General features: G+C 70.2%; 412 protein-coding genes, 2 tRNA genes and 39 pseudogenes. 218 read left to right on the forward strand and 235 right to left on the reverse strand.

Annotated features, from left to right (window positions below; genetic code table 11):
• Nucleotides 1-752: 752 nt before the first annotated feature.
• Nucleotides 753-1076 (forward strand): annotated as a pseudogene (locus EES41_RS00005) (DEAD/DEAH box helicase family protein); the annotation flags it as partial.
• Nucleotides 1077-1133: 57 nt separating this feature from the next.
• On the opposite strand, the gene EES41_RS41160 reads toward EES41_RS00005, so the two are convergent.
• The 4 genes from EES41_RS41160 to EES41_RS00030 form a co-directional block, all read right to left on the reverse strand.
• On the reverse strand, nucleotides 1134-1934 hold the full coding sequence (locus tag EES41_RS41160) for a hypothetical protein (protein ID WP_164495634.1): 801 nt from the start codon (nucleotides 1932-1934) through the stop codon (nucleotides 1134-1136).
• Between the two features lie 2 nt (nucleotides 1935-1936).
• Nucleotides 1937-2719: an ATP-binding protein gene (locus tag EES41_RS00015; protein ID WP_123074502.1), complete on the reverse strand. Its 783-nt coding sequence runs from the start codon at nucleotides 2717-2719 to the stop codon at nucleotides 1937-1939.
• A gap of 7 nt (nucleotides 2720-2726) precedes the next feature.
• Complete coding sequence (locus tag EES41_RS00020) at nucleotides 2727-4226, reverse strand: Mu transposase C-terminal domain-containing protein (protein ID WP_254211224.1); 1500 nt, start codon at nucleotides 4224-4226, stop codon at nucleotides 2727-2729.
• Nucleotides 4227-4822: 596 nt separating this feature from the next.
• Nucleotides 4823-6676, reverse strand: coding sequence for an ATP-dependent endonuclease (locus EES41_RS00030; protein WP_123074508.1), 1854 nt, complete (start codon nucleotides 6674-6676; stop codon nucleotides 4823-4825).
• A gap of 393 nt (nucleotides 6677-7069) precedes the next feature.
• Here EES41_RS00030 and EES41_RS00035 point away from each other — a divergent pair, with 393 nt between their 5' ends.
• From EES41_RS00035 to EES41_RS00050, 3 genes are all read left to right on the forward strand, one after another.
• Nucleotides 7070-7378 carry a transposase gene (locus EES41_RS00035; protein WP_302186139.1) on the forward strand — a complete coding sequence of 103 codons (309 nt, stop codon included), beginning with the start codon at nucleotides 7070-7072 and terminating at the stop codon, nucleotides 7376-7378.
• A complete protein-coding gene (locus EES41_RS00040) occupies nucleotides 7375-8295 on the forward strand; it encodes an IS3 family transposase (RefSeq protein WP_164495652.1) in 921 nt (306 codons plus the stop codon). Before EES41_RS00035 ends, EES41_RS00040 begins: the two co-directional genes overlap by 4 nt.
• A 142-nt stretch (nucleotides 8296-8437) precedes the next feature.
• A complete protein-coding gene (locus EES41_RS00050) occupies nucleotides 8438-9769 on the forward strand; it encodes a restriction endonuclease (RefSeq protein ID WP_254211226.1) in 1332 nt (443 codons plus the stop codon).
• An 883-nt stretch (nucleotides 9770-10652) separates the two neighbouring features.
• Here the strand turns inward: EES41_RS00050 and EES41_RS42530 are convergent.
• The 12 genes and pseudogenes from EES41_RS42530 to EES41_RS00105 form a co-directional block, all read right to left on the reverse strand.
• Nucleotides 10653-11369, reverse strand: a pseudogene (locus tag EES41_RS42530) (IclR family transcriptional regulator C-terminal domain-containing protein); the annotation flags it as partial.
• Nucleotides 11370-12226: 857 nt separating this feature from the next.
• Complete coding sequence (locus tag EES41_RS00060; RefSeq protein ID WP_254211227.1) at nucleotides 12227-12838, reverse strand: RNA polymerase sigma factor; 612 nt, start codon at nucleotides 12836-12838, stop codon at nucleotides 12227-12229.
• Nucleotides 12835-12981, reverse strand: coding sequence for a hypothetical protein (locus EES41_RS00065; RefSeq protein WP_254211228.1), 147 nt, complete (start codon nucleotides 12979-12981; stop codon nucleotides 12835-12837). The genes EES41_RS00060 and EES41_RS00065 overlap by 4 nt, the downstream gene beginning before the upstream one ends.
• A 469-nt stretch (nucleotides 12982-13450) precedes the next feature.
• The gene (locus EES41_RS00070; RefSeq protein WP_123074523.1) at nucleotides 13451-14308 is read right to left on the reverse strand and encodes a hypothetical protein; all 858 of its coding nucleotides are present in this window, start codon (nucleotides 14306-14308) and stop codon (nucleotides 13451-13453) included.
• On the reverse strand, nucleotides 14292-14648 hold the full coding sequence (locus tag EES41_RS00075; protein WP_123074525.1) for a hypothetical protein: 357 nt from the start codon (nucleotides 14646-14648) through the stop codon (nucleotides 14292-14294). Before EES41_RS00075 ends, EES41_RS00070 begins: the two co-directional genes overlap by 17 nt.
• Before the next feature lie 66 nt (nucleotides 14649-14714).
• On the reverse strand, nucleotides 14715-15728 hold the full coding sequence (locus EES41_RS00080) for an NAD(P)H-dependent glycerol-3-phosphate dehydrogenase (RefSeq protein ID WP_123074527.1): 1014 nt from the start codon (nucleotides 15726-15728) through the stop codon (nucleotides 14715-14717).
• The gene (locus tag EES41_RS00085; RefSeq protein ID WP_123082156.1) at nucleotides 15725-16591 is read right to left on the reverse strand and encodes a class I SAM-dependent methyltransferase; all 867 of its coding nucleotides are present in this window, start codon (nucleotides 16589-16591) and stop codon (nucleotides 15725-15727) included. The genes EES41_RS00080 and EES41_RS00085 overlap by 4 nt, the downstream gene beginning before the upstream one ends.
• A complete protein-coding gene (locus EES41_RS00090; RefSeq protein WP_123074529.1) occupies nucleotides 16588-17733 on the reverse strand; it encodes a YcaO-like family protein in 1146 nt (381 codons plus the stop codon). Before EES41_RS00090 ends, EES41_RS00085 begins: the two co-directional genes overlap by 4 nt.
• Complete coding sequence (locus tag EES41_RS00095; RefSeq protein WP_241197467.1) at nucleotides 17723-18964, reverse strand: TfuA domain-containing protein; 1242 nt, start codon at nucleotides 18962-18964, stop codon at nucleotides 17723-17725. Before EES41_RS00095 ends, EES41_RS00090 begins: the two co-directional genes overlap by 11 nt.
• A 122-nt stretch (nucleotides 18965-19086) precedes the next feature.
• Entirely contained in the window at nucleotides 19087-19212 is a 126-nt protein-coding gene (locus EES41_RS43730; RefSeq protein ID WP_277425852.1) for a hypothetical protein, read from the reverse strand.
• Between the two features lie 123 nt (nucleotides 19213-19335).
• A complete protein-coding gene (locus EES41_RS00100; RefSeq protein WP_229895806.1) occupies nucleotides 19336-19599 on the reverse strand; it encodes a hypothetical protein in 264 nt (87 codons plus the stop codon).
• Nucleotides 19596-20324, reverse strand: a complete 729-nt coding sequence (locus tag EES41_RS00105; protein WP_308438214.1) for a bifunctional 2-polyprenyl-6-hydroxyphenol methylase/3-demethylubiquinol 3-O-methyltransferase UbiG — start codon at nucleotides 20322-20324, stop codon at nucleotides 19596-19598. The genes EES41_RS00100 and EES41_RS00105 overlap by 4 nt, the downstream gene beginning before the upstream one ends.
• Nucleotides 20325-20413: 89 nt before the next feature.
• Between EES41_RS00105 and EES41_RS00110 the strand changes: the two genes are divergently transcribed.
• Entirely contained in the window at nucleotides 20414-21709 is a 1296-nt protein-coding gene (locus EES41_RS00110; protein ID WP_123074533.1) for an XRE family transcriptional regulator, read from the forward strand.
• Here EES41_RS00110 and EES41_RS00115 read toward each other — a convergent pair.
• The 4 genes from EES41_RS00115 to EES41_RS00130 all read right to left on the reverse strand — a co-directional run bounded on the left by EES41_RS00115 (nucleotide 21706) and on the right by EES41_RS00130 (nucleotide 25875).
• Nucleotides 21706-22521, reverse strand: coding sequence for an alpha/beta hydrolase (locus EES41_RS00115; protein ID WP_123074535.1), 816 nt, complete (start codon nucleotides 22519-22521; stop codon nucleotides 21706-21708). The genes EES41_RS00110 and EES41_RS00115 overlap by 4 nt on opposite strands.
• A 664-nt stretch (nucleotides 22522-23185) precedes the next feature.
• On the reverse strand, nucleotides 23186-24451 hold the full coding sequence (locus EES41_RS00120) for a multidrug effflux MFS transporter (protein WP_123074537.1): 1266 nt from the start codon (nucleotides 24449-24451) through the stop codon (nucleotides 23186-23188).
• A gap of 3 nt (nucleotides 24452-24454) precedes the next feature.
• Nucleotides 24455-25099 (reverse strand): NAD(P)-dependent oxidoreductase, encoded by a 645-nt coding sequence (locus EES41_RS00125; protein ID WP_123074539.1) that lies wholly within the window; start codon nucleotides 25097-25099, stop codon nucleotides 24455-24457.
• A 23-nt stretch (nucleotides 25100-25122) separates the two neighbouring features.
• Nucleotides 25123-25875, reverse strand: coding sequence for an MBL fold metallo-hydrolase (locus EES41_RS00130; protein WP_123074541.1), 753 nt, complete (start codon nucleotides 25873-25875; stop codon nucleotides 25123-25125).
• Nucleotides 25876-25956: 81 nt separating this feature from the next.
• Between EES41_RS00130 and EES41_RS00135 the strand changes: the two genes are divergently transcribed.
• The 11 genes from EES41_RS00135 to EES41_RS00185 all read left to right on the forward strand — a co-directional run bounded on the left by EES41_RS00135 (nucleotide 25957) and on the right by EES41_RS00185 (nucleotide 35596).
• The gene (locus tag EES41_RS00135) at nucleotides 25957-26586 is read left to right on the forward strand and encodes a helix-turn-helix domain-containing protein (RefSeq protein ID WP_123074543.1); all 630 of its coding nucleotides are present in this window, start codon (nucleotides 25957-25959) and stop codon (nucleotides 26584-26586) included.
• Between the two features lie 258 nt (nucleotides 26587-26844).
• Nucleotides 26845-27558, forward strand: a complete 714-nt coding sequence (locus EES41_RS00140) for a tetratricopeptide repeat protein (protein WP_123074545.1) — start codon at nucleotides 26845-26847, stop codon at nucleotides 27556-27558.
• A 6-nt stretch (nucleotides 27559-27564) separates the two neighbouring features.
• On the forward strand, nucleotides 27565-27840 hold the full coding sequence (locus EES41_RS00145) for a hypothetical protein (protein WP_123074547.1): 276 nt from the start codon (nucleotides 27565-27567) through the stop codon (nucleotides 27838-27840).
• A gap of 95 nt (nucleotides 27841-27935) precedes the next feature.
• A complete protein-coding gene (locus tag EES41_RS00150) occupies nucleotides 27936-29258 on the forward strand; it encodes a UDP-glucose/GDP-mannose dehydrogenase family protein (RefSeq protein ID WP_123074549.1) in 1323 nt (440 codons plus the stop codon).
• 66 nt (nucleotides 29259-29324) lie between these two features.
• Nucleotides 29325-29786, forward strand: a complete 462-nt coding sequence (locus EES41_RS00155) for a GNAT family N-acetyltransferase (RefSeq protein WP_123074551.1) — start codon at nucleotides 29325-29327, stop codon at nucleotides 29784-29786.
• Between the two features lie 303 nt (nucleotides 29787-30089).
• A complete protein-coding gene (locus EES41_RS00160; protein WP_123074553.1) occupies nucleotides 30090-30632 on the forward strand; it encodes a hypothetical protein in 543 nt (180 codons plus the stop codon).
• Nucleotides 30633-32037: 1405 nt separating this feature from the next.
• A complete protein-coding gene (locus EES41_RS44025) occupies nucleotides 32038-32511 on the forward strand; it encodes a hypothetical protein (protein ID WP_164495635.1) in 474 nt (157 codons plus the stop codon).
• Nucleotides 32453-33288 (forward strand): IS5 family transposase gene (locus EES41_RS00170; protein ID WP_174261634.1). Its coding sequence is split into 2 segments (ribosomal slippage): nucleotides 32453-32822 and nucleotides 32822-33288, totalling 837 coding nucleotides; the frame shifts between segments, so codons are not numbered across the junction. The genes EES41_RS44025 and EES41_RS00170 overlap by 59 nt, the downstream gene beginning before the upstream one ends.
• A gap of 300 nt (nucleotides 33289-33588) precedes the next feature.
• On the forward strand, nucleotides 33589-33813 hold the full coding sequence (locus tag EES41_RS42540) for a hypothetical protein (protein ID WP_254211229.1): 225 nt from the start codon (nucleotides 33589-33591) through the stop codon (nucleotides 33811-33813).
• Nucleotides 33814-33839: 26 nt separating this feature from the next.
• Nucleotides 33840-34658: a class I SAM-dependent methyltransferase gene (locus EES41_RS00180; protein ID WP_254211230.1), complete on the forward strand. Its 819-nt coding sequence runs from the start codon at nucleotides 33840-33842 to the stop codon at nucleotides 34656-34658.
• Nucleotides 34655-35596 carry a class I SAM-dependent methyltransferase gene (locus EES41_RS00185; protein ID WP_123074559.1) on the forward strand — a complete coding sequence of 314 codons (942 nt, stop codon included), beginning with the start codon at nucleotides 34655-34657 and terminating at the stop codon, nucleotides 35594-35596. The genes EES41_RS00180 and EES41_RS00185 overlap by 4 nt, the downstream gene beginning before the upstream one ends.
• Before the next feature lie 140 nt (nucleotides 35597-35736).
• Here the strand turns inward: EES41_RS00185 and EES41_RS00190 are convergent, their stop codons facing one another.
• Together EES41_RS00190 and EES41_RS00195 are read right to left on the reverse strand one after the other, a co-directional pair.
• On the reverse strand, nucleotides 35737-36420 hold the full coding sequence (locus EES41_RS00190) for a restriction endonuclease (RefSeq protein ID WP_123074561.1): 684 nt from the start codon (nucleotides 36418-36420) through the stop codon (nucleotides 35737-35739).
• A 76-nt stretch (nucleotides 36421-36496) separates the two neighbouring features.
• Complete coding sequence (locus tag EES41_RS00195) at nucleotides 36497-36706, reverse strand: hypothetical protein (RefSeq protein ID WP_123074563.1); 210 nt, start codon at nucleotides 36704-36706, stop codon at nucleotides 36497-36499.
• 459 nt (nucleotides 36707-37165) lie between these two features.
• On the opposite strand from EES41_RS00195, the gene EES41_RS41170 reads away from it, so the two are divergent.
• Nucleotides 37166-37324 carry a hypothetical protein gene (locus EES41_RS41170; protein ID WP_164495653.1) on the forward strand — a complete coding sequence of 53 codons (159 nt, stop codon included), beginning with the start codon at nucleotides 37166-37168 and terminating at the stop codon, nucleotides 37322-37324.
• 604 nt (nucleotides 37325-37928) lie between these two features.
• On the opposite strand, the gene EES41_RS43735 is transcribed toward EES41_RS41170, so the two are convergent.
• From EES41_RS43735 to EES41_RS00235, 6 genes and pseudogenes are all read right to left on the reverse strand, one after another.
• Nucleotides 37929-39773 carry a phosphatidylinositol-specific phospholipase C domain-containing protein gene (locus EES41_RS43735; protein WP_123074565.1) on the reverse strand — a complete coding sequence of 615 codons (1845 nt, stop codon included), beginning with the start codon at nucleotides 39771-39773 and terminating at the stop codon, nucleotides 37929-37931.
• A gap of 226 nt (nucleotides 39774-39999) precedes the next feature.
• A pseudogene (locus EES41_RS00205) lies at nucleotides 40000-40556 on the reverse strand (XRE family transcriptional regulator).
• Nucleotides 40557-40559: 3 nt separating this feature from the next.
• Nucleotides 40560-40838 carry a hypothetical protein gene (locus tag EES41_RS43740; protein WP_123074567.1) on the reverse strand — a complete coding sequence of 93 codons (279 nt, stop codon included), beginning with the start codon at nucleotides 40836-40838 and terminating at the stop codon, nucleotides 40560-40562.
• Nucleotides 40838-42004, reverse strand: a complete 1167-nt coding sequence (locus EES41_RS43745) for a telomere-binding protein TapR2 (protein ID WP_302186140.1) — start codon at nucleotides 42002-42004, stop codon at nucleotides 40838-40840. The genes EES41_RS43740 and EES41_RS43745 overlap by 1 nt, the downstream gene beginning before the upstream one ends.
• Nucleotides 42005-42816: 812 nt before the next feature.
• Entirely contained in the window at nucleotides 42817-43161 is a 345-nt protein-coding gene (locus EES41_RS00225; RefSeq protein ID WP_123074569.1) for a DUF1330 domain-containing protein, read from the reverse strand.
• A 453-nt stretch (nucleotides 43162-43614) separates the two neighbouring features.
• Nucleotides 43615-44091: a hypothetical protein gene (locus tag EES41_RS00235; RefSeq protein ID WP_164495655.1), complete on the reverse strand. Its 477-nt coding sequence runs from the start codon at nucleotides 44089-44091 to the stop codon at nucleotides 43615-43617.
• Between the two features lie 86 nt (nucleotides 44092-44177).
• On the opposite strand from EES41_RS00235, the gene EES41_RS00240 reads away from it, so the two are divergent.
• A complete protein-coding gene (locus tag EES41_RS00240; protein ID WP_254211231.1) occupies nucleotides 44178-45113 on the forward strand; it encodes a hypothetical protein in 936 nt (311 codons plus the stop codon).
• Nucleotides 45113-45325 (forward strand): annotated as a pseudogene (locus EES41_RS00245) (DEAD/DEAH box helicase family protein); the annotation flags it as partial. The gene EES41_RS00240 and the pseudogene EES41_RS00245, both read left to right, overlap by 1 nt.
• 198 nt (nucleotides 45326-45523) lie before the next feature.
• Here EES41_RS00245 and EES41_RS00255 read toward each other — a convergent pair.
• The 8 genes and pseudogenes from EES41_RS00255 to EES41_RS00290 form a co-directional block, all read right to left on the reverse strand.
• Entirely contained in the window at nucleotides 45524-46162 is a 639-nt protein-coding gene (locus EES41_RS00255; protein ID WP_254211232.1) for an IS5 family transposase, read from the reverse strand.
• Nucleotides 46163-46591: 429 nt separating this feature from the next.
• Nucleotides 46592-47014 (reverse strand): hypothetical protein, encoded by a 423-nt coding sequence (locus EES41_RS00260; RefSeq protein ID WP_123074575.1) that lies wholly within the window; start codon nucleotides 47012-47014, stop codon nucleotides 46592-46594.
• Between the two features lie 625 nt (nucleotides 47015-47639).
• Entirely contained in the window at nucleotides 47640-47885 is a 246-nt protein-coding gene (locus EES41_RS00270) for a hypothetical protein (protein ID WP_164495656.1), read from the reverse strand.
• 1029 nt (nucleotides 47886-48914) lie between these two features.
• Nucleotides 48915-49106 (reverse strand): annotated as a pseudogene (locus tag EES41_RS44030) (helix-turn-helix domain-containing protein); the annotation flags it as partial.
• Between the two features lie 422 nt (nucleotides 49107-49528).
• A complete protein-coding gene (locus EES41_RS00275; protein ID WP_367995751.1) occupies nucleotides 49529-50662 on the reverse strand; it encodes an IS630 family transposase in 1134 nt (377 codons plus the stop codon).
• A gap of 770 nt (nucleotides 50663-51432) precedes the next feature.
• Entirely contained in the window at nucleotides 51433-52833 is a 1401-nt protein-coding gene (locus tag EES41_RS00280; RefSeq protein WP_174261636.1) for a CARDB domain-containing protein, read from the reverse strand.
• A gap of 617 nt (nucleotides 52834-53450) precedes the next feature.
• Nucleotides 53451-53936 (reverse strand): annotated as a pseudogene (locus EES41_RS00285) (IS5 family transposase); the annotation flags it as partial.
• 466 nt (nucleotides 53937-54402) lie between these two features.
• Nucleotides 54403-54834 carry a hypothetical protein gene (locus EES41_RS00290; protein WP_164495657.1) on the reverse strand — a complete coding sequence of 144 codons (432 nt, stop codon included), beginning with the start codon at nucleotides 54832-54834 and terminating at the stop codon, nucleotides 54403-54405.
• 527 nt (nucleotides 54835-55361) lie between these two features.
• Here EES41_RS00290 and EES41_RS00295 point away from each other — a divergent pair.
• The 3 genes from EES41_RS00295 to EES41_RS00305 all read left to right on the forward strand — a co-directional run bounded on the left by EES41_RS00295 (nucleotide 55362) and on the right by EES41_RS00305 (nucleotide 60117).
• Nucleotides 55362-56810, forward strand: a complete 1449-nt coding sequence (locus EES41_RS00295; protein ID WP_254211233.1) for an acetyl-CoA carboxylase biotin carboxylase subunit family protein — start codon at nucleotides 55362-55364, stop codon at nucleotides 56808-56810.
• Nucleotides 56807-58807 (forward strand): PEP/pyruvate-binding domain-containing protein, encoded by a 2001-nt coding sequence (locus EES41_RS00300; RefSeq protein ID WP_254211234.1) that lies wholly within the window; start codon nucleotides 56807-56809, stop codon nucleotides 58805-58807. The genes EES41_RS00295 and EES41_RS00300 overlap by 4 nt, the downstream gene beginning before the upstream one ends.
• A gap of 107 nt (nucleotides 58808-58914) precedes the next feature.
• Nucleotides 58915-60117, forward strand: a complete 1203-nt coding sequence (locus EES41_RS00305) for an MFS transporter (protein ID WP_367995752.1) — start codon at nucleotides 58915-58917, stop codon at nucleotides 60115-60117.
• Here the strand turns inward: EES41_RS00305 and EES41_RS00310 are convergent.
• Entirely contained in the window at nucleotides 60108-61175 is a 1068-nt protein-coding gene (locus EES41_RS00310) for a helix-turn-helix transcriptional regulator (RefSeq protein ID WP_123074585.1), read from the reverse strand. The genes EES41_RS00305 and EES41_RS00310 overlap by 10 nt on opposite strands.
• Nucleotides 61176-61523: 348 nt before the next feature.
• A complete protein-coding gene (locus tag EES41_RS42550; RefSeq protein WP_158754437.1) occupies nucleotides 61524-61664 on the reverse strand; it encodes a hypothetical protein in 141 nt (46 codons plus the stop codon).
• A 568-nt stretch (nucleotides 61665-62232) separates the two neighbouring features.
• On the opposite strand from EES41_RS42550, the gene EES41_RS44035 reads away from it, so the two are divergent.
• Both EES41_RS44035 and EES41_RS44040 read left to right on the forward strand, forming a co-directional pair.
• Nucleotides 62233-62520 (forward strand): hypothetical protein, encoded by a 288-nt coding sequence (locus EES41_RS44035; protein ID WP_367995753.1) that lies wholly within the window; start codon nucleotides 62233-62235, stop codon nucleotides 62518-62520.
• Complete coding sequence (locus EES41_RS44040) at nucleotides 62517-62783, forward strand: transposase (protein ID WP_367995804.1); 267 nt, start codon at nucleotides 62517-62519, stop codon at nucleotides 62781-62783. The genes EES41_RS44035 and EES41_RS44040 overlap by 4 nt, the downstream gene beginning before the upstream one ends.
• Here EES41_RS44040 and EES41_RS00325 read toward each other — a convergent pair.
• Nucleotides 62778-62861, reverse strand: a pseudogene (locus EES41_RS00325) (IS5/IS1182 family transposase); the annotation flags it as partial. The gene EES41_RS44040 and the pseudogene EES41_RS00325 overlap by 6 nt on opposite strands.
• A 46-nt stretch (nucleotides 62862-62907) precedes the next feature.
• On the opposite strand from EES41_RS00325, the gene EES41_RS00330 reads away from it, so the two are divergent.
• Complete coding sequence (locus EES41_RS00330) at nucleotides 62908-63225, forward strand: DUF6221 family protein (RefSeq protein ID WP_123074587.1); 318 nt, start codon at nucleotides 62908-62910, stop codon at nucleotides 63223-63225.
• A gap of 103 nt (nucleotides 63226-63328) precedes the next feature.
• Here the strand turns inward: EES41_RS00330 and EES41_RS00335 are convergent, their stop codons facing one another.
• Entirely contained in the window at nucleotides 63329-63469 is a 141-nt protein-coding gene (locus EES41_RS00335) for a hypothetical protein (protein WP_216827228.1), read from the reverse strand.
• Between the two features lie 217 nt (nucleotides 63470-63686).
• Between EES41_RS00335 and EES41_RS00340 the strand changes: the two are divergent.
• Nucleotides 63687-63824, forward strand: a pseudogene (locus EES41_RS00340) (ATP-binding protein); the annotation flags it as partial.
• A 506-nt stretch (nucleotides 63825-64330) separates the two neighbouring features.
• Here EES41_RS00340 and EES41_RS00345 read toward each other — a convergent pair.
• Nucleotides 64331-64945, reverse strand: a pseudogene (locus EES41_RS00345) (YbfB/YjiJ family MFS transporter); the annotation flags it as partial.
• A gap of 979 nt (nucleotides 64946-65924) precedes the next feature.
• Nucleotides 65925-66239 (reverse strand): transposase family protein, encoded by a 315-nt coding sequence (locus EES41_RS00360; protein ID WP_254211235.1) that lies wholly within the window; start codon nucleotides 66237-66239, stop codon nucleotides 65925-65927.
• A gap of 365 nt (nucleotides 66240-66604) precedes the next feature.
• On the opposite strand from EES41_RS00360, the gene EES41_RS00365 reads away from it, so the two are divergent.
• Nucleotides 66605-67054, forward strand: a complete 450-nt coding sequence (locus EES41_RS00365; protein WP_123074593.1) for a spore-associated protein — start codon at nucleotides 66605-66607, stop codon at nucleotides 67052-67054.
• A 239-nt stretch (nucleotides 67055-67293) separates the two neighbouring features.
• Here EES41_RS00365 and EES41_RS44045 read toward each other — a convergent pair.
• Nucleotides 67294-67563: pseudogene (locus EES41_RS44045) on the reverse strand (DUF4158 domain-containing protein); the annotation flags it as partial.
• A 780-nt stretch (nucleotides 67564-68343) separates the two neighbouring features.
• Nucleotides 68344-69234, reverse strand: coding sequence for an alpha/beta fold hydrolase (locus tag EES41_RS00375; protein WP_123074597.1), 891 nt, complete (start codon nucleotides 69232-69234; stop codon nucleotides 68344-68346).
• 86 nt (nucleotides 69235-69320) lie between these two features.
• Between EES41_RS00375 and EES41_RS00380 the strand changes: the two genes are divergently transcribed.
• Together EES41_RS00380 and EES41_RS00385 are read left to right on the forward strand one after the other, a co-directional pair.
• Entirely contained in the window at nucleotides 69321-69797 is a 477-nt protein-coding gene (locus EES41_RS00380) for a MarR family winged helix-turn-helix transcriptional regulator (protein ID WP_123074599.1), read from the forward strand.
• A gap of 252 nt (nucleotides 69798-70049) precedes the next feature.
• Nucleotides 70050-71233: pseudogene (locus EES41_RS00385) on the forward strand (IS701 family transposase).
• 163 nt (nucleotides 71234-71396) lie between these two features.
• Here EES41_RS00385 and EES41_RS00395 read toward each other — a convergent pair.
• The gene (locus EES41_RS00395) at nucleotides 71397-71897 is read right to left on the reverse strand and encodes a hypothetical protein (protein WP_164495659.1); all 501 of its coding nucleotides are present in this window, start codon (nucleotides 71895-71897) and stop codon (nucleotides 71397-71399) included.
• Here EES41_RS00395 and EES41_RS00400 point away from each other — a divergent pair.
• Nucleotides 71887-72126, forward strand: coding sequence for a hypothetical protein (locus EES41_RS00400; protein ID WP_123074603.1), 240 nt, complete (start codon nucleotides 71887-71889; stop codon nucleotides 72124-72126). The genes EES41_RS00395 and EES41_RS00400 overlap by 11 nt on opposite strands.
• A 172-nt stretch (nucleotides 72127-72298) precedes the next feature.
• Here the strand turns inward: EES41_RS00400 and EES41_RS00405 are convergent, their stop codons facing one another.
• Both EES41_RS00405 and EES41_RS00410 read right to left on the reverse strand, forming a co-directional pair.
• Nucleotides 72299-72532: a hypothetical protein gene (locus tag EES41_RS00405; protein WP_123074605.1), complete on the reverse strand. Its 234-nt coding sequence runs from the start codon at nucleotides 72530-72532 to the stop codon at nucleotides 72299-72301.
• Between the two features lie 449 nt (nucleotides 72533-72981).
• The gene (locus EES41_RS00410) at nucleotides 72982-73431 is read right to left on the reverse strand and encodes a VOC family protein (protein ID WP_250569445.1); all 450 of its coding nucleotides are present in this window, start codon (nucleotides 73429-73431) and stop codon (nucleotides 72982-72984) included.
• A gap of 97 nt (nucleotides 73432-73528) precedes the next feature.
• On the opposite strand from EES41_RS00410, the gene EES41_RS00415 reads away from it, so the two are divergent.
• The 4 genes from EES41_RS00415 to EES41_RS00430 all read left to right on the forward strand — a co-directional run bounded on the left by EES41_RS00415 (nucleotide 73529) and on the right by EES41_RS00430 (nucleotide 76320).
• Nucleotides 73529-74110, forward strand: coding sequence for a TetR/AcrR family transcriptional regulator (locus tag EES41_RS00415; protein WP_123082166.1), 582 nt, complete (start codon nucleotides 73529-73531; stop codon nucleotides 74108-74110).
• Nucleotides 74111-74424: 314 nt separating this feature from the next.
• A complete protein-coding gene (locus tag EES41_RS42555) occupies nucleotides 74425-74586 on the forward strand; it encodes a DUF6233 domain-containing protein (RefSeq protein WP_164495636.1) in 162 nt (53 codons plus the stop codon).
• A 23-nt stretch (nucleotides 74587-74609) separates the two neighbouring features.
• Nucleotides 74610-74840, forward strand: a complete 231-nt coding sequence (locus EES41_RS00420) for a hypothetical protein (RefSeq protein ID WP_123074607.1) — start codon at nucleotides 74610-74612, stop codon at nucleotides 74838-74840.
• A 454-nt stretch (nucleotides 74841-75294) separates the two neighbouring features.
• Entirely contained in the window at nucleotides 75295-76320 is a 1026-nt protein-coding gene (locus EES41_RS00430) for a hypothetical protein (protein ID WP_254211236.1), read from the forward strand.
• Nucleotides 76321-76463: 143 nt separating this feature from the next.
• Here EES41_RS00430 and EES41_RS42560 read toward each other — a convergent pair.
• The 3 genes and pseudogenes from EES41_RS42560 to EES41_RS42565 form a co-directional block, all read right to left on the reverse strand.
• Nucleotides 76464-76920 (reverse strand): annotated as a pseudogene (locus EES41_RS42560) (transposase); the annotation flags it as partial.
• A gap of 570 nt (nucleotides 76921-77490) precedes the next feature.
• Nucleotides 77491-79326 carry a glycoside hydrolase family 15 protein gene (locus EES41_RS00440; RefSeq protein WP_123074611.1) on the reverse strand — a complete coding sequence of 612 codons (1836 nt, stop codon included), beginning with the start codon at nucleotides 79324-79326 and terminating at the stop codon, nucleotides 77491-77493.
• A gap of 242 nt (nucleotides 79327-79568) precedes the next feature.
• Nucleotides 79569-80162, reverse strand: a pseudogene (locus EES41_RS42565) (FUSC family protein); the annotation flags it as partial.
• Between the two features lie 112 nt (nucleotides 80163-80274).
• Here EES41_RS42565 and EES41_RS00450 point away from each other — a divergent pair.
• From EES41_RS00450 to EES41_RS00465, 5 genes and pseudogenes are all read left to right on the forward strand, one after another.
• Entirely contained in the window at nucleotides 80275-81069 is a 795-nt protein-coding gene (locus EES41_RS00450; RefSeq protein ID WP_123074613.1) for an SDR family NAD(P)-dependent oxidoreductase, read from the forward strand.
• Nucleotides 81070-81138: 69 nt separating this feature from the next.
• Nucleotides 81139-81516, forward strand: coding sequence for a helix-turn-helix transcriptional regulator (locus EES41_RS44050; RefSeq protein ID WP_164495660.1), 378 nt, complete (start codon nucleotides 81139-81141; stop codon nucleotides 81514-81516).
• Between the two features lie 2 nt (nucleotides 81517-81518).
• A pseudogene (locus tag EES41_RS44055) lies at nucleotides 81519-81865 on the forward strand (transcriptional regulator); the annotation flags it as partial.
• A 384-nt stretch (nucleotides 81866-82249) separates the two neighbouring features.
• On the forward strand, nucleotides 82250-82540 hold the full coding sequence (locus tag EES41_RS00460) for a helix-turn-helix transcriptional regulator (protein ID WP_123074615.1): 291 nt from the start codon (nucleotides 82250-82252) through the stop codon (nucleotides 82538-82540).
• 236 nt (nucleotides 82541-82776) lie between these two features.
• Nucleotides 82777-84081, forward strand: a complete 1305-nt coding sequence (locus tag EES41_RS00465) for an LLM class flavin-dependent oxidoreductase (RefSeq protein ID WP_123074617.1) — start codon at nucleotides 82777-82779, stop codon at nucleotides 84079-84081.
• Between the two features lie 19 nt (nucleotides 84082-84100).
• On the opposite strand, the gene EES41_RS00470 is transcribed toward EES41_RS00465, so the two are convergent.
• Together EES41_RS00470 and EES41_RS00475 are read right to left on the reverse strand one after the other, a co-directional pair.
• The gene (locus tag EES41_RS00470; protein ID WP_164495661.1) at nucleotides 84101-84958 is read right to left on the reverse strand and encodes a methionyl-tRNA formyltransferase; all 858 of its coding nucleotides are present in this window, start codon (nucleotides 84956-84958) and stop codon (nucleotides 84101-84103) included.
• Nucleotides 84959-84993: 35 nt separating this feature from the next.
• Nucleotides 84994-85200 (reverse strand): hypothetical protein, encoded by a 207-nt coding sequence (locus EES41_RS00475; protein WP_123074621.1) that lies wholly within the window; start codon nucleotides 85198-85200, stop codon nucleotides 84994-84996.
• Nucleotides 85201-85530: 330 nt separating this feature from the next.
• Between EES41_RS00475 and EES41_RS00480 the strand changes: the two genes are divergently transcribed.
• On the forward strand, nucleotides 85531-85944 hold the full coding sequence (locus EES41_RS00480) for a hypothetical protein (RefSeq protein WP_164495662.1): 414 nt from the start codon (nucleotides 85531-85533) through the stop codon (nucleotides 85942-85944).
• A 177-nt stretch (nucleotides 85945-86121) separates the two neighbouring features.
• Here the strand turns inward: EES41_RS00480 and EES41_RS00485 are convergent, their stop codons facing one another.
• Nucleotides 86122-87066, reverse strand: a complete 945-nt coding sequence (locus EES41_RS00485; RefSeq protein ID WP_254211237.1) for an ATP-dependent DNA ligase — start codon at nucleotides 87064-87066, stop codon at nucleotides 86122-86124.
• A gap of 370 nt (nucleotides 87067-87436) precedes the next feature.
• Here EES41_RS00485 and EES41_RS00490 point away from each other — a divergent pair, with 370 nt between their 5' ends.
• Nucleotides 87437-87778 (forward strand): cupin domain-containing protein, encoded by a 342-nt coding sequence (locus EES41_RS00490; protein ID WP_164495663.1) that lies wholly within the window; start codon nucleotides 87437-87439, stop codon nucleotides 87776-87778.
• A 160-nt stretch (nucleotides 87779-87938) separates the two neighbouring features.
• Nucleotides 87939-89270 carry an NAD(P)/FAD-dependent oxidoreductase gene (locus tag EES41_RS00495; protein ID WP_164495664.1) on the forward strand — a complete coding sequence of 444 codons (1332 nt, stop codon included), beginning with the start codon at nucleotides 87939-87941 and terminating at the stop codon, nucleotides 89268-89270.
• Nucleotides 89271-89337: 67 nt separating this feature from the next.
• Here the strand turns inward: EES41_RS00495 and EES41_RS00500 are convergent, their stop codons facing one another.
• Complete coding sequence (locus EES41_RS00500; protein ID WP_254211238.1) at nucleotides 89338-89850, reverse strand: potassium channel family protein; 513 nt, start codon at nucleotides 89848-89850, stop codon at nucleotides 89338-89340.
• Between the two features lie 308 nt (nucleotides 89851-90158).
• Here EES41_RS00500 and EES41_RS00505 point away from each other — a divergent pair, with 308 nt between their 5' ends.
• A complete protein-coding gene (locus EES41_RS00505) occupies nucleotides 90159-90842 on the forward strand; it encodes a hypothetical protein (protein WP_123074635.1) in 684 nt (227 codons plus the stop codon).
• Nucleotides 90843-91832: 990 nt separating this feature from the next.
• Nucleotides 91833-93512: an IPT/TIG domain-containing protein gene (locus EES41_RS00510; RefSeq protein ID WP_123074637.1), complete on the forward strand. Its 1680-nt coding sequence runs from the start codon at nucleotides 91833-91835 to the stop codon at nucleotides 93510-93512.
• A gap of 689 nt (nucleotides 93513-94201) precedes the next feature.
• Here EES41_RS00510 and EES41_RS00520 read toward each other — a convergent pair.
• Entirely contained in the window at nucleotides 94202-94855 is a 654-nt protein-coding gene (locus tag EES41_RS00520) for a GAP family protein (RefSeq protein ID WP_164495665.1), read from the reverse strand.
• A 276-nt stretch (nucleotides 94856-95131) separates the two neighbouring features.
• Nucleotides 95132-95797: a TetR/AcrR family transcriptional regulator gene (locus EES41_RS00525; RefSeq protein WP_164495666.1), complete on the reverse strand. Its 666-nt coding sequence runs from the start codon at nucleotides 95795-95797 to the stop codon at nucleotides 95132-95134.
• 149 nt (nucleotides 95798-95946) lie between these two features.
• Between EES41_RS00525 and EES41_RS00530 the strand changes: the two genes are divergently transcribed.
• From EES41_RS00530 to EES41_RS00545, 4 genes are all read left to right on the forward strand, one after another.
• The gene (locus EES41_RS00530) at nucleotides 95947-96597 is read left to right on the forward strand and encodes a DsbA family oxidoreductase (RefSeq protein ID WP_164495667.1); all 651 of its coding nucleotides are present in this window, start codon (nucleotides 95947-95949) and stop codon (nucleotides 96595-96597) included.
• A gap of 127 nt (nucleotides 96598-96724) precedes the next feature.
• The gene (locus tag EES41_RS00535) at nucleotides 96725-97660 is read left to right on the forward strand and encodes an NADP-dependent oxidoreductase (protein WP_123074647.1); all 936 of its coding nucleotides are present in this window, start codon (nucleotides 96725-96727) and stop codon (nucleotides 97658-97660) included.
• A 131-nt stretch (nucleotides 97661-97791) separates the two neighbouring features.
• Nucleotides 97792-98298: a 1-acyl-sn-glycerol-3-phosphate acyltransferase gene (locus EES41_RS00540; protein WP_367995754.1), complete on the forward strand. Its 507-nt coding sequence runs from the start codon at nucleotides 97792-97794 to the stop codon at nucleotides 98296-98298.
• Nucleotides 98299-98723: 425 nt separating this feature from the next.
• Entirely contained in the window at nucleotides 98724-99149 is a 426-nt protein-coding gene (locus EES41_RS00545; RefSeq protein WP_123074649.1) for a DUF6003 family protein, read from the forward strand.
• A 74-nt stretch (nucleotides 99150-99223) separates the two neighbouring features.
• On the opposite strand, the gene EES41_RS00550 is transcribed toward EES41_RS00545, so the two are convergent.
• Complete coding sequence (locus tag EES41_RS00550) at nucleotides 99224-100351, reverse strand: glycoside hydrolase family 64 protein (RefSeq protein ID WP_254211717.1); 1128 nt, start codon at nucleotides 100349-100351, stop codon at nucleotides 99224-99226.
• A gap of 472 nt (nucleotides 100352-100823) precedes the next feature.
• Here EES41_RS00550 and EES41_RS41190 point away from each other — a divergent pair, with 472 nt between their 5' ends.
• Nucleotides 100824-100982, forward strand: a complete 159-nt coding sequence (locus EES41_RS41190) for a hypothetical protein (RefSeq protein ID WP_164495637.1) — start codon at nucleotides 100824-100826, stop codon at nucleotides 100980-100982.
• A 94-nt stretch (nucleotides 100983-101076) separates the two neighbouring features.
• Here the strand turns inward: EES41_RS41190 and EES41_RS44060 are convergent.
• Nucleotides 101077-101382, reverse strand: a pseudogene (locus EES41_RS44060) (GAP family protein); the annotation flags it as partial.
• Nucleotides 101315-101467, reverse strand: a complete 153-nt coding sequence (locus tag EES41_RS42575) for a hypothetical protein (RefSeq protein ID WP_254211239.1) — start codon at nucleotides 101465-101467, stop codon at nucleotides 101315-101317. The pseudogene EES41_RS44060 and the gene EES41_RS42575, both read right to left, overlap by 68 nt.
• A gap of 88 nt (nucleotides 101468-101555) precedes the next feature.
• Between EES41_RS42575 and EES41_RS00560 the strand changes: the two genes are divergently transcribed.
• Nucleotides 101556-102149 (forward strand): DinB family protein, encoded by a 594-nt coding sequence (locus EES41_RS00560; RefSeq protein ID WP_123074653.1) that lies wholly within the window; start codon nucleotides 101556-101558, stop codon nucleotides 102147-102149.
• Between the two features lie 212 nt (nucleotides 102150-102361).
• On the opposite strand, the gene EES41_RS00565 is transcribed toward EES41_RS00560, so the two are convergent.
• A complete protein-coding gene (locus EES41_RS00565; RefSeq protein ID WP_123074655.1) occupies nucleotides 102362-103189 on the reverse strand; it encodes an AraC family transcriptional regulator in 828 nt (275 codons plus the stop codon).
• A 49-nt stretch (nucleotides 103190-103238) separates the two neighbouring features.
• On the opposite strand from EES41_RS00565, the gene EES41_RS00570 reads away from it, so the two are divergent.
• A complete protein-coding gene (locus tag EES41_RS00570) occupies nucleotides 103239-103712 on the forward strand; it encodes a DUF2000 domain-containing protein (RefSeq protein ID WP_123074657.1) in 474 nt (157 codons plus the stop codon).
• A gap of 273 nt (nucleotides 103713-103985) precedes the next feature.
• Here the strand turns inward: EES41_RS00570 and EES41_RS00575 are convergent, their stop codons facing one another.
• Together EES41_RS00575 and EES41_RS00580 are read right to left on the reverse strand one after the other, a co-directional pair.
• Nucleotides 103986-104645 carry a hypothetical protein gene (locus tag EES41_RS00575; RefSeq protein WP_164495668.1) on the reverse strand — a complete coding sequence of 220 codons (660 nt, stop codon included), beginning with the start codon at nucleotides 104643-104645 and terminating at the stop codon, nucleotides 103986-103988.
• Nucleotides 104646-105376: 731 nt separating this feature from the next.
• Nucleotides 105377-106888, reverse strand: coding sequence for a S8 family serine peptidase (locus EES41_RS00580; protein ID WP_123074661.1), 1512 nt, complete (start codon nucleotides 106886-106888; stop codon nucleotides 105377-105379).
• 406 nt (nucleotides 106889-107294) lie between these two features.
• Between EES41_RS00580 and EES41_RS00590 the strand changes: the two genes are divergently transcribed.
• Nucleotides 107295-109331 (forward strand): M4 family metallopeptidase, encoded by a 2037-nt coding sequence (locus tag EES41_RS00590; RefSeq protein WP_123074665.1) that lies wholly within the window; start codon nucleotides 107295-107297, stop codon nucleotides 109329-109331.
• 130 nt (nucleotides 109332-109461) lie between these two features.
• On the opposite strand, the gene EES41_RS00595 is transcribed toward EES41_RS00590, so the two are convergent.
• The 3 genes from EES41_RS00595 to EES41_RS00605 all read right to left on the reverse strand — a co-directional run bounded on the left by EES41_RS00595 (nucleotide 109462) and on the right by EES41_RS00605 (nucleotide 111907).
• Nucleotides 109462-109635 (reverse strand): hypothetical protein, encoded by a 174-nt coding sequence (locus EES41_RS00595; RefSeq protein ID WP_164495669.1) that lies wholly within the window; start codon nucleotides 109633-109635, stop codon nucleotides 109462-109464.
• 86 nt (nucleotides 109636-109721) lie between these two features.
• Entirely contained in the window at nucleotides 109722-111278 is a 1557-nt protein-coding gene (locus EES41_RS00600) for an FAD-dependent monooxygenase (RefSeq protein WP_123074669.1), read from the reverse strand.
• 110 nt (nucleotides 111279-111388) lie between these two features.
• Nucleotides 111389-111907: a MarR family winged helix-turn-helix transcriptional regulator gene (locus EES41_RS00605; protein ID WP_123074671.1), complete on the reverse strand. Its 519-nt coding sequence runs from the start codon at nucleotides 111905-111907 to the stop codon at nucleotides 111389-111391.
• A gap of 112 nt (nucleotides 111908-112019) precedes the next feature.
• Between EES41_RS00605 and EES41_RS00610 the strand changes: the two genes are divergently transcribed.
• Nucleotides 112020-112442, forward strand: a complete 423-nt coding sequence (locus tag EES41_RS00610) for a DUF1398 family protein (RefSeq protein WP_123074673.1) — start codon at nucleotides 112020-112022, stop codon at nucleotides 112440-112442.
• On the opposite strand, the gene EES41_RS00615 is transcribed toward EES41_RS00610, so the two are convergent.
• From EES41_RS00615 to EES41_RS00625, 3 genes are all read right to left on the reverse strand, one after another.
• Nucleotides 112418-112753, reverse strand: coding sequence for a hypothetical protein (locus tag EES41_RS00615; RefSeq protein ID WP_164495670.1), 336 nt, complete (start codon nucleotides 112751-112753; stop codon nucleotides 112418-112420). The genes EES41_RS00610 and EES41_RS00615 overlap by 25 nt on opposite strands.
• 151 nt (nucleotides 112754-112904) lie before the next feature.
• Nucleotides 112905-113297: a nuclear transport factor 2 family protein gene (locus tag EES41_RS00620; protein ID WP_123074677.1), complete on the reverse strand. Its 393-nt coding sequence runs from the start codon at nucleotides 113295-113297 to the stop codon at nucleotides 112905-112907.
• A gap of 52 nt (nucleotides 113298-113349) precedes the next feature.
• A complete protein-coding gene (locus tag EES41_RS00625; RefSeq protein ID WP_123074679.1) occupies nucleotides 113350-114576 on the reverse strand; it encodes a S9 family peptidase in 1227 nt (408 codons plus the stop codon).
• A 103-nt stretch (nucleotides 114577-114679) separates the two neighbouring features.
• Between EES41_RS00625 and EES41_RS00630 the strand changes: the two genes are divergently transcribed.
• Entirely contained in the window at nucleotides 114680-115279 is a 600-nt protein-coding gene (locus EES41_RS00630; protein WP_123074681.1) for a TetR-like C-terminal domain-containing protein, read from the forward strand.
• 940 nt (nucleotides 115280-116219) lie between these two features.
• On the opposite strand, the gene EES41_RS00640 is transcribed toward EES41_RS00630, so the two are convergent.
• The gene (locus tag EES41_RS00640; protein ID WP_174261637.1) at nucleotides 116220-116810 is read right to left on the reverse strand and encodes a TetR/AcrR family transcriptional regulator; all 591 of its coding nucleotides are present in this window, start codon (nucleotides 116808-116810) and stop codon (nucleotides 116220-116222) included.
• 89 nt (nucleotides 116811-116899) lie between these two features.
• Between EES41_RS00640 and EES41_RS00645 the strand changes: the two genes are divergently transcribed.
• The gene (locus EES41_RS00645; protein WP_123074687.1) at nucleotides 116900-117844 is read left to right on the forward strand and encodes an alpha/beta fold hydrolase; all 945 of its coding nucleotides are present in this window, start codon (nucleotides 116900-116902) and stop codon (nucleotides 117842-117844) included.
• 286 nt (nucleotides 117845-118130) lie between these two features.
• Here EES41_RS00645 and EES41_RS00650 read toward each other — a convergent pair.
• Nucleotides 118131-118939 (reverse strand): IS5 family transposase gene (locus EES41_RS00650; RefSeq protein WP_254211240.1). Its coding sequence is split into 2 segments (ribosomal slippage): nucleotides 118131-118619 and nucleotides 118622-118939, totalling 807 coding nucleotides; the frame shifts between segments, so codons are not numbered across the junction.
• 646 nt (nucleotides 118940-119585) lie between these two features.
• Between EES41_RS00650 and EES41_RS00655 the strand changes: the two genes are divergently transcribed.
• From EES41_RS00655 to EES41_RS00660, 3 genes are all read left to right on the forward strand, one after another.
• Nucleotides 119586-120143: a hypothetical protein gene (locus tag EES41_RS00655; protein WP_250569200.1), complete on the forward strand. Its 558-nt coding sequence runs from the start codon at nucleotides 119586-119588 to the stop codon at nucleotides 120141-120143.
• A 174-nt stretch (nucleotides 120144-120317) separates the two neighbouring features.
• On the forward strand, nucleotides 120318-120479 hold the full coding sequence (locus tag EES41_RS41195; protein WP_164495671.1) for a hypothetical protein: 162 nt from the start codon (nucleotides 120318-120320) through the stop codon (nucleotides 120477-120479).
• Between the two features lie 107 nt (nucleotides 120480-120586).
• Nucleotides 120587-120772, forward strand: coding sequence for a hypothetical protein (locus EES41_RS00660; RefSeq protein ID WP_123074691.1), 186 nt, complete (start codon nucleotides 120587-120589; stop codon nucleotides 120770-120772).
• Nucleotides 120773-121339: 567 nt separating this feature from the next.
• On the opposite strand, the gene EES41_RS44065 is transcribed toward EES41_RS00660, so the two are convergent.
• The 7 genes and pseudogenes from EES41_RS44065 to EES41_RS00700 form a co-directional block, all read right to left on the reverse strand.
• Entirely contained in the window at nucleotides 121340-121612 is a 273-nt protein-coding gene (locus tag EES41_RS44065) for a transposase (protein WP_367995755.1), read from the reverse strand.
• Nucleotides 121609-121926 carry an excalibur calcium-binding domain-containing protein gene (locus EES41_RS00675; RefSeq protein ID WP_123074693.1) on the reverse strand — a complete coding sequence of 106 codons (318 nt, stop codon included), beginning with the start codon at nucleotides 121924-121926 and terminating at the stop codon, nucleotides 121609-121611. The genes EES41_RS44065 and EES41_RS00675 overlap by 4 nt, the downstream gene beginning before the upstream one ends.
• Nucleotides 121927-121978: 52 nt before the next feature.
• The gene (locus EES41_RS00680) at nucleotides 121979-123241 is read right to left on the reverse strand and encodes a DUF6357 family protein (protein WP_123074695.1); all 1263 of its coding nucleotides are present in this window, start codon (nucleotides 123239-123241) and stop codon (nucleotides 121979-121981) included.
• A 72-nt stretch (nucleotides 123242-123313) separates the two neighbouring features.
• Complete coding sequence (locus tag EES41_RS00685; RefSeq protein WP_123074697.1) at nucleotides 123314-123967, reverse strand: hypothetical protein; 654 nt, start codon at nucleotides 123965-123967, stop codon at nucleotides 123314-123316.
• 116 nt (nucleotides 123968-124083) lie between these two features.
• Nucleotides 124084-124221, reverse strand: coding sequence for a response regulator transcription factor (locus tag EES41_RS00690; protein WP_123074699.1), 138 nt, complete (start codon nucleotides 124219-124221; stop codon nucleotides 124084-124086).
• 280 nt (nucleotides 124222-124501) lie between these two features.
• The gene (locus EES41_RS00695) at nucleotides 124502-124726 is read right to left on the reverse strand and encodes a hypothetical protein (RefSeq protein ID WP_123074701.1); all 225 of its coding nucleotides are present in this window, start codon (nucleotides 124724-124726) and stop codon (nucleotides 124502-124504) included.
• An 87-nt stretch (nucleotides 124727-124813) separates the two neighbouring features.
• Nucleotides 124814-125053 (reverse strand): annotated as a pseudogene (locus EES41_RS00700) (helix-turn-helix domain-containing protein); the annotation flags it as partial.
• Nucleotides 125054-125377: 324 nt separating this feature from the next.
• On the opposite strand from EES41_RS00700, the pseudogene EES41_RS42580 reads away from it, so the two are divergent.
• Nucleotides 125378-125769: pseudogene (locus EES41_RS42580) on the forward strand (transposase); the annotation flags it as partial.
• Nucleotides 125770-126079: 310 nt separating this feature from the next.
• A complete protein-coding gene (locus tag EES41_RS00715; protein WP_164495673.1) occupies nucleotides 126080-127078 on the forward strand; it encodes an AraC family transcriptional regulator in 999 nt (332 codons plus the stop codon).
• Nucleotides 127079-127106: 28 nt separating this feature from the next.
• Here the strand turns inward: EES41_RS00715 and EES41_RS00720 are convergent, their stop codons facing one another.
• The 3 genes from EES41_RS00720 to EES41_RS00730 all read right to left on the reverse strand — a co-directional run bounded on the left by EES41_RS00720 (nucleotide 127107) and on the right by EES41_RS00730 (nucleotide 129956).
• On the reverse strand, nucleotides 127107-128006 hold the full coding sequence (locus EES41_RS00720) for an NmrA/HSCARG family protein (RefSeq protein WP_123074707.1): 900 nt from the start codon (nucleotides 128004-128006) through the stop codon (nucleotides 127107-127109).
• 311 nt (nucleotides 128007-128317) lie between these two features.
• Nucleotides 128318-128584, reverse strand: coding sequence for a DUF2199 domain-containing protein (locus tag EES41_RS00725; RefSeq protein WP_123074709.1), 267 nt, complete (start codon nucleotides 128582-128584; stop codon nucleotides 128318-128320).
• A 142-nt stretch (nucleotides 128585-128726) separates the two neighbouring features.
• Nucleotides 128727-129956 (reverse strand): cell filamentation protein Fic, encoded by a 1230-nt coding sequence (locus EES41_RS00730; protein ID WP_367995756.1) that lies wholly within the window; start codon nucleotides 129954-129956, stop codon nucleotides 128727-128729.
• A gap of 417 nt (nucleotides 129957-130373) precedes the next feature.
• On the opposite strand from EES41_RS00730, the gene EES41_RS00735 reads away from it, so the two are divergent.
• Nucleotides 130374-130817: a nuclear transport factor 2 family protein gene (locus tag EES41_RS00735; RefSeq protein WP_123074713.1), complete on the forward strand. Its 444-nt coding sequence runs from the start codon at nucleotides 130374-130376 to the stop codon at nucleotides 130815-130817.
• A 354-nt stretch (nucleotides 130818-131171) separates the two neighbouring features.
• Here the strand turns inward: EES41_RS00735 and EES41_RS00745 are convergent, their stop codons facing one another.
• Complete coding sequence (locus EES41_RS00745; protein ID WP_123074715.1) at nucleotides 131172-131867, reverse strand: hypothetical protein; 696 nt, start codon at nucleotides 131865-131867, stop codon at nucleotides 131172-131174.
• On the opposite strand from EES41_RS00745, the gene EES41_RS00750 reads away from it, so the two are divergent.
• Nucleotides 131866-132150 (forward strand): hypothetical protein, encoded by a 285-nt coding sequence (locus tag EES41_RS00750; RefSeq protein WP_123074717.1) that lies wholly within the window; start codon nucleotides 131866-131868, stop codon nucleotides 132148-132150. The genes EES41_RS00745 and EES41_RS00750 overlap by 2 nt on opposite strands.
• Before the next feature lie 16 nt (nucleotides 132151-132166).
• Here EES41_RS00750 and EES41_RS00755 read toward each other — a convergent pair whose 3' ends face one another.
• Nucleotides 132167-133591 (reverse strand): FAD-binding oxidoreductase, encoded by a 1425-nt coding sequence (locus EES41_RS00755; RefSeq protein ID WP_123074719.1) that lies wholly within the window; start codon nucleotides 133589-133591, stop codon nucleotides 132167-132169.
• Between the two features lie 317 nt (nucleotides 133592-133908).
• On the opposite strand from EES41_RS00755, the gene EES41_RS00760 reads away from it, so the two are divergent.
• Together EES41_RS00760 and EES41_RS00765 are read left to right on the forward strand one after the other, a co-directional pair.
• Nucleotides 133909-134835, forward strand: coding sequence for a hypothetical protein (locus EES41_RS00760; RefSeq protein WP_123074721.1), 927 nt, complete (start codon nucleotides 133909-133911; stop codon nucleotides 134833-134835).
• A gap of 165 nt (nucleotides 134836-135000) precedes the next feature.
• On the forward strand, nucleotides 135001-138126 hold the full coding sequence (locus EES41_RS00765) for a BTAD domain-containing putative transcriptional regulator (protein ID WP_123074723.1): 3126 nt from the start codon (nucleotides 135001-135003) through the stop codon (nucleotides 138124-138126).
• Between the two features lie 78 nt (nucleotides 138127-138204).
• Here EES41_RS00765 and EES41_RS42585 read toward each other — a convergent pair.
• Together EES41_RS42585 and EES41_RS00775 are read right to left on the reverse strand one after the other, a co-directional pair.
• Nucleotides 138205-138735 (reverse strand): annotated as a pseudogene (locus EES41_RS42585) (sigma-70 family RNA polymerase sigma factor); the annotation flags it as partial.
• Between the two features lie 130 nt (nucleotides 138736-138865).
• Nucleotides 138866-139561, reverse strand: coding sequence for an SDR family oxidoreductase (locus EES41_RS00775; RefSeq protein ID WP_123074725.1), 696 nt, complete (start codon nucleotides 139559-139561; stop codon nucleotides 138866-138868).
• 202 nt (nucleotides 139562-139763) lie between these two features.
• Here EES41_RS00775 and EES41_RS00780 point away from each other — a divergent pair, with 202 nt between their 5' ends.
• Nucleotides 139764-141203, forward strand: a complete 1440-nt coding sequence (locus EES41_RS00780; protein ID WP_123074727.1) for an amidohydrolase family protein — start codon at nucleotides 139764-139766, stop codon at nucleotides 141201-141203.
• Nucleotides 141204-141356: 153 nt separating this feature from the next.
• A pseudogene (locus EES41_RS00785) lies at nucleotides 141357-141928 on the forward strand (DNA polymerase III subunit alpha); the annotation flags it as partial.
• A gap of 138 nt (nucleotides 141929-142066) precedes the next feature.
• On the opposite strand, the gene EES41_RS00790 reads toward EES41_RS00785, so the two are convergent.
• A complete protein-coding gene (locus tag EES41_RS00790; protein ID WP_302186141.1) occupies nucleotides 142067-142399 on the reverse strand; it encodes a ribosomal protein L7/L12 in 333 nt (110 codons plus the stop codon).
• 497 nt (nucleotides 142400-142896) lie between these two features.
• The gene (locus EES41_RS00795; RefSeq protein WP_123074729.1) at nucleotides 142897-143697 is read right to left on the reverse strand and encodes a maleylpyruvate isomerase family mycothiol-dependent enzyme; all 801 of its coding nucleotides are present in this window, start codon (nucleotides 143695-143697) and stop codon (nucleotides 142897-142899) included.
• Nucleotides 143698-144088: 391 nt separating this feature from the next.
• Here EES41_RS00795 and EES41_RS00800 point away from each other — a divergent pair.
• A protein-coding gene (locus EES41_RS00800) for an IS5 family transposase (protein WP_254211242.1) occupies nucleotides 144089-144924 on the forward strand; the annotation gives its coding sequence in 2 pieces (ribosomal slippage) (nucleotides 144089-144458 and nucleotides 144458-144924; 837 coding nt in all).
• 369 nt (nucleotides 144925-145293) lie between these two features.
• On the opposite strand, the gene EES41_RS00805 is transcribed toward EES41_RS00800, so the two are convergent.
• The 3 genes from EES41_RS00805 to EES41_RS00815 form a co-directional block, all read right to left on the reverse strand.
• Nucleotides 145294-145842, reverse strand: coding sequence for a hypothetical protein (locus EES41_RS00805; RefSeq protein WP_164495674.1), 549 nt, complete (start codon nucleotides 145840-145842; stop codon nucleotides 145294-145296).
• Nucleotides 145843-145844: 2 nt separating this feature from the next.
• Nucleotides 145845-146273, reverse strand: coding sequence for a matrixin family metalloprotease (locus tag EES41_RS00810; RefSeq protein ID WP_164495675.1), 429 nt, complete (start codon nucleotides 146271-146273; stop codon nucleotides 145845-145847).
• A 456-nt stretch (nucleotides 146274-146729) separates the two neighbouring features.
• Nucleotides 146730-155363: a type I polyketide synthase gene (locus EES41_RS00815; protein WP_123074735.1), complete on the reverse strand. Its 8634-nt coding sequence runs from the start codon at nucleotides 155361-155363 to the stop codon at nucleotides 146730-146732.
• A 280-nt stretch (nucleotides 155364-155643) separates the two neighbouring features.
• Here EES41_RS00815 and EES41_RS00820 point away from each other — a divergent pair, with 280 nt between their 5' ends.
• Both EES41_RS00820 and EES41_RS00825 read left to right on the forward strand, forming a co-directional pair.
• Nucleotides 155644-156657 carry an SPFH domain-containing protein gene (locus EES41_RS00820; protein ID WP_123074737.1) on the forward strand — a complete coding sequence of 338 codons (1014 nt, stop codon included), beginning with the start codon at nucleotides 155644-155646 and terminating at the stop codon, nucleotides 156655-156657.
• The gene (locus EES41_RS00825; RefSeq protein ID WP_123074739.1) at nucleotides 156654-157553 is read left to right on the forward strand and encodes a hypothetical protein; all 900 of its coding nucleotides are present in this window, start codon (nucleotides 156654-156656) and stop codon (nucleotides 157551-157553) included. The genes EES41_RS00820 and EES41_RS00825 overlap by 4 nt, the downstream gene beginning before the upstream one ends.
• Before the next feature lie 135 nt (nucleotides 157554-157688).
• On the opposite strand, the gene EES41_RS00830 is transcribed toward EES41_RS00825, so the two are convergent.
• Together EES41_RS00830 and EES41_RS00835 are read right to left on the reverse strand one after the other, a co-directional pair.
• Nucleotides 157689-158684: an SDR family NAD(P)-dependent oxidoreductase gene (locus tag EES41_RS00830; RefSeq protein ID WP_123074741.1), complete on the reverse strand. Its 996-nt coding sequence runs from the start codon at nucleotides 158682-158684 to the stop codon at nucleotides 157689-157691.
• A complete protein-coding gene (locus EES41_RS00835; RefSeq protein ID WP_123074743.1) occupies nucleotides 158681-159871 on the reverse strand; it encodes a glycosyltransferase in 1191 nt (396 codons plus the stop codon). The genes EES41_RS00830 and EES41_RS00835 overlap by 4 nt, the downstream gene beginning before the upstream one ends.
• A 73-nt stretch (nucleotides 159872-159944) precedes the next feature.
• On the opposite strand from EES41_RS00835, the gene EES41_RS00840 reads away from it, so the two are divergent.
• The 3 genes from EES41_RS00840 to EES41_RS41200 all read left to right on the forward strand — a co-directional run bounded on the left by EES41_RS00840 (nucleotide 159945) and on the right by EES41_RS41200 (nucleotide 162343).
• Nucleotides 159945-160667: a response regulator transcription factor gene (locus tag EES41_RS00840; RefSeq protein WP_123074745.1), complete on the forward strand. Its 723-nt coding sequence runs from the start codon at nucleotides 159945-159947 to the stop codon at nucleotides 160665-160667.
• A complete protein-coding gene (locus EES41_RS00845; protein ID WP_123074747.1) occupies nucleotides 160664-162049 on the forward strand; it encodes a cell wall metabolism sensor histidine kinase WalK in 1386 nt (461 codons plus the stop codon). Before EES41_RS00840 ends, EES41_RS00845 begins: the two co-directional genes overlap by 4 nt.
• A 153-nt stretch (nucleotides 162050-162202) precedes the next feature.
• Nucleotides 162203-162343 (forward strand): hypothetical protein, encoded by a 141-nt coding sequence (locus EES41_RS41200; protein ID WP_164495676.1) that lies wholly within the window; start codon nucleotides 162203-162205, stop codon nucleotides 162341-162343.
• A 253-nt stretch (nucleotides 162344-162596) separates the two neighbouring features.
• Here EES41_RS41200 and EES41_RS00860 read toward each other — a convergent pair whose 3' ends face one another.
• Nucleotides 162597-163232 (reverse strand): TetR/AcrR family transcriptional regulator, encoded by a 636-nt coding sequence (locus EES41_RS00860; protein ID WP_123074749.1) that lies wholly within the window; start codon nucleotides 163230-163232, stop codon nucleotides 162597-162599.
• A 110-nt stretch (nucleotides 163233-163342) separates the two neighbouring features.
• Here EES41_RS00860 and EES41_RS00865 point away from each other — a divergent pair, with 110 nt between their 5' ends.
• A complete protein-coding gene (locus tag EES41_RS00865) occupies nucleotides 163343-164284 on the forward strand; it encodes an alpha/beta hydrolase (RefSeq protein ID WP_123074751.1) in 942 nt (313 codons plus the stop codon).
• Nucleotides 164285-164310: 26 nt separating this feature from the next.
• Complete coding sequence (locus EES41_RS00870; protein ID WP_123074753.1) at nucleotides 164311-164619, forward strand: hypothetical protein; 309 nt, start codon at nucleotides 164311-164313, stop codon at nucleotides 164617-164619.
• Here EES41_RS00870 and EES41_RS00875 read toward each other — a convergent pair.
• Both EES41_RS00875 and EES41_RS00880 read right to left on the reverse strand, forming a co-directional pair.
• Nucleotides 164611-165150, reverse strand: a complete 540-nt coding sequence (locus EES41_RS00875; RefSeq protein WP_123074755.1) for a hypothetical protein — start codon at nucleotides 165148-165150, stop codon at nucleotides 164611-164613. The genes EES41_RS00870 and EES41_RS00875 overlap by 9 nt on opposite strands.
• Nucleotides 165147-165335, reverse strand: a complete 189-nt coding sequence (locus EES41_RS00880; RefSeq protein ID WP_164495677.1) for a hypothetical protein — start codon at nucleotides 165333-165335, stop codon at nucleotides 165147-165149. The genes EES41_RS00875 and EES41_RS00880 overlap by 4 nt, the downstream gene beginning before the upstream one ends.
• Before the next feature lie 206 nt (nucleotides 165336-165541).
• Here EES41_RS00880 and EES41_RS41205 point away from each other — a divergent pair, with 206 nt between their 5' ends.
• Both EES41_RS41205 and EES41_RS00890 read left to right on the forward strand, forming a co-directional pair.
• Nucleotides 165542-165844 carry a hypothetical protein gene (locus EES41_RS41205; RefSeq protein WP_164495678.1) on the forward strand — a complete coding sequence of 101 codons (303 nt, stop codon included), beginning with the start codon at nucleotides 165542-165544 and terminating at the stop codon, nucleotides 165842-165844.
• A 229-nt stretch (nucleotides 165845-166073) separates the two neighbouring features.
• Nucleotides 166074-166732 (forward strand): annotated as a pseudogene (locus EES41_RS00890) (transposase); the annotation flags it as partial.
• Here the strand turns inward: EES41_RS00890 and EES41_RS00895 are convergent.
• Nucleotides 166729-167391, reverse strand: coding sequence for an O-methyltransferase (locus tag EES41_RS00895; protein ID WP_123074757.1), 663 nt, complete (start codon nucleotides 167389-167391; stop codon nucleotides 166729-166731). The pseudogene EES41_RS00890 and the gene EES41_RS00895 sit on opposite strands and share 4 nt — an antisense overlap.
• Nucleotides 167392-167461: 70 nt before the next feature.
• On the opposite strand from EES41_RS00895, the gene EES41_RS00900 reads away from it, so the two are divergent.
• Both EES41_RS00900 and EES41_RS44070 read left to right on the forward strand, forming a co-directional pair.
• Nucleotides 167462-168139 carry a TetR/AcrR family transcriptional regulator gene (locus EES41_RS00900; protein WP_123074759.1) on the forward strand — a complete coding sequence of 226 codons (678 nt, stop codon included), beginning with the start codon at nucleotides 167462-167464 and terminating at the stop codon, nucleotides 168137-168139.
• A gap of 195 nt (nucleotides 168140-168334) precedes the next feature.
• On the forward strand, nucleotides 168335-168598 hold the full coding sequence (locus tag EES41_RS44070; RefSeq protein WP_367995757.1) for a transposase: 264 nt from the start codon (nucleotides 168335-168337) through the stop codon (nucleotides 168596-168598).
• Here the strand turns inward: EES41_RS44070 and EES41_RS44075 are convergent.
• The 4 genes and pseudogenes from EES41_RS44075 to EES41_RS00925 form a co-directional block, all read right to left on the reverse strand.
• Nucleotides 168571-169227 (reverse strand): annotated as a pseudogene (locus EES41_RS44075) (Tn3 family transposase); the annotation flags it as partial. The gene EES41_RS44070 and the pseudogene EES41_RS44075 overlap by 28 nt on opposite strands.
• Nucleotides 169228-169296: 69 nt before the next feature.
• Entirely contained in the window at nucleotides 169297-170184 is an 888-nt protein-coding gene (locus EES41_RS00915; protein ID WP_123074765.1) for a MerR family transcriptional regulator, read from the reverse strand.
• A 208-nt stretch (nucleotides 170185-170392) separates the two neighbouring features.
• Nucleotides 170393-170913 (reverse strand): annotated as a pseudogene (locus tag EES41_RS00920) (transposase); the annotation flags it as partial.
• Nucleotides 170914-170944: 31 nt separating this feature from the next.
• On the reverse strand, nucleotides 170945-171280 hold the full coding sequence (locus EES41_RS00925; RefSeq protein ID WP_254211243.1) for a VOC family protein: 336 nt from the start codon (nucleotides 171278-171280) through the stop codon (nucleotides 170945-170947).
• 566 nt (nucleotides 171281-171846) lie between these two features.
• Between EES41_RS00925 and EES41_RS00935 the strand changes: the two genes are divergently transcribed.
• A complete protein-coding gene (locus tag EES41_RS00935; protein ID WP_164495680.1) occupies nucleotides 171847-172725 on the forward strand; it encodes a pentapeptide repeat-containing protein in 879 nt (292 codons plus the stop codon).
• Nucleotides 172726-173010: 285 nt separating this feature from the next.
• On the forward strand, nucleotides 173011-173376 hold the full coding sequence (locus tag EES41_RS00940; protein WP_123074771.1) for a hypothetical protein: 366 nt from the start codon (nucleotides 173011-173013) through the stop codon (nucleotides 173374-173376).
• 43 nt (nucleotides 173377-173419) lie between these two features.
• Here the strand turns inward: EES41_RS00940 and EES41_RS00945 are convergent, their stop codons facing one another.
• Nucleotides 173420-174973 carry an ISL3 family transposase gene (locus EES41_RS00945; protein WP_254211244.1) on the reverse strand — a complete coding sequence of 518 codons (1554 nt, stop codon included), beginning with the start codon at nucleotides 174971-174973 and terminating at the stop codon, nucleotides 173420-173422.
• A gap of 425 nt (nucleotides 174974-175398) precedes the next feature.
• Nucleotides 175399-175677: pseudogene (locus tag EES41_RS00950) on the reverse strand (hypothetical protein); the annotation flags it as partial.
• 329 nt (nucleotides 175678-176006) lie between these two features.
• On the opposite strand from EES41_RS00950, the gene EES41_RS00955 reads away from it, so the two are divergent.
• The 4 genes from EES41_RS00955 to EES41_RS00970 all read left to right on the forward strand — a co-directional run bounded on the left by EES41_RS00955 (nucleotide 176007) and on the right by EES41_RS00970 (nucleotide 179606).
• A complete protein-coding gene (locus tag EES41_RS00955) occupies nucleotides 176007-176660 on the forward strand; it encodes an HAD-IA family hydrolase (protein ID WP_123074773.1) in 654 nt (217 codons plus the stop codon).
• Nucleotides 176661-177180: 520 nt separating this feature from the next.
• Nucleotides 177181-178323, forward strand: coding sequence for a hypothetical protein (locus tag EES41_RS00960; protein WP_123074775.1), 1143 nt, complete (start codon nucleotides 177181-177183; stop codon nucleotides 178321-178323).
• Nucleotides 178324-178452: 129 nt separating this feature from the next.
• Nucleotides 178453-178992, forward strand: a complete 540-nt coding sequence (locus tag EES41_RS00965) for a winged helix-turn-helix domain-containing protein (RefSeq protein WP_123074777.1) — start codon at nucleotides 178453-178455, stop codon at nucleotides 178990-178992.
• Nucleotides 178917-179606 (forward strand): transposase, encoded by a 690-nt coding sequence (locus tag EES41_RS00970; RefSeq protein WP_367995758.1) that lies wholly within the window; start codon nucleotides 178917-178919, stop codon nucleotides 179604-179606. Before EES41_RS00965 ends, EES41_RS00970 begins: the two co-directional genes overlap by 76 nt.
• Before the next feature lie 672 nt (nucleotides 179607-180278).
• On the opposite strand, the gene EES41_RS00975 is transcribed toward EES41_RS00970, so the two are convergent.
• The gene (locus tag EES41_RS00975; RefSeq protein ID WP_123074779.1) at nucleotides 180279-181049 is read right to left on the reverse strand and encodes an SDR family oxidoreductase; all 771 of its coding nucleotides are present in this window, start codon (nucleotides 181047-181049) and stop codon (nucleotides 180279-180281) included.
• A complete protein-coding gene (locus tag EES41_RS00980; RefSeq protein ID WP_164495681.1) occupies nucleotides 181046-181645 on the reverse strand; it encodes an SgcJ/EcaC family oxidoreductase in 600 nt (199 codons plus the stop codon). Before EES41_RS00980 ends, EES41_RS00975 begins: the two co-directional genes overlap by 4 nt.
• A 95-nt stretch (nucleotides 181646-181740) precedes the next feature.
• Here EES41_RS00980 and EES41_RS00985 point away from each other — a divergent pair, with 95 nt between their 5' ends.
• Nucleotides 181741-182250, forward strand: a complete 510-nt coding sequence (locus EES41_RS00985; protein ID WP_250569561.1) for a MarR family winged helix-turn-helix transcriptional regulator — start codon at nucleotides 181741-181743, stop codon at nucleotides 182248-182250.
• 753 nt (nucleotides 182251-183003) lie between these two features.
• On the opposite strand, the gene EES41_RS00990 is transcribed toward EES41_RS00985, so the two are convergent.
• Nucleotides 183004-183885, reverse strand: a complete 882-nt coding sequence (locus EES41_RS00990; RefSeq protein ID WP_123074785.1) for an NAD(P)H-binding protein — start codon at nucleotides 183883-183885, stop codon at nucleotides 183004-183006.
• 123 nt (nucleotides 183886-184008) lie between these two features.
• Here EES41_RS00990 and EES41_RS00995 point away from each other — a divergent pair, with 123 nt between their 5' ends.
• Entirely contained in the window at nucleotides 184009-184911 is a 903-nt protein-coding gene (locus EES41_RS00995; protein ID WP_123074787.1) for a LysR family transcriptional regulator, read from the forward strand.
• Between the two features lie 158 nt (nucleotides 184912-185069).
• On the opposite strand, the gene EES41_RS01000 is transcribed toward EES41_RS00995, so the two are convergent.
• Nucleotides 185070-186260: a helix-turn-helix domain-containing protein gene (locus tag EES41_RS01000; protein ID WP_123074789.1), complete on the reverse strand. Its 1191-nt coding sequence runs from the start codon at nucleotides 186258-186260 to the stop codon at nucleotides 185070-185072.
• A 926-nt stretch (nucleotides 186261-187186) separates the two neighbouring features.
• Between EES41_RS01000 and EES41_RS01005 the strand changes: the two genes are divergently transcribed.
• Nucleotides 187187-188143, forward strand: coding sequence for a TAXI family TRAP transporter solute-binding subunit (locus EES41_RS01005; RefSeq protein WP_123074791.1), 957 nt, complete (start codon nucleotides 187187-187189; stop codon nucleotides 188141-188143).
• An 8-nt stretch (nucleotides 188144-188151) separates the two neighbouring features.
• Here EES41_RS01005 and EES41_RS01010 read toward each other — a convergent pair whose 3' ends face one another.
• Both EES41_RS01010 and EES41_RS01015 read right to left on the reverse strand, forming a co-directional pair.
• Entirely contained in the window at nucleotides 188152-189645 is a 1494-nt protein-coding gene (locus tag EES41_RS01010) for a HAMP domain-containing sensor histidine kinase (RefSeq protein WP_123074793.1), read from the reverse strand.
• 7 nt (nucleotides 189646-189652) lie between these two features.
• Nucleotides 189653-190363, reverse strand: a complete 711-nt coding sequence (locus EES41_RS01015; RefSeq protein ID WP_123074795.1) for a response regulator transcription factor — start codon at nucleotides 190361-190363, stop codon at nucleotides 189653-189655.
• Between the two features lie 221 nt (nucleotides 190364-190584).
• On the opposite strand from EES41_RS01015, the gene EES41_RS01020 reads away from it, so the two are divergent.
• From EES41_RS01020 to EES41_RS01030, 3 genes are all read left to right on the forward strand, one after another.
• Entirely contained in the window at nucleotides 190585-192705 is a 2121-nt protein-coding gene (locus EES41_RS01020) for a TRAP transporter fused permease subunit (RefSeq protein ID WP_250570232.1), read from the forward strand.
• Nucleotides 192702-193706, forward strand: a complete 1005-nt coding sequence (locus tag EES41_RS01025; RefSeq protein WP_123074797.1) for a TAXI family TRAP transporter solute-binding subunit — start codon at nucleotides 192702-192704, stop codon at nucleotides 193704-193706. Before EES41_RS01020 ends, EES41_RS01025 begins: the two co-directional genes overlap by 4 nt.
• Before the next feature lie 197 nt (nucleotides 193707-193903).
• Nucleotides 193904-194434 (forward strand): ATP-binding protein, encoded by a 531-nt coding sequence (locus EES41_RS01030; protein ID WP_302186143.1) that lies wholly within the window; start codon nucleotides 193904-193906, stop codon nucleotides 194432-194434.
• 602 nt (nucleotides 194435-195036) lie between these two features.
• On the opposite strand, the gene EES41_RS01035 is transcribed toward EES41_RS01030, so the two are convergent.
• Nucleotides 195037-197421, reverse strand: coding sequence for a prenyltransferase/squalene oxidase repeat-containing protein (locus tag EES41_RS01035; RefSeq protein ID WP_216827229.1), 2385 nt, complete (start codon nucleotides 197419-197421; stop codon nucleotides 195037-195039).
• A gap of 893 nt (nucleotides 197422-198314) precedes the next feature.
• Here EES41_RS01035 and EES41_RS01040 point away from each other — a divergent pair.
• From EES41_RS01040 to EES41_RS01050, 3 genes are all read left to right on the forward strand, one after another.
• Entirely contained in the window at nucleotides 198315-198833 is a 519-nt protein-coding gene (locus tag EES41_RS01040) for a MarR family winged helix-turn-helix transcriptional regulator (protein ID WP_123074803.1), read from the forward strand.
• Nucleotides 198834-198982: 149 nt separating this feature from the next.
• Entirely contained in the window at nucleotides 198983-199447 is a 465-nt protein-coding gene (locus EES41_RS01045; RefSeq protein WP_123074805.1) for a hypothetical protein, read from the forward strand.
• A gap of 101 nt (nucleotides 199448-199548) precedes the next feature.
• The gene (locus EES41_RS01050; protein WP_123074807.1) at nucleotides 199549-200418 is read left to right on the forward strand and encodes an NmrA family NAD(P)-binding protein; all 870 of its coding nucleotides are present in this window, start codon (nucleotides 199549-199551) and stop codon (nucleotides 200416-200418) included.
• Between the two features lie 362 nt (nucleotides 200419-200780).
• Here the strand turns inward: EES41_RS01050 and EES41_RS01055 are convergent, their stop codons facing one another.
• From EES41_RS01055 to EES41_RS01065, 3 genes are all read right to left on the reverse strand, one after another.
• Nucleotides 200781-201665 (reverse strand): helix-turn-helix transcriptional regulator, encoded by an 885-nt coding sequence (locus EES41_RS01055; RefSeq protein WP_123074809.1) that lies wholly within the window; start codon nucleotides 201663-201665, stop codon nucleotides 200781-200783.
• Between the two features lie 323 nt (nucleotides 201666-201988).
• Nucleotides 201989-202594 (reverse strand): magnesium and cobalt transport protein CorA, encoded by a 606-nt coding sequence (locus EES41_RS01060; RefSeq protein WP_123074811.1) that lies wholly within the window; start codon nucleotides 202592-202594, stop codon nucleotides 201989-201991.
• 216 nt (nucleotides 202595-202810) lie between these two features.
• The gene (locus EES41_RS01065) at nucleotides 202811-203287 is read right to left on the reverse strand and encodes a DUF5994 family protein (protein ID WP_123074813.1); all 477 of its coding nucleotides are present in this window, start codon (nucleotides 203285-203287) and stop codon (nucleotides 202811-202813) included.
• A 291-nt stretch (nucleotides 203288-203578) separates the two neighbouring features.
• Here EES41_RS01065 and EES41_RS01070 point away from each other — a divergent pair, with 291 nt between their 5' ends.
• Both EES41_RS01070 and EES41_RS01075 read left to right on the forward strand, forming a co-directional pair.
• Nucleotides 203579-204139 carry a DUF5994 family protein gene (locus tag EES41_RS01070; RefSeq protein ID WP_123074815.1) on the forward strand — a complete coding sequence of 187 codons (561 nt, stop codon included), beginning with the start codon at nucleotides 203579-203581 and terminating at the stop codon, nucleotides 204137-204139.
• 21 nt (nucleotides 204140-204160) lie between these two features.
• Nucleotides 204161-204349, forward strand: coding sequence for a hypothetical protein (locus EES41_RS01075; RefSeq protein ID WP_123074817.1), 189 nt, complete (start codon nucleotides 204161-204163; stop codon nucleotides 204347-204349).
• Between the two features lie 242 nt (nucleotides 204350-204591).
• Here the strand turns inward: EES41_RS01075 and EES41_RS44080 are convergent, their stop codons facing one another.
• From EES41_RS44080 to EES41_RS01100, 4 genes and pseudogenes are all read right to left on the reverse strand, one after another.
• The gene (locus EES41_RS44080; protein WP_367995812.1) at nucleotides 204592-204978 is read right to left on the reverse strand and encodes a hypothetical protein; all 387 of its coding nucleotides are present in this window, start codon (nucleotides 204976-204978) and stop codon (nucleotides 204592-204594) included.
• Between the two features lie 188 nt (nucleotides 204979-205166).
• Entirely contained in the window at nucleotides 205167-206438 is a 1272-nt protein-coding gene (locus EES41_RS01090; RefSeq protein WP_123074820.1) for an APC family permease, read from the reverse strand.
• Nucleotides 206439-206692: 254 nt separating this feature from the next.
• Nucleotides 206693-207709 (reverse strand): annotated as a pseudogene (locus tag EES41_RS01095) (PEP/pyruvate-binding domain-containing protein); the annotation flags it as partial.
• Between the two features lie 274 nt (nucleotides 207710-207983).
• The gene (locus EES41_RS01100) at nucleotides 207984-208268 is read right to left on the reverse strand and encodes an SHOCT domain-containing protein (RefSeq protein ID WP_123074822.1); all 285 of its coding nucleotides are present in this window, start codon (nucleotides 208266-208268) and stop codon (nucleotides 207984-207986) included.
• Nucleotides 208269-208617: 349 nt separating this feature from the next.
• Between EES41_RS01100 and EES41_RS42590 the strand changes: the two genes are divergently transcribed.
• The 9 genes from EES41_RS42590 (at nucleotide 208618) to EES41_RS01155 (ending at nucleotide 216223) form a co-directional block, all read left to right on the forward strand.
• Nucleotides 208618-209535, forward strand: a complete 918-nt coding sequence (locus tag EES41_RS42590; protein ID WP_254211245.1) for a transketolase C-terminal domain-containing protein — start codon at nucleotides 208618-208620, stop codon at nucleotides 209533-209535.
• 148 nt (nucleotides 209536-209683) lie between these two features.
• On the forward strand, nucleotides 209684-210553 hold the full coding sequence (locus EES41_RS01115) for a universal stress protein (RefSeq protein WP_174261638.1): 870 nt from the start codon (nucleotides 209684-209686) through the stop codon (nucleotides 210551-210553).
• A gap of 27 nt (nucleotides 210554-210580) precedes the next feature.
• On the forward strand, nucleotides 210581-211267 hold the full coding sequence (locus EES41_RS01120) for a CBS domain-containing protein (protein ID WP_123074824.1): 687 nt from the start codon (nucleotides 210581-210583) through the stop codon (nucleotides 211265-211267).
• 65 nt (nucleotides 211268-211332) lie between these two features.
• Nucleotides 211333-211938, forward strand: coding sequence for a CBS domain-containing protein (locus EES41_RS01125; protein ID WP_164495684.1), 606 nt, complete (start codon nucleotides 211333-211335; stop codon nucleotides 211936-211938).
• 12 nt (nucleotides 211939-211950) lie between these two features.
• The gene (locus tag EES41_RS01130) at nucleotides 211951-212577 is read left to right on the forward strand and encodes a CBS domain-containing protein (protein ID WP_123074826.1); all 627 of its coding nucleotides are present in this window, start codon (nucleotides 211951-211953) and stop codon (nucleotides 212575-212577) included.
• A gap of 9 nt (nucleotides 212578-212586) precedes the next feature.
• On the forward strand, nucleotides 212587-213243 hold the full coding sequence (locus tag EES41_RS01135) for a CBS domain-containing protein (protein ID WP_123074828.1): 657 nt from the start codon (nucleotides 212587-212589) through the stop codon (nucleotides 213241-213243).
• A 77-nt stretch (nucleotides 213244-213320) separates the two neighbouring features.
• The gene (locus EES41_RS01140; protein ID WP_164495685.1) at nucleotides 213321-213848 is read left to right on the forward strand and encodes a universal stress protein; all 528 of its coding nucleotides are present in this window, start codon (nucleotides 213321-213323) and stop codon (nucleotides 213846-213848) included.
• Nucleotides 213849-214330: 482 nt separating this feature from the next.
• On the forward strand, nucleotides 214331-215206 hold the full coding sequence (locus EES41_RS01150; RefSeq protein WP_254211246.1) for a universal stress protein: 876 nt from the start codon (nucleotides 214331-214333) through the stop codon (nucleotides 215204-215206).
• 27 nt (nucleotides 215207-215233) lie between these two features.
• A complete protein-coding gene (locus EES41_RS01155) occupies nucleotides 215234-216223 on the forward strand; it encodes a nitroreductase family protein (protein ID WP_123074834.1) in 990 nt (329 codons plus the stop codon).
• Between the two features lie 416 nt (nucleotides 216224-216639).
• Here the strand turns inward: EES41_RS01155 and EES41_RS01160 are convergent, their stop codons facing one another.
• From EES41_RS01160 to EES41_RS01195, 8 genes are all read right to left on the reverse strand, one after another.
• The gene (locus EES41_RS01160) at nucleotides 216640-218004 is read right to left on the reverse strand and encodes a Ni/Fe hydrogenase subunit alpha (RefSeq protein ID WP_123074836.1); all 1365 of its coding nucleotides are present in this window, start codon (nucleotides 218002-218004) and stop codon (nucleotides 216640-216642) included.
• Nucleotides 218001-218819, reverse strand: coding sequence for an oxidoreductase (locus EES41_RS01165; protein ID WP_123074837.1), 819 nt, complete (start codon nucleotides 218817-218819; stop codon nucleotides 218001-218003). Before EES41_RS01165 ends, EES41_RS01160 begins: the two co-directional genes overlap by 4 nt.
• A gap of 1 nt (nucleotide 218820) precedes the next feature.
• Entirely contained in the window at nucleotides 218821-219627 is an 807-nt protein-coding gene (locus tag EES41_RS01170; protein WP_123074839.1) for an FAD/NAD(P)-binding protein, read from the reverse strand.
• A complete protein-coding gene (locus EES41_RS01175; RefSeq protein ID WP_123074841.1) occupies nucleotides 219624-220100 on the reverse strand; it encodes a cyclic nucleotide-binding domain-containing protein in 477 nt (158 codons plus the stop codon). The genes EES41_RS01170 and EES41_RS01175 overlap by 4 nt, the downstream gene beginning before the upstream one ends.
• Nucleotides 220097-221269 carry a 4Fe-4S dicluster domain-containing protein gene (locus EES41_RS01180; RefSeq protein ID WP_123082176.1) on the reverse strand — a complete coding sequence of 391 codons (1173 nt, stop codon included), beginning with the start codon at nucleotides 221267-221269 and terminating at the stop codon, nucleotides 220097-220099. Before EES41_RS01180 ends, EES41_RS01175 begins: the two co-directional genes overlap by 4 nt.
• Before the next feature lie 42 nt (nucleotides 221270-221311).
• Complete coding sequence (locus tag EES41_RS01185; protein ID WP_123074843.1) at nucleotides 221312-221848, reverse strand: hydrogenase maturation protease; 537 nt, start codon at nucleotides 221846-221848, stop codon at nucleotides 221312-221314.
• Nucleotides 221849-222133: 285 nt separating this feature from the next.
• Entirely contained in the window at nucleotides 222134-223000 is an 867-nt protein-coding gene (locus tag EES41_RS01190; protein WP_123074845.1) for a potassium channel family protein, read from the reverse strand.
• A gap of 101 nt (nucleotides 223001-223101) precedes the next feature.
• The gene (locus EES41_RS01195; protein WP_123074847.1) at nucleotides 223102-223587 is read right to left on the reverse strand and encodes a pyridoxamine 5'-phosphate oxidase family protein; all 486 of its coding nucleotides are present in this window, start codon (nucleotides 223585-223587) and stop codon (nucleotides 223102-223104) included.
• Between the two features lie 180 nt (nucleotides 223588-223767).
• On the opposite strand from EES41_RS01195, the gene EES41_RS01200 reads away from it, so the two are divergent.
• The 3 genes from EES41_RS01200 (at nucleotide 223768) to EES41_RS01210 (ending at nucleotide 225744) form a co-directional block, all read left to right on the forward strand.
• Nucleotides 223768-224232 (forward strand): Crp/Fnr family transcriptional regulator, encoded by a 465-nt coding sequence (locus tag EES41_RS01200; protein ID WP_123074849.1) that lies wholly within the window; start codon nucleotides 223768-223770, stop codon nucleotides 224230-224232.
• A gap of 45 nt (nucleotides 224233-224277) precedes the next feature.
• A complete protein-coding gene (locus EES41_RS01205) occupies nucleotides 224278-224922 on the forward strand; it encodes a CBS domain-containing protein (RefSeq protein ID WP_123074851.1) in 645 nt (214 codons plus the stop codon).
• A 111-nt stretch (nucleotides 224923-225033) separates the two neighbouring features.
• Nucleotides 225034-225744 carry a response regulator transcription factor gene (locus EES41_RS01210; RefSeq protein WP_123074853.1) on the forward strand — a complete coding sequence of 237 codons (711 nt, stop codon included), beginning with the start codon at nucleotides 225034-225036 and terminating at the stop codon, nucleotides 225742-225744.
• Between the two features lie 15 nt (nucleotides 225745-225759).
• On the opposite strand, the gene EES41_RS01215 is transcribed toward EES41_RS01210, so the two are convergent.
• The 13 genes and pseudogenes from EES41_RS01215 to EES41_RS42615 all read right to left on the reverse strand — a co-directional run.
• The gene (locus EES41_RS01215; protein ID WP_123074855.1) at nucleotides 225760-227508 is read right to left on the reverse strand and encodes a GAF domain-containing sensor histidine kinase; all 1749 of its coding nucleotides are present in this window, start codon (nucleotides 227506-227508) and stop codon (nucleotides 225760-225762) included.
• Nucleotides 227509-227794: 286 nt separating this feature from the next.
• Nucleotides 227795-229021: a cation-translocating P-type ATPase gene (locus tag EES41_RS42595; RefSeq protein WP_254211247.1), complete on the reverse strand. Its 1227-nt coding sequence runs from the start codon at nucleotides 229019-229021 to the stop codon at nucleotides 227795-227797.
• Between the two features lie 226 nt (nucleotides 229022-229247).
• Nucleotides 229248-229859: pseudogene (locus tag EES41_RS42600) on the reverse strand (HAD-IC family P-type ATPase); the annotation flags it as partial.
• Between the two features lie 7 nt (nucleotides 229860-229866).
• Nucleotides 229867-230724: a universal stress protein gene (locus EES41_RS01225; protein ID WP_174261640.1), complete on the reverse strand. Its 858-nt coding sequence runs from the start codon at nucleotides 230722-230724 to the stop codon at nucleotides 229867-229869.
• Nucleotides 230724-231626 carry a universal stress protein gene (locus tag EES41_RS01230; protein ID WP_123074859.1) on the reverse strand — a complete coding sequence of 301 codons (903 nt, stop codon included), beginning with the start codon at nucleotides 231624-231626 and terminating at the stop codon, nucleotides 230724-230726. Before EES41_RS01230 ends, EES41_RS01225 begins: the two co-directional genes overlap by 1 nt.
• Nucleotides 231627-231803: 177 nt before the next feature.
• Nucleotides 231804-232103, reverse strand: coding sequence for a DUF1876 domain-containing protein (locus tag EES41_RS01235; protein WP_123074861.1), 300 nt, complete (start codon nucleotides 232101-232103; stop codon nucleotides 231804-231806).
• A gap of 21 nt (nucleotides 232104-232124) precedes the next feature.
• Complete coding sequence (locus EES41_RS01240; RefSeq protein WP_123074863.1) at nucleotides 232125-234806, reverse strand: cation-transporting P-type ATPase; 2682 nt, start codon at nucleotides 234804-234806, stop codon at nucleotides 232125-232127.
• Complete coding sequence (locus EES41_RS01245; RefSeq protein WP_164495686.1) at nucleotides 234799-235392, reverse strand: hypothetical protein; 594 nt, start codon at nucleotides 235390-235392, stop codon at nucleotides 234799-234801. Before EES41_RS01245 ends, EES41_RS01240 begins: the two co-directional genes overlap by 8 nt.
• Nucleotides 235393-235489: 97 nt before the next feature.
• Complete coding sequence (locus tag EES41_RS01250; RefSeq protein WP_123074868.1) at nucleotides 235490-235993, reverse strand: flavodoxin domain-containing protein; 504 nt, start codon at nucleotides 235991-235993, stop codon at nucleotides 235490-235492.
• Nucleotides 235990-236448, reverse strand: coding sequence for an Hsp20/alpha crystallin family protein (locus EES41_RS01255; protein ID WP_254211248.1), 459 nt, complete (start codon nucleotides 236446-236448; stop codon nucleotides 235990-235992). Before EES41_RS01255 ends, EES41_RS01250 begins: the two co-directional genes overlap by 4 nt.
• A gap of 256 nt (nucleotides 236449-236704) precedes the next feature.
• Nucleotides 236705-236876 (reverse strand): annotated as a pseudogene (locus EES41_RS44085) (PEP-utilizing enzyme); the annotation flags it as partial.
• Nucleotides 236877-237359: 483 nt separating this feature from the next.
• Entirely contained in the window at nucleotides 237360-238040 is a 681-nt protein-coding gene (locus EES41_RS01265) for a pyridoxamine 5'-phosphate oxidase family protein (protein WP_123074870.1), read from the reverse strand.
• A 108-nt stretch (nucleotides 238041-238148) separates the two neighbouring features.
• Nucleotides 238149-238293, reverse strand: a pseudogene (locus EES41_RS42615) (alcohol dehydrogenase catalytic domain-containing protein); the annotation flags it as partial.
• Between the two features lie 175 nt (nucleotides 238294-238468).
• On the opposite strand from EES41_RS42615, the gene EES41_RS01275 reads away from it, so the two are divergent.
• The 10 genes from EES41_RS01275 to EES41_RS01335 all read left to right on the forward strand — a co-directional run bounded on the left by EES41_RS01275 (nucleotide 238469) and on the right by EES41_RS01335 (nucleotide 247187).
• Complete coding sequence (locus tag EES41_RS01275) at nucleotides 238469-239896, forward strand: MBL fold metallo-hydrolase RNA specificity domain-containing protein (RefSeq protein WP_164495687.1); 1428 nt, start codon at nucleotides 238469-238471, stop codon at nucleotides 239894-239896.
• Between the two features lie 93 nt (nucleotides 239897-239989).
• Nucleotides 239990-240460: a cyclic nucleotide-binding domain-containing protein gene (locus EES41_RS01280; RefSeq protein WP_123074875.1), complete on the forward strand. Its 471-nt coding sequence runs from the start codon at nucleotides 239990-239992 to the stop codon at nucleotides 240458-240460.
• Between the two features lie 9 nt (nucleotides 240461-240469).
• Nucleotides 240470-241081, forward strand: a complete 612-nt coding sequence (locus tag EES41_RS42620; protein ID WP_254211250.1) for a CBS domain-containing protein — start codon at nucleotides 240470-240472, stop codon at nucleotides 241079-241081.
• Between the two features lie 235 nt (nucleotides 241082-241316).
• The gene (locus tag EES41_RS01295) at nucleotides 241317-241793 is read left to right on the forward strand and encodes a cupin domain-containing protein (protein WP_123082178.1); all 477 of its coding nucleotides are present in this window, start codon (nucleotides 241317-241319) and stop codon (nucleotides 241791-241793) included.
• 658 nt (nucleotides 241794-242451) lie between these two features.
• Nucleotides 242452-243495 (forward strand): 1-phosphofructokinase family hexose kinase, encoded by a 1044-nt coding sequence (locus EES41_RS01305; RefSeq protein ID WP_123074879.1) that lies wholly within the window; start codon nucleotides 242452-242454, stop codon nucleotides 243493-243495.
• A gap of 110 nt (nucleotides 243496-243605) precedes the next feature.
• The gene (locus tag EES41_RS01310; RefSeq protein ID WP_123074881.1) at nucleotides 243606-243806 is read left to right on the forward strand and encodes a DUF5988 family protein; all 201 of its coding nucleotides are present in this window, start codon (nucleotides 243606-243608) and stop codon (nucleotides 243804-243806) included.
• A gap of 527 nt (nucleotides 243807-244333) precedes the next feature.
• The gene (locus EES41_RS01320; RefSeq protein ID WP_008735742.1) at nucleotides 244334-244537 is read left to right on the forward strand and encodes a cold-shock protein; all 204 of its coding nucleotides are present in this window, start codon (nucleotides 244334-244336) and stop codon (nucleotides 244535-244537) included.
• Nucleotides 244538-244848: 311 nt separating this feature from the next.
• A complete protein-coding gene (locus EES41_RS01325; RefSeq protein WP_123074883.1) occupies nucleotides 244849-246375 on the forward strand; it encodes a DEAD/DEAH box helicase in 1527 nt (508 codons plus the stop codon).
• Between the two features lie 46 nt (nucleotides 246376-246421).
• Nucleotides 246422-246829: a CBS domain-containing protein gene (locus EES41_RS01330; protein WP_123074885.1), complete on the forward strand. Its 408-nt coding sequence runs from the start codon at nucleotides 246422-246424 to the stop codon at nucleotides 246827-246829.
• Nucleotides 246830-246875: 46 nt separating this feature from the next.
• Nucleotides 246876-247187 (forward strand): SCO5918 family protein, encoded by a 312-nt coding sequence (locus EES41_RS01335; RefSeq protein WP_123074887.1) that lies wholly within the window; start codon nucleotides 246876-246878, stop codon nucleotides 247185-247187.
• Between the two features lie 92 nt (nucleotides 247188-247279).
• On the opposite strand, the pseudogene EES41_RS44090 reads toward EES41_RS01335, so the two are convergent.
• The 3 genes and pseudogenes from EES41_RS44090 to EES41_RS01350 form a co-directional block, all read right to left on the reverse strand.
• A pseudogene (locus EES41_RS44090) lies at nucleotides 247280-247421 on the reverse strand (ATP-binding protein); the annotation flags it as partial.
• A 529-nt stretch (nucleotides 247422-247950) separates the two neighbouring features.
• The gene (locus tag EES41_RS01345; protein WP_123074889.1) at nucleotides 247951-248301 is read right to left on the reverse strand and encodes a MerR family transcriptional regulator; all 351 of its coding nucleotides are present in this window, start codon (nucleotides 248299-248301) and stop codon (nucleotides 247951-247953) included.
• A gap of 1020 nt (nucleotides 248302-249321) precedes the next feature.
• Nucleotides 249322-250230: a SigB/SigF/SigG family RNA polymerase sigma factor gene (locus EES41_RS01350; protein ID WP_123074891.1), complete on the reverse strand. Its 909-nt coding sequence runs from the start codon at nucleotides 250228-250230 to the stop codon at nucleotides 249322-249324.
• A 289-nt stretch (nucleotides 250231-250519) separates the two neighbouring features.
• Here EES41_RS01350 and EES41_RS01355 point away from each other — a divergent pair, with 289 nt between their 5' ends.
• The 6 genes from EES41_RS01355 (at nucleotide 250520) to EES41_RS01380 (ending at nucleotide 255617) form a co-directional block, all read left to right on the forward strand.
• The gene (locus EES41_RS01355) at nucleotides 250520-250867 is read left to right on the forward strand and encodes an STAS domain-containing protein (protein WP_123074893.1); all 348 of its coding nucleotides are present in this window, start codon (nucleotides 250520-250522) and stop codon (nucleotides 250865-250867) included.
• Nucleotides 250868-250994: 127 nt separating this feature from the next.
• Nucleotides 250995-251405 (forward strand): ATP-binding protein, encoded by a 411-nt coding sequence (locus EES41_RS01360; RefSeq protein ID WP_164495689.1) that lies wholly within the window; start codon nucleotides 250995-250997, stop codon nucleotides 251403-251405.
• A 491-nt stretch (nucleotides 251406-251896) separates the two neighbouring features.
• Nucleotides 251897-253480: a PP2C family protein-serine/threonine phosphatase gene (locus EES41_RS01365; RefSeq protein ID WP_254211251.1), complete on the forward strand. Its 1584-nt coding sequence runs from the start codon at nucleotides 251897-251899 to the stop codon at nucleotides 253478-253480.
• The gene (locus EES41_RS01370; RefSeq protein ID WP_123074899.1) at nucleotides 253477-254562 is read left to right on the forward strand and encodes a B12-binding domain-containing protein; all 1086 of its coding nucleotides are present in this window, start codon (nucleotides 253477-253479) and stop codon (nucleotides 254560-254562) included. Before EES41_RS01365 ends, EES41_RS01370 begins: the two co-directional genes overlap by 4 nt.
• Entirely contained in the window at nucleotides 254559-255032 is a 474-nt protein-coding gene (locus tag EES41_RS01375; RefSeq protein ID WP_123074901.1) for an STAS domain-containing protein, read from the forward strand. The genes EES41_RS01370 and EES41_RS01375 overlap by 4 nt, the downstream gene beginning before the upstream one ends.
• Nucleotides 255033-255095: 63 nt before the next feature.
• Complete coding sequence (locus tag EES41_RS01380) at nucleotides 255096-255617, forward strand: MarR family winged helix-turn-helix transcriptional regulator (protein WP_123074903.1); 522 nt, start codon at nucleotides 255096-255098, stop codon at nucleotides 255615-255617.
• A gap of 181 nt (nucleotides 255618-255798) precedes the next feature.
• On the opposite strand, the gene EES41_RS01385 is transcribed toward EES41_RS01380, so the two are convergent.
• Together EES41_RS01385 and EES41_RS01395 are read right to left on the reverse strand one after the other, a co-directional pair.
• Entirely contained in the window at nucleotides 255799-256098 is a 300-nt protein-coding gene (locus tag EES41_RS01385; RefSeq protein WP_250569384.1) for a restriction endonuclease, read from the reverse strand.
• A 745-nt stretch (nucleotides 256099-256843) separates the two neighbouring features.
• Complete coding sequence (locus tag EES41_RS01395) at nucleotides 256844-257005, reverse strand: hydrophobic protein (RefSeq protein WP_123082179.1); 162 nt, start codon at nucleotides 257003-257005, stop codon at nucleotides 256844-256846.
• Nucleotides 257006-257197: 192 nt separating this feature from the next.
• Here EES41_RS01395 and EES41_RS01400 point away from each other — a divergent pair, with 192 nt between their 5' ends.
• On the forward strand, nucleotides 257198-257371 hold the full coding sequence (locus EES41_RS01400; protein ID WP_123074907.1) for a CsbD family protein: 174 nt from the start codon (nucleotides 257198-257200) through the stop codon (nucleotides 257369-257371).
• A gap of 347 nt (nucleotides 257372-257718) precedes the next feature.
• On the opposite strand, the pseudogene EES41_RS01410 reads toward EES41_RS01400, so the two are convergent.
• A pseudogene (locus EES41_RS01410) lies at nucleotides 257719-258107 on the reverse strand (DUF2267 domain-containing protein); the annotation flags it as partial.
• A 192-nt stretch (nucleotides 258108-258299) separates the two neighbouring features.
• A complete protein-coding gene (locus EES41_RS01415) occupies nucleotides 258300-258734 on the reverse strand; it encodes an Hsp20/alpha crystallin family protein (RefSeq protein ID WP_123074909.1) in 435 nt (144 codons plus the stop codon).
• 129 nt (nucleotides 258735-258863) lie between these two features.
• Between EES41_RS01415 and EES41_RS01420 the strand changes: the two genes are divergently transcribed.
• The 3 genes from EES41_RS01420 to EES41_RS41215 all read left to right on the forward strand — a co-directional run bounded on the left by EES41_RS01420 (nucleotide 258864) and on the right by EES41_RS41215 (nucleotide 261298).
• Nucleotides 258864-259529, forward strand: a complete 666-nt coding sequence (locus tag EES41_RS01420) for an HSP18 transcriptional regulator (protein ID WP_123082181.1) — start codon at nucleotides 258864-258866, stop codon at nucleotides 259527-259529.
• A gap of 96 nt (nucleotides 259530-259625) precedes the next feature.
• Entirely contained in the window at nucleotides 259626-260798 is a 1173-nt protein-coding gene (locus EES41_RS01425) for a PP2C family protein-serine/threonine phosphatase (RefSeq protein WP_123074911.1), read from the forward strand.
• Nucleotides 260799-261148: 350 nt separating this feature from the next.
• Nucleotides 261149-261298: a hypothetical protein gene (locus EES41_RS41215; RefSeq protein WP_164495690.1), complete on the forward strand. Its 150-nt coding sequence runs from the start codon at nucleotides 261149-261151 to the stop codon at nucleotides 261296-261298.
• A gap of 96 nt (nucleotides 261299-261394) precedes the next feature.
• Here the strand turns inward: EES41_RS41215 and EES41_RS01430 are convergent, their stop codons facing one another.
• Entirely contained in the window at nucleotides 261395-262069 is a 675-nt protein-coding gene (locus EES41_RS01430) for a hypothetical protein (protein ID WP_123074913.1), read from the reverse strand.
• A gap of 188 nt (nucleotides 262070-262257) precedes the next feature.
• Between EES41_RS01430 and EES41_RS01435 the strand changes: the two genes are divergently transcribed.
• Nucleotides 262258-262800, forward strand: coding sequence for an EF-hand domain-containing protein (locus tag EES41_RS01435; RefSeq protein ID WP_123074915.1), 543 nt, complete (start codon nucleotides 262258-262260; stop codon nucleotides 262798-262800).
• Here the strand turns inward: EES41_RS01435 and EES41_RS44095 are convergent.
• Complete coding sequence (locus tag EES41_RS44095; RefSeq protein ID WP_123074917.1) at nucleotides 262745-263329, reverse strand: trypsin-like serine protease; 585 nt, start codon at nucleotides 263327-263329, stop codon at nucleotides 262745-262747. The genes EES41_RS01435 and EES41_RS44095 overlap by 56 nt on opposite strands.
• 506 nt (nucleotides 263330-263835) lie before the next feature.
• Between EES41_RS44095 and EES41_RS42625 the strand changes: the two genes are divergently transcribed.
• From EES41_RS42625 to EES41_RS01465, 7 genes are all read left to right on the forward strand, one after another.
• Nucleotides 263836-264285, forward strand: a complete 450-nt coding sequence (locus tag EES41_RS42625; protein ID WP_254211252.1) for a hypothetical protein — start codon at nucleotides 263836-263838, stop codon at nucleotides 264283-264285.
• The gene (locus tag EES41_RS42630; RefSeq protein WP_254211253.1) at nucleotides 264282-264899 is read left to right on the forward strand and encodes a hypothetical protein; all 618 of its coding nucleotides are present in this window, start codon (nucleotides 264282-264284) and stop codon (nucleotides 264897-264899) included. The genes EES41_RS42625 and EES41_RS42630 overlap by 4 nt, the downstream gene beginning before the upstream one ends.
• An 18-nt stretch (nucleotides 264900-264917) precedes the next feature.
• Nucleotides 264918-265805, forward strand: a complete 888-nt coding sequence (locus tag EES41_RS01450) for a hypothetical protein (RefSeq protein ID WP_254211254.1) — start codon at nucleotides 264918-264920, stop codon at nucleotides 265803-265805.
• Entirely contained in the window at nucleotides 265802-266077 is a 276-nt protein-coding gene (locus EES41_RS42635; protein WP_254211255.1) for a hypothetical protein, read from the forward strand. Before EES41_RS01450 ends, EES41_RS42635 begins: the two co-directional genes overlap by 4 nt.
• Nucleotides 266078-267040: 963 nt before the next feature.
• Nucleotides 267041-267202, forward strand: a complete 162-nt coding sequence (locus EES41_RS41220; protein WP_164495692.1) for a hypothetical protein — start codon at nucleotides 267041-267043, stop codon at nucleotides 267200-267202.
• A 491-nt stretch (nucleotides 267203-267693) separates the two neighbouring features.
• Nucleotides 267694-268779 (forward strand): DUF3995 domain-containing protein, encoded by a 1086-nt coding sequence (locus EES41_RS01460; protein WP_123074921.1) that lies wholly within the window; start codon nucleotides 267694-267696, stop codon nucleotides 268777-268779.
• 373 nt (nucleotides 268780-269152) lie between these two features.
• Nucleotides 269153-269581, forward strand: coding sequence for a nuclear transport factor 2 family protein (locus EES41_RS01465; protein ID WP_123082182.1), 429 nt, complete (start codon nucleotides 269153-269155; stop codon nucleotides 269579-269581).
• A gap of 8 nt (nucleotides 269582-269589) precedes the next feature.
• Here the strand turns inward: EES41_RS01465 and EES41_RS42640 are convergent.
• Both EES41_RS42640 and EES41_RS42645 read right to left on the reverse strand, forming a co-directional pair.
• Nucleotides 269590-269801 (reverse strand): annotated as a pseudogene (locus EES41_RS42640) (hypothetical protein); the annotation flags it as partial.
• Nucleotides 269802-269826: 25 nt separating this feature from the next.
• Nucleotides 269827-270006, reverse strand: a complete 180-nt coding sequence (locus EES41_RS42645) for a hypothetical protein (protein WP_250570355.1) — start codon at nucleotides 270004-270006, stop codon at nucleotides 269827-269829.
• Nucleotides 270007-270676: 670 nt separating this feature from the next.
• Here EES41_RS42645 and EES41_RS01480 point away from each other — a divergent pair.
• From EES41_RS01480 to EES41_RS01490, 3 genes are all read left to right on the forward strand, one after another.
• On the forward strand, nucleotides 270677-271339 hold the full coding sequence (locus EES41_RS01480; RefSeq protein ID WP_123074923.1) for a GPP34 family phosphoprotein: 663 nt from the start codon (nucleotides 270677-270679) through the stop codon (nucleotides 271337-271339).
• Between the two features lie 146 nt (nucleotides 271340-271485).
• On the forward strand, nucleotides 271486-272439 hold the full coding sequence (locus EES41_RS01485) for an IS481 family transposase (RefSeq protein ID WP_123082183.1): 954 nt from the start codon (nucleotides 271486-271488) through the stop codon (nucleotides 272437-272439).
• 48 nt (nucleotides 272440-272487) lie between these two features.
• On the forward strand, nucleotides 272488-273234 hold the full coding sequence (locus EES41_RS01490; RefSeq protein WP_164496090.1) for a hypothetical protein: 747 nt from the start codon (nucleotides 272488-272490) through the stop codon (nucleotides 273232-273234).
• Here the strand turns inward: EES41_RS01490 and EES41_RS01495 are convergent.
• A pseudogene (locus tag EES41_RS01495) lies at nucleotides 273186-274084 on the reverse strand (IS5 family transposase). The gene EES41_RS01490 and the pseudogene EES41_RS01495 overlap by 49 nt on opposite strands.
• Before the next feature lie 65 nt (nucleotides 274085-274149).
• Nucleotides 274150-274854, reverse strand: a complete 705-nt coding sequence (locus EES41_RS01500; protein WP_123074927.1) for a CDP-diacylglycerol diphosphatase — start codon at nucleotides 274852-274854, stop codon at nucleotides 274150-274152.
• A 46-nt stretch (nucleotides 274855-274900) separates the two neighbouring features.
• Between EES41_RS01500 and EES41_RS43750 the strand changes: the two genes are divergently transcribed.
• From EES41_RS43750 to EES41_RS01515, 3 genes are all read left to right on the forward strand, one after another.
• Complete coding sequence (locus tag EES41_RS43750) at nucleotides 274901-275026, forward strand: hypothetical protein (RefSeq protein WP_302186144.1); 126 nt, start codon at nucleotides 274901-274903, stop codon at nucleotides 275024-275026.
• Between the two features lie 420 nt (nucleotides 275027-275446).
• Nucleotides 275447-276148 (forward strand): ALF repeat-containing protein, encoded by a 702-nt coding sequence (locus tag EES41_RS01505; protein ID WP_123074929.1) that lies wholly within the window; start codon nucleotides 275447-275449, stop codon nucleotides 276146-276148.
• A 991-nt stretch (nucleotides 276149-277139) separates the two neighbouring features.
• Nucleotides 277140-279167, forward strand: coding sequence for an AAA family ATPase (locus tag EES41_RS01515; RefSeq protein WP_174261787.1), 2028 nt, complete (start codon nucleotides 277140-277142; stop codon nucleotides 279165-279167).
• A gap of 287 nt (nucleotides 279168-279454) precedes the next feature.
• On the opposite strand, the gene EES41_RS01520 is transcribed toward EES41_RS01515, so the two are convergent.
• Nucleotides 279455-280057 (reverse strand): RICIN domain-containing protein, encoded by a 603-nt coding sequence (locus EES41_RS01520; RefSeq protein WP_164495693.1) that lies wholly within the window; start codon nucleotides 280055-280057, stop codon nucleotides 279455-279457.
• A 284-nt stretch (nucleotides 280058-280341) separates the two neighbouring features.
• Here EES41_RS01520 and EES41_RS01525 point away from each other — a divergent pair, with 284 nt between their 5' ends.
• Nucleotides 280342-280797, forward strand: coding sequence for an RpiB/LacA/LacB family sugar-phosphate isomerase (locus tag EES41_RS01525; RefSeq protein ID WP_123074935.1), 456 nt, complete (start codon nucleotides 280342-280344; stop codon nucleotides 280795-280797).
• A gap of 407 nt (nucleotides 280798-281204) precedes the next feature.
• The gene (locus tag EES41_RS01530) at nucleotides 281205-281927 is read left to right on the forward strand and encodes a hypothetical protein (protein WP_254211256.1); all 723 of its coding nucleotides are present in this window, start codon (nucleotides 281205-281207) and stop codon (nucleotides 281925-281927) included.
• A 144-nt stretch (nucleotides 281928-282071) separates the two neighbouring features.
• Here the strand turns inward: EES41_RS01530 and EES41_RS01535 are convergent, their stop codons facing one another.
• Nucleotides 282072-282551 carry a ricin-type beta-trefoil lectin domain protein gene (locus EES41_RS01535; RefSeq protein ID WP_164495694.1) on the reverse strand — a complete coding sequence of 160 codons (480 nt, stop codon included), beginning with the start codon at nucleotides 282549-282551 and terminating at the stop codon, nucleotides 282072-282074.
• A gap of 953 nt (nucleotides 282552-283504) precedes the next feature.
• On the opposite strand from EES41_RS01535, the pseudogene EES41_RS01540 reads away from it, so the two are divergent.
• Nucleotides 283505-283651, forward strand: a pseudogene (locus EES41_RS01540) (IS5/IS1182 family transposase); the annotation flags it as partial.
• Between the two features lie 16 nt (nucleotides 283652-283667).
• On the opposite strand, the gene EES41_RS01545 reads toward EES41_RS01540, so the two are convergent.
• Complete coding sequence (locus tag EES41_RS01545) at nucleotides 283668-285167, reverse strand: IPT/TIG domain-containing protein (protein ID WP_123074942.1); 1500 nt, start codon at nucleotides 285165-285167, stop codon at nucleotides 283668-283670.
• A 415-nt stretch (nucleotides 285168-285582) separates the two neighbouring features.
• The gene (locus EES41_RS01550) at nucleotides 285583-286158 is read right to left on the reverse strand and encodes a TetR/AcrR family transcriptional regulator (RefSeq protein ID WP_123074944.1); all 576 of its coding nucleotides are present in this window, start codon (nucleotides 286156-286158) and stop codon (nucleotides 285583-285585) included.
• Between the two features lie 70 nt (nucleotides 286159-286228).
• Between EES41_RS01550 and EES41_RS01555 the strand changes: the two genes are divergently transcribed.
• Entirely contained in the window at nucleotides 286229-287122 is an 894-nt protein-coding gene (locus EES41_RS01555; RefSeq protein ID WP_123074946.1) for an NADP-dependent oxidoreductase, read from the forward strand.
• A gap of 26 nt (nucleotides 287123-287148) precedes the next feature.
• Nucleotides 287149-287337: pseudogene (locus tag EES41_RS42650) on the forward strand (IS5/IS1182 family transposase); the annotation flags it as partial.
• 24 nt (nucleotides 287338-287361) lie between these two features.
• On the opposite strand, the gene EES41_RS01560 reads toward EES41_RS42650, so the two are convergent.
• Entirely contained in the window at nucleotides 287362-287712 is a 351-nt protein-coding gene (locus EES41_RS01560; RefSeq protein WP_123074948.1) for a carboxymuconolactone decarboxylase family protein, read from the reverse strand.
• Between the two features lie 148 nt (nucleotides 287713-287860).
• On the opposite strand from EES41_RS01560, the gene EES41_RS01565 reads away from it, so the two are divergent.
• Nucleotides 287861-288766 carry a LysR family transcriptional regulator gene (locus EES41_RS01565; RefSeq protein ID WP_123082184.1) on the forward strand — a complete coding sequence of 302 codons (906 nt, stop codon included), beginning with the start codon at nucleotides 287861-287863 and terminating at the stop codon, nucleotides 288764-288766.
• A 163-nt stretch (nucleotides 288767-288929) separates the two neighbouring features.
• On the opposite strand, the gene EES41_RS01570 is transcribed toward EES41_RS01565, so the two are convergent.
• The 3 genes from EES41_RS01570 to EES41_RS01580 form a co-directional block, all read right to left on the reverse strand.
• Nucleotides 288930-289409: a hypothetical protein gene (locus EES41_RS01570; protein WP_123074950.1), complete on the reverse strand. Its 480-nt coding sequence runs from the start codon at nucleotides 289407-289409 to the stop codon at nucleotides 288930-288932.
• A gap of 277 nt (nucleotides 289410-289686) precedes the next feature.
• Nucleotides 289687-291186 (reverse strand): long-chain fatty acid--CoA ligase, encoded by a 1500-nt coding sequence (locus EES41_RS01575; protein WP_123074952.1) that lies wholly within the window; start codon nucleotides 291184-291186, stop codon nucleotides 289687-289689.
• 98 nt (nucleotides 291187-291284) lie between these two features.
• Nucleotides 291285-293357 (reverse strand): CocE/NonD family hydrolase, encoded by a 2073-nt coding sequence (locus EES41_RS01580; protein ID WP_164495695.1) that lies wholly within the window; start codon nucleotides 293355-293357, stop codon nucleotides 291285-291287.
• Between the two features lie 104 nt (nucleotides 293358-293461).
• Between EES41_RS01580 and EES41_RS01585 the strand changes: the two genes are divergently transcribed.
• The 3 genes from EES41_RS01585 to EES41_RS01595 all read left to right on the forward strand — a co-directional run bounded on the left by EES41_RS01585 (nucleotide 293462) and on the right by EES41_RS01595 (nucleotide 297071).
• Nucleotides 293462-294079 carry a TetR family transcriptional regulator gene (locus tag EES41_RS01585; RefSeq protein ID WP_123074956.1) on the forward strand — a complete coding sequence of 206 codons (618 nt, stop codon included), beginning with the start codon at nucleotides 293462-293464 and terminating at the stop codon, nucleotides 294077-294079.
• 218 nt (nucleotides 294080-294297) lie between these two features.
• Nucleotides 294298-295662 (forward strand): glutamate decarboxylase, encoded by a 1365-nt coding sequence (locus tag EES41_RS01590; RefSeq protein WP_123074958.1) that lies wholly within the window; start codon nucleotides 294298-294300, stop codon nucleotides 295660-295662.
• Nucleotides 295663-295787: 125 nt separating this feature from the next.
• Nucleotides 295788-297071, forward strand: coding sequence for a sodium:proton antiporter (locus EES41_RS01595; protein ID WP_123074960.1), 1284 nt, complete (start codon nucleotides 295788-295790; stop codon nucleotides 297069-297071).
• Between the two features lie 153 nt (nucleotides 297072-297224).
• Here the strand turns inward: EES41_RS01595 and EES41_RS01600 are convergent, their stop codons facing one another.
• Nucleotides 297225-297785, reverse strand: a complete 561-nt coding sequence (locus EES41_RS01600; RefSeq protein ID WP_123074962.1) for a TetR/AcrR family transcriptional regulator — start codon at nucleotides 297783-297785, stop codon at nucleotides 297225-297227.
• Between the two features lie 94 nt (nucleotides 297786-297879).
• On the opposite strand from EES41_RS01600, the gene EES41_RS01605 reads away from it, so the two are divergent.
• Nucleotides 297880-298482 carry a DUF2867 domain-containing protein gene (locus tag EES41_RS01605; RefSeq protein WP_123074964.1) on the forward strand — a complete coding sequence of 201 codons (603 nt, stop codon included), beginning with the start codon at nucleotides 297880-297882 and terminating at the stop codon, nucleotides 298480-298482.
• A 216-nt stretch (nucleotides 298483-298698) separates the two neighbouring features.
• On the opposite strand, the gene EES41_RS01610 is transcribed toward EES41_RS01605, so the two are convergent.
• The 3 genes from EES41_RS01610 to EES41_RS01620 form a co-directional block, all read right to left on the reverse strand.
• A complete protein-coding gene (locus EES41_RS01610; RefSeq protein WP_123074966.1) occupies nucleotides 298699-299343 on the reverse strand; it encodes a GAP family protein in 645 nt (214 codons plus the stop codon).
• A 324-nt stretch (nucleotides 299344-299667) separates the two neighbouring features.
• Nucleotides 299668-300264, reverse strand: coding sequence for an NADPH-dependent F420 reductase (locus EES41_RS01615; RefSeq protein ID WP_123074968.1), 597 nt, complete (start codon nucleotides 300262-300264; stop codon nucleotides 299668-299670).
• 42 nt (nucleotides 300265-300306) lie between these two features.
• The gene (locus EES41_RS01620; RefSeq protein ID WP_123074970.1) at nucleotides 300307-301134 is read right to left on the reverse strand and encodes a 3'(2'),5'-bisphosphate nucleotidase CysQ; all 828 of its coding nucleotides are present in this window, start codon (nucleotides 301132-301134) and stop codon (nucleotides 300307-300309) included.
• A gap of 139 nt (nucleotides 301135-301273) precedes the next feature.
• On the opposite strand from EES41_RS01620, the gene EES41_RS01625 reads away from it, so the two are divergent.
• Nucleotides 301274-302179, forward strand: a complete 906-nt coding sequence (locus EES41_RS01625; RefSeq protein WP_123074972.1) for a LysR family transcriptional regulator — start codon at nucleotides 301274-301276, stop codon at nucleotides 302177-302179.
• A gap of 187 nt (nucleotides 302180-302366) precedes the next feature.
• Nucleotides 302367-303209 carry a uridine kinase gene (locus tag EES41_RS01630; RefSeq protein ID WP_123074974.1) on the forward strand — a complete coding sequence of 281 codons (843 nt, stop codon included), beginning with the start codon at nucleotides 302367-302369 and terminating at the stop codon, nucleotides 303207-303209.
• Between the two features lie 250 nt (nucleotides 303210-303459).
• Here EES41_RS01630 and EES41_RS01635 read toward each other — a convergent pair whose 3' ends face one another.
• The gene (locus EES41_RS01635) at nucleotides 303460-304332 is read right to left on the reverse strand and encodes an SDR family oxidoreductase (protein ID WP_164495696.1); all 873 of its coding nucleotides are present in this window, start codon (nucleotides 304330-304332) and stop codon (nucleotides 303460-303462) included.
• Between the two features lie 382 nt (nucleotides 304333-304714).
• Here EES41_RS01635 and EES41_RS01640 point away from each other — a divergent pair, with 382 nt between their 5' ends.
• From EES41_RS01640 to EES41_RS01665, 6 genes are all read left to right on the forward strand, one after another.
• A complete protein-coding gene (locus EES41_RS01640) occupies nucleotides 304715-305266 on the forward strand; it encodes an EF-hand domain-containing protein (RefSeq protein WP_123074976.1) in 552 nt (183 codons plus the stop codon).
• Nucleotides 305267-305515: 249 nt separating this feature from the next.
• Nucleotides 305516-306340 carry a methyltransferase domain-containing protein gene (locus tag EES41_RS01645; RefSeq protein WP_164495697.1) on the forward strand — a complete coding sequence of 275 codons (825 nt, stop codon included), beginning with the start codon at nucleotides 305516-305518 and terminating at the stop codon, nucleotides 306338-306340.
• A 32-nt stretch (nucleotides 306341-306372) separates the two neighbouring features.
• Complete coding sequence (locus tag EES41_RS01650; RefSeq protein ID WP_367995759.1) at nucleotides 306373-307644, forward strand: cytochrome P450; 1272 nt, start codon at nucleotides 306373-306375, stop codon at nucleotides 307642-307644.
• A gap of 14 nt (nucleotides 307645-307658) precedes the next feature.
• Nucleotides 307659-314834 carry a non-ribosomal peptide synthetase gene (locus tag EES41_RS01655; protein WP_123082187.1) on the forward strand — a complete coding sequence of 2392 codons (7176 nt, stop codon included), beginning with the start codon at nucleotides 307659-307661 and terminating at the stop codon, nucleotides 314832-314834.
• 22 nt (nucleotides 314835-314856) lie between these two features.
• On the forward strand, nucleotides 314857-317403 hold the full coding sequence (locus tag EES41_RS01660; protein WP_123074980.1) for an FAD-dependent monooxygenase: 2547 nt from the start codon (nucleotides 314857-314859) through the stop codon (nucleotides 317401-317403).
• Nucleotides 317404-317504: 101 nt separating this feature from the next.
• Nucleotides 317505-318338: a methyltransferase gene (locus EES41_RS01665; protein WP_123074982.1), complete on the forward strand. Its 834-nt coding sequence runs from the start codon at nucleotides 317505-317507 to the stop codon at nucleotides 318336-318338.
• A 45-nt stretch (nucleotides 318339-318383) separates the two neighbouring features.
• Here EES41_RS01665 and EES41_RS01670 read toward each other — a convergent pair whose 3' ends face one another.
• Nucleotides 318384-318617: an acyl carrier protein gene (locus EES41_RS01670; protein WP_123074984.1), complete on the reverse strand. Its 234-nt coding sequence runs from the start codon at nucleotides 318615-318617 to the stop codon at nucleotides 318384-318386.
• A gap of 18 nt (nucleotides 318618-318635) precedes the next feature.
• Entirely contained in the window at nucleotides 318636-319595 is a 960-nt protein-coding gene (locus EES41_RS01675; RefSeq protein WP_254211257.1) for a beta-ketoacyl-ACP synthase 3, read from the reverse strand.
• 198 nt (nucleotides 319596-319793) lie between these two features.
• Here EES41_RS01675 and EES41_RS01680 point away from each other — a divergent pair.
• Nucleotides 319794-319870, forward strand: a tRNA-Met gene (locus EES41_RS01680).
• A gap of 120 nt (nucleotides 319871-319990) precedes the next feature.
• On the opposite strand, the gene EES41_RS01685 is transcribed toward EES41_RS01680, so the two are convergent.
• Entirely contained in the window at nucleotides 319991-320644 is a 654-nt protein-coding gene (locus EES41_RS01685) for a CE1759 family FMN reductase (RefSeq protein ID WP_123074988.1), read from the reverse strand.
• Nucleotides 320641-321741, reverse strand: a complete 1101-nt coding sequence (locus tag EES41_RS01690) for an LLM class flavin-dependent oxidoreductase (RefSeq protein WP_123074990.1) — start codon at nucleotides 321739-321741, stop codon at nucleotides 320641-320643. The genes EES41_RS01685 and EES41_RS01690 overlap by 4 nt, the downstream gene beginning before the upstream one ends.
• 423 nt (nucleotides 321742-322164) lie before the next feature.
• Between EES41_RS01690 and EES41_RS01695 the strand changes: the two genes are divergently transcribed.
• Together EES41_RS01695 and EES41_RS41225 are read left to right on the forward strand one after the other, a co-directional pair.
• Nucleotides 322165-322746 carry a dihydrofolate reductase family protein gene (locus EES41_RS01695; RefSeq protein ID WP_123074992.1) on the forward strand — a complete coding sequence of 194 codons (582 nt, stop codon included), beginning with the start codon at nucleotides 322165-322167 and terminating at the stop codon, nucleotides 322744-322746.
• 159 nt (nucleotides 322747-322905) lie between these two features.
• Nucleotides 322906-323271, forward strand: a complete 366-nt coding sequence (locus EES41_RS41225; RefSeq protein ID WP_164495698.1) for a hypothetical protein — start codon at nucleotides 322906-322908, stop codon at nucleotides 323269-323271.
• A gap of 957 nt (nucleotides 323272-324228) precedes the next feature.
• Here EES41_RS41225 and EES41_RS01700 read toward each other — a convergent pair.
• The 5 genes from EES41_RS01700 to EES41_RS01725 form a co-directional block, all read right to left on the reverse strand.
• Nucleotides 324229-324693, reverse strand: a complete 465-nt coding sequence (locus EES41_RS01700) for a lamin tail domain-containing protein (protein ID WP_123074994.1) — start codon at nucleotides 324691-324693, stop codon at nucleotides 324229-324231.
• A 1091-nt stretch (nucleotides 324694-325784) separates the two neighbouring features.
• Entirely contained in the window at nucleotides 325785-328337 is a 2553-nt protein-coding gene (locus tag EES41_RS01705; RefSeq protein WP_123074996.1) for a tetratricopeptide repeat protein, read from the reverse strand.
• Between the two features lie 134 nt (nucleotides 328338-328471).
• On the reverse strand, nucleotides 328472-328663 hold the full coding sequence (locus EES41_RS01710) for a hypothetical protein (RefSeq protein WP_123074998.1): 192 nt from the start codon (nucleotides 328661-328663) through the stop codon (nucleotides 328472-328474).
• A 606-nt stretch (nucleotides 328664-329269) separates the two neighbouring features.
• Nucleotides 329270-329731 carry a hypothetical protein gene (locus EES41_RS01715; RefSeq protein WP_164495699.1) on the reverse strand — a complete coding sequence of 154 codons (462 nt, stop codon included), beginning with the start codon at nucleotides 329729-329731 and terminating at the stop codon, nucleotides 329270-329272.
• Nucleotides 329732-330228: 497 nt separating this feature from the next.
• Nucleotides 330229-331092 (reverse strand): AraC family transcriptional regulator, encoded by an 864-nt coding sequence (locus EES41_RS01725; protein WP_254211258.1) that lies wholly within the window; start codon nucleotides 331090-331092, stop codon nucleotides 330229-330231.
• A gap of 175 nt (nucleotides 331093-331267) precedes the next feature.
• Here EES41_RS01725 and EES41_RS01730 point away from each other — a divergent pair, with 175 nt between their 5' ends.
• Nucleotides 331268-332065, forward strand: coding sequence for an alpha/beta fold hydrolase (locus EES41_RS01730; protein WP_174261788.1), 798 nt, complete (start codon nucleotides 331268-331270; stop codon nucleotides 332063-332065).
• 625 nt (nucleotides 332066-332690) lie between these two features.
• Here EES41_RS01730 and EES41_RS41230 read toward each other — a convergent pair.
• From EES41_RS41230 to EES41_RS01745, 4 genes are all read right to left on the reverse strand, one after another.
• Nucleotides 332691-332909 (reverse strand): hypothetical protein, encoded by a 219-nt coding sequence (locus tag EES41_RS41230; protein WP_164495700.1) that lies wholly within the window; start codon nucleotides 332907-332909, stop codon nucleotides 332691-332693.
• A 465-nt stretch (nucleotides 332910-333374) separates the two neighbouring features.
• Nucleotides 333375-333764, reverse strand: a complete 390-nt coding sequence (locus tag EES41_RS42655) for a hypothetical protein (RefSeq protein ID WP_254211259.1) — start codon at nucleotides 333762-333764, stop codon at nucleotides 333375-333377.
• Nucleotides 333761-333904: a hypothetical protein gene (locus EES41_RS41235; RefSeq protein WP_164495701.1), complete on the reverse strand. Its 144-nt coding sequence runs from the start codon at nucleotides 333902-333904 to the stop codon at nucleotides 333761-333763. Before EES41_RS41235 ends, EES41_RS42655 begins: the two co-directional genes overlap by 4 nt.
• A gap of 191 nt (nucleotides 333905-334095) precedes the next feature.
• Nucleotides 334096-335046, reverse strand: coding sequence for an alpha/beta fold hydrolase (locus EES41_RS01745; RefSeq protein ID WP_123075011.1), 951 nt, complete (start codon nucleotides 335044-335046; stop codon nucleotides 334096-334098).
• Nucleotides 335047-335171: 125 nt separating this feature from the next.
• Between EES41_RS01745 and EES41_RS01750 the strand changes: the two genes are divergently transcribed.
• Complete coding sequence (locus tag EES41_RS01750; protein WP_123075013.1) at nucleotides 335172-335798, forward strand: TetR/AcrR family transcriptional regulator; 627 nt, start codon at nucleotides 335172-335174, stop codon at nucleotides 335796-335798.
• On the opposite strand, the gene EES41_RS01755 is transcribed toward EES41_RS01750, so the two are convergent.
• On the reverse strand, nucleotides 335786-336673 hold the full coding sequence (locus tag EES41_RS01755; RefSeq protein WP_123075015.1) for a helix-turn-helix transcriptional regulator: 888 nt from the start codon (nucleotides 336671-336673) through the stop codon (nucleotides 335786-335788). The genes EES41_RS01750 and EES41_RS01755 overlap by 13 nt on opposite strands.
• Before the next feature lie 167 nt (nucleotides 336674-336840).
• Here EES41_RS01755 and EES41_RS01760 point away from each other — a divergent pair, with 167 nt between their 5' ends.
• Entirely contained in the window at nucleotides 336841-337056 is a 216-nt protein-coding gene (locus tag EES41_RS01760; protein ID WP_123075017.1) for a tautomerase family protein, read from the forward strand.
• Nucleotides 337057-337475: 419 nt separating this feature from the next.
• On the opposite strand, the gene EES41_RS01765 is transcribed toward EES41_RS01760, so the two are convergent.
• Nucleotides 337476-337706 carry a chaplin gene (locus EES41_RS01765; protein WP_123075019.1) on the reverse strand — a complete coding sequence of 77 codons (231 nt, stop codon included), beginning with the start codon at nucleotides 337704-337706 and terminating at the stop codon, nucleotides 337476-337478.
• 1088 nt (nucleotides 337707-338794) lie between these two features.
• Here EES41_RS01765 and EES41_RS01780 point away from each other — a divergent pair.
• Nucleotides 338795-339364, forward strand: a complete 570-nt coding sequence (locus tag EES41_RS01780) for a hypothetical protein (RefSeq protein ID WP_123075025.1) — start codon at nucleotides 338795-338797, stop codon at nucleotides 339362-339364.
• Nucleotides 339365-339420: 56 nt separating this feature from the next.
• Complete coding sequence (locus tag EES41_RS01785; protein ID WP_123075027.1) at nucleotides 339421-339612, forward strand: hypothetical protein; 192 nt, start codon at nucleotides 339421-339423, stop codon at nucleotides 339610-339612.
• 234 nt (nucleotides 339613-339846) lie between these two features.
• Here the strand turns inward: EES41_RS01785 and EES41_RS01790 are convergent, their stop codons facing one another.
• Nucleotides 339847-340335, reverse strand: coding sequence for a MarR family winged helix-turn-helix transcriptional regulator (locus EES41_RS01790; protein ID WP_123075029.1), 489 nt, complete (start codon nucleotides 340333-340335; stop codon nucleotides 339847-339849).
• Between the two features lie 113 nt (nucleotides 340336-340448).
• Between EES41_RS01790 and EES41_RS01795 the strand changes: the two genes are divergently transcribed.
• The gene (locus EES41_RS01795; protein ID WP_123075031.1) at nucleotides 340449-341945 is read left to right on the forward strand and encodes an MFS transporter; all 1497 of its coding nucleotides are present in this window, start codon (nucleotides 340449-340451) and stop codon (nucleotides 341943-341945) included.
• Between the two features lie 110 nt (nucleotides 341946-342055).
• Here EES41_RS01795 and EES41_RS01800 read toward each other — a convergent pair whose 3' ends face one another.
• Nucleotides 342056-343054, reverse strand: a complete 999-nt coding sequence (locus EES41_RS01800) for a helix-turn-helix transcriptional regulator (protein WP_254211260.1) — start codon at nucleotides 343052-343054, stop codon at nucleotides 342056-342058.
• A 67-nt stretch (nucleotides 343055-343121) separates the two neighbouring features.
• On the opposite strand from EES41_RS01800, the gene EES41_RS01805 reads away from it, so the two are divergent.
• On the forward strand, nucleotides 343122-344033 hold the full coding sequence (locus EES41_RS01805) for an oxidoreductase (RefSeq protein ID WP_123075033.1): 912 nt from the start codon (nucleotides 343122-343124) through the stop codon (nucleotides 344031-344033).
• 694 nt (nucleotides 344034-344727) lie between these two features.
• On the opposite strand, the gene EES41_RS01815 is transcribed toward EES41_RS01805, so the two are convergent.
• The 3 genes and pseudogenes from EES41_RS01815 to EES41_RS01830 form a co-directional block, all read right to left on the reverse strand.
• On the reverse strand, nucleotides 344728-346014 hold the full coding sequence (locus EES41_RS01815) for an ice-binding family protein (protein ID WP_123075035.1): 1287 nt from the start codon (nucleotides 346012-346014) through the stop codon (nucleotides 344728-344730).
• Between the two features lie 1520 nt (nucleotides 346015-347534).
• Nucleotides 347535-347745, reverse strand: a pseudogene (locus EES41_RS42660) (transposase); the annotation flags it as partial.
• 97 nt (nucleotides 347746-347842) lie between these two features.
• Nucleotides 347843-348916, reverse strand: coding sequence for an alkene reductase (locus EES41_RS01830; protein WP_123075037.1), 1074 nt, complete (start codon nucleotides 348914-348916; stop codon nucleotides 347843-347845).
• A 117-nt stretch (nucleotides 348917-349033) separates the two neighbouring features.
• Here EES41_RS01830 and EES41_RS01835 point away from each other — a divergent pair.
• Nucleotides 349034-349396 (forward strand): annotated as a pseudogene (locus EES41_RS01835) (MerR family transcriptional regulator); the annotation flags it as partial.
• A 303-nt stretch (nucleotides 349397-349699) separates the two neighbouring features.
• On the opposite strand, the gene EES41_RS01845 reads toward EES41_RS01835, so the two are convergent.
• Together EES41_RS01845 and EES41_RS44100 are read right to left on the reverse strand one after the other, a co-directional pair.
• Nucleotides 349700-350431 carry a hypothetical protein gene (locus tag EES41_RS01845; protein ID WP_164495702.1) on the reverse strand — a complete coding sequence of 244 codons (732 nt, stop codon included), beginning with the start codon at nucleotides 350429-350431 and terminating at the stop codon, nucleotides 349700-349702.
• Nucleotides 350432-350588: 157 nt separating this feature from the next.
• Entirely contained in the window at nucleotides 350589-351026 is a 438-nt protein-coding gene (locus tag EES41_RS44100) for a Ku protein (RefSeq protein ID WP_367995805.1), read from the reverse strand.
• 244 nt (nucleotides 351027-351270) lie between these two features.
• On the opposite strand from EES41_RS44100, the gene EES41_RS01855 reads away from it, so the two are divergent.
• The 3 genes and pseudogenes from EES41_RS01855 to EES41_RS01870 form a co-directional block, all read left to right on the forward strand.
• Nucleotides 351271-351807 (forward strand): nucleotidyltransferase domain-containing protein, encoded by a 537-nt coding sequence (locus EES41_RS01855; RefSeq protein ID WP_123082189.1) that lies wholly within the window; start codon nucleotides 351271-351273, stop codon nucleotides 351805-351807.
• A gap of 628 nt (nucleotides 351808-352435) precedes the next feature.
• The gene (locus EES41_RS01865) at nucleotides 352436-353089 is read left to right on the forward strand and encodes a hypothetical protein (RefSeq protein ID WP_123075047.1); all 654 of its coding nucleotides are present in this window, start codon (nucleotides 352436-352438) and stop codon (nucleotides 353087-353089) included.
• Between the two features lie 92 nt (nucleotides 353090-353181).
• Nucleotides 353182-353391 (forward strand): annotated as a pseudogene (locus tag EES41_RS01870) (LuxR C-terminal-related transcriptional regulator); the annotation flags it as partial.
• A 22-nt stretch (nucleotides 353392-353413) separates the two neighbouring features.
• On the opposite strand, the gene EES41_RS42665 reads toward EES41_RS01870, so the two are convergent.
• On the reverse strand, nucleotides 353414-353662 hold the full coding sequence (locus EES41_RS42665; RefSeq protein ID WP_254211838.1) for a hypothetical protein: 249 nt from the start codon (nucleotides 353660-353662) through the stop codon (nucleotides 353414-353416).
• Between the two features lie 124 nt (nucleotides 353663-353786).
• Nucleotides 353787-353945: pseudogene (locus tag EES41_RS42670) on the reverse strand (ArsR family transcriptional regulator); the annotation flags it as partial.
• Nucleotides 353946-354002: 57 nt separating this feature from the next.
• On the opposite strand from EES41_RS42670, the gene EES41_RS01880 reads away from it, so the two are divergent.
• From EES41_RS01880 to EES41_RS01910, 7 genes and pseudogenes are all read left to right on the forward strand, one after another.
• The gene (locus tag EES41_RS01880; protein WP_123075051.1) at nucleotides 354003-354908 is read left to right on the forward strand and encodes a S41 family peptidase; all 906 of its coding nucleotides are present in this window, start codon (nucleotides 354003-354005) and stop codon (nucleotides 354906-354908) included.
• 289 nt (nucleotides 354909-355197) lie between these two features.
• Nucleotides 355198-355974, forward strand: a complete 777-nt coding sequence (locus EES41_RS01885) for a MerR family transcriptional regulator (protein ID WP_123075053.1) — start codon at nucleotides 355198-355200, stop codon at nucleotides 355972-355974.
• Between the two features lie 76 nt (nucleotides 355975-356050).
• Nucleotides 356051-356863 (forward strand): annotated as a pseudogene (locus tag EES41_RS01890) (glycosyltransferase); the annotation flags it as partial.
• Entirely contained in the window at nucleotides 356860-357015 is a 156-nt protein-coding gene (locus EES41_RS01895; RefSeq protein WP_123075057.1) for an erythromycin esterase family protein, read from the forward strand. The pseudogene EES41_RS01890 and the gene EES41_RS01895, both read left to right, overlap by 4 nt.
• Nucleotides 357016-357223: 208 nt before the next feature.
• Nucleotides 357224-358156, forward strand: a complete 933-nt coding sequence (locus EES41_RS01900) for an SDR family NAD(P)-dependent oxidoreductase (protein WP_164495703.1) — start codon at nucleotides 357224-357226, stop codon at nucleotides 358154-358156.
• The gene (locus EES41_RS01905; RefSeq protein ID WP_123075061.1) at nucleotides 358153-359145 is read left to right on the forward strand and encodes a 3-oxoacyl-ACP synthase III family protein; all 993 of its coding nucleotides are present in this window, start codon (nucleotides 358153-358155) and stop codon (nucleotides 359143-359145) included. The genes EES41_RS01900 and EES41_RS01905 overlap by 4 nt, the downstream gene beginning before the upstream one ends.
• A 108-nt stretch (nucleotides 359146-359253) precedes the next feature.
• Nucleotides 359254-359327, forward strand: a tRNA-Met gene (locus EES41_RS01910).
• A gap of 200 nt (nucleotides 359328-359527) precedes the next feature.
• On the opposite strand, the gene EES41_RS01915 is transcribed toward EES41_RS01910, so the two are convergent.
• From EES41_RS01915 to EES41_RS42675, 3 genes are all read right to left on the reverse strand, one after another.
• Entirely contained in the window at nucleotides 359528-359881 is a 354-nt protein-coding gene (locus EES41_RS01915) for an amphi-Trp domain-containing protein (protein WP_123075063.1), read from the reverse strand.
• Nucleotides 359882-360271: 390 nt separating this feature from the next.
• Nucleotides 360272-361399, reverse strand: a complete 1128-nt coding sequence (locus tag EES41_RS01920) for a hypothetical protein (RefSeq protein ID WP_254211261.1) — start codon at nucleotides 361397-361399, stop codon at nucleotides 360272-360274.
• Between the two features lie 26 nt (nucleotides 361400-361425).
• A complete protein-coding gene (locus EES41_RS42675) occupies nucleotides 361426-361767 on the reverse strand; it encodes a hypothetical protein (RefSeq protein WP_254211262.1) in 342 nt (113 codons plus the stop codon).
• A 119-nt stretch (nucleotides 361768-361886) separates the two neighbouring features.
• On the opposite strand from EES41_RS42675, the gene EES41_RS01925 reads away from it, so the two are divergent.
• The 6 genes and pseudogenes from EES41_RS01925 to EES41_RS42680 all read left to right on the forward strand — a co-directional run.
• On the forward strand, nucleotides 361887-362522 hold the full coding sequence (locus EES41_RS01925) for a hypothetical protein (RefSeq protein ID WP_123075065.1): 636 nt from the start codon (nucleotides 361887-361889) through the stop codon (nucleotides 362520-362522).
• A gap of 278 nt (nucleotides 362523-362800) precedes the next feature.
• The gene (gene hemC, locus EES41_RS01930; protein ID WP_123075067.1) at nucleotides 362801-363760 is read left to right on the forward strand and encodes a hydroxymethylbilane synthase; all 960 of its coding nucleotides are present in this window, start codon (nucleotides 362801-362803) and stop codon (nucleotides 363758-363760) included.
• 1239 nt (nucleotides 363761-364999) lie between these two features.
• Nucleotides 365000-366454: an ice-binding family protein gene (locus EES41_RS01935; protein WP_123075069.1), complete on the forward strand. Its 1455-nt coding sequence runs from the start codon at nucleotides 365000-365002 to the stop codon at nucleotides 366452-366454.
• Between the two features lie 112 nt (nucleotides 366455-366566).
• Complete coding sequence (locus tag EES41_RS01940; protein WP_123075071.1) at nucleotides 366567-367307, forward strand: DUF5819 family protein; 741 nt, start codon at nucleotides 366567-366569, stop codon at nucleotides 367305-367307.
• Nucleotides 367297-368517, forward strand: a complete 1221-nt coding sequence (locus EES41_RS01945; protein WP_174261641.1) for an HTTM domain-containing protein — start codon at nucleotides 367297-367299, stop codon at nucleotides 368515-368517. The genes EES41_RS01940 and EES41_RS01945 overlap by 11 nt, the downstream gene beginning before the upstream one ends.
• 354 nt (nucleotides 368518-368871) lie before the next feature.
• Nucleotides 368872-369240: pseudogene (locus EES41_RS42680) on the forward strand (IS5/IS1182 family transposase); the annotation flags it as partial.
• On the opposite strand, the gene EES41_RS01955 reads toward EES41_RS42680, so the two are convergent.
• Nucleotides 369235-369699, reverse strand: a complete 465-nt coding sequence (locus tag EES41_RS01955; RefSeq protein WP_254211263.1) for a hypothetical protein — start codon at nucleotides 369697-369699, stop codon at nucleotides 369235-369237. The pseudogene EES41_RS42680 and the gene EES41_RS01955 overlap by 6 nt on opposite strands.
• 293 nt (nucleotides 369700-369992) lie before the next feature.
• Here EES41_RS01955 and EES41_RS01965 point away from each other — a divergent pair, with 293 nt between their 5' ends.
• From EES41_RS01965 to EES41_RS01980, 4 genes are all read left to right on the forward strand, one after another.
• The gene (locus EES41_RS01965; protein ID WP_123075078.1) at nucleotides 369993-370634 is read left to right on the forward strand and encodes a hypothetical protein; all 642 of its coding nucleotides are present in this window, start codon (nucleotides 369993-369995) and stop codon (nucleotides 370632-370634) included.
• A gap of 353 nt (nucleotides 370635-370987) precedes the next feature.
• Nucleotides 370988-372631: a pyridoxal-dependent decarboxylase gene (locus EES41_RS01970; RefSeq protein WP_254211264.1), complete on the forward strand. Its 1644-nt coding sequence runs from the start codon at nucleotides 370988-370990 to the stop codon at nucleotides 372629-372631.
• A 313-nt stretch (nucleotides 372632-372944) separates the two neighbouring features.
• Nucleotides 372945-374255 carry a cytochrome P450 gene (locus tag EES41_RS01975; RefSeq protein ID WP_164495705.1) on the forward strand — a complete coding sequence of 437 codons (1311 nt, stop codon included), beginning with the start codon at nucleotides 372945-372947 and terminating at the stop codon, nucleotides 374253-374255.
• A 503-nt stretch (nucleotides 374256-374758) separates the two neighbouring features.
• Entirely contained in the window at nucleotides 374759-376819 is a 2061-nt protein-coding gene (locus tag EES41_RS01980; protein ID WP_123075085.1) for a transglycosylase domain-containing protein, read from the forward strand.
• Nucleotides 376820-376915: 96 nt separating this feature from the next.
• On the opposite strand, the gene EES41_RS01985 is transcribed toward EES41_RS01980, so the two are convergent.
• The 4 genes from EES41_RS01985 to EES41_RS02000 form a co-directional block, all read right to left on the reverse strand.
• Nucleotides 376916-377392, reverse strand: coding sequence for an AbfB domain-containing protein (locus tag EES41_RS01985; RefSeq protein WP_123075087.1), 477 nt, complete (start codon nucleotides 377390-377392; stop codon nucleotides 376916-376918).
• A 370-nt stretch (nucleotides 377393-377762) separates the two neighbouring features.
• Complete coding sequence (locus EES41_RS01990; protein WP_164495706.1) at nucleotides 377763-378947, reverse strand: hypothetical protein; 1185 nt, start codon at nucleotides 378945-378947, stop codon at nucleotides 377763-377765.
• Nucleotides 378948-379074: 127 nt separating this feature from the next.
• Entirely contained in the window at nucleotides 379075-379659 is a 585-nt protein-coding gene (locus EES41_RS01995; protein WP_123075091.1) for a hypothetical protein, read from the reverse strand.
• Nucleotides 379660-379925: 266 nt separating this feature from the next.
• On the reverse strand, nucleotides 379926-381266 hold the full coding sequence (locus EES41_RS02000; RefSeq protein WP_123075093.1) for a YhgE/Pip family protein: 1341 nt from the start codon (nucleotides 381264-381266) through the stop codon (nucleotides 379926-379928).
• A 136-nt stretch (nucleotides 381267-381402) separates the two neighbouring features.
• Here EES41_RS02000 and EES41_RS02005 point away from each other — a divergent pair, with 136 nt between their 5' ends.
• A complete protein-coding gene (locus tag EES41_RS02005; RefSeq protein ID WP_123075095.1) occupies nucleotides 381403-382074 on the forward strand; it encodes a MerR family transcriptional regulator in 672 nt (223 codons plus the stop codon).
• A gap of 367 nt (nucleotides 382075-382441) precedes the next feature.
• On the opposite strand, the gene EES41_RS42245 is transcribed toward EES41_RS02005, so the two are convergent.
• Entirely contained in the window at nucleotides 382442-382783 is a 342-nt protein-coding gene (locus tag EES41_RS42245) for a hypothetical protein (protein WP_216827231.1), read from the reverse strand.
• An 845-nt stretch (nucleotides 382784-383628) separates the two neighbouring features.
• On the opposite strand from EES41_RS42245, the gene EES41_RS02010 reads away from it, so the two are divergent.
• Complete coding sequence (locus tag EES41_RS02010) at nucleotides 383629-384495, forward strand: AraC family transcriptional regulator (RefSeq protein ID WP_123075097.1); 867 nt, start codon at nucleotides 383629-383631, stop codon at nucleotides 384493-384495.
• A gap of 493 nt (nucleotides 384496-384988) precedes the next feature.
• Here EES41_RS02010 and EES41_RS02015 read toward each other — a convergent pair whose 3' ends face one another.
• The 4 genes from EES41_RS02015 to EES41_RS02035 all read right to left on the reverse strand — a co-directional run bounded on the left by EES41_RS02015 (nucleotide 384989) and on the right by EES41_RS02035 (nucleotide 391633).
• Nucleotides 384989-386206, reverse strand: coding sequence for a hypothetical protein (locus EES41_RS02015; protein ID WP_123075099.1), 1218 nt, complete (start codon nucleotides 386204-386206; stop codon nucleotides 384989-384991).
• A 386-nt stretch (nucleotides 386207-386592) separates the two neighbouring features.
• Nucleotides 386593-387993: a tetratricopeptide repeat protein gene (locus EES41_RS02020; protein ID WP_123075101.1), complete on the reverse strand. Its 1401-nt coding sequence runs from the start codon at nucleotides 387991-387993 to the stop codon at nucleotides 386593-386595.
• A 725-nt stretch (nucleotides 387994-388718) separates the two neighbouring features.
• Nucleotides 388719-390563, reverse strand: a complete 1845-nt coding sequence (gene asnB / locus EES41_RS02025) for an asparagine synthase (glutamine-hydrolyzing) (RefSeq protein WP_123075103.1) — start codon at nucleotides 390561-390563, stop codon at nucleotides 388719-388721.
• A gap of 647 nt (nucleotides 390564-391210) precedes the next feature.
• Nucleotides 391211-391633 (reverse strand): pentapeptide repeat-containing protein, encoded by a 423-nt coding sequence (locus tag EES41_RS02035; RefSeq protein WP_164495707.1) that lies wholly within the window; start codon nucleotides 391631-391633, stop codon nucleotides 391211-391213.
• A 338-nt stretch (nucleotides 391634-391971) separates the two neighbouring features.
• Between EES41_RS02035 and EES41_RS02040 the strand changes: the two genes are divergently transcribed.
• Nucleotides 391972-393240: a hypothetical protein gene (locus EES41_RS02040; RefSeq protein ID WP_123075107.1), complete on the forward strand. Its 1269-nt coding sequence runs from the start codon at nucleotides 391972-391974 to the stop codon at nucleotides 393238-393240.
• Between the two features lie 241 nt (nucleotides 393241-393481).
• Here the strand turns inward: EES41_RS02040 and EES41_RS02045 are convergent, their stop codons facing one another.
• Nucleotides 393482-394315: an NAD(P)H-binding protein gene (locus tag EES41_RS02045; protein WP_123075109.1), complete on the reverse strand. Its 834-nt coding sequence runs from the start codon at nucleotides 394313-394315 to the stop codon at nucleotides 393482-393484.
• A 177-nt stretch (nucleotides 394316-394492) separates the two neighbouring features.
• Here EES41_RS02045 and EES41_RS02050 point away from each other — a divergent pair, with 177 nt between their 5' ends.
• On the forward strand, nucleotides 394493-395761 hold the full coding sequence (locus EES41_RS02050; RefSeq protein ID WP_123075111.1) for an ATP-binding protein: 1269 nt from the start codon (nucleotides 394493-394495) through the stop codon (nucleotides 395759-395761).
• 28 nt (nucleotides 395762-395789) lie between these two features.
• On the opposite strand, the gene EES41_RS02055 is transcribed toward EES41_RS02050, so the two are convergent.
• The 5 genes from EES41_RS02055 to EES41_RS02075 form a co-directional block, all read right to left on the reverse strand.
• Entirely contained in the window at nucleotides 395790-396074 is a 285-nt protein-coding gene (locus tag EES41_RS02055; protein ID WP_123075113.1) for a hypothetical protein, read from the reverse strand.
• Between the two features lie 49 nt (nucleotides 396075-396123).
• Nucleotides 396124-396390, reverse strand: a complete 267-nt coding sequence (locus EES41_RS02060; RefSeq protein WP_123075115.1) for a hypothetical protein — start codon at nucleotides 396388-396390, stop codon at nucleotides 396124-396126.
• A 111-nt stretch (nucleotides 396391-396501) separates the two neighbouring features.
• Nucleotides 396502-396690 carry a hypothetical protein gene (locus EES41_RS02065; RefSeq protein ID WP_164495708.1) on the reverse strand — a complete coding sequence of 63 codons (189 nt, stop codon included), beginning with the start codon at nucleotides 396688-396690 and terminating at the stop codon, nucleotides 396502-396504.
• Nucleotides 396691-396695: 5 nt separating this feature from the next.
• Entirely contained in the window at nucleotides 396696-397253 is a 558-nt protein-coding gene (locus EES41_RS02070) for a DUF5994 family protein (protein ID WP_123075119.1), read from the reverse strand.
• Between the two features lie 331 nt (nucleotides 397254-397584).
• Complete coding sequence (locus tag EES41_RS02075) at nucleotides 397585-398811, reverse strand: PP2C family protein-serine/threonine phosphatase (protein WP_123075121.1); 1227 nt, start codon at nucleotides 398809-398811, stop codon at nucleotides 397585-397587.
• A 626-nt stretch (nucleotides 398812-399437) separates the two neighbouring features.
• Between EES41_RS02075 and EES41_RS41240 the strand changes: the two genes are divergently transcribed.
• The 3 genes from EES41_RS41240 (at nucleotide 399438) to EES41_RS02095 (ending at nucleotide 403016) form a co-directional block, all read left to right on the forward strand.
• Nucleotides 399438-400073: a hypothetical protein gene (locus EES41_RS41240; RefSeq protein ID WP_164495709.1), complete on the forward strand. Its 636-nt coding sequence runs from the start codon at nucleotides 399438-399440 to the stop codon at nucleotides 400071-400073.
• A gap of 388 nt (nucleotides 400074-400461) precedes the next feature.
• Nucleotides 400462-402372 carry an ABC transporter ATP-binding protein gene (locus tag EES41_RS02090; RefSeq protein WP_254211265.1) on the forward strand — a complete coding sequence of 637 codons (1911 nt, stop codon included), beginning with the start codon at nucleotides 400462-400464 and terminating at the stop codon, nucleotides 402370-402372.
• 224 nt (nucleotides 402373-402596) lie between these two features.
• Nucleotides 402597-403016, forward strand: a complete 420-nt coding sequence (locus tag EES41_RS02095) for an FKBP-type peptidyl-prolyl cis-trans isomerase (protein ID WP_123082194.1) — start codon at nucleotides 402597-402599, stop codon at nucleotides 403014-403016.
• Between the two features lie 2 nt (nucleotides 403017-403018).
• On the opposite strand, the gene EES41_RS02100 is transcribed toward EES41_RS02095, so the two are convergent.
• The 6 genes from EES41_RS02100 to EES41_RS02125 all read right to left on the reverse strand — a co-directional run bounded on the left by EES41_RS02100 (nucleotide 403019) and on the right by EES41_RS02125 (nucleotide 406993).
• Nucleotides 403019-403357, reverse strand: coding sequence for an STAS domain-containing protein (locus tag EES41_RS02100; protein ID WP_123075127.1), 339 nt, complete (start codon nucleotides 403355-403357; stop codon nucleotides 403019-403021).
• Complete coding sequence (locus tag EES41_RS02105) at nucleotides 403354-404640, reverse strand: PP2C family protein-serine/threonine phosphatase (RefSeq protein WP_123075129.1); 1287 nt, start codon at nucleotides 404638-404640, stop codon at nucleotides 403354-403356. The genes EES41_RS02100 and EES41_RS02105 overlap by 4 nt, the downstream gene beginning before the upstream one ends.
• Nucleotides 404640-405443, reverse strand: coding sequence for an alpha/beta fold hydrolase (locus EES41_RS02110; protein WP_123075131.1), 804 nt, complete (start codon nucleotides 405441-405443; stop codon nucleotides 404640-404642). The genes EES41_RS02105 and EES41_RS02110 overlap by 1 nt, the downstream gene beginning before the upstream one ends.
• Nucleotides 405444-405550: 107 nt before the next feature.
• The gene (locus EES41_RS02115) at nucleotides 405551-405997 is read right to left on the reverse strand and encodes a DUF2267 domain-containing protein (protein ID WP_123075133.1); all 447 of its coding nucleotides are present in this window, start codon (nucleotides 405995-405997) and stop codon (nucleotides 405551-405553) included.
• Nucleotides 405998-406048: 51 nt separating this feature from the next.
• The gene (locus EES41_RS02120; RefSeq protein WP_123075135.1) at nucleotides 406049-406444 is read right to left on the reverse strand and encodes a DUF2267 domain-containing protein; all 396 of its coding nucleotides are present in this window, start codon (nucleotides 406442-406444) and stop codon (nucleotides 406049-406051) included.
• 111 nt (nucleotides 406445-406555) lie between these two features.
• Complete coding sequence (locus tag EES41_RS02125) at nucleotides 406556-406993, reverse strand: Hsp20/alpha crystallin family protein (RefSeq protein ID WP_123075137.1); 438 nt, start codon at nucleotides 406991-406993, stop codon at nucleotides 406556-406558.
• A gap of 154 nt (nucleotides 406994-407147) precedes the next feature.
• Here EES41_RS02125 and EES41_RS02130 point away from each other — a divergent pair, with 154 nt between their 5' ends.
• Nucleotides 407148-407819, forward strand: a complete 672-nt coding sequence (locus tag EES41_RS02130; protein ID WP_123082195.1) for an HSP18 transcriptional regulator — start codon at nucleotides 407148-407150, stop codon at nucleotides 407817-407819.
• 141 nt (nucleotides 407820-407960) lie between these two features.
• On the opposite strand, the gene EES41_RS02135 is transcribed toward EES41_RS02130, so the two are convergent.
• Nucleotides 407961-409004 carry a CorA family divalent cation transporter gene (locus EES41_RS02135; RefSeq protein ID WP_254211266.1) on the reverse strand — a complete coding sequence of 348 codons (1044 nt, stop codon included), beginning with the start codon at nucleotides 409002-409004 and terminating at the stop codon, nucleotides 407961-407963.
• A gap of 474 nt (nucleotides 409005-409478) precedes the next feature.
• On the opposite strand from EES41_RS02135, the gene EES41_RS02140 reads away from it, so the two are divergent.
• Entirely contained in the window at nucleotides 409479-409775 is a 297-nt protein-coding gene (locus tag EES41_RS02140; protein WP_123075139.1) for a DUF2188 domain-containing protein, read from the forward strand.
• Nucleotides 409776-409935: 160 nt separating this feature from the next.
• Here the strand turns inward: EES41_RS02140 and EES41_RS02145 are convergent, their stop codons facing one another.
• Nucleotides 409936-412143: a M48 family metalloprotease gene (locus EES41_RS02145; protein WP_164495710.1), complete on the reverse strand. Its 2208-nt coding sequence runs from the start codon at nucleotides 412141-412143 to the stop codon at nucleotides 409936-409938.
• A 7-nt stretch (nucleotides 412144-412150) separates the two neighbouring features.
• Complete coding sequence (locus EES41_RS41245) at nucleotides 412151-412741, reverse strand: hypothetical protein (RefSeq protein WP_164495711.1); 591 nt, start codon at nucleotides 412739-412741, stop codon at nucleotides 412151-412153.
• A 379-nt stretch (nucleotides 412742-413120) separates the two neighbouring features.
• On the opposite strand from EES41_RS41245, the gene EES41_RS02150 reads away from it, so the two are divergent.
• The 3 genes from EES41_RS02150 to EES41_RS02160 all read left to right on the forward strand — a co-directional run bounded on the left by EES41_RS02150 (nucleotide 413121) and on the right by EES41_RS02160 (nucleotide 415014).
• Entirely contained in the window at nucleotides 413121-414014 is an 894-nt protein-coding gene (locus EES41_RS02150; RefSeq protein WP_123082197.1) for an NAD(P)H-binding protein, read from the forward strand.
• Nucleotides 414015-414088: 74 nt separating this feature from the next.
• A complete protein-coding gene (locus tag EES41_RS02155; RefSeq protein WP_123075143.1) occupies nucleotides 414089-414454 on the forward strand; it encodes a darcynin family protein in 366 nt (121 codons plus the stop codon).
• 245 nt (nucleotides 414455-414699) lie between these two features.
• Nucleotides 414700-415014, forward strand: a complete 315-nt coding sequence (locus EES41_RS02160) for a hypothetical protein (protein WP_123075145.1) — start codon at nucleotides 414700-414702, stop codon at nucleotides 415012-415014.
• 161 nt (nucleotides 415015-415175) lie between these two features.
• Here EES41_RS02160 and EES41_RS02165 read toward each other — a convergent pair whose 3' ends face one another.
• The 5 genes from EES41_RS02165 to EES41_RS02185 all read right to left on the reverse strand — a co-directional run bounded on the left by EES41_RS02165 (nucleotide 415176) and on the right by EES41_RS02185 (nucleotide 418678).
• Nucleotides 415176-415442, reverse strand: coding sequence for a metal-sensitive transcriptional regulator (locus tag EES41_RS02165; protein WP_123075147.1), 267 nt, complete (start codon nucleotides 415440-415442; stop codon nucleotides 415176-415178).
• Nucleotides 415443-415507: 65 nt separating this feature from the next.
• Entirely contained in the window at nucleotides 415508-416080 is a 573-nt protein-coding gene (locus EES41_RS02170) for a rhodanese-like domain-containing protein (protein WP_123075149.1), read from the reverse strand.
• 81 nt (nucleotides 416081-416161) lie between these two features.
• Nucleotides 416162-416917: a sulfite exporter TauE/SafE family protein gene (locus tag EES41_RS02175; protein ID WP_123075151.1), complete on the reverse strand. Its 756-nt coding sequence runs from the start codon at nucleotides 416915-416917 to the stop codon at nucleotides 416162-416164.
• Nucleotides 416914-417273 (reverse strand): rhodanese-like domain-containing protein, encoded by a 360-nt coding sequence (locus tag EES41_RS02180; protein ID WP_123075153.1) that lies wholly within the window; start codon nucleotides 417271-417273, stop codon nucleotides 416914-416916. Before EES41_RS02180 ends, EES41_RS02175 begins: the two co-directional genes overlap by 4 nt.
• Nucleotides 417274-417313: 40 nt before the next feature.
• Nucleotides 417314-418678 carry an MBL fold metallo-hydrolase gene (locus tag EES41_RS02185; protein ID WP_123075155.1) on the reverse strand — a complete coding sequence of 455 codons (1365 nt, stop codon included), beginning with the start codon at nucleotides 418676-418678 and terminating at the stop codon, nucleotides 417314-417316.
• Nucleotides 418679-419081: 403 nt separating this feature from the next.
• Here EES41_RS02185 and EES41_RS02190 point away from each other — a divergent pair, with 403 nt between their 5' ends.
• The 5 genes from EES41_RS02190 (at nucleotide 419082) to EES41_RS02205 (ending at nucleotide 421837) form a co-directional block, all read left to right on the forward strand.
• The gene (locus EES41_RS02190; RefSeq protein ID WP_123075157.1) at nucleotides 419082-419363 is read left to right on the forward strand and encodes a hypothetical protein; all 282 of its coding nucleotides are present in this window, start codon (nucleotides 419082-419084) and stop codon (nucleotides 419361-419363) included.
• Nucleotides 419360-419953, forward strand: a complete 594-nt coding sequence (locus tag EES41_RS02195) for a hypothetical protein (protein WP_123075159.1) — start codon at nucleotides 419360-419362, stop codon at nucleotides 419951-419953. The genes EES41_RS02190 and EES41_RS02195 overlap by 4 nt, the downstream gene beginning before the upstream one ends.
• 247 nt (nucleotides 419954-420200) lie before the next feature.
• Nucleotides 420201-420368 (forward strand): hypothetical protein, encoded by a 168-nt coding sequence (locus tag EES41_RS41250; protein ID WP_164495712.1) that lies wholly within the window; start codon nucleotides 420201-420203, stop codon nucleotides 420366-420368.
• Between the two features lie 287 nt (nucleotides 420369-420655).
• On the forward strand, nucleotides 420656-421129 hold the full coding sequence (locus EES41_RS02200; RefSeq protein WP_164495713.1) for a CAP domain-containing protein: 474 nt from the start codon (nucleotides 420656-420658) through the stop codon (nucleotides 421127-421129).
• Nucleotides 421130-421180: 51 nt separating this feature from the next.
• Nucleotides 421181-421837 carry a hypothetical protein gene (locus tag EES41_RS02205; RefSeq protein WP_164495714.1) on the forward strand — a complete coding sequence of 219 codons (657 nt, stop codon included), beginning with the start codon at nucleotides 421181-421183 and terminating at the stop codon, nucleotides 421835-421837.
• 119 nt (nucleotides 421838-421956) lie between these two features.
• On the opposite strand, the gene EES41_RS02210 is transcribed toward EES41_RS02205, so the two are convergent.
• Together EES41_RS02210 and EES41_RS02215 are read right to left on the reverse strand one after the other, a co-directional pair.
• The gene (locus tag EES41_RS02210; RefSeq protein WP_123075166.1) at nucleotides 421957-422895 is read right to left on the reverse strand and encodes an SDR family NAD(P)-dependent oxidoreductase; all 939 of its coding nucleotides are present in this window, start codon (nucleotides 422893-422895) and stop codon (nucleotides 421957-421959) included.
• A gap of 133 nt (nucleotides 422896-423028) precedes the next feature.
• Nucleotides 423029-423232: a hypothetical protein gene (locus tag EES41_RS02215; RefSeq protein ID WP_123075168.1), complete on the reverse strand. Its 204-nt coding sequence runs from the start codon at nucleotides 423230-423232 to the stop codon at nucleotides 423029-423031.
• Between the two features lie 276 nt (nucleotides 423233-423508).
• Between EES41_RS02215 and EES41_RS02220 the strand changes: the two genes are divergently transcribed.
• Nucleotides 423509-423970, forward strand: a complete 462-nt coding sequence (locus EES41_RS02220; protein ID WP_164495715.1) for a peptidase inhibitor family I36 protein — start codon at nucleotides 423509-423511, stop codon at nucleotides 423968-423970.
• Between the two features lie 17 nt (nucleotides 423971-423987).
• Here EES41_RS02220 and EES41_RS02225 read toward each other — a convergent pair whose 3' ends face one another.
• Nucleotides 423988-425127: an alkene reductase gene (locus EES41_RS02225; RefSeq protein ID WP_123075172.1), complete on the reverse strand. Its 1140-nt coding sequence runs from the start codon at nucleotides 425125-425127 to the stop codon at nucleotides 423988-423990.
• Between the two features lie 69 nt (nucleotides 425128-425196).
• On the opposite strand from EES41_RS02225, the gene EES41_RS02230 reads away from it, so the two are divergent.
• A complete protein-coding gene (locus EES41_RS02230; RefSeq protein WP_123075174.1) occupies nucleotides 425197-425568 on the forward strand; it encodes a MerR family transcriptional regulator in 372 nt (123 codons plus the stop codon).
• A 122-nt stretch (nucleotides 425569-425690) separates the two neighbouring features.
• Here the strand turns inward: EES41_RS02230 and EES41_RS02235 are convergent, their stop codons facing one another.
• A complete protein-coding gene (locus tag EES41_RS02235) occupies nucleotides 425691-426353 on the reverse strand; it encodes a GNAT family N-acetyltransferase (RefSeq protein WP_123075176.1) in 663 nt (220 codons plus the stop codon).
• A gap of 226 nt (nucleotides 426354-426579) precedes the next feature.
• Between EES41_RS02235 and EES41_RS02240 the strand changes: the two genes are divergently transcribed.
• Complete coding sequence (locus tag EES41_RS02240) at nucleotides 426580-429255, forward strand: AAA family ATPase (RefSeq protein WP_123075178.1); 2676 nt, start codon at nucleotides 426580-426582, stop codon at nucleotides 429253-429255.
• 45 nt (nucleotides 429256-429300) lie between these two features.
• Here the strand turns inward: EES41_RS02240 and EES41_RS44105 are convergent, their stop codons facing one another.
• Nucleotides 429301-430833, reverse strand: coding sequence for a dihydrofolate reductase family protein (locus EES41_RS44105; protein ID WP_367995760.1), 1533 nt, complete (start codon nucleotides 430831-430833; stop codon nucleotides 429301-429303).
• 330 nt (nucleotides 430834-431163) lie between these two features.
• Between EES41_RS44105 and EES41_RS02255 the strand changes: the two genes are divergently transcribed.
• Nucleotides 431164-432618, forward strand: a complete 1455-nt coding sequence (locus EES41_RS02255) for an MFS transporter (RefSeq protein WP_123075180.1) — start codon at nucleotides 431164-431166, stop codon at nucleotides 432616-432618.
• A 150-nt stretch (nucleotides 432619-432768) separates the two neighbouring features.
• Nucleotides 432769-433548, forward strand: a complete 780-nt coding sequence (locus EES41_RS02260) for a maleylpyruvate isomerase family mycothiol-dependent enzyme (protein ID WP_123075182.1) — start codon at nucleotides 432769-432771, stop codon at nucleotides 433546-433548.
• 44 nt (nucleotides 433549-433592) lie between these two features.
• Here the strand turns inward: EES41_RS02260 and EES41_RS02265 are convergent, their stop codons facing one another.
• From EES41_RS02265 to EES41_RS02285, 5 genes are all read right to left on the reverse strand, one after another.
• Nucleotides 433593-434204, reverse strand: a complete 612-nt coding sequence (locus EES41_RS02265; protein ID WP_123075184.1) for an HdeD family acid-resistance protein — start codon at nucleotides 434202-434204, stop codon at nucleotides 433593-433595.
• A 170-nt stretch (nucleotides 434205-434374) separates the two neighbouring features.
• The gene (locus EES41_RS02270) at nucleotides 434375-435328 is read right to left on the reverse strand and encodes an ion transporter (protein WP_123075186.1); all 954 of its coding nucleotides are present in this window, start codon (nucleotides 435326-435328) and stop codon (nucleotides 434375-434377) included.
• 396 nt (nucleotides 435329-435724) lie between these two features.
• Nucleotides 435725-436306: a ribosome-inactivating family protein gene (locus tag EES41_RS02275; RefSeq protein ID WP_254211267.1), complete on the reverse strand. Its 582-nt coding sequence runs from the start codon at nucleotides 436304-436306 to the stop codon at nucleotides 435725-435727.
• Nucleotides 436307-436590: 284 nt separating this feature from the next.
• Nucleotides 436591-437355 carry a neocarzinostatin apoprotein domain-containing protein gene (locus EES41_RS02280; protein WP_216827232.1) on the reverse strand — a complete coding sequence of 255 codons (765 nt, stop codon included), beginning with the start codon at nucleotides 437353-437355 and terminating at the stop codon, nucleotides 436591-436593.
• Between the two features lie 219 nt (nucleotides 437356-437574).
• Complete coding sequence (locus tag EES41_RS02285) at nucleotides 437575-438879, reverse strand: VCBS repeat domain-containing M23 family metallopeptidase (RefSeq protein WP_123075192.1); 1305 nt, start codon at nucleotides 438877-438879, stop codon at nucleotides 437575-437577.
• Nucleotides 438880-439802: 923 nt separating this feature from the next.
• On the opposite strand from EES41_RS02285, the gene EES41_RS02290 reads away from it, so the two are divergent.
• A complete protein-coding gene (locus EES41_RS02290; RefSeq protein WP_123075194.1) occupies nucleotides 439803-440522 on the forward strand; it encodes a methyltransferase domain-containing protein in 720 nt (239 codons plus the stop codon).
• Nucleotides 440523-441009: 487 nt separating this feature from the next.
• Here EES41_RS02290 and EES41_RS02295 read toward each other — a convergent pair whose 3' ends face one another.
• Nucleotides 441010-441612, reverse strand: a complete 603-nt coding sequence (locus EES41_RS02295; protein ID WP_123075196.1) for a hypothetical protein — start codon at nucleotides 441610-441612, stop codon at nucleotides 441010-441012.
• A 123-nt stretch (nucleotides 441613-441735) separates the two neighbouring features.
• The gene (locus EES41_RS02300) at nucleotides 441736-442500 is read right to left on the reverse strand and encodes a rhomboid-like protein (RefSeq protein ID WP_216827233.1); all 765 of its coding nucleotides are present in this window, start codon (nucleotides 442498-442500) and stop codon (nucleotides 441736-441738) included.
• Nucleotides 442501-442598: 98 nt separating this feature from the next.
• On the opposite strand from EES41_RS02300, the gene EES41_RS02305 reads away from it, so the two are divergent.
• Nucleotides 442599-443609 (forward strand): helix-turn-helix domain-containing protein, encoded by a 1011-nt coding sequence (locus EES41_RS02305; protein WP_123075198.1) that lies wholly within the window; start codon nucleotides 442599-442601, stop codon nucleotides 443607-443609.
• Nucleotides 443610-443671: 62 nt separating this feature from the next.
• Nucleotides 443672-444184 (forward strand): hypothetical protein, encoded by a 513-nt coding sequence (locus tag EES41_RS02310; protein WP_123075200.1) that lies wholly within the window; start codon nucleotides 443672-443674, stop codon nucleotides 444182-444184.
• 103 nt (nucleotides 444185-444287) lie between these two features.
• Here the strand turns inward: EES41_RS02310 and EES41_RS02315 are convergent, their stop codons facing one another.
• The 4 genes from EES41_RS02315 to EES41_RS02330 all read right to left on the reverse strand — a co-directional run bounded on the left by EES41_RS02315 (nucleotide 444288) and on the right by EES41_RS02330 (nucleotide 448412).
• Complete coding sequence (locus EES41_RS02315; RefSeq protein ID WP_254211268.1) at nucleotides 444288-445127, reverse strand: alpha/beta fold hydrolase; 840 nt, start codon at nucleotides 445125-445127, stop codon at nucleotides 444288-444290.
• Nucleotides 445128-445178: 51 nt separating this feature from the next.
• Nucleotides 445179-445904, reverse strand: coding sequence for an alpha/beta fold hydrolase (locus tag EES41_RS02320; RefSeq protein ID WP_123075204.1), 726 nt, complete (start codon nucleotides 445902-445904; stop codon nucleotides 445179-445181).
• A 44-nt stretch (nucleotides 445905-445948) separates the two neighbouring features.
• Nucleotides 445949-446833: a helix-turn-helix domain-containing protein gene (locus EES41_RS02325; RefSeq protein WP_164495716.1), complete on the reverse strand. Its 885-nt coding sequence runs from the start codon at nucleotides 446831-446833 to the stop codon at nucleotides 445949-445951.
• 328 nt (nucleotides 446834-447161) lie between these two features.
• Nucleotides 447162-448412, reverse strand: a complete 1251-nt coding sequence (locus EES41_RS02330) for a CdaR family transcriptional regulator (RefSeq protein ID WP_123075209.1) — start codon at nucleotides 448410-448412, stop codon at nucleotides 447162-447164.
• Nucleotides 448413-448762: 350 nt separating this feature from the next.
• Here EES41_RS02330 and EES41_RS02335 point away from each other — a divergent pair, with 350 nt between their 5' ends.
• From EES41_RS02335 to EES41_RS02345, 3 genes are read left to right on the forward strand one after another with little or no spacing between them, the layout of a single operon-like run.
• On the forward strand, nucleotides 448763-449164 hold the full coding sequence (locus tag EES41_RS02335) for a GntR family transcriptional regulator (protein WP_123075211.1): 402 nt from the start codon (nucleotides 448763-448765) through the stop codon (nucleotides 449162-449164).
• On the forward strand, nucleotides 449161-450117 hold the full coding sequence (locus EES41_RS02340) for an ABC transporter ATP-binding protein (protein ID WP_123075213.1): 957 nt from the start codon (nucleotides 449161-449163) through the stop codon (nucleotides 450115-450117). Before EES41_RS02335 ends, EES41_RS02340 begins: the two co-directional genes overlap by 4 nt.
• On the forward strand, nucleotides 450114-451145 hold the full coding sequence (locus tag EES41_RS02345; protein ID WP_123075215.1) for an ABC transporter permease: 1032 nt from the start codon (nucleotides 450114-450116) through the stop codon (nucleotides 451143-451145). Before EES41_RS02340 ends, EES41_RS02345 begins: the two co-directional genes overlap by 4 nt.
• Nucleotides 451146-451278 lie beyond the last annotated feature (133 nt).

A 451278-nucleotide genomic window follows, 5' to 3' on the forward strand; every position in this document is an offset into this window, starting at 1 on the left:
CACGGGGCCGCCAGTAGCGGAACAGGCGGGCGCGGCCCTGACCAGGGTAAACAATCACACAGATCATCAGGGCCAAAGCCGGCCCCTTCAGGGCCAGGGCCCGCCGGCAGACAGTCAACAGCACTGGGGCGGCTCGTCCTGCGAGCTCCTTCGTCGAGTGGACGGCAGTAGGGGCCTTCTCGATACATGCAGTTGGGGTCGTGCTCGTAGTCGGCCGGCGCAAATCCACACGTTATCCGCTGGCAGTCATACTCGGTCGAGTCCATGAGGGTCCTTGTCGGGATGATGCAAGGCGTGATACCGATCTCCACCGTAACCACCCGGCAACTCGTCAAAACGGCCGGTCCCCACATCATCACCGTCCTGACCAGGGCTACCTCATCTTGATGCAGCATGTACTCTTGGCGGAAAGAGAGAGCATGCTCTGGATGATCAATCGATCCAGGTTTCCCAGCGAGCTTGGGGAGGAACGCACTGCCCGGAATCAATTGCCTGCTGCTGAAGTTGCTCTGGGTTCAATGATTTCCCGGAGGCCCGCTAGAAAAGAAGACAGTCGGGGTAGACCGGCTGCAGCCCGTACCAGCCAGCAGATATCAGCAGGATGAGTGCGAGGGAGCCAAGGAGGTGCCTCAACTTGGGAGGGCCTGAGATAGGACGAATCACGCAAGGAAGCATAAGGCCATAGTGCCGACACTGAGAGCCTCAGCCTCCTCCATCTCATCACGCACCATCTCACCATGGAAATGGCCCTCATGACTGCCGTTCAGCTGCGAGAACATCAGGTCGACCAGAAATCGGCGTTTCGCAAGTGGGTGGGATTCCCTGCAAGGTCATCCATGCCCCCGCAGGGTGCCCGAGGCACGATCGTGTCAGCGACCGGCTCCGGGAAGACGATCACGGCCGCCGCGTGCGCGCTGGACAGCTTCCCGGGCGGTCGGATCCTCGTCACCGTCCCCACCCTCGACCTGCTCGCGCAGACCGCCCAGGCGTGGCGCCAGGTGGGCCACACCGCGCCGATGGTCGCGGTGTGCTCGCTGGAGAACGACCCGGTGCTCAACGGGCTCGGGGTGCGCACGGCTCGCTCGGGAGATGGCTTGCTCGATGGACGACGAGGAAGTATTCGGGCCGGTCGTCTACGAGCTGTCCCTCGCATCAGCAGTGGCGGCAGCCGGGCCAAGGTCGTGGACGTGGGCGGTGCGCAGCTGGGTGGTGGACGCAGCGGTGAACACCGCGGTAGCCAGCTCAGCGGCCAGATGCGGATGCGCGGTGGCCCGGTGGAGGCGCCGGGCGACCTCGGTCTGGGTGGGCTGCGAGATCACGGGCGGGAAGAAGTCGCGGTCGGGCGCCAGTGGTGCGCTGCAGCGGCAGGGGCGGGTGGGTTCGTCGAAGGCCAGCAGGGTGGTCAGGGCCGGCAGGGCGATCCAGCGGTTGGCCAGCGGGCGCGGCAGCGGGCAGTCGGCGGCGGAAGGGCCGTCGGCGGCGGGCAGGAGGGCCGTGGCATCGGCGAAGTGGTGGCGGACGCCGGACAGGATCCGATCCACGCCGGCGGGCAGGCGTGAGGTGTGGACGACGAGGGTCAGCCGCAGGCCGGTGCGGCGGCGCAGGAGCAGCAGAGCGTCCAGGCGGGGCTGGGTGAGGAAGTGTGCCCGCAGGAGGAGCAGGTGCGTCGTGCCCGTTGCGAGGATCCAGGCCGCGGCGAGGGCCCAGGCCGGGCCGGTGTCGTGCCCGCGGTACCCGGCCACAGGGACGGGCTTGCCCAGAGCTGCCAGGACGTCGTGGGCGAGCGCCAGCGTGGAATCGGTACCCGGTGTGGGGTGGACGGTGATCCTCCCCGCCGGCGGATCGTGCGCGGCCAGAGCAGCGCGGGTATGCACCAGATCATCGCCCGGGTCGACGATCACGGTCACCGGGGGCGGATCGGGGCAGGTCAGCATGGTCAGGCCGCCTGCCGGGAGCTGAGCTTGCTGTAGGCCCAGCGCAGGAGTTCCTCGTCCACACGGCTGCGACCAGCCTGCTGCAAGCCGACGGTGAGATGGTGGGTGATCTTCGCCCACGCACGGAAGTTCCCATGCGCGGCCTCCTGGTCGCAGAGCGCGATGAGCTCTGGATCGGCCTCGGACCACACCGGGTGGAAGGCGGGGATGACGTCCAGGACCTCGTCCAGCGGCATCCGGCCGATCTCCTGCCACGCGTACACGCGGGACTCCAGCATCGGCTCACTCAACAGCATCTCGAAGCAGCCGTTCCCGCCGGTGAAGACGATCGTCAACGCAGAATCGGTGTCATCCCACAGGTAGCGCAAATATTCGAAGCAGAGCTTGGAAAGCCACTGCGCTTCGTCGCACACCAGCACCCGCGGCTCGACAAGAGCGCCGCGCAGCATCCGGTCGAACTCGATCGCGTGCGCCGGCGGGCGGCCCTGCAGGCCCAGGGCGTAGAACAGCTCATGGCGCAGGTCGCGGGTCGAGGGGCGGGCCCGGAACTGGATCCGGCGCGTCAGCTTCGGGGCGAGCTCGCGCAGCGAGGCGTTGACCGCGAAAGACTTGCCATGACCGGCCTGACCGTAAATGCAGATCATCGCCTGTGCCTCGATCGCGGCCCGGATGTTCTCCCTGGCCGCGAGCAGGGCCCTGGTGGAGACGACCTGGGCCTCGGCCAGACGCATGAAGTGGTCCTCGCGCGCTGCGGGGAGCCGTCCCCGACGGGTGGAAGCAGACATGCCCGACTCACTCCTTGCTGCCGGGGCACTCCCCGGCCTCCGGCCCGACTGCGGGCGCAGCGGGCTCCGTGGCGGTCTCCGGGACACCTGGGGAGGACCGCTTGCGCGGACGGGCCCAGTCGGCAGGCGGCTCCCGCGGAGGAATCAAGTCCGGCAGCGCCCGCGCCGCCAGATCCACCGCCCGGGCCCGGGCGATCTCCGCCTCCGCCTCATGGGCGGTCTCGGTACGCCGCCGGACCGGCACGACCGCGGTCGTGGTAGCCGCATAGCGGGCACGGCGCAGCTTCTCCGCCGCCTTCAAGTCCGCTTTCAGGGCATCGGCTTTCCTCTCGCGGACCCGGGACAGAGCGCGGCGCTGAGCCGGTGTCGCGGCCTGGGCGAGATAGGCGGTACCCAAATGCCGGCCCCCACCCTCGGCGGAGAAAACCTCGATCATGCCGTCGAAGTGCGGCAGGTAGCGCAACCGCACCCTGGCCCCGACATGCCCGGCCATCCACGGCGCGATATAGGCACGCCGCCGCCACGCCACCCCGTTCGTCGTGATCTTCCGGAGACGGCCGTCGTCCTCCAACGCAAAGAACGCCAACTGCTCCTCAGGGACATCCTCGAGGGGAGTCGGGTCCGCCTCCCACGCCTGCGCAGGCGTCCTCCCACCGTAAAGGCCGGCCGGACGGTGCTCGGCGTTCCACCACGCCACCCAATCCAGCAACACCCTCACAAAGTCGGAGTACGCCAGCAGCTCCTCCACCGGGTCCGGCCGGTACGCCTCCGCGGGCCGGGCGCGGCGCGTGTACCCGGGCAGGGCAACGAGCAGCATCTCCTCCACCGCACCGTTGAGGGCCTCGATGGTGCCCTTGCGGTACGGCTTGTACGCCGGCAGATCATCAACCGGCACCGCGAACCCGCCCAAAGCCTTCGCGACCGCGTTCGACAGGAAATCCTTGCCGCGGTCCACCCGCACCCGCCCCGGCAGGCCGCCGTACGGCCCGTACGGCTCCAAGCGGCTGATCCCCGCCCGCAACGCAGCCAGCACCGCATCCCGCGCCGGCTGATGCGGGGTAACCGCCACCCCCACGACCACCTTCGACGCCACATCGATGAACCACGTCACCCACGGACACACCGCCACCCCATCCAGGCTCACCCGGACCGGAACCCGCTTATGGTCGCCCTCCCAGCACGCGTTCCGATGCGTCGGCGGGCGCTTCCCATACACATCGAACCGACGCCGAGCTCCCTCACCGCCCCTCAACCCCGCCCGCTCCCCCGCCGACAGATCCCGCACCACCGCTCGGTGGAACACCGACAGCGACGGCACCGGACCCAACAACGGATCCCGCTCGGCACGGGCCACGAGCTCGCGATGCACCGCGGAGACGTTCCCACCCCACAGCGCCAGCGAACGGCGCATCTCGTCGGTCACCATGAAGCGCGAACGCGTCTTCCGGCCGGTCCGTCCCTCGGAACGAGCAGCCGCCAGCCAGCTCCACACCGTCCGCTCCGACACCTGCAGAGCTCCCGCCACCAAGCGAACGTGCGCACTCGTCAACTCATCGCGCGCGTCCAGAACCAGCAGGCGTGAGACCGCTCCCTCACGCCCCCACCCAGCCGACACATCCAACCCCGCTGAACCGGATCCAATACCTTCCTCCACCGACCTCACCCCCGAACCGCACGCTTATTACCAGGGGGACGCTGTCCAGGAACCCGAAGACCATACGGACACATCACACGAAACACCCAAACGGGGTATTGGGTCTCACGACAGTGTAAGGATCGCGTTCCCAGGGCCCAGCTCAAGCAAGGTGTCTACCCACACAACTGACATGAGTTACCCGCCGCTGGGAAGCGGTGAGGAGAACGATCGACGAGTAAGTACGCCTGGGCTCAACCGGGCGATTGTCAGTGCCAGGAGGGAGGATAAGGGTGTGAAAGGAGGTCTCGTGTCCCAGTCGGATCCTGCTCAAAGCGACGTTTCTCCTGCGCCCAGCGGATGCAGATGGTGCGGCATAGAAGCCTCTGTGCATGCCCGGCAATGGGTGGACGGAGCGGGGTGGCACGCCTGGACAGCACCCACCCTCGCTCAACGCAAGGAACGCATGATCAAACGACGGCAGAGCCGCCGACCGGCGAGCCAGTAGCCAGTGCTTGAACCTCAGTAAAGAACTGTCGCAGCTGTTCGGGTACCTCATGGGCAGTCCGCAGGTTGGTCGCCAGCCCGAAAACCATATCCGGCTTGCCGTTGGGGCTCGTCTCCCCAGCTTGTTCCTTAATCATCCTGAGAATGCCTGAGCTGAACTTCCCTCCTCGATGCGCAGCGAAGTCTGACGCCTTCCAGTTCAGCGGAGCGGCACGGGGCCAGCGTGCATTGGCAGCGGCAGCCCACTGCTCGTCGCTGAACAGCTCTTCCAGCTCGTTGTAACCCGCCGCCTCGCCCACATAGGAGACCTGAGTGCGCAGATCGAGGCCGGCTCGGCGGATTCGGTCGGGCTTGAAGAGCTTGTTGTCCCGGCTGTCGGCGTCGACCATCAGCATCACGGTTCGCTGGTGCTTGACCAGGTAACTGGCCAGGTGCAGAGCGCCCTCGTTGTTCTCGCATCCCCAGAGAGCAACACCGGCTGCCTGGAGAGACAGCCCCTGCGACAAGCGGAAGAGTAGGGGGACGCTCTGGCGCTCGGTGTCCCCCTCCACTGCCAGGAAGCAGCGTTCATGGAGCAGCACTGAGTTTCGCAGGCCGAGGGCGGAGGCGATCTGGCCGAGGTGGAAGTCGATGCCGTCGTGTGAGTCGGCGGCGAGACGTTCGACGACTGTGCGGCCATCGTTGCCGAGCCTGAGATGGACGACATCGGCGATGTCGACGCCGTCGATGAGGTTCATGGAGTGTGTCGCGACGAGCACGCTGACATGCAGCTGCGCGCACTGCTTGCGAATAATGTCCATCACGGTGCGCTGATGGCGGTAGTCGAGGTGCGTGTCGGGCTCGTCATAGACGACGATCGTCTGCGTGGGTTCTTCGACGTCTTGCTCCGAGGCTGCGGCCAGTTCGTTCTTCTCCAGCAGGTTGCTAGTCCACTCCCACACTGCGAGGGCGATACGGCGTGTGCTGCCCTGTCCGGAGCGCGCCAGGTCCACTAGCTCCCCGTCGGCCCGCGAGACGTGCAAGGGGGCTCCCTTGAATCCACCTCTGAAGGAGACCTCCGGCTTGACCTCAACGCCGACGAACTCGGCGCAGTGTTCCCGGATGTGCCGGCACAAGGAGTCAGCCTCCTTCTCCAACCGCTGAGTGATCTCTGCTTCGATCTCCTTCACCCGGCCCTGGACCGTCTCATCCTGCAAGTGCAGCTCATAGCAGCTGCTCAGCGCCGTTCGGACGGCGTCGTCGGGACTCTCATCCTTGCCTCCGAATGCCAGCAGCCGAGGCAGCCGCTCTACCAGCTTTTTGGGGAGCGGCTGCCACATCTCAGACTGCGGCGATGTCGCCGCATGGGCCGCCAAAGCAGCAAGGAAGTCGTCCTTCAGGTTGCCCCTGGCTACAAGCCCAAACTCCTCGACCAGAGCTGCGAGTGCCGGTCGGAGCAACCTGCTGAGATCACGCAGGCGCGGGTCCTCGGGCTGCGTTCCCAGGTACTCCAAGGACACGGCTTCGCCCGCTCGGGCTCGACGCCGGATACGGATCACTGCCGGCAGGCCGCCCTCACTGCGCTCGGCCAGGTTCAGAGCGAAGGATCCCTCCACCCAGGTTTCCGCACACCGGCCCGACTCCGAACCACTCCCGACCTGGTACGTACGGTCTTCGTCAACCAAGCGGTGGGTGCCCAGGAGGAAACCGAGCGCTGCCAGCACGCCGCTCTTACCACCGTCGTTGTGACCCGCAAGGATCGTCGGTGAACTGACAGGGATGTCCTCAACGCGGGACAGTGAACGAAATCCGTAGACGGAGAAGCTGTTGAGGTGCACGAAGAGCTGCTCCGTATCCCCGCCCGGACCCCACCAGACGGTTGTGCCTTATGAGTTCGCGCAAGCTGCGCCACTGGGCAGTCATGCAGACAGCTAATACTAGGGTGCTCCAGCGCGGCACCTGAGGTGCTTTCAGTCAGTTCCCATGCTTCTGGGCTTCTTCGGGGCAGCCTGAGGACCGGTCAGACTCACCTGATTGCCGGCTCGGCAAGCAGGGCAGCTCTTCCAGCATCACGAGGGGGGCTGATGGCACCGAAAAAGTCGTTGGCGGCGCAGCTGATGCAGGCGTACCGCGATGCGCAGAAGGCCAAGGCGGCAGCTGCCTGAGGTTCCCCCGAGATGCGGGAAGTGGTGACAGGGGGTCAGATGGGTCTCATGAGAGGAGTCCAGACGATGCCTGCACCGAGGAAATATCCGTTGGAGTTGCGTGAGCGTGCGGTCCGGATGTATCGGACCACCGAGCCGAAGCCGGTGATCCGTCGTATGGCCGAGGAACTCGGTGTGCACCACGAGGCCCTGCGGAACTGGATCCGGCAGGCCGAGGCCGACGCCGGCGATCGAGGCGATCTCCTCACGACCGCCGAGCGCGAGGAACTGACGGCTCTGCGGAAGGAGAATGTCCAGCTCAAGCGGGCGAACGAGGTCCTGCGGACGGCCTCGGCTTTTTTCGCGGCCCAGCTCGACCCGACCCGGCCCAGGTGACGGCGCTCCTCGATGCGCACCCGCACCTGGGGGTCGAGCACGTACTCCGGGAACTGAACATTCCCTCCTCCACCTACTACCGGTGGCGCCGGGCCGAGTCCGAGCCGTGCGAGCGCCGCCGCCGGGACGCCGAGCTGACGGACCGGATCCGCAAGGTCCACGACGAGTCCGGCGGGATCTACGGTTCACCGCGCGTGCACGCCGTCCTCAAGCGCGAGGACGTCCACGTCGGCCGCAAGCGCGTCGAACGGCTCATGCGCCAGGCGGGCCTCGCCGGGATCAGCCCCCGCCGGGGCAAGGGCTTCACCCGCCGCGACCCGGACGCCGAACTGGCCCCTGACCTGGTGCAACGCGACTTCACCGCGGCCGGTCCGAACCGGCTGTGGGTCACCGACCTGACCATGATCGCGACACTGGAGGGCCCGCTGTGGCTGTCCGCGATCCGCGACGCGTTCTCCCGCCGGGTCGTGGCCTGGGAAACCTCCGCCCGCGCGGACGCCGACCTGGTCCTGACCACCCTCGAGTACGCCCTCGCCTCCCGCGAACCCGCCGCCGACGAGCTCATTCACCATGCCGACCACGGCTGCCAATACACGTCCGTGAAGCTCACAACGCGCCTGGTCAGAGCCGGGATCCAGGCGTCCATGGGATCGGTCGGCGACTCGTTCGACAACGCTCTCGCGGAGAACCTGTGGATGCTCATCAAGACCGAGTGCGTCCGCGGCCGCGTCTTCGCCACACGTGCCGAGGCGAACCTCGCGCTCTTCCAATACCTCGACGGCTTCTACAACCCACGCCGCATCCAGAAGCGCCTCGGATACCTCAGCCCGATCGAGTACGAGGAGAAGCACTACGCCACCCAGGCAGCCACCGAACAAGTGAACCTGAAACCACGTCAACCTATCCTGACCAGCTAGTCAGCACCTCCCGCACAGCGGGGGAACCTCAGCCAGGCAGGCAGAGGCTGAACGGGTCCGGCAGGCTCGTGCCGCGGAACGGGAAGCGGCACAGCGTGCCAAGGAGGAGGCTCGGCGGGAGCGGGAGCAGACACAGGCCTGGATGCGGGCCAAGAAGCAGAACGAGCGGGCTCGAGCCGAGGAGGCGCGCAACGCCGATCAGATCGTCCGGGATCTGGAGAAGCGTGAGGCGGCCCGGGTGAGGGCTGCCGAGCAAACGAAGAAGGCCGCGGCTCGTGAGAAGTCCGAGGCGGATCGGCGCTCCAGGCAGCAGGTGAGCGAGGATCTACGCCGCGAGGCTGCGGCGAGGACAGCCGAGGTAGAAAAGCAGGTCCAGCGCGTGGAATCCGTGCTCACCACCAGGACTACGGGACTGCACGCTCACCGCCTGCCAGTGGAGGAGGCCCTGGTCAGCGGCGGTCCGGACGCTATGACCGACTGTGTGGAAACCGCACTCGCCCAGATCGTCTACCCGCCAGGGCTCCGCGGAGTGTGGCGCGCCGCGTACGCGCCGGAATCACGAGAGCTGGTACTGGAAGTCGAGCTTCCCGGCCAGGCGGTAGTCCCAGCGGTCACGCAGTACCGCTACAAGGCGTCGACCCCGGCGACGGTTGTGCCACAGCCGCGGAAGGAAGCCGACACCAAGGCCATGTACAGGGACCTCGTAGCCAGACTCGCTCTACGCGCCATCGACGAGACCCTCGCCGTGACGCCACCCGCGCTGGTCGATGTCGTGGCATTCAACGGACACGTCAACGCCAAGGACCGCGCCACCGGAAAAGCCATCCGCCCTTGCCTGATCAGCCTGCGTGCCAGCAGGGAGACCTTCGAAGAGCTCGTCCTCGACGAACCAGAACTCGATCCCGTCCAGAGCCTGCGCTACCTCAACGCCATCGTCTCCCAGCACCCGTACGACCTCGAGCCCGTCCGCCCCGTGGTCACCTTCGACCTCACCAAATACAAGCTGGCACCCGAGCAGGACGTGATCGCCGGCCTCGACAGCCGCCCCGACCTTGTAGCACTCGACCCGATCGAGTTCGAACACCTCATCCGCCGACTGTTCGAAGCAATCGGGCTCAAGTCCTGGGTCACCCAAGCCTCACGTGACGACGGAATCGACGCCGTTGCCCTCAACGAAGAACCCCTCATCGGGGGACTCTGCATCATCCAGGCCAAACGCACCAAAAACGCCGTTCCCGCCGAAGCTGTCCGCGCCCTCGCCGGCGTCATGCACGACAAAGCAGCAGCCAAGGGCATCGTCGTCACCACCGCCTGGTTCGGCAAAGCCAGCCACGACTTCGCCCACCGCACCGGCCGCATGGAACTCATCGACGGCCGACACCTGAAAGCGCTCCTCCTCGAACACCTCGGCATCGACGCCCTCATCGGCCTACCCAAACTCCCACCCGGCTGGGAAACACGAGACCTCACGTAGCCCCCGCATGAAGCAGAGGACCAACCCCAGCACCTCCGCCACAGGGGCCGCTCCCGACAGCACAGCAACCGCCGCCCATCAGGAGGCACTCACGCATCGGCCTACCCACAGACTCTGCGTCAACCCCACCCCCGCTTCAGCTCCGCTCTTCACTGGTAAATCGGCGTCAAACCGTCAGTAAAACCATCCCCGCCGCCACAAAGCAGCAGCTCACAGGGCCGCAACATCTACTGAAGACAAGACGCCGAACCACTGAAGAGCAAGCGCTGAATAGCACTTGAGCCGCTCGCCCGGTGCAGTGGCGCGCAGGTCCGTGAGCCGACTGGACTCACGGACCTGCGCCCGTTGAAGCGCAGACGTCCGCTAGTCGACTAACGGAGCTGCGGGAGGCCGTCATGCGGAGAGGGTGGAGGCACAGTTCTGAACCCCGTGGCCACATTGCAGAGACGCGTAAGACACTTACGCGTCTCGCCGCACTGGGGCGTGGCATGGCGGAGACGCGAAGCGGTCGATGGCGGTGTCATGTGCCGAAGACCAGGAGGTCGTTCGTTGCGAGGGTGTCGAAGTCCGGTGCGGATGTTCCTCCGCACCTGCCGGCGCGGGTGGTGTAGGTGTGGGGAAGGGCCAGGTGGGCGTTCTCCGGGTTGAGCGGGGGGGCGGGGTCGGCTGCGAACAGGTAGAGGGTGTCGCTTTCGGCTCGCGTGGTCAGGTGTGGGCCGGGTGTGGGTGGGAGCTCAACGTCGCGGATGGTGTCGGTGATGCTCAGTGGCGTGCGGAAGCGGCGTCGGAGCCGGTCCAGCGCGGTCTGGCTGAGCACATTGGGCCGAGGTTGGACTGGGTCCTCGCCGATGTTGGAACTGCTGGTGGGCAGCTGGGCACCCGCCAGGAGGAGGGTGAGCAGGACGGGGACGGCCTTGCGGGTCAGGGCCTGTGTCGCGGTTCCGAGGCGGTGGGCGCTGCCGTAGGGCAGTGAGAGGGCCAAGCTGCCCGCGTCCGTTCCGAGAGTGACGGGAACGGCCGCGCAGACTGTGTTCGGGGAGTACTCGCGCAGGTCGAAGACGGGGTCGTCGGGGGTGATGCGTTCCAGCCTGTCGAGGAGGATCCGTGGGCTGGTGATGGTGCGCGGGGTGAGCCGGGCGGCTTTGTGTCGTGCGAGGTGGTCGAGGCGGGTGGCCGTGTCGAGCTGGGTGAGCAGGCATTTGCCAACGGCGCTGGCGTGGGCGGCCGCGCGGAAGTCGACCCACTCGGTGACGGCTGGTGTGATGGGTCCGTCTGCCATTTGCGTGATCCGGACTTCGCCGTCGGTGTAGCGGCTGAGGTAGACAGCGGCGCCGACGCTGTCGCGCGCGAGGGCGAGGGTGTGCTGAAGCTGCGTCATGAGGCCGCCGGGAGAGGCCAGGCGGTCAAGGGCCGGGCCGGGAGCGTAGACGCCGCTGTCGTTCATGGGCCGGGCGAAGTCCTCGTCGATCAGCATCGCCAGGACTTGATGGAGTTGCCGTTCGGGAACTCCTGAGTCGCGAGAGATCTGCCGGTCGGTCGCGCCCAGCGGGTGCTGCTGCAGGATGTCTACGACGCGTTCGGCGATTCGGGCTCGCCGGATCGCGTCGCTGTCTCGCGGACTGGGCCGGTCCGGGTCCTGGTGAGGCGTGAGTGCGAGAGACCAGCCAGCGTGCCGTTCCCGCTCGGCGCCGGGCAGGGGATTGTGGCGCTCTGGGGTGTCGGCCTGGCGGAGCAGAGCCGGGGCCCTGGCCGGGTCGACGAGTTCCTGCACGAAGTCCACCAGGCCTTCGCTGGGTGCAGGAATGATGCCGAGGAGGTCATCGTCTTGTTCTTCGATATAGGCGGTGAGGGTGGGCGGGAGGAAGTTCTTGGGCGACACGTTGATGTAGGGGCCCCAGCGGCGCAGCGGGATGAAGGCAGTGTGGTCGAGCCAGGCTGCCCATACCTCGGCGTCGTCGTACTCCGCGTGCCGGCTGTGGTCGAGGTAGAGGCAGTAGACGGCGGTGTCGCTGCCTGCAGCCGCGGCGAGCTGCCACCAGAACCTTGCGCCGTCGTGCCCGAGGAGGTGCAACAGGCAGGCGAATACGAGGGGGCCGCGCCAGTCGGACGGCCCGCGTTCGACGAGGTCGTCCAGCACGGATCCGGAGTCGGGCGTGAACAGCGAGCGCAGGCAGACCGCGCCCAGCGCGCGCCGTGCGTCCGCGGCGTCAGCGGGGTGGTCTTGGCGGGGGTCCAGCCAGTGCTTGAGGCGGGCCGGGGGGACGGCTGTTTCTGGGCCCGGCTCGTGTAGCTCCCAGACTAGTGCCTGGCCTCGTGTGCGCCGGCCGCCCTGGAGGGCGGCCGCGTCGAGGCCGAGCAGTCGGGCCCGGGCGCGGGTCATGTCGTGGTCGGCGTATCGGTCGGGGACCTGCGGCCTGGCGTGAATGTCTTCCAGGTGCTGCTTGAACTCGCGGTCCCTCATGCTCTGACCTTCCTGTCTCCATTGGTGTTGCCGGGGTTGGCGAGTAGCTGGCGGAGGCGGTTGCGGGCCAGACGCAACTGGGAGCGGACGGTGGCGTCCTCCACGCCCATGAGCTCGGCGGCTTCGGCTGTGGAGAGGTCGAACCCGTAGCGCAGGACCACGGCGTCTCTTTGACGTTCACTCAGTCGGCGGACGGCCGTGTAGAAGTGAATGGTCCCGGCAAGGAGTTCGAAGTCGTCCCGGCCGTCCGCCAGGACCGCCTCGAACGCGGACACATCAGTAGGCTCAGGCCGTTTCGCTCTCTTTCGGCGCGCATCGACGATCCGGCCCTTGAGAATGGACCAGGCGTATCCGTCCAGGCTTTCCATGCCCAGCATGTACAACCACTTCTTCATGATCTGTTCGAAGGTGTGGGCTACCGCTTCCTCGGCGTCCGCGTCTGACCCCAGCTGCGCGTAGGCGTAGCGCAGGTACTTCGTGTAGCGGCGTTCGTGGAAGGCCCAGAACGTCAGCTGGTTGTCGGTGCTCCAGTCGTCCATGGCCGGACGCTGCACGGAGCCCGTGACGTCCTCGGCCTCGCCGGAAGTCTCCGGCCCGCCGTGCGTCACCGCTCGACCTTGATGTGGTCGTCTGGCTCGGCCCCGACGCGACGGGCGGCTCCCGCCATGCTGGAGATCCCGATCCGTACGCCCGCGGCGAGCAACCGTCGGCAGCAGCGCACCGCGTCAGGCCCGAAGACTCGGATGGCCAACGTGATCTCCAGAACAACCAACCACGGAGCAGCATCTCGCTGCACGTGCCCCTCCCAGGGATGTCGTCGAATGCGCCGCGCCCCGCCCGCACAGCGCCGGAGACGTGCTCGCCTCCACCCCTATACCGATTGGGAGGACCCCGAACGTGCAGACAAAGAACGATCACTTCCGAAACCCCAAACGAAGCAACATGGGCAGAAACACTCTCCGGTCAACGAGCCCCCGGTTGACCAGAACTTCAGCAGCACCGGTGCCGCGGTGGTGGTCCGTTCCGCCGGTGCAGCGGCGGAACAGAGCAGGGAGGGGCGTACGCATCCGCAGAGCCAGGTTGAACGACCCCGGGAAAGACGGGACCAATCCCGTGCCGACCGCGGCATGTCCTGAACTGGCGCCAGCCCCTCTCGGGTGCCTGGGCAGAGCGGTCTACCGTGTTGCACATCCGCAGCTGTCCTGGGCGTGGGGTGGTTCTCAGGCTGCGAAGGCGAAGTAGGTTCCGGTGGTGAGGCCGGAGAAAGTGACGAGCTGCCGAGGCTTGAGGCAGGTGAAGGCGATATGCATCGCGATGCCCGCGGCGGCGGCGTACGGCATTGTCCTCGGGAAGAGCAGCGCGGCGGGTAGCGCGATTTCCGCTGCGATGACGGTGGTTGCCAGCAGGCGCCAGAGACGGATATCGCGGTTGGTGAGGTTGCCCAGGTGGCGGCGGACGAAGCCGGGGATTGCGTGCTCGTGCCGGTAGGGCAGCTGGTCTTTGACCTGGGTGTAGGTGTGGATCCACTGGGCTAGGTAGAGGCCGGTGCGGAACTGCCGCGAGCGCGTCTTCTGCCAGGCGGAGTTCCAGTAGATGTCGGTCGTGATCAGGACGAGGAGGCACTGCGCCCAGGTGTTGGCGGTGCTCGGAGCGTGTCCGATGTGCAGGCCGTGGCCGAGGTCTCCGGCGGCTAGGAGGCCGCCCCCGGTCAGCAGGGTGTAGTGGATCGAGTTGGGGCTCTTGAGGTAGAGCATTTCCATGGCGGCTCCGGCCAGGACCAGCAGGAGTGAGGCCCTGGGTGCGAGACCGGCGGCCAGGGTGAGGGCGGCGGCTGTGCGGATGATCAGTATGGGCCGGTAGGCGCTGGCGAGGAGGCGGGTCCGGGTGGGGCCGAAGCGCTGCTCGGTCAGGTGGAGGCTCAGGGAGCCGGGGACGAGCCGGTCCCAGCCGCCCTGGCCGATGGAGAGGACGAACCGCAGGCCGAGGACGGTGCCGAAGACGATGCGGAACTGCTGGAGGCGTCCGGGGTCGGTGGGGTGCTGGAAGCCGGAGGCGAGAGCGTCAAAGAACCACGACACGGCTGTCCCTCACCTCCAGGCTCTGCTCGCCCCGCTCTGACAGGAGCCGGCCGTGCCCGTCGATCCGGTCGTACCGGCCACTGCGGACCAGATGATTGACGATTGCCACGAGCTGGGGCGGACCGAGGAGGAAGGAGCCGGGGGTCAGGTAGCTGTAGGCGCTGACCGGTTCGGTGCAGCCGTCCTTGGTACCGGTGAGGGTGACGATGATGAAGTTGCCCCGGCAGAACATCTTCCAGCGCAGCCAGCGGCCGGGCAGGCGGGTGAATCCGGAGATCATCCACGCCACGAGGGCGACGGTGACGGCGATCTGGGCAGCGGACAGCACGGATGCGGGCATGGGGAGACCTCCGGGTCAGGAGGGTGAAGGTGTCGGTGGGCGGCCTCGCAGGCGGGGCGCCGGGGGTCAGCGCTCGGGCTTGGCGGGGCGCTGCATCAGCGCGGCGGCGGCCTCGTCGAGCGTGATCTTCTCGTTCAGCAGGTCGGCCATGACGTCCGTGATGGGCATCTCGACACCATGGGCGCGGGCCATGGCGAGGATCGCCTCCGCACTCTTGACGCCTTCGGTGGTCTGGCGGGTAGCGGCCGTCGCCTCCGCGACGCTCAGGCCGCCGCCGAGATGGGTGCCGAAGGTGCGGTTGCGCGAGAGCGGGGAAGAGCAGGTGGCCACCAGGTCGCCCACGCCGGCCAGGCCCGCGAGGGTGGCCGGCTCGGCGCCCATCGCCGTGGCCAGGCGGGTTGCCTCGGCCAGCCCGCGGGTGATGAGCAGCGAGGTCGAGTTGTCGCCGAGCCCCATGCCCGAAGCGATGCCGACCGCGAGGGCGATGACGTTCTTCACCGCGCCGCCGAGCTCGCAGCCGATGACGTCGGTGCTGGTGTAGGGCCGGAAGTACGGGGTGTGGCAGGCCGTTTGGAAGCGGCGGGCGGCGGTTTCGTCGGGGCAGGCGATGGTGGCGGCGGCGGGCTGCTCCGCCATGATCTCGGCTGCCAGGTTCGGGCCCGACAGGACCGCGACCCGTTCCTCGGGGACGCCGGTCACGTCGGTGATGACCTGGCTCGCCCGCAGGCCGCTCCCGGCCTCGATGCCCTTCATCAGCGACACGATCACCGTGTCAGGCCCGATGTGCGGTGCCCACGTGGCGAGGCTGGCCCGCAGGGACTGGGCGGGGATGGACAGGACGAGGAAGTCCGCGCCGTCCAGGGCGACGGCCGGGTCGGTGGTGGCCTTCACGGTGAAGGGCAGTTCGATGTCCGGGAAGTAGCCGGGGTTGCGGTGTGTCGTATTGATCGCGTCGGCGATCTCGCTGCGGCGGGCGTGCGCGACGACGTCGGTACCGGCGTCGGCCATGATCTTGGCGACGGCGGTGCCCCAGGACCCGGCGGAGAGCACCGCTGCGCGGAGGGAACGGTGCTGGGTCACTGCGGGATCTCCTCGTGGAACGGGGGCCTGCCGCTGGGAAGGCGGGGCGCGGTCATCGTATCGGCCGTGCCGGATGCGGCGGGATCGTGTGCGGGGCGCCGTAGGGTCAGCAGGACGGCGCGGCGGCTGGGAAGTTTGGGCAGCATCTGGTGCGCCTCGCGGAGCATCCGTTCGGTCTGGACTTCGCCGAGTTCGCGCCGCAGGTCGTCGGCATGGGCGATCCACAGCTTGTAGAGGCGGTCCCACATGGCCGGCTCGGCGGGGCGCTCGTCGACGTGCTCCAGCGTGAGCCCGGCGGCTTGGGCCTGCTCGGGCCAGGTGGGTTCGGCGCCGCGCCTGGTCGAGCGGGTCAGGAGCATTCGGCCGCCCGGGGCGAGGACGCGGCCGAGTTCGCGCATCGCGGCGGTCCGGTCGGTGGCGGTGCCGAGGGCGTCCACGCACACGATGCCGTGGGCGTGGCGGTCGGGCAGGTTGGTGTGCTCCAGCTCGGCTACGCGGAAGGCGGCGTGTCCGGTGGAGCCGAGGAAGTGGGTGCGGCGGCCGGTGGCCTGGGCGACGGCGACCGGGGAGAGGTCGAAGCCTTCCAGGCGCATTGCGAGGGCGCGGGCCAGCCACAGGCCGATGCCTCCGGTCCCGCAGCCGGCGTCCACGAGGAGCTGGCCGGGCCGCACCCGCAGGCGTGCGGTCATCAGCCCGAGCAGGGGCCAGTCGCAGGAGCTGGAGGCCGCGGTCTCGGCCGGGTAGTCCTCCCCCATCGCCGTGGCATAGAGGCGGGCGACGAGATCGGTGTTTGCGCGGGCGGTGTGGAAGGCGTCGTACTGGGCGGAGCGCCTGCCGGACGCCACCGCAGCGGTGGTGTTCATCGGGGCATCGACCTCCTGATCCGGGAGCGGGTGCCGGGGCATACGACCTTCACGGCGTGGACCGGGCTGGACGGGCGGGAGAGGTCCAGGGCGACCGGTTCGTGCCCGGTGGCGTGGGCAATCTCCACGGCCAGGTCGGCGGCCTGATCGGCGAAGCCGCCGTCGGCTCGGGCGAAGTGGCCGATCGCGTCCGGCCACGGTACGAGCCCGCAGGTCTGTGCGGGGCGGAAAGCCGGGGTACCCGTGCTGCTGGGGGCGCTGGTGAGGTCGTCGCGGGTCCCGGAGATCGCGGTCAGCCGGGACTGCGCGGCTTCCGTCAGCGCCCGGGTCAGCGCGATCGCCGGAACGCTGTGGCAGCCGCCGCCTGCGAAGACCACGGGGAGGTCCTCCGACCACAGATACGCCACGCACACCGGCAGCCCGTACGGGCCGTCGACCATCGCGATCTCCAGCGACATGCCCGCGGCCGCGAGCTTGTCGAGAACCTCACGAGCATGCGGGTCCTCGACCGTCCCGGGCGCGATGAAGGTGCGCCAGCTCCTGCCGTCCGCCTCCTCCCGGTAGAGCACGTCACGCTCCACCACCTCGTACAGGGCATGCAGCAGTGCCTCATCCGGTGTGTTCCCGCAGGCCAGGCCCGTGCTGGTCGCGCGCAGCAGGTCCGGGCTCCACTCGGGCCTGCGTGCCCGGCATCGGACGAGGTCGGCCGGGAGCAGTTGGTCGTGTCCGCTCACCAGGCCCGTGCCCTGGGTCCACTCCCACACCATCTGGCGCAGGGTGTGCTCGGGGTAGGGGACGGTCATCGGAAGCGCGGCCACGGGGCAGTGGGGGGCGACCTCGGCGGCCGGGCCGCGTGCCGCGATGGGCAGGGGCTGCTCAAGGTGCCACAACTCGATGGCCTCCATGACCGCCGACAGCTTCGCCAGCAGCCCGGTGGCGCCCTTGCCCTGGGAGGTGCTCAGGGTCAGGGAGGCGGGCCGGATCGCCGTCCAGACCGGTAGCCCGATGCAGTCCAGGCCGGTAAGGTCGGCGAGGCGGGTGATCCCGAACTCGGGCAGAAGCCCGGCCACCGCCGCCCACGTCTCCTCGGGGGTCCGCGCGCGCACCGTTCCCGGCAGCACCACCAGGTCGTCAGCACGCATGACCGAACTCCGCTCTCTCGTTGCTCTCGTCCAGGAAGCCCGGGACGATCCGCTTGGCCGCCTCAACGGCGCGTGCCCCGCAGCCGAGCCCGCGCGCGGACGCCTCCGCGTCGAAGTCCGCCTCCGGGCACTGCCACACCCGCAGCAGGATCTGGCGGGTGAGGTCGTCGCGCACCGCGTCGGTGGAGAAGCCGGGCCGACTGCGGTGTATCCGCGCGAGGGCGGCGGCATACTGGGCGACCGCCTGGCGGTCCTGTTCCGTCTCGCCCTCCATCAGCAGGGCCACGCTCGCTTTGTCCCTCAGGTCGAGCGGCGGGTGGAAGACCTGATGGGCGGGCACGTCCCCGCCCGTGAGCTGGGCCAGGCGCACGTCGAGCGGCAGAACCAGCCCGTCGGCCGGGTTCAGGGAGCGGTGCTCAAGGTAGGCCGTCCACCTCTCGCGGAAATACGGGTCGAAGATCTGCTGGTAGACGAGGCGGTCTTCCGTGGCCAACTCCAGCCCGTCGACGGTGGTGCGGGCGAAGGTGTTGGACCAGCGGCAGAAGTACGTCGTCTCCCAGACGGCCGGTGCAGGCCGGCTCTCGGCCGGCTGCGCCCATCCGGTCAGCGCGGTGCGCAGCGCGGTAAGGGCGTCGGCGCGTTTGAGGTCGCCGAAGTGCCGGTTCTGGTCGAGGCGCCCGGCCAGCCACGCGGCGAAGTCCGTCTCTCCTTGGCGGCGGCACACGGCCCACACCGCGGCCGCGGTGCGCTGTGGGTAGTAGACCGCGCGCAGGGCATCCAGCAGGTGGACGGCCCTGTCTTGTTTGAGTACGTGGGCGGCCTGAGCCAGGTGCAGGACGTGCCGGAGGTTGACGACGGGCCAGGTCAGCGCGTCCCACTGCCCGTCCGGGGCTTGGCCGACCGCCACCTCGTCGTCGCCGTCGATCTCTCCGCGCAGGTAGGAGGTGTAGATGGTGCCGACGCCGAGCATCCCGAACGGCGTGAGCTCGGCCGCCCGCAGCGCGCCGATGCTCGCCGCGCCGATCATGGAGATGCCCCGGCCCATGGCGGCCAGGATCTCCTTGTGGCGCAGGGCCAGCGCCTGGTGGTAGACGCCATCGACGAGGACCACCGTGTCGCCAGCGTGCAGGGCGCCGTCGAAGAGGTCGCCGTGCCGGGCTGGTGGACAGACCCGAACACCGGGGACGGCGAGCTGCGGCTCGGTCTTCGCGAGCGTCGGCCCGACGAACACGTGAATCACCTTGGGACCTCCAGCCGGCAATGGTGTGAAAGGTGAGGACGGGCGCCCCTCCCCCGGCCCCGTGGGGAGGCAGACAGGGGAGGGACGCCCGGCTCAGGGCGTTCGAGGGGCGGCTACTCCTCGTCGAAGACGTCCTGCGCGACTACCACGGCTTCGGCGATCTCTTCCATCGCCTCGGCCGGCGTCGCGGAACTGGCGGCTGCGGACTTGGACTGCTCCACGGGTTTCTCCTTCTTCATGTGTTGCGGTTGCGGACGGTACGGGCGGCCAACCACCCGTACCGGTGGTGGAGCGGGCCTTGGGGCTGGTCGCCTGCGGGTCCGCTCGCCCGCCCCGGAACGGGGCGGGGGGTCTGGGGGTGTTCAGCCCTGGGTGAGGGTGACGTGGTCTGCGACGATCCACTCCACTCCGCCGCCCTCGGGGCGCAGGAAGATCGCGCACGGGTTGATGCGGCGGGTGGCGGGGTCCTCCCACTCGCCGATGAACTGGACGACGCCTCGACGTCCGCCGTCTTCGACGGCCACCGCGCCCTCGCGGAGCCAGCGAGGGAGCTGACGGTGGGCCATGGCGCGGCGGGTGGCCGCCGATCGGAGAGGTCGGGGGTCCTTCGAGGCGGGGCGGCTCATGCTGTGTCCTTGGTGGCTGGCTCAGCGGGGGGACGTGCGGAGCACGAGGGTGGGCGCGGGGGCCTTCGTCCATGCGCTGTCGGCTGGCCCAGCCGTCCACATAGGCAGGCAGGTTCTCGGGCGCCACCCAGCCCTGGAGTTCGTCGGGGAACGGCTTCGCCAGCACTTGGAGGTAGAGGCAGCCTCCTGGGCGGAGCCACCGGTCGCGGACCTGGCGCAGCAGCTGTAGAGGGTCGCGCAGGTAGCGGGTGGTCATGCGGGCTATCACAAGGTCCACTCCGTCGACGGGGAGTCCGGGGGGGCGGGCCCGTCTCGGCGTCGTGGGCCGCGTACGACAGGCCGGTCCCCTGCCCGCGGAGCCTGGCGAGGCGCAGGTTGTGGGGTGGGAGGTCGAGTCCGGTCACGTGGTAGCCGTGCGCGTGGTGGAGCCAGTGCGCGAAGCGTCCGGTGCCGCAGCCGACTTCGACCGCCGTACGGCCGGCTCCCCCGGTGACCATGTGCTCGGCGACGAACAGCTGCTCCGCGGCGGTGATCGGGCCGTGCATCGCGATCATGTTCAGGTCCCAGGGACCGGGAATCCTGCTGATGGTGCCCGGCACATGCGGCGGGGAGGCGGGACGACTCATGGCGTGGTCCTTGGGGTGGCTGTCGCACTGGAGTGGATGGGCCGTACTGAGGACCGTAGGTTCGCCCGCGGGAAGCAACGAGGACGTACCACAGGACATTTGACGGGAGTAACGTCAGAGTTCTCACTCCGAGCGGCCGCGATCTCACGGCCGCCGCTTCTCCGCGAGGTCCGCGACCGGGGGTAGCCATGTCCCGACCGGGAAACAGCAAGTTCGCCGATGCTCGTCGGCGCCTGGGCTGGCACAGCCAGAGCGATGTAGCCGACGCCTACGAGACCCACTCGGCGCTGCTGGGCGAACCCGCGACCATCACCGTGCGCCAGGTGCGCCGGTGGGAGTCGGCTGACCCCGGCTGGCCCAAGCGGAAGATGACCCGGCGCGTCCTGGAGTCGATGTTCGGGGTGCCTCTCGCCGAGCTCGGCTTCATTCCTCCCGCCGCGGGGAAGGACTCCGTCGACCAGGAGGAGGAGTCCATGCGCCGACGTTCCTTCCTCGGCGGCTTCGTCGTGGGCGCGGCGCCGCTCCTCAACCCCACCGGCCAAGGCCGGCTCACCGCCGCCCTCGCCAACGCCCGCCGCTACAGCGACCACGCCCTGGTCGGCCATCTGCGCTCCGCGCTGGACGAAGCCGCGCGCAGCGATGGACGCACCGGACCGCGCCAGGCACTGCCCACCGCGCTGGACCTTCTCGCCGTCATCGACGAACTCGCCCGGGGCACCCGCTCGTCCGTCCGCCGCGAGCTACTCATGGTCGGCGCCCGCGCCGCCGAGTTCACCGCGTTCCTCCACCGCGACGCCGGAGCCCCGCCCCAGGTCACCCTGTACTTCCACGACCGGGCCATCGAGTGGGCCAGCATCACGGGCGACGGCCCGATGCACGCGTACGTCCTGCTCCGCAAAGCCCAGGCCACCGATCGCGGAGATGCGGCCCGCATGCTCGACCTCGCCCACGCCGCCGCCCAAGGCTCCTGGAGACTGCCACCGCGCGCCCGCGCCGAAGCCCTCCAGCAAGAAGCACGTGCTCTCGCACTCACCGGCGCCCCGCCCCGGTCCGTCGCCCGCACCCTCGGCCAGGCCCACGAGGCCCTCGCCGCCGCGGACCCCGCCGAGCCGGCGACCTGCACCGGACCGCTGTGCGCCGGATACAGCGAGAACCGGCTCATGGCCCAGAGCGCGATCTGCCACCGCGAAGCCGGACAGCCCCAGCAAGCGGTCACCCTGCTCCGCCAGCACCTGGCGGAGCAAGGTGCGTTCGCCACCCGCGACCGGGCCTTCTTCACCGCCCATCTCGCCGGGGCCCTGGCCGCCGCCGGACAGCCCGATGACGCCGCCGCCACGGGACTGTCCGCACTCCAGCTCGCCGCGGTCCCCGGCTTCGGCCAGGCACTCGGCGAACTACGCCGCACCGCCGGTGAGCTCCGCCCATACGCACGACGGCCCGCCGTCCGCGAACTCCGCCGGGCCCTCACCGCCCTGCCGGTCTAACCGACGAGGAAACCGCAGACCCTCTCGATCACGGCGGCCTGCCACACCTGAGTCTGCGGATCCGCATACAGGGGATCCTCATGCACAGCGAACCCGTGCTGCGCCCCGTCCAGCTCCATCAGCTCGGCCGGTCCCCCGAACACCGGGAGGTAGCGGCGGGAGGACTCCACCGGCACGAACGTGTCCCTCGTCCCGTGTACGAGCAGGGCCGGCGCCCGCACCTGGCGCAGATAGACATCCGGGTCGAGGTAGAACACCTCGTTGTGAAGAGCCCGGCCCAGCTCCCACGGGGACTTCTCCGTGTAACCACGCTCGTCCAGGTCCCGGGCAGCGGACGCAGTGATGTAGTCGGCGTCGAAGTACGGGCGGCTGGTGACGTACCGATCCCGATAGTCCAGACGCGGATTGAGCAGCACCAGACGGCCGACGTCCTGTGGCCGGTAGGCCGCGTGGAGCGCTGCGGCCCCTCCGGAGAACGAGGCTGCGATCACATGCACCGGCCGGTCCACACCTGCCTCGGCACGCAGATGATCACTCGCGGCCCGGATGTCGTTGGCGACTCCCGCGATCGTCACCTCCTCGGCCCGGCCACCGCTCGCGCCGTGCGCGCGCAGGTCGAACCGGAGGCACCGCACACCCTCACGGGCGAGCCCAGCGGCGAGCCGGGTGAAGAACCCGCCCTCCTGCCGAGTCACCCCGGCACCGTGCACGAGGACGGCCACACCAGCCGTCATCCGTTCCGGCACCGTCACCGTCCCCTTTAGCGCGGTGCCGTCCAACGACCTGAACGCGACGTTCAACTCAGAGGTCATGGACAAATCGTAGAGACCACGTTCGCCGGGGACGAGCGCGCTGAAAAAATCCGCGGTTGCTCGTGGTCGAGCCGCTGCTCGGTAGGCCTAGTCCTCGGGGGTGGTTCGGGCTGCGGCGAGGAGCCTCTGCGCCGTGCGAGGACCGACCTGGTAGCGCTCGGTGGCTCTGTACACGAGAACGGGTTCTGGCTCAACTTCTGTGGAGCTGGGCCGCACGCGCCCGCGCCCGCGCCGGACCAATGAACTGACCTGCTGGTTCCCATCGTTCCGGGGCCCGGTGAACCGATCGTCGAGCCGTCACCAAAGAAGTTGAGCCAGAACCTTGAGCGGCTGGTGCGGGCTCTGCGTGAACACGGTGCAGACGGACTGGTGTTGCCCCGTTGTGCGGACTGTGGTCGCGAGCGCCCCTTGCCTACGCTGGGCGAGGGCGGCCGCATCTGCAGCTCCTGCCACAGTCACCGGAGAGTGCGCGCCAACCCTTGCGTGGTCTGCGGCAGCATCAACTTCGCAGAACGGGACCGCGAGGGGCGCCCCCGTTGCCGCAAGCACCGGCCCGATGCCGGAGTCGATCCAGCACACGAGCTGGGCCGGGTGCTGTGTGAGCGCCGTTTCATCCTTCGTAGCGCGGTGACTCGACGTGGTGCAGGACGAGGATGGCCTGCACTCACTGGATGCCGGCTCGTCTGCGATCGATGTGCCGGCGCGGTCGCCGGTGCCCGGCAGGTTCTTGGCGAGCCGGCCTGCGAGTGCGCTCACCGGGCATCGACCGGGTGAGGACGCCGAGTGTGAGCAGAGCGAGCGCCGGCAGCACGGCGACGATGATTCCCATCGGCAAGGCGTCGGTGGCGCCACCCGCGCCGGCCAGCGGAGCAAGTGCCCCGCCGAACATGAACTGGCTGAAGCCGAGCAGAGCGGCGGCCGACCCGGCGTGTCCGCCGTGGTCGGCCAGGGCCTGGGCCGCGACGTTCGGCATGACCAGGCCCACGCTGGAGACCAGGACGAACAGGCCGATCAGGAGCACGGGCAGGGGTGCCCGTGTCAGCACCGCGCCCAGGACCGTGGTGCCACCGGCTGTCGCGCCCAGCAGACCGGCGAGCAGCAGCACGCGGGCGCCGGCCCGGGCCACCAGCCGGCCGCTGATCTGGGCGGCCACGATGAGTCCGGCGGCGTTGACGGCGAACACGGCGCTGTACTGCTGCGGTGACAGGCCGTGGATTTCCTGCAGGACGAACGGCGAGCCGGAGATGTAGGCGAACATCGCCGCGAAGACCAGGCCGTTGGCCAGGACGTACCCGGTGAAGACCCGGTCGCTGAGCAGCTGCCCGACGACAGCCAGCAGCGGCTGGCGTGACGCGGAGGGCCGGGTGTCCGGCAGTCCTGCGGCGGAGGCCGCTAGCATCACGGCGCCGAGTACGGCCAGGGCCACGAAGATTCCAGGCCAGGCCGTGACGCGCAGTAGCTGGCCGCCGAGGACCGGCGCGAACACCGGCGCCAGGCCGGTGATCAAGGTCAGTGCGGAGAAGAGACGTGCGGTGCGGGTTCCGGAGGTGCGGTCGCGGACCATGGCGTTGGCGATGACGATGCCGAACGCCCCGCCGATGCCCTGGACCAGGCGTAGGCCGACGAAGGTCCGGACGTCGGGTGCCGCCGCGCAGAGCGCGCTGGCGATCGTGTAGAGGGCGAGGCCCGCCAGCAACGGACGCCGCCGGCCGTAGGTGTCGCTCAGCGGCCCGGCGATCAGCTGCCCGATGGCCAGCCCGGCCAGACATGCGGTGATGGTGAGCTGGGTGGTCGCGGCGCTGGCGCGCAGGTCGCCGGCGAGGTCCGGCAGTCCGGGCAGGTAGCCGTCGATGGACAGTGGTCCCAGGGCCACGAGCGCTGCGAGCAGGACGATGAATCGGGTGTGCCGGCCGGCGGCGTCGTTGCTCATGGCTCAGTACGCCACGGTGATGCGGCGGCGGATCGCGGTGCCGCTCTCGATCGTGTCGGCCAAGGCGATCGCGTAGTCGGCGTACGAGATGCGGCTGTTGCCGTCGTCGTCGGTGAGCAGGGTGTCCCCGGCGCTGCGGTAGGCCCCGGTCCGCTCGCCCGCTCCGATGACCGCGGCGGGCGACACGTACGTCCAGTCGAGGTCGTGCACGCCGCGGTAGAGGTCGAGCGCTTCGGACTGGGCCAGGGCGTTGGCCTTCCACAGCGCGGGGAAGTCCGGGTCGTCCATGACCCGGGCGCCGGTCGGCGTGCGCAGGCTTCCGGCACCGCCGATGGTGACCAGGCGGGTGACGCCGGCACGGCGGAGTCCGTCGATCAGCGCACGGGCGGCACCGACGATCGTGGCGCGGTCGCTTTCCTGGCCGATCCGGGGGCCGACGGCCGAGAGCACGGCGTCGTGGGAGGCGGCGAGGCCGGCGACCGCCGCGGGGTCGGTGACGTCACCGGTGGTCACGGTCAGGGCCTTGTGCTCGAGGCCGTCGACGTGGCCGGCTCGGGTGACCGCGGTGACGGTGTGGCCGCGCCGCAGCAATTCCTCGGTGGTGGGCCGACCGATGTTGCCGCTGGCACCGAACAGGACGATCTTCATGTGTTGCTCCTTGTTTCTGATGGTCAGAGGACGGGCTGGCCGTCGGCGATGATGGCCGCGGTGATGCCCCGCTCGTCGGCGGCGTGCTGAAAGCGCTGCTCGATGTCGGGTTGTTCGGTGTAGAACGGCGGGTTGTGGAACAGGCCGTAGTGCATGGCGCAGACGGTGCCGGCGCCGAGTGCGACGGCGGCCTCGACGCCCTGCTCGGGGGTCATGGTCGCCGGGACGTTGGCCGCGTAGCCCTCGAAGTGGGCGATGACGCCGTTGACCGGGACGAACGCGACGTCGAACGGGCCGTGGTCGCGGGCGATCTGCCACCAGCTGCCGTGCCACTGGGTGTCGCCGCAGTGGATGACCCGCCGGCCGGCCCCTTCGACGACCCAGGCGACCTGGTCGCAGTCGTTGCCGCGCCAGTCCAGCGAGGTCACCGGGGTGACGGTCAGCTCTCCGATGCGCCGTGACTGGCCCAGGTCCTGGGCAACGGGGGTGATGCCCGCCTCGCGCAGCCCGGCCGCGCTCGGGGTGTGGCAGCCGATCGTGCCGGTGGCCGCGATCCGGGCGATCAGGTCGTGGTCGTAGTGGTCGGGGTGCAGGTGGGTGATGAGGGCGTGGGTGCCGGGCGGGGTATCGACCGGGTCGACCGGCCGGTGCGGCGGCCCCATCACCGGCGCCAGCGGAGCGACGTTCTCGAGCGGGTCGATCAGCAGGCGGGTGTCGCCGAGACGGATCTCGACGCCGGCCCAGGCCAGCCGACGCACGGAAAGGGTGGTGGTCATGGGCAGCGACGCTAGACCGACGCTGTTGAGAAAGTCAACAAGAGAGTTTTGAATCTCAACGTCACAATGTAGGGTGGAGGCATGCGCACCTACGGGCAGTACTGCGGCATCGCGAAAGCACTGGACACCATCGGCGACCGATGGACCCTGCTGATCGTCCGCGAACTGCTCGCCCTGGGTCCTTGCCGGCACACCGACCTGCGCAACGGGCTGCCCGGGATCGCCAGCAACCTGCTGGTCGACCGGCTCCGCGAACTCGAGGGAGCCGGCCTGATCCACCGCGAGGCCGCCCCGCCGCCGGTGGCCACCACCCTGTTCTCCCTCACCGAGCGTGGCCGCGCGCTGGAGCCGGTGCTGCAGGAACTGAGCCGATGGGGAATTCCGCTGTTGCGTGAGCCGGCCGGCAGCGACACCTTCCGCACCCACTGGCTGGACATGCCCGCCCGGGCACTGACCGACCACCGCCCCGACCAGCCGGCAATCGCCCTGCAACTGCACGCCGACGGCAACGAAGACCTGGTCATCGAAGTCAAGGACGGCTCGGTGCACACCCACGCCGGCCGGGTCGACCACCCCACCGCGTCCCTGACCGGACCGCCGCACCTGCTGGCCGCGACCCTGCTCGGCGACCTCGATCTGAGCGCCGCAGTACAGCAAGGCCTGCGGCTCAGCGGCGAACACGAGGCAGTACTGCGCATCCTGCCCCGCTGAACGACCGGCCTTCCGGCCGTCCGCGAATCCCTCCAGCTCGCCCTGCTCGCCGATCCCCACGGCAGCGCTGAGGTCACCGAGCTGGCGGAGGCGGCCGTCGAGCACTACGCCCTCACCTATCCCAAGCACCCCCCGTACCTCCTGTTCGAGGAAGTACGGGCCGCCCGCGGCCTGCTCACCGACTGCCTGGTCACCGGCCACGTCCACGAGCAGGTCGCGGGCGGACTGCACCGCAACGTCGGCTGGCTCTCGGCCCTGATGGGCAACCTGGCCTTCCACCTCGACGACCACACCGGCGCCCGCGCCCACCTGGCCACCGCCACCGCCTACGGCACCCGCACCGACGACACCCGGCTCACCGCCTGGGCCCTGGGCGCGCAGAGCATGGTCGCCCGCGCCGAGAACCGCTACGAGAACGCCCTGGCCTACGCCGAGCGGGCCGTCGCCCACGCCCCCGCCGGCCTGCCAAAAGCCCAGGCACACGCCTGGGCACAGCTGACCTCCCTCGCCGGACTCGGACGGGAGCAGGAAGCCGACACGGCGCTTGCCGCGGCCGCCCGCGAACTCGAAACCGACCCGGTGGGGTTCGCTCCGGGCCGGTTCGGGTTCGACGCCGCCGAGTACACCCTCCACCAGGCCGAGTCCGCCATCGCCCTCGGCCACCACAACCGCGCGCGCTCCGCTGCCGAAACGTCCATCGCGTCCACTGCCGTGGCCACACCCGGCTGGGCCGCGGCCGCCCTGGGGCTCGCTCAGGCCGAGGCACCCACCCGGCCCGCGGACGCGGCTCAGCGGGCCCTGGATGTCCTCGCCCGTGTCCCCGCTGCCCGGCTGCGTTCGACATCGCGCGCCCGCCTCGCCCGCCTCGACCAGATCCTGGCCGGCGTACCGGCTACGGGAGTCGGCGACCTTCACGAACGTGTCCGCGTCCTGGTCCCCCTGATCGACAACCACGGCATCGCCAGCACCTGACGGTTCATGCGCCGCTACGACCAGCGGATCCCGCCGGTCACCTTCCACCCCGACGCGAAGGCCCTGGTCGTGATCGGCCTGCACGCCGACCGGCGGTGGGTGGCCAAGCGGGCCCGAGAGGCCGGGCCGAAGGTGTTCCTCGTCGACCCGGAGGGATTCCCCCGTCCGGATGGCTCCTGGTTCGAATACCCGCTGGAGGCCCCGCAGAGCGGTGACGTGGTCGTACGGCAGACGGCCGCCGCCGCGGTCAGTGAGCTGGAGCGGCTGCTGAACCTCGCGTGACCAGCACGTGAACCGGCGGGCCGGGGAACGGCGCTAGCCTCTGGGCTCGTTCCCCGGCCCCGCACACGGGCCCCTCCCAGGATGAGAGTCAAGGAATGCGTATTTCAGTAATCGGCTGCGGGCACCTCGGCATCCCGCACGCGGCGGCGATGGCCGAACTGGGTCACGAAGTCATCGGCGTGGACGTCGACCAGGCCAAGGTCGACAGCCTGAACTCCGGCGAGTGCCCCATCTACGAGACCGGCCTTCCCGAGCTGCTCGCCCGTCACACCGCGAGCGGACGCCTGCGGTTCACCACCGACATCCGCGAGGCTGCCGCGTTCGCCGAGATGCACTTCATCGGCGTCGGCACCCCCATCGACGCGGACGGCCGCTCGTACGACACCGGGCAGGTATACGGCGCCATCCGCCAGCTCGCTCCCCACCTCGACCGGCCGTGCACGATCGTCGGGAAGTCCACGGTCACCGTAGGCACCACCGTTCAGGTCACCGCCCTCGCCCAGCGCCTGGCCCCCGCAGGCGCGTCCGTAGACGTGGTGTGGAACCCGGAGTTCCTCCGCGAGGGACACGCGGTCGAGGACACCCTTCGGCCGGACCGCCTCATCGCCGGCCTCACCACCGTCGAGGCCGAGAAGGCGATCCGTGCCGTCTACGCCCCCATCCTGGATGCGGGCGTCCCCCTGTTCGTCACCGACCCGCAGACCGCCGAACTCGCCAAGGGCGCCGCGAACACCTTCCTCGGCCTGAAGATCTCCTACATCAACGCCGTCGCCGACATGTGCGACGCGGCGGGCGGCGACATCTCCCAGATCGTGGACATCCTCGGCATCGACCCCCGCATCGGCAGCGGCGGCATGAGGCCCGGCATCGGCTACGGCGGCGGCTGCCTCCCCAAGGACGTCCGCGCCTTCACCGCCTCCGCCCGCCAGCTCGGCGCCGACAAGGCAGCCACCTTCCTGCGCGCCGCCGAGGAAATCAACGAGAGCCGCACCGACGTCGCCATGGGCCTCATCCGCAACGCCCTGGGCGACCGTCCCGTCAAGCACGCCAAGATCACTGTGTGGGGAGCCGCGTTCAAGCCCGGCACCAACGACGTCAGGGAGAGCCCGGCCCTCGCGCTCGCCCATGCCCTCCAGCAGGCCGGCGGCACCGTCACCGTTCACGACCCGCAGGCCGTGGCCACCGCCATGACCCGCAACCCGGAACTGGACTACACCGACGACCTGGCCGCCTCCGTCCAAGACACCGACGTCGTCGTCCTGGCCACCGAATGGCCCGAATACCAGCAGGCGGACCCCCGTGAGCTGGCTGGCCGCGCGGCCAGCCCCCTGCTGGTCGACTGCCGCACCACCCTCGACCCGGAGTCCTGGCGCACGGCCGGCTGGACCGTCCACCAGCTCGGACGCCCCGAAAAGTAGCACCGGTCCCAGCGCGAACGCCCCGCACAACGTCATCAGCCTTTGGACCGCTGGAGGTAGCGCACGATGTCCAGCAACGACGTTGTTCTGCGCCGCGCCAGCGACTCCGACGCCCGCGCCGCAGCCGATGTGTGGCTACGTTCCTTCGCCACCGCGCTGCCCACCGTGCGCTGCGCGCACGACGAAGCCGAGGTTCACGACTGGTTCGCACGGGTGCTCGTGCCGCGGTACGAGACCTGGGTGGCGGATACCGGAAGCACCGTGGTGGGGCTCCTGGTGCTCGACGGAAAGGAGCTGAAACAGCTCTACCTCGACCCCGCGTGGCGCGGGCGGGGCCTCGGCGACCGGTTCATGTCCCTGGCCGAGCAGCGGAAGCCTGACGGGCTGACGCTGTGGACGTTCCAGGTCAACGCGGCGGCCCGGCGGTTCTACGAACGGCACGGCTTCGTTGAGGTCGAGCGGAGCGACGGTCTGCGCAACGACGAGCGCGAGCCGGACGTCCGCTGCGTCTGGCAGCCCCAGACGTAGCGCCTCGTCAGGAGTACGGCCCTGGCGGCGAGCAGCCGGAGGCCCGTCTGTCCCAGGCGGTCCGTCCCAGCGTCCTGGGCCAGCCCGGCACGCTGGCGGCGAAGGCCGTCGCCCCGGACTCGGGGTGACGGCCTTCGCCGTCCGCCCCTGGCGCGCTGCCGCCGGCCCGGGTCCGCCCCGGAAGAAGGAGCGGCTTGCCGCCGGGCGCCTGCCGGGGCCGGTCTACCGTGGCGCACATGACAGTCCTGATCATCGGCGGCAGCGGCCTCCTGGGAACCGAACTGATCCGGCAGGCGCGAGCCCGTGGACTACACCTTGATCACCGACCCCTCGGACGCGGGGCGGGCGCTGGACGACATCACCCCCGTATTCGAGTCCGTTTTCGCGGAACACCCATACAACGAGGGGACCCGTGACCTCGCACTGTTCCTGGAGACCTACCAGCGCGAACACAAGACCCCCGGCTTCCGGCTGGTCCTCGCCCGCTGCGCCAGCGGGGAACTGGCCGGTTTGGCGTACGGGCTACCGCTCGCGTCCACCACCGGATGGTGGGGCGGCTTCCTGGACACGACACCGGCAGAGGAGTTCACCCGCAAGGACGGCCAGCGCACGTTCGTCGTAAAGGAGATCGCCGTCCTCGCCGGCCAGCGCCGGCACGGTGTCGGGCAGCAAGCTGCACACCGACGTCCTGAACGGGATCACCGCCGAGCGGGCCACGCTCACCGTCCGCCCCGAAGCCCCCGGTCGCCGCCTGGTACGAACGCCTCGGCTACACGCCCGCAGGGCACACCCGGCCCTGGGACCGCACCGGTCTACCGCACCCTGGTCAAGCCGCTGGGAGCCTGAGACTCCTCCCCGACGCCCGGACCCCGCCCAAATCCTCTCCGGGCTCACCGGTGAGTTCATACGAGGCACCCTGCAGGTCACCGGTAAGTTCACACCGGCGCTGGTGAGGTCACCAGGCAAGTCACCGGCAGCCGCAGGGGTGCCGGTGAGTTTCTGGGCGGGTGGGCGCTCTGGCCTGGGGTGGGGAGGTTTGCAGAGTCACCACTCGGGCTGTACGAGCCTGGCCACATTGGGGACCGCCAGAGGCGTGGCGAGACCGAGTCCGTGGCCGGCCAAGCGGCCGCGTGTCATAGCCCCTGCCCGCCCGCAAGACAGCCCGAGCGTCCCGTCCGACCTCCCACTGCGGCTTGGTCCTGTCACGCCTCGACGGCGGGTACCGTGCGGCTCTGAGGGACCGGTGGACAGCCTTCTTCCTCGATCACGCTCATCAGCCGCAGCAGCTCTCCCATCCCACCGGCTTCACCTGGGCCCGTTACGCGCGCGAGCCAGGCCGAGCGCCTGCACATGTGTGCCCAGCCGGACCGGCCCCTGTGCCCGGTGCGGATCTCCTGGCGTACGGAAGGGCGCTCCAGCGTCGCCCTTGTGCGCGTCATGCAGGGCCGCGCGTCAGGCGCGGTACGGGGGCTGAGCGTGTCCGTCCCGCCCGCCCGACCTCCCCCGGCTGCGGACTCTGATCACCTACCTGCGCGGCGAACTCAGCCGCACGGAACAGGCCCCCGCCGCCGAGGAGAGCGAGGCCGCCACCGCCCGCGACAGCCCGCCGCCCGAGCCCCCGGCATAGCTGGTAGGGCGCGGGATCAGTGTCCACCGCCTCCCTATGCGCTTTCACACCACAGCCGTCCGATTCACCGCCGAAACGCCACTGCATCTACGGACGCGCCGACGGGACGCAAGATGCGGCCCGCACCCGCCCCTCCGCCAGCGCTGTGCAACGGATCCCGCCCCGCGGCCGACACTCTTGCCACCCGCTCTCAGCGGAAGTGGGCGTCGGCCACATTCATTTCACCCACCCCCTCCCCCACCGCTCCCTCCCAGCCCCAACCTCCACCAGCCCACTCCTCCGCCCTCCCTCTCTCCGGCTCCCCTCTCCCCCATCCCCTCCTCCATCCCCTCTCTGTCCTCGCCACCGTCCTCACGCCCCCTTTCAAACCGCTCCATTCCCTCAGCCGTTCTCTTCACTCCCCCACCCCTCCTACCTATAAGTCTGGCTAGTCACCGGCTGCGATTCAGGTGCAATGCAGTAAGGACACCGAAACCGGTTCCCCACATCTCTCCCCGCACCTCTCCCCCGATCTCACCCCCCACCGCTCCCCCCTTCTTTCACCCCCGTGGTACACACCCGCCAAGCCCAGCGACACCGCACCCACGGCGGCCCGGCCTGGGTCCACCACGCCTACTCGTATTGGTGTGGCTGCCCGCCCTGCCAGGCGATGACTTCGGAATCGCCGAGGACGAGCCCGTCTGCGTCGGGGATCTCGATGCGCCGCAGGAACTCGATCAGATCCGTATCGGAGAAAGCCACCCCGAGGACCGTGTCGACGCCGCGGATCCGGATCACGACCCGCCGACCGCCGGTCGGGGAGATCCGGTTCACGAGGATCGGCGCTCCGTCGCCAGGGACCTGAAGGCCGTCATCGACCGTGTCGTCGACCTCGGTGCGCAGGACATGATCGGCGTGACCGGCTCGTTCCTGGTCGGCTGCTTCAACGCGCGCTCCGACGTCGACCTCGTCTGCTATGGACGCCGCGGCTACGAAGCCGCCCGCGAACTCTTCTTAGAGTTCCTAACAGAAGTTGTTGATCATGTGACTTTCGGTTCGGATGGTCGTTGGTCTGGCCGTGGGGAAACGTCAGTCGCGGCCGTGGATCGTGTCGGATGAACTGTGGTCGCTCATCGAGCCGTTACTGCCTGAGCCAGCGCCGAAGCAGGTCGAGGGACGCCCTCGGGTGCCGGACCGGCAGGCACTCTGCGGGACCCTGTTCGTGCTGCATACCGGGATCCAGTGGGAGTACCTGCCGCAGGAGCTGGGCTTCGGATCAGGCATGACCTGCTGGCGGCGTCTGGCCGCGTGGAACGACGCCGGTGTCTGGGATCAACTGCACCTGGTGCTGCTGAAGAAGCTGCGGGTCGCGAAGAAGCTGGACTGGTCGCGGGCGGTGATCGACTCCTCCCACGTCAGGGCCGCTCGGCGGGGCCCAAAAGCGGGCCCAGCCCGGTCGACCGAGCACGACCGGGCAGCAAGCACCACCTCATCGTCGACGGCCAGGGCATCCCACTCGCCGTCTCCCTGACTGGCGGCAACCGCAACGACGTCACCCAGCTGATACCCCTGCTGAAGAAGATCCCCTCGGTCGCCGGCCTGGTCGGACGGCCACGCAAACGACCCGACAGCCTGCTCGGCGACCGCGGCTACGACCACGACAAATACCGCCGTCTCGCCTGGGCACTGGGCATCAAACCGGTGATCGCCCGCCGCGGCGTCCCGCACGGTTCCGGCCTCGGAGTCCACCGGTGGGTCGTGGAGCGGACCATCGCATGGTTCCACGGCCTCCGCCGGCTACGGATTCGATGGGAACGACGCGACGACATTCACGAAGCCTTCCTCGGCCTCGCCACCTGCCTCATCACCCACCGCCACGTCCAACGCCTTTGTTAGGACCTCTTAGACCGCGACCTCATCCGCCCGTACGAAGGCGATGCCCTCACCCGGCTCTACCTGCGCCGCGCCAAGTACATGACGGGCAGTTCCTTCGACGTCCTGATGCGCCAATAAACCCGCAAGCTGCAGGGCCTCACGGCTGGGGCCGACGCCCACATCAACTGCGAGCCCCTGCGCGAGGACGGCGACCGCACCTTCACCGACGTCACCACCAAGGAGGTCGGGGCCATCAGCGTCGTCGCCACCATCACCGACGACGTCCAGGGCCTGGCCACACCGGCGCTGTACGGCATCGGCGTGGACACCGTCATCCAGTCCACCGTCGACGACCCCGAGATCTTCGCCCGCCGCATCACCCACATGCGCTCCTACCTGGGCGCGTACACCGGGGCGTTCCGTACGGGCGACACCGTCTACCTGTCGGGCAAGCTCGTCCACACCGAGGACGGGCCCCGCTCCGGCTTCGGCATCGAGCTCACCCCCTGGACCGCCGAGTCCTACCTCGCCACCCTCGCCCGATGACCCCTTCCCGTGCAAGAAGGCCCGCCGTGACAGCAGACCCTCCCGCGCTGTTCGCATCGGCAGCGGAGCACTACGTCCGCTTCCGGCCCTGGTACCCCGACGAGCTCTTCGCGCTCCTGGCCGAGCGGTTCGGCCTCGACGGCACCCAGACGGCCATGGACCTGGGCTGCGGCCCGGGCATGTCAGCCCTGCCGCTGGCACCCCACGTCGCCCGCCTCTACGCCATCGACCCCGAGCCGGGGATGCTTGCCGCCGGTGCCCGCCTCGCCGCCGAGCGGAACGTCACGAACATCGAGTGGATCAACAGCGACTCTGCCCAGATCACCGCCCTGGAACTGCCCCCGATCGACCTGTGCGTCATGGCCAAGTCGTTCCACTGGTTCGACCGGCCCCGCGTCCTGGCCGACCTTGACCACCTCATCACCCTCGGTGGCGGCATCGTCGTCGCCTCCGCCGGTCCCCCCAGCACCACGCCCCTGCCCACCTGGGCGCCCGTCATCGCCCAGGTCCGCACCGCCTACCTCGGGCCCGTACGCCGCGCCGGCACCGGCATCTACCCCGAACCCACGGACCGCTTCACCGACACCCTCCGGCACTCGCCGTTCTCCCGCGTGGAACTCACGTCTCTGGAACAACACGTGACGCGCGACCTCGACCGGCTCGTCGGACTCCAGCTGTCCAACTCCTACTCCACCCCCGCCCAGCTCGGCGACAACCTGGGCGCCTTCACACGCGACCTGCGCCGCGCCCTCCTCGACCACGACCCCTCCGGCCTCTACCACGAGGCGATCCGCACCGAAGTCCTCATCGCCACCCGCCCCAACGGAAGGAGCACCACCCCGTGACGACCTTCGCCTCCGCCGCACACCACTACGCCGCCTTCCGCCCCCGCTACCCCGAGGAGTTCTTCGCGCTCCTGGCCGACCGCTTCCAGCTCGACGGGACCCAGACGGTTCTCGATCTGGGCTGCGGACCGGGCACCATCACCATCCCCCTCGCCTCACGGGCCGGCCACGTCTACGCGGTCGACATCGAACCGGCCATGATCAGCGAAGGACGCAAGGCCGCCGCCGCGCACCACGCCGGCAACATCACCTGGGCGTGCGCCGACGACGCCGGCCTCACCGGCATGGGCCTGCCCCCGCTCCACCTGTGCACGATGGGCAAGACCTTTCAGTGGATGAACCAGACCCAGATCCTGGCCGACCTCGACACGCTCATCCGCCCCGACGGCGGGATCGCCCTCGTCTCCACCGGCCCCAGGAACAGCACGGTCAGGCCGGCATGGCTCGACATCATCGAGAGCGTCTGCACCGATGTCATCGGCCCCGGCTACCGCCAGGAGCACGGTCCCGTCGCCCATCCCGCCGAAGGCCGGGACGAGGCACTGCTCCGGTCCGCCTTCTCCCGGATCGAGACCGCCCGCTGGGACCAGACCTTCACCCGCACCCTGGACGAGCTCATCGGCCTGCAGTACTCCTTCTCCTACTCCAGCCCCGCCGTCCTCGGCACCCGGCAGGCCGCCTTCGAAGAACTCCTGCGCCGTGAGCTCACCGCGTTCAGCCCGAACGGCACCTTCGAGAACACCGTCCCCATCGAAGCCGTTATCGCCACCAGGCCCCAACTACCGGCCCGCTCGCGACATTCGCACGCCCGCAGACAGCCGTCCACCCGTGCGCTCACCATGTCGGAAAACGACATCGCCCAGGGCGTGCTGAAACCCAGGATCGGCCTGACCACCCTGCGCCCGGCAAAGATGCTCCTCCGGGACTTCACCCAGTAGATCTTGCCCGGGCACCGCCTGATCGCTCCTGGTTCCGGGCAGGCGCGCTTTCTCGCGCGAGCGGGCCTGCCCGGCCGTGGTCTGACAGCCCGCCCGAGCCGTCAGAGGCGGTCCGTGCCTCTCGGATGTACTTGACGCGGTCAGGCGGAGGGACGCCGCCTGACGCCACCGCCGCTGCCGTTCAGCGGGATCAGTGTCTCCAGATGAGCGCCTTTGACCCAGGAGCCCAGCAGGTCGCGGTGCAGTGCCACGATGTCCTGGCGTAGCGCCAGGCCCAGTGCGTCCCTCGTGAACGCGTGGCAGGTGGTGACGAACAGAGCGACATCCGCGCCGTGCTCGAGGCGGGCGGTGCCGACGAACTTCTGCATGTCTTGCGAGGGCACGCTCCGGTGCGGCGCATACTTCTTGCACTGGATGACCAGCTTGCGGCCGTCGGCCAGGTAGCCGACGACGTCCGCGCCCAGGTCACCGCTCTTGCCGCTGACGACGACCTTCGTGCAGCCGTCACGCCGGCACAGCTCCGCGATGTACTTCTCGAATTCCTGCCACGACAAGCCGTCGACCTGGGCCATGGACAACTCGCGCGCCCGGGCCTCCTCCTGTGTCCGCCACGCGCGGTCCTGGCCGACCGCGCGGCGGTGCGCCCGCATGAGCACCCAGCCGACTCCGCCGAGTACGGCCGCGGCGAGTACGGCGACCAGGACGGGCCACACCGACGACCAGTTCGCGGCGACCCACGCCACTGCGGCGGCCGCCGCCACCGCACCCCAGAACTGCAGTTTCTTGCGCGTCTTCTTCTTCAGGCGCCGTCGGCGTGCCGCCATCACTCCCCCACCTCCCGGACCCGTGGTCCACTGTGTGAGCCGGCGGGCGCCGTCCGGCCCGTGCGTGTGCGCAGGCTCATCGGCTGGCCTGGGTGACGCCGCTCGCGAGCTGCCCCAGGAAGTTCAAGATCCCCTGACCGGCCGGGGTGGGAGCGATCAGCACGCCCAGCGCCAGGACGATGACGACGGTCAGATTCTCGTCGAAGCGGCTGCGGGCCTGCGTACGGCGCCGAAGCCGCCAGATGACGACGACTACGAGCAACACCGCCACGTTGATGGTCACCAACCGCCCCCACCTCCCGCCGACTGGCCTTCACGCCACGGACGGCTGGATGCCGCCGCCGACCCCCTTGTGTAGCGGTGCCTTGGTGATGTTGGAGGCGGGTTGCCGACGAATGGCACAAAGCCATCGGACCTGGCCGGATAGCGCGCGGCGGCGAACTTCGGCCGTCACGGCTCGCTTGGTCGGCACGCCTTGCACAGCCGTTAGTCCCGTCCTCCGCGCGGTCCGATGTTCGCGGCGGTCCACTGGCGGGCCCTGGCTGAGTTCATGATGTAGAGCCGCAGGTGGGGGCTGTACCTCTCCTCTGCTCTCGAACTCCTCCTCAACCGTGAAGCCGCCTATGGCGGCCCCCGCAACGGCGGCCCTCTCTCCGAAGGCGTCCTCCAGCGGATTGGGCTCCCTGCACAACATCCGCGCCCTGGACGACGCCCAGGGCAGCGAGCACGCCCTGACCTGAACATCGTGATCGCGGGACGCAGCAACGACCCGGACGGCGTACGCCGGGCCCGCGGCACCGCATACGAGTACCTCGACCGCCGTACCACCGACGACCCCTGGCGGACCCGGTGGATCTCCCCCAAGGCCGTCGACTCCGCCACCGTCGCGCCTGGCTCGCCCTGAAGAACCCCGTCCACGCACGCGATCACCTCGCAGGCCGGCTCGACATCGCAGACGAGAAGTACCCCCCGAGACCGGCTCATCGCCACACTCGACCTGATCGACATCCAGCAACTCGAAGGCGACGTCACCACCGCACTGACGAGTGGCGAGACGGTCCTCGCCACCGCGAAGAACGTCTCCTCACCCCGCCTGCACCGCCGCCTGTCCAGCATCGCCACGACCCTCAGCCGGAAGCATCCCGGCCTCGCCACCACCACCTTCGCCCAGCGCACTGCTGCCGTCCTCGTATACGTTTCGGAAACAGACACCCCAGCGCGGACGGAACGCCACCGCCGACCGTGCCCGGCTCCTCCAGCTCGCCCGTGAGGAGCCGACTGCGAACGTGCTGCCCCCGCCGCCGGCGTAACCCCTCGGTAGGTGTGCCTGGGGCCCCGAACCGCGCGCGGTTCGGGGCCCTCGTCATGGGCGTGTGACTGATTGCCGTAGCTGGCGGCTTTCGCCGGCTACGGCGTCAGAGCGTCCGGCCGCCCAACCGCCGCCCAACGGCTGGGGGCTTAGAGGCCGTTCCTTCCTTGCAGGGACGGTGGACGCGGGAGGCTCGCGGTCACAGTACGGCCCGGTAGGCGAGGTACAGGTCGGTGGCGTCGGGGGCGGCGAGGGCGGGGCCGGTGCGGGTCACGGTGTCGGCTGTGGTGATCGGAGAGAAGGCGGACCAGCCGGAGCCCGTGTGGCTGCTGAGGTAGATCCGGTCGTCCCCGCCCCGGACGGCGCAGTACAGGGTGTTGCCGCGGACGGCCAGGGCCGGGGATGCCGTGGTGCTGCCAGGCAGTTGCACGGCAGCGGGCCAGGGACTGCTGGCACCGACCCTGTCGTCGCGGACGGTGACGAAGACTTGGTTGTTGAGGCCGCGGTAGGCCATGTACAGCTTGTTCTGGAAGGCGGCCAGCGCCGGGGCGGCCGTGGTCTGGTGGATCTTCGTGTCGGCGGAGAGCCACCAGCTGGAGCCGCTGAAGCTGCCGACCATGATGCTGCGGGACTGGCCGGCGACCGCGTGCCACAGCCTGCCGAGGTGGGAGGCCAGGGCGCCCCCGCCGGTGGTGTACGTGACGTTGACGCGATCGTGGGCGGTCCAGTCGTCACCCCGGGTGGAGGACCGGACTCCGCAGCTGTTGTTGTTCGTGTCGTTGCTCGACACCCGGTAGGTCAGGTACAGCCGGCCGTTGAACGAGGCCAGGGCCGGGGCGGACTGGGTGACGACACCGGGGACCTGGCCGAATCCTGTCCACTGCCCGTTGGTTTCGCGGCGGCTGACGAAGATCTGATTGCCGAGGCCGCGGACCGCGCAGTACAGGTTGCCTCCGTGCATGGCCAGCGCGGGCGCGTCATTGGTCTTGGAACCGGGCCACGGCAGGATCGGACCGCTCCAGGCGGACCCGTTGTGGGCGACGAGGGCGATGTCGTCGCTGGGCTGGCGGTTCATCCTGATGATGGCGCCTGTCACGGCGCTCTGCCGGTTGATGAAGTCCATCGCGACCACGCCGGTGCGCCCGCCGGGAGAGTAGAGGCGGTTGAGCTCCGCCAGGGTGTGGGGGTTCACTTCCTTCGCGTAGTCCAAGGGCGTCACGCCGTACTGGGGCCCGCTGTTGGCGCTGGTGTAGTTCATGAACATCTGCGACCTGGACGGTCCGGCATTGATCGCCTTGGCCAGCTGGTTGCTCACGAGCTGCTTCTTGTACGCGATGGTCGGCCTGTCCCAGTAGTCCTGGGTGTCGAACGGGGAGGAGCCGAGGTTCAGTCCCCCGATGTAGGGATCGCGGGTCATCAGCACGATTTTGCCGCGGACCTGCCCGAGGGCGGGGACGCTCGTCGCGATGTGGAACCGGTACAGCCAGGCCGCGTAGCTGTTCTCGAAGACCCAGCGGAAGTCTGCGGCTGATTCGTTGGACTTCGTCTGCGAGAGCCGCATCAGGATCGTCTCGCCGGGGTGGGCCTGCAGGAAGTCCCAGCACTGCTGCATGGCGTCACCGAACATCAGTTTCTGGTAGACGTCGCCGTGGTGGACGGCGAAGCTGCGTCCGGTACCGCTGCCCACCACGCGACAGCGGATATCCACGAACCGGACACCCGCCGCTAACTGCTGTGGCAGGCTCCATTCCTGGCACGTGGCGTACCCGAACGACCACGTGTCATGCAGGGCACAGGATTCATGCGTACCCGGAATGGACATGTCGGTCAGCTTGACCGTGTCAGGGATGTCCGCCATCCAGTCGGACAGAGACGCAGTGATCTGTTCTGCGCCGGCGGGCACGGACCCGCTGGCCCACGGATCGTGCAGCGGCAGCTCCTCCTCAGGCTTTTCCGACGGCAGGGGAACTGCTTCTCCGCCTCCGGGAAGCATTTCGAGCAGCTGGGGAGCAGCCTTCTCATCTTCGACAGGTAACTCGCTCATCGCAACCCTCTTCCGTCCGGAGCTGGCACGTCCCGCTCACGTCACCGCCGGCAACGAGCCCACGGGTGAACACAAACTGTCAGCAAGGAGATCCGGTGAGTAGTCGAAATGCGGTCAAGATCCGGAGCTGTCCTCCGCGGCGAGTCCGGCCTTGCGGGCCAACCCGGACGCTCAGTCCCGTCAACTCAGGCGCTCATCCGCCACGTGAAGCGCTCAGGGCGGGCGTTCACAGCTCGATGTCGAGCCGTTCGACGTCGGTGAACTCCACGCCGAGGCCGTGCGCGCGGCTGTCGTTGGCGCGGAAGTACATCTTCGCGAGGCCGTTGGCCGCGATCTGCTGGAGCTGCTGCTCGGTGGCGCGCTGTTCCCGTGCGGTGAACAGCTGGTCCGCGAAGGCGGGCGGCAGGGCCTGGGTGATGTCGCGGATCCGGGCGTCGTCGGTGGTGCCCGCGGCGGCGGTGAATCCGCACCGGGCGCGGGTGGAGACGACCAGGCCGTCCGTGGATGCTGCCCTCTTCCTCGCCTTCGCGCAGACCTGCGGCTGCCAGCGCTTCTTGACCTCGCGCTCCAGGCGGCCGCGGAGGTCCTGGCGGGGCCGCTTGAGCTTGCCCGTGACGTACCGCTCCACGGTGCCTGGGTGATCCCGAGCGCCTGGGCAGCGGCCTTGGTGCCCTTGAGCTGCTTGACCAGGTACTTCATCTGGGCCTGGGCGCTCTGGGGGATGCGGCGGGTGAACGCCCCCTCCAGTGCGCGGTCCAGGCTGTCCCCGAGTGAGTCGACCATGGGTTACTCCCCTTCTCCGGCCGTCGGGTTGTTCTTGATGAGGTTGGAGAGGTTGAAGACGCCGCCCCGCTCCTCGAACTGCTGCTCCGCCCACAGGACGGTCTGGGCGCCCTGCCACTTGACCAAGCCGGGCGAGACGCCGAGCCGGAAGCCGCCGGGCAGCGGCTTGCCCTCGTCGGTGTGCGGCAGGACGTCCAGCGGGGAGGGGCCGGGCGAAGGGTAGACGATCGCGTCGGTGCCGATCGCGACCGGGTACAGGTCGGCGGCGGCCGCCGTCTTCATCAGCTTGCGGTACAGGCCGGTGCGCTGGGTGGAGAGGACGGCGGCCCGGATGTCGGGGCGCCACGTCTCCCGGTTGAGCGCCGGGTAGGACTCGTAGTACGGGACTTGGCCGGCAAGCTGCGCTGGCGCAGTTTGCCGATGGCGCCCTTGGCCGTCGCCTTGATCGCGGTCTCCAGCAGCGCCATCGTCGGGTCGACCTGCTTGCGCCGGGCCATCGCGTCCAGGAACTCCTGGCCCCCGAGGTCGGCGGTGACGCCCATGTCGGCCATCGTCTCGACGTACGCGTCGCGCAGCCGCTTGTACCAGGGGTCCAGGTAGCGTCCGGTCTGCGTGCAGACGTACGCCTCGATCGGGGCGACGTCGACGCCGAGCTCCACCGCATAGGCGAGCGTCGGGGTGGCGTACCAGGCAGGCCTGGTCGGCCGGTCGCCCTTCGGGGTGAACGGGCTCGGAAGCAGCTCGCCGTTGACTGTGAGGCCGTTGACCGAGACGCGGGACAGATCCACGTGAGACAGGTCGACCAACCATGAGCTGGGCAGCGCCGGGTCGAATGTCGGGTTACCGGTCAGGTGGGTTGGCCCGTTCAGCCCGACGGTGAGGCCGTTGGCGGCTGCGGCGAAGCTCATGTTGAGGTCGACCGCGACCAGGAACTGGTTCGTGCACTCCTCGTCGGTCAGCAGTCGGCACCAGTCGTAGGGCTCCTCCATCAGCATCTCTGCCGGGGTGCGCATGTGGTGCCGGGCGAACTTCCCCTTGAGGACCGGGTGCTCGTCGGGGACCTCGCACTCCACCACGGGGTAGAGCTGGGTGAGCGCGTCGTCGTTGAAGGCCCGCTTGTACTCGCCGGTGGCCAGGTCCTGCTCCGCCCGGGTCGGCGGGCGCAGCGCGGTCATCAGTTCCAGGCCGGTCGTCGAGGTGGTGCCGCGTGGCGTCGTCGCCCGCTCCGCGTACAGGCCGAGGTAGCGGGCGAGGTCGGCCGGGTGCATCGTCGGCAGCTGCAGGCCCTCCTTCTTGTCCCACTCCCGCGCTTCCAGGGCGTTCCAGGCCGGGATGCACAGCTGCACGCAGCGCCGCCGGGAACCCTCCGGGTCGCGGAAGACGCGAGCCCACGGGCCGAGTCCGCGCTGGGTGAGCTGGAGGCCAGCCTTGGCGGTCTGCTTGACCACTTTGTGGCCGTCCGGAAGCCGACTCGCGTGCCGCTCCGCCTCCGACAGGGCGGCGGGCAGGCCGAAGCGCTCCAGCGCTGACCGGGACGAGCGGACCGTTCTCGAAGCGCGGGTCGGTGGCCGCCCGGGTGACCGGCCGCTCCACCGCCTTCTTCGCACCCGGGCGCCGCGACATCGCCGACGGCCTGGCGGTGCTGCTCGCCGCCGGGCGGGACGGCGGCGGGTGCCGGGGCCGGACCGGTGAACGCCTCCGGGGCCACAGGCGCCGGGGCAGCGGCGGGCGCGTCGGCGGCCGGAGCGGAGAAGCGGGCGGCGAGGCCCTCCAGGAGTCGGGCGTAGGCGGCGCGTTTCGGCGGCCGTGGCTCGCTTCGGCCTGCTTCCCAGTTTCCGACTGACTCACGCCGGCACCACGGCACGCTCCTCGGTGGCGTGCGCGGTCGTGGCGGGCAGGGACACGGCGAGGGCAGCGGTGGCCGCGGTGGCGGCCCGCATGAGCAAGATCATCACCCGGCGGTTCTACCGGCCACCCCCAAACCTGCACCAGGGCCCGGAGCGACAGTTCACTCCCCCGGCCCGTCCGATTCACCGCCGAAACGGCACTGCACCGAATCACCCCTGCGGAGGATCGCCCCGAACTCCGGAGACGAGCCGGGGGGCGCCGCCAGCGGCGGCGCCCCCCATTCACGGACGGGAACCTGCCCGTGTGCCCGTCGGCAGGCCCGTCGCCCGCGGTGTCCCTCGCGACCATCGGTGGTGTGGTCGTACACGGCGGTGCTCCCCGATCGCGGGGCCTTCGAACAGAGAGCCCCTCGTCAGAGCCCTGCTTCTTCGCGCAGACGGGCGGCCGTCTTCGAGGCGTCGTAGTCGGCGGGGACGCCCTCGACCAGAACGACCTCGCCCGCGATGTGGCGGGTGCGCAGCGGGAGTACGGCCCGGTAGGCGTCGGAGGCGTACCAGGAGCGGGCCCGCTCGATGTCCGGGAAGCCGATCACGACGACGGTGCCGGGGAAGGGGCCCTCCACCACCTCGACCTCCTTGCCGTGCACGAGGAAGCGGCCCTCGTAGGGGTCCATGGTCGACTGGATCCGTTCGATGTATTCGAGGATGTCCTCGTTCATCGTCTCGGGGCGGATGTGGGCGATGGCGTACGCGGTCATGATCTGCTCCCCGGTCGACCGGCCCGTCGGTCCGGGCCCGTTGATCCGATCCTGTCAGCGCGCGCCGGCCGCGGCAATTACCTCCGGGGTAATGGCGCCGCGGGCTGGAAGGTACGCCGGCAGGCGATCGGGGAGATGGCGAGGGCGGCACGCATGTGGTGGCGCCGGGAGTTGGTGGAGCCGAAGCCGGCGCGGTGGGCGACCAGGTCAACCGGCACGTCGCCGGACGCGACCCCGCCGCACGTCGCCGCACGCAATGCCGAACAGCAGGGCCGCCGCCGTCAGTGCGTAGCTCGTCTTTCTCATGCTCAGCTCATCCGGGCGGGGCCGGTGAGTCCCCCCGGTAGTGGCCTGGTGCACAGCGAGGACATGCGCGACCCAGCCGTCGAGGAAGCCGGTCACCCCACCGAGATGGCCCAGGAGGCCAGCTCGGGCGAGGTATCCGACCACCCGTCAGGCAGCACGCTCACTGGCGCCGCCGAAGACTCCGTCGAAGAGGTGGGCGCGGTCGGTGCGTACGAGGTGGTACGCACCGCTGTGGTGGCGCAGGGCGTGGTCGGTGTAGTGGAGGACTTCGGCGGGGGTGAGGACCTTCATGTCGCCGAAGACGTAGTACAGAGGGGTGGGCGCGTGGGCTGCGGTGAAGAGCAGGCCGGCGTTGAGGGTGGCGGTGCTGATCGCGTAGCGGTCCGTGTGGGTGCTGGGGAGGCGGTCCTTGGCGTCGATGGTGACGAGCTCGCCTTCTCGGGCGGCGATCAGGTCGGGGAACTGGCGAAGTGCGGAGCCGGTGCGCGCCAAGGCCTGGCGGATCGGGTCCGGGTAGCTGCCCTGGCCGCATTGCTGGACGGTCCAGCCTCGGGTGCGCAGGGCGGTGGCGACCCGTTGTTCGTGGAGCTCTCCTGCTGACTTGCGGTCCTGCCAGTGCGTCACCACGCGGTGCCCTCAACCCAGTTCACGATGAGTGATACGAACATTCCGGCTTTTCGTGCTACTGCCTCATGGCCATGATGCCCATCATGGCGGCATACGTAGACCCACGGTTTCGTCCCACGCTGTGGCCCGGGACTCCCGTCCCCACTCCGGAGCTGACCCCCCTCGTGGGCGCCCGGGTCGAAGGCGAATGGATCGTGTGGGATCCGCAGGATCCCGTCCGGCCGGCGAGCGGTCCGCTCCCTGACGACTTCTACCTGCGCGAGCTCATGGACCTCGATGCCGAGGACATGGAGACCGTCGCCAGCTGGATGCGCACCTGGGGGCACTTCGGTGCCGGGTTCTTCGAGGCAGGCAGCTGGGACGAGGAGGACATGCTGCTGCTCCGGGAGGTGCTCGCCATTGAGCACCCCGAGCGTGACGGCGGCACCGTCCACCGCGACGTCGTCCGCCTCCACATCCGCCAGGCCCAGAAAGCGATCCGCACCTGGCTCGCCTGCCGGCGTCGGGATGGCCTCGACGAGCTCGTCGCAGACCAGTCCACCGGAACTCACCTCGCCGCGGTCCGTGCCGAGAACCCCCACCTGGGCGGCGACTGGCCCCGGGACCGCACTCGCCTCCGTGATGTGCTGATCTCGCAGAGGCTCCGGCACCTCGAAGGCACGCTGAACACCGCGCTGGGCGTCTTCAGCGTCGGCATCGGCACCCTCAGCGAACGCCACCCCTCGATCTACTCGGCCGCCTTCCTCCAGCTGTACAACCACCTCGCTGAGGACGCCACCATCCGCACCTGCTCCAACGAGACCTGCGGCCGGTCCTTCGTCCGCCAGCGCGGCCGCGCCGAGTACGGGCAGCACCGCACCAGCGGCATCAAATACTGCACTCGCGAATGCGCCCGCGCCCAAGCCCAGCGCGCACACCGACGCCGCAAGCGAAACACCACCACCGCCCAGCCCGTTGACAGCTCCCACCCTCAGGACCGGGACACTTCACACGGTCCAGCCAAGGAACAGACACCGTGATGGCAACGAGAGAGCTCCGGCCCCATCAACACGAGGCCGTCGACGCGGTCCTGCACGCCCTCGAACTCACCGCATCGCGCTCAATCCCCGAACGCGGACTACGGACTCAGGTGGTCATGGCCACGGGATCCGGGAAGACCCTGGTGGCCACCTGGAGTGCGCAGGCGCTACGCGCGGGCCGGGTGCTGGTGCTCGTGCCCTCGCTGGACCTGGGCTCGCTCTCGACTCACTGGCGCCGGACTACCAACGGCTCGTGGAGGTCCTGGCGGGGAGCGGGGAGGAGATGGACTGCCGGCAGCTCGCGGCGGCCTTTGGTCTAGAGGTGGTCGCGGCGAAGGTGGAGGGAGTGCGGTCGAAGGTGAAGCGCCTGGCCGCGCGGGGCTGGATGGTCGAGGAACGTCCGGGGATGTTCAGTGTGCTCGCCGGGCGAGCCGACGGCTCATGACCATGCTCATCGACCACCGGATCATAGCCTCGGAGCTGTCAGTGCGGGTCTCGTAGTCGCGGACCAGGCGGCGTGAGTGCATCAGCCATGCGAACGTCCGTTCCACCAGCCACCTTTTCGGCAGCACCACGAAGCCCGTGGCGTCGTCGATGCGTCTGACCACCGTCAGCGCGATCCGCAGGACATCGCGGGCAAGGTCGACCAGGCGTCCGGTGTAGCCGCCGTCGGCCCGCACCAGCGAGATGCGCCAGCGCCGCAGCCGCAGCCGCAGCCGCTCGGGCAGTGTCCAGCCGGCCCCGCGGTCGGTGACGGATGCGGCGGTGACCATCACGGCCAGCAGAAGCCCGAGGGTGTCCACGACGATGTGCCTCTTGCGGCCCTTCACCTTCTTCCCGCCGTCGAACCCCCGGCTGGCAACCGGCACCGACGCGACCCCTTTCGCCGACTGCGCGTCGATGATCCCGGCGGTCGGCTCCGGATCGCGGCCCGACGCTTCGCGAAGCCGGTCGCGCAGCCGGTGGTGGGACTCGGCGACCAGGCCCTTGTCCCGCCAGCGCCGGAAGAAGGCGTAGACGCGGTCCCACGCGGGGAAGTCCGCAGGCATCGCTCTCCAGGCAATGCCGCCCGCGACCAGGTAGCGCACTCGTCGACCAGCTGCCGGTGGCAGTAGCTCTCCGGCTGCCCGCCCCGTCCCTCAAGCCAGGCGGGCACGGGCATCGCGTCGCGTACGACTGCCCACTCCGCGCCGGTCATGTCCGAGGGATACCTCGGACGCCTGTGCGGCCGGTCCCCGGCGTTCCCGAACCGGTGAGCGAGACAATCACACGACAGGGGTGCGGAGTTGGATGGCAAGGTCACGGAGACGGAAGACTGCGGCACCAGGAGCCTCCTGTTGCTCGACTGGATGCGACACCCACGAGCTTTACGGGAGGCCCCGCTTTCATGCCCTGCCGACCAGGAGATCGCCCGACCGAGTCGGCAGACTCGAACTCACGATCACCAAGCTCGATAGAGCAACCGCTAGTTAGCGCACTCAGCGCACGAAGTCCGTTACTGTGCCGTGGTTGTCGGGAGAGGTCAGGCCCCAGAGGATCAGTCCCACAATGATTGCCAGCAGGATCAGCCCCGGCACGTTCTCGGGCCCCCAACCGACGGGCCGCCGAACTGGTGGGCCGGGTATGGCGTCGTCGCGTGCAGCGTCGGAGTCGGCGCGCTGCCAGGGCGCGACATCGGCCTCACCCCGGGCTATCCGCGCGGCCACCTGGCGTACGTCGGCCGCGTGGTAGGTCGGCTCGCGGGTCAGGTCCGGGAAGGGCGCAGCCGAGGTACGTACGCTGTTGGCCCGCGCCACGGCCGTGATGCTCATCGGCCTGATCTGCGGCCAGATCTCCCGGACTTCGGCCTTCGTCAGCCAGCCTTCCCCGTCCCGATGGTCCTGCTCGTCCGCTGTCCCCATGCGAAGTCCGCCCCCTCAGCTCGCCGATCACCCTTGGCTTGATACCCAGACCGCCGAAAGATCACCCGGCCGGGCAGTCACTCACGAGGAGTTCGGCGCGGGCAGCGTTCTCGCCGACCGGCGGCCGGTCCTGCCACTCAGCCCGGACTTCGGCCACCGCCAACACACACGGCCTGAACCTCCGCCACAAGATCGGCACCCAGGGCTTCAGACTGCGGTCCAGTCACCATCACCGTGCCGTGAAGCCCGTACGGCAGCTCAAACCCCCTCCACACGGACGCCAACACCCACACCGCCAGGTTCAGCGGGAGACGCTCGGCCTGACCGTTGCCGTGGACATGAAGCACGGCCCGGCGGTGGTAGACCCCCATATCCGCAGCACCCCCGACCCCGGCCCGGATCAGCAAGCCCCTCTCCAGCTGATCACCAGGCCACGGCATCAGGGTCGTCCCACCGTCGGTATCGACCCGCAGCACCAAACTCACCCACAACTGCCTTAGTTGGCGAAACTGAACAAACTCCAGGAATTACAGAACAATTGACCTGCTTCCCCCAGGACGACACCCGGGCGCCTCCAAGAGAGCTACCCCGCTCGAACCAGTCGAAATGGGGGTTAAGGACGCAATCACGTCTGCCCCTGCACGTACGCCTCCAGCTCGGGGTGCTCGCGCAGGAGTTGCTCCCGCAGGATGCGTACCTGTTCGGCGTCGGAATCGGCCTGCCGCTGCGCCTCGGCCAACTCCTGTGCCGTCCTGCCGCGCTCCTCGTGGTCTGTGTAGGCCTCGTCGAGCATCCGTGCCCAGCGGATCGTCTGCCGCAGGCGTGCCGCGTCCTCGGCCGTCTCAGTCTCGGCTGCCAGGGTTGCGCTCACTCTCTGCACGGCGGTCTGCGCGGCAGCCGCCTCGACCCGCTCTTGGCACTGCCAGCACAGGCCGCCAGCCGGCCGGGGACCGTGGCCGGCAGCCGTGCAGCCCTGACCTTTACACTCCCACCACTGAGGCGCGGGACCCTTCTCCCACGGTTCGGATGCGTGGCCTCGGCGGCGGTCCGTTCGACGTGGTTCGCACTTCGGGCATCCGTTGCCCAGGTGCAGGGTCACGCCGTCCTCGCACATCGGATCAGGACAGTCCGTGGACGGGCGCACCAGAGCGACCGCGACGCCCACCGGGGAGGCGAGGTGTCCTTCGGCCAGGGCGCGTGCGTAGCCGTGGGTCCACCATCGCCGCTGGATCCGTTCCACCAGCTGGTGTGCTGTGCGCCCGCCGTCCAGGGCTTGCAGGATCGCCTCCCGCAGCACTGCCGGGCGGTGGTTTGGCAGCAGAGCGGCCAGTTCCCTGGGCCATGCCGCTTCCACCGCGCGGATGGCATCTGTCAGCGCTGGGGGGATGCGGTGGGAGGCCGGCGTTCCCCGACCGGCTCTCAGGGTGGGCGCGTCAGCGTCTGCGGGCGCGGCGGAGCCGCCGGCCTCGCGCACGCTACTACCCGCACCTGCCCTGCGGGCGTCATCGGCGCTGCGCGCCGCAGGCGCTACGGGGGTTTCAGTTACGGGGAGGGTTAAGGGAGAGGGTTGGGGGACTGTCAGTCCCCCCTGAAGGGACACAGAGTCCCCCCTCCCGTCGGGATCAGGGTGCTCGACGGGAGGGGACTGAGAGTCCCCTCCCCCTGGGCGTGGCTTTCCCTTGTCGCTGCGCGGCGCGCGGGGCGGGGCCAACGGAAGTGGGGCGCGGTTCTCGTTGGTCAGTGGCGGCAGGCCTCGGTGGGCCCGGTCCTGGTTCACCCGGGCCAGTCGCTCCGGGCCGTACCAGGCCGCCGGGATTTGCAGGTCGTACACCTTGGGGCGGGCTTGCTTGGGGATGTACCGGGCGGCGTCCTGGTCCCCCAGCGCGATCACGCCCTGCTCCACGAGAGCGGCCAGGCGGCGCTGCACCGTTTTGACGTCGCAGAGGGCGATCCTGGCCAGGGTGCGGCGTGAGGGGAAGGCATTGCAGCCGTCGGAGTCCGCTTTCTCCGCCAGACCGGCCAGCAGCATCCGATCGGTCGTACTGGCTACGGGGCTGTCGTGCAGAGCCCACAGAATGGGTTCAAGCGCCACAACACACCACCAACGGTGGGGTTAACACGGGTGCTCCGTGAAGGGCACGATGTGGCGCGCCCGGGGGGATTCCGCGTACGCTCATGACGCAGCGCACCTCCAGTTCTTGCGACTGCCGCATCAGGCAACGTTCGCCCTGTTGGCGAGGATTGAAGGCTGCGGGCGGTCCTCTGAGCAGAGGGGTTACCTTCATGCGGTGGAATCAAATAGCACGGCACCCTGTTGCCCGTCCTGTGACCAGTCGATGACCTGCACTGCGATGGTCCTCTCACGGCGGGATGACGACGGGAAGCGTGTCTGCCGAAGCGTGTGGCAGTGCGGGGATCGGCACCTGTGGTGGGGCTGGAGTGATCGTCCAGGCGAGGGGTTGGAGGTCTGCCCTCATCCGCATTTCGGTGCCTGACTGGGGGTGCGGTAGGAGGTCAGGCGATGCTGACTCTGGCGACGACGTCGCGTAGGCGCTTGTCCTGGGCGTGTTTGTTCCGCCAGATGATGTAGCGGCGGATCATGCTGCCCTGGGCCTTGTGGGAGGGGTGGTCGGTGCCGTCGAGGGCGAAGTAGCGCAGGGCGGTGAACTGGGCTTCGATGCGGTTGAGCCAGGAGCTGTTGGTCGGGGTGTAGGCGATCTCGACGTTGTTCGCCTCGGCCCATGTCCCGACCCGCTGGCACCGCTTCGTCGTCAGGTGCGGAGAGTAGTTGTCGCAGACGATCGCGATCCGCACGTCCTGTGGGTGCAGCGAGCGCAGGTAGCGGCAGAACTCCAGGAACTTCGATCTGTTCTTGGTCTTCTTGATGTGACCGTAGAGCTGGTCTTTGCGCAGGTCGTAGGCGGCGAACAGATGCCGGACCCCGTGTGGGCGGGTGTAGGTGGCCCGTCTGCGGGGTCGGGGGTCGCGGTCGGGGTCCTTGTGCTTGCCGCCGCGCTCGGCCCACTGCCGGCCTGGATGGGGCTGGAGGTTGAGCGGCCCGAACTCGTCCATGCAGAAGACGATCTCGGGTTCGTTCTCCTCGGGTATGACCTCGCCGTCGGCGATCGCGTAGAGGTGCTCGACGCGGGCCTTCTTCGTGGCGTAGTCGGGGTCGTGGGAAGTCTTCCAGGTCTTCACGCGTTGAAAGGAGACGCCTTCCTCGCGGAGCAGGATGCGCAGGCCCTCGTGGCTGTTGTCGTCGACCACCCCCTCGGCGACCAGGAAGTCGGCCAGTTTGGCCAGGCTCCAGGTCGAGAACGGCAGGCCGTGCTCGGCCGGCTTGGACTTCGCGGTCTTCTTCATCTCCCGACGCTCCGGGAGGGTGAACGTCCTGGGCCGGCCGCCCTGGTACTTCGGGTAGAGCGAGGCGAAGCCGTCGGCGTTGAAGTTGTGGATCACGTCGCGGACCCGGTCCGTGCTGGTGAACGTCACCTCGGCGACCCTCGCCACCGGCATTCCCTGGGCGGACAGGAGCACCATTTGGGCCCGCCGCCAGGTCACTACCGACCCGGTTCCTCTGCGGATGATCCGCAGCAACCGCCTGCCCTCGTCATCATCAATCTCCCGAACCTGTACGCGTTCAGCCACGTCGATCATTCTGGCCGTCCGTGTCGCCCAGCACAGCAACCGGGCGACACGTCACGACGGGGCGAACGTTGCCTGATACGGCACTAGAGGGCACGTCCGGGCCACTCCCGACATCGAAGTACACCGGCCCCGGCTCACCGCCGCCGATCAGGACTCCCGCCGCGCCCGCGTGCGCGTCCCCGAACTCCACCGTCCACCAGTCCCACTCCACCAGCCACCCCGCTCCCACATCCCTGCCGACAGACCGGCCCGATCCCGCCTGCGACCCTGCCCCGCCCGCGCACGCGCCCGGAGGGGCCCAACAACCAGCGCAGTTGGATACCGGACCCCGCAACACGGCGCCGAGGGGGAGCGAGCCGCGGTTGCCGTCTCCGGCGGACGGGCGCGGGTGTATGAGGGGGCGGGCCGGTGTTACGCAGGCCCGGCTCGCGGCCGCGTTGAAGACGCCGCAGGCGGTGAAGAACCGGGAGAACGGCTGCTCCGAGCCAAAGAGCCCCGACCAGCCGGGGGGCGGCCGGGGGCATGCGGGCGGAGCCGCAGGGGCCCTCACTTCACAGCGGCCCCCCGACTCCAGCCGACCGATCCGCGCAGGCGCACACCCGCCACACCTGCCGGACACGCATCCCGGCGGACCACGCGTCCCGGCGCGGGAACCGCTCATGCGGTCGCGGACGTAAGTGCGGTAGCGGTAGGGCCCCGGGGCCCTACTCCCGGCCGTGCATTTCCGCAGGGGTGTGCCGGGAGTAGTTGTCGGCAGTGGTCCTCGAGGGCTATTCCTGGCCGGCGCAGGGGTCGCAGCAGGAGGGGGCCGGTTCGACGCAGACGCTGACGATGTCGGTGTTGGTGGTGGTGTCGGGGTCCTTTTCGTTGCCGGTGGCGGTGGCGGTGTTGCCGATCAGGCCGGCCTTGGTGGCCTTGGCCCTCAGCACGAGGGTGGCGGTGGCGCCCTCGGCCAGGTCTCCCACGGTCCACTGTCCGGTGTCCGGGTCGTAGCTTCCGGGGCCTTCGGCGGACAGGAAGGTGAGGCTGTCGGGGAGCTGGTCGGCGGCGGTGACGCCGGTGGCGTCGTTGGGGCCGGTGTTGTGGACGGTGATGCGGTAGGTCACCGTCTGGCCGACGGTGACGGTGGTGGCGTCGGCTGCCTTCGTCACGGTCAGGTCGGCGGCCGGCTTGACCTGGGTGACCTGCTCGTTGGAGGTGGACGTCAGGGGCTCCGGCGTGTCACCGAGCCGGTTCTCGTAGGAGGCGGTTGCGGTGTTGCTGATCTGCTTGCCGCCGCTGGCCCGGTCGATGACCGCCCGGTACTCCACCGTGGTGCCTGTCGGCAGGGTCTCGGTGCTGGGCAGGCTGCCCCCTTCTACGGCGGAAGCGCCGTTGCCGAGATGGAAGACGACCTTGTCCGCCTGGGCGTCGTAGTACGCCTGGTCGTCACCATGCGCGTCGCTCTTCGCTCCGGCGTTCGGGCCGTCGACGATGCGCAGGGAGCCGGGCAGGTACGTCGTGCCTGGCGGGATGACGTCGGTCAGGATGAGGTTCTCGGCCCCACCGCCGCCTTCGTTCTTGGCGGTGATGCGGTAGGTGACGGCGTCGCCCACCTCCAGCGGCCCCACGGGAATGGCGGTCTTGGCGAGTTCCACGTAGGGAGCGGTGCCGAAGAAGATGCCGTCCAGGAAGTTTCCGACGCTCCGGTTGCCCCCGGCGGCCGAGATGGAACGGAAGGCGAAGCGCGTCAGCGTCTGGCCGGCCGGGACGGTGTAGGTGCCGGTGTAGTAACCCCAGGCGGTGTTGCCGTCGGTGAAGCGCCTCTGCTCCACCGCGGAGCCCGGCGCGCCGATGTCCAGCGCCATGGTGTCGTCCCCCTGGCGGCCGCGGTGGTACAGCCGCCAGTACAGCTTCGTACCGGGCGTGGTCGGCAGGTCCTGGTAGAGCGTGGAGACCTCGTTCGCGTTGAGCTCGGCGAACTGGGCGCCGTCGGCCGCCGGCACTCCCTGGAAGCCCGAATGCCACAGCTCGATCTTGTGGTCGGAGGCGGTGGTGAGCCAGCCCGGGACCCACTTGGACGCCTGTGTCTGGGAGGCGTCCGGCAGGATTTCCACGCTCGTCACGGCGGGCTGTTCGAAGCTGCCGTTGGCCAGGGCGACGCGGAGCGGAGCAGCGGGAGGTGTGGTCATGATTCTTTCCCCTCGGGACGCTTCTGAAAGGCGCCGCCGGCCGGCCGCACAGTGCGTGCCGTGGCGGAGCCGAACATCCCGTAGCGCATCGCATCCGAACGAACACGTAAAGTGACAAGCGGAGGGGTTTGGCCAATCCCGCGAAGCACGTTTACGGAAGTCGCCCCCACAACCACTCCCCCACGCCGTCATGGACGAGGCCCAGGCAACCGCAGCCACCACACATGCCTCCCGACCCCCTCCCGCCCGCCCCGTCATGGCCGAAAGCCCGTGCTGAACCCTTGCGACCATCCCTCCTCGGGGTGAATCGACCACCGGCGAAGTTGACGCTCCATCGCCATGCCACGGCCGAGTAGGAGCTGCGCGGTGACCGGGGCTGAACGGCACGACGGCCTGATCACGCATCGTGGCCATGAAGGCCGACATGCGTCCGGGGAGCAGGTCAGTGTCGTTGCCCGTCGATACCCGCATGCTGGCCCCGGGCTCGATACCGGCGCGCATCCCCCCATGGTCACGGACACCGCCGACAACACCGCCGACAGGAGCTCGGCGGGCCAGGGCCGGAACATGCGAAAGGGCCGTACACCTCTTGGCGAGGTGACGGCCTCAGCCCGTCTGAGGCCGGCGCCGGCGACGGTCACGGCGAGGATGAGGCCGATCGTGTCGGTGAGGATGCCGCGCTTCCGGCCGACGATCTTCTTCGCTGCATCGGTTCCCTGGCTGGTCAGGGGCACGTTGGTGGAGGTTTTGACGCTCCGGGTGTCGATGACCGAAGCGGTCGGCTCGGGCTTGCGGCCTTCCTTGACGCGGGCCAGGCCGGTCAGGTCGTAGTTGAGCTGGGCGAAGATTCCCTCGTCGCGCCAGGCCGCGTAGTAGGCGTAGACGGTGCCGTGGCTGGGGAAGTCGTGCGGGAGGTATTTCCAGGGGATTCCCGTGCGGTTGATGTAGAGGATCGCGTTGAATACATCGCGTAAATCGACCTTGGCCGGCTGGCCGGTGGGGCGGCGTTCGAGCCGGGCATTGCGCCAGGCCGTCAACGTCGGCTCGATCAGGGCCCACCGGGCGTCGGACAGGTCGCTGGGGTATGGCTTGCGCTCACTCACGGCACAGCGTGAGCATGGGCATGGGCATGGGCATGGCGGAAGATCTTGTTCCGGCAGCGGCCAGGAGGTTCTGCGACATTCCTAAGCCAGACGGGTCTCACTGGCGAAAGACGGATGAGACGGACAGGGGGACTCTCGCCCCGCCGGGCAGCATTCTTCGCCTACGGGGTGAACCGTATCGAAACGGGACAGGCACATAGGCCGCGTACCGGCCTTGATCTGGGTAAACGCCCTCTGAGACCGCCGGAGCGGTTTCGAGGGGGTGGGCTCCCCGGTCCGTCCAGCGTCTGGTCGCCGGACGGCGTGTGTCGTCCCGCGGGCCGCGGAGCAGGACCCATCCACCGCGTGGACGTCATCGGCCTCGCCGGTCGGCGCACTGCCGGCGTGGCGGTCACCGGCAGGCGGAGCCCGCGGAAGGTGCGCCGGTCCCCCGCCAGGGCCGGCGCCCCGCATGGGACCGCGGCGGTCAGGCGACGAAGCGGCGGTTGCCGGTGAGTGACCACACGGCGGAGATCCGGCCGTCCGTGACGGCGAACATGTCGATGCCGCTCTTGACGACGACGTCCCCGCCGCCGTCGGCGTGGCTCTCGATCCGCCGGCAGGCCATCTCGCCGCGCTCGGCGTCGATCAGCGGCGCTGCGTCGGCGGCGAACGCCAAGCCGGTGAGGGCGTGACTGTTGGCCGGGATGAACGCCGTCAGTTCGTCCTGGCCGAATGATTTGGCGGAGCCGGTGCCGTCGAAGTCGTCCGCGAAGTGCAGCCGGAAGCCAGGGGCGAGGATCTGCTCGGTGAGGGCGATGTCGCCGTTCCAAAGCGCCGTCCAGCCCTCCACCAGCCGGGTGCCGGACTCCCGGGTCAGCGGTGCGGAGTCGGTCGTGGGGCTCGTCGTCACAGACATGGGTGCCTTCCGTGGTCGGTTCGTGGTCACCCAGCCTCCGGGCCGGGGGCGCCCACCCTATGTCGGTTATCAGCCCTCCGGGCGGCGGCTCGAGCGAAGCCGTAGGGCTCATCGAGTGCGGCGAAATGCCCTCCGGGGGTGCCCGGTTCGGATGGGTCCACCGGACGCGGCTCCGCCGTTTCCTCCGGTGCGCGCCTCGCGGGTGCGGTCAAGGCGAAGTCCCGCACGACACGCCCGGCCGCGGCAGCTTCGGGTCCGCGCCAGGCTGGTGACGACCTGCCGGACCGCCCTTGGCCGCGTGATCACCACGGGGCCCCGCCCGGATGGCTGAAACACCCTGATACCGGGCCGACTTGGCGAGTGCGGTTGTTTGGCGAACGCCTAATCGAGTAGGGGTACATCTGTGCGTCCGTCGTTTTCCGTCGTGGTCTAGTTACCCCTGGTCCGTGCGTGGTGACACCGCGTGCGGATCGTCCGCCGACGACGCCGTCGCGCCACGCGGCGTCCCCCTCGACCTCAGGAGCACCATGACCCCGATCCTCTTCGTCTATGCCAAGGGCGGCCCTCCTCTGGAGTACGCGGTCCCGCGCATCGCCGCCCACGCCGAGGTGCACGTCCTGGCGCTCGCGCCGTTGCCCCGAACCACCGAGTCGGTGTGGAGGCGCGGGTGCGCGTCGGTCACGACGCTCCCGCCGGGCGAGGGGGTGGAACTGGTCGATCTGATCTGTTCCCACGCCCGCCGCGTCGGCGCCGAGGCGGTTCTGACCCTGTCGGAGTACGCGGTGGTGGCCGTCGCCCACGCGAGCCTGCGGCTCGGCCTGCGCGGTGCCGGCGAGCGGGTCGCAGGGGCGCGGGACAAGCGCCTGATGCGCCGGATCTGGCGTGACGCCGGGGTGCCCGTACCGGGGTTCGCGGAAATCCACGCGCCGCAGGACATCACGGCCGCCTTCAAAACCCTGAGGCCGCCGCTCCTGCTGAAGGCAGCCTGGAGCGCTGGTTCCACGGCCCACCTCACCGTGTGGAACGAGCAGCAGGCCGAGGCGGCCTGGAAGACCGGCCGTTCCGTCATGGAAGCCTCCTCCGCGCAGGGTTACTCGGAACTGCTCGCCGCGGACGAGGGGGTCAGCGATTTCCTGCTGGAGGAGATCGTGACCGGGGAGGCGTCCGATTGGTTCGACGGGGACGGATGGGGCGACTACGTCAGCGTGGAGGGGATCGTCGCCGACGGCCACTACCACCCGCTGTGCATCACCGGGCGGATGCCGACCATCGCGCCCTTCACCGAGCGGGCGAGCCTGGCTCCGGCCGCCCTCCCGGACGCGTTGCAGCACCGGATCGAGGAGGTGTCGCGCGCCGCCGTCGACGCGCTCGGACTCGATACCTGCGCCACCCACACCGAGATCAAACTCGGCGCGGACGGGGCTATGTGGCTGATCGAGACCGCCGCCCGCTTCGGTGGGGTGATGACCACCCGGCAGGTGGAGACCGTCTTCGGGTTCGACATGATCGGCATGCTGGTGCGCCAGTTGCTCGGCCGGGAGGTCGCCTACCCGGAGCGGATGCTGACCGAGGGCGAGGGCGCCGCCGGATCCCTCGTCGTCCTTGCCGTCGACGCCGAGGGCCGGCCCTGGACCGAACTCCCGACCTGGGACTTCGAGGCGGTCGACTGGGCCTCCCTGGTCGCCCCGGGATCCCGCGTGGAGCCGGTGCGCGAACACAGTCTCGCGCCGGGCAGCCCGGTCCCGCGCTACGAGGAGGCGGGAGGGGCCAATTCCATGGCCGCGCTGTGCTTCCTCACCGCCGAGTCCGGGCCGGAACTGCTGGCCGACTGCGGCCGCATCCTCGCGGCCCTGCCGGACGCCCTCACCGCCCCGTCCGCCGCCCTCACTGCCGCCCCCACCGCCACTCTCACCCCCGCCCCCACCGGGCCCTCCGCCCTGTCGACCGACCGCTCGACGCCCGGGAGCACCGCATGACGAACACCGGAACCACCGCTGCCGCGCCGTCCCCCCGGGGCGCCGCCGTGGACACCCTGCTCACGCTACCCCTGTTCGAGCAACTGGCCGGGGTGCTGGGCGGGCACCCGTACGTGAAGGTCGTCGTGGACCGCGACCAGGGCGTCTGGCACGTCCTCGACAGCTCCGTGCACTCCTTCCACGTCAACTACATAGCCACCGAGATCCAGGGCCTCACCCTCGAACAGCTCGACGCCGAACTCGACCGCTTCAACCATGACGTCTACCAGGACCCCGCGCGGCGCTTCCTGCTCGGCGTCCTGTCGCTGCACTCCCGGGGCGGCCCGGAGCGGGACGAGCCGTTCATGGTCCTGGAGACCACCGAGGCCGACACCATGGGCGCGGACCTGTTGATCGAGTTCCACGCCTTCGCACGGGCTCACCTCGATCCCGCGTTGGAGCTGCTGGTGAAGCCGGCCAACCACGGGCAGGAGCACGCCCTCGCGAAGGTGCCGGAGACCGTGGTGCCCCGTGCACGGGGTCACGCGCTCCTGGCGACCGCGCCCTTCGTGCCGTTGACGCTCGCCTCGGCCACCGGCCGGCTCCACGCCTTCGCCTCGGGCGAGGAATACCTGGCCGCCCGCGCGGACCTGACCTGGTACGACATCGTCGCCATGCCGGTGGTCCCCGACGACATTCCGCGGCTCTCCGGCTTGATCAACGCCCAGCCCACCACTCCACTGTCGCACACCAACATGCTGGCGGCCGGGTGGGGCATCCCCAACGCCATCGTCCGCGGAGTCCTCGACACGATCACCGACGAGAAGCTGGACGGTGCCTGGGTCCGCTACGAGGTCACCGCCGACGGGTTCGTCATCGAGCGCGCCGAGGAACCGTCGGACCTCGCCGAACCGACCTGGCACACGCAGCGGATCCGCCTCGACGCGCCGCACGTGACGGACGTACCGCTCGTGCCGCTGTCCGCGTTGCGCGCCGGCGACCGCAACCGCTACGGCACCAAAGCGGCCAACCTCGGGGAACTGCATCACGTGCTGCGCCACGGATCGGGCCGGCTGACCGGCTACTACTCCGTGCCCCGCCCGCCCCGGGCCGACCTGCTCGGTCACCTGGCCGCCCGGCTGGGAATGCCCGAGGACGGTGATCTCGCCCAGTACGCGAGCGAGTTCCTGACCCGGTACGTCCAGGCGCCGGCGGGCATCGCCGTCCCCTTCTCCGTCCAGCAGCGCTTCCTGGACTCCTCACCGGCCGTGCAACAGAGCATCGGCAAACTGAAAATGGCCCTGGAGCTGAACTCCATGGACGCCGTGGATACGGTCTGCCTCCAATTGCAGCACTTGGTGCGCACTCTCCCGGTGCCCCAGGACCTGGTGGGCGCCCTGGACACACAGCTGGTGGAGCACCTGGCGGGCACGGGCCGCTTCGCCGTGCGGTCCTCCTCGAATGCCGAGGACCTGCCGGGCTTCTCCGCAGCCGGGATCTACGAGTCCCACACCAAGGTCACCGATCTGCCGGGGCTGCTGGACGCCATCCGCCAGGTGTGGGCCTCGTTGCTCTCCCCGCGCAGCGTGCGGCTGCGCCATCAGGCCGGCATCTCCCTGGACGACACCTACATGGGGGTGATCGTCCAGCGCTACGAGCCGTCTCCGCTCGGAGGCGTCATGGTCACCTGCAATCCGACCAATCGGGCCGACTTCCGCAACGTGTACCTCAATTGCGCGCACGGGTCCACGGCCGATGTCGTCGACGGCCGGACGATGCCCCTGCAGTACCTGTACAACACGGTCGAGGGCGGCGGCCGCACGATCTCGCTGGGCGCGGCCACCGAGGACCTGGCGCAGGACACGCGGGCCCACCTGGGCCGGCTGGCCCTGGCGGGTCGCTTGCTCCAGTCCCATTTCGCCACGGACTACACCTTCGCGGGGCCGCTCGACGTCGAATGGCTGCTCGGGCCGGGAGGCGCGCTCCACATCCTCCAGCTGCGCCCGTACAGCGCCTGACCCTTCCATACTCCCCCGCGTCCCGTCCCACCCGAAGGTCACCCATGCCCATCTCCCTGCGTACGCGCGTGAAACGCCGCGTACGTCCGCCTGCCGCGGTGCTCCGCGTGATCCGACTGAACAACGGGTTCCAGCTGTTGTTCAACCTGCTGTGGTGGATGCCGGTCTTCTACCAGTACCAGAAGCAGGCGGGCCTCTCGGACAGCCAGATCTTCGGCATCCAGAGCGTCTATTACGTGGCGTTCTGCCTGCTGGAGATACCCACCGGCTTCATCGCCGACCGCATCGGACAGCGTCGCTGCATGCAGCTGGGGGCGACCGCGATGACCGCCGCGAACCTCCTGCCGGTCGCCTCGCCGTCCTTCGCAGGCTTCCTGGCGCACTTCCTGGCCATCGCGGCCGCCCGCTCTCTCGTGTCCGGGGCCTCCAGCGCCTACCTGTACGAGTACCTGCACGAGCACGGTGCGGACGAGCACTACGTACAGGCCGAGGGGACCGCCCGGGCGCTCGGCCTCTGGGCGAAGATCGCCTGTTGGCCGCTGGTGGGCGTCCTGATGCACGTCCGGCACGAGGCCCCTTACGTGCTGACCGCGCTCTCCACGCTCGGTTCGCTGGCCTGCGCCGCGGCCCTTCCGGCGATCGCGGCGCCCCGCGGGGGCGCTCAGCCTCCTACGGAGCGCGTCGGGCTCCTCGATTCGGCCCGCCAGGCCGCGAAGGTGCTCGGAACGTCACGGACCCTCGGCCCCTTGATGGTGCAGGGCGTGGCCGTGTTCACGCTCGCCCGCATCTGCCAGGTCAATCTCTTCCAACCGCTGCTCCTCGAAAAGGACCTCCCCGTCGCCGACCATGGTGCGGTGCTGTCGGCGATGACGGTCGCCGAGGCCGTTGGTTCGGCCAGAACCGGCTGGCTGCGCAGCAGACTGGCCGACGCCACTGTGGTGACCGTCCTCAGCGTGGTCATGGCGCTCACGCTCGCGGCCACCACGCTGTCGGGGGGCCTGGGCACGATCCTGTGGCTGTGCGTGTTCGCCGCCGCGGCGGGCCTCGCATACCCGGTGCAGCGCAACCTGATCAACGCGGCCATCCCGCCGACCCCCTACCGGGCGACCCTGCTGTCGGTGGAGTCCATCATCGACCGCGGTGTGTGCGCGCTGGTGGCGCTGGCCGTCGGGGCCTACCTGGCGGCGGACCGGCTCGACGCGCTCCTCGTACACGCGGCGGCGGGCACCTGTCTGCTGCTGCTCGTCGTGAGCGTCGTCCTGGGGCGGCTGCGTCGGGACGACGTACGCCGGGCAGAGGGTCAGCCCTGATACGGCGGGACGGCCGCGCGCGGTGGCCAGACCCTGCTGTCGAAGATGCCGAGGGTGTAGGCGCGCGCCACCAGGGCCGGACGCGAGTCCGCGTCGAGTGCGACGCGCAGCCGGCGCAGGTGGTAGTCCAGGGCCTGGCGCGACAGTCCCAGGTCGGTGGCGATGGCTCCGTTGGACCGGCCTGCCGCCACGAGGGAGAGGACCCGCAGTTGCACGGGGCTGACCTGGACGGGGGCGCCGAACTCGAGGCTGCGCGGAGTCAGTACGGCCGAAACCCGGTCGGGAGTCCCCCGGCGCCTGACCACCGCGAGATCCGCGCGGAGCACCTTGCTCCCCCCGGAGGCCGTGCCGCAGACCACGGAACACGTGCGCCGGCAGGCCTTGCCGGCGACCAGGTCCGCCCACGCGTTCCGCACCGCCCGGGGGTCCCCGCGCAAGTGCCCGAGGGCGCGGCTGCCCTCCAGGGAGGCGCGGTCACCCCCGAGTAGTTCCGCGACTCCTCCGCTGACCCGCTGTATGCGGCCCCGCAGGTCCAGGGTCACGATCGCCAGGCCCGAACGCTCCCACAGGGCGTGGAGTTCCTCGGCGGCGGCGGCCTTGTCCTCCAGGGCCCGGGCCTGGTCGGTGACGTCCGTGTAGATGCCGCCCACGCGGGGGCCCCGGCCGAGGTCCAGGACGAACCGGTGCCCGGTCACCTGCCGGGGCGTACCGTCGGGGTGCCGGAAGACGAGGGTGTGGCGTACGGGACGGCGCGACGACAGCACCTCGCGGTCCAGTGCCCGGAACATGGCGGCGTCGTCGGGGGCGTCGATCTCCTCGACCGTCCGGCCGACCACGGATTGCGGTTCCATGCCGTAGAGGTGGGCGTAGGCGGCGTTCACCCACAGGTACCGGCCCTGTCCGTCGCGGATGAAGGCGGGCGCGGGGGCGTAGGAGGCGAGGGCCTCGAACCACCGCGCCGCCTCCGGGATTTCCTGGTTCCCGCCCGCACCCCGGGCGAATTCCCCGCCCCCGCCGATCGCCGACCGTACCTGCCCGGTTTCGTCCTTCGCGTACATGCCTGTTTCTGTCTCTCGGGTTGCCGCTCACGCTGCGGGCGGGAGGTCAACTTAACCCGTTTCGAGCCAAGTTGCCGTACCCGGAAAACGGAATGTCCGAATGCCCCCCTCCGGGGGCACGGGCGGCACCTGAGGCCCCGGTCGGCAGTCGGCCGCGATTTCGTCCTGTCGGCAGTCGTGGACCGGCTGCTCGCGGAACACCACCCCGTGGTCATGGGGCCGCGCCCGGCCTGGGGAAGCGAGGCGGCGGGGCGACTGCCGTCGTACAGGTTCGGCACTCCAGGCTGCCCGCCTGCCCCGCCGTCCGGCGGCGGACGCGATCGACCGCGTCCGCCGACCGTTCGCGCATCAGCAGGTGGAGCGGCTGGAAATCTTTATGCCGGTGACGCTGTAGGCGTTGGCGAACACGGTGTCGAAATTCGGCGGCAGGCAGATCGAGGTCCCGTCCTGGAGCCGTAGATAGGCCACGTCGTCGTTCCGGGTGTTCACGACACGGTAGTGCGGACGGGGCCTGACCGCCTGGTAGGAACTCGTGACGTCACGGTACTTCGCGATCGGCGTTCCAGGCGTGCTCGTCCACGTAGAAGCAGACATAGGGGTACGGGCAGCCGTGGGTGGGGGACCGGCATCAGCCTTGCTGACCAGCGGCATCCGCAACCGATCACGTTCTCAAGCCGCCGTGTCAGACGATCTGCTCAATTCTTGGAGGTTTGATGAAGTCCGTCATCCGAAAGGCGGCCGGCACCGCGGGCGCGGGCGTGGTTGTCGCGGCCATGTCCCTGACCGGCGCACCGGCGGCCTACGCGGAGTCGGGGGAACGAGTACGGCAACCGGCATCGTGAGCGCGTGTGACGACGTTCGAAAGCGATGGCCGTGGAAGCAACCGCCAGTGCATGCGTGTCGGACATTGCGCCGGCACGGGTGCGCACCGTCCATGGAGCTTCGCGAGCATTGCGCGTTCCGCCCGTACCTGCGCGTCCACGCACACCCCCCGGGTAGAAGCCTCTCGGCGGCGTCCGGAGCATGGCTCGTCTTCGAGGACGAAGCCGGCTTCTCTATGACTCCGCCCCGAGCCCGCACCTGGGGCAGGTGCGGACACACCCCTGTCATCCGCGTCCGCGGCCGCTCCCGCCGCCGGACCTCGGTCGCCGCCCTGTGCTGCTACAAACCCGGCGAGAAGAGCCGCCTCATCCACCGGCCCCGCACCCATCTCCTCCTCAAGGGGGCACGCAAAAGCTTCTCCTGGAAGGACTACCGCGACCTCCTGGTGCGGGCGCACATCCAGCTCGACGGCCCGATCGTGGTGTCTGAGACCATCTCAACACCCATCTGGCCGCCGGGCTGAAACAGTACGAGGCCGACCACGACTGGCTCGCCACCATCCGCCTACCGCCCTACGCACCCGACCTGAACCCCGTCGAGGCCGTCTGGTCACTCGTGCGCAGAGCGATGGCCAACACCACCTTCGGCACACCCGACGACCTCGACCGCAAACTCCGCCGCGCGTTACGCAAAATCCAACTCCGGCCCCACCTGATTGACGGCTGCCTCACCCCCACCGGCCTGACCCTCACACCACCGACCCCACCCCGAAAACCTCAGTACTAACTTGCCGAAGACACGCGGGCTCAGCCCCGTGAACGGGGCAATCCAGGACGACTCCGACGCCGCGATCACACCAGACACCACGAGATCGTTTCATGGTGCCCAGCACAACGCCGAGAATGCCCCTATGACTAAAGAACTGGTGAGGTTCCTCGAGGCGCGGCTGGATGAGGAGGCCGACTTGGCGCGGCGCTGCGACGGTGACGGATGCGGGGAGTGGTCTGCCCACGGACACACGGTCGACTTCTGTCAGGTTGACCTCTCCGGTTTCCACCCCACGATTGCCCTGCATGTGGCTCTGCACGACCCGGCCCGCGTCCTGCGCGAGATCGAGGCCAAGCGGCGCATTCTGGCCCGTCACGCCCGCGACCCCTGGCCGTGCTACGACCTGCGCGACCTTGCTTCGCCCTACGCCGACCATGCTGACTTCCCCGCACGGGCCTGAAGCGGCGCAGCACACGAGCGGAGTGCCCGGCGAGGCTGCGTACTGGACCGAGCCTCACCCACTGAAGATCATTTAAAGGACAAGTCTTAGCCAGGCCACTTGGTCACCGGGTCGGCAGCCGCCCTTCGTCGAGGTGGTCGGCGAGATAGATCAGCGCGGCCTGCGGGTCCATGCCGAACGCAGCTGCGATGAGCTTGGCGTCCAGAGCGTTCACCAGGTCGACGAGACGGGTGCTGCGGGTCATCCGGGGCGGGAATCCGCAGTCATCAAGAACGTGGAAGAACAGGAAGTTGAGGCCGGGACCGGCACACCTTCCTCGCACCTGAACGGTCAAGGCAACACTTTGAAGAGCCGGGTGTCACCGCGGGAATCAACAAGGACCGCCAGGGGCGGATACGGCCAGGTGGCAGCGGAAAACCGTTGTGGGGGAACAAGCGCCAGCCCCCAGATGAATGGCGTCGGTGTTCGGCGACGAGGTCCTCGCCAGCGCTATCCTCGACCGACTCCTCCACCACTGCGACGTCGTCTCCATCAACGGCCCCAACTACCGCCTCAAGAACCGAATCACCGCCATCGAACGGGACAACAGCGCGGCCTGACCTGGTCAAAGGCCTCGATGGTCAACCGCGTCGCCAGAACGGGCTGGACCGCCGCACCGTCCGCACATACGCCAGGGCCCGCAGCTGGCACGAGGTGATGCGCCGCTCCCGTCGCGTCAAGGTCGCCGCTGGTGTCCAGCCGTACCAGCTCGTCGCCCACCACCTCCCGGTGAGGGCCGTGCAGGGCGCGGAGTCCGGTCCGAGCCCCACACCCTGCGGCCTGGAACCGGCCGCTTGCTTCGGGGGCGCTGCACGGGTCAGGTGCGGCCAGGCCGTGTCGCCGCGGCCGAGTTGTCCCAGACGACGAGCTCGCCGTCGAGGACCAGGCCCTCGGACAGCTGCTCGGCAGCGGCGTCAGGTCGGGCGTGAAGGTGGCGGAGTGGCCGCCAGTGGCCGGGCCAGAACGAGGGCGGGGGTGCTGGGACCGCTGGCCATTCAGGGCGGCCCCCACGCGCCGGTCGGTGTCGAGGACGGTCAGGTCATCGGCATGGCGTGACTCTCCAGGTTCAGGCGGTGGGGGTGAGGTGGTGGGGGAACCGTATGCAGCAGGCGGCCGCGGCGCAGGCGGCGGCGAGCACCAGGGCGGCGCCTAGTAGGAGCGCGGAGTGGTAGCCGTTGCGCAGCAGCGGTGCGGCCAGAAGGGGACCGAGGATCTGGCCGAGGCTGTAGCCGGTGGTGAGCAGGGCAATGGCGCGTGGGATGCGCAGATGGGTGCCGATGGCGAGGGTCATGGTGCTCACGCCCATGAAGGTGGAGCCGAACAGGATGGCGGCGGCGAGCGCGGGGACGCTTCCGGCGGAGAGGGCGGGCAGGGCGATGCCGACGGCCTGGAGGGACAGGGAGATCGTCAGCAGGGCCGGGCGGGACGTGCGGCGGGCCAGGCGCATCCACAGGGCGCACGAGGGCAGCGCGGCCAGGCCGACCACGATCCAGGCGCCGCTGCTGATCCAGCCTGGTGCGCTCTGCTGGAGGGCGGCGACCAGGAAGGTACCGGCGATGATGTAGCCGATGCCCTCCAGGAGGTAGCTGGCCAGCAGGGCGGTGAACCAGCGCCGGGTGCGTGGCCGTTCGGTCGGCGCCGTGGCGGCGGGAGCCGCGGCGCGGGGCGCCAGGTCCCACGCGGCGACGGTGAGCCCCCGCCTTCCGCGGGGACTCCGCCCCTCCCCCAGCCGGCCGTTGAGCAACCACGCGCAACGGATCCCGCCTCCGGGGTACTGGCACCAGGACATGGGGACGATGCCGCCGCAGTCGTGCGCCTGCACACGCGCACTTCTCCGGGGCCGGCGTAGGCCCCGTGCTGTACGAGCCCGCTCGCCGACCCGTCCGGAGCGGTGCCGCGCAGGTGGACCGGCCAGGCCAACGTCACCCGCACGCCGCCCGCCCCGACCGGAACCGGTCGATCACCCGCACGTCGCCGAGCAGCGCAAGCGGCACGGTGCCGGGCGCGGTCAGCCGGTCCACCGGTGCCCCGAACTCCCCCGCCGCCGGCCCGGCCAACGCGCTGGCCGCCTCGGCGGACCAGCCGGACAGCGAGCGGTGACCACCGACGGCCAGTCCACCGACGGCCGGACGTGCGGGAGCAGTGCGATGTCCTCGGCCGAGTAGAGCGGGACGGTGGTGACGCCGCCGGGCAGCCGGGCCTTTGCGGTGGGCTGATCGAGCTCACCCGCAGCAGTCGCAATCGGGGCGGCACCCACACGCGCCTACCGGCGCCTCAACGGACGCCTCTGTCGAGACGGGGCGGCGCAGCACCCCTTGGGTTCGCTCGGATACAGCACGGAGGCGGGGTGGGCTGGGGCCCAGGGAGCAGACTGTCACCTGAGCCTGGCGCCTGATGGGCTCGTTCTATGCTCGCCTGTGAAGGGGGTTGAACGTGGGGCTACGGACGTCGATCCGATCCGTGCCCCAACAGTTCGAGGGCGTCGTAGCGGTCGGCCCCCTCGTGTCGCGAAGGGGATCCCTCGTCGTCCAGCTCGTCGCGGATGCCACCCTCCCTCCGGGCCTGAGCCAGCTGCGCGGAGAGCCGCCGGTACATCGGCGGTGTGTGCGCCAGCACGCCCCCGGAGACGAGCCGGTCCATCACCTGCCGCAGCGTGACCTTCAGCGGCGCGTACCGTCCACGATCTGCCGCTCGGCAGACGTCCGGCGCGGACAGTTTGCCGCCCCACAGATGAAACGGCGGACCGCCAAGCGGATCACGAAGCCCCGCTCAGCGAGCGGAAGAACCTTCAACCTGCGGTGATACCGGTCGTGCACCCGGTCCGAGAAGCGGCCACATTCCGGACACTTCGCACCGGCCACCCGGCCTCTCGCCACCACCTCCACGGCGCCGAATGCGGCCGTCGCCGCCTCGACATCCACGTCGTCGATGCCGCTAAACACAAGCGAATCCCAGAACGGCGCATCGGTCTGCATGACCAGCACCATCACAGTCCACAGCCGACCACGGCAGGGACGACAAGGGACTTGACGGAGCGTCACTTCTTCGCGTCGGAGGGCAAGGCGTACGCGGTCTCGGCCCTTGGGGAGGATTGGACCGGTGAGTAGCGACTCCGCTAAGCGGTGACGGGCGTAGCCGTCTACCGCTGGCGCAACGCGGCGAAGTCGGCCTGCGTGGCCTCGACGCCCGCCCGCAGGCCGTCGGAGGCCGTCCGTCGGCCGGCGGGCGGGGTGGTAGAGCGGCGCGGTCACATCTTTTGCGGACGATGCGCAACCGTTCCGCCGTCCTGCATGTCACAGCATGCAGGAGCGACCAACTCCAATGACGACCAGGGGGAAACATGAAATTCACCCGTTCCGTCCTTACCACCACCGCATTCGCCGCCCTGGCCCTGGGGGCCACGACCGCGCTGGCGGCGCCCGCCACCGCCGCGCCCAGCACCACGCCGCAGAAGGTCTGCGGAAGCGCCTACAAGACCGTGAACTCGGCCGCCATCGGCTCGCTGGGCACCGTCTACCTGACGTACAACGCCTCGAACGGCAAGAACTGCGTCGCGACCATCCGCAACAACCCGGGTGCGGCCGTGGACATGGCCCTCTGGATCGAAGTCCCCGAAACCTGGGAGCGGGGCGAGGACTACGGCCGGTACACGTCGTACGCGGGCCCGGCCTACGTGTACGGCAAGGGCCACTGCGTCGACTGGGGCGGGGGCATCAGCAACGTGCACGTGCAGGTGTACAACTCCAACTGTGGCGCGCGCAAGGAGCACCGCGTCACCGAGGTCCGCTGACCCGAGCTCCTCCTGACCGCGACGTTCTGTGCCGTCGCGCGGTCGTCGGGGGCAGGACCTACGACCCGACGACCGCACGGGAACCGCCGTGGTCCGGCTCGCCCCGGCAGACTCGCCGAGTACTGCCGGGGCGAGGGCGCGTCCGGCCTCCTCCCTCGCGTGCGCGGCCGTCCGGTCGGCGCGTCGCCGCAACCGGGGCACCTGGAGCAAATGCGGTCCCGGTTCGGCCGACCGCACTCACCCGGACCGACATCCAGCTGCTCGGTGGCGAAACGGACCATCACCTCCGGGCCCACGGACAGGTCCTCATCGGGGAGCGCCCGGAGCATCCGTACGCAGCCCCACTGCACCGCCCGCCCGAGCCGGTTCGCCGGCGCCCGCGTCGACCGCGCCGCCTCCAGCGCCTTCGCGTCGAGGCGGAAGAACTGCTCCAACTCCCCGGGCGAAGGAGAAGCGGCGATCCGGCCGTAGCGCGAGACCTGGCCATCAGAGAGCAATTCAACTGGCATGCCCCGGACCACAGGAGCCCTGACCAGCGGAAACAGGACGAGTCATCGAACCGGAATCAAGACCGGCCAGATGTCGCTACTGACCGTTCCCATCCTCCCCGAGGGCCTGCCCGTCCGTCCCACGATCGTTCTGGCCCCATTCGGGCAACGTGATTTGGCCCCAGGGCGGGGTGGGTCGGGGACGGTTGTTCCAGGTTCTTTTGGCCCCACCTGGCCGTCGGACCGCCCGTAGCTTTCAGCGAAAAATCAACGCTAGGCAGTTGATCTAGACGGCGTGGGCCGCCTGGGTACGGAGAAGGCCCCGCCCTTCGGTAGCCGAGGAGGGGGGCCTTCTGTCTTGCTACTTGTCGGAGGGCTCGTCGTCCCCCGAACCGCGCAGGTCATGCCACTCATCGATGGTGCGGCCGATCTGCCGCATCAGCTCACGTAGCTGCGCGAGAAGTAGAAAGAGCAGGCCGAAGAGCGGGTCCGACCGGAGTACGCCGGAAACCTGCCGTAGGGCAGTGATGCATCGCGCTGAGCTGGGGATTTTCCTGTCGCATTGACGTTCGTGAGAGTCGTCGCCGCGCGGGGGCCTTTGTCTGGTTGATGGTCGGGGGGTGGTTTCGTGGCGTCGATCGAGCGGACGGCGTATCCGCGGTTGAAACACGCGGTGTCGGCGCGGGAGTTGCCCACCTCGGCAGCACGAATCCGGGAGGCAACGGCGCTGCCCCGGCTCGAGGCCGCGTCAGCGGCAGGCCGGAGAGGGAACGGAGGGTGGCGGTGCAGGGACTCGGCCGTTCAGCGGCTCCGGTCGACGCGGTCGACGAAGTCGCCGACCGCGGTGGCGAATGCGGCGGGCGCCTCCTGCGCGACGAAATGCCCGACGTCCGGGATCGTGACCGCGGTGACGTCGCCGGCGACCTGGCGCATCGTCCGCTCGGTGAAGGGAGCGTTGATGCCGTCGACGGCGAGCACGGGAACGGTCAGCGGCCGCGACTCGGCCAGTGCCCGCATCCGGTCGCCGCCGGTCAGGGAGGAACGGTAGAGCCCCTCGGTGCCGCGCCAGCCGCCCGGCCGCGCGTAGGTGCGGGCGAACTCGTCGAGGTCGGCCTCGGTGACCCCGCCCGGGACCATCGTCATCACCGAGACGGCCCAGTCGAGCATCACTCGCTCGCGGCCGGCCAGGAACAGCTCCGGAATTCCCGGGGCGGCCAGGAATCCCACGTGCCAGGAGCCGCCGTTCCTCACGTCGGCCAGCATCTCCCAGCCGTACCCCGGAAGGGTGGTCTCGACGCCGGTGAAGCTGAGGACGTCGCCGGGGTGCGTGGCCGCGAACGCGAAGACCGGCCCGCCGCTGATGTCCTGGCAGGTCACGTGCACGGGCCCGACGCCGAGGTGGGCGACCAGCCGGTGCAGGTCCTCCGCCATGGTGGCCAAGTCGTGGTCGCCGTCGGCGATGCCGGAGTCGCCGAAGCCGCGCAGGTCGACGGCGAACACCCGGTGAGTGGCGGCGAGCAGCGGGATGACGTCGCGGAAGGCCCACCAGGACTCCGGCCACCCGTGCACCAGCAGGATCGGCGAGCCGGTGTCGCCCGCCGAGACGTAGTGCAACGTGGTGCCGTTGACGTCGGCGGTGTGGTGCGTGACGCCCGCCACGGCGGGCGAGGCCGTCACGAAAGAGCTGGTCATGCGATGACTCCCAAGATAGACAACCAGGTTGACTACAGTGTTGGTCAACCTGGTTGTCCAGTCAAGGGAAGATCTAGACTGTGGTCATGTCCTCACGATCCGGCGCCGATCTCGCCCTGCTGCTCCTGGGCAGCTATCGCAATCTGGTGGACGAAGTGGTCCGGGAGCTGGCGACCCGGGGATACCCCGACGCCCGGCCGTCGCACGAGTACGCGATCCGGGCCATCCGAGCCGGCGCCGACAGCGCCTCGGACTTGGCCCGCAGACTCGCCATCACCAAGCAGGCCGCGGCGAAGACGATCGCCGCACTCGTCGAACGCGGGTACGTCACCACCGAGACCGACCCCGCCGACATCCGCCGCAAGAACATCCGGATCACCGATCACGGGATCGGGCTGATCACCGAGAGCACGGCGATCTTCGACGAGGTGCGGGCCCGCTGGGAAGTGCGTCTGGGCGCCGCCGAACTCGCCGAGCTGGAAGCGCAGCTCGCCCAATTCGTCGGCGACTCGCCCATCAACCTCGACGCTCCGGGCTGGGCGGCAGGACAGGAACTGCGCTAGCGGTCAGCCGAGGGGCGTGGTCGGCCGGTCGGCGCCGCTTTCGGGGCCGCCGGAGACATCGCCCAGGGCCGCACCACCTTCGAACAGGTCATCAACGACCCGGACAGCCTGGCTGACTCATCCCGCCCCCTGCCAGTGATCTCCTCCCGAAGACGGTACAGCGGCGTTGAGGGCAGCCCCCACCCTCCCTTCGCACTAGTACTGCAACGGTCTTTGCCGTGACGGTTGGGCAGTTCGGTCGTTGATCAGTTCATGGGTGGGGAGCTTGCTGATGCCCGGTCGTGGGCTGGTGAACTGAAGTCCTTGCATGAGCGGTTCGCGCACCGCTTCTCCAGGTCGGAGCCGCGGGAGTCGGCTCTTGCCTATATGCGGGGGCTGATAGCTCCGCTGAAGCGGAAGAACGGCTGGACGCTCGCGGAGGAGGCCGGGCACGCGGGTCCGGACCGGATCCACCGGCTGTTGAACCGGATCGACTGGGACGCCGATGAGGTCCTGGACGACGTGCGGGACTACGTCGTCGAGCATCTCGGTGATCCGGACGCGGTGCTGATTGTGGATGACACCGGGTTCCTGAAGAAGGGTGTCCGCTCGGCCGGCGTCCGGCGTCAGTACTCCGGAACCGCCGGGCGGACGGAGAACTCCCAGATCGGGGTGTTCCTCGCCTATGCCGGCGGCCGGGGCCGCACGTTGATCGACCGACGTCTGTATCTGCCCACGTCATGGACGGATGACCGGGATCGGTGCCGGGCGGCCGGCATCGAGGACACGGTCGTCTTCGAGACGAAGGTGGTGATGGCCAAGGCCATGGTCCGCCGGGCGATCGCGGACCGGATTCCGTTCCGGTGGGTGACCGCGGATGCCGCCTACGGCTTCTCCAAAGGCTGGCGGTCCGAGCTCGAGCGGGCGGATGTCTTCCATGTCATGGCGACCACCCGCCATGACACCGCCGTCTCCCGCTGGGCCATGGACCATCCCGTTCACGACCTGTTTCCCGGGCTGCCCCGGCAGAAGTGGAAGCGTCGTTCCTGCGGCGACGGCGCCCACGGCCCGCGGGTCTACGACTGGGCCAGGGTCGAGGTCCGGCCCTGGCACCGCGAGGACCGCCGGCACTGGGTGATCGCCCGCCGAAGCGTCAGCCGGCCGGATGAGATCTCCTACTACATCGCCTACTGCCCGGCCGACGCCACACTCGACGACCTCATCCGCATCGCGGGAAGCCGGTGGGCGGTCGAGGAATGCTTCCAGAGTGCGAAGCAGGAATGCGGCCTGGACGACTACCAGGTCCGCCGCTACGACGGCTGGCACCGCCACATGACCCTGGCCATGGCGGCCCACGCCTGCTCACCGTCCTGAAGGCCCGTGAACTCGACACCGGGAAAGCAGAAACGGATCCTCCCAGCTCATACCCCTCACCCTCCCCGAACTCCGACGCCTGATCACCAGCCTCACCCACCGCCGACCAGCACCCATCGACCACGTCCTGCACTGGTCACACTGGCGCCGCAGACGACAACACCAGGCCCACGCCAGCCACTACAAACGACACGGCCACACACCACCAGACGCCAACAAACCATCACCAAAAAGACCGTTGCAGTACTAGCCGTTGTACGTCTTGAAGCTGATGACGGCGTCCGCTTCACCCCGCCACGTGACCGAGACCTCCACGGTGTCGATCCGTCCGGCCGAGGGCGGCACGAAGAAGAAGGTCTGGGCGGATTCCCCGCTCAGGACTGGCGGTCCATCCTGGCGGGACGGCAGGCCGGTGAGCCAGTCGCGGACATCGGCACGAGGCATGTGGAACGTTCCGGTCCAGGCGGTTGCGAAGATGCTGCTCTCGATTTCCGTGCAGGCCTCCTTGTCCAGGCGTGCCGGAGGCTTCCAGCCGATGCTCTTCAGAGCCTTCGCGCATGCGGCCGGACGTCTTTCGATCTCCTCGGGCTGCCTGATCACATAGACCACCCACAGCGGCAATCCGATCACCGCGACAGCGGTCAGGGCCATCAGGAACTTCCGCCATCGCGGCCACGGCGGGGCCGGTGGCGGCGGCCGCCAGGGTTGCAGCTTCGGCGTCCCCACGTAATTGCTGATGTCCACCACGTCCGCCTACCCCATGATCAAATTGAATGCGTTCAAGTTGAATGTGTTCAAGATTGTTGCACAGGTGACGGCCAACCAGATGATCAAGGAGGCGCTGGCTGGACAGCGGGTCCATGACCCCACACCAACGCGGGGCCGCTCCGTCCGGAACCAGGCCCCGGAGATGGCCAAGGGGCCGCCACCCGAGGTGGCGGCCCTCATCTCCGGGCCGGCCTACGGGGCGGGGTGAACTCCACGTCCGTGCCGCCACAGCCGGCCGCGATGCCGAACAGCCGCTCCCGCTCGGCCTCGGATGGCCGAGGACGCTGCCGCTCCCGGCGGGCAGGCCTGGACCCGGGCAGCGGGGCTCTACCCCCGGGTTCCCAGGCCGCACAGCCGCTCCCGGGAACCCGTAGGCACGGCTAGCCGCGCGGCCGCCCGCCCCGCCCCCGGCCGAGCCGTGAAACAACCCGCACAGCCGCGATCAAGACCTGCGCCACCTCCGCCCACTCCGGCGCCCACACGGACACCGCGGCCTGCACCACCTCGACGGCGAGCACCGAAGGCACCCGGCCCGCCAGCCGGCGCCTGCCGGACCGGCGGCTGCGCGGGGCCGGCTCCCCGGCGGGCCGGGCCGGCTCCCGCCCGGACTCCACGCCCGTCCCGACTCCCCACCCATTTCTGACGTGCTCATGCCAGATATCTCCTGACGCGAAAGTGCGGATCCCACCCCCGGCGGGAGGTGTGATCCGCACTTTGGAGCGGAGAGGGGTTAGCCCCGTAAGTACCGCAAAATCGCAGGTCAGGGGCCCATGGGGTGAAACTCGCGCACGCGTTCCATCACCGTCCCCTTAGCCCCGCAACCCCCGCCGATGCGACCTGGCGCACACCGGATCGGGTGGAATGAGCCACGTCGCGCTCGCCTCCAAATTCGAACATGAGATCTAACAGGAGGGGCGTCGTCCGCATACGTAGGAGACCGCCATGGCCAGCCCCGAGACCCCCGTCAGACCCCAGCCCGTCACCTGGGCTCCCAGCCAAACCGGACCTTGCTCGCGCTGGTCTGTTGACTGCACCATCTGGTGGATCAGGGCGGCAGGGGGAATCAGGCGCTGGCGTACTGGGCGGCGTACTCCTTACTGGGCGGGACGATGGTGATGACGTCGATCAGGACACCGTCGGGGGCGGCGAAGATGAAGTGGCGCTGGCCGAACTCCTCCGTGCGCAGTGGCAGCACCTCGGGAAGGCCGGCCTCGGTCACGAGCCGCTGGTGCTCGGAGTCCACGTCGTCGACCTCGAAGTTCAGCAGCAGGCCACCCCGGAGCGCGACCTGGTGGCCCTCGGGGACGGTCGGGTGGGCGTGGTCCAGGAGGGCCAGCTCGTACTGCGGGGCGTCGGGGCGGCGCAGGCTGACGTACCAGTCCGCCTCGAAGGTCACTTCAAATCCGAGGTGGCGGGTGTAGAAGTCGCGAGAGGCTGCCACGTCCCGGGTGGCGAGCACCGGGTAGAAGCCGCCGAGCTTGGTCGTGGGCATGGTCGTGGGTTCGTTCGTCATGGCAGAGGTCTTTCAGCTCCATTTCACATACCCGAGGTATGCGAACCGTGGCGTTAGCATACCCCCGGTATGCGAAATGGAAAGGGCGGTGCGCGCGATGGCGGTCAACCGGGCGGAGCAGCGGGCGGCCACACGGCAGACACTGCTGGCAGAAGGCCATCGGCGGTTCGCTGCCGACGGGTACCACCAGGTGGCGCTGGCCGAGGTGGCGCGGGCCGCCGGGGTCACCAAGGGGGCCGCCTACCACCACTTCGACAGCAAAGCCGGCCTCTTCCGGGCCGTAGTCGCCGAGGTCCAGCAGGAACTGGGCGAGCGGGTCGCGGCCGCAGCTGAGCAATACGAGGACCTCTGGGAGCAACTCCGGTCTGGCTGCCGGGCCTTCCTGGCCGCGGGGACCGACCCGGCAGTGCGGCAGATCCTGCTGGTTGACGCGCCGACCGTGCTGGGCTGGGATGAGTGGCGGGCCCTGGACGAGGAGTCCGCCGCCCGGCACCTCGCGGAGGCCCTGACGGCGCTCGCCACAGCCGGGATCATCGCTGATCAGCCGGTAGAGCCCCTGGCCCGGCTGCTCTCGGGGGCGATGAACGAGGCCGCGCTCTGGATCGCGCGAGGCGGAGACCCGCAGGCCGCGGAACAGGCACTCGACCGGCTCCTGGCGGGACTGCGCACCCCGGCCTAACGTCTCGCGCAGACGCCCGGCACCTTTCGAGTTGGTGCAGAGAAGCCACACCCCCACATGCCGATACGGGGTCGGCGCCTCGCCCTTGTGCGCGTCATGTAAGGCCGCCCGTCAGGCGCAGCACGGGGGCTGAACCGTGTCCGTCCTGCCGCCCGGCCTCCCCCGGCTGCGGACTCTGGTCACCTACCTGCGCGGCGAACTCAGCCGCACGGAACAGGCCCTCGCCGCCGCCGAGGAGCGCGAGGCCGCCACCGCACGGAAGCAGGCGGAGCCCGCGCCCGAGCCCCCGGCATGGCTGATAGAGCGCGGGATCGGTGTCGGCCGCCTCCGGGTCCGCGTTCACGCCGGCGCGGCTGGGACACGCGCAGCCGCTGCGCGCCCCGGCCGGCGCCGACCAGATACGCGCCCTGTTCGCCCAGGGCATCCCCGCGTGCGTTCACTGCCTGCCGGACACCGCCCTCGGGGTGCTGGAGTGAATCGCCGACCTCAGGGTGGAGACATGACCGAAGACAGGCCAAAAGTGGTCGTGTACCCACCCGACGCCCAGGGCGGGCGACGCGTCCGCGCGGACGGGGAGATCCTCGGCCGCGCCCTGGACCCCCGTGACCTCCTGGAGTTCCTGCGCCGGGTAGGCCTGGACCCAGACAGCGTCCGTCTGGACGACCCACTGCTGATCGAATGGCGCGGGGGCGGGCCAGCCGTCTGGAGCCCGTACACCGGCGAGGAGTGAACGGCTCCCCCTGCCCGTCATCACCACCACGCCCGTCCTCGCAGCTCCTGAGGTCAGAACCAGACCGGCGCCCGCCCGGTATACGGCCGTGCGGGCCGCCACCCCGTGAAGGGGTGACGGCCCGCACTCGCCCGCCGGTGAGCGGTTCCCGCCTGGCGGGCCGAAGTTCGACGAACTGCTCGCGTGCCCGCCGGCCGAGCGACGCCGTGCACATCTCCGAGATGTTCCGCCTGGTGCCGCGGCACCGGGCACATCCTCGACGTGCTCGACGTCCTGCACCGGGACCGCCTCGCCCTGCGCATCAATGACGGCGCGTTCTCCGCGATGGACCTCACCCCGAGAAAACCGCCACTTCGTGACGAGCTATCAGATTCCGTGTCGGTGAGTGCGGGCACCGAGAGTGACGACGGGCGCTCTTATCTTTCACTTAGAACGTTCCCCTAGCGTCTCGTTCATGATGATGCAACGTGGTGCAATCGGATCTGTTGTCCTCACGGCCGTGGCCTTGACGGCCATCGTCGGGGTGGCCGCCGCAGCTCCCACCCCAGACAAGGCCGCCCCGGTGTCCCACGGCGAGGTGACGGACAATCTGTACATGTCGCTCGGCGCATTCGAGGATGCCACGTCCGGCGAGGACCCTGAGGTCAAGGCCATGATTGACCGTACAGACATCGGCGGCGTACAGGTGGTGGTGCCCTGGAAGGCCCTTGAGGGGAAGAAGGGGGAGTACAAGTGGTCGCGGCTGGACAATGCCCTGAAGTATCTCCAGGATCGCCACAAGAAACTGTTCGTCCAGGTTCAGGATCGGTTCTTCGATGTAGCCATGAAGGACGCCAACGTTCCCCAATATGTGAAGGACGAGGGCGGGGTTGCGCCGACGGTCGATGAGAACCCTGACAACCCCACCACCCATGGGGCCATGGCCGCGCAATGGAACAAAGAGGTGCGAGCAGACTTCCAGGCCATGCTGAAGGCGATGGCGGAGAAGTTCGACGGCAAGCTCGCCGGGGTGAACCTTCCGGAGACCGCGGTCGAGGTGGACACCAAGAAAGATCAGACCAAGTACACCTCGAAGTCCTACATCGATGCCGAGATCGACAACATGCGCTACGGCAAGAAGGTCTTCACCAAGACGCAGTTCATCCAGTACATCAACTTCCTGCCGGATGACGACGACCACAAGCGCATGAAGGAGATGTTCGACCTCGCCAGGGACAAGAAGATCGGCATCGGAGGACCGGACACCCTGCCGGAACGGCAGTACCAGATGGAGAACTCCTACAAGTTCCTCCACGAATACAAGGATGTTCTTCCCCTCGTCGCGATGGCCGTCCAGGAACCCGACATCAACGCCAAGGACCCCAAGACCGGTAAGCCGTTCACCCGCGAACGGTTCACGGACTTCGCCCACGACTACCTCGGTGCGCGCCAAATGTTCTGGACCACCGAAGCAGGCTGGCTGCAGAAGCCCCCGGCATGACACGTGCACGAGTGCGGCCACTCAGACCCGTGTGAGTGACCGAGCGCTCCCGGGGGGCACTTCGCGATGGGGCCTTGACCCCGGATTCTGAATATGTCTATGCGGCTCGGGCCAGGGTAGTTGCTGATTGCATGGAAGTCGTTCTCGTAGGCGATCGGAGACTGTTGACCGAGGCGGGAGTGCCAGCGTCGGGTGTTGTATCGGGTCAGCCCGCGGAAGGCGTCGAGTCGCGCTTCACGCTCGCTCGACCAGCCCTTGCGGCCTTTGAGCGTCTCCCTCTTGAAGGCGGCGTTGAAGCTCTCCGCTGCGGCGTTGTCCGCGCTGGACCCGACCGCGCCCATGCTCTGCCGGACCCCTGCTGACCTGCAGATTTCAGCGAAGGACCTACTCGTACGTTGCGAGCCGTGATCGGTGTGCATGATCGCTCCGGCCAGGCTCCCCCGGGTCCGCTCGGCTGTGGCGAGGGCGTCGATGACGAGCTCGGCTCGCATGTGATCGGCGATCGGCCCACCCGGCCAGCCGGCGTGAGGCGAGATCGATGACGGTCGCGAGATAGAGCGGCTTCGAACCGCTGACCGGCAGATACGTGATGTCACCGACGTCGCAGAGCCGCTTCACGCCGTGACGACGCTGGTGATCTTCAACGAACTGGCAGCGGTTCACCAGCGCGCATCCGTCGCGAAATACCGGGCTGCCATGCGGAGGATGTCGCTCTCTTCCTCTAGCTCGCGGATCCTCTTGCGGGCTACGGCCAGCTCCGCCTGAACGTCGTCACCGCTGGCCTGCGAGGCGGCTGGCTGTGTCGAGTGGGAGCCGGGGCGGCGACCGTCGGATCGTGGCTCCCGGCCTCGACCGGTACGACGCGACCGCGTCCGCCTTGCTCGGCGGGGTAATGCTTCATCCCCACGGGGACTCCGTTCTCCTGGACCATCAAGATCCAAGTGTCTCCGGTGTCCAAAATCCGGGGTCAAGGCCCCTCCGAAAGCTCACCCCCGGAACGCACCTCATCAGAACCAGGTCACCACGGCTCACGCTGACGGCGCTCCGCAGGCAGCGCCCGGGACCGGTGCCGGCTGATCCGGCGCGGGACCGGCCCGGCGCACTGTCCGAGGGCCAGTCGTCTACCCGCAGTGACGTGTCGGGCACTGCCGGAGCGGGGGTGCTGCCGCGTCAGCCGAGCGCGCGGTCGAGGTTGAAGGCAGCGCTGATCAGTGAGAGGTGGGTGAAGGCCTGGGGAAAGTTGCCCAGTTGTTCGCCGGTCGGGCCGATCTCCTCCGCGAACAGACCGAGGTGGTTGGCGTAGGTGAGCATCTTCTCGAAGGCGAGCCTGGCTTCCTCCAGCCGGCCCGCGCGGGCCAGCGCCTCCACGTACCAGAAGGAACAGATCGAGAAGGTGCCTTCGGGTCCGTGCAGTCCGTCCGGGCTGGCGGTCGGGTCATAGCGGTACACCAGCGAGTCGGAGACCAGGTCGCTGGTGAGGGCGTCCAGGGTGGAGAGCCACTTGGGGTCGGTGGGCGAGACGAACTTGGCCATCGGCATCATCAGCAGCGAGGCGTCGAGCACCTGGTCGTCCAGCCCCTGGACGAACGCCCCCCGCTCGGCCGACCATCCGCGTGCCATGATCTGCCGGTAGATCATGTCCCGGGACTCCCGCCAGTGGTTCAGGTCCGCCGGCAGACCGCGGCGGTTCGCCATGCGCATCGCGCGTTCCAGGGCCACCCAGCACATCAACCGCGAGTAGACGAAGTCCCGCCGGCCCGCCCTGGTCTCCCACACCCCTTCGTCGGGCTGGTCCCAGTGCTCGCACAGCCAGTCCACGACGGCACCGACCTGGTCCCAGCGGTCACTGCTGATCGGCTGCCCCCACTTGTCGTAGAGGTAGATCGAGTCGATCAGGGCGCCGTAGATGTCCAGCTGGAGCTGGCCAGTGGCCGCGTTGCCCACCCGGACCGGTCCGGAGCCGAGGTATCCCTCCAGGTGCGGAAGCTCGTACTCGGGCAGCTCGGTGCGCCCGTCGATGCCGTACATGATCTGCAGCGGACCGGTCTCCCCCGTGCCCTGCAGGATGCCCCGCTCGGAGATAAACCCCATGAACGCCTCGGCCTCCGAGGTGAACCCCAGGCGCAGCATCGCATAGACGCAGAAGGCGGCGTCGCGGACCCAGACATAGCGGTAGTCCCAGTTGCGCTCGCCGCCGATCTGCTCGGGCAGGCTCGTGGTCGGTGCGGCAACGATCGCGCCGGTCGGTGCATAAGTGAGCAGCTTCAGCACCAGCGCGGAGCGGTTCACCATCTCCCGCCACCGCCCGTGGTAGCGCGAGCCGGCCAGCCAGTGGCGCCAGAACCGGACGGTCGCCTCGGCCTGCTCCTGCGCCTCGGCGCGCGGGCACGCCCGAGGCGGGACGTCGTCGCCGACCTGGTCGAGGGCGAAGACGTGGGACTCGCCCTCAAGGAGCTTGAAGTGCGACCACACGTCCGGGCCGTCGGCTTCCAGCGGTGCGGTGGCAGTCAGCGCGAGCGTCAGTGACGGGGAGCGGAACACCGCCGTGTGGCCTTCGAGGTGCGTGGTGTGGGCTTCGGCGCCGTAGCCGAAGCGGGGGGCGATCCGTGCCCTGAACGGGAGGGTTCCGCGGACGCAGATCACCCGCCGGATCAGCCGGTGCCGGGCCGCCTCGCGCGACTCGTCGACCACGGGCATGAAGTCCTGGATCTCCGCTACCCCGTCCGCGGCGAAGAACCGTGTGATCAGCACGTTCGTGTCGGGGAAATAGAACTGTCTGGTGCGGGTCGGGGCCTCGGCGGCCAACTCGAACGCCCCACCCCGGTCGGCGTCGAGGATGGCCCCGAAGACGCTGGGCGCATCGAAGCGCGGGCAGCAGTACCAGTCGATGGTGCCGTTCGTGCCGACCAGGGCGGCGGTACGGAGATCGCCGATCAGGCCGTGCTCGGAGATCGGGATGTAGCGACCGCCGTCCGCCTGCGCGAAACCAGCCGTGTCAAACGCCATGCGGGCCTCCCTGCTGCTACGGCCCGGGCCAGGAGATGAAGCCTTGCTCCCCATGCTAAACCTCTCATCGAGGCCGGGGCCTGACGGAGCCGTGCGGACAGGACTGGGCCGACTCGCTTCAGGCCACCCTGCTCCCATTGCTGCTGGCGCTTCGGCAGGGGCGGTTGGTGCGCACCATGCCGAGGTGCCGGGAGACTACTTCCCGCTCCTGGAGGTGCGGCGCTCCCCGTCGCCGGAGCCCGTCACCCACCCCGGTGGGCAAGTCCTGATCCGTCACCTTCCGCCGCCGCGGCCGCCCGCACCCGTTGCTCCTCGCGAGCGGAGCCGACGTCCGTTCCAGGGGTGTACGGCTCACGACCGTCGCGAGGTCCTCCAAGGCTTGCTTCTGCATTTCCGCCCCGCGCCGCACCACCGGGCTCCCGTCCCCGGCGGCGGCGCCCTCCCACGCGTGGAGCGCCTCCTCCACGCGCGCCCAGTCCGGATTCCTGTGCTCGCGCACATCGACCGCCGCCTGCGCGGTATCCCTCCATGGCCTCGGCGAACCGCTCCGCCTCGGGGACGGGACGGCTGTCGGCCCGCGGGACGTGGCTCTCCATGAGCATCGCCACCCGGCCGAACCCCTTGAGCGCCTCCTGCGCCTCCTCCGCCTCGCGCGACGTCAGGCCCCTGGGGCGGACCGGTTCCTGCCTCGCCTGGTCGTATGTATCCTGCCAGGCGGCACGTGCCTCCCTGCTCGCCAGCAGTGCCCTGCGCATGTCGGCGTGATGTTCCCGGTTCGGTTCGGCGTAGCTGCGGAGCACCGCGGCAGCGTAACGACCCTCGGCGGCGAGCCAGTCCGTCCAGGGCGGAGTGGTGGAGGCTGTATCGGCTGCCCGCAGAAGGGGGCTCTGGGAGACCCAGGTTGATCTGGCCCTGGCTGGCCCGGAGGCCGGTGGCGAAGCTGGGGTCATGACCAACAACAACAGTGATGTGACCGGCTTCCACGACCGTGTTGTCCTGATCACCGGCGGAACCAGCGGGATGGGCCTGGCAACCGCGCGTCTACTCTTGGAAGCCGGCGCCCAAATCGTCATCACCGGCCGCGACGATGCCCGCCTCGACCGCGCAGCCGAGCAATTGGACAAGGCGTCCGACCAGGGTGCCCGTCTGCTCACGGTCCGGGCCGACTCCGCCAGCCTCACCGATCTCGACCGCTTGGCTGCCCTGATCCGTGAACGACACGGACGTCTGGACGGCGTGTTCGCCAATGCCGGGGTCGGCGTGTTCCAGCGCAGTGGCGAGGTCACCGAGCGGGACTTCGATCTCAGTGTCGACGTCAACTTCAAGGGCGTGTTCTTCACGGTCCAGAAGGTGCTGCCGCTGCTCGACGCGGCGGGTGGCGGTTCCATCGTGATCAACGCCTCGTGGACCCTGCACCGGGGCCTGGCCGTCGCACCGGTGTACGCGGCCACGAAGGCTGCCGTCCACAATCTGGCCCGCACGCTGGGCAGTGATCTCGCCGGGCGCGGCATCCGGGTCAACTCGATCAGCCCGGGCTATATCGTCACCGAGATGTTCGATGCCGCCAACCCGGACCCTGCCTCGCACGAGGCCATCCGCGCCCAGGTGCCGCTGAGGCGGCTCGGCCAGGCCCAGGACATCGCCGAGACCGTGGCCTTCCTCCTTTCCCCGCGGTCGTCCTACATCACCGCCCAGGACATCGCCGTCGACGGGGGCCTGGCGACCGCCATCCCCGCCTCCTGACAGCGGGGGCGGCTGCCTGGCCCCAGCAGGGCCAGGCAGCCACCCATCACGACCGGCGACAATCGCCGTATGAGCACAGCTATCAGCCTGGGCGAGTTCCTCCGCACCCGCCGCTCCCTCCTGCACCTCGAAGACGTTGCACTGCCCGACTTCGGAGGCCAGCGCCGGGTCGCGGGCCTGCGCCGCGAGGAGATCGCACAGCTCGCCGGAGTGAGCGTCGACTACTACACCCGGATGGAACAGGGCCGCGTACCCAACCCCTCCGGCGCGGTACTCGACGCCCTCGCCCGCGCCCTGCGGCTGGACGGGGATGCCACCCGGCACTGCACCGCCTCGTCCGACCGCAGTCCGCCGCCCGGCACGTCCCCCGGAGCCAGCCCCGGCCGCAACGCGTGCGCCCTATGCTCCAGCGGTTGCTGGACGACCTGGTGGACATGCCGGCGGTAGTGATGGGCCGACGCATGGACATACTGGCCTGGAACACGGCAGCGGTCGCCCTCTTCGGCGACTACGCGGAGCTGGACCGAGCCGAGCGCAACATCGCCCGGATCACCTTCCTCGACGAGACGTCCCGGGAACTGTATGCGGACTGGGCCTCCTGCGCCCGCGAGAACGTGGCCTACCTCCACCTGGCCGCAGGACGGCACCCCGAGGACCCCCAGTTGGCGAGCTTGATCGGCGAACCGAGCACCCGGTGCAGGACAAGACCTCCGGTACCAAGCGATTCCACCATCCGGTGGTCGGCGATCTGGAACTCGCCTACGAAACCCTGCGCCCAACGGACGACCCGGATCAAGCCTTGATCACGTACGCCGCCGAGCCGGGCAGCCCCTCGCACGACGCCCTGCGGATGCTGCTGGCCTGGGCCACCGAGACGCCTTCCCCGATGCCGGCCGACGACCGCGCGCGCTGACCTTCCGGGCAGTCCCGGCCTCACCACCGGCGACCCGCTCAAGGCCCCCGCCAGGCGCCCTTCGCCCAGGCGCTCGTCGTCACCCCCCGGCTCGACCGTCTCGGGCACGGCCCTGGTCGCCACCGGAACACCCACCCTCGACGCGCTCATGCTGAGCGCCGGCGCGGGCGCGGCCGGAGCGGCCTCGGTACGCCTGAGCACCGGCCGCACCCTGCACACCGTCCTCACCGGCTGGCTCAACCCCAACGCTTAAGAAAGGGAACGGACATGGGCCGGCCGGAACTCCCGGTAAGCCAGCCGAGCCGGCCCGCGGGCATCCTCGCCACCGGGCTGCGCGGCGTGCGGCGCACCGCCGGGATCAGCTACGCGGAACTCGCCGCCACGGCGCGGTTCTCCCGTCAGACCCTCCGGCGGGCCGCCTCCGGCAACACCGTGCCGGAGGCGGCCGTGGTCGTCGCCTACGAGCAGGGGTGCGGGGCCGACCCCGCACCCCTGCTCGTCCTGTGGAAGCGTGCCCGGATCGACAAAGAGCAGCGCAGCCGGGAAGCGAAGCACTGATCGGGGCCCCTCCGGCCGCTGCCCGTGCGGTATCACGAGTCACCCGAGGCGGGCCTGGCATAGCGCACCCTCCGGATACGGCCCGCCTCCGGCGGTAGAGCGGCATCGCACACTGAAGGCCTTGATCTGGCTGACGCCAACCTGCTCTGCAGGCCGGATTCCGTATCTGTCGGGCGGCCATGCACGCGCAGTAGCGTCGACCGACCTGTGCGAGGCAAGCGACTGGGAGCGCATGCGTGCGGTTCGACATCTTCTGCAGCCTGACTCAGGCGCAGCCTGGCGGGATCCTGCCTCCGCATGCGGTGGTTCTGCGCAACTTCCTCGAACAAGCTCGGGTCGCGGACGGGTTGGGGTTCGACGCGGTATGGGTGGCCGGCAGTCATTTCAGCAGCGAGCTGCAAAGGTCGCACCGGCGACCGGTGATTCCGCACTGGCGGGGAGAGGTGGGGCTGAACACGGACTTCTGCCAGCTCGCGGGTCAGATCCTGGCCCGGACGGAACGGATCGAGGTGGGGTCCGCGATCATGAACATCGTTGGTCAGGGTGGGCCTCTGGCCGCCGCCGAGCGGGTCGCAGCGCTCCTCGGCTGGCACGGGCTCGATCCGGCGGAGAGGCGGCGGATCCGTGTCGGGTTCGCCGGGGGGCGCTTCGACTACATCAACCGGCTCAGTGGGATCGGCCCGCGCGCCGAGTGGGAGCGGGAGGCATGGCCGCAGGTGCGCTCGGCCGTCGCCGCGGAGGCGGCCGAGATCTTCGTACGGCTGCTGGCCGGCGAGGCCCTCGCCAGTGACGATGTCCCCGAGGCGGAGCTGCGGCCCGAGCACTTTGGTGACCTGGACGCGTACCGGCGGGCATGGAAGGCGAAGGGGCCGGTGGGAGAGCGCATCGTGGTGCCCCGCCAGTGGGAGTTCGAACCCGTCAGGGCGGTACCGGAGATCGCCCGCCCGGAGCTTCTCGAACTCGTTCTGGGATCGCAGGACCACGCCCTGCAGGCGCGGCTGAACCGCTTCCGTCCGGTGAAGGTGTTCAACCTCAGCATCACCCCGCCCGCGGTCATCGAGGCGACTCACGCGCGCATGGAACGGGCGTACCACCCGGCGGGCGGACCCTGGCGGCGCGAGTACATGCCCCGCACCGTGTTCGTGTTCCTTCAGGACGAGCCCGGCCGGTCCGCAGGCGACAACCGGGCGGCCGCGCGCGCGGACGCCGAGATGCGGCTGGCAGCCTACTGGCAGGCGCTGGAGGGCACACTGAGCCCCGCTCGCATCGCGGCGGCGGCCGACAACGCGCTGATCGGAACCGCCGCCGACATCGCCGAGCAGATCACCAGCCGCTTCCAACCCGAGGACCGGCTCATGCTCTGGTTCGACTTCTTCACCCATGACAGCCAGCGGGTCTGTGCGCAGATGGAATCGTTCATGACCCGCGTAGTGCCGCGCCTCCCGCAGCACTACGGCAACCCGGGAGGGCTCAGTGCAAGGACTCCTGCCCGCCCGGCCGGAACGCCGGGACCTGTGGCAGCAGCGCGTCCCGCGCCCTGAGTCGGTACGTCTGGCGAGGTCACGGCGAGTAGACCCGGACGGCATGGTCCGCGGCCTGTACGGTCCATCCGTCACCATGCCGGGCCAGTACCTCCCCCGGCTCCGCCCGCGTGCCGCTCCCCGACTCCTGAAGGTGGCCGATCTGAACCCGGAGCCCGTCGACGCAGGCCGCTGCACGGGGCCCGAGCACGTTGAGGGCCGCCACCTTGCGCTGCAGCATGCGTGCCGGTTCGGTGAAGTCGATGAGCTGCTCGGCATCGGTGAACGGCGGCGTGTGAGACGCCTGGTCCGCGTTCTGCACGATGCCGGGGTCGCCCGCCACCGCGCGCTCGGCCCCTTCCTCCAAGACCTGGGCCATCAAGTCGACCGAGGCCGAACGCAGTGCGACGGCGCTCAGTTCGGTGGGCAGGGGCGCCTCACGGACGCTCAGCACGGGGCCGGTGTCGAAGTCCTCCGCGGTCCGGTGCAAGGTCGCCCCGATCGTGGACGCCCCCTCGTAGACGAGCCGGAACGGGTTCGGACCGCGCCCCGCCGGCAGGGCCGAGGGGTGCAAGTTGAGCGCCCCGTGGCGGGGAACGGCCAGTAGCTGGGGCGGAATCCTGCGCGGGAACGCGGCCGAGATCACCAGATCGGGTGCCAGAGCGGCGGCCACCGGGGCGGCGACGGTAGCCAGGGACCCGGTCACCAGAACATGGGATTGCCTCGGCAGATCGAGCACAAAAGGATTCGCTCGCCTGCCGTAACGCAGGCCCGCCCCCGCCGGGGGCGTCACCACCAGCACCAGCTGATGACCATGCCGCTCCGCCCAATCCGCCACCAGGCGGTACCCGGTCATCAAGGCGCTCAACACAACGACACGTAACGGCTGGAGATTCACCCGCCACATGCTAGCCAGCTACTCAGGCCTATATCTCACCGTCGCCGTCCCACGGCATTCCAGTGCCTGAAGGCGGTGCGCTGGTAGCCGGTACGGTCCTCCACCGCGACCGGCAGCGCGGACACCGCGACACCGATCGGGAGGACCTGCGGCACCGTGCGCTCCTCGGTGGCGTGCGCGGTGGTGGCAGGCAGGGACAGGACAAGGACCTCGGCCGCGACCGGGGCCCGCATCATGATCATCACGAGCCGGTTGCATCCGCTGCAACTCGGCCAGGGACAACCCCGCAGGGGCCGGTTCACCCGCCCGGGGCGCACGGTTCACCGGCGAAACGCCACTGCACACCTGTGGTGTGTCCCCGGACGCGGAGCAAACCCACCACCCGTGGCAACCCGCAGCCCACGCGCCGAAGGCGCGCAGCGGTCCGCGAGGAGCACCTCCCGCGCCCCCTCAGCCGGTGGTTTCACCGTGTGAGGACGATGAAGGCCGTGGCGGCACCACTAGCTTCGGGTGTGCTGGCGGCCCGGGGAGGCCGCAGGCACCCACCACAGAGGGGAAAACTGCACATGACCATGAGCAAGAGGACCCGCGCAGCCGTGTGGACCAGCGTCGCTCTCGGCCTCCTGGCTGGCGGAACCTGGGCGGGGACAGCGGTGGCCGCACCGCCCGGCTCCGCGAAGGTGACCGCCCCCTACGCGCAGGCCGCGGCCGTGGTCAACGCCAACGGCAGCGTCAACCGGTCCAAGGGCGTCGAGGCCGTCACCAAGCCCGCGGCAGGCCATTACTGCGTCGAGCTGGAGGACAAGGACCTCGACATCCGCAAGCTCGTCCCGACCGCCACCCTGCAGTACATCAGCTTCGAATACGACGTCCGGATCTCGATGTGGCCGCACCCCTCGTGCGGGACCCGCACCGACACCTTCCTCGTCATCACCGGCAAGCCCGGCGTCTACGAAGACGCCTCCTTCTCCATCGTCGTCCCCTAACCCCCTCCCCGGGCCACGCGCCGGCACGACGGGTTCCCTGCACAGTGCCGGCACGCGGCCCATCCCCCGCACCCGAAACCGTGGCCAGGACTATCCGGCCGCCAGCCCCGCCCCGTCCCGCGGCCGCTCAGCCGGCGGCCGCGGCCGGCCCCTGACCGGAACGTCCTACACCGTCACCTACAGGCGCAGCCGCTGAAAGCGCAGCCGGTGGCGGTGGATGCCGCCGTAGTCGATGGCCCGGTCGGCGCTGACCTCGGCGACCAGGGCGGGGTGGACGAGGGTGGTGTCCAGGACGTCGCGGCTCCCCCACGTCGCCGAGAAGCGCACGCCCTCCCACAGGTGCCCGGCCGCGGCCGCGGTGAGATGATCGGCGACCTGCCGGGCCGCGTCCGGGCACAGCGGTACGGTGCGGCCGACCGCGCGCAGCCAGCCGTCCTGGTTGTGCCGGCCGAGGACGGGAAGCTGCGGACGGGTCAGGGTGCCGGTGATCGCGCCGACGATGATCTCCGTGGTGTCCCGCCTCCTGATCTTGGTCCACCCCCGGTACCCGGGCAGGTAGCGGCCGTTCAGGGGCTTGAGCAGGATCCCCTCCACCCCGGACACGTCCGTCCAGGGCTCCAGCCACTCCCGCGCCTTGGCCAGGTCCGTCGTCTGCGGGCAGGGCGTCCACGGGGACGTCAGGGCGTACTCGGAGAACAGCCCTTCCAGCAGGGTGCGCCACTCGGCGTACGGGCCAGTGAGGAGCTCTTGGCCGTCCTCCTGCATGACGCCGAAGGCGATGAAGAACGCTGGGCTCTTCGCGGCGAGCGCGATGGCGGTGCGGCCGTGGGCTGGAGGGCTTCGAAGGACAGCCGGCCGGCTGCGGTGTCCCAGACGATGAGCTCGCCGTCGAGGACCAGGACGTCCGGCGGCTGCGACCAAGTCGGGGAATCGGTCTTGGACGAGGGAGCCGCGCCGGGTCTGCAGGAGCAGCCGGCCGCCGGGGCCGGCGGGGGTGAAGAGGGTCGCGCGGTGGCCGTCGAACTTCTGCTCCGCCGCGAAGCCGCTCGCCAGGACGCCGGAGCCGGGGACGTACCCGGCGGCCTGGGCGAGCATCGGCGCGAAGGGCGGGGTGAGAACCACTCGGGGATGGCCTCTTGCACCGCCTGCTCCGGGCCTGGCACCCGACAGCCTCCCCCAGCCAGGCATGTATGGCGCGTGGATACGGCCAGAGGGCCCTGCCCAGTCAGGCTCCGGGGTGGGCCGGCTGCCGCTGTGACTCCACAAGCCGGGACGCGGCACTTCTGGCAGAGCGGATTCCCACCAACCTCATATCGGCAGCATGTTCGATGGCTTCTCTGCACCACCGTCGAACCTTTGGTTCACGAGCGATGGCGCCCTGGACAGTGCGGTACCGGCATCGGAGGGATCGTCCCCGCCAGCCTCATCACCAGCGGTGGTGATGTCTGGTCTGCTGCTCCGGTCGGAAGTTTGTCTCCATGCGGAGGGTTTCATGGCGGATTTTCCTGGTGTTTCGACCTCGTCCATCACAACGGATTCCTGGGAGCCGTTCGTCGAGGAGGGCCGGGAGATGGGGCAGGTCCACTTCCTGGTGCAGAAGGAAGGCGGGCTGATGGCGGGGCTGTGGAGGACCGACGCCGAGATCGGCGCGGAGATCCCCTACAACGTCACGGGTTCCGACACGTTCCACGTCCTGCAGGGGGAAGCGGAGCTGGAGACCTCCGACGGCAAGAAGATCAACCTCATCGCCGGGGGCATCTACTCCTTCCCGGACGGGTTCAGCGCGACCTGGCGCACCCGCTCGCCCTTCGTGAAGTTCTTCGTCATCGCCTGACCACGGGCCGCGGCGAACGGCCGGCGCCATCGACGCCGAGCGGACCGCCACGGCAACCGGCCGGCCCGAACACCCCGGAAGAGCGGCGCGCGGCCGCCGTCACCGACCAACGACGGGCGACGGTTTGAACCTCGCCCCGGAAGACCGAAGGGAACCAAGAGTGAGCAAGGGAGAGTCTCGTCCGGATGCCGTGATCATCGGTGGTGGATTCGCCGGTGTGACGGCCGCGCGTGAGCTGACCATGCGCGGACGCCGCACGGTGCTGGTCGAATCGCGTGACCGGCTGGGCGGCCGGACCTACACGAAGGACCACGACGGGCACCCGATGGAGTTCGGCGGCACCTGGGTGCATCCGCTGCAGCCGAACGTGTGGGCGGAGATCCAGCGCTACGGCCTCGAAACCGAGCCGCTGCCGGTCATGGAAGGGCTGCGGCAGGCCGTCGTGTCCGGCGGACGTGTCGTGGACCTCTCCGACGACGACGTCGCCCGCGCCATGGAACTGCTCGACCAGTTCTGCTCGCCCGGCAGAACCCTGTTCCCAGAGCCCTACACGGAAGCCTGGGGCCCGGACCCACAAGGCATCGGCGACCGGTCGTTCCGCGAACAGCTGGCGACCGTGAAGGCCGATCCGGTGCTGTACGACTGGCTGGAAGCGATGTGCTGCGCGGTCGCGCTCGGCCCGCTCGACAAGTCCGCGGTCACCGAGTACCTGCGCACTTACGCCCTGTCGGGGTGGAGCGCCGAGCAGGCATCGGCCGCCCTGACGGCTACGAAGCTCGTGAAGGGCACGCGCGAGCTGATCGACGGCATCGCCGGGCAGGCCACGCTCGCCGACATCCGCCTCAACTCGCACGTCACTCGTGTCGTCCAGAGCGACGGCGAGGTACGCGTCGAGCTCGCCGACGGTGACACGATCACCGCGCCCACGGCTGTGATCGCGCTGCCGATGAACGTCCTGAACAGCGTGGAGTTCGAGCCCCGCCTGTCCGACACCAAGCGGAGGGCCGCTGACGAGCGGCACGCTGGCGCCGGCCGCAAGAGCATCGTCAAGGTCAAGGGCGACATCGGGAACGTGAGCGTGCTCGCCCCGGAGGCTTACGCGGTCAACTGGGTGGTCACCTACGCGCAGGGGGGCCCGGAAGGCACCTGGGTGGTCGCGTTCTCCAGCAACCCGGACCGCCTGCCCATGTCCGCCTTCGACGACACCGCCGGCATGCAGGAAGCCCTGCAGCCGCTGCTGCCCGGCGTCGAGGTCGAATCCATCGTCGGATGGGACTGGTCCAACGACCCGCTCTCCCTGGGCACCTGGTGCATCTACCGGCCCGGACAGCTCGCCGGCATCCTGCCCGACCTGCGCACCACCGAAGGACGGCTGTTCTTCGCGGGCGCCGACTCGGCCATCGGGTGGCGTTCCTTCATCGACGGGGCGATCCAGAGCGGCTACCACACCGCCCGTCACATCGACGACTACCTGAACAACGGCAGCCGGTAGGCCAGACCGCCGCTGGATCCCGACCCTCTCGGACCTGGGCCGCGCCGCCCAGGTCCGAGGGGGCGAGTCACGGGACGGGAGGCGTGCTGCCGCTCCCACCGGGACCGGCAGGCTGGTCACGGCGTTCCCGGCCCCGCTGGACCGCGTTGGCCAGGAGCCGGGCCGCCACGCCGAGCAGCAGTAGATTCAGCGTGATCTGCCCCGTGGTCAGCAGCCGGGCGTTCTCGCTGCGCGCGGTGATGTCGCCGAACCCGACCGTGCTGAACACGGTCATCGCGAAGTACAGCGCGTCGGTGCGCGAGAGAGGTTCGCTGAAGCTGCCCGGCGCGGTGTGCTCCAGCAGGAAGCAGGCGGTGGCGTAGAGCAGGACGAACAGCGGCACGGTGATCGCCATGGCCTCCATGGCTTTCAGCCCGGGCCGCGGAGCGAGTGTGATCTGGTAGATCTGCCAGGCCAGGAGCCCCACCACAGCCGCGATGCCACCGAGGAGCGCAAGGACGGTGGTGGCCGTGAAGGCCGAGTCCATGGGCAGCAGGTAGTAGGCGGTCACGAGGAGTACCGCCGTTACCAGCGAACGCACCGAGGCGAGTAGTACCTGCCGGCGGTGACGACCCGAGTTACCGTTCACGACTCCACCCCGACCGCAGCGCATGCCCTGCGCCCAACCTCCCCGGTGAGACGGGCAATGCGCGGCAGGCACGCCATGAGGTCACCGACTTGGCCGCTCGCGCGTCCGCGATGGCATTTGCCGCAACAAGGAGAAGGGGCCACACGGGTGGTCGGGAGCGGAACCCGTAAGGGCGCACGGCGCCGCCAACCGGGTCCGGGGCGATCAGCGTTCGAGCATGAGGGCGGTATGTACGGCCGCTTCCTCCCGAGGAGTGGGTGATGACCGCTTCCGGCTCCGGCCACGAACCCGCCTCGACCAGCGGGTGGGACGCTCGCCTGTACTGGCGGTGGATCGGCTACAACACGCTCGCTTTTCTCACCGTGCTGACCGTCGGGTTCCTGCTGATCCTGCTGGGCAACGACGTCCTCCACATGAACCTGGCCAGCCGTAACGTGATCCTCGCGCTCCTGATCGCGACCCTGGGTGCCGCACTGTTCGGTGGAGTCCTGGGAGCCCTGCAATGGCTCGTCGTCAAGGAGCGGGTCCCCGTACCGCGCAAGGTGTGGGTCACCTCCAACGTCGGTCCGGCGCTGCTCGCATGGCTTCTGGTGATCATGCCCGCCGTGATCAGCGCGCAGGGCTCCCACCAGACGGTCTCGACGGCCTACCTGCTGGCCGCCAGCCAGAGCCTGGCCCTGGGACCCCTGCTCGGCCTGTCCCAGTCACTGGTCCTCCGCAAGGTCACCACACGCTGGAAATGGTGGATCGGGGCAAACCTCGCCTCCTGGCTCATCGTCGACGCCCTCATCTACCTGCTGTCACGATGGGCCGCCGATCTCAATGTGCTCACCGGTGACGGGTCGCTGGTCGAGGTCTACCTGACCCTGATCGCCACCACACCCCTGACCGGCAGGGCCCTGCTGTGGGTACTGGCCCCCACGGCCCTGACCGCCGCCCGTTGACGCCGGACCACGCACAAGAGGGCCACCACCCCTTCACGGGCGGCCCTCGCACCTGACGTGCCTGACCTACGGGGCGGGGGCGAACCCCACCTCCGTGTCGCCACAGCCGGCCGCGATGTCGTACAACCGGCCCTGCTCCGACTCATCCACCGCGAGCCCCCACCGGAGCTTCGTTGCCGTCCACTCGGCGCCGTACCGGCCTTCCCGCCGTTGCCCTGGGCACCTGGTTCGCTCGCACCGGACCCTCCCGTACCCGGGTCACCCCCGCCGAACGTGCCGCCGGAACCTGCGCTGCCGGCGCCCCAGAGCGAGACCGTGACCTCCCCGGATCCGATCCACGACCATCGGCCGGGCTTGTCGAACACCTTCTCGTGTACGACCTCGGCCGCCTGGACCGACCCGGCCACGCCAAGCGGCACTAGTGAGCCGGTGACGGCCACGGCAACGGCCCGGGCCGTCCGGCGCCCGGGACGTACAGCGTTGAAACCGGCCGAGGTGAACGGCTTCACGGCCGCAGCCAGCACAGCGGCCGGCATCGAAAGGATCTTCATGCCGGGACGAACGGCCTCCGCAGAAACCAGGGCACGCCCTCGCGAAGGTCAGTTCACCAGCACGGCCAGGCCGCCATGCCCTCGGGTCCCGTGTCGGAAGGCGCGGGATGAGACCGGCAAGAAGAGCCTCGCGGACAGCGACGGCCGACGTGATCGAACTTCGGTGACACTAATCTGCGGCGGTGCGGTACGGGCTGCCGCTGCCCTGCGATGGCCAACTTTGAGGGATCGGCCACGCGAACTGGCTCTCGATAAAGCGGTAATCGGAGAATCGGACATATGGCGTGAATGTTAAAAGCCTTCATTCGGAGGGTACTTCTCACGCTGTGTATGTCGCCGGCCCGGTCTCGGCCGGTCGCCTGCCCGCTGCCGGCCCATGCTGTGGAGCAGACATCTCCGGATGTGGGACAAGAGCGTCCCACCTACCTCAGGGAGTGTCATGTTCACCCTCGCACTAAATTCGCCGCTGCCGGATCAGGCCCGCGGCTTCAGGCTCAGTGCCGCGTTCGTGGCAGGGGCTGTCATTCCCGTGGGCGATACACCCCAGGGAATCGCCCTCACGCCCGACGGTGCCCGCGCCTATGTGGCCAATCGCGACTCGAACACAGTGAGTGTGATCGACACCGCCACCGACACCGTCACGGACACCATCCCCACGAACGCCGGGCCGACTTTCGTGGCGATCACCCCGGACGGGACGCGCGCTTACGTGACCTTCTCCGGTGCCGCCCTTGTCAGTGTCATCGACACCACGACAAACTCCGTCATCACAGACATCGTGGTAAGCGATCCCACGACCGTCGCGGCGATCACCCCCGACGGGACCCGCGTCTATGTGACCGTCGGCTTCTCCACCGTCAGCGTGATCGACACCGCCACCAACACGGTCACCGAGAGCATCACCGTGGGCGACGCGCCGACCGGCGTGGTCATCACCCCGGACGGCACCCGCGCCTACGTAGCCAACCAGGTCCCGGGCACGGTGAGCGTGATCGACACCGCCACCAACACGCTCACCGACACCATCAGCGTGGGCAGCTTCCCCATCCTGCTGGCTGTCACCCCGGACGGTACCCGCGTCTACGTCACGGTCGTCGGCGACTCCGCTCTCAGTGTGATCGACACGGCCACCAACACCGTCACTGCCTCGATCGGCGTCAGTGCCCAGCCGCGGGTGCCGGCGGTCAGCCCGGACGGCTCCCACGTGTACGTACCGAACGCCGAACCGGACACAGTGAGCGTGATCGACACCGCCACCAACACCGTCGTGGAGAACATCGGTGTGGGAGACGGCCCCACCGACATCGTGTTCTTTCCCGACGGGACGCACGCGTACGTGACCAATACGCTCGCGGGCACCGTCGGTGTCCTGGCAACGACCGTGATCCCCGACCACGGATCCACCGGGGGCGGGACCCCAGTGACAGTCACCGGCCACAATCTGGCCAACGCCACCGCCGTGCACTTCGGCACCGCCCAGGCCGTCATCACCGCCAACACCGCGACCTCGATCACTGTCACCGCCCCCGCCGGATCCGGTGCCGTTCCCGTGACGGTCACCACCGCCGGCGGCACCGGAACCCTGGGAACCTTCTACTACACGCCGCCCCCCGCTCTCACCGGCATCAGCCCCGCCGCGGGCCCTGTCGCAGGCAGCGACCAGGAGATCGTCATCACCGGCCGCAACCTCGCCGGGACCATCAATGTGTTCCTCGGTGCCACCCGAGCCGTCATCCAAACCGTCTCCGACACACGGATCACCGTCAGGGCCGCCGGTGCCCCGGCGCCGGGCGGCGTCGCCGTCACCGTGATCACCCCCGGCGGGACCACCGACGGCCTGTCCTACACCTACCTCGACCCGTCCACCGTCACCGGCGTCAGCCCCAACACGGGACCGGCCACCGGCGGCACCGAGGTGACCATCACCGGCACCGGCCTGGCCGACACCGACCAGGTCACCTTCAACGGAACGCCAGCCACCTTCGCGGTCATCTCCGACACCACCCTGACCGCCACCACCCCGCCCAGCGGCACCGACGGCACCGTCAACGTCACCATCACAGGCCCCGGCGGCACCCCTTCAGGAACCTTCACCTACGTCACTGGGCCCGACGTCTGACCTGCGTATCACGACACCACCGGCCGCACCCCGCGCCCTTGGCAGGCTCGGCGGCCTTCCGGTGGGTGCCGGCTGCAGCTGCAGCCGGCACCGGTCGGCCGGGAGCGGCCCCGGCCGGGAACCGACCAGCAGACCCGCCTCCCGCTCCAGCAGAACATTCCCGACCATCGACACCATCTGGCTGTGCACCGCCGGACGCACCTTCAGCTGTTCCAGGGCGCTGGCCCGGTCACCGAGATTGAGGTCACGAGGGAACCCTCAAACCCCAGGTCAACGGCCCCCACGAACGCTTCGCGTCCACACTCGCCGGCGGCGCCCACGGATCAACGGCTCCCACCGGCGGCGCGGCAGGCGCAGCGAGGACGCCGCCGGGAGCGACAGGCGAAGCGGCGGCGCCGCCGGTGGGGGCGGTACCCGGAGCGAGGGCAGGTACGGGGCCGCGGGGCGGGGACCCGGGCAGCGCCCGGCCCCGGAGCGGGAGCAGCCGACGCGGGCACAGCCGCGGCAGGCGCGACGGGTGCGGGCGTGGTCGGGGTCGGGGTCGGTGCGGGTGCGGGTGCGGGTGCCTGGGCGGCTGGGCGGCTGCCGTCGTGATGGCGGCGAGGATCCAGGCCACGTCGATGCCGTTGGCATCCAGGCTTCCCATCGCGGCCGCGATGTCCGGCCACGCCGGGGACGCCAGGATCGGCTCAGCGGCCGAGACCTGACAGCCCGTCGCCCAGGACGCTTGCGCCCAGGAGGAGCAGCACGATGACCGTGATCACGGTGCTGTTGTCGACCATGAAGCGTTTGACGCCGCCCAGGAAGGACGCGGCGCGCGCTCCTCCGACGAGTTGGACGCCGACGGCGCCGATCACCGTGCAGGAGGCGATGAGTACGAAGACGGCGACTGCCACGATGAGGCCGACATCGTGGGCCCCGGCCTCGACGATCGACGTGGCGGCCGAAGCCGTCAGGATGAGGTTCTTGGGATTGGCGCCCGATAGCAACGCCCCGAGGAGCAGCGCCCGTCCGGCCGTGGCGTCGTCGAGCGAGGCCATCCAGCGTGGCGGCTCTGCCCGCTCACCGGCGCGCGGGCGCTTCCACCACCTGCGCGCTCCCAGGCCGATGAGGGCTCCTCCGGCCAGTACGCGGCCCCAGTCCGCGATCGCCGACGACGTGCTGTCGGGGTCGTCGGCCCCGCCGAAGAGCAGTGAGACGAGCGTCGCCGAGACCGTGAGGCCGAAGATCCACCCGGTCGCGAACAGCAGGCCATTGCGGCGGCCCTGCGCGCCGGACAGGATCAGGACGATGGCGATCAGGGGGAAGGGACTGAGCGCGACCGCCAACGCGGCGGGCAGCACGGCCCCGATCGCCTGGCTGAGCGCTCGTTCCCCTTTCAGTCATGCGGTCGGGTCGGCGGGTCAGCGGCCACCGCGCGTACAGCCCTCCGTTCTGGCGTGACCAGCACCATTCGCTGACGGCATCCAGATGCTGCCCTGACCGGAGTGTCGGCGGATTCCGAACGCGCCGACATCACCCGTCTGCGGAACGGGTAGCCCGCCGTCCTCCGGCGGCACTGATCCTTCCCACTTCTCGGTGTCGCAGCGGTCCCACTGGGGCCCGTGCTTCCCGGTGCTTCATCGCGGTCGGGTCGCCGGTCCGCCGGAGAGCGCCGCCGAGGCCATGGCCGGGCCGTCGTCGGGTGTCGCGGCGGCGCCCGGCGGGCGGCCCAGGAGGGCGAAGGTGGAGTCCAGGCAGGCTGCGGCGCGGGCCGGGTCGGGGTCGACCTTGCGCATGATCTGCAGGCCCTGGACCAGGTTGAGCAGCAGCCGCGCGCCCTCCCGCGGGGTGATGGCCGGGGCGAGCTCCCCGTCCCGCGAGGCCCGCTCCAGCTGCGCCGTGAACGCCTCCTCGGCGTACCGGAGGTTTCGTCGAGCCAGCTTCGCGACCTCCTCGTCGTGCGGCAGCAGCTCGGCGATGCTGTTGACGCTGAAGCATCCGGCGGTGCCGGAGGCCGCGTCGGCGGCCAGCAGCCGGCCCAGGACGTCCCGCAGCTGGGCGAGCGCCGGCCCCTCGTCGTCGAGCGCGGTGCCGAGCAGCCGCGTCTGGTGGTCCAGGTAGCGGCCGAGGGCCCGGATGAACAGCTGATGCTTGTCCCCGAACGCCGCGTAGATCGAGCCGCGGCCCAGCCCCAGCTCCGCCACGAGGTCGCTCATCGCGGTCGCCTCGTAGCCCTTGCGCCAGAACAGGATCATCGCCCGGTCCAGGATCGCTTCTTCGTCGAACGTGCGTGGTCTCGCCATGCGTCCCACGGTAGCGAAGGTCGGCGGCCGGGGCAGCATGTATTTGACCGCTCGTTCCAGAATGGTCTAAGTTATGGAACGAGCGGTCCGGAATTCCTGAGGCGGAAGCCGGGCCCACCCGTGAGACAGACCCGTCAGGAGCGAGCGTCGTGAAGGTCGAGATCTATTCGGACCTGGTGTGTCCTTGGTGCTACATCGGCAAGCGCCGCTTCGAGGAGGCCCTGGCCGCCTTCCCGGACGCGGCGGGCGTCGACGTCGTCTACCGGCCGTTCCAGCTCAACCCCGCGGCCTCCGAGACGGCGGAGCCCTCCGCACACGTCTACGAGCGCAAGTTCGGTCGCCCCGCCGCGACCATCTTCGGCCCGCTGACCAGGGCCGCGGCCGCCGAGGGCATCACGTTCCGGATGGACGACGCCCTGGCCACCAACACCTTCCAGGCGCACCGGCTGCTCTGGTTCGCCCGGCGGCACGGACGCCAGGCCGAGGTGAAGGAGCGCCTGCTGGCGCACTACTTCACCGACGGCGGAAACCTCGGCGACCGCGAGGCGCTCACGGGACTCGCCGAGGCGGCCGGCCTCGACCGCGCCGCGACGCTGGCCTTCCTCGCCTCGTCCGAGGGAGCTGACGAAGTCCGCGCCGAACTCGCCGAAGCCGCCGCGCTCGGCGTCACCGCGGTCCCCACCTTCATCATCGACGGCGCCCTGCGTCTCCAGGGCGCCCAGAGCCCCGAGGTCCTCCTCGAAGCCCTGGAGCGGGCCGCGGCCGACCGCAGCCCCGCCAGCACAGCCAGCACCGCCTGATCCCACCGCACCCGGGCGCGGCAGCGCCCCGGCACGCGTGCATCGCACGCCCCTTCCCCTCCCCCGCCCCTCGCACGCGGCCCGGCCGCTCGGCGGGCCGGCACAGACTTGATCAAGGAGCTCAACCATGAAGGCAGCAGTCATCAACCATTACGGCCAGGTCCACGACGTCGTGCGGGTCACCGACGTGCCCGTTCCCGCCGTCGGCCCCCGCGACGTGCTCATCGAGGTCCGCGCGGCCGGGGTCAACCCGGTGGACCACCTGATCGTCAAGGGCTTCCTGAGCACGGGCGAACCGTCCCGGCCCCTGGTCATCGGCAACGAACTCGCCGGTGTGGTGACCCAGGTCGGCGCGGAGGCCACCCGATTCGCCGTGGGCGACGAGGTCTTTTCCCGCGTCGACCCCCGTGTGGGCGGCGCCTTCGCCGAGTACGTCGCCGTGGACGAGTCGCTGGTCGCCGCGAAGCCGTCCCGACTGACGTTCGAGGAGGCCGCCTCGCTGCCCCTGGTCGCGCTCACCGCTCTGCAGGCCCTGACCGAGCAGGCCGACGTACGGTCCGGCACCCGCGTGCTCATCCACGGCGGGGCCGGCGGCGTGGGCTCCGCCGCCGTCCAGATCGCCAAGCAGCTCGGCGCCGAGGTCGTGGCCACCGCCGGCTCGGGCAGTGTGGAACTGGTGCGCGAGCTCGGTGCCGACCGAGTGATCGACTACCGGACGGAGAAGTTCGAAGAGGTCGTCTCCGACGTCGACGTCGTCCTGGACACCATCGGCGGCGAGACCCAGGAGCGCTCGTTCGGCGTGCTCAAGAGCGGTGGCACGCTGGTCTCGATCGTCGCCGTCCCGGACGTCGAGGTCAAGAAGGCCCGGTGGAACGTCGAGGCCCGCAGCTTCTTCATGCGCCCGCAGGGAGAGCAGCTGGCCCACCTCGCCGGCCTGGTGGAGTCGGGGCAGCTCCGGCCCATCGTCGAGACGGTCTTCCCGCTCGACGAGGCCTCCGAGGCCCTGCAGAAGGTGGAGCGCGGCGGCGCCCGCGGCAAGACCGTCATCAGCGTCCGCCGCTGACCGCGCCCCCGCCGACACGGAGGCCGCCGACCACCCCACGGTCGGCGGCCTCCGTGTCGTGCTGCCCGCCGCCGCCCGCGCGAGCCGCGGGCTCTGGGGTCGGCAGCCTTGAGGAGTGAGTACGGCTACCCATGACCGGCGCCCGGCAGCGGCCGACGATGAGGGCACCGGCACAGCACCACCCGAACGAGGCCGTCCGTGCTCAGTCGAACCGCCGCCGCTGTCCTCCCCTTGCCGGAGGACCGACCGTCACCTCCGAAGCCGCGTCGGGTCCCCGCGCCGGCAGCGTCCTGGTCGCCAACCACACCTCGCTCGCCGATCCGGCCGTCGTGATCGCGGCGCTGCGCCGGTACCGGATCGAGCCCGTCGCCATGGCCGCCGCCGGCCCGTGGAGGCTACCGCTGCTCGGAGCAGCACTGCGCCGCGAGGGGCACGTCCCGGTCCGGCGCGGCACCGCCCGCGCCGGCGAAAGCCTCGACACCGCAGGGGCCGTGACCGCGCCGCTGCGACGACCGGACCTGCACGGCCACATCGGCGCACCGCTGCACCTTCCCGGCCCGCTGCCGGAAGCCACCCTGCACATCCAGGCTGCCGTCAGCACCGCATGGCAGAGCGCGATCCGCGCCCAGCGGCGGTAGCGGTGCGACCGGCCGTGGCCGGCCACGAGCGGGTCCCGCCCCGTTTACGAGTGAGCAAGGAGCAGGGTCCAGCGTGTGCTGTCGTCCGTACCGTACGCGTGGCCGAACCCGCTCGCTGTCCTTGTGGGAGCAGTCGAGGATGGCTTCGCGGTGGCCGCCTCCGCTCATCCACGCCGCCATGACGCTCTCGGGGGTGACCGCGGGTGGCCATGTCGTCGGAGTGTGCGAGGAACAGGGAGGATTTCTCCGCCGGAGGACGGGTGTGAGGGCGGGCTCCAGGCCCTGTGGGCGGCCGTGCCGGTGGTCAGCGGCTCTCCCACGTCGCCCACCCGCACCGTCTGCCCCGGTCATCGATCGGCTTGGCCCCGAAAAGAGAGGGTAAGAGTCCGGCGATCAGCCACGGCGTACCAGGAGAGTGACCCACAATGACGGATGACGCGTACTTGTTCCTCGCGATGACCGGGGCAGGCTGGCAGGGGACCCCGCTGGCCCTCGTCGGAGAGCTGGAGTGCCTGGACACCCCCGCCGTACAGGCCTGGTTCACGGCTCACGGCGTGAACCCCGCGTCCCCGGCCGTCCGCGTGGCTCCTCCGGAGCAGACCGGAATGATTCCCAAAGAGGCCGAGCGGCTCCCGGTCCCTCTGAGCGAGGAGGAACTGGAAAGGATCCGCCGCGCCACGGCCACGGACAGCGTGGCGAGCGTCGAGGAGGAACTGCTCGCGTTCCGCGACAGCGAGGACAACCGTGACGACCTGCTGCGTCGAGCACTCGCCGCCGGTGTACCGGCACACCGGATCGTCGCGCTCTCCGGGGTCGACCCCACCACGTTGTCGTCGGCCTCCCAGGACTGAACGCGACGGCTCCTCCTTTCGCCGGTGGTACGCAGACGCCCCGCGCCGCGACGGCCGTGTGACGCGGGCAAGACCTAGTTGAACGGTTCCAGCGTCATGTACGCCTCTTGCGGGTTGCCGTCGTGCACCAACGACTCGTGGGCACCGACGTCGTCGAAGGCGAAGCCGTACGCCTTACCGTCGGCCATCTGTTCGTGGATGATCCGCGAGTAGTGATTCGTGACGGAGTCACCGTAGAAGTTGACGCCGTTCGCATCGGGCTGGTTCGGGTTGGTCAGGAGGGTCGACCTGTTGAAGCCGGCGCACAGGGTCCGGGAAATCGGGCCCCGGACGGCGTCGTTGGGTGCGTCCAGGAGCTTGTAGCAGCCGAAGACGCTGTCGGAATCCGGCTTCTGGAAGCTGGTGACCACCGCTCCCGAGCCGTTGGTGAAGTTCATGACGTTGCCCGAGACCCGGCCGTAGTACTTGGTGTTGGGCTGGTTCGCGAACGGTGTCACGGTGAGCGTGGAGGAGCTGTACTTGCTCCAGACCCGTTGGATGTAGTCGTTCATGACGCCGGACGGGATTCCGCCCGCTTCGATGCCGTGACCGGGCGAGAGCGCTCGCAGCGGCGTGCCGTCGGAGCGGTTCTGGATCAACCCGCCCCAGCCGGCCGAGCGCAGCCGGCTGAAGACGGCGCCGTAACCGCCGGGCCGCAGCCGACCGGTGTTCCTGACCGTGCCGTCCGCCGCCTTCACACCCACCGCATAGGGAGCCGAGAACATGTCGACCTGGGTGCTGTTGATCCACAGACCAGCGTCGTTGAGCGTGTACTCGGACCAGTTGAACAGGACGTTCCGGTTGGGGTCGGAGGGGTTCTGCACGGCGGGCTGCACCAAGCCGCCCAGGGTGAGCTTGAAGGTGATCTTCTGACCGATGGAGAAGTAGACGCGTCCGGAGAACTTGGGCATCCGGATCGTCTTGGTCTGCCCGGTGGCCGGACCTGCGATCGACGCGTCGGGTGCGGGAACGGGGGGATTGCCTCCCACCGGCCAGGGGTGGAAGCCGCCGTTGGCGTCGGCCCAGCCCTGCTGGCCCGTGGCGAGCAGGGTGCCCAGGTTGTAGACGTAGACCGGTTCACCGCGTCCCGAGCTGTTCTTGATCGTGAGCGGGATGGTCGCCGGTACGGCCTCGGCGGATGGCGTCGGACCGAGAGCGATCAGGCAGGCGGCGACAGCCGACGCCGAGAGCCCGAACGCAAGCGCATTCGATAATCGAAACACACTCTTCCTCCTTGTGGGGGCCGGGCGGTGGGGGTGCGGCGGCGTTCCCACGCCCGGTGGCGAAGAAGGGGCGGACGCCCCGGGTTGCGTGCGTGCATGGGCGGATGAGAGCGCTCTCAGCGTTGCGCCGCGTTCAGCTCCTGTCAATGAATCTGACGCGGCCAAGGGTGGGGGAAAGGATTCGGAACGCTCGCGAGGGTGTTCGGGCACGAGGCGCGCAACTGCAGCACACGGAAGCCGGATCGGCACGAGCGGCGCGCGCCCCGCCGACGAACCCCTGCGGCCTTCCGTCACCCGGCTCACGGGGCGCGGACGCCCTGGCGTACGTCTGTCGGGGGCTCCAACTACTCGTAGCGGGTCTGGGGCGGTACGACCGCGTGGGCAGGTACTGCCGCAGGGGGGCGTTGGCGTCGTGGCGTCGCGCGCGGCGTCCCCGATGGGACCGCTGTGCTCGAAGGGGGAACACAGCTCCTCCACCGAGATCGACACGTCGGTCGCGGTGCTGCTGCGCGCCGAGACCGCGGTCGACGGCTCGCCGGGGCTCTGGCGCACGCCCGGGTCGAGGACGTGAACCGTCGGAAGTAGCTCGAATGGCAACGGGAAAAGGAGAGGTCCGCGGCGACGACCGTCGTGGCGCCGGCCCCTACCAGTACCCAGGGCTGCAGCAGCCAGGCCAGCCCGGCGGCCGTGGCCAAGGAGGCGCCGTCCACCCGGGCCGTCCAGTGCGGCGGGCCGTGCGGATGGGGCGGCCGACGGCGCCGGTGCGCGCCGTACAGCACCAGCCCCACGCCGATGGCGAGCTGCGCGACTGCCACCGTGGTCGACGGCGTGCTGTGGCGGGCAGGCGACTGCCCGCCGGTCAGCAGCACCACACGCGCGATCACCGCGATCAGGTTGGCGGAGTCACGACAGCAGGAACGCCAGGCCCTTGCGGACCCCACGCCGCGAGGCGAGCAGCAGGATGAACGCACCGGTGGCCAGGGTCGGCCAGCGCTCCCACGGCGCCGCGTCCCGACTCCGCGGGCGGCGGCCCGACCGGTCAAGCAGGCCACCCACGCGCGTCCCCGAACGTCGCACGCTCCGAAGGGCGACTGAGGGGCACGTCCGCGCGACCGTTGTCGGCTGGTGATGCGAGACTCGGCTCATGAAGCCCAATGACCCCAAGGACGACCTGCACCGTTACCTCAAAGCAGCGCGCGCAGCCGTCGTCTGGAAGCTGGACGGGTTGTCCGAGTACGACATCCGCCGCCCCCTGACGCGGACCGGAACCAACCTGCTCGGCCTCGTCAAGCACCTCGCCGGCGTCGAGCTCGGGTACTTCGGACCGACCTTCGGCCGTCAGCACGACGAATCGCTGCCCTGGGACGAGGAGGACGCCGAACCCAACGCGGACATGTGGGCACCCGCCGACGAGTCGCGCGAGGACGTTCTCAACCTCTATCGCCGCGCCTGGGCGCACGCGGACGCGACGATCGAGGCGCTACCGCTCGACGCGATGGGCCACGTCCCGTGGTGGGGCGACATCGGGGAGGTGACGCTTCAGCGGATCATGCTGCACATGACGGCCGAGACGCACCGGCACGCCGGCCACGCCGACATCGTCCGCGAGCTGATCGACGGCACGGTCGGCATGCGGGAGGACAACAGCAACATGGAGGGCGGTGACGAGGCTTGGTACCAGGAGTACTGGAGCCGGCTGGAGGCGTCCGCGAAGAAGGCTCAGGCCGGGCAGAGCTGATGAGGTTCGGGGAGGCGTTCACCCTGGTGGCTCGTTGATACCGGCCTCCCCGCTCCCCCGCGCAAGGGCCGATGGGCATGCTCGCCGACGAGTTCGCGCAACTGCACTCGACGACCGCCTGAGTGGATGTCTGAGCGCCTCGAAAGAGCGGCCGCGGCCGGACCCTCGAGTCGGGTAGGGCGCCGGGCGCGGCCCTCCCCCGGCCAAGGTCCTCAGCAGCAGGGTCTCCCGGAGCGGGCGTAGCGCCCGGGGGTGGTGCCGACAACTCGCTTGAAGTGCCGTGTGAAATGGGGCTGGTCGTGGAATCCCGCCTCGACCGCCACCTCGGCGGCCGGGCGGCCATCGAGGAGCAGCCGGCGGGCCAGGGCGACCCGGCGCGAGATGAGGTACTGGTGCGGGGCGATGCCGAAGGCGGCGCTGAACGAGCGCACCAGATGGGCCGGGTGGGCCTGGAGCAGACCGGCCGCTTCCGACAGGGAGAGGCCTGCGGCCACCCGCTCGTCGAGGAGTTCCCGCAGGCTTCCCGCGGTGCCGTGGGGGACGCTGACGCGGAGCGACGCGGTGTGGTCGCCGGGGAGTTCGAGGCGCGGCTGGAGCAGCGCGTGCAGCCGTTCGCCGATCAGGGCGAGCCGGCTCTCCGCCTCGAATTCGTCACCGGGAGAGATCAGGGCCCTGTGGAGCTGCCCGACACGCCGCCGCAGGACCGGGTCGGCGAGGTCCGGACCGTCTACGGCGGCGCCGATGAAGCGCTCGTCCAGCAGGGTCGTGTCGAGGTAGACGACGCGCTTGCGGAACCCGTGCGAGGTGGCGGCGGAGCCGTTGTGCGGGACCTGGGGCGGGAGCAGGCTCACGGTGCCGTCCGGCGTACCGCGCCGGTGGCGGTCCAGGTCGTAGCGGACCGCGCCGTCGTCGACGATCAGCAGGGTCCACTCGTCGTGGACGTGCATGGGGTACGCGTGCGCGGTGAAGCGGGCGTGGAAGACCTCGACGACCCCCGCGACCCGCGGGCGCCAGGCCGAGACTTCTTGCTGGAGGTGCACGCAAAGAACGTACAAGACCGCGCGCGGGCGTGCCCGGCAGTCTCGGTCCATGAGCGACGAGACGAAGAACCAGAACGACGAGCAGGTCGAAGCGGGTGGCGCGGACGTGCCCGTGCGCTTCGACACCAAGATCGCGGTGCTGCTGCGGGACGACCTGGAGACGTGGCAGCGGCTGAATGTCACCGCGTTCCTCGTCAGCGGGCTCGGAACGGTCCTCCCCGAGCTGGTCGGCGAGCCGTACGAGGACGCCGACGGCACGCCCTACCTGCCGATGTTCCGCCAGCCCGTCCTGGTGTTCGAGGGCGGGAAGGAAGCGGTGACGGCGACGCACGAGCGGGCATCGCGCCGCGGACTGCCGACCGCGGTGTTCACGTCGGACCTGTTCGGCACCGGCCACGACCGGGCGAACCGGGCAGCGGTGGCGGCAGTGGGCAAGGACCGGCTCGACCTGGTCGGGATCGCCGTCCACGGACCGCGCAACTCCGTGGACAAGGTCCTCAAGGGCGCCCGCATGCACAGGTGAGCGGCGCACCGCCTCACGATGTCGGAGTGCTCGTCATCGGCGAGCACCCCGACACCTGCTGACCTTCGAGGGATCATGGTGTTGTGATACGTCGCCATGAACTGTCCGAGTGGTTCGGGTTGCCCGTACCCGACCACATGCACGGGCCGTCCCACCGTCGGGGTCACGGGTCTACGCGGTCGTACGCTCCTTGCTGATCAGCCACGCTCAGGACACCTTCGGGGCCGCCGGCCGCTGCAAGAGCAGGTCGGCGCCCGCAACCGTGTGCCGGTGCTACTCGCCGGCTGCTTCCGCGACCAGTGCGGCGTCGATCGCGGCGAGCGCCCGGGCCAGGAGATCACCGGCCAGGAGGTCGGTGACGGCTGTGCGGACGTGGTCGGCGGTGATGGTGGTGGCGTCGCTCTTCGCAGCCGCCTCGCCCGCCGTGTCGGCGACCTGGTTGACGGCCTCAAGGACGAAAGCCGACAGGGCGACGACCAAGGGCGCGGTGAGCGCCACGTTGCCGTGGGCGCGGGCGGTGCGCTTCACCAGCGACCTGAACGGGTTGACCTTCACATGGCCGTCCAGGCGTGCGGCCCGGGCCGCACGCCGTGCCTCCTTGACCGTACTGCCCGAAGCTCCGTCCGCCGCCCTGGCCGTGGTCTTCGTGAAGAAGGGGGAGGAACGGAACTCGGCGGACTGAACGGCCTGGCCGATGTGCCACGGCTGGATACGCGCCGCGCCACCACGCCGCACCCCAGCGCCACCGCGCCGCGCTTCCTCCGCCGCGCAGCTGACCAGGGCCGCCAACAGCGCCTGTGCCGCCTCGGCGATCGCGACGCACGCAGCCTTGTCCGCCCTGCGCCGTGTGCGCTCTTGCACCACCTGCTTGACCTGGGACACCGCGGGCCGGACCTGTGCTTGCGAGGTTGATGCGAGCGCACTGATTGCCACCGGAAAACCTCATCCCCTCAGCGGCGCCCCGGTACAACCACGACACCAAGACCAACAGCAGGGAGAGGACCTACCCCACCCACGACCGGTCCATGCCCCACCACCCCACCCCCGCAGGAGAAGCGGAGCACAGGTTCCGGCGCCGGCAGCGCCCAGGGCAGCGGCGGCCCCGAGGAACCCATGGGCCGGGGATGCCTCTTTGCCCCTGGGCCGAGCGGGGGGGGTGTCGTCCTGTCGGGGCTTGCGAGGCGGCTGCCCCCTGTTCCGCCTGGCGCTCCAGCCGCGACCGCCCCGGGAGTTGACGTTGCGGCCGCCTGCGATGGCGGCCGGGTTGGTGGCGGAGGCGTGTCAGTCGGCGAAGTCGGTGGCGGGTGCGCTGAGCACAGTGGCGTCGACGTTCGCCCCAGGGCCGCGACCTTGGCGGTGGCGTAGGCACGGGCGTCCGAGCCGAGCAGCAGGCGCAACGGGCCTTCGCCGGCCACGACCTGGCTGATGATCCCCTCGGCGCCCGGCTGGGCGACCTCGTAGGCGATCGTCACAGGCAGCGGGGTCGGGTCGAGGACGGCCCCGATGGGGTTGTTCAGCAGGCTGTCGATCTGCTCCTCCAGGAAGACCTCGTGAGGTCCCCGGGGTGCACGGGGTGTCGACGACGCGCCGGCGCGTGCCGTGCCTCCGGCCCGGCGGTGATCAGGCCGCCGGGCCGGACGACACTCGTACGTACGCGCTGCCGGTCAGGTCGCCCCGCCGGTCCGCGGACCGTTTTCGTGGCCGCGGTCGTGGCCGTGGTCGCGCCGGTCCTCGGAGGTGGTGGTGACGGTGTTGGCCGGGCCGAGGCTGCCGGCGGCGGGCGCGTTGGCCTTCACCCGGTGGGCGAGGGCGGTCACGAAGCGGGTCGCGTCGAGGGTGCCGACGCCGGTGGCCATGTCGTAGCCGTTCACCGCGGTGTAGCCGGTGACCCCCTGGTAGCTGTTGTTCGTGCCGTCGTTGACGTCGACGATGCCGGTGGAGCGGTCGTACGCGGAACGCCCGTACAGGCGGTACAGCGCCTCGTGGATGTCGCCCAGGCGCTTGCCCGCGGCCTGGTCGGCCAGCGCCACGATGCCGGAGAACAGCGGGCTGGACTCGCTGGTGCCGCCCGAGACCTCCCAGCCCGTGGCCGCCGGGTCGTAGCTGGAGTACAGCCACGCGCCGCCGTCGACCGCCGCGGCCATCGAGATGTCCGGGGTGCCTCGCCGCCCGCCGACGACGTTCTTGACGCCGTCCTGGAAGGCCGGGCGGGCGAAGACGTGGGACTGGCCCCCGCCGCCCGCGCCGTTGTCGTTGTAGACGCTCTCGGGGGCGGTCCGCCTGCCCGCGTCGTCCAGGTGGAGCTGGGTGCCGCCGACGGAGGTCACCAGCGGATCGGAGGAGGGCCAGGAGTTGACGCGCTCGTGGTAGTAGCCCGTGCCGTCGGCCGTGTTGTCGGTGGCGCCGCCGTCGCCGGATGAGGCGAGCACGGTGACGTGGTTGCGGGCGGCGGCCTCGAAGGCGTAGCGCAGTTTCCGGATGCTGGAGAAGTCGCCCTTGTCGAAGCCGGGGAAGGTGTTCTCGGTCGCGCCGAAGCTCTGCGTGATCACATCGCCGATGCCCCGGTCGATCAGGGCCTTCTCGGCGTCCATCATCTCCGGCAGCCCGGTGGTGCCTTCGGTCTCCGCGACCCCGGTCTCCACGAGGACGATCTTCGCGTCCGGTGCCACCGCGTGTGCCATCTCCACGTCAAGGGTGGTCTCGCCGGCCCAGCCCAGCATGTCGTCGTTCTTCGGGTCCCACTTCGGGACGTTCCCCCACTTGACCACCTGCACCTTGGTGCCGGGTATCCCGAACTGCCTGCTGTAGACGTCCAGATCGTGCTGGACGGTCGGCGATCCGAAGGAGTCCACGATGACGATCGTGCGGCCCTTGCCGGTGATGCCGGCCTTGTACAGCGGGTTGAGGTCGTACGCCTGGCGGTACTGCAGCGGGGTGTAGCACGCGATCTTCCACTTGGTCCGGCATTCCTCGGTGGAGAGCGGGCTTCCCACGGCGCGGATCAGCTGGTGCCCGGCGATGGCCGGACGGGCCGCGGTGCGCGGGAGCGCGGAGGTGTGCGCGGAGGCGGTCACGGTCGCGGTCACCGGCGCGGCCGCCACCGCGGTGAGCGCGAGGCCTGCGGCGGCGGCCGAGGTGGCCACGGCGCGCGGCCACGTACGACGAACTGAATGCATTGCGGACTCCCTTGGGGGGTGGCGCCGCTCGAAGCGGCTTCCGTGATCTCACCCGCCAAGGCATGTGCAGGACAAGGCTGTTTGACGCTTGATGCCGAACGCTTTACCTGAATGCGCAAGACGCCCGGGAGCATCGCGTCCGGAGCAAGTTACGCCCCATATCAGCCGTGTTGGGTGCATGTGAACCGATCGGCTCCACCCCCGGACGTCCGCTCACCGGACGCCATGCGGTGAAACCCGGACACCTTTTGGCCAATTGATGGCGTGTCCATGGCGATCACGAAGATCGCTGGCAACCTCTCCCCCATCCCCACTGGCACCACCCGCACCATCAGCACCACACGCTCCACCCGGCCGCCCCCATCACAGCTGCCGGTTCCATCCCCCACACCCAGATGGAGTCCGCGTGAAGTCCACGCACCGCCGGAACGCCACCGCCACAGGCGCCCTGCTCACCGCCGCCGCCCTGCTCACCGTAGGAGTCCAGGCGGGCAGCGCCAGCGCGCAGCCCGAGGAGTCGAACACGACCGCCTCCCAGGGCCGGTCCGTCCCCAACCCGGGCGCACTGCCCGCCCAGCTCTCCCCCTCCCAGCGCGCCGAGCTCATAGCCAAGGCGCAGGGCACCACGGCCGCCACGGCCGAGGAGCTCGGCCTCAGCCCCCAGGAGAAGCTCCTCGTCCACGACGTGGTCAAGGACCAGGACGGTACCACCCACACCCGGTACGAGCGTACGTACGAGGGACTTCCCGTCCTCGGCGGCGACCTGGTCGTCAACCGCACGGCCGCCGACCGGACGCAGAGCGTCAGCAAGGCCTCTGCCGCCCAGCTGCAGGGCGTCTCCGTCTCCGCCCCGGCCGACGCTCCGGCGGCCGCCTCCGCGAAGGCCCTCGACGCCGCGAAGGCGATCGGCTCCAAGGCCGACAAGGCCGAGGCCGCGCCCCGCAAGGTCGTGTGGATGGCGAAGGGCGTGCCGACCCTGGCCTACGAGACCGTCATCGGCGGTCTCCAGGACGACGGCACCCCCAACCAGCTCCACGTGATCACCGACGCCAAGACGGGCGCCAAGCTCCACCAGTGGCAGGGCATCGAGACCGGTGTCGGCAACACGCACTACAGCGGCCAGGTCACCCTCGGCACGTCGACGTCCGGTTCGAACTTCACGCTGAACGACGCGGGCCGCGGCGGGCACAAGACGTACAACCTGAACCGCGGTACGTCCGGCACGGGTTCGCTCTTCAGCCAGTCCACCGACACCTGGGGCAACGGCGCCAACTCCAACGCCGCCACCGCGGGCGCCGACGCCGCCTACGGCGCCGGGGTCACCTGGGACTTCTACAAGAACGTCCTCGGCCGCTCCGGAATCCGCGGCGACGGCGTCGCCGCCTACTCCCGGGTCCACTACGGCAACGCGTACGTCAACGCGTTCTGGGACGACGGCTGCTTCTGCATGACCTACGGCGACGGAACGGGCAACAACGACCCGCTGACCTCGCTGGACGTCGCCGGTCACGAGATGACGCACGGCGTCACCGCCGCCACCGCCGGGCTTGAGTACAGCGACGAGTCGGGCGGCCTGAACGAGGCGACCTCGGACATCATGGGCACGTCCGTCGAGTTCTACGCGAACAACCCGAGCGCGCGGGGCAACTACCTCATCGGCGAGCAGATCGACATCAACGGCGACGGCACCCCGCTGCGCTACATGGACAAGCCGAGCAAAGACGGCGGCTCCAAGGACGCGTGGTACGCCGGGATCGGCAACCTCGACGTCCACTACTCCTCGGGCCCGGCCAACCACTGGTTCTACCTGGCTTCCGAGGGCTCGGGCGCCAAGACGGTGGGCGGGGTCAGCTACGACTCGCCGACCTCCGACGGCCTGCCCGTCACCGGTATCGGCCGGGACAAGGCACAGCTCATCTGGTACAAGGCGCTCACGACCAAGTTCAACTCCAGCACGGACTACGCGGGTGCCCGTGCCGGCACGATCGCCGCGGCGACCGAGCTGTACGGGGCCGGCAGCGCCGAGGTCAAGACCGTCACCGACGCCTGGGCCGGCGTGAACGTGGGCACCCGCTCGACCGGCACCACCACCCCGGGGAAGGTCTTCGAGAGCACGGCCCGGGTGGCCATCCCGGACTCCCCGGGCCCCGCGGTCACTTCGTCGGTCACCGTCAGCGGGGTCACCGGTAACGCGCCGAGCGCCCTCAAGGTCGGTGTGAAGATCACCCACACCTACATCGGTGACCTCCAGATCGACCTCGTGGCCCCCAACGGGACCTCGTTCCGCCTGCAGAACTCCTCGTCCGACTCCAAGGCGGACCTGGACAAGACGTACACGGTGAACGCCGCGGCCGCCGCGGCCAACGGCACCTGGAAGCTGAAGGTCCAGGACAAGGGAGCCTCCGACGTCGGCACGATCACCGACTTCAAGCTCACGTTCTGACCGGCCGGCCGGCCATGACCTGAAGCGCGGTGCCCGGAGCCTCGAAGGCTCCGGGCACCGCCCGCTCCGTCAGGGATGCGGCAAGGTGTCGCGCGCGTCGGACCGATGGAGCGCAGACCCGCCTACGGGTTCAGCAACCGGCTTCGGTGGCGGCCCGGGCCTTCGCCTCGCGGCGGTCCCGGGCGTCGCGGACGGCCTTCCAGAGGAACACCGGGCCGAGCAGGGGCAGAGCGCCGAAGACGACGGCCGGGTGGTCGCCGCCCGCGGCGACGGCGACGGGCGGAGTCCGGAACCTCTTCGGCAACCCGTCCTCACCCACGGGCAACCGGTCCCGCCCCATCGCGTGGGGCGGGATCGCCGTATCCGGCCGACACCTCGTGCGCAACCCGATCACACGGGTTCGGGTCGGGCAGAGCCCGTGGATCCGGATGCGGCCGGACCGCCGAACCAACGGCTCGCGGCCCGCGCGAACTCTTCTCGATCAGGGTGCCGGTCCCCCGCCCAGGCGACCACCCCGTCGGGCCGCACCAGCACGGCACCCGACCCGAGGTCGTCCCTCGCCGCGCCGGCCGCGTACCGTATCCGGCCCTCCCAGCCAGCCGCCGAAGCGTGCAGGCGTCGGTCGATGCTGAAATCGAGCACCACCCCCCGTCCGTCCTCCATGAGTTCACCGAGGCGGGTGCCGTCCTCCAGACGGAATTCGGGGGCGCTGCGGCCGACCAGTGGATGCTCGCTGCCGAGGTCGTACCGGATCCACGATCCCGACAGCTTCCCGACCACGTAGGTCGCTCCGTCACGGGTCCCGATGAGATCGCGGACCACTGCCTGGATCGCCTGGGCGTGTGGGTCCGGCCGCATGGTCGCCACCTGGGCGCGCGTCCAGTCCAGCACCGCCGCACCGATCGGATGGCGCTCGTCGGCATAGGTGTCGAGGAGCCCGTCCGGCGCGTACCCGCGCACGGTCGCCGCGAGCTTCCACCCCAGGTTCACCGCGTCGCCGAGGCCGGTGTTCAGCCCCTGGCCCCCCAGGGGGGAGTGGATGTGGGCGGCGTCGCCCGCGAGCAGGACGCGCCCGCGCCGGTAGGCCGTCGTCTGCATCGCCCGATCGGTGAAGCTGGAGGCGATGTGGACCTCGCCGATGGTCACATCGGTGCCGGACACGCGGCGCAGCACCGCCTGGAGGTGGTCGCGGGTCAGCGGCCGCGAGCGATCGAACGCGCCGCCGTCGAAGTCCATCATGGCGACGTGCCCGTCGGCGGGCAACCTGATGTACATGCCCGTCGGCGTCAGGTGGAACCCGAGGCTCAGCTTCTCGGGATCGGCGAGGGTGACTTGCATGGTGTAGCCGGTGAACTGCGGCCCGGTGCCTATGAATTCGAAGTCCGCCAGCCTGCGCACCGTACTGCGGCCGCCGTCGCAGCCGACGAGCCAGCGCGCCTCGTACGCGTCCGCGCCGGCCCGGGCGACGACGCTCTCCCCGTTCTGGGAGACGGCCGAGACCGGGACGCCGCGCCTGACGTCCACGCCGAGCTTGGACGCCTGCTCGGACAGCACCGTCTCGACCGCTTCGAGGTCCGTCATCACGAATTCGAGCGCCGGGCTGGGAAGCCGGAACGGCAGGGCGGCGACATCGACCCGGGACCCGTCGAGCATGATGCCGGCGAAGTGGCCGACGAGCCGGGGGCTTGACGGCGCGCCCGCTTCGGGGGCAGCGCCGAACGCGTCTTGGGCGCCGGACGCCGTCAGCAGCGGTTCCAGCATTCCGCGCCGGTAGAACGCCTCGACCGAGGCGGCGGACAGCCCCCGCCTCCCGAGCGGGGCCGCCCGTAACGGGGAGCCGGGCCCCGACTCCTGTTCGAGCACCAGCACGGAACAGCCCGCGAGGCCGAGCTCGCAGGCGAGGGCCAGACCGACCGGACCGGCTCCCACGATCATTACGTCATGCACGAGAGATCCCCTCCTGGAAGTCCACGCCGGATGGGTACCGGCAGGACCTCTCGAACGGTGTCAGCTCCCACCGACACCTCACCGACAGCACCGACGAGCCACCGACAGATCTACTCCGGCAGGCGGTCGGTCGCGGCACGGGAACGGCTGCCGCGCTTCGCTCCCCCCGCCTCGGCGCCGGTTCCGGCTTCGGCTTCGGCTTCGGCCCACTGATCCGTCTGTTCCGTCAACCGTCGAAGCAGTGCCCGCAGGGTCGCGAGATCGGCCTGCGCAATACCTTCCCCCATCGCCCGGTGCGCGACCTCGGCGCGGGCGGTGATCGCCTCCAGGGCCCGTCGGCCGCTGGGGGTCAGGGCGAGCATGGAGGAGGTGCGGTGGTCGGGATTGTCCCGGAATTCCGCCAGGCCGTCGCGGACGAGCTCGTTGGCGATGCGCTGCACGCCCTGGCGGGCGGCTCCGAGCCGACGCGCGGCCCGCGCCACCGGGAGGGATTCCTCGCTCACCACGCTCATCAGCTGCCAGCGGGCCTGTGTCTGGCCTTCCGCCCCCGCCAGCGCCTCCCCCGCACGGCGCAGCGCACCCGCGGCCTCGAACACGTCGGCCACGAGAAGGGCCAGTTCCTCCGCCATGTGTGCCTCCTCCCTCGCATACATTCGACAACATGTTGTCACTATGTCACCATCATGTCATACCGAAGCGAACCTCATCGAGGAGCCCCCACCGGGGCATCAGGGAGACACCATGACCACCATCGACGCGATCGGTCAGCTGCGGGCCGCCTTGGAGCGCGGCGCCGCCGTCCGCCCCCGGGTTGGCGGCTTCCCCTACCTGGCCGAGAGCCTGCGCCAGGCCGGCGTGACCCGTTGCCGGATGGCCGTCCCGGCCAACGCGTTCCTCTACCTGACCGAGCACGGCGACGTCGTCGTGCAGGGCGAACCGCTGGTCACCGGCTTCGCAACGGCCCCGCCGTTCGACCGGGCGGCCCTGATCGAGGCCCTGCGCGCGGACCAGGCCGGGCGGACGACGTTCCCCGAGTTCGTCCGCGGCTGCTGGGACGCCGGCATCGCCTGGTACGACGTCGACACCACAGCGCGTACCTGCACCTACTACGGCACCGCCGGCGACTCCTACACCGAGGACTACCCTGCCGTCACCCTGCCCTGAGCCCCGGGCCGCCGGGCCCCGAGTCGGTAGACGGCGACGGCGGGCGGGCGGATGCAGAAGGCGTCGAACGGCTCGGCCTCAAGGGACACGAGGTCGTCGAGGGTGGTGAATCCGAGGGTGACGTGGGCCGTGCACCTTCCCGGGCCGATCTGGGCGGGGACGCATCCCTCGACCCAATCGCGGGTGCTCTGGCCGATGCCCTCGCCCGGGTCGGTGACGAACGCCGCGGCCGTGCCACCGGATTCGGTGAAGGGGGTGACGGCGGCGAGCAACGCGGCCTGGAAGCCGAGCACCTGCTCACTGGGCTGCACGAGAATGACGGCGACGTGAACCACGTCGACGATCGCTGACACGCCCCCCGGGCGCGATGGGCCCGGGGGGCGAGGGGCGGGTCCGGCCCCTGGCGGGTTGGTCGCCGGGGAGTTGTTGCCGGCGGTGGGGGGAGTTCCCCGGGGTGGGGGGTCAGCGGGCGCTGCCGAGGGTGCGGTCGGCGTCGGATCCCTTGAGCATCAGGGTGGTTTCCTCGATGCGCCGGAAGCGGCCGTCGGGGGCCATGTCGGCGAACACGTAGACCTCCATGCTCACGGCCGTGCCGTCCTTCTTGACGATGTGGCAGGTGTGCCGGTCGGCGTACTTGTCGCCGTCGTGGAGCTCTTCGTGGACCTCGATCTCGCCCGTGGCGACGAGCGTGCGCAGATGGGCGATGTGGTCGAGGAACTGGGAGCGGTCGGCCCACTCGCCGTCGGTGCGCTGGCGGTAGTCGGGGGTGAAGTGGCGGTCGGCGGCGTCGGTCAGGGTGAGCTCCTCGTTCAGGAGCAGGTCGGTGAGGGCGGCCTTGATGCCAGTGCGGGTCATGTGGGGTCCTTCGGGCGGGTTCGGGCTGACGGGGTGCTGTGCGGGCCGGGGCTCAGGAGCGGGGGGCGGCGAGGGTGTCGTCGAGCCAGTCGTAGATGCGGGCGTTGGCGTGGCGCGTGGCGCCGGGGTGGCAGTGGGCGCCGGCGCCTTCCTCGGCGGTGAAGAGCATGAGGGTCTTGGGGCAGGTGAGGTGTGCGTAGAGCTGCTCGGGCTGACCCTTGAAGAACTCGTCCTCCTCCGCGTCGCAGACGAGGGTGGGGCACTGGATCTTTTCGGCGATCCCGCCGGCGAGGGTGTAGTCGAGGTAGGAGGCGTTGAAGGCGCGGGGGGTGTCGACCCCCATGACGTACATGCCGTGGTTGAGCGCCCAGCGGGCGATCGGGTCCTGGGTCATGATCCGTTCGAGAGCACCGTCGAGTTCCGGGGCGGACTCCGCCCTCAGGAGGCGTTCGGCTTCCTGCCGGTCGCCGGGGATGTTGCGGACGGACGTCTCACCGAGGTCGTACAGGCCGTCGAGGGCTATCAGCGCGGCCAGCCGGTGCTCGAACGCCGCTGCCCGGGGGGCGAGCAATCCGCCCATGCTCAGGCCGAGCAGTGCGATGCGGCTGTTGTCGACCTCCGGGATCGACTCGGCGAAGTCGATCACCGGGGTGATGACGTTCTCCCAGTCAGGGCGGAAGACCAGGCCCTGGTGGTGGCGCGGTCCGGGCATTCCGGGACCGTCGAACACCAGCACGGTGTAGCCCCGCTCGACGCCGGCGAGCGCGCCGAAGAAGTGCATCTCCTCCGCGGTGCCGTCGAAGCCGTTGTGCATGATCAGCGTCGGCCGGGGGGTGCCCGAGTCGTCGGCCCGGTAGAGGTAGCCGGGGAGCGTGGTGTCCTCGTAGGGGATCCGGACCGGCTCGATGCGCGGGGTGGCGTAGAGGGCGGCGGCGGCCAGGAAGCACTCCACCGAGCGGTCGTAGGCGTGGTCGTGGCGCGGGTCGCAGTCCTTGCCGTGCAGGAAGAACTCCGCGGAACGGTAGTAGTTCGAAGCCCGGAGGAAGCCGTCGCGGGCGCTGACCCGGTGACCGGCCGCCAGAGCCTTCTCGGCCTCCGACGACACCCGGCCGGCGGTGGTGAACCACTCGGTGTACCAGCTGTCGTAGTCGCCCTCGGTGATCCGCGCGGCGGTGGAGACGACCTCGCCGAAGTCCGCGCCACCGTAGGCGATGTGGCTCATCGAGCGCAGGGTCTCGTACCAGAACTGGGTGTTGTTCGGGAACAGCAGCTGCTTCACAGCGGTCTCCTTCTACGGCCTTGCAAGCACACATTTGTGCTTGCTGGGTCGACTGTAGACCCTCATTCGCCCGGAAGCAAATATCCGTGCTTATGATGGAGGCGTGACTCAGAAACAACCTGCCCCGCGCATCCGCAGGAGCCCTGAACAGGTCCGCGAAGCCGTGCACCAAGCAGTCGTCGACCTCCTCTCGGACCCGGAGGGCGAGGACCTGAACATCCCCGCGATCGCGCAACGCGCCGGCGTCAACCACACCAGCGTCTACCGGCGCTGGGGCACCCTCGACACCCTGCTGGCCGACACGGTCACCACCCGCCTTGAGCGGGACTCGCCCCTGAAGGACACGGGCAGCCTGCGCGGTGACCTCACCGCCTGGGCCGAAGCCAGCGTCGCGAGCCTGCGCACGCCCGAGGGGCGCGCCCTCGTGCGCGCCGTCGTCCTGTCCATCCCGAGCAGCGCCCAGCCACCGGCCGAACGCGCCCGGCAATTCCAGCGCCGCATGCGCTCCATCGAGCAGATCCGCGAGCGGGCCACCGCCCGGGGCGAGGACCCGCCACCGCTGGAGCAGATCCTCGACCAGCTGGTCGCACCCTTCTACATCCGGACGATCTTCGGCATCGGCCTGCCGGACACCGGCTACCCGCAACTCCTCGTGGACAGACTCCTCGGCAGTGCGGGCGGGCCGGCCTCGGCCTCGGCCTGAGGAACGCGCTCCGGAACCGCCGCCTTGGCCAGGGCGGCGGGGACGCGGGCCGTCAGCCCCGACGGGAGCAGGCCCACCGCCACAGGGGCGGGGGCGGGCGGCCGCGGTCGTGACAGGGGCATCGGCCTGACCGGCACCGGCCCCGGCTCGCGTGCGCGCGCACGTCGAGAAGAATGCGGGCGACGTCGATACCGCGGGTGTCGCAGCGGCCCATCGCGGCCGCGACGGCCGGCCACGCCGGCAAGGCCGGGACCCCGTCGCGCACCAAGCCCGGGCAACGAGGCCTTCAGCGGGCCGACGCCCGGCAGATCGCCCGGGCGCACTCCGCGGAACTGACAGCGGGGACCGCCCCCGGCGGGGGCGCACCGTTCCGACTGGCGTTCTGAGTACGCGCCGGCCGACTCCCACGCGAAGACGGACGTCCGTGACATCTGCCCAGGCTCCCGTCGGGGTCCGCACGTGCATTCCCGGCTGCAGTTCCTTCGCGGGCACCCAGGCCTCCAGGACAGGAATCCGGAAGGGGTGGCCGTCGGTGGCGGTGAGTTCCACCGCTCGGGTGCGCTCGCCCTGCTTCTGGGTGAGCGTCAGCTGGACGAGATCCTTCGCTCCGGTGCCGGTGATCATGGCGGAGGCCGTCTGGACCGAGGTCTCTCCGGGCTTCGGGTCGGTGGCAAGCGCCTTGCCCAATCGAAGTCGCCGACCACGAGAGGAACGCCGTCGCGCGGGCCGGCGGCGACGCGGTCGTGGACGGCGTCTGCGTACGGCTGGGAGCCGCAGCCGCGGACCACGATCGCCGGGATGCCCGCGTCGACGACCCAGCCGGTCAGCTGCCGGCGCAGGGTCTACAGGTGCGGGTGAAGGCGGAGTTCATCGTCCCAAGCCAGGAAGGTACTTTCACGATCCGCCCCAACAGCCACCGCACCCGGGCGAAACGGCGAGGTCAGCCCCGGGCACGCAAGGCGTGCGAGAGCGCACTCATGCTGATGTCGATGACTGTGCGGAGCTGCTTCGCGCTCGCCCCGGTCTTGCTCATCACGGCCAGCGACTGATTGACCGCCGTCATGTGAACCGCGAAGTCGTCGGCATCGCCTTCGGCCATTTGCGCGGCGGTCAAGGCGTTCCGCAGCCGCGCCCGCTGAAGGTCCAGCGCTTCGATCGCGCGCGTGGCGATGGTGGGGCCGAGCGTCGGCGCCGCCATCGCGGTCTGGGCGATCAGGCATCCATCAGGTACGTCAGGGTCGGTGATGCGCTGCAGGGTGACCTCGAAGAACGCCCGTACCGCCTGGAGCGGTTCCTCGGACGTACATGAGAGCGCCTGGTCGTACCTGTTTCCGTACCGCGCGGCGTAGCGGTCCAGGCAGCGCAGGTAGAGCGAGTCTTTGTCGCCGAACGAGGAGTAGATGGAACTGCGGTTCAGTCCGGTCGTCCTGGAGAGGTCGTCGAGAGAGGTGTCGGCGTATCCGGCCCGCCAGAACTGGATCATCGCCGCGTCGAGCGCGATGCCCACGTCGAACTGCTTCTTCCCGGCCATCACGCATGCACCTCGTTCTTGTACCAGCCGTTGTGGCCCTGCCCATCCTATCTTGAACTGACCAGTTCAAGATGCAGTAGGCTTCAAACATGACCGACGACGCCATGGCCCCGAACCGCTCCTGCGACCAGAACCCGGTCCCCGGGTTGCCGCTGCACGACCTTGCGGGATTCACTCACCGCTGGGTCGACGCGGAAGGAATCCGGCTTCATGCCGTGGAGGGCGGCCGGACAGCCGGTCCCACCGTCGTCCTGCTCGCCGGATTCCCGCAGACCTGGTGGGCTTGGCGAAAGGCGATGCCAGGTCTTTCCGAGCGATTCCACGTGATCGCGATCGACCTGCCGGGTCAGGGCCACTCCGACCGACCTCAAGGGGGCTACGACACCCACACGGTCGCTTCGCGCATCCAGGCCGCGCTGACCGCGCTCAACGTGCCGAAGTACTGGCTCGTCGCCCACGACATCGGGGCCTGGGTTGCCTTCTCGCTGGCCCTGAAGTACGAAGAGCGCCTGCATGGTGTCGCTCTGCTTGACGCCGGCATTCCCGGAATCACCCTCCCGGACTCCATCCCGACGGACCCCGACCGGGCCTGGAAGACCTGGCACTTCGCCTTTCACTTGGTGCCCGAACTGCCCGAGACTCTGCTCACCGGCCGCGAGCGTGACTACGTCGAATGGTTCTTGAAGGTCAAAGCACTGTCCCCGGACACCTTCGACGGCGCCGAGATCGACCATTACGCCGCCGCCATCGCGGCCGAGGGAGGCCTTTCAGCGTCCCTCGCCTACTACCGCGACGCCGCGGAATCAGCGCGTAGGAATCATGACGCTCTCGAACGGGGGCACTTGACCATCCCGGTCCTGGGAATCTCCAGCTCCCATGGCTCGATCCCCGACATGGCCGCCTCCGTCAGTCCGTGGGCAGAGAACGCGACCGGCGTCGTCATCCCGCTAGCCGGACACTTCATTCCCGACGAGCAGCCCGACGCAACTGTGGACGTGTTGACCGCGTTCATCGATCACGAGGGTGTCGAGTAGTTCACGACGCGCCGGTCAGTCCAGCGACGTCGGCGAGATCAGCCAGCAGCCGTGCCCAGGCATGACCCACCACTCCTGCGCCGTCGGCGGAGAGATGAAGCCAGGGACGCAAACCGATACCCTTCCTGCACGTAGAAAGTGCCTTCCATCTGGACCGAAAGAACCCCTCGACAAGGTTCATCGTCGCAGACCAGAAGGCACTTTCGCGTTCCAGGCCACCAAAAACCGGCCTCACGTCAACTGAAACGGGTAGGTTAGACCACCGCCCTTAGAGCTCGTAACACGATCATGATTCGGGCTTGTTGAGGCGTCGCCAGCAGATAAGGCTGCAGGCAAGGGAGACGAACGCGTCGTGGAGCTCGGTGCGGCGTTCCCATCGGACGGCGATTCGTTTGAACTGGTGGAGCAGGGCGAAGGTCTGCTCCACGACGTAGCGGAGCTTGCCCATGCCCTTGATGTTCGGGGATCCCTTGCGGGAGATGACCGGCAGAATCCGGCGTTTGAGCAGCTCATCGCGGTTGGGGTTGGAGTCGTAGCCCTTGTCCCCGAGCAAAGCCTCGGGACGTCGGCGGGGCCGGCCTGGCCGGCCCGCCACCGGTGGGATGCCGTCGACCAGGGCGAGGGTCTGGGTGACGTCGTTGACGTTCGCCGCGGTCGTGATGACTTTGAGCGGGGTACCGCGTCCGTCGCAGATCAGATGGTGTTTGCTGCCTGTCTTCCGCCGGTCGACCGGCGACGGGCCGGTGTCGGCGCCCCCTTTTTCGCCCGGATGTGGGAGCCGTCCACGCAGGCCCTGGACCAGTCGAGGCGGCCGGCCGCGTTCAGTTCGGCGAGCAGGATTCGGTGCAGCTGGTCGAAGACCCCTGCCTGCTGCCAACGCTCCAGTCTCCGCCAGCAGGTCTGTCCGGACCCGAACCCCAGCTCAGGGGGCAGGAGTTGCCACGCGATGTCGTTGCAGAGGACGTACAGGATGCCTTGCAGGCACAGCCGGTCAGCTACCGGTCGCGGCCCTGGTGACTTCGTCGGCCAGGGTGGCAGCAGCGGCTCGATCAGTGCCCACAAGTCGTCGTCCACGATCCACGGCCGAGTACTCACACCACCACGAACGGCCGAATCGTCACACCGGTCACGGCTGACCAGAACATTCCATCAAGATCCTGTTACGAGCTCTTAGAGGTTGCGGGAGAGTCGGCAAATGGGGTCGCGACCGATGGCGCCTGCGGGGTGACGGATGAGGCGAGGAGATGTTCGTGCCTGTCTCATCCCAGGATGCCCGGCTATCGATGCTGAGTGCGCCCGCCAAGCGGGCCGTCACGGCAGCCTGAGACGGTAAGCCTGGCGGGGCAGCCGAGGCGCCAGGATTCTTGATGAGCCAGGGTGGCCACCGAAAGCGACGAATCGTTCTACCAGCCCCTGGTGGAACGGGTTCTTGCAGACGAAACGTTTCCAACGGGGCTTTTCTCGTCCGGCAGGACAACCGCCCAACCTCACAGACAGGCTGGAAAGACTCACCGAAGACACAAGGGTGGACAGGCTGTGTTCACGCGAATACAGTGAGTTCGGGGCCTGCGAGAGCAGAAAATGGGGCGGGGTGACACAAATGGCGGCTGCAATCTGCCTTGTCTAGGATTCGGCAGGCTTCCTTTCTGCGGGAAGTTACCCATAGGCCCGATGAGGTCTCGACTCATCCCGACGCAATCCCCTATCTCGGCATTCAGCGCTGCAAAGACTGCCGCCATCGATGCTGAATTCGACTCACCCAAGAGACAATCAAACCGAAGGAGAGGCGATCATGCCGTTATCGGCAGCTGATCTCGGAAAGCTAGGAAACACGCCCATCGCAATCCAGTCGACGTTCTTCCCGAATACCTACCTGCGCATGGACGGGACCGGTGTGACCTCCTTCACCGGCTCCGGCGGCGGGACGGTCAACTGCCAGTACGGCACCGGTCCCTGGACGGGATTCAAGGTCCGGCCGCAGGCAGATGGGTCGTACGCCTTCGAGTCGGCGGCCTTCCCGAACGTGTTCCTGCGCATGGACGGCACCGAAGTCCCTGCCACCATGGCTGGCGGAGGGCAGGCCAACTGTCAATACGGCGCCCACCCCTACGAGAAGTACCACCTTCGCGCCCAGGCGGATGGTTCGTTCTCCTTCGAGTCGGCGGCCTTCCCGGGTATTTACCTGCGCATGGTGACCGGCAGTGGGGTGACCACCGCCACCGGCCCCGGCGGAACGGTGAACTGTCAGGTGAACGCCAACGGTGGCGAGCACGAAAAGTTCTATCTCGACAGGGCCTAATGGCCGGGTCGTCCGGGAATTTCACTCCTGGTTCCTCGCGTGGTTTCTCGCGAAACCGTAAGTGACATGGGGTAGACCACCCCAGAAACACGAAAGCGCCTTCTCCACCGGGAAGCGGAGAAGGCGCTTTCTGCCAGATTCCTTTCCCCGCGGCCCTTCGCGCGGGCCGTGGAGGTGCTGGCCTTCTCGCCGGCAGCCTTGGGGCTGCGGGCCCGCTCGACGGACGCGCGCAGGGCCTCCTTGAGGTCCACGGCGCCGGTGGCCTTCGACGTGGTCGGCCTCCTCAACCGTCTCGCCGGCCTGCTTGGCCTGGACCAGGGCGGGGACCTTCTCTGATCGACCCGCCTCGCTTGCAGTCAGGTGGATGCCGTACCTACTGGTCGCCGCCGCAGTCCGCACACTTGGGCCTCCGCCTGATTCGTGAGAACCCTGCTCCGATCCCTGTGGAGATCGACCGTGAGGACGACGGAACCGCCGCCGGCAAGCTCCGCGACGAAGTCCTGCTCGGGCACCCAGCCCTGTGGATCCGCTGGCACGGAGCGCTGCGCGCCGAACTCCCGGCCGGCGTCGCCCGACTGCACCTGCCGTCCCGGTCGACCCGCTCCCCCATCCCGTACTCGCTGCGATGAGCTCCTCACTCGCCGAGGCGAGCACCCCATGGTGAGCGAGGCGATTGACAGGCTCGAACACGACATGAAAGAGCTACCCGACTTCTCTGTATTGCTTGAACCCCTTGGAGCGTGTCGCTCAGGTGCTCGCGTCGGCCGTGGCGACGGGCGACGGCTCGCCAGTCTTGAGGTGTGCGATGCCGGGCTCGACCCGGATACGGCGTGAGGAGTGGGCCTTGCGCTGACGTTCGTGAATCTCCGCGTCCCAGTCCAGTGGGTACTTCTTGAACTTACGGTAGGAGCGTCACGACGCCGCCGCCGGTCTGGGCCCCCACGCCCGGCACAGCCGTGAACCGGGCCGGCGCCCGCCACCCGGCTTCACCATGACTCCTCCGAGTACCGCCCTCCGCACCCCGCTACTCGGAGTCGGTTGCCCCGGGGGTTGCTTCGTCGGGCGCGATCGAAGCCTCAGCGCCGAGGACGGCACCACGACACCCAGCCTGCAAGGCATGCCCGTCACCGAAATCCCGCCCGATGACATCGGCACGCTCAGCCTCCGCTGTGTGGAGAGCCAGCCCCGACTCGTCGTCAGCAACGGGAAGACCCCCACGGACCGTGCCCCTCGATCACGTCCCGCCACGGCACACCGGTCCGCGTCCGGAACCTTATGCCGTCGATCAGCCGCCTCCTGGTCCAGGTCGGCGGCCGTCCAGGCTTCCTCCCCCTGGGCGACGGCGGCTCCGGCCGGGCCCCTGGAACGCCGCGGGATCGATCCGTGGGAGGGAGAGGTTCCGGCAACGTTCCAGGACGACCGCTGGCTCGCTTCTCTGCCTCAGGGCTGACGAACCAACGGCACCTCAAGCCACTTTCGACACACGCCCCTGGCCGTGTCTCTCGCAGGCGACGCCGTCGCCATTGCGGTCCAGGTGTCTTCCGAAGCCGGGGGCTCCGGTAGGAGACGCTTCCGCCTCCCCGGTGGTTGAACTGCCTCCGGGTGACGAGGCTCCCCTGACTGCCGGAACGCGGTCGGAGGTCCCCGTCTTGCCGTCGTCAGCCGTCGGGGGTCGTGGCGTGACGGTGGCCGTCGGCCGGGACCGCCTTCGCGTCGTCCGGCGTGATCTTCGGGCTGGCGAAACCGAATGACCGATGTCGTGAGAGAAGTCCGCGTCCTTCACCTCGCATCAACATGAGGTTGGGCAACGCTCAGTGCGCGGGCTCCCGCTGGGACTACCGGGCGTCGCGCCGCCGACGCGCGCCCTCGAACTCGGCGACATCCGACATCCAGGGGCCGTGCTGTTCGAGTGCGGCGTAGCCGCCGCGGACGAAGGCGCTCACCAGGTTCCGGTACCCGCCGATCCCGTCGACCAGGCTGTACTCGACCCGGTACTCCGGATCAGACTTGCCTTCCCCCTCGCGCAGCGTCGTGATCCGGGCGATGGAGTCCGCGTAGAAGTGGAGCTGGATCCCTTCGCCCCTCTCCTCGTCCTCGATGGTGAACACTTCGTTGTCCGCGGCAGAGCGATCGCCGACGAACTCCCAGAACTCCGCGGTGGCAGTGCGGGGACTGTCCCGTAGCCACTTCTTCGCGACGCCCTTGTCGTCGGTGAACGACAGGACCGTCTTCCTCGCACTCCCGCCGAAGTCGGCGCGGTGGCCGGCAGCCTCCTCGTCATCCTCCATGGGTGTGCGCCTGGAGCGGTCCGCGGCCTCCGAGCACATCAGGAAGCTCACGGTACGCACCGCCTCATCGACGCGCTCAGGGTGTGAACGGCGCACGGCCGCTTCGACCGTCGTCTCCATCCGATCCCAGTCGCGCCTGTCCGTGGCGCGGTTTCCCCGCCGCGGATCGCGGCCGATCCGCATCCCGGCGCTCGCCTGCTCCGCAGTGGCGATCACCCGCATGACCTCGGGCAGCAGCTCGGGGTCGACGGCGTCGGGCATCCGCCTCGGAACCGTCGCGCCGTGCAGGTACTGGCCCGTGTACCTCAGAATCGCGGCGTCGAGTGGACCGAGTACTGCTCCGCGCTCGGCGCGACGGCGGCCCGCATGGTATTCCTGAGCAAGTTTCCCGTTTGAGGTCTCTGTCGCCGCACGCATCGCCGCGCATACCTGACCGCGCTCAAGGAGACCGATGCCGGCCCCGTGGGAGACAAGCCGACTCCTGTCCCATCGGATGCGCTGGAAGAGTGCGTCGGCATCTGCGGGCGCGGCAAGGAGGATCGGGTCCAGGAGCGCGACGGCAGCATTTTCGTCGAGCCGGCCCCGGGTTCCGGCGTCGTCGCACAGAGGAAGGACAGCACTCCACAGCAGCAGGTGTCTGGCCAGGTCCTCCCGGATCACCGCAAGATGGGCTTCGCTGATCGAGAACGTGAACGTGCGAGGATCGTGGTTGGCGTCAGCCCCGGCACCGAGCATCAGCTTCAGCTCGCCGTCCTCGCGGATCACGTTCGGGATCCAGCCGCTGTTGCGAGTAAAAACTATCTCTCTCATGGACTCAGTCTTCCCCGGAACCGCACCGGCCGGCATCACGGCAATGTTGCAGCCCCACACCGCACCATCTGCTCACAACCACCGTGCACATTCGACGTCGAGACGCGTGTCAGTGCGCACCCAGACTTCGCCCCCGGCGGCATTGGCCGGGGCGTCGGCTCGTTCGAAACCGAGGAACTCGATCAACTTGAGCAGTTCGGCTCGTTCGGCTCGGTCATCGTCGACACCATGCGAGTCGAAGAAGACGTAGTACTGGTCGCTCGGGTCCACGCAGCCCGAAGCCGCCCAGATCCGGGCGACTTCTTCGATCGCCTCTGCTTCCGTCGTGAACGTGGCGGCACGGGCGGCACCGCGAGTCTCCGGTGACGCGTCGAGGTCGGCGAGGCCGGAGAACCACTGGCCGAAGCGGTCGAGGCCGGAATATCCGTTCTCGAAGAACAGCATCGCGCTCGGAAGGTAGCGATTGCCACGGTCGACCCGAAGGTGTTCCGACCGAAGTTGGTCCGCATCTTTGATACGGGAGATCACACCTTGGCCGGGCATGAGTACCAAACTCTGCGCCGACAGTTCATCCTTGATGGTGTAGATGTCGGATTCTCGATCACGGAAGAACGCGGAGAACGCTACGTAGGCTTCCTGAGGGTCGCCGACGGAGACCTGTTGGTCGTTGCCATCACCCACAGCGAAGACGAACTGTTTCGGTCCGGGGCTGTAGGGGCGAGCCATGTGCGTCCTTCGTTCACGTGTGATAGCTCCACCAGCGTAGTCGAATCAGAGGGGACGGGGCCTGCCGCCGACGACCAGCCAGGAGAACTGGCAGATCGACCAGCCCCCGCACCCCGTCAGCCGTTGCGCCCCGTTAGGCCCGCCCCGCAGGCGGCGATGGCAGCCTCCACCCGGTTGCGTACGCCGAATTTGCCGAGGGAGGCCCTGACGCGAACCCTCACCGTGCCCTCGGCCGGGTGCAGCCGCGCCCCGATCTCCTTCGAGGTAGAACTGGTTCACAAGCTGCACGAGAGGGGAGGCGGCCTTAAAATCCGGACTAAAGCCACTGAAAGGGGCTGTTGCCGGCGGCTCAGGCTGTCAGGACGGCTCGTTGTGAACTTGCGGTTGGCGAAGCGTAGCGAGACTGAGGAGGGCGCTCACCCTCTTCCGCCAACTCGGCCCTCTGCTAACGGCAGGACCTTCGCCCTGTACGTCGCCGCCTACTACGGCAGCTGTAGATCGTGATCTTGTCCTCGGTCGGTCTTCCGCGGGCCTCTATCCTGCCGACCCGCCTGCTGGATCCTCTGCGCCGTCGACGACCGAACGAACGCACCTCATCCAATCCTCCCAGGCAGCGGCGTCTGTCGTCCCGCCGTCCGCCTCGATGTTGATGTCGCCCAGGAGCGTGAGAAGGTCGTCCCCGGCGCGGTTCGCGAACTGCCACACGAACCGCGACATGGCGACGAAGGCCTCGCGCTCGTTCAACTCGTAGCGACTCATCAGGGCTTTCCATCCTCGGGCGGAGCCCGGTAGTCCATGGCCGAGGGCCGTGATCTTTCATGTCTGGGCAACAGCGCGGCCACCGAAGCGTTGAAACGCTACTCCTTCCTCGCGGAGCAGGACCCGAAGGCCCTCGTGGCTGATGTCGTCGACCACCCCCTCAGCGACCCGGAAGTCGGCCAGCTTGGCCAGGCTCCAGGTCGAGAACGGCAGGCCGTGCTCGGCCGGCTTGGACTTGGCGATCTTCTTGATCTCCCGGCGTTCGGGCAGTGTGAAAGTCCTGGGCCTGCCGCCTTTGTACTTGGGATAGAGCGAGTCGAAGCCGTCGGTCGCCCGAAGCGGGCGCGCATCGTCCTGTCAGGCGTGCTGGTCCTCGCCGGTGTCGTCGTGACCGGGTGCGGCGGCGAGCTCCGCGACGCCGGGCAGGGACCCGGAGCAGGGCCTCGCCCCCAGACGGCGCGCTCCGGCAGGGTCACCGTCGTCTACGAGGCCCAGACGGTCAAACCGCAGGACCGGCAGGCCGTGGCGCTGATCCGGAGGTCCCGTGTGCTGGAGCGGATGGCCGACTGGGTGAACAGAACTCTGACATCTCAGGCCGTTCTGAACGGGCTCGGCGTCGCCGAACACGGACCTGGCAGTTGACACCCGTTGCCGGCCCTCGCGTTCGTCATCACGCCCGGCCAGGCAGGTGACGCACCCGCGTTCCGCGAGTGATGGCTCGCTTACGGGTTCCTCTGCCGGTCGGCGGGCCGCGGGTGACCCCGGACGTAATCCTGGCCGACAAGGCGTACTCCCCCCGCGCGATCCGTTCTCACCGGCGTCGGCGAGGAATCCGGGCGGTGAACCCGCAGCCGGCCGACCAGGCCGCGAACCGTAAGCGGCTCGGCCGCCGTGGCGGCAGGCCACCCGCCTTCGACCGCGCGGTCTACAAGCGGCGGAACACCGTCGAGCGCTGTATCAAAAAGCTCAAGCCGTGGCGCGGCCTGGCCACCCGTTACGACAAGACCGCCACCATCTACCTCGCCGGACTCCACCTCGCCGCCATCTTCATCTGCGTGATGCGAAGGAAACGGCCCAGGCGGCCTGGTCCCGGCACTGAGCTGACGCCGCCCGAAACCCCCGTCCTCGGGCGGCGTCAGCTCAGTGCCGGGATCGCGAGAGGCCCCGGCCGTCGGCGGGGGCTCCGGTTTCCCGTCCCCTCACCGACCCTCCAGCGCCCACTCTGCCAAGCCTCGGAGCACCGCGCATTGGCCTGGCGTGCACAGTGTCTTGACGGAGAGTCGCCCCGCCGCCCGCGCCCCGGGGCCCCGGCTCTTGTTGCGCGGGCCGCACGGCCGGTGTAAACCCGTGATCATGCTGCCCGAGAGAACGTTCCGCAGCGCGGAACTAGCGCCCGCCGACCGTTTCGAGAGCTGGCGGGCCCTGATGTCTCAGACGCATGCGCCCATGGAGATGAGCAGTGAGCACGCCGCCGACTTCTGGGTGAACCAGCGCGTCATCTCGCTCGGCGGGATCACGGTCTATCCGATGGAATGCCATCCTCTGACCTTCCAGCGCACACCGAAGCTGATAGCGAGGTCGGACCCCGAGGCGTTCCACCTCTCGCTGATCAAACGCGGGGCGGGAGCGGTAACGCTGGGCAAGGACACCGTGGTGCACGGTGTGTTCGACATCCACACCAGTGACACGTCACGGCCGTTCGAGATCAGTTCCGGCCCGCATTCCGTCGAGATCATCGGGGTCGAGGTACCCAAGGCGCTGCTGCCGCTGCCCCCGCACACCGCCGGCCGGGTCATCGGCAGGCGCATCTCGGCCCGGGAGGGAATGGGGGCCCTGGTGGCCACCTTCCTCAACCAGGTCACCAAGGACAGCCGGTCCTACCGGCCGGCCGAGGGCCCGCGCCTGAGCGGCGTACTGGCCGATCTCGTCGCCTCGCTCTTCGCCGGCGTCCTCGAAGCGGACCGGTCCTTGACCCCGGAGACGCACCGGCGCGCGCTGGCGCTCCGCGTGATGGCCTTCATCCGGGACAACGCCGACGATCCGCTGCTGGACGTCCCCGCGATCGCCGCCGCCCACCACATCTCCGTCAGCTATCTCCACCGGGTGTTCCAGCAGGAGGGGGACGGGGTGACGGTCGCGGCCTTCCTTCAGGGCCAGCGGCTCGCGCGGGCACGCCAGGACCTGGCGGACCCGCTGCACCAGGAGGTGCCCGTGCACGTCATCGGCGCCCGGCGGGGCTTCCGGCACGCGTCCGCGTTCAGCCGGGCGTTCCGCGAGGCCTACGGCCTGCCGCCCGCGGCCTTCCGCGGCCAGGCCCGGGCGGAAGACCTGGCCGGGGCGGACGCCTTCTAGAGCGTGTCCAGCCTCGGTTGCGCGTGTCTCAGGCCACGAGGGCCGGTGCTGCAGGTGCTGCAGGTGCTGCAGGTGCTGACCAGTATTCGTGCACCCACGCTTCCAGGGACGTCAGACCGGGGTGCTGTGCACGCAGCGTCGCCAGGTCGGCCTTGAAACCGACCGTGTTGAACCAGTCGAACATGGCGGCCAGCTCCTCGCTGTGGGCGCGTACCTGCTCGATCGGCTGGGAGATGAAGCGCACCGGACGGGCGGCGGCGCGAGCGAAGGCTTCGGCCAGCTGTGGGCCGGTCAGCTCGTCTGCGGCGATCTCGACGGTGCGCCCCAGGTAGTCGCCCGGGGTGTCGAATGCGTCGGCGGCGATGCCTCCGATGTCGCCCGGGGTGATCATCTGCAGCTTCGTGTCCGGGGCCAGCGCCATCGTCAGCGTGAGCTCGCCGTCCACCCACTGGGGGCCCAGGTGCTCGAAGTTGGTGATGAAGAAGGTTGGCCGCAGGATCGTCGCGGGCAGACCGAGCCCCGTGATGTGCCGCTCGATTTCGCCTTTGCTGGCGAAGTGCCGCACCTGGCCGGGGCGGTCGGCGCCATCGACCGAGCTGTAGACGAAGTGCGCGACACCCGCGCGGGCGGCCGCCTCCGCGACAGCCTCACCCTGCCGGATCTCGCCGACGAAGCCGTCCGGTCCAGCAAAGGTCTGCACGCTGAACACACCGTACGCGCCGCGCAGGGCCTCATTCAGCGAAGCCACGTCGTCCAGGTCGCCGCGGACCAGGACGGCGCCGGCCTCCTTCAGCGCCAGCGCCTCGGGCTTGTTCGTGTCACGGACCAGTACGTGCACCGTCCAGCCGCGAGACAGCAGTGCGCGTGCGGTGGCACCGCCCTGCCGTCCGGTCGCACCAGTCACCACAATGACGCGGTTGTCAGACATCAAAGGCTCCTTGATAAGCAGGTCCTGGGCCACCCCGCGGGGCGCCCTCGCTGCACAGAACTCTGCTCCCTCAACCAAAGTTGAGGTCCAGCCCTTGTGATCCACATCATGGCCACCCCCCGCGCGTGAGGCAGCCGCCTTGCCCCCATGGGGCCGGGCCCGCTGTCCGGCCCCATGGGCCAACCGTCACACTCAGGGGGCCAACTCGGTCGCCGTGGAGCCACGTAGGTGCTCAGCTCGACGAGTATCGGCCTCGGCGGCTCAGGCCTTCTTCTGGCGCCGAGGGGTCAGCGGCACTCGTGCGTCCCCCGTCACTGCTGCCTCTTGCCTCGGGAGGGGTGCAGCACTGCCGCGGTGATATCCCGCACGCGGTCCGGGGTGATCCCCGTGCGCTGTTCAACGGCGAGAGGATGGTAGTGCTCCGCCTGGATCACGCACTGGTCTGACGAGAGCAGGCAGTCGTCGGCGTCGGCGAAGGTCGGATCCCAGACGAATGGGGCCTCGGCCGTGTAGTTCATGGGCAGCTCAGGATGGTGGGCGCCGCAGCACGAGCAGGTGAATCCGAGATCACTGGTCATGGCGGGAGCCTAGTGATCGACTTCGGTGCAGCCGGTCGGCACCCACCTGCTGGTCTGCCTTGCTGCGCAGGGCCCAGAGCTCAGGCGGGGCACCCCACACGCTCACAGGCCGACTCGAACGCTGTGGGGCCGGCTGAGGCGCTCACCTTGATGCCGAGCCGATCGAGTCGGCGGCACGGCGCCGGGTCTCCGTGAGATGGATGTTGAGGTAGCGGACGAAGATCAGCGGGTCCTGGGGATCGTCGGCCTGGAAGGTGACGCGGCGCAGGAGGCCGACTGCGTCGAGTGCGATGCCCTCGCGGGCGAGGATGAAGACGAGGGCGAGGAAGGCGGAGCGGGCGTTGCCGTCGTCGAAGGGGTGGAAGAAGCAGACGTCGAGAGAGGCGCGGGCGGCGCGGGCGGTCAGGCCGAGAGGTCGGCCGGTGTCGGGTGCGCTCTCGGCCAGGCACGTGTCGAGGCGGGCACGCGTGTCCGGTCCGATGCCGTAGTGCTCCCTGCTCCCCTTGGCGAAGGCGGGCGAGTTGCGGAACCGCGGCGGCTGCGTGGTGCCCAGGACGTGCTGCTGCCAGGTGCTGAGCAGTGCGAAGTCGAGCCGTGCTCCGCGCGCCGCGTCGGCTCGGAGCAGTTCCAGGGCGCTGAGCAGGCCTTTGGCTCGGGCAGGGTCGATGGCGCCGTCGAAGGCCCGGATGTCCTCCGCCACGCCGTCGCGAAGGGGCACCACCGGTCCGTCCACGCCGCTGTCCGGGATCTCGTGCCACGGCACCGATTCGCGTACGGCGAGCCAGCGCCGCAAGTGGTCTTGAGCCGGCGCGTCTGAGCGGGTACGGCCGTCGGCCGGCTGCAGAGAGAGCGCAAGCTGCTCCGCTACGTCGTCGACCACCACCGTGTCAGGACCGGTCCAGCTGTGGAACCGTCCACCGATCGCCTCGTCGACCAGGCCCCGGGCCACCTCGGGCGCGACTCCCCAGCGATCGAGGAACCAGGTGAGCACTTGGCGGCAGTGGCCGTGCCAGCCGCTGCCGCACCCGGTGCGGTCGACGACCTGCAGGATCAGATTCCTCGCCGCGCGCTCCCACAAGATCCGCTGATCCTCGATGTCGGTCAGGTCCAGGGGGTACGCCTCGAACCAGCCGGCGAGGCACTCCAGCCACTCGCGCCACTCACGCAGGGCCGCCTCGACACGGGCCAGTGTCTCTTCCGACGTCGTGATCGAGTCCCGCGGACAGCACCAGTTCCCTACCGGTCCGCCGTCGAAATCCCCCTCGTCGTGCGACCAGCGCCACCCGATGGTCCAACGCCCGTACTGCTGGACGAGGGCGTACGACATGGCATCGGCCCAGGACTGGGCCTCGTCACGACTCCAGGTGCTCATCGCGGGGTCCCCGGAAGGGACATCCGGGCGGACAGGCACACATCCGGCCGGGCCGAGTGAGCGCACCGTCTGCGCCACGGACGCGCCGTCGAAGGCTTGACGGGTGGGGTCCACGTCGTCCCAGGTCAGGAAGCGAGGGGCCATCTCAACGATCACCGCGCAAGCCTGCCAGGCCCACCCGGCGCCCCAAAGTGGTTTTCCCGCTCAGGGAGCGCGACGGGGCCCTTGTCGCCACCACTGACGCAAGGCCTCCCCCGCCATCTCAAGCGTTCATCCGCCAATTGGGGCGTGTATCGAAAGTGAATCTTGGCGATCCGCTCGCCTTGCGTCCGAGGCAATTGTCTCGACGTGCCCATGCTGGCAGGGTTGGTGATCTCTCCGCGTCGGAGGACGCGGACCAGGACGGAGAGGTCAGCCATGTCCATAGCCGCACCTACGAACACACGCACTGTGGTTGAGGAGTTGCTGCGCAGAATTGGCGAGGGCAACCCCGAGCGCATCGCCGAGCTGTATGCCGAGCAGGGTGACTGGAAGCTCGACTGGCCGGAGGCCGAGCACGGCCGTACTGCCACGCCCTGGATCCGTCACCGGTCCACCCGGGCTGACGCGGCCGCCCACTATCGCGAGCTTGCCGAGTACCACGTGCCGGAGCATGTGGCGACCGAGGTCGAGCGCATCCTTGTCGACGGAAGCGACGCGGTCGTGCTGGGCGAGATTCGTCAGACCGCCCGGCCCACCGGACGTGCCTACAAGGCGCGGTTCGCTCTGCATCTCACCGTCACAGACGGCCTTGTCACCCGGCACCACGTCTACGAGGACAGCCTGGCCGTCGCCCAGGCATTCGAAGCGAAGGATCAGTGAAAGACCACCGGCCATTCGCGAAGACGCTGCGCACAGACACTCGTTGATGGTCGCGACGAGGACGATCGCCTCGTAGCGGACCGCCGGCTTGTCGAAGCGCGTGGCGACAGCACGGTGCCTCTTGAGGCGGTTGGTCCCGCACTCGACCGCGTCACGCTCACGGTGGTCGGCCAGGCCCGATGCGGGGCACGCGGACCCTCTCCAGCACGGCTTCGAACTGCGGGGAGTCCCCGCGCTGCCCTGCCGTGACCACGATCGAAATGGGCTTCTGGCCCCGCTCGACGGCCAGGTGCAGTTACTTCCCGACGAAAACCCGAAGAGCTCAGTAGATGCAGGAGGTCGGCAACAGGGCACTCACCGCGGACCGGACGGGTCGCCGTGGTCCTGGGCCGTGAGCCTGAGGACGAGCCGCTGGACGAGTTCTTGGACGGGTTCCCGATCGGTCAAGAGCAGTTCGTGGACCAGATCCTCTCCAGGTGTCCATGGAGCATCGCGGCGGCGCATGCGGACCGTCACACGTGGGGGATCCGTGCGCTCGGGTGTGATGGAGAGCACCGCGTGGTCTCCGGACTCCGGGCCCGTGTGGTCGGCGAGTTCCTGGGCCAGCAGCCGGGCGGCGGTGTCCACGGGTCCCTCCCAGCTGACATCCGAGCCTGCCCTGGCCAGTTCGGCGTCGTACTGGGCCGCGTCGAAGTGCAGGTCGGCGGGAAGGGGATCCCGGTTGTCATCCGTGTTCTCCCAGGACGCCCAGAGCACGCGGTCGCCCTGGCGTCGGATGGTGACGAAGATGCCCCCGCAGCAGCTGGTGACGCAGTCGTTGTTGGACAGCTCGACCCGGCGCGGTTCGTCCAAGGCCGCGAAGGGCCATCCCCCGACGGGGCCGAGCAAATGCCGGCTTGAGCAGCTTGACGTGCCGTCCGGGTGGATTTCCGCCAGCAGGTCCCGGCCGTCGGCCAGCGGACGCACCTCAGCCCACTGCTCCATCGCGGGAGGGCGCTGCGGCACGGCGAACCGCAGTCCGAAACTGCTGAGAGGTACGGGATGGTCCATGAAGTCGATGATCGCCCTTCGCGAATGCGGAATCCAGCTGCGCGATGAGGTCCAGGCCACGGGAGTGAGGATCTCATCGAAGCGAGGGCCCGGTGCACCAGGAACCTCGGTCTGCCGCGGCCTCCAGCTGGCCGCCGGCTGGCCCACCGAACGCCACCGCCGCCGGCATGTTCCGGAGCGCCGGCCCCTCCACCTCATGTGGCTGTTCGGTCTGAGCGACGGCGTCGCCATGCGCTACGTCACCGCCGCACACCCTGAGCACACCGCCGGGCTGTCCCGGTGAGCCGCCGTGTCGGAGGTCAGCGCGCGGCGGGGCCCGATGTCGGCGCGATGTTGTGGTTGTGGGCACGGAAGACGTTCCGCGGGTCGTACTGCTGCTTGATGCGCTGCAGGCGGGCCAGGACGTCCGGGGCGAACACGTCGGAAGCGACGGCTTCCCGGGACGTGAAGTTCTGGTACAGGCGCCCGGTGGACCAGGGCGTGAGGTCCTTGAGCAGCGTGTTCATGTCCTCGGTTCCGGCGTCGACCACCTCCGGCGGACCCACCGTCGCTCCCCACACCAGGAAGGCGGCGTCCCGAGCGCCTGCGGCGCTGGGCAGGCGTGCTTCCCGGCTCAGGGCACCGGCCAGGTGCCGGATCTCCAGCACGGTGACCGCACTGCCGGAGGCCGGTCCGACCCGTTCCAGCACGGCCGCGACCGCCTCGGGGGTCAGCTCCGTCAGCAGCACGCTGCGGTCCTCGTACGGCGCCGGCTCCGTCGGGTCCTGGTGCACCTCGGCGAACGTGTCGTAGCCGCGCCGGCCGACCGTGTCCGCCAGCGGGGCGCCGACCGCGCGCAGTGGTGCGATGAGCTCCTCCGCCTCGGCGTCCGAGCCGAGGTAGGCCACCCGGACGTGAACGGTGAACCGGCCGCGCAGCAGCTCCGGGACCTCTGGGATCGGCGGGAAGTTCAGCAGGGCGACCGACACCGTCAGCTCGTCCGGAGCGTTCTCCACGACCTGCCGATAGGCGTGCAGCACGGACTCGGCGTGCTCCGCCGGGTGGAAGATCCCGCCGCCGTAGAAGGTGGTGACCGGGAACAGGTCGAGCTCCAGGGACGTCACGATGCCCAGGTTGCTGCCGCCTCCGCGCAGTCCCCAGAACAGGGCGGGGTCCGACTGCGCGGTGACGTGCCGCAGTTCACCGTCGGCCGTGACGACGTCGATGGCGCGGACGTGGTCGGCGGCCCAGCCGTAGGCGCGGCCCAGGACAGGGCTGAGGCCGCCGCCGAGCGTGTATCCGACGACACCCACACCGGCGCTGGAGCCGTTCAGCGGGGCCAGTCCGTAGCGCTGGGCCGGGCCGACCACGTCGCTCCACAGCGCCCCGGCCCCGACGCGGGCGCTCGCCGTTGCCGCGTCGATCCGCACGGTCCGCATGGTGCGGGTGGTGACCAGGACGGCTCCGTGGCTCGTCTGCGGCGGGAAGGCGTGGTGCCCGGTCGAAAGGACGCCCACCGCGAGCCCGTGGGCGGCGGCGAACCGGACCGCGATCTGCACGTCTTCGGGCGTCTCGGCGGCGACCACGAACGCGGGGCGGATCTGCGAGCGCAGGTTGAACGCGGAGACTTCCCGGGCGTAGTGGGGGTCGCCGGGGGTGCAGACCCTCCCCGAGACGTTCGCTTTGAGCTGCTCCAGCTCTTCGATGGCCTGCTGGATCAGGGTGTGCGTGGATTCCTGGCTCATGTGCTGTGCCGTCCTTCGTTGGCGAGGTGACCGGTGGAGGTGGACGGGCCGCGATGACGGTGTCGTCGCGCTGCGGCCTGCCCTGGGACCATCGAAGAGCCGGTTGCTGTCCCGGCGCTTTCCCGGCACTGTCCGCACGCTGACGGACTCCCGTGGTGGCTCGCTTCCCTGGGTAGCCCCGCGGTCCGCTCCTTCCGGGCCGGTGTGCCCCGGGTGGCAGGGCGTCAGAACCTTTCCGGGGTGCGGTCCGTAGCAGGGGTGTCACCGCCCCGGACGAGCCGGGGCGGCCAACCGGACCACCGTCAACAGGAGTTCTGATGTTCCGTACCGCTCGTGCCACTTCGCTCGCTGCCCTCTCGGCCGCCGCAATCCTCCTGCTCTCCGCCTGCGAGGGGACCGACGGCAGCAGCGGGGCCGCCGCCAGCGCAAGCGAGGACGCCGGGGCGGCGGCCTCCCCGAGCGCCGCCGCAGCCGGCGCTGCGGGCCTGTCCCTCCTGAGCGGCACCGCCCGCCAGAACGGCGCCGACCCGAACAGCGGCGACCTCGCGCCGGCCGCGGCCCCCGCCGTGGCCGCGGCCGCGAAGAAGCCGGTGGCCCGCGCGTGGGTGCAGCTGTCCTCCGGCAAGGCCGGTGCGCTCGACCCCGTGGTGCTCAACGGGGCCGGGTTCACGCTGTACCGCTTCGACAAGGACACGGCGAACCCGTCGAAGTCCAACTGCTCCGGTGCCTGCGCCGACACCTGGCCGCCGTACCTGGTCGCCAAGGGAGGAAAGGTGTTCATCGACGGGATCCAGAAGTCGGCCATCGGTTTCATCCCGCGCGACGGCGCCTTGCAGGTGACGATCGGCGGCTGGCCCGTCTACCTGTTCAGCAAGGACACCAAGCCCGGCGACACCAACGGGCAGGGCGTGGGCGGCACGTGGTTCGGGGTGACGCCGGACGGAAAGAAGGCCGGCCGGCCTGACGGAGCCGGCACGCCCCCTGTCACCTCCACGACTGCGCCGGCGGCGCCCGCGAGGAACGCCACGTTCTTCGACTCGGCGAACTTCGCCGACCCGGCCGAGGGGGTCACCGGCCCGGACTGCAAGCCGGTCCGCTTCTCCGGCTCGCTCCAAATAGCCGGCGCGGCCAAGATCTGGGACGGCCCGAACTGCACTGGCAAGTCCCTCCTCGTCCAGGGTGATGTGCGCGACCTGGCCGCCGTCGGGTTCCCGGCCGTGAAGTCCATCCGCTTCCTCGGCTGACGCAACTCCCGGGGCGGACGGGCGGCGACTCGCCCGTCCGCCCCGGACCGGCAGACCGTTTTGAGCCCGCAGGGCCGGTGTTCCACGCACCGGCCCCACCCACCACCACGCAAGAGCCGGTGCGGGCGTGGCTGGCTCACCCCTCCTGTCACGGGATACTCACGTATGCACTTTCGCCTGCTCGGACGCCTCGACGTGACTGCCTCCGACGGATCCCCCATCGCCCTCCCCGGTTCTCTCGCCAGGGCGATCGTCGCCCGCCTCACCCTGGCCGGCGGGCGCCCCGTCCAACGCGATGTCCTCATCGACGAACTGTGGAGCGAGCGCGAGGCCAGGAACCCCGTCAACGCGCTCCAGGTGCAGATGACCAAGCTGCGCACCGCGTTCGCCGAACGGGGCGAGCCGGGCCGTCTGGTGATGCTGGCCGGCGGATACCAACTCGGCCTGGACGACAGGGACCACATCGATGTCACCGTCTTCGAAACCAGCGTCCGCCGGGGCCGGGAACACCTACGGGCCGGAGCCTACGAGGACGCCGAGGAGACCCTCCGAAGCGGCCTGGACCTGTGGCGGGGGCGGGCGCTGGAGGACCTGACCGGCATGGTGTTCGAGGGCGAGCGCCGCCGGCTGGAGGAACTGCGGCTCACCGCCCTGGAGGACGCAGCCCATGTGGGACTCGAACGGGGCCGGGCCCAGGAGCTGATATCCGAACTCACCGCCCTGCTGGCGGATCATCCCTTCCGGGAGAAGCTGCGCGGCCAGCTGATGCTGGCCCTCTACCGCAGCGGCCGGCATGCCGAAGCACTCGACCTTTTCCACCGCGGCCGCGTGCTCCTGGACGCCGAGCTCGGCCTGGCGCCCTCACCCGAGTTGCGCGCCCTGCAGAGCGCGATCCTCGAACACGACCCCGCCCTGATGGGCTCCGGGATCGTCCGAAGCGACGGGGCGGAGCACCGGCCGGCCTCCGCGCTCCCCGGCTCCGGGAAGCCGGAGGGCAACCTGAGTCGTTCCCTGGGGCCGTACGTCGGCCGGCGCGGCGCCCTGCGGGCTCTACGGGAGACGATCACCCGCGAGCGCCTGGTGACGCTGCTGGGTCCCGGCGGGGTCGGCAAGACCCGGCTCGCGCTGGAGGCCCTCTCCCGGCCGGACTCCCCCTTGGAGGTCCTCTGGTGGATCGACCTGGCCGTCACCGGTCAGGACGGCGTCCTCGCGGCCCTGGCCACCACGCTCGGCCTGTCGGACGCGTCGGTGGCCACCGGCCAGCGTCCCCAGGACTTCCTGCGGCGCGTCGTGTCCTCATTGGAGAACCGCACGGCGATCGTGGCCTTCGACAACTGCGAGCACGTCCTGGATGCGGTCGCGCCCCTGGTCAGCGCGCTTCTCGACGCCTGCCCGCGGCTCACCGTCGTCGCCACCAGCAGGGAGCCGCTGGGCATCGCGTACGAGGCCCACTTCACGGTGGAGCCGATGACCGCCGAGGAGGCCGGTGAACTGTTCACCCTGCGCGCAGCCAAGATCAACCCTTCGTTCGCGGCGGGGCCGGGCGTGCGCCAGGACGTCCTGACCCTGTGCCGTCGTCTCGACGGTCTCCCGCTCGCCGTCGAACTCGCCGCCGCCCACGTCCGGATGCTCTCCGTGGCGGAGATCGACCGCAGGCTGGATGACCGCTTCGCCCTCCTGGTGAAGGGAGAGCGCACGGCGCCCGCCCGGCACCGCACGCTGCGGGCGGTCCTCGACTGGAGTTACGCGCTGCTCGGCGGCCCCGAGCAGGAGGTCCTGAGCGAACTCGCCCTGCGGGTAGGCGGAACCGCGCTCGACGACGCCGAGCGGACCGGGACGCTCGGCCCGGAGACGACCGGGACGCCCAACGGCGGCCACGGCGGCGGTCTGCTGCCGATTCTGACCCAACTGGTGGACAAGTCGATGCTGTTCACCGTGTCCGGCACGCACGGCACCCGTTTCCAGATGCTGGAGACGGTGCGCGAGTACGCCCTTGCCCGCCTGCGGACCGAAGGCCGTCTGCAGCAGGCCGAGGAGCGCTTCGTCTCCTGGGCTCTGGACTTCGCCGCCGAGCACTGCGCCGCCCTCCATTCACGGGAACAGACCGCCCACTGCCTGCACATCACCGAGGAGACGGCCAACCTCAGGGCCGGCTCCGAACTGCTGGTCCGGCAGGGCCGGGCAGCCGAAGCCCTGTTCCTCGAATCCTCCCTCGGCTACTTCTGGTACGTCTCGGGACGTGAGGAGGAGGGCATCGACCGGCTCGCCCGGACCCTGGAGGCCTACGACAGCGAACCGGGCACCTCGGATCCCGCGCGCCGGGCCGGCCCGCAGGAGGAGTGGGCGCTCACCTACACGTTCGCGTGGCTCGCCTGGCTCAACCACGTCGCCGGGCGGCACGAGAGCGCGCTCGGCTACGAGGAGCGCTACCGGGCCGCCTGGCGGCGGGCCCGCAACCCGGACGTGGCGGTGATCGGCCCGGTCTATGAGGCGTTGTACGCGCGGCTCACCGCCGACGAGGACCGCGGCGACCTGTTCGCGCGGGCCGAGGCCGGCGTCGCCGACACCGCGTTCCAGTGGGACCGGGCCGTCCTGCAGTACAACTGGTCGACGTACTGCCTTCACAACGGGGACCCGGACGCGGCGGGCGAGCACGCGCTGCGCGGCATCGAGGCGGCCCGCGCCGCCGACGACCCCTTCGCGCTCGCGATCTGTCTCACCGCCCGCGGCGACGCGAAGGAGAGCGCCGGCCGACGGGAGGAGGCCCGCAGCCTGTGGAGCGAGGCGAGCGAGATCCTGCGGACCATGGACGCCCGCTCGCGCTGGGCCTACCGCGCGCTGCGGCTGGCCTACCTGGACATCGGGGAGGGGGACTACGACCGCGCCGACCGGCGCATCGCCGAGGTGGAGCGGATCGCCGCCGAGGTCATCTCCTACGACCTCGTCTACGCGGGGGCGAACCTGCGCGCGGTGGTCCTCGCCGCCCGCTCCCGGTTCACCGAGGCCACAGAGGCCCTCAGGGAGGTGGCGAGCGCGGAAGCCGCCCCGCGCCACCGCCGGGCCGTGGCGTCCCTCGCCCTCACGGTCTGCGGCGAGGGCGGGCCGGCTGACGGTGAGCGGCTCGCCGATGGGCGCCGCGAGGCCGCCGCGATCATCGAGCCGCTGGCCCGGGACGCGGTCGGGCTGCTGCTGGCCGAGGCCACCGAGTGGGGCGGCACCGATCCGGGACGGCGCTACGCACTGCACGAGCGTCTCACCCGCTCGCCGTCGGTGCGGGCGGCCTTCTGCTGACGGGCTCCGGCGCCCGGCCGGCGCCCGGCCGGCCGGACCGTGTCCGCGTCTGAGCAGGGCGCCTTCGAGGGCGCGCAGCGCGGCGTGGGTGCGGGACTTCACGGTGCCGGGGGCTATGCCCAGGGCCCGGGCGGTCTCGGCGACCGACTTGTCGAGGTAGCGCGTGTACAGCAGGATCTCGCGGTGCGGTTCACTGAGGTCCCCCAGGGCCTCGCGGACCACGAGGCGGTCGGCCGCGCGGTCCTCGTGGCCCGGTGAGGCAGGCTCCACGACGTCGAGGTCGCCACTTTCGCACGGGCGGGCCCGGCGGGCCCGGTGGCTGTCGATGACGAGGTTGCGGACGACGGTGACGAGCCAGCCGCGGATGCCCTCTCCGGCCCGATCCAGGAGCGGGGCGTGGTGCCAGGCGCGGAGGATCGCCTCCTGGACGATGTCCTCGGCGCGGTGAACGTCGCCGCCCAGCGAGCGGGCGGCGACGTGCCGGAGCATGGCGGCGTGCTTGTCGTACACGGCGCGGACGAAACGCTCGTCGTCGGCTTCGGTTCGTCGAGCCGCTGCGGGTGACACGGCTGGTGTGGGTGGGGCGGCCGGTGTGGGCGAAGTGGTCATCACCCGGCCAGCGTTCGCCGCGGCGCTTGCCGGCCGCTTACAGCACGCTTTCCCTGCCTGTCCGGAGACTGTCGCAGCCTCCGGACAGGCAGGATCCGCCGGGGTCGGCGGGTCCGACGGGTCCGACGGGTTACACCATGCCGCCGTCCACGGTCAGGTTCACTCGGTTCACGGCCGGGTTGCGCATCAGGAAGACCGTGGCGCCGACGATGTCGGCCATGGTGGCGAGCCGACCGGTGGGCGTACGGGAGCGGACCGACTCCAAAACGTCGGCCTGCCCGCTCCACGACGGCGTGTCGCTGACGATCCCGGGGTGCACGGCATTGACCCTCACCGGTGCGAGCTCCGTCGACAGGGTCCGCACCATGGAGACCACGGCGCCGTTGACCGCCGTGACGGTCGTGGAGCCGGGGTAGGGCGCGTCCTTCGCGACGCCCCCGAAAAGGACGACCGACCCGGTCGGCGCCATCACCTCACGCAGGGCCGCGACCGCGGCGGTGTATCCGACCACCTTGAGCGTGGCCAGACGCACCGCCCGGTCCACCGAGTAGTCCCGCACGCTGTTCACGTCTCGTTCCACGGCCGTGATCACCAGGTGGTCGACCGGGCCGATCCCCGACAGTGCCCGGGCGATCTCGTGCGGCTCAGCGAGGTCGAGCGCGATGCCCCGCACGTTGTGGCGCCCCTTCCCCACCTCCCGCGCCACCTGTCGCGCGCGCTCCGCATCCCTGCCGGTCAGCACCACGCTGTCGCCCTGCCCCGCGAGATGCCCGGCCAGCTCTCTTCCAATGCCGCTGGTCCCGCCGATGATCACGATGTTCGCCATGCGCGTCTCTCCTCATCCGTGTGGTGAATCCGGGGGCACCCCACCGGCGGTGCCCGATCCGCTCTACGGGGCGGGGGCACCACCGGTTCCGGGGCGGGGACTACGACCGGGCCGGGCGGTGATGTGCCGGTGCGCGAACCGATCCCGCCCGGCGTCCGTAGGGCGGGCACAGATTCGACGACTTCGAAAATGAGGTGACGACATGTCCGACACGGACACGTTCGGCAACGGGCGCCCGGTACTCCTGCGGGGCGGCACGGTGCTGCCGATGGACGACCCCCGCCGGGTACTCACCAACACGGACGTCCTGGTCAGGGGTGACCGCATCACCGCGATCGGCCCCGACCTCGCCGTGCCGCCGGGCAGCGCCGTCATCGACGCCACCGGCGGAATCGTCATGCCCGGCATGATCGACACACACCGCCACATGTGGCAGACCGCGCTGCGCGGCTACGGCGCGGACTGGACCCTGAGCCAGTACTTCGTGTGGTTCTTCATCGACCACGGCAAGCACTTCCGGCCCCAGGACATCCACGCCGGCAACCTGCTCGCCGCCGCCGAGGCCCTCGACGCCGGGGTGACCACGACCGTCGACTGGTCACACGGGCTGGCCACCACCGACCACGCCCACGCCGCGGTCGACGCGCTCCAGGCGGTGCCGGGGCGCTTCGTCCTTGCCTACGGCAACCTCCACCGGCCCGCCGCCGAGTGGGCCACCGACCCAGCCTTCCGTGCCTTCCTCGACCAGCGCGTCCCCCGCGACGGCATGCTGGACCTGCAACTGGCCATCGACCTGGGCGGCGACCCCTCGTTCCCCGAGAAGCCGGCCTTCGAGGCCGCCCGCGACCTGGGCGTCGCCGTGACCACCCACGCCGGGGTCTGGGGCACCGCCCTGGACCGGAGCATGACCATGCTCCACCAGCACGGATTCATGCGCCCGGGCACCGTCTACGTCCACGGCTCGTCCCTGGGCGACGACTCCTACCGCCGCATCGCGGACACCGGCGGGTACCTGTCGATCTCCGCCGAGAGCGAGCAGCACGCAGGGCAGGGATACCCTCCCACCCACGCCGCCCGCGCCCATGGCATCCCCGTGTCCCTGTCGATGGACACCAGCGTGTGGTGGAGCGCCGACCTCTTCTCCGCGATGCGCGCCACTCTGGCCGCCGACCGCTCGCGCGAACACGCTGAAGGTCATGCCCGGGGCGAGAGCGTCACCCACACGACACTGCGCGCCCACGACGTGCTGAGCTGGGCGACCCGCGGAGGCGCGGCCGCCCTCGGCCGCTCCCACGACCTGGGCACCATCGAGGTCGGCAAGAAGGCCGACCTGGTCCTGCTCAAGAACGACGACTCCCCCGTCTCCTTCCCGCTCCTGAACCCGCACGGGCACGTCGTGCTCCAGGCGCAGCGATCCGACGTCCACACCGTCCTGGTCAACGGCCACGTCGCCAAATACCGCCACCGGCTCCGGGGAATCGACCTCCAGGCGGTGCGCGACCGCGTCGAGAACACCGTCGAGCACCTGCGCGGCCGGCTCGGCGAGAGCGAATGGCACAAGGGGATGAACCCGGAGGTTCCCCGCGCGAAGACCATCGAGCAGAGCCGGTTCGGCACCGAGCAGCCGCCGGCCGGCCAGTGACCGGCGGGCGATCTCCCGCGCGGGGAGGGCAGCGGACGACAGTCGCGGCCATCAGCCGGCCGCCGCACCCCTGGGGGAAGCGGCACTGATCTACGGGCGTTCCTGTGGACGGACAGCTGATGCGACTGGCTGGCGCGTCGGCCCAGCCGGGGCATGCGGCCGGAGAAGTTCTGGGCTGTGCCCGGCACGGGGCCGGGTTCATTGCGGCCGGCCACCCGCACACTCGGCCTCGCCGCCCAGCTCGGCGTCCGTACGGTTCTGACGAACGCGGTCCGGTACGCGGATCCAGCGCAGCACCGGATCGCTGAAGTGCTGGATGCGGGCGGGCTGCTGCGGCCGACTGCGGCGAACGCCGGCTGAGGGACCCCACCACCATGGCGGCCGCCGCGGACCGGATCGCGGAGGCATCCGGCGCCGGGGCGGGCCGGGCGGCCGCGCTGCTGGCGGACACCGTCCGGGCTGGGAAGGACTCAGTGCGAGGCCGGCATGCTCGCCCGCGGCCCCTACGGTGACCGGCGCGGCGCGCGGTCGGGAAGCTGGAATACGAGGCATACTTCCTGGCCGTCGCCCACGTAGTCGCGGACGTCCGCGCGATGGGCATCCGGGTCGCGGCCCGAGGGTCGGGCGCAGGGTCAATGGTCAACCCAGCCTGTTCGTGGCGACGGCGAACCCGCTGGACCACGACCTGCTCTTCGAACGGTTCGGTGCGGCGCCGGTCGCTTCCGGACATGGTCAGTCAGCGGCGCCAGGGACTCGGCGCTCTCGGGCAGTAGTACCGCGCCATCACCCAGCGGAAGACGGGACTCTTGCACCCGTTGAGCACTACACCGGCCCTTACTCAGGCTGCCTGAACTGGCCGATGCTCAGGGCAAGGCCGGTGGGCCACTCGCCCGGCAGGCCTCGGCAGGCCAGGGCCCCTTGCACGGGGCTGGGTCCATGGGATCAGCCCCTCGCGTGATGGTGCGGTCGCACCAGTCGCACAACACTGTCGCGCGGGCGCCCGCGTCCTCAAGGACCCTGGCCGCCTCATCTGCGACGTCGAGCCAGTTGGGGCCTGTGACCACTACGGGCGCGCTGTCGAGCAGAAGTTTGCTGTTCCAGAGACTGAGGCCGGTGACCGTCCGGATCGCACGGACCACCTCCACCTTCCGGTCACCTGCCCCTGTCAGCAGTACACGGAACCCTGGCTCTTCCACACGCCCTCCCCGGACACTCCAACCGTCTGTGAACCATCACCGCAACTGCCGAATGTCATGAGTGGCTCTGCCACAGGTACTTAACGCTTTGGCACTCCCATTCGACTTCTCGGTGTGAGAAGACAACAGTTGCTGCCCATCCAGTGGCTGAAGTGGACCCCACTCCCGCGTTGCCGTAGAAATGCGACAACAGGGCCTCCTGGACCGCACGTTGGATTCGACACCCTTCGAGCTTCCAAGAGGCCCTGCTCTCATGCACGGCAGCCGCCGCAGTCACCCGATCGACTGACTTCTCGACGAGATCGGGACGACAGCAGTCGCGTCGCTTCTCGTGATCGCTGGGACGGACAAACTCGCACTGCCATCCAGGTAGACGGTCGGCTTGGTGACGCCCCAAGGCCGCCTCGCGGGTTTGAGCCCGGTGCCGCGACTGACGAACCTGGCGAAGAGTCGTGTCCTACCGGCTCGAGGCGCGGCCAACCGCCCCCGCTTACGTCCTACTTCTCCTCCGGCTCCCAGGCGCGGAGCAGGTCGAGCAGCCCTGCGTCTCCGTCAACGTGCAAGGAGTCGGCCTGGATCCGGTCGTACAGGTAGAGGACCAGCTCACTGGCCGTGCCGTGGACGGAGGCGCCGGCTGCGTCCGAGTCTTCGCCGGTCGCGGCGGTGGGCGCGGGGATGCGGGTGATGCGTGCGCCGTCGCCGTCGACGGTGAGGCGCCAGGAGCGGCCCTCGGCGGCGTGGAAGTCGAAGGCCGTGGGCTTGTGCGGCCAGGCACTCGGCGTTGCGCAGACGGTGAACAGGAACTCCTCCACACCGTCGAGTGCCAGCTCGACCGGCAGCGGCTGCGGGGAGCCCCCGGCGAGCTGGGCGTCGTAGGTGTGCACCGCGGTCTCCTGGACCCGGTGCCGGGCGGTGCCGCCGGCGGTCTGCGGTGACTGCGACGCGGGCCACCACGTCCAGCAACCGCTCTCCGGTCCCGCCGCGCGCAGGGCGCCCAGCAGAAGCTGCGTCGACGCGTCCAGCCAGGCCAGCAAGGCCTCACGCTCCTGCGGCACTTCCAGCGCGGCGCGCGCCGCGACGGCCTCGGCCGGGGGAGCGTCGGCAGACCCCGCGCCGACGATGGCGGCCCAGAAACGGTCTCCCCCACCCAGGTGCTTCACCAGATCGAACAGCGTCCACCCGGGGCAGGTCGGCACCTGCGCGTCGAGACCGGGCGCGGCGGCGACCACGGCACGGAAGGCGGTCGACCGTTCATCGATCAGTCGCAACAGGTCAGGGAACTCAAGATTCTTTTCCACTCCGGATGTCTATCACCCTGCTCCGGTGATCGGACAGCGATTTTCACAGTCGCCGCCGGTTGGCCATTGCGGACGTCCTCGCCTCCCACCGCTCGGGTCACAAGCTGCGCACTGCTGCGAGGACGCTGGTGGGGGGTACGCCAGGCGTCGTGCCTGTGAGTGCTCTGGCCTCGCCGTGCGGCCGGGCACCTCGGCGACGTGACGTCCACCCGGTGCGCGCGGTCATGCTGCCGCTCGATGTGATGGACGCGGAGGTCACGACGGCGGGGGAGGACCGGTCGGGTCGGGAGTTCAGGTGACTCCCGTTCGACCAGCACTCCTCAAGTTCGGAACAACGACAGCCACTTAGAGTTCCTAACAGAAGCTGTTGATCATGTGACTTTCGGTTCGGATGGTCGTTGGTCTGGCCGTGGGGAAACGTCAGCCGCGGCCGTGGATCGTGTCGGATGAACTGTGGTCGCTCATCGAGCCGTTACTGCCTGAGCCAGCGCCGAAGCAGGTCGAGGGACGCCCTCGGGTGCCGGACCGGCAGGCACTCTGCGGGATCCTGTTCGTGCTGCATACCGGGATCCAGTGGGAGTACCTGCCGCAGGAGCTGGGCTTCGGATCAGGCATGACCTGCTGGCGGCGTCTGGCCGCGTGGAACGACGCCGGTGTCTGGGATCAACTGCACGTGGTGCTGCTGAAGAAGCTGCGGGTCGCGAAGAAGCTGGACTGGTCGCGGGCGGTGATCGACTCCTCCCACGTCAGGGCCGCTCGGCGGGGCCCAAAAGTGGGCCGAGCCCGGTCGACAGAGCACGTCCGGGCAGCAAGCACCACCTCATCGTCGACGGCCAGGGCATCCCACTCGCCGTCTCTCTGACTGGCGGCAACCGCAACGACGTCACCCAGCTGATACCCCTGCTGAAGAAGATCCCCTCGGTCGCCGGCCTGGTCGGACGGCCACGCAAACGACCCGACAGCCTGCTCGGCGACCGCGGCTACGACCACGACAAATACCGCCGTCTCGCCTGGGCGCTGGGCATCAAACCGGTGATCGCCCGCCGCGGCGTCCCGCACGGTTCCGGCCTCGGAGTCCACCGGTGGGTCGTGGAGCGGACCATCGCATGGTTCCACGGCTTCCGCCGGCTACGGATTCGATGGGAACGACGCGACGACATCCACGAAGCCTTCCTCGGTCTCGCCACCTGCCTCATCACCCACCGCCACGTCCAACGCCTTTGTTAGGACCTCTTAAGCCCTCGGTGGCTGACGCCGTACATGGCAAGACGGAGGAGCGCCGCGTCCTGCACGTACTTGGGGGCTCCGACAACGCGGCCAGGCGCGGTGCCAGGCGCTGCGGGCCAGGCAAGATGCGGAAGAGACGGCGGCCTAGTTCCCCCTCTCCCCCGGCAGCCCGGCGGCAGGACCGCTCAGGGCGGTCGTTCGATTGTCCGAGGTGCATGCGATCCTTCGATTCGGTACCGCCAGGGGATCGGTGCCGTGGCCTCGGGCAGCACGATGTACTGACCGACGCCACAACGAGATGAGCTCCAGTAGTGGGTGGGGAATGAAGACCAACAGAATCTCTCGCCGCGCGCCTGCCGTCCTCCTCCGCTAGCCGGCGGTGTCGTCGCAGATGGGCTTCGGGGGGGCCGTCGCGATCACGTTCCGCCAGTAGTCGGCCTCCCCGGCCGGGCCTCGGCGTGCGGGCTGGATGAAGGTGGCGAATGTCGTCGTTCCCGGCCGGGCCTTCAGGTCGCCGGGGCCGATCGCGACCACGTAGCGCTCCCCCGGCTTCATGATCACTTCTCGGTTCGAGGTGGCCACCTGGAAGGAGCCGGGGGCCCCGCCGGGCTCAACCCGCTGCGACACGCCGATACTCGGGGCGAAGTCTCCCTTCATCGTCTCCACGATCCGTACCGGCGTGGTGACGAGCTCGGGGTTCTCGGCGCCGACGGCCCGCGGGTCGTGTGCCGCTGCGCCGACGGCCTCCACCACGGCGATGCCCTGCGCGCTGGTCGCCACCTCGGCGTCCGTACCGCCCGACGGCGTCCCGCACAGGCTCTCCGTATGCGGGGCGCTGCCGCTCTCCCAGGCGTACCAGCCGCCGCCGAGGAACACGGCGGCCGCGGTCCCGGCCGCCGCCCACGTCTTCACGTTCATGATCAGCCCCACAGCTCGGAGTAGTTGGCTCGGTCGACGTCCTGAGGGAGATCGAAGTATTCGTGGGCGGTCGGCCACATCAGCGACCGCACGTAGCCCGGCCCGCCGGCATCCGACTTGTGGCACAGCCCCAGGGCGTGGCCCAGCTCGTGTGCCGCGATCTGCCGGCGCTTGGTCTGGCTCGCGTTCTTCATCGCCGCGGTGTTGAAGCGGATGTAGTCGGTCTGGCCGGGGCCACCCCGGTAGTTCCACTTCGCGGCGGCGTGGTCGCTCGGGTCGTTGTAGTCCGTGAACTCCAGGTCGTTGACCGTGGTCGCCGAATCCGGCGCCAATCTGATCTTGTGGCCGCCGTACTGCCACGCCTTGAGCGCGTGCTTGTACGCGTCCGCGTAGGCCGTGTTCGCGGTCCATCTGATCTCGCCGTCATCCACCGAGCTGCGCGACCGCGACTCCGACTCACCCCTGACACACGGCGCGGCCGCAGCGGCTGCCGCCGGCGGCGGAGCGGTCAGGAGCAGGGCTGCGGCCGCCGATAAGCCGGCTGACAGGCGCTTCATCCACTCCACGGTAGGGCGCCCCGTGCCGGGGACGATCGTTTCCTCTCCCCCGAGCGGTGAAGTTCCCGGGACTCGGCAGATCCGACGCCCGAACACGTTCGAGACCGTGCCGGTGGGCGCGCACGGTCGTACGACTCCTCTCCGGCCGCCCGGCCCCAACGCCCTTGTCCGGCAGCAGCATGGCTGCCGGACACGATCTTCCGAGGCAATACAGATGGCCGGTCCCCTGTCGTTGACGGCGAGGCGTCGACGGTGGTGGCCGCGAGGAGTCCGGGAGCCGCTCGGGCGAGGGTTCCGAGCGGTCCGGGGGCGTGGGTGGTCAGGGCGGGGTCAACGGTGGGGCAGTTCGGCCAGCCAGTCGTGGACGGTGCGGGCGGTGGAGCGGGCGTGTCCCTCCAGAAGGGTGAAGTGGTCGCCGGGGACGGTGATCTCGGTGTGGGGAAGGGGCCAGGCGGGGGCCGGTGCGGTGCCGGGCAGCGGTTCCCCGGCCCGGACGAAGAGGGTCGGGGCCGCCGGCCGTTCGGGCCGCCAGCCGGAGTACAGGGTGAAGTAACCGGCCATGGCGGTCAGCCGGTCGGGGTCGTGGGAGGCGAACCGGGCCGCTTGGCGCAGCATGTCATCCGTCATCGGGGCGAGGGCTTCGTCGCGGTCGGCGCGGGCGGCGGGATAGGTGTCCAGGAGGACGACGGCGACCGGGGCGGCGTCCTCGGCCGCCAGCCGCTGTGCCACGGCCTGGGCCGCCCACCCGCCCGCCGAGCGCCCGAGGAGGGCGAACGGCTCACCGTCCGCGGCTGCGAGGACGGCGGCTGCCTGGGCGGTGACGAAGGCGTCCAGAGTGGCCGGAAGCCGTTCCGAGCGCTGGAACCCGGGATGCGGCAGGGCCGTGACCGGCCGGAGGCCGGCCAGTCCCCGGGCGAGGCGGGCGTACTCCTGCGGTCCGGAGAGCGCGCTGAGCGCCGGGAAACAGAGCAGGTGCGGTCCCGTTCCGCCGGAGGCGAGCGGGACGGCCGCCGGTACCGCGCCCGGCGCTTCGGCGCGGTCGAAGACCGGGCGCAGGCGCGCGGTGATGGTGAGCAACCCCATCGCCTCCATGGTCCGTCCTCGCTCACAGGCAGTACGGAAGAGGCCGGCCAGTGAATCGGGCAGCTCTTCGGCGGCCGCCGGCCCGCCCGTTGTGGCGGCGGCCGGGGCCGGGAGCGGCTGCGTCGGGTGGGGTACGTACTGCTGCGCCAGGTGGGTGGCGACCGCGCGCGGGGTCGGGAAGTCGAACAGCAGGGTGGGCGGGAGCACGGTGTCCGTCGCGGTCGCGAGGCGGTTGCGCAGCTCGACCGCGGCCAGGGAGTCGAGTCCCCAGTCCGCCAGCAGGTCGTCCGGGTCGATCGCCTCGTCGTCCTCGGTGTGACCGAGCACCTCGGCGGCCAGCGCCCCCACCTCGGCGAGCAGCAGGCCGCCGCGCTCGCCCGGGGTCGCGTCGGCAAGCCGCCGGACGAGCGAGTCCGCGGCCGGCGCACCGGGTCGCCCGCTCGCGGCGGCCGGTCCGGTCTGACCGGTGTGTCCCGCCCGCCCGGCCTCTGGGGTGACGGCAGTACGGGAGGGCCCGCCCGGCGCGAGGGACGGATCGAGGCGGGCCGCCACCGGGGCCGGCTCGGCGCCACGGACGGCCGCGTCGAACAGCGCGAGGCCCTCCTTCGGTGTGAGCGGGGCGAATCCGGCGCGGGCCATCCGCCGCAGGTCCAGCTCCGTGAGGTGCGCCATCATGCCGCCGCTCTGCCGCCAGGGTCCCCAGGCGATCGATGTGCCCGGCAGGGCGAGCCGTCGGCGCTCTCGGGCCAGGGCGTCCAGGACGCAGTTGGCCGCCGCGTAGCCTGCCTGACCGGCGGAGCCGAACACCCCGGCCACCGAGGAGAAGAGGACGAACAGCGCGAGTTCGCGGTCCGCGGTCAGCTCGTGCAGGGCGAGGGCGGCGTCCGCCTTGGGCCGCAGCACACGGTCGAGCCGTGCGCCGTCGAACGCGGCGACGATGCCGTCGTCGAGAACCCCTGCGGTGTGCACCACGCCGGTCAGCGGGTGCGCCGCCGGTACCTCGCCGAGCAGGGCGGCGAGTGCCCGCCGGTCGGCGACGTCGCACGCCCGCACCGTGACCCGGGCGTCCAAGTCCGCCAGTTCGGCGCGCAGTTCGGTCATCCCGGGCGCGTCGGAGCCGCGCCGGGCGGCGAGCAGCAGATGGCGGACGCCGTACGCGGTGACGAGGTGGCGCGCCGCCATCATGCCCAGCGAGCCGGTCGCACCGGTGACCAGGACGGTGCCCTCCGGGTCGAGCCGGCGTACGGGAAGCGGCGCGTCCGCGGCGGGCCCCGGTACGCGGACGATTTCCGGTACGTGGACCACTCCCCGCCGTACCGCCGTCTCGGGTCGCGCGCCCGACAGGAGCGCGGGCAGCGCGGTCGCGGAATCGGGGCCGGCGTCCAGGTCGACCAGGGCGAAGCGGCCCGGGTTCTCGCGCTGCGCCGAGCGGATCAGTCCCCACACGGCTGCCTGGGCGGTGCTGATACCGGCGCCGGTGTCGGCGGTCCCGGTGTCGACGGCGTCGGTGGTGACGACGACGAGGCGTGAGCCGGCCAGCCGGGGCTCCGCGAGCCACGCCTGCACCAGGGCGAGGGCCCACCGCGCCGTCCGGTGCACCTGCCCGGCCGGCTCCGCGTCGCCGTCGGCCGCCGGGGGCCCCGGGCAGGGGGCGACGACGACCTCCGGTGCGGCGGCGGCTGCCGCCGCGAGGTCGGCGTACACCGGGACGCCGTGGCTCGCGGGAGCCAGGACGTCGCGCGGCCCGGCGCCGGCGTCGGCTCCGGCCAGCACGCCCCACGTGGGCACCGGACCGGCCGCGAGCGGCTGCGGCGAACGTGTCCAGTCCACCCGGAAGAGCGAGGCGGCGGGGGTTCGCACCGCGCCGGAGCCGGTACGCGGCAAGGGGCGCAGGAACAGCCGGCGGATCGTCGCCACGGGCGCGCCCGCCTCGTCGGCCAGTTCCAGGCCGATCCCGCCCTCGGCCCCGGAGACCACTTGGCCGGGCTGCGCGTCCGCCGTCCCGCCGCGCCCGGCCTCGGCGGCCGCGGCGGGCGGCGTCACGCGTACCCGCAGCCGCCGCGCACCGGAGGCGTGCAGACGTACCCCGGCGAAGGAGAACGGCAGGGCCGCGGCTCCCCCGTCCGGTGCGTCCTCGGGCGGAGCCTCGCCCTCTCCCGGCGGCTGGTCCTTCGCCGGCGGGAGTCCGGCGAGCGCCACCGCGTGCAGCGCCGCGTCGAACAGCGCCGGGTGCAGGGCGAAGCCCGCCGCCCCCTCCCCCGGCGCGGGGGCCTCGGCGGCCTCGGGGAGGGTCACCTCCGCGTACACCTCGTCGCCGAGGCGCCAGGCGGCGCGCAGCCCCCGGAAGGCGGGCCCGTAGTGGAGTCCGGCGCGGGCCAGGCGTGCGTACGCGCCGCCCGGCGGCCGCGCCTCCGGGGGCCCGTCGAGGTCGAGCGGTACCGCGCCCGGCGGGGGCCAGGGGTGGTCCGCCGCCGGGGTGACGGACGGGTCCCGGGCCGGTTGGTCTCCTTCCGGTACGAGGGTCGCGGTGGCGTGCCGGCGCCAGGGGCCCGGAGCCGCCGCGGCGTCGTGGAGGCGGGCGTGGACGGTGAGGGCCCGCCGGCCCGCACCGTCCGCTCCCGCCACCTTCATCTGGAGCTCGACGCTCCCGTCCGGGGGCAGCGGCAGGGGTGCGGTCAGGGTGAGTTCGTCGACGACCGGCGTCCCCGCCTGCTCGCCCGCGTACAGGGCCATCTCCACGAACGCGGTCCCGGGCAGCAGGACGTCCCCCGCCACGGTGTGGTCGGCCAGCCAGGGATGGTCGCGCGTCGAGAGGAGCCCGCCGAGCAACAGGCCCTCGTCGTCGGCCGTGACCGTCCGGGACCGCAGGAACGAGTGGGACGGACCGGCCGGCGCGGGCACGGACGCCGGCGCGGGTGCGGGTGCGGGCTGCTGCGGCGGGTCGGCGTCCAGCCAGTACCGGCGGCGCTGGAACGCGTACGTGGGCAGCGCGGTGCGGCGCGCGCCGCGCCCGGTGAAGACGGCTCGCCAGTCGACCGGAACGCCGTGCGCGTGCAGCGCGGCCACGGTGTCGAGCAACGCGCCCGCCTCCGCCCGCGCGCCGCGCAGCGTCGGGAGGATCAGCGGCGCGGGCGCGCCGGCCTCGGGCATGCCGGCGGTGGGCGTGCCGACGGTGGGCGTGCCGACCTCGGGTGCGCCGGCGGTTGCGGGCGGCGCCGGGGGCGGGGTCGTCCGGGGTGCCGGGGCCGTCGCCGGCCGCGGCTCCGGTGCGGTGAGGCAGGTGCGCGCCAGGCCGGTGAGTACGCCGTCCGGGCCCACTTCCACGAAGTGGGCCGCCCCGCGCGCGCGGAGGTGGGCCAGCGAGTCGGCGAACCGGACCGGTCGGCGCACGTGGTCCACCCAGAACTCCGGGGTGCGCAGCTCCTCATCGGTGGCCGCACGCCCCGCCACGGCGGTGACCAGCGCAAGTGCGGGCTCGGTGAAGGACAGGCCCCTCACCACCTCGGCGAACTCGGCCAGCATGGGCTCCATGTGAACCGAGTGGAAGGCGTGGCTCACGCGCAACGGCGCCGTGGCCCGGCCCCGGTCGCGGAAGTACGCGACGGTCTCGCGCACCGCGGCCTCGTCACCGGAGACGACCACCGCGGCGGGCCCGTTGACGGCGGCGATCTCCACTGCCCCTCGCGCCTGCGCCAGATGGGCGGCGACCTCGTCCTCACCGGCCGCCACGGCGGCCATCGCGCCGCCCGGCAGCGCGTCCATCAGCCGTCCCCGGGCCGCCACCAGGGTGCATGCGTCCGCGAGGGACAGCACCCCGGCGGCATGGGCCGCGGCCACCTCGCCGATCGAGTGCCCGGCCACCAGGCCGGGGCGCACGTCCCAGGACTCCAGCAGCCGGAACAGGGCCGTCTCCAGGGCGAAGAGCGCCGGTTGCGCGAACCGGGTAGTCCGCAGGAGGGCGCCGGCCTCGGTGTCTTCGCAGGCGAACACCACGTCCCGCAGGGGCCTCGGCAGCAGTGGGTCGAACAGCGCGCAGGACTCGTCGAAGGATCGGGCGAAGGCGGGATGCAGCGACCGCTGTCCGTACAACTGCGCCCCCATCCCGAGGCGCTGACTCCCCTGCCCGGTGAAGAGGAAGGCCAGGGGGCCGGGTCGGCGGGCCGCACCGGTGTGTACGCCCGGTCGGCGTCCTCCGCCGACGGCCAGCGCCCGCAGCGAAGCGAGCAGTTCCGCGCGGTCCTGGGGCACCGCCACGGCCCGGTGTTCGAAGGCCGAGCGGGTGGTGGCGAGGGAGTAGCCGATGTCGACCGGCTCCGCGTCCGGGGCGGCGGACACGTGCTCGTACAGCCGCCGGGCCTGGTCCCGGAGCCCGGCCCGGCTCCGGGCCGACAGGACGAACGGCACCGGGGCCGAGGCCGGGACCGGCACCGGGACCGGGGCCAGGGCCGAGGCCGGGACCGGCACCGGGACCGCGCCCGAGGCCGGGGCCGCCGGGACCGCGCCCGGAGCCGGGGCGGGGGGTGTGGGGCGCAGGGCCTGGGGGCGGTCCCGGGACGGGGGTTCTTCCAGGACCACGTGCGCGTTGGTGCCGCTGATGCCGAACGAGGAGACCCCGGCCCGGCGCGGGCGGTCCGCCTCGGGCCACGGCACCGGCCGGGTCAGCAGCGCCACCCGCCCAGACGGCCAGTCCACAGCCGGATTCGGCTCGTCCGCGTGCAGCGTGCGCGGGAGCACGCCGTGCGCCATCGCCTGCACCGTCTTGATCACGCCGGCCACCCCGGAGGCGGCCTGCGTGTGGCCGATGTTCGACTTGACCGAGCCCAGCCAGAGCGGGCGTTGCCGCGGCTCCCGCCCGTAGACGGCCAGGAACGCCTCCGCCTCGATGACGTCCCCCAGCCGGGTGCCGGTGCCGTGCGCCTCGACCGCGTCGACGTCAGCGGGCGCCAGCCCGGCGTCGGTCAGGGCCTGGCGGATCACCCGCTGCTGCGCCGGGCCGTGCGGGGCGGTCAGCCCGTTGCTCGCGCCGTCCTGGTTCACCGCCGAGCCGCGGACCACGGCCAGGACCTCAAGTCCCGTACGGCGCGCGTGCGACAGCCGGCTCAGCAGCAGCATCCCGGCGCCCTCGGCCCAGCCCGTGCCGTCGGCGCCCGCCCCGAACGCCTTGCAGCGGCCGTCCGGCGACAGCGCCCGCTGCCGGCTGAACTCCACGAACGACGCGGGCGAGGACATCACCGTGACCCCGCCGGCCAGCGCGAGGGCGCATTCGCCGCGGCGCAGCGCCTGGGCCGCGAGGTGCAGGGCCACCAGGGACGAGGAGCAGGCCGTGTCCACGGTGATCGCCGGCCCCTCCAGGCCGAAGGTGTACGCGATGCGGCCGGAGGCGACGCTGCCGGCGTTGCCGATGCCGAGGTAGCCCTCCACCTGCGCGGGTGTCACCGCGAAGCGGGCGGCGTAGTCGCTGTACATCAGCCCGGCGTACACCCCGGTCGCCGAGCCGCGCAGGGTCCGGGGGTCAACTCCGGCCCGTTCGACGGCCTCCCAGGCCACTTCCAGCAGCAGCCGGTGCTGCGGGTCCATCGCCAGCGCCTCGCGGGGTGAGATGCCGAAGAAGCCCGGGTCGAAGCGGTCCGCGCCCCGGAGGAAGCCGCCCTCGCGTACGTACGTCCGGCCGGGGCGGCCGGGGTCGGGGTCGTAGAGCCCTTCGGTGTCCCACCCCCGGTCGGCGGGGAACGGGCCGATGGCGTCCGTGCCGTCGGCCACCAGCCGCCACAGCTCCTCCGGGGTGCTCACCCCGCCCGGGTAACGGCAGGCCATTCCCACGATGACCACCGGGTCGCCGTCGCCGTCGCCATCGCCGCCGGAGCGGGCCTTGGCCGGGTCCGGATCCGGGTCCGAATCCGGTGACGCGGGTCCGGTGCCGGCCGGCCCGGCGGCGCCCAGCGTGCCGAGGTGGGCGGCGAGCGCGGCGACCGTCGGGAAATCGAAGGCGACGGCCTCGGAGAGCGGGAGGCCGGTCGCCGCGGACAGCCGCTCGCGCAGCACCGTAGCCGTCAACGAGTCCATGCCCAGGTCCCGCAGCGCGGTCCCGGACTCCACCTCCCCGGGCGCGCAGCCCAGTACGTCCGCCACGGCGCGCCGCACCAGGGCCAGTACGTCCGCCCCCGCTTGCCCCGCCGGCGCCGTGCCGTCCAACAGCCGTCCGGGCAGGTCGGCGAGCGCGTGCCGCCGTACCTTTCCGGAAGCGGTACGGGGGATGCGCTCCACCTCGTACAGGGCGGCGGGCACCTTGAAGAGGGAGAGTTCCCGGCGGCAGGCGGCCAGGATGGCGGCGCGGTCGAGTACCCGGCCGCGCTCGGGGACCAGATGGCCGACCGGTACTTCGCCGAAGGCGGGGTGTGGGCGGCCGGCCACGGCGGCGTCCGCCACCCCGGGCAGTCGCCGCAGCACCGCCTCCACTTCCGAGGGGTGGATGTTCGCCCCGCCGCGGATGATCAGATCACCGGCCCGGCCTGTGATCACGAGTTCCCCGCGGGCGTCGACCCGGGCCAGGTCGCCGGTGCGGAACCAGCCGTCGCGCAGCACCTCGGCGGTGGCCCGCGCACTGCCGTGGTATCCCGGCGTCACGCCGGGCCCGCTCACCCACAACTCGCCGTCGCCCACGTCCTGCCCGTCCGCTCCGCCGCCGACCCGGACCCGGGTGCCGGGCAGGACCCGGCCGCACGCCTCGGCCGCCGTGGTGTCGCCAGGCGCCGCCATGGTGACCGGGCCCGCCTCGGTGCTGCCGTAGTGCTCCAGGTAGGGGACCCCGCAGACCTCCTCGAACGACCGGCGGAACGCGGGCCCGGCCGAGGCGCCGCCGCTGACGCACCCGCGCAGGGCGGGCGCGCCCAGGCCCGGGCCCGGTCCCGCGCCCGGTCCGCCGTCGCCCTGGCCGTCGCCCTCGCCTTGGCCCGGGTGGCGTGCCGCTTCGGCGCGTACCTCGTCGAGCAGGGCGGAGTACGTGGTCGGCACCCCGCCGAGGAGGGTGTACGGGGCTTCCGTACGGCGCAGTTCGGCGAGCACCTCCGCCACCGTGAAGCGGGGCGGGATCATGGCGCTCGCCCCGGTGGCGGCCACCCCCACCACGCAGACCACGTGGCTCATGGCGTGGTGTAGCGGCAGCGGCCACAGCAGCCGGTCCTGCCGGGACATCCCGAGGACTCCGACGAGTCCGGCGGCCACCGGCGCGAGGCGGTTGCGCTGTGTGAGCAGCACGCCCTTGGGGGTGCCGGAGGAGCCGGAGGTGTAGAGCAGCCAGGCCACCTCGTCCAGCCCGAGGTCGTCCGGCGCGGGCGTGCGCGGTTCCGTGCCCACCAGGTCCTCGTAGCGCAGCAGGACGGGGTCCGCGCTCCCGGGCTGCGGGTGCCCCGGAGCCGGGGCGGCCGGTTCCCCGGCCGAGTCGGAGCCCTGCGGTTCCTCCACCTCCTCGGCCTCCTCGACCACCAGCACGGTCAGCCCGGGGCGCGCCGCCAGGAGCGGGCGCAGCCGGGACAGCCGGGCGGGATCGGTGACGATCACGCGGGCTCCGCTGTCGTCCAGCAGGTGGGCCAGCTCCGGCCCGGAGCCGCCGGGATCCAGCGGCACGCCCACGGCGCTCGCCCGGGTGGCGGCCAGCAGGCTCTCGACGGCCTCGACGCGGTTGCCGAGCAGGATCGCCACCCGCTCCCCGCGCGCCGGGCTCAGCCCCGCGAGATGACCCGCCAGGCGCCGGGTCCTGCGTTCCAGGTCCCGGTAGGTCAGCCGGGTACGGCGGTCCTCGAAGGCGACCTGCTCCCCGATGCTCCGGGCATGCTCCCGCAGGAGCACCGGGAGCGGCCTGACGATGTCCGCGTCTGTACCCACCTGAACACTCACCTGTTCGAAACCTCCTGTGTGGACTCGTGGTTGAGGATGGCCTCACGGCCCGGAGGGTTCCGTCTGCACCCCGGCTCCTCGGCAGGCGAGGCGGACGGCGAGGGGCCCCAGCCGTCTACGGGGCCAGCCATCACCGGTGTGCCGGGCGGGCTCCGACGAGGGGGATCCTCCGTTGCCGGGACAGAGCCCCGACAGCCGTCTTTTCGTCCTCTTGACGATATGAACACTTCTCGTTATCGTCGCACTGACGAAATGAAGGGGGTTCGCCATGGCCGACATCACCCGGCGCTTCGGCTGGCGCCATCTGCGATCCGCGCCCACCGCGCACATCCGCCACCACAAGCGCGGCCAGCTCGTCCACGACGGGCCAGGGCTCAGTTTCTGGTACCGGTCGCTCTCAGCGGCACTGTCCGAAGTGCCGGTCGACGACCGGGAGCTGGCCATGGCGTTCCACGCGCGTACGTCCGACTTCCAGGACGTCTCCGTGCAGGCCTCCGTCACCTACCGGATCAGCGACCCGGCCGAAGCCGCGGCCCGACTCGACTTCTCCGTCGACCCGGACACCGGGAGCTGGCGCGGAGCCCCCTTGGAGCAGATCGCCACGCTCCTCACCGAGACCGCGCAGCAGCACACGCTGGACGTACTGGCCCGGACCCCGCTGGCCGTCGCCCTGGTGGACGGCGTCGCATCCGTGCGGGGCAGCGTCACCGCCGGTCTCGCCGCCGAGCCCAGGCTCCCGGCCACCGGCATAGACGTGGTGGCCGTACGGGTCGTGGCGATCCGCCCCGAGGCCGAGGTGGAGCGCGCCCTGCGCACACCGGCCCGCGAGCAGATCCAGCAGGAGGCGGACCGGGCCACCTATGAACGGCGTGCCGTCGCCGTCGAACGTGAGCGTGCCATCGCCGAGAACGAGCTGGCCAGTCAGATCGAACTGGCCAGGCGCGAGGAGCAGTTGATCGACCAGCGCGGCACCAACGCCCGCCGCGAGGCCGAGGAGAAGGCGGCGGCGGACGGCATCCGGACCGAGACCGAAGCGGCCCGCAAGGTCCGCCTCGCCCGCGCGGACGCCGAGGCGGCGCGCGAGACGGGCGCGGCGCGCGCCGAGGTCCAGGCTGCCTGGCTGCGTGTGCACGACGAAGCCGGCCCGGGCACGCTGCACGCCCTGGCGGCGACCCGGCTGGCGGAGAACCTGCCGCGGATCGACAGCATCACACTGTCTCCTGACGTCCTCACCGGGCTCCTCGCCAGGCTCGGACGTCCGGAAGGCGGCGCGGACGCGTGAGCCTGGCCCCGCGGGCGGTGCTCGTGCACCGCAGGACCGAGTACGAGGAACTGCTCGCCCGGCACGGCACGCACGGGCAGGCCGCGTTCCTCCTGTCCCGCCGGGGCCGGTCGATCGACGAGGTGGTCCGCCGCCACGAACGCACGCGGCGGGCGCTGCGAGAGGTGGCGGCGGCGGTACCGCTCACCTGGCGCAGCTCCGGGGTGGAGCGGGCGGACCTGGACCGCTTCCCCTTCGCCCCGGAGGACGTGGTGGTCGTGGTCGGCCAGGACGGCCTGGTCGCCAACACCGCGAAGTACCTGCGCGGACAGCCGGTCGTGGGCATCGACACCGACCCGGGGCGAAACCCGGGGGTCCTGGTCCGTCACCGCTGCGCCGACACGGCCGCATTGCTGCGTGCCGCGATCGCCGCCGGGGGCCGGGCAGAGGAGCTGACCATGGTCGAGGCCGTCGCCGACGACACCCAGCGCCTTCTCGCGCTGAACGAGATCTACCTGGGCTCGCCCGGTCACCAGACGGCCCGCTACCGCCTGGGCCGCGACGGCGACAAGGGCCCGGAGGAGGCCCAGGCATCCTCCGGGGTACTGGTGGGCACCGGCACGGGCGCCACCGGCTGGCTGCGTTCCCTGTGGCTGGAGCGCGGCAGCTCCGCGGGGCTGCCCTCACCCTGCGAGCGGCGGCTCCTGTGGTTCGTGCGGGAAGCCTGGCCCTCTCCGGCGACCGGAACGACAAGGGTCGCCGGAGAGCTGGGGCAGGGTCAGGGGCTTCGGCTGACCGTGGAGTCGGACCGGATCGTGGTGTTCGGCGACGGGATGGAGGGCGACGCCCTGGAGCTGACCTGGGGTCAGAGCGTACGGCTGGGCATCGCCGGAACGTCGCTGCGCCTGGTGACCTGAGCGAGCTGCCGGACCGGCCCGACCCCGAGGTCCGGCGTACCCGCCGCGGTACCGGCCAGACCCTGCTGCGGTGCTCGCACGGGACCAGCCGGTGCCGGCCGCGGGGGTCTGTCACCCGGGCGGGGCGTCACCTCGCTAGACCGCGTACCGGTCCGGCGCGAAGAGGGACGGGTTCGCCGCGATCCAGGCCGAGGTGTGGCGCAGGCCCTCCTCCAGGCCGACCCGGGGGCGCCAGCCGGCCCAGTCCCGGGCCCGTGAGTTGTCCGACAGCAGGCGCTGGACCTCGCTGCCCGAGGGGCGCAGCCGGGTCGGGTCCACGACTACCTTCGCGTCACGGCCGGAGGCCGCGATCAGGGCCTCGGCCAGGGCGCCGACGGAGATCTCCTCACCGGTGCCGAGGTTGACCACCTCCCCCAGCGCCCGGTCGCACTCCGCCACCGCGAGGAAGCCCTCCGCCGTGTCGGTGACGTACGTGAAGTCCCGGGTCGGCGTGAGCGAGCCGAGGCGGATCTCCCGCGAGCCGGCGTGCAGTTGGGCCAGGATGGTCGGGATGACCGCGCGCGCCGACTGGCGCGGCCCGTAGGTGTTGAAGGGGCGCACTACCGTCACCGGGAGTTCGAAGGCGTGGTGGAAGGAGAGTGCCATCATGTCCGCGCCGATCTTCGACGCGGAGTACGGGGACTGCGGCTGCAGCGGGTGGCTCTCGGAGATCGGGGCGGTCAGCGCCGTCCCGTAGACCTCGCTGGTCGAGGTGTGCACCAGGCGCCGTACGCCGTGCCGCCGGCAGGCCTCCGCCACGTTCTGCGTGCCCGTGACGTTCGTCTGCACGTACGCGCCGGGCGAGGCGTAGCTGTACGGAATCCCGATGAGGGCCGCCAGGTGGAAGACGGTGTCGCAGCCGGCCACCGCGTCGCTGACCCGGCCCGCGTCACGGACGTCGCCCGTCCACATCTCCACCGGGCTCTCCGGGTCGGCGAGGTAGCGCGCCAGATGGCCCTTCTCGGCGTACGGCTTGTAGTGGACGAAGGCACGCACCCGCGCGCCCCGTGACACCAGCAGGTCCACCAGTGTCGAGCCGATGAAGCCCTCCGCGCCGGTGACGAGGACGGTGCGGTCGGTCCAGCTGTTCATATGCGCTCCAGGTGAGGGGTGGGGACGAAGCCGGCGACGCGGAGTACTTCGGCGGCCAGCAGTTCGGCGGCTCGCGCGTGCGGGCCGGGGTCGGCGGCGCCGGCCATCGCCGACAGCCGGGCCGGGTCGGCCAGCAGCGGCCCGATGAGGTGGGCGAGGCGCTCGGCGGTGGTCTCCGCGTCGGGCAGCAGTACTCCGGCGCCCGCGTCGGACAGGACCCGCGCGTTGTGCGTCTGGTGGTCGCCGGGGGCGTACGGGTAGGGCACCAGGACCGCAGGCACACCGGTCGCCGCCAGTTCGGCGATGGTCGCGGAGCCCGCGCGGCACACCACCAGGTCGGCGGCCGCGTAGACGAGGTCCATGCGGTCCAGGTACGGCACGGCCCGCGCGATGCGCTGGCCGCCGGACGTGGCGAGCTGGGTCACCGTGTCCGGCAGTGCGGCCGGTCCGGTCTTGACCAGGAGCTGTACGTCGTCCCGGTGCTGCCACAGGCCGGCCAGCGCGGCGGCCGCCCGGGTGAGGCGGACGGCGCCCAGACTGCCGCCGTTGAACACGACCAGTCGGCGCCCCGGGGGAACCCCGAGCGCGCAGCGGGCCTCGGCGCGCAGCGCCACCCGGTCCGGTCCGGACAGCTCCGCGAGGCCGGACAGGGCGGCGGAGATCGGCATCCCGGTGGTCAGCGCCCGCTCACCGCCGGAGAGGTGGGCGCGGCTGCGGTCGAAGGCGACGGCGACGTGCGGGGTGAGCCGGGCCGCGAACTGGTTGGCACGGCCGGGCACGGCATTGGACTCGTGGATCACGGCCGGCAGGCCCGCGAGCCGGGCGCCGAGCACGGCGGGGGCGCTCGGGTATCCGCCCATGCCCACGACGGCGTGGGCACCCTGCGCCCGGATCACCGAGCGCGCTTGGTGCGCCGAGCGCAGCAACGCCGCGGGCAGCAGGTACCGCTTCGCGCCCAGTGCGGGATCGAAGGGGATCATGTCGACGGTGTGCAGGCGGTAGCCGGCGCCGGGGATCAGCTCGGTCTCCAGGCCCCGCTCGGTCCCGATGAACGAGACCACGGCTCCGGGCACGGCGGCACGCAGCGCCTCCGCGAGGGCGAGGCCAGGGTAGATGTGCCCGCCGGTGCCGCCCGCACCGATCACGACGGACAGTGTCGTAGGTGTGTGTGGTGTGGTGGTGGTCATGTGCGCACACTCCCGGTGCGCCCTAAGAACGTTCTAAGAGGTTTCCTCAGATGCCTTTGGCAGTCTTTGCCCCATGAGTTCCCAGGACACCACAGGCAGTACAGGCAGTGCGGGCGGGCAGCGCATCCTCGTCGTCGACGACGAGCCGGAGGTACGGGCAGCCGTCGAGGACGGACTCGCGGTCGAGGGGTACGAGGTGCGGGGCGCGGCGGACGGACTCGCGGGCCTCTCCCAGGTGGCGGCCTGGGAGCCGGACGCGGTCGTCCTCGACGTCATGATGCCCGTCCTCGACGGCCTCGGCGTCTGCCGGCAGCTGCGCGCGATGGGCGACCGTACGCCCATCCTCGTCCTGACCGCGCTCGACTCCGTCAGCGAGCGCGTCGACGGCCTGGAGGCGGGCGCCGACGACTACCTCGTCAAGCCGTTCGCCTTGGACGAGCTGGTCGCGCGGGTCCGCGCGCTGCTGCGGCGGGCGGCGCCCGCACCCGGCGGCGCCCGCACGCTCGGCTTCGCCGACCTCGTGCTCGACCCGGCGACCCGGACCGGGCGCCGCGGGAGCCGCCCGCTGGAGTTCAGCCGTACCGAGGCGGCCCTGCTCCAACTCCTCGTGCGCCACCCCGGCCAGGTACTCCCCCGCGAGCTGATCCTCGAACTGGTGTGGGGACAGGACTTCGGGCCGGACTCCAACTCCCTCGCCGTCTACATCGGCTACCTGCGCCGGAAGCTGGAGGCCGCGGGCGAGCCCCGGCTGGTGCACACCGTGTACGGGGTCGGCTACCGGCTGGACGTGGCATGAGCGGCGGCCGTCGACGGCTCGGCCGGGTCTGGCGTCGGCGCCGCCCCCTGCGGGTCCGGCTGGCGCTGTCGGTCACGGCGGCCGTGGCCCTGGTGGCGCTCGGGGTGTGCGCGGCGGCGTTCCTGGTGGTCAGGGCCGCGCTCTACGAGCAGCTCGACCTCAGCCTCACGCAGTCCGCGCGGCTCGCCGCCCAGCGCGACCCGGGGGCCGAGCCGGGTGTCCTGGCAGGGGAATGCCGGTTCCTGGCCGCACCCGCGTGTGCGGAGGTCGTGTCAGCCGACCCCGCCGAGAAGCCCACGGAGCCGGGGCGACTGCCCGTGGCCCCGGCCGCGCGGGAGGTCGCCGAGGGGAGGCGGGCCCCCTACTACACGAACATCACGGTGGCCGGACATCCCGCCCGGATGCTCACCACCGACTACGCCAAGGGGCGCGCGCTGCAGGTGGCCCTGCGGGCCGACACCGTCGAAGACGGCATCGAGGAGGCCGCCCGGTGGCTGGTGCTGACGGCGGTGGTCGGCGTGCTGCTGGCCGCCCTTCTCGGCCACTGGGTCTCACGGACCGGCCTGGCTCCGGTCACCCGCCTCACCGCGACGGCCGAGCGGATCGCCGCCACTCGTGACGCACGGCACCGCATCGAACTGCCGCCACCGGGGCGGGAGGACGAGATCACCCGGCTGGCCACGAGCTTCAACACCATGCTGGGCGAGCTGGAGCAGTCGGTGGCCGCACAACGCCAACTGGTCGCGGACGCCTCCCATGAACTGCGCACCCCCCTGACCGCGCTGCGGACCAACGCCGAACTGCTGGCCCGGGCCGACCGGCTCACACCCGGCCAGCGCGAGCGCGCCTCGGCCGCGCTGGGGCGGCAGCTGCGGGAGGTGACGGGGCTCGTCAACGATCTGATCGAGCTGGCACGCGACGAGGAGCCGCAGCCGCTGGTGGAACAGGTCCGGCTGGGCGCGCTGGTGGAGCACTGCGTGCAGACCGCGCGGGCGCACTGGCCGGCCGTGCCCTTCCACGTACGGGCGCCGGCCGAGCCCGTCGTGGTGCCCGGGGTGCCCGCGCGCCTCAGCCGCCTGCTGGGGAACCTGCTCGACAACGCGGCCAAGTTCAGCAGGGACGGGCTGCCCGTCGAGGTCGAGCTGGTGGCGGGCGACCCGGGCCGGGGACCGGAGCTGTCGGTCCGTGACCACGGGCCGGGGATCGCGCCGGAGGACCTGCCGCACGTCTTCGACCGGTTCTACCGGGCCGGGGCGGCCCGCGCCCTGCCGGGATCCGGGCTCGGCCTGGCCATGGCCCGGCAGATCGCGCGGGCGCACTCCGCAGAGCTGACGGCGGAGGCCGCCCCGGGCGGGGGCGCACTGTTCCGGCTGACGTTCTGAGCACGCGCCGGCCGGCTCCCCGCCCTGGGGCTCGGTGGTCTTGGCTAGGTCATCGATCCAGATCATTGCGGCGCGGAGGTGGAGGCCGGCGAGGTGACTCTCGGGCGTCTTGTCGTAGCGGGTGGCGATGCCTCGCCAGGCTTTGAGTACGACATGGAGGACGGCCAGGGCGGCGTCGGGGTGCCGGAAGGAACGCTGTCGCCAGCCGCAAATGGCGGTGATCTTCAGATCGTTCCCCTGTACTGGGAGCTGCACGAGGGCCACGAGCGTGCCGAGGTCGCCTTCAACGCCTGAGCCCCCACCCGGGCCCCGCACCGGCGCCGCGATCGGCTTCAACACCGTGCTGCTGATCCTGGCCGCCTTGGTGGCCTGGGGCCTCTTCGGCCCGTACAGCTTCTGACCGCCCCCGCCCTTTCTCGCACGCCCGCCCCCTCCCTTCCTCCCAAGGAGACATGACTGGCTTACGTCAGCCGGGAGCTGTCGGGCAAGGTTGCTTCTCCGAGGCCGTCGCCGAGCTGGACAACACTCGGCGGTCGGGACTGAGCGGTTACGGAACGACGTAGCTCTCGATGTGGTCGATCACCGCCGATACGGCATGCCGGTACGCGGTGGTCGACCGGCGGACCTGCGACAGCAGCATGCCGCCCTGGATGGCGGCCAGCAGGGCGGTGGCCAGTGCAGCGACATCGGCGCGCTCGCTCAGCTCGCCGCGGGTCTGCATGCGGACGAGCCCCGACCTGATGGGGAGTTCCCACCGGTCGAAGGAGGCGGAGAGGTCGGTGCGGGCCGAGGGGTCGGTCTCGGCAAGTTCGCTGGCGAGCGAGCCGATCTCGCAGCCGCCCACGCACCCCATGGCGTCCTGCCGGTCAGCCGCCGTGTCACACCAGGCCCGCAGCGCGTCGATGCTGTCCAGGTTGTCCAGCAGGGGGCGCTGCTGGTCGAGCTTGGTGTCGGTCTGGAAGTTGACCACGGCCAGGACCAGGCCCCGCTTGTCGCCGAAGTAGTGGTAGATCTGCGAGGCGCTGACGCCGGCGGCTGCCTGGATGTCCGGGATGCTCGTACCCCCGACGCCGTGGTGGAACATCAGCTCAGCGGCGGCCTCGACGATGCGGTCACGGGTCTTTCGGCCGGGCTTGGTGAGTCGGCGCCGCTCCGGCTCTTCGACGTCCACGGGCGAGTTCATGCGTCCACCCTACCAAGAGTTGGAATTGCCATTCCAACTCTGGAGGACATAGGAATTGGAGCAGGATTCCAATCTGCCGTGTTCCGGCAGCCTTCAGGACGGCGACCACCATGTCCCTTGACCCCCAGATCGACGCCCTGCTCAAGCAGTTGGCCGAAGGAGGCGCCCCCGCACCGGAGAGCCAGACGGTCTGGGAGAACCGCGCCCTCGCGAGCAGCCTCGCCACCCTCGCGGGTGACCCCGAGCCGGTCAGCAGCGTTCACGACACCGTGGCCGCCGCCGAAGGCGTCGAGGTCCCCGTCCGCGTCTACACCCCTGCCGGCGTGTCGCGCTCCGGGCGGTTGCCCGTGACGGTCTTCTTCCACGGTGGCGGGTGGGTCCTCGGGGACCTGGACAGCCAGGACCACATCGCCCGCATCATGGCCAACCGCTCCGGCACGATCGTGGTCTCCGTCGACTACCGGCTCGCCCCGGAGCACCGCTTCCCGGCGGCGATAGAAGACGCCTGCGCCGCCCTCACCTGGGTCGCGGCCAACGCCGACAGCTTCGGCGGCGACGGGCAGAACATCGCGGTGTTCGGCGAGAGCGCCGGCGGCAACCTCGCCGCCGCCCTCGTGCAGGAAACCCAGCGGCGCGGGGGGCCTCGGATCGCGTTGCAGGTCCTGGCCTATCCGGCGGTCGACCGGTTCGACGACAGCCCCTCGATGTACGAGAACATGGCCGGACCGCTGCTGACCCGCTCCTGGCTCGAATGGTTCTGGGGCCTTTACCTCACCACGCCCGACGAAGGCGGCGACCCGCGCGTCTCGCCGGCACGCGCCGACGACCTGACCGGTCTGCCTCCCGCCGTCATCGTCACCGCCGAACACGATCCGCTGCGAGACCAGGGTGATCGGTACGCGCAAAGGCTCGCCGACGCCGGCGTGCCGGTCAAACACCTCCCGGTGATGGGCGCCATCCACGCCTTCTTCTCGTTCACCGGGTCGGTGCAGCTCTCACGAGATGTCCTGAACCAGCTCGGAGATACCGTGGCTGCGGCGTTCAACGACTGACCCCGCCCAGCCGTTGCCAGGCCCCCGTGCATCTGCACGGCGGGACCTGGCGATCGGAGCCGCTTGGCCACGACAGAACCATCTTCGTCTACCGGGCCGCACTCCATGTCCCGGCCGTCTTGATCTGGTCCGGACGCGGCCGGGTCCTGATCGCGGAGCTGGGTGAAGTCGACGTCGAGTTTCGGGTCGTACGCCTCGGGCTGGATGCCGAGTTCGTGGGTGGAGTACTCGCCGAACCGTTTGATGTGCTCGGTCTGGTGGAAGATCACCGCTTCTCTGAACTTCGACTTGAGGCCCCAGCGCCCTCCTTCACCGACCGGATTCGATCAGGGTAGGAGTCGGCGCGTTTCCGTCCAGACGAAAAGTTGATCCCGTGTTGGGCCGGGCCGCAGGTGATTGACGAGCCTGTCGAGATGCGCCGTCAGGATCTTGTGCCACCGCAGCTCGCGGATCTGCTCGATGGCCAGATCGCGCCACTGGCTGGCGAGAGCACCGGCTTCAGAAGGTGCGAGAGCCAGTGCTCCGAGGGTGTCAGACGCCAACGTCTCGGGGCTCCAGTCAGGGTCCTTGCTGTCGGGACCGAGCTGGTCGATAATCCACATCCGGAGCATGAAGTTCTGATTGGCCTCGCGCACCTGATCCGCAGGACCGTCACCATGCATACGCTCGTTGGCCAACAACGACAGCTTGGCCCACTGCCGACGGGTTTCGAGAGGCTGGTCGGAGCGGTAGGCGTGTGCCTGCGCGGCGACTCGCACTGCCTCAAGTTCCTGGCCGCGAGCGTCCGTGGCGAATGCCTGGAGATGCTCGATGGTCCAAGTGCTGAGATCGCGGCATGCTTCTTCGTGGTTTGTGTCGGTATTCAATGATTCTCGCTCCTGGTCACGGGCATGCCGAGACCGACGGCGGTTCTTTGGCCGGGATGCCGGTCAACTTGGGCGAGCTTATCCTCGGCTCCGGAGAGGCTGACTTTGAGTACTTCGACCTCGCCGAACCAGCCTTCGCGCTCGGCCTCGGCGATGCGGGAGATGATGTTGTCGCGGATCTCCACGAGCCGCTCGCGCTGGGCAGGCTAGAGCCAGAGCATCGGGCAGCGCGCGTCCCGTTGACCGAACTAGCTTGAGCTCCGTTCGAGGTCAACTCATAGTGATGACAAGGGGGTTGTGGCTCCTGCTGGCGGGTGGCGGTGACTGCGCGTGTGGTGGTGGATCTGGTTTCATCGCGTGTCGTCCAGTAGGTCGGCCCGTGGAGGAATGGATGCCAGAGCACAGCGTGACGGTCCGGAACGTGGCGACGCTGAAGGTGGCGAGGGTCGGCCGCGTCGAGAAGACCGATGACCCTCTGCGGCCGTTCCGGCTCGTAGACGCCGATGGCACCGAGGTGGCGGAGGTCAGTGAATTCCTGCACCACATGCTCGCCAACGACGCGAGTCCGACGTCGCTGCGGTCCTACGCCTATGAGCTGTTGGCGTGGGTCCGGTTCTTACGCGCCGTGGACGTTCCCTGGCATCCCCGGCAACGAGGAACCGTCCACCGGCTGGCGTCGCGCGGGCCGCGGTGATGCGAGCCTCGGCGTTTTTACGCTGCCGCTCGACGGCGCGAAGCAGGGCGGGCAGTAGCGGCAGCTGGGTCCGGGTCCGCTGGTCCATCCGGGACTTCACCCCGGACCTGGCCTTCTTCTTCGCGCACTCGTTCGCCTTGATCGGACACGGTGCCACCCAGGGCGCCCACCTCGACCCGTCCGAACCTACGCGTTCTCCCAGTAGGCACGCTGAACCGCCGCCCCGGAGCGGCGGTTCAGCGAGCACGGCCTGGACGGGCTGGGCGACGAGCCGCGGCCCGGCGTCCCTCGGAAGATTACCGATGCCGATGTCGAGCGGGTGATCGTCAAAACACTGGAAGAGACGACACCGGACGAAGCAGCGCAGACGTTGAGAGATCCCAGCACCGTCCATCCCGGTATGCCCGAGTTCCGCAGCATCGTCGCGCGCATCGACTCCGAGCAGCCAAACGAAGGTGCGAAGCAGTAGTTCTGAGGACCACAACGAGGGGATGACCTTCTTCCTCCGCCGAGTTCAGGAAATTCCTGACCAAGGTCGACAAGGAGGTCCCCTCCGGCCTTGAGGTCCATCTGATCCTGGACAACTACGCCACCCGCAAGACGCCCGACATCAAGAAGTGGCTGCTGGCCCACCCACGGTTCCACCCGCACTTCACGCCGACGAGCGCGTCGTGGCTGAACCTGGTGGAGCGGTGGTTCGCCGAGCTCACCCGGAAGAAGCTCAAGCGCGGAGTCCACCGCTCCGTCCAGGCCTTCGAACGTGACATCCGATCATGGCTGACCGACTGGAACGACCAGCCCAAGCCCTTCGTCTGGACGAAGACAGCCGACGAATTCCTCGAAAAGGTCGCCGCCTACTGCCATCGAATCTCTGACTCAGGTCACTAGAGGCGGCAGCTGATCTCCATGCCGTCCTCCACCGGGAAAGTGACGCTCTGGTAGCCGTTCCGGGCGTCACGGACGTAGTCGAGGTAGGGCGCGAGGTCCTCCAGGTCGACGTCGTCGGCGACGACGAGGGTGCCGGGCGCGAGGCGGGGTTCGAGGAGGCGCAGGACGGGCAGGCACAGGTCCTTCCAGCCGTCGAGGAGGACGAAGTCCGCGGAGCCGGCGACGGCGGCGAGGGTATCGCGGGCATCGCCTTCGAGGACGGTGACCAGGTCGTCCAGCCCCGTTTCGGCGAACGTACGGCGGGCGGCCGCGACCTTGGCGGCGCTCAGTTCCGTACTGATCACCCGCCCTGTCCCGTTGTCGCGCACCGCGGCGGCGAGATGGAGCGTGGAGATGCCGAAGGATGTGCCGAACTCGACGACGGTGGCGGGGCGGGTGGCCCGGACCAGGTTGTAGAGGAGGCGGCCGCCCTGGGCGGAAATCGGCATGTACACCTCCGCTTTGGCGTCGGCCTGCTCCTGCGGGTCGAGGGGCGCGGAACCCTGGGGCCACGCCGCCCGAACCCGCCTGCTGGTCGCCTCGTCCTGCTCGGCATGTCGGAACATCCGGGCGAGGGCGGAGACGACGCGGGGGTCTTCGAGGGTGCTGGTGGGTGTCATGGATCTAGGCTAGACGCACCGTTGCGTAGTGTCTAGAGGTTCTGGCCTACCCTGGCCCCAGGAGGCAGACATGGAACGAGGAAGTACGGCCGCCGCGGCGGCCGGGTTGGAACCGGCAGCACGCCACCACGGGAACAGGCACGGCCGCAGCGAACAGGCCCGGCAAGCAGTGCTGGAGGCGGCCGACGACCTCCTGGTCGAGAAGGGCTTCACCGGCGTCACCATCGAGGGCATCGCCGCCCGGGCGGGCGTCGCCAAGCAGACCGTCTACCGCTGGTGGAAGACCAAGACCGACATCCTCCTGGACGCCTTCCTCCAGGACGCGGCGGAAGCCCTGACCCCGCCGGACCACGGCGACCTGGCCTCGGACCTGCGCGCCCACCTGCGTCAACTGGCCCTGTTCCTCACCCGGTCCGACGCGGGCGCCGTCTTCAAAGCCCTCATTGGGTACGCCCAGCACGACCCCGCGTTCGCCGCCGCCTTGCGGTCTGGGTACCTCGACGAACAGCGCCGACGCGACCGGCTCCCGCTGGAACGCGCGGTGGAACGCGGCCAGCTCGCCGCCGGACTAGACATGGTGGCGGAGATCGACCAACTCGTCGGACCGGTCTACCACCGCGTCCTGATGACGGCGGAACCCGTCGACCAGGCTTTCACCGACCGCCTCGTCGAGGCGTTCCTGCACCGCGCGGACGTAGCGGACGCAGGGGAGATGGGGAGAGCAGATGACTCTGAAGGCAGGCAGTGAGTGGTGCAGGCAGCGGTCACCCGACTGACCGATTCGGCCGAGGTGTCGGGGGCGTCGTCGGGTTCCCGTCTCTGGCGGCGGGCGCCGGCGGGTCCGTCGAGTAGGTGGTCGGCCACCAGGCCGAGAGCGCCGGCGTGCGCGAGTGCGAGCGGCTCCAGGAAGTGCCTTTCCGATCATCGGATCGTTGCTCCGGTCGTGCGGGATGCCCAGTTGTCCGATGCCGGATGGGCGGTGATCGCGCCGTTGTTGCCGCCGGCGGGTCGGGCCCATGGGGGGTGGCGTGATCACCGTCAAGTACTGGAAGGCATCGTGTTCAAGTTCCGCACCGGTGTGCCCTGGCGGGACCTGCCCGACCGGTTCGGACCGTGCACGGACGCTTCGCCTGCCGGGCCGCCGAAGGTACCTTCGGCCGTCTCCTGGCGCCGCCCAGGTCCGTGCGGCAGATCACGGTTGGCATAGACCGCCTTGTGCCACGCGGGAGGCATGAGCTTGTCGTCCACCTCGCGCGGCAGCAACGGCTTGACGCCCACCTTCCGCCGGGCCAGCGCCGGGAGGGCGTGGACCCGCTTGCCCGCGCTCGCCGCGTCCAGGGCCTTCGACTCGCCCAGCAGCGTCAGGAAGCTCCAGTTCCTCGAACAGCGCCTTCGCCGCCCGCGCGAGCGTGCGCGAGCGTGCGCGACGCCTTCTCCAACTGCGGCAGCGTGGACAGCCGCTCCTTATCCGTCTTCCGCTCCGCCACATTCCGCAGCCGGGTGGCCATCAGGATCTGGAACAGGTCCAGGGCCTCATCGATCGCTTCGCCTTCAAGTAGCCACATCGCTGCGGTGAGCATCGCCGTACGCTTCGTCTCCGCGGCCCGCTCCAGCAGCGGCGCCTTCAACCCCAGCGAGTACCGGCCAGCGCCGCCAACCGATTCGGCGGCCCTGCGACAGCTTCAGCCGCCCTAACCGGCAGACGCCGATCTCATCCACCCGCTCCAGCACGCGGGTGAACGCAGTCCCCGTCGGCGGCCGACGCAGCCGCTCCAACTCCGAGAACCGTGAGCCCTCCCGCGTCTTCAGCGTCGCCACCATGTCACCGGGCAGCGAGAACCACTACCCCTTGCCCAGACATCCCTCACCGCAAGGCTCTTGTCATGCGCAGTTCAGGAGCGTTTTTCAGTCGCGGGCGGCGAGTTCCTGGGCCAGTTCCGCGTAGCGAACCCGGGCCGGGGAGAAGTCGTGGGGCAGCTTGGTGACCGCCTCGAACGCGCTCATGCCGCCATCCTTGGCACCCGGCTCCAGTGCGTCTTCGGTGCCCTCGGGGTGAGCGATGTCCAGGGCGTCGAGGAGGGCTGCTTCCTCCTCCGCGACCCCTGACTCTTCGATCACCGTCATCAGGATCTCCTCGAAGGCGTGGCGTTGGGCGGCGGTCTCGGCAACGCGCGGGTCGTCGACGGCGACGGTGTCGTCGAGTGCTTCCTCGGCGGTGTCCAGGCGGTCGGACTCGGCCCGAATCTCGGGATGGGTGGCCAGCGCGATGAACCGGGATGCCTGCACGGCCGCGCCGAGAGGGCCGAAGATCCGCTCGGTGACGAGTAGGGCGTCCAGGTCCGCCTGACGCAGAGAGCCCTCGGGAAGGTTCTTCAGACGGCCGGTGACTGCCTCGGAGAGCAGGCCCATCCGGCTGCCCTCGGCACGCATCCGTTGGACGCGGGCCCGCTGGCGTGCAAGCTCCGCCTCCTGGGCGGCGAGGGTCTCCTCCAGCCGGGCCAAGGTGACCTCTATGCCGTCCCCTTCACTCTTGCCGGTTCCGACCACTGCCTCGGTGGTGGTGAAGGCGTCACGGATGTCGTCCAGGGCGATTCCAGCATCGGCCATCTTCCGGATCCACAGCAGCCGGACCACGTCCTGGAAGCCGTAGCGGCGGCGGCCGTCGCCGCCCCGTCTGGGCTCGTCGATCAGGCCCATGTCGTGGTAGTGCCGGATCGCCCGCGGTGTCGTGCCCACGAGGGCCGCCACGTCACCGATCCTGGCCTCACGCGACACGAAGAAGGACATGGGCATCGACGAAGGACCTTTCATAAGCGAACGAGAACAGCTCCACCTGACCACATGACGCTACGGAAGGTGCAAACCCGTCCCCGTCGCCGATCAGTCCCGTATGCCCGCCTTGGTCGCTGGTGGGACAATTTCACGGCCATGTCTCAAGAAGCGCGGGCGGCCGGCCACTTGGTGAGGTCGCCCGCGATGTGGTCGAGGCTGGTCTCGACGGTCACGTCGTGTTCGCGGCGGGCGGTGTCGCGGCGCGGCTGATCCCGCACTCGACCGCGTGGCGGGCCTTGTAGTCCTCCCGGTCGAAGTCCGGCGGCCGGCCACCGGAGCGGCCACGGCGCTTGCGGTTGCGGGCCTGGTCGGCCGGCTCCGCGATGGTGCAGTGGATCCCGCGTCTGCGCAGGTAAGCACGGTTGGCGCGCGAAGAGTACGCCTTGTCACCACGCACCCGCAGTGGCCTGCACCTCGGACGGCCACCGCCGGCCCTGGGCACCCGGATCGCCTCGAGGACGGCGCGAACTGCGGACTGTCACCCCGCTGACCTGCCGTGAGAAGCACCGACAACGGCTCCCGGCCCTGCTCACACGCCAGATGGATCTTCGTGGAGAACCCGCCTCGCGACCGGCCCAGCCCGTGATCCTCCGGCTCGGTCCCGATCCCTCCCGGGGGTTCCTTCTGCCCGGCCCCGTCCCGGCGGCCACCGGCGGCATGCTGATGGGCCCGCCCGACCGTGGAGTCCACGTTCACCTCCCACGTGATCAGCCCGGCCGCATCAGCCCTCGCCTGTAACAAGGACGCGTACGCCCTCTTGAGGCTGGTGCTCCTCCACCGTCGCTCCCAGAGCGCGGGCCCGCTCGGTCTCCCCGTCCAAGTCGTCCACCTGGATGTCCAGGTGCGCCTGCATCTGCTGCGTGCCGGGAAGCTGTGGCCACACCGGAGGCGTGTGGTCGGCCTCCAGCTGGAAGCTGAGACCTGGGCGCTCCCGTTCCGAGTCCCGTAGGCGGACCCACTGCGGCTCACGCTCGACCTCCTCCCAGCCCAGCAGGGCCTGGTGGAAGTCGGCCAGTGCAGGTGGGTCGGGAGTACCGAAAACGAAAGCGCCGAGCATCGTCGTCATCCCTCACCGCTGCCCGCGGCGTCGCTTCTATGCGTCGCACGACCCCCTGCGTGCAAGGACGATCCCACCAGCGGAGCGGCCCAGTGGCCCGCGCAGGCCACGAACGCGCCCGCGGCCCCGTACTGGTACCACGGCGCAGCGGGCATCGGCAGCTTCCTCCTGCCGCTGTGGCAGGACACCGGTGACCTTGCACAGGACAACCTCATCTTGCGTCTGACACTGCACACTCCAGTTGGATCTTGCATACACCCGGTGTCAGACGACATCAGACGTCAGTGAGAGACGACACGAGATGTCAGTGGCCGGCGACACGGGGCATGTCAGTAAGCGGTGACAGCTCGGAGAGCATCCACAGGCTGTACGCGACGTGGTCGCAAGGGCGTCGATGCCGTCGCTGCCGGTGACCATGTCCACGGAGGTGCGACCATGCCGGGATTGGGCATGTACCGTGCATGACGAGCACCCTCAGGAGTCGCCGTAGGCGCGCACATTTCATGCACGGAGCGCAGCGCGTTGCGGCATGGCTCCTCATAGCGGCGGCAGGAGCTGCGTTGTGCGTGGGGCTTCCCTGGCTGGTATGGAAGGGGCCGTACATCCTCGACGCGCGGTACATCGACGAGAAGACCGTAGGCGCCGGCGCCGGATCGGCTGCGTTGGTGACCGGTCTGCGTACGGCGCTGGTGGCGTGTGCCGCTTCGCTCGGCGCTGGAATCGCGCTCCTGTACACAGCCCGCACCTACCGCCTGACCCGCCGAGGGCAGGTCACCGATCGCTTCACAAAGGCCCTTGAGCGCCTCGGATCCGACAAGCTCTATGTCCGCATCGGAGGCATCCTCGCCCTCGAACAGATCGTGCAGGACGCCCCCGAACAGGCCACGGACGCAGCCCGCGTCCTCAATCACTTCCTACGAGAAAGCGCTCCCCGGGCCCGCACCGACACGACGAATGGAAGCGAACCGGGCGGCGACGCGTCCGGCCCCGCTGACCACCTGCCGGACGAACCCGCCGCAGACATCCAGGTTGCCCTGACCGCTCTGACCCGCCCTGAATCCCGCACTCACGTCGACGCCCGAGAAGTCCTTGAGCTCGGCGGTCTCCACCTCGTCGGTGCCGACCTGCGTAGGGCAGACCTCAGCCACGCCAACCTGGACGCGGCAGACCTCACCGGCGCCAGGCTGAATGGGGCAGACCTCACTTCCGCCTTCCTGGATGGGGCAGACCTCACCCGTGCCAAGCTGCCCGTGGCGAACTTGACCATGGCCCTGGCCTCCGGTGCAACGTTCACCGATGCGTTTCTGCTGAGAACGGACTTCACAGGTACCAAACTGACGGGGGCGAATCTCGAAGGAGCCGTCGATCTGGAGCAATCACAGATCGACGCCGCTTTGATCGACCCAAGGACGACTCTGCCCCGGAGTTTCACACGGCGGCTATAGCGACATGAGACGTCAGGGGCCGCGACAGTGTTGTGCATCGGTTCCGGGCCGCCTCGCAGGATGGCTTCGGTGCTCCGGACGACGCGGCGGACGGACGTCCCGGAATCGTCTGTTTCCGGGACGGGGCGGCCTCGGGTCGCTCCCACATCCATGTCGCCGAGCTGACATTCTCCGGTTCTGGCACTGATCTTGTGGTCGCTAACCGTGTGTGCCTCACCCGTATCGTCTGTCACCAGAACACAGCCAGCACTTCGCGGTTGAGCCCCACCAAGCGAAGATCGCTCCATGGACCACGCCATCGACCAAGCTGCCGCCGAGATCACCGCACGCCTTCCCGCCTGGACTGCGTCCGGACTCAGCCCCAAACCGATCACCTGGCGCGAAGAGACCCTTCTCTGGCCTCAGCGGCTCGAGACCGACCGAGCCCTCGTCGCCGACCCGGATTCGATCGGCGTACGCATCCTGGGCACCGACGGTTGGACTGAGGTGCACCTCGTCCTGTTCCGAGGCGGCTGGGCAGACCTCGACGCACTGACCAACAACGAGGTCACCACCGAATGCCCGCAGATCACCACCCCGGAGGAGTTCGGCAACCTCCTCGACTCCTCCGTCACACGCTTCCTTGGCACCGGCCGGCGTCCGGCCATGTGACGAAGTCGTGCCCGGCACTGATGGCCTCGCGGCGCTCCGTGGATCAGAGGGTGTGGAGGACCCGGATGCGGAGGAGGTCGAAGTTCGCTCGGCCGAACATCTGGCGCTTCAGCATCTTGATCTTGTTGACGGTTCCTTCCACGGCGCCGGAGCTGTGGGGCAGGGTGAGCCCGGCGGAGACCGCTGCGTGATCGTGGCGGAGGCCGCGGGCGAAGGAACACAGGTTGGGCAGCTGCTCGACCGTGGCCGCGGCAATCCAGTCGTCGAGTCGGTGTCCTTCGCGCTTGGTCATCATCTGCGCGAAGTCCCGGACGTGCCCGACCAGGGAGCGGAGCTCGGCGCACTCCTCAAGAGCTGCCTTGAGGAGGACGGCGTCGTCAGGGTCCAGGTTGTCGGGGTGGGACATGATCCAGGTGGTCAGATGCCGGGGCTTCGGTGGCGGGGCGGGGGCCGGCTCGGCAGTGGCGTGACCGCGGAAGGTGCTCAGGTATCGCTGGACCGTCCGCGCGGCGCCGTTCCAGCCGTCGGCCTGGATCTCTTCGTGGAGCCGAGCGCCGTCCCGGCATCCCTCGTTCCATCGACGGGTCAGGTAGGGCTTGTACTCGTCCAGCTTGCTGGGGCGGTGGACAGCTCCGGCCAGAAGTTCGTCGGCGGTCGCCGCGCGGGCGAACCGGCGGACAGCGCGAAAGGCCAGGCCGAGACTGCGGGAGATGGCGTTGAGTGACGCGCCCTCGGCCAGGAGCCGGTGGACCGCCGAATGGCGCTCGACGGTTCGTGTGACAAGACGTCGCTCCCGGCCGTTGACGTCGTGGAACCCGGGTTGTGGGGCTCCCGACGGGGGCTCCTCTTCGGCGTCGTGATCCGAGTGCGGGACCGAGCGCAAGCAGCCCTGGTGGGCGCGGACCGTCTTATCGACTACCTCGCCGAGGTTGTGCCACAGATGGAATCGGTCGGCGACCTGCAACGCGTCGGGGGCTCCGGTGCGGGCTCCGTCGGCATAAGAACCCGCGCGATCCCGGCAGATGACCCGCGCTCCGGGATGCCTGCGCAGCCACGCGGCGAAGGTTCCAGCCGTCCTCCCCGGCAGAAGATCGACCGGTCGATGGGTTTCCATGTCGAGCAGGACCGTTCCATAGACGTGTCCGCGTCTCAAAGCGAAATCGTCGACGCCGAGCACGGACGGTGCGGTGGTCAACTCGGGATCGGGCAGGCGCCGCAGCAGGCGGAGCAGGGTCATGCGGTTGGCGGGCATGCCCAGCATCCGAGCCAGCCGGGCCCCCGCCCGGCCGGCAAGTGCCCGAGCGATCGCTCTCATAGCCTCCAGCCGTACCGGGGTGAAACGCGCATGCGGGGAGGTAAGTCCTGGTATCTGTTCAGCGAACGTGACCGTGGTGCACTCGGGCTTCCGGCATAAGAACCGGCGGATCCGCAGTCGGATGACGACTGCCGAGCCGCCCACCGCGCTGTCGCCCAAACTTCGCTCGTAGCGGCCATGCACACGCGAGGAGGCCGTGCCACACGCCGGGCACAGCCCCTCGGAGGCCCCTGCCCTCGCCACGATTCGGATCACGCCCGGCGCCCGCTCGACCTCATCCACCGAGACAAGGCCAGCCAGATGCGGCAACAACACTTCAAGACCCAGAAGACCGCACGCCACACAGGATGACGGAATCTGATGACGTTGCGTCACGAGACCACAAGATCAGTGCCAGAGCCCATTCTCCTGTCGTCCGACAACATTCCAGTTGGATCTTGCATACGGCTGGGGCTTCGCGAGCTGGAACGGCGATCGGGACGCGGTCCGTCGCCGAAGACGCCCCGCGCGGCCTCGCGTCCGGCAATTTCTGATTCCAGGAAGACAAGCTGGACCATCCCGACAACAACAGCACCACTCGCCATCTCGCCGGCATTGGAGAGCCGCACTTGAGCAGCCCGAGCCAGGTCCGCGTAGGGAACACAGCTGCCTCGACGCCTACCGGCACCTGGAAGAGCACCGGGACGTCAACACGGCAGTATCCGCCGTCACCCTGGTCGTCTTCGAAGCGGCCGGACGGACGTCGCGGACAGCTTCTCGTCCGGGTGTGAGCCCGCGTTCCATCTGCCCAACCCGATCCCCGCGGTGATACCGGGGCCGAAGCCGGCAAAGATCAGACCGCGGGCGACGTCTGTCATGCTGCCCTCGTCGAAGAGGCGGGCGAGCGCGTCGAAGAAGACCGAGCTCGCGATATTGCCGCGCTCCGTGAGGGTGTTGCGGCTGAACCGGAACATATCCGGGCTGATCTCCATGAAGTGGCACAGGTCGACCCGGAACGGCTCGACACCCGCCGAGCCGGTGTCGGCCTGCCATCCTTCGCGCCCGCCCTCGCAGCCCTGCGACGCCGCTACCCACGAGAGCCTCAGACCGACCAGGGTCAACGAGGAGAGCGCGCTCAGGCGAACGCGGAGGATGGCCGACGAAGCACTGGCCCAGAGCTGCATAACTCAGCTGCTGTGGGGCGTGGTTGGGGGTCGAAACCGCGGGCATCCACTCGGAGCTGGAGGACGAGTTCACCTTTCCAGACACCGGTAGCCGAGCTGGTTCCACTCGCTGTAGCGTCCCAGTGATGGCCGCCGCGAAAGGACGGAACCGGATGCCCCACAGCACGGAGACCGCCGCCGGACCCGAACACCGGATTCGAGGACTGATCCTGGATTTCGCCGGAGTTCTCACCGCCGACCCCCGCCCGATGCACCAGGCCTGGTGCCTTGCCGAGGGGCTGGACGCCGAGGCATGGCGGAACACCCTGAACGACCATCCGGAAGGGCGGCGCCTGTACACCGCCCTGGAGGTGGGAGAGATCGATCAAGCCACGTGGAACGAAGGTACCGCCGCCTTGTTGGGGCGGCATGTCGATCCGGTCAACCTGATGGGCAGGGCGTGGTCCAGCGTCCCGGTCGCCCGCCGGATGGTCGCTCTGGCCCGGGCTGCGCGAACCGCCGGTCTACGTCTCGCCCTGCTGTCCAACAGCTTCGGACTGGACCCCTTCGACCCCTACCGGCACGCCGGCATCTGGGATCTGTTCGACGTCCACGTGGTCTCGGAGATCGTCGGGCTGGCCAAGCCGAACCCGGCGATCTACCAGCTGGCCCTGGAGCGCATGGGACTGGCCGGCGAGGAGTGCGTGTTCGTGGACGACCACCCGGTCAACCTTCCTCCGGCCGCCGCCCTGGGCATCACCACCGTGCTCGCACGCGACGAGGACGCCGCGGTGGCCGCGCTCGAATCCCTGCTAGGGCCTGTCTGACAAACGCCCCGGCGCCGCAGCAAGGGGCACCGGTCGTGGCCGAAGCCCTGCGGACCCTCCCTACCCCGAACTCGGGCTTCTCCTGTTGCACTTCCTGGCCTCGGGAGGCGATCACCACCTCCAGGCTCCAGGACGTCATCGCTGACGCGCGCCTGGCCTTCGACGGGCAGCCCGGACAAGGCGACACTTCTGGGCCGCCTCGCCGACGCCTGAACCTGGCTGGAGCCGCGCCCTGATCGGCTGCAGGCTAGGCAGCCTGGTCCTTGCGGGTGAATCCCTGACGATGCGGGACCGCCTGTGGGAAGGTGGAGATGGAGCCGAGCGGTGCGGGCGGCTCTGGGCCGAGGTGACGGCGGAGACTCTGAGAGTGATCGGTCTCGGCCGGTCTCGCGCGGTGTCGGCTGGTTGGCCCGGCGGGGCTTCATACCAGTCAATCGTCTGGGCATCGGCGTGATTGCGGTGCACGTGATCAGCGATTCGGTTTGAGGGTACGACCAAACACCGGGGGCGGGGATTGTTGATGGTCGAGACGGTGCTTCAGATCCTTCAGCAGATGGCGTCGGGGAGCCTCACCGTCGTGGGTACGGAAGTCGGGCAGGCGGTGTGTTCTGCGGTCCGTGACCGATTCGTGGGGACCGATGCCGGCCGTGACGCACTGACGGCTTTGGAGGAACGGCCCGAGGACGCCGCCTCCGCGGATCAGGTGCGTGCGCTACTGCTGGTGGAGACAGATACCGACCCGGCCTTCGCCGAGCGATTGTCCGCCCTTCTCTCCGTGCAGCACCCCTCCGGGCCGGCCCGGGTCACCACCGGCAGCATCACGTTCGAGGGCACGACCCTGCGGGGCAACAACACGATCTCGCTGGGACCCGTGTCGATCAGCAACACCCGTACGACGCGCCTGTCTCTCGTCGCAGCGGCCTTCGTCCTGGCCGCCCTGGTGGCCCTGGGCGGCTACGGCGGTGTGCAACTGTTCAACCCGAAAAGTGGGAGCGGGGACAGCGGCGGCAGCGGGCAACCTGCCGCCGTAGCCGCCACAGCAACTGCTGGACCAGTGGGTCAGGAGAGCGCATCGCCCGACGCAGAACCAGCCGTCACCGGGCTGTCGGTCCAGGTTCTGCGATCGATACTGCCGGCTCCCGAAGACGTCGCGCCCCGGCTGGTCCACCCCTCAGAGGGTTACTCCGGTACCTACACCACTAGTTCCGCGGACCGAATCGCCTCCGCCCTCAACTTCTACCAGCTCCTACGCAAAGATGGCCCGACGATCAGCTTCACGGCGATGTCCTACACCGACACCGCACATGCCAAGAAGGACTTCACCCCGACAGTCGAGCAGTTCCGTCACGAAGACACGATGACGGCGCCAGGAGACCCGCAGTGGACCACCGAGGTGCCCAAGACACCCAACGTCGGGGACCAGAGCTGGATGGGCATCTACACCCTCGCCCAGGGGCTGGAAGGCGGCCGCATGTCCCTGGTCGTACGCTCGGGCTCCCTGATCATCTACATCAACATCCGCAACCTTCCCAAAGGCTCCAGCAACGCGGTGACCAACGCGTTCAGCATCGAAGACCTCAACGGACTCGGCCGTATGATGGCCGCGCGCGCCGGACAGGCACAAAGCGGTCTCCGGCCGAACATCCGTCTCGGAGATGTCTAAGGCCTGCCTGATAATTGATCTTGTGTCAGGTCGAAGTGAGTTGACGGACGCGCCGTGGGAGCGGTTACTGAGGATTTCGGGTTGTCGTCGGGTAGTGACGGTTGATGATTCCTGCGGTATGCCGGTGGGGTGAGGTATCCGGAGGGTGGGGGCCTGACCGCTGAGCGTCGGGCGTTTCGTGAGGGGATCCGGCTTCAGGCCGGCAAGCGGTTCGCGGCGGGTGAGAAGACCGCGGTGATCGCGAAGGATCTGCGGGTGAGTGTGCGGTCGGTGGAACGCTGGCGCCGGGCCTGGCGCGAGGGCGGCATGGAGGCCTTGCGCTGCGCGGGCCCGGCGAACTCCCCGACCGTCACCGATGCCCAGTTCGCCGTACTCGAGGAAGAACTCGGCAAGGGTCCGACAGCGCACGGCTTCGACGATCAGCGTTGGACCTTGGCCCAGGTCCAGACGGTGATCCGCCGTCGTCTGCGGCTGAGACTGTCGGTGGCGACGGTGTGGCGACTGCTGAAACGGCACGGCTGGTCCTGGCAGGCACCTGCCCGCCGTGCTCTCGAACGCGACGAGCACGCGGTGGAGCTCTGGAAGAAGGAGGTGTGGCCCCGGGTGAAAGGCTCGCGGCGGCGTCCGATGCCTGGATCGTCTTCGAGGACGAAGCCGGATTCTCGATGACGCCGCCTCGCGCCCGCACCTGGGGTCGGCGCGGACACACCCCCGTCATCCGCGTCCGGGGCAGGTCCCGCCGCCGGACCTCGGTCGCGGCCCTGTGCTGCTACAAACCCGGCGAAAGGAGCCGTCTCATCCACCGGCCCCGCACCCATCTCCTGCTCAAGGGCGCCCGCAAAAGCTTCTCCTGGAAGGACTACCGCGACCTGTTGGTGAGGGCCCACATCCAGCTCGGCGGACCGATCGTGGCGGTCTGGGACAATCTCAACACCCACCTGACCGCCGGGCTGAAACAGTACGAGGCCGAGCACGACTGGCTCACCACCGTCCGGCTCCCGCCGTATGCACCCGACCTGAATCCCGTCGAGGCCGTCTGGTCACTCGTGCGCAGAGCGATGGCCAACACCGCTTTCGATACACCCGACGACCTCGACCGCAAGCTCCGCCGCGAGTTACGCAGGATCCAGCTCCGGCCACACCTGATCGACGGCTGCCTCACCGCCACAGGCCTGGCTATCAACCCCACCGACCCCACCCTGAAAACCTCAGTAACGCCGAGCAGGAGACCAGCACACCCCAATGCGCGAATGCGCCCCCTGCGCGCGGAGTGCCCCAAGTAGGACCAAAGGCACCGGCCCACGTCCACACCGGCGCCTGCCCCAAGGCATCCGTTCCCGCCCCGCCAATTGGCAGCCAGCCGTCGAGACCCTGGGCAAGGTCCCGACGCCATCGCCCGCCCGCTCTCCCGCCCCAGCCGCGACCTCGGCCTCCTCGACCCTGACCACGGCGCCGTCCTCACCGCGCCGTGCCCGTGCTGAGGATGCGATCACTTCCGGCAGCAGGTCAAGCCCGCATGTCGGGTACCCCCCGCGATCACCGTCCCTCTCGGCTGCTCGCCCCCTCTTTCAGCCGCAGGCCTCTCCCCAGAGATTGGATGTCCGGCCACCGAGAGGTCGCGCTGGCGCCAACTGCGGCCAGTCCGCCCCCTGCACCAGCACAGCCAGAAGGTCGTCGCCGAGGACGCCGCGCAGATGGCCGGCCGGCGCCCGTCTTCTCCGCATCCTCGCCGAGCTCCTCCTCCCGACTGGTGAGGTGTTTCTCGGCGGCGCGGCGGACCGCGTCGGAGATGGCCATCACCAGCCGGTAGGCCATCGCCGGGGTCTGGGCCGCTCCCCCGAGGGCTTCGGTGAACGGTTCGCTCTGAGGCGGATACGTCATCGGCAGCAAGCTCCTTCAATCACGGCCGCGCGCTGGCCACGGCCCCGGCCTCAGCGCCCGGCCTGCGCGGAACGTCAGCCGCGAGGTCCTTGCGGAACAGTGGCCCCCGGCCCATCCGCGAGGAGGGAGAGGGTGGCGGTGCGCGGGAGGTACCGGGTCACTGCGGCGAGGAGGGCGTTGGCCCGGCCGGGGACGACGGTGGGGCGACGGCGTCGGCGCAGGGCGGTGAGGGCGGCGGCGACGACCGCCTCGGGGGTCCGGACCAGGGCGGCCGGAATGTCGGTGTGCAGGCCGGGGCGGGTCGAGGTTGGTCCGGGGCAGAGGGCCATCACGTAGACCCCGCGCGTCCTTTGCTCGTACCAGAGTGCTTCGGAGAACGACGCGACGAAGGCCTTGGTCGCGCTGTAGACGGCTTGGCCGGGCTGCGGGGCGAAGGCCAGGGTGGAGGCGACGTTGACCAGGGCCGCGCCGCGGCGGGCGGTGGCGAGGAAGGCGTGCGCGAGGGCAACGACCGCCTCGCAGTTCAGGCGCAGTGCGGGCAGTGCCTGTTCGAGGGGCGTGTCGGCGAAGGAGCCGGGGTGGGCGAAGCCGGCGTTGTTGATCAGCAGGTCGTACGGGGTGGCCGTCAACGCGGCCGCCACGGTGCGCACCCCGTCGGTGGTGGCGAGGTCGGCCACGAGGTAGTCGTGTTCGCCGTCGGCTCCACCGGGGCCGAGTTCGGTCATGAGGGCCCGCAGGTGCCGCTCGGTGCGGGCAACCGCGGTCACGGTGTGGCCCTCGGCAGCGAGTGCGAGGGCGAATGCGCGGCCGATGCCTTCGGTGGCGCCGGTGATCAGGGCGGTCATTTCTCCGCCTTGGGGGCCGTGGCGGGCGAGTAGAGGAAGGAGAAGCGCTCCATCACGTTCTGGCGCTGCGTGTTGTGGAAGGCGGCGATGCGCCAAGCGCCGTCGGTGTCGCGGACCAGGGTGTACGTCTGGACCTTGGACAGGTCGGCGAGGCCGGGCTTGCCGCTGCTGTAGTCGTCACCGCGACCGGTCAGGACGGCCACGTCCTTCCCGAGGAAGCGCAGGTCGAGGTAACTCGCGGCGAGCTTGGTGCCCTTGACGAAGTCCTTGAAGAGGGCGCGGTGCCCTTCGGTGATGTCGGCGCGGCCCTCGTAGTGGCTGCCGACGTACGTGGTGTAGGTGCCGTCCTCGGTGAACAGGCGGCCGTACGCCTCCGCGTCGCCACGGGCCCAGGCGTCGATGAGGGCGTCGAGGGTGGCACAGATGGCCTCGCCGTCGGCGGCGTTCGCGCCCGCCGGGATGACGTCGGCGCAGTTCTCCTCGCCGGTGCGCCGTATGCCGGAGGTGGTGTCGAGGTAGAGGTACGCGGCGGCGGCGCCGAACGCGAGGACGGCGGCGGTGGCGAGGGCGGCGCGCTTGGCGGTCTTCTTGTTCATGGGAGTGCCTCTCGGTCGACGGAACTGTCGGATGACGGCAGCCGCCGCGTTGACTACACTGACGCAACAACTGCACACGTGCATTATCTGCATGCATGCAGATAATGCACAAGGGGAAGGGTGACGCGATGACGGAGCAGGAGCAGGGCGACCGGCGGGCGGTCTTCCGGGAATACGTCGATGCCGTGGGGCTGCACGGCATGGCGGGTGCGGAGGCCGCGGGCCTCCAGGCGTCCGAGTGGTACGCCTTGAGCCACATCACCCTGGCGGGCGGGCTCACCTCCGGCGAACTCGCGGTCGGGACGGGACTCACCACCGGGGCGACGACACGACTGATCGACCGGCTGGAGCGCGCGGGCTACGTACGCCGCACCGCGGACCCGGCGGACCGGCGCAAGGTCGTGGTCGAGGCGGTGCCGGACGCGCTGGCGAGCGTCGAGGCGGCGGTGGGCCCGGCCCGCAAGCGCATCGGCGAGGTGCTCGCCGGCTACACGCCGGACCAACAGGAGCTGCTCTTCGACTACTTCTCCCGCGCGGCCCCCGCCTTTCGCGAGGCGACGGAGGAGATCCGCGCGTCGACGCAGGAGCGCAAGGGCGGCCGATAGGGGCGGGCCCCGTGGCCTGCGGGCCGTCGGCCGGGCTCGCGAAGGCGTGCGCAAGCCTCGGACCGGTGGTCGCTCGTACGGAAGCGGGACGTCGGCGGCGCCGTCCTGACCGCGATACGGACGGTCAGGGAAGAGCCGGCCGGGGTGCCCACGGCGAGCGTGAGGGTGACCAGGGCACCAGGGCGGCTGCGCCAGGGCGATGCGGACAGGCCTCCCGGGTGCCCACGCAGGGCGGGAGCCCGGCGGCGGCGAGGGCGGCACGGCCCGGACGAGCCTGCCTTGTGCCGCGCACGACGGATCCACCTCGCCGACTCAGACGGCGGCGGTGAGGCTGTGTTCGCCGGGTACCGAATCGCCGATCCCGGCCTCAGCGTCATCGGGGCGGATATGCCCCAGGCGTCCCCGCGGTGGGGGCTGTTCAAGACCACCCCCGCCGCAGCGCGCAAAAAAGGCCCTGGCCTGGCGGCGGCATCTGAGAGAAGTCGAATACGGCCTTGCACGCGGGCGCTGCGGTGCGGCAGGCCGTGTGCCAGCGGGCCAGGGACATGTCCGGGGTGTGCCGTGGGCGGCCGCCGGGCAGGTCGGAGGGGTCTTCCCATGAGGGGCCGATGTCGGGACCCTGGTCCTGCCGTACGCGTCCTGGATGCGCCTGCGATGTCCGTCCGGTCGATCACCGTGCACCCCCGTCTCGGGCGTGCGGGTGGCGGCGGACGACGACATTGCAGTCGGACGCGGCACCGACCGGCGCGCCGATCAGGACTGGACGGCCGGCTTCAAGATGCCCTGGCACCACTGGCGGAAACCGGTGGCGGTGGCGGAGGCCGGGTCGCGGGGTTCGGCGTCGTAGATTCCGTTGTTCTGCGCGTTGACCATGTCGGCCATGTCCTGGGCCAGCGCCGGGCTCGCGCCGCGCTGCACCATGCGGGCCTGGAAGTCCGCGAGCGGGACCTGCTGGTAGCGCACCGTGCGACCCAGGGTCTCGGAGATGATCTCGGCCATGGCGTCGGGGGCCAGGCTGTCGGGGCTGACCAGTGGAACGCGGGCCTGTCCGCTCCAGGCGGTGTCCAGCAGGAGCGATGCCGCCGTGGCGGCCACGTCCCGGGTGGCGACGGTCAGCAGCGGCTGGTCCGCGGTGTTCGCCATGGAGAACACCCCCTGCTCTGTGATCGGCTGGGTCTGACGGAGCAGGTTCTCCATGAAGAACGGCAGTGCCAGGGCCCGGTACTGTACGCCGGCGCTCGCGATCAGCTCGTCCATGTCGAGCGCGGCCGACAGCAGTCCGGCCTCGTCCTGGTAGCCGTGGCCCAGGGAGGTGACGTGCACCATCCGTACGCCCCGGCTCGCGGCCTCCTGGGCTACGGCCCGGGCGAAGTCCAGGTAGTAGCGCCTGGCGGGGCCGGCGTCACGGAAACCGGCCGGGGGCACGAGCCAGAACAGCCGGTCAGCGCCCTCCAGTGCCTTCGCGATCGTGTCCGCGTCGGCGTGGGAGCCCTCCACCACCTCGACCTGCGTGCGCACATGCTCCGGGAGGCGGGAGGGGTCGCGGACGATCACCCGGACCGGCTCACCGCTGTCCAGGACGCGGTCCAGGACCTGTCGGCCGACGTCACCGGTCGGCGTAGTAATGACGATCATGAGTGTCTCCATGCGTGGCGGTCGACGGCGAACCCCAGGGGCGCCGGACGGTTACTTTCGAGTGAACCCGGAGCAACGTGGCAGGTGAAGGATCAACTTGGTCGCGATTGATACCCTGGGGGTATGAATGATCTGGAGGTGCGGCAGCTCCGCTACTTTGTCGCGGTCGCGGAGGAACTCCACTTCGGGCGCGCCGCCGCCCGGCTGGGCATGGCGCAGCCCCCGCTGTCCCGCACGATCCGGGACCTGGAACGGCAGCTCGGTGTGACGCTGTTCGAGCGGACCACCCGGCAGGTGAAGCTCACTGGCGCCGGCGAGGTCCTGCTGCGCGATGCCAGAACCGCCCTGGAGGCGATCACCGCCGCCGCTCACCGTGCTCGGCACGCAGGCAGCACCTCGCCCCGGCTGCGCATCGCACTCAAGGCCGACATCGACGGTGGCCTGCTGCCGCAGATCCTGGACGCCTACAGCACCGACCCCGCCGCCCTGCCTCCCGAACTGATCCTCGGAGGGTTCGGCGATCAGCCCAGGGCACTGCGCGATGGCCTGGCCGACGTGGCGCTCGTGCTCTGCCCCATGGACGACCGCGGGCTGGACAGCGAGCCGCTGATCACCGAGCCGGTCCTGGTCGCCATGGCCGCCACCGACCCGCTGGCCGCCCGGACCCAGCTGTGCCTGGCGGACCTGGCCGGCCGGCACCTCCCCAGCGGTGCGCCGGCCGACACCGGCCGCGCCGCGCCGCGCCAGCCCGGGGCGACAGGACCAGCCTCCAACTTGTCGGAGATCTTCAACCTCGTCGAAACGGGCAGCATCGTGTTCTTCGCACCCGCCTCGGTCGCCCGACGCAACCCGCGCCCTGGGGTCGCCTACCGGCCGGTCAGCGACCTGCCGAACTGCACACTGGCCATCGCGTGGCCCCAGGACGCCCGCTCACCGGCCGTCGCCGCCCTCGTACGCGTGGCATGCACGATCGCAGCCACCCAGCGCACACGAGCAGAGGTCCAGATGCAGAGCACGACCGCCTGAGGGCCACCGCCACTCACGACGGGCGCCAGCATCGGCTTTGGGTCGCGCCAATCGCAGCGAATGGCCAGGGCCGCGCGGGCGACGCCTCATCGACGCCGCCCGCGCCTTGGGCGATCGCGGCGCCCCTGCGCCGAGCGGGGCGGAGCGGGCTGCTGCGGTCACAGGCCGTTGACGCGGGCGATCCTTTCCGCGGCCGCCGGGGTGAAGTTCGCCGTGATGACGCGGCCCGTGTTGCGTCCCTGCCGCGAGTGGGGAATCCGCGCCCGCGCGATGAGCCGGCGGCTGCGCAACGCCATCTCCAGTTCGAACCGGGTACGAGGGTCACGTAGCTGCGGTCCGAAGAGTTTCTCCAGTTGCCGCATGCGGTATCGGACGGTCTGGGGATGGACGCTGAGTGCCTTCGCGGCTTCCGGGGCGCCTCCGCGTTCGAGCCAGGCGAGCAGGGTCACCTCCAGCCGCTCGCTCTGGCGCGGGGTCAGGCCGGCCAAGGGGCGGAGCCATTGGGCTGCCAGCGCCTGGGCCAGTGGTTCGTCCTGGAGGAGGATCAGAGTAGAGAGGTGGTCGTCGACGAAGACGGTAGGGGTGTCCTGACCTTGGCGGGCCGGGGTGAGGGTGAGCAGGCGCTGGGCCCAGCGCAGAGAGGATGCGGTGTCTACCGGGGGGACCTCGTGGCCCACGGCTGCGATGCGGCCGCGCAGCGGGGGCTCCAGGCGTGCCCGGGCTTCCGGGCCCGGTGTGCGGCTTGGGACGAGCAGGCAGGGCTGGCCCGCGAACATGCCGGGGAGTGAGTCGTGTAGTGCGGCTGCGAGCTGTTGCGTTTCGCCGGGGGTGGCCAGTATGACGCCCCGTATGGCGGGCGGGAGGGGCCAGCCAGCCGCCTCGGCCAGCTCGGCGAGGGGGCGCTGCGGGGTGGCTCTGGCGTCGGTGAGCGCGTTGAACAGGTCCTGACGTAGCCAGTCGGACGGTGCGGCAGGCCTCTCCCTTGGGGTGGCGCGGCCTGTTGCCCGGTGTCCCGTGTGGTGCGTGGGTTCCCAGGTCTCTGGGGGGCTTGCCTCGTGCCTGCCGTCGCGTCTGGTGTCGTTGTCGTGGTGGGGGCCGGGATCCTCGCGGCTGGGGCCCTGGTCACCCAATTGCTCGTAGCCAAGGGCAGTGAACAGGGCTTTCTCAAGCGAGCGTCTGAGCGTTTCGTCGTCGATGGTCTCGTTGTCGTTGACGAGTGCGGAGAGTCCCGGTGTTCCTTGCTGGAGCTGTTCCAGTATCTCGTCGGCCAGCACGGGGAGTTCCGTGCGCAGGACGCGGATCCACTCGCCTGGGGGGCGGGACCAGATGCGGCTCAGGAGTTCGCACATCGTTTCCTCGTTCCTGCGGAGTGAGGCCCACTTGGGCGGGAAGGCGACGATCAGACAACCGAGGGGGCTGGTCCGGCGTCAGCCCCCTGTTTTTGGGGAGCGTTGGTGCCTTCGACCTCTTTGAGGAGGGCGATTCTTGGGGGCTTTCCTGCGGATTTGCTTCGTTCTGCCGCCTGGACACGGTAGGCGGGGGCGGGGGGACTGGCACGGTGACTGTCGTTCCCTTGTTGGAGGAGGATCTTCCGGATTGTTCGATGTGCGGAGACACGTGCGGGAAATTGTCACCTTTCGATAAATTGCGTGGAGGTGCTGTGTGTCTCCACGATCCTGTCGCTCCCGCCTCGTCAAGCCGCTGCGGTGGCTTGGAAGTTGTGCGGAGACAGCGGCCCGGGCGGTGGCCGCGCGAAGCGCTCTTGGTGTGGGAGCGTTTGCTTGCCCGGCGGATCATTCGCTCGGGAAGGGGCCACAACCCGTCACTGCTGGCCTCACGCTGTTGCGTTGGGCCTCGGACGTTCGACCTGCGTGCTCAGCGCCGGAGCATTGTGGTCTGGGACGAGGCTGTCGGTTGCCCGTACGTCGGCGGCGTGCGGGCTCGCCGCTTCCCCCGCCCGGGTGTGGGCGGTGGCGCGGCGCTGAGGCTGGGTGTCGCCGGGTCTCGCGCCTGAGTTTCCCGCACCGCGCCGAGGCTGAGGAGCAGCCGGGCGGGGACGGCTGGGCCGCGCTGGAAGACCGCTTTCCAACGGCAGCCGGAAGTGTGCCGGAATCCGCTTGGGACCTGCGCTGCCATGGGAAGGTGGTGACCCTCCTTCGGAGAGCTTCGGAGAGCACGAAGCCGTTGCCCCCTGCGGCGGAGATATCCTGATTTGCGATACATGTCGGTGCCGAAGGCCCGGACCCGGCGGTGCACTGTCGAGGGAGGTGGTCCCATGCGGGTGGCGCGTCTGCTCGTGGCCGCACTCGTCTTGGTGCTGCTGCCCGTCGCGTGCTCGGACAGTGGTGTGCCGGATCGTCCGTCCGGTCAGATTGCCGTGGCCACCGGTAATCCGGGCGGCGTGTACGCGGAGTACGGTGCGGGGTATGCCGGTGTCATCGGGCATCGGTTGCCTGACGCGTCGGCGCGGGTATTGCACACCGGCGGGAGCGTGGAGAATCTGCGCAAGGTGGAGGCCGGTCAGGCGCAGGCGGGTTTCGCGCTCGCCGATGCCGCCGCTGACGCCGTCGCCGGGCGGCCGCCCTTCTCCCGGCCGCTGCCGGTGGTGGCGCTCGCCGCGTTGTATGACAACTACGTGCAGCTGGTGGTGCGTGCGGACAGCCCGGTGCGCAGCGCGAAGGCGCTGCGGGGGCTGCGTGTGTCTGTGGGTTCTGACGGTTCGGGTACGGCGCTGATCGCTGAACGCATTCTGAAGGTCGCGGGGCTTTCACCGGAGACGGATGTGACGTCGTTGCGGCTGAATGTGCGCGAGTCCGCGGCCGCTTTGGCGGCTGGGCGGATTGATGCGTTCTTCTGGAGTGGTGGTTTGCCGACGGGGGCGATCACTGAGCTGCGCCGCGGTACTGAGATCCGGCTGGTGGACCTCGGTGACGTGGTCGGGGAGCTCACGCGGGCCTATGGCGAGCTGTATACGGAGACCACGGTGCCTGCTGTGGTCTACGGGGCGCAGAGCGCGGTGACGACGGTGAGCGTGCCGAATTTCCTGGTGGTGCGGCGTGACATGGCGGAGTCGGAGGCTTACTGGCTGACGCGGTTGCTGTTCGACGGGCAGGCGCAGCTGATTCGGGCGCACCCGGAGGCGCGGCGTCTGGATCGGCGGTCGGCGATCGCCACTGATCCGTTGGAGCTGCATCCGGGCGCTGCCCGCTGGTATCGCGAGTCGCATCCCTGAGGTGGGGGTCAGGGGGTGGTTGCGGGGGGCTGGGGGGCTGCGGCAGCGGGCGTGGGCGGTTGGGGAGCGGCGGGTAGTCGTACGGTCGCGGTGAGTCCGTGGGGTTGTGCGGCCGCCAGGTGGAGTTCGCCGCCTCCGGCTTCCACGAGTATTCGCGTGAGGGCGAGTCCGAGGCCGGTTCCGGGGACGTTCTGGTGACGTGTGCTGCGCCAGAATCTGCCGCCCGCCTGGGCGAGTTCTTCCGTCGTCAGTCCGGAGCCCTGGTCCTGGACGGTCACCTCCACGGTGCCGTGTCCGTTGTCCGCCGTCCGTCCGTGGGGCGGGCTGGCGGTGTCGTGGCTGGAGGCTTGCGGGGCGTGCGGGGCGTGCGTCACGCAGATGTCCACGGGTGAGCCGTCGCCGAACTTGAGGGCGTTGTCGAGGAGGGTGTCCAGGGTCTGGTCGAGGCATTCGGGCAGGGACAGTGCGCTGACGCCGTCGGGGATCCGTGTGGTGAGGGGGACGCCTTCGGCGTCGAAGGCGGCCCGCCAGGCGTCGGCGCGGTGGGCGACCACGGCGGATACGTCGACGGGTGTCCGTTCCGCTTCGGATGCCTCCGCTCTGGCCATGCGCAGCAGTCCGTCGAGCATCTGGCCGAACCGGTCGGCTTCTTCTACCGCGCTGTGGAGTTCGTGCAGGCCTTGGGGGTCGTTCACGAAGTCTTCCAGGTTCTCCACCCGAAGGCGGAGCGCGGTGAGTGGGTTGCGTAGCTGGTGGGAGGCCTGTGCGACGAAGGCGCGCTGCTGTTCCTGGGAGGCGTGCATGCTGTCGGCCATGGCGTTGAAGCTGTTGGCGAGGCGGCGTAGTTCTGGGGCGCCGGCCCGGTCGGAGACGTGGGTCTTCAGTCGTCCGAGCGCGACTTCGTGGGTGGCGCGGTCGAGTTCGTGGACGGGGCGCAGTACCCAGCGGACGACTGGGGTGGCGACGGCGATGAGGACGATGGCGAGGGCGGTGAGGCTGCCGAGTATGACCAGGGTGAGGTAGTCCGCGACTTCGGAGCGGGCTTGGTCGGTTGGGGAGACGATCAGCACGGCGCCGAGGATGTGGCCGTCTCGTTTGATGGCGTCGGCGTGGATGAAGGGGCGGTCGTCCCAGGGCCATACGACACTGGGCCGTTCGGGGGGCCGGTCGGCGAGGGCTTGGAGGAGCGCGGAGCGTACGGCGGGTTCTTCGAGGTCGATGGGGTGCGGGGCGACGACGGTCGTCTTGCGGTCGGCGTCGACGACGGCGACTTGGGAGTCGTACAGGCCGGTGTAGCGGTCGGCGGCGGCTTGGAGGCGGGCTGTGCGTCCTGTTTCCAGGGCGGTGGCGGCCATGTCGGCGAACCAGGCGCTGTCCTGGACCCGTCCGGTGAAGGACGTCTGGATGGTGCGGTCGGCGGTGGCTCGTACCAGGGGCACGCTGAGGGCGACGATGAGGCCGGCGACGAGGGCGCAGACGATGACGAGGAGCCGGCGGTGCATCGGGGGCTCAGCAGCCGGCCGCCGCGGGCGGCGGGATGGGGTCTGGGGCGGTGGGGTGTGTGGTGAGGCGGTAGCCGAAGCCGCGGACCGTCTGCACGAGGCTTCCGGTGCGCCCGAGTTTGCCGCGCAGGGTGGCGACGTGGACGTCGAGGGTGCGTGACATTCCGTCGTAGGCGGTCTGCCATACCTCGACCAGGATCCGGTCCCGGGATACGGCGGCGCCGTCGGCCCGGACCAGGACGGCCAGGATGTCGTATTCCTTGCGGGTCAGGGGTACGGGCTGTCCGTCGAGGGTGACCGTGCGTTGCGCGAGGTCTATGGCGAGGCCGCCGGCGAGGGTGAGGAGGGGTTCTGGGCGGGGGTGGTGGTTCATGCTGCGCCGCAGGACCGCTTCGATGCGGGCGAGGAGTTCGGCGGTGCCGAACGGTTTCACTACGTAGTCGTCCGCGCCGCTGCGTAGTCCGCGGACGCGGTCGGGTTCGCTTCCGCGGGCGGTGACGGCGATGACGGGGACGCCGCCGCGGGCCCGCAGTTCCCGGCAGACCTCGATTCCGTCCCGGTCCGGCAGGCCCAGGTCGAGGAGGACGAGATCGACGGGGGGTGCGGCCAGGGCCTGGGCGGCGCTGGCGGCGCGCTGGACGTCGTAGCCGTTGCGGCGCAGGGCGCCGGCGAGGGCTTCGGCGACTCGGTTGTCGTCTTCGACGACGAGTATGCGCAACGCGTCCTCCCGGTGCTTCCCTGGCTGGGTCCCGCGCCGCGGGGCCCGCCCCGGCGGCTGTGGGCGGCCGCGGCGCAGGGTGCGGCCTTTGATACCAACCTAGGAGTGATCCAGGTCACTGAATCCTAAACCTACGTTAAGAGCGCGAGCGTTCTCTGTCGCCTTCTTGTTACGGCTGCCACGGTCTGAGGAACCGCAGTGTTCAGTCCGAGGAGGCCGTCATGGGCATGGTGCAAGCGCCGTCCGAACCAGGGCAGCGGACAGCCGACGAGCTGGTGGCCGAGTTCGACCAGGAGCGGCCCGCCCGCAAGCTCTCCCCCGCGGTGTCGGGGGCGGTGTCCGCGGTGTGTGCCGTGCTGTCGGTCTTCGTGCTGTACGCGATCTTCTTCCCGGTCGCCAAGGGCGGCCAGTACTACCTCACGCTGTTCCTCGCCGCGACGCTGCCGCTGATCTTCCTGACCCACCGCGGGACGGTGCGGGTGCCGGCTTGGGCGCTGCCATGGCGCCGGGGCGACGCCGCGAAGGACACGGACGAGGGGGCGAAGGGGGCAGGCGGGGCCGTACGGCGCGACGACCCGGGCTGGCTCGACTGGATGCTGGCCGCCTGCGCGCTCGCGGTGTGCCTCTACCCGCTGCTGGAGTTCGACGCTTTCATCGAGCGGCGCCAGCTGCCCACATCACTCGATGTGGCCATGGGCATCGCCATGATCGTCCTGGTGCTGGAGGCGTGCCGGCGGACCACCGGCTGGGTACTGCCGGCGTTCTGCACGGCGTTCCTGCTGTACGCGTACTACGGCGGGCTGCTCCCCTACCAGTGGTCGCTGGCGCACGGCGGCTTCGACATCGACGCGATCGCCGCCCACTTCTTCATGAGCACCGACGGCGTCTACGGCGTCCCGCTGAACGTGGCCGCCACCTACATCGTGCTGTTCACCATCTTCGGCGCCGTGCTCGACATCTCGGGGGCCGGCAAGTTCTTCATCGACCTGTCGTTCGCGGCGTTCCGCGGCTCCCGCAGCGCCCCCGGACGCACCGTGACGGCCGCCGGATTCCTCCTCGGCACCGTCTCGGGTTCCGGGACCGCCACCGCGGTCAGCCTGGGATCGGTCGCCTGGCCCGTACTGCGCAGGGCCGGCTACAGCAAGGAAGCGGGCGGCGGTGTGCTGGCCGCCGCGGGAATCGGCGCGATCCTCTCCCCGCCCACGCTGGGAGCCGCGGCGTTCATCATCGCCGAGTACCTCAAGACGAGCTACCTCACCGTCCTGCTCTACGCCCTGGTACCCACGCTGCTGTACTACCTGGGCATCCTCCTCGCCGTGGAGATCGACGCCCGCAAACACCACGCACGGCCCGTGGTCGACGACGAGGCCACCTCGGCGTGGAGGCTGCTGGGCCGGTTCGGCTACCACTTCCTGTCCCTCTTCATGATCATCGGCTTCATGGCGATGGGACTGCCACCGTTCAGGGCCGTGGTCTACGCCACCGCCCTGCAGTTCCTGCTGTCCTTCCTCGACCCCCGGCACAGGATGACGCCCCGCCGGCTGTACACGGCGCTCGCCGAGGGCAGCAGGTCCGTGCTGCCGGTGGTCGCCACCTGCGCCGCGGCGGGCATCATCGTCGCCGTCGTCACCCAGACCGGACTCGGCCTGAACCTGGCCTCCGTCATCGTCGACGCCGCCGGCCTCTTCGGTGACAACGCGACCGTGGAACTGGTGGTGACCGTCATCTTCGCGGCCCTCGCGGTGTCGGTCCTGGGACTCGCCGTCCCCGTCACCGCCTCGTTCATCATCTCCGCGGTCATCATCGCGCCCGCGCTGCTCTCCCTCGGGGTCAGCACCCCCGAGGCGTACATGTTCATCTTCTACTACGCCGTACTGTCCGAGGTCAGCCCGCCGACCGCGCTCGCGGCCGCCGCCGCGGCCGCCATCACCGGCGGCAACCCGATGCGCACCATGGTGGCTACCTGGAAGTACTCACTGCCCGCGTTCCTGGTCCCGTTCGCCTTCGTCCTCACCGACAACGGCTCCCAACTGCTGGGCACCGGAAGCCTGACAGGCGTCCTGTGGACGACCGCGGTCTCCGCCCTCGCGGTCGCCGCGCTCGCCGCCGCCACCGGAGGCCGCCTGCTCGGCCCGGCAGGCCCCGCCGAGCGCGCACTGTGCGTCGCCGCCGCCCTGTGCCTCCTGTACCTCGAACCCGCCGCGATCACCGCCGGCCTCATCGCCCTCGCCCTCGCCGTCGGCATGCGCCTGGTCCGCCGCAGGCAGCACTCCCCCGCGCCCCACACCGCAGGCCACGGCCTCCAGGCCGAAGCCGTCACGGAAGGACAGCTCCCCTCATGAAGCACCCCACGCGCACCGCGCGCCTGGCCGCCCCCGCCGTGGCCCTCACGCTCGCGCTCGCCGCGACCGCCTGCGCAGGAGGCAAGCAGGACGACAACGGGGCCGCGAACAACGGCAAAGGGGGCCGGCTCACCATCGCCACCGGACCCACCACGGGCGTCTACTACCAGATCGGCGGCGGACTGGCCGAGCTGATCTCCGACAACATCGACGGCTACCGGGCCACCGCCGCCACCACCGGCGCGTCCGTACAGAACATCCAGGGCCTCCAGGCCGGAAGCTACGACATCGCCTTCTCCCTCCTCGACACAGCGCAGGACGCCGTCCAGGGCAAGGGAAGCTTCGACAAGCCGCAGGCGGTCGAAGCCCTCACCCGCCTGTACCCCAACTACACCCAGGTACTGGTCCGGGCGGACTCCGGCATCACCTCCCTCAAGGACATGAAAGGCAAGAGGATCTCCACCGGAGCACCCAACTCCGGCACGGAGGTCATCGCCAGACGGCTGCTGACAGCTGCCGGACTGGACCCCGTCAAGGACGTCTCGGCGGAACGACTCGCGCTGCCGGAATCGGTCGACGCCATGAAGGACAGCACCATCGACGCGATCATCTGGTCCGGCGGCCTGCCCACCGGCGGCATCACCGATCTCGTCACCAGCCTCAAGGGCAAGGTCCGCTTCCTCGACATCACCGAGCAACTGCCCGCCCTGAGCAACACGTACGGCGGCGTCTACCAGAAGGGCTCCATCCCCGCCTCCGCGTACAACCAGCCGGCGGCTGTCCCCACGATCGTCGTACCCAACGTGCTGCTCGTCAGGAAGGGCTTCGACCTGGAACTCGCCGGAAAGATCGTCAGCATCGTCTACGAGAAGAAGAGCGAACTCGAGAAGGTAAACGCCGCCGCCACCGAAATCGACCCCGCCCAAGCGGCCGGCGTGGCCCCCGTCCCCCTCAACCCCGGCGCCGAGAACGCGCTCAAGAACCTCGCCAAAAAGCCCTGACCCACACCGCCGGCCCACCGCAGGTCGCATCCGCGGCCCACCAGCGACCGGCCCCTCGGCCCCTCAGCCAGACCGGACAGACCCGGTCCCCGGACAACCATCCCTCCCCCGCTCCCCCGCGATCCACTGCCCCAGGGCGCCGGCGGTCCCCGGCCACACGTGCCGGACCGCCCGCCCTCCCCCCAAGGGTGATCACGATGTGCGCCACGAGACCGTCACGCTCCCGCAGCTTCCCGATAGCCGCGGAGAAACAGGCAGTGCCAAAAGCCCGCCGCCTCGTGCTGGCCGTCGTCCGCGGATGGGACCTGCAGCTGACCGGCGAAACACTCGAAGAACTCGCACTGCTGTGCAGCGAAATCATCGCCAACGCCGTATGCCACACCACCGGAGCATCCACCCTCACCGTCCTGTGGACCGGCTCACGACTGCGCGTCGAGGTCACCGACACCACACCCGGCCTGCCCACCCCACGAAACTGCACGCTCAACGCCGAAAGCGGCCGCGGCCTCATGCTCATCGCGGCCATCGCCACCGACTGGGGCACCACACCCACCCCCACGGGAAAGGCCGTCTGGTTCGAAATGACACCCACAGCCACCGAGGAAGAGAACGGACAGCACCAGGGACACCAGGCAGTCGCCGGGAACCCGCCGGCACCCTCGCGCCAACACCCGGTCGGCGTCCGCCAGGCCACGACGGAGACCTACGCAGCAGGACAAGCGCGGTGACACGCGTCCCCGTCACGACATCGAGCCGCCCCCTATGACCCGCAACGGCCGGGCCGAAGACCTCACCAACCCGAACCGCCGAGGTCACGGCCATCCTCCTCGGCAGCCTCGCGGAAGAGGAGTCACTTGACGCTGACGAACGGGCCACGCTCCCGTGCGAGCGCGACCTTCGGCCTGGCACCGACGAAGGCCTGGACAGCCGCACCACCTCGGGCGACGTCCAAGGCGGGAATCGGCCCTTCCGGGCACGGCCAACCGGACCGCCGCCTCCTCCGCCGCCTCCTCCGCCGTCTCGACCACAACCCGCGACCACAGGCCCGGCGTCCGCCGATTCCACCGGGCCCGCGCCGACCGCCCACCACCAAGCCGCCACCAGCAGAAGCCGTCTTCACCCGTGCCAACCTCAGCGGCGCCATCCTGAGAGAAGCCACCTTCAGCGACCAACTTCACCGGCGCCGACCGGCTCCAGCCGAACGATCCTCGCAGGCGAACACCCGCCAAGCCCGCCGTACACGCATGCTGGCGGACACCACGCGCACGGACCGCGCCCGGGCCGGTACAGAGCGGGGCGCTCTTGCAGAGCATCCCCGCCGCACACGCTCTCAGCTGCCGCGTCGGGCACGCCCCGGCCACCCGCGAGGGCCGGTGACGCGCACCGGGGGCATGGTGGCCCGGAGAGGGCTTTGGCCGGTACGGCGGTTGAGGGCTGCAAGGGTGTGGAGGTCAGCGACGACGGGATAGTCGAAGGGCAGCGGGCGGGGTCCCACCTGATCCGGTGGGGCGGGGAACGAACCGGTCGCGTCCTGGCGGGAGAGCAGGTGGCCGACCGCGGCCGCTGTGGCGTGAGGGGGGCCATGGCGAGCGATGACGGGCAGGGCCTGGGCGGTGGAGAGGGCGTCGCTGTCGGAGTCGGGCGTGCGGCCCCATCCTCCGTCTCTGTGCTGGGTGGCGAGCAGTCGTGCCGTCGCGCGGACGGTCGCGGCGGTGATGCGTGGGAGGTCGGTGCCGGGGACAGCGCAGGCGGCATCCAGGGCGTCGACGGCGCGCAGGATGACGCTGGATTCGCTGAGGGTCCAGCTGGGGTCCCAGGTGCCGTCGGGGTGTTGGGAGTCGAGGATGAAGCGGGTGGCCGCGGTGATGAGGCGGGTGTGGGCGGGCCTGTGGGGGATGAGGGCGAGGACGGCGCCGGCCGTCATGTCAAGGTCGGGGTCATCGCCGTGGAGCCAGGTGGGGAATCCGCCGTCGGGGCCGGCTCTGCTGGTGAGGTAGGCGGCGCCGCGGTGCAGGTGGTGCCGGTAGCGGTGCGGGGCGAGGGCGTTCAGGAACTCCATGCAGCGGGTGGCGGTGTCGACGTCGCTCTGCCGGATTCCGCTCGCGAAGGGCCAGCCGCCGTCGGGTGCCTGCCAGGCAGCGACGAACTGGCCCATCCGGGCGGTGTAGCGGCGCGGGGCCGGCCTGCCGAGGAAGGCAAGGCCCGCGACCGCTGACAGCCAGACGTCCTGGCTGTCGAGGAACGGCACCCCGCCCTCTGGATCGCGGGTCAGCAGCAGGCCGGTCACGGCCTCGCCGATCAGCTGGTGGCCGGGGCGGTAGGACTGCAGGGCATGCAGGCCCAGCAGGTGGGTAGCAGCACTGGACTCCCACGCCAGTCTCCCGTCGGACTCGTCCAGGAGGTGGGTCAGGTGGAAGCGTTCACCGGTGGAGATCGTATGCGGGGAGCCGGTGGCGTGGGAGTACAGGACGCGCACGGCCAAGAGGTTGACGGTGGTGAAGCTGGACAGTGTGCCGCTGCCGGGGGCGGGGGTGTCCTCGCTGCTGAGCCGAAGTCCGCCGAGCGCGTGGAGAACGGCATGCAGCATGCTGCGTTTGAGCCGTCCACGACCGCCGGCAGAGGTGACGGTCGCCGCATCGCCCACCACCGGCTCTGCGGCGTCGGCGGCGTCGGGCGGCAGGGTCTCGGGGCGCAGGCAGGCGTCGATCAGCAGCGCATCGAGCGGGTCCGCGCCACACCGCCGCTGTTCGAGGTGGGCGGTCAGCTGTTGCTGCTCCTGGTGGTGGGTGTCACGTGCGCGGAGCAGGGCCAGAAGGAGGGCGGATTCCAGAACGCGGCCCGCGCAGTGGTCCGTCACCGCTCCGCCCGCCGCCACCGCCAGGGACAGCCTGCGCTCCAGCCGGACAACCGCCGCCTCCACCGGATCGGCGGCCGGACGGCTTGTCGGGCGTTGGGCGGGCAGCGGCGCACGGTAGCGCTGCGACTCGTGCTGCCAGGTCACGGCGCCATACAGGAACGTGCTGATCAGCTCGATCCGGTCGCCTGCGGCGGCAATGTGCGGGCTCGGGGGCTGCGTCTGTGTGCGGGCGGCCGTGTCGAAGTCGTCGAGCCGGTCCTCGATCATCGTCCGGGCGATCGCCGCCGCCTCGCCGCGGTCACTGGCCCGCTCCCGGGCCAGTACATCAACGAGACCCACCTGGCCTGCCCGTTCGGTGGCGGCGTCCGCCAGGTCGTTCGTCCACGCGATCACATCGGCACAGATGTCACGCAGGACGTCCGCCTGCGGGTACTCGGGCAGGAACCGCTCCGCGACCAGAAGCAGCGGCAGGACCGTGATGGTGCGGCGCCGCAGCCGCACATACTCCCTGAGGGAGGGAACGAAGCCGCTCTCCCGCCAGCGTGCCTCTTCGCAGGTCGCCTCCGCGAACGACGCATAGGCGGCGGCGAAGCGCTCGCGCCACCGCGGCGCGGTTCCCGCGGCCGTACGCCCCCAGAGGTCTTGCAGCGCGGCGACAGCCGGCGTCCTGGGCGCCGTCCCGGGGCCGGCGCCGGAAGTCACCGCGACCAGCGGTGTGAGGGCGGCCTTCGCCTCTGCGGGCGACGCCGGTTCGGGGCCCTGGTCGAAGCCGTCGTCCACCAGCGCGATGAACGCACCCCAACAGGCCAGCAGCTGCAGCTCCGTCGCGGTGGCACCCGGAGCCACGAAGCCGGCCATCCGCCCCTGGCCCATACGCGCCAGCCGCCGCGCCTCGTCCGCGCCTGCTACCAAGCCCCAGCGGCTCGCCCACTGCGCAGCCCCGCGCTCGGCCACATGCCACCACGGACTGCACGTTCCCCACCGCGCCGGGTCGTCGGCCATCCCCATCCCGAGCAAGCCCTCTCCACCCGGCCGTGACACCGGTAGTCGCACCGCCCGCCGCGCGCCGGACATCTCGCCTCCCGAGTCTCCGGGCTCTGGCCGCATACGGCCAGCCCCGTCACGGCAGACCCTCCAAACGAGTGACAGACAGCCTCACAGGAGGTTGCGCTCAGCGGTCACCAGAGAGCTGTCCCGGTCGCGGCGACCCCGCCCCGGCGTCCGTGGCCGGGACCAGACCCGACCCACCGCCCACCGCCCACCGCCACGCAGCGACCGGCACTCGAAGCCAGCCGGCAGCCTGACCCTCGTCGAACACCTCACGCACCGAACGCACCTCAAAGCCTCGGGACCCGGGCCCTGCGGAGCCCGGCCCACAACCGGAGATGGCCACCTCAAACCGCCTGCACCAGCAGAGCAGCAGCTGGATCCCCGACCGGGACGACGTGAACACCGCGACGAACGGCGACTCGCGCTGGCCGTTCCCCGGACGCCGGGCCGGGCAGCCGATGCACCCCGACGCCCTCTCGGCTTTGGTCAACGACCTCGGCACCCCCACCGTCACCAGCCGCGTCTACGCGTCCGCGAGCACGTCCTGCAGATGCCCGCCCCTGTCGTCGCCGACGCCCTCGGCTACCACCAGGTCACCATCAGGCTGGACCCCAGGAAGAACTGACGACATTTGAGTAGGCGAGTTCACCAGCGATCGGGGTGCCTTGACAGGCAAAGTGATTAGCTGCCATATTATCTGCATGACGAAGGACGGCATCGATGGCGAGGCACCCACGCTGGACCAGGCCAGGCGGCAGGTCGAGCACTACGGCCTGGAGGTCGATCCGCAGGCGGTGCTGGTCGCGGTGCGGCTGATTTCGGCGGGCGCGAGGGTCGGCCGGGCGGCCGAGGCGCACTTTGCCAAGTTCGGCCTGTCGACGGGGCGCTACCGCCTGCTCGCCGACCTCGAAGACCACGGCGGGGAGAAGTCACCCTCACGCCTTGCACTCGACCTCGGCGTCTCCAGGGCCACGGTCACCGGCCTGCTGGATGGCCTTGAGCGCACGGGCCTGATCGCCCGCCGCCCGTCCACGGAGGACGGCCGGGGCACGGTGGCCGTCCTGACCGCGCGCGGTGCGCAGCACCTGCGTGACATGGCGTCCGAGCATTTCGGGCGGCTGGAGGCGATGGTGGGCGGGCTTTCCGCCGAGGAGCGTGCGGTGTTCCTGGATCTGCTCGCCCGTGTGGTGCGCGGCAGTGCGGCCCTGGCCGCTGACTGACCCGGCTCTCAGCTGGTTTGGCCCCGCCCTCCGGGTAGGGCCTTTTTTTCCGACGTAATAGTTAGCTGCCTAATTACATTGGCGGAGTAGGCCTGCCGCTCCCCGCCACAACCCTTCGCTTCCCTCGCACGAACCAGAAAGAGGCCAGCATGTCCGCAACGAAGGACAGAACCAGCCGAAACCGGGCAGCCTCCCGGCCGTTCATCCTGTGGCGCGAGGTGCTGACCGCCTACGCCGCCCCCGCGCTGATGGCCGGTACCGCCGGAGTCGTCACCGGGCAGCAGGACCTGGCCGTGGCCGCCTGCACCTCCATCGCCGGCACCTCCGCCGTGGTGGCGTTCCTGGCCGGCACCTGGCTGCGGCACGGCGGGCAGCCCCGACGGTGGACCACCACCACGCCGCGCGTCGCCCTGACCGCCGCACTCGTCATCACCGCCGCCGGCACGGCGGCCCTGCTGGGATGGTTCACCGCCCAATGGCTACCCGCCCACACCCCGATCCCCGCCACCCCGTGGCTGGAGCGCCTGCGCATCGACCTGCCCGTCTCCGCAGCCCTCGCCACCACCATCGTCACCCTGCGCTGGCGCAGCACCGCCGCGGCATCCCCGATATAGCCCACCCCGGCACCGGACCCACCCACCCCACGAGCCCAAGCCCGACCGAGCTCACCCCGGCAGCACCCGCCGCCGGGAAGTCACCAAGGAATGAGCACACGATGATCGTTGTCATGGGAGCGACCGGAGCAACCGGGAACGCCCTGCTCCACAGCCTCCTCACACTCGGCACACCCGTCCGCGCACTGACCCGCACCCCGCACAGGCCGATCCCCGGCATAACCGGCGCACACCAACCGCCCGTTGAGGTCCAGTACGCCGACGCCACCGACCCCCGCTCCCTGCGCACCGCCTTCAAGGGCGCCGGCCAGCTCTTCCTCGCCATGGCCAACAGCCCCGCACAGGTCGAACTCGAAACCCGCGTCATCGACATCGCCGCCCACTCAGGCATCGGACACATCGTCAAGGTCTCCGCACCCGCCGCCGAACCCGACTCCCCGGTCGCCATCTCCCGCGGTCACCACGCCGTCGAGGAACACCTGCGCGCCAGCGGCCTCACCCACACCATCTTGCGCCCCTACGCGTTCATGCAAAACCTCCTGCGCCTGGCCCCCACCGTCGCCCAGGGCATCATCCTCGGCACGATGGGCGACGCGCCCTGCAACTACATCGACTGCCGCGACATCGGCGATGTCGCCGCCGCTGCCCTCACCAGGCCCGACATCGTCGGCGGCACCTACGCCCTGACCGGACCCGAAGCCGTGGCCTACCCCGAACTCGCCTCACGACTGACCACACTGACCGGCAACCAGATCCGCTACGTCAACCTCACCCCGGACGAACTGCGCGACAACCTCATCCACAACGCCCATATGCCCACCTGGCTCGCCGACCACGTGACGGAGATCCAGCAACTCGCCATCGCCCGGCCCGAAACCCCCACCACCACTGTCACCGACATCCTCGGCCGCCGGCCCCGCACCGTCGACGCCTTCCTGCACGAACACCACGCCCACTTCCGCCGATTCTGACTTCAGCTCGTTGGGGTGAATCGTGGTGAAGCCCCTTCCGGGGTCTGTCAATCGCGGAATTGCAGGTCCGCGCGCTGGGGGTAGCCGTTGCACCGAATCGGCGACCTGCGAAACTGCCGCTTGCGGGTGCCCGGCGTGCCCGGGGCGACATCCCATGGCGAGGCTGCCGCTCCTGAAACACCGAGGTCAGGGCATCAAATGCACTCTCCTCAACCGACCGCAGTCGATTCTCACGATCCGTCACCACCGGATGGGAGACGGAGCCGTTCGTTTGACAGACCCCCGTCGCGTACACCGCCGCCCTGCCGTATCTGCGCGAGCGGCTGTACGCGGCATAGTGACCTGCGGCCGGTGCGGCGCGCTCACGGCCGGCCGGGCAGCGATGCGGAGGCCAGGAGCTCCTCGGCGGCACCGCTGATGAACCGGCGGGTGCTGTCCGGGTTCAGGGCCTGGGCCTGAAGGTGGTCGTACATGGCGCTGAAGTGCCGCACGTCGGATCGTTTCTCCAGGTAGAGGTCGCTGGTAAACCGTTCCAGGTACACCGTGGCGGCCCCGGCTACGTCTGCCTCGAAGTGGAGGATGGAGAACTGTCCCGAGACGCCCGGGTGGGCCCCCACGTCGTGCGGGAGGACCTGCACGGTGATGTGTGGCTGCGCGCCGAGGTGGTTCAGGAACTCAAGCTGCTCCCGCATGATCTCCGGGCCGCCGACCACGCGGCGCAGTGCGGATTCGTCCAGCACAACCCATAGGCGGAACGGGCGGGCCGGGTGGTGGGCCCGGTGCTGACGGCGCAGCCGGACCTCAAGACGCGTGGCGATCTGTTCAACCGTGGCCAGAGGGATCGTTTCCTCGATGACGGCGCGGGCGTAGGCGGGCGTCTGCAGCAGGCCGGGGATCACCAGGGACTCGTAGGAGCGGATCGAAGAGGCTTCCGTCTCCAGGCCGATGTAGACGGCGTACGGGACCTCGCCGCAGGCGACCCACCAGCCTTGACGGTCCGCTTCCGCGGCCATCCGCATCAACGCGTCGACGACCTGCGGGTCTGTGACTCCGTAGAGGCCGCACAGGTCCCGCACATCGCGGGGCTTGATGGTGCGGCGGCCGTTCTCCAAGTGACTGATCTTGGGCTGGGAGATCAACAGCCGCTCGGCCACCTGCGTACTCGTCATGCCACGGGCCAGGCGGAGCCGACGCAGCTCCGCACCCAACCGACGTCTCCTGACGGTGGGGTTTCCATTCACCGCCACGGGCGGTCCACCTCCGGCTCGGGGCTCTCTACCAGCCGCGGGAATGCCACGGCCGGGCCCGGGCGAACGCAGCCGCCGTGCAGAAACGTTCATTGAGCCCTGCAGACGAGTGTCGCGCTGCGCGAACGGAGCCGCGTGCACAGCCCAGGCAGGATTCACCCAGACGCCACGATCTCCCACCCATCTGATGGAAAAGCCCGCTTACCTGAAGAGTTCCATGTGCGGGATTTCGCCAGGAGTGCGGATTGGGGCCTTCGCGCCGCAAACACGTCGCAGCGGCAGGCCGGACAGTCAGGGCGTTGCGCGAGGAGCGGGCCGGGCTGCTAGAGCCATTTGTTGCTGCGCAGGGCCCGGTAGACGACCGTGCAGGCGGCCACTATGAGCACCCAGACGGCCGGGTAGCCGTAAGGGGGCTTCAGCTCGGGCATGTACTCGAAGTTCATGCCGTAGATGCCGACGATCATGGTGGGGACAGCGATGAGGGCGGCCCAGGCGCTGATGCGGCGCATATCGGCGTTCTGCTGGACGCCGAGCTGGGCGATGCTGGCGCTGAGCATCCCAGTGATCAGCTCATCGAAGGACAGGATCTGCTCGCTGACCCGCTGGTGGTGGTCGGCCACGTACCGGAAGTAGGCGGCCACCTCACTCGGGATCTGCGGGATGGTACCTTCGCTGAGGCGCTGTAGCGCAGATGCCAAGGGCATGACGGCGCGCTTGAGCTGGTATATGCGCCCGGCGTCGACGGGGCGGTCGAGGGAGAAGACCTCGCTCTCCAGGGTGTCGACGTCGCCGGAGAAGGCATCGGCGACTTCGACGTAGCGGTCGACGATCCTGTCCGCGACCGCGTGGAGAACAGCGGCAGGGCCGCAGCCCAGCTGCCGCGGGTCGGCTACGACAGAACCATCTTCGTCTACCGGGCCGCACTCCATGACCCGGCCGTCTTGATCTGGTCCGCAAGGCGATCCGGCGCGGGCCCTCAACACGGGCCACCGGCGCACGCGGGGCAACGGCCTCCGCAGCTCAGAGGCAACCGCACGGCGACTTTTGGGCTTACCTCGGCGCTACCCCAGACGAGGCGTGCCACCACCAGATCGGACCCCGTCTCGCCATACGCTCTTCAGCGAAGTCCGGTCAAGGAGCTGGGCCTACTCGGGTTCGGGCGTGGTGGCGATGAGGATCTGAGCGGCCCCGGTGATGTTGTCGGCCCGGACGGCGCGGGCCATCGCTTCGCGGGCGGCGTCGGCCGTGGTGTCCGGGGGAACCACCAGCAGGGCGAAGTGGTCGTTGTGGCCGCGGGTGATGAGAACGGTGTCGTCGCCGACCGGGTCGGAGTCGAGGTGCACGACCTGGTCGTTGATGACCAGGCGGGTGGGGAGGCCGTTCCAGGCGGATGCGTCCACGCCGACCCGGGTGATGGGTCCGAGGTGCTCGGTCAACGCGCTGATCAGCGCGGGCAGCTCGGCCTCGATGTCGCGCGTGCGGGGCCACCACGCGCCGTCCAGGAGCCCCTCCCGAGACTGCGTGGTCTCCAGCCGCAGCAGCGCCGTGCCAGGTTTGAGTACCTGGTGGATCGCATCCGGCAGGAGCAGGGGGAACCTGTCGGGAATGCCGGAGTCAGCCATGTGGATCCGCCCGTCTACGGGGGTGCAGCTGCGCCTCGTCGCAGGTCCGAACCGGTACCCGGCCTGCGGCGTACGCGAGCCCGCCCGTCGTTTCACGGTACTCCCGCCGCCCGCACCACCGCTCTTCACCGCGCCTCCGCCGGAAAATACCTGGTCACACCGGCCATCGCCCATCGAGCAGGCGTACAGTGAAAGGACCGGAAGTACTTCGCGCACCCGCCGCGGGTGTCATTTCCGGCGATCGCCTAAAAACCGGACTGCCGACGGGCAGTCCGGGGGCAGGTCCGCATCATGACCAGCACCACCGACCGGACCGCGCCCGGCGAACTCGCCGGAGAGCTCCCGGCACGCTTGTCCCTCACCCCGAAGACCACCCTCGCCGGCCAGCTGGACGGTGCCTGGTGGCCCTACTCCCGCGACCTCGAAGCCGAGCTCCCACCGCTGGCTGCTGCCCTAGAGGAATGCTGGGGTCGCATCACGCGCGTCACCGTGAGTCCCACCCGCTGGCCGGTCGTCCCGCATACCGTTGCGGTGGACGGGCGCGTACTGCACGTGGGCTGGTTCACCGAACAGGACCCCGACAAGCTGATCCTGCTCTCCCACACCGTCGGCCGCTGGGACCTCCTCGTCATCCCTCCCGAGACCACGCTCGCCTCCGCAGCCCGTCTGATGGCCGCCGCAGCGATCCCCGGCAGCGTACTCACCGCCGGCGTCCTGATGGCCAACGAAGCCGTCATCGGGCGCGGCATGCGGGACGTTCAGCGCCAGGAGATCGGCTGGGAGAACGAAGGCGGGGCCTGCATGTCCCCCTACGGGAGCCCGACGGACCGACGAGCCCACCCGCTGCCCTGAAGCCCCCTGGAGGTGAGCGACATGGAGACCCTCGTTCTCATCGCGGTGATCATCCTCGCGACCGGTATCGGCATACGGCTGGTCCACCTGCTCAACGCCCAGCACGACGCCCGGATCGAGACCTACCGCTTCAGCGACCCCCTGCCGAGACCTCCTGGCCTACCCGACGACACCGGCCGTCGGGCCCACCACACGGGTGTCGGCCGGTGAGCAACAGACCTTCTCTCCGACCCGGGGCAGCGGGTGGGGCGCCACGGCGCCCCACCCGCAGGCATCTCGCCCACTCCGAAAGGGAACACGCCCACGTGAAATACATCGACACCCATGCACTGCCGTCGCTCGGGCACGCCGAGGTACGAAGCCGTCGAAGGTAACCGCCTCCTCGGTATCACCGGAGCACAGCTGCGACGCGACCTCCACGTATCGGAACAGGACCTCGCCGCCGCCTGCACCTACCTGGCGGGCGAAGGACTGATCACCGTCGACATAGCCGCGTACACCGCAAACAGGTACGCGACGGCGGCCACGTCGAAACCGGCCGTCTGATACCCCACCGCGTGGAACCCGATGCCGGCCAGCACGGAAACCGGAGCCCGGCGGCCAGCGGCGGGCACCAGGCCACCGCTCACCAGCAGCACGTAGCCGAGCAGGTCGAGGCCCGTGACGGAGTGCTGCCCGGACACCCCGGTGACCAGCAGCGCCGCCGCTACCCCGATGGCGATCAGCCAGTCTTTGCCCCCGGTACCGAACGGAACCGTCCTTTGCTCATCCGCGCACCGTAGCCGGATGCCGGGCGTGAGCGAGTCCTGCTCTCGGACGACGGGACGACTACTGCGCACGCAGTACCTTCGCGGCGCCTGCCGCGTCCGCCATAGCCGGATGCGGCACCGACGGCAGGGCAAAGGGCCAGCGTCTGCGGGACGACCTGCGGTGGGTCTGACCGGCACAGCCCTCGGCGGCCGGGCCGTGTCCCGCTCCCGCTGCGCCGGCTGATGGGCGCGCATACGCGAGTTCGGGTCCGCCGCAGTCACGCGCGGCGGGCGGTCAACGCGCGGCGTACCCCGAATACAACGGCGCCGGCAGCCAGGACTGCGGTGCCGGAGATCACCGAGGAGGCCGGAAGGGCGAAGGCGAGGACGAGGCAGCCGGCCAGCCCGACGACCGGGATGATCCGCGCCGGTCGGCCCTCGTCCGGGGAGAGCGTCCAGGCGGAAGCGTTGGCGATGGCGTAGTAGGCGAGCACCCCGAAGGAGGAGAAGCCGATCGCCCCGCGTACGTCGGCAGTCGCCGCGAGCACGGCCACGACGGCGCCGACCACAAGTTCTGCGCGGTGCGGCACCTTGGATTTCGGGTGCACTGCGGCCAAGGCATGGGGCAGGTGCCGGTCGCGGGCCATCGCCAAGGTCGTGCGCGATACCCCGAGGATCAGGGCGAGGAGCGAGCCGAGCGCGGCCACCGCGGCGCCCATCCGCACGACCGGTGCCAACCAGTCCGCCCCTGCGGCCCGTACGGCATCCGACAGCGGAGCCGTAGCGTCCGCCAACCCCCGCGGGCCCAGCACGAGCAGGACGGCAACTGCCACGGACGCGTAGACCACGAGTGCGATGCCGAGAGCGAGCGGGATGGCCCGGGGGATGGTGCGGGCGGGGTCGCGGACCTCCTCGCCGAGGGTGGCGATGCGGGCGTAGCCGGCGAAGGCGAAGAAGAGCAGGCCCGCAGACTGAAGTACGCCGCCGAAGGTCGCGTCGTCACCGATGCCGAGCCGGGCGGTGTCCGCGGCGCCGGAGGCGACCGCGGCGACCACCACCGCGGCCAGCGCGGCCAGGACCACGGCGACGATGACGCGGGTGAGCCACGCAGACTTCTGGACCCCGGCGTAGTTGACGGCGGTCAGCGCCACCACGGCCGCGACCGCGACGGCGTGCGCCTGGCCGGGCCATACATACGAGCCGACGGTCAGCGCCATCGCCGCGCAAGAGGCGGTCTTGCCGACCACGAACGCCCATCCGGCGAGGTAGCCCCAGAACTGTCCCAGCCGCTCCCGCCCGTAGACGTAGGTACCTCCGGAGGCGGGGTAGCGGGCGGCCAGGCGCGCCGAGGACATCGCGTTGCAGTGCGCCACCACCGCGGCCAGCGCCAGGCCGAGCAACAGCCCCGACCCGGCGGCACCGGCCGCCGGAGCCAGGGCAGCGAAGATCCCCGCCCCGATCATCGACCCCAGACCGATCACCACGGCGTCGAACACACCCAGGTGCCGCTTCAACTCCCCCGCGCCCGCAGACCCCGACACCGCACCCATCACGCGCTCCCCAACCACACTCCGGCAGATGTACCGGCGCACCGTATAGGAACAAGGTGACGGGACGGGTGAGCGAGGAACTCCTCCTCCAGACGAGCGGACCGGGCCGCTGGCCGTCGCTCTGATGTCGCCTGGCGTGGGATCCGGGTGATCCTGGACGCCGCCCGCGCATCTCACGAAACAGGCCCTACCTGATGCCAACGCCCGGCCTTGCCAACGCACAGCACGGAGCCTGGGCCAGCCGCCTACGTGTCGCGTCGGCCGACCCTCGTCTCGAGCATCCACAGAGTGCCGCGCTCAATCGTGAACTCGATGTCGCACAGGTCGTGGTGGTGCGCTTCCAACTGCTCCATGTAGCTCCGCAAGCGCTCGAACGAGGCCGGGTCCAGCGTGGCCAGCTCCTGGAGCGGCAAGGTGGTACGGACGCCCGAGACGATGTCGTCGCCCTGGGCGTTCGGCAGGTACTCGCCGTACAACCCGGGACGCCCAGTGGTCGGATCACGGCTGAACGCGACGCCGCTGCCGGAGTCGGATCCGAAATTCCCGAAGACCATGCTCTGGACGGTGACCGCCGTTCCACGGTCGTCCGGGATGTGTTCGCCGTGCCGGCGGAGGCCGGCCTGCTCGCCGTTCCACGGCCGGAATGCGGCGAGGATCGCCTGCCGCAACTGCTCGGCCGGATCCTGCGGAAACGCCCTCCCCGTGCGTTCGAGAATGAGGTCCTTGAACGTTTCGACGACCCGGATGAGGTCGCAGGCGTCCAGATGGGAGTCGTTCACGACGCGGTGCTGCACCTTGATTCGCCGGAGCACGTCTTCGAACAGTGAACTTTCGACGCCCATGACCGTGCTGCCGAACATCTGCACAAGACGGCGGTAGGAATCCCATCCGAACCTCTCCCGTCCGGGCACCTTGGCCAACCCGAGCACGGACAGGTCGTTCAGGCCGATGTCCAGGATGGTCTCCATCGTGCACGGCGTGGAGCGCCCCGCCCCCGCCCTGACCGACAGCAACAGCGGATTGTCCACCTGCCCCAGCCGCTTGCCGGCAGCCCGCTCCAGCGCAGCCAGGTGCTTGCCGATCTCGCGGTCCAAGCCTTCCGGCGGCTCGCCGGTGGCCAGGTAGACACGGCAGGCCTCGGCGGTGATGGTGAAGCCGGGCGGAACGGGCAGGCCCATGCACGCCATCTCCGCAAGGCTCGCGCCCTTGTCTCCGAGGAGATCGGCCAGGCCCCGGCCGCCCTCGGTGAAGTCGTACACGTAGGAGCCCATGTCCTCCACCAGCCTGTTCGACGATGCGCTGTCCTCTCGGGGCACAGACGCAGCCGCGGACACTCGTCTACCGTGCGGACGCACCGCCGGAACACATGCCGCGCCACCCCCTCTGTTTCCGCCTGACTGTCCGAATCCGCCTCCGGAAGGGGCCGTTCGGCCCTCCCGAGGGGCAGTGAGCCCGTAGGTTTCCATGCTTCCGCGCAGGTCCTGCTTGCCGGGGCCGCGGCGAAGACGGCGCCCCGCCGCTCGCGTTCCAGGCGGAGGTACGGGCTCAGCTCTCTCCCGGTCCCCGCCGGCCTTGACCTGTCCCGTGCGCACGCAGTGCGGTCAGACGCTGTTCGTACTCTTCTTCGTCGATCTCGCCCCGGGCGAACCGTTCGGCGAGCACCTGCTTGGCGGAAGGAGGAACCGAGGGCTGCGCCGGTGCCGAGGGGAAACGCTCGACGCCGCGGAGGAGAAGAACGACAACCGCAACGGCCAGGGCCACGAGGAGGACCATGCTGAACGACATGGCGACCCAGCCCCATCCGCCCATTCCGTGGCCGTACCAGAACATGGCTCACGCTCCTGTTTCGATGGTCTGGGACACGGCCCACAGGGCATGTCCCCCATGTACTCACTGTCCGTCGGCCCTTGTCGTCCGGGCATGGGCCGGTCGGGGTCGTGACCAGGGCCGATTGGCCCCTCCCCATGGCCTTGTCCGCCTCCCGGCCCCGGATCGCCACTGCAGCAGTCGGCTCGTCGCCACAGACGTTGTGCCAGTAGTCGAGCACCGACAGCCCTTACGGCTGTGGCGCAGCGGGTGGGCGCGGTGACGACATGGCGTCCCTCTAGGTTGGCCTCGCGGAGGCCGGTTGTTCGATACCGGCCTGGTGAGGACGGCGTCAGCATGTCGGAGTCCGAGCATGAGCTGGCCTACTTCGCCCGCCAGGCTTCTCCTGCTGGCCACCGACTTCAGTCCGGTGGGTCTGGAACAGCTTCGTGAGGGCGCCGCCCAAGGCGTGGCCGGGTGGGTCTCCACGGCGGTTCACGACGTTCGCAAGCCCCTGCCGCTCCCTGACGCCTCGGTGGATGGCGTGTTCGCGCACATGCTGCTCTGGATGGCACTGTCCACCCAGGAGACCCTGGTCGCCGAGGTGCGACGTCACTACGCCCGGGCGGAGCCTTCGTCTACACCGTCCGCCACACCGGGGACGGCGGCCGTACGCCGGTCGGGCACGGACGTCTCAGTGATCACGTACGGCGGCTCCCTGCCGAAGGCCCGGGCAGCCGCGGAAACCCTTGCCGGGGACGGCATCAGCGCGGAGGTCGTGGACCTCCGTGCCCTGCGCCCCCTCGACGACGCCACCGTCATGGCATCCATCGGTGGAACCCACCGGGACGTGATCGTCGACGAGGCATCGCGCAGCGGCAGCCTGGCCGCGGGATCTCGTCCCGCATCACCGAGCAGGCGTTCTACGAGCCCGACGCCCCTGTGCACCGCGTGGGCACGGTCGGTACACACCTCGTCGAACCGGGTACCACCGTGCCGGTCGGCACACGGATGGCCGTCATCGACTCGGGGGCCGAGCCTCCTGCCCCTGCCCCTGCCCCTGCCCCTGCCCCTGCGAAGGGGACGGTCCCGACCTCCGAACTGCAAGCCGCTCCCGGACACACCACCCAACCGCGACATCCCCCACTACTACTTGCCGACGACGATCGACCTGGCCGTCGCGATGGTGTGGATGCGCCAACGGAACGCGAGCAGGCCCGTGGCGGAACGGCTCGTGCCGGCGGCCCTGCCGCTCCGGTTGCCCCGGGAGCACGCCAAGTGCCCGAACTGAACGGCTACCGGAAGGATTCGCCCACCTCCGTGAAGTAGCGGGGGCTGGTCGGCCCCATAGGGGGCCACTCGGCCCCTCCTCGGTCGTCGCGCCGCAGGCGACGCTGGAAGAGGACCGCGGCCCCGCGCCGCCCGAGGAGGTTCTGACCATGAAGCACCATGTGACCGTCGGCGTGGACGGCTCTCCAGAGAGCCGGGTCGCGGCCCGTTGGGGCGCCCAGGAGGCGGCCTTGCGGAAAGTGCCGCTGAGGCTCGCCCACGCTGTCGACTGGCTGATCAGTCCTGCGGTACCGGGGCCGGGCAGCGAAGCGGCCGACCGTTGGTCCGACGAGGCGCTCACCGAGGCATTGGAGGACGTTCGAGGTCGGCATCCCGGGCTGGAGGTGTCGACGCGATGCCTCTCTGGCAGGCCGGCGGCAGCCCTGGCCGCCGAGGCGGCGGACGCCGGGCTGCTCGTACTCGGCTCCCGCGGGGTGGGAGGCATGGTCGGATTCCTCATCGGCTCGGTGGGCTTGTCGACGCTGGTGGCCACCGAGACGCCGGTGGTGCTCGTACGCGTGTCGGACGCACCCGAGGAGGCCGAGCCCACCCGGTACGGGCAGATCGTCCTGGGTGTCGACATCCACGAGGCAGCGGACAAGGTTTTGGCCTTTGCCTTCGAGGAAGCCGACCGTCGCGGCTGCGCCCTGCGTGTGGTCCACGGCTGGAAGATGCCCTCCATCTACCAGTACGCGCCCTTCTTCGACCCGGAGAACGAGCGGGAGGTGGGCCGGAGTGTCACCGTGATGCTCGACGACGTGCTGATGCCGTGGCGACACAAGTTCCCGTCCTTGTGCGTCACCCACGAGGCGTTCATGGGGCCCGCCGGCGACCAGCTCGTCCGAGCCGCAGCGAGCGCGGACCTCGTCGTGGTGGGCCGCCATCTGCGCCGCTCCCCGCTGGGGGCGCACCTGGGCTCCGTGGCCCATGCGGTCCTGCACCACGCCACCGCCCCCGTCGCGGTCATCGCCCACGACTGACGGCCCCAATCACAAGGAGATCGGACCATGTCTCATCGCACCGTCGCAGACGTCATGACCCGGAACGTGGCCACGGCGAGCCCCGAAGCCTCCCTCAAAATGGTCGCCCGGAGCCTTGACGACAACGGGGTCTCGGCCCTGCCCGTCGTGGACACCCGTCACCACCCGATCGGCATCGTCTCCGAGGCCGACCTCCTCCGCAGGCAAGCCGGCCTGCCCGATACCGAAGGGCGCGACCCCCTGCACACCGCGGCGCCCATGGACCGTGCCTCCATGGACGCCCGGACCGCCGGCGATCTGATGTCCACCCCCGTGCTGACCGCCCGGCCGGGGTGGAGCATCGTCGAGACGGCCCGCTTCCTGCGCGAGCGGGGCGTGAAGCGTCTGCCGGTGGTCGATGAAACCGGAACCCTGGTCGGCATCGTCAGCCGTACCGACCTGTTGCGGCCCATGCTCCGTCGCGACGACGCCATCCGCGATGAAATCGTCGACGACGTGCTGGGCCGGACGCTCAGGATGACACCCGGCGGCGTTGAGGTGACCGTACGCGATGGGGCCGTCTCCCTGAGCGGCCAGGTCGAGGACCGGTCCACCATTCCGGTCCTGGAACGACTGTGCCAGTCGGTCGACGGGGTCGTCAGCGTGGACCAAGCCCTCGGCTGCGCGGTCGACGACCTGTCTCCGGTTGCCGGCCCTCGCCATGCCACGCATTGACCCCCGCGACAAGGGCGAAGGGTACGCCCGTCCGGACGTATCAGGACTCCGCTTCTGGAGGCATCATGAAGCAGCTTCGCGCCATCGAGGACGTGATGACGCATGCCGTCATCTCCGTAGACCGCAGAACACCGTTCAAGGACATCGTGAAGGCCATGCGGCAGTGGCGGATCAGCGCCCTGCCCGTCCTGTCGGAGGAAGGTCGGGTCGCCGGCGTGGTGTCCGAAGCGGATCTCCTGCTCAAGGCCCAGGGCGCGGACGAGTCCCGCGCTGTCACCGCCGGGGAGCTGATGACCGTACCGGCGGTCACCGTGACCAAGGACGCCACCATCCCCGGCGCCGCACGTCTGATGGCCCGCGGCCACCTCAAGCGGCTCCCCGTCGTCGACGGCGACGGCCGCCTCGTCGGCATGGTCAGCCGGGGCGACCTCCTCAAGATCTACCTCCGCCCCGACGCGGACATCGCCGAAGAGCTCCGCCGGCTGATCATGGCCGAGCTCATCCCCGCCGGCTCCGCCATGGTGCAGGTACATGTGGCCGACGGCATCGTCCACCTGGACGGCTCCATCCCGGACCCGGCTCTGAAGGACGTGCTGGTGCGCGTCGCACGCACCGTACCCGGGGTCGTGGACGTCACGGCCGTGCGCCTCGACACCGAAGTCCGCGCGTGAGGGAGGCCGACCATGAGGCACCGCAGCGTCGCCGACCTGATGACTCCGACAGCTGTCAGCGTCCAGAGGGGCACCCCGTTCAAGGAAATCGCAAGACTCCTGAAGGAGTTCGACATCTCCGCCGTGCCCGTGGTGGATGAGGCCGAGCGTCCCGTGGGTGTCGTCTCCGAAGCCGACCTGCTCCGCGGCCGCAGCTCCGGCAGCGGCGCGAACACCGCCGCCGCTCTCATGACCAGCCCCGCCGTCACCGCCCGGACCGAATGGAGCGTCGTTCGCGCGGCGCGCGTCATGCGGGGGCGCCAGGTCAAGAGACTGCCTGTGGTGGACGCCGGCGGCCGGCTGATCGGCATCCTGAGCCGCAGTGACCTGCTTCAGCTCTTCCTGCGCAGGGACCACGCCATTCAGGAGGAAATCCTCGAGGACGTGCTGACCCACACCCTCGGGCTCAGCCCGTCGTCGCTGACCGTCGAGGTCACTGACGGGCTGGTGACTCTCAGCGGCACCGTCGGCCGACGCGGCCTGGTCCCCATCGTGCTGCGCCTGTGCCAGAGCGTCGACGGCGTCGTGGACGTGGTCAACCGGCTCGACTACGAGCAGGACGACGTGTCGGTCGGCGCTGGGCCGGCCACGGAGCGGTAGGAGAAGAGCATGAAGCATCGGGAAGTCCGCGAGCTCATGACCCGCGAGGTCGTCACCGTCCTCAACAACGCTCCGTTCAAGGAGATCGCCCGCACCCTGACGGAACACAAGGTGTCGGCCGTCCCTGTCGTCGACCCTGCCGGCCGTCCACTCGGCGTGATCTCGGAACGGGACCTGCTGCCGAAATCGGCAGGCCAAGGAGACTACTTCCGGTCACTGCCCGAACGGGAGGCATGGCAGGAGGACAAAGCCGCGGGGACGCGCGCCGAGGAGCTGATGTCCTCGCCCCCCGTGTGTGCCCGGCCGGACTGGACCGTCGCCGAAGCGGCCAGGTTGATGGAAGCCCAAGGAGTCAAGCGGCTCCTCGTTGTGGACGACTCCGACGCACTGGTCGGTATCGTCAGCCGACGAGACCTGCTGCGGATCTTCCTCCGGGACGACGAGGACATCCGTCACGAGATCATGAGTGACGTGCTCGACCTCAGCCTGCGCCAGAGCCCCTCGGCGATCACCGTGGCCGTCACCGACGGCCGGGTCGAACTGCACGGAACCGTCGACTACAGGAGCCTCATCCCGCTCATCGAACGCCTCTGCCGGACCGTGGACGGCGTGGTCTCCGTCACCTCACGCCTCGGATACACCATCGACGACACGACCTCAGCCTGAAGAAGCCGCCGATCCGCCTCGACACGGGCGGGGACGAACGACCTGACCCATGTGGACCCCTGCCGGGAGAAGCCATCATGCACGATCGAATCGTCGTCGGCCTCGACGGATCCGCGGAAAGCCTCGCGGCGGCCCACTGGGCGGCGCGAGAGGCCGTCCTGCACGGCGTGCCGCTCCACCTCGTCCACGCCGAGGAATGGTCGTCGCCGCGCGACCGCCCGGTGCCGACGAGCGAAGTGCGCCGCCACTGGGCCCAGGCGCTGCTGAACGAGACCGCCGACGAACTGCGTGCGAGCCACACCGAACTGGACGTCGACATCCGGTCACTCGACGGCAGACCGGCCGCCGAGCTCGCCGGCGTCGCGGCCGGCGCGAACATGATCGTCCTGGGGCCCTGGCAGGACAAGTACCCCGATGTCGGCGTCATTTCGCGCGCGAGCGCCGGGCATGCTGCTACCGAGCTCGTCGAGAGGTCCTCCGGAGCAGGTCTCATCGTCGTCGGCCGCCGCCTCCGACGGTCCTCGATCGGCGCGCACATCGGACCGGTCACGCACTCGGCCCTCCACCACGCCAAGGCTCCCGTCGCCGTCATCGCGCACGAATAGCGGCGCAAGACGAGGCGGTGGCCCCGTGCAGACGGTCGTCGGGCCCACAGACCGGCAGGGCGCCGACGTCCAGTTCGCTCATCCGCCGGGCCGCATCCATGAGCGTCTCGGTCTCGTGTTCGCAGGTGGCTGCGCTGTGATGGCTGCCTCCCCACGCGCGTATCCCTGGCCGTCTCCAGTCTGGGCTCGGGCCCAGCGCCCGAGCTCGTCGACGCGAGTTCATGGGGGGCGTGGCTTCTCCGCGCCGTGGGACAGCCCAAGGCCTTCCGAGCTCTGGCCGGACACCGGGCCGGCCAGCGGACCATCCGACGTGACCGGCCCTGTTTGATCAAGGCCGCAGACCTCTCGTCCCGTCCGCCGCACCACAGACAGGGCCGGTCGGTCCCACGAGGGGCCGACCGGCCCCTCAACAGGAGGCCGTCGGGCAGTCAGGCTGAAGTGAGCGGGAGAAGCGCCGCCCCATGAAGAAGGAGATGGAGACCATGGCGAACCGAGTGACCGTCGGACTCGACGGGTCCCCGGAAAGTACGGCGGCGGCCCGCTGGGCAGCCCATGAAGCCGAGCTCCGCGGTGCCTCCCTGGACCTGGTCCACGCAGAGGAATGGCTGGAGAATCCTCCCCTTCCCGTCACGACCACCGAGGACCGTCGGCTGTGGGCCGAGGCCGTCCTCCGCGACACCGCCGACGGCGTGCGCCGCGTGCATCCGTCGTTGAAGGTCGGCACCCGCCGGGTGAGCGGGCTGCCTTCCCTGGCCCTCACTCACGCCGCCGAGGACTCCGACATGCTCGTACTCGGCTCGCGCGCACTCGGCAGCGTCTCCGGGTTCCTCGTCGGATCCACCGGCTCCGCCACCGTCGCCGAGGCCGCGCGCCCCGTCGTGCTGGTCCGCTCGGTGGACCGCGCGGGCAATCCGCCGGACGGTGCCCGCGACCGTGGGCCCATCGTGGTCGGCGTGAACATCCACCAGCCCTGTGACGAGCTGCTCGCCTTCGCTTTCGAGGAGGCGTCCCACCGCCACTGCCCGCTCGTGATCATCCACGGCTGGTCGCCACCGCCCATCCTCAGCTACGCACCGGCTCTCGACCCGGGGATCCAGCAGGAAATGGCCAACGGCATCACCACCACGATGGGCGAGATCATCCGCCCCTGGCGCGAGAAGTACCCTTCGCTTCAGGTCGACTCCCGAGCCACCATCGGCCAGCCGGCGATTCAGATCCTCGACGCGGCCTCCACTGCCGCCCTCATCGTCGTCGGCCGCCGTATCCGCCACGCCGCATTCGGCACTCACATCGGCCCCGTCACACATGCCGTGATGCACCACGCGGTCTCGCCGGTCGCCGTCATCGCCCACGAGTGAGGCCCACCGCACAGGCAGGAAAGTCTCATGACCGCATCGCTTCCGACCCCGGCAGAGATTGTTCCGCTCATCGAGGATGCTGTCACGGCTCCGTCGATGCACAACGCCCAGCCGTGGAAGTTCCTCTACCGACCGGCCTCCGGTCTCATCGAGCTGTACGGCGACCCGGGGCGTGCCATGCCCCGTGCCGACCCGGACCACCGCGCCCTCCACCTGGGCTGCGCCGCCGCGTTGTTCAACCTACGGGTGTCCGCGGCCTCGGCAGGCTGGGGCACAGACGTACGGTTGCTGCCCGGCTCGGACGATCCGTGGCTGCTGGCCGCTGCCAACCTGCGGGAACCCGGGCCGACGGACTGGGATCTCGGAACCCTGCACCCAGCCGTACGGCGACGTCACACCAGCCGATTTCCTTTCGCCGAGGACGAGATCCCTCCGGCAGTGTTGGACGGGCTGCGAGCCGCCGCTCTTCTCGAAGGGTGTCGCCTGGCCGTGCCGGACGCTTGGCACACCGACACCGTGCTGGGCCTGGTACACGACTCCGAGCATCGCGAGGAGATGGATCCCTCACTGACGGCAGAAACGATGGCGTGGACACATGCCGGCACACCGGACGAGCAGACGCGTCCTGACGGCATCCCCGTGAACGCCTTCGGTCCGAAGCACGCGGGTCGAGGTGGAGTCGTGCGCGACTTCGGTCGCTCCCGACGCGTTCCGGGGCGCGGGTGGGCCGCCTTCGAGCAGAACCCGCACATCGTGCTGCTGGGTACTTCGGGTGACGGGCCCGAGGACTGGCTACGAGCAGGACAGGCCCTGCAGCGGGTTCTCCTTCAGGCCACCGCCGACGGGCTGGTCACATCCATGACCTCGCAGCCGCTCGAATGGCCCGAGCTCCGCTGGACGGTGCGCGATCCGGGCTCGACGATGGCTCACGTGCAGATGGTGATCCGGCTCGGCTACGGACCGCAGGGTCCGGTGACGCCCCGGCGCCCCGTTGCCGAAGTCCTGGACATCCGATGATTCCGGAGATCAAGCCGTCGCCAGGACGTTGGTCGCGGCGAGCGCGCCTCTGCACGCGGCGTCGCCATGCTCCTTGATCCGGCTCCATGTAGGTGCGGCGGAAGACCGGGGCCTGGCCGGAGCCGTACGGGCGTACGGCCGCCATCGCCTGGATGACCGCCGCCTCCAGCAGGCCGCCGGTGTCGATGGGGACGGCCTCTTCCCACGGCGGCTCCGTCAGGTAGGTGACTGGAAGGCGGTGAGGTGTCCGGCCGGCCGAAGCCCTGTAGTCCCGATCCCGCCGGTATCCGTGCAGTGACCGTAAGCGGTACTCGATGAAGCACCTGTGCCAACGCGTCGAGCTACGGCCGCATGTCATCCGAGGAGCACCTGAACCCTCCCCGCAGCGCGCGGGAGGCCGTCCCTCCAGGGCGTGATCAGTGGGTGCGTTCGATGTCCAGTTCCAGGAAGTGGGCCGAACACGAGATGCACGGGTCGTGGTTGCGGACGGCCCGTTCACACAGCCCGGTGAGCTCCGCTTCGGAGCCCTCACCCCGATCGAGCCCGGCTTGGACCAGCCGGCGCAGGTCCTCCTCGATGGCGCCCTGGTTCTGGGCGGTCGGCGGAACGATGCAGGCGTCCGTAACACGCCCCCCGTCGTCGAACGCGTAGCGGTGGTAGAGCAAGCCGCGTGGCGCCTCCGTGGCACCGTGCCCCGTACCGGATCGGGCCGGCACCTCCACGTACGGCCTGGCCGGACGCTCGTACTCCGCGATGATCCGCAAAGCCTCCTCCACCGCGTACAGGACTTCCACCGCTCGGACGAGGATGCTTCGGTACGGGTTCCTGCAGACCTCTCCCCGCCCGGCACCCGCGCGCGACGGGGGGACGCCCAGCCCGGCCTCCCGTGCCGCTTCCAGAGCCAGCGGGGACAGGAGGTGGCCGCTGACCGCCCAGCGTGCGAGGGAGCCGGTGAGATGCCTTCGGCCGTCCAACCGGGAGTGGAGGGCGGTGGAGTGGGACACCTGCTCCTCGGCCACGTGGTCGGCGAAGTCACGCAGGGCGAAGCCGTACGGCGGGAGCGTCTCGTCGTACGGGAGCACGGAGGGGACTCCGGACTCGATGGCGTAGGTACCGGTCTCGGCGAGGGCGAGCAGGTCGGCGGTGCACTCAGCGTCCGGGAATTCGAAGCCGGCGACCCAGCGCACCGTGTCCCAGGCGTCGTCGAGGGTGGTGCGCAGCCGTTCTTCCAAGGGGCGGAGTTCGGCGCGGGTCGGGGCGCGGTGGAAGCCGCCGATCCGGACGTTGACGGGGTGGATGGCCCGGCCCCCAAGCAGTTCGACCACGGCGTTCCCGGTCTGCTTCAGGCGCAGTCCGCGCTTGACGTGCTCCGGATGGGAGCGGGACAGCCCGATCACGTCGTCTTCGCCGAGGAAGTCCGGTGCGTGCAGCATGTGGATGTGCAACGTCTGGCTCTCGATCCATTCGCCGCAGTACAGCAGGCGGCGCAGGGCGGCCAGTTGTCCGTCGACGACAACGCCGCACGCGTCCTCGATGGCACGGCAGGCACTCATCTGGTAGGCGACGGGGCAGATCCCGCAGATGCGGGAGGTGAGATCGGGTGGCTCCGTGTGGGTTCTGCCCCGGAGGAAGGCTTCGAAGAACCGCGGCGGCTCGTAGATCTTGAGCCGCGCTTCGGTGACCGTGCCGTCGTGGATCCTCAGGTGCAGCGCGGTCTCACCCTCGACACGGGCGAGTGAGGGGATGCGCAGCTCCTGGTATCGGGGCGTGGAATTGCTCATCCCGGTCCTTCAGCGTCGCTCACGCCGGGCTGTCCTTGCTCCTCCACGGCGGTGAAGGCGGTCACGTTGAAGGTGTGCAGGAACCTGCCGATGTCCTCCTCGCTCATCCCGTCGCGCTGCATGAGCGGGACCAGCGCGGGAAGGTTCGTGGTTCCGGCCGGACCGAAGCAGCCGTAGCAGCCGCGCCCGTACGTCGGGCACAGGGCCCCGCAGCCCGCGTGGGTGACGGGGCCGAGGCAGGGTGTGCCGTGGGCGACGGTGACACAGACGTTGCCGCGCCGTTTGCAGGCGAAGCAGACGCTGTGGTTCGGGATGGCGGGCTTGCGTCCGGCGAGGAACGCGGTGATGACCTCGACGAGCTGACCGCGGTCGATGGGGCAGCCGCGCAGTTCGAAGTCGACGGGTACGTGGGCCGAGACCGGCGTGGAGGTCGCGAGGGTCTCGATGTAGTCGGGGCGGGCGTAGACGGTCGCCAGGTACCCCTCGACATCGGCGTAGTTGCGCAGCGCCTGCACGCCGCCCGCCGTGGCGCAGGCCCCGATGGTGACGAGGTGGCGGGCTTCGGCGCGGATGCGCCGGATGCGCTCCACGTGCTCGGGTGTGCTGACCGACCCTTCGACGAGCACGAGGTCGTACGGGCCGGGCGCGGCTTCGCTGGAAGCCTCCAGGAAGTGGGCGATCTCCAGTTCGGCGGCGATGCCGAGCAGTTCGTCCTCGCAGTCGAGCAGGGTGAGCTGGCAGCCGTCGCAGGAGGCGAACTTGAACACGCCGAGGCGGGGGCGGGCAGGGGGCTGGGGTGTGGTGGGGGTGCTCATCTCACAGTTCCCGGACGGTGAGCAGGGGCTCGGCCTGGTCGTAGCCGACGACCGGGCCGTCGCGGCAGAGCAGCAGGGGTCCGAGCTGGCAGTGTCCACAGTGGCCGGTGGCACAGCGCATGTTGCGTTCGAGGGAGACCCGGATGCGGTCGGGACGTACCCCTTGGTGGATCAGCGCGCGTGCGGTCGCGCGCATCATCACCTCAGGACCGCAGACGAAGGCGACCGTGTCCGAAGGTGTGAACCGGGCCTCGCGAAGCAGTGTGGTGACGACCCCGACCCGGCCGGTCCAGCCGCCGGAAGGCCGGTCGACCGTAACGGCACCGAACGGCTTTCCCCAGGCGGGGAACTCGTCCCCGTACAGCAGATCGGCGGGGGTCCGAGCGCCCGCGAGGACGTTCAGCCGCCCGAACGCCCGGGGCTCGGCCAGAACGGCGTCGACGAGGGGACGGAGCGGAGCGAGCCCGATGCCTCCGGCGATGACGAGCAGGTCGTTGCCGTGAGCGGCAGCCGCGTCCCAGGCGGTACCGAAGGGGCCGCGCACGCCGACCCATCCGCCGATCCGCAGGCCGCACAGTGCGCGGGAGACGGCGCCGACGGCGCGGACCGTGTGCGTCAGCCGGTGCCCGTCCGCGAGCCGGGACACGGACACCGGGATCTCGCCGACACCGAACGCGTACAGCATCGCGAACTGGCCGGGCGCGAAAGGGTTCAGGGCGTCCCCGGCGGGCTCCAGTACGAGCGTGACCGTGTCGTGCGTCTCGTCGCGGCGGTCCACCACGAGGTAGGAGAGGGGTGTGGGCGTCATGGCACCGGGCCGCTCCCCTGCGGTCCGTACAGGTCGAGCAGCCGGGTGCGGGTGGCTCGAAGCCGGTCGCCGATGGTCTCGGCAACGACGGTGACCAGCGACAGGCCCAGCGCCGTGTCCCCGGCGCACAGGTCATGGACGGCGGCGGCATCGAATTCCCAGGCGCGGACGGGGTCCCGGGTCTCGGCCGCGAGGTGCCACTGCCGCGGCGGGCACAGCCATGACCAACCGAGCAGGCTGCCCGCACCGATGGTCTCGACCACCACTCGCCCCCGGCCGGGCATGTGGACATCGAGCGCGACCGTGCCCGAGCGGATGATCCAGAAGCGGTCGGCCTTCTCCCCTTCCTCGAAGATCCGCGTGCCGCCCGGAAGGGCGACTTCACGGGCGAGGGACATCGGTTTCCCGCGGTTCTCCGCCGTCAGGGCGGCTAACACCCCCTCGCCGGGAGGCTCGCCCGGACGGGAGGTCACGGCGTACTCTCCCGCTGCGTGGCCTCCTGGTGCAGGGCGTGGGCTTCCTCGGTGAGGTCGATGCCCGTGGGACACCAGACGATGCACCGGCCGCAGCCGACACATCCGGAACTGTCGAACTGGTCGTGCCAGGTACCCAGCTTGTGGGTGAGCCACTGGCGGTATCGGCTGCGCGGGGTGGACCGGACCGGGCCGCCGTGGAGGAGCGAGAAGTCCAGGTCGTAGCAGGAGTCCCAGAGGCGCCAGCGCTCGGCGTGATCGCCGGTCAGGTCGGTCACGTCCTCCGTGGTGGTGCAGAAGCAGGTGGGGCAGACCATGGTGCAGTTGCCGCAGCTGAGGCACCGGGCGGTGACGTCGTCCCAGCGCTCCGCCTCCAGGTTGTCCCGCATCAGCGTGCGCAGATCCACCAGCGGCATGGAGCGGCCCATGCGTTCGGCGGCGGCGCTCACGGCCTCGGCCGCGGCCTCCCGCGTGGGGTCATCGGCGCTCCGGCTCGGTAGTTCCGCGAGGACCGCGGCTCCCTCCTCGCTCCCGCTCCGGCACAGGAAGCGGTGGCCCGCATCGTCCACGACCTCGGTGAGGGCGAGGTCGTACCCGGCGTCGACGGCCGGCCCGCTCCCCATCGAGACACAGAAGCACGTGGCACCCGGCTCGGTGCACTCGGCCGCGATCAGGAAGGCACCCGTGCGCCGGGACAGGTAGGCGGGGTCCCGGTACCTGCCTCCGCTCATCACCCGGTCCAGGATCTGAATGGCACGCAGATCGCAGGGCCGCACGCCGAGGAATGCGTATGAAACGCTCTCCTGCTTCTCCTCGCGGACGACCGGCTCACCGTCCGGGCCGCGATCCGCCGACCACTGACGGACGCGCTGCGGATGCAGGAACGACTTCCACGACTGGGGTCCCGCACTGTGTGCGAAGGCCGCCCCGTCCTCGCGGCGGTGGAGCCGGTACCGACCCGCTTCCAACTCGACCCCCCACCCGTAGGGAAGCGCATCGGCGGAGTCCAGCTCGTCGAGGACGATCGCACCGTCGCGCACGGTCGGGCCGATCACCGTGCGGCCGCGCCGCTTCAGGACACGCACCAGCGCGGCCAGACCGTCGCGGTCGAGAACCGCCTCGGCCTGGTGGCGGCCGAGGACGGCTCCGGCATCCGAAGCGTCGGTCATGGTCCACCTCTCGGTCTCCACGTGCCTAGATCCGGCAGCATGTCAGACCTGCGGGCTCCCGGGTTCGAAGCTGGTCCGGCGAGTTCTCCGGCTGTACTGCCGGACGTCCTCCTCGATGCGCCGGGCCAGAAGCGGCAGGGCGGCCGCCACCGCCGGGGTGAGCCCCGTGCCCAGCGAGCGGTCCGCTCCCTCGACCGCGTACACGATGAGCCGGCCGGGACCGCGCCCGAGACTGTCGGCGAGGCCCAATGCCTCGGCGAGCCCCAGCCCGTGGGTGCTCTGCCTGCCTGCGGCAGCCGGGTGCGGCATCTCGCCCGGGGCCACACACCACCGGTGTGTCCGCCCGGGCTGCGGCGCAGGTGGGAAGCAGGCGTCGATGACGAGCGTGAGGGCCTTGTCCTCCCAGAGGGCCATCAGGCGGCCGGGGTCTCCGTCGCTCTGGGCGAGCTCAGTGCCGGAGAGGAGGGGTCGCCGTGCTTCCCGTTCGCACAACAACGCGATGGTGGCCCACCCCACCCCGTCGTCGTGCCGGAACTCGTTGCCGATCCCGATGACCGCCGTACCGGCGAGCGGCTTCATGGGTACCCGCTTCCCTCTTCGGGCGTCTCCAGACACAGCCTGCCCTACTCGCGGGACGGGGTCCTGCGCCATGGGGCAAACGGCGCACGGCGCAGGACCGAGTGATGGATGGACGGGGCCCGAGGCCCTGAGACCGATCCTGGGACAGGCAGCCATGGAAAGGGACCGTTCGGCACTGGCCCCGTTCAGCGGGCACCCGATTTGCGCGGTGTCGACGCCGCGGCGGAGAAACGGGCTGACGGTCGAGGGTGTCGTCCACGCCGGAAGGCTCACGGCAGGGCGTGGTCAACGGTGCCCGTGGTCGTATGCGAACGCGGCGAGAGCTTGCCTGGTCGTGCCCTGGGTGTGCAGGAAGCGCTCGTCCAGGATGGTGGCGAGGTCGTCCAGGGCGGAACGCAACACCGTGGAGGCGAGCCGGACATCCCGGTGTCCGGCTCGCGAAGCCTCATCGGCGATGTCGAGGGCGTAGCCGATCTGGTGGGCGAGGGAGGTCCGGTCGTCGCCGTCGTGGAAGTAGTAGGACTCCGCGTACTGGAGGAGGTCGACCGCCGCCACGGACAGCGCTGTGGCCAGGCTGTCCAGCATCGCGGCCCCGGCCTGGGAGTCGATGTGTTCCTTCGAGGGATGGGTACGGGAGAGGTGGGAGAGGCGCAATGCCAGCGCCCTGCGGCGTGCCAAAGCCGGATAGATGCCGAGGATCCAGGAGACCGTCGCGGTCAGAAGGGAGAACCCGACCAGCGCCTCCAGGGGTGCGAGGAGGCGCAACCACCCCTCGGCGGGTGCGACGTCGCCGAGGCCGAGCGTGGAGAGCGTGACCAGCGAGACGTAGGTCGCGTCCAGCAGGCTCGCATGGTCGTCGGGCTGCAACCCGGTCGCGTACACGAACGCCTCGGGCATGTGAGGCCAGTAGATCAGAGCCCAGCCCGCCGCCACGGTCAGGGCCCACAGGGCAACGACGGACACCATGGCGAGCGGGCCTGCCAGGCCGGCTGCTGTCCGGCGGGTGCCCAGGACGGACGACAGCCGCCACAGTGTGGTCATGACGAGGCGGCTCAGCCCGCCGTGACGGGTCGGGTGCCACAGCGTGTGGAACACGTCCCGCAGGATCAGCAGGACCAGGGCCGCGCCCGTGACCGTCACCAGCCAATCCATCCGGCACCCCTCTTCCACCGCGTTTCGCCCAGGTTCGCGCACCTCCGTAGCCGCTGATCGCAGCCCACGCCGTCGCCAGGTGTCAGAAGCAGGGCCGGGACTCACCCGGCCGCGGAAGTCGGCCGAGGTTCCGGCCCCAGGCGGAACCCTGTGACGAGTTCGGCCCGGATGCGCAGGACGCCGGCCATCGGCTGGTGCGTCCACGGGTCGAGGAGCGCCTCAAGCCGTTCGGCGTCGTTGCGGTTCTCGACGAGCTCGGCGTAGCCGATCACCACGACACTCCAGCCGAGATGCGTGTGGGGCTCGATGGCGTCGGCTTCGTAGGCGAGGACGATGCCGGGTGTGCCTGGTTTCGCCACCAGCGACGCGCGTGAAGCGCCTTCGTCGAGCCGGATGATCACGTCCTCTCCCTCGACCACGTGGTTCACCGGTCGGATGGCCGGCAGCGCCTGGTGGGTGAAGACGATGCGGCCCAGCGGCACGGTGCCCAGGAGCCGCAGCGCTTCAGAGCGGTCCAGCTGCTCGGTGGACCGCATCGGGTGCAGTACGGGGCCGTGGTCCGGCCTCCAGGCAGTTTCGTGATCCATCACACGGCCCTCCGCTCTGGCCGCATCGTGTCGGTCTCGGCTTCACCCAGCGTTCTTGCCTCCTCGCGCGCCGTGCCAGGGCCGAACGGTCCCCTGTCCCGCGGAATCGGGGGCCGGTCGGCCCATGCCCGGCTCCGCTGGAGCCGCCCAGAATTGAATCGGAATCGACCGGAGGCCGCCATGAGGACCACTCCCCCTACGAAGATCGCCGGCGCGTTGCCGGCTGAGCACCGTTCCCGGCTGATGGACATCGCACGGGAGGTCAACTTCCCCGAGAGCGCGCGCCTCTTCAACGAGGGCGGCCGGGCGGACAGGTTCTGGATCGTCCGAACCGGCATCGTCGCCCTGGACGTGCATGTGCCCGGCAGACAGCCGGCAGTGATCGAAAGGCTCGGACCGGGCGAACTCGTGGGGTGCTCGTGGATGCTGCAGCCCAGTGCCTGGAGACTGGGCGCGGTGGCCACGACGCCGGTGCGCACGTACGAATTCGACGCCGCCGGGGTGCGCACGATGATGGATACCGACCCTGCTTTCGGCTCCGCGATGGGCCACTGGGTCGCGCAGGTGCTCGCGCACCGGCTGCACGCCGCCCGTATCCGGCTGCTCGACCTCTATGCCCCGCACGGCAGTGGCAGCTATCTCTGACGGCCGGTGTCCCGCACCTGAACCCCCAGCAGTGAGGAGGGCGTCATGCCCGCGTCCCGGTACACCGTCAGCGACGTCATGACCCATACGGCCGTGGCCATCGGCCGTGAGGCTTCGTACAAGGAGATCGTCGAGCTGATGGACCAGTGGAAGGTCAGCGCCGTTCCCGTCCTGGAGGGCGAGGGGCGTGTCGTCGGGGTGGTCTCCGAGGCGGATCTCCTGCCGAAGGAGGAGTTCCGGCAGGACGACCCCCGGCTTCCCGATCAGCTGGAAGAGGCTTCCAAGGCGGGGGGTGTGCTGGCCGAGGAGCTGATGTCGAGCCCTGCCGTGACCGTACACCCCGACGCCACCCTCGCCGAGGCTGCCCAGATCATGGCCCGCAAGCACGTGAAGCGCCTCCCCGTGGTGAACGGCGTGGGCATGCTGGAGGGGGTCGTGAGCCGGAGCGACCTGCTCAAGGTGTTCCTGCGCACCGACGAGGAGATCGAGGAGGAGATCCGCGACGCGGTTCTCGCCGAGCTCGCTCCCCCGGTCCATCTCCACGCATCGGTGAAGGACGGCGTCGTCACCCTGCGCGGATCGCTCCGTGACCGCGCCTTGGTGCCGCTGGCGGCCCGCGCCATCCGTGCCGTGGAAGGCGTGGTGGACGTACGGATGGAGCTGGAAGGGCGGCCCGCCGGAGCTGCCTGAACCCTCCACCGCCCCGCTGGCTGGGACGCACCACAAGGTGCGCCCGCCCGCTCCCCTGAGACAATGCGTACGGCAAGACGTACGCACAGCCGATCGACTACAGGGGCGTACATGTCCGACGCACCGGCAGCCTCCGCCGAGGCCCCCATCCGGGTCTTCCTCCTCGATGACCACGAGGTCGTACGCCGCGGCCTGTACGACCTGCTGGACGCGGAGCCGGACATTGAGGTCGTCGGCGAGGCCTCCACCGCCGAGCAGGCGCTGGCCCGCGGGCCGGCGCTGCGCCCTGACGTCGCCGTGCTCGACGTCCGGCTGCCCGACGGCGACGGGATCACCGTGTGCCGTGAGCTGCGCTCACGCATGCCGGATCTCGCCTGCTTGATGCTGACCTCGTTCGATGACGAGGACGCGCTGCTCGATGCGATCATGGCCGGTGCGGCCGGCTACGTCCTCAAGCAGATCAAGGGGTCGGACCTGGTCTCGGCCGTACGGACCGTGGCGACCGGGCAGTCGATGCTGGACCCGGCGACGACCTCTCGGCTGATGCACTCGCTGAGGGACCCGGAGACCACCAAGGACCCAGAGGACGACCGGCTGGCCACGCTCTCCGAGCGGGAGCGTTCCGTGCTCGAACTGATCGGCGCGGGCCTCACGAACGCGCAGATCGCCAAGCGGCTCTACCTGTCCGAGAAGACGGTCAAGAACCACATCTCACGGTTGCTGGGGAAGCTGGGGGTGGAGCGCCGGGTGCAGGCCGCCGTCATCGCCGCGCAGGTCCACGAGCACGAGCACCAGCCGGAGCACGGCAAGGGCCGGAGCTGAGTGCCGACGGGATCCTCACCCGGAGGGTGGGAAGTCGCCTCCATCCAGCGGTACCCGCCATTGCAGTTTCGTGCCCCGGCCGTTCGGCCCGGGCGCCGAGACGGAGAGTTCGCCACCCAGCCGTTCGGCCCGCTCGGCGAGATTGCGAAGCCCGCTGCGATGGCCTCCCTTCGCCACTCCCACTCCGTCGTCGGTGACCAGTACGGTCAGTACGCCCTCGACAGCCGAGAGGGACACCTCTGCCCGGCCTGCCTGTGCATGCCGGGCCACGTTGGTGAGTGCCTCGCCGATCACGGCGAGCGCCTCGTCCGCGGTCTTGAGGGGCACGTCGGTGTCGATCAGGCCCTCCATCCGCAAGGCCGGGGCGAAGCCGAGTGCCTGGGCGGCCCCCTCCACGGCTTGGACGGCGCGGAGCCGCAGCTTCGGCGTCACTCCGGGTGCCTCGTGCTCACGGAGTCCGAAGATCGTCGAGCGAATGATCTTGATGGTGGCGTCCAGGTCGTCGATCGCCCGGGCGAGTCGTTCCGAGGCTTCCGGGTGCTCGACGAAGCGTTGGGCGCTCTGCAGGGTCATGCCGGTGGCGAAGAGCCGCTGGATGGCAAGGTCGTGCAGGTCACGGGCGATGCGGTCGTGGTCCTCTAGCATGCTCATCTGCTCGGCGTCCCGGCGCCGGTCGGCGAGCTCCAGGGCCAGGGCAGCCTGGCCGGCGAAGCCGGGCAGGGCTGCGATCTCGGCGCGGGCGAACGCCGGGCGGCCGCGTCTACGGGCAAGGATGAGGACACCGCTCAGCTTTTCCTTGGTGCCGACCGTGACGGCGACGGCTCGACCGAAGCCCGTCCATCGTTCCGTCTGCACCGTGATCCGGTCGTCGGTCCCCACATCGGCAACAGTGATCAGCCCGTCCTCCTCACCGAGGGCGGCAGCGGCCAGGGTTCCCGCACTGCTGGGCAGCACGATGCCGCGATGCGCCTCGGCGCCCTCACCCAGGGCCAGCGAGCCGCGCAGCTCCCCGCCCTGGCCCACGAGGTAGAAGACACCGATGTCGGCTCCCGTGATGTCGCGGGCCCGCTCCAGCATCCCCTCCAATACCTCCGTCTCGGCCAGGCCGGAGAGCAGAGCGCTGGTGAAGTCGGAGCTGGCGGTCAGCCAGCGCTCCCGGAGCCGTACCTCTTCGAAGAGGCGGGCGTTCTCGATGGCGATGCCGGCTGCCACCGCCAGCGTGGACAGGACCGCCTCGTCCTCCTCGTCGAAGTCGATGCCGCCGCGCTTCTCGGTCATGTACAGGTTGCCGAACACGTCATCGCGGACCCGGATGGGGACGCCGAGGAAGGAGTGCATCGGGGGGTGGTGGGCCGGGAACCCGTAGGAGGCGGGGTGACCGGACAACTCGGACAGCCGAAGGGTCTCGGGGTGGCGGATGAGTTCGCCGAGGATGCCGTGGCCGGAGGGCAGGTCGCCGATCTCGGCCCGGAGGTCGTCGCTGATGCCGACGGGGAGGAACTGGGCGAGCTTCTGGTCGTCGCCGATGACGCCCAGGGCTCCGTACTCCGCGTCCACCAGGACTACGGCGGCTTCGACGATGCCCCTCAGGACCTGGGGAAGGTCGAGCTCGCGGCCGACGGACATGACGGCTTCGAGTAGCCCGTTGAGCCTGTCCCTGGTGCCGCGCACTTCGTCGATGCGGACCTGGAGCTCTTCGAGCAATTCGTCCAGCCGGAGCCGCGGCACCCCCGGACGCACGGCACCCTGATCGTCCGCGCCCATGCATGACCTCCAAGCGGCGCCCACGGGGAGGCCCGTCCTGCCTCTTCACCGTATCTCCGCCCCGGCTTTCCCGCGCAGGCTGAAGGCGTCAGCCGGAGTCGTCCGCGCCGAGATGCCGAACGTGTGCGTCCGGTCCGGGGAAGAAGAGAGCCGGTGCCGTCGTCGTGGTGCAGACTGAGGCCTTCGCCGTCGCGAGCCGCTTTGCCCACCGAGGGCCCGCCCGCCACGATCTCGTCGCCCACGCGGGCGCGGGGAACGTGCTCGGACGTGTGCGCTTTCATGATCATCAGTTCCTTCGGAATGCGTGCCGTGCGAGTCGGGCTGCCGCGAAGCCGCTCACGAGGGCGGCTGATGCCAGGGCGAGACCAGGCCATCCAAGAGGTTCGGTCTCCAGAACCGACCGCAGCGGCGGAAGGTAGAGCGCTGCCGCCCCGAGGAGGGCGGAGGTGAGGACGGACAGGGGCAGGAAGAGGTTGTCCCGGGTCAGCAACCGGGTTCGCAGGCCCAGCACGACGCCGAGCTGCGCAGCGAGCAGGGACAGGAAGAGGACGCTCTGCCAGGGCAGCCCCCAGGCCCGGGCGATCATCCCGGCAGTGAGGCAGGCGGCTGTGACGACTACGGCAAGCACCACGAGGCGCTGCCAGGCGCCCGCACCGAGAATGTGCTGGCCGGGCGGCCTCGGAGGCCTGTGCATCGCCTCAGGGTCCACCGGTTCGGCGCCCATGGCCACCCCGGTCAGACCGTGGGTCAGGAGGTTGATCCACAGGATCTGGCCCGCCCTGAGCGGGAGCGGAAGGCCGAGGAGGGGTCCGATCAGCATGACCAGGATCTCGGCGGCGCCGCCGGCCAGGCCGTAGACGAGGAAGCGGCGGATGTTGTCGTAGACCCGCCGGCCCTCCTCAACGGCCGCGACCACGGTCGACAGGTCGTCGTCGGTCAGCACGAGGTCGGCAGCCTGGCGGGCGACCTCGGTGCCCCGCTGTCCCATGGCCACCCCGATGTCGGCGCGGCGCAAGGCCGGGCCGTCGTTGACGCCGTCGCCGGTCATGGCGGTGACGGCTCCCCGGGCCCGCCAGGCATCGACGATGTCCAGCTTCTGCTGTGGATCGGTCCGGGCGAAGACGCGTGCGGCGGTGAGGTCGGCCACCCGGCCTGCCGCCAGATCGGGGCCGTTGACCACGGTCCCGTCATCGGTGTCCGCGCCGGACAAGCCCACGCTGACGGCGATCGCGCGTGCCGTGGCCGGGTGGTCTCCGGTGATCAGGACCGGGGTGATGCCGGCCGCGTGGCAAGCGGCGAGAGTGGCCGCTGCCGAGGGCTTGGGCGGATCGCTGATGGCGACCAGGCCCAAGAGCCTCAGCCCCGCTTCGGCCGTCTCCGCGCTGTTCGGTTGCTCGGCGTGTTCGGCGGACGCCACGGCGAGCACCCGGTATCCGCAGGCGGCCAGGATCGCCGCCTGCTGCCGGGCGCCTGCCACCAGGTCCCTGCGGTCGGCGAGAACGGCTGTGTCCAAGACCACCTCCGGGGCACCCTTCAGACACACCAGGGCGCCGCCGGACGACAGGCGGTGGACTGTCGTCATGCGCTTGCGCCCACTGTCGAAGGGGATCTCCCACGTCCTGGGGTGGGTGCGCCTGAGAGGCTCCGGCTCGCCGCACCCGGCCTTGACTGCGGCCGGCCAGGATGCGCCCCAGCGAAGCGAGACGGTGTTGCAGGGGGGTCGGCTCCCGCCTGGTGTCGAGGAGGGCGGCGATCCGGCCGAGCGCGCTGTCGGGGCCGGTGGCCCTCACCGTCGCCACGCCCCGGCCTCGCACGACCACGGTCCCCGCGCCCACCGTCGAATCGTCCTCCTTGTCCACGGGGACGGATTCCCCGGTGAGCATGGATTCGTCGATCATGAGGGCGGACGCCTCGGTGACATCGGCGTCGGCCGCCACGATGTCACCCTCGGCAAGGAGCAGGACATCGCCGGGCACCACGGCGGCGGCGGGGACCTCGCGCGGAGCACCGTCCCGCAGGACCCGCGCCTTCGGTGCCGACATCGCGGAGAGAGCGGCCACGGCATGGTCGGCACGGGTCTCCTGCACGACGCCCACGGTCGTGTTGACGACGATCACCACGGCGATGACCACCGCGTCGGCGTGGTCGCCGATCGCGAGCGTCACTACTACCGCGCCCAGGAGCACCATGATCAGCGGATCGCGCAGCTGGGCCAGCACCCTGGCGTACAAGGGTGTCGCCGGGGCGGGCGGGATCTCGTTGCGGCCGTGCTCGGTCAGTCCGGCGTTCCGCCTCGACGTCGGTGAGGCCGGGCGGACAGGTACCTCCGCGGTGGCCGGGGTCATCGCCATGGCGGTCCTATTCGGCCGGAACCGTGATCACCGGGCAGAACGCCCGGTGCAGCAGTCCGTGGACGACGGAACCCAGGCGCATGCCGGAGTAGCCTCCGCGTCCGCGGCGGCCCACCACCACGGCCAGGGCGTGCTCGGCGGCCTCCGCGAGCTCTTCCACCGGGTGCCCGGTCGGGATCTCGTGGGAGAGCTTCACATCCGGGTATTTCTGCGACCAGCCGGCCGTGGCCTCGGACAGCATCCGCCGCTGGGCCTGCGGTGCGACCTCCTCGTCGTGAAGCAGGAAGACCGGCGGCTGCCATACCGCGATGGCGCGCAGTGCGGCGCCTCGTAGGTCGGCTTCCTCGAAGGCCAGCGCGAGCGCGGCCTTGGAGGACTCGCTGCCGTCGATGCCCACGACCAGGTAGGGCGGCTGCTGGGTGATGTGCTCGGGGTTTCCGACCACGACGACCGGGCAGTGCGCCTGGGCCGTGACCGGGACCACCGTGGAGCCGGCGCTGAAGTACTCCGCGGACCGGCTCAGGTGGCGGGATCCGAGTACGAGCATGCGGGCCTGCTTGGACAGGTGGCCGATGGCGGGGACGGGGAATCCTTCGATCAGATCGGTGGCCACGTCGGCCCCCGGGTGCCGTTCCCGCGCCCAGTCGGCGCCGGCTGCCAGGGCTTCCGAGCCCGCCTGGTGCAGGGCCGTCGTACGAGGCGTGCCGTCGACCTGCCGCTTCTGGTGCGGCGGAGGCACGGTCACGACGAGTCGGATCCCGGTCCCACGGCGGTGGGCCTCGTCCGACGCCCAGGCAAGGGGCAGGTGCCAGTCCCTGGCCGGGTCGATGCCGACGACGATCTCGCGGCGTTCGGCGGCGGCCATCACGACTCGTCTCCCTGCTTTACCGTGTGGCGCGGGATGAGCAGTACGGGGCAGTGGGAGTGGTGCACGAGGCTGTGGGTGTGCCGCCCGAGGGTGGGTCCCAGGTACGCGGACGCCCGCCGTCCGCCCATGACCAGCAGGTCGGCGTGGTGGGAGGCCTCGACCAGGACACCGGCGACGGACACGCTCTTCTCGGCGTCCGCCCGCACGGTGAGGTCCGGGAACTCCTGGCGGATCTGCTCCGTCACCGCGGTCAGGTGCCGGACGTACTCGTCGGCGATCTCCGTGACGTCGTCCATCATGGTCACCACGCTGCCGACGGACTGGAGCACGTTCCACACGTGGAGCAGCCGCAGCTCGGCCTTGCGGAGCTCGGCCTCCCGCGCCGCGTGACGGACGCAGTCCAGGTCGTGCTCGTCACGGACCCCGGCGAGCACGGTCCCGTGCTCGGCGCGATGGTTGGTTCCCCTGACGACGATGACGGGCGTCTTCGCGCCGGCCGCGACCTTCAGGCCCACGGATCCGAGCATGAGCGAGTTGAATCCGCCCAGACCCCGGTTGCCGACCACGATGGTGCCGCGAAGGCCGGCTGCCCGGTGCAGACTGGCGACGGGGTCGCCGCGGCTGAACTCTGTGGTGGCGACCAGGCCGGGGTGCTGTTCCTTGACCGCGGCGGCGGTTTCGTCGAGCAGTTCGCGGCCGGCGCCCCGGACGCGCTCGATGGTCTCTGCGAACACGTAGAGGGCCCGGCCGTCCGTGTCGGCGCCGTACACGATGTGCAGTGGACGCCTGCGGCGTTCGGCCTCTGCCGCTGCCCAGAGCGCGGCCTGACGGGCGGGCTCGGAGCCGTCGACGCCGACGATGACGGAGCCGAGTTCCGAGCCGCTGACGGTGGTGTTCATGATGTCTCCTCGCCCGGGGCCAGTGGGGGTCTGTTCTCACGCTGACACCGTGGACCCCGTCAGGAAGAGGGCCGCTCAGGACCTTCATGGGGGCCAAAGGTCCCTGCCGGGGACGGTGTGCAAGACCCCCTGATCCCCTTCGAACGCACTGGTCGGACCGGCCCCCGTCCTTGCTGTTCACGCTCCGGTGTCCAGCCACCCGGGGTACGGCTTGAGGGACTCCGGGAGGGACGGGGCACTGGCGGGCCGCATGTCACCGTAGGCGGCTCGCTTCATCTGGAGGGCGAGATCCTCCATGGCGCGAGCGACCGCGAGTTCGTCGCCGATCTCCGGGACCTCGGTGTCCTGGGGTGCGCAGCGGGCGGTGCCGTGGCCCGTGAGCCTGTTCGTGCCCGTGTCGAGCTCCAGGCGGGCCTTGGTCGTGTGGTCCTCCTCGAAGAGGTAGAGACGGACCTTCCATTCAGCGGTGTGTGACATGGCGTGCCTCCGGTAAGGGTGTCAGGGCGTCGTGTGCCGGTGAGTGCGCCGGACCCGTCTCCGCAGTTCGTCGGTGCCCCAGACAATGACGGGGAAGGTCGCGATGAGGGCGACGACGTCCAGTGGCAGGGCGGCGGTATCGAACAGGCTTTGCAGGGGCGGCGCGTATACGAGGGCTGCCGTGAAGACGAGCTCGAAGGCGATGCCCGCCAGGAGCAGGGGGTTGGTGAACAGACCGATGTCGCGCAGGGCCGCATGGTCGGTGCGGGCGGCGAAGGCGGTGCCGACCTGGCAGGTGACGATGCCTGCGAACGTGGCCGTGGTCGCGGTGACGTACGCGTGGTGGAGGGGGCTGCCCGTGCCGGTGGGGTCGCCCGGGTGCCAGCCCGCCCGCCACAGTACGTAGAAGAACGCGCCCATGACCAGGACGGCGGAGACGGTACCGAGGTAGCCCCAGCTGCGGATGAGCATGTCTCGGGAGATGACTCCTTGCGAGCTCGGGCGGGGCGGGCGGTTCATGGTGCCCGGTTCGGCTCGTTCGCGGCCGAGGGCGAGGGCGGGGAGGGTCTCGGTGCCGAGGTCGATGGCGAGGATCTGAAGGACGGTCAGCGGGAGCGGGACTGTGCCGGCCGACAGCGCGAAGACCAGGAAGGGGACGACCTCGGGGGTGAGGTGGGCAAAGATGTAGACGATGAACTTGCGGACGTTGTCGTATACGCGGCGGCCGGATTCGATGGCGGTGACGATGGTGGCGAAGTTGTCGTCGGTCAGCACCATGGTGGACGCCTCACGGGCCACGTCCGTGCCGGACAGTCCCATCGCCACTCCGATGTGGGCCCGGTGCAGGGCGGGGGCGTCATTGACCCCGTCACCGGTCATGGCGACGATCTGCCCGTGTGCGCGCAGGGCGTCGGCCACCTTCAGCTTGGTCTCGGGTGAGGAGCGGGCGAAGACGACTTCGGCGTCCGCCGATGCGAGGAGTACGTCGAGTTCGTGGTCGCCGATCGACTCGGACTGCGCGACCACCTGCAGACGAGGCAGGCCGATGCCCACTTCGCGGGCGACGGCCGCGGCGGTGGCGCCGTTGTCGCCGGTGACGATGTGCACGCGGAGTCCTGCCTCGTGGCAGCGCCGGACGGCGGCGGCGACTTCGGGGCGTGGTGGGTCGTACAGACCGACGAGCCCGAGCAGACGGAGCCCGGTCTCCGCGTCCTGGCGACGGGTCGGTACCTCGGCACCGGACGGCAGTGTTCGGACGGCGACGGCCAGGACGCGCATGCCTTCATGGGCGAGTTCCTCCGCCGCAGCGGCCGCGGACTGCGAACTGCCTTCCAGGGTTTGCAACACCGTCTCCAGCGCGCCCTTGGCTATGACGCTCAGCCCATGCGAGCCGTCGTCTTGCACGACGGACATCAGACGCAGCCTGGGGTCGAATCGGAAGAGGGCTCGGCGCCCGGTGTCACGGCCGTCGAGGTCGACGGGAGCGGCGTGGGCAGCGGCGCCTTCTACCAGAGCCATCTCCGTCGGGTCGCCGTGAAGTTCGCCTTCCTCGTCGCGGGTGACCGTCGTGCACAGCGCGCCGGTTCGCAGCAGCTCTCCGTCCCAGGGGCCGGGCTCCCGTCCGTGCTCCGGCGTCCACACGGCTTGGAGTCGCATGCGGTTCCGGGTGAGGGTTCCGGTCTTGTCGGTGCAGATGACGTTGGTGGAGCCGAGCGTTTCGACGGCGCTGAGGCGTTTGATCACCGCTCCTTGGCGGGCAAGAACGCGTACGCCGACAGCGAGTGCGAGGGTGATGGTCGGCAGCAGCCCCTCGGGGACCTTGGCGACGAGGAGGCCGATCGCGAACATGAGGGTGTCCCTCAGCGGCAGGCCCACGGCGACACCGGCCGCCAGGAACACGCCGCCCATGGCGACCGCTACGGCGGCGATGAGCCAGGCGACCTTCTTGACCTGCTGTTCCAGGGGGCTGGGATCGCGCCGGGTGCGCTGACTCAGTGCGGCGATGCGGCCGAGTTCCGTGTGGTCTCCGGTGGCGAACACGATCGCCTGGGCCTGGCCCCCGGTACAGACTGTGCCGCTGAACACGAGGTTGGGTTCCTGCAGCAGCGGTGCCCCGATGAGTCCGGGGCCGGCGACGCGTTCGGCGGGGGTGGACTCCCCCGTCAGCATCGACAGGTCGACCTCGATGCCGCCGCCGGTCAGGCGTGCGTCGGCGGGAACCTTGGCGCCCTCTTCGAGAACGGCCAGATCGCCCGGCACCAGTTCTCTTGCCTCCACCGCCGAGGGCCGGCCGTCGCGGATCACCAGGGCGTGCTCGGGCAGGTACTTCGCGAGAGTCTCCACCGCCTGTTCGGCCTGCCGTTCCTGGAGGAGCGCAAACGCCGCATTGACGAGAACCACTGCGATGATGGCCCACCCGAGCACGGGGATGCCTGCGACGAACGCCAGCGCGGCGGCCGCCCACAACAGCAGGGCCAGGGGGTGGACCAGCTGCCGTACGAGTTCACGTCCCAGTGACGTGCGCCCTTTGCGGCGGACTTCGTTCGGACCGTAGACGGCACGGCGGCGGGCCGCCTCTCGTGCGGAGAGTCCACTCGGCCCGGTGCCGAGTTCGCGCCTCAGGAGCGGCAACGGTTCCAGAGGGTCAGGGCTCGGGGGCAGCCCGTTGGCGGGGGACGGGGGCCGGGTGGCTGCCTCAGTCATCGCCGGGCCCCTGTTCGCGCCGCGGCCTGCCGGACCAGCGGGGCTCCACGGCCTCCCACTCGTACTCCCACTGGGCCAGGCTGCGGGACTCGACGAGATGGAGGCGAAGACGGATCACTGCTCCCGAGGCAAGGGCGAGCAGTCCGAAGGCTCCGGCTCCCGCCGCTGCGGCCGTGAGGACGCGTTGAGCCTCGGACGAAGGCGCCTGCGCTTCCCTGCCCGCGTCATCGACCCAGATCGCGACCGTCCGGTCTGCCGGAGTGCCGAACGGGACGGAGATCGTGTCAGAGTGCTGGTGAGCGCCCGGGTACTCCCAGACGGCTGGTGCAACCACCCGCGAGATGCCGCCGGAGTGGTGGGAGACCGTGCGCTCCGCGGAGCCGACCGTGGTCGCCTCGATCTGGTGCCGATGGCGGGCCGTATCCCTGGCGGTCCGGCTTTCGGAGTCCCAGAAGGCCGTCGTGACGACGACGCCGCAGAGCAAGGCGACCAGGAAGGACAGTACGAAGACGACGTTCCAGCGGCGCCGGGTCCGGTCGACCGGCCGACGCAGCTCGTTGCGACGTCCGTCGAACAGCCGACGCACCCGGCCGGCTCTCGCCGGACGCGATCGCGTGGGCCCGTCTCCGGGCGTGCCGGCCTCGGACATCGTGCACCTCCGCGCTCTGATCCTGCCCAGCCGCTCAGCGGGGAGCGGCGAGTTCGGCGCTGATGTGGTGGGCCCACGTCCGGATCCGCTCGGGGTTGCGGAAGTCCCCACCCTTGCCCGCACGGACCATGGCCCGGGCAAGGAAGCCGGGCGTACCGGCGGTGATGCTGCCGCCGAAGGTGACGTGCTCGCGTGCGCCGAGACGCTCCATCTCCCGGGCCACCGCCGGCACCGGCGCGATGTCGTGCCGCTCGGCGGAACTGCCGACGGGGCCGCTGCTGAACAGGTACACCGGGCGGTGCTTGAGGAGGTGCTCGTTGCGTTCGGCGCAACGCTTGGCCTTGCCGCTCCAGTGCCCGGCGTACAGGGCGCCTCCGAGCACCACGGCGTCGTAGCCGCGTACGTCGTCCACGTCGTCGGCGGGGACCACGACGGCATCGAGGCCGTCCTCACGCAGGGTCCTGCCGATCTCGGACGCGATTCCGGCGGTCGCACCGTGCTTGGTGCCGTAGGCGACCAGGACGCGCTTGGAAGTCATGGCGACTCTCCCTTCCCATCTGCTGTGGTGCGCTTGACGGGGATGCTGCGCCTGGACTCCTCGGGCGCGGCCGGCATCGGCACGCGCACGGTGAGAACGCCGTCCTCGTACGCTGCCTCGACTCCGTCGGAGGGGACCGGCCCGGGCAGACGCACGGTCCTCTGGAACGAGCCGTAGCGGAACTCCGAGTGGTCCTTCTCCTGCTTGCTCTCGGTGTGTTCGGCACTGACGGTGAGGGTGTCGCCCTCGACCGTGATCTGGATGTCCTTGTCGGGGTCCATCCCGGGAAGTTCGGCACGCAGCGTGTACTGCCCGTCCTTGTTGGTCACCTCGATCGCGATCGGGTGGGTGTCGAACGACGTCCGCCACAGCGGGAACCGGGGGAAGTCGGTGCCGAACCAGTCCCTCACGTCGGGGAACGGGCTGCGCCTGCGCTCTGGGTGCGTTCCTGGCATGGTGTGCTCCGCTCCGGCGCCTCGTCAGCGCCTTCCTGTGCTGCTTCTTTCACTGTCGCGAGGGGGAAGGCTGCTCCGCTTGGGGCCATCGGGTCCCGGATGGGGCCGTTCGGCCCTCCCCGTACGGAGATGGGGTCGATACCGGTCTTGACCAGGAACTCGGTGAAGGCGGGTACGTCGCTGGGGCGCTGGCCGCAGCTGACGGACTGGGCGCGCGGTACGAGGGCCTGAACGCTCCGGGTTACGGCCGGGTCGGTCTCACCTCGTAGGCGAGCAGCCCCTCGTAGACCTTGCCGCGTCCGCCTTCGGGCGCAGGAGACGGTCACCTTCTGTCCGTCGTGCAGGACGTGAGCCGCCCGCCCGGTGCCGACGACGGCGGGGACGCCGAGTTCGCGGCTGACGATCGCCGCGCGCGAGGTGCGGCCGCCGTGTGCCCTCCACGAGCACGTCGACGAGTGGGGTGATCGCGGCGGACTCCAGCAAAGAACGGGCATGTCTGGATGCCGATACCGCGGCGCACCGCATCCCCTGGGCGCGCAGCGCTTCGAGTGCCGGCCGGACTTCCGAGAACGCCTCGACGGCTCCGGCCCGGAGCGCTTCCGTGAACGCGCGCTCCTTCCGGACAGCGACCGCCCGCGCCGTACCGCATCCCGGCGGATCCGCGGCGTCGCCCGCCGGCAGCTCGATGCCGCGCGCGGTCAGGAAGGCGAGAGCACCGTCGAGACGAGGCTTCCCGTCCACCAGCTCCCGGTACTCCCGCTCGGTGTCGAATGGCGGCTGGGCTGCGTGGCCGGTGCCGGCCGCCCAGGCGTCGAGGCAGCCGTCGAAAGCGGACTTCCACGCAGCGGCATGCGGCGCGGCGGAGTCGATGAGGACCCCGTCGGTGCCCAGGACGACGGCGCGCAGCGGGCTCACTGCCGGATCACCCGGCGCCCGGTGATCCGGATCGCAGTGAGCTTCATCCAGTGGGTCCGCGGACCGCCGGCCCAGGGCAGGGAGTACGCGACGGCATCGAGCCGGCCGAGCTCCTCCGCATCGGTGACGCCTTCTGCCTCGCCCACGGCCATGACGCTCCAGCCCAGGCGCGTGACGTCGTCGATATGGTCGACCTCAAAGGCCACTTCCGTCCCGGCAGCTCGCGCGAGCACCGCGTCACCCGAGGTCCTGAAGGCGATGCCGCGGCCCGCCACTACGTAATTGACCGGGAAGATCGCCGGACCGTCCGGGGTGAAGACGGCGATCCTGCCGACGCCGTGCGTGGAAAGCAGCCGCCGGCACTCACCGTCGGACAACTCGACCAGCTCGGCGTCCCGCACGGCCGTTCCTCTGCCGGGCGGGTACTCCGTCGTCGCGCCGGAGAGTTCCGCGGTGGTCGTCCCCAGCGCGTCGGCGAGTCGCAGGAGGGAACCGATCTCCGGGGCTGCCGCGTGTTCCTCCAGGTAGGTGATGTACCCGCCGTCAGCCCCGCAGCGCTCACCCAATTGGTCCCGGGTGAGGCCGAGTTCCTCCCGGCGCATGGCGATCCGCCGTCCGAGGTCCGTGCGTCCGGCCGGCGCCTCCGCGGCGCCCGGCCTGTGCTGGGTTCTGCTCATCGTCTTCACGTCCTCTCGGTGTCACGGCCGGGTGGCCGGGACGGTGACGGCGTCGTGCGGGCCCCGCCGAGCGCGACCTTGGGGGGCGCCGGTGTCGCGGGCACGGGCTGTGCCGGCGATGGTGTGGCTCAGCACCAAGCCACTGCCCCCGCGGCACTGGCCGTAGTGGCTCTCGCGGCAGGAGCGGCAGCGGCCGTAGGCCGGGATGCGGGAGAACGAGCACGCGGTCCCCGGGCCGCACCGTAGGGACGTCGGCGGCGTCCTTGATGCCCGGGCACCGTTTGGGGCGTCACCGCCAGGCTGAACCGGACTCGACCGGCCGCGCATGGGCCGATCGGTCCCCTGCCGGGACCTGTCGGCCCCCTGCCGGCCCTTGCACGCGGTGCGATGGTGAGAACCGGATCCCCTTACCGAAGGGAGGGCGCGCCATGTCCGGGACAGCCCCACGCCCCGCTGCCACCTCGCCCAGACCCGCACTCCTGCGGTTGCTCGGTGCGGTACGCACGGTCACCGGCAGCAAGTTCCTCGTCGAGAGCGACCACGCCCGCATCCTGGTCGACTGCGGGCTCTTCCAGGGTTTCGCGGACCTGCGCCGTCGCAACTGGGAGAAGCCCGGCTTCGATGCCTCCGACCTCCACGCCGTGGTCGTCACCCATGCCCACCTGGACCACTGCGGCTATCTGCCGCGCCTGGTCCGGCACGGATTCCGTGGTCCGATCCTGAGCACCACCCCGACCGCCCGGCTCGCCGAGATCGTGCTCCGCGACAGCGCCCGCCTCCAGATGGAGGCCGCCGAGCACGCCAACAGCCGCGGATGGTCCAAGCACCACCCCGCCAAACCTCTGTACGACGACACTGACGTCGAGAACACGCTGAAGTTCTTCGACCCGGTCGAGATCGGCAGCGAGATCGAGATCATGGCCGGAACGAAGCTGAGGCTGCACCACGGTGGGCACATCCTCGGCTCCGCCTGGGTGCACCTCACGCTGGAGGACGGCCACACCCTGGCCGTCAGCGGCGACCTGGGCCGTCCCGGGCACCCCCTGCTGCTGCCCCCGGAGCCGTTCTCCGGCGCCGACGTGCTGCTGATGGAATCCACCTACGGCGACCGCCGCCACGACCACGAGACGGCGCGGCGCGAGTTCGCTGCCGTGATCACCAGAACGCTGTCGCGCGGCGGAAGCGTGGTCATCCCGTCGTTCGCGCTCGATCGGACCGAGGTCGTCCTGCACGAGCTGGCCGAGCTGCGCCGCGACGGCACGCTGCCCCCGGGCGTACCCGTCTACGTCGACAGCCCCATGGCCCTGGCCGCCCTGGACGTCTACCGGGACGCCCTGCGCTCCCACTCCCCCGAGCTGCGGCCCGAGATCGTGGCCCAGGGCGAGGCGGCGTTCAGCCCGGAGCCGTTCCTGGCCGCCCGTACCGTCCAGGAGTCGATCGACATCAACAGCACCACCGGGCCGGCAGTCATCGTCTCCTCCGCAGGCATGGCCACCGGTGGCCGGGTCCTGCACCACCTCCACCGACTCTTGCCCGACCCCCGCAACGCCGTCGTCATTGTCGGCTTCGCCGCCGCCGGAACGCGGGCGCGTGACCTCGTCGACGGCGCCCGCACCCTGAAGATGTTCGGCGAGTACATCCCCGTACGTGCCGAGGTGGCCGACGTACCCCACTTCTCCGCCCACGCCGACGGCGAACAGATCATCGACTGGCTGCGCGCCGCCCCCGCACCGCACACCACCTACCTGGTCCACGGCGAGGAGACCGCCGCCGAGACCCTCCGGGACCGCATCGACCGCGAGCTGGGCTGGACGGCCGTCGTCCCCAAGCCCGGGGAGGCCGTCCTGGTCCGCTGAACCGGGCTGTATGGCCCTGCGGTATGCACCGCGAGGCCCTCCCGCACCTCAGGGACCGGCGCGAGCCTGAAGGGGAAGGGCTGGAGGCACGCCATGACAACCTTGAACACTCTCCTGGACGAGATGGAACCCGAAGCGCGTGAGGCCCTGCTCGCCCACGCCCGCCGCGTCGACATCCCCGCCGGAACCCGTATCTTCAAGGAACGACAACGGGTCGACCGCTTCTGGATCATCGAGAACGGCACCGTCGACCTCGACCTGCACGTCCCCGGGCACAAGGCCGCCGTCATCGACACCCCCGGTTCGGGAGAGCTCCTCGGCTGGTCCTGGATGGTCCCGCCCTACGCCTGGCACCTGGGCGCCGTCACCACCCACCCTGTCCGGGCACTCGAATTCGACGCTGTGGCCGTACGGAAGCTCTGCGACGAGAACGCGGCCGTGGGCCGTTGCGTATCCGCCGCTGTTGCCGCAGTCATCGCCCGCCGGGTCGACTCGGCCCGCACCCGGATCCTCGACCTGTTCGCACCCCACCACAGCGACATGCCCCTCGCCTACGCCCGCTGAGGACCAGCCATGACCTCCACCCCCTACACCGTCAACGACGTCATGACGAAGACCGTCGTCACCGTCACGTCCGCCGCCGAATTCAAGGAGATCGCCGCCGCGATGGAGCGCTGGAAGGTCACCGCCGTCCCGGTCATCGAAGGCGAAGGCCATGTAGTCGGCGGGCGCCGCCTCGGCGACACCGCGAAGGCCGGATCGGTCCGCGCCGAGCAGCTGATGACGAGCCCCGCCGTCACCATCAGCCCCGACACCACGCTCCCCCAGGCCGCCCGGCTCGACGATGTGCCCGCCTACTACACCCGCATGGGCCCGGCCAACGCCGCGGGTCCGGCGCCGGGGACTTCCCACGGGCCACGTTCGCCCACCTGTCCGCCCTGGACTCCTACGAGCACCGGATCGTGCTGGACGTGCGGCGGGACTCCGAACGCTCAAAGGGCTGGATCAAAGACTCGGTGCACATCCCGATCCACCAGCTCCACCGACGCCAGCGCGAAGTGCCGGCCGGGGTGGTGTGCGTCCACTGCGCGGGGCGGGATGCGCGCGGGGGTCGCGGCTTGCCTGCTCGACGCCGCCCGGAGCGCGGGCCTCCCGATGGCCACCGGACCCCGTTCCGACAGCTGACGGCTCGCCCTCCCCGTTCCCGACGAAAGAAGGACCCGATGATGGCCCATCGTGGGCGGTGCGCGCACGACTGCACGAACCCGGTCGACTACACGACCGGACGCACGGCGGAATGTGGCAACGGGTCACGGCCGGCCGCGTGTGCGGTAGCAGCTTGCCCTGGGCTCTGAGAATGTCGACGTGCGCTGGCGCAGGACCCCGACCGTGCACCGCCTTCGTTGACCGGGAGAGAAGTATGACCATCAAGGACATCGGGCCGGAGCCTCAGAGCTTCGATCTGGAGAAGGCGACGCTGGAGAACACGAACTATCGCGCCGTCGCCTGGTCTGGGAAGTACCTTCAGCTGACCCTCATGTCGATCCCGGTGGGTGAGGACATCGGCTTGGAGACGCATCCGGAGACTGACCAATTTCTACGACTCGACGCAGGCCGGGGCCGCGTCCAGATGGGCCGCGCGAAGGATCGACTCGACTTCGACCAGGAGGTCGAGGATGGTTGGGCCATCTTCGTGCCCGCCGGTACTTGGCACAACGTCACCAACATCGGTGACGAGACCCTGCAGCTCTACGCCGTATACGCACCGGTCCACCACGCGTCGGGCAAGATCCATGCGACAGCCGCCGACGCGGAGCGCGACGAGGACTCGGGCGGCGACGAGCCGGCGAGCTGGTCGGCCCAGCCTGACCAGCAGCCATCGGACGAGCACGCCTGACCAGCGAGGGCGTATCGCGAAACGATCTTGACTTCCGCCCGTACACCCATCTGGCCGCTGTTGACCGCTTCGAAGGGCACGGTTGAGGCACGTCGTCGGATGTCCGCTCCCTTCCCGGGTTCACGTGCCTGGATGCGCCACCCAAAGGCTGTTCCCTTCGAGCGTGCGGCACATGACGAGGTACCCAGTTCCGCGGCACGCGACGTCCCGCTCGGTCTCCACGTGCCGGGGAACAGGCCCAGCCGTGGGCCGGCATGCAGGTGACGTCAGACTGTTTCAGTATGGAAGTCGGGTCGGACGTGTCGCTGTCCACGGAGGTGAGTGCGTTGACGCTTCCCTCGCGGCTCCGTACCGCTGGCCGGGTGGAGCCGGACGCGTTCTTCGGCCGCACGCACCGTTTACTGGGTGTGCCGTGGGCGCGCCCGCCGTTCCGGCCGATGCGGGTACCAGACCTGCTCCCGGCGGGCATTGCCAGGCCCCACGCGTTCAACGGCCGGCACCGTGGTCAGGAGCCGAAGCTGTCCCTGGCAGCGGCCGGGATCGGGGTCGACCGCAGCGCGTGGGAACAGGCCCCGATCTCCTCAGGCTGCAGTGAGCAGGGCCGTGCCCAGCGGGCGGTGCGCCGGGCAAGGGTCGGCGCGACCACCTGGGTACCGCGATGAGGACGGCCGCGACGCCGGACCCCACCACAGCCAGGACTACCGACGGTGCAGGAGGATCGGAGAGTGCGGCCAAGCCGTCGATCCTCACCCTGACGATGAATCCTGCGGTCGATCTCTGCTGGGAGGTCGGGCACCTGGAGGGCATCGGCAAGAACCGCGCCCGGGTCAGATCGGTGGCCGCCGGGGGTGGAGGGATCAACGTCGCCCGTCATGTCGTGCGGCTCGGAGGACGAGCCACCGCTGTCCACACCGCCGGGGGCGAGGTCGGCCTGCGCCTGAACCGGCTGTTGGACGAAGAGGGCGTCGACCACGTCGCCGTCGACATCGACGACGACACCCGCGAAGCACTCGTGCTGTTCGAGGCCGAATCGCGCCACGGCTACCACATCGTGCCACCCGGCCCGCACCTGCACGACCACGAGGGGCGGCGGTGCCTGGATGCGCTGGAGCGGGCCGTTGGCGGTTGCCCGTACGTCGTGGCCAGTGGCAGCCTGCCCGGCGGCTTGCCCGACGACTTCTACGCGGCCGTCTCCCGCCGCATCAGGGAAGCCGGATCCCGGCTGGTCCTGGACACCTCCGGTCCGGCGCTTCGCGGAGCTCTCGCGGGGGGCGTGTTCCTGCTCAGGTGCAACCGCACAGAGGCCGAGAGCCTGGCCGGCCGGCCGGTCCGCGACTTCGACGACGCCCGGGCCCTCAACGAGCACCTGCTCACCACAGGGGCCGCCGAGATCGCCGTCACCACCCTCGGAGAACTGGGCGCACTGTGCTCGACCCGCCACGGCCACACCGAGCTCTACGCGCCGCCGCTGCCCGGCGAGCCCCTGAGCGACGCCGGGGCAGGAGACAGCATGGTCGCCGCCCTCATCACACAGTTGGCCGCCGGAGAGGATCCCGTCAGCGCTTCCGTGCTGGGGGTGGCCGCAGCCGCCGCAGCGATGCTCACCCCCGGCACCGAGCCCTTCGACCTGGACACGGCCCGATCCCTCCGCTCCCAGGTGGGGACCAGGTTCCAGACCGATGCTCGACGCCGGGGCGTTTGACCCTGCCCACCCCCGTCACCGCATCGGGGCGGGGCGCTGCCGGTGATGCTGAGGGACGCCAGTGCCGACCTCGTGATGCGAGCGGACCTGCAGTTGGGAAGACTGGAAGCATGGCGACCAAGGCAGTGCTTGAGGGCGGCCCGGACGATCTGCCCGAGCGGATCGTTCCGATCTCCGACCCCGGACAAGACCTGAAGATTCCGCACCGCGGCGGGTACGAGCACTTCAAGATCACGTCGCGGCACCAGGACAGCCCGGAGGGACAACTGGCTGTCTACGAATGGTGGGAACGGACAGAGATCGCCGAATGAGACGGACGGTCAGGGGCGCTCGGCTTGCACCTCACCACGGCGGCCGAGATGCGCGGGGCGACACCGCATGGTGTGCAGGATCGCCAGCGACCGTGCGGGGGTGACGCGGGAGGAGGGCGGGTTCTTCGCACGGCTGGCCGCTGGCCTGACCGACTCCGGTGTGCAGGTACTGCGTTTTGACCTGCGGGCGCACGGGCGAGCGGTGGGCGATCGCTTCCTTCGAAACACTGCAGTCGGGGTGAATCAATATCTGTCGCGGCGGTCTAAGAATTTAACGGACCCCGCAGGGAGAGTTTTTATCGCATCGCCAGGGCGGAAATATTCAACGTACGCAGGCCACTGCAGCATGCTACTGTCGATCTCGGTTGCAGTTTTGATACCCAAAAACTTCTAGCGCCTCCATTGGCCTCCGGGGCCATACGCAAGCGCTTTACATTTCCGGGTCATTTTCCGGGCGGGGCATCATCGCGGCGACACGGTGTCCGCACCATGCGGACGCTGGTGTACTGCCCCGAAGGAGATATGACATGGCTACTGGCACCGTCAAGTGGTTCAACGCGGCAAAGGGTTTCGGCTTCATCGAGCAGGACGGTGGCGGTGACGACGTCTTCGCCCACTTCTCGAACATCGCCGCCCAGGGTTTCCGCGAGCTGCTCGAAGGCCAGAAGGTCACCTTCGACATCGCGCAGGGCCAGAAGGGCCCCACGGCCGAGAACATCGTTCTCGCCTGACGCTGAGCGCACTTTGTAGCTGGGGCCCGCATCCCTCGGGGTGCGGGCCCCAGCTGCACGCATCTCCCGCAGTGTGTTCACCTGCGGGACGAAGCCCGGAGGGACGCATCCTCCTCAAGGGCTGCCCCCGAGCAATTCTGGTGATTTTCGCGTCCGTCTGACGCCTCCCATTCCAGCGCCGGTGCCCGTGCAGTCTTCTTGCGGGCCGGCTGCGCTTTCGCATTCCATTCGGCCCGTTCTTGCGATTCCCCGCACTGCTCTTCTGCTGCGAGGGAATTCCTTGGTACGTGCCGTATCAAGGAAGGTTCTGAATGAACCCCACCCGTACGAACAACCGCTCCGCTCGCACCCGTAGCCGCACCGGCGGCCCCGCTTTCGGCGCCGGCGCCGCCTCGGAGCGGGGCAGCCGCTTCGGGACGCCCGCGGCGAGCCGCTCCGGGGGCCGTTCCGGAGGTCCGAGCCGCTCGGCCGGCTACGGCCGCCGGCCCGCCGCAGTGCAGGGTGAGTTCGCCCTTCCGAAGACGATCACTCCGGCGCTGCCGGCCGTCGAGGCGTTCGCCGCTCTCGACATGCCGGCGGAGCTGCTGGCCGCACTGGGCACTCAGGGGGTGTCGGTGCCGTTCCCGATCCAGGGCGCGACCCTGCCGAACTCCCTCGCCGGGCGTGACGTCCTCGGCCGCGGCCGGACCGGCTCCGGCAAGACCCTCGCCTTCGGCCTCGCCCTGCTGGCCCGCACCGCCGGACAGCGCGCCGAAGCCCGTCAGCCGCTGGCCCTGATCCTGGTCCCGACCCGTGAACTGGCCCAGCAGGTCACCGACGCCCTCGCCCCCTACGCCCGCGCCGTGAAGCTGCGCCTGGCGACCGTGGTGGGCGGGATGCCCATAGGACGTCAGGCCAACGTGCTCAGGGGCGGCGCCGAGATCGTCGTCGCCACTCCGGGACGCCTGAAGGACCTCATCGACCGTGGGGACTGCCGCCTGAACCAGGTCGCGATCACCGTCCTGGACGAGGCCGACCAGATGGCCGACATGGGCTTCATGCCGCAGGTCACCGCGCTGCTGGACCAGGTGCGTCCCGAGGGGCAGCGGATGCTGTTCTCCGCGACCCTGGACCGCAATGTCGACCTCCTCGTGCGCCGGTACCTCACCGACCCGGTCGTGCACTCGGTGGACCCCTCGCAGGGTGCGGTGACGACGATGGAGCACCACGTCCTGCACGTCCACGGCGCGGACAAGTACGCCACGACGACGGAGATCGCCGCCCGCGACGGCCGGGTGATCATGTTCCTGGACACCAAGCACGCCGTGGACCGCCTCACCCAGGACCTCCTGAGCAGCGGGGTCCGCGCCGCGGCCCTGCACGGCGGGAAGTCCCAGCCCCAGCGGACCCGGACCCTGGCCCAGTTCAAGACCGGGCACGTCACCGTCCTGGTCGCCACGAACGTGGCGGCGCGCGGCATCCACGTCGACAACCTCGACCTCGTCGTCAACGTGGACCCGCCGACCGACCACAAGGACTACCTCCACCGCGGCGGCCGCACCGCCCGCGCCGGTGAGTCCGGCAGCGTCGTCACCCTGGTCACCCCCAACCAGCGCCGCGACATGACCCGCCTCATGCAGGCTGCCGGGATCGTGCCGCAGACCACGCAGGTCCGCTCCGGCGACGAGGCCCTGACCCGGATCACCGGCGCCCAGGCCCCCTCCGGTATCCCCGTGGTCATCACGGCACCGGTCGTCGAACGCGCACAGCGCGGTGCGGCCTCCCGCGGCAGGCGGCGGCACGTTTCGGCTGCCCGGCGCACCGGTGTGCGGCAGTCCGCCTTCGACGCGGCCGCCTGAGGACAACGTGATCAGAAGACTGACCCATCTCTGCAGGAGGCACGTTGTGACGCTGGTCCAGATGCAGCCCCGCTCAGCACGCACCAACCCGGCGCCCCGGACGGTGGACGATGCCATGGATGCGGCCGGATCGCAGGTCTGTGACGACATGACGGTCGAGGTGGCCCTGGCCGTCATGTCCAGTGCCCGCGAGGACCATCTGCTCGTCTGCGACGAGGACGGCCTGTGCACCGGGCTGGTCACCCAGGCCCAGCTCGCCGCCATCCGAGACAGCACGGCGTATACGGACCAGGTCCGTCTGCGCGCTGTCATCGGCGAGCGCGGGCCGTTCATCACCTCACCCAGGACCACGATGGCCGAAGCCGAGCACGCGATGCGCTACCGCAGGCTCGACGCCATGCCCGTCGCCGATGAGCAGGGCAGCGCCCTGGGTGTGCTCGCCCTCGCCCGCTGAACAACCCCACCGCGGCACAACCATCCCCTTCTGCCTGTGAGGCCTCATGCGCTGTGTCATCGCCCGCTTCCCGTTCGAGCTGACCAGGAGCGGTGTCCTGGAGTCGATGAAGGGCGTCAAGCCCGAACAGGTCATCGGGGAGTCCGTGATCATCGGCCGTCGCACCTACCCCGTCAAGCAGGTCGGTCAGGTCATCACCCGCCAGGACCGCCGTGACTTCAGCGCCGGTGAAGTCCTCCGGGCCATGACCCAGCTCGGGTTCACCTGCCGCGTCCTCCCCCGGGCTGCCGTGTCCACGCACGTTCTCAGCCCGCTCCAGCAGGTTTCCGCGATGCTCGGCATCCCGGTAACTGTCTGACCGAAGGGACCGGCGCGAGCCGACACCGAACAGCGAGGAGGGCCCGACCGGCACATGCCGGTCGGGCCCTCCCGCGTACCCAGGGGGTTCCTACGTGGCCGCCGGTCAGTGGACGGCGACCTCGATGCCGTCCGGGTGCGCGGTTAGTGCACGGCGCAGGTACCGCCGCCGTGGATCAGAGCGTTTGACGAGTTCGGAGACGACCAGGATCACGGTGTCGGCGGCCTCTGCCGTCTGGCCGTCGCGTCGGCCGGCCGGCCGCCGGCCTCGCAGCTGTCCCCAGCAACGCCGGCGCGCACGCTACCCCGCTGAAGCCCGCGGCGCCGCGAAGCGACCTCGACGCGGATGAGGGCCGCGCAGCGTCTGCTGGGCGGCCCTGATCCGGTACACCTCTGCCCGAGCGCCCGTGCCTGCGGTGCCGTCACCGTCCGAGCCGCCTCCTGCCTGCCCCGCCCCCGTCCTTGCCGACGGCCGAAGTGATCAACGAACAGCAAAGGCCCACGACCTGACCCACAAGTGAGAGCGGTCCCGGCCGAACTGCGTCCCATCGCCGAGGATCGGAGCCTGTCCCACATCGCTCCATACCGGCACGGGCCGCACGCGATCCGATTACCTGGCGACCGTCCGACCGGCGCCGACGCCAGTGGCGTGCCCCGCTCTGGCGATTCCGTCGGCCCAGCGGACCGGGGACGGCTCTCGCGGTTCCGCGGGCCCAGCGGGCCGGGGACGATTGAAGCGGGCAAGTGGGCGGGGGCCCGACTCTTCACACCGCAGTCGGCCCTGCGGACGCCTCGGCCTGGTGGCGGTACTCGGCGTTGATGCGCTGGGCTTCTTCGAGCTGGTCTTCGAGGATGACGATGCGGCAGGCGGCCTCGATCGGGGTACCGCGGTCGACGAGTTCCCGTGCGCGGGCGGCGATGCGCAGTTGGTAGCGGGAGTAGCGGCGGTGGCCGCCCTCGGAGCGCAGGGGGGTGATGAGGCGGGCTTCGCCGATGGCGCGGAGGAAGCCCTGGGTGGTGCCGAGCATCTCGGCGGCCCGGCCCATGGTGTAGGCGGGGAAGTCGTCGTCGTCCAGGTGGCCGCCGAGCGGGCCGGTCGGGTTCTCTGCTGTCATTGCACCTCTCTCATGGAACGCGTGGAGGGGCCCTGGTGCCGTACGGCACCAGGGCCCCGAAGGAACTACTACACCATCTGCCGGCCCTGATCTTGCGCCGGCCTTCTGTGTCCGCGGGCCCGACCTGATCTCTGTCGGGGCTGCGGGGATCGCGGTTGCTTGACCGGAGACCACCTCACTAACGATGTCCTGCGGTACCCGGGCTCAACAAGTCCGCCCGGGCGATCCTGATGGCGCTCCGCTCCTCCGTTCGTCCCTCTGGGATCGATCACTTACCGAACCGGTACTGCTGTACTGCCTACCGCTGGTGATGCGAACTGCTCAGCGGCCTGCCACAGCGCCGCTCTCCGGCAGCCAGCCCCGTCGCCCGTCCTGCGTCTTCCCTGGCTTAGAACCCCACTACCGGACCTCTCGGTGCGCGCGCCCGCAGCCGACGCCTTCACCGAGGTACCGCTCACCACTTCACTGCTGGGTACCGCGAACTGCACGTGCGGGTACTTCCACCTGCGTTCACTGCGGTACTGCTGACGGCGGCGGCCCCTGATCACTGCGGGCCACCCGGTCCGGTCGCCAGTCCCGTCGCCGTCCTGCAACCGCTCTGGCTTCGGAACTCCACCACCGCACCGCACTGCTGAACTGCAACCACGTGCACTTGCTTGTACTGCTGCCCGGCAGTTCGTTTCTGCCAGGCCCTGCGGTTTCTCTGGGCTACGAGAGAAACCATAACCAGACCAGCACCCAATGTCTACTCCAGCCAAGGTAGATTTTCGCGTGTTCGACGATAAGGAAATCGACCTCGAACAGAACGAGGAGCAGGGCCGTGACGCCCTGACGGCCCGGCGCCACAGCGGCAGGCACACAGGAGCCCCAGGAGAAGGCAGGGCACAACCAACGCATCACGTCCGCCGACGACCGCAGAGTGGTCCATGTGCACTACGCACAGGCCGGCAGAAGGGTGGCCCACGACTACTTCCGCCAGAACGCAGGAAGTCACCGCTCCTCTTGTGGCAGAGCCGACTTCTACGCGGCGAGCATTCCGGTGCGCAGTCGGGTCAGGACGCGGGTGAGGAGGCGGGAGACCTGCATCTGGGAGATGCCGAGCTCGGTGCCGATCTCCGCCTGGGTCATTTCCTGGCCGAAGCGCATGGCCAGGATGTGTCGGTCGCGCTCGTCGAGTGACTGGAGGAGGGGTGCGAGGGTGTGGAGTTCCTCGAAGAGCTCCATGTCGGGGTCGCCCTCGCCGACCGTTTCGGCGAGTGAGCGGCCCTCGGCCTCCCCTGAGGTCCGCTGCCTGGAGCTCGTGGCGGCGTCGATGGATCCGCTGGTATAGCCGTTGGCGGCCACCAGACCCTCGATGACGTCATCCTCGGAGAGTTCGAGGTGCTCGGCGAGTTCCTTGACGGTGGGGGCCCGGCCGAAGACCTCGGTCAGCGCTTCCTGGCTCTTGGCGAGTTCGGTGCGCAGTTCCTGAAGGCGGCGCGGGACGTGGACGGCCCAGGTGGTGTCGCGGAAGAACCGCTTGATCTCGCCGCTGATGTAGGGGAGGGCGAGGGTGGAGAACTCGACTCCCCGGTCGGGGTCGAAGCGGTCGATAGCCTTGATCAACCCGATCGTGCCCACCTGGACGATGTCCTCGATCTCGACGCCGTCTCCGGCACGGCCACGGAATCGCCGGGCGGCGAAGTTCACCAGGGAGATGTTCATCTCGATGAGGGTGTTCCGGGCGTACTGGTACTCGCGGGTTCCCTCTTCCAGAGAGCGCAGCCGGATCAGGAACAGACGGGAGAGCTCCCGGGCGTCTGCGGGCGCCACCTGACGGGCGTCGTCAAACTGGGGAAGGATCTGCGAGGGCAGTCCGCTCCCGGATGCGGCGTCCGGGAGAGTTTCCACCGCGCCGGTGGTGTCGGTGGTCGTGGCGGTCTGAGACATGGACCCGTTCCTCCCCTGGACAGACGATGTGTGCGCCCGTATGACCGCACAGCCGTGATCGAAACACGGGCCGGGTGATCTTTTTCCGAAGTCTGTCGGGGGGGCGTGTTGCACCCGAGTACGCGGCGGGCCGGTCACTGGCGGGAGCCGGGCGAAGGGCAGTATCGACGGCATCCACGGCCGGTCTTATTGTCGGTGGTTCGGTCGTATCCGGGGAGGCCGCCACGGGTCGGCCAAGGCAGCCCGCCTTCGGGTCCCGGTCCGGGCCGTCGTGTAGGAGTATGTCGCGGTGATCGGAGACGAAGCAGTGATCAGCATGACCGTGCACGAAGGCATAAGCATTGTCCGCCTGCGAGGCGATCTCGGCGAGGACTGCACGCCCGGCCTGGCTGGGGCCCTCGCCGCAGCAGTGGCACAGGGGGCTTCCCGCACCGTGGTCGACCTGTCTCAGGCGGAATTCGCGGACTCCTCTGTGCTTCACGCCCTCCTCGACGCGCGGAATGCCCATATGGCGGCGGGCGTGGCTCTGGTCCTCGCGGGCCCGTTGCAGGTGGCGATTCGCCGACTGTTGGAGGTGACCGGGTCCGCAGCCGCGTTCCGCATGACGGACTCTCTGGAGACCGCACTGACATGTTGAACCCCTGTCTCCGAACCGGTGAGTCGTGGCATGACGCTGATGGCCATGGGCAGGCGATGACGGTATGAACGCGTCCAAAGAAGCCGATGACAGCCGCGGCCCCGGATCCAGGGAGGACCGCGGTCACATGACCGTCGCGCCACCCGCCGCTCTCGCCCCGGCAGCGCCCGCGCCCGGCCCTGCCCGCGCGCCGACCTCAGCGGCGGCGGCACGTTCCAGGGTTCGCGATCTACTGCGGCGTGCGGGTGTCGGCCTGGACAGTGTCATCGCCGCCGACGTTCTCCTTGTCACCTCAGAGCTCGTCACCAACGCGATCCGGCACGGCGGTGGCCTCACCGCGTTCCACATCGAAATCGCCGATGACGCGCTGCTCCTGTCCGTCGCGGACGCCAACCCCCACGCTCCCGTGCCCCGCACAGGCACTCCCGACCGGCCGGGCGGGTACGGATGGCCGCTCGTCAAACGCCTCGCCGACCGTGTCGACGTTCGCAGCCACGGTGGCGGCAAGACCATCAGCGCCGAACTGCGTCTGGCCTGATCCCTCCCCCTCCCCCACGGCGCGACGCTCATGCCGTGGCGGCATCGGGTCGGCCGTGTCGCATCCCGGGCGCCAGGAGTCTCCATCACGTGCCGGTTCGGTCCCTTGTCGTGCCCCCTGCGGTATCTCCTCAGGTTCTTCACGCGCCGTGCCAGGTGCGCCTCGCAGTTGCACCGCCGGGGGCACATGACGGGTTGCCACAGATCTCTGACCTGCGCCTCTCCTCGGGTGGGACCGCTTGTCCCGTGTCGAGCGAGAGCGTTCACATCTGCGCTCCAAAGGCTGGAGATGGGCGAAATGCCCGTTCGGCCCGGTTGCTGGTTGAGGGCGGGGTTGCAGGGGAGGAGACGCATGGGCGATGGTTGCCGCACGGCAATACATCGATCGGATGAGGTGAGGGGTTCGCGCAGCGGGCCTTCGTGGTTGTGACTTCCACCCAGCAGGCCCATGGCGCGAGCGCTCACGCTCCGAACCACACGGCATGGACGTACGTGCCCTACCCCGTCCTGATCGCGGACGCCTCCGGTACCGTGCGGCACGCCAACCCGCAAGCCACCCGGTTGTTCCCCGACCTCCGCTCCGGTGCTCCCCTGGCTGGAAGCGTGCCGTCCTGGCTGGCCGACGGCCACGTGCGCCGGGTGACAGCGCAGTTCGATGAGGAAGCGGTGTTGTCGGGTGCGGTGGGCGGGCGGAGCTTCGAGGCTCATCCCACGGTGGAGGACGACGGGGACGTCGTGTGGTGGCTCGTGGACGACACCGACCTCCGGCTGGCCCGGGAGAACCTGCGGGTGGAGCGTGAGCGGACCGCGTTCCTCGCTGAGGCCTCCAACACCCTGCTCTCGTCTTTGAACCTGGAGCGGTGCATGGAGGTGACCGGGCAACTCGCAGCCGGGCATCTCGCGGACGCCGCGCTGGTCATCGCGCCGCGCAGTGGAAGCCGGCTGCCGGTTGTCACCTGCCTGCGCGGCGGCGCACCGCGGCGTTCGTGGTGGGACACGGGCCCAGAGGAGGTCCCCGGTCTGGCCGAGGCACTCCAGGGGTTCCCTCCCGTCCCCTCGCAGTGGATCGAGCCCTCCTCCGCCCCCGACTGGCTGGTTCCCGAAGGGTTCGGCCCGGTCGGATCGATCGTCGTCACGCCGCTGCCCGGGCACGGTGTGCCCGCCGGCGCGTTGATCCTGTTGCGGCGCAGTGCTGGGGCGGTGTTCACCGAGGGCGAGGAGGTCATCGCCCGCCTCTTCGCGGCCCGCGCCGGTGCCGCGTTGTCCGCGGCCCGCCTGTACGCGGAGCAAGCCTCCCTTTCCCAGACCCTGATGCAAGACCTGCTGCCACCGGTCCTGCACCAGATCGCGGGAGTGGACTTCGCCGGCGGCTACCGCCCCTCGAAGGACCACGAGAGGGTCGGCGGCGACTTCTACGACGTCCACCCCGGCAAGGCCGAGGGCGATGCTTCCTTCGCGGTGCTGGGCGACGTCTGCGGCAAGGGTCTGGAAGCCGCCGTCCTGACGGGCAAGATCCGCAACACGCTGGAGGCATTGCTCCCGATGGCAGACGATCATCAGCAAATGATCGACCTCCTCAACGGTGCACTCCTGAACTCGCACCACACCCGCTTCGCGACGCTCGTGATGGCCTCGGCGATGCGCGAGGCGGGATCAGTGCGGCTGCGGGTGACCAGCGCCGGGCATCCGCCGGCCCTGCTCGTGCGACGTGACGGCGTCGTGGAGGAAGCGGCCTCGCGCGGCACTCTGATCGGTGTGTTCCCCAAGGCTCCGGCGACGACCACGTGGGAGACCTTGGCACCAGGCGAGTGCTGTGTGCTGTTCACCGACGGCATCACCGAGGGCAAGGGAGGGCCTCTGGGTGGGGAGATGTTCGGTGACGAACGATTCAGGCAGGCGTTGTCGCAGTGTGCGGGAATGCCGGCCGAGGTGATCGTGCGGCATGTACAGATGCTCGTCGGCCAGTGGGTGGGCTCGGGGCCGCACGACGACATGGCCATCGTGGTCATCGGCGCTCCCCGCGCGCACCACCTCAGCGCGGTGGGCGGCCATACCCGGGGCAGGTTCACCTCATGAGCCCCGTATCCACCGTCCCCCGCGAGCACCGAATCGACCTTCTGTGGCAGGCGGTCTGCCGTGGCGACGAGCAGGCGGCCGTCGACGCGACGTTCGGCGCGCTGGAAGACGGCATACCGGCGGAGCGCGTCCTAGTGGATCTGATCGCCCCCGTCCAACGCAGGGTCGGCGAGGAGTGGGCTGCCAACCGCATCACCATCGCCCAAGAGCACGCCGCGTCCGCCATCAACGACCGGGTCATCGCCGCTCTTTCCCGACGCTGTGCCGCCCCCGTCGCGGCCGGCCGGGGCACGGTGGTCGTGGCCTGCGTGGACGGGGAATGGCACGGGCTGCCCGCCCGCCTCCTGGCCGAAGTGCTCACGCTGCGCGGCTGGACGGTCGACTACCTGGGCGCGCAGGTGCCCACTCGCCACCTGATCGCCTGGATACACCAGAGAGGCCCCGCCGTCGTGGCGCTCTCCAGCTCGATCGCCACCCGTCTGCCGACCGCGCACGCCACCATCACCGCGGTCCAGGCCACCGGCACCCCGGTTCTGGTCGGCGGGGCGGCCTTCGGCCGTGACGGCCGCTACGCCCGGCTGCTCGGCGCCGACGCCTGGGCACCGGACGCGAGCTCCGCCGCGGATCGACTCGACGAGCGGCCGCTCGCGCTGCCCGCACCCGCGCACCAACCCCTTGACGACCTGCCGCACCTGATCGACCAGGAATACACGATGGTCGCCCGCACCCGCACCGACCTGGTGCGCGCCGTCATGGACGCGCTCGCGGACCGTTTCCCGGCCATGCACGACTACACGGCCGCGCAGCTCGGGCACACGGCCGAGGACATCGCGCACATCGTGGACTTCCTGGCCACCGCTCTCTACACCGACGACCCGGAACTCCTCACCGACTTCCTCGCCTGGACGGCCGGCATCCTCACCGCCCGCAGCGTCCCCGCACACTCGCTCGTCCCGGCCCTCCACATCCTGAGCGAGCAGCTCAAGGACTTTCCCCGGGCCACCCTCATGCTCGACCAGGCCGCGGACCGCCTCACCGGGGCAGGGTCCGTGATCGCCTCCGACTCCAGGAACACCGCATGACGCCGCCCCACGGTTTCGACTCCTCCCAGCTGCACCTGGTCCCCTCTCACCGAACCGAGGAGGGCGTGCTGCATCTGGAGGTGCACGGGTTCCTTGACTTCGACAGCTCCGAGGACTTCCTGACTGCCGTCACCGGACACCTCGCCGACACCCCCGGCCTGCGCTCCCTGCACCTGGACTGCAGCGGCTTGGGCGGCATCGATTCCATGGGCCTGGCCATGCTGCTGATGCTCCACCGCCGCACGACCGCCGCTCACGTAACGCTGTGCCTGGAAGCCCGCCCACCCTCCCTGGACCGGCTGCTGACCATCACCGGCGCCATGGATCATCTCGTCCCCCGCGGCCCGGGCGAGACCGGCGGTCACGCCGAGCCCCAACGCATGGCATATCGTCATACGTCAGAGGACGGCGCACCCCTGGAGCATCCCGGCAGGCAGCCGCGCCCGACCGTGCCCGACAGCCGCACCTGACGTCCGACCACGCGCACGCCGACAGCCTGAACCGACACTCAACCCCTCGGACGGGGAAAACGCATGACAGAGAGCACCAGCCACACTCCCGACCCCGTCCACGCCGCTGCCCGCCAGGCCGGCCGCATCGTCGAACTCCTCGACATCCTGTGGGAACAGGCCCGCAACGACATCCCGCCCCCGTACGTCCCTGTCTCCCAGCTCCGCGTGATGTACATCGTCGAGAGCGAGGACCGGATCCGCATGCGGGCCCTCACCCGGCTCCTGGCCGCCGCGCCGCCCTCCGTGTGCCGCCTGGTCGACCGCCTCCAGGCCCTCGGCTTCATCGAGCGGCTGCCCTGCCCGGACAACGGCCGCGAAGTCATGCTCTCCGTCACCGGCGCAGGCCGCGAACATTTGGCCCGGATCCGCGCATGCCGCGATGAAGTCCTCATTGAAGCGCTCGCCAACATGCCTTTCCATAAACGCGCCATGCTGACCGACGTCCTCGCGGGGTTGCAGGAAGCACTCGTCGAATCACCCATGCTCCTCGTTGGTCAGCACACCCAGCCCACCCCGAAGCAGCACGACGCGGCGAGTGCGTAGCGCGAAGGCCCTCCCAGACGACGCCGTGGGGCCGCAAGGCGAAGCCTGAGTTCGGGGACGGAGCGCGGAAACCCCCCGGCCACCGGCGGGTGCAGCCCGCAGGCAGCCCCGGATGCGTGAGGTGAGAAGGGCGCGAAGCTGCGCAGAAGGCACACCTGGTCCCAGGCGAGGGCATCGGTACTCAGGCGGGCGGGGCGAAGGCGGCGGTGAGCCGGTCCAAGCGGGCGTACAGTGCGCGAATCAGCCGGGCCCGGTCTTGTACGCACGCCGCGGTTGCCTCCACTGGTTCGGCCAGGATGCGCTCGGCGTCGCCCAGGACGACCTCGGCCAACGCGCGCCTGCCGTCGTGGTCGGGGAGCAGGAGGGCATGGTGGTGGACGTCGCAGGCGAGATCGCGGGCGTGTGCGGTCATTTGAAGGGCGATCTGCTCGTGGTCGCAGTCGTCCAGGTGAGAGGACTTCCAGGCGAGCACCGCGCTCACGAGTGCTTCGTAGGGGCCGCGGTCGCGGGAGGATTGCGTTCCGAGCAGGTCTTCGGGGTCTCGCTGAACCTTGTGTGCGCCGATCATGAGTGCCTCGATGTGTCGTGGCGCCGCCCGTCGGCAGCTGTGACCGAACGACACGTGAGTCGTTCGTGTGCCGACGCTACGGTCGCATCCGGTCCGTTGGGCGGCCCGCCTGAACGAGCGGGCCGCCCTGCGGTGCTTCTGCCGATCAGGTCAGCGGGCTGGGTGCCGGCCGCCCTGCTGGCGGGGGATCTCGGTCAACCGCGGTGTAGGGAGCGGCGGTGGCCGGCCGGTCGGCGACGGCCCGGGACAAGGTTGATCCGGGCCGGGGCGACGGGCGCCACGATCAGCAAAACGATGGGCACGAGGACCGCGACGAGGATGAGCACGGTAACGAGCGTCATGTTCCTGCCTTCCGTCGGGTACTGACTGCCTGTAGCTACTTGGTGTAACCAAGATTCCGGGCTCTAAACACCACGAGTGACGGAAAGCATCGTGAATCGACGGCTGCTTCAGCCCAGCAGGCCTCTGCCGTGCGGAAGTGCGGGGTCGCACAGAAAGGGTTCCCCCGGAGGACCGGAATGGAGAACAGGCAGGCGAGGTAGCCTGCCGCGCCCTGGGCTTCATGGTGATGCAGGCATGACGGCGGGGCCCGTCCCTGGTGAAGGGATGGGCCCCGTGGGCCTTGTGTCAGCACGCGTGAGTCAGTGGGCCGGAGCAGCTACCAGCGGTACCAGCGGCCGCTGCCCCCCTTGGGACGGGCGACGAATCCGATCAGCCACAGCACCAGCACGGCGATCGCGACCCACCAAAGGACCTTCACCGCGAAACCGGCACCGAAAAGAAGCAGAACGAGCAAGAGAACAAGAAGCAGGGGAACCATGGTTATCAACCTCCGAAGCGCCTCGTGCCCCGGCATTCGGGTCTCACGCTCCGGCTTTTCACCTTGTGCCGCCTGTACACCTGCGCAGATGCGGCTCATGACATGAATGGGCGACGAGGTTGTTTGGGGAGGGCCACAGCGGCCACAAGGGGCTCTGTAAGACTTTCTCTATCGTGCAGGGAGTGATCGGCTGTGTCTGGTGAGCAGAAGACCGAGGCGAAGGGCGAGCAGGCCAAGGGCAAGCTCAAGGAGACTGCCGGCCGCCTGACGGGCAACGAGCGCCTCACCGCCGAGGGCCGCGCCGAACAGGCCAAGGGTGATGCCCGCGAGGCCAAGGAAAAGATCAAGGACACCTTCAAGCACTGACCCTCACCGACGGGGCCCGGACCGCAACCGCGGTCCGGGCCCCGTCGCACGTCCGCGGGCGGCCACCCGTCGGGGCGAGTTCAGGCGGCGAGCTGGGGCTGTCGCAGCTGCGCCTGCCCGAAGAGAAGGGCGTAGCCGTCGAGTGCTGCCAGTACGGCGTGGATGACCCCTGCGGCGCGTTCGCGGGTGGCATAGGCGCCTTCGCCTTCGTAGCACACGCGTTCCAGCATCTGATCGAACGTCATGGCGGTGGAGGTCCGGTCCGGGAGAGGCCGGTCGTACATGGCGGTGCGATCGCCTTTCTCGTCAACGGTTCGCTGCGGGTTGAGGGTTGTGGCGGTGGTCAGGGGGTCGGGGTGGCCGAACAGGAGGTCGTAGCCCGGAAGGAGTTGAAGGAGGATGTCTCGGGTGAGGACATCGCCCGCTGCTTCGGCCACCGTGGACAGGACGGGGCCAATGCCCCACAGGGCCGTCTCCTCGGTGGCGCCTTCGATCCAGGCGGCGGTCGCCCGGACGAAACGCTCGGGTGAGAGTGGTTCGGCGACTTGGAGGGGGTTGAGGAGGATCTGGCAGTAGGTCTCGGGGAGCCGGGCGGCGGGGTCGGCCCGCACGGTCCCCGCCAGGTGGCACCCAGCAGCGCCAGAACGACGCGGGCCACGCGGTCGGCGGCTTCCAGTGTTTCGTACTGGCCGCGTTCCTGGACGTGGATCAGGAAGGGTTCCCGGCGTATCGACATCACGTCACCTCCGGATACAGGGGAGGGAGAGGGGCGGCGGAGCCCGGGAGCACCAGGGCCGGGGCCCGGTCATTTCCGCGGGCCGGCGATCTGCCTGCTGAGGGTCTGCCTGTCGCCGGCCTTGCGGTGGTGCCCGAACTGCTGTCGCAGGGGGTCCGGTTGCCAGCCTCCGCCGCGCTTGCGGGAGCAGGTTCAGCCGGAGATCTGCTTGCGGCCGCCTGCGCCGCCGATGCTGATCTTGCGGGGCTTGGCGCGCTCGGCGATGGGGATCCGCAGGGTCAGGACACCCGCGTCGTAATCGGCCTGGATGCGTTCGGTGTCCAGGGTGTCGGCCAGGACGATCTGGCGGGAGAAGACACCGAGGGGCCGCTCGGAAAGCTCCACCTTCACAGAATCGGCCTTCGCGACCGGGCGGCGCTCCGCCTTGACGGTCAGCATGTTCCGCTCGACGTCGATGTCGATCGCCTCGGTGCTCACGCCGGGGAGATCGAAGGCGATCACGTACTCCTCGCCCTCGCGGTAGGCGTCCATCGGCATCACGGACGGCTTCGACCAGGTCCCGGACGTACCCGACAGCTGCTGGACGATCCGGTCCATCTCGCGGAACGGGTCAGTGCGCATCAACATCGCGAAACACCTCCAGTTGGTTCAGGCAGAAACTGCCAATGCGCTTCAACGTGCATCCGTTGTAACATGTCATCGAAACGATGACAAGCACAGTGTCACCGGAAGGTTGACGAGATGCCGGAGGGTTCCATGAACGAAGCCGCCCCACCCACACCAGTTCCCTTCCTCGCCGCCGCCGAGGCACTGGAGACCATCAGCCGATCCGTCAAGGAAGCACAGCAATCCGCCGCGGAAACGCCCACGACCGCCGCGCCGCCATCGGCCGAATCCGGCCCGCACCCGGCCCTGGCCGCACTGCTCACGCTGCGCGAAATCCGTGAGCAACTCGCCGGGTGGGAGAGCACCCTGATCGAAACCGCCCGCGACCAAGGCGCGAGCTGGGCCGACCTCGCCGGCCCCCTCGGGGTCGCGAGCCGTCAGGCCGCCGAACGCCGCTACCTGCGCCTGCGCCCGGGTACCGCGGGCAGTACGGGAGAGCAGCGTGTCCAAGCCACCCGCGACTCTCGCGCCGCCGACCGCAGCGTCACCGCCTGGGCCCGCGACAACGCCGCCGACCTGCGCCGCCTCGCCGGCCAGGTCAGCGCCCTCACCGACCTCCCCGCCGGCTCCGAGAGCGCCATCGGAGACCTCAACCATGCCCTCGCCGACAACGACGCCGCGCACCTCGTCCAACCCCTCACCGCCACCCGGCCACACCTACGCCCGGAAAACTCCGACCTCGCCGACCGCATCGACGCCATGGCCCGGCACACCCACCAACTCCGCCGGGACAGCCACGACCAGCGCAACACCTGACCCGACGCACCGGGCAGCCGCTCCCTCGCGCAGACGTGACCGCCATGCCAGCGCGCCCGTCCCCCGCCGGTCCCCATCGAAGAAATGATCCCGACCATGACGAACTTCCTCGCTGTGGAGCGCGCCCTGCGCACGGCCGCGCCCCACGACCTCCTCCGGTCGATCCGCGCAGCCCTGATCGAGCACTACCACGCGATCGAAGTCGACCTCCTCATGGCCGACTACAGCCTCACCGTGCTCCAACCGGTGACCGCACTCCCCCACACCGCCGAACCCCTGCCCGTACAGGCAAGCTCCCAGGGCCGGGCCTTCGGCAGCCAGGAACCCTACGAGCAGTCCACGGCCCAGGACGGCGCCGTGGACCTCCACCTGCCGGTGACCGTCCGCGGTGACCGGATGGGGATCCTCACCGTGCGGATGCCCGAGGACGCGTGCACCCAGCAGACCGTCGGTGAGCTGACCGACCTGGCGGAACTGCTGGGGCACGAGATCGTCGTGGCCGAGCGCGACACCGACCTCTACCTCCAGGCCCGACGAGCCAGTCGCCTCACCCTGGCAGCCGAGATGCAGTGGCAGTTGCTGCCGGCGCGGGCCTGCGCCCGCCCCGAGTACGCCATCGGAGCCCAACTGGAGCCCGCCTACGACATCCACGGCGACAACTTCGACTGGTCCACCACCGCCGAGACCCTCACCCTGACCGTCACCAACGGAATGGGCGAAGGCATCGAGGCCTCACTCCTGACCAACCTCGCCATCAACGCGCTGCGCAACGCCAGACGAGCGGGCGTCGACATCGCCGACCAGGCCGCACTCGCCGACCAGGCCGTCTACGGGCAATACCGCGGGCACCAATACGTGTCCACCCTGCTGCTGTCCTTCGAACTGGCCACCGGACGAGGCCGAGTCGTGGACGCCGGCTCACCACGGTTGTGGCGCTACAGGGACAGATCCGTCGAACGCGTCGAGTTCGACGCGCAACTCCCCCTCGGAATGATCGAGGAATCCGACTACACCGCACAGGACTTCCAGGTACTGCCGGGCGACCGCCTGATCTTCGCCAGCGACGGCGTGTACGCGGCCACCCACGAAGGCGGCGAAACCTACAGCGAACGCGCCCTGGCCCGGGCGATCCACGCCACCAGCCTCCTCCCCGCCGCGGCCGTGCCCCGCGCGATCCTCCAGGAACTGGCCGTATACCGCGACACCGACCCGGACGACGATGCCCTGGTCCTGTGCATGGACTGGTTCGGCCGGCCCTCCCCGGCCTGACCACCCGCTCCAGCGCAGGAGGGCCGGCTGACCGGGCGGGCCTCCGGTTGCGCGCTCTGTCACATCCACTGGCCGGGAGCCGCAGAGCACGGGACGAAACGGGCCCGAGGCCGCACACCGTGCCCTTCGGCGCCCTCACCCGTCACGGGTTTGCGCCAGGGACGCCGCCGCACGGAGGGTGACCATCAGTGAGGCACCACACGGATTCGGCGGCTGGTGTGCGAACGGCCCGTTCGTGCGGCGCACGCTCGCGCAGTGCTCGGTTCTCGGCTGTCGCAGATACACACAGCGTCCCCCACGGAATCATCGGCAGGCGACCGGCACGTGGCCGGCGCGTGAGGAGGACCGCCATGACCGAGAAGGACCTCTACGCCGACGAGCCCGAGCTCGTCGTCACCGCCGTCGCGGGTGACGAGGACGCCCACGCCGGCTCGGAGGAGGGGGTACCGGCCGAAGAAACGGCGCAGGCACGCAACCTGATGCAGCAAGGCCAGTGCTGACCCACTCCGACGAGTCTCCCGGCATCGCCGCTCTCCGTCACAAGGCAAGGAACGCCGACGTGCTCGCCGTTCCGCGAGGGCAATGCCGGGAATCGGTCACCGGCCGGCGATGAGACCGGTGATGAATTTGCGGCAGCGCCCCCGGTGGACGGGGCTGATGCCGTGGATGAGCTGTGCTCCGTAGACAGCGGCAGTGCCGGTGACGGCGGGCAGGACCCGGGGGCTACCGGTGACGGTGTGGATCCAGGAAGTGTCCTGCTCGCCACGGGAGATCTTGTCGTGGGGTGCGATGCGAGTGAACCGCATGCCCGGCTCGTAGCCGGAGTGGGAGCCGGCGTCGAGCCGTGCGTCCCAGACGCCGTCGCCGGGGCCGGTCTCGATGAAGAACTCGCCTCCGGCGGTGGCGTCCTCGATGGTCACGCCGATCCGGGCGACGTGCCGGGGGTGGACCAGCGGGTCAGGACCGATGCCGTCGAGGTGGCGGACCGCGCCCTCGCCGGGCCCGAACTCGATGAACTGCCATGGCGAGGCGCCCCGCGCAGACGGGAACACCTGGCGGATCTCCGGCAGGTACCGGGCGACCGCGTGGTCGAGTACCTCGTGCACGCGGGCGGGCAGGTCGTCGAGTTCGTCGCCCACGTAGGCGGGACGCCAGCCCGTGACCGCGAGATGATCGTCAAGGAGCGCGGTGAGATCGGAGATCTCTTTCGGGTCCAGGAATCCGGGCACGGTGCGGATGGCGAGCGTCTCGGTCAGGGTGATCACGGTCATCCCTTCGGGTCTGCGACGGAAGCGTCCGGCCGCATGAGGCGGACGGGTCTGCCTCATCCTCGAACAGCGTTCGCACGTGCGGCGTGGCGCGGCGGCGGCGCATGGGGGCACCGGCGCGGTACTTCAAGGCTCCGTGACCTGCCTAGTCTCGGCTCTCTTCCAGCCGTGACGACCAAGGAGGTTATCCCGTGAGTGGGCTTGACGACTACGCCGCCAAGATGGCGGCCCGCTTCCACACCTTCGACCAGGACGGTGACGGCCACGTCACCCGCAGGGACTTCCGGCTCATGGCGGAGCGGGTGGCCCGGGCCTTCGACGTCGCCGACGGTACGGACCGGGCCGCCTCCCTCCTGGAGGCGGCCGACCGGTACTGGGAGGGCATGGCCGGCCTCGCGGACGGCAACCTCGACGGCCGCATCACCCGGGAGGAGTTCGTCGGCGCCGCCCTGGCCGGCCTGCATCAGGACCCGGCAGCGTTCACCCGGATCGCCCTGCCCTGGCACCGGGCGGTGTTCACGGCCGCCGACCACGACGGCGACCGCCGCGTCACCGTCAACGCGGTCGACCTCATGCTGGTCGCGCTCGGCGCGGAACCGGAACAGGCCCGCCGCGTCGCGGCCGAACACCGCACCGACCCCACCGGACTGATCACCGAAGACGAGATCCTCACCGCCGTCACCGCCTACTACACCACCGGCCAACCCCAGCAGGCCTTCGCCGTACCCGCCTGAGGAACACCTTCCACTCCAGGCTCCGATGCATCAGCAGTCGCCGGCCAGGCGGCCGGCAGGCCCTCGGTGCGCGATTGCTCGACCGCTCGGCACGGTGGGCTGCCGGGCGACGCATTGCCTGATCTGAACCTGCTTGTTCCTGAACGCCTTTGGAGTCGATACAGGTCCGGAAGGAGGCAACACTGGTGAGGATGTCGGAAGACCCGGCCCTGCCGCAGCCGTTGCTGTGGGACGCGATGCCGAGCAGGGTGCCGTTCTTGTAGAGCGGGCCTCCGCCGTCGCCCTTGCAGATGCCCTTCCCTCCGCCGGCCGCTGCCGCACAGATCATGCCGTCGCGGATGGCCGCGTCCCCGTACTGGCTCCGGCACGCGAACCGGGTCACCAATTGAGTGTTGACGAAACGCAGCTTGGGCGAGGGGACACCCCCCTCAACGGTGGCGCCCCACGCGGCGGCCGTGACCGTACCGGCGAACGTGGCTCCGGCGTTCGCAAGAACTGCGGGTACTGACACTGCTGGTGCGGACCTCATCGTCGGCAGCGGCCAGGGCCGACGGCGAGAGCCCCCGGATGGGCGGCGAAGGCCGGCAGGTCGTAGCGAGGGAACTGGCTCTGCTTCTGACTCGTCGTACGCAACGATCGACGGCGGTCGTTGACGTCGGGGTATAGGGCGGAACGAGCTCGCGTTCCTCAATGTCGCTACGCGTCGGAGTCGAACATTCGGCGGAGGCAAGATCGCGCCGGAAGTGGCGGGCCCGGCAGCATCGAAAGCCACAAGAACGCCGTTCCGGACACCTCGCACGCCTGGCCCCACGCCGGCAGCTGCGGCGGCGCATCCGTGGATCTTGGCCCCAAAGATCAAGGAGCGATGTCCCCTGGTTGCAGTGGAGCACCCGAAGGCGAGCACGTCCGCATCTGATCAAAGGCCTGGTCAGCGACATCTGTCCGGTTCTCACCGGGTGGCCGGTTCGGTCGGGTGTCGATCCCCCGCCGGTTGCGTAGCGTCACCGGTCTGCAACGCAGGGAGGTCTGAACAGCATGGGCAATGCCAGCGCACGGAATGATGCGGGAACGGCCTACATCAACGACGTATTCATGCGCCATCCGCTGACCACGCGGAATCAAGAGGAACTCGAAGTCGCCGCCAGGGCAGCCGGCATCCTGCAGCGGAATCAACTGCGGAACGTATTCAAGCGGACCCCCCAGGGCGGGGGCGAGCAGATCGACCCGATCGGGTTCTCCCTGAACAAGGTGCGCTACGGCGGATTCCCGCGGGAAGAGGCGACCGCTCAGGAGCACGGCTGGCGCGCCTACATGAATATCGGCGTTCCGGTCGTCGAAGAACGGAGCGATATCCAGCAGCCTCCTCCGGACATGATCTCCAAGCAGACGTACATCAACGGCACCGACCCGATCAAGATCACCGTGACGGACACGGTCGAATTCTCGATCTCGAACACGATCAGCTGGTCACTCCAGGGGAGGTGAAACTCACCTTCGGCGCGAAGTCCATCGCATCGCTCCAACAGCAGCTCCAGAAGAGCATGGAGATGAAGCAGTACCAGAAGACCACCCTGCTCAACAGCAAGGACAACCAGGGCGTCAACACGGAGTCCCAGACGGAAGCGACGAGCAATACCACGGCCACGAGTTCCGTCACCGGCACCGGGGAGTTGTGGGGAGAGCTCCTGCTCGGAATCACCGGCTCGGTCAGTGGTTCGCTGACCACCGAATGGAAACACCAGTCGTCGGTCAGTTTCGAAATCATGAGCCGGGCGGATGTCATGGCCACGACGCGGCGTCAGATCCGCCAGTTCGACTACGAGTTCCCCGTGACCTTCGGCGGCTGGGTCGCCTTGTACTATCCCGAGCCCGTGGCTGTCAAGGAGACTCCGCCGCAGGCCGCCGACCCCAAGTACTCCCGTGTCATCGCATGGAAACTCGGCGAGGCAGCCATTGATTCCAGCCACTTCGACCTGGCGGACGAAGGAAAGCGATCCCTGCAGAAGGGGACGGCCGAAATCGTCGCTGTGCGCACCGGAGAGCACCGGGTGTTCCAGCCGGAAGTACTCGACTACCAGAACCAGAAGCAGCCCCTCTAGGGGTCGGGAGGGACACCCATGTCTTTCAAGAACATTTTCGAAAACGGCGGCGACGAAGCCGGCTCCGCCGACAAGGCCGCTCAGGCGCTGGGCAAGGACACTCCGGGAGCCGGTGACGTCTCGGAGGCCGTGCGCAAGCTGGAAAGCGAGCGCGACCCGCGGCTCGTGCGCCAGACCGCGCACGGAGCCTTCGACGTCATGGGTTTCCTGAACCCGCTCTTCCGGAACGCCCAGGACGTGGCCGCCGCGCAGCGGCAGGTTTCCGAAGACCCAGGCTCCACCTCCACCATGGCCTCGGCGACCACGAAGACGTTCGGACCGCCGAAGGTGACCATCAGTGCCGAAGACATGCCAAAACTCGAAGACGTGTCGAGGCTCATGGGCACCAGGAGGAGCTACGCCCTCATCGCAACCGGCCTGGGAACGTCCGAAGGCCTGGCGGTCGACCCGTCCCTGAACACGGCGTACGTCGCCGACCGGGGCGGCCTGAAGCTGTCCGCGGTGAAGGTTGACACCGGCGCCCAGCGCGCTACCGCGAGCGGCCTGGGCGACATCGGCGATGTGAAGGTGGACGGCCAGGGCACGGCCTACTGCACCGACTACAGCGGTGGGCGCCTGCTCGCAGTGGACCTGGCCAGCGGCTCCTCCCGCAAGATCGCCGACGTACCGGGCGCATACGGCGTCGCGCTCGACGCTGCTGGCAGGGCCTACGTCGCCAGCTGGCTGCACGGGCAGCTGATCGCCGTCGACCTGCCGGACGGACAGAAGCGCACGATCACCACCGGCCTGGGGAAGGGAATCGGCGGAGTGGCGCTGGCGGGAAGGGCAAGGCGTATGTCGGCCAGAAGGACGGCGGCGGCAAGCTGTACGAGGTCGACCTGGTCGGCGGAACCCATCGCGTCGTGACCAGCCTTGCCGGCGCGAGCACCGTCCGCGTGGCCCTGGACGGCGCCGGCCGGGCGTACACCATCGACCACGCGAACGGGCGCCTGTACGAAATCGCCCTCGCGGACGGCGCGCAGCGCGTCGTGGCCACAGGCTTGGGAACGTGCGCCGGCCTCGCCCTGGATACCGTGAGCGGCTGGATCTACGTCAGCAACTATGAAGGCCAGCTGTGGCAGATCAACTCCCAGGCGGCCCAGGCCCTGGGCGGCGTCGGCAAGGTCGTAGCGTATTAAGAGGGCGTCTGATCAACCTTGTGGGCATGCTGACAGTCGTGGCCGCAGCCCTGGACCAAGCCGTGAGCCGCTCGCACCGCACCAGCGTGGTCGGCGGGCTTCAAGGCGAACCGGCCCCTGACCCCGCCCAAGCCACTGCCCGGGCCAGCCCTCAGCATCTCCAGCATCAGCCTGAGTTGTACAGGGATCATCGACACGCTCACCGGCACTGCATCACCCGCTACTACCTCCTGTGAACCGACCGTCCGCCCGGCACCCGGTCGGTGCGAACGGATCCGTCCTGGCAGATCGCGGTAGGGCGGCGGGCCCCTCCGTGGAGAGGGCCCGCCGCGTTCCGCAATCCTCGCGCTGCCCGGGGTTCTCGACTGCGGTGGGACCAACGTCGAGGCCGGCCTACACCGAGAGATCCGCCCCTACTCGAAGCCGTCCTGCCGGGAAGTGCGTACTCGACTTCCGGGCCGCGCTGAAGCAGGCACGCCCGTCGCTCATGGCTACCCTCGGTCGGAGTCCCGGAGCTCGGTTGTACCCGGCTCCGGGACCACTGAGCAGGACAGGCGCGCGGGAGGGCGTATGCCGGGGCGCAGCCGTCCTCCAAGTCCTGCCCGACGGGGCCGCGCTCCGCGCCGGGATCTGGTACGTGAACGTCAAAGCCTCCGCCACGACCGGCTCGCCGCGCTCGCCGAACTGGGCGTGGACCGGGCCCGAACGTGACGTCGGAATCGCTGGATCACGCGGTGGGCGCGCGTTCCGGGCCCCGCCGACAACTCGCCCACCCGAAGCCGGTGTCCGGCTCACGGGCGCGGGTGGCCGTGCCCGGGCGGCGGTTGCTCCCGGTCCGACAGCCCGGCGACCCGTGGAACACGATCCGCTCGAACTCCGAGAGCTCCCAACTGCCACTCCCGTCATCGGCAGCCTGGTCGATCGCCCTCAGCAGGCGCAGCGACCGTTCCCGGTTTGCCCCCGGTGGCCGCCTTTCATCGTCTCGAAGCGGCCGCACGCGCCGAGGTCCTCCAGCTCATGGCCGGCCTCGGCCCCCACGGTGCCGAGGCCGGCACTCCGTGCACCGACAACGACTACTGCAGCTGCGCGGTCCTCACCGACGCCTACGCGGCCAAGGAAGGGTGAAGGCCCTGGGCCGGGAACGAGCGTGTTCCGTCCGCTACCGAGATGCATGACGGCTCCACGTCACGATCCGTCGGCGTCGGCGGGTGCTGTCGATTTTCGTGACCATCGATCCCGTGCCACGGCAGGTGCCTCCCGTTGAGCTGAGCATCTGCTGTCGAAGACACGTGGACGGATCCAAGCACGGCGCTCTCCAGCCGGAGAAGTGGCCTTGGTGGGCCCGGACATCGTCACCGGTGCGGCGGCGATCACGGATGGACGTGGCCGCTGGGCTGTGTGCCGGCCGGGGCTTCGTCGGCTGGCCGGGCCCCGTGCGTGGACCTTCTCGTCGCCCTGCCACCCTGACACGGGCCAGCCGCCCTGCCAGGGCTTCTGCGCGGGCCTCCCCCGCGCGGGGGAGGCGGATCACTCTCCAGTGCGAAGACCTGACGTGCGTGGAGGCGTGATCGTGAGCGTATGACGAGCTCTCCTGATCTGAGCCAGGTGCCGGGCGCATGAATCCGATAACAGCGGTACACGCCGCCCGGCGATGGCGGCCGGCGCGCCGCCCGGAGGCGGTGCCCCTGAAGTGGGCCTGGCCCGCGTACCTGTCCGCAGCCGACCAACTGATCTACGCGACGGGGAAGGGCTACTACGCGACCCAAGGGCGTCTGGGCATTCCCGGCGGACCACCGGTCACCGCCTCGCAGTACAGCGACACTTCCAACGTCGCGCTCGCGCAGTGGATGCTGGCCTCATTGGGCCTGTTCTCCGTCGCCATGGCGCTCGCCGCCGTACGTCCATGGGGCGGCCTGATACCGCGCCCGCTGCTGCTGCTCGGGTTGTGGGGAACGGCCGCCCTGGCAGCCGTCAGCCAGATCCACGTGGCTCAGGAAGTCCTTCTCGGCTCCGGGGCCCCTGGTTGGTCGGGGCGGGCCGCGGTGCAGGGCGCCGTGGGCCTGTGCCTGTGGCTGGCCTTGGCCTGGCTCTTCACTCGTCGACGAGGACAAGAACGCCACAGCCGCGGTGAAGACGGCGCGAGGCGCGGAATGAAAGAGGTGGAGGTGTTGGATGGCCGGCCCCCCACGCGCCGCACCCTGCCAGTACGCCGATGGGCCGCCTACGCGACGTGTGCCTGGACCCTCGCCGGCTACGGAACGCTGAAACTCTACTGGGCGCTGGGTGGCACGGCGCTCACCTCCAGTGCTCCCCTGCCCCGGTCGGCCCGTGAGGAGCTTGTCGCGCAGACCCCCGGCACGATGGCCGGACATTGGATATCGGTCGGCCTGGTCCTCTTGGGCGCCTTGGCGGCGCTCGCCACGGTTCAGCCCTGGGGGCAGGTGCTGCCGCGCCGACTCCTGACCGTGCCGATGTGGATCACCGGCACCCTCATGGTGCTGCGGGCCTGGGGCGCGCTGGGCTTCGGGTTCGTCGGCGACGCCATGGTGCTGACGGGCGTGCTTCACGTGGACCCGCCCGACACCGCGATCGCGCACCATCTCTCCCGCGTGGACCTGCTGTTGTGGTCACCCTACTTCCTGGTCTGGGGCCTGTTGTGGGGTGCGACCGCCTGGGCCACGCCGAGGCGACCGGCCCCCTGACTCGGGCCAGCCATCCACTGGCCGAACGGCCCCAGACCTGCGGGCTCCCCCGTTGGCTCCTCCGCCGCACCGGACTCCTCATCCCGGCATCGTCATCACGGAAGGGCGGGCAGAACCCTGCGGTTGGCCACAGGCTCGGATCCCGCCTCGACCCTCGCGGCCTCATTGGCGCAGGCCGGGGCAGCCGGGTCCACGCCGGTGTGAACGGAGACGGCGGGGGCGTTGCCCCACTGACCGGGTGCGGCCGCGGGCGTGCCCGCGGCCACGTCATGGTCCGTTGCAGCAGCTCGTGGAGTCGGCCCGGGCCCGGCGAAGATCACCGTTGTCAGACCCTCTTGCTACTGTCGCGAACCCGAAAGGACGGATGGTCTTGATGAGCGACAACGATGTGCGGCAGTCCGGCATCCACATATACGACCAGTGGACGGCGATGTGGAACGGTGATCTGGACCTCGCCGAGAAGATCATGGCGCCGGAATTCGTCCTGCGCTATGCCCAGGCAGGCACCGAGGCCTTCGACGATGTCCGCACTCCGCAGCAACTCGCCGACATCATCGCGGCCTGGCACCGAGGGCGGCGCGGACTTCGCTTCGTCGCCGAAGGCTCGACTGTCGTGGACCTCGCGCTTGTCGATGGCGCACTGACCGGCCTGGTCGCCCGCCCCTATCTCGCTACCGTCCCGGACGAGGACGGCCGGACCGTCGCCAGGAGCGGGACCGACACCCTGAGGATCGCCGGCGGCTTGATCAGCGAGGTGTGGTCCGTGTCCTCCGGTGCCGCTGGCCGAACCTTTTACCACTAGGCCGTGCTTTAGAAGTTGCTGGTGTACTGGGTGGGCCGTCCGGGACGGTCGCGGGCGGCCATCCAGGTCGTCAGGTCTCGGGCGATCCGATGGATGCTGGTCTCGGCGACGACGTCATGTTCGCGACAGGTGGTGTCGCGGCGGACTACCTCGTAGCCGCCCTCGTCCAGGACCGCGACGGAGGTGAACCAGCCGGGTCGCCTTCATCGGACTGAATGACATGCGGGACCGACACTTCTAGCAGGTCACAGCCATTCGTTGATCGCGGCGATGTGGACGGTGGCTTCGAGGCGGACCGCGAGTTTGTCGAACCGGGTGGCCGCCTCCCGGTTCCGCTTCAGCCGGTTGATGCCGCACTCGACCGCGTGCCGGGCCTTGTAGTCCTCACGGTCGAAGGCCGGAGCCGGAGGCCGCCCGCCAGACATCCCCCGGCGTCTGCGATGGCCGGCCTGATCGGCAGGTTCCGCAATCGTGCAGCGATCCCGCGCCGCCGCAGATACGCACGGTTCAAGCGTCACGAATACGCCTTGTCGCCACGGACCCTCAGAGGACGGACGCGGGGCCGGCCCAGCCCGAGCCGAGGAACCCGGATGATGTCCAGAACGGCCGTGACCTGCGGTGACCAGCGGCGATAATGGCTTCTGTCGTTGTTCGCAGGCGAGGTGATTCTTCGGGGCCCAGCCTCCGCAGGACCGGCCCAAGCGCGGTCGTCGGGTTCGGCCTGGTTGCCGCCTGGCAGTTCGGCCTGCCCGTCACTGCGGGCCCCGGCCGCGCCCTGATGAGCCCGGCAGATCTGGAATCGACGTTCACCCCCCAGGCGATCAGGTCGGCCGCGTCCGCCCGGGTCTGTAGCCCGGTCAGCAGCGCTGACCAGACCCCCTCACGCTGCCACACCGCACTCGACGGCAAGCCACCCATCAGCCGCGTCAACAGCCCTGCGGGTCAATACACCTAGGACACCTCTTTTGGATCAAGCCAGCGGTAGGAATGATTCAGACGAACATCAGGGTGCGGGAGCGCGCAGGGGAACTTCGCCGGGGAGCCGGGCGTCTGATCAGCAGGACAGTGAGCACTGGGTGTACGGGGGTAGCGAGTATGACAATCACGCTGGCCGAGGAGATCATGTTGCTGTCCCTGGACGACAAGTCCGGATCGGCCAAGCAGAGGCAGGCCGCTGGCTGGGCGGTGGCGGGTGGGATCCTGCTCGAACTGGTGCTGGCCGGGAAGACTTCAGTCGAGGGTAAGCACCTCGAACTGGTGGACACGACTCCGACCGGAAATTCGCTGCTCGACAGTCGGACGGCGCTGATCGAGACCTGGATGCGGGGGCGCCGCAAGCGCCGGGTGACGGAGTGGCTGACGAAGGACCAGCCCAAGGCCGTCGCCGCGGCAATCAAGTGCCTGTGCGAGCGTGGGGTGGTCGTGGAGGAGAAACATAAGGCACTCGGCGTGTTCCCGATACGTCGCTACCCCGAGGCCGACGCCGCGGTGGAACGGGAACTGCGGGACCGGCTCCGGGTCGTGGTGCTGGACGGCGCCGAGCCGGACACACGGACAGCTGGCCTCATCGCGCTGATCCACTCGGCCAAGCTGCACCGTCTGGCCTTTCCCGACGGCCATCGCAAGGAGATTGCCGCACGGATGGAGGAGATCGCCACAGGGCAATGGGCAGCCGAGAGCGTCCGCTCCGCCATCCGCGACATGCAGGCAGCGATGGTCGCAGTAACTTTGGTCACATTCACCGCAGCTGGCAGCTAGGCCGTTTCCTTCGGATCACCTAGGTGTATTGCCCCGGGAGGTTGTGGACGGGTGATGCAGGTCTCGGCTGAGGCGTCTTGAACGGGTGAGGGCCTTCCGGGTTCGGTGTGGATTGCGACGTCTACACCGAGCGACAGAAGGCCCTCATGCCCCACCGTAATGCACCCCTGACCGAGACCGGTCGCCTTCGCCTGGCCCGTTGCGTGGTCGAGGACGGCTGGCCGCTGCGCCGGGCCGCCGAACGCTTCCACGTCTCACCGACCACGGCCCAGCGGTGGGCCGACCGCTACCGCGATCACGGCGAGTCGGGCATGCGTGACAGGTCCTCGCGCCCGCGTCAGAGCCCGCGCCGGACCCCGACCCGCACCGAACGGCGGATCATCAAAGTCCGCCTCGCCCGCCGGTGGGGGCCGGCCCGCATCGCCCACCTGCTGGGCCTGGTGCCCTCAACCGTGCACCGCGTCCTCGTCCGCTACCGGCTGGCCCGACTCTCCCACCTGGACCGGGCCACCAGCCGGGTCATACGCCGCTACGAACGCGAACGCCCCGGCGAACTGGTCCACGTGGACATCAAGAAGCTGGGCAACATCCCCGACGGCGGCGGCCACAGAGCCCTGGGGCGCCAGGCCGGCCGCAGGAAGCGGCCCCGCCTTGGCTACAGCTACATCCACACCGCCGTCGACGACCACTCCCGCCTCGCCTACAGCGAGATCCTGACCGACGAGAAGAAGGAGACCGCCACCGCCTTCTGGCAGCGGGCCCAGGCCTACTACGCCAGCGTCGGAATCACCGTCGAGCGCGTCCTGACCGACAACGGATCCTGCTACAAATCCCACGCCTGGCGCGACCTGCTGGCAGCGGCCGGGATCACCCACAAGCGAACCCGGCCCTACCGACCCCAGACCAACGGCAAGGTCGAACGCCTCAACCGCACCCTCACGGAGGAATGGGCATACGCCCGCCCCTACCAGTCAGAACAAGAACGACGCGACGCCTTCCCGCACTGGCTGCACACCTACAATCACCACCGCGGACACACCGCCCTCGCGGGCAAACCACCCGCCAGCCGCGTCCACAACCTCACAGGGCAATACACCTAGGACGTCTCGTTTGGATCTTGCGAGGCTTGTCATACTTCCCGAGTGGAGATGCAAGCCGAGGAGGCAGCGCGGCGTTGGCTGGCAGATCAGGGTGTCAGCCAGGTGCGCGACGGGTGGGAGAGCGACGAGCAGCCGGACACGTTGCTTACCGCCAACCAGGTAGCGCACTCCTGGGCCGGTGATGTGTTCGCCGAAGACCTGGATGCAGCCGACCAGGTGAGGTTGGCTTTCGGGCTGCTGGACCTCCTCGACGAGTACTGGGTCACGTGCGAGATCCGTTTCGCGAACGAAGGTGCGGAGGGTCCGCTGCCGGCCGACGTGCTGTGGGGCGGCTACCGTCAGCGGCTGGAGGCGGACCGGGAGGCCGAGGCCGTCACCTACTCGCTGTGGGTGGACTGGTTCGAGGACCACGCCACGTCCGCGATGGCCTTCGCCGAGGTTCTCGGTAACGACATCGACCGGGTGGTGGCCGAGCGATCGGAAGCCCTGCTCCGCCGAGCCCGTCGGGTTCTGGAGTGTTCGGGACCGGTGCGCTGGACGGTGAAGGAGCTGACGTACCGCACCGCCATGCGGCTTCCTGCCCTGCACTCAGCCCTCTTCCGCGGCCTCCTGGCGAGCTTCCACGACGTCTACGGCGACCTGGAGCCTGCTGCCGCACTGACCTTCCTCGGCCGGCTGGATCTCCCCACGGACACCCAGCACCTTGCCGAACTGCGCCACGTACTTGCTGGCGGGCACAAGAACCACTACCGCAGCCCTGGCGCCTGGGACGATGCGCTTCGCTCCTGCTCCTGAGCCGTTGGCCTGGCAGACCAAAGAAAGATGCCAGCGACGTAGAGTCCGGCCAGGTAGATGGTTGCGGTCTTCTCGTAGCGGGTGGCGATGCCTCGCCACTGCTTCAGGCGGTTGATGCAGCGTTCGACGGTGTTGCGCTGCTTGTACGCCTCACGGTCGAAGGCGGGTGGCCTACCGCCCTGGCTGCCGCGCCGCAGCCGGTGGCCGCGTTGATCGGCCGGAACGGGGATGACCGCCCGGATTCCGCGCTTGCGCAGGTGCTCGCGGATCGCGCGTGAAGAGTACGCCCTATCGGCCAGGACCACGTCCGGCCTGGTACGGGGACGTCCTCGCTGCCGAGGGACGCGGAGGCGGGCCATGACGTGAGCGAAGACGGGCGCGTCACCGGCCTGTCCGGCGGTGAGCACGAAGGCCAGTGGCCGACAGTGGGCATCGGAGACGAGGTGGATCTTCGTGGTCAGTACACCGCGAGACCGGCCGATGGCATTGTCATCGGGCTCACCGGCCGGGGCCCCTTTTTGCGGGCCCCGGCTGCGTGCTCGTGAGCGCGCACGACAGTGGAGTCGACCGAGACAGCCCAACCGAGGTCTTCCTCGGCATCGGCCTGCGCGCTGAGCGCGGAGAACACCCGCTCCCAGGTGCCGTCGATGGCCCACATCCGCAGCCTGTTGTAGACGCCCCTCCAGTTCCCGTACCTCTCGGGCAGGTGGACACACTGCGATCCGGTCTGGGACTTCCAGGCGATCGCATCGATCACTTCACGGTGATCCCGCCACCGGCCGCCCCGCTTCGGCGTCCGCTCCGGCAGCAACGGCTCGATCCGCGCCCACTGCTCGTCAGTCAACGACACACATCAACCAACTATCAGATGATCCGAAGGAAACGGCCTAGCCGCCGGGCGTCCGCGGACCGGCGTCAGTACACGAGCAGGCGGTCGCAGGTGATGGTGCCGCTGGGGAGCGAGGCGTCGCTGTTGAGGATGTAGAAGGCGCCGTCGAAGCTGGTCGGGGTCATCCTCGGCACGACGACCAGCGTCTGGCCCGCCATCTGGAGCCCGAACCGCCGCACCACGTTCGTGTCCAGCAGGGCGAACAGGTTCGGCGTCAACGCCGGGAGCCGCAAGATCCGGTAGGTGCGGTCCCCTTGCGTTCCCGTCACCAGCGCCTGGTACTGGGTGTCCCCCCACTGCGACGGGTGCGTCGCGACCCGTCCCGCCGCGTCCAGGGCCTGCAGCCGCAGCTGCGTGCTGTCTCGGACGCCGGCCATGTGGATGTGCAGCTGGTCGAGCTTCCGGGCGGCCTGCGAGTTGATCCCCAGCCCGATGTAGCGGTACTGCACGGGAACGTCGCCGCCCCTGCGGGCGTTCTCCCAGGCCTCGTGCCAGTAATTCGCGACGTTGGGCGTCAGCAGGAACGGGCACTCGATGCCCGTGATCCGGCAGGCCGGGACAGTCAGGTAGTTGTGCGTCGATACGGGCTCGCCGTGCAGCACCACGTAGTTGGGGGTGGTCTTGAGGCAGTCCGCCTTGTGCCCGCTGGGCGGGACGATCCCCTGTGTGCAGTACTGCACGTCCTGCCACAGCGGGTCGGTGTCCGCGGGACTGCCGCAGAGGGGCTGCATCTGGGCCGGGGGGCACGGGCTCGGGCCGCCGGGAGGAGGCGGATCCGTGGGACAGGGACAGCACGACGTACCGCCGGAGCCGGGCGGCGGACACGCCGCCGCGGACGCGCTGCCGCCCGCCCCGGCCAGCAGGGCACCCGCACCCAGGGCACCGGAAAGCGCCACGAACTGACGCCGGGGCATGCCGTTCGGCGTGCTGGTCGCATTCATGCAAGGACTCCGATGGTCGACGACCGCTGCTTCGACCGACCAACCTAGGCGCCGGACCGCCCGCCTCCCGGGAAGGTGCGGGAGGAGCGCCGAGGATTGCGCCGGAAGGCCGAACGGCGGCTCTTCACCACCGGCCGGAAGGCTCGTGACTCGGATCACAGAATGCGCAAGTTTGAGAGCCGGGGCGCGTTACGGCGCACACAGGGCGCGCACTCACCGCATCCTGAGCCTCTCCCCGTGTCAGACCCGGACCACGCCACAGTCTGCCGTCGGCCGAAGGCTGAAACCTCCCTAACCTCGTGGACAGTTGTCAGCCGTGGAACCCCTTGCGAAGATCAACTAGCTGCCGATAGTCGGGCAGTCATTCGACCAAGGGGGAACCATGAAACTGACCCGAGCCGCGCTCGCCCTGACCGCCGGAGCCCTGGCTCCGGCCCTGCTGCTCGCCACCCCGTCCCTCGCCACCGCCGCGCCGGTCACGGCGGCGGCGTCCGCGAGCACCGTGGTGGACTCCGACACGGAGAACGCCGTCGCCATCGCCAAGATCCTGGCCGACCCCGCGAGCGGCAGGGCCGTCAAGCGCGAGGCCAACAAGGCCCTCGACGGCAGCCCGGCCGACCGCGTCGCGTTCCTGACGACCGGCCTGGCGAAGGCCCAGGACGAGGACAACCAGGTCACCATCCTCAAGCTCCTCCCCACCGGCGGTCGCGCGGTGGTCCGGGAAGCCAACAAGGCGCTCGACGGCACCCCCGCCGACCGAACCGCCTTCCTGGCCACGGGCCTCGCGAAGGCTCAGGACGAGGACAACGCGGTCACCATCGTCAAGCTCCTGGCCGACCCGGCCAGCGGCAAGGCCGTCAAGCGCGAGGCCAACAAGGCCCTCGACGGCACCGCCCTCGACCGGACCGCTTTCCTGAAGACGGGCCTGCGCCTCGCCCGAGCCGAGGACGACCGCGTCGAGGTCGTACGGATCCTGGCACGCCCGGGCATCAGCGACGCGCTGCGAGCGGCGGCCGAGAAGGCGCTGAACGGCACGCCGGAAGAGCTGCGGTCCTTCATCACGGTCGGCCAGTACCAGGTCTGACCCCACTGCGGCAGCCCCCGCGAAGGGGGCTGCCGCCCAGGCACGGGCAGAGGGCTCCGCACGGACACGGCGAACGCCTCAGGGGCCAGCTCCAGATACCTCTGTGGGCGGGCCGGAGCCCGCCAGTGCGGCTGGGACGGCCGGTCATTCGGCCTCGTCCACCAGCCCTCCGACATCCTGGTCTTCCTCCAGGAGGCGGGGTGTGAGAACGCCGAGGATCGCTCACCCGGCCGCCGCGGCTGACCCCGCCCCGGTCGACGGCCCGGTCGCCGCTGGTCTCGGCCACAAGGTCCGGCCGCCGGACCAGGACCACGTCCAGGATGCGCCTGGGCCCCCACGCGCAGACCCCCGTGCAACGCCTGCCCCGGCACGGACGACGGCGTGGCGGCGCCCGCCCTGGTTGCCCTTCGCCTCGGCGGCCCGCAGCCCGTCGTAGGTCAGTTCGCGCTGGAGTTCGCCGGCGGCGGCGAGGGTCTGCGCGGGGCGAGGCGGCTCTGGTGCAGGACGTCGAGCACGTCGAGGATGTGCCCGGTGCCGCGCAGGCGGGACATCTCCGAGAGGTGCAAAGCGTCGCCCGGCCGCGCGTACGCGAGCAGTTCGCCGAATTTCGGCCGCCAGCGGGCGGGGCGCCAGGCGAAGCGACCGGACGCCCCCTGGCAGTGAGCTCGATGGCGCCGATCCTCGGCGGTCCTTCCCCCGGTTCTTCCCCCTTTCCCTGAGCGCGGCAAACATCGCCGACGTCCAAGGGCCGGCTCGCCATAAGGCAGGCGGGCATCGGGAGCGCAATTGGCGATATGCGGAACGGCGGAATGCATGGCGTGCCATGCGGTCGGCCGTCACGGATTCAGCCGCAGGGCCATGGCTCAACAAGTAAGTCAAGACTTACCTTTAGGGAACTTTGACCGTATGGTGTGGCTCGAATCGAAGGAGCCCTCTGTTGTCGAAAATGAATGATCCCGCGGTGCGTGCGGTTGCATCGGAGCGGGATTATGTGTCCTCCTTGTACGAGTTGCTCACCGAGCGCATTTCCGAGGCGCGAGTACACCGGGCGAGTGTGCTGAAAGCCCCGGCGGAAAGCGCTGGTGAGGCATACGAGAGAGAAATCGCCGCCGAGCGTCTGACCAAGGAAATCGGCCGGCTGGAGGGCGCCGAAAAGGGGCTGGTCTTCGGGCGCATCGACTGGACGGATGGCACGGCCCTGCGCATCGGGCGGATCGGACTGCACACGGAGGAGGATGACCTGCCTCTGCTCGTGGACTGGCGCGCGAACGCGGCGCGGCCCTTCTACGAGGCGACACCGGTCCACCCGATGGACCTGCGGCGGCGTCGGCATCTGCGCCTCGAAGAGCGCACGGTCGTCTCGGTGAGCGACGAACTGCTGGACGGTACCGCCCCGACCGACGAGGACGTCGTGGGGGACGGCCCGTTGACCGAGGCCCTGTCGGCACGGCGTACGGGCAGGATGCACGCGGCCGTCGCGACGCTGCAGACCGAGCAGGACGAGATCGTCCGCTCCGCCCACCGCGGGGTGACCGTGGTACAGGGCGGGCCCGGCACCGGCAAGACGGTGGTCGCCCTGCACCGGGCGGCCTACGTCCTGTACGCGTTCCCGCGCGCCGCGGAGGAGGGCGTCCTGGTGGTGGGCCCGAACGCCCGGTTCCTCGACTACATCTCCCAGGTCCTTCCCTCGCTCGGAGAGAACGACGTCGTTCTGGCGACCTGCCCGGAACTGGCCGGGGTGTCCACGGACACCGTGGACCGGTTCGATACGGCGCGGCTCAAGGGCGGCTCCGACCTCGCCGACGCCTTGGCCGGCCTGTTGCGCGTCCGCCAAGCCCCCGCCGGTGACTTCACCGTGCGGGTCGGACAGGAGCTGGTCCGCCTCTCCGGCGAGGAAGTCGCCACGGCACGCGGCGCCGCCGTGGCAGCCGTACCGGGGCACAACCCCGCGCGCCAGGTGTTCAAAGAGCTCTTGGTCGACGCCGTCACCGACGCGATGCAACGGGACATGGGCGACCTCCTGGAGCAGATCGACGCCGATGCGGAAAGGATGACGGGCCTCAACCTCGACCGGTTCACGGGAGCCGCCCAGCGACGTGTCGAAGGTGCTCCCGACGCGGGTCCGGCGCACGAGCTGGACCTGGACGCCATCCGGGCCGATCTCCTCGACGACGCCGACGTCGAGCGAGCGGTCGAGGTGTTGTGGCCTCGGCTGGTACCCGGTGACCTCGTGCAGGCGCTCCTGACGAACGCCGGCCCTCTCGCCGAGCACCTGCCCCGTCTGACCGCACAGGAGCGGTCCCTGCTGCTGCGCGGTCCGGACGACCCGTGGACGGATGCCGACGTGCCGTTGCTGGACGAGGCGGCGAGCCTGCTCGACGGCCCCCCCGAGCGGACGTACGGGCACGTCGTCGTCGACGAGGCGCAGGAACTGACCGCCATGCAGTGGCGGATGATCGTCCGCCGCTGCCCGGCAAGGGCGATGACGCTGGTGGGTGACTTCGCCCAGGCAGGCCCGGTCGCGACAGCGCTCGGCTGGAAGGAGGCACTGAGCCCCCACGTCGGACCGCGGTTCAAACTGCACAACCTGACCGTCAGCTACCGCACCACGCAGGAGATCCTGGAGAGCGTCCGGGACCTGCTCACGCGGATCGCTCCGGGCCAGAAGCCCACACGGTCACTGCGAAGCGGTGAGAGCCCCCGCACCGTGACCACGCCTGTGGACGGGTTGGCCACCGCCATTGTCCGGGAACTCCGCGCCCAGAGCACCGCGCACCCGGGCGAGCTCCTGGGAGTGATCTGCGCGGACACCAGGGTGAGCGAGCTGACGGCCCAGGGCATCGCTCACCACGCACGCATCGTGCCGGCGTCCGAAGCACGCGGCCTGGAATTCGACGGGGTCGTCGTCATGAACCCGGAGGAAATCATCACGGCCCGCCCCGGTGGGGAAAGGGACTTGTACGTGGCCCTGACCCGGGCCACCAAGCGCCTGTGCACGATCACCGTCCAGCCCGCCTGACGGCTCGGCGCCCGTCGTCGCCGCGGGTGCACCCGGCGCGGTACGGACACCGGCCCACGCGCACGGGGCTGCTCGCCGCCTCACCGCTCGTGGCCGCACCCGGCACCACGCGGCCGACCTCGCGGGAGGCGACGTACGTGGCGTCTTGTGCGAGCTGCGGGCCGAGGCCTCGGGCCAGGCAGCCGGCAGAGCCGAGGCGCCCGCGCCGCTACCCGAGCTAGGCCTACGGGCGTCACCGGCGGCTCGCGCCGCAGGGCGTGTGCCGTCGACGGAGTCGATGGCACGGCTCAGGCGGGACCGACCCGCCACTTCTGCCATTCCTCCCCGTTGCATTCCCAGAGCCACACTCGCTGCGGGTTGTTGAACGCCTGGGCGGGATCGCCGTCGAGGCAGCGCCCGTTCCAGGCGCTCTTGATCTCGCCGGTGGAATAGAACTTCCACTGCTGGTTCCAGTGCCCGCCGTCAGACCAGCCCCTCCAGTGGTATCGGGTGATGGCGCTGCCGTTGTTGTCGTTCAATACCGCGTCGAGGGCAAGGCCGTCATACGCGCGGAAGCTGATCCTGTCGTCCAGCATCGGGAATTCCCACTTTTGCCACTCCGCTCCGTTGCAGCTCCACAGATAGACCTGCCCGCCGTCCCACGACTGAGTGGGGTTGGCGTCAAGGCACTCCGAGGACCACCGGTTGATGAGGGTGACACGTTCCGGACGAGGGGGTATCTCACCCTTCGGGCCCTTGGGACCGAACCGGGCCGCGAACTCCGCGAAAGAGATTTCATTCCTCTCCAAAGGCGCGATCGGACGCCCCTGGTCTCCACTTCGCGGATCCGCAGAAGCGCCGCTCACCGAAAGGAATGCCACCGCTGCCGCAGTGAACACGACGAACGCCATGAGTCTCATCACTGGCCGTCCCTCCCAGACATGCGAGTAAAGTCCGACTGTCGCCCAGCAGGCGCGGTACCGAGAAGAGGAAATCGGGTAAATGTCCGAGGGGCATGCACACTCTGGCTGACAGCCGCCGGCGCGACCAAAGGTGGGTCCCCCCTCACGGTGGAGCCTGAGGACCGCCACAGGTGGGAGTCCCGGCCAGCGCACGCCGTCAAGCGCGGCAACACCGAGGCGCTCATCGCGCGACTCGCGGCGACCGTCCGTTCGGGGCCGGTTAGTCTCGGGGCATGCGGATCTCCGTTTCCTCGGACATGGACGAACCCGTGGCTCGCGCGCTCCTCGGGCAACTGCGCGACCGCGGCCACGAGGTGATGACGTACGGGGCGCTGAGCCCCGGCGACGATCCGCAGTGGGCGGCCTGCTCGGAGGCGGCGGCTCGCGAGGTCGCCGCCGGGAACGCCGACCAGGCCGTCGTGTGCTGCTGGACCGGTACGGGCGCGTCGATCGCCGCGAACAAGGTTCCCGGCGTACGCGCGGCCCTGTGCACGGACGCCTACACGGCGGACGGTGCGCGCCGCTGGAACGACGCCAACGTGCTCGCGCTCAGCCTGCGCCTGACCTCGGAACCACTGCTCAAGGAGATCCTCGACGCCTGGTTCGCCGCCGAGGCGAGCGCGGACGCCGAGGACCGGGAGAACGTGGCGCGCGTCGAACGGCTCGACAACACCAGGCCCACAACCTGAATGAAGGCGGTGACTACGCCGGCGGGTGGGGGTGGGGTGGTTCGCTTCCGGCACCGCGCCCGATTCCGCTCACGTCCCCCTGCGATCTCCCTCTCGGTGTGAATGCACCGCGGCGGGGTGGTGTCAGCCGGTTCGCCGGCACGCAGTCGCTCCCTTGCACGGCGGCTGGTCACCCCGTAACGGCGGCCGACCGGCCCAACCCTCCCCCACCAGGTACGACGCGCACGGCGCCGATGACACCCACCCGCAGTCACCAGCCCGCAGATTCACACCGGGCCGGCGGCCTGCGCCGGGTGGGTGGATCTCGCGATGCCAGCGGGTGACGGTTACGGACAAAGATCGGCTGCGTCCGAAATTCGGCTAATAACACCGAGTCCTGTGCACCGAGCGAAGAGGTCGTGCCGACCGTGTTGAAGACTGCAATTCGGATCGCTTCCGCCACCGTCCTGGTCACCGTCTCACTGGGCTTCGGCTCACCCGCCGGCGCCGCGGCGGATCCGTACCCGGGCACCCCGCAGCAGATCCGTGATACCGGCCCCTGCGGCCCGACCGGCGGCTACCGCGTGTCGGAGTGGTTGCGGACCACGACGGACCCCGGGATCCGGGCGGACGTGGACCTCGCCGCGGTGCGCGAGGCCTGGTACTGGCGGCACGACGGGAACACCCTGTGGCGGGGCGACACGCGGGACCCCGCAACGATCTTCCCCAGCGGCTTCACCCCGCGGGGCTCAGACCTCACCCCGCTGGCGCAGTGGATCACCGGAGGCGCCGGGCAGGCGAACGCCGCGCACGTGAGCACCAGTTGTGAGCGGTGGGTGGCGCAGGAATTCGCCACGGGGGGCGGGAACGACGGCTGGGTCTACGCGATCCAGGCTCCAGGCGGGATCGACGTCAACGCCACCGCGCGGCAGACCGGCATCACATCGCAGTACCTGTGGAACAAGGAGATCGACTTCCCCGGCGGCATCGAGGGCAGGTTCATCGAGGGGGCCTGCCAGTACCACCTCGTCGGCCTCGACCCGCAGACGAATGACCGCATCTACCAGAACCTCGGCTGTGTGACGAACAGTGGCTTCCGTCCGGTCCCGTTCAAGCACAAGGGCAAGGAACCGGTCGGCGCGCCGCACTGAGCTGATGCCGGCCGGGAGCGGGTGCCGCTCCCGGCCGGCCGTGTGACGCGCAGCGCCAGGTGGTGACGGGGTGCAAGACCCTCGATCACCTGGCGCTGCGCGTTTTCTTCGGGCAGCGGCCACACTCGGGCCGCGCGGCAGGGGTCAGGCGGCGGCGAGACTGACCTGGTCGTCGAAGATCACCCAGCGCTGGCCGCGGTCGGCGCTGTCGCAGGGCTTGGTCGAGAGGTTCGGAGTGTTCCAGGCGTTGGCGAAGCAGTAGGCCGGAGCGTAGGTGAGGGTGATCTGCTGGCCCGAGACGGTCCAGTACTGGCCCTGGTCCTTGGGGTCGCACGGCTTCACCGATACGTCCTGAGTGTTCCAGGTGTTGGCGAGGCAATAGGCGGGAGCGTTGCGGAGGGAGATCTGCTGGCCCGAAACGGTCCAGTGCTGCCCTCGGTCAGCGGCATCGCACGGCTTCGTGGAAACCTTCGGGGTTTCCCAGGTGTTGGCCAGGCAGTAGAGACCGGGAGCACGCAGGGCCGGAGCCACGGCGTTGGTGGCTTCCGCTCCGGCCGCCGGCAGGAGGGAAGCGGTGAGGGCCAGCGTCGCGATGGCGAGCGTCTTGCGGACGGCGATTGCCATGGGGTGGAATCCGTTCTTGCTGTAGGCGTGGGATTCGCGCATAGACGCGAGATGCATCCCCAACTCGGTTTCGAGCGCTGGGTAATTGGTAGCACCACCCATGAATTGGCCAACGGTTTCTGCATAGTCCGTTCATTCCAAAGAGTCGCTACATGTGATGATCCGATACCGATGGCGGCTCGATATCAGCACTGCCCGTCCACGGGTTCCTCGCCCGGCTCCCCGCCGCCCTGTGTCCCATCGGGACGCTGCTGCTCGTCAATGAACGCGACGGCATCGGCGACGCGGGTACTGTCGCCGCCGCCCTCTGGCTCGGCCAGGCCCCCTCGGCAGCCCGGTCATCGGCCGGCTCGCCGACCAGCGCGGCCACCGCCCCGTCCTGCCGGCCGCCTCCGCCGGCCTCACGGTGCCGCAGGTCGGACCGCCGGCCCGGGCCCGCTGGGCACGGCCGGACGCTCTTCGCCCTGCACCGCACGGCGCCCGGGCCGACGGAAACCGCCACCGCCGCGCACGGCGGCGTACGACTGTGGCCCCCGGGCCTGGCGCTGCTGTTCGCCATGGCCGTCCTGCAGGGCGCCGCCTGGAGCGGCGCCACCGGGGTCAACGCGCTCGCCGAGTCAGCCGGTTCCCCGGGGGCCGCCGGGCTCGTCCGGTAAGCCACGACCGTGGTCGGCAGCGGCCTGATCATCGGCCAGGCGCCGGCCGGGAGCTGGGCCCGGCGGTGGGGCAGGAGGTGAACAACGGCGCTCGTAGGAGGTCGCCGGATAGGCGTGGTCGGGGACGTCGGCAACAGTACGGGCACAGGTCTCCCCGGTGATCATGGAGTTGCGACGCTCTGTGATCACCGGGGAGACCTGTGCCCGCGCTTCCATCATGGCTGACCGAACCGCTCTGGGACCAATGCGCGATCCTGCTGCCTGAGCGCGGATCGCGCTCGACGCCTACGACCGGGTGTGGCGGACGGATACGGCATTCCACTGGGTCGTGTCCTGGCCGGCGCCAACCGCCACGACTCCCCGTTGCTCGCCCCGACCCTGGACCGCCTGAACGACCTGGGACCGTTGCCCGACAACGTCACCGTGCACCTGGAAGCCGGCTACCACCGCCGTTCGGACGCTAGCGTCCGGTGTAGGTGAACTCGTCGGCCGGGCTGGTGGGAGAGGTGGCCTTGCCGACCGTCACGGTGAGGTTCACCGTCTGGTGGTCGTCGAGCTGACCGGGCGCGGTTGCGGTGATCTGTCCGGTGGAGACGAACTTGACCGAATCGGATGCCTTGTCCTTGAAGTGCACGGTGGCGCCATCGGCGAAGCCCGAGCCGCTGATGGTGACCAGGGTGCCGACCTTTCCGCTGGTCGGGCTGACGGCACTGACCACCACAGGTGCGGGTCCGCCATAGGCGAACTGCCCCATCGCGACGGCCGGGGAGGTGCCGAGGGTGTTGGTGACGCGGACGTGGACGACGCCGGTTCCGTCGGGGACCTTGGCGGTGATCCTGCTGTCGGAGTCGATGTTGCGCGTGGGGCAGGCGAAGTCGCCGAAGTCGACCATGCTGTCCTTGCTGAAACCGGTGCCGTTGATGGTCACCGTGGCGCCTGGTGCGCCGAAGGTGGGGGTCACGTCGGTCACCACCGGTGCGGAAGGGACGGCAGGCGCTCCCACCAGGTCCAGGTAGGTGGAGTTGGCGTGCTGGAAGGCGACCTGGCCGAGGAAGTCCTGGGTGGTCTTGTTGACCAGGTTCTTGGCAAGGCTCGTGTAGCTGGTGTTCATCGGGTAGAGCGTGCCGGGCTGGACGTAGACGTTGCCCTTGGTGCGCTTGGAGATCGCCCCGATGAGCAGCTTCACTTCTTCGGTTGCCTGCGGTCCCGGGCTCGGGTACCAGTCGGCAGTGGTGTCGAGATCGGCCCACGCGTGCGGTACCAGGTCGTAGGCGTTGTTGTGGCGCTCGTCGATGACCCACGGCACGGAGTCGAAGTAGTCGACGAAGCTCTGTACGCCGGCGGTCGGAGCGGCATAGGTGATCACCGCGAACTTCGGCTGTTTCGGCCAGGTCTTTGCCTGTAGGTACGGCGCGAGCATGGTGGCGATGCAACCGCCCAGGCTGTGACCGGTCAGATAGACGGTCGGCTGCGGCGAGGGGGGCGCCGAGTTGAGTGCGGCGGTGAGCGCCTGAGTGAGCGTGGCGTTCGGGGAGGGTGAGGCGGCGATCGAGCTGGCGTTGACAACCCGTTTGAACGCATCCATCGCCCCCTTGGAAACGGCGATGGGCGTCGGCGATCCGCTCTCGGGGAACGGGACGACTGTGCCGACATCGAGGTCCTCGAGGATGTCGGTCAGATCGGCGTCCGTTCCGCGAGCGACCACGGCGAACTCGTTCGAGCCGTTGGTGCTCTGTGCGATGTAGGCCATGTTCGCGTTGGCCTCGCTCAGGGCGAGCCACACCAGCCTCCACGCGCCCTGCGTCGCAAGGCTGGGATCGCTCAGTTGCGCGTTGATGCCGGTGATGATTCGTTCGGTCTGCTGTTGCGGGGTTTCCCCGGACGGACGCGGGGTGGCCCCGGTGGCTGCAAAGGCAGCCAGGGTCATGGTCACCTGGGCGGTTGTCGGATCGAATGCCATCGTCGTTCCTGCTCCTCGGATGTTTGCCAGTGCGGAGGCGGGGTGGCCTTTCGGCAGCATCAGGGCAGATCTGTGCCGAACCGGCCGGCAGAGTGGATCGCACACAATCAGACCTCCCCTCTGCGTTGTCCGGTGCTTTTCCTGCGTGCAGGTTGGCAAGGTTCACCTTGTTGGCCGTTCGGCATACGGGTGTGCGGTTCGCCGAGCCAGGTGCGCAGCGCGGTCGACAGACGCTCCCGCCATCCGGCCGCATCCTCGAAGCGCGGGCACAGGTCTCCCCAGTGATCACAGAACGTCGCAACTGCCTGATCACCGAGACCTGTGCCCGTACGTTCACCTCGTCTTCGGAGGCATGGTCCGCCTCAAGGATTCGCCGCACGAGCGCGACCGCTTCCGCCCGACTCAATCGGCCGGCTCAGGGCGAGGTGGCTTCCCAGGCCGCCTCGATCATCCGGAAGACCTCGTCCACCGTGGCCCCGGGATCGTCCGCCCGGCAGGCCAGCGCGTAGGCGTCGATGGCGAACCGCGCGGTCGCCCGGCAGGCCGTCGCGCTCCGGGACAGGCGGGGATCGGCGGCCAGCGCCGCTGCCAGCGCCTGCGCGTGACGCAGGCTCATCGACTCCTCGTATTCCAGAAGGGCGGGCGATCCCTCGATCATGCGCCGGACGGGGGCACTGCCCTCCGCCGTGCAGTGCCGCACCAGGGCCTGGACCTCGCGGTGCAGCGCCGGGATGAGCGGCTGGTGCGGAGGCCGGTCGGTCACCGCCCGGGTGAGGCGCTGCTCGAAGTCCTGGTCGCGCTCGAACACCAGGGCCTCCTTCGAGGCGAAGTGGGCGAAGACGGTGGTGACGGCCACGTCGGCCTCGGCCGCCACGTCACGGATGCCCACGGCGTCGTACCCGCGCTCCAGGAAGAGGCTCAGCGCGGTGTCAGCGATCTTCTGGCGGGTCGCGGCCTTCTTGCGTTCGCGGCGTCCGGACGGCTCGATCATGCGCTGACGCTACCAGGTATGAATCCCTAACCGTTGTGAAACCCTAACCGTTAGGGCTACCGTCGGCCGCATGAGGAAAATCAGCTTCGCCGAGTTCGGCGGTCCCGAGGTCCTGCAACTGGTGGAAGCCGAGGAGCCCCACGCGGCCCCCGGCCGGATACGCATCGCCGTACGGGCGGCGGGTGTCAACCCCGTCGACTGGAGGATCCGGGAGGGCCAGGTCCTGGGAGCCCATCCGATCGAGCTGCCCGCCGGGGTCGGACTGGACGCCGCCGGGGTGGTGGACGAGGTCGGCGAGGGCGTCGAGGGGGTCGAGGTCGGCGACCGCGTGTTCGGCGAAGGCACCGACACGTACGCCGAATTCGCCGTGCTGTCGGCCTGGGCCCGGATGCCCGAGGGACTGTCCTTCGAGGAGGCGGCCGGGTACCCGTCGGTGGTGGAGACCGCGCTGCGCGTCATCCGCGAGGCCGGCGTGCGGCCCGGGCAGACGCTGCTGGTCAGCGGCGCGTCCGGCGGCGTCGGGTCGGCGGTGCTGCAGATCGCCCGCGCGCGCGGCATCACGGTGATCGGCACGGCCGGGGCCGCGAACCAGGACTACCTGCGCGGCCTGGGCGCCCTCGCCACGACCTACGACGAGGGCTGGGCCGAACGGGTGCGGCACCTGGGCCGGGTCGACGCGGCCCTCGACCTGGCCGGCTCGGGCGTGATCCGCGAACTCGTCGAGCTGACCGGGGACCCGCGCAAGGTCGTCTCCATCGCCGACCTCGGCGCGCCGCGGCTGGGCGTCCGGTTCTCCGGCGTGGCCGGAAGCGTGCCGGACGCGCTCGCCGAGGCCGTCGACCTCATCTCCCGGGGCAGGCTCCACATCCCGGTCGAGAAGTCGTACGCGCTCACCGAGGCAGCGGCGGCGCACACCGACAGCCGCGCCGGCCACACCCGGGGGCGCCGGGTCCTGATCGTCTGAGCCGCGCCCCGCCCGGCGTCCCGGGCATCCGGCACGCGATCCCGGAGAAGGCCGACAGCCGGACCGCCCGCCTGCGCAGGGGCTCACGAGGTGGGCGGCCACCGGGCTTCGACCACGAGCGGTACACGAGACGCAACACCGTCGAACGGGCCATCAACAAGCTGAAGAACGCCCGAGCCGTCGCGACTCGCCACGACAAGCGCGGCTGCACATGATCGCCCGGACCACTCCCAGACGGCCTAGCCGTGGGCGGGCGCCGAGGAGTGGGGGTGCTGTTCGTAGAGGCGGTCGGCGAGCAGTGCGTGTGCGAGTGTGCCGCCTGCGCGGACGGAGGCGGTCACGAAGGCGGCTTCGGCGAGTTCCTCGGGGGTTACGCCGTGGCGGCGGGCGGCGGCGGTGTGTACGTCCAGGCAGTAGGAGCACTGGGTGACGAGCGCGACCGCCACGGAGATCAGCTCGCGGTAGCGGCGCGGCACCGCCCCGTCCTCCCGGTCGACGGCCTGCTGGAAGGCGACCCACGCGGCGAACTCCGCCGGGGCGTTGGCGCCGACGGAGCGGGCGCGGTGGAGGTCGTCGGGGTGTGCGTACATGTGCGGGCTCCTGAAGCGTGGGGCGGGGGTGGGGGTGGGTGCGGCGGGCCTGTTGCCCTGCGCCTGGCACCACTTCACCTCGGGTGCCGCGGTGCTGTCCAAGACCGGTTTCCGGGGTGTGGGTTCGTTCTCGGTATCGTGGCTGGTCATGGACTTGCGGGCATTGCACTGTTTCGTCGCCGTGGCCGAAGAGGGCCACTTCGGCCGGGCCGCCGTACGTCTGCGTCTGGCCCAGCCGCCGCTGAGCCGCCGCATACGGGAGCTGGAGGCCGACCTCGGGTGCCGGCTGTTCGAGCGGATCCCCACCGGGGCGCGGCTCACCCCTGCGGGCGAGGTGCTGCTGGCGGAGGCGCGGGATCTGTTGGAGCGTGCCGAACGCGCCCGCGAGCGGGTCCGCGACACGGTGGCCGACCGGGTGCTCGTACTGGGCGTGGTCGCGGGCGCGGGCCTGGAGGTCGGCCCGGCAGCTGTGGCCGCCTTGCGGCGCATGCGCCCGGGGGTGCGGGTGCGGCTGCGTGAGGCGGCGGTCACCGATCCGACGGCCGGCCTGCGCGAGGGCCGGGTGGACCTCGCGCTCACCCGCCTGCCCTTCGACACTTCCGGCCTGACGGTTCGGCCGCTCGGCGAAGAACCGCTGGTCGCGGCCGTCCCCGGGGACGATCCGCTGGCGGGCCGCCCGCGCCTGCACGTCACGGAGCTGGCCGACCGCCCGCGGTTCCGCCTGCCCCCGGGAACCGATGCCCGATGGCGGGCCTACTGGCTCGCCGCCGGGGAGGACGCACCCGGCCCGGTCGTGGCGTCGGTCGAGGAGTGCCTGCACGCCGTCCTGTGGGAGGGCGCGGTCGGCCTCCTCCCGGCCGGAGCCGCGCTGCGGCACGCGCGGCCCGGCATCGCCTTCGTACCCGTCGACGGCCATCCGCCGAGCCGGGTCGTCACCGCCCGGCCGGCAGGTGTCACCGACCCGCTCGTCGATGCGCTCGCGGACGCCCTCGACACCGCGAGGCAGGCACAGGCGCGACAGGCGCGGCGCGACGCGCCCGCCCAGCCCCGATGAGGAGCTGTCGGGCCGATCATGCTGCTCGCACGTAGGCCCTGTCGGCCGAAATGCCCCGGCCGATCTCGCCGGCCGCATCGCTGATCTCGGCCTCGGTCACGTACTCACTGGCCACCGACGCATCCTTCATGGTCGGGAGTTGCACCGAACGATGGACAGTCCCTCATCGGCGGGTGAGGCGGGCGCGCCGGGCGGCGGCGAGGTCGAGCACACCGTCGATGGCGGTCCGGGGCGGGCTGGCGAGGTTGGCGGCGTGGCTGCGCAGCATCGAGACCAGGTGCCGGCCGGCCGACGAGGCTTCGGCCGGGACGCCCCGGTCGAGAGCCGCGGCGAGCATGTCGGCGAGCTCGCGCGTGTGGTGGGCGAGGGCGTCGGCGGCGTACCGGGCGGCGTCGGCGGGGCGGTTGCGGCGTGTGAGCTGCTGGGTGAGCGTGGCGAACGCTTCCCCGGGTAGGGCACCGAGGAGCTGCTCGGCGTCGAGCTCGTCGGCGAGGCGGCGCAGCATGGCGGCGGCGGTGGCGCGCGGGAGGTTCGAGCGGACGTCGGCGGGGCCCTGGTTGGGAAGGGTGACGATCAGGCGGTGCGTGTCGAGGGAAGCGAGGGTGACGACGTCGGGGGTGACGACGTCGGGGGTGCGGGTCACGGGGGCGGGATTCCTTTGTCCGGGTCGAGGTAGTGCGTACGCGCGCGGCTGCGGCGAGGGGTTGGGACGGCATTGTGAGCTGGGGTGTGGGGCCCGTGGGTCGTGTACGGGTGGATGAGACGCGGCGACTGCGGCGCCTCGTGGCGGCGCCAGGCCCATGCGGCGGCCGCGTACACGGCGCCGGCGGCGGCCGCGATCGGGTGGATCAGCTCCTGCTCCTGGGGGGTGAGGAGCCGGTAGCGGGCGGAACGGCGCGGTTGGCGCGTTGTGACACGGGTCAGTGATCGGTGGGGGTGATGACGATGTCCCGTTTGAGGATCTTCCCGGTCGCCCCCTTGGGGAGTGCATCGGTGAGCTTGACGACCCGCGGGTACTTGTACGCGGCCACCTGTGCCTTCACGTAATCGCGGATCTCCTCGGCCGTGGCCTGTCCTTGGGACTTGAGGACCACCATCGCCGCGATCTCCTCCCCCAGCCGCGGGTCCGGTATGCCGACGACGGCGGCTTCGGCGACCGCCGGGTGCTGGTACAGGACCTCCTCGACCTCACGTGGGTAGACGTTGTAGCCGCCGCGGATGATCATGTCTTTCGCCCGGTCGACGATGAAGTAGTAGCCGTCCTCGTCGACGCGGGCGAGGTCGCCGGTGTGGAACCAGCCGTCGCGGATCGCCTCCGCGGTGGCGCGCGGCCTTCGGTGGTAGCCGGCCATGACGTTCTCGCCGCGGATCGCGATCTCGCCGACCCCGCCGGGCCCGGTCGTCGTCCCGTCCTCGTTGACCAGCCGCAGCTCGACGCCGCGAACGGGCAGGCCTACGGAGCCGGGCTTGCGCGGCCGGTCCGGCATGTTGAACGCGGCCACGGGAGACGTCTCGGACAAGCCGTACCCTTCCAGCACGTCAACGCCGAAACGCTGCTCGAAGCCGTGCAGGACCTCGATCGGAAGCGACGCGCCTCCGGAGACCGCGAGGCGCAGGCGCGGGGCGCCGAAGCCGTCGGGAAGCTCGGCGTGCACGAGCGCGGCGTACATCGTCGGAACGCCGAGGAGGACGGTGACGGCATCCCTGTGGATGGCCTCCAGAGCCGCCGCCGGATGGAACCGGGTGAGGAGGCTCAGTGTGGCCCCGGCGGCCACGGCCGTGTTGAGGCCGCAGGTCTGGCCGAAGGCGTGGAACAGGGGCAGGCCGCCGAAGAGCACGTCGTCGGGGCCGACGCGGAAGAGGGTCTCCACGGCGGTGGCGGTATTGGTGAGGAGGTTGCGGTGCGTCAGTTCGGCGCCCTTCGGCGTGCCGGTGGTGCCTGAGGTGTAGAGGATCACCGCGAGATCGGTGTCCTGCGCGTCGAAGACGGCGGCGACCGGCTCGGTGCGGTCGAGCAGGGCGTCGAAGCCGTCCGGTTCGAGGACCAGGCAGTCGGTTCCGGTGGCCGCGGCCGCCTCGGCCGTCTCGGCCGCCGACATCGGGGAGGTCAGCACCGTCCGGGCGCCGGCGTCGCGCAGGATGAAGGCGATCTCCGGGGCCTTGAGCAACGGGTTCATCGGCACGACGACGGCGCCCGCGCGGAGGATGCCGTAGTAGGCGATGGGGAAGTGCGGGACGTTGGGTGTGATGACGGCCACCCGGTCGCCCGGGCGTACGCCGCGCTCCTCCAGCAGCGCGGCGGTCCGTGCGGTCAGGTCGTCGAGTTGGGCATAGGTCAGCGCGGTGGTCTCGTGCCGTATGGCGATCCGGTCACCGTGAGCAGCCGCGGAGGCCGTCAGCAGCGTGGCGATGTTGGTCATGACGGTTCCTCTGGGTTCGGGTGTGCGGGGCGGATCGGGCGGGAGCGCTGGTGCGAGGCGGTCGGGTGGGCGTGGGGGTCACCGGGGTGGGACGGGCGTCAGGATCTGCGCAGCGACGTGATCACGAAGGCGGGGATCACCGCCGCGCCGACGACCAGGTGCATGAGGGCCAGCAGGAACTGGTCGGTTGCGGTGACTCCGGCCCCGTTGTAGGGAAGGCCGCCGACGAGCAGCAGAGTCGCGAGTGTCGACCAGATGAGGGTGGCCCGCCGTGGGACGAATCGTTCCAGCAGCTCCAGAAGTCCCCAGCCGAGCAGCGCGGGTACGACGGAGGCGGCGATCACCACGCCGATCTGTACGGTCTGGGCCGGCCGGCCGAACGCTGCGGGAGCCTTCAGGCCGTACCCGGCGACTCCGGTGAGGACGAGGACGTATACGAGATTCGCGAGGAGGCCGATGCCGATGGCAGCCGGTCGAGCCGCCCTGCCGGGGGTGCCGGTGAGGTGGCGGGCGGACGGTCTCGGTGAGGAGGATGTGGTGGCCACGGTGGATGCCCCGTTGTCAGAGTCGGCGGGTTGGCGGATGACGGGCAGGACGAGGTGGGAGGGGTGGTCGGCGTCGTGGTGGATGAGGTCGCGGCCCGCCTTGTGGCCGTAGTAGTGGTGGAACAGGCCGTCGGCGACCGCCGAGTCGCCGCCTGCGATCTCCAGGCGGATTCGGCTGCCCTTGGGGAAGAGGTAGGAGGTCGGCCAGACCTCGATCTCGTAGCGGACGACGGTTCCCGGCTCGATCGGCTGGGGCGGGTGGGTGCGGTGGGACGCCTTCAGCCAGCCGCGGGTGACCGTGGCGGAGGGCGGCGGTACGTTCTTCGCGATCCTGCGCATGAGGGTCTGCTTGAGCTTGGGCACGGCCTTCTGCTCGGAGAGCTTGACGTGGAAGTCGGTGTCGGTCTGGTCGGACTCCGCGTACAGCACCAGGGTGATCTTCCCGGTGACCTCGGTGTCGTGTTCCAGGGGCGCGGTGGTGAAGGTGAGGACGCCCCGGGTGGGCTGTGGAATGCCGTCGGTGATGACGGTGGTGCCCACCGTCCACTCGGGGTTGGGGTAGTCGTAGACGGTCGCCGTTCCGGCCGGCCCGGTGGGCGGGGTGGTGGCGAGGCTGCCGTCGTTGAGTGAGGGGACGGCGTGTGCGGGTTGGGGGTCCAGGTAGAGCGTGATCGGCACGGCGCGCCGGGGTGGCCATTCGGATTCCTCCCGCGGCCGGCGCCCGGAGTTGGCGACCTGGATACGGACCGCGGGGCCGTCCATGACGCCGTTGTCGACGCCCTTGAGCCAGTGGTCGTACCAGGGGCGGATGTGCGCGTCGAGGAAATCGGGCCGGTAGTAGGACTCGTGGCTGTCGGTGCCGGCGAGTACGACGAGACGCTTGTCGGGGTCCCGCAGCCGCTCGTAGCCGTCGAGCTGACCGCGCAGGTGCAGGCCGACGCTGTACCACCAGGCGATGTTCAGCACCGGGACGTCGATGTCCTCCACCTTCACCGCCCGCTGCTCCCACCAGTCGTCGAAGACGGGCCGGTCCAGGGTCATGCCGATGAGGTCGGCGGTGACGCCGCCGGGCCGGGGCGGAGTGCCGCCGCCGATCGTGGCACTGGCGCGGAGGTGGTCGGTCGACCAGAAGTTGAGGAACCCCATGGAGTAGACCCCGCCGTGGTAGACCGCGTCGTGGTAGAGGTCCGTGAACCCGCTGTAGATCAGCGCGCAGGTCAGGTGGGGCGGGCGCTGCGCGGCGGCCAGCCACTGGTTCACGCTGTAGGCGCTCTCCCCGATCATCGACACTTTGCCGGTCGACCAGGGGCGGGAGGCGATCCACTCGATGGTGTCGTAGAAGTCGCGCTGCTCGGCTGGGCCGAACAGCTCGAACTGCCCCTCGGACCTGCCGGTGCCGCGCTGGTCGCCGACCACGACGGCATAGCCGTGGCCGGTCCAGTAGTCGAGGGGGCCGGTCTCGATGAACCGGAACATCGACACGGCCGGCAGGTGCAGCAGGTCCTTCTGGTAGGGCGCCACCGCGTACAGCGCTGGGAACGGCCCGTCCCCTTCCGGTAGGTACACATCAGCGCAGATCCGGACACCGTCGGACACGGTGATCCACTCGTCTTTGATCGTTCGCATGATCAACTCCTAATTTCCTCACGCGTGGAAACTAATTTCAACGTATGCTGAAACTCTCGCTGAGGGGAAGCCCCCCTCCCAACCGTTACGGAAGGTGATGCGGTGTGACCGGTCGAGGCCCTCGGGGTGAACGCGGAGAGCAGGCGGACAAGATCGTCGCCGCCGCCCGCAGATCCTTCGCCACGCGCGGCTACGCCGCGACCTCACTCCGGTCGGTCGCCCAGGAGGCCGGCGTCGACCCCGGCCTGGTGAACTACTACTTCCGCACCAAGACCGGGCTGCTGGAAGAGGTGATGCAACCCCCCGAGGCGTTCGGCGCAGCCGTGGCCGCCGCCGCCGAACAGCCCCTGGAGCGGCGGGGGCACGCCTTCGTGCAGGCCACCCTGAGCCTGTGGGAGGATCCCGTCCCCGCCGAGATCCTGCGCTCCATCATCCTCACCGCCGCCCAGGAACCCGCCGCCCTGCAACGCCTGCGGCAGCTGTTCTCCGAACTCGTCCTGGCCGTCGTCTCCCACAGCCTGCCCGACACCGAACGCAACCTGCGGGCCAGCCTCATCGCCACCCAGATCGTCGGCATGGTCATGAACCGCTACATCTGGCAGGTCGGCGTCATCGCCACCCTCCCCGCCGATGCCGTCACCGACCTCCTCGCCCCCACCATCCAGCACTACCTCACCGGCCCCCTGCCCCCGGCCCTCAGCGACGGCCGGAGCCCGGGCTGACCCCACCGGTGAGCTCCTGGTGGTCCGGTTGTTGCGTCGCGGTCGGGGTCCCCCCGTTCACAGCCGGTCAGCGGCCGCTCCCGGCCTCACAGAGGGAGCAGGTCCGCGAGCGCGGGCACCGTCCTCCTCGGCGCGCTCCTGGCCGGTGCCGCCCGTCCGCGTAGAACGCGCGGTGTGTCCCTCGCCTGCGGCAGGCTCCGGCACGGTTGAATCGAGGCATGACCAAGCGCGACGAATCCGCTCTTTTCGGTAACCGGTTCTTGACGGTGGCCGCTCCCTCGGAGACCTTCCCCGAGGAAGGCATGCCCGCGCAGGACGCGATGAGGCTCGTGGATGTGGATCTCGCCATGGAGGGCGACCCGCAGCGCAACCTCGCCACGTTCGTCACCACGTGGATGGAGCCGGAGGCCCAACGGCTGATCGCCGAGAACCTGCACCGCAACTTCATCGACCATGCGGAGTACCCCATTTCCGCCGAGATCGAGCAGCGTTGCGTGCGCATGCTCGCCGACCTCTTCCATGCGCCGGGCAGGACGACTGGATGCCGGACGCAGGGCTCATCCGAGGCGATCATGCTCGGCGCGCTGTCGTTGAAGTGGAAGTGGCGCGAGCGCCGCCAGGCAGCCGGCCTGTCGACCGACCGGCCCAACCTGATCTTCGGCGGTGACGTCCACGTCGTGTGGGAGAAGTTCTGCCGCTACTTCGACGTCGAGCCGCGGATCGTGCCGCTCGCCGAGAACAAGTACACGATCGGCCCGGAGGACGTGGAGCCCCACCTCGACGAGAACACGATCGGCGTCGTCGCCGTCCTCGGCACCACGTTCACCGGCCACAAGGACGATGTCGTCGGGATCGACGAGCTCCTGCGGGACGTTCGCAAGAAGCGGGACCTCGACATTCCGATCCATGTCGACGGCGCCAGCGGCGCATTCGTGTGGCCCTTCCTCTACCCGGACTCGAAATGGGACTTCCGGCTGGAGCAGGTCCGTTCCATCAACGTCTCCGGGCACAAGTACGGACTGGTCTACCCCGGCATCGGATGGCTGGTCTTCCGCGAGGAGGCCGACCTGGCCAAGGACCTCGTCTTCTACGAGAACTACCTGGGCAAGACCGACGCGACGTTCACCCTGAACTTCTCCACTGGTGCGTCGATGGTGCTCGCGCAGTACTACAACTTCGTGCGGCTCGGTCGCCAGGGCTACACCTACGTCATGAAGATGATGCAGGAGAACGCCCGCGCACTCGCGGACAACCTGCGGAGCAGCGGCCGCTTCGAAGTGATCGGGAGCGACCTCGAACAGCTGCCGCTGGTCGCCTTCCGTCTCGCGGGCAAGCACGCCTACGACGAGTCCGACATCGCCTGGCAGCTCTCGGCCGAGCGGGGCTGGATGGTGCCGGCATACACCCTCCCGCCCAACGCGGAGCGGGTGAAGATCCTGCGCGCCCTGGTCAAGGAGACACTGAGCCGCGAGCAGATCGATCGCCTGACCCAGGACATCGCCGACGCGTGCAGCACGTTGGACGACAAGGGGGCGGCCCACGGGATCGAGCGGGCCCAGGTCAAGCGCGGCACCGGGTACTGACGCGTCTTGACGGGCGGTCACCGGCTCGGGGTGGACCAGCGCGAGCGCAGCGGCCTGCTCGGTCTGTGACGCCGGCCGTGGCGCTGCCGTCCGGCGACGAGGGATGCCTGCGGTGAGGAGTACGGATGAACGGCTGGGCCGTCGTGGTCGCCGGAGGTGTGGTCGTCGGCTACGGGGCGCTGTCGCGGCGTTTGTCGACCACGGTGGTCTCGGGGCCGTTGGTGTTCATGCTGTGCGGGCTGGCGATCGGCCCGCTGGGCCTGGACCTGTTGGACCCGGCACGGGACCTTGAGGTCACGCGGGCGCTGCTGGAGGGCGCGCTGGTGCTCCTGCTGTTCGCGGACGCGGCCGGGATCAGGGCCGGGGACTTGCGCCGGGAGGAGTTCCTGCCGCTGCGGCTGCTCGCAGTGGGTCTGCCCGCCACGATGGCTCTGGGCTGGCTGGCGGCCTGGCCCCTGCTGCCCGGCCTGACGGTGTGGGAGCTGGCTCTGGTCGCCGTCGTCCTGGCGCCGACGGACGCCGCGCTGGGCCAGCAGGCCGTCTCCAACGAACGGGTGCCGGCGCTGGTCCGAGGCGGCCTGTCCGTGGAATCCGGGCTGAACGACGGTCTGGCGCTGCCGTTCTTCGTGCTGGCCCTGGCGGCGGCGGGTGAGGGCCACGGCCATCCAGGGATCGCGGAGACGTTCCTGCGTGCGCTGCTGCTCAGCGGTGCGATCGGAATCACGGCCGGCTGGGCCGGGGCGAGCCTGCTGCGCTGGTCGCTCTCCCGGGGGTGGACCAGCTCCGACTGGCAGCAGTTCCTGGCACTCGCCGTGCCGGTCCTGGCGTACGCGCTGTGCGTCGCGGCCGAGGGCAGCGGCTTCATCGGCGCCTGGGTCGCGGGCCTGGCCTTCGGCATCCACCTGCGGCGGACACCCGCCGACCGAGAAACCCGTCCCGAAGGCGTGGAGCCCGAGGAGAGCGCGAGGTTCACCGAACGCCTCGGCCTGCTGCTCGCCTCGCTGTCCTTCCTCGTCTTCGGCGCGGTCATCCTGGGACCGGTACTCCAACACCTGACGTGGAGACCCGTCGTCTACGGGCTGATCAGCCTGACCGTCGTCCGTATGCTGCCGGTCGCTGTCGCACTGGCCGGCAGCGGTCTGCGCCCCGCTTCCGTGGCCTACATCGGCTGGTTCGGTCCACGCGGACTCGCTTCCCTGGTATTCGGCCTGATCGCCTTCGAAGAACACCTGCCCGGAGGGTCCTTGACGAGCGAAGTCATCGCCGTGACGGTCGGCCTGAGCATCCTCCTCCACGGAGCCACCGCCCCCTACCTGGGAAACCGCTACGGCGCGTGGTTCACCCGCAGACTCCGCGTCGACCCGAACCTGCGGGAGAACGCACTCGCCCACGACGACATCCCACGCTGAAGGGTTCGCACCTCCCCGGATCCCAGGAGGGCTCCACCGAGCTCAGCACCATCGGTGACAGCGACTGCCGACCTGATCGGTGCCCCCACGGCTCGCGTCATCGCATGGTGGGCACCGAGGCCGCCGGCATCCGCCGCGCCCTGCGCCCTGCGGCTACTCCAGCAGCCGCCGGCCGATCAGCTCCATCACTTCCGCGCGGCTGCGCTTGCCGCTGTCGGCGGCGTTGAAGTGGTTGCCGATGCGCACCGAGACGGCGAGCAGGCAGCGGACCTCGACCTCGTCCTCGTCGGGGCAGAAGGCGGAGAACAGGGAACGCAGGTAGTCCATGCGGCGGTTGTCGACGCGGCGCAGCCGCTCGGCGACGGCCGCGTCGCGGCGGGCCCAGTCGCGGACCGCGATGTCGGCGGTGGTGCCCCGCACCGGGCCGTCGGTGCCGGCGGCGACGATGTCGAACAGCCGCTTCAGCCTGGCCCTCGCCTCTCCCCCGCCGCTTTCGACCTGTTCGATGACACCTTCCGCGACCTCGTACTCCCAGGTGTCGAGCATCTCGGTGAGCAGTGCGTCCCGGTTGCGGAAGTAGCCGTAGAAGCCGCCCTTGCTGACACCGAGCGCCTGTGCCAGCGCCTCGATCCGCACGGCTTCGGGACCGCCGGCGACGAGGGCCCGCAGTCCTTCCTCGATCCACTTTCCCCGGGGTGTGCGGGTCGCGCCCATCTTGTGTGCCTCCTCACGTCCTGCCGAGTATACGGGGGCGTATAGATATGCCTACACTCGATCTATACGCCACCGTATAGACAGGGGTCCGGCCATGCGACTTCCCCGAACCGACCACACCGACCGCCCGTGGCGGATCCACGAGATCGCCGACGACTTCACCGTTGAGGACGTGTGGGCGCTGCCCACCCCCGGCGGACCCGATGACCTCGCGCTGCTGGTGGACCAGTTCGCCGAGGGCATCAAGGGCGGGGTGAACGGAGACGGTTTCGTCTCCCGCGCGCTCTTCGCCGTCCGCCGGAAGCTCGGGGCCCTGCTCGGCTGGGACAAGCCGGATCCCGACACCGGCGTCCGGCGGCCTTGCCTGCGCGACCGCTTGCCGGCGGACCTTCGCGACGGCCCACGGGGCCCCGACCTCGGCTCGTCCCCGTTCACCTCGCTCTACCAACGGCACGACGAATGGGCCGCCGAAATGGCCAACAAGACCGTGCGGGCCGTGATGCACATCGGCTGGGTACCGGACGGCTCCGGCGGCTACCGCGGCCAGATGGCCGTCCTGGTGAAACCGAACGGACTGCTCGGCTCCCTCTACATGGCCGCCATCAAGCCCTTCCGGTACCTCGGGGTGTACCCGGCGCTGATCCGCTCGATCGGCCGCGAGTGGGAGGCGAACGCCGCCCAGCGGAAGGCGCTCTGACCGGGGGGCCGGGTCCCGTCGCCGCCACCCCCACAGCCAGTGTCAGCGGACGGCTACGCCGGCGCCGTGCCGGGCAGTGCCTGGTTGCACGGGTTCGGTCAAATCCGGGAGACCCTCAGCGAGACCGATACGTCGAGCCGGTCGCCGCGCGGAGTGCCCGTGCCCCGCGCGCCGCCCCGCGACCGGCGGCACCGGCGAAGCAGCCCCCGTCCGCCGTCAGGCGACCAGCTCGTAGATGCCCCGCCCCATCAACCACAGGCCGACGAGCAGGGAGAGGGTGATGATCAGCTGCTCCTGATGCTGCCCGAGCCAGGTCCGCAGGGCGTTCAGTTTGGCGCCCGCGGCCGCCGGTGCCCAGACGCCGTACATCTCCATGACGATGAGGCCGAGCGTGGCCAGTAGGCAGTAGCCGGCCAGCGCGAGCCAGTCGGCGAGGGAGGAGAGGTCCGCGGCGACGACCGTCGCGGCGCCGGCACCGACCAACGCCCAGGGCTGCAGCAGCCAGGCGAGCCCGGCGGCCGTGGCCAGGGAGGCGTCGTCCACGCGGGCGGTCCAGCGCGGGGGGCCGTGCGGGCGTGGCGGCCGCCGGCGCCGGCGCGCGCCGTAGAGCACCATCCCCGCGCCAAGGGCGAGTTTCACACACGCCACGCCGGTCGACGGCGCGCTGTGGCGGGCCGGGGGCTCGCCGCCGGTCAGCAGGAGTACGCAAGCGATCACCGTGACCAGGTTGGCAAGCCACGACAAGAGGAAGGCCAGTCCCTTGCGTACGCCGCGCCGCGAGGAGAGCAGCAGGATGAAGGCACTGTTGTGCAGGGGCCCCAGGGTGATGGCCGTACCGATCACGACCAGGTCGAGGACCATCAGCGCAGTCACTCCTGGAGGTCGAGGCCGCCTGCCGTCTTGGGGGTGAACAGGTGCGGCGGCGCTGTTCACTGCGCCGCGTCCCGACTCTGCGGGCGGCGGCCCGACCGGTCAAGGAAGCCACGCGCACCTACCCGAACGCAGCACGCCGTCGTGGAGCATCCACCGACCGGGCCCAGCGGCTGACGTATCAGCGGGTGTTCGGGCTGCGCGCCGGCCGGCGCGCGGCTGGCGCGGGGTTCGGCCGGACCCCCCGGGGGCGGGGGTGGCGACGGTGGGCCGTGCGGCGCTCCGTCACCGGACCCGGTGTGGCGGTGGTGCGGGTCAGCGGGCTATGGAGAGCGCGAAGGGCACGAATCCGCTGGAGCGGATCACATGCGGCACGAACAGGATCGCGGCCTCCGTGGCGCGAGCGGTCTGGATTCCGCCGAGGTCGGTGATCCACTCCTTCCGCCAGCCGAGGTCGGTGAGCAGTTCATGGACGGTCTGCTTGGCCAGCGGATCCTCGCCGGAGAGGAACGCGGTCGGCGGCTGGGTGAGCGTGGCCGGCGCGGTCATCACGGGGAAGAGCATCGTGTTGAGCGTCTTGACGACGCGGGTTTCGGGGAGCGCTTCCTGGAGCTGTTCGGCGAGGCTGGAGCCGGGGTAGAGCAGGTCGGCGGGCAGTCCGTCCGGGGCGTCGGTGGTGGCGTTGGAGACGTCGACGAGGATCTTGCCCCGCAGTTCCGCGCGCAGGGCGGCGAGACGTTCCAGTGAGCCGGCGCCCGGTGTGGCGTTGATGACGATCCGGGCAGTGCGGGCGGCGTCGGCGGCGGCGCCCGGCGTGCGGTCCGCCACGGTGACCTGATGCCCTGCTCGGGTGAGGGCGGCGGCCAGGTTGCCGCCGACGCGGCCGTTCCCGAGTACTGCGATCTTGTTCATGGCGACTCGTTCCTCTGGTGTCTTTCTGCTTCTCGTAAGGGGTCAGCGGGAGAGCGTCGATGCGGCTTCGGCATGGACGCCAGGCGCGGCGGCCAGGAAGCTGTCGCTCTGCGGGGTCCAGGGGCGGCCCTCGGCGTCGGAGATCCGTCCCCCGGCCTCCAGGACGAGCAGTGCCCCGGGGAGCAGGTCCGCGCGGGCCCCGGCGAACTGCCAGAAGACGTCTGTCCTGCCGGCGGCCACGTTCACCAGGTGCAAGGTCGCGGGCACGGCGGTGCGGACGACGAGCGCGTCGAAGAGCATCGCGGTGATCGAGGAGCCGACGCGCCGCACGACCTCCTCGTCCTCGTCCGGCCGGGCCTGGCTGGTGGCGACGATGCTCAGGTCGAGGTTCGCGGTCTGGGAGACGCGCAGGGGCCGGCCGTCGAGGTGGGCGCCCGCTCCGCTGAGCGCGGTGTAGGTCTCGCCGGTCAACGGCAGGTGGACCACGGTGAGTACCGGCTGGTTCTCGCGCACGAGGGTGGCGGTGACCGCCCATTCCGGCAGGGCGTGAAGGTGGTTGACGTTGCCTTCGGCCGGGTCCACGACCCACCATTCGCCCGGCGGCAGCGCCCCGCCGTCGAGTTCGTCCTCCACCCAGCCGGCGTCCGGGCGCAGCCGCGTGAGGCGGGGGCGCAGGATGTCGAGGGCCGTGTCGTCGTTGGCGGCGAGCGCGCGCATCAGCTCTTCGCGGGTCTGGTACCGGACCACCTCGCCGAAGCGCTCGCGCAGCGCGGAACCGGCCGTACGCACGGCGGTCACGGTCTGGGCGAGCAGGTCGGCGTCGGAGGCGGTGGCGGTAGCGGTGGTGGTGGTCTGAAGCGTTTCGGACATGGTGGTGCTCCTGTCTGAGGAGGGGCTGGTGAATTCGGACCGGGCCGTGCCGCGCGTTCCGTCCTGCGCTTTCGCCTCAACGGTATGGAGCCCGAGCATTAACTTCAAATGCATGTTGAGAACGTCTAGGATTACTCACATGCAATTGGATTTGAACCTGCTCACCGCGCTCGACGCACTGCTGGAGGAGGGGAGTGTGGCCGGGGCGGCCGCGCGCCTGCACGTCACCGCCCCCGCGATGAGCCGGAGTCTGGGCCGGATCCGGCACACGACCGGAGATCAGATCCTGGTGCGCACCGGCCGCACGATGACCCCGACGCCGTATGCGATCGCCGTCCGGGCACAGGTGCACGAGCTGCTGCACCAGGTCCAGGGGGTACTGGCACCGAGCCGTGAACTCGATCTGGCGACGTTGGAACGCACTTTCACGCTTCGCTGGCACGATTCCCTGGTCGCCCTGAGCGGACCCGCGCTGCTCGCGTCCGTACGCGGACAGGCGCCGGGCGTACGGTTGCGCTTCATCGCGGAATCCAGCGTCGACACACCCGGGTTGCGACGCGGGGAGGTTGACCTGGAGGCGAACGCCAACCGCCCGAGCGCACCGGACATCCATGCCGAGAACGTGGGCGAGACCCGCCTCGTCATCATCGTGAGGCGAGGACACCCGCTCACCCGCGACGGGGCCCTCACCGCAAAGCGGTACGCCGCAGCTGACCACGTCACCGTCTCGCGACGTGGAAACCTCGGCAACGCCCTCGACGACGCCCTCGCACGGCTCAGCCTCAGTCGCCGCGTGGTGGCGACCGCGCCAACGGAAGCGGCCGCGTTGGCGTTCGCGCGCGACTCCGATCTGGTGATCAGCGTCCCCGAAGCCACCACCCGCTCCGCAGTCGCCGACCTCGGCCTGGTCGTGCTCCCCCTGCCGCTCGAACTGCCTTCGGCGCCGATATACCTGTCGTGGCATCAGCGCTATGACACCGACACCGCGCACGCCTGGCTGCGCGGGCTGGCGCGAGACGCGCTGACCCTGCGCGGAACGTCGTAGACGGCGCGGTTCGGCCTGGCGGCAAGTGCGGCACGTGCGGCGTCAAGACTCTCGCCCGCGAAGCCGGCATCGACCGCACTGCCTTCCACGGCGCCCGCCCCCCTGTCCACCTCCGCGAAGAGTTCGAACACCGTTTGCAGTCCGCCCATGCCACCCATGCCACCCACGCCGCCCACAAGGAGTTCTCATGTTCGAAAACATCCAGGGCGTTCCTCCAGAGCGTGCCGCACGACTCGCCTACCTGGTTGAGCAGTGCGAGCCGTTGCTGGACCAAGACGAGGCCGCGGAACATGTCCAGCGGCTGCTGCGGGACCTCGGGGCTGGGGTCATGGACTCGATCGTGGTCACCCGAGAACTGATGGAAGTCGGCCTCGGGGAAGCAAGGGAGATCGTGCTGGCGAGTGCCGCGCGGACCACCGAGCCGCGGACTCGTCAGCAACTCGTGGACGTGACGGAGCGAGCGAAGGACGTTGCCGACGGCCTCCTGCGGCTGCCCCGGACCCGAGGAGCCACCAGGATCGTCGCCATCGACGGCACAGGAGGATCAGGCAAGACCACGTTGGCTGCCGCGGCGGCCGGACACCTCGACGGGGCCGTCATCGTCCACGTCGACGACTTCTACCGCCCCATGCCCGACCGCGAGCGAGAGCAACTCGATGCGGAACAGGGCTACCACCGCTACTTCGACTGGGAGCGCCTCCGGGACCAGGTCCTGATCCCGCTGCGGGACGACCAGACCGCCCGTTTCCAGATCTACGACTGGACCACCGGACAACTCGGGGCCTGGCGCGAGATCGCCCCCGGAACCATGGTGATCGTCGAAGGGGTCTACACCGCCCGCCCGGAGCTGGCCCCCTACTACCACTTCACCGTCTACGTCGACACCCCGCGAAGCGTCTGCCTACGGCGTGTGCGAGCACGTGGCGAGAACTCCGAGGAGTGGATCGAACGTTGGCGTGCCGCCGAGGACTACTACCTGCACACCACATGGCCCCAGACCAGAGCCAAGCTGCTCGTCAGGGGCTACTGAAGCGGCAAGGGCGCGTGATCCCTCCTCCCCCGCCGTCAGACCGACCACTGCCCAGCCACGGCCCACCCCCCGCCCGGCCGGGGGTACGCCGCCGAGGCGCGGCCGGTACCCGCGAATACCGTTCGGCGCCGGCCCGGTCCCCGGCGTCCGGATACCCCTCGGCCCGCCGGTCGCCCGGAGCCGGTATCCGGCGGCGAGCCGCCGGGCCCGGTCCGCCGGATCCTTCGTCCGGTCCTCGTGAGGAGGCTCGTCAGCTCCTGAGGTGCGTCCAGGCCGATGATCCGCCGAAGATCCGGTCCAACGCCCGGTCGGGCATCAGCCTGGACAGCACGCGGCTGCCCGCTGCGTCCCGGCCGACGGTGTAGCGGGTTTTGGGCCGCTGGGCGACCAGTGCGCGGAAGATCACCCGGGCGACATCGTCGGGCGTCGTACGGCTGGCCCCGGCCGAGGTCTCGTTGTCCTTCATGAACTGCTGGAACGGGTGGCGGTAGAGCTCCTGGACCGGCCCCGGGACGCTGTCCAGTACCCGGTTGCCCTCGTCTGCCATCTTGCTCCAGAGCGGGGTCAGGACAGCACCCGGCTGAATCACCACGACGGGGATCCCCTGCGGAGCGAGTTCGCGGCGCAGCGTGTCGCTCATCGCCTCCTTGGCGAACTGAGAGGCGGCGTAGGCACCGAGGAAGGGGAGGGCGACGTTCCCGAGGCCGGAGGAAATGTTGACGATCCGCCCGGCGCCGACCCGCAGCAGCGGCAGGAACCCCTGGGTCACCTGCAACTGACCGATCACATTGATGTCGAGCTGCCGGTGCATCAGCTCCATCGACACGCACTCCAGTGGAGCCGTGACCGCGATGCCCGCGTTGTTGACCAGACCCCACAGCCCTGCCGCACCGGTCAGCTCGGTGACCTCGTGCACGACCGCCTGGACCGACTTCTCGTCCGTCACGTCCATGATCACCGGGGTCAGCCGTCCGGTGGCGGCTCGTTGCAGCCGTTCTCCGTCCTCTGGCCGGCGGACTCCGGCGATGACGTGGAAGCCGACCCGGGACATGTGCAGCGCGCAGGCTTCCCCCAGTCCGGACGAGGTTCCGGTGATGAGCACGGACCGGCCTGCGGGTGACATCGGACCCGACGATTTCGACACTTGTTCACTCCAGTTCAGGGCTTGGAGGCAGACAGGATCGCGCCGGCCGTCCGTCGGCGAGTCGCTGTGTCTGCCTCGCCGTGATAACCCCCATGACAACCGAACGGTTTCGGCTCTCTCCGACTGTAGTCGGCACGGGTTGTTCCTCAGCCGAAGGCGCCGTCGGAAAGGCTCGGAATTGCGGCGCGTACGTCCTGTCGAGCGGGCCGGGCACGCCGGCCCGCCGCAGCGAATGCGTTCCACCGGCGAGCGCGTCCGAATGGATGAAAAGGAAGAAGAGGAACCTTTCCTCAAGTGGTTCTACTTCACGGGTCAAGAGATGATGATCACGACCTTCCCCCTTCGTCCTCAAGGAGGACACGTGACCGCTGCGGCGCCGGACGTCATCACCGTCAAGCTCGAACGCACTTTCGAGACCATGGATGCCAACCAGGACGGCTACCTGGACTGGACGGACTATCAGAAGCTCGCCGACCGCTACATCAAGGCGTACAAGCTCAGCAAGGACGACCGCCGGGCCAGGGCGCTCCAGACCTTCTGCCAGATCTACTGGCTGGAGCTCCTCCGTCACGCGGGCGTCGACGGGGACCGGCTCACGAAGGACCAGTTCATCACGGCCAACCGCCTCGCGGTGATCGACACCAGCCGGCTCAACGTGACCGAGGGCGGTGGCCACGCGATCTTCGACGTCATCGACGTCGACGGCGACAACGAGATCAGCAAGGACGAGTTCGCACGGTTCCTGAGGGACGTGTGGAAGAGCGACGCGCCCGACGCGATGGACATGTTCACCAAGCTGGACACCGACGGAGACGGCTCGATCTCGCGCCACGAGTTCATCCGCGCGGTGCGCGAGCACTTCCTCTCGAACGACCCGGAGGCCCCGGGCAGCCTGTTCTTCGGGCGCGTGTGAGCGGATCCGCTTGAGCTGGTACTGCAATCGCGTTCCCGGAAAGTGCGGTTGCAGTACCGCCCTTGGAATCCAGTAGCGACATCCCCGAAGCGCTTCCTCAAGAGAATTCCGCGCGAGCGGACTCAACCGCTCTGCCTTTACTCATTGCACATGTCCTCCCCCTACTTCGTTGCAGGAGTTTTCGCGTCGGCCGGCCGGCCTCGTCCTCGACCCCGGCGAACGACTCGACGATCCGTGAAAGGCCACTTCATGCTGACGCAAAACCCCCCCACCTCCGGCGAAGTGGGAACCTTCTACAACCGCCACACGGATGTGTACGACCACGCGCTCGGCGGAAACATCCACGTCGGCTACTGGGACGACGAAGCGGACGACAGCCCCATGCAGGTGGCGACCGACCGGCTGACGGACCTCGTCGCCGAACGCCTCGCCCCCGAGGACGGCCAGCACCTGCTCGACGTGGGCTGTGGACATGGGAGTACGGCGCTGCGCATCGTCGCGCACCACGCCGTGCGGATCACCGGTGTCAGTGTCAGCGACTACCAGGTCGAACTGGCCAACAGCCGGCCGCAGCCGCCGGACCTTCGCGGCCAGGCCACGTTCCAGTTGGCCGATGCCATGGAACTGTCCTTCCCGGACGCGTCGTTCGACGGTGCGTACGCCATCGAGTCCTTGATGCACATGAAGGACAAGGTGGCGGCCATCGGCCACATCGCGCGGGTTCTGCGTCCTGGTGGGCGGCTGGTCATCGCCGAGCACAGCCTCGAAGGCGAGCTCACTGCCCCGGACACCGCGCGCATGGCCGACGCGTACGCGTTCTTCAAGTTCTCGCTGAGCACCGACGGATACCGGAAGCTGCTGCGGGAGGCCGGCCTGGAGGTGGTGGACTACACCGACACCACCGAGAACGTCCGGCGCTGCTACGACAGCATGGTCGACGGCTGGCGGAAGGCCGCACGTGATCTCGACGGCCAGGAGGCGCGCGAAATGGAAACCGCGGCCGACCTCGGCGAGTGGTTCTTCGGTGCGGTACCCCAGCTGCGGTACGGACTCCTGACCGCCCTTCGCCCTTGAGTCCCGACTGGCGCCTCCGAGGTCGTACGCCCATGTCCTCCCTGTCCTCCCTGTCCTCCCGGAGCAGCTGCCCCTACCGCTTGGACGGCGGCGCCGCGGACATCCACGGCGAAGCCGCGGCGCTGCGTGCGCTGGGGCCCGCCACCCGGGTCGAGCTGCCCGGTGGCGTACCGGCATGGTCGGTCACCGACCCGGGCCTCGTCCGGCGGCTGTTGATCCACCCCCGCGTCTCCAAGGACGCCCACCGGCACTGGCCCGCCTTCGTGGACGGTGACCTTCCCGCCGACTGGCCGCTGCGGATCTGGGTCGACATCCGCACCGTCCAGACCGCCTACGGGCCCGACCACAGCCGAATGCGCCATCCCTTGGTCCCCGCGTTCGCCGCCCGCCGCGTACGGGCGCTCGCACCGTGGATCGAGAAGACCACCGCCGTGCTGCTGGACGATCTCGCGGACGCGGCTGCCACCGCTCCCGGCGGAGTGGTGGACCTGCGCGAGCACTTCGCCTCGCGGCTGCCTTGGCTGACGGTCACCACACTGGTCGGCCTGCCGGAGGCGATGCACGACAGGTTCCAGACCGTCAACGACACGGTCTTCACCACGGATCTGAGTGCCGAGCAGGCCGACGCCACAGCGGCCGAGGCCGCGCGGCTCCTCGCGGACCTACTCGTGATCAAGACCGAGCGTCCCGGCGACGACATCGCCAGTGCCCTGGTCGACGCCCACCGCCAGGGCCGTCTCAATGAGCAGGAGCTGGCCGACAACATCTGGATGGTGCTCGGCGCCGGCTACGGGACCACGGCGAACCTGCTCGACCACGCCGTGGTCAACCTGCTCACGCGCCCGGCCCAGCTGGACCTGGCCTTGTCGGGCCGGGTCGGCTGGGACCAGGTCGTGGAGGAAACCCTGCGCCACCAGGCTCCGGTGGCCAACTTCATGATGCGCTTCCCCACCGAGGACCTGTACGACGAAGCGACCGGGCTGACGTTCTCGCGGGGCGAGGCCCTCGTCATCAACTACGCCGCGGTCGGCCGCGACCCCGGGGTCCACGGCGAAGACGCCGACCTCTTCGACATCACCCGCGCCACCGCCCGTGAACACCTGGCGTTCAGCCACGGCCCGACCTACTGCCTGGGCGCCGAACTCGCCCGACTCGAAGGCCGCATCGGGTTGTCCGCGCTCTTCTCCCGGTTCCCCGCCCTAGAACTGGCCGTCGGACCCGACTGTCTGTCTCCGCTGCCTTCCCTCATTTTCAACGGGCACCGAGAGATCCCTGTACGGCTCGAAGGAAACCCCAACAGTTGAACATGAACCACCACATGCCGTACCCCTTGACGGCGTATCAGCGTGACGTATGGTCCGTCGGCTCCCAGGCTCCGGAGTCACCACAGTTCAACTGCGTTCTCCACGAGCGTCTGGACGGGGGCGTCGACCACGAGCGGCTCGCCGTCTGCGCGGAGCGCGTACTGCACCGCCATGAGGCGTTCCGGCTGCGGCTCGCCGAGCGCGCCGGCGTCCCCTTCCAACGGGTGGCCGAGGACCGTGTTCCCGTCCCGGTGATCGACCTCTCCCACGAGCCCGTGCCGGACGCCGCCTGCGCGGAGTGGATGCGCAGATCCATGGCCGGCGCCCTGCCACTCGGCAGCGGCCCCCTCGTGGAAGCCGCGCTCCTCCTGGAGAGCCCCGATGTCACGCATCTGCACGTCAAGGCGCACCACATCGTCGCCGACGGTTGGACGCTCGACCGGCTGAGCCACGAGATCCTCCAGGAATACGCCCGGATGCCGCAGGGCGATCCGCAGGCGAGCGCCCGGGCAACACCTTCCTACCTGGCGTTCGTCGAGGAGGACGCCGCCTACCGCAGCGGGACGGACGGCGACCGCGACCGGGCGTTCTACCGCGAGTACCTCGGTGGCGTGGCACCCGCGCTCTTCACCCGTGGGAAAGACGGCGGTCCGGGCGGCCGCGGCCGTCACTCGTTCGTCATCGACGGTGCCCTCATCGGCCGGGTCCGCGCCGCGGGCTACTGGCCGTTCACGTACGTCGCGGCCATGTTCGGTGCGTACCTGACACGCCTGCACAGGAGCGAGGAGGTGGTCCTCGGCGTCCCCTTCCTCAACCGTCCGACGGAGCGGCACCGGGACGTGCTCGGTCAGTTCGCCAACACCCTGCCGCTACGGGTCGCGGCTCCCGGCACGCTGACCGTTCGCGAACTGCTCACCGCGGTCCAGGGCACGACGCGCGCACTCCGGCGTCATGAGCGACTCGCTCTCGGAGACATCCTGCGGGAAGGGCCCACGGCGCCGCGGGGCCCACGGCAACTCTTCGACGTGACGCTCTCCTACCTGAACTGGTCCCGGCCGGAGGTCCCGGGAGTGGTGCGGCGGGGCACCCTGATGGCTCCCTCGCACGACCAGGACGCACTGGGCGTCCTGGTGTCCGCCTTCGACGACACGACCGAGGTCCGTGTCGACCTGGACTACGCCCGTGACGTCTTCGACGAGGACCTTCCCATCGCCTCCGTGGCGGGTCACCTCACGACGCTCCTGGAGCACGGTCTGGACCTGTTGGACCGGCCCGTGTCCGACGTCCCCATGCTCTCCCCCGCCGAGTACCAGGACCTCACCGCCGGGCGTGCCCTCGGCCGGCAGGTGCCCTACGCGGATCAGGCCACCCTCCACGGACTGTTCGAGGCGCAGGCCGCCCGGCGGCCGGACCGGACCGCCGTCATCGCGGCGGCCGGGGACGCGCTGACCTACGCCGAACTCGACGAGCGGGCCAACCGGGTCGCGCGTGCCCTGCGCGCGGAGGGAGTCGGACCGGACGACCGCGTCGCGGTGATGATGGAGCGGGGGCCGGGGCTGCTGGTCGCGCTGCTCGGCGTCCTGAAGTCCGGCGGCGCCTACGTACCGGTGGACCCCGGCTACCCGGCCGAGCGGGTGCGGTTCCTGCTGCGCGACAGCCGCGCCAAGGTGGTGATCGTCGATGACGACGCTCCCGCCGGCCTTCCCGGGGATACGGCGGTGCGGCGCGTCGGCGGCCTGCTGACCGGCAGCGGTGCCCCGGTCGAGCCGCTCGCCACCTCCCGTGACGTCGCGTACGTCATCTACACCTCCGGCTCGACCGGACAGCCCAAGGGCGTCATGGTCGAGCACCACAGCGTGGTGAACCGCCTCGCGTGGATGCAGCGCAGCTACCCGCTCGGAGAACGGGACGTCCTCCTGCAGAAGACGCCGGTTTCCTTCGACGTCTCCGTATGGGAGTTGTTCTGGTGGGCCGTCGAGGGCGCGGCCGTGGCCCTGCTGCCGCCCGGCGGCCAGAAGGACCCGCGCGAGGTCCTGCGGGCGATCGGCGAGCACCGGGTCACCGCCGTGCACTTCGTACCCTCCATGCTCGGTCCGTTCCTCGACCTGCTGGAGGAGGATTCGGCGCCGGCCCGCGAGGCCGTCCGGACCCTGCGGCATGTCTTCTGCAGCGGTGAGGCCCTGCCCGTGGCCCGGGTGGAGCAGTTCAACCGCCTGGTCGAGCGCTGCCTTCGTGAGAGCGGCGCGGAGCGGCCCGTACGGCTCGTGAACCTGTACGGCCCGACCGAGGCCACGGTCGACGTCTCGTCCTACGAGTGCCCGGACGACCCCGCCCACACCATCGCGCGGGTGCCCATCGGCCGACCGATCGACAACGTCAGGCTGTACGTGCTGGGCGCCGACGACCTGCCGCAACCCGTCGGTGTCGCCGGGGAGCTGTGCATCGGCGGGGTCGGCGTCGCCCGCGGGTATCTCGACCGCCCGGAGTTGACCGCCGAGAAGTTCGCCGCCGACCCGTTCGTACCGGGCGGTCGGCTCTACCGCAGCGGGGACCTGGCGCGGTGGCTCGCCGACGGCACCCTGGAGTACCTCGGACGGATCGACGGCCAGGTCAAGATCCGGGGCAACCGCGTCGAACCCGACGAGGTGGCCGCCGCCCTGCGTGCCGTCCCCGGCGTACGGGACGCCATCGTGGTGGGCCGTACCACCCCCGACCGGGGAGCCGTCCTGGCCGGCTACTACGTCGCCGAGGCGCCGATCGACACGGCGCTGTTGCGCGAACGGCTCGGTCAGACGCTGCCGGCGTTCATGGTTCCGGCTTCCTTCACCCGGATCGACAGCGTTCCGCTGACCGCCAACGGCAAGGCCGACCACGACGCGCTGCCACCACCGCACGACGCCCCGGAGGCCATCGCGGGCGGGCAGCCGCGCAACCGGGCCGAGACCGTACTGGCCGAGGTCTGGGCCCGTGTCCTGGGCCATGGTGTCGTAGGGATCCACGACGACTACGCCGCGCTCGGCGGCGACTCGATCACGATGCTCAAGGTGCGTGCCGAGGCGGAGGCCCGGGGCCTGCGCTTCTCGCTCACCGACCTCCTGCGCAACCCGACGGTGGCCGGCCTCGCCCCGTGCACCGAGGAGTGCGACGCGTCCGGGACCGCGGCCGCCCCCGCCCCGTTCGCCCTGGTGGCCGATGTCGACCGGGGCCGCCTGCGGGATGCCGAGGACGCCTACCCGCTGACCCGGATCCAGCTCGGCCTGCTGTACCACAGCCGCAGGCACGAAACGTCGGCCAGGTACCGGGACGTCTTCCGGTACACGCTGGAGATGCCCTGGGACGAGGAGCAGTTCCGTCGTGCCTTCGACCGGCTGACGGCGCGGCATCCGGCGCTGCGCACGGCCTTCGAGCTGGCAGGCGCGGAACCGCTGCAGGTCGTTCACCCCAGGGTGCGAGGCGGCCTGGAGGTCGTCGATCTGCGTCCGCTCGACAGCGCGGCGGCCGAGGCCGAGGTACGCGCGCACGTAGAGGCACGCCGCCTCCACCCCTACGTGTTCGAGCGGCCGCCGCTGTATCTGTTCCGCGCCCATGTGCGGCCCGCCACCGTCGATCTGGTCCTCAGCTTCCATCACGCGCTCCTCGACGGCGGCAGCGTCGCCACCCTCCTCCAGGAGCTGCTCCAGGACTACGCCCACGGCCTCGGCCTGGACATCGGCCCCGTCGAGGACACGGTGCCTCCGTCACCGGCGGCCCACGTACGGCTGGAGCGGAGCGCCCTGCGTTCCCAGGAGGCCGGGCGCTACTGGCGGGAAAAGCTGGCCGGCTGCGGCCCTCTGCCCATCGAGGCGTTCTCGCCCCACCTGCCCGGTACCGTCCACCGGCCGGCCTCGCGCCGGGTCGACCTGCCCGGACCGCTCGTCGAGCGGGTCCGGCGCCGGGCGTCCGAGCACTCCCTTCCCGTGAAGTCCGTACTCTTCGCGGCCCACGCCCTGACGCTGGCCATGCTCGCCGGCACCCGTGAGGTGACCACCGGCCTGATCACCCACGTCCGGCCCGAACTGGCCGGAGCCGAGCGCAGCGCCGGGCTTTTCCTGAACACCGTGCCCGTGCGCCTGGACACCGCACGGGACAGCTGGCTGGAGGTGGCGCGCGAAGGCTTCCGCCAGGAGCAGGACGGCCATCCCCACCGCCGCTACCCGCTGAGCGCCATCCAGGAGGATCGCGGTGGAGCCGTCCTGGACACGGCCTTCAACTACGTGCACTTCCACCAGCTCTCCCATGTCCTCGGGCTCCCCGGTCTGCGGCTCAAGGAGTTCCGCAGCTGGGAGGAGAACGACTTCCGGCTCATGGTGAACGCCGTCACCGAACCGGACGGCTCCGGCATGTGGCTGCGGATCGACTGCGACGGTGCGTCGTTCTCGGCGGAGCAGGGCGACCTCTTCGCGGCCGGCTACCTGAGCATCCTGCGCCGCATCGTGGAACAGCCGCACGAAGCGGCCGACTTCGCGTTCCTCGCCCCCCGTCCCGTCCCGGCCGCGCCCGCGCAGTGCCCCACGGTCGTGACGCGCTTCGTCGAACAGGCCGCGCGCACCCCGGACGCGATCGCCGTGGTGATGGGCGAGGAGCGGTGGAGCTACGCCCGGCTCGCCGAGGCCGTTGAGAACGTGGCGGGGCGCCTCGGCGCGCTCGGCGCCCCGGCGAACGCCCGGATCGGGATCGCGATGAACCGGTCCCCGCTGACCATGGCGGTGCTGCTGGGTGTCATGCGGGCCGGTTGCGCGGTCGTCCCGATGGACGTCAGCTACCCCCCGTCCCGGCTGGCCACGATGGTCGAGCAGGCCCGGCCCTTCCGCGTCGTGGCCGAAGTCGCGTACGCCCACCTCGCCGGTGACCCGGAGCTGCTGCTGCCCGCCGAGTCGGTGGCCGCGCCGGGGCCGGTGTGCCGGGCGAGGGGCGGGACGGACGGGGAGAGCACCGCGTACGTCCTCTTCACCTCGGGCTCCACCGGGACCCCCAAGGGCGTCGCGATGCCGCACCGTACCCTGGCCGCCCTGGTGGCCTGGCAGGCCGGGGCGCCCAGCGCGGCGCCGGGCGGGGTGACGCTGCAGTACGCACCGTTGAGCTTCGACATCTCCTTCCAGGAGATCTTCTCCACGCTGTCCTTCGGCGGCACCCTGTGCCTGGTCGGCGACGCGGAGCGGCGCGACATGGCCGCGCTGCTGCGCCTGCTCGACCACGAGCGCGTGGAGCAGGCCTTCCTCCCCCCGGTGGCCCTTCACCAACTGGCCGAAGCCGCTGGCACGCTGGGCATCACCCCGAGGGCGCTGCGGGTGGTGATCACCTGCGGTGAGCAGTTGCGCGTCACTCCCGAGATCCGCGCGCTGTGCGCCAGAATCCCGGGAGCGGTGCTGGAGAACCAGTACGGTCCGACGGAGACCCACGTGGTCACCGCGTACACCATGACCGGTGACCCCGCGGCCTTCCCCGCGCTGCCGCCGATCGGCCGCGCCATCGACGGGGCCGAGGTGCACGTCCTGGACAAGCGGATGCGTCCGGTGCCGGTCGGGGCGCGGGGCGACGTCTACCTGGGCGGCGGCTGCCTGGCCGACGGCTACGAGGGGCGCCCGGACCTGACCAAGGAGCGTTTCGTCCCCCATCCCTTCGCGGACGGAGACCACAGGCTCTACTACACCGGCGACGTCGGCATGGTGCTTCCCGGTGGAGACGTGGTCTTCCTCGGACGCGACGACGCACAGGTCAAGGTACGGGGCTTTCGCGTGGAGCCGGCCGAGGTGGAACTGGCCGTCACCGGCCTGGCCGAGGGTTGTCCGGGCCTGCGTGACGCCGCGGTCGTGGCGCGCCGGCGCTCGGACGGCGAGGTGTTCCTCGCCGCCTTCCTCCTCGGCGAGGGCACGGACGAGGACCTGGTCGGGGTCCGTGAGCGGTTGCGCGCCACCTTGCCCGACTACATGGTCCCCTCGCACCTGCAATGGGTCGCCCAGTGGCCTCTGACCCCCAGTGGCAAACGCGACGACGCCGCACTGCGCGGTGCCCCGCTGGCCTCCCCCGGCCGCGCACCGGCCGCCGCGCCGCGCGACGCCTACGAGCGGACGCTGACCGAGATGCTGGCGGACGTCCTGTGCCTGGACTCGGTGGGAGCGCACGACAGCCTCTTCGACCTCGGCGGCACCTCTTTGACCGCGATGCGGCTGGTGGTCCGGATCGAACAGCGCTACCGGGTGCACATCCCCCTGTCGGAGTTCATCGCGACACCCACCCCCGCCGGACTCGCGGCCCGGCTGCGCGAGGGCGGGGCGCGAGCCGCGTTCGACCCCTTGGTCCCGATCCGCCCGCAGGGCACTCGCCCGCCGCTGTTCATGGTCCACCCGATGGGCGGCAACGTGCTCTGCTACGTCGGGTTCGCCCGGCATCTCCCGGACGACCAGCCTCTGTACGCGCTCCAGGCTGCCGGAGCGGAGCCCGGCACCACAGCGCTGTGCACGGTGGAGGACCTGGCGGACAGCTACCTCACCGCGCTGCGGACGGCCCAGCCACACGGCCCTTATACGATCGGCGGATGGTCCTTCGGCGGCTTCGTCGCCTTCGAGATCGCCCGTCGGCTGCGGGCGGCGGGCGAGCGGGCCGCCCTGCTGGTGCTGGACACCACCGCCCTGGACCAGGGGCCGCGCGTCGCGCACGACGACGGCCTGCTGGATTGGTTCTTCCACGAGTTGCTCTGGCCGCGGGACGGCGGCGCCTCACCCGCACGGGGTCTCCCTGACGGACTGGGCTCGCCGGAGGAGAAGTTCGCGTTCATGGCCCGCGTCGCGAGCGAGCGCGGCGTCCTGCCGGCCGGCAGCTCGGGGGCCGTCATCCGCCGCCTCTTCGGCGTCTACCGGGCGAACTGGCGGGCGACGCTGGCCTACCGGCCCCCGCGCGAGGACCAGGACCTCACGCTGATCCGCGCCGCTGAGCCACTGCCCGTCGCGCTGTCCGCCATGCACCGTGCCGCCCGAACCCGTCATCAGGACCCTTGCAACGGATGGAGCGCCATGACCAGCGGGCGGATCCGGATCATCCGTGTCGCCGGGGACCACCTGACGATCATGGAAGATCCGCATGTGGCCCGCCTGGCGGGTACCGTCGCGGAGCTGATCAGCACCGGCTTCGCCCGAACCGGCCGGGAGGGCTGACGTCATGCCATCGGAACGGCGTATGAAAGCCCTGGTCATCGGTGCCGGCATCGGCGGCCTGACGTGTGCGGTCGCACTGCGGCGCGTCGGTGTCGACGTCGAGGTGTACGAACGCGCCACCGAGCTGCGCGACGTCGGCTCCGGTCTGTCGGTCATGAGCAACGCGGTCACCGCCCTGGCCGGTTTCGGCATCGACCTGGGACTGGACAAGCGCGGTCAGGCCGTGGAGTCGTTCAGGATCATGGACCGGCGCGGCCGGCGGATCAGAGACCTCCCGTTCCAGGACGCCCGCGGCCAGCTGGGCGTGCCGAGCTACTGCCTCAGCCGCGCGGACCTCCAGGAGGCTCTGCTGGCGGAGATCGGGGACTGCCCGGTCCACCTGGGGTCGACCGCCATCGGCTTCGAGACCGTCGGCGTGGGGGTCACCGCCCGCTTCGAGGGCGGCCGTTCGGCGAGCGGCGACATCCTGGTCGGCGCCGACGGCTTCAACTCGTCCGTACGGCGTCACCTCGTCGGCCCCGAGCAGGCCAAGGACAGCGGCTACCTCTTCCGGCTCGGCATCGTCCCCTTCCGGCACCGGCGCCTCACCACGGGCGCGGTGCGCCACTACTGGGGCAGCGGACAACGTTTCGGCCTCATCGACATCGGAAAGGGCCGCTGCTACTGGTGGGCGGCCATGAGCACGCCCGAGGACACACCCGCAGACACACCCGGGGACACGCCCGCACCGAGCCGCGTCAAGGAACTCCTCCGACTGGCATACGAGGACTGGGCCGAGGAGGTGCGGGCCGTGATCGACGCCACCCCGCAGGCGGACATCCTCACCGTGCCGTCGCGGGACCGGGCCTTCCTGGAACGGTGGGGCGACGGCCCCGTCACCCTGCTCGGCGACGCCGCCCACCCCATGCTGACCACCCTCGCCCAGGGAGCCGGCATGGCCATGGAGGACGCCGTCGTACTGGCACGGACGCTGGCCGAGCCGATGACGGGCGACGACCCGGCGCGGGCTCTGCGGGCCTACGAGGAGCGGCGCCGCGACCGCACCAGGGCGATGGTGGCCGGTTCCCGCCGGATGAGCGAACTGACCCAGGGGGCCACCCCCCGAAGTCGCCTGGCCCGTAACGCCTACTTCCGCTTGGTACCCCGTCGCGTCCTCGTCCGGCAGACCGCCCAGGCCCTTACCTATCCGGACGATCCGGCCACCGGATCCGGCAGCGTCCAGCGCGAGCTGAGCCCCTTGGAGCGCCTGTACTGGATCGCGGACCGGACCTCACCCCTCAACGTCATCGCCCGCGCCCGGGTCCACGGACACCTGCCCCCGTCGCTGCACCGCCGCGCACTGGACATCCTCCAGCTCCGGCACCCCCTGCTGCGCGTCGCGATCACCGACGACGGCACCGGAGCACACCCCGCCTTCGTCCCGTTGGACGCGCGTCAGATCCCGCTGAGGCACGTCCACGTACCGCCGGACGACCCCATGGCCGACGCGCGGTGGGAGCGCGAGGTGAACGACCGGGAGCTCGTGGAAAGTGTGGACTGGCGCGCCGGTCCGCTGCTGCGCGCGGTGGTGATCACCTCCGAAGGAACAGCCGGCGAGAACGCCGGGGACGTCCATGACCTGCTGCTGACGGCCTCGCACATCATCGCCGACGGCAAGACGTGCCTGTCCCTGGTCCGGGAGTGGATCGGCCTGACCGCACAACTGGACCGCGGCACGCAGCCTCGGGTCACCCCGCGACGGGCACTGCCCGCGACGGACGACCTGCTCCCCCGTCGCCACCGTGGCGCCGCGGGTGTCGCCGGGTTCAAGGCCCTGATGCGACGGGAGGAGCAGGCGGCCCGACGGCACCCCGCGCAGCGGGTCGTCCCCAGCCACCAGGTGCCGTTCGAGCAGCGGCGCACCCAGATGGTGCACAGGTTCCTGCCCGCCGAGCAGTTGGATCTGCTGGTGGCCGCGGCCAAACGGCACGGCACCACGGTCCACGGCGTGCTGGCCGCCGCGATGGTGACGGCGGTCGCCCGGGACGCGGGGGCCTCGACGACGGCACACTTCTCGATCGGCTCGCCGGTCGACTTCCGCGATGATCTCGAACCGGCCGTGTCACCCGACGAGGCCGGCACCTACGTGGCCACGGTTCCCTCCCGCGTCCGCTATGAGCCCGGCGGACCGCTGTGGCTGATGGCCCGGGCCATCAGCCAGGACCTGGTGAGGCGCCGGAGGCGCCAGGAGCACCTGTCCACGATCAGCCTGCCGCGCTGGGCAGGACCGAAGTCACTGGCGGACAGCGAGTCGTTCATGCGGTTCATGGACGAGGAGGGGCCGATCAACCTGTGCCTGTCCAACGTCGGCCGCTACGAGTTCCCCGATCACGCGGGCTCGTGGCGGGTCGGCGAGGCCCAGTTCCTCACGGGAGTCTCGGTGATGGGCTCCATCGTGGCGACCGCGACCACCAGTCACACCCAACTCGCCTGGAACTTCAGCTACGTCGAGGGACTCGTCCCGGAGCCGCGCGCACGACGCATCGCTGACGACTCCGTCCGCACCGTGCTGTCCGTCCTCACCGAGTGACCGGCCGATCGAGCCGAGTGCGTGCCGGATCTCACGGATCCCCATGGCTCCCGCTCCGCCGACCCCCGGCTGCCCGCCTCCCATCGAAAGGTTCCGCCCCGATGACCAATGCTTCGATCCCGACGCAGACGCGGCGTCGCGTTCTGCCCGCAGGCGAGAACGGCTCGCTGTGGGAGGCTCGGCCCTCTTGCGGGATCTTCGAGTTCCGCGGGATGCGTCTGCGGCTCACGGTGGAGGACCCGGCGGAGGTCCTGTTCCCGACCGACTGCGGGCTGAGCCTGATCGCCGCTCTCAACGGTGACATGGTTCCTGACCTGGCGGGTGTCAACGCCTTGGACATCGGGGCCGGTTCCGGTCTCTACAGCGTCGCCCTGCTCGCGGCCGGCGCCGGGCGGGTGACCGCTCTGGACATCAACCCCGCCTCGGCCACCCAGACCGCGGTGAACGTGATGGCCAATGGTCTCGATTCCACGCGGCTGACCTGTGTCACTTCGCCACTGGAGGAGTACACACCGGACGAGCGGTTCGATCTGGTGATCACCAACCCGCCGCACCTGCCCTACGACCCGAGTTATGCAAGGAAGGACGGGCTGGAAACGGCTCTCGTCGCCCGGAGGGGAGGGCGCGCGGTGTACGACTCCGTCGTCGAGCGCGTGGACACGCTCCTCGCGCCGGGCGGCACGCTGCTCATGGCGCACTCCTCACTCGCCGACATCCCCCGGACCGTAACGGAGCTCACCAGGGGCGGCTTCGAGGCCGAGACGCTTGAGGTCTTCGAGATGGACATCCCGCTCCTGGCGTACGCCGAGCACAAGGAGACCATGCTGACCCTGCTGAGAGAGCGGCGAGCAGAGGGCCGGGCTGAATTCGACGGGGCGCGCTTCACGGTGCACGCCCTGATGTTCCGGCGCCCCGGGAACGCCACCGGCAGCTGACGTCCTGCCGGTGGTCGTGTGTACCACCCCGAGGATCTTCGGTCTTCAGACCGACACGTCTTGCTTGTCCTGCATCAATTGCGCGATCTCGGCCAGGGTGCCCGCTTCCGCGAGTTCGTCAAAGCTGATCTGCAATCCGGGGTCGCCTTCCAGTACGAGGGCCAGTTCCACCGCGAACAGTGAGTCCAGGCCGAGGACCGTCGGTGTGGCCTCCGGGGAGATCAGCCCGGGCCGCACCTGGAACTTGTCGGTCAGGATGTTGACCAGGATGTCGTACATGGCGCTTCTCCAGATGAGTCAGTGCGTGCGGGCGAGGTCGGGCCATACGACGGTGGTGGCACCCCAGGCCAGGCCGCCACCGAAGGCCGCCAGCAGGACCCGGTGCCCAGGCTTCAGGCTTCCTGCGCGGTCGGCGTGGTCAAGGAGGATCGGGATCGACGCGGCCGAGGTGTTGCCGACCTGCTCGATGTTGGACAGTGCGCTCTGCGCCGTGATGCCCAACCGCTCCGCGAGCATGGAGGTGATCCGTCCGTTCGCCTGGTGGGGAACGATCCGGTCCACGTCCTGCGGCTTCCAGTTCGCGGCGTCCAGAGCGGCCCGGGAGGCAGAGGTCATATGCTGCACCGCTCGCCAGAACACTTCTTGCCCCTCCAGACGGAGATACGAGTCCGCCGGGGTGGCTCCGCCCCCCGAGCGTTCCTCGGATCCGCCGCCGCGTACGGTGATCAGGTCGCGGCCACCGCCATCGCTGCCCAGCACGCAAGGCCCCAGGGCACCGGGTTCCTCGCAGTGACCCGAGCGCAGGACAACGGCGCCGGCTCCATCGCCGAAGAGCATGCTCGTGGGGTCGTCCGGGGCGACGCTCAGCGACAGCACGTCCGTGCCGATCACCAGGACACTGTCCGACGTACCCGCGGCGATCAGGCCCTGCGCGACCCCCAATCCGTAGACGAACCCGGCGCACACGGCCTGGACGTCCAGCGCGGTCACCCCGGTCATGCCCAGCCGTGAGGCGACGCTCGGGGCGGTGCCGGGGCACGGCCTGTCCGGCGACGTGGTGGCGACGACCACGGCTGCGACGTCGCCGACCGCGGAACGGGCCAGAGCCTCGCGGCCGGCCGCGACCGCCAGGTCACCGCTGGTGGTACCCGGCTCGACGACGTGCCGGAACCGGATGCCCGAGCGCTGAAACATCCATTCGGGCGACCGGCCCAGTCGCTCGACGAGCTCCTCGTTGGCCACCCGGCGTGGCGGCACGCACGATCCGACACCTGCCAGGACGGACGCCGGCGCCCTTTGATCCCTCACTCTTCCACCCTCGACTTCGGAGACACTACTCCAAGTAGCCACGCGCATACGCAGTGTCTCACAGGGTCACGATCGCTCGGGCGGGTAGCCCCCGGGCGAAAACTGGTCGAGCACGACCGGACGGTGCCGTAAGGTGGTGTTCACCGACGCGGGGTGGAGCAGCTCGGTAGCTCGCTGGGCTCATAACCCAGAGGTCGCAGGTTCAAATCCTGTCCCCGCTACCACACCGGAAGGGCCCGGATCCTTTATGGATCCGGGCCCTTCTGCCGTACTGAAGCAGCCCTTCGCGCCCAGGGCGGGATGGCGCACCGGGTGCCGCGTTCCGGCGACCGGACCGATGACGGCTATTCGACCCTCAGCGCCGCCAGCCGCTGCTCGAACGGCACCACCGCGAACCCGTCCGCCGGTTCCACCGAGGTGATCGCGCCCGTCAGCGAACGGGGTGCGACCGCGGCGGCGGTGTCGACGTCGGGTGCGGCGTCCCCACCGGCGGATGCCATGGCGCGCGCCAGCTCCGCGCCCGCACGGGCAATCCGCTGTTCCAGCCCCTCCTCACCCCAGTCCTCCGAGGCCGCGTACACGGCGGTCGGCAGGACGACCGCGCGCAGGTAGGTGAACAACGGCCGCAGAGCGTGCTCGGTGACCAGGGAGTGCCGGGCCGTGCCGCCGGTCGCACCGAGGAGCACCGGCTTCGCGGTGAGGGCGTCCTTGTCGATGAGGTCGAAGAAGGACTTGAACAGGCCGCTGTACGACGCCGCGAACACCGGCGTGACGGCGATCAGGCCGTCCGCGGCGGCCACGGCGTCGAGCGCGGCGGCAAGCCGGGCGGGCGGGAACCCGGTGACGAAGTGCCGGCCGATCTCCGTCGCCAGCTCCCTCAGCTCGATCACTTCGAGGTCGGCGTCCACGTGCCCCAGCGTCGCCGCCGCGAGCCGGTCGGCGAGCAGCCGCGTCGAGGAGGGCGAGCTGAGCCCCGCCGATACGACGATGAGCTTCATCCCCGCGTCTCCTCCTTCGGAGCCTCCTGGGCCGCCGCCACGCGTGCGGAGTGCGTCGGCGCGTCCGGCACGCCGGCCGGCCGCAGGTTCGCGAACTCCTTGCGCAGCACCGGCACGACCTCCTCGCCGAGCAGGTCGAGCTGCTCCAGGACGGTCTTCAGGGGCAGGCCCGCGTGGTCCACCAGGAAGAGTTGGCGCTGGTAGTCGCCGGCGTAGTCCCGGAAGGACAGGGTCCGCTCGATGACCTGCTGCGGCGAGCCGACGGTCAGCGGGGTCTGGGCGGTGAACTCCTCCAGGGACGGGCCGTGGCCGTACACCGGCGCGTTGTCGAAGTACGGGCGGAACCGGCGCACCGCGTCCTGCGAGTTCCTGTTCATGAACACCTGACCTCCGAGCCCGACGATGGCCTGCTCGGGTGTGCCGTGCCCGTAGTGGGCGTAGCGCTGCCGGTACAGGTTCACCATCTGCTCGGTGTGGGAAGTCGGCCAGAAGATGTTGTTGTGGAAGAAGCCGTCTCCGTAGTAGGCGGCCTGCTCGGCGATCTCCGGTGAGCGGATGGAGCCGTGCCAAACGAAGGGCGCGACACCGTCCAGCGGGCGCGGGGTCGAGGTGAAGGACTGCAGCGGCGTGCGGAACTTGCCCTTCCAGGTGACGGCTTCCTCGTCCCACAGGCGGCGCAGCAGCGCGTAGTTCTCGATGGCGAGGTCGATGCCGTCACGGATGTCCTTGCCGAACCAGGGGTAGACCGGACCGGTGTTGCCGCGGCCCATCATCACGTCCACGCGGCCGTCCGCCACGTGCTGGAGCATCGCGAAGTCCTCGGCAATCTTCACCGGGTCGTTGGTGGTGATCAGCGTCGTCGACGTGGAGAGGATCAGGTTCTCGGTGCGCGCGGCGACGTAGCCGAGCATCGTCGTCGGCGAGGAGGGGACGAACGGCGGGTTGTGGTGCTCGCCGGTGGCGAAGACGTCGAGGCCGACCTCCTCGGCCTTCTGCGCGATGGCGAGCATCGCCTTGATGCGCTCGTGCTCGCTGGGCGCGCGTCCGGTCGTCGGATCGGTCGTGACATCGCCGACAGTGAAGATCCCGAACTGCATGGCTCCCCTTCCCTCCAAGATTGTTTACGATTCAACTATACCCCAAAACGAGAGGCGCGCCCGAGGTATTCCCGGCCAGCACGAGGCCACGAGGCACACACAGCGAGCGGCGGATCGCAGGTACGTCACTCAGCTCGTGCCCCTGCTCAAGAAGATCCCGCCGGCCGCCGACCTGGCCGGACGGACGGCCACGCAACCGCCCCGACGCGGCCGCTCGGCGACCGCGGCTGAGACCACGACAAACACCGCCGGACGGCCTGGGAGACGGGGGGAAACCGGTGATTGCTCGCCGCGGCGTCTCGCGCGGCGCGAACATCCCGGTCACGCGCTGGAGGGCTGGCCGCTGCCGGCCGATTGATTTCTTACATGAGCGACAGCTCACGACACGCTAATTTGGGGCACCCCGAAGCAGAGGAGAGCCCCGTGGGCAAGGTGGTCATGTACAGCTCGGTGTCGGTGGACGGCTTCATCGCGGACGAGAATGACCAGCCCGGACCTCTGTTCGACTGGTTGTCCAGCGGTGACGTCCCGTTGGACGAGAGCGGCGCGCTGAAGGTGTCGCAGACGTCCTACGACTACACCCGGGTGTACTGGGACCAGATCGGAGTCACGATCGTCGGCCGCCACGTCTTCGACCTGACGGACGGCTGGGACGGGAAGCCTCCGGGCGGGATCGACCACGTGGTCGTCGTGACGCACCGGCCGGAGCCCGAGGGCTGGGACCCCGAAGCGCCGTTTCACTTCGTCAACGGCGTCGAGGCAGCCATGGCCAAGGCGCAGGAGCTTGCGGGTGACCGCATGGTCGAGGTCGCCGCTGGCAACGTCGGTGGCCAGGTGCTTGCCGCAGGCCTGATCGACGAGGTGCGCATGGATGTCGCACCCGTCGTTTTCGGGTCCGGCAAGCGCTACTTCGGGTCGGTCCACGCGCAGCACCTGTTGGAGGATCCTGACGTGGCGATTCAGGGCAACCGGGTGCTCCACCTGCGCTATCGGGTGCGCCGTTGACCGATCTGAGCGGGTACGCGAGGAAGTCCACTGCGAACGCTGAGGCCGGTCCCCCTGCACTGTGCTTCGGGGTTGGCTGGAGGTCAGTTCCCGGGTGGAGGAGGGCGGAATTTGGCTCAACCCGGAGTAGTCGTGCGGATTACGATCCATGCTGTTGCTATGGATCTGAACGTCTTCGTGGCCCTCGATGTCGGAGTCGAACTACAGTCTTTTGGCCGGTCCTCCAGATTTGTGCAAGGGGCTGGCGCAACCACAGAACAGGCGCTTGCCGCGCTGACGCTGAACGCCGAAAAATTGGCGCGGGATTTGGCTACCAGTGACGCGGCAGGCCTCGTGCTTGGGCATCCGGGCACAGCACACCTCGCATGTCGAGGCGCCTTCTGGCGTGCCAACTACGGTGTCTTTCCGGTCCGGCTGGCATCTGGCCCGTTGGATGACGGCTCCCCGGGGTGGATCGCATACGGTCCCTTGACGCAAAGACTGTTGAGGACTGAATGCCAGCAGCACCTCATGTGGGAGCAGTGATGTAGGGGACGCGGTGGCTTACCCACGGCTTCGCGACGCACCCGATGTCATCTCGTCAGGGCCGCACTAGGGCATGTGTGATGTTGCGATCAGTCGGCGACCTGCAGGAGGTCGTTGATCCAGATCATTGCGTCGCGGAGACGGAGGCCGGCGAGGTGGCCATCCGCTTCGGGGGCAACGAGCGGGGCAGGCGGGCGGACCGTAGAGCCTGCGGGGCCGGACTCGGCAGCCGGGCCCGACGGCGGTGCGCCCACTGGACTCGCCCGCGCCTGAGATTCGCCACCGCGCCGGTGTTGATCGCCTGGGCCCGTGTCGGGCCGGCCGTGTTCCGGCCTTTCCGTCGTCCCTGCGTGGCGGGGCCGACGGGACTGACGGGACTGACGGGAGTAAAGATCCGCCGGTTGCGTTCACGGGCGGGGGTGACCCTGGCCCGGGAGTGGGTGCTCCCGGTCTCGCAGTCCGGCGACCCCGTGGAACACGATCCGTTCGGCCCCAAGAGCTCCCCAGGCTGCCCCTCCCGTCATCGGTGGCTTGGTCTATCGCCCTCAGCAGGCGCAGCGACCGTTCCCGGTCCGCTTGTTCCCGCACAGAACCTGGCGGCCATGGTGCGGCGTCCGGCCAAGTGCGGCGTCCGGCACCAGTGAAACGGCCCGCGAAGGGGGCAGGGCGTTCGTAAGCCACGCTCCCGCTAGTGCGACGGCCCCGGCCAGCCGGCTCAGGAAGCGGCCTGCGGACTCATGCCCGCACACGGCCCCCGACACGACGCCGCCGGCCCGTCATCGCCACCACGTCCGTCCTCGCAGCCCCCGCTGTCCGGCCCCCAGCCCGGTTCACGGCCGTGCGGGCCGTCACCCGGTGAAGGGTGACGGCCCGCACGGACCGATGCGTACCCGCCCGACGGGGCGGCTGCCGGCGGTCGCCCGCCGTCAGGCGGCCGGCGGCAGTCCGCCCTGAGGGTCAGTGGTGGCGGCGGCCCCAGGACTCCGTGTCTACGGTGCGGCCACGGTCGTCGCGCAGGGTGGCGGTGTCGGCGCGGTTGCCCCAGACGTATTCGCGGCGGTCCTGGAAGAGGTCGGTGCGGGTGTCGCGGCCGTTGCCGGTGTGGATGCGGAGGGTGGCGCGGCCGGCGATGCGGACGTTGTCGAAGCGGTAGCGGTTGCCGTCGTCGTCGCGGAGGGTCCAGCCGCGGAGGTTGATGGCGTCGCGGGTGGTGTTGGTGATCTCCACCCACTCGTTGTTCAGGGAGCGGTTGGAGTGGTCGTCACGGCCGGGGCTGTCGGCCTGGACCCGGCTGATCTCCACCCGCGGACGCTGGTGGTGACCGTCCTGCGCGGCGGCCGGCAGCGCGGCCGCACCGACCACGGCTCCGGCGGCCAGAACGGTCGCGGCGATGCGGCGGACGGAGGAAGAAGCAGAAGACATGGGTGACGCTCCCTCAAGATGCATGCCCGACCAGCCGAAACAAGCTGGTAAGGCGGTGCGGGTTCCCAGCCCGGAATGAGCCGAGGCCCACACTCTCGACCCCACGACCGCCCCGCCGGCGCGCTCGCCGGGGCCGGTTACCAGAACCGGACATTCCCGTCACACTCACCTGCACACCACACGCATACCGCCTGAACGTGGCCCTGACATTCACTGACCGCTACACCCACCCGCCCCACCAGCGGAACCTGGAAACAACGCACTCCGGCGCACCACCCAGCGCACTCCCCACCCCCGTCACCCGCCCGGAGCAGTTGTTCAAGTAACAACCGTTCTGCGGAATTCTTCGCTCACGCGTCCACGGCTCGCACCGATATTCGCGCCCTGCGGCAAGCCAAACCACCCCTCGCGGCCCAAGGGCGGCGACGCGTACGGACCGCTCGCGCAGGGAGGCGTCAACCGTGGCGGGCAGGAACTCCGACACGTCTGCGGGCGTGAACGCCCGGCCGAGGTCCGCGTCCCACGCCGAGCACATGCGCAGTGACCTTGTGCCCGCCCGGCGGTGAGCCCGCCGCAGCCCACAACGTCGAGGGTGAGGGCGGCCGGTCGGATCGCGGCGAGGACGGCAGGTCCCCCGAGGGCAGCCAGGATTCCACCTGTACCCCGTCGAGCGTGGCCAGGATCCGGCCGGCCGCAAGTGCCTCGACCGCGCGGACATTGCGGCGCGATTCCCGGTCAGTGCTCAGCTCCGCGACCATCCGATGGGCAACTGCGCTGCCGTCAGGACGCGGCGCTGGCACTCGCGGGCCGGCCAGGTCATGACCGGTGAGGGAGTTGGCAGGCACAGCGGTCCAGTCCGGTCTGCGCACCACGGCGACATGCCCCTCAATGCCTGTTCGTCGAGCCATTCCAACTCCAGGACCTGGCGGCCCAGCGCGTGCTCGATGAGTGATGTGGCCCTGCCCGTCTCCAGATGCAGCAGGGGCTGGCCTTCGAAGAAGTAGCCGCCGTCGTAGTGGCCGGTGCCGACGGCGAGCAGCGGAAGCGAGGATGGGGCTCGTGCTCGTGCAACTCGGCCCTGTCGGCAGCCGTCAGTCGTCCATCGGTGTGGACGCTGCGTGGTCCTGGCCCAAGGCCCGGGACAGGGCCGCGCGGGTCGCTGCGACGGACGCGTGGTCAGCTCCGAGGGCGTCGATCTGCTCGGGCAGGAGCGCGGACAGCTCGGCAGTCGCACGGCCGTACTCCCCCGCGTCGGTCAGCCAGCGGGCCACGTCCAGCCGGGTGGACAGGGTGTGCGGGTGTTCCGGGCCCAGTACCCGCAGCCGGTCGGTGAGTACACCCTCCAGCAGGGCCGCCGCCCGGCGAGGGTTCCCGCGCCGGGCAGTCCACTCCGCGATGCCGGCCCGGGTGGCGAGCGTGTCAGGGCTGTCGGGGTCGTCCTCCAGCTGGACGGCCAGCAGATCGTCCAGCGCCTCCAGGGCTCCGTCGAAGTCCCCGAGCTCGCCGCGATGGCGCATCGCCGCCGCGCGGGCGCGGAGTACGTCCCGGTGGCCCGGGTACCGCCGCGCCAAGGCCTCCTGCCAGGCCTCCTCGTGCAAGGCGAAGGCACCCTCGTGATCGCCGGACGCGGAAAGAAAGTTGGCCAGGTGGTTGCGATTGCTGACGGTGTCGCGGTGGGCCGCGCCCAACACCCTGATCCGTAGCACGTACAGCGACCGCAGCTCCGCCGCCGCACCCGCCGGGTCACCGGCCGCGCCCCGCCACACGGCGGCGCTCTGCCGGGTCTGGAGCAAGTCCGGGTGTTCGGGCGCAAGGAGCCGGGCCTGGTCCTCAGCCAGGGCCTTGAAGGCCGCGGCCGCGCCCGCCTGGTCCCCCGACTTGGCCTGCCACCAGGCGAGGTGACCGCGGGCGCCCAGGCTGATCGCGTCATCGGGATCGAACCGTGCGGCGACGGTCCGCTCCAGCCACCGGAAGTGCCGTAACGCGGCCGTCGCCTGGCCCGAGTCGCCGAGGCTGTGGCCCATGCGGAAGAGCACCTCGTGCGGCGCGGGGGCGAGCAGGTCCGGTCCGGCTTGACGCAGCAGGGCGAAGGCGTTGGAGCGTAACTCCCGGTCGAGGCGGGCCGGGGCGTCTGCGATGCCCCAGCCCTCCAGGAGCGCTTGCGCGGCGGCCGCTACCGCGTCCTCCCGCTCGGGGGCGCTGAGCAGGTCCCGCGTGGCGCGCTGCGTCATCACGTGGATCCGGACCGACGCCCCGCCCGTAAGCGCGCCGGGCCCGCTTCCGTCGACTGGTGTCGGGCTCCGGTCGATGTCGAGGAGGCTGTAGCGGCGCAGGTTGTGCACTGCGTCGTGGACGGTATCCCCGGCCGCAGCCTTGGGTTCGGTTGCAGGTCCGGCCCCGGGTCCGGCCGTGGCTGCGGTTCCGGCTGCCACCAGGGCCAGCACGGCGGGGGTGGAGAACAGTTCGCCCGGTACGCCGGTGCCGTCGAGCAGGCTGAGGATGTGCATGACCGGCCGGGCCGCGCCTTCGGGGCGCAGGGCGTCCGAGGCCTCCACGGACAGGGACCAGGCGACGGACAGCGGCCTACGGTACTCGATCAGCCCCTCGCCCTCCTCGGGCACGAGGTCCGCCAGCTTGGCGTCGCGCCGGACGAACCGGTCCCTGTATTCCCTGCAAGACCGGCCGGTGTTCCCCATGTACGCCGCCACCTGCGCGAGGGCCAGCGGCAGGTGTCCGAGGTCATCGGCGAGGGCGTTCAGTTCCGCGTCCGTGCCGGCCGACGGGTCGATGACGCCCCGGAGGTAGGCCAGCGACTCCTGCGGGCTGAACGGGATGAACTCCACGACCGTGCAGCGGCGGTCGAGTGCGTCGATCCGGCGCCGGGTGGTGATCAGGGTGCTGCCGTGTTCGGTGGTGGGTGGCCAAAGGCCGTGCAGGTCGCCGGGAGAGGAGAGATCGTCCAGGACCACGCACCAACGGCGGCGGGTCTTGGCCAGCCAGGACGGGAGCTGGGTCGCGGCTTCCTCCGCCCGCAGGTGGGGCCGGGCGCCGGCCAGTTCCGCCGCGGCCTCCACGAAGCCGGAGACCACGGCGTCGCGCGTGGAGGCGTTCACCCAGATCAGCAGGTCGAGATCGCGCTGCGCCAGCCGCGAGCGGCCGTACGCCGCAGCCGCCTGCGTCTTACCGACGCCCCCGTTGCCCCTCAGCAGGAACCGGCCCGGTCCCTCGGGCAGGTGGAGCCTCGGCCGCTCCAGGAACGCCGCAGCCGGCTCGGGCAGGGCGCCGAACTGCCTTGGCCATGTGCGTCCTTGGTTCCGAACGAGGGCATCGGAGGCCGAGCGCCGTCCGATCCGCCCTTCGACGATGAGCTCGTCGAGGCGCTGGTAGCGCCGCTGCCAGGTCCTGAGGTCCGGCTCGCCGGGGCTGCCGGAGTACCGGTGGGCCGCGACCACGACGGCCTCAACGGTGGCCCAGCTGGGAGTGCTACGGCCTCCCAGCACGTCGCTCAGCGTTGATCTGGGCTGGTGCATCCCGGCCGCGCCGGTCTCACGTTCCAGCGCGCGCAGGGACAGCGAGCCGTGTTCGGCGACGTACGCGTCGAGCAGCCCGGCGAACCAGGCGCGGGCGGCTCGCGCGACTTCCACAGGGTCTCCCGGCGCCCTGTCGGAAGACGGAACGTTCGTCTCATCGGTCACCGCACGATGGTAGGAAACGGGGGTACGGGCCGCAGGATTTCAGCCGATCCGGCCGTGGGGCGGGCCGGTTCAGGCCGTCGGGTTCAGGTCTGGCGCGCTCCCGGTCCGGCCGTCGGCGGGCGGCTGGACCGCCGACGGGCCAAGGCCCTGCGGGCCGCTCGTACCGCGCGGTGGAGCATGACGGTCGCGCTTCCGGCGGACGCCACCGCCTGGAGGTACGGAACGGCGTCGATGACGTGCTCAAGAGTTCGGACTACCAGGTCGTTGATGTGCATGGGGCTCCTCCCCTGGCCGCTGCCGTTCCGGGTGACGTCCCGGAACGTGCTCCCAGGCTGCGGCCGGCAGGGGTGTCCGGTGCTGAACCCGGACACGCCCGGACCGTAGGGATGCCCCTGAGGACTCGATCGGCAAGCACCGGGGGCGCCTGGCATCGGGCTCCGGCCGACTTGTTCCGGAGTACGTTCAACGCCCTTGGGGTGGGACGAAAAAGCCGCCGGGCGAGCGGCAGCTGTTCGCAACGCGGGGAGCCGGCGCAGGTCCCGGATCGCGCAGGTGGCAACCGCCGGGACCTTCGCGGTGACGGTGCCCAGCGGCTCGCGACCAGGTCGGGGAAACGGTCCCCGTTTCCAGGCCCGGCTACTGCCCCAGGAAGGTCTTCCGCCACTCCAGCGGCGACATGGTCGGCGCGGCCTCGGCGAGTTCCCGCGCGGACGCCCTCTTGAGGCTGTTCGGCGGGATCGTCCAAAACAGCGGTCAGCCCGGACGGACCTGCCGGTGGACTCGCTGACCGCCGCGCCACTGCCGTCCCCAGGCATCACCTGCCGTCTTGTTTCCGGTGGGGCCTTTCGAAGCTCTTGCTGAAGCGCCAGAAGAAGCAGGGCTCACTTCTTACAGGGGAACGTCACCTGCTGGCTGCGGACGCTCTTCTTCTGGTCCGGCAGGTGGAGCGTGACGTACCCGGTCACCGCCTTGGCGTTCTTGGGCGCCGGCATGTCCACGACCTGAAGGGCGACCTTGGTGGAGGTGCCCGCGCCGAAGGCGAAGGATCCCGGGGAGACCCGGGCGCGGCTGGCGTTCACGGTCCAGTGGTAGCGGACCGTGCCCGGCCCGGTCGCCGTGATCTTTCCGTCGAAGGCCATGGCCACGGGAGTGCCGTTGCACTCGACGGTCTCCCCCGGCTTCAACAGGGTGACCACTTCGACTTTGGTGACCTTCACCGCCTTCACTGCCTGCTCGCCCCCGCTCGTCCCGGCGGTTCCGGCCTGCGCCGCGTGGGCGGGGGCGAGGGCCACCGAGGAGGCGAGGAGCGGGGCTGCGAGGAGCATGAGGTATCGACGCCGCATTGTGCTGCCTTCCGGATGAGGAAAGCCCCCGATCTCGGTTCCAGGATATCGGCTGCCCGCCCGGGCGGCCCGGCAGCCGGCGGTCAGCCCTGCGAAGGGATCGGCGCTTTCGACACGGATACCGCACCGGGGTCTACGCCGCCGACCCGCAGGTTGGCCGGAGTGTGTCCCCTTGAACGACGGCGTTGAGGTGTTCGCTCTGCCGCAGCAGTCGACCCGGGCGCCGGCCAACGCGAGCTCCGTAGAGCTGGGTGAGCTTGCATACCGCTGGACCACGCGGCTCCGGTCTGAGGACGGGGACGAAATGCCAGACGATGATCTACTGGCGGTCCTGAAGGGGGTTGCCCGGCTCGCGGCGTATGCGGTGAACACCGGTTGCGGCCGCCCGCCTTCGAAGGCGGCTCGCGTTTGACGCCACCGCACGCCAAGAGCTCGGGCCCAAAGGGGCGTTGCAGAAGGGCGCCGTCCGCGATCACGATGAAGGCCCGGATGACAGGTCACGAGGGGCGAGTGGCTCGGGCGTCGGCGGTACGCCACGTGCTCGGCGGCTGTCCGGTGCCGCGCTGGAAGAAGGTGGTGAAGTTCGCGGCGTCCCGGAAGCCGAGGCGCTGTGCGCACCTGCCGACCGGCAGGTCGGTGTGGGCGAGGAGCCGTTTGGCCTCCAACAGGGTTCGCTGGTCCAGGAATTCCTTGGCGCCGACGCCGACGGCGGCGCGGGTGGCCCGGGTCAGCGTGCGCCGGTCGTAGCCCGTCACCCGGGTGTAGTCGGCGACCTGGTGCCACTCGGTGAAGTGCTCCTCGACCGCCGCCCGGTAGCGAAGGAAGACATCGTGGTAACGCCCGTCGCCGGCGGTGGGGGTGGTGGCCTCGGCCGGCAGTACGCGCAGGACCAGCGCCGCCAGGAGGTGGGAGAGCAGCGCGGGTGAGGCCAGCCGAGGTTCCCGCACCGCCAGGTCGTGCTCGTCTCGCAGATGATCGGCTGCCAGCAGGGCGAGCGGTCGCAGCGGGTGGTCCAGGTGCCAGGTGGCGGGCGCGGAGAGGTCCCAGGCCGGGGTCGGGCCCAGGTCGGGCAGGAAGCCGGGCCGGAAGAGGATCAGCGGCCCGTCGACGCCGTTGACGTCGCTCCAGCGGTGCACCATGCCCGGCCGGATCCACGCCACGCTCCCCGCTCGCAGGAGGTACGTCTCGAAGTCCGCCACGTGGCTGCCCCTGCCGGAGGCAACCAGGGCGAGCACATGGAAATCCGGTCGCTGCGGCCGGGTACGGGCACCCGCGCCGTCCATCTCGCGGAGCCGCGCGAAGCTCAGGACCTCCACCCCGTACGCCGCTCCGAGAGCGGGCAGGTAGTGGAGTTGCCGCACAGTGCGGTGTCCGTTTTCCACAAGAGATGCGTCTCTTTCTACCGGGGAGCGCGTGCGGGACGACTGTAGCTTCGAAAGCGCCACCCGCTGATCAGAGCGGGTGGTGCTTGCACACTCGCGGCGGATGCGGCAACTCCTCCGTCGCGCACCACGTCGAGGGAAGAGCGCGGGAATGATGGAAAACACAAGCACTGTACGAGTGGCGGGCGGCACTGTCGAGGTGCGCTGGAAGGGGTGCACCGGGCCTGCGCTGGTGTTCGTCCACTACTGGGGTGGCTCCGCCGCCACCTGGGACGGGGTCATCGGACGGCTTCCGGCCGAACAGGTCACGGTCCGCTACGACCAGCGCGGCTGGGGCACATCACGGGCACTGCCCGGCCCCTACACCCTGGACCAGCTCGCCGACGACCTCTCGTGCGTGGTCGAAGCCTTGCGCCTCGGGCCGTTCGTGCTGGTCGGCCACTCGATGGGAGGAAAGGTCAGCCAGCTCGTCGCGGCACGCCGGCCCGTGGAACTGGCGGGCCTGGTCCTGGTCGCGCCCGCGCCGCCGCAGCCGCCCGCCTCGGTGACCCCCGAGTTCCGCGAGGGGCTCTCCCACGCCTACGACTCGCCGGAGTCCGCCGAGCAGGCGCTCGACCATGTCCTGACCGCCGTCCGGTTGCCGGTGGCGCTGCGCGCCGCCGCCGTACGCGACAGCCTCGCCGCCCGCCCAGAGGCCCTCCGGGAGTGGCCGTTGCGGGGAATAGCGACGGACATCACGGACACCGTCCGGGCGATCGACGTCCCCGTCACGGTCCTGGCCGGAGAGAACGACGCGGTGGAACCACCCCACGTGCTCCGGGAACACCTGCTGCCACACATCCCGCACGCCCGGCTGCGCACAGTCCCCGGCGTCGGCCACCTTCTGCCCTTGGAAGCACCCGACGCGCTCGCGGCGGAACTACGCAGCCTCTCCGCCCGTCCCGGCAGCTGACTGCTCGAAGCTACGCCCCTGACGGTCAGAGGCTGCGTGACAACAGCTTCCATGGGCCCACACCGTGCAGTCCATGAGCGCCACCAGCCCGTAGTTCGGATGCACGATGCGCACCCGGGCGGACCGGCGGCTCCCCGGTGTGCATCGCGCCTTCGGCAGGCGCCACCGGATGCACCCTGCCCGCCAGCCACTGCACGGATGCCCTCCGGCCGGTGCGCCACCATCCGAGGCAGTGCGCGCCGCGGTCCGCACCACGGGGGCGGCGGAGCGCACCCGCCGGCACGGAGGGGTGAATGGCGCGCAGCATCGTCCGCGGAGCCGCCGGGAGGAGGCTCGGTGTCACGCCGGACTGTCCGATCGCCGGAACACCTGAGTCAGATCACGAGGAGGAGCCCTGGCTGGGCAGTGACAAGGTCTCCGAGCTGTGGCAGGTAGGTGAGCAGTTGGGGGGCAGCGGGTCCGGGTCGGCGGACTGGGTACCGGTCCGTCTGCCGGTGGGCGCGCCGGTCGGCGTCGGCTGGGCGGTAGCCGGCGCACAGCCCGTAGTCCCAGACGGTCCGCTCCGTCGGCGCAGCAGCGGCAGCGTGGTGGCGACCATGCCCGCGGGTTCCGGCCTGCGGAAACGTCACTTGTAGGGCGGCATGTTGTTGGTCGGGTCTCCGGGACTCCAGTCCATGTGGGACACGAGGACGGTCAGGAGGAGCACCGCCACGACCAGGACGAGCACCCCCACCCAGAAACTGTCCGCAGGTCCCGGACGGTGCGGCTCCGGCGAGCTGCCCGGCCGGTCACCGCCACCCTCACCAACACGGTCCTCGGCGTCACTGTCCCCATCGGGTGCCACGGCCCCTCCTTCGGTCAGGGCCATGGCACCGCACCTCACCGCAGGCGTCAAGACCGTCCGCAACGGCTGGTTTCCTCAGGCCGACGGGGGCGTGACCACCGGCGGGTCAGGCCGGTTGAACACGGTTGGCTACCAGCACAAGCACCAGCGTGAGGAGCTGCTCGTGCGTCGCGGCCTGCTGGAGGTTGGTGACGTCGTACATCGCGCGGCCAGTGCGCGTTGCGGTGCACGGTTGCGCGGCGGGGGCGTATCGGGGGCGCTGGGGCGGGATGGTGACTGTTGGTCCGGGTCGGGTGCGGCCGTGGGCTGCCGCCGGCGGGTCGGCGGGAGCGTGGCGGGCGGTGCGGAGGCGGTAGTCCGGCCGCCGCAGGGGACCTACGAGGCGGTTGGCGGTGCTCGTGGACAGTGGCAGACGGCACTGGTGGACAAGCGGGCAGGCGTCCTCGGCCCGTTCTTGGGTTCTCGTCACCCAGATCCCACGGCTGCTGGGGGCCATTCGGTTACGCCTGAGGCGACCCGCGCCGGGCGGCGGCATGCCTGGTCACAGGCGGATGGTGAACCGGCCGGGTCGGGCAGTTTCCGCAGCCAGCCGCGGTCTGCCAGCCTGACCGGCTTCCCGCGCAGCGGTTCCAGCTTGCCCCGCACGCCGACGTCCATCCCCGGCATCTCGCCGACCTGCCGGGCTCTGACCCGTCCGGCACCCTGCCGCACGACGCCGAGGATGCGCTGGCTGTCCGGCGGGAGCATTCTCCCCCGCGCCCGGCTCGCGGTGGGAATCAGCATCACCGTCTGTCCTCCCACCTGCCCGGGCACCGGCGTGGCCGAGGCGCGCTCGTCGGCGCTCTGATCGCTCACCGCTCAAGGACTCGTTCGGCGAAGGAGAGCTCGTCCCGCTCGGCTCGCACGTCTGCCAGCTGTTTGGCCAGCTGCTCTTCGAGCTCGTCCAGCTCCGCGCGCCGCGTGGTGATCCGTTCCGGCAGCTCAGGATCCAGCATGCAACCGGATCGTAGAGGGCTGTCCGGCCTCAGCCCGCCGTGCTCTCCGGGGGCGGCGAGTCACCGATCCTGGCAGGCCCGCGCACCCCACGGCTATCCGCCCGTCCAGGCCTTCCAGCTCTCAGCACGACGCCGCGGGATCCGTGATGCGCTGTTGGACAGTCCGCACAGTGGTTTCGGCGGCCTCACGACTACGCCTCCTTGGTGCCCCGGGTCGACGCCGGGTCGAGGGAGTCGACGTCCTCCATGAAGGACAGCATCCGGGCGTTGACCACGTCCGGGTGGTCGATCTGCGGGCCGTGCCCGGTCGCGGTGATGATCTCGGCGCGGGCCCCGGGTATCAGGCGCGGTACGCGCTCCAGCTGCCGCTTCGGGTGTACGAGCAGGCTGTGCTTGCCCATGATGACGTAGAGCGGGGTCCGGATGGACCGCAGCGCGTCCTCGGCGAGCGGCAGGGGTGCGGGGCGGCGGATTCGGTACGCGCGGGCGCCGAGCTGGATCCACTTGCGCATCTCGGGGACGGCGATGACCGGCTGGTCCAGCCACTTGGCGAGCCGGGGGCGCAGGGCCTTGGGGGCGAAGGTGGCGAACAGGCTGATGAAGACCCAGGCGAAGAAGCGCAGGCCGACCTTCTCCAGGCCGCCGGGGTCGAGTGCGGTGACGGAGGCGAGTCGTTCGGGCCGGCGGTGGGCCTGGTTGAGGACGAGCCAGCCGCCGTAGGAGGAGCCGACGAGGTGGACCTTGTCGAGGTCGAGCGCGTCGAGGGCTTCGTCCATCCACTGCGCGGCGCGCTCGGGCTGCCACATGGGCTCGCGGTGGACGCTGCGGCCCGCGTCACCGGGGGTGTCGAGCGCGTAGACGGGTCGGTCGAGGCTGAGCCCGGGGGTGTTGGGGTACCACATGGCGGAGCTGTAGCCCGCGCCGTGGATCAGGACGATCGGGGTACGGGATTCGGCTGCGGGGTCGGTGGGGCCGTACCGGTAGACGTGGGTGGTGCCGAAGCTCGTCTCGACATCCGTCTCGGAGCGTATGGGCGCTCCCATCGCGTAGAGCACATCGCCCGCGGCGAAGTAGCGGTCGCGGAGTTTGTCGTTGACGTAGCGGCCGACGTCGCGGCGCACTCGGGTCGTGTTCTCGGGCACGGGGCACCTCCGGGAAGATCCGTTCTTCGTGATACGACCGTACCATGTTGTTGGTACGGTCGTACCATGAAGGAATCCGGAACGGCCGGACTCGAACTCACCACCGACAGGCGGAGGCACGGCACATGCCGAAGCGCGTGGACCACGAAGAACGGCGCACCCAGATCGCCGAGGCCCTCATCCAGGTCGCCGGGCGGCGCGGACTGCACGCCGTCGGCATGCGCGACGTCGCAGCCGAGGCGGGAGTATCCCTGCGGCTCGTGCAGTACTACTTCCAGACCAAGGAGAAACTGCTCTTCCACGGCCTCCAGCACCTGACCGGCCGCTTCACCGCGCGCGTGGGCGCCCGCCTCGCCGCCGCCGGACCAAACCCGGGTCCACGAGCGACCATCGAGGCGCTGCTCCTGGCCTCCCTCCCCACCGACGAGGAGAGCCGGACCTTCCACCTCCTCTACAGCTCCTACTCCATCCTCTCCGTCACCGACGAGGCACTCGCCGCCCAGCCCTTCATCGACAACCCCGACGCCGCCGAGAACGCCCTCACCGAACTGCTCAAGCAGGCACAGGAGACCGGCCTGGCCGATGCCCACATCGACGCGCACACCGAGGCGATCAGCCTGCTCGCCATGACCGCGACCATGGGCACCAGCATCCTCGTCGGCCAACGGACGCCAGAGTCGGCCATCGCGGTACTCCACCACCACCTCGACCGAATCTTCCTCGAAATGGCCTTCTGCTCTCAGCCCGCGTGAACGTCGCCCTGGGTGCGGGAGGCGCCTTCGGTCGCCGACATGTCCTGCGTGCCGATGACGCCGAGCAGCTCAAGCTGAGCGGCGCCCTCGGTGCCGGGCGGGGCCGTGAACCACAGGAGGCGTTGGCGGCCGTCCTCGCTGAACAGGCTGTGACAGTCCAACTCGATGACGCCCAGCGTGGGGTGGACGATGCGTTTGTGATCGGTGCGGCGCAGGCCGACGTCGTAGGCGTCCCACAGGGCGGCGAACTCCGCGCTGCGCCGTCGCAGTGCGGCCGTCATCGCGGCGACCTCGTTGTCGCGGCCGCGGCGGGCGGCAACTGCCTGTAGGTCGGCGACGAAGACCCGTGAGTGGTGCGGATGGTCCTCGGGCGGATAGAGCGCGCGGGCGGCGGGATCGGTGAACCAGCGGTACGCGAAGCCGACGGCGGGCCCCCGCGGCTGCGGAGCACGGCCGAGCAGTGCCGCGGCCAGCTCGTTCTGGAGGAGGGTCTCGTGCAGGTCGGTGATGACCTGGGCCGGAGTGGTGGCCAGCCGGTCCAGCAGCCCGAGCAGGGCGGGCTGGACGTGCCGCGCGCCCACGCCGTGCGCCGATGCGGGCAGCGGCCGGTCGGCAAGATGGAAAAGGTGGTCACGCTGATCGCCTCCCAGCCGCAGCGCCCGGGCGAGGGCGGCCAGTGTCTGGGACGACGGCTGAGCGCCCCGCCCGCGCTCCAGCTCGGTGTAGTAGTCGGCTGACAGGCCCGCCAGTTGCGCGACCTCCTCACGCCGCAGCCCCGGCACCCGCCGCCGGGGCCCGGCGGGCAGACCCACGTCGGCAGGGGGGATCCGATCACGCCGGGACCTGAGGAACGCCGCAAGTTCGGGAAGGTTCACCCGCTCATCGTCGCCTCTCCGGCGGGGTCCGATCCAGGGGCTGGTGACCCCTGGGTGGGCTCAGCCCTGGCCCGAGCGGGCAACTCGGACGGATGGTTGCCCCATCGGGGTCGACCTCCTGCTCGTCGTGAGCAGCTCCGGCGCCCCCCGTACGAAGAGAGAACACCATGCCGTTCGCGAACTTCAAGGTCCCCGCCGGCACGCTCACCGCAGAGCAGAAGGAGCAGATCGTCATGCGTACCACCGACCTCTACGCCGAAATCTTCGGCGACCGGGCCCGGGCCACCACCCTCGTACTGGTGGAAGAGGTCGCCGACGCCGGATGGGGCATCGGCGGAGGAGTCCTGACGCTTGCCAAGATCGGGCAGGTCACGCAGGACTGAGGGCCTGTCCCGCCTCACCAGGAAGAGCCGACGCCGGGCCCGCTCTTCGTCGGCGGCCCGGACCCTGTCCCCCTCTCGATCGCGTGGCCCGGCCTGGCCAGGGCGAGCGGGCAGGGGGCGGAGGGCTGCGACCAGGACCGGTGGGCCACCCGGAGCCCGGCTATTGCCACCCGTACGTCCACGACACCACCACTGCCGACCCGTCCAGATCAACCGCCGGAGTGGGTGCGGCCGGTGGCGCATGTCTGCGGCGGTGTGGGCCGCGATGGGGCGTGACGGCGAACCGGCCGGGGCCGCGTTGCTCACGGCGACGGGGTGAAAACGCGCGTGAGCGCGGCCGGCCGGGGAGGAATCCGGGGCCACGCTCACGTGTCACACGGGGAAACCGGCAAGGCCCCCGGTGTGCTGCTGGGGCCTGATCAGGCGTTGGCGCAGGTGTTGCCGAAAGCCGGGTTGAGCAGCCCGATGACGCTGACGGTGTTGCCGCAGACGTTGACGGGAACGTGGACCGGGACCTGGACGAGGTTCCCGGAGGCGACACCCGGCGATCCGATGGCCGCACCCTGGGCGCCGGCGTCGGCGGAGGCGATGCCCGCCGCGCCGAGGAGGATGGCGCCGGTGGCGGTGATGACGGCCGTGGTCTTCTTCACAGGGTCTCCTTCAGGATGTGCTTCAAACGGTGTGCGAAATCGAGCGGCGGCGGCCGTGGGCCGGACAGACAGGCCCATGCCGGGCGCTTGTCCTCTCCAACTGCTCAATGGGGTAAACGTCACGGTGGTCGACCCGTTCGGGTGCTGCGCGTACGCCAGGGCCGCCGCCCTCTTCCCGACCACCGGCGCCTTGAGCCCCGGGGCGCAAGGGACCATCGGCACCAGGTCGGACCACCCGGCCGGCATGCACCGAGCGTCCGAGGCCGCGGCCGGGATGGCGGCATGCAGGCCGCGGGATCGCGCCGCGAAGCACGGTGCTGGGTACACGGACCAGACCGTCTGAGTACGTGCACCCATGCGCACAGGGTGCCCCGACCGGTGCAATGGGCCCATGAACGCGACTCTCTACGTGGTGGCCTTCGTACCGTGGGCCTTTCAGGGCGGTGACTGAGGCCCGGTGAACCGACGCGGCGGCTTCTGGCCGCGGCGTCCGGTGTGCAGCGGGCGAGACGGCCTGTCGCCTCGTCGCGGAGACCGACGGCCCGTGCCACCTGCCGTGCCGGCGTGTGCGGCGGATCCCCCGCACGGGCGAGATTGGAAAGGAACGGGGGCAATGGAAATGGAATACCTGATAGTCGGGGGAATCGGTCTCGCCTGGGGGCTCTTCCAGCTCTGGCGCGGCGGCGCATTCGGCGGCAGGTCATCGCAGCGCCCAAGACGTTCCCGGTCATGGGAGAACGACGGCGTCAGTTTCTCCTGCGGGGACGGTGCGTCCGGCGGTGGAGACTCCTCCTGCGGTGGCGGCTCCTCTTGCGGTGGCGGCGGAGGCGACTGATGCCTCGACTCATATCGCCGGCGGGGACACGCCGCCGGTCCGTAAACGGTGACTGCGGAGCCAAGGGCCGGCCCAACGGGCCGATCCTCGCGCTGCGCTGAACCCCCTCCGGGCGTCCCAGCAGTTCTCGCCGGAGGGCAGCGCGCTGGTCCCCGCGTCAAGACTGTCCTGACGTACGGCACCGGGATCGACCCGCTCCGCGTCCTCCAGGCACCCGTGCCCGCTCCGTGACCGACCGAAAACCGGAAGCCAGATGAAGGCCCTCGACAGCAGTACCTGGGACGTCGCGTTGGTGCGGCTCCTCGACGACGTCTACACCTTCGCGATGACCGGGCCACGTCTGCACGACGACTGGGCACGGGACGTCCTGGCCGTCATGCACCGGGTGGTCGCCGACCCCCGGGGCTGGCGGGGTCTGGAGTGGCAGATCGGCAAGGAGTGGCGCGAGAACGGCCATCCTTCCCACCTGTTCCTGCCGCTTACGGCCGAGGAGGTGCGTGCCTGGACCCACCCTGTCACGTCCGGCGCCGCCGGTGAGCTGCTCGCATCGCTGGCCCAGGAGTGGTTCTTCGAGCCCTCCCCTGTCCGCTCTCGGGCGAACCGGGACGAGGTGCTGGCCGACGCCCGGACGGTGCTCGGCCGGTTCGGTGCCGACGCCGTCTTCCGGACCTCCTCCGACCTGGCCCGGACCTCCGACTCGCCGGACTTCCTGGCCGGCGAGCTCGCCGGCGGCCGCGCCTTCACCGGCTACATGATGGACCTCGGCCTGATCGCGGTGAGCGCGGATGAGGTCGGGGTCTTCTGGTCGTTCAACGCGCTCTGAGCAGCCCCGCATCCGGCCAAGGTGACGTACGGGCGTGGGCAAGCGTTGATCCCGGCATGGACGAGACACTCGATCTGCTCGACACCTTGCTCGACGGAGTGAGCGAGCCACGCCTGAAACTGATCAGCGCCGACGAAGGGCGGGCGTTGATGGTGCTCCTCGGGCTCCTCGACGACGCTGGGCTGCCCGAGGACATCCGCCGGGCCGCCGGCGAGATGCGATCCCGTCTCGGCTCCCGCCTCGCCTGAACCACGGGGCGAAGGCCTCTCACGAGATCCTCGCCCCCGGGCAGAGGTGCTGGTGCTCAGCGCCCGGCCACCCAGGTGCCCGGCTACCCAGGTGCCCAGCCGCGCGACAGGCACAGCTCCGCGGGGCGCAGGCCGTCCCCGAACCGCGCGCCATTCCTTCTCTGTCCACGGCCGCCGGCAACGGCACGCAGGTCAGCGGGTCCGGCGATCAGAGGTGTCGGGGGAGCGCGGAGCCTACGAGTCCTGTTCCCTGAGGTGGGTGTCCAGGGTGGTGTTCAGGTCGGCCATGAACGCTTCGAACTGGTCCAGGAGCTGGGGCGGGTAGTTCGACATCGCCGCGTCGAGGCGGTGGGCGACCGGGTCGAAGAACTCCTCCGCTCGTTCCTGGATGTGTCCTCCGCCGCGCAGGGTGACGATGCGCCGGTCGGTGTGTTCACGGGCGCGGGTGATGTGTCCGGCGGCTTCGAGGCGGTTCAGCAGTGCGGTGGTCGCTCCCGTGGACAGGGAGATCCGCTCGCTGAGCCGTGCCGGTGACAGGGGGGTTCCGCGCTCCTCGGCGGCGGTGATCTGGAGCACCGCGATGGCGTCGGTGGAGTGCAGGCCGAGCCAGGCGGCGAAGCGGCGGCCGAGCTCTGTGTAGTGGGCGCCGTAGACCCTCAGTGCTTCCGTCAGCCGCTCGCGCTGCTCCGCGACATTGTCGCGCTTGGCCTCTGCCTCTTCCACGGGACCTCCACCCTCGTCGTCCGCCGCGCGGTCACATCGGCGTTCCAGGTTGACAACTACCCCCATCATTTTACCTTCACCATGGAATTACTTCACAATGGAGGCATCTGCTCGTGTCCGCCCCCTCCCCCACTCCCGACACCACCGCCGAGCCCTACCGATGGAGGTGGCTGATCCTGGCGGTCATGATCACGGCCGAGATCATGGACCTCCTGGACGCCTCGATCGTCAACGTCGCCGGCCCGGACCTGGAGAACTCCCTCGGCGCCGGCCCCGTAGGACTGCAATGGGTCATCGGCGGCTACGCCCTCACCCTGGGCGCCGGCCTGGTCCTCGGAGGCCGACTCGGCGACCGGTACGGCCGACGCCGGATGTTCCTGGTCGGCCTGGCCGGCTTCACCGGGAGCTCACTGCTGTGCGCGATCGCGCCGAACATCGAGTCGTTGATCGCCTTCCGTCTGTTGCAGGGCACCGCCGGGGCGATGCTGCTGCCCCAGGGCCTGGGCCTGCTGCGGGAGAACTTCTCCGGCCCCGAGCTCACCAAAGTCTTCGCGATCTTCGGGCCCGTCCTGGGCCTGGGCGGCATCATCGGCCCGGTCTTGGGCGGCTTCCTCATCGAGGGTGACTTCTTCGGCCTGGGCTGGCGGTCGGTGTTCCTGATCAACCTGCCCATCGGGATCGCGGCCCTGATCGTCGCCGCGAAGTTCGTACCCGACAAGGCGGGCAGCCGCACGGTACGGGTCGACATCACCGGCGCGACCCTGATCGTGGCCTCGTGCGCCCTGCTCGTGCTGCCGCTGAACCAGGGCCAAGAGGACGGCTGGCCGCTGTGGACATGGCTCAGCATGGCCGCCTCTGTGATCGGCTTCGCCCTGTTCGCGCTTCAGCAGCGCCGAACGGCCGCCGCGGGCCGCGAACCGCTGGTGACCCCCGCCCTGCTCCGCAAGCCCGCCTTCACCGTCGGGCTCGGCGGTATCGCCCTGTTCTTCGGCGGACTGATCGGAACCCAACTCGTCCTGACCCTCTACCTCCAGATCGGCCGCCAGTTCACCGCCGGCGAAGCGGGACTCGGCAACCTGCCCCTCGCGGTGGGCACCGCCATCGGCGGCGCCGTGAGCGGCGCCTTCCTCGCGAACTGGGTCGGCCGCCGCGTGCTCCAGATCGGACCGCTGTGCCAGCTCGCCGGTGCGGCCGTGCTGTGGTTCGAACTCGACGGCCTCGACACCACCACCTTCTCCATCTGGGACATCGTTCCCGGCACGACGCTCGCGGGCATCGGCGCCGGCATGGTGATCGCCGCCCTGTTCAGCTTCATCCTCGCCGCCGTCGACGACCACGAGATCGGCTCCGCATCAGGAGTCCTGACCGCGGTCCAGGCCGTCGGCGGCGCCGTTGGCGTCGCGATCTTCGGCTCGGTCTTCTTCGACCAGGTCAAGAACGGTGACTTCACCACCGGTTTCCACCACGCGCTGATCGTTCAGGCAGGCCTACTCATGGCGTTCCTCGCCATCACCTTCTTCCTGCCCAAGAAGTCCCGCCCCGAAGAAGAGCAGCACGGCATCACCCCCGAGGCCGCCATCGACTCCGACGCGGAACACCTCACCGTCTGACACCGGGCCGGGAGACCGCACCGCACCGGCGGTCCCCCGCCCCAGGGGAGCCGCCCCGTGATCAACGGCTTGGCGGTCGGCTCCGTAAATCCTTCGGGGTTGGCGTGAGGTCAGGCGGAGGCGGCTTGGAGGAGGGTTTCGGCTGCGGTGGTGCGGGCGTAGAGGACGGAGCGGCCGGCGCGGTGGGCGCTGACCAGGCCCGCGTTGCGCAGCGCGGTGAGGTATTGGGATACCCCTGCGGGGGAGAGTCCCGTGCGGTGGGCCAGCTGTGTGGTGGAGGCCGGCATGTCCAACTCGGTCAGCAGCAGGGTCCGTGAGCGCCCCAGTACGGCGGAGAGGGAGTCGGCCCGGGTTGCGGGGCGCGGCTCCCACAGCGTGCCGATGCCGCGCGCCGGATAGGCGAGTTGAGGTGGGTCCGGCAGCGTTGTTCGGGTGCGCGGTCCCGGTCCGGTGAAGGCCGAGGGGATCAGCAGCAGTCCTGTTCCTGCCGTCGTACGGGTCAGCGGCTGCTTTCGGCGGGCCATCCGTAGCGCGCTGCCGTCCCAGCTCACGGACGTGTGCAGGTCGTTGAGGAGGTGGCCGGCGCCGTGCTCGGCGGCCATGCGGGCCCGGTAGAGGACGTCTGCGTCCAGGACTGCCCGGATGCGTGCCCAGTAGGGGGCGAGTGCCACCTCCCAGTACGTTTCAAGCTCTTCCGTGACCTTGGCCAGGAGGCCCTGTGGGTCGTTGTGCAGTGTCCGCAGCCGGGGGCCCAGGTTCCCCTGGTGGCGGGCCAGGTGGTCGAGGTCCTGGCGTACCCGGTCGGTTGGCGAGGCCCGGATCGCGTCCCGCTCTGCCGCCGGGGTGGGGGCGGGTCCGGCGGGGGGCGGGTTGAGGAAGTCGGGGACGTAGCCGCCGGTGTGCGGGATCAGCTCGCGGAGCCAGCCCTGGTCCAGCCCGGCGGCCACCATGCGCGGGCGTACCTGGTCGGCCCATGGCCGGTGGATTGGATGCGTAGTGCCGGACGTCAGCAGCCGGAAGCTGGGCGCGACCTCCCACATCGGTGAGACGGCGAACCGCACCTGCGCCAGATCGCTCGTCGAGAACGCCAGCTCTGCCAGGACAACCACTCCTCAATGGATTCAGGCATGTCTGAATCACTGGCGGGCCAGCCTACCGTGCGGAGATCATCCCGCCATGACCTCACAGACGATTACCGCGGCAGCATCGGACACCTGGAAGCTCGGCGACCTGACGGTCAACCGGATGGGTTTCGGCGCGATGCGCCTGACGCAGCACGGCGAGGCGTTCGTGGCCGGTGCCGTCCCACGCGACCGCGACCAGGCGCTCAGTGTGCTGCGCCGGGCGGTCGAGCTCGGCGTGAACCACATCGACACCGCCGCGTTCTACTTCTCACCGTTGCGCTCCGCCAATGAGCTGATCAACCAGGCGCTGGCCCCCTACCCGGACGACCTCGTCATCACCACCAAGGTCGGGCCGGGCCGCGACCCCTCGGGCCAGTGGCTGCCGCACGCCACCCCCGAGCAACTGCGCGGCCAGGTCGAGGAGAACCTGCGTCAGCTCGGCCGCGACCACCTCGACGTGGTGAACCTGCGCATCGTCGGCACCGACTCCATCGCCGAACGCTTCGGCGCGCTCGCCGAACTGCGCGAGGCCGGACTCATCCGTCACCTGGGCCTGTCCAACGTCCGCCCCCACCACCTCGCCGAGGCCCAGACCATCGCACCGGTGGTCTGTGTCCAGAACATGTACGGCATCGGCGCATCGCCCGAGCAGAAGGAGTTTCTGCGCATCTGCGGTGAACAACGCATCGCCTTCGTGCCGTTCTACTCGATCGCCGGCACCGGACGCACCGCCGGCGCGACCACCGACCACAGCCCGGAGGTGCGTGCCATCGCCCGCGCCCAGGGCGTGAGCGCAGCCCAGATCCGGCTGGCGTGGACACTCCACCAGGGCCCTCACGTCCTGGCCATCCCCGGCACCGGCGACCTCGACCACCTCGCCCAGAACGTGGCCGTCGGCTCCCTGCACCTGTCGGAGGAAGAACTCACCCTCCTGGACCCCCTCCACCACCACGAGACGGCATGAGCCGGACCCCCATCGCGCTGGTGTCCACTCCTTCTGATCGGCCTGCCTGTCCTGCCGGCTCCTGCCGGCCGCCGAGCGGCGACGGTTGAGGAAGGCGGCCTACGGTCACAAGACCCCGCACCAGGTCAGGGTCCGGTTACAGATAGGGCCCAGCGCGTCCTTGACCCATACGCCCGAACCGACGAAGGCGAACCCCTCGGCGCGGACGGATACGTGGTCTCCAGCGATGAGAAGACCTTGACCCAGGCCCGCTGCCACCCGGCCCTCGCCCCCGGGGCGGGCCAGGGCGATGCGCGTCAACCACACTGCCTGCCCGGCCGCCTACGACGTCCACCGGGCGAGAGTCTTCGGCCGCTGCGAGGCCACCACCGGCATCGCGCCGTTCATGGCCTTGGTCGAACAGGTCATGACCACCAAGCCCTGCGCCAGCGCCAGACGCGTCTCGACCCAGGTCCGGGACCGGCTCCGAGCATTCGAAGACCCTTACAACGCCGGAGCCGACCACTACGGCTGGCCGCATGGGAGATCCGCAGGACCGCGTGCCGCGCCGCTGACCGCGCTTGAGCCCCCGGACAGTGTGTCCGGGGGCTCAAAGCCGCCAGGGGCGGGCGGGGCCTTCCGTGGGCTTGAACGCTCTTCGGCCGGTGGTCAGAGGCCACGCAGGAGGACGTTCCCCGCGGGAAGGCGTCGCTGCTCAGGACTTCGCGCAGGTCCCGTACTGGAGGCAGTCGATCCAGTGGCCCGTGCCGGGCTTGTCGTGACCGACCGGGCCCTCGCCGTGGCCGCCGGGAACGCCTTCGTCGTGATCGCCCGGACTGTCCTGGCCTTGATCGCCTGGACCGCCCCCGTCGTGATGACCGGGCCCGTCTTGGTCGTCATGATCCCCGGGGCTGTCGTGATCGCCGTGATGGCCGGGACCGTCGTGATGGCCGTGATGGCCTGGGCGTGCGGGCGGTCCGGGCGGTCCAGGGGGACCTGCCGGACCTGCAGGACCGGCAGGACCGGCAGGACCGGCAGGTCCTGCGGGCCCCGGGGCACCTGTCGGGCCAGGAGCGCCGGGCGAGCCGGGGGCACCTGTCGGGCCAGGGGCGCCGGGCGAGCCGGGAGCGCCGGGAGCGCCGTCAGGACCGGGAGCGCCAGGGGCCCCGGGGGCACCGGGCGCACCAGGAGCACCGGGCGCACCGGGCGCACCGGGCGCGCCGGGGGCACCAGGGGCACCCGTCGGGCCCGGCGATCCGGTCGGGCCCGGCGATCCGCTCGGGCCGGGAGGACCGCTCGGGCCGGCGGGGCCGCTCGGTCCGGGCGGCCCGACCGTACAGGCCGCCCTCGTGATGGTGTTGTTGTCCAGCGTCACGGCGGCGTTGCGCGCCAGCGCCCGCCCTTCGAACACCGCGCCGTTCTGGGCCGTGATGGAGGCCAGAGCCAGGATGTTGCCCTTGAAGAAGGACGAGGTCTTGACCGTGGCGGAGCTGCCCACCTGCCAGAAGATGTTGCAGGCCTGCGCTCCGTTGATCAGCTGGACGTTGCTCCCCACCTCCATGATCAAGGTCGTGGGGACCTGGAAGATGAAGACGGAGTTGGGGTCGTTCTGACCGTCGAGGGTGACGGTCCCGGTGAGGCCCAGCGAGGTCGAAGGCGGCCGGGTGTACACACCTGGCATCAACGTCTGTCCGGTGAGATCGGCCCCGGGGTCGGTTCCAGCACTCCGGCCCGCCGCATCGTTGTAGGCGGTGGTCAGGTCTGACTGCGCCTGCTGCGCGGCGGCGTTGGTGATGTTCTGGGTCCCGTTGACGATTCCCGGCGGGAATCCGGTCACGGAAGTGCCCGGCCAGAGTCCCAGGTCGCCGTTGATGACGGTGTTGCCCGTATTGCTGACCATCGAGCCGGCCAGGACCGCGTAGCTGGTGACGGTCCCCAAGCCCACGGGCGCTTCGACGGCGTGCGCGAGCTGTGACGGCAGGGTGACCGCCGCCAGCACCATCGCTCCGGGCAGCGCGAAGAGAATTCCCCTCCTGACCCGAACACGTTTGGGTTTTCTGTCCGATGGATCCGACTGGATGGCATCCAACGCCACAGCAAGTCCTTCCTTGTCGCTGTCGACCCCAATGCCGCCGGAGGGGGCTCCGAGCACCGTTCAGCGAGTTCTTGTCAGCCCGCAGCCGCGTACGCGCGTCGACTGCGGGCTTACTCCGAGCGGGACGGCAGAACGACCCCCTGCCGAAAACAGTGACGAACCGTCACGAAATAGTCATTTCGCATATACCAGAGCGATAAACAAGATTGCTGAACAACTGGGCTGTTCGAGCGGGCACGCACCCACCAGGACAAGGACTTCGTCACGGCCGGGGACGTACCCGCCCCCACCGCGACGAAGTGCCGAGGTGCCGAAGTGCAGAGGGGGTCAATGAACCAAGCCCTGGACCGGCTCGACACCTTGCTCCACGGAGTAGGCGAGCCACGCCTGAAACTGCTCGGCACCGACGAAGCACGAGCGATGACGGTGCTTGCCCGAGGACATCCGCCGGGCCGCGGGCGAGATGCGGTTCCCTCTCGGCTCCCGACTCGCCTGACCCCCAGCACCCGCTGGTCCGCGCCGCCTGCAACAGGCTCACGGTCCGCCCGCTCACCGCGGGGAGACAGGCTGCGAGCCGCGCAGGCCGACAGGCCGGCCGGCGGCCGGTGACGTTGGGGGGCGACCCGGTGGTACTGCTGCCCCCAGAGCACTCTGGGCACCGGGCCTCACCCGCGCACGCCATATCGGCGCGGGCCGACCACGACCCTCACCGCGGACCGGGCCGCCGCCGCCCTCACTTTTCGCTGCTATGCGGTCCTGTAGTGGGTTCGTCGTACGTAGCGTCCTGCCCGGGTCCGGTCATGAGCGACCCGGCGCCGCCGAGCTGGGGAGGAGGGCGTCAAGGCTGGTGGGGAGACGGCGGAGGCCGGGCAGCGACCGGAGCGGTTGCAGGTCTGCTGACGGGGACGCGGAGCGATACGCGGGTGGGCCGGAACCTGGCGCGCGCACCAAAGGCGAACGTGATGTTCGGGGCGCTGCTGCACGCCGCGGACCGCCTGCGGCAGGGAGAGGAGCTGACCGAACTCGAAGAGCTGCTGCTGGGCTCGCTGCAGGGCGCCTTGGGTGATGAGGAGGTAAGGAGTGGAGCCGGGCCTACCGGGAGTCGGCGACCGCCCGCGGGGCGCTGGTAGGGGGTGCCCATGGTCATGCCGGGGTCACCCTGGCAAGCGTCGGGCCTTTCCTCCTGTTCGCCGGGCCTGATGAGGCGGTGCAGCGCGTCGCGGGCGTGGCGGCGACTCTCGCCGTCTCCAACCTGGACACCGCAGTCGAGGAGGCGGAAGCGGCAGGAGCCGAAATCGTGATGCCCATTCAGCCCACCCCGAACGGCCGCCGTGCGGTGCTGCGGCACCCGCACGGCGGTGTCCCGCGCCACGCCTGGTTTTCGTGCCCTGCTTGTGGTGAACGGCAGCTCGGTTGCGGTTATCGGACCCGAGCGGGCGTCCGGGGCCGGGCTTGGCGGGTTTGGATGCACCGGCCGGCTGGGGCCGCAGGTCGGCATCGGAAGGACGGGCGAGTCGAAGCTGGGCAGCGTCTGCTTGAGCACGCGAAAGGTGTGCTCCAGGCGAAGCGGCGAACGAACGCCTGCCAGAGCCGGTCGACGTCGGCCGTGATGGCATCGGTGCCGAACCACCACAGCCACGGTGTCCTCGATGGTCGGCAGTTCGGCTCTGCGGGCGAGCGAAGCTGCCGTGGTCGGGCCAGGGCCCCTCCTCTGAGGCAGCGACCTGACCGGGGATCAAGCTGCGTACTGGTGGGCCGGATAGGTCAGATAGCCGGTGTCGCCACCCTGGAAGTACGTCGCCTCGTCGACCGAGGTGAGGGGAAGTCCGCCTCGCAGACGTTCGACGAGGTCGGGGTTGGCGAGGAAGGCCCGGCCGAAGCTGATGAGGTCGGCACCCAGGCCGAGCCAGTGGTCGGCGTCGTCCCTACCCGTCTGCTTCGCGCCCATCGGAAGGACCGGGTTCATCACGAGGGTGCCCGGCCACGCGCGGCGCAGGGCGACGAGCGTGGCCTCCTCGGCAGTGGCTTCGAGGTGCACGTATGCCAACCCGAGCGGTGCCAGTTCGGTCAGCAGCGCGGTGTAGAGATCGCGGACCTCGGTCTCCTCCACTCCCCAGAAGGTCCCGCCCGGTGAGAGCCGGATGCCGGTCCTCTCCCCACCGACGGCCTCGACGGTGGCGGCGACGGCCTCGACGGCGAACCTGATGCGGTTGGCGATCGGGCCTCCGTAGCGGTCCGTGCGCAGATTGGCGTTGGACGACAGGAACTGCGAGATCAGGTATCCGTTGGCACCGTGCAGTTCCACTCCGTCGAAGTCCGCCTCCACCGCGCGTTGGGCGGCCCGGGCGTAGGACCGCGCGTGTTCGGGCACTTCGGTGATGCCCAAGACGCGCGGCACCGGGGCGGGCTGTGGCCCGGTGGGGGTGAAGACGTCGCCGACGGCGGGGACTGCCGAGGGCCCGACCGGCTGCAGGCCGGTGGTGTCGGGGTGCGAGACCCGGCCGCCGTGCATGAGCTGGGCGAAGATCCGTCCTCCGTTGGCGTGGACGGCGGCGGTCACGGGGCGCCATGCCTCGACCTGCTCGTCGGTGAACAGTCCCGGTGTGCCCGGGTTGGACTGCCCGATCAGGCTCGGCTGCACCCCTTCGCTCACGATCAGGCCGGCCGTGGCCCTCTGGGCGTAGTACGTCGCCATGGAAGGTGTCGCCAGGCCGCCGGCCGCGGCCCGGCCTCGGGTCATCGGGGCCATGACCATCCGGTTGGGCAGGGTAAGGCTGCCGAGTTGGTAACTGGTGAACAGACTCGTCATGTCTGGGCTCCTCCGTAGCTGCCGTGCCCGCGTTTCGGGGACACAGCGGCTACGCTAAAACCTCACATCGACGTCAGAGGCAAGGGTCTACGACGCTCAATCTCGCCGGGAGGTCTTGTGCGGATCGGGGAGCTCGCATCGCGCGCCGGAGTCAGCGTCCGGTCCGTGCGCTACTACGAGGAACAAGGACTGCTCACCAGCACCCGCAGCCCGAGCGGACAACGGCACTACACGGACGGTGAGGTCGAGCGGGTCGCGTTCATCCAGCGGATGTACACCGCGGGCCTGTCCAGCCGGACCATCGTCGAGCTGATGCCCTGCATCGATGCGCCCAGCGAAGAGACGTCCGATGCCGCGCTGGAGCGGATGGCACTGGAGCGTGAGCGGCTCTCCGCGCACATCGGCGACCTTCTGCGGACCCGAGACACCCTGGACGCGTTGATGGCCACGGCCCGGGCACACCAGCAGCGGATGAGGGCCGCCGGAGCAGGCTCTGACTGGCAGCCCCCTGCTTCCTGCCGGCCGCAGCCGCTTTCCAGTGCTGATCGGTCTGGTCGGTCTGGTGGTCAAGGAGTACGAGCCCCGTGGTGACAGGTTCACGACGTGCCAGGTGAGTGCGCCAGCCGCAGACGCGGGGCCGGCGGCAGTGGCGTGCGCCCTCCCGTATCCGGTACGGCGCGGAACGCCTCGATCACATAGGCGGCGAAGCGATGGGAGGCCGCGAGCCGGGCAGGGGCACGGCGCGTCTTGAGGCCACAGCCTTGTCGGCGCTGCGCGCCGGCCTCACCGGGGGTTCCTGCGGCGGAGCCGCAGCCAGGCCCAGGCTCCGGCACCGGCAGCGGCCAGGGAGGCAGCGGCGCCGAGGAACCAGTGGGCCGGGGATGCCGCTTCGCCGGCCTGAGGGCCGGGCTCGCGATCGTGGCAGTCGGTGGGGGCCGCGGTGACCCGGTAGCGGGCCCATTCCCTGGCGGGTTTGCCCTTCTCGTTCCAGTGCACGACGTAGAAGCCGGGCTTCGCGTCGCACCGGATCCGGACCGTGGCGCTCACATGCCTGTCTCCGCGCATCACCACCGGGCGCGTGAACCCCGGGGACGACAGTTCGACCGAGCCGTCGTTGCCCATCTCCAGCCCGTCCTCGGCATGGAGTCTCCCGCCGGCCTGCACGGAGCGGACGTCCCAGGGCGACGCCGGCCATTCCGAGCCTGCGGGGTAGCGCTCCTCCATGGACTCCGGCGGCCGCGCTGCCACCTGCCGCGCGCACTGCGCCCGCTCGGCCGCGTCGGCAGGCTCCACCCGGACCCTGCCCCACAACCGGTCGATCTCCACGCCGATGTCCTCGCTCCTGGACGAGCCGAAGCGCACTTCGTAGGAACCCGGCTCGGCCGCACAGGAGATCGTCGCCACGGCATTGAGGACGAGGTCGTCCATACGGAAGGTGCCATCGGCGGCGAAGGCAGGCGAGGTCACCCGGACGCCGCTGAACGCGTCCCCGGACCTCATGGCCTCGGTCGTCACGATGACCCGTTCCCCCGGCCGGACGGAGAGTTCCGCACCGCTCGGCACCGGACGGGGCGGGCTCTGTGCCGGTGCCGCTACCGTAACGCGCTGCCCGCTCCTGTCGCCAACACCAGTGCCAGCGCTCCGGCGGCGCCGATCATCGTCGCCTCTCTCCTCATGCGAGTCCTCTTCCTTTGCGTTGACGATCTTCAGGTCCCTGCATACCCTGCCTCCTCGTCGAACGCTTGCCCCGGGTGCAGTCCGCGTGGCCGCCTTTGAATCGCCGTCTGACGCGCTCTCCCATCCAGCGAGGGTCAGGCTGTCCAGGGCCTGCGAGCGGCTCGGGGGCGATGTCGTCCAGCTCGACCTCCTTGCTGGTGCACTCGTTCACCCGCCGGTTGCGGATCCGGTCGGAGGTGCCGCGCTGGAGCTGGTGGAAGTGGTTGGTGTGGCTGTCCACGGCTGTGCACAGGCCCACGGGCAGGCTGACCTTCTCTGAACTGCGCACACTCCCCCGGCGGTCGGAGTTGGCTGAGTGGCTCCGTTCACACCAAGGGGTTCTGGCGCAGACCTGGGGAGCGGTCGCAGACCCACCTCGTCGAGCGGGGGGCACGTCCCTGCCGATGCTGATGGCCAAGTCCCGCCAGGGAAAGCGGAGAACGTCCGCAGCTACTTCAAGCCCCGGCGGCCATCGCCGAGGTGACCAGCTTGCTCGCCCCTGGTGGCAGGGGCACTGACGAGACGTCTGGTCGCTTCACCGCCGGTCCGGCTCCCAGCGGGGATGCGCTGGCCGCCCTGTGGGAAACAAATGATCTGCTGAACAACGCGGTTGCCGCGTAACCTGCCTGGCTGTGGACATGGGACGCGCTGATCAACAGCTCCGCTTGATCGCTGAGGCCGTGCAGGTTGCCGGAGCTCTTGGGGCCGAGGTGTGGCTTCGCGGTGGATGGGCCATGGACTTCTTCCTCGGCGAGATCACGCGGGACCATGAGGACATCGACTGGTTCGCTTGGGCGGACGATGCCGGGATCCTGGCGGAGGGCTTGCTGCTGCACGGCTATCGACCGGTCCCAGGACCACCGCCTGACCTGCAACTCGATTTCGCCAAGGACGGGCTGGACAACAGCTTTACGCTCCTGGACCGGGATACGGCCGGCCGTGTCGTGGTCGCCGGGGGCCCCTGGGCCGGTGCACCCTGGCCCGAGGGAATGCTCGATGCCGGGCCGGGCCGTATCGGCGCTCTGGAATGTGCGATCGTCAGTCCACAGGCCCAGATCGAGATCAAGCGGATGATGCCCACCTGGGATCCCTCCCGGCCTCGACGGGCCAAGGACGCCGAGGACATCGTCCGACTGGAGGCAGCCCTCAGAACACGGGGCAATCGGTCTGGGTGATTTCCTGGGCGTCGACCGTCACCTACCGTCGGTCAGTGGCAGAACGAGTACGCGTCCGTGAGATCTATGACGACGAGGGCCAGCGGCTGCCGCGAATCATCTTCGCCTTCGCCACCGCTGCCGGTCCCTCATCGTCTGCGCTGGGTTCGCCACATGACATGACCTCTGAAGGACGGTGATCGGGGGACGCCAAGGCGGCCGAGATCACCGTGCGGGAGGCCCGCCCCGGCACGGCCGCACACGAGGCATCGCCGCGCCTCGCCGGCCTGTCCGCGGTCGTGGCCAACGAGGCACTCCAAGGCCGCCGACCGCACCCGCGAGGAAGCCACGGGCGCGCGTGCAGGGCGGGAGCCTGCGCCACTCTCCGCCGCGCAGCCGGGAGACCCGCGCGGCCGCAGCTCTGTGGTGCCTCCGACCTCCCGGACGCGGGCGCCGCCCCAAGCGGAGACCTCGCCCACTCCATACGGGCGGCCGCGCTAGGCCGTGTCTTTCGGATCAGACCGGGCCCGCGACGCCTGGCACCGCTCCCTGCCTCGGCCTGATCCGATAGACACGGCCTGAATGGCTCCGGCACCTGCGAACCGGTCCCGGACAGTGGGCTGTCAGTGCCCTTTGGCAGCATGAACGCATGAGCAAGGTAGTGAACTACAGCATGGCGAACCGCGGCGAGGTCGTGCGCTTCGTGCCCGCCCTGGACCTGAGCGCCGACGAATCACGACGCCTGGACAACATGCGCGTCAGGGCGAAGGCACGTCAGGACAGCCTCGACCACCAGGGCGTGGACTGGGGGCTGTCGGTCCCGGACGCCCTGGAGGAGCTGGTCTCCGGCCGGACCGACTCCTCCGCCGATTACGCCGGTTGCGCCTACTACGCGGCCCTCCAGATCATCATCGACCACAACGCGAGCGACAGCTCGACCCTGGCGAGCTACCGGAGCCCCGTCACCTACTTCTCCGCCCTGGACGACGCCCTCAGCTCGGCGGGCGTCCCGGCGGACCTGCTGCCCTACCAGTACGTGTTCAGCGGCCCGCCCTCGGAGATCGGGTTCCGCATACCCCATCCCCTGGAGGGCTCGCCGGAGATCGGCTGCTGGCCCCTCGCGAAGGCCGGCCTCGCGGTGGAGGCCTACCGCGCGGTGCTGGACCGCGTCGACGCCGATCTCCGGTACGACCTCGGGGAGCTCATCGAGGCCCTCGACGGCTGGGCCTCGGAATGGAACAAGGGCGAGGGCGCCTGGTGGTGGGCCGAGGACGGCTCGATCTTCTTCTCGATCACCGGCTGACCCACTCAGGACGGCAGAGGAAGCGGCCGCTCCCTCCGGGTCAGGTCCAGCCGGCGGCGAGGTGATCCGAAGGAACGGCCTAGGGCCGAGAGCCGGTCCGGCCGCAGCTCTCGCAGCGGGAGCTGGGGGTGCTGCGGCTGGCGGCCGAGGGCTGCACCAACTCCGAGATCGGCCATCGCCTGTTCATCGGAGAGGGCACCGTCAAGACCCACCTGCTGCGGACCTTCGGCGAGCTCGGCGTCTTCGACCGCACGGCCGCCGTCGCCCGCGCGATGAAGTTCCAACTGCTCTCGACGGACTGACGGCCCGGCCGGTGGGCCCGCCTCAGCAAGTGGTGCTGGTCGGCAGGGCCTGCTGATAGAGCGCCACCAACACACCCAGTACGGCCTCTGGTCCCTCCTCGGCCTCGTCGACCAGTTGGGCGAGGGCCTCGCAGAGTTCTCTTGCCTTCGCGGGGCTCAGACGCAGGTGACGCAAGGTCAGATGGTGCTCGGCGGCAGAGCTGTCCAGCTCCTGGGCGACCGCGGCGAGCATCGCGGCGGTACCTGCCGCCTGGGGTTCGGCGACGACCATCTGGCGGGCCGTGCGCTGGAAGTAGTGCTCGGTGCCGCCAGCGGACCTGGCGCGTCTCGGCGATGTGGACCAGCCCGGCCTCGCGGAGCACCTTGAGGGGGTGGGCCACGTTGCCCTTCTTCGCGTCGAGCCGCGCCGCCAGCTGGCTGGTGGTGGCAGGCCGGTGGCCCAGGACGAAGAGCAGCCGCTGACGCAACGGGTGGGCGAGCGCCGCGAACTGCTCAGGCGCGACGGTCTCCAGGACGTCCTCAGGAGGCGGCGAACAGGGAGGCTGATCACGCATACAGAGAGTGTCCAAACCCTTTGACGCTTTCGCAAGGGCAGTGCTCTACTCCCTGCCATGACGACTCCAACGAAGCTCGCGCCGGCCCCTGTTATCGACGAGATGGCCCAGTTGCTGACCGAGCACTACGTTTTCCCCGAGATAGCCGAGCAGTTGGCCGGCCTGCTGAAACAACGCCTCACCGAGGGCGCCTACGACGTCGACGACGCCGAGGAGCTCGCCCGCCTGGTCACCGCGGACCTGCAGTCCCTCAACGGCGACCGGCACCTGAGACTGAAGCACCACGCCGACCCGGTCTCCCCGAAGCAGGGGGCGGCCACCCTGGACGCCATGCGCAGGGACTTCGACTCCTCTCTGGGCGGTGCGCCCCGGGTGCAGTTGCTCGACGGAGGGGTCGCCGTCGTGGAGCTGGCACCGATGCTGTTTCCGCTGGAGTGGGCCGCCGAACCGCTGGGCGCCGCGCTCACCCTGGCCTCCCGCGCCCAGGCGCTGATCGTGGACCTGCGTGCCAACCGGGGCGGCGACCCGGACACGGTCGCCTTCGTCTGCAGCTACCTGCTCGACGAGCGCACCCACCTCAACACCATGTGCTGGCGCGGCGGCGAGCGCAGCGAGCAGTCTTGGAGCCTGCCGCACGTTCCCGGCGCGCGCTTCGGCGGCAGCAAGCCGTTGTACGTGTTGTCCAGCGACAGCACCTTCTCTGCCGCTGAGGAGCTGGCGTACGACCTCCAGCAGCTCGGCCGCGCCGTAGTCGTCGGCGAGCCCAGCCGCGGCGGCGCGCACCCCTGCCGGGGCTGGACCTTGCACCCACACCTGGAAGCCACCGTCCCCTTCGGCCGCGCCGTCAACCCCGTCTCCAGCACGAACTGGGAGGGCACCGGTGTGCAGCCGGACGTCCCTTGCGCCGCTGCTGACTCCCTCGACCAAGCTCACGCCCTGGCCCTCGCCCGACTGGCAGGCTGACCCGGTCCGGCTCATCGGCAGCACTGCGCGCAGCGCCTCCCCCCACTCACACCGGCGACTGAACTCGGCGGCGGAGGCCCTGGTCAGCAGGCGCGGGAACCGGCCTGCGCACTCATGCCCGCACTGGTGGCCGTACCAGCCGCATGTGGCCGTGCGGGCCGCCACCCGGTGAAGGGTGACGGCCCGCGATGGCGCGCCGGTGAGCGGTTCGCCGAAGCGCCGCAGGATCCCGGGTTGACCCTCCCCCTACGTCAGGCTTGAGGCTGTTGCCGAACGAAAGGGCAGGTCCATGGGCTACGCCGTGGGTCAGGTCTCGGCCTTCGCCGGGGTGACCGTACGCACACTGCACCACTACGACCGGACGGGACTCCTCTCACCGGGTGGCCGCAGCCGGGCCGGGTACCGCCAGTACGAAGACGTCGACCTGGCACGGCTCCAGCAGATCCTCTTCTACCGCGAACTGGGCTTTCCCCTGGACGAGATCGCCGAGATCCTCGCCGACCCGCAAGCCAACGCGCTGGAGCACCTGCGGACCCGGCAGCGCCAACTGGCGAACGAGATCGCCCGACTGCGGCAACTGGCCGAGGTGGACGAGCGGGCGATCGAGGTCCAGCAAACCGGGGTGCCGCTGGCACCCGAGGAACGCTTCGAGGTATTCGGGGAGATCGCGTTCGACCTCAGCTACGCCACCGACGCCCAGCTGAAGTGGCGGGACTCCAAAGGGCACCGGGAGGCGATGGCGCGGGCCTCCGCCCACACCAAGGAGGACTGGCGCCGGCTCATGGCGGAGGCCGCCACCTGGCGAGCGGAGCTACTCGCGGGCCACGACGACGGCGAACCCGCCGACGGCGAACGGATCATGGACATCGCGGAGCAGCACCGGCTGCACGTGTCCCGCTGGTTCACGCCCTGCCGGGCGGAGATGCACCAGCGGATCGCCGACGACCCGCGCGCCTTCGCCCTCGTCGTGCCGCCGTCGCAGCAGCGTCCGGGGCTGGCCGCCTACCTGGCCGAAGCGGTGCACGCCAACGCGTCCCGCCGCACCCGCGTCAAGAAACACGTATGAGGAACACCCATGAGAATCCTGATCGCCACGGCCGGATCGCGCGGTGACGTCGCGCCCTACACCGGACTGGGTGACCGTTATGGGAGCCCGCTCGCTGGGTCGATTCGGAAACCGCGCCGCCGGACGCTTCGCCCTGCGCATGACGGACCGGGTCTATGAGCCCGCGGTGGCACGACTACGCGAACGTCTTCAGCTGCCGACGCTTACCGCCACACGCATGCGCCGGCGGCAGGACCGGCCCGGCTGGCCCGTCCTGCACGGCTTCAGCACGGCGCTGGTGCCTCGCCCGTCCGACTGGAAGGCCCATCTGGCGGTGACCGGCTCCTGGTGGCCGTACTTCGACGCGGGCCGCGGGCTTCCCGCAGAGCTGGAGAACTTCCTGGCCGCCGGACCACCGCCGGTGCTCGTCGGCTTCGGCAGCATGGCCGCCGGCCATGGGGAACGCCTGAGCGAGATCGCCGTGCACGCCCTGCGGCGAGCCGGGCTGCGAGGGGTGCTCCAGTCGGGCAGCGCCGGGCTCGTCGCCGACGGGGACGACATCCTGACCATCGGCGACGTACCGCATGGCCCGCTCTTCCCGTGGCTGGCCGCCGTCGTCCACCACGCCGGAGCCGGCACCACGGCGGCGGCAGCCCGCGCCGGGATCCCGTCCGTCACGGTACCGATCGCCGCGGACCAGCCCTTCTGGGCCGCGCGGCTCGCCGCGATCGGCGCGGCACCGGCCCCCATCCCCTTCCGGTCCCTGACCGCCGACCGCCTCACCAACGCACTCCTCACCGCCGTACGGGAGCCGTCGCACGCGAAGGCGGCCACCGCCGCCGCGCTGCACATGTCGACGGAGGACGCGGCGGGCAGCGTTGTGACGGCCATACGACGACTGGCGAGGTGAGCACCGCGCGGGGCGCGGCTCGGGTGCGGAAGCAGGTGTCCGCCGCAGAGCACCTCCGCGACCGGGTCATGGCGGACAACATCGCCTGGTGGCGTCGTCGAACCGGCGAGAAGATGCTGCTCGCGGCGCACAACGGCCACGTGGGGCCGTGAGGCAGACCAGTGGGGGCACGTGGCCTTTGTGTCCGTGGCGGAGCTGGGCTGCGGCCGCCCGGCCCGCGGTTCCGCCGCCGATGACGTGCCCGCCGTGTGGCCCGGCGCCCCGGGGACCACATCCTCGACGGGGAGGTGTCGTTGTCCCCGGTAAGGGGCGCGGCCGGATGGCTGCGGCATGAGGGCTGGGCCGAGAAGGGTGTGGGGCGTGGTCGTGCCGTCGGGCGGGCGCAGTGTGCTGGTGACGGGGGCGACGGGCGGGTTCGGCCGGGTGATCGTGTTCCGTCTCGCGGGCGCGGGCTGGGATGTGATCGCCGGAGCTCGCGACCAGGGCAAGGCCCGGCAGCTGGAGGTGGACGCTGCTGAGCGTGGTCTGGCTCTGCGCACCGTGCAGTTGGACGTGGCGTGCGCGCAGTCCTGCCACACGGCGCTGGGCAAGGTCTCGGACATGACTGGAGGCGGGCCGTGGGCACTGGTGAACAACGCCGGTATCCCGAGGGCGGGTGCGCTGGCCGATGTCGGTGACGAGCAGGCCCGGTATCTGCTGGAGGTGAATCTGCTGGGTCCGGCCAGGCTGTGCCGGATGGTTCTGCCGGGCATGACTGCCCGCGGTGGGGGCCGGATCGTGAACATCTCATCGGGTCTGGGCCGTGTCCCGTGGCCGATGGGCGCCTGGTACAGCGCGGGCAAGCACGCCCTCTCCGCGCTCACGCACTGCCTGCGCGTGGAGGCGGCCCACCTCGGTGTCCGCGTCTGCCTGGTCGAGCCCGGCGCGTTCGCCACTCCCATGCTCGGCCGTGCCCTGACCGACCTCGACACCGTCCGCGACCCCGACAGTCCCGGATACGAGACCACGGCCCGCCTGTTCGCGTCCGTGGACCGTCGGGTGCCCGGTCCTGAGCCGGTGGCACGCACTGTCGAGACGTGCCTGACGGCCCGCCGGCCACGAGCGCGCTACGTCGTCGGGCGCGACGCCCGTCTCCTGGTCCCGCTCCACACCCTGCTGCCGCTGGCGTGGACCGACCGTCTCAAGCACGCCGTCACCGGCCTGCCCCGCACCCCCGCGGCCGTCCCGCCACCGGTACCCCCGCCCGGCCGGGGCCCGCGCCGGCCTTCCGCTGATGTGCAGGAGAGGGCGTGAACACCTACAGCCGTATCACCCACGCCTCAGTCCACCTGCCCACCGGCCGCCAGAGCGCCTCCGAGATCGAACAACGCCTGCGCCGGCACAGCCCCTCTCTCGCACTCCCTCCCGGCCTGATGCAGCGCGCCTTCGGCCTCCGCGAGCGCTCTCTCGCCGACCCCGCGGACCTGCCGTCCGACCTCGCCGCGCGCGCCGCCACCAGGCTCCTGAACACCGCGCGCCTTCACCCCGCCGACGTCGACCTGCTCCTCTTCGCGGCCGTCAGCGCCGACGTCCGCGAACCCGCCAACGCCCACATCGTCGCGGCGAAGACAGGCCTGTCCTGTCCCGCCTTCGACATCGGCAACGCCTGCAACGGGGTCATCAACGCCCTCCAGGTCGCCGACGCCCTGATCCGCACCGGCCAGCACCGCCGTGTCCTGATCACGTGCGGGGAAACCCTCACCCGCCTCTCCCGCTGGAAGCTGGACCGGACCCGGCTGCGCACCGGCCTCACCTCCCTGACCGGCGCCGATGTGGGCGCAGCCCTCCTGGTGGAGGCCTCGCCCGTCCCGGGCATCACCGGCTCCGTGTTCCTGGCCAACTCCACGAGCTGGCCCGCGGCCACCCTCTACGACCCCCATCACGCCCCCGACCACCCCCAGGGCCTCCACGTCGACTCCGACGCACTCCTGGCCTCCTTCACCGGACTGGACGCCCAGGCAGCCCAGTGGCTCAAGGAACAGGACGTCGACGTCCGCGAACTCGACCTCGTCTGCGTCCACCAGCCGTCCCAGCCCTTCGTGGACGCCTTCCGCGCCCGCATGGACATCGACCCCGCGCAGATCATCCCGACCTTCCCCCACACGGGTAACGCCGCCGCCGCGACCCTGCCCCTCCAACTCGCTCAAGCAGTCCACGACCGCCGCCTGGCCCCCGGCGACACCGTCGCCCTGTTCGGCCTCGCGAGTGGAGCCAGCGGCGCGGTGATGCTGCTGCGCTGGTGACACACCACTCCCGGCCACCCGGTGACGGCCGCGCCGCGCGCCCCGACGGACAGCGGGCCGACCCGGCATCGAGCGGAGGTCGGTGATGCCGTAGGGTGGAGTCATCGACGCGGGGTGGAGCAGTTCGGTAGCTCGCTGGGCTCATAATCCAGAGGTCGCAGGTTCAAATCCTGTCCCCGCTACTGCACAGAAGGGCCCGGATCCTGATGGATCCGGGCCCTTCTGCCATATTCCGGCACGTCGGGCAGTCGTTGCCCGAGCGCGGACCCCAGCTACGCACTGGCCAATGACGCTGAGCGGCTGGAGGACGGATCGTGAGCGGAGGCTGGCCACCGCGTACGTCGCCATCGCGGACCGCGCGCTCGCCGATCCCGCCGTCGGCTCAGGGAGCCTTCTTGGGGGACCGCTTCGCGCTCCTGCGCCGACTGGGTTCTGCGGCCGCGCCCTTCCGTACTGGCTGCTCCTCGGCGGCCATGGCCGCCGAGGATGACGCCGCCCTCCGGCCCGGCGCCGAGATCGGCCACTTGAGCTCGATCTCCAGCTCGATCTGCCCGTCACCGATCTCGACCTCCAGCTCACAGCGGAGCTCGTCGGGAATCCGCAGGCCGAGCGTCGCCGCACCGAGTTCCAGTTCGGCCTCCTCCCCTTCCCTCAGCGCGGCTGCGAGCGCTGTGAGCTGGTCTGCCGCCTCAAGGCGTGACAGCGAGCGCTTCACCTCGAACTTGAGGTCCTTCATGCGTGTCTCCGATCCGGCATAGAGGGCATACAGCACTAATTGTGAGGCCCTGGGTCGGATTGGACATCCTGATCGCCGGGGCCGCCGGCACGGGCCCTCACCGGTCCACCGCCACTTGGTGCGCGGGATTCCCATCTCGTCCGCGGCCGATGTCGACCCGGCCCCGGTCCTGACGGCAGGCCTGCCCTCAGGACAGCTACAGGACACCCGCACAACGACCGCGGCTGTGGCCTCCCACTGACGGGCGCGCCGCTGCCCACCTCCGGCGTACCCCTGCCGAGCGATAGGGCGACCCGTTTCCGCAGGTGACGGCCGGCCGGGGCTGGCCAGCGAAATCCACCTGGCCCGCGATGCAGCGGGCGGCCGCCGCCGCGCCCGCCTTCTGGCAGTTCACGAAGACGAAGTTCGGGTGGCGGCGCTGTTCAGGCAGTGGTCGAGGAGCGCGCGCATGCGGGGAACGGGCAGCGATGGGTTGGCGGCAGCGCCCTCGGCGGTGCGGGGGTCGGCGAGGAGGGCCTCCAGGGTCTCCGGTGCCAGGCTCGGATTGGCGGCGGCTGCCCGGCACACCGACTCATCAGGGTCTTCCCACGGGGGTTCGGACAGGCCGGGATCGCCTGCGGCCAGGGCGCGCACCTCGGGATCCGGGTGGCCGATGAGGTGGGTCAGGCCGGTGCGGGGGAACGCGGACAGGGTCAGCAGGTGCGGTCGGTGGGCCGGGCGGGTGACGAAGACGTCCAGGAGGAGGTCTGGCGGAGCCAGCCGGTGGCGGCAGGCCAACTGGATCCGTACCTCCTCGTCTTCGTCCCGCGCGAGAGTTTCGACGAGTTCCGCGGGCAGGCGGGGCCAGCTCGCGGCAACCTGGCGGAGCACCGGTTCCTCGGACGCCGCGCAGGCGGCGAACCAGTCGGGCGACGGCTCGTCGGCCGGCTCGGTGATCGGGCAGGTGCAGTCAGGGCCGTGCCCGATGACCGCGTCGATCGCCCAGTACTCGGCCCAGGTACGGGGGAAGGGGTGGAGGCGTGCGCGCGCCCGTACGCCCTCGTCCGGGTCCTCCCTCAGCTCCGCTACCAGGTCGGGATCCAGGTCGGGCCGGGCGGCGACCATCTCGCGGACCTTCGCCTCGGGGTGGCGGGCGAGCCGGGCGACGGCGTCAGCCGGGGTGTGGCGGTTCCAGGCCAGGGGGTGCGCCTTGTCCTCGGCGAAGCACTGCTCGACGAGCGTGGCGGACAGGGCGCACGTGCCGAGCACGAACGACTTGCTGTGCGAGCCGATGGACGGCAGCTTGGCCTCCACCGCCTCCGGGTCCAGCTCCCAACGGCTCCCCTGCGCCGCTTCCCGTACGGCGGGGTCGGGATCGTCGAGCAGCGCCTCCCGCTGCGCAGGAGTGAGCGACTGCCACCTCCAGGTGGCGCGTACGCGGAGCTCGGGGTGCTCGTGCCCGGCCATGGAGCGGTGGAATGACAGCGGGATCTGCCGTGAGGCGCTGAGCTCCTGGGTGATCTCGTGCTCGGTGAGCACGCCGTCCTCGCCCCCGTCCTGGGCGGTCAGGAGGGTGACGAGGATGCCGTCCGGCAGTGGTCGTACCCATCGAGGGCGGGGCGGGGGCCGACGGCGAGCCGATAGCGGACGATCCCGGACGGGTCCGTGGCCAAGGGGGCGAGTCGCGCGGGGTCGACGTACCGGTTGAGGGCGAGCGCGCCGCGGACCTTCCCGGCCGGGTGGCGGAGCGCTGCGTCGACAACGGCGTCGGGCAGGTCGCGGCCCTCGCACATCAGCGGGCCCACCTCACCGGCGGCTCGATCCATCAGGCGTATCAGTACGTCGGAGGGCGCCGCCGGGTTGAAGGCGACGCCGCGCAGCCACAGTTCACGGAGAGAGTCGGACACCGCGTCATCCTGCCACCTCTCCGCTCCTCGTGCCCGGGGCGTTCTCGGCCCCTGGGCAGCGAACGCTCTCACTACTGACCAACAGAGCCACTCGGACGGTGGCTCTCTCGCCAGGTGAAGTGCTCAGCCACACCGAGACCGGATACGCGGACCGGGTCCGGGGCGTCCTCGGCGACGGCACCCACGGAGCCCCCGTGCGGGTGTCCACGGAGATCAGCCCGTGCGGATTCGCCCCCATGCGGGGCGCCGGCAGCCGGGATGACACCCCTGCCCCGCTCGACGGCCTGGAGCGTGCTGCGGAACGGTGGGGCCCGGTGAGGCTTCCGAAGGGGGCAGATCCCGCAGCCGTCGTCCGCGACCACTCGCCGGCCTGCCTGATGACGGAACGACGCGAGCACGACGAGGCAAACGGCTCGTCCACGTGCGAGTTCGGGGTGCAAGGCTTCGGCACGGACGGCAAGGCCGTTGCGGACGCCATGGCCGCAGCAGTCCACACCTGGGACCGGGAACTGTGGGACCGGGCCAAGCCCCGGCTGACGGTGATGCCCGCAGGCACCCCCGACTCCGCGCTCCCCGCCGGATACGTCGTCGAGAAGAGCGACTGCCGCGTCGTGATCGGCTGGCCGGGCCGGGCCGTGACGAGGCCGCCCGCCCTGCCGTTGGACGGAACGCGGCACAAGGGAGGCGCGACGAGCAGTGATCATCTGGATCAACGGGGGCTTCGGCAGCGGGAAGAGCACCCTGGCGGCGCCTGACCGCTGCCTACATCGGCGAGATCGCCGAACGCACCGGCGGTCACGTCATCGTGCCCATGACCGCGCTCAAGCCACCTTTGCGCTGCCGAGGCTTTCGCACCCCCCTGCGCCTGTCGCGCGGGCTCGTCCAGCTCGTCCTCATGTCGATCCGGACCGGCTGGGCGCCCGGATCGACACCAGCACCCTGACAGCGGACGCGGCCCTCCAGGCCGCCTTCGCTCGTCTCCTGCCCGACCGCCCCGCAACCGCCTCGCAACCGCCCATGGAGTCCGACCCTGATGACCAGCGCAATCGACCTCACCACCGTCCGGCTGGGTACCCGGCCCAGCCCCATGGCCCTGGAACAGACCGGGCGCTTCGCCGACGCCTTCCGGGCCCGGTACCCGCAGGTGGTCCTCGACATCGTCGAAATCGCCTCCGAGGGCGACCGGCACCGTGGCCCGCTCTCGGCGATCGGAGGCAAAGGGGCCTTCACCCGCAACGCGGACCGGTATCTCCTCGACGGCCGCGTCCAGGCCACGATCGCGTGTGCCAAGGACGTGCCCGGCCCCCACGACCGCTCCCCCGGCATCGCCATCGGAGCGGTCCTGCCCCGAGAAGACACCCGCGACGTCCTCGTTCTCCCGACCGGACACCCCGTGACCACGCTCGCCGAACTGCCGCCGGGCACCAGGGTCGGGACCAGCGCACCCCGCCGGTCAGCCCTTCTCAAAGCCCTCCACCCAACGCTCGTGCAGGTACCGATCCGCGGCAACGCCGACAGCCGGCTGCGCGCACTCGACGAGGGAAGGCTCGGCGCGGACGTCATGATCGCCGCTCTGGCCGGCCTGCGCCGGCTCGGCCACGAGCACCGGGCCTCCGAGATCCTCGACCCCGCCGTATGGCTGCCCGCGGCCGGCGCGGGGACCGTGATCGTCGAGCACCGATCCGACGACCCCGCCACCGGGGGGCTGCTCGCCCCTCTCACTCATGCCCCTACCCGGATCCTGCTCGACGCTGAGCGGGCCGCGCTCGCCACGCTGCACGGCGGGTGCCTGACCGCGGCCTCCGCCCACGCCGCTCTCGATCCGGTGTCGGGAGTCGTCACCGTGCACGCGGCCGTTCTCGACCCGGCCGGCGGCACCCCTCTGCGCACCAGCGCATCCGGTCCCGCGACGACGCCCTCCGCTGTCGGGCAGGATGCGGGCCAACAACTGCTCGGCGCCGGGGCAGCACGGCTTCTCGGACGACCCGCATGACCGAACCTCAGGCTGGGTGCGGGCAGACGTCGGCGATCGAGGCGGTGCCCCGTGGACTCCAGGCAGGTACTCGAACCTACGGGTGCGGTACGGCTGTCGGTGGACGAGGTGGTGCACGACAGGTACGGCCGGTACGGGGTGTGGGACCACGGATTGCGGCCGCGCAGAAACCGGGACGGTTCCTGACTGCAGCCCTGTCCGCCTTCCGTCCCGCCGGTGACAACGACGGCCCGGTGGGCCGCTGCGCCAGCGCCGATCCGCCTACCCGCCTACCCGCCTCACCACCGTCGCGGACCTGCGCGGCGCCTACGACGCCCCCTGGCCGAGGCTTTCGTCCAGGGCACGGCCAATGCTCGCCGCGACGGCTGGGTCTGCGCCTCATCGCAGGGGCCTCCCACTACGCCCAAGAACAGGTCCGCAGCCTTCCGGCCCGCAACACCGGTGCCTCGGCAACCCTTCCCCACAGCAGTGAGGAGCCTCGGCGCGGGTTCGTCACTTGCTTCGACGTGTCGAGAGTGAGACGCGTGATGGGCTCTGCGGCAATCCCCTCCGCGTGGTGTCGGAATGGCCACGCCTTGAGCTGATCCTTCTGGAAGCCGACTTGAAAGTAGACGAGCACGCACGGAATTGAAGGCGCTGGCCGTTGAGGTCGCCGGGAGATCAGGCAAGCCGATCGTCGTCGACCTGTCCGCAGCAAGTTCTTGACCGCGTTCAGTCTCAAAGCCCTGATGGCACCTCTGCGGCGCGGGCACCAACAGGGTCTTCTATACAGGTCAGGCACGGTACTGACGGCTCCGCGTGGATTCCCAGGCTCATGGGGCGGGTTCGATTTCCGTCATCCGCTTCATGGCAAAGCCTCAAGGTCAGTGACCTCGGGCGTAGCTGATTTGACGACGAACTGCCGCCACGCCCGCCCTGCGGGGTTCGCGAGATCGCCTGACTGGCGGTACATCTCCATGTGCGCGGGTGGAATTTATTTGGGCAGGTGTGCGGTGCTGCCCCTTGCGAGTTAATCGAGCTCTACCCATTCGGGGGAATGTCGGATGATCGACAATGCGAGTTCGATTACCTTAATCGCAAATTCGACCACGGAATGTGTTTGTATTAATCCCCCTCCGCGCCTTAGCCATGGTTGGTGCGTGAATTTTCCTGCGTAATATGCGGCGGCGACACACCAGGGCTTCCCGGGCCAACGCTAGGACCCGGGGCGCCTCCGCCTCCACAGGAAATGGCCTCTTGATGAAGCTGAAGTTCCAAGCGGCTCCGCGTCGCACCCTGTCCGGCTGGCTGGCCACGGCCGTCGCCGGAACGGTTGTCGCTGTGATGGTCGCCGGATTGCCCACGCCGGCACTGGCCATCGCGACACCCGTGCCCCTGGCTACAACCGCCAGCTACTCCGTTCTGGCAGGCCAGGGGGTGACCAACACCGGCCCCTCCGTGATCGGTCACGACCTCGGGACGCACCCGAACCCGGCCATCTCCGGATTCCCGCCCGGCTTGGTGCTCGGCGCCGTGCACGCTGCGGACGCCGTGGCACTTCAGGCCAAGTCCGACCTGGTCCAGGCGTACAACAACGCCGCGGGCCAGGCCACGGACTTCGCGCTTGCGGCGGGAATCGGCGCCGGCCAGACACTGCTTCCGGGCGTCCACACCGCTGTCTCCGGTGTCGGACTCACCGGCGACCTGATCCTGGACGCCGGGGGTGACCCCAACGCCGTCTGGGTGTTCCAGATCCCTGAAGCCCTGACGACGGCATCCAACAGCCGGGTGCTCCTCACGAACGGCGCTTCGGCGTGCAACGTGTACTGGCAGATCGGGAGTTCGGCCACCCTCGGCACCACCTCCACCTTCGTGGGCACCATCATGGCCCTGACCTCGATCAGCGTTACCACGGGGACGAACATCGAGGGTCGGGCCTTGGCCCGTAACGGTGCGGTGACGCTCGACACCAACAGGATCTTCCTCGGCGGGTGCGCCACCGGCGGAACGACGACTGGTACGACGACCGGCACGACCGTGGGCACGACCACGGGCACAACCACGGGCACCACCGGAACGCCGACCGCGGGCACGACCACGGGCACCACCGGAACGCCGACCGCCGGCACGACGACCGGCACGACCGTGGGCACCACCGGAACGCCGACCGCCGGCACGACGACCGGCACGACCGTGGGTCTGATCGGTGGTGGCCTCCTGGGCGGACCGATCGTCGACCTCGTGTCCGGCGGTACCTCGGGGAACATCGCCGGAAACACCTCCGGTAACACGTCGGGCAACACGGCTGGGAACAGCACCGGTGGCAACACGACCGGTGGTAACACGACTGGCGGGACCATCACCGGGGGCAACGTCACCGGCGGGCACGGTGGCCAGCCCGGCGGACCGGACCACGGCGGGCCGGACCACGGAGGCCCGGAGCACCACGGGCTGGAGCACGGCGGGCCGGACCACGGAGGCCCGGAGCACCACGGGCTGGAGCACGGCGGGCCGGACCACGGAGGCCCGGAGCACCACGGGCTGGAGCACGGCGGGCCGGACCACGGGCACGACGAGGGACCCGGTAAGCCGGACCACGACCACGGCCACGACGGGAAGCCCGGCGACCACTTCGGCTACGGCAACAAGCCCGCGGGCCACGAGGGTCACGAGGGTCACGAGGGTCACGAAGACAACGAAGGCCACGAGGGCTAGGCAGCAGGCGGCACGAAGCCCGTTCATCGGATGACGGCGCGCGGCGGAATCCTCACCGAATCCGCCGCGCGCCGCGGGTGACGGTCGCGGAGACCCCAGGCGAACAGCAGACATGAGAAAGACCGGGTGGGAAGTGTCGAGCGGAATTGAATCTGCGGGCGTGAAGGAATTTCAGGCGTCCGATTCCGGTCCGGCCCCCCAGGAGTTCCACGATGAAGCGGTCAGACCGGATAAGCCGCCCATGGGTGTCCGTACGCTGAAGGCAGGGCTGTACACCGCTGTAGCCCTCTGTCTGGTGACAGCTCTGGTCCACGTCGTCCTGGTGTTCCTTCATGTGGCCCCCGCCAATCCTGTGTCGAAGCGGTACAGCTCACAGGTCAACGGATGGGTGTACCCGCTCTTCGAACAGAACTGGCGGCTCTTCGCCCCGGACCCCGACTCCTTCAACCGGAACATCCTGGCGAGAACCGCACACACCGATTCCAAGGGGTCGGTGCAGGTGACCCCCTGGTTCGACCTGGCTGCCGTGGACCATTCCGCGGTCGACCACAACGTATTCCCGAGCCATACGTCCCAGAACCTCCTGCGCCGTGCCTGGACCTCCTATGTCGAGACACACGGAGGAAGCGACACGGCACGCTCGGAGCGGGCCGTGATGTTGCAGACGTACCTGCGAAACATCGCCGCGGACCGCGTCGCCGCTCACAACGACGGTCGCGCTTTCGAGTTCATTCAGCTCCGGGTCATTACGCTGCCCGTCGCTGCGCCCGGCACAGCGGCCGGGACCCGCCAGCCGGCACCCACCGAGGACCGGCTCCTCCCCTGGTGGAAGGTGACCTCCCATGGGAAATGAGCAGATCCCCCAGCCCCCGTCCACGGCAGCCACGCCGCACCGGCCCGCGGCCCAGGAGGCTTCGATCGCCGGCACGGCCCACCGGTGGCTCCGCGACCTGATCGGCACTCTTTGGTCGCTTCTCACCGACCGGCCGGTCTCCCTGTACGCCGCGTCGGTTCTGCGCATCGGCTACGGGCTGCTCTATCTGGTCTTTCTGGTGCGCGAGTTCCCGCACCGTGACGAGATCTGGGGCCCCGGCTCCCCCTGGACACCGGCGCTGGCGCAGCAGCTCTTCGACCAGACGGGCTGGAACAGCATCCTGCTCCTGTCCGACAGCCGCGCCTACTTCGAACTCTGCTACGCGATGGCCCTCCTCACGTCCGCGCTGTTCATGCTGGGCTGGCGGACCCGCGCCATGTCCGTCCTCTTCGCCGTCGTGGTGAGCTCGTTCCATGCCAGATCGATCTTCATGACGGACGGGGGCGACAACCTGATCCTGTTGATGACCCTCTACCTCGTCCTCACCGCGTGCGGTCGGCGCTGGTCCCTGGACGCACGCAGGAACCGGCTCAAGGCCGCCGGTGCGGGCGAGGCGCTGGAGCCGGTGAGGAGCTTCTCCGCACAACAACTCCACGATGCCCGCGCCACCTTGACCACGGTGGTGCACAACTGCGGCATCCTCGTCATCGCGGCACAGGTCTGCTTCCTCTACGGATCGGCCGGCCTGTACAAGATCCAGGGCTCGACCTGGGGCAGCGGCACCGCTCTCCACTACGCGCTGAACCTCGAACTCTTCCAGCCCTGGCCCGCGCTCTCCCACCTCGTGGACGAGTACCCGATGGTGATCGCGATCGCCAGCTACCTGACGGTGCTCTTGCAGGTCGCCTTCCCGTTCGTACTCTTCGGCAGGCTCAAGTACCCCGTCCTGACCGTGCTGCTGGGCATGCACATCGGCATCGCGGTACTCCTGGGACTGCCGCTCTTCTCCGGCGCGATGATCATTGCCGACGCCGTGTTCCTTCCCGACCGCTTCTACGCCTTCCTGCCTCACCTGTGGCGACACGCAGCCCGGCGCACAGGAATGCGGCCCCCGGCACCCGCCCGAGCAGCGGGATCCGCATCCGTACCTCCGCAGGGCAGGCCCGGCGGACCCGGCTCGAAGCATCGAACCCCGGCAGGACAGCAGGGCACTGCGCTTACAACGGGGCTTACGTCCGACCAGAGCTGAACCAGCCGCGCGGACCGTAGCGCAGCACGTGTGTCGAGGGCGAGGTCGCTGGTGCGGCCGCCCAGTCGCGCATGGCGCCCTGTTGTGGTCGAGGTCGTCCACAACGCGGTGCGCGAGCTGGAAGGTGCCGGTCGGCAGCGTCGCGGCGCCGGTCAGGTCGGCGAAGTGCCGGGGTATTCAGCTCTCCTTGTTCTTGGTGATCGGGGTATGCCGAGCAGGGAGGTGGAGGAGCGGGCGCGCAGGGCGGCGTCCAGGGCCTGGCGGGAGGAGCCGCGGCCGACCTTGTCCGGGACGAGCCGGGATTCGGCGGCCGAGGTGCCGTCGCCGGTCGCAGGACAACGGGCGGACTGCACGCAGTTCGTGCCAGTACTGGAGAAGATCCGCGTTCCCCGCCTCGGCCCGGGCCGGCCCCGCAAAAGCCCGCCAGCGTCGCGGCAGACGAGGGATACAGCATCGGCCCTGCCGCGAGTACGCGCGGCGTCGGGGTATCCGGCACACGATTCCGGAGAGGTCGACAGCCAGGCCGCTCGCCTACGCAAAGGATCACGAGGCGGCCGACCGCCGGGCTTCGACGAGGAACAGTACGAGAAGCGCAACACCGTCGAACGAGCCATCAATCGATTGAAGAACTCCCGGGCCGCGGCAACGCGGTACGACAAGCGCGGCTACGTCTTCCTCGGAACGGTCACCGCCGCGGCCCTGGTCATCTGGCTGCGGTCATGATTCGCCGTGCTGGTCATCCGTCTCGGACCCAACCGGCTCGGCGCCGAGCGGCCAGCGGTAGCCGGCGTCATGCAGTTTGCTCAACGCCGAGTGATCATTGGACACCAGCACCTGGGCCAACCGGGCCGCCGCGGCGACGACAGCGGACCAGACCGGTGAGTCCAGATAAGCCTCGTCGCGGGCAGCGGCGCCGACCGAGTCCTGCACCGCGCTGTAGGCGGTACCAATACCTGCCATCAGCTCAACTTCCTCCTCGCTGCGAAGGCACTGCCCCAGCCAGGGCGACGGATTGTCCGCATCGCAGAAGTCGTCGAAAAGCACACGCACGGTGTAGTTGAGGTCTTCGAACTGATCCGGATCGAGCCACACCTCTCGCTGCCATGTCGGGCTGGCCAGCGCCACGACGGCAGGAACGACATGGAGGCGGTAGTGGGGCAGAGCAATACCATGATCAATCACGAGCCAAGAGTACCCACCTCATGATCGGCCGGACAGCTCCCAGATCGTCCAGGCCGTACGCGACGGCGACGATCCGCGGATCCGGGACCTGCTCGCGAAACTCGCGGCGGTAGCCGACACCAACGCCCTTCTCCACCTGCGCCAGCGGCTGTGCGAAACACGGTCCACGCGGCCGGGCCCGGCCGTACACGCTCCGCGCCTGGGCACCGCACGGCCTGGGGCGCGACACCGAAGCCCTGTCCGACCTCCACCATGCGGTCTCCTTCGACGACAGGTAGGAGGGCGCCTTCGCGATGCGCGGCTGGCTGCTGTGGGAGGCGGACCGGCTCGGGGAAGCGGAGCAGGACTTCGACCGAGCCCTTTCCGGCCACCCGGGATGTTCGTGGCCCCTGATGGGCCGCGGCGGGGTCCGCTTGTACGCGCGGCGGTACGAGGAAGCCGTCGATGACCTCAGCCAGGCCTTCACCATCCGGTTCGGCACCGCCGAGGCGGAGAGCGAGATCGCCCGGCCGATCGTCGAACTGCTGCGGGAGCATCCGCCTGCGAACCGCCGCTCCATCACGGCTGCGATCAGACTCGTAGCGATCCTCACGCACCAGATCCAGTGGCCAGGCCTTGTCCGGCAAGCGGGCTCCGTCATCGCGCTCACCGATCCGCGCGAGGGCTCGGATTCCGAGCGGACCGCCTATTCGCTGAGCCGCCTGTCCCCCATCCTGCGCGCCCTGGAGCCCCACGAATCTCCGACGGACGGGGAACCCCTGACGCGGAGAGGCGGCTACGTCGATTCCGTGGATCGGTGCCCCCGCCGCGGCGGCCGGCGCGGTCGGACAGGTCCCGGACGACTTGCTCGGCCGGAAGAGAGCAAATTCGGGCATCAGCGCGCTCCTCATGACACGAAGCTGTCATCCCGAGAGCCACCGAAACGTCACTCCTGAAGGCGCTCCCGGGAATTGAGAAGCAAACCCTTTTCACCCGGAATGACTAGAGCGAGAGTAAACGTAGACAGGCGGGCAATGGGGCCGCCATGTCACGCATATCCTGTGTGCCGCGAGGCCCCTGGGCAGGGCAGTCGGGCATGGCGATCGCCGCCGTTTACGCAGGCCAGCATCCCGGCCGGCGGGCTGCTCCGGCTGTCCGCGCATGGAATGTCGTACAGGCAGACGAACTCTCGCAACCGCATTGATCGCTTGAGGATACGCGCGTCTGCCGAAGCCGTTGCCGTTGCCGTCTGGTGGCGATTCAGCGCCTGAACGCCAGTTCGGCAAGATTGTTCAGAATAGGACATGGAATGATTACCGAACACTCCGATACTCCTCTGGCGGCGCTGCCGGCCAACGACGACTACCGGTTGGGTACCGGCGCCTACAGCGATGAGCAGCGGATCGCGGTCCTCGCCAAGCTGGAGGGGTACCTCTGCGAGCGGAGCGGGCGCCTGCTCGGGTACCAGGTCAACCTGTCGCTCGACGGCCACGCCGCCCTCGGGCGTTTCCTGGGCTACCACATCAACAACATCGGGGACCCGTTCGTCGACAGCAACTACAGCCTCCACTCGCGGTGGCTGGAGCGGGCGGTCCTGGAGCACTACGCCCGCCTGTGGCACGCCCCCCTGCCCCACGACCCGGCTCACCCCGGGAACGAGGACGGGTGGGGGTACGTGCTGTCCATGGGCAGCACCGAGGGCAACCTGTACGCGATGTGGAACGCGCGCGACTACCTCGACGGCAATGCCCTGGTGCGTGACGAGGTCTCCGGCGACGCCAGCTGCCGGACCAGCTACCTGCGGGCCAAGCACCCCGACGACAACCCCAACGCCTACGCCCCGGTGGCGTTCTTCTCGCAGGAGACGCACTACTCGCACATCAAGGCGATGCGGGTGCTGGACATCCCGACCTTCTACGACCTGGGCGGAAGCCTCTACCCGGGCGAGTGCCCCATCGATGTGGCCGGTACCGGCACGCAGACCTACAACGGCTGGCCGCTCGGCGGAGTCCCGACCACCGGCGGCGACGAGGGGCCCGGCACGGTCGACGTCAACGCCCTGGTCGCCCTCGTGGACTTCTTCGCCGCCAAGGGCCACCCGGTCCTGGTGAACTTCAACGTCGGCAGCGTCTTCAAGGGCGCCTACGACGACGTCCAGACCGCCTGCGAGCGCCTGCGACCGGTCTTCGAGAAGCACGGCCTCGTCGACCGCGCCGTGCGCTTCGACCCCGACGACCCGGAGCGGATCAGTGTCCGCAACGGCTACTGGATCCACGTCGACGGAGCCCTCGGCGGCGCCTACGCCCCGTACCTGGAGAAGGCCCGCGACAACGGGCTCATCGACAGCGCGCCCCCGGTGTTCGACTTCCGGATTCCCGAGGTGTCCTCGATCGTCACCAGCGGCCACAAGTACCCCGGTGCGCCCGTCCCCACCGGGATCTACATGTCCCGTGCGGGATCCAAGCTGCGGCCGCCGTCGGACCCCGCGGTGGTCTCCTCCCCGGACAGCACGTTCGCCGGCTCCCGCAGCGGATTCGCCTCCCTGGCCATGTGGAACCACCTCGCGCAGTTCAGCGAGGAGCAGCAGGTACGGCAGGCCGCCGAGGTCCTGCGGATCGCCGAGTACACGGCGGAACGCCTCAGGAGCCTCAGTGAGCAGTTGCGGGAACGCGGCGAGCCCTGGGCCGAGGACGGCATCGAGGTCGGCCACGGCGACCACGCGCTCAGCGTCTGGTTCCAGCAGCCCCGCGCCGAGATCGCGCGGAAGTACTCGCTCGCCTGCGTACCGCTCAACCTCGGTGGCCGCCGGCACGACTACAGCCACGTCTACGTGATGCCGCACGTCACGCAGGAGCTCATCGACGAGCTCCTTGACGACCTCTCCCGCCCCGGAGCGTTCGACCGCTCCGCCGAACAGGACGCCGAACGACCCCCGCTCCCCCGCCAGCGCTGACCCGACGGCGGGCAGCCGGACCGCGACCGGCCGCCCGCCTCCTGACGCTGTTGCCCCGCGCATCCCCGCACGCGGTACAACAGGCCGAGGGCGCAACCCGCCGCCGGACCCCGTGGCCGAACAGGCACGGGGCGTCCGGCTTCCAAGATCGCCGATGGGCCGGCAGGCGGATTCGTCGTTCCATCCGGCTCGGCGGGCCCCGTGGCGGCCCAGCGCGGGAAGAGCTCGGTGGCCGCCGGTCCAACAGCGGTTCCCCATCTCCGGGTTCCCGGAAATCGACGAAGACTGCCTGCCAAGCAATTCGGGAGGACGCATGGCCTCGTTCCTGGACACGATCACGCCGGAGATGCTGTACGCGGATCCCTATCCGATCTATCAGCGGCTTCGACGTGACCACCCCGTGGCCGAGATCCCCGCGCTCGGCTGCTGGCTCGTCACGCGCTGGCAGGACGTGCGTCAGGTGATGAGCCACAGCCAGACCTTCACCACCGGCTTTCCGTCCGCCATGTCGGAGATCTTCGGATCGGACAACATCCTGTCGAGCAGCGGGGACCTCCACAGAGGGCTGCGCGCCAGCGTCGAGGAGGTCTTCGAGCCCGAACGGGCCGGTCTGGCCCGAGAGTACGCACGGAAGCTGGTCATCGAGCGGGTCTCCGGCATGCACGGGCAAGCGGACCTCATGGGCGAGGTCCTGCAACCCGTCGCGGCAGAGGTGTTCCGGTGGATGCTGAGCCTCAAGGCGGACAGCACGACCCTGCTGCGCCTGGCACGGGCCCTATGGCTGGGCGCCCTCGATCCGGGGGACCCCGCCAAGCTCGCGGTGTCGGCCGCCGCCATGAACGAGCTCGATGCCGCGCTTACCCCTTGGCTCGAAGGCCTCGGCCCGGACCCGTCCTCGGCGATCGCACGGTGGCGGCACATCACCCCTGGAAGCGCGTGTCCGCGAGGCGTCGCGGAGATCCTCCCGACAATCCGCGTGATCCTCCCGTCCCTTCCCGAACCGGGGTGGGCGGCGGGCAACCTCCTGGTCGCGCTGTTCAACGACCCGGACCAGCGGGGACTCGTCCGGGACCACCCGGAGCTTCTCGGCGATGCCGTTCACGAAGTCCTGCGCTGGATGCCACCATTCGGGCTCGCCGACCGCATGACCACCCGGCCGGTGGAGCTGGGCGGCGCACGCCTGCCCGCCGGCGCCCACGTCCGGGCCGCGATCGGCTCCGCGAACCGCGACGAGACGGTGTTCGAGCGGCCCGACACCTTCGATCTCCGCCGCCGACGGCAGCCTCTGGTCACCTTCGGCTACGGAGAACACGCCTGCCTCGTGCGCGCGTTCATCCCCGCCATCGTGGAAGGCCTGGTCGCTGGCATCCTCGACGTCCACCCCGCCGTTCGCGCCGACCGCTCGAAGCAGTCCCGTGTGGCCGGCTGGGACGCCCGCTACACCGCACGCCTATGCGTGGACGGCCTCGGCGACTCCGCAACCGAGTACACGCCGGGCCACCGCCGGACAGTGTCAGCACAACTGACGCCGTCCACCCGTAAGGGGCCGGGCCACGATCCTGCGCTCAGGTTGATGCGGTCCGGAGGCCAGGATCGCGGGGCGGGTCGAACGCACGGTCAGTGAGACGCGTTCTCGATGGTGCAGGGGTTCCGGTCGGAGGTACCGCGAAGGCGGCGTCACGCGGCGAGGAGTAGTCCCACAGCGGGGTCCAGGCGACGGCGAGATCAACGCGGCCGTAGCGGGCGAGGGTGTGGATCGCGGCGGCGTCGATGTTGGGGTTGGTGTCGAAATCGAACCTTCGGAGGGTCTCCTCACGGCGCCGGTCTCCGGCGCGCCCCTCTTCGGCGACGGCCTCGTCGTCCAGGTCGTACGGGCCGACCGGTCACCACAAGGAGCTGCCTGGTACGCCGCCACTCGGCGAGTTCCGCACCCGTATCTGCAGCTCTCTCTGCCGCTACGAGCGACTCGGCCACCTCACCGTGCACAGAGGACACGACCCAAGTCCCGCCCCCCGTATGAAGATTTCATGAACGACCCAACCACGACCGCAGTCTGATCATCTTCTCGGCTGAGTCCGTCACCACCCCCGAAGTGACGGCTCTCGATCGAGGAGGTCCGCATCCTCTATGAGGCTGCCCCGCAAACGCCGTGCGGACCGCACCGGCAATACGGAAGACACCTGTGGCCCGGAGCAAAGGGAAGGTGCCGAGCGCACACGGCGCACTACAAGCCGAGCAAAGAGCCGCAGGAGACCAGGCAGGAAGGCCCGTCGCCCCCTCATCGACTTCCCCCGGCGCGGCCGGCGGGGCTGGCGGCGCTGGACGCCCTCCTGGAAGCTGACCTCCGGCCTGTTCCTGCTCTTCGCCGGCGCCCTCGCCGGCCTCTTCACCGCCGTCTACATGCGCGTTGAGATCCCGAATCCGCACGACTCCGCGAGCCGGCAGGCCACCGTGTACTACTGGGCGGACGGCAGCCGGATGGTGAGCGTCGGCGATGTGAACCGGCAGGACGTGGAGCTCTCGCAGGTGCCCGATTCCGTCCAGCACGCCGTCGTCGCGGCGGAGAACGCGGACTTCTACAGCGACGCGGGCGTCTCGGTGACGGGCATCGGCCGCGCCGCCGTCAACATCGTCAAGGGCAAGGAGACCCAGGGCGGCTCGACGATCACCCAGCAGTACGTGAAGAACACCTACCTGAGCCAGGACCAGACCGTAGACCGCAAGATCAAGGAACTCTTCCTCTCCCTGAAGGTCAGCAGGCAGCAGCCCAAGTCGGAGATTCTGGAGGGCTATCTCAACACCTCTTGGTTCGGCCGAGACGCGTACGGCGTCCAGGCAGCCTCGTACGCGTACTACGGCATCCCCGCCAAAGAGCTGAACCCCAGTCAGGGAGCTCTGCTGGCGGCTGTCCTCAAAGGCGCGGAAAGCTTCGACCCGTCCCTCAGCGCCTCCAACCACCAACGCGCGGAAGACCGCTGGAGCTGGATTCTGGACCGTCAGGTCGACACGGGTTCGATGAGCGCCGGGGAACGCGCGAAGTACACGAAGTTCCCCGAGCCGAAGCCTCCCGTCAAGCCGACCAGCCAGGCGGGGCAGATCGGCTACCTCGTCGACATCGTCAACAAGTCCCTCAAGAGCCGCAGCGGTATCACGGACAAGGATCTGGCCGGTGGGGGCTACAACGTCCACACCACCTTCGAGAAGGACAAGGTGCTCGCGCTGGCCAAGGCCGTCGAGCAGGTACGCGCGGAACGACTCGACCCGGAAAAGCGCACGGAGGACCAATACGTGGAGGTCGGCGCTGCCTCGATACGCCCCAAGGACGGAGCGATCGTCGCGGTCTACGGCGGCTCCGACGCGATCGAGCACTTCACCAACAACGCGGACACCTCAGGCGTGCCTGCGGCCTCGGCCTTCAAACCCTTCGTGTACGCCGCCGCTCTGGAGAAGGAGTTCGAAGGCAAGGAACGCTTCGCCGAGGACGCTGACCCCGACCCCCTGAAACCCAGGCCGACAAAGCCGCCGATGGCACCCATGGACCTCCACTCGGCTCTGGTGAATTCCGACCACACGCCGTTCGTGGAGACCGGCAAGAAGATCGGGCTGAAGAGGGTCAAGGAACTCGCGGTCGCGTCGGGACTGCGGGAGGAGAGCATGGCCAAGCTGGAGCCGACCTTCTCCATCGGTACCTCCACCCCCAGCGCCGTCCGGTTGGCCAGCGCCTATACGGCCTTCGTCAACGAGGGCCGGGCCACCGAACCGTATTCGGTGGCCAAGGTCGAACGGAACGGCGTCGCGGTGGACGGCTTGGGCCCGGCCAGACCGCGGCGGGCAATGAGCGCCGAGGCAGCCTCGATCGTCGGCGCGGCGCTGCGCCAGGTGAGCTGGAGCACGGTCGGACCGCCGAGCGGCCAGGGGACCTACCTTCCGTCCTGGGCGGGCAAGACCGGGCCGAACGACCATATGAACTCGGCCTGGTTCATCGGCGCGACACAGGAACTGAGCACCTCGGTCGCGATGTTCCGTACGAAGCCCGAAGTCCCGCCACTGCTGCCCATGCAGGGTGTGGGCGGCCCCGATTCCGAGCGGGGCAGCGCCTTCCCGCCATTGATCTGGAAGGCTTACAACGAGGTGGCGGCGCCCGCGCCGCCGTTTCCGGCGGACGGTCCTCCCCAGAACCGCCCGTAACGGTCTTGAAGCGCGGCGTGTTTCCCGCGTCGGCCCGGGTGCCCGGGGCGTGATCGTGTCGATCGCGCCCCGGGCCGACGGGGCAGCGGACATCCTCTAGAAATCGGCCGGGTGGAGTGGCTGGTCAATCCTGAAGCATGCGGACTGAAGGTCGTCGGGGGTTACCACCGGCTCGGCGAACAGCTCGAAGTTCCTGTGCCGGATGACTCGATCCGGGAACTTCACGGAGCGGAACGAGGCCTGGTTCGGATCGATTTCCGCCTGTTCGAGGACGTAGGTTGACTCCTCGATCACTTGGGCCTTCACCTGGGGATCTGTGATCCCGGTGAAGAACTTGCTGTGTATGCGGAAGTTGTCGAACGTCGCGATGAGCAGACAGAAGCCCGGCGGAGCAACTGCTCGCACCAGCATTCCCTTTTCGCCAAAGTTCAGGCTGGGGCCGGTCCACTGGAACGTGGCGTTACGACGGTCCTCTTCGGTTTCGATCTTAGCGATGTCGACAAGGCCGCCATGATCGATGATGAAGAAATCAGGAAAGTTGTTCGAGAAGAGTGAAAGCTTGAGCACGGCCACAGCGTCCCTCCTTCCATGATGCCCCCATTTGTTGAGCGTTGGAGTAATGGACTACTCGCATCGGCATCAACCACGCCGGCTTCGGGGGACGGGCGTGAGAGCCGAGAAGGCTGTCACTCTCCAGCGTCCATGCGGGTGAGAGCACTACTTCCAGCATGCGCCGCCCGGGGCGTGAACGCCAGCGTTGCACGACCGCGCGCCACGGTCACGCTCCGGCCTGGTCTCCGGCGCGGTCCCGACGCCAGCCGGGCAACCGTCGGGAGGTTGCCGTATCCCCCGATGACGAGCGTCACCGGCTGAAGCGGCGGCTCGCGCTGGACATGGTCGTCCGGACCGCCGCTCTGATCGCGGACGCGGGCCTGAACGCTGGTCAGGCGCCTTCTGCCCGTACACTCAGCGCGCGGGCTTCGGTGCCAGAGCCGGGCACGGCGCCAACACCGGCCCGCAGCCGCACCTCCGTCCCGGCCGGCATGTCGCCTGCCGGCACGGCGTCGCCCGGATCCAGCGTCCGGTATCCGGGTTCGCCCGGCATCCGGTACTCCCAAGCCATCTCGCGCGTCACCACACCCGTGACCGCGTGGTCTCGGTAGTACCGCACCCAATCCGCCCAAAGCCAGGTCCGCGCCTCGCCCGCCAGCGCGCCCAGCCACCGTCGCTCCTCCGCGAGGACCTTGCCGATGTCCTGTGCGTAGCGCCGGACCAGGTCCACGCTGTCGGCCCGCATCGGCGTCTTGTACCCGGCCGGGGAACGGAACGGGGCCGTCGTGCGGGTGAGGTGTTCCCCGTCGGCCCAGTCGACGGTGACCTGCCCGGTGGCGTGCAGGGTGACGACCGCGTCCACCGAGGCGTTCCACCACAGCACCCCGCTCCCGATCCAGCCGACCCTCAGCGTCCCGTCCCGCTCCAGCCCGTGCCGCGGCACGGTGCGCTCGGCCAGTTCGTGCGCGGGGACGTCACGCCGTGCCGCGGCCTTCTTCACGGCCTTCACCAGCGCCGTCCGCGCGTGCAGGGCGCGGGCGACGTCGTAGTGCAGGGCCCACAGTTCCTCCATCCCGTCCGGGCCGGGCAGATCGCCGAGCGCGCTGAAGGCGGCGCCCGCGATGCCGTCGTCCACACGGTGGTACGTGGGCATGGCCTGAGCGTTCTTGCGGGCAACGGCCGCGAGGTCGGCGCTGAGCCCGTCCGCGTCCCGGCGGAGCCAGCCGGCGGCGAGGAGGAAGCCGATCGCGAGACCGCGTGCCCGCGAGACAGGTCTCGTCCCGAGTTCACGGATCGCCCGCTCGGGGTCGTCGATGTCGTGGAACGAGCCGCCCCGAGCCAGCTCCCGCACCGCGTACCGGACCAGCTCGTCGGCGCCGCCCGCCTTGAGCAGCGCCTGCGCCCGACGCTTCCAGGCGGCGTCGACCTTGTACCGCCAGGTCCAGAACCCGTCGGACGTCCCCAGGTGCGTGACCAGCTCGCCCAACTCGGGCGTCAGCGCGGTGAACCGCGCGCGCGTACGGGTGCTCCAGTTGTTGCCGGAGTCGAACAGGTCTGCCGCCACAAGATCACTCATACCGTGATCCTGCCGAACCCCACTGACACCAGCCGTCGGGAGCCCTGTACCTGGGGCCGCAAGGTACCCACTGCCGGCAGCGGGGGTACCCGCGCGGGCACGCACCCCACGCACCGCGGTCAGCGGGTCAGCTCGCCCGTACGGGGGCCCACAGGCTGACGCTCCACACGTCCCCGTGCCCCACGTGGTAACCCCTTTCCTCCTCCTCGTCGTCCACGACGAGTACGGAGACGCAGGACTTCTCCGCCCGGTACTCCCGGAAGCCGCCCTGGTCGCTGACGGTGAACTCCGGGACCGGAGGGGTCTCGGAGAGCGCCTCCCGTACCTCGGTCCACGCGGTGTACGGGTCGAACTCGACGCCCGTGCCCGCGGCCCACCGGGCCGCCAGCTCGGGGGCGTTCGCGAGGCGGTGCAGCTCGATCGAGCCGCCGGACATCACCCACTCCTCCCGGGGGTTGAAGTAGAACTCGGCGAACCCGTAGTCGCGGCGCAGCGAGACGCCACCCTCGCCGACGACATCGACGCAGCGGTGCTCCAGGGCCCGGTCGACCTCGGCGAGGGTGGAGCCGATGCCGATGCCGTGCAGGCGCCCGGTCGTGATGAAGGAGGCGAGGAATTCGAGCCCGGTCACGGCCAGTTCTCCAGTTCGGTCGATCAGGGCCCGCATCTCCGCAGAGCGGTTCTGCGAGTTGCCCCGGTTGTGGATGCCCATGTGCCAGGAGGTCTGCGCGCGGCTTGGGGGGCGTTGTTCACCGCGTCCACGGCCTGCTGGACGCTCTTGTCCAAGGCCCAGCCGTCGTCCTCCAGTCGGATGGGGGCGCCCTGGATGTTCCCACCCCTGTCCACGGTGATGCCGGCCTCGCGCGTAGACGGGAGCTCGGCCGCTTCGCGCCGGGGCCCCAGTAGCGACAGCCCCCTGTGGGGACCCCGTCGGGTCCCCACAGGGGGCTGGTCACTGCCGCTGGCCGGTCGGCCGGGTCAGGCCGTGGTGGGCTCTGCGGCCTCGGGGGTCCCGGCGGGGGCCGGGGCCCCGGGGGTTCCGGCGTCAGGGTGGGGAATGCGGTGCAGTCCCCTGCGGTCGTAGACGCGGGTGACGGCGAAGCCGAAGACCAGCGCGGCGACGAAGGCGACGCCCATCGAGGCCCACGCCCGGGACAGGCCCGCGTCGGCCTGGGCGCCGTAATAGAGCAGGGAGCGCAGGCCCTCGGTGAGCTGGCGCAGCGGCTCGAACTCGGCGAGGGCGCGGAAGAACCCGGGCAGCGCCTGCACGGGAACGGTGGCTCCGGAGGAGGGAACGGCCATGGCGACGAAGACGATGGTGGCCAGCAGCATGCCGGGGGTGCCGAAGGCGGCGAAGAGGGCCAGGCTGCCGATGCCGACGACGGCGATGGTGGCGACCGAGTAGAGCCACAGCAGACCGAGGTGGGAGGCGTCCATGTCGAGGATGCCGACCGTGGCGACCTCGACCAGGGTGCCCATGACCAGTGACAGGCCGAGCATGAGCGCCATGCCGATGGCCAGGGTGCGTACGCGGCTGGTGTGCTGGACGGGTTCGCGCTTGCGGATGGGGCCGTAGTCGGTGTGCAGGTAGCCGAGCGCGGTGTCGACCTGGGAGTTGACCACGTTGGCGCCGAGCATGCCGCAGACGACGAGGACCAGCGCGTAGTAGAAGGCGCTCAGGCCCATGGCGCTGCGGGAGCCGAGGGGGTGGCCGTCGGCGACGTTCACGGTGACCGGGTCGGCCAGCTTGAGCTGGGCGGCCGTCGGCAGCGGGGTCTTCTGGGCGCCGGCCTGCTTGAGGAGTTCCTGCCCGAGCTGGGCGGAGGCGGCGTGGGCGGCCTTCTGGGCGGCCTGGGAGGACATGGAGGAGCCGATACTGCCGGCTGCCTGGTTGGTCAGCACGGTCAGGGTCGGCGGGGTGGCCTTGCCCTGCGCCGCGGGCTGCGGGGCGGTGAGCCCGGTCACCGTGGCGGAGAAGTCCTTGGGTATGACGAGGGCACCGAAGACCTTGCCGCGGCCGAGGCGCTTGTCGGCTTCCTCGCGGCTGACGACCTGCCAGTCGATGCTCATGTCGCCCTTGGCCGCCTTCTGGATGCCCGAAACGATCTGCTCGCCCAGGTTGACGTGGCGGCCGCCCGCGTCGGCGCCGCTGTCGGCGTTGACCAGGGCCACGGGCAGGTCGCGCAGGTTGCCCCTGGGGTTGACGTTGCCCCCGACGTAGAGCAGGGCGAACAGGATCGACACCACTGCGGCGATGAGGCCCGTTCCGATCCACAACCGGGGTCGGCGGAGCACGGAGGGGGGCGTGGGTTGAGGCATCGATTCTCCGGGGCGGCTGTGTTGTCCTGAGCTGGATACTTGAGGTATCCAGTACTGGATAGTGGCAGTATCTTGTTGAGGTGTCCAATCGCCGATGCCTGATGCGAGTCGGACGCGAGACCAGCAGGGAAGCCGTATGAAGATCTCGGAGCTCAGCCGGCGGACCGGCGTGCCGGTCGCCAGCATCAAATACTTCCTGCGGCAGGAGTTGCTGCCCGCAGGACGGGCGACCGCCGCGACCCTTGCCGAGTACGGGGACGAGCACGTGCAGCGGCTGCGGCTGATCAAGGCGCTGACCGCGCTCGGCGGGCTGTCCATCGCCGCCACCCGCAATGTGCTCGCGGCCATCGACCAGGCCCACAGTTCAGAGGGCGCCCTGGGAGCGGTCAGCTACGCCCTCCCGGTGCCGGTGGCGGCCCAGAGCCCTGCGGGCGACGAGGAGGAAGCCGAGGCCGACGCGACCGCCGGGGCCGAGGTGGCGGAGCTGCTCGCGGCCCTGGACTGGCAGGCGCCGGGCACGTCACCGCACGTGCAGGGGCTGACGGCGGCGCTGAAGGAACTGCGGAGGCTGGACGCGCGGTACGCCCCGGGCGAGCTCGCCGCGTACGCGAGGCTGGCCGAGTCGGTGGCCCGGCTGGACCTGGAGCGCGCCGCCGGCGTCGACGACCCGGTGGCGCTGGCCGAGCGGGCGGTCATCGTCTTCGCGATCTGCGCCCCGGTGTTCGAGCTGCTGCGGCGTCTCGCCCAGGAGGACCAGGTCCGGCGCCGGGTCGTGGGCGACGGCGCCGAGGCCGCGTCGGCCCGGTAGCGCCCGCGGGGAGGACGGCGGGGGCCGGGGCCGGGCGGGATCGGAGCGTTCCCGCCCGGCGCCGCCGCACTCGCTCAGTACAGCCTGCTCACCGCGGTCCGCAGGCTGTTCTTCCAGGCGGCAACGGGCGGTTCGCCGCAGTCGCTCAACCACAGGACCAGCGTGACGTTGTCGTGCTCGCGGCCCACACACTGACGTAATAGGGCAAGTCATCGAAGGCAGCGCCAGGCGCTCCTTGACTCGCCAGGGAGCGCCCCACCACCGTCGTCGTCTACGGAACCCGCCCCCGTCACCGGGAACGTCCCACGGGTGGAGCAGGGGCCGGGGCTCCCCCAGTGACGACCAGGCGGGCGTCATACGAGGGAGGTCAGGTTCTCCAGGCCGCTGCTATCGTCCTGGCGATCATCACACCATCTGGGGGATTTCCGTGAGCGTGGCTGTTGTATTTCTGACGGTTGGCGCCGTCTGTCTTGTCTTGGGCGGAGCGGTCGCGCTGAACATTCGGGGAAGTGCTCGCGCGTTGGAAGGTTGGGCCGCAGCGAACCAGGAGCGGGCCATGCATGCCGGAGGTGACCTCGGCCCTGTCCACAGGGTGATGTCCGCTCAGGTCTACAGGTACATGGCCGGCGTCATAGCCCTGGGTGGGCTTGTCTTCACTCTTGGCGGACTGCTGGAGCTTGTCGCCTGATACCACCCACATCTGCGCCACCGGCGGAAACAGGATGCCTGGCAGAAGGACAGTCCTCTGGCCAGGCATCCGTCTTACCCACTTTGCGCGAGTTGGCCAGGCATGGGATGCGGTCAGTTCAGCTTCTTCAGTTGGGCGCCGACAACCTCAGTGCGCTTGTCCACCGGTCCGGACGTGGTGGTCGCCGTGAAGCTCGCGATCGTGGTGCCCTTGCGTACCAGGACGGCCTCGATCGTCGGCTTCTTGCCGTCCTTGTCCTGCTCGGCGGTGAGGCCACGCTTTCGTCGCCACCCGTGGCCGTGCCCGGCACGACCTTGGTGATCTTCAGTGTCTCGGGGCGGTTGACGGCGCCGAAACCGCCGCCGCAGGACTACCCCTGCGCTCTGACGTTGGAGACGTGGTGTTGGCCTTGGTGCCGTACCAGGAGTGCAGGGACACCTTGGTCACGGTGCCGTCCTTCGGCGCCCGGGTATGCGCCTGGCCACCCGTACCGGTCACTATTCCGCCGAGGATCGCAGTGACCAGGTCCCGGCATTCCGGCTTGCTGGCAGAGAAGATCTCTACCTGGAGAGCTTCCGAGACCTGGCAGCCGGGCAGGTCGGCGTGCTTGAGCGGGGAGATGCGGGCCGGGCCGAGCGCGCCGAGGCAGTCTTCCCGCCCAGGGACGGCAGCGCGCGGTGGCCGTCGCAGCACGCGATTCCTCCTTCACGTTCGCCGGCCCCCAGAACCAGCCTGCGCTCCCCGCTGGGCCAAGTCGTCACCGTAGTGGCGTCAGCCCGGGGACCCGACCGTACCGGGCACCGGAAGTCGGGTACGGCACCCTGGACCCTCCGTAGCGTGGAGCTTGTAAGGGAAGGAGATCGGGGATGCTGGAGGGTCTGAACCAGGCCATGGAGCACATCGAGGCGCACCTCGATCAGCCGCTGGACGTGGCCGACCTCGCGCGCATCGCGACGACGTCGGAGTACCACCTGCGCCGGCTGTTCTCGGCGCTGGCGGGGCTGCCGCTGTCGGAGTACGTCCGGCGCAGGAGGCTTACCGTCGCGGGCGCCGAAGTCCTGGCCGGTGAGCGGACCCTGCTGGACGTCGCGACCCGCTACGGCTACGGATCGGGCGAGGCCTTCGCCCGCGCGTTCCGTGCCGTGCACGGCGTCGGGCCGGGTGAGGCGCGGCGGAGCGGCGCGGTGCTCAGCTCCCAGCCCCGGATGTCCTTCCGGCTCGTCGTCGAAGGGAGCAGCAGCATGCGGTACCGCATCACAGACAAGGAGGAGTTCCGGGTGGCCGGGAAGAAGGCCCGAGTCCCCCTCGTGCATGAGGGGCCCAACCCGGCCATCGCGGCGTTCGTCCGGAGCATCGGCCCGGAGACGCTACGGCGCGTCCAGGCGCTGTCCGACCAGGAGCCCGCGGGGATCGTCGCGGTGAGCGACCGGCTCGACCCCAGCCGGGCGGAGGGAACCGAACTCGACTACTACCACGGCGCGGTGACGGGGGCCGAGGTCCCGCCGGACCTGGATGTCCTCACCGTCCCGGCGGGGAGCTGGGCCGTCTTCGAGAGCTCGGGGCCGTTCCCGCACACGCTCCAGTATCTGTGGCGGGACGTGTTCACGCAGTGGTTCCCGTCGAATCCGTACCTGAGCAGGCCCGGACCGGAGATCCTGCGCGTGCGCCTGTCGCCGGACGGTGCGTCGGCGGACGCCGAGCTGTGGATCCCGGTGGAGCGCGCTGCCGGGTGAGGGTGGCTCCGCGCCGTCGCCCACGGGCGGTGGACGGGTTTCCCGTCAAGCGCGAGACGCCGGCGGTGTTCCGTCGATCCCGCCGTGGGCCGGTGTGATCGGTGGGACACCGCCTGCGGAGTGTCGTCGGCCGCCCGAAGGGCGGGGCCGGCGGGGTCTGGTGTGCGCGCTCGGAAGGCGGAGGAGGGAGTCCATGCGGCGCATCGAGGTCCGACAGCAACCCGGCGAGCGTGCGTGCCGGAGCCCGCCACCGCGAGGGAACACCGAGCGCAAGCCTGGGACCTCCGGGAAGGAGGCGGGCAGCTCGTCGGCCGGCGCTACCGGCCCGTCCGGCGGCTTGGTGGAGGATGCGTAGATCATCGGTTCGCAAGTGCTCGAACGCATTGGGGTGATGCTCCGCGACCGCTCCCCAAGATCTGTGCCAGAACCAGAGAACGGGAGGCACCCTGCGGCGCCCTCTGACGTTCGAGTGGGTCGGGACACTCAGGGCCGGTCACGGGGCCAACCGTGCTCCGGCAGCGGCCCGTACCTCTGGTGTTTCCATCGGGTCGTCGCGGAGTACGGCGATGCGGTGCAGGGTCTGCGGGTGGTGGGGTGCCGAGGCGATGGCCAGCAGCCGTACCCGTTCCTCGCAGTCCCAGAGCGACTCGGAGTAGGCGTTGTCCAAGCCGGACGGGTCGATCGCGGCGAGCGCTTTCAGGTAGTCGGCGCGCTCGTACGAGTGCGGGGTGTGCCTCCAGTAGCGCCAGAGGACGGGTACGGCGGCAGCGGCTTCGGGTCCGAAGCGGGCCAGTCTCTTCGCGGTGGTATCGGGACCGCACCAGGCGCGGGCCTTCCACTGTTCGGTGAGTTCGGCCACGAGCCCCGGTAGTGCCTCAGGCCCGGGGTGGTCGGCCAGGACGTCCGCCCCCAGCCGGGCCAGCCACTCCCGCCCGTCCACGGCCCACCCACGTGCCGCCGGCACGGCGAGGGCTCCGAGACGGTCGACCGCTCGCCGGAGCAGGGGCAGGGCCCGGCGGCCGTCCGGGGTTCCGAGCGAGGGCACGAGCGGGATCAGTCCCTCGCCCGGCTCCCGCCCGGCCAGCGCACGCAGCGCATCGATCTTCATGTTGAACTCCGTGCCGTCGGCGGCCAGCAGGGCCAGCAGCTTCTCGTCGCTCAGCCCGCCGAGGGACGGCCTCGGAGGGAATCGGCGGCCCGGCACCTCGATCCCGAACCGGCTCCACGGCTCGAAAGACCACGGAAGATCCGCCTCCCCGCCGATCCGGGCGCGCGCGACGTCGCCCAGGTCCTCCCACCACTCGGCCGGCCAGCCGTCCGCGACCGACTCCAGTATGGAGACCCAGTGCTCGCCCTCCCGGATGTATGCCCGAAGCCCCTCCCGGGCCTCGTCCGAACCGGCGAGGGCGAGCAGCTCCAGCACATCGGCGGCCCGCGAGCACTCCTCCTCGCCCCCCGCCAGCTGGTCGACGACCGGCGTCGGCGGCAGCTTCAGGTCCCGGATCAGCCGTGCCTGGTAGAGGTGGCGGGTGTCGGTCTGGTGGTCCCACTTCCAGTCCCGGCGTATCCCGTCGTACACGAACGGCGCCGCGGCTCCCGGGTCACACCGCGCGCGCTCCGCGCCCAGCCCCCGGCCACGCTGCAGCAGCCCTTCCAGCGTGTCGTGGCGGGCGTAGGACAGGGTGCGGGACGTCTCGTCGTGATGGCTCATCACGCCACACCCTGCCTGGCTGGGAGTGCGGTTGCCATGCGATATCGGCCCGAGCCACGGAACGCATCGTCTCAGCGGTTCGGCCGCGGCCGGTGATGATCGGCAAGAGCCGCCCAGCGCCAACGACCCGAACAAGGGCCACGCTGGGCACCATCTACGACACCGAGCCGGTCCCGCGCGACGTCGACGACATCATCGGAGCGGCGGCAGACCTTGTGGGCGGGCGTTGACCGGGGTGGCGGTGGCGCTCGGGCCGTCGCGTTCGTCCGGGATGACACGGAGGTGGTCTGTGGCGTCGCTCATGGGCTTGCCGCAGGCTCGGGAGACCGGCGACCGCACTCTGGAGCGGTCCGACGCCGGCTTCGAACTCCCGGGCCTGCCCGGCCTCAGCCCTCCGGGTCGAAGGCCCGGTTGGAGCGGATGACGGCCCGGTGCTGGAGGAAGCTGAGGACCACGAAGACCGGTAGGGCGCCGCCGATGGCCTCCGCCCAGTCCCGGTGTTCCGCCCCGAGGAACAGCGAGACGACCAGGCCGACCGGCAGCAGCACCGAAAGGGGCAGCCAGATCGCGACGAGGCCGAACACGCCGAGCCGGGCGGCGACTTCGAACCCGGCGTGCTGGCCGACCGAGAAGCAGCCGAAGCCCGCCGTCGCGGCCAGCGCCAGCACCGCGCTCACCCCGGTGGCCACAGAGGCGAAGAGGGCGAGCGGTCCGCCCCACAGCTGCGCGGCGACCGTCGCCGCCACCAGCGCGGCGGTGAAAGCCGCGTGGCCGCGGGCCGCCGCGTGCCACCGGACGTCGTCGTACGGGTCGTGCGGACCGCGGTCCGGATCGGGGATGCCCAGCCAGGCCCGGCGGGCGCCGTACGCGGCCGCCGCCGCGGAGGCCGGGTCACCCGCCTTCCGGAAGGCGGCGAAGGCGCGCAGGTACGCCCGTCTGGCCGCGCGCCCGCGCCCCAGCTTCTCCAGGGTCTGCCCCAGGCTGTTCCGGGCGGTGCCCAGGTCGTGCAGGTGGCCGGCCTCCTCGGCGGCGGCGATGTCCTGGCGGTGCACGGTGAGGGCTTCGTCGTACCGGCACGCACCGCGAAGGGCTTGGGCCAGCGGGCCCAGGGCGGCGCTTTCGGCCCTGCGCCTGCCGATCCGCCGGGCGGTGGCCACCGACTCGGTGAGGACGTCCACTGCCTCCGCGAAGCGGCGCGCGGCGACCAGCGCGGAGCCGAGGTTGGACATCCCGATGGCGAGGAAGTGCTCGTCCCCGACCTCCCGGAAGTGGGCAACGACCAGGCGCTGGGTTTCGATCGCCTCCTCCGCACGCCCGAGTGCCTGCAGCGTCACGCCGAGGTCGGTCAGGGCCAGGTGCTCGTCGTGATGCTCCCCGGCCAGGCGGAGCAGCTCGGCTGCCCGGGTGAGCGCCTCGACGGCCTCCGCGAGTTCACGCGTCTGCTGGAGGGCGTTGCCGAGGTTGAGCAGCGTCGCGCCCTCCAGTCCGGCGTCGCTGCCGCCACGGCGGAGCGCCGTCGCGCGCCGGAGGGCTTCGGCGGCCCCGTCGAACCGCCGGGTGGTGAAGAGCAACTCGCCCAGCTCGGCCAGGGCGGCGCTCTCCCCCGGCCCGTCCCCGGCAGCCCGACACAGCCCGGCGGTGTCGCGGAACGCCGCCTCGGCCCGGTCCGGCCGGCCCAGATCGAGCTGCACCCGCCCGGCCCGCAGCCGGTCGGCGCCTTCGGTGTCGCTGCCGGCGCCCGCCCGCCCGGTGGCTGACTGGCCGTTCCCGGCCTCGCTGTCGTCCATTCCGGCCCCCCGGTGGCGTTGCCCGCTGGACTGACACCATACTGAGGCCACTGGGTAACTGACGATAAATCAGGCAAAGTCGATGTGCGGCCGGAGGTGGCGGGCGATGGGTCCGGCCCGCGTTCCACACTCCGGCGGGTCCAGGCGAACTGAAGGGTTCTCAGCGGGAACCCGAGGGTTCGTCGGTGTACTGGTCGTTGGCGGGCCCGTGAGTTCGGGGTGAAGGTGAGGACTCGGCTTCGGCAGACGACTCCAGGATCTGGCGAGTTGCGTTGGCATGGCGGATCGCGGTCATCTTGGCGATGCCGAAGACTTCGGCCAGGTGAAACGGATCGGGCCGTGGGCCAGGGCTTCTTCGAGTCGCCGGTCGACGCGGAGCCGTTCAAGGGTGGCGGCCCGGTGGCGGAGGGGGTTGGTGAGCCAGAGCCGTTCGCGTCCACCACCTCGGCGGCCCGGGCCTCGGTCAGCGCCCGCAGGTTCAGGTGGTCCTGGAACGGCGACCGGGTCACCTCCCGCATCCACGCGCCGAGCAGGTCCTCCACCTGCGAGTGCGTCAACCGCGCCATGTCCGGACCGGACAGATCCTCGGTCGCCCGCTCGAACACCCCCGAGGCGGCGAACGCGTCCCCGGACGCCTCCGCCGCCGGCAGTACCGGAAACAGCAAGATGCGCACCCATCGGCGATCGCCTGATCTTCACCCTCGAAGACGCCACCAAGGACACCCTTACATCCGGATCTCGGGCCGGTAGACGTCCAGCCAGATCGCGGTGTCCAGGGAGCGCTCCAGGCCGTTGCGGGCGGCCGGGGTCAGGCTCTCGGGGTCGGCGGTCACGGTCTCGGCCAGCCAGTCCTTGCTGACGATCTGGAAGACGGGGCCGTCTTCGCCCAGTAGGTCCTTGGCGCTCCGCTGGAGCGCCTCGGCGTAACGCCAGTCCTGGATGACCGGGTAGGGGCTCTTGCGCCGTTCGATCACGGATTGCGGCAGTAGCTTCTTCGTGGCGCCGCGCAGCAGGCTCTTCTCACGGCCGTCGTACGTCTTCATCGTCCAGGGCGTGTTGTAGACGTATTCCACGAGGCGGTGGTCGCAGAAGGGCACGCGGACCTCCAGGCCCACGGCCATGCTCATACGGTCCTTGCGGTCGAGCATCATCCGCAGGAAGCGGGTCAGGTGCAGGTACGACATGACGCGCATCCGCTGCTCTTCCGGGCTCTCGGAGTCGACGCGGCCGACCTCGGCGACGGCGGTCGCGTAGTTCTCGGCGACGGTCTCCAGCGGGTTGAGCGCGATCAGCGTGTCGAGGTTGTACATCTCCACGGGCTGGGTGTTGGGGGTTGCTCCGATCATGCCCGCGGTGATCCAGGGGAAGGTGTCCCTCGCCTGGACGACGGGGTTGTGGAGCCAGCCGTAGCCGCCGAAGACCTCGTCGGCAGCCTCACCGGACAGGGCGACGGTGGACCGTTCCCGGATCGCCTTGAACAGCAGGTAGAGGGAGACGTCCATGTCTCCGAGGCCCGCCGGGCTGTCCCGGGCGATGACGACCTGTCGGCGGATCTCGGGGTCGGCGACGGCGGCGGGGCCGAGCACGATGTCGGTGTGCTCGGTGCCGGCATGGCGGGCCATCAAGCCGGCGAAGTCGCCGTCGCGGCTGTCGTGCACGCCGGTGGGTACGAAGTGGGCGGACTCGCCGGTGAAGTCCACGGCGAAGGTGTGCAGCGGCAGGCCCTCGGCGGCGCGGCGCCGGGCGGCGAGTCCGGTGATGGCGCTGGAGTCGAGGCCGCCGGAGAGCAGTACGCAAGTGGGGACGTCCGCGACGAGTTGGCGGCCGACGGTGTCGTCGAGGAGGTCGCGGACCCGCTCGACGGTGGTGTCGAGGTCGTCGGTGTGCTCGTGGCTCTCCAGCCTCCAGTAGGTGCGGCTGCGGATGCCGCCCTGGCCGACGGTGACGACGGTGCCGGGGACGACTTCTTCCACGCCGTCCCAAATGGTCTCGCCGGGCGGCCGGTTGAAGGCGACGAACTCGCGCAGGCCACGGGCGCTGACCACCGGTTTGGCGAGCGGGTGGGCGAAGAGCGCCTTGGGTTCGGAGGCGAAGAGCACGCCGTCGGCGGTGGGGTGGTAGAAGAGCGGCTTGACACCCATCCGGTCGCGGATCATGACCAGTTCGCGTATGCGGGCATCCCAGAGGGCAAAGGCGTACATGCCGTTGAGCCGGGGCGCCATCGCCTCGCCCCACTCCAGGTAGGCGTTGAGTACCACCTCGGTGTCACTGGTGGTGCGGAAGTGATGCCCCCGTCCGCGCAACTCCTCGCGCAGTTCGACGAAGTTGTACACCTCGCCGCTGTAGGTCAGCGCGACCCGGCCGTCCGGGGTGCTGGCCTGCATCGGCTGGACCCCACCGGCCAGGTCGATCACGGCGAGCCTGCGGTGACCGAGGGCGGCGGGCCCGTCGATCCACCTGCCTCCGGAGTCGGGCCCCCGCCCGGTCAGCGTCCGGACCATGCCGTCCAGGGCGGTGGTCTCCTGGGTGAGGTCCCGGTCGTAGGCGATCCAGCCGGCGATGCCGCACATTCGATACTCCTCTTGGTCGCGCGCTTCCTGGGGGCTTGATGCGTACGACCCGTACGGCTCCCCGCCCCGCCCGGGCACGGCTTCCGACACCCAGCGTGGACTTCGACGCCCGGCGGGTGTGCCTGTCGACTCAGACGCTAGTTCCGGCCATCGGTGGCCACACCCCTTAGCACCCCCTATCGCAAAGAAGGGGTTAGGTGATCGCAAAGGAAAGGTAAGGTCAGATGGGTTTTGGTAATGAACACCTAAAGAAAAGGCCGGTGATCCGCCAAGGCGGTAGGCGAATCTAAAAGTGGAGGGGTGGCCGCTGGGGGCAACTTGTCGGCCAGGGCGGACCAGCCAGCCGAGCGAAGTACTACCCGGACGCCTGCGGCGACCGGGTGCTGTTCGGCCGGACATACCGTCAGAACAGCGTGGAATCGGCGGCGTTCGGGATCCTCGCCAACCGGGCAGAGTGCTACGTCTGCTCCCGCCGCCAGACCCTCGCCGCAGTGCACCAGGCCCCCGGCCTCCAGGTGGCTGCAACGTCCTGGACGACTGGAACACCCGCTTCGTCACCCAACTCGCCGCGCCCCGAGCCGAGCGGATCACCCTCAACGTCGGCCTGATGAGTCGAGGCGGGTCCGTGCGCCTCGGGCATCGGCCGATTACCCGGTGAGGGGCCAGCCGATCACCTGGTCGAACTGAAGGTCGCGGAGGACGGCATTGTCCAGCTTGATGCCGGTGGTGGTGGTCAGCCCATGAGGCGGGGTGCCGGTGAGGACCTGACCGAATCGCGCTCCCGTCAGGTCCGCTCCCCGGAGGTCGGCGCCGGTCAGATCACAGCCCGCGAAGGAGACTCCTCGCAGGGAGGCGCCGCTCAGGTTGGCCCCGCGGAGATCGCACAGCTTGAAGCGGCAGCCGTCCAGGGTGGCTTGACGCAGATCAGCCCCGCGAAACGAGCACCGTGTGAACCACAGCTGCTGCAAGCGCACCGATACGAGATCGCCACCGTCGAAGGACTCCCTGTGGAGAGCCGCATACCGACGACGGGACGCCAGGTTTTCCTTCGCCGTCACCACCCTGCCCATGGCGGACATCATCTCAGCCCTGGGAGACGGGCTACGGTGCCAAGGCCTGGGCCGACACCAGCTACCGAACCAAAGCCATCGCCCACGGTGCCCGCCTGGACGTGGCAGCCGCTGAGTTGAAATGATCTCGGTCCTCACCTCTCCCATTTGTGTAAGGGCCAGAGCATGTTGACGTCACATCAGACACCCTTCCCCGCCGCGCCGGCTGGGTCGCCGCGCTCGCGGCAGCGGTCCTCGCCATACCCCTGCTCGATACCCCTGCGAGTGCGGCGACGCCTGGCGACCCGGCTACCGCGTCGTCCTTCAACCTCAAGTCCGGGCCGAGTCTGAGCAGTCAAGTGGCCGACTTGAAGGCCGCCCTGCCCACGCAGGGCGTCCAGGACCTGCTCGACCAGGGCAACCGATTCGCGAAGACCGGAACCTCGTGCGCCGCGGACCCGTTCGGCACCGGCGACAACGGTGCCGTACTGGCTCCTGACAAGAAGTTCTGCTGGGACGGAGGCGACGCCGACACCGAGGAGTGGATCCCCCAGGGCATCACGGGCGTGTCCGATGCCCAGGCCGACGAACTCTGGGGCACCCGCAAGCCCCTGGTCACCGCCTGGTACGACAAGGCGAGCACGAGCCTGTGCTCGGCGGACCCTGGAACCTGCTCTGACAAGGGCGTCCGGCTGTCGTTCCTCGACCCGCAGACGCCGGTGCCGGGAAGCCCCGATCAGCGCCGGTACCGTCACGTGCTGCTCGTGGAGCCGTATTACAACTCGAACGGGAACGCCTCCTACAAGGCGGTCGACCTCCATGCCGGAGGCATCGCCTGGTACAAGAACTACCTCTACGTCGCGGACACCATGAACGGTCTGCGGGTCTTCGACATGCGCTCCATCCTGGATCTCAACCCGGATCAGAACGCCGCGGTGGACGACACCACTCTGGACGGCCTGAAGAGCAACGTCAGGGACGAGAACAAGATCGGCCGGCAGAGCAACGTCTACTACAGCCACACCTACCGGTACGTGATGCCGCAGGTCGCCTCGCACAAGTTCGTCGCTGCCCAGGGCAACTCCTCGGCGGGGACCTGCGTTGCCACCGGGGCGCCGAAGGCGTCCTACATCTCCATCGACCGCAGCAACACCGCGGCCCCTGCCCTGATCATGGGCGAGTACTGCGACTCCGACGACACGCACCCTGAGAAGGGGCGGGTCGGGGCCCTTCCCATCGACGACACCACAGGCTTGCTGCGGGCGACCGGCGGGGTGGTCACCGCGACATCCGCGTACTACCTGCCGCGCGACCTCACGCAGGGCGCCGCCCGATACAACGGCATGTACTACTTCAACCGCAGCTGGCTCGACCACAGCGGAAGCCTGCGCCGGGCCACGGTGACCGGCGGCCGCCTGGTGGACTACGGCAGCAACATCACCAACGCCGTGGGGCCCGAGGACCTGTACATCGAGCACGGCCAGAGCCTGCCCGGTGGCGGCACCCAGTACCTGTGGTCGCTGACCGAGCACCGCGCGGACGGCACGGCCGGCTGCACCGACGCGGGCTCCCCATGCGGCCGGGTGATCTACGCGCACCGGCTGAGCGACATCCTCACCAGTCCGTAACCGCCCGTGCCGGTCGCCGGGTAGGCCGGCCGAAGGCCGCCGTCCGCATTTCGGGACAGCGGCCTTCAGCCGGAGGCCGCCTGGAGGTGGCCTCCGCTGAGGCGATCGGCCAGTACCGACCCAGGCCGGCGCCGTGGGACGAGCTGCTGTGCTGCTGCAACTGCCGGAACCCCGGTTGTGTCGGCGTACGCCTGAAAAGCGCGCGCTTGAGCACAGGTGAACGTGCTCAGGACGCGGCGATTCAACGGAAGGCGTTGGTGTTCTCGGAAGCCCACTGCCGGAACGGGCGGGCCGGCATTCCAGTGATCTCTGAAACCGTGTCACGCACCATCAGCAGCTCGTCGTTCACGTCTCCGCCCGTGACATCGAGCACCGCGTCCGCGGCCTCGGCCCCGAAGACCGCGGCCATCTGTGCGCGGGCCTGCCCGCGGCTGATCTCGGCGAAGGGAACCTCCCTGCCCAGTGCTGCCGCGATGGCCTCGATCTGCTGCCGGGCAGTCACCGGCTCTGGACCGGTCAAGGCGTATGTGCGTCCCCGGTGGCCGGGCTCGGTCAGCGCCACCCGTGCCACCGATGCGATGTCCGCAGGGTGGATGGTGGGCAGCGCGGTCTCGGCGTACGGCGCGCGGACGGTCTCGTGCTCACGGATGGAAGTCGCCCACATCAGGGTGTTCGAGGCGAACTGCGTGGGCCGCAGGATCGTCCAGGCCATGCCGCTCGCCTTGAGCAGTTGCTCCACCGCCAGGTTCTCGCCGGCGGGGCCGAGGTGCGGATGGGTCTGGACGGTGATGGACGACACCAGCACGACGTGCTCCACACCCGCCTGCCGGGCGGCTTCGATGATGTCGGCGTCCGAGCCCAGACGCGATACGAGAAACAGCGAGCGCACCCCTTCCAGCGCGGGCCTCAGCGACGTCGGCTCCACGAGGTCGCCCTCCACGGCCTCGACCCCTTCGGGGAACACGGCCCGTGCGGCATCACGGGTGAGCCCTCTCACCGGCCCGACACCGTGTGCGTGCAGCTCCTTCAGCAGGGCGCTGCCTATGTTTCCGGTGGCTCCGGTCACGAGGATCATGGGCGTGTTCCCGTCGTCGGATGATCAAGTAGGCGACACGCTAGAACCTCCATCACGCTTCAGGTCAAGGAAACGCCTGGCCGTGCCAGCGGGTCCCGCCGGTCTGAGGGGGCCGATGTGCGACTCCCCCACACATCGGCCGATGATGGGAGTACGGCCGAGCACACGGAGCTGACCATGACGGGTTGGCGTGTCAGGGACTACGCCCAGGACGATCTCGAAGCGGTGATCCGAGTCGACGCGGAGAGCGGCACGGCCGAGGAGCCGCCCCTCTTCCCGCTCTCGGACGCCGTGGCCGCCCTTCAGGCTCTGAACCCGGCGGTGGTGGCCACGGCGGACGAGGTGGTGGTCGGCGCCGCGGTGAGCAGGGTGGAGGGTGACAGGGCGTGGATCCTTCGCATCAGCATGGCGCCTGCCTGGCGGCACCAGGGGCTGGGCAGCGACCTGATCACGGCCCTGGAGCACCGGCTCTTCGCCGGTGGTGTCCGCGTGGTGCACGCGGTCCTGCCCGACGGCGAGACCGGTGCCACCGCCCTGCACAACTGCGGCTTCGGCGCCCGCCCGGGCCTGGTCTTCTTCGAGAAGCGCGGGCAAGTGACCCCTCAGGCGGTCAGCATGCTCGCGTCGCTGGGAGCGGAGCTGCCGCCGGGGGGACTGTGGCAGAAGGTCGCGGGCATGCAGAGGGAGAAGGAGCTCATCGAGCGGCGCCTGGTCCTGCCACTGGCCCATCCCGAAATGGCCGCCCAGCACGGAGTGGAGCTGCCTCGGGCGGTGATGCTGTTCGGTCCGCCCGGGACGGGGAAGAGCACGTTCGCGCACGCGATCGCCAGCCGTTTGGGATGGCCGTTCCTCGAACTGTTCCCCGCCCGGCTGGCCGCCGAGTACGGACTGGCGAGCGGGCTGAACCGGCGCTTCGACGAGATCGCCCGGCTCGACCACGTCCTGGTCTTCATCGACGAGGTCGAGGAGATCGCGGGGACCCGGAGCGGTGCGGACGCGACCGCGGTCGGTGTCGTCAACGAACTGCTCAAGGCGGTCGTCCGGTTCCGGAGCCAGGACGGCCGGCTGCTCGTCTGCGCCACGAACGACGTGACGACGCTCGACCCCGCGTTCCTGCGGCACGGCCGTTTCGACTACGTGCTGCCGATCGGCCCGCCCGACCACCGGGCCAGGACCGCGTTGTGGGAGAGCTACCTGGCCCGAGCGGGTGCGGAGGCCGACAGTGCGGCGCTGGCGACCGCCAGCGAGGGGTTCACCCCTGCCGACATCGCCCATGTGGCGCGTACCGTCTCCCAAGTCCAGTTCGAGCGCACCTTCGACACCGGAGCCCGGGCCCGCCCCACGACCGATGACTATCTTGGCACCATCGGGGACACGAAGCCCACGGTCAGCGCGGCCATGGCCCAGGAGTTCGCCCACCAGACCGAGAAATTCGCCCGCGTCTAGGCCGTGCCCTTGGAGCCGTGCTGTTGGGTCAGGCCGGGCCCGTGGCCGCCCTTTCCTCCTCGGCCTCCATGCGCCGGATTCCCTCGTGGGTGAGGGTGACCATCGCGGGGGTGTTGCCGGGTTCCCAGTCGACGGTGATCAGTCCTTCGCCCGCCAGGTAGGTGCAGGCGGCGGCGAGGTCCTGTTCCGGTACGTGGAGGTCGCGTCCCAGCTGTGCTCCGGTGATGCCGAGGAGGCGGTTGCCTTCGACGGCTTCGTACAGGACCCGGAGCACCTGGTCGCGGTAGGACTTGCGTTCGCGCAGTGTGGCCATGACCGCGTCCTTTCGTGTGGGGGGTGGGCTCCGGGGCTCGTCGGGGCTCTCAGATCTCGTCGGAGTGGGCGCCGGTACCGACGGGGGTCCGGGTGGCGGCCAGCCAGGAGCGGGCGGGGCCGGCGGGTGTTGCCGTGTCCACGGTGAGGTGGAGGCGGGTGCCGCCGTCGAGGCCGGGGTAGCTGCGCTGTTCCGTGCCCGCGAAGCAGTGGCGCAGCGCCTCCGCGACCGCTCGGGCGGCTTCGGGGGTGTGCGCGATGATCCGTACCTCGGCGTGCCCGAGCGACGGCAGTGCATGGGTGTCTATGTATTTCACGTGGGCGTGTTCCCTTTCGGAGTGTGCGAGTGGTCGGCGGATCGGGGCGCCGTGGCGCCCCGACCGCTGCCCCCGGTCAGAGGAAGGTCTGTTCCTCGGAACGTCGGTTCCTCACCGGTCGGCACCCGTGCGGTGGGCTCGACGACCGGTGTCGTCCGGCAGGCCGGGGGGTCTCGGCAGGGGGTCGCTGAAGTGGTAGGCCGCGATCCGAGCGTCGTGCTGGGCGTTCAGCAGGTGGATCCAACGCATTCCGATACCGATTGCCAAGATGATCAGCGCTATGAGGACGATGGTCTCCATGTCGCTCACCTCCAGCCGCTTGCCGGCAGAGAGAGGTTCCCGAAGGGGGACATGCAGGCCCCGCCTTCGCTCTCCCAGGTGTCCTCCCGGCGGCGGGCGTCGCGGACGCCGCGCCCGATGGCGGCTTCGTTGGCCATCAGGACGCCGGCGGTCAGCACGCTCCCCGGGATCGCGGCGGCGGCCATGAGGCGGGCCGCGGCTGGGGGTTCGGTCTCGGGAGGGATGACGAGGAGGTCCCAGCGGCCGACGGTGTGGGAGAGCAGGATCAGCTTGTCGGGGTCCTGTTCGGTGAACCAGCCCACGTGCAGCATGCGTCCGGCCATGGGAACCGTGTGCGGGATGACGCGCCAGCGGGTGGGGTTCACGGTGACGCGCGTGATGCGCCCCCAGGGTTCGTCCAGGGCGGCGGCCAAGGCCGGGAGTTCGGCTTCGAGGTCGCGGGAGCGGGGCCACCAGGCACCGTCCAGCTGACCTGCGAGGGTGGTCTTCGGGGTGAGGGACAAGCGTGCCGGGAGCTCTACGGCGAGTTCGCGGGGCGCGGTCCGGTCGGCGGTGCTGGTCATGATGCGGACCTGCCCCCGGACTGCCCGTCGGCAGTCCGGTTTTTAGGCGATCGCCGGAAATGACACCTACGCGAAAGCGGGTGCTCGGAGTACTTCCGGTGCTTTCACTGTACGCCTGTTCGATGAGCTATGGCCGGTGTGGCCAGGTATTTTCCAGCGGAGGCGCTGTAGAGAGCGACGGGGCGGTCCCCACCGCTCCTGCCGGACGCGGTCCACCAGGCGGTCAGACCTGGCAAGACGGCCAGTTGGTCCCCGCCGGCCGTCTGCGTGGGCCGTGTCGTCCAGTTCGGGTTGGGTTGGGTTGGGTTGGGTTGGGTTGACGTCGGGGCGTTCAGTCGAGAACCGCGAGATGGTCGGCGGCGCCCCCGCGCCATTCGATCATGAAGAGGGTGGCGTCGTCGCTGGTGTGCCCGCCCCGTTCGAGCTTCAGCGCGTGGGAGAGCCGGCGCAGATCTGCCCGCATCCCCTCCGACGGCCTTTCCCCGAGCTGGTTGACGCAACGGATGAGGCGTTCCTCGCCGAACAACTCCCCGCCGGCGACGTGCTCTTCGATGATGCCGTCGGTGTAGCACAGCACGCGGTCGCCTTGCTGGAGTGTGTGCTCCCTGATCCGGGGCTCCTCGCCGCCGAAGCCGACGGGCAGCGTCGTCGCGCTCTCCAGCTGCCGCACGACCTTGCCGTCGCGGATCAGCAGCGGTGCGGGGTGGCCCGCGTTGACCAGCTCCAGCTCACCGGTGGCGACGTTCAAGTGCATCAGCTGGGCGGTGACGAAGTGATCGAGACCGAACTGCCGGGAGATGGCGTCGTCCATGTACGTGTACTTCTCGGCCAGGCTGACGAACACGCGCCGGGCATGCCGGTAGGCGCCGATGGCCACGGTCGCCATCACGGCGGCGTCCAGGCCGTGGCCCATCGCGTCGATCACGGCCAGGTGCAGGATGTTGTCGTTCAGCGCGTAGTCGAAGCTGTCTCCGGCGACCCGGTAGGCGGGCTCCAGGATGCCGGCCACCGCGACCTGCGGCACTGTCATCGTCAGCGGCGGCAGCAGGCCCCACTGGATCTCCGCGGACACGCTCATCGGCTCCCGGCGCCGGGCCAGGAAGAACTGGTCGGTGTAGGCGTTCTTGGTGACCAGCAGGTCGGCGACCAGGCCGGCGAGCCGGCGCAGCAGACGCCGGTCGTCCTCGCCGACGTCGTCCAGGGTGAGGACCATCACGCCCACCGTGTCGCTGCCGTCCAGCAGCGGCAGGTACATCCGGACGCCGCCGCGTGCCAGCGGCACCTCGACGATCTCCCCACGCAGGAAGGCCCGGCCGGCAGCGGAGTCGATCACCGGCTCGGGCTGGCTGACGTGCAGCTTCCTGCCCGGCAGCGGTACCAGCAGCTCCTGCGCATAGTCCTGGAGCAGGATGGAGACGTCACGGCCCCCGACCTTGCCGACCTCCTCCGCGACCAGCGGGGCGATCAGCTGCGGCGGCAAATGCGGCGCCCGATCCAGCAGCAGGCCGAGCAGCCGCTCTCCGAAGCCCTCCGACCGGTCCACGCTCTCCTCGTCCACGACCCGGTTCGCCCTCGTTCCTGCCCGCCCACGCCGGTTACCGCCTCCGCACAAAGTGACCTGGGAAGCCGCCGGAGCGGCTCATTGCGCCATACGCAGCATGTCGGCCCACGCTGACCGCGGGAAAAGCCCTTGCCCCGGACCCGGATCTACACCCGCCGGGCGGCTCCGCGGGCTGCTCCATGACGCCGTCCTCGCCCGCCCCGATCCCTCTCTGTACCGGCCGGACCGGCCGGACCGGCCGGTAGTCCTCGGCCCCGCCGTACGGGCCTGGCTCCAGCACGTCGCCGTGCACGGACCCGTAGCGGACACCGTCATGGCCCGGGCCGACGACGGAGCCGACCCCCGCCACCACCTCGATGACGCCCGGTGGATCGCCACCTGCACCATCCGAGCCGTCTACGGACCGGCCGTGGCCGCCGAGGCGCCTCACCCAGGTCCGGGACGCCGTCCTTGACGTCCTCGGGTGCCTCGACGCCGCGGCGAGCACGATGCCGGACGACGCGATTCGGACAAGGTCCGGAAGAGACGGCCTAAGTCCGGTACGAGCAGGGCAGCCATGGGCTCATCCGAGAAGGACACCGGCTCCCGTGCCCGAGCCGTGGTGGGGGCGGGAGAGGGATCACGTGGCAGGTGCCGATCTGACGGCCATGGTGGTCGCGGCGGTCGGTGTGACCGGGACGATGGTGGCGCCACTGCTCGCCCAGTGGGCGCGGCGTAAGGAACTGACGGAGGCGGCCGAGCGCGCGGAGCTCCGGCTCCAGCAGGACCGTGACGAGGGCGACTTGCAACGCAGGCGCGACCTGTACGCGGTACTCAACTCCGCCGCCCGCGCCTACCGTACGGCCGGCTACGACCTCGTCTTCGCCCTCAAGCGTGGCGAGGGCGTAGACGAATCCGCCCTGGAGGCCGCACGCAGCTTCTACCTCGACCAGTACGCCCAGGTCCAGATGGTGCTGCCCGGCCGCGCATTGAACATCGCCTCGGAGGTCAACCACTGCCTGAGCCTGGGCTACAGGCTGGTCAGGATGCTTCCGGCTCACGCCGGCCACCAAGATGCGTGGAGCCGGACGGAGACGTGGTTCGGGACTCAGCTGGCGGAGGCCGTCTGGCTCCTGCGCCACGCCCTTCGGGAGGACCTGGGCGTCCTGGACGAGTTCCCCGACGTCGTGGACCTCGGCGAGCAGCTCAGAGCAACCCGGAAACGTGTGGAGAGGGAGTTGGAGAGCGGCCGGGATTCGTCCCCGTCGAACGGCGACTGAAGGCCACTGTCCCGTAAACGATCTTGGGGGAAGGGCGGGCGCGGGTGCCCGGGGCGCGGGCATCCGGTGAGGGCGAGGTTGTGCGGGCGGCCGAATGCGGGCAACGCGGGCCCGAACTCGCAGGTGGGAGCGGTTGTGTTCCTCCTTGCAGGCCGGGAGTTCCTTCAGCGACGCGACCAGCAGTCACGCCACCCGTCGCGGAGGTCGGCGACACCATCCCCCGGGCCCGCGAGCAGCGGTACCCCACCGACACCCCTTCGGGGGCCACGGACGTTCCGGCGCATCACTGCGGACGGTGACACCTTCGAGTGACTGCCCCGCACAGGTCTTCCGAACTACTCATTCCGCACGGAGCCTTGACCCCAGCCACCCACGGAGGTTCACCCCTGTGACCAGTACGGACATCGACAAACAGGCAGACGAGGAAATCAACTTCGCCTGGGAAGGCGACTCCCGCTGGGAGGCCGCGAAGTACATCACGCTGCGGCACATGGCCGGGCGTCTGCCGCACCTGATGAGGCGGTCCCTGTCGATCGCGTGGCGCGTGGACCGGCCGTCCGTGGTGGGGCTCCTGGCCTGTCAGATCGTCTCCGGCATCGCGGCCGCCCTGGGACTCTTCGCGACCACCTCAACGATCGCCGCGCTGATCTCCTCCGGGAACATCTCTGACCGTCTCTGGGAGGCGTGGCCGTCCGTCGCTGTCCTCGCCGCCGCGGCCGGGATCCGCGCCACGCTCTTCATCACGGTGACCTGGTTGTCCTCCCGGATCGCGCCCCGCGTCCAGCAAGAGTTCGAGCTGATGCTTCTCGAAGCGGCCACCGGCAGCGAACTCGCCGCCTACGACAGCCCCGGGTTCAGGGACAGGTGGGACAACGCCGAGCGCGGCGCGATCGTCTCGAAGGACATCATCGAAGAGGGCCAGGACTTTCTCGCAGCGTTCGTGTCCCTCATGGCCGGCGCCGTCGTCCTCGGTGTTCTCCACCCTCTCCTGATCCCCTTCCTGCTGCTCGCGAGCCTCCCCCAGGGCATCGCCCAGGTACACAGCGCCCGCGTCTCCTACCTCGCCTCGGTGAAGATGGTCGGGCACAGCCGCATGATCGGCGTCCTGCGCTGGCACCTTGCCGACCGGCATTCCGCCGACCAGATCCGCGCGGGCACCATGGCCCCGTTCCTCCTCGACAAGTACCGGCGTCTGACCCACCGCGTCACCGACGTGCACCGCCAGTCCGTCGCCGAAGGCGCACGCATGGCCTTCCTCGGCGCCCTCGGCGGCGGACTCGCCTCCGCCGTCGTCTGGGGCCTCCTGATCGCTCTCCTCGCCACCGGGCACCTCACCGTGGCCGCGGCCGGGACCGCCGTCCTCGCGCTCCGCACCGTGACCGGCTCCGTCCAGGGCGTCGTCCGCAACGCGGCGATGATCTTCCGCACCGGCATGTACATGGACGACTGGTCGAAGTTCCTGGAGGAGACCGGGGGCCACCGCCTCGCCGTCGGCGACGTCATCCCCGGCGGCCCGGAAGAAGTCCGCGCCGAGAACCTGGTCTACCGGTACGAAGGCTCCGAGAAGAACGCCCTCGACGGCATCGACTTCACCGTCCGTACCGGCGAGATCGTCGCCCTGGTCGGCGAGAACGGATCCGGCAAGTCCACCCTGTCCAGGCTCCTCACCCGCCTCCACCTCCCCACCTCCGGCACCGTCACCTGGGACGGCCACCCCACCACCAGCCTCGACCCCCACGCCGCCTGGAAGCACGTCTCCCTCGTCCCACAGGACTTCTCCTGCTGGCCCATGACCGCCCGCGACAACATCACCCTCGGCCAGCCCCACAGCGACGACGAGAAGGACATCTGGGAGGCCGCCAGCGCGGCCGGCGCCGACGAAGTCGTACGAGAACTCCGCTCCGGCCTGTCCACCCTCCTGGCCCGCGAGTGGCTCAACGGTGCCGAGCTCTCCGGCGGCCAGTGGCAACGCGTGGCCCTGGCCCGCGCCTTCTACCGGCCCGCGGCCCTCCTCGTGCTCGACGAGCCCACCTCCGCTCTGGACCCGCGCGCCGAGCACCGGATCTTCGCCAACCTGCGCCGGGCCGCCCGCGACCGAGCGGTGGTCCTGGTCACCCACCGCCTCGCCAACGTCGCCGTTGCGGACCGCGTCGTCGTCCTCGACCACGGCCGTGTCGTCCAAGAGGGCACCTTCGAGATGCTGTCCAAGGCCCCAGGCCTGTTCCGGGAGCTGCTCGAACTGCAAAACGACCGCACCGTGCCCGCCCAGCGACGTGCCGCCAAGGGGCCGGGGCTGTAGCTCCAGTACGGGCCCGACACCCGCCGGACCCGTACGCACCGCACCCACCGCCTCGAACCACGACGCCCTGCGTGAGGTGAAGCGCCTGGTCCGAGGCATGCGCGAGGCGCCGCGTAGGCGTCGCGGGGATTGCCGGTAGCGTGATCGTCTGCTGCATGGAGTGTCCGTGCGTCCGGCCGGCCCGTGCGAGGGCCTTCCGGCGGAGAGCGATGGGTCTGACCGCGATGAGTGAACTGACGAAGCCCGAGATCGATGTTCCAGAGGGTGACGCACCCACCGAGCTGACGACCCGGGACCTCGTGATCGGGGACGGGGACGAAGCGAAGCCGGGCCGGGTCGTCCAGGTTCACTACGTCGGGGTCACGTTCGAGACCGGGAGGGAGTTCGACTCCTCCTGGGACCGGGCCCAGCCGTACAAGTTCGCTGTGGGCGGGGGCAAGGTCATCAAGGGCTGGGACCGGGGCGTGAGGGGAATGAAGGTCGGCGGTCGGCGTGAGATCACTGTTCCGCCGCGTCTCGCCTACGGGAAGCAGTCCCCCTCCCCGTTGATCCCGGCGGGCTCGACGCTGATCTTCGTCGTGGACCTGCTCACCGTCTGGGGCGGGCCCACCGGTAGGACACCCGGATCGACTCGCCCGGCCTAAGGTCAGGGCCCGATCGCGGACTCGGCGTCGGGATGGAGCGGGAAGATCTGGTCCAGTCCGACGACGCGCAGGACGCGCAGCGTGCCGGCCGGGACCGCGGCGAGTGCGACATCGGCTCCGGCCGACTGGGCGTGGTTGCGGGCGACGATCAGGGTGCTGATGCCGCTGGAGTCACAGAATTCCATGCGGGCGAGGTCGAGAACGAGGCGCTGGCCCGGCTTGAGGGGGAGGGTGGCGAGGAGGTCGCGCAGGTCTGCGGAAGTGTCGTAGTCGAGTTCCCCCGTGACTTCCACCACCGGACCGGTCGGGGCGTCTCGGACGGCGAGGTTCAGCGGGCTCATATGGGTTTCCCGGTCGTGGGGCGGGCGGCGGGAACGCCGAGGGCGAGCAGGGCGGTGTCGTCGTCGAGGCCGTCGCCGAAGCCGTCCAGCAGGCCGGTGAGCGCCTCCATGACCGCGTTCGGGGACTGGCCGGCGTGGTCGGTGGCGAAGGCGCGCAGGGCTTCGTCTCCGTACAGGGCGCTGCGGCCTTCGCCGGTGCGGGCTTCGGTGAGGCCGTCGGTGTAGAGCAGGAGGGTGTCGCCCGGGCCCAGGGTGGTGGTGGCGGGGGCGAAGGGTGCGTCGGGCAGGATGCCGATGAGGAGTCCGCCGGGGGTGGGCAGGAAGTCGGCCGTGCCGTCGGCGCGCAGGACCAGGGCCGGCGGATGGCCGCCCGAGGCGAGGTGGACCGTGACCTGCCCGGTGCCCGGGTCGGGTTCGAGGACGCCGAGGATGGCGGTGCAGTACCGCGGGTCGCCGCCGCTGTAGCGCTCGTGAAGGACCCTGTTCAGGGTGGAGAGGGCGGAGACGGGGTCGGGGTCGTGGAGGGCCGCGGCGCGCAGGGTGTAGCGGGTCAGCGAGGTGACCGCGGCGGCTTGCGGGCCCTTGCCGCACACGTCGCCGAGGAAGAAGGCGAAGCGAGTGGCGTCGAGGGGGAAGACGTCGTAGAAGTCGCCGCCGAGCCGGTCGGGCGAGGCGGTGCGGTAGTGAGCGGCGGTCTCCATGCCGGGTATGGGCGGCAGGGTGTCGGGCAGCAGCGATGACTGGAGTACGGCGAGGGCGTCCTGGAGGCGGGCCCGGTCGGCTTCGGCCTGCCGGTGTGCTTCCTCGGCGGCTTTGCGTGCCCGTAGGAGCTCCTCTTCGTAGGCGCGGCGGTCGCGGGCGTCGAAGAAGGTGGTGCGGATCAGCAGCGGCTCGCCCATGGCCCCGTGCTTGACCACGGAGGAGACCAGCACCGGCATCCGGACGCCGTCGCCCTTTCTGATCTCCAGGGCGACGCCGCCGAGCTCGCCCTGCATCCGCAGCAGCGGCGCGAAGTGCGTCTCGTGGTAGAGCTTGCCGCCCATGGTCAGCAGGTCGGTGAACCGCATCCGGCCCACCACCGCCTCACGCTCCAGGCCCAGCCAGTCCAGCAGCGTCTTGTTGATCTTCGCGATCGTGCCGTCCATCAGCGTGGACAGGTACCCGCACGGCGCGCACTCGTACAGCTCCTCCGTGCTGTCCTCCAGCAGCGCGGCGAACGCCGCGTCCGAGGTCTTCTCCTCGCCGGCGTCGTGCGGGTCGGGCTGCTGGTCGGTGCGGCACATCAACGCAGGCCCGCCAGGAAGCCGGTGATCGCCGCGTTGGTGGCTTCGGGTGCGGACATGTGCGGGCAGTGCCCGGTCGCATCCAGGGTGAGCAGTGTCGAGCCGGGGATCGCCTGGTGCACGAAGGCGCCGACCTCGCGCGGGGCGATGGCGTCCTGGGTGCAGTCCAGCACCAGCGTGGGCACGCTCACCTCCTTGAGTTCCTCCCGCGAGTCGGACAGGAAGGTGGTGCGGGCGAAGACGCGCGCCATCGCCGGGTCGGTGGCGCAGAAGCTGTTCGTCAGCTCCTCACCGAGCTCGGGCCGCTCCGTGTTCCCCATGATCACCGGCGCCATCGCCGCCGACCAGCCCAGATAGTTCGACTCCAGCGAATCGAGCAGCTCATCGATGTCCTCGGCGGTGAACCCGCCCCGGTAGCCCTCGTCGTCGATGTACCGGGGAGAGGGCGCCACCATCACCAGCGCCCCGATCCGCTCCGGAGCCATCCCGGCGGCCAGCACACCGATCATCGCGGAGACCGAATGGCCCACGAACGCCGCGCCTCGAAGATCGAGCACCTCGCACACGTCCACCACGTCCTGGGCGTAGCCGCTCAAGGACGCGTAGCGGGCCTCGGAGAACGCGGAGAGATCAGATCGGCCCGAACCCACGTAGTCGAACAGCACCACCCGGTAGTCCTCGACCAGGGCGGGGACGGTGAGGCGCCACATGTTCTGGTCACAGCCGAACCCGTGCGCGAGGACCACCGTCGGGCCGTGGGGGTTCCCTGTGACCGTGACATTGTTTCTGCGCTCGATTTCCATACCGACCAGTCTCTCAGGCCCCAGCCACCACACCATCCTCATTGCGGCAGGGCCGGTACCGCAGGAGCGGTCCCGGCCCCGCTACGTGTCCGCGCGCTGTGGGCGGGTCAGGCGGCGGCGGGCTCGGGCCGGCGCAGTTCCGCCTGGCCGAAGAGGAGGGCGTAGCCGCCGGGGAGCCGGCGCAGGATCCGGCCGAGGAGGTCGGGTCCGGCGAGGCGGGTGACGGTGGCGAGGACGGCGCCGGTGTCCCAGCGGGCGGTGGCCGGGGTGGCGCCGGTGCGTGCGGCCAGGTCCTTGACGAAGCCCCAGCCGGTGAGGTGTCGGGTGTCGGGGAGCTGTGCGGTCAGGGTGAGGGCTGCCTCGACGGGGAGGCACTGGGCGAGGTCGACGCGTTCGTCTCCGGTGAGCTGGCGGCCGAGGGCGGCCAGGACGTGGTGGACGGCTTCCGCGGCGCGTTCGCGGGTGGGGTAGGCGCCTTCGTAGCGCACGCGTTCCAGCATCTGGTCGAACGTCATGGCGTGATGGGCCGGGTTCGGTCGAGGCTGGTCGTACATGGCTGTGGTTGCCCTTTCTCTGCGAAGGATCCGGCTTTCGGGGCTGGGTGGTCAGGTGGGCTGGGGGTGGCCGAAGAGGAGGTCGTAGCCGTGCGGGAGTTGGAGGAGGACCTCGCGGGTGAGGACATCGCCCGCGGCGGCGGCCACGGTCGAGAGCACCGCGCCGATGTCCCACAGGGCTGTCTTCTCAGTGGCGCCCTCGATCCAGGCCGCGGTCGCGCGGACGAACCGCTCCGGCGAGAGCGGCTCCGCGGCCTGCAACGGGTTCAGGAGGATGAGGGCGTACGTCTCGGGCAGGCGGGCGGCGAGCTCGGCCCGCACGCTGCCGACCAGATGTGCGCCCAGCAGGGCCAGGACGACGCGGGCAACGCGATCGGCCTCTTCCGTGGTCTCGTACTCGCCGCGTTCTTGGACGTGGGCCAGGAACGACTCTCTGCGCATCGACATCACATCGCCTCCGGAGAGAGGGGTGAGGGGTCAAAGAGGGGTGCGGAGGGCGGGGTGCCGGAGGGGGGGTCGGCTCGTACCCGCCCTCCGCGGCCGGCTGGTGCGTGAGGCTCAGCCGGAGATCTGCTTACGGCCGCCGGCGCCGCCGATGCTGATCTTGCGGGGCTTGGCGCGCTCGGCGATGGGGATCCGCAGGGTCAGGACACCCGCGTCGTAGTCGGCTTCGATGCGTTCGGTGTCGAGGGTGTCGGCCAGCATGATCTGGCGGGAGAAGACACCGAGGGGCCGCTCGGAGAGCTCCATCTGCACGGTGTCGTTCTTCGCGGCGGGCCGGCGCTCCGCCTTGACGGTCAGCATGTTCCGCTCGACGTCGATGTCGATCGCCTCCGGCTTCACGCCGGGCAGGTCGAAGGCGATCACGTACTCCTCGCCCTCGCGGTAGGCGTCCATCGGCATCACGGACGGCTTCGACCAGGTCCCGGACGTACCACCCGACAGCTGCTGGACGATCCGGTCCATCTCGCGGAACGGGTCAGTGCGCATCAACATCGCGAAACACCTCCAGTTGGTTCAGGCAGAAACTGCCAATGCGCTTCAACGTGCATCCGTTGTAGCATGTCATCGAAACGATGACAAGTACGGTGTCACCTGAACGCTGACACGCCAGATGTCATCCGGAACATGACGACGGGAGGTGGTGATCGTGGCCGCAGCCGAGCAGCCCCCCTCACCCGCCGATACAGCTCAGTCACCGTCCTTCCCCGCCGCCGCGGCGGCTCTGGAGGCTCTCCGTGAACGCCTGGACGAGGCCGCACAGGCTCCTGGCAGCCCCGCAGAAACCACCGGCGACGGGCCGGAGGCCGCGCTCGCGGCCCTGCTGTGCCTGCGGCAGATCCGTGAGCGGCTCGCGGGCTGGGAGAGCGGCCTGATCGAAACCGCCCGGGATTCCGGGGCGAGCTGGGCCGATCTCGCCGGCCCCCTGGGCGTCGCCAGCCGCCAGGCGGCCGAACGCCGGTACCTGCGCCTGCGGCCGGGAGCGGCCGGCAGTACCGGGGAGCAGCGCGTGCAGGCCACGCGGAGTTCGCGGGCGGCCAACCGCAGCGTCGCGTCGTGGGCACGTGACAATGCGGCGGACCTGCGCCGCCTCGCCGGACAGGTGACCTCGCTGAACGACCTGCCCGCCGGGGCAGCGACCTCCATGCACGACCTGAACCAGGCCCTCGCCGCCGACGACGCCTCCCGGCTGGTCGGTCCCCTCGCTGCAACCCGCGCCCACCTGCGCGCCGAGGACTCCGAAATCGCCGACCGCATCGACGCCGTGACCCGCCACACCGACCGGCTGCGCCAGGACACGCACGACCAACGCAGCACCTGACGTCTTCGCCCTGGCCCGAACGGCGTCGTCACCGCCGCCGCTGTAGGCGGCGCCGGTGGCCGTGCCGAGCGGGCCAAGGGCACGGGCCAGCGGAGGCCCGCATGGTTCCTGCGGCCCGGGGCCTCCCGTGACTGATCGAGATCAGGATCGGTCCGATTGTTCGCCGCCGGCGGCGGCACCGTGGGGCCCGCCGGCGGCGGCACCGTGGGGCCCGCCGTCCCGGAGCTGGCGCCAGTGCGTCCGGTACAGCACGACGTACATGGCCACGAACAGAGCGCACACCTGCATGCCGATGCCCAGCCACAGGAAGGTCTTCTCGCTCGACAAGTGGTTGCTGAGGTAGGTGAAGTTCATGCCGAAGAAGCCGGTCAGGAACGACAGCGGCAAGAAGATGACGGAGGCGATCGCGAGTTTGTTGATCACGAGGTTCTGCTGGTCGGCGACGAGGGAGGCGTAGGTGTCGGCGGCCCGTCTGGTTTCGTCCCGCAGGGAGTTGATCTCCATCATCACCAGCTGCACGGTGCTCTCGTGCGTACGGTTCAGCACCCGCCGCTCCTCCGAGATGCCGGGGTTCGCCATCCTGCGATGGGTGAGGAACTCCTGCGCGACCGCGGCGTAGGGAAGGAACGCACGGTGCAGCTGGGACGCGCGCCGTCGCAGATGGGCCAGTTGATGGACGTGCTGCGACGCCTGCCCCTCGAACATCGCCTCCTCAACCTCCCCTACCTCCAGGAGGGCTTGGGAGGTGGCCCTGCGAAAGGCCTCCAATACACCGTGCAGAAAGAGGAAGACCGCCGTCGTTCCGTCGGAGGGCGTTTCCTCCGGCAACCGTCCGATGAAGTTCTCGATCAGTCCGACGGGCCCGTGGTGGATCGTGACGAGGTGGCGTTCGCCGGCGAAGACGTGGATGTGCTTGATGTGGCTGCCGTCGATCACCGGCACGACACATCCGACAACTCCTGCGTGGTACTCGGCCCGTACGGGTTCGTACTGTCTGCCGAGCCAATCCCACGTCTTGTCATCCAGTCCCAGCAGGCGGGCGAGTGGTTGCTCGTCAGACGGGGGGTCTTCCCCTTCGTCGATGTCCACGATCACGAAGTCGGGGGCTGCTAGACGCTCCCTGACCTCGGACAACGCTGTCCGAGCGACGACACCCTCCGGCATCGACACCACCGATACGATCATCGCCCCTCACCCAAGATGACAGTGCTGCCCGGAAGGCGGGACACCACGGCTTCCCGTTTGCCGCCCGGGCCGAGTTCCGCGGGCAAGGCGATGCGACTCAGCCTCTGCGACCCTGCAAGCCCACCGGCCGCACGCTACCGCTCGATGCCGCGTAGGCAACGGTCCTGGCCGCCAGGCTCGCGGGCACACGGGCGAAGTCACCCAATTCCCCCACCTCCGGCCGGTCGGGGCGCCGCAGCAGGCTCCACTCCGTCGAGGTGTCACCGTCACCCGTGAGCAGTCCCACGACCTCCCCCAGCGGTCGCGCCCCCGGGCTGGTGTCCCCGGCAGGGCGAGCGGGAATACTCCCCGTAGGCGACGCGGTGGGACCAGCAGCGGGGCCGAGGCGGTCGAGCAGGAAAACGACGAGGGCGGCCTCGAAGAAGGCCCGGCAGTCCGGCTACGGAGCGTGCCTGACAGTCGAGGAGAAGGACCATGGCAGCGAAACGGACCGTCTACCACGTCTCACCGTCCAGCGAGCACGCGGCGGCCGCGGGCGTGAAATGGCAGGTCGAGGGCAGAGAAGGACGTCGGCTCCTGCACGAGCCGCACCGGACGCAGAAGGACGCGATCGACGGCGCACGCCGCCACGCCAAGGAGCACCAGCCCGCGCAGGTCGTCGTCCACGCCCGCGACGGACACATCCGCAGCGCGTACACCTACGGAGCTACCCCCGCGGCCCCCCTCGACGAGCGTGGCCGCAAGGCGGGGGAACCCGGAGGCGTCTTCTAGGGCAGGTGAAGGCGCACTGAGCCAGGGCCCCAGTAGCACGGTGCCGCCGCGGCACGCGGAGAGTGCCCGCCGCCGCTGGCGGTCGCTCGCTTGGTCGCCGCGCCCACCACGACTCTGATGCTGGAGGCCCTCTCCCGGGCGAGGGCCGTGGCCGGCACGATCAGCGGCGACGGTGCGACGGTGGCCGCGAAGCCGCTGCCCGACGCGGTCGGTCCGTCGGACGGTTCCTGGCGCCGTGGCGCACGTCGTAGACGGCCGCGGCCGATGCCTCGCAGGCCAGGACCACGCCCGCAGTCGTGCCGGGAAGGATCAGGAACAGCCACTGCGACATTTGGCCCTCGACGGTCAGCTGAACCAGTGCGGCCAATGCCGCCGCGGCCAGGCAACCGGTCGCGGCCCGGGCCCGGCGGCGGAACATGCCGTCGTGCGCGGCGAGCGCGGCTCCACCGATGCAGGCCGTGTGGAAGGCCAGGCCCACAGCGGCGACCAAGTACAGGACGGACGTGGGCGCGAAGTCTCTGAGCAGCCTGCCCACCGAAACGAGAGCCCAGCAGGCCATCCCGAGCGTGACGAGGTGGCAGAGCAGGAGCAGCGGCAGGCCCATCGGCGAGGACATCACACTCACGCTCCCGACCTCCTTCCCCGCAGGCGCGTCACCCCGGTCGACGGGCCTGCGGGCGTCGCGGCGACGAGCCAGTACGGCCAGACCCGCGAGCACCGGCACGCCCAGTACCGCCGTGCGCAGGAGGGGGGCCACGGACGACGGGAGCGCCCCCGGGAACGCCACGACCGCGAGCAGGGCGCCGTACGTGGCGAGCAAGGCCGTCGACGGGCCACGGCGCATCCGCAGCGCGTCGCAGCCGAGGGCCACCAGGGCTCCGAGGCCCACGACAGCCACCGCCATCACGGCCAGGGCCAGGGCGGCGGACGCGGTGTGCGAGCGCCACAGCAGGGCCTCGGTGGAGCCGTCGCTGTGCACCAGAGGACCGGGAAGGGCCAGGGATCCGCAGCACAGCCCGGCCCACAGGCAGCCCGCAAGCTTGACCAGACGGGCCGCGAGGAGCCGGCCGGAGGCTTCGACACCTCCCCGGGCAACGACCGAGTACCGCACCCCGAGGGCGATCATCGGGCCGACCAGGAGGAGGAGCGGCAGGGACAACCAGACGTAGAGCGGCCCGAGTTCGACATCGCTCAGGGGCATGACGCCGAACCGGATCGCCATCAGCTCCAGTTGGAAACTGAGTCCGAGCAGGAGGTTGACGGAGAAGGCGAGCAGGCAGCCGATCAGGGCCACCTCCCATCCGGTGAACTCGTCGGCCACGGCCGGACGGGACAGTGCGGCTCGCCTGCGTGTCAGGGACGGATGGGTTCCGAAGGGCCACGCCGACCCGTCGGGCGCGCTGCGGTGTTGTGAGGCGCTCAGCTCGCCGAGGACCTCGTCGAACGCGCCGGCACTCGCTCCGCCCCCTGGCGTCGGGCACGACGCCGCGAACCTGTCGGCGTGGAACTCCCGTGACTGCAGGAAGCAGTTGCGTGAGGCGTAGACCATGCCGGTGAGCAGGCCGAGCTGCAACGAGAGTTGCCGCAGGCCCGAGCCGCCACCGACGGCGTACTCCGTGAGGGACAGTCCGAACGCGCCGACGACCAGGGCGAGGAAGGTCCACCACACGGCAGTGACGGCGAGCGTCACGTCGAGGTCGCGATTGTGGATGTGTCCGAGTTCGTGGCGGATCACCGCGTCGAGGAAGTAACGGTCGCGGTCGCGGTCATGGTTGCGGTCGGCTTGGTCATTGTCCTTGACGAGTCTGCGTTCGAAGCCCGCGGTCACCTCGACGTACCGGCGCCCCACGTTCCCGAAGGCGTTGGCGTTCACCTTGCCGTTCCCCCCGTCGACCAGCACCATGGGCGCGGGCACCCCCGCCTCGGCAGCGAGGGCGTGCACGGCGCGGTCGACGGCTCGGGCCGGCGCGGTCGGCTCAGGCGCTTCCAGACGACGGCAGCGAATGCTCAGGCGGGGCAGCGACCAGTACAGAACGAACCCCCCGCAGCCGAGTGCGCCGACCGTCAGGGCTGCGCGCAGCTCCGGACGGTCGGCGCTCCGCAGGCCGCAGCGCTGATCGATGGCGCTGTTGACCTGCGCCCGGTATTCGTCCGGAACGTACCTCCGTTGCCACAGGGGGGACGCCGCGGCGAGCCGCTCCTCCTCCGGAGTGAGCGGCAGCCATTGGAGAAGCTCGTTCCTCACACCGTTGGAGCAGAGGAGGTGACCGAGCGCCTCGTCCGCGTGGTGCTGGGACTCGGTGGGGAAGGCGATGGCGAAGGCGGCGATGGTCAGCGCCAGCCAGAAGAGCGACGCTCTCAGGTACACCGCTCCATCAGCTTTCGTCTGCGGGGACCTCGGCCTCCGTCGGGCGGTCCGGCCTAGGTAGCGGTGGAACGCCCGCGCCGGGGGCGGGAGGGCTTGCGGCAGCGGCCACGGCTCGGACCAGCCTTGCGAGCATGGAGTCGGCGATCCGCCGGGCTTGTTCCTCGGGCGTGCCGCAATCGAGGCCGGCGGCCAGGCAGACGTCCCACAACCGGGCCAACTCGGTGGCGTCGGGTCCGGTCTGCTGTTGGGCAGGGAGAGCGACCCCCTCGGCCGCCGGCTCCCCACCACGTCGTCGGGTCCTGCGGCGCGTACCGAGACTGCGCTCCAACCGGGCGACGACGGAAGCCGATACCGCGCCCAGCAGGGCGGTGGCGACGGCCAGGACGACCGGGGTCAGGAACTCACCGGCCAGATCGGTGGCGGCGAACTTGTGCGTGCGTCGCCCGGTCCACCGCCACCACGGACGGAAGTGTGCGTCGGCGAGCCGGTCGAACCGGCGTTTTTCGAGCTCGTCGTCAGTGGACAGCACCACTTGCCGGGCCAGCTCCCGGGCCACGTCTCGGCGGTCCCGGGTCAATGCGGTGTAGGCCGTCCCCATGCGTTCGCGCCCCCCACGGTGCGTGCCGTCCGCGGCGCGCGCAACTGCGCTACGGGCACGGCGCCTCACTTTCGGTAACCCAGTATGTGGCCGTGCCCGTCTGTCGGCCAGAGGACTCCGTCAACTTGCCGGTAGCCGTACGGGTGCGCGCATCGCCTCCCCTGCCGGCGCGGAGCCGGGACGAGACCCCCGGCGCTTCCCGCTGGGGCCAGCGGGGCGTCCAGCGCCATGGCGAGGTTGGCGTCGAGACCGTATCCGGCCTGTTCACCAGCATTATTCCACTTCAGTCAATGATTCCGTGCCGAAGTTTCCATTGTGGCAGCACTGGGATCCTCAGCAGGATGAGGGCGTACCGACCAGCACGACCTGCGAGGTTTTCGTGATCGTTATTACCGCTCCCACGGGGAACATCGGCCGTTCCCTGCTCTCCCGGCTCCTGAAGTCCGCCCCCGCCGCGGGCGAGGAACTGCGCGTGATCGTGCGCGACCCGGCCCGGCTGCCGGAGGCGGCGCGCGGACGCGTCGAGGTGATCACCGGCTCACACGGCGACGCCGAGGTCCTCGACCGGGCCTTCGAGGGTGCGGACGCCGTCTTCTGGCTCGTCCCCCCGGACGCCTCGCTGCCCCCGGAGGACGCCTTCAGCGGCTTCACCCGTCCCGCCGCAAAGGCGCTCACCGCCCACGGCGTCGGCCATGTCGTCGGCGTCTCCGCGCTCGGCCGCGGCACCCCGCTCGCCAACCGCGCCGGCCTGGTCAGCGCCTCCCTCGCCATGGACGACCTCATCGCCGGTTCCGGCGTCGCCTACCGGGCCCTGGCCAACCCGTCCTTCTTCGAAAACCTGCTGGAGGAAGCCGACTCGATCCGTGACAAGGGGGTCTTCACCGACGTCGTCGACGCCGACCGCAAGGCCCCCCTCGTCGCCGTCGCCGACATCGCGGCCATCGCCGCAGGCCTGCTGCTGGACCGCTCGTGGACCGGCTTCGACGACGTCCCGGTCCTCGGGCCTCAGGACGTATCCCCCAACGACCTGGCCCGCATCATGACCGAACAGCTCGGCCGCCCCGTCCGCTACGAACGCCAGCCGTTCGACGAGCTGTACACCACCCTCGTCGGCTACGGCCTCAACGAGGCTTTCGTCCAGGGCATCGTCGACATGAAGCGTGCCAAAGACCAGGGCCTGGACGCCGGTGTCGCCCGTACCCCTAACACCGTCTCCCCCACCGGCTTCGAGCAGTGGTGCGCCGAGACCCTCAAGCCCGCCGTCCTCTCCTGAAGCCCACCAGCCGTCGCCGGAACACATAGCGGTCCGGCGCACCAAGACCACCTGCCATTTTTGGAGACACCCTGATGTCCGCTGAACACACCACACCTCCGGTCACGGCGTTCATACTCGTCAAGACCACACCCGAGTGGCTCGCCATGACCGTCCAACAGCGCGTCGACGCCTTCACCACCCAGGTCCTGCCCGCGATCGAGGCCAAGACCACCGGCGTCCGGTCACGCTTCTACGACACCGAGTTCTACTCCGCGCGCGTCACCGACGTCTGGGTGTGGGAAGCCGAAGACCACCACGCCTACCAGCTCCTCATCGACGCACTGCGCGAAACCCCTTTCTGGGACCGCTACTTCGAGGTCGTCGACCTCCTCGTCGGCACCGAGAACGGCTACGCCCGCACCTACGGCCTCGAACCCGTCGCCACCATCACCACCTGACACACCGCTCCCCCGAGCGACTGGTCAGATGCCCTCCGGCCCCACAACCGGCCGGAGGGCATCTGAGCCGGACGAGCGGCAAGTGGATCACCCTGGCCGTCGGCCGGCGCACCGGACTCGGCCGCCCAGGCGTTGGGCGGGGGCTCCGGACGACACAGCCGCTTCGGGGCACTCCTCCACGTATTGGGCATGGCCGCGTGCTAGGTATAGCAAGCAAGGATGCCCGAAATAGGAGGTATGCAACGATGAGTACAACTCTTCGCCACGTGACGGCCACGCTCGGTGCCGCGGCGCTGCTGGCTGTCTGCGGCGCCGCCGAGGCCAGCGCCCACGACATGGGGCCGGGCCCGTCCGTGGGCAGCTCAGGCTTCGGGAACTCGGGCGTCGGCAACGCGGGCGCGCTCAACGACGGAGTCGGCAACGCGGGCGCACTCAACGGCGGCATCGGCAACGCGGGCATCGCCAACTGGGGTCTGGGCAACGCGGGCATCGCCAACACGGGCATCGGCAGCCACGGCATCGGAAACTCCGGCATCGGCAGCTCCGGCATCGGCAACTGAGGCGGCCCCACCGCCCCGCACCACCGAGTCGCACGGCGTACCCGGCTGACGTCGGCCGGGTCTACCCGGGTCGCCCGCTCTACGAGCGGCAGGCCCGGGTTTCTGGCGTGGCGCACCCGGCCCCGCAGGGTTCGGGGCCGGGTCGTTTCGGTGTGCGCGGGTCAGGCGAGGGCGAGGAAGAGCTTTTCGAGTTCTTCCTCGGTCATGGGGGCCTGGTTCTCGTCGGCGTTGGCCATGCACTGACGCATGCCGCTGGCCACGATCTTGAAGCCGGCCCGGTCCAGGGCCTTGGAGACGGCGGCGAGCTGGGTGACGACGTCCTTGCAGTCGCGGCCGGCTTCGATCATGGCGATGACGCCCGCGAGCTGCCCCTGGGCGCGGCGCAGGCGGTTGAGGACTGCCTTGACTGCGTCTTCGTCGACTTTCACTGGTGCCTCCTGGCCTTGTCCGCGGTCACCCCATGGTACCCCAGGGGGTATCCGGTCGGTGGAGGTCAGTGGTCGCGGAGGGTGGCGAGGGCGGCTTCGAGGTCGCCCTGGCGGGGGCAGTTGTGCGGGAGTTTGGCGAGGAGCGGCGCCATGCCGCAGGTGTCGGCGAGGGCGGAGAAGACCAGCCCGCCGGCGATACCCGCTGAGGCGAGACGGAAGGCGGGGCGCAGACGGCCGAGGGCGAGGCCGGTCAGGACCACGGCGCCGGCGGCGAAGCGGACCTGGCGCTCCATGCTCCAGGTGGTGGGGCGCTGGTGGTCGGGGTGGTGGAGGGCGTGGCCGCCGTCGGTCCAGGCTCCGGTGCCTCCGGCGAGGGCGGCGGTGGTGATGCCGTTGTCGGCGAGGGTTTTACAGGCGGCCTCGGAGCGGGTGCCGGAGGCGCAGACGACGAGGATGTCGCCTCGGGCGGCGGCCTCGCGGATGTCGGGCAGGGCGCGGGTGAGGTGGTCGAGGGGGACGTTGAGGGCGCCGGGGAGGTGTCCGGTCGCGTATTCGCCGGGGGTGCGGACGTCCAGGACGATCAGTTCGTGCAGGCGGCTGTGGGCCTGGTGGGCGTCGAGGGTGCGGGGGTGGGTCATGGTGCTGTGTTCCGTCCTTGTGGGAGGGGATCCGCTCCACGGGATCCCCGGGGATATCTCTGGGGTGTGTGGGCGAGGGGGTCAGTGGAGGGCGTCGGCGACCATGAGGGCGGCGACGGCCAACAGGACGCTTGCGAAGGTCCGTTGGAGGGCGGGGCCGGAGATTTTGGCGGCGAGGCGTTTGCCGTCCCAGGCTCCCAGGATCGCCGCGCCGGTGAAGGGGGCGATGACCGCCCAGTTCAGGGGGGTGTGGGCGCCGGCGCGGGCGACGAGCGCGGCGAGGGAGTTGACGGTGATGACCAGGAGGCTGGTGCCGACCGCGGCGCGCATGCGCAGGCCCAGGACGGCGACCAGGGCGGGGACGGCGAGGAAGCCGCCTCCGACGCCGAGGAAGCCGGTGACCGCGCCGAGTCCGGCGCCCGTCCCGGCGGCCCGTGCGGCCCGTGCGGGCCGGACGGCTCTGGGCTGCTGGTCGGGGGGCGGGGCCTTGAACATGGCGAGCGCGGCGAGGAGGGCGATGGCGGCGAACGCGGCGGTCACCACCGCCTCGGGCACGCGGATGGCGAGGGTGGCTGCGGCGATGGCGGGTGGGATGCCGACGGCGGCGAACAGGGCGCCGGTCTTCCAGCGGACGTTGCCGGCTGTGGCGTGGGCGTAGAGGGCGGTGGCCGAGGTGGCGGTGACGATGATCAGGGATGAGGTGGTCGCGGCGGCCGGTGTGAAGCCGAGGAGGTAGATCAGGGCGGGGACGGCCAAGACGCTGCCGCCGCCGCCCAGCGCCCCGAGGGCCAGCCCGATGACGGCCCCGGCGGCCAGGGCGAGGATGAGCGTGCTCACGCTATCCGGCCGCTGCTTCCGCGTTCGTCGACGACCGGCAGCCCGGCCGCCACCCAGGCGCTCATGCCGCCCTTGACGTCGACGGCCTCGGCTCCGCGGCCGGTCAGGAGCCCCGCGGCCCGCTGGGAGCGGTGCCCGGAACGGCAGATCACCACCAGCGGCCGGTGCTGCGCGGCCGCGGGCAGGGCAGTGCCGGCGAGGAGGCGGGACAGTGGGGCGTGGACGGCGCCGGGAGCGTGTCCGGCGTTCCACTCGGCCTGCTCGCGCACGTCGAGGAGGACGGCGTCACCGTCGCTGGTGCGCTGGCGGGCCTGGGCGGGGGTGACGCGGGCGGCGCCGCGGCGGAAGAGGAACATCCGTATTCCTTCCAGTTCTTCGGGGGGGGGCGGTGGTGGTTCAGCTGCCGGCGGTGAGGGGCAGGCCGGCCTGAGAGGCGGCGTCGAAGGAGTCGTCGACGGCGACGACGTCACGTCCGGCGGCGTCCAGGAGGGAGGCGGCGATGCCCGCGCGCATCCCTCCGGCGCAGTGCACCCACACCGTTCCGGGCGGGACCTCGGCCAGGCGCCGGTGCAGGTCGTGGACGGGGATGTGGACGGAGCCGGTGATCCAGCCCTTGGCGCGCTCGGAGTTCCGGCGCACGTCCAGGACCACCGCTTCGGAGCCGGATGCCCGTGCGGCGAGGTCGGCGAAGGTGGCGCGGGGGAAGGAGCGCGGGGCGTGGCCGTCGGCCGTCCAGTCGCGGGGTGTGCCGGTGGCCGCGGCGGCGGGGCGGTCGATGCCGACGCGGACCAGTTCGCGCTGGGCGGCGGCGAGCTGGGCGGGTGAGTCGGCGAGGAGGGTGACGGGCTTGCCCCGGGGGATCATCCAGGCGAGGTAGGTGGCGATCTTCCCGTCGGCCTCGAAGTTGAAGGAACCCGCGACGTGCCCGTCGGCGAACGCGATCCGGTTGCGCAGGTCGACCACCCACTCCCCGGCGGCCAGCCGCTCGGCGATGTCGGCCGCGTCGGTCAGGGGCGGTGCGCCGAGGTCCACCGGGGTGGGGCCGGCGGCGTTGGCCGGGCCCATGTGGGCGTAGTAGGCGGGCACGTCCTCCAGGCCGGCCAGCAGTCCGGCGACGAAGGAGTCGACGTCCTTGGTCAAGGCGTCGTTGACGTTCTTCTCCTTGCCGATGGTGGTGGCGTCGCCCTCGGACTGGGAGGAGGAGCAGAAGCTGCCGAACCCGTGGGTGGGCAGCACCGGTGTCTCGTCGGGGAGCTCGGCGGCCAGGCGGTGGGCGGAGGCGTGCTGGGCGCGGGCCAGTTCCTCTGTCAGGCGCGGCTCGACCAGGTCGGGGCGGCCCACCGAGCCGATCAGCAGCGATCCGCCGGTGAAGACCGCCGCCACCCGGGCGCCTTCCTCCAGGACGTAGGAGGTGTGGTGGGGGGTGTGGCCGGGGGTGGCCAGCGCCCGCAGCGAGATGCCGTCGTCGACGGCCACCGTGTCGCCGTCGGCCACCGGCGTCCGGGCGAAGGAGACCCGGGCGGCGGCCGGTACCAGGTAGGCGGCACCGGTCAGACGGGCCAGATCCGGGCCGCCGGTGACGTAGTCGTTGTGGACGTGGGTCTCCACCACGTGGGAGATCCGCACCCCGCGTACGGCTGCCGCCGCGAGGACCCGGTCGATGTCGCGGGGCGGGTCGATCGCCACCGCGGTAGCGGCGCCGCCCGCCAGGTAGCTGCGGTTTCCCAGGCCCTCGGTCTCGATGGTGTCAATGAAGAACACGCACTTGCTCCTTTCGGCTGGCATTTACCCCCGGGGGTATATTTCGAGCGTAGCACGGGTACCCCCGGGGGTATTTTGGGTGGCGTGGAGCCGCCATCCTCGACGGGCAGTCGTGCTCGACGAGCGACCACCCGGCCGTCGGCCGCGCACGCCGCACTCCGGAGCTACCGGATCCCGGGCGCCTGCAACCCGCCCCTCGCCCGCCGGACCCTTGACGCCGGCCCCGCAACGCCGCCGTCCGCGCCGACGGCGACCAGACCGCCGCCCAGGCCGTGGATCCCGGCACCTTCAACTGGGCAAGGGTCGAGGTCCACCCGGCCCCCAGGCCGGCCTGTCCGCCCCCACACGGCATCAGCGTCAAGGAATTCTTGACAAGCCTGTCGTGGCAAGGTTTCCTTGACACATGTCGATCTTGAACTTGAAGGCCCGGCACCGGGACCCTCTCCCCGCCGACGCATCCATGGCCGCCCTGCTGCCGCTCGCCGTGAGTCTGCCGGCCGTGACGGTGATGTTCGGCGGCCGGTTCGGAACCCTTGCCACCGTCGCCCTGGTCGTCGGGAGCCTCGCGCTCATCGCCTGCACGGCCGGTCTGGCCGCCCGGGCGGCCCGCGGCTCCGCCGGGCAGTCGCTCCGCGACGAGGCGGTCCTCGACGCCCTCGAACCCCTTGCCGGACTGCGCCGATGAGCGACGGACCGCTGCTCCACCCGGTAGAGATGGACCGGATCCGGGAAGGGATCGCCGCAGCCGTCCTCGGCGCCCCCGACGGACTGGCCGAGTCGCTGGAGCATGACGCCCATGGGTACCTGCGCCTGCTGGACGCCTCGCGCGTCGGCGCCGAGGAGGCGAGCCGGCTGCTGCGCGAAGCCGTACAGGGGGCCAGGGCCGCCGGCCACAGCTGGGACACGGTGGGCCGCGTCCTGGGAGTGAGCCGCCAGGCCGCCCAGCAGCGCTTCGCGGACAAGACCGCGGGAGCGGGTTCGGCGGCACCGCTCGCCGGGGGGCCGGACGCCCCGAAGCGCCGCACCCTCGGCGGACTGACCGCGTTCAACGAAATGGCCGCGTTGGAGGAGGCCGGCCGCGACGGCTGGCACGTGGTCGGCTACGGCCCCTTCTTCCACGAGGTCGAGGCGTCCGACCACCCCTGGGAGCACTGCCGGGTCGCGCTCCCCTCCGGCCCGCGCCACCGACGGATGGAATCAGAAGGGTGGATCCCGGTCGGCGCGGGATGGTTCCCGTGGCGGTACTACAAACGGCCCGTCAACCCCGGCACGTAGCACTCCAGCAGTACCCCTTGCGGGGGTTGGGGCCCCTGGGGGACCAGAGGCCCGGCGGCGACGGTGCGATGTGGTCGACGAGTTGCTTGCGGCAGCGCTCCGCGTCGGACACACCGAGCGTAGGGCGGTGTCGAGGGCGGCATCGTCGGGGCGGCCGGTGGGCCGACCGCACGAGACCAGCCTCGCTGTGTCGGATTCCGGAGCGGGGGGTATGTCCGCGGGGTACCGCCCCCGCTGAGGAGGTTTCATGAGCAACAGGCACCGGGGCAAGGCCAGTCGCCACTACCCCTACGCGTACGCCGTCTTGTTCCTGATCGTCCTGGTCGTCATGTGGTCCACGTCCGGTTCCGGTGATGGAGCCAAGCACCATGAAATCAACCGTGAGTGCGGAACCGGCCTGGACAGGCACTGCTGAGGAAGCGCCATGGTGCAATACCGCCGCTAGGTCGCGCCGTCGCGGTCCGGTGGTCGCCCCGGTCGCCGCCCTCGTCCCCCGGACATACGCTGGCCGTAGGGGAAGCGGCCCTTCGCCGCCCCCACAAGAACACCGCGTTGCCGATGGTTCAAGTCATCCATCGCGCCTGCCGGCCGTGTCACCCGCCCCATGACGGTTGACGGTCGTGAAACGCGCCGGTTCTCTCCGCTGTTTCCGTGCGACCGGGAGTCGCAATGAGAAGTCTTTCTCGTACACGCCGTCGGACCGTGGCCATCGCAGCGACGCTGATGGTCGGAGGACTGGTGTGGGGGGCGGGCCCAACCGCCTTCGCCGCCGTCTCCGACGGCCTCCCCGCCGAGGTCAGCCCCGCCGACCAGGCGGCACTGCTCGGCGACACCAATGCGATACGCCAGAAGGAAGACGCGCCGCCCATCTCCTGGGACGAGGGTCTCGCCTCCGGCTCGCAGTCGTGGGCCGACAACCCCGCTTCCCACGCCGGTGGCCTTGAGCACGACTTGGGCTTCAACACCGGCGCCGAGAACATGTCGAGCGCCGGGCCTTCCCAGTCCGTGTCGCAGTGGGCCGGAGAAAAGGCGGCATACGACGCGGCCGGCCCGAACTGGAACACGGATGACCCCAGCTACAGGTACTGGGGCCACTACTGGAACATGGTCCAGAAGAACTACACGAGGATGGGATGCGGTGCCGCAGACGGCGTTACAGTCTGCCGCTACGCCTGACGGAGCGACGACCCTGGCGGTGTGGGCCGGTGACCGGGCAAGATGCGCGTCATGAACGTGACCTTGGCGCCTTCCCGAATGATGGTTCCCGCCGCGTTATCGGTGGGTGTGGTGGTCGGAGTGATGGGCCCGCTGTTGACCCGGCAGGCGGTGGACGGGGGCCGGGAGACCGTCGGTGGGCCGGTCGGACACGTCGTCCACCTGATATCGAGTGCCGGCTGGTCGTGGGCGGCCCTCGCGTTCGCGGTCGGTTGGGTGTGCCGGTCCGGGCGTCGGGCGGTGTGGCTGGCGCCCGCGACGCTGGTGGTGGCCGTGGCCGCGTACTACCTCGTCAAACTCGGCCAGGGTGAGTTCCGCGCGTACCCCCTCGTACCGGGCGGCACCGGCGACGGGGCGTCCCTGCCGATCGACTGGGGCAGCATGGCGGGCAGCATGACCGTGTGGTGGATCGGAGCCCTGGTCTTCGGCCCCCTCCTCGGCACGGCCGGTGCCCACGCCCGTGATCCCCGACCGCACGGGTGGCTGCTCCACCTGCTGGTACCGGCGATCGCGGTCGTCGACATGAGCCTGCGCCTGCCAGGGGACCCCGAACTCGACGGACAACTCACGGTCGACACCTGGAACGTCGTACGCGTCACCGCCCTGCTCGCCGCGGCCGCCGTGACGGTCATCGCGGCCCGTGCCGCGCTCACCGCCCGGCGGATCTGACCGGCGCAGAACATCCCGGCCGAGCGACGTCCGTGCCCGGCTCGCCCTCGCCCTCGCCCTCGCCGTCGGCCGCGCCGCCCTCGCGGAGTTCGGGCACGGGCTCTGAACTGCCGGGCGGTCTATCCGGGGTCGACGCCGGTCAGGTCGCGGCTCGCGTCCCACAGCCGCTTCGCGACGGAGCTGTCGGCGAGGTGGTCCCACACCGGTTCACGTCGCGGCTCGCCGCGCAGGCCGAAGACGCGCGGGCCCCACAGCTGGCCGCCACGCACGGACGGGTCGAGCACCGCCCGTACCGCGGGCCACGCGCCGGCGTGCTTGCCCTGGAGGAGGAGGCCGGCGGGTGCCGCGCTCAGCCGTGCGCCGGTCGTCCGCACGTGGACCGGCGGCCGTGACGGGGTGAGGGAGTCCAGCGCGCCGCCGGGATGCGCCACGACGCTCGCCACCGAGCTGTCGGCCGCCCGCAGGCGACGGTCGAGTTCGACGCCGAAGTACATCTGCGCCAGCTTGGAGCGCCCGTAGGCGCGCTTGGGCCGGTAGTCCCGCACGGACTGGAGGTCGGCGAGGTCGAGCCGCTCGGACTTCGCCGCGAAGCTGCCCATGGTCACCACGCGCGCCGCCGGAGCGGCCGCCAGCAGCGGCATCAGCCACCGGGTCAGCGCGAAGTGCCCGAGGTGGTTCGTGCCGAACATCAGCTCGTGACCGTCCCCGGTCTCCTCGCGCGGCGGGTCGTCGAGAGCGACGCCGGCGTTGTGGACCACCGCGTCGAGGCGTTCCACCTCCAGGGATTCGGCAACCGTCGGCAGCGACGGGAGGTCGGCGAGGTCCAGTCGTACGGCCCGCACCCGCGCACCCGCGACATGTGCTCGTATCGAGGTGGCGGCGGCCTCGGCCTTCGCGGGGTTCCGGCTGCCGAGCACGATGGTCGCTCCGGTCGCCGACAACTGCTCGGCGACGAAGTACCCGATGCCGGCGTTGCCGCCGGTGACCAGGAAGACGCGGCCGTCGGCGCGCGGCGGCCGGTGGACGCTCCACGGCGGGGTGGGGGGTGCGGACGACATCGTGACGGGGCTCCCTTGCCGGCGAAGAGGGCTGCGGCCGGTCGCCGGGCACCTCGTTGGCCACGGTGCCAACGGCCACCGACACATCGCCCACAGACCACCGACAGCCCTCCCGGACGTCGCCTGACGTTGCCTAGTCGCCGTCGCCGTCGCCCCCGGAGCTGCCGCGGAGGCCGCGGCGGCGGCGTTTTTGGGCGCCGCGGATCAGGTCGGCCACGGCGAGGGTGGCGGTGGCCACGGCGCGGGACCAGGGGGGACCACCGCGGGACGCCCACACCACGCACGCGCAGCCGCCGATGGCGAGTGCCAGGACTCCGAGCAGTAGGGCCAGGACCACTTCCGCGCCTCCTTGTTCGTCCCCGTCCCCCGATTCTCGCAGGCCGCCGATCAACACGTGGGTTTGCCGTCGGAATCGCGCCGGCCGAGCGGGAGTTGACCGAAGAGGGCCGCCGGAGCTCCGCTTGGGCAGCCCCGAACTACGTAACCCGTGGGAAGCCTGCCCCTCGTGTGCGTGAGGCCGGCCGGCGCGTCTGGTGGTGCGATCAAGGCGGAACGGAGGTGCGATGGAACAGCCCCCGCAGGTCATCCTCCCGGAAAAGTGGCGGTGATCCTCGTGACCGTACGCGCCCTGGCCGAAGGACGGCGAAACGACCGCCGCCCGCACGATGTGAGGAGGTGGAGGGCAGCGGCCGCCGCTGCCGTCTGTGCGCTCTGTGTCGCCTTCGCCCCGCCGGCGCGGGCCGACCTCGCCCCGTCCGAGCCGTGCCCCTCCGGCTGGGTGTGCGGCTGGACCGGCCCCGACTACACGGGGGTGGCGAGCTTCGTCTCGCAGGACATGCCGCGCTATCCGGAAACGACCGCGTACGTCGGCTTCAACGGTGGCGCATCGGTGTGGAGCAGCGCCGGAACCTGGCGCCGCGACGGCCGGCTGTGGGGGCGGTGCGTCACCGTGTACAGCGGTACGGAGTACCGGGGGCAGAGTCGGACCATCCGCCCTGACCAGGGCATCGCCCTGCTCCCGGCGTCGTTCGGGAACGTCCGCTCCAACCGGTTCCACGCGTGCCGGCTGTCCTGACCGCCCCGTGCCGCGGATCAGTCGCTCAGGCGGCCCGTGTGGCGTTCGTGGGCGCCGAGGGCGGGGTAGTCGGTGTAGCCCTCCGCGCCGTGTACGTGCATCAGGAACTCCGGACGGACCTCGCCCAGCGGCGCGCCCGTACGCAGCCGCTCCACGAAGTCGGGGTTGGCGAGGAAGCCCCGGCCGAGCGCCACGAGATCGGCGCCCTCGGACAGCAGGCGCTCGCCCCGCCGCTTGCCGCCGTCGGTCGCGACCTCCTCGCGGGAGAGGGCCGGGTTGGCGATGAGGGTGCCGGGCCAGTTCCGGCGGATCTGCGCGTAGGCGGGCTGGTCGGGGTCGGCGTGTACCTGGTGCAGGTAGACCGGCGCCAGGGCTGCCAGGGCCTTGACCAGCGCCGGGTAGATCTCCTCGGTGTCGCCCTCCTCGATCCCGTTGACGTCCCGTCCGGGTGAGATGCGTACGCCGACCCGCTCCGGGCCGATGGCTTCTGCGACGGCGCGGACCACCTCGACGGAGAACCGGATGCGGTTCTCGACGGAGCCGCCCCACTCGTCGGTGCGGCGGTTGGTGTTGCGGGCCAGGAACTGGTGCAGCAGGTGGCCGTTGGCGGAGTGCACCTCCACTCCGGCGAACCCCGCCTCGACGGCGCCCCTGGCGGCGCTCGCGAAGTCGGCCACCGTGGACCGTATGTCCTCGACGGTCATCGCGCGCGGTACGACGCCGTCCCGGAGGCCGCCGGGGGTGTGCAGCCGCTCGGGGAACCTGACCGCGGACGGGGCGAGCGGCACCTGCCCGCTGGTTTCGGGGTGGCCGACCCGGCCGCCGTGCTGGAGCTGGAGGAACATCCCCCCGCCGCCGGCGGCCCGTACGGCCTCGGTGACCCGGCGCCAGCCGGCGATCTGCGCCGGTGTGTGGATGCCGGGGATGTGGGGGTAGCTCTGCCCGACGGCGTTCGGGGTGCTGGCTTCGGCGATGATCAGGCCGGCCGAGGCGCGCTGTGCGTAGTACGTGGCCATGAGTTCGCCGGGGACGCCGTCGGCCCCGGCGCGGTTGCGCGTCAGCGGGGCCATCACCAGGCGGTTGGGCAGGTCCAGGCTGCCGAGGCGGGCGGATTCGAAGAGGCGGGAAGCGGCGGGAGCGTGCTGTGTCTGCGTCATGCCGGTACCGTAGAAGTTGACACCGGTGTCAGGTTCAAGAGGTGCCAGGTTCAAGAGCTGGGGTGGGACATGCGGATCGGTGAACTGGCGGCGCGCACCGGGGTCGGTGAGCGTTCGCTTCGCTACTACGAGCAGCAGGGCCTGCTCGCGTCGGACCGGACGCCCGGCGGCCACCGGGACTTCTCCGAGCGGGCGGTCGACCGGGTCATCCGGATCCAGGAGCTCTACGCGGCCGGCCTCAACAGTGCGAAGATCGCGCAGATCCTGCCCTGCATGCGGGACGAGGACGGCGGCCCGTCGGTGCGCGCCACCCCGGCGCTGGTGGCCGAACTGGCCGCGGAGCGGGGGCGGATCGACCGGATGATCGGCGATCTGATGCGCTCCCGCGAGGTGCTGGACGAGGTCATCGAGGCGGCGGCGGGCCGCACTACGGCCGCCTGAAGCCTGAAGGGTGCGGCCGCCCCGAGCCCCGGGCCTTTCGCCGCGCCGGCCGGGTACGCGAGAACGGGATTCGTTCGTAGACGGCTTCGGGCCGCGCCTCGCCACCACGCCGCGGGCCGTGATCAATGTGCGTCCGGGCCCCGCAGGGCGCTGGTCAGCGGGGCCAGTACGCGCCATCCTGTCGTCTCGTACAGGGCGCGGCCCTCTGGTGTCGCGCCCAGTACGCCTGCCGTGGCCCCCTGCGCTGCGGCAGCCTCGGTGAGCCCGTGCATCACCAGGCGTCCCAGGCCGCGGCGCTGGTGGGCCTGGTCGGTCTCCACCTGGTCGACGACGGCGCTGTGGCCGGTGACGGCGATCTGGCCGCGGGCGGCGAAAGCGCCGTCGGTGGTGCGCACCAGGGCGCGGGTGACGCCGTCACGCGTCCAGGTGTCCATCTGGTAGCCCTCGGGGACGGGGCCCGGGGCGCGGGTGGGGGCGACGGGCAGGGGGGCGGACATCAGGTAGCCGGCTCCGCCTGCGAGGTGCCAGCCGGGGGCGAGCCAGGGTTCGAGGGTTTCCGGTGGAACGAAGGCCTTCAGCCAGACGCCGGGCGCGGTGGTGTGCTCGGTGATCTTGTGGACGGTCGCCGCGTCCGCAGAGTGCAGGACGTGGCGCATGACGTGTCCGGACAGGCCCACGTCGATGGTGAACCCCCAGGCGGAGGGCGCGGGTTCGGCTGCACCGCGCGAAGCGGACCAACCGTGAACCCATGCGTGTACGGCCTCGGCCGTGTGCGCGAAAGGCAAGACTTCTCCCTCGTTGGTAACAGGTGAACTCGTGCAGCGATTATTACACCAGGAGCTGCGGTGGATCGCGGAGGACGCCCAACCCCGGCGGACCCCCGCATGGCGGCCGGCACCACCAGCCCTGGTGCCGGTGGGCCGGTGATCATCGGGATAGTCTCCGGGAGCTGTCGCGCGGTCCCGTCGGGTCCGGGCGGGGTGGTCCGTACACGGGAGTCGGGGGTAGGTCGTGCGGGGGCGGTACGCGGAGCGGGAGCGGATCGAGCAGTTGCTCGCGGATGCCCGCCGGGGGGCGAGTGGCGTCCTGCTGGTGCACGGTGAGGCCGGGATCGGGAAGACCGCGCTGCTCGACCATGCCGCGGGGCAGGCGCACGGTGCGCGGGTGTTGCGGGTCGAGGGCATCGAGTCCGAGATGGAGATGGCCTTCGGCGGGCTGCACCAGCTCTTCCTTCCGGTGATGGACCTGGTCGACGCGTTGCCGCAGCCCCAGGCGGCCGCGTTGCGGTCGGCGTTCGGCCTGAGCGGTGAAGGCCTGCGCGATCGCTTCAGCGTCGGGCTCGCGGTCCTCACGCTCCTGTCGGAGGCCGCGGCCGAAGGCCCGCTGCTGTGCCTGGTCGACGATGCCCAGTGGCTCGACCAGCCGTCGGTGGACATGCTGGCCTTCGCCGCGCGCCGGCTCCGGGCCGAGGGCGTGGTGATGCTCTTCGCGGTCCGCGACGGGGCGCCCGGTGCCACCGTGAAGGGGCTGCCCCGGCTGCTGGTCGAGGGGCTGGAGCGGGGGGATGCGGCCGAGTTGGTGGCGGGCCTGCCGCCGTACGTCGTGGACCGCGTCATCGAGGAGGCCCGCGGCAATCCGCTGGCCCTGATCGAACTGTCGGCCGCGCTCACCCCGGCCCAGCGCGCCGGGCGGCTCGGGCCGTCCGTACTGCCCGACGCGGCCGCCGGGCTGCCGAGCCGGCTCCAGGACGGCTTCCTGGAACAGATCCGCCGGCTCCCCGAGGCCGCCCAGGTGGTGCTGCTGGTGGCCGCCGCCGACGACACGGGCGACCTCGCCGTGGTGCTGCGCGCGGCGGGGCGGCTCGGCGCGGCGGTCGAGGACCTGGAGCCGGCCGAGCGCGCCGGGTTCGTCCTGCTCTCCGGCGAGGCCCTGCGGTTCCGGCACCCGCTGGTGCGGTACGCCGCGTACCAGGGCGCCCCGCTCGTCCGGCGGATCGCCGCGCACCGGGCGCTGGCCGGGGCGCTGGGTGAGGCCGGCCAGGCGCACCGGCGGGCCTGGCACCTGGCCGCCGCCTCGACGGGACCGGACGAGACGGTCGCCGAGGAACTGGAACGCGTCGCCGAGTGGGCGGACAGCCGGCAGGCGATGGCGTCGGCGTCCGCCGCGTACGAGCGTGCCGCCCGGCTCACGGCGGATCCGCGGTCGCGGGCGCGGCGGCTGGTGTCGGCGGCGCAGCGGGCCGCGGATGCCGGACAGGACGAGCGGTGCGGCGCGCTGGCCGACCAGGTGCCGCTGCCGCTGGAGGACGCGGGCGTCGCGGCGAGCTTCGCGCGCGCCCGGGCCGTGGTCGAGCTGGGGTACCGCCGGCCGCGGGCGGCGGCTCGGATCCTGGTCGACAGCGCGGACCTGACGGGCGTCGAGCGACCGGACATGACGGCCTCGCTGCTGACCGATGCGGTCCACGCGGCGTTCTGCGCCGGGGACGCCGCGCTGGTCGAGGAGATCGCGCTCCGCTCCCCCGCCCTGCCGGTGCTGGCCGTACCGGCCGGACTGTTAGGTGGTGACGTGCCCGGCGGGCTGGAGGCGCTGCGCGCACTCGTGGACGTCCCGGCCGATGGTGTGATGGATCGTCTGATGACCGGGATCTACTTGCAGTTGACGGGCGATCACTCGGCGGCCCGGGAGGCCGCTGCCGCAGTCGTCGCGCACTGCCGCGACCAGGGCGTCAGCGGCTGGCTGCCCACCGCGCTGCATCTGCTGGTCCAGACGGAGCTGTCTCTGGGCCACCACGAGGAGGCGTCGGTACGGGCCGCCGAGGCGCTCCAGTTGGCCGAGTACTACGACCTGGCTCACCGGGCCGCCCATCTGCGTGCCGCTCTGGCGATGCCGGCCGCCGTCCGGGGCGAGGAGGACCGGGTCCGTACGCTCACCGGCGAAGCGTTGGAGTACACCCGGCCGCGCGGGGTGGGCCGGGGCACGGCGGACGCCCTGTGGGCACGGGGCGTGCTCGAACTCGGCCTGGGAAGGGCGGAGTCGGCTCTGGAGCGGTTGGAGGCGGCGGGTGAGGAGGTGGGCCACCCGCTGCTCCGCCTGCCCCTGCTGCCGGATGTGGTCGAGGCCGCGGTACGGGCCGGCCGCCCGGAGCGGGCGTCGCAGACGGCGCGGGCGCTCGGGGAGTGGGCGACCGCGCTGGGACAGGACGCCCTCGCCGCGTCGGCACGCCGCTGCCTGGCGCTGACCGGCCCGGACGGTGAGGCCGAGGAGCACTTCATCGCCGCGCTGACCCTGCACGAGGGCGGCAGCGACTACGACCGGGCCCGTACGGCGCTGTTGTACGGGGAGTGGCTGCGTCGCATGCGCCGCCAGATCGACGCCCGGGACCAGTTGCACGATGCTCTCGACGGTTTCGAACGGCTGGGTGCGCGGCCCTGGGCCGACCGGGCCCGGACGGAACTCGGCGCCGCGGGTGGGGAGACCGGGCTGACCGTTCGCGAGGACGGGCCGATCGGTCTGCTGAGCCCGCAGGAGCGCGAGGTGGTTCGGCTGGCGGCGGCCGGTGCCAGCAACCGGGAGATCGGCGCCCAGCTGTTCCTGAGCCCGCGCACGGTCGGGCACCACCTCTACCGCGCCTTCCCGAAACTGGGCGTCAGCTCCCGCACCGAGCTCGCCGACCTGCTGGCCTCGTGAGGCGGGCGGCTTCATGAAGCCGCCGGCCTCGTGAAGCGGCCGGCTTCACGAAGCGGGACCCGGCTCCGGCGCCGACCAGATCAGCCGGGTCTGGGCGGTCCGGTAGCCGGCCCGGGCGAACGCCGCGGCCATCGGCGCGTTGTCGGTGTCGGTGGTGGCGGTGATCAGCTCGGCCCCCGCCTCCACCTGCACCCGGGTGATCTCGGCGAGCACGTCGTCGACGTATCCCTGTCCGCGCAGTTCGGGGACGACGCCCAGGTAGCCGACGTTGCGGGCGTACGGCGTCGCCGAGGGCAGGGCCAGCCCGGCGACCTTCCCGTCGGGGGTACGGGCAAGGCGCCACCACGACCGCTCCCCCGGGCAGCTGAGGTAGAAGTCCACTTCCTCGCGGGCGGTGGCTTCCGCGCCCATCACCACCAGGTTCCGGCGGGTCTCCCCGTCCAGGCTGCCCACGGCGATCCGCCGGAAGACGTCCAGGAACTCCTCGTCCGTGCCCTCGGTGAAGACGAGGCGCCCACGGGATGCGGGGAGCCCGGCCTCGGGTGTCCATTCCAGGCGCAGCCGCTCGACCACGTCGGTCAGTCCGGCTCCCAGCGCGGCGTCCCGCCGCCAGTCGGCGGCCGCGACCGCCGCGGGGTCCTCGCGCCAGCCGTTCGGCAGGGTCAGGTTGTAGAGCGGGGGCTCGGCCGCGCCCTGCTCGGCGAAGGCCCGCAGGCCCGCGCTGATCAGCCTGGCCCCGAGAGCGGCGCGGTCGGCGACCGAGGGGTCGACGTACAGGCAGTCCAGCGCGACCGGGTGCTCGCTGGTGGCCCGGCCCCACCACAGTGCCCGGGCCACCACCCGGCCGTCCTGCTCGGCGATCCAGGTCCACTCGGGGCGGTACATGCCCTCCTTCAGTTCCTCCAGGTACCGGTCGGCGGGGATCCAGCCGACGGGTTCGTCGACCGTCACGGCGGTGACACGGTCGAGGTCGGCCCCGGTCGTGGGGCGGAGCAGTATCGGGATGCTCGTCTCCTTCGCGTAGGTGGTGATGGCGGCGCCGGTGTTGAAGACGCGGGAGTCGGTCAGCTTGAAGCTGCCCGGACGGAACGGTGCGTCGAAGAGCGGTATGCCGGAGCCGATGACGACGGGGTAGCGCTTGATGATCAACTCGTCTATCTCCTCCAGCAGTTGCCCGGCCAGATTGGCCCCGCCGCACAGCCAGATGCCCTCCCCGTCCTGCGTCTTGAGGTCGCGGACGAACGCCACCGGGTCGGTGGCGACGACCTCCACGGCAGGGTCGAGCCGGGCCAGGGTGCGGGAGAAGACGTACTGCTTCAGGTGGGGGTAGGGGCTGGTGACCCCGGCCGCGAGACCGGGCTCGTAGGTGACACGGCCCATCAGCACCGTGTCGAAACGCTTGTTGGCGACCCCGTCGAGGCCCAGCGGTCCCCGGCCGTGGGCGGGGATCGTCTCGGGATATTCCGCCAGCAGCGCGGCGGCGAGATCGCCCTCGAAGGGGAAGAAGTCGAACTGACCGTCGGGGCCCGCGATGAATCCGTCGAGGGTGGTGCCGACGTAGTAGGTGAGCTTGCGCACACGTCCTGCTTTCGTTGTTCGGCGCCCGGTGCTTGTGCTTGGTGTTCGGCGCCTGGTGACGTCACTGACGCTAGGGCGCCGGCCTGCGGCAGGCATCAGTCACCTCGACGTAACGTGGACGGCCGCCCAGGCACCAAGGACGGTCGCCCTCGACGGGCACCGCCGACTTGAACCGGATGGCCCTTTGGGTTCGCCCCCGCGGACCGTTGAAGTAAACATACGGTCGTGCGTACACTCATCTCGAAGTGCGGCCCCGCACGGAGTTCTTCGCGCTGCGCGCCGGGCCGTCATGTCCAGCACGGAGCGGAAAGACGAGAAGGGGACGCGTTCGTGACGAATGCCAATGCAGAAACCGTCGCGGCGGGGCCGGAAGCCGCTCCCGCGGTGCCGTGGCCCGCCGTGTCGGTCGTGATGGTGGGCATGTTCATGGCCATCCTCGACTCGTTCATCGTGGTGGTCGCGGGCGCTGCGATCCAGGCCGACCTGGGCGCTTCCGTCGGCCAGTTGCAGTGGATCCTCGCGGGCTACCAGCTGAGTTACGCCGTGTTCATGATCACCGGCGGACGCCTCGCGGACCTGTACGGCCGCAAGCGGGTCTTCATCACCGGCACCGCCGTCTTCACCCTGGCCTCACTGGCCTGCGCCCTGGCCCAGAACCCGGGCACCCTCATCGGGGCCCGCATCGTCCAGGGCCTGGGCGCGGCCCTGATGGTGCCCCAGGTCTTCGCCGTCATCACCCTCGTCGTCCCCGGGAACGCGCGGCACCGGGTGTTCGGCACCCTGGGCATCGTGATCGGCCTGGCGACCATGGGCGGACAGCTCGTCGGCGGCCTGCTGATCGGCGCCGACCTGTTCGGCACCGGCTGGCGGTCGGTGTTCTGGGTCAACGTCCCGATCGGCATCGTGACGATCGTCTGCGCGGCGAGGTGCGTACCGGAGTCGCGGGCGACGGGCACCCGCAAGCTCGACGTGCCGGGCGTACTCGCCCTGAGCGCCGCCCTCCTGCTGCTCACGTTCCCGCTCATCCAGGGGCGCGAGGCGGGCTGGCCCTGGTGGACCTGGGCCTGCTTCGCCGCGAGCCTCGCCGCCTTCGCGCTGTTCGTCGCGCTGGAACGCGGGATCGACCGGCGCGGCGGGGACCCGCTGATGAGGCTGAGCCTGTTCTCGCAGCGTTCGTTCTCGCTCGGCATCGTCCTGGTATTGGCCGTGTACGCGCTGCTGACCTCCTACTACCTGGCCCTGTCCATCTCCATGCAGGAGGGACTCGGAATGTCGGCGCTCGGCGCGGGGCTGGTGTACACCCCGGCCGCGGTGACCTTCTTCGTCTTCAGCAAGGCCGCGGGCCGGCTGGTGCCGAAGTACGGCCGGCGCGTCCTGGAGGTCGGTGCGGTGGTGCTCGCGGCCGGCTACCTGGCCACCGCGGTCGTCCTGCTCTGCGGGCCGCGGCTGACACCCCTGCTGATCATCCCCACCCTGATGTTCCAGAGCGTCGGCGGCGGACTGCTGATCACGCCCCTGCTGAACACGGTCCTGAGCCGGATCGCCCCCGAGACGGTGGGCATGGCGTCCGGGGTGCTGTCGACCGCGCAGCAGATCGGTGGCGCGCTGGGCGTCGCCGTGATCGGAGCGGTCTTCTTCAACTCCTTCCGCCCCGAAGCCGACGGGAGGGCCGAGGCCGCGGGCCACGCCTTCGCGATGTCGTCGCTGACCACCTGCGCCATCGCGGTACTGGCGGCCGTACTCGTCTTCCTGCTCCCGACCAAGAAGACCCCGGCGGACGGCTGAGACCCGTGCCGGGAGGGTCCACTCCGACGCCGGCGAGTTGACATCCTCGGCGCGTGCGAATTAACTTCGAATGCTTGATGACATAAACCATCTACTCCATGAAGTATCCGTGCGGCCCGAGACGGCATCATCGGAGGAAGGGCACATGCAATGAACCCCGCCCAGCACGGAGCGGCCGTCGCAGCCGAGACGGCCGAATTCGTCGCCACGGTCACGGCAGCCGATCTCTCCACCCCGGTGCCGACCTGCCCCGGCTGGTCTCTCGCGGACCTCACGCGGCACGTCGGCAGCGTGCACCGCTGGTTCACCGAGCTGCTTCGCCAGCGCATCCAGCACCCGCCGACCAGCCGTGCCGTGGACCTGCGCCTGCCGGAGCACCCCGACGCCCTCCCGGACTGGCTGGCCATGAGCGCGGCGGAGGCCGCAGAGGTGTTCGCCGCCACCGACCTGGACGCGCCGATGTGGGCCTGGGGAGTCGACCAGCACGCCCGGTTCTGGGTCCGGCGCATGCTCTTCGAGACCCTCGTCCACCGGGTCGACGCCCAACTCGCACTCGGGCTGTCCCCTCAGATCGACCGCGCACTGGCGGTCGACGGCATCGACGAGTTCCTCACCAACCTTCCGCATGCCGCCTCGTTCGCACCGCTGACCGCCCAGCTGCGCGCTCCTGACCGGACCATTCGCTTCAGCTGCACGGACGCGAACGCGGACGCGAACGCGGACCGCGACTGGCTGGTCGAACTGCGCCCCGACGGCTTCGCCCTGGTGGCCGACCACACCGAGCCGCACGCGGCGGACGCCACTGTCCGAGGAACCGCCGCCGACCTCCTCCTGCTCCTCTACGGACGCCTGGACCACCGGAGCGACGCCTTCCAGCTGCTCGGCGACACGAGCCTGCTCGCCCACTGGTTCACCCACTCGGCCTTCTAGGGCTCGTAGCTCACCAACACGTCGAGGCCGCGCGCCGGCCGCGTTCACCCCGGGGGCGGCGTGGGGGTGACCCGGCGGGTGGCGGAGCGCAGCGCGAAGGCCATCACCACTTCGAATACGCCGAGCAGGACGAGCCACAGTCCCAACAGTCGCGTCAGGGCGACGGCGGAGTCGACCGGGAAGCAGAGCACGATGATTCCGGCGACGGCGCCGAGGACGCCCAGACCGAAGTGCAGGCCTCGGTGCACGAGTGCGCGGTCGGCGATCGAGACGTACGCCGTGAGCACTCCGGTCAGCAACCAGAAGACTCCGACGATCAGGGACAGCGCGCCGATCGTCTGCATGGGGTGGCGCAGCACCAGCACACCGGCCAGGAACGCGAGCACGGCGATGAGCACGCCCGCCAGCCTGCTGCCGCCGCGGTCGCTGCTGTGCGAGAAGGCCCTGACGAAGCCGAAGCCGCCCGCCACCAGGAGTTGCAGGCCGATGATCACGGCCAGGATGTGCAGCGTCTCGTCGGGCCATACGAGGATCAGGATGCCTGGGATCAGGGTCACGAGGCCGAGGCCGAGGCCCCAGCGCCATGAGCTTCCGAGCTTGTTGAGTACGTCCTCCGGGTCGGTGTCCGCGTACTGCGCTGCTACGTCACGGGTCATCACGCCTCCTGGGCCAGCCGAGCGGCCCGCGGGGGGCACCTCGAAGCCGCCGGACATGCCTCATTTGTCCTTCGGGCTCATTTTAGGCCGCAGTGGTGCCGCCCGCTGATCCGCCGGGCGCGCCCACCCGTGGATCACCACTGCGGCTGCCGCCGGGCATCGTCGTCCGCCTACCTCGCGCCCGCCGACACCACCCCGGCCGGCGTCGGCTCGGTCGTGACGGGCGGCGCCGCGCTTGCGGGGACGAGCCGGGCCTCCATGTCGTCGAGGGCGCTGCGAACCGCCGCGATCCGCAGGAGGAGGTCGTCAGCGTCCTGCGTCGCAAGCCGCACCGGGTCCGGGGCGGACGGCCGGGGGTCCGGGGCGGCCCGCTCGGCCCGATTCGCTTCCTCCTCCATTTCGCGCGCCTCCTCCAGAGCGTTGAGGACGACGCCGATCAGTACGTTGACCAGGACGAAGGAGGCAAGGAGCACGTAGGAGGCGTAGTAGATGATGCTGAACGGGGAGACCGCGAGTCCGGCATGGACGGCGTCGCCCAACCCTTCCAGCGTCATCAGCAGGAACAGGGTCAGTCCGGCCCGGCCGAGGGAGCCGTAGTGCGCCGGGTCGTGGTCGGCGAAGGAGATCCAGCCGATCACCGCGTACACGTAGAGGATCAGGGCGCCGACGAACAGGAAACTGACCGTTCCGGGCAGGGATCGGCCGACGGCGACGAGCAGGACCCGCAGCTGCGGCATGAACCGCGCGGTACGCAGGACACGCGCGAGGCGCAGCAGTCGTAGCAGGGTGGCGTTCTCCCTCAGGAGCGGGATGAAGGCCGAAGAGACCACCAGCAGGTCGAACACGTTCCACGGATCGCGGAAAAAAGCTTTCGGCCGGTCGGCGTGCGCGCCGAGGCGGATCAGCATCTCCACGCTGAAGGCCACGACGCAGAACCGCTCGGCCGCATGCAGGGGGACGGCGTACGCGAGCGAGAGTCCGCTATAGGTCTCGACACCCAGCAGTACGGCGTTGAGGAGAATCACCGAGATGACGGCCACCGAAAACACGGGCGCCCCGCATACGCCTCGGCAGCGCGCGGCAAGTCTCGCGCGGCCGCCGTGCGTCTCGATGAGGTCTGACATTCAAGCTCCCTTGCCGGCCACCGGCACCCCGGTCGCACGCTGGTCGCGCCCCGACCGGATGCCGAGACTTTGATCAAGCTCCAGTCGTGTAACGCCGCACGGCCGAATTCGAGACGCCCAGGCCCGACACATCGCCCGATCGAGGAGCGACATCGACCGGTCACATGGGAGTACAAACGCCCCCGCGTCCGTCGAGGTCGGGATAGTCCTCCCCCTGGAAACGGCGAGCGGCCGCCCACCTCATCCCTGGGGGCGGCCGCTGCCTCAACGAGTCGTCAGTTCCGTATCAAGGCCGCCTTCCGTCAGTGATGCCATTTCGATGACCGGTGCGATTGGATATCACATTCGGTCCTGGTCCGTGGATCCCCGGGTGCCGGGGTGCCCGGGTATGCGATTTCAGGCGGCTGCCGCAGTCGACAGTCGACCGCCGGTCATCCAGATGCGCGACATCACATCGGCCAGGGCGGGATATCGGGCGGCCTCGCAGATCATTTCCGAGAGCACGAGCATTCCGTGTGCGGTGCACTTCGGATCGCGGTTGCGGTGCAGCCAGGTAACCGCGATGCCCAGAGGCCGGCGCCCCAGGAAGATCCCCAAACGCCGCACGGCTGCGGCCGATTCCAGGTCGGAGCGGCTTCCGCCGAACGGCAGGACTTCGGTTCGACGGATCCCCGGTGGCGCGATGGAGTCCTGCACGTGGCGGACGCACGCTTCTGACGGGGCCTGTCCGCTCTCGCACGCGTTGCGGAATCCGACGATGCGCATTCCCGCGTCCTGGAGGCGAAGCTCGATGTAGAGCTCGATGGACAGATCCCGCACCTGGACTTGCAGGGGCAGGTAGGCCATTTCCCCCGGCTGCCGAGAGTCCCCGCCGAAGAAGCCCTGGGCGTCCTCTGCTCTCGACCGGATGGTCGACGTCAGCTGCTGGTAGTCGTCCACTGATGCGTGCGCGGGGGAAAAGGACACCGGCTTCAGCATGGCCGCCCCCATCAGGAGAAGCCTCCGTAAAACAACCTTCCTTGCAGTAATCTCACGGCGATCGGTTCGATCCTGCTGTATTCACGCATGCGCAGCCACCGCCTTCGACATCATCCCATCGCAGGGTTCGGATCGGTCCGATCCTTTGTAGTCGCGAAGATGGCGGCCGGGCGAATAGTTGGCCTGTGATGCTAAGAAATCGGCGCGTCGCCCCGGACACGAAGCACGACGGCCCGGCCCCCGCAAGCCGGTGCTCGCGGTGACCGGGCCGTCGCCGGGTACCGTCAGCCGGCGGCCTTGGCGCCCGCCGGAGCGAAGTGGAGGGGGTGGGACACCGAGCGCGGTCCGCGGACCCGAGTCCCGAGCACGACCACCTCGCAGCCCGGCGCGACGCGGCAGTCGACCGCGCGCCCGTCGCCGGTGGTGAAGGTCGCCGACAGCTCGACCGTCTCGTCCAACCACCCCTTGTCGGTGGTGGCGGGCGGGCGGCTCCGGGAGCGGCAGCCGGTGGCCTCCGTGGAGCCCGCGGCGCACTCCAGGACCACCGGGTGGTACTGAGGCTCGTAACCGCGCCCGGTGATGTGTACGGACTGGCCGTCCACCAGTTCCTCGGACGGATCCACCCGGACGGTGGGAGCCGCTTCCAACGCACCGCGCGGCTGGAAGCGCAGCGGGACGGTGTCGAGGACCGCGCCGGTGTTGTCCGTCAGGGCCAGCCGGCACGGGTGCGCCGCGGTGGCGGTACGGCAGTCGAAGGTGCCCGCACCGGTGGCGAGTTGTGCGTAGAGCTTCTTCGGCGACAGCGGCAAGGAGCCGTCCGGCAGCACGCGGAACTGCCGCCCGGTGTCCTCGTCACAGGCCCCCGCCACCGTGTCCGGGGCGCACACCTCGACCCACACGTACGCCTTGGGCGGGCCGCCCTTGACCGAGAACTGAGCTATGTCCCCGTCGAGCAGCCCACTGGTCCGCTTCACCGCCAACTGCGGAGCCACGGAGCCCGCTTCGGCCGCCCCGCCCGCGGCCAACCCGGCCCCGGCCAGGGCCACCACGAGCCCGGCCCTCCCGAGAACCCCCCACAACCCCATCACTGCCCCTCTCCGTCGCGCCTGTCCGGTCGGAAGGGATCCTCCTGTCCCCCGGCCGCCCCCACAAGGACGCGATCAGGCCGCACCCGAAGAGCCACGGTGCGGATCGGAAGGGGCTCGGTTCTGCCAGTCGCCGGTGGAAGAGGGCTCGCCCCCGGTCGCGGACCGGGGGCGAGTCGGGAGTCAGTTGTCGAAGTTCCAGCCGGCGCCGTTGTCGATGCGGGCGCCGAACTTGCCGGCTCCGAGGCCCGGGTAGACGTAGAGCTTTCCGTCGTTCTGGCGGGCCACGATGTCGTTCTTGCCGTCGCCCGTGTAGTCGCCGGACCCGCTGACGCTGGACATCGTGTCCCAGCCGGTGCCCGCCTCGATGCGCGCTCCGAGCTTCCCGTCGCCCAGGCCCGGATAGACCAGGAGCTTCCCGGATTCCTCCTCGACCGCCACGACGTCGTTGCGCCCGTCACCGGTCAGGTCGCCCGCGCCGACGGCCACGCTCATCGAGTCCCAGTTGGTTCCGATCTGGACGCGCTCACCGAAGTGGCCGTTGGACAGGCCCGGATAGAGGTACAGGTTCCCGGTCTCGGTCTCCATCGCCAGGAGGTCGCCCTTGCCGTCGCCGTTCAGGTCCTGCGCACCGGAGATGCGCATGCTGTTCCAGCCGACCCCGTTGTCGATACGGGCGCCCAGGTGGCCGTCGGTCTGCCCGGGGTAGACCCACAACCTGCCGGAGGACTTCTCCACGGCGAGGACGTCGGATCGGCCGTCGCCGGTGATGTCACCCACGCCGGACAGCTGGTTGATGGAGCCCCATCCGCCGTTGTCGATCCGGTCGCCGAACTTGCCGTTGCCCAGCCCCGGGTAGAGCCACAGGGTCTTGGCCCCGGTGCTCGCACGGGCCAGCAGGTCGGGCTTGCCGTCGCCGGTCAGGTCGCCGACCGACGAGACGGGGGCGGGCGAAGCGGGCTCGGGGGAACCGCAGTTGTTGCTGGTGATGTTGCGGTCGGAATAGGAGTACGCCGTCCCGTCGAAGACCGCGGGTTGCCCGACGCCGTTCAGCGTCTGCTCGAAGTGCAGGTGCGGGCCCGTGGAGTTCCCGGTGTTGCCGACCCGGCCGATCATCTGGCCCGCTGCGACGGTGGCACCGGGGGTCACCGCCGTGCTGGACAGGTGGGCGTAGTGGGTGGTCCAGCCACCGCCGTGGTCGATGCGGACATGGTTGCCCGCCCAGCCTCCGGCCGAGTCCGCGACGGTCACGGTGCCCGCCGCGCTCGCCACGACCGGACGACCGGTGTCCTCCGGGTAGTAGTTCAGGTCCACCGAGTAGGCCGGTTGGTGCTTCGAGTACGTGCTGGCGGCCCAGGTCTCGCCGCACGGGGCGGGAAGCTGGAAGTCGGGCCGGCCGGCGGCCTGTGCGGTCGGAAGGCAGACCACGGAGGCGACGACGGCGGCAGCCGCGGCAAGCGTGGCGAAGGGAAGGGTGCGCTTGGGCATGGCGGGGTTCCTTGGGAGTCTGCGACGGGAAGGTCAGGGGCGGCAGGCCGCATGCCGGTGGTGGTCCGGGCAGGGGCGTGCGGTGGGTCGGCCCGCGTGGACGGCTGCCCTGCAGGAACAGCGGTCGGACGGTGGGGCCGTGGGGCGGTGTGGACCTGGTGGTGTGTCAGGGCCGGCCCAGTGGAGCCGGGTCGGACCGCCCCGCCGGTCAGGCGGGTCGTGGCGCGCCGCTGGGCGCGGAGGTCATACGGGAAGGCGCGCGGGGTCGCACGGTGTGCGGGGCCGGCGTCCTGCCGTGGCACCGGATCGGGGGTGCCGTGGTTTGTTCAAGACCAGCGCGTGTTGTCCTCGGCGGCGATGACAGGGGCCCCGACGGGCGCTGTCGAGGCGGCCGGGGCGGCGGCGTGGGCGAGACGGATGCGAGACATGATCGTGTGCCCTTTCCTGACGTGCGGTTGGTGTCCTTGGCGTGTCCTGAGCCGGCCTGCGCCCCACGATGGCGCGCGCCGCCCGGTTCCTCGCCCGCCGGGCGGTTCTCCCTGCGGACAAGAACTACTCTCTCCGCTGGTCAGGTGGGGTGGAAGGCCCTACGCCTGGACGCAACTGGCCTTGTCCGCTTCCGTCCGCGGGCCCACCGAGATGGGCCACCGCTTGATGGACCACGGCCTCGGCGGCGGCCACCAGGCCGCCGATCCGCGGGTGCGGACCGTGGGTTGCTCCTCCGGGTGCCACTGCGCCTGATCGACGGCATGAGTACGGGCGCCGCCCGGACCACAGGTTCCAGTGCCTCGACCAGCCCCTGTCCCCGGGGCTAGGTCGGGCGCCCGCTGGGTAACCACCAGGCACGGCGGACCCCAACGCCCCACCCGCCACCCCGCCGCACACCGCCGCACACCGCACACCGCACACCGCAGGGAGACCTCATGACCGTGTCCGACCGCTACCGCACCGCTTGGGACGGCTTCTGGGAGCAGAGCTCCGGCGAGCCGGGCGAAGCCTTCTGGGACGCGGACCCGGCCCTGACGGCGCGGCGCGACCTCGACCACCTCGCCCCGTACGCCGATCACTCCCTCCCGGTCGCCGACCTCGGGTGCGGCAACGGCACCCAGACCCGCTTCCTCGCCACCCGCTTCGCCCGCGCCGTCGGCGTCGACCTCTCAGCCGCCGCCGTCGCCCACGCCCGCCGCGCCGACCCCGACGGCGCCGCCGCGTACGAACAGCTCAACCTCGCCGACCCGGTCCAGGCCGGCGCCCTGCACGAGCGCCTCGGCGATACGAACGTCTACATGCGGGCCGTCCTGCACCAGAGCGACCCCGAGGACCGCCCCGCGGTGGCCGCCGCAGTCGCCCGGCTAGTCGGCGCGCACGGTCGCGCCCTCGTCCTGGAACCGACCGGCGAGGCCAAGGAAGTCATCGCCGCCATCGCGGCGCAGCCCGGCGGCCCCTCCCCCAAACTGCGCCGCGTCAAGGAACACGACCTGCGCCCCGGCGAAGTCGCCGAGGGAGAAGTCGCCGCCCTGCTGCGCGCGGCCGGCCTCACCGTCCTCGACGAGGGCGCGACCGCCCTCGCCATGAGCGAGACCCGCCTCGACGGCTCCCCGGTGGAACTCCCGGCCCGCTGGTTCGTCGCCGGCCGCCCCTGACCCGGCGCCCTCCGGTGCCGGTGCCCGGTCCGGCCGGCACCGGCACCATGCGCAGGCGAGCACGGGGGCGCGCGGGGCGCCTGACAGGTGGTGTCCGCCGAGGGGCGGGGAAGGCGGCAACGATCCCCCTCACCCGCACGGACCAGCCGCCGTGCGCAACGGCCTGTCCAGCCGAGCACACGCTCGGTCGGGCCGTGCGCGACGGCGGGAGAGACCCCTGCCCGGTGGCCGAGTCCTGCTGGAGACGGGCTACTTCGGGTCGGTGAACCGTGCCCCGGCCCCCGACAGGGGGGCAGGGGCTCCCCCCGACCGGGTCACCCAACCGCACCCGGCGCATCCGGGCGGGCCGGTACGCCGGGGCCTGCCGACGCATTCGATCCGTTCACCCGGCCAACGTATCCGGGGCCGCTGACACCGGCCGGTCCGGACGCGCAGGAGCGGACGCGGCGCCTGGACAGCGCCCCCGGGTTGCCGAGTGCCTGCCTGATCACTTCCCCGACGGGGTTGGCGGCAGCCAATCGGCATGCGCGGCCGCGAGTCGGTCGCGCGCTTCGACGCTGCCGGCGAAGACGTCCGCACCGCCGTCGTAGGGATGGAAGATCCATGCGCAGGTCGCGTCGGTCAGGATGACGCCGTCCGTCACGTCATCGGCCACGCACAACAGGAGCTGGTCGAGCGCGGGATCGTCCAGATGCGTGCGGGAGACGTAGTGGTGCTGCCATGAGTGGAAGCCGGGCTCCGTCGCGAGGTCGTCACTTCGCCAGTGCACGGCCTCGGGGACGGCGGCGGTGACCGCCGCATCCCGCGGTGTCGGTGACGGGGTCGCGGACCAGGCGCAGGTGATCGCCTTCAGCGTTCGGTCCGCTGACGGGCGGTCATCGAGCAGTGCCGCCAGGAGCGCACGGTGGCGGCGCAGGATCTCCGCGTGTTCGGCCGGTGAGGTGGCGTACCGTTTGGCCCCCGGGAGGCTGTGGAACCGAACCCACCGCTCCGCGTATCGGCGGCGAACCAGGTTCGCGACGGGTGGGCAGCCTGGCCATGAGCTGTCCCAGGCTCCTTCGAATACCGCGATGTCCTCAGTCTGTCTCACACCACTCATGGCATCGCAACGTAGTCGATCTTGGTCTTGGCGGAAACGCAATACTTTCGGCTCGTCGCCGGCCCTGCGCGCCTGCGGGCATTGCCCGTGCGGCCACGGCCACCCGCTGTCCGATCAGACCGATGAAGGTGTCTCCGTTCCGGCTGCCGGTGACGTCGGTTCCGCAGCGGGCTCTCGGTGCGGCTCGGAGTCGCTCGCGGCCGAGGACGGGCCGGTGGCGCGGACCCGGTGGCGCCTGAAGGCCGGGACGCCCAGCAGCCCGAAGCCAAGGGCCGCCGCCGTGAGATGGCCGATCGTGATGAAGTCCGGCAGCGGCCCGTTCCACTCGACGCCGCCGAGGGGCCACGCGAGGACGAAGACGGTCCAAGGGAGGCGGCCCCGGCGCGGCAGGGCGAGCGTGCCGAGCGCCAGCACGGTCTGGGCGCCGTAGCTGACCCCGTAGTCCAGGGCGTGCCGCACGGCCGTCGGATACCAGCCGTGCCGCAGCGCAACGGTGATGACGACAGCGGTGAGCAGGGTGGCCACGACATGCCCGCCGAGGAACACGGCGGCGGCGCGCCGCTTCCCCCACCGGCGCTCCGTCCAGGCGAGGAAGCAGCAGACACCGAGGCCCAGGGTGATCAAGGTACCCACGAACTCGACCGAGGTGACGTCCGTGAGCGTGCCGTCGAAGAACAGCACGCTGCCGAGCAGCGCGGACAACGGATGGTCGTGGAGGTTGTCCAGGTTGGTGCTGAGGTGGCCCAGCACGTCGGCCGCCCGATCGGCGGAGAGTCCGTGGCCGACCCAGGCGTGGCTGACCAGGAGCAGGCAGACATAGGCGAGGGTCAGCGGCGCCCGGCGCGGGTAGTCCCGCACGGCGCGGAACGATCTGTCCAAAGGGGCCCACAGTGACGGAGAGTTCATAGCGTGGCATTCTCCAGGCCGGACCGACGGCGGGGACGGGCGGGTACCTCAGCCATGACAGGGGGATCGGAATGTGGTCGACGGTGTCGTCGGGCGGTCTGCCCGCGGGAGAGCGGTTCGAGTGGTTCTCCGACCTCGTCTCGCGTGAGGTGATGCCTACCGTGATCAGCAGCGAGCGGCCGGCCTCCTTCCATACCGAGGCCGCGGTGATGGAACTCGGGGAGCTCCGGGTGTCGCGCCTGGCCTACTCGCCGCTGCGTTCGCGCCGCACGCCCGCACTGATCCGGCGGAGCGATCCGGAGCAGTACCAGCTGGCCTTGGTGAGCGCGGGCGCCATGTCGCTGACGCAGCACGGGAACGACTGCGGTGCCGGTGTCGGCGACCTCGTCTTCTGGGACACTTCGCGGCCCTCCGACGCCCGTTCCCCGACCGGCGACGACCGGGAGCAGCAGCTGGTGATCCTCCAACTGCCCCGCACGGTGTTGCCGTTACGGCCCCGCCAGCTCGACCGCCTCCTTGCGCGCCGCATCGCGGGTGGGAGCGGGATGACGCCGGTCCTGGCCTCTTTCATGACGAGCCTGGTGGACCACGGTGACCAGTGCACGCCGACGCAGCTGCGCCAGCTCGGCACGGTCGCCGCCGACCTCGCCGCCGCCTGCCTGGCCCAGCGGCTCGACACCGAGGAGCAGCTCCCCGCCGAGGTCCGCCAACGGGCCCTGGTACAGCAGATCCACACGTACATCGAGCACAACCTCGGTGACCCGCAGCTGAACCCCGCGGTCATCGCCGCCCGCCACGGCATCTCGGTACGCAAGCTCCACCAGCTCTTCCAGGGCCATGACGAGAGCGTCCACAGCCGGATCCGCCGACGCCGCCTGGAGCGGTGCCGCGCCGATCTGGCCCTGCCCGGCGCCTTGGGCCGGCCGGTCCATCTCATCGCCGCCCGCTGGGGGTTCAGTGGGCCGGCGGTCTTCAGCCGCGCGTTCCGTGAGGCGTACGGCGTCAGCCCCACCGAGTTCCGTGCGCTGAGCATCAACGAAACCTGCGCCGGCTGCACACTGCGGAGATCGGCTCTTTCCTAGGCTCGGTCGCACGAAGCCACGGGGAGCGGTTCGCGCTCCTCCCGCATTCAGGGGGAAACACGGTGGAACAGAACAAGAACGGGATCGCGCGGATCGCGGCGGTGGCGGTGGCCGCCCCGCTGCTGGCGCTGACGACCGCCACCTCGGCGTCCGCGTCCACGGCCGCGAGCACCGTCAGCTGGCAGAACGCGCAGACCGGCGTGTGCCTCAACTGGGAGAACACCTGGAACGGCGGCGTCAAGGTCGCGGTGGGGGGATGCAGCAGGTCGGGCAACGTCGACGTGTCGCAGTGGCGGGCGACGTCCAACGGGAAGTACTGGACCTACCGCCCGTCCCGGACCACCGACAGCGGCGGCTGGACGAACGTGTGCCTGACCTCCTACAACACCCTCGTCTACCTGGAGACCTGCCAGGACGGCAACTGGTGGCAGCAGTGGGAGGAGATCTGGACGCCGAGCGGCTGGAAGCTCAAGCACCGCGGTGACGGACAGGTGGCCGGCTACTTCCTGGACACCAACGGGTCGAGCCTCTACACGGAGCCCGGCAACCAGGGTCTGTACCAGGTCTGGAAGTAGCGGGTCCGGCGCCTGTCCGCCCCGCGCGGGCGGGCAGGCGCCCGTACGCCGGTGGCGCGGGGCCCGCTTCGATGCGCCGGTCGCCCGCTTGCCGGCAAGGCCGTCAGGTGCGGGTGAGGAACTTTTCCAGGACGGCGTTGAACTCGTCGGGGTTCTCCAGGAACGGGAAGTGCGAGCCGGCCGACTCCCTGGGGAAGACGTGGAGTTCGGCGGCCGGGATCCGTTCGGCGATGTACCTCTGGGAGTGCGGGTCGACGTGGCTGCCCTCGCAGCCGAGGACCAGGGTGGGCCTGTCGATGCGGGGCAGTACGTCGCGCCAGTCCTGCGCGCAGTGGTCGAAGAGCAGGGGGACGCCCGCGTACGCGGGGGTGGACTCGATCTCGTCGGCGACGAAGGCGAGCAGGGCGGCGTCGGTGGTGTCGCCGGTGAACATCGAGCGCACGAAGTCCTGCCGGGCCCGGCGGCCGTCGGGCCCGGCGAGGGCGGCGCCGAGGTCGAGCAGCCCGGTGACGTCGAAAATAGCGCCGGACTCACGCTGTTCGGCCTCGGTCATCCAGGGCACCGCGGCGACCGCGGCGGGCTGGTCCACGATGACGAGCCGGCGGATGCGGTCGGTGCCGTACTGGTCGATGAAGCTCCACCAGACCGAGGCGCCCATCGACCAGCCCAGCGCGTCGAACGCGGACAGGCCGAGGTGCTCGACGAGTTCGAGGACGTCGCGGGAGAGCCGGGCGATGCGGTAGCCGTGGTGCGGTTTCGCGGAGCGGCCCTGGCCGCGCAGGTCCACCGTTACGACGCGCCGCCCGGCGGAGAGCTCCTCGAACTGGTGGCGGAACATCTCCTGGGTCTGCCCCCATCCGTGCAGCATGAGCAGGGGCGTCCCCTCGCCGCCGCTGTCACGGTAGGCGAGACGGACCCCGTCACCGGTGGTGAAGTCCTCCACAGTCTTCCTTCTTCCTCTTGGTTGTGTGGGTGGGCGGCACATCGCCGACGCTCACGCCGGGCGGAGCGCGTGGACGGCCTGGATGATGAGGTCGGCTACGAGGCCCGGCTGGGAGAGGGTGATCGCGTGGGAGGCGGTCTCCGCCTCCTGGACCGATGCTCCGGCGCGATGAGCGGTGAACCGTTGGATCTCGGGGGGCATCGCCCGGTCGGCGCCGGTGATCAGCGCCCATGTGGGCTTGCCGCGCCAGGCCGCGACCGGTGCGGTGTCGGTGAGGGTGTTCTCGGCGATGGGGCGCTGGATCGCGGCCAGGACCTCCGCGAGGTCCGGCGCGACGTCGGCTGCGAAGACTTCGGGGTAGGCGTCGGCGCGGATGGTGAGCTCCGTGCCCGGGCCGTCGTCGGCGCGGGGGCACGGCGAGCGTTGCAGGGAGGCGACCGCCGGCGCGGGCGCGAAGCGGTCCTGGAGGTCCGTGTAGCTCTCCCCGGCCTCGGGGAGGTAGGAGGACACGTAGACCAGGCCGAGGATCCTGGCCGCGGCCCCGGCCGCGGTGATCACGGCCCCTCCGTAGGCGTGGCCGACCAGGACCACCGGGCCGTCGATCCGGTCGAGGAAGGCGCTGAGGTAGGCCGAGTCGTACGCCAGGCCCCGCAGCGGGGTGGCGGCGGCGAGGACCGGGATCCGGTGGCGCTGGAGTTCGGCGACGACACCGATCCAGCTGCTGGTGTCGGTGAACCCGCCGTGGACGAGAACGACGCTCGGGACGGTGGTCGGCATTGGCGGGGCCTTTCCGGGCGGGGCGGCGTCCAGAGGTTCTTCGGTCACGGCATGAGGTCTTGGGGACCCGGGCGCGAGGCGTGGGTCTGCCACTGGCTCGGGGAGATGCCGAAGGCGTCGCGGAACACCCGGCTGAAGTGCGCGGCGCTGATGAAGCCCCATCGGTGGGCCACGGCCGCGACGGTGCTGGTACGGATGGGGGTGCGGGCGAGTTCCCGGCGGCACTCCTCCAGCCGTCGGCGCCGCACCCACTGGCCGACCGTCACGCCCTCCTTCTGGAACAGCCTGTGCAGGTACCGCACCGAGATGTGGTGGGCGCGGGCGACTCTCTCCGGTGACAGGCCGGGGTCCATCAGGTTCGCGTCGATGTGGCGGCGGATCCGGGACAGCAGTTCGGCGCGGGTGGCCGGGTGAGGTGCGGTCTCCTTCTCCAGGAGATCGGTGATGAGGAGGGAGAGCAGGTCGGCGGCGTTGTGGGCGAGCCGGTGGCGGAAGGCGGGGAGTTGGTGGTGCGGTAGGCCCGAGGCGCGCTCCCAGGTGGCGAGTTCCAGCAGGAACCGGGAAGCCAGCGAGCCGATCCCGGTGCTTCCCGGGGCACGCAGGCCGCCCAGGTGCGCGAGTTCGCCGCGCGCGGGGGCAAGGTAGAAACGCGGGACGCGGAACCAGAGGAAGGTGCTGGACACGGCGTGCAGGAGGTTCGAGGGCTGGGGGGCGCTGCTGATCAGCAGGTCGCCCGGCTCCAGGGGGGTGTCCACGCCACGGCGCCGGACGAGCGCGGTTCCCTGGCGGTAGACGCCCACGTGCAGGTGGTCGTCGCGTCCGGCTCCCGGGGGCGGCGGCAAGAGGTCTATGCGGGCCGGCCCTCCGCCCGCCTGCGAGCGGGCACGGGCGGCCGGTCGGCCGGTTTCGGGCATGGCTGTGGTGTCCAACTGGATCACGGTGATTCCAATCCGGGGAAGGGGAGAGCGGCCGGGCGAGCGGGCCCGGATGGGACGTGGCCGAGGAACAGGACCCCGATGGTCTTGAACGCGGCGGGGTGCTCCGAGAGGTGGGGGAACGCGAAGCGGCCGTCTGGGCGGCGGCGGGGCCTGGTCTCGCGCGGGCTGCGGGCTTGCGGCCCTGGTGTGCCTCTGGAAGAAGTCTGGTGCTGGGCCCCCGGCGGCACCACCGACGGCCGTAGGGATTGTCCGGGCCCGCTTCCTCACTCTGTAGCAAGCGTCGGACGGGAGGGGAACTCCGCAGCTCAGAGCGTACGCATCAGGACACGCGCAGTGGTTCGGAGCCGGCCACCAGTTCGCGGATCCGCAGGCCCAGGTGGAGCAGCAGCCGGTTGACCCCGCTGTCGAGGTCCAGTCCGGTGATCTCCTGGATCTGGCGCAACCGGTAGTAGAGCGAGGTCCGGTGCAGGTTCAGGGCCTCGGCGGTCTTGGGCGCCGAACCGCCGTTCTCCAGGAAGCAGAGCAGCGTCTCCGCCAGCCGCTGGGTGGCGGGATCGTCCAGCAGCCGCCGCAGCGGCCTGGGGACGAGGGACTCGGTCAGCGCGTGCTCGGGGAGCTGCATCAGGACGGCGAACTCACCCAGTGCGTCCCAGTCGCCCACCCGCTCCAGATGTGCCAGCCGCCTCGCCGCCCGCGCGGCGACCCGTGACTGCTCGGCGGAGACCCATGCGGCCGCGAGCCCGGCCCGCCGGCCGCCGATGCCGACCACGGCGTTCACGCGCTCGCCGAGGAAGGTCTCCAACGCCCCGAGGACGCGCCGCGACTGGACGGCGAGCTCCTCCGGACACGGCTCGCGTTCGAAGGTCTGGAGCAGGACGGCCCGGTCCGCCCCGACCGTCAGGAGGCCACGCGCGGTGCGCGTGTGCGCATGCGCCTCCAGTGCGCCCCGCAGCGCCGCCGCGACCTGCCCGGGAGGCATCGAGGGCGCCGCCACCAGGACCGTACTGACGACACAGTGAGCCCGGTCGGGGAGCAGCCCCTGGTCCAGCAGCAGCCCCCGCGCCGTGCTCCGCTCCACCCCGTCGGAGCCGAGCAGTCCCTCCAGCAGCCGGCCCTGGCCTCCGGAGGCCTCTTCGGCCGACACCTGCTCGGCGTACATCTGCGCCGCGACACCACGGGTGGCCCGTTCGATGGCCGCGGTCTCGGTGTCGGTCAGCCGCCCGTCCGGGGCGACCACCATGAGGACGCCCAGCAGGTGGCCGCGCTCGCGCAGTGGCACGCAGTAGCGGGGCAGCAGGCCGAGGTCGTCCCTGCCCGCGAGGAATCCGGGCCGGGGCCACCGCATCACGCCCTGCGCCAGGACGTGCCGGATGACCTCGGCGTCGGCCAGGCCTTGCAGCAGGGTGCGGATGCGGACCGGGTCCTCGTCCCCGTAGTGACGGCTCGTGCAGATCATCCGGACGAGGTCGTCGTCGAGCACCACCGACCGTTCCAGCTCCGCCGCGAGTGCGTCGACGAGCGCCTGTAGGGCATCACTGGCACCGCGTGCCCGCTGGATCGAACCCGTCACGATGAAACTCCCCTGCCTGTCCGTACCGTGCTGAGACCGGGGCCGGGCACCTGTGCGGAGCACCGCCGTGGGACGGCGGCTCAGCGGGCACGTGCAGGACCTGCCGATCAATAGTGATCTTGCCTGGGAGTGCACTCGACCCGCGTAGGTCATTTGACTGTCGGGATGGACCACGGTCCTGCCGCCAACGCACGCATGACCGCCGAAGGCCGGGCCGAGCGGCGGCGCGGAGGGGCCGGGGCCGGGGGGGGCCGGGGGGCCGGAGGCCGGAGCGGCGGGGCTCTTCTTGACATCGGCGCGCCTCTGGATCCAGTATTCACTAATCAAATAGTGAAAGGGTGTTTGCCGGGATGATCGAATACCGGATCGACCGGCGCAGCGGGGTCGCCACCTATGTGCAGATCGTCCAGCAGACCAAGCAGGCCCTGCGCATGGGCCTGCTGGAGCCGGGCGACAAGCTTCCCGCCGCCCGGGAGGTCGTGGAGGCCACGGCGGTCAACCCGAACACGGTGCTCAAGGCCTACCGGGAACTGGAGCGGGAGGGCTTGGTCGAGGCTCGGCGGGGGCTCGGCACCTTCGTGCGCCGGTCGCTCGGTGCCGCGCCGGCCGACTCTCCGCTCAGGGGCGAGCTCGCCGAGTGGGCGGCACGCGCTCGGACGGCCGGCCTGGAGCGGGACGACGTGGCGGCGCTCTTCGCTGCCGTACTGGACGAGCACTTCGATTCCACCGCAAAGGAACAGGAAAACCGATGACGAGCACTGCCATCGAGGCGACAGGGCTGGCAAAAACGTTCCGGCGGCGCGGAGGGTGGGCCCTGCGTGACTGCACCTTCCAGCTGCCGGCCGGACGTGTCTGTGCGCTCGTCGGGCCCAACGGTGCGGGCAAGTCGACGCTGCTCGCCCTGGCGGCGGGGCTGATCGCCCCCAGCGAGGGTTCGGTCACGGTGCTCGGCAGCCACCCCGCCCATGTCCGGGCCCGCGTCGGTTTCGTCTCGCAGGACAAGCCGCTGCATCCGCAGCTCACCGTCGCCGAGACGCTCCGCATGGGCGCCGACCTCAACCCCGACAGCTGGGACGCGGCCACCGCGGAGCGGGTCGTGGCGAGCGGCGAGCTGGACCTCGGAGCGCGTGTCCGCTCGCTGTCCGGCGGCCAGCGCACCCGCGTGGCGCTCGCCCTCGCCCTCGCCAAGCGGCCCGAACTGCTGCTGCTGGACGAGCCGATGGCCGCCCTCGACCCGCTGGCCCGGCACGAGCTGATGGGCACCCTCATGGCCACGGCCGCGCAGTACGGCACCACGATCGTGATGTCCTCACACGTGATGGCCGAGCTGGAGGACTCCTGCGACCACTTGCTGCTGATCGGCGACGGCCGTGTGCGTCTGTCGGGCGACACCGACGACCTGCTCGCCGCGCACACCCTCATCACCGGCCCCGCGCGCGGAGCCGCTGACCCCGCCGACTTCGACCTGGCCCCGCACACCACGGTGGAATCCCGTGTCACCGGTCGCCAGGTCACCGCCCTCGTCCGCCCCGCGGGGCCGCTGCCCGACGGCTGGCAGACCAGAGAACTGTCCTTGGAGGACCTGGTTCTCGCCCACCTGCGCAACCCGGCGGCGCCCCCGCTGACCCTCGGCGCCCTTTCCGCCTCCGCTTCGCCCCAGGAGGCGATGTCCGCCTCCGCCATGTCCCAGGAGACGACCGCATGACCGCCCTTGCCCCCACCGCTGCCGCGAACACCCGGCATCCCTCCGCTCCGCCCCGTCTGACCCGGTGGCTGCTGCGGCTGCACCGCCCGGCGCTGTGTGTCTGGGCGGGACTCGTGATCGTGTTCTCGGCCGCTCTGCTGTGGCTGGGCGGCCCGCTCACCGACGCCGCCGGGGCGGCGTGGGAGCAGTACGACGCATGCGGCGGAGCGTCGACCTGCGTCTACGACCAGCCGTCGATCATTCGCTACAAGGACGTCTACTCCGTCACCACCTTCGCCGTCCTCACCGCGCCCTTCCTCGTCGCCGCCTGGGCCGGTGCCACGCTGACCAGCAGGGAGCTGGAGGCGGGCACCGCCCAGCTGACCTGGACCCAGTCGGTCTCCCCGGTGCGCTGGCTCACCGTCAGGCTCGCCGTCCCGGCCGCCCTCGTCGCCGCCGGCACCGGTCTGCTGGTCGCGCTGCACCACCTCGCCTGGTCGGCCGGAGAGGGCCGCATCGGGACCGCCAAGTCCTGGTCCGACTTCCCGACCTTCTACGCGGGCGGGATCGTCACCGTCGCCCTGGCCCTCCTGGGCCTCGTCGTCGGAGTGCTGGTCGGTCTCCTGTGGCACCGCTCCCTGCCCGCCCTCGCCACCTCCGTCGTCGCCACGGCCGGCGCGTTCATCCTCGTCAACCTGGCACTGCCCCATCTGTGGCCGAGCGTCACCCGTGTGACCGGCCGGGCTCAGGGCGCTCCGTCAGGCGGGGGGCTGACGGTCGAACAGGGAATCCTCACCTCCACCGGCTCCCGGCTGCCGGACCCCTACTGCGGCGGTGACGTCTTTCCCGACTGCCGCGCCACGTACGACGGGCTCGACACGGTCGGCTACTACCGCGACTACCACCCCCTCTCCCACTACTGGCCGCTCCAGCTCACCGCGACCGCCCTCACCCTCGCCATCGGCGCGCTGCTGGTCTTCGTCGCGTTCCGCGTGCTGAGGAGCCGTACCGGCGGCGCCCCGCGCCGTGGGCGAGCCACCGCCATGTGAGTTCCGGTCCAACCCTGCCGGTCGCTCTCGCCGTACCCCCTCATGTCCTCAAGTCCCCTTCGAAGGTTGCTGTCTGATGCCGCAAGCTGCTCGAAAACAGGAGCCCTCCTCCGGCGGACCTCGGTGGGACCGG

The organism is Streptomyces sp. ADI95-16 (assembly GCF_003721495.1).
Classification (GTDB): Bacteria; Actinomycetota; Actinomycetes; order Streptomycetales; family Streptomycetaceae; genus Streptomyces; species Streptomyces goshikiensis.

What these genes read in the sequence shown, in the direction of transcription:
- EES41_RS01610 (WP_123074966.1), bottom strand. Translation starts at nt 299,343, where the DNA reads ATGGTCCTCGACCTGGTCGTGATCGGTACGGCCATCACCCTGGGGCCC.
- EES41_RS01700 (WP_123074994.1), bottom strand. Translation starts at nt 324,693, where the DNA reads ATGTCTTCTGCTTCTTCCTCCGTCCGCCGCATCGCCGCGACCGTTCTG.
- EES41_RS00120 (WP_123074537.1), bottom strand. Translation starts at nt 24,451, where the DNA reads ATGAGCAACGACGCCGCCGGCCGGCACACCCGATTCATCGTCCTGCTC.
- EES41_RS00490 (WP_164495663.1), top strand. Translation starts at nt 87,437, where the DNA reads ATGGCGGATTTTCCTGGTGTTTCGACCTCGTCCATCACAACGGATTCC.
- EES41_RS02110 (WP_123075131.1), bottom strand. Translation starts at nt 405,443, where the DNA reads ATGGAAATCGAGCGCAGAAACAATGTCACGGTCACAGGGAACCCCCAC.
- EES41_RS01480 (WP_123074923.1), top strand. Translation starts at nt 270,677, where the DNA reads ATGACAATCACGCTGGCCGAGGAGATCATGTTGCTGTCCCTGGACGAC.
- EES41_RS01580 (WP_164495695.1), bottom strand. Translation starts at nt 293,357, where the DNA reads ATGCGAACGATCAAAGACGAGTGGATCACCGTGTCCGACGGTGTCCGG.
- EES41_RS02140 (WP_123075139.1), top strand. Translation starts at nt 409,479, where the DNA reads ATGGCAGCGAAACGGACCGTCTACCACGTCTCACCGTCCAGCGAGCAC.
- EES41_RS01100 (WP_123074822.1), bottom strand. Translation starts at nt 208,268, where the DNA reads ATGTTCTGGTACGGCCACGGAATGGGCGGATGGGGCTGGGTCGCCATG.
- EES41_RS42625 (WP_254211252.1), top strand. Translation starts at nt 263,836, where the DNA reads ATGGGCAATGCCAGCGCACGGAATGATGCGGGAACGGCCTACATCAAC.
- EES41_RS01310 (WP_123074881.1), top strand. Translation starts at nt 243,606, where the DNA reads ATGGCGACCAAGGCAGTGCTTGAGGGCGGCCCGGACGATCTGCCCGAG.
- EES41_RS00620 (WP_123074677.1), bottom strand. Translation starts at nt 113,297, where the DNA reads ATGACCCGCACTGGCATCAAGGCCGCCCTCACCGACCTGCTCCTGAAC.
- EES41_RS01715 (WP_164495699.1), bottom strand. Translation starts at nt 329,731, where the DNA reads ATGCGGCGTCGATACCTCATGCTCCTCGCAGCCCCGCTCCTCGCCTCC.
- EES41_RS44095 (WP_123074917.1), bottom strand. Translation starts at nt 263,329, where the DNA reads ATGAGGTCCGCACCAGCAGTGTCAGTACCCGCAGTTCTTGCGAACGCC.
- EES41_RS00755 (WP_123074719.1), bottom strand. Translation starts at nt 133,591, where the DNA reads ATGAGCCAGGAATCCACGCACACCCTGATCCAGCAGGCCATCGAAGAG.
- EES41_RS02070 (WP_123075119.1), bottom strand. Translation starts at nt 397,253, where the DNA reads ATGACCAGCACCGCCGACCGGACCGCGCCCCGCGAACTCGCCGTAGAG.
- EES41_RS01855 (WP_123082189.1), top strand. Translation starts at nt 351,271, where the DNA reads ATGGGACGCGCTGATCAACAGCTCCGCTTGATCGCTGAGGCCGTGCAG.
- EES41_RS01815 (WP_123075035.1), bottom strand. Translation starts at nt 346,014, where the DNA reads ATGGTGCTGGCGGCGGTCACCCTGCCGTCACAGCTCGCGCACGCCGTC.
- EES41_RS01250 (WP_123074868.1), bottom strand. Translation starts at nt 235,993, where the DNA reads ATGACTTCCAAGCGCGTCCTGGTCGCCTACGGCACCAAGCACGGTGCG.
- EES41_RS43740 (WP_123074567.1), bottom strand. Translation starts at nt 40,838, where the DNA reads ATGAAGACGGCGGCCGCCGCCGACCTGTACCCGGTCGCGATCGGCACC.
- EES41_RS00895 (WP_123074757.1), bottom strand. Translation starts at nt 167,391, where the DNA reads ATGACACCCACCAGCACCCTCGAAGACCCCCGCGTCGTCTCCGCCCTC.
- EES41_RS02225 (WP_123075172.1), bottom strand. Translation starts at nt 425,127, where the DNA reads ATGACGCAGACACAGCACGCTCCCGCCGCTTCCCGCCTCTTCGAATCC.
- EES41_RS02095 (WP_123082194.1), top strand. Translation starts at nt 402,597, where the DNA reads ATGAGTGAACTGACGAAGCCCGAGATCGATGTTCCAGAGGGTGACGCA.
- EES41_RS00450 (WP_123074613.1), top strand. Translation starts at nt 80,275, where the DNA reads ATGACCAACAACAACAGTGATGTGACCGGCTTCCACGACCGTGTTGTC.
- EES41_RS01020 (WP_250570232.1), top strand. Translation starts at nt 190,585, where the DNA reads ATGGGCATGGTGCAAGCGCCGTCCGAACCAGGGCAGCGGACAGCCGAC.
- EES41_RS43735 (WP_123074565.1), bottom strand. Translation starts at nt 39,773, where the DNA reads ATGAGCGAGTTACCTGTCGAAGATGAGAAGGCTGCTCCCCAGCTGCTC.
- EES41_RS01070 (WP_123074815.1), top strand. Translation starts at nt 203,579, where the DNA reads ATGACCAGCACCACCGACCGGACCGCGCCCGGCGAACTCGCCGGAGAG.
- EES41_RS01425 (WP_123074911.1), top strand. Translation starts at nt 259,626, where the DNA reads ATGACGAACTTCCTCGCTGTGGAGCGCGCCCTGCGCACGGCCGCGCCC.
- EES41_RS01535 (WP_164495694.1), bottom strand. Translation starts at nt 282,551, where the DNA reads ATGGCAATCGCCGTCCGCAAGACGCTCGCCATCGCGACGCTGGCCCTC.
- EES41_RS00775 (WP_123074725.1), bottom strand. Translation starts at nt 139,561, where the DNA reads ATGGCGAACATCGTGATCATCGGCGGGACCAGCGGCATTGGAAGAGAG.
- EES41_RS01030 (WP_302186143.1), top strand. Translation starts at nt 193,904, where the DNA reads ATGTGCGCCACGAGACCGTCACGCTCCCGCAGCTTCCCGATAGCCGCG.
- EES41_RS02160 (WP_123075145.1), top strand. Translation starts at nt 414,700, where the DNA reads ATGAGTACAACTCTTCGCCACGTGACGGCCACGCTCGGTGCCGCGGCG.
- asnB (WP_123075103.1), bottom strand. Translation starts at nt 390,563, where the DNA reads ATGTGCGGCATCGCCGGCTGGATCGCCTACGACCGGGACCTCACCCAG.
- EES41_RS00110 (WP_123074533.1), top strand. Translation starts at nt 20,414, where the DNA reads ATGTCCCGACCGGGAAACAGCAAGTTCGCCGATGCTCGTCGGCGCCTG.
- EES41_RS02190 (WP_123075157.1), top strand. Translation starts at nt 419,082, where the DNA reads ATGTCGATCTTGAACTTGAAGGCCCGGCACCGGGACCCTCTCCCCGCC.
- EES41_RS01235 (WP_123074861.1), bottom strand. Translation starts at nt 232,103, where the DNA reads ATGTCACACACCGCTGAATGGAAGGTCCGTCTCTACCTCTTCGAGGAG.
- EES41_RS01975 (WP_164495705.1), top strand. Translation starts at nt 372,945, where the DNA reads ATGGCCTCGTTCCTGGACACGATCACGCCGGAGATGCTGTACGCGGAT.
- EES41_RS01760 (WP_123075017.1), top strand. Translation starts at nt 336,841, where the DNA reads ATGCCGTTCGCGAACTTCAAGGTCCCCGCCGGCACGCTCACCGCAGAG.
- EES41_RS00725 (WP_123074709.1), bottom strand. Translation starts at nt 128,584, where the DNA reads ATGACCAGTGATCTCGGATTCACCTGCTCGTGCTGCGGCGCCCACCAT.
- EES41_RS00760 (WP_123074721.1), top strand. Translation starts at nt 133,909, where the DNA reads ATGTTCCGTACCGCTCGTGCCACTTCGCTCGCTGCCCTCTCGGCCGCC.
- EES41_RS01945 (WP_174261641.1), top strand. Translation starts at nt 367,297, where the DNA reads ATGGGAAATGAGCAGATCCCCCAGCCCCCGTCCACGGCAGCCACGCCG.
- EES41_RS00695 (WP_123074701.1), bottom strand. Translation starts at nt 124,726, where the DNA reads ATGAGTCGCTACGAGTTGAACGAGCGCGAGGCCTTCGTCGCCATGTCG.
- EES41_RS01980 (WP_123075085.1), top strand. Translation starts at nt 374,759, where the DNA reads ATGAGGCTGCCCCGCAAACGCCGTGCGGACCGCACCGGCAATACGGAA.
- EES41_RS01040 (WP_123074803.1), top strand. Translation starts at nt 198,315, where the DNA reads ATGACGAAGGACGGCATCGATGGCGAGGCACCCACGCTGGACCAGGCC.
- EES41_RS00545 (WP_123074649.1), top strand. Translation starts at nt 98,724, where the DNA reads ATGACGGATGACGCGTACTTGTTCCTCGCGATGACCGGGGCAGGCTGG.
- EES41_RS00460 (WP_123074615.1), top strand. Translation starts at nt 82,250, where the DNA reads ATGGGCCGGCCGGAACTCCCGGTAAGCCAGCCGAGCCGGCCCGCGGGC.
- EES41_RS00380 (WP_123074599.1), top strand. Translation starts at nt 69,321, where the DNA reads ATGTCCTCACGATCCGGCGCCGATCTCGCCCTGCTGCTCCTGGGCAGC.
- EES41_RS01650 (WP_367995759.1), top strand. Translation starts at nt 306,373, where the DNA reads ATGTCCTCCCTGTCCTCCCTGTCCTCCCGGAGCAGCTGCCCCTACCGC.
- EES41_RS01035 (WP_216827229.1), bottom strand. Translation starts at nt 197,421, where the DNA reads ATGGCCGGCTTCGTGGCTCCGGGTGCCACCGCGACGGAGCTGCAGCTG.
- EES41_RS02320 (WP_123075204.1), bottom strand. Translation starts at nt 445,904, where the DNA reads ATGCCGACCACCGTCCCGAGCGTCGTTCTCGTCCACGGCGGGTTCACC.
- EES41_RS02290 (WP_123075194.1), top strand. Translation starts at nt 439,803, where the DNA reads ATGACCGTGTCCGACCGCTACCGCACCGCTTGGGACGGCTTCTGGGAG.
- EES41_RS01140 (WP_164495685.1), top strand. Translation starts at nt 213,321, where the DNA reads ATGCACGATCGAATCGTCGTCGGCCTCGACGGATCCGCGGAAAGCCTC.
- EES41_RS01990 (WP_164495706.1), bottom strand. Translation starts at nt 378,947, where the DNA reads ATGAGTGATCTTGTGGCGGCAGACCTGTTCGACTCCGGCAACAACTGG.
- EES41_RS01615 (WP_123074968.1), bottom strand. Translation starts at nt 300,264, where the DNA reads ATGAACAAGATCGCAGTACTCGGGAACGGCCGCGTCGGCGGCAACCTG.
- EES41_RS02005 (WP_123075095.1), top strand. Translation starts at nt 381,403, where the DNA reads ATGAAGATCTCGGAGCTCAGCCGGCGGACCGGCGTGCCGGTCGCCAGC.
- EES41_RS00975 (WP_123074779.1), bottom strand. Translation starts at nt 181,049, where the DNA reads ATGACCGCCCTGATCACCGGCGCCACCGAAGGCATCGGCCGCGCATTC.
- EES41_RS00685 (WP_123074697.1), bottom strand. Translation starts at nt 123,967, where the DNA reads ATGGCTCGCCCCTACAGCCCCGGACCGAAACAGTTCGTCTTCGCTGTG.
- EES41_RS01525 (WP_123074935.1), top strand. Translation starts at nt 280,342, where the DNA reads ATGCGGATCTCCGTTTCCTCGGACATGGACGAACCCGTGGCTCGCGCG.
- EES41_RS00330 (WP_123074587.1), top strand. Translation starts at nt 62,908, where the DNA reads ATGACTAAAGAACTGGTGAGGTTCCTCGAGGCGCGGCTGGATGAGGAG.
- EES41_RS01605 (WP_123074964.1), top strand. Translation starts at nt 297,880, where the DNA reads ATGCGACTTCCCCGAACCGACCACACCGACCGCCCGTGGCGGATCCAC.
- EES41_RS00400 (WP_123074603.1), top strand. Translation starts at nt 71,887, where the DNA reads ATGTCCACCACGTCCGCCTACCCCATGATCAAATTGAATGCGTTCAAG.
- EES41_RS01395 (WP_123082179.1), bottom strand. Translation starts at nt 257,005, where the DNA reads ATGGTTCCCCTGCTTCTTGTTCTCTTGCTCGTTCTGCTTCTTTTCGGT.
- EES41_RS01660 (WP_123074980.1), top strand. Translation starts at nt 314,857, where the DNA reads ATGAAAGCCCTGGTCATCGGTGCCGGCATCGGCGGCCTGACGTGTGCG.
- EES41_RS00830 (WP_123074741.1), bottom strand. Translation starts at nt 158,684, where the DNA reads ATGAACAGCTGGACCGACCGCACCGTCCTCGTCACCGGCGCGGAGGGC.
- EES41_RS00510 (WP_123074637.1), top strand. Translation starts at nt 91,833, where the DNA reads ATGTTCACCCTCGCACTAAATTCGCCGCTGCCGGATCAGGCCCGCGGC.
- EES41_RS00835 (WP_123074743.1), bottom strand. Translation starts at nt 159,871, where the DNA reads ATGACCACCACCACACCACACACACCTACGACACTGTCCGTCGTGATC.
- EES41_RS00750 (WP_123074717.1), top strand. Translation starts at nt 131,866, where the DNA reads ATGAAGTCGATGATCGCCCTTCGCGAATGCGGAATCCAGCTGCGCGAT.
- EES41_RS00955 (WP_123074773.1), top strand. Translation starts at nt 176,007, where the DNA reads ATGCCCCACAGCACGGAGACCGCCGCCGGACCCGAACACCGGATTCGA.
- EES41_RS01210 (WP_123074853.1), top strand. Translation starts at nt 225,034, where the DNA reads ATGTCCGACGCACCGGCAGCCTCCGCCGAGGCCCCCATCCGGGTCTTC.
- EES41_RS01275 (WP_164495687.1), top strand. Translation starts at nt 238,469, where the DNA reads ATGTCCGGGACAGCCCCACGCCCCGCTGCCACCTCGCCCAGACCCGCA.
- EES41_RS00440 (WP_123074611.1), bottom strand. Translation starts at nt 79,326, where the DNA reads ATGGCGTTTGACACGGCTGGTTTCGCGCAGGCGGACGGCGGTCGCTAC.
- EES41_RS00720 (WP_123074707.1), bottom strand. Translation starts at nt 128,006, where the DNA reads ATGTCTGACAACCGCGTCATTGTGGTGACTGGTGCGACCGGACGGCAG.
- EES41_RS00100 (WP_229895806.1), bottom strand. Translation starts at nt 19,599, where the DNA reads ATGAGCCGCCCCGCCTCGAAGGACCCCCGACCTCTCCGATCGGCGGCC.
- EES41_RS00415 (WP_123082166.1), top strand. Translation starts at nt 73,529, where the DNA reads ATGGCGGTCAACCGGGCGGAGCAGCGGGCGGCCACACGGCAGACACTG.
- EES41_RS01970 (WP_254211264.1), top strand. Translation starts at nt 370,988, where the DNA reads ATGATTACCGAACACTCCGATACTCCTCTGGCGGCGCTGCCGGCCAAC.
- EES41_RS00090 (WP_123074529.1), bottom strand. Translation starts at nt 17,733, where the DNA reads ATGCGTGCTGACGACCTGGTGGTGCTGCCGGGAACGGTGCGCGCGCGG.
- EES41_RS00260 (WP_123074575.1), bottom strand. Translation starts at nt 47,014, where the DNA reads ATGGGGACAGCGGACGAGCAGGACCATCGGGACGGGGAAGGCTGGCTG.
- EES41_RS02010 (WP_123075097.1), top strand. Translation starts at nt 383,629, where the DNA reads ATGCTGGAGGGTCTGAACCAGGCCATGGAGCACATCGAGGCGCACCTC.
- EES41_RS01150 (WP_254211246.1), top strand. Translation starts at nt 214,331, where the DNA reads ATGGCGAACCGAGTGACCGTCGGACTCGACGGGTCCCCGGAAAGTACG.
- EES41_RS01670 (WP_123074984.1), bottom strand. Translation starts at nt 318,617, where the DNA reads ATGTACGACATCCTGGTCAACATCCTGACCGACAAGTTCCAGGTGCGG.
- EES41_RS02055 (WP_123075113.1), bottom strand. Translation starts at nt 396,074, where the DNA reads ATGGCCACACTGCGCGAACGCAAGTCCTACCGCGACCAGGTGCTCCGG.
- EES41_RS00075 (WP_123074525.1), bottom strand. Translation starts at nt 14,648, where the DNA reads ATGCCCGCATCCGTGCTGTCCGCTGCCCAGATCGCCGTCACCGTCGCC.
- EES41_RS00640 (WP_174261637.1), bottom strand. Translation starts at nt 116,810, where the DNA reads ATGGCCGGGAAGAAGCAGTTCGACGTGGGCATCGCGCTCGACGCGGCG.
- EES41_RS02155 (WP_123075143.1), top strand. Translation starts at nt 414,089, where the DNA reads ATGTCCGCTGAACACACCACACCTCCGGTCACGGCGTTCATACTCGTC.
- EES41_RS01565 (WP_123082184.1), top strand. Translation starts at nt 287,861, where the DNA reads ATGGACTTGCGGGCATTGCACTGTTTCGTCGCCGTGGCCGAAGAGGGC.
- EES41_RS01185 (WP_123074843.1), bottom strand. Translation starts at nt 221,848, where the DNA reads ATGAAGCCGCTCGCCGGTACGGCGGTCATCGGGATCGGCAACGAGTTC.
- EES41_RS01560 (WP_123074948.1), bottom strand. Translation starts at nt 287,712, where the DNA reads ATGTACGCACACCCCGACGACCTCCACCGCGCCCGCTCCGTCGGCGCC.
- EES41_RS02285 (WP_123075192.1), bottom strand. Translation starts at nt 438,879, where the DNA reads ATGCCCAAGCGCACCCTTCCCTTCGCCACGCTTGCCGCGGCTGCCGCC.
- EES41_RS41250 (WP_164495712.1), top strand. Translation starts at nt 420,201, where the DNA reads ATGAGCAACAGGCACCGGGGCAAGGCCAGTCGCCACTACCCCTACGCG.
- EES41_RS00540 (WP_367995754.1), top strand. Translation starts at nt 97,792, where the DNA reads ATGACCGGCGCCCGGCAGCGGCCGACGATGAGGGCACCGGCACAGCAC.
- EES41_RS02345 (WP_123075215.1), top strand. Translation starts at nt 450,114, where the DNA reads ATGACCGCCCTTGCCCCCACCGCTGCCGCGAACACCCGGCATCCCTCC.
- EES41_RS01075 (WP_123074817.1), top strand. Translation starts at nt 204,161, where the DNA reads ATGGAGACCCTCGTTCTCATCGCGGTGATCATCCTCGCGACCGGTATC.
- EES41_RS01730 (WP_174261788.1), top strand. Translation starts at nt 331,268, where the DNA reads ATGGAAAACACAAGCACTGTACGAGTGGCGGGCGGCACTGTCGAGGTG.
- EES41_RS00525 (WP_164495666.1), bottom strand. Translation starts at nt 95,797, where the DNA reads ATGGCGAGACCACGCACGTTCGACGAAGAAGCGATCCTGGACCGGGCG.
- EES41_RS01690 (WP_123074990.1), bottom strand. Translation starts at nt 321,741, where the DNA reads ATGCAGTTCGGGATCTTCACTGTCGGCGATGTCACGACCGATCCGACG.
- EES41_RS01785 (WP_123075027.1), top strand. Translation starts at nt 339,421, where the DNA reads ATGGACGAGACACTCGATCTGCTCGACACCTTGCTCGACGGAGTGAGC.
- EES41_RS00820 (WP_123074737.1), top strand. Translation starts at nt 155,644, where the DNA reads ATGGCCGACATCACCCGGCGCTTCGGCTGGCGCCATCTGCGATCCGCG.
- EES41_RS01520 (WP_164495693.1), bottom strand. Translation starts at nt 280,057, where the DNA reads ATGGCGTTCGTCGTGTTCACTGCGGCAGCGGTGGCATTCCTTTCGGTG.
- EES41_RS01805 (WP_123075033.1), top strand. Translation starts at nt 343,122, where the DNA reads ATGACCTCACAGACGATTACCGCGGCAGCATCGGACACCTGGAAGCTC.
- EES41_RS00570 (WP_123074657.1), top strand. Translation starts at nt 103,239, where the DNA reads ATGAGCGACGAGACGAAGAACCAGAACGACGAGCAGGTCGAAGCGGGT.
- EES41_RS00680 (WP_123074695.1), bottom strand. Translation starts at nt 123,241, where the DNA reads ATGAGAGAGATAGTTTTTACTCGCAACAGCGGCTGGATCCCGAACGTG.
- EES41_RS00150 (WP_123074549.1), top strand. Translation starts at nt 27,936, where the DNA reads ATGCGTATTTCAGTAATCGGCTGCGGGCACCTCGGCATCCCGCACGCG.
- EES41_RS01170 (WP_123074839.1), bottom strand. Translation starts at nt 219,627, where the DNA reads ATGACGCCCACACCCCTCTCCTACCTCGTGGTGGACCGCCGCGACGAG.
- EES41_RS01490 (WP_164496090.1), top strand. Translation starts at nt 272,488, where the DNA reads ATGCAAGCCGAGGAGGCAGCGCGGCGTTGGCTGGCAGATCAGGGTGTC.
- EES41_RS02265 (WP_123075184.1), bottom strand. Translation starts at nt 434,204, where the DNA reads ATGACCCGTGACGTAGCAGCGCAGTACGCGGACACCGACCCGGAGGAC.
- EES41_RS00925 (WP_254211243.1), bottom strand. Translation starts at nt 171,280, where the DNA reads ATGCTCGGCGCTTTCGTTTTCGGTACTCCCGACCCACCTGCACTGGCC.
- EES41_RS41235 (WP_164495701.1), bottom strand. Translation starts at nt 333,904, where the DNA reads ATGCTGGATCCTGAGCTGCCGGAACGGATCACCACGCGGCGCGCGGAG.
- EES41_RS01590 (WP_123074958.1), top strand. Translation starts at nt 294,298, where the DNA reads ATGACCAAGCGCGACGAATCCGCTCTTTTCGGTAACCGGTTCTTGACG.
- EES41_RS01230 (WP_123074859.1), bottom strand. Translation starts at nt 231,626, where the DNA reads ATGAACACCACCGTCAGCGGCTCGGAACTCGGCTCCGTCATCGTCGGC.
- EES41_RS01620 (WP_123074970.1), bottom strand. Translation starts at nt 301,134, where the DNA reads ATGTCCGAAACGCTTCAGACCACCACCACCGCTACCGCCACCGCCTCC.
- EES41_RS44035 (WP_367995753.1), top strand. Translation starts at nt 62,233, where the DNA reads ATGACTCCGCCCCGAGCCCGCACCTGGGGCAGGTGCGGACACACCCCT.
- EES41_RS00125 (WP_123074539.1), bottom strand. Translation starts at nt 25,099, where the DNA reads ATGAAGATCGTCCTGTTCGGTGCCAGCGGCAACATCGGTCGGCCCACC.
- EES41_RS01415 (WP_123074909.1), bottom strand. Translation starts at nt 258,734, where the DNA reads ATGTTGATGCGCACTGACCCGTTCCGCGAGATGGACCGGATCGTCCAG.
- EES41_RS02050 (WP_123075111.1), top strand. Translation starts at nt 394,493, where the DNA reads ATGACGGGTTGGCGTGTCAGGGACTACGCCCAGGACGATCTCGAAGCG.
- EES41_RS00480 (WP_164495662.1), top strand. Translation starts at nt 85,531, where the DNA reads ATGAGCAAGAGGACCCGCGCAGCCGTGTGGACCAGCGTCGCTCTCGGC.
- EES41_RS01255 (WP_254211248.1), bottom strand. Translation starts at nt 236,448, where the DNA reads ATGCCAGGAACGCACCCAGAGCGCAGGCGCAGCCCGTTCCCCGACGTG.
- EES41_RS01200 (WP_123074849.1), top strand. Translation starts at nt 223,768, where the DNA reads ATGAGGACCACTCCCCCTACGAAGATCGCCGGCGCGTTGCCGGCTGAG.
- EES41_RS01505 (WP_123074929.1), top strand. Translation starts at nt 275,447, where the DNA reads ATGAAACTGACCCGAGCCGCGCTCGCCCTGACCGCCGGAGCCCTGGCT.
- EES41_RS02105 (WP_123075129.1), bottom strand. Translation starts at nt 404,640, where the DNA reads ATGTGCCGCACCGACCAGCAGCCCGACCCGCACGACGCCGGCGAGGAG.
- EES41_RS01885 (WP_123075053.1), top strand. Translation starts at nt 355,198, where the DNA reads ATGGGCTACGCCGTGGGTCAGGTCTCGGCCTTCGCCGGGGTGACCGTA.
- EES41_RS01350 (WP_123074891.1), bottom strand. Translation starts at nt 250,230, where the DNA reads ATGTCTCAGACCGCCACGACCACCGACACCACCGGCGCGGTGGAAACT.
- EES41_RS00505 (WP_123074635.1), top strand. Translation starts at nt 90,159, where the DNA reads ATGACCGCTTCCGGCTCCGGCCACGAACCCGCCTCGACCAGCGGGTGG.
- EES41_RS01995 (WP_123075091.1), bottom strand. Translation starts at nt 379,659, where the DNA reads ATGGGCATCCACAACCGGGGCAACTCGCAGAACCGCTCTGCGGAGATG.
- EES41_RS00745 (WP_123074715.1), bottom strand. Translation starts at nt 131,867, where the DNA reads ATGGACCATCCCGTACCTCTCAGCAGTTTCGGACTGCGGTTCGCCGTG.
- EES41_RS00280 (WP_174261636.1), bottom strand. Translation starts at nt 52,833, where the DNA reads ATGACCACACCTCCCGCTGCTCCGCTCCGCGTCGCCCTGGCCAACGGC.
- EES41_RS01865 (WP_123075047.1), top strand. Translation starts at nt 352,436, where the DNA reads ATGAGCAAGGTAGTGAACTACAGCATGGCGAACCGCGGCGAGGTCGTG.
- EES41_RS01050 (WP_123074807.1), top strand. Translation starts at nt 199,549, where the DNA reads ATGATCGTTGTCATGGGAGCGACCGGAGCAACCGGGAACGCCCTGCTC.
- EES41_RS00430 (WP_254211236.1), top strand. Translation starts at nt 75,295, where the DNA reads ATGATGATGCAACGTGGTGCAATCGGATCTGTTGTCCTCACGGCCGTG.
- EES41_RS00295 (WP_254211233.1), top strand. Translation starts at nt 55,362, where the DNA reads ATGACCCCGATCCTCTTCGTCTATGCCAAGGGCGGCCCTCCTCTGGAG.
- EES41_RS00580 (WP_123074661.1), bottom strand. Translation starts at nt 106,888, where the DNA reads ATGCATTCAGTTCGTCGTACGTGGCCGCGCGCCGTGGCCACCTCGGCC.
- EES41_RS41245 (WP_164495711.1), bottom strand. Translation starts at nt 412,741, where the DNA reads ATGGGGACGGCCTACACCGCATTGACCCGGGACCGCCGAGACGTGGCC.
- EES41_RS00420 (WP_123074607.1), top strand. Translation starts at nt 74,610, where the DNA reads ATGACCGAAGACAGGCCAAAAGTGGTCGTGTACCCACCCGACGCCCAG.
- EES41_RS01375 (WP_123074901.1), top strand. Translation starts at nt 254,559, where the DNA reads ATGACGCCGCCCCACGGTTTCGACTCCTCCCAGCTGCACCTGGTCCCC.
- EES41_RS01135 (WP_123074828.1), top strand. Translation starts at nt 212,587, where the DNA reads ATGAAGCATCGGGAAGTCCGCGAGCTCATGACCCGCGAGGTCGTCACC.
- EES41_RS02100 (WP_123075127.1), bottom strand. Translation starts at nt 403,357, where the DNA reads ATGAGCCCGCTGAACCTCGCCGTCCGAGACGCCCCGACCGGTCCGGTG.
- EES41_RS02210 (WP_123075166.1), bottom strand. Translation starts at nt 422,895, where the DNA reads ATGTCGTCCGCACCCCCCACCCCGCCGTGGAGCGTCCACCGGCCGCCG.
- EES41_RS01630 (WP_123074974.1), top strand. Translation starts at nt 302,367, where the DNA reads ATGTTCGAAAACATCCAGGGCGTTCCTCCAGAGCGTGCCGCACGACTC.
- EES41_RS01880 (WP_123075051.1), top strand. Translation starts at nt 354,003, where the DNA reads ATGACGACTCCAACGAAGCTCGCGCCGGCCCCTGTTATCGACGAGATG.
- EES41_RS00050 (WP_254211226.1), top strand. Translation starts at nt 8,438, where the DNA reads ATGCGGGCCAAGAAGCAGAACGAGCGGGCTCGAGCCGAGGAGGCGCGC.
- EES41_RS01295 (WP_123082178.1), top strand. Translation starts at nt 241,317, where the DNA reads ATGACCATCAAGGACATCGGGCCGGAGCCTCAGAGCTTCGATCTGGAG.
- EES41_RS00310 (WP_123074585.1), bottom strand. Translation starts at nt 61,175, where the DNA reads ATGTACGCGAAGGACGAAACCGGGCAGGTACGGTCGGCGATCGGCGGG.
- EES41_RS01190 (WP_123074845.1), bottom strand. Translation starts at nt 223,000, where the DNA reads ATGGATTGGCTGGTGACGGTCACGGGCGCGGCCCTGGTCCTGCTGATC.
- EES41_RS01120 (WP_123074824.1), top strand. Translation starts at nt 210,581, where the DNA reads ATGTCTCATCGCACCGTCGCAGACGTCATGACCCGGAACGTGGCCACG.
- EES41_RS01325 (WP_123074883.1), top strand. Translation starts at nt 244,849, where the DNA reads ATGAACCCCACCCGTACGAACAACCGCTCCGCTCGCACCCGTAGCCGC.
- EES41_RS00845 (WP_123074747.1), top strand. Translation starts at nt 160,664, where the DNA reads ATGAGCGGCGGCCGTCGACGGCTCGGCCGGGTCTGGCGTCGGCGCCGC.
- EES41_RS00735 (WP_123074713.1), top strand. Translation starts at nt 130,374, where the DNA reads ATGTCCATAGCCGCACCTACGAACACACGCACTGTGGTTGAGGAGTTG.
- EES41_RS01060 (WP_123074811.1), bottom strand. Translation starts at nt 202,594, where the DNA reads ATGGAGTGCGGCCCGGTAGACGAAGATGGTTCTGTCGTAGCCGACCCG.
- EES41_RS01485 (WP_123082183.1), top strand. Translation starts at nt 271,486, where the DNA reads ATGCCCCACCGTAATGCACCCCTGACCGAGACCGGTCGCCTTCGCCTG.
- EES41_RS01240 (WP_123074863.1), bottom strand. Translation starts at nt 234,806, where the DNA reads ATGACTGAGGCAGCCACCCGGCCCCCGTCCCCCGCCAACGGGCTGCCC.
- EES41_RS01600 (WP_123074962.1), bottom strand. Translation starts at nt 297,785, where the DNA reads ATGGGCGCGACCCGCACACCCCGGGGAAAGTGGATCGAGGAAGGACTG.
- EES41_RS00015 (WP_123074502.1), bottom strand. Translation starts at nt 2,719, where the DNA reads ATGTCTGCTTCCACCCGTCGGGGACGGCTCCCCGCAGCGCGCGAGGAC.
- EES41_RS01940 (WP_123075071.1), top strand. Translation starts at nt 366,567, where the DNA reads ATGAGAAAGACCGGGTGGGAAGTGTCGAGCGGAATTGAATCTGCGGGC.
- EES41_RS01830 (WP_123075037.1), bottom strand. Translation starts at nt 348,916, where the DNA reads ATGACGAGTCTGTTCACCAGTTACCAACTCGGCAGCCTTACCCTGCCC.
- EES41_RS00980 (WP_164495681.1), bottom strand. Translation starts at nt 181,645, where the DNA reads ATGAACAAGAAGACCGCCAAGCGCGCCGCCCTCGCCACCGCCGCCGTC.
- EES41_RS00840 (WP_123074745.1), top strand. Translation starts at nt 159,945, where the DNA reads ATGAGTTCCCAGGACACCACAGGCAGTACAGGCAGTGCGGGCGGGCAG.
- EES41_RS01335 (WP_123074887.1), top strand. Translation starts at nt 246,876, where the DNA reads ATGCGCTGTGTCATCGCCCGCTTCCCGTTCGAGCTGACCAGGAGCGGT.
- EES41_RS44050 (WP_164495660.1), top strand. Translation starts at nt 81,139, where the DNA reads ATGAGCACAGCTATCAGCCTGGGCGAGTTCCTCCGCACCCGCCGCTCC.
- EES41_RS00290 (WP_164495657.1), bottom strand. Translation starts at nt 54,834, where the DNA reads ATGTCTGTGACGACGAGCCCCACGACCGACTCCGCACCGCTGACCCGG.
- EES41_RS42620 (WP_254211250.1), top strand. Translation starts at nt 240,470, where the DNA reads ATGACCTCCACCCCCTACACCGTCAACGACGTCATGACGAAGACCGTC.
- EES41_RS01160 (WP_123074836.1), bottom strand. Translation starts at nt 218,004, where the DNA reads ATGAGCAATTCCACGCCCCGATACCAGGAGCTGCGCATCCCCTCACTC.
- EES41_RS01345 (WP_123074889.1), bottom strand. Translation starts at nt 248,301, where the DNA reads ATGACAGCAGAGAACCCGACCGGCCCGCTCGGCGGCCACCTGGACGAC.
- EES41_RS02065 (WP_164495708.1), bottom strand. Translation starts at nt 396,690, where the DNA reads ATGGAGACCATCGTCCTCATAGCGCTGATCATCTTGGCAATCGGTATC.
- EES41_RS01005 (WP_123074791.1), top strand. Translation starts at nt 187,187, where the DNA reads ATGCGGGTGGCGCGTCTGCTCGTGGCCGCACTCGTCTTGGTGCTGCTG.
- EES41_RS01090 (WP_123074820.1), bottom strand. Translation starts at nt 206,438, where the DNA reads ATGGGTGCGGTGTCGGGGTCTGCGGGCGCGGGGGAGTTGAAGCGGCAC.
- EES41_RS00900 (WP_123074759.1), top strand. Translation starts at nt 167,462, where the DNA reads ATGGAACGAGGAAGTACGGCCGCCGCGGCGGCCGGGTTGGAACCGGCA.
- EES41_RS00715 (WP_164495673.1), top strand. Translation starts at nt 126,080, where the DNA reads ATGCTGCCCGAGAGAACGTTCCGCAGCGCGGAACTAGCGCCCGCCGAC.
- EES41_RS01465 (WP_123082182.1), top strand. Translation starts at nt 269,153, where the DNA reads ATGAGCGACAACGATGTGCGGCAGTCCGGCATCCACATATACGACCAG.
- EES41_RS00255 (WP_254211232.1), bottom strand. Translation starts at nt 46,162, where the DNA reads ATGCCTGCGGACTTCCCCGCGTGGGACCGCGTCTACGCCTTCTTCCGG.
- EES41_RS01265 (WP_123074870.1), bottom strand. Translation starts at nt 238,040, where the DNA reads ATGAGCAGAACCCAGCACAGGCCGGGCGCCGCGGAGGCGCCGGCCGGA.
- EES41_RS41225 (WP_164495698.1), top strand. Translation starts at nt 322,906, where the DNA reads ATGGATCTGAACGTCTTCGTGGCCCTCGATGTCGGAGTCGAACTACAG.
- EES41_RS00940 (WP_123074771.1), top strand. Translation starts at nt 173,011, where the DNA reads ATGGACCACGCCATCGACCAAGCTGCCGCCGAGATCACCGCACGCCTT.
- EES41_RS00915 (WP_123074765.1), bottom strand. Translation starts at nt 170,184, where the DNA reads ATGCCCATGTCCTTCTTCGTGTCGCGTGAGGCCAGGATCGGTGACGTG.
- EES41_RS01655 (WP_123082187.1), top strand. Translation starts at nt 307,659, where the DNA reads ATGCCGTACCCCTTGACGGCGTATCAGCGTGACGTATGGTCCGTCGGC.
- EES41_RS00115 (WP_123074535.1), bottom strand. Translation starts at nt 22,521, where the DNA reads ATGACCTCTGAGTTGAACGTCGCGTTCAGGTCGTTGGACGGCACCGCG.
- EES41_RS01450 (WP_254211254.1), top strand. Translation starts at nt 264,918, where the DNA reads ATGTCTTTCAAGAACATTTTCGAAAACGGCGGCGACGAAGCCGGCTCC.
- EES41_RS00365 (WP_123074593.1), top strand. Translation starts at nt 66,605, where the DNA reads ATGAAATTCACCCGTTCCGTCCTTACCACCACCGCATTCGCCGCCCTG.
- EES41_RS00645 (WP_123074687.1), top strand. Translation starts at nt 116,900, where the DNA reads ATGACCGACGACGCCATGGCCCCGAACCGCTCCTGCGACCAGAACCCG.
- EES41_RS00805 (WP_164495674.1), bottom strand. Translation starts at nt 145,842, where the DNA reads ATGAACGTGAAGACGTGGGCGGCGGCCGGGACCGCGGCCGCCGTGTTC.
- EES41_RS01645 (WP_164495697.1), top strand. Translation starts at nt 305,516, where the DNA reads ATGCTGACGCAAAACCCCCCCACCTCCGGCGAAGTGGGAACCTTCTAC.
- EES41_RS01935 (WP_123075069.1), top strand. Translation starts at nt 365,000, where the DNA reads ATGAAGCTGAAGTTCCAAGCGGCTCCGCGTCGCACCCTGTCCGGCTGG.
- EES41_RS02195 (WP_123075159.1), top strand. Translation starts at nt 419,360, where the DNA reads ATGAGCGACGGACCGCTGCTCCACCCGGTAGAGATGGACCGGATCCGG.
- EES41_RS41160 (WP_164495634.1), bottom strand. Translation starts at nt 1,934, where the DNA reads ATGCTGACCTGCCCCGATCCGCCCCCGGTGACCGTGATCGTCGACCCG.
- EES41_RS00135 (WP_123074543.1), top strand. Translation starts at nt 25,957, where the DNA reads ATGCGCACCTACGGGCAGTACTGCGGCATCGCGAAAGCACTGGACACC.
- EES41_RS01595 (WP_123074960.1), top strand. Translation starts at nt 295,788, where the DNA reads ATGAACGGCTGGGCCGTCGTGGTCGCCGGAGGTGTGGTCGTCGGCTAC.
- EES41_RS01155 (WP_123074834.1), top strand. Translation starts at nt 215,234, where the DNA reads ATGACCGCATCGCTTCCGACCCCGGCAGAGATTGTTCCGCTCATCGAG.
- EES41_RS02000 (WP_123075093.1), bottom strand. Translation starts at nt 381,266, where the DNA reads ATGCCTCAACCCACGCCCCCCTCCGTGCTCCGCCGACCCCGGTTGTGG.
- EES41_RS01550 (WP_123074944.1), bottom strand. Translation starts at nt 286,158, where the DNA reads ATGATCGAGCCGTCCGGACGCCGCGAACGCAAGAAGGCCGCGACCCGC.
- EES41_RS01225 (WP_174261640.1), bottom strand. Translation starts at nt 230,724, where the DNA reads ATGGCCGCCGCCGAACGCCGCGAGATCGTCGTCGGCATCGACCCGGCC.
- EES41_RS00765 (WP_123074723.1), top strand. Translation starts at nt 135,001, where the DNA reads ATGCACTTTCGCCTGCTCGGACGCCTCGACGTGACTGCCTCCGACGGA.
- EES41_RS02020 (WP_123075101.1), bottom strand. Translation starts at nt 387,993, where the DNA reads ATGGACGACAGCGAGGCCGGGAACGGCCAGTCAGCCACCGGGCGGGCG.
- EES41_RS43730 (WP_277425852.1), bottom strand. Translation starts at nt 19,212, where the DNA reads ATGAAGAAGGAGAAACCCGTGGAGCAGTCCAAGTCCGCAGCCGCCAGT.
- EES41_RS41215 (WP_164495690.1), top strand. Translation starts at nt 261,149, where the DNA reads ATGACCGAGAAGGACCTCTACGCCGACGAGCCCGAGCTCGTCGTCACC.
- EES41_RS00730 (WP_367995756.1), bottom strand. Translation starts at nt 129,956, where the DNA reads ATGAGCACCTGGAGTCGTGACGAGGCCCAGTCCTGGGCCGATGCCATG.
- EES41_RS00105 (WP_308438214.1), bottom strand. Translation starts at nt 20,324, where the DNA reads ATGTCCTGTGGTACGTCCTCGTTGCTTCCCGCGGGCGAACCTACGGTC.
- EES41_RS01010 (WP_123074793.1), bottom strand. Translation starts at nt 189,645, where the DNA reads ATGCACCGCCGGCTCCTCGTCATCGTCTGCGCCCTCGTCGCCGGCCTC.
- EES41_RS00375 (WP_123074597.1), bottom strand. Translation starts at nt 69,234, where the DNA reads ATGACCAGCTCTTTCGTGACGGCCTCGCCCGCCGTGGCGGGCGTCACG.
- EES41_RS00535 (WP_123074647.1), top strand. Translation starts at nt 96,725, where the DNA reads ATGAAGGCAGCAGTCATCAACCATTACGGCCAGGTCCACGACGTCGTG.
- EES41_RS00155 (WP_123074551.1), top strand. Translation starts at nt 29,325, where the DNA reads ATGTCCAGCAACGACGTTGTTCTGCGCCGCGCCAGCGACTCCGACGCC.
- EES41_RS01130 (WP_123074826.1), top strand. Translation starts at nt 211,951, where the DNA reads ATGAGGCACCGCAGCGTCGCCGACCTGATGACTCCGACAGCTGTCAGC.
- EES41_RS00865 (WP_123074751.1), top strand. Translation starts at nt 163,343, where the DNA reads ATGTCCCTTGACCCCCAGATCGACGCCCTGCTCAAGCAGTTGGCCGAA.
- EES41_RS02270 (WP_123075186.1), bottom strand. Translation starts at nt 435,328, where the DNA reads ATGTCAGACCTCATCGAGACGCACGGCGGCCGCGCGAGACTTGCCGCG.
- EES41_RS00560 (WP_123074653.1), top strand. Translation starts at nt 101,556, where the DNA reads ATGAAGCCCAATGACCCCAAGGACGACCTGCACCGTTACCTCAAAGCA.
- EES41_RS02115 (WP_123075133.1), bottom strand. Translation starts at nt 405,997, where the DNA reads ATGTACGACCAGCCTCGACCGAACCCGGCCCATCACGCCATGACGTTC.
- EES41_RS01370 (WP_123074899.1), top strand. Translation starts at nt 253,477, where the DNA reads ATGAGCCCCGTATCCACCGTCCCCCGCGAGCACCGAATCGACCTTCTG.
- EES41_RS01280 (WP_123074875.1), top strand. Translation starts at nt 239,990, where the DNA reads ATGACAACCTTGAACACTCTCCTGGACGAGATGGAACCCGAAGCGCGT.
- EES41_RS02125 (WP_123075137.1), bottom strand. Translation starts at nt 406,993, where the DNA reads ATGTTGATGCGCACTGACCCGTTCCGCGAGATGGACCGGATCGTCCAG.
- EES41_RS00300 (WP_254211234.1), top strand. Translation starts at nt 56,807, where the DNA reads ATGACGAACACCGGAACCACCGCTGCCGCGCCGTCCCCCCGGGGCGCC.
- EES41_RS00960 (WP_123074775.1), top strand. Translation starts at nt 177,181, where the DNA reads ATGGTCGAGACGGTGCTTCAGATCCTTCAGCAGATGGCGTCGGGGAGC.
- EES41_RS01215 (WP_123074855.1), bottom strand. Translation starts at nt 227,508, where the DNA reads ATGGGCGCGGACGATCAGGGTGCCGTGCGTCCGGGGGTGCCGCGGCTC.
- EES41_RS00610 (WP_123074673.1), top strand. Translation starts at nt 112,020, where the DNA reads ATGACCACCATCGACGCGATCGGTCAGCTGCGGGCCGCCTTGGAGCGC.
- EES41_RS02275 (WP_254211267.1), bottom strand. Translation starts at nt 436,306, where the DNA reads ATGCTGAAGCCGGTGTCCTTTTCCCCCGCGCACGCATCAGTGGACGAC.
- EES41_RS00655 (WP_250569200.1), top strand. Translation starts at nt 119,586, where the DNA reads ATGCTGAATTCGACTCACCCAAGAGACAATCAAACCGAAGGAGAGGCG.
- EES41_RS01500 (WP_123074927.1), bottom strand. Translation starts at nt 274,854, where the DNA reads ATGCAGCCCCTCTGCGGCAGTCCCGCGGACACCGACCCGCTGTGGCAG.
- EES41_RS02340 (WP_123075213.1), top strand. Translation starts at nt 449,161, where the DNA reads ATGACGAGCACTGCCATCGAGGCGACAGGGCTGGCAAAAACGTTCCGG.
- EES41_RS01000 (WP_123074789.1), bottom strand. Translation starts at nt 186,260, where the DNA reads ATGTGCGAACTCCTGAGCCGCATCTGGTCCCGCCCCCCAGGCGAGTGG.
- EES41_RS42645 (WP_250570355.1), bottom strand. Translation starts at nt 270,006, where the DNA reads ATGTCTGGCGGGCGGCCTCCGGCTCCGGCCTTCGACCGTGAGGACTAC.
- EES41_RS01420 (WP_123082181.1), top strand. Translation starts at nt 258,864, where the DNA reads ATGAACGAAGCCGCCCCACCCACACCAGTTCCCTTCCTCGCCGCCGCC.
- EES41_RS00860 (WP_123074749.1), bottom strand. Translation starts at nt 163,232, where the DNA reads ATGAACTCGCCCGTGGACGTCGAAGAGCCGGAGCGGCGCCGACTCACC.
- EES41_RS01685 (WP_123074988.1), bottom strand. Translation starts at nt 320,644, where the DNA reads ATGAAGCTCATCGTCGTATCGGCGGGGCTCAGCTCGCCCTCCTCGACG.
- EES41_RS01065 (WP_123074813.1), bottom strand. Translation starts at nt 203,287, where the DNA reads ATGGCTGACTCCGGCATTCCCGACAGGTTCCCCCTGCTCCTGCCGGAT.
- EES41_RS01115 (WP_174261638.1), top strand. Translation starts at nt 209,684, where the DNA reads ATGAAGCACCATGTGACCGTCGGCGTGGACGGCTCTCCAGAGAGCCGG.
- EES41_RS02135 (WP_254211266.1), bottom strand. Translation starts at nt 409,004, where the DNA reads ATGATCGTATCGGTGGTGTCGATGCCGGAGGGTGTCGTCGCTCGGACA.
- EES41_RS00605 (WP_123074671.1), bottom strand. Translation starts at nt 111,907, where the DNA reads ATGGCGGAGGAACTGGCCCTTCTCGTGGCCGACGTGTTCGAGGCCGCG.
- EES41_RS01965 (WP_123075078.1), top strand. Translation starts at nt 369,993, where the DNA reads ATGCGCGGCTGGCTGCTGTGGGAGGCGGACCGGCTCGGGGAAGCGGAG.
- EES41_RS00995 (WP_123074787.1), top strand. Translation starts at nt 184,009, where the DNA reads ATGAATGATCTGGAGGTGCGGCAGCTCCGCTACTTTGTCGCGGTCGCG.
- hemC (WP_123075067.1), top strand. Translation starts at nt 362,801, where the DNA reads ATGACCAGCGCAATCGACCTCACCACCGTCCGGCTGGGTACCCGGCCC.
- EES41_RS01025 (WP_123074797.1), top strand. Translation starts at nt 192,702, where the DNA reads ATGAAGCACCCCACGCGCACCGCGCGCCTGGCCGCCCCCGCCGTGGCC.
- EES41_RS02170 (WP_123075149.1), bottom strand. Translation starts at nt 416,080, where the DNA reads ATGACCCACCCCCGCACCCTCGACGCCCACCAGGCCCACAGCCGCCTG.
- EES41_RS01625 (WP_123074972.1), top strand. Translation starts at nt 301,274, where the DNA reads ATGCAATTGGATTTGAACCTGCTCACCGCGCTCGACGCACTGCTGGAG.
- EES41_RS41205 (WP_164495678.1), top strand. Translation starts at nt 165,542, where the DNA reads ATGCCAGAGCACAGCGTGACGGTCCGGAACGTGGCGACGCTGAAGGTG.
- EES41_RS00225 (WP_123074569.1), bottom strand. Translation starts at nt 43,161, where the DNA reads ATGACCGCGTACGCCATCGCCCACATCCGCCCCGAGACGATGAACGAG.
- EES41_RS01165 (WP_123074837.1), bottom strand. Translation starts at nt 218,819, where the DNA reads ATGAGCACCCCCACCACACCCCAGCCCCCTGCCCGCCCCCGCCTCGGC.
- EES41_RS01545 (WP_123074942.1), bottom strand. Translation starts at nt 285,167, where the DNA reads ATGGCATTCGATCCGACAACCGCCCAGGTGACCATGACCCTGGCTGCC.
- EES41_RS02035 (WP_164495707.1), bottom strand. Translation starts at nt 391,633, where the DNA reads ATGGGCAGGGTGGTGACGGCGAAGGAAAACCTGGCGTCCCGTCGTCGG.
- EES41_RS02335 (WP_123075211.1), top strand. Translation starts at nt 448,763, where the DNA reads ATGATCGAATACCGGATCGACCGGCGCAGCGGGGTCGCCACCTATGTG.
- EES41_RS00240 (WP_254211231.1), top strand. Translation starts at nt 44,178, where the DNA reads ATGGCGGCATACGTAGACCCACGGTTTCGTCCCACGCTGTGGCCCGGG.
- EES41_RS02230 (WP_123075174.1), top strand. Translation starts at nt 425,197, where the DNA reads ATGCGGATCGGTGAACTGGCGGCGCGCACCGGGGTCGGTGAGCGTTCG.
- EES41_RS01305 (WP_123074879.1), top strand. Translation starts at nt 242,452, where the DNA reads ATGAGGACGGCCGCGACGCCGGACCCCACCACAGCCAGGACTACCGAC.
- EES41_RS01665 (WP_123074982.1), top strand. Translation starts at nt 317,505, where the DNA reads ATGACCAATGCTTCGATCCCGACGCAGACGCGGCGTCGCGTTCTGCCC.
- EES41_RS01430 (WP_123074913.1), bottom strand. Translation starts at nt 262,069, where the DNA reads ATGACCGTGATCACCCTGACCGAGACGCTCGCCATCCGCACCGTGCCC.
- EES41_RS00035 (WP_302186139.1), top strand. Translation starts at nt 7,070, where the DNA reads ATGCCTGCACCGAGGAAATATCCGTTGGAGTTGCGTGAGCGTGCGGTC.
- EES41_RS00985 (WP_250569561.1), top strand. Translation starts at nt 181,741, where the DNA reads ATGCAGATAATGCACAAGGGGAAGGGTGACGCGATGACGGAGCAGGAG.
- EES41_RS01915 (WP_123075063.1), bottom strand. Translation starts at nt 359,881, where the DNA reads ATGAAGGACCTCAAGTTCGAGGTGAAGCGCTCGCTGTCACGCCTTGAG.
- EES41_RS01360 (WP_164495689.1), top strand. Translation starts at nt 250,995, where the DNA reads ATGACCGTCGCGCCACCCGCCGCTCTCGCCCCGGCAGCGCCCGCGCCC.
- EES41_RS02260 (WP_123075182.1), top strand. Translation starts at nt 432,769, where the DNA reads ATGAACCCCGCCCAGCACGGAGCGGCCGTCGCAGCCGAGACGGCCGAA.
- EES41_RS01780 (WP_123075025.1), top strand. Translation starts at nt 338,795, where the DNA reads ATGAAGGCCCTCGACAGCAGTACCTGGGACGTCGCGTTGGTGCGGCTC.
- EES41_RS01045 (WP_123074805.1), top strand. Translation starts at nt 198,983, where the DNA reads ATGTCCGCAACGAAGGACAGAACCAGCCGAAACCGGGCAGCCTCCCGG.
- EES41_RS01125 (WP_164495684.1), top strand. Translation starts at nt 211,333, where the DNA reads ATGAAGCAGCTTCGCGCCATCGAGGACGTGATGACGCATGCCGTCATC.
- EES41_RS00085 (WP_123082156.1), bottom strand. Translation starts at nt 16,591, where the DNA reads ATGAACACCACCGCTGCGGTGGCGTCCGGCAGGCGCTCCGCCCAGTAC.
- EES41_RS01750 (WP_123075013.1), top strand. Translation starts at nt 335,172, where the DNA reads ATGCCGAAGCGCGTGGACCACGAAGAACGGCGCACCCAGATCGCCGAG.
- EES41_RS00140 (WP_123074545.1), top strand. Translation starts at nt 26,845, where the DNA reads ATGGGCAACCTGGCCTTCCACCTCGACGACCACACCGGCGCCCGCGCC.
- EES41_RS01320 (WP_008735742.1), top strand. Translation starts at nt 244,334, where the DNA reads ATGGCTACTGGCACCGTCAAGTGGTTCAACGCGGCAAAGGGTTTCGGC.
- EES41_RS01195 (WP_123074847.1), bottom strand. Translation starts at nt 223,587, where the DNA reads ATGGATCACGAAACTGCCTGGAGGCCGGACCACGGCCCCGTACTGCAC.
- EES41_RS01555 (WP_123074946.1), top strand. Translation starts at nt 286,229, where the DNA reads ATGAGGAAAATCAGCTTCGCCGAGTTCGGCGGTCCCGAGGTCCTGCAA.
- EES41_RS01205 (WP_123074851.1), top strand. Translation starts at nt 224,278, where the DNA reads ATGCCCGCGTCCCGGTACACCGTCAGCGACGTCATGACCCATACGGCC.
- EES41_RS02045 (WP_123075109.1), bottom strand. Translation starts at nt 394,315, where the DNA reads ATGATCCTCGTGACCGGAGCCACCGGAAACATAGGCAGCGCCCTGCTG.
- EES41_RS01380 (WP_123074903.1), top strand. Translation starts at nt 255,096, where the DNA reads ATGACAGAGAGCACCAGCCACACTCCCGACCCCGTCCACGCCGCTGCC.
- EES41_RS01575 (WP_123074952.1), bottom strand. Translation starts at nt 291,186, where the DNA reads ATGACCAACATCGCCACGCTGCTGACGGCCTCCGCGGCTGCTCACGGT.
- EES41_RS02120 (WP_123075135.1), bottom strand. Translation starts at nt 406,444, where the DNA reads ATGTCGATGCGCAGAGAGTCGTTCCTGGCCCACGTCCAAGAACGCGGC.
- EES41_RS01635 (WP_164495696.1), bottom strand. Translation starts at nt 304,332, where the DNA reads ATGTCACCCGCAGGCCGGTCCGTGCTCATCACCGGAACCTCGTCCGGA.
- EES41_RS00990 (WP_123074785.1), bottom strand. Translation starts at nt 183,885, where the DNA reads ATGATCGTCATTACTACGCCGACCGGTGACGTCGGCCGACAGGTCCTG.
- EES41_RS00410 (WP_250569445.1), bottom strand. Translation starts at nt 73,431, where the DNA reads ATGACGAACGAACCCACGACCATGCCCACGACCAAGCTCGGCGGCTTC.
- EES41_RS02305 (WP_123075198.1), top strand. Translation starts at nt 442,599, where the DNA reads ATGTGGTCGACGGTGTCGTCGGGCGGTCTGCCCGCGGGAGAGCGGTTC.
- EES41_RS41200 (WP_164495676.1), top strand. Translation starts at nt 162,203, where the DNA reads ATGGAGGACGGCCAGGGCGGCGTCGGGGTGCCGGAAGGAACGCTGTCG.
- EES41_RS42665 (WP_254211838.1), bottom strand. Translation starts at nt 353,662, where the DNA reads ATGGTCGTCGCCGAACCCCAGGCGGCAGGTACCGCCGCGATGCTCGCC.
- EES41_RS02180 (WP_123075153.1), bottom strand. Translation starts at nt 417,273, where the DNA reads ATGTTCCTCTTCCGCCGCGGCGCCGCCCGCGTCACCCCCGCCCAGGCC.
- EES41_RS01460 (WP_123074921.1), top strand. Translation starts at nt 267,694, where the DNA reads ATGAATCCGATAACAGCGGTACACGCCGCCCGGCGATGGCGGCCGGCG.
- EES41_RS02015 (WP_123075099.1), bottom strand. Translation starts at nt 386,206, where the DNA reads ATGAGCCATCACGACGAGACGTCCCGCACCCTGTCCTACGCCCGCCAC.
- EES41_RS00335 (WP_216827228.1), bottom strand. Translation starts at nt 63,469, where the DNA reads ATGACCCGCAGCACCCGTCTCGTCGACCTGGTGAACGCTCTGGACGCC.
- EES41_RS00190 (WP_123074561.1), bottom strand. Translation starts at nt 36,420, where the DNA reads ATGGCGGCACGCCGACGGCGCCTGAAGAAGAAGACGCGCAAGAAACTG.
- EES41_RS00360 (WP_254211235.1), bottom strand. Translation starts at nt 66,239, where the DNA reads ATGCAGACCGATGCGCCGTTCTGGGATTCGCTTGTGTTTAGCGGCATC.
- EES41_RS00780 (WP_123074727.1), top strand. Translation starts at nt 139,764, where the DNA reads ATGTCCGACACGGACACGTTCGGCAACGGGCGCCCGGTACTCCTGCGG.
- EES41_RS00130 (WP_123074541.1), bottom strand. Translation starts at nt 25,875, where the DNA reads ATGACCACCACCCTTTCCGTGCGTCGGCTGGCCTGGGCCGGCGTCGAG.
- EES41_RS01710 (WP_123074998.1), bottom strand. Translation starts at nt 328,663, where the DNA reads ATGCACATCAACGACCTGGTAGTCCGAACTCTTGAGCACGTCATCGAC.
- EES41_RS02205 (WP_164495714.1), top strand. Translation starts at nt 421,181, where the DNA reads ATGAACGTGACCTTGGCGCCTTCCCGAATGATGGTTCCCGCCGCGTTA.
- EES41_RS01180 (WP_123082176.1), bottom strand. Translation starts at nt 221,269, where the DNA reads ATGACCGACGCTTCGGATGCCGGAGCCGTCCTCGGCCGCCACCAGGCC.
- EES41_RS00475 (WP_123074621.1), bottom strand. Translation starts at nt 85,200, where the DNA reads ATGATCATGATGCGGGCCCCGGTCGCGGCCGAGGTCCTTGTCCTGTCC.
- EES41_RS00145 (WP_123074547.1), top strand. Translation starts at nt 27,565, where the DNA reads ATGCGCCGCTACGACCAGCGGATCCCGCCGGTCACCTTCCACCCCGAC.
- EES41_RS42590 (WP_254211245.1), top strand. Translation starts at nt 208,618, where the DNA reads ATGAGCTGGCCTACTTCGCCCGCCAGGCTTCTCCTGCTGGCCACCGAC.